The organism is Mycobacterium hippophais, from assembly GCF_027529605.1.
In the GTDB taxonomy this organism is placed as follows: Bacteria; Actinomycetota; Actinomycetes; order Mycobacteriales; family Mycobacteriaceae; genus Mycobacterium; species Mycobacterium arseniciresistens.
In genome coordinates this window covers 1-393863 of sequence record NZ_JAPZPY010000004.1, presented here as the reverse complement: position 1 = coordinate 393863, position 393863 = coordinate 1, and the positions used below count along the sequence as shown (strand labels likewise).

Genomic DNA, 393863 nt, shown 5'->3' with positions numbered 1-393863 from the left:
ACCCCAAAAACAACAAACAAAAACCACCAAACACACTATTGAGTTCTCAAACAACACACCCGCCCGAGCCGCGCAGCGAACCCGCGGCGAAAAGCCGCGTACTCGTAGTGCGGACGGTCAGGAACCCACCGAAATGGGTTTCCCTCTGGGAGTCTGCCGCGCTCCCCGGTCCGGAGACCGTGTCGCGGCGACCTGAGATAAGTTACGTGAGTGGAAACACGGAGTCAAATCCCCAGGTAGCGGCCGGTTTCGAGGTGCGCCGGCTGCGGGCACAGTCGTACGACCGTGCCAGTTCATCCAACGCGCTGCACCCCGGCGATATTCCGCTTACCTCGCCGCAGCACCAACCAACGGCCGTGCAGGTAATCGGTCGAGGAAGGCGCCCACTCGTCGCTGTCGATCCGCACGTTGTTGACGTAGACGCCGCCCTCACCGACGGTGCGGCGCGCCGCTCCCTTGCTCGGCGACAAGCCGGCGGCCACCAGGAGGTCGGTGATCGTGTCCGGGCCGCCCGGGGCGAGTTCGGCCACCGAGGCCTCCCGGAGGGCGGCCCCCAGCGTCGGCTCGTCGAGGTCGCCGAGTTCGGCGCGGCCGAACAGCGCGCGGCTGGCCAGTTCGACCGCTTCGGTGGCCGCCCGGCCATGGACCAGTGTCGTCAACTCGCTGGCCAGCCGTTTCTGCGCGCTGCGTTCGTGCGGACGTTCCTCGGTCGCGGCGGCCAGTTCGGCGATCGCCTCGGGCGACAGGAACGTGAACCACCGCAGGTAACGCACCACATCTGCGTCGGTGGTGTTGACGAAGTACTGGTACCACGCATACGGCGAGGTCAGCTCCGGGTCCAGCCAGAGGTTGCCGCCGCCGGTCGACTTCCCGAACTTCTTGCCCTCGGAGTCCGTCACCAGCGGGGTGGTCAGCGCATGCACCGTCGCATTCAGCTTCTGCCGGACCAGCCGCGCGCCGGCCACGATGTTGCCCCACTGGTCGGAGCCGCCGATCTGCAGTGAGCAGCCGTGCCGTTGGTGCAGCTCCACGTAGTCGTTGGCCTGCAGCAGCATGTAGCTGAACTCGGTGTAGGAGATGCCCTCACCTTCCAGCCTGCGCCGCACCGTGTCGCGGTCGAGCATCACATTGACCGAGAAGTACTTGCCCACGTCACGCAGGAACTCGATGGCGGACAGCGGCCCCGTCCAGTCCAGGTTGTTCTCGACGATCGCGCCGCTCGCCGAGTCGTCGAATTCGACGAACCGCTCGAGCTGACCACGGATGCGCACCGACCACTCGGCGACGGTGTCGGCGGTGTTCATGGTGCGCTCACCCGTGTCGCGCGGATCACCGATCATCCCGGTGGCGCCGCCGGCCAGCACAATGGGCCGGTGCCCGGCCTGCTGGAACCGGCGCAGCGTCAGTAGCGGGATCAGGTGCCCGGCGTGCAGGCTCGGCGCGGTCGGGTCGAAGCCGGAATACACGGTCACCGGTCCGGCCGCCAGCTCGGCGGCCAGTGCGTCGATGTCGGTGGACTGTGCGACCAGACCGCGCGATGCGAGCTCGTCGAGGATGCCGTTGGTGGTCACGGTGTCGATCTTCCCGTACTAGTCGCTGCCTCCCGGCGCGGGTGCACGCGGACTCCGCCGGTAGGCCGACACCTCGGGCCTGCCCGCCAGCCAGAACCGCCAGGGCCGGTCGGCGGCCTTGCTGACGCCGACCCGCGGCCCCGCAATGCCTGCACACTCGTCGCCGAGGATCAGCCGGATCGGACCGGCCGGGTCGAACAGGTCGATCCCGTTGTCCGACATCATGATTCCCAACGCGGAGCACAGATTCCCGGGACCACGCGCCAACGCCGCCGGCTTCACCGCGGGCCCCCGCCGGAGAGCGGCGACCTCGACGCCCGATTCGATGGCCGCCGCCCGCAGCAGCACCGCGGCGGCCACTTCGTCCTCGGCGCAGACCACGTTGGCGCACACGTGGATGCCGTGACTGCGATAGGCGTAGAGCCGGCCGGGTGGCCCGAACATGACCGCATTGCGGATACCGGGACCACGGTAGGAGTGCGCCGACGCGTCCGGCCACGGCCCGCCGGCCGGCCCGCCGTACGCCTCCACCTCGACGATCAGCGCGGTGACGTCACGCCCGATCAGCGTCGCGCCGAGCAGGCGCCGCGCCGCGGTGACCGGGTCGACCGCAAGCACGTGGGCGGTGGGCGAATCTCGGACCATCGCCTGCATCCTACGAAGTCCTTGACACGGCATCGCGCCGCGGCGCACTATTCACCACATGATGAGTTCATCGCATGATGAATTTTCCGGGACCGGCTCCGGCGCCGCGGTGGTGATCGAGGGCCTCCGGGTGATCCGCGGCGACCGTCCGGCGGTCGACGACCTCAGCGTGTCCATCGCCGGCGGCACGATCACCGGCCTCCTCGGCCCGTCGGGGTGCGGGAAGACGACGCTGATGCGCTGCATCGTCGGAACGCAGATCATTGCGGGCGGCACGGTGACCGTGCTGGGCCACCCCGCAGGTTCGGCGCCCCTGCGTCGCCGGGTCGGGTACGTCACCCAGTCCCCGACCATCTACGACGACCTGCGGGTACTCGACAACGTCCGCTACTTCGGTGCGCTGTACGGAGCCGACGCCGACGACGCCGACAGTGCGATCGCCGCGGTTGGATTGGAGGAGCACCGATTGGCGCTGTGCGGCAACCTGTCCGGCGGTCAGCGCACCCGGGTGTCGCTCGCGGCGGCACTGGTGTGTCACCCGGATCTGCTGGTTCTCGACGAACCGACAGTGGGCCTGGACCCCGTGCTTCGTGTCGAGCTGTGGCAGCAGTTCCGCGCGCTGGCGAAGGCAGGCATCACCCTGTTGGTGTCCAGCCACGTCATGGATGAGGCCGACCACTGCGACGACCTGTTGCTCATGCGCGACGGCCGCCTGCTCGCCCACACCACTCCGGCACGACTACGGGAGGACACCGGATGCACGTCACTGGAGGAAGCGTTCCTGTCCGTCATCCGGCGCAGCACCGAACGAAGGGCCGAAGCCGGATAGCCGGTCAGGCGTACCTCGCCACCACCACCCGGATCCTGCGGCAACTGGCCGCCGACCATCGCAGCGTGGCGATGATCCTCGTGGTTCCGAGCCTGGTCATCACGCTGATGTACTTCATGTTCCAGAATGCGCCGCACCCGCCGGGAAGCCCGTCGCCGTTCAACAACGCCTGCCTGATCATGCTCGGCGTCTTCCCGCTGGTGCTGATGTTCCTGATCACCTCCATCACGATGCAGCGCGAGCGGGTGTCGGGGACGCTTGAGCGCATCCTCACCACTCCCTTGCGCCGACTCGACTTGCTCGCGGCCTACGGCACCGCCTTCTCGGTCGCCGCTGCGGCCCAGGCGGTACTCGCCTGCGTGGTGTCGTTCTGGTTGCTCGGCTTCGACACCGTGGGTAGCCCGCTGCTGGTGTTCGCGATCGCGATCGTCAACGCCGTGCTCGGCGTCGGGCTCGGCCTGCTGTGCAGCGCGTTCGCGCGCACCGAGTTCCAGGCCGTCCAGTTCATGCCCGTGGTGATCGTGCCGCAATTGCTGCTGTGCGGGATCATCGTGCCCCGCGCCCTGCTGCCGGAATGGCTGCAGTGGGTCAGCAACGTGCTGCCGGCGAGCTACGCCCTCGAAGCGCTCCGTGAGGTCGCTGCCCACCCCGACCTCACGGCCACCGCCGTTCGCGACATCGCCGTGGTGATCGGCTTCGCCGTCGTCGCGATGTGCCTCGCCGCGGCGACCCTTCGGCGAAAGACACCGTGACGGCTGCCGACCGCGGTCCCGACCGCAAACGGCCCGGCCGGCCGGCCGGGCCGTCGGACACTCGCGACCGGATCCTGACCAGCGCGCGGGAATTGTTCGCGCGCAACGGCATCAACAACACCTCCATCCGCTCGATCGCGGCAGGAGCCGGTGTCGATCCGGCACTGGTGCACCACTACTTCGGCAACAAGAAGCAGTTGTTCGCGGCCGCCATCCGCGCGCCGATCGACCCGATGGACATCATCACCCCGCTGCGTGAGGTCCCGGTCGACCAGATCGGCCATCTGTTGCCCAGACTCCTGTTGCCGCTGTGGGATTCAGAAGCCGGAAAGGGGTTCATCGCGACGCTGCGGTCGCTGCTCGCCGGTTCCGAGGTGACCCTGTTGCGCTCGTTCCTTCAGGAGGTGATCGCCGTCGAGATCGGCCCCCGGGTCGACGACCCGCCGGGCAGCGGACGCATCCGTATCCAGTTCGTGGCCTCGCAGTTGGTCGGGGTGATGATGGCCCGCTACATCCTCGAGCTCGAACCGTTCAGCTCATTGCCCGTCGAACAGATCGCCGAGACCATCGGCCCGAACCTGCAGCGCTATCTGACCGGCGACCTGCCCGGACTGGGTCAGGCCTGAGCCCGTTCGAGCAGACGGTGGTGTTCGGCGTCGTCGGTGATGTCGGCGGCCTCGTCGACCAGCAACACCGGGATGCCGTCTTCGATGCGGTAGGCGCGCCTCAACCGTGGGTTGTAGAGAAGCTCCTGATCGATCAGCAGCAGCGGGCCGCGATCCTGCGGACACACCAGGATGCCGAGCAACTTTTCGTCGACCATGCTGTCCATCAGTTGTAGGGGTTGATGTCCCAGCCGTCGGTGAACTGGTTGCGGTCCTCATCGCCTCTCGGCGGTTGCCACGTCGGCGCCTTGTTCGTCGGCCCGCTGCCGGGCTGGGTCGCAGCCGCATTCTGCGCCGCCAGTTTGCGTTGGTAGGAAACCGTCTGCTTCAGCGCCGCCACCAGCGGACCCTGATTCGGGCGCTGGTTCAACGCATCCTGCAGCGCCAACGCGTTGGCGTTAGAGGGGATGAACCCGCGACTCCGGAGCGTCATCGCGTCATCGACCAGCTTGGACACCTGGCCGCCCCCGTCGCCCTGGGCGTACTCGCTGTGGATGGCCGACAGCAGTTGGTCCGCGGAAACCTTGGGCGCTGCGGCTGCCTTGTTGCAGTCCTCACCGGTGCACTTCTTCGGCCCCTCGGCCGCGACCGTCGGGTCGGCGGGCTGCGCCGACGCGGTCTGTGCCGCGACGCCGGTGAGCAGGCCGGCGGCCAGCGCGCCACTGGCGATCCCGCCAATCACGATGCGCCTGACGGCGCTGCTGGTCAGCGAATTCATCGATCCTCCAGTACGCCTGGCGTGGCGACGATCTGCCGCCACGGGGAGCCTAACAGTGTGGTGGCCGTGGGGCACGGTGCGATGCGTGAGGTCATTGCTGCGCCCGCGGCTCGTTCTCCGGAACACTCACCTCGCCCCGCGCCTCCTGTCCTCCGGTCAACTCGGCACGCACGGCCACCGTCAGCCGCTTGTAACTGTTGGTGTCGGGATCGAGGTACCAGGCGTTACGCCGCGACGGTTTGGGGATGCCTGCGGCGCGCAACTTGCTGACCATCGGCCGGTACGTGGCACTCAGCGTCACGTCCGCGACGACGTGGACGACATCGGGCGGATTGCCCACCGGCAGGCTGAGCAGTGCTTCGGACAGGTCGGCCGTCGGGACGCTGCCGCCGGGCCGCAGCGCCAGTGCGGTGACCGCAAGCAGTTGGCCGCCGGCCTCGACGCCGTAAGTCACCGCCAGATCCACCGCGCCGAGCCGGGCGGCCGCCTGATTGATTGTCGCGGCGAACACCGGCCCGCGGGCGGTGTGGATGATCGCGCTGCGGGTGTCGACGAGCCAGTAGTCGCCGTCGTCGTCCCGGCGGAACAGATACTCGGTGGACACCCAGGTGTCGGCCGGAGCGAACACGCCGCGCTTGATCGACGCGGTCGGATCCACCGGGCCGCGCGGGTGTGCCAGCAGCACTCCCACCTCGTTGGGCCGGGCCCGTCTCACGAAACCACGCTCGTCCTCGAGGATGAGGTCGTCCTCGGGGTCATAGGCGGCGAGTTCGACGTGGCCGCCGCCGGGCAACGGCCGTCCGCTGCTGCCCGGCTTGGCGCCCGAGACGTTGGCCAGCACGGCCTGCCCGTCGGTGGTTGCGAAGAACTCCACGACCCGGGCGGGGTCGAACACCTCCACCACCCGCCGCCACACACCCGCGGGCATGCCTGAGCCGATGAACAGCCGCACCGGGTGGCTGCCGTGTAGGGAGAACGACGGGTCGTCGATGACCTCGCGGAGCATCGCCCATGTGTAGGACACCACGGTCACGCCGTACTGGCGGATCTCCTGGACGAACCGGTCGGGACGCAGGCCCCGCGACAGCGCGATCCGCGAACCGCCGACCACGGCGCCGCCCAGGCTGACCAGCAGGCCCGACTGGTGATGCAGCGGCGTCAGGCAGTACACGGTGTCGCCGCGTCCCAGATTGGCCGCCGACGCCGTGCCGAACGCCGAGAGCGCCCAGCGGTAGTTGGTGATCTGGCGGGCGATGAGTTGTCCGCCGACCGTGCTGAAACCGACGAACGCGAGGTCACGTGCCAGCGCAGGGTTCGGCCGGTACCAGCCCGGCAGCTCGACGACGTCCGGGTCGATCTGCTCCATGTCGACGACGTCGACCTCGTCGGCCAGATCGAGGTCGCGTGACTCGCCGCCGCCCAGCACGAGCACGCGCAGCGAGAGCCGGCGCGCAGCTTCGAGGTGGGTGGGGTCGGTGATCACGTCGGAGACGGCCCCGAGTCGGGCCGCCATCCCGAGGTCGACGTCGGGCGGCATCAGCACCGCGACCGCGCCCAGCCGTGACAGGGCGGCGATGGCGACCAGCGCGCTCGGCCGGGTCTCCATCAGCACGCCGACATGCGTGCCCTGGCGGACACCGACCGCGATCAGGCCCCGCACGACGTTGTCGACACGTCGGTCGACCGCCTCGTAGGTGTGCACGCGACCGTCGAAGAGCAGGAACTCACCGTTGGGCGCACCGCGAGCCTGCTCGGACATGATGCGGCCGAGTGAGATCCGGGTGTGATCGTTGATCTGGCCGAGCCGCGCGAGCCTGGGCAGCGTGCGGACGGTCTCGACCGCCAGCGTCCGCGCAGACTTGTTCGCGGTGACCACGGCGCCGGCCGCCGAACGGGCCAGGTCGAAAGCCATCTCGGTGGCGGCCGCCGCAGTGTGTGTCACCCGCGAGGTCAGCGAGACACCGCTCTCGGCATGTTCGGCGGGTTGTAGCGCCATCGGCACGACCAGGTCCGGCATCTCGCCGTCGCCGTCGAGCCACTTCACCCAGGCCGCGACGGTCGGCCACGTCTGCGTCGCCGCCTTCGAGCCCACGACGAGACCGAAATGGCCTGTCCTGATGTCGTATTCGTACACGTCCGCCTGCGGGGCGGCCCGCTTGATGCCCCGCACCGACGCCGGTTGGCCGATGTCGTCGACCTCGCCCACCACGGCGAGTACGGGGCAGTCGATGTCCGACAGCGTCACCAGGTCGCCGCGGATGGAGAAGCCGCCGCTCATCATCCGGTTGTGCGCGATGAACTGCTTGAGCAGTTCCGCGATCGCAGGGCCGGACCAGGCGATCCATCCCTCGGATGCCAGGAAGCGGCGCTGCTGTTCACGCGAGAGCAGCGCCTCGCGGTCGTGTAGCTGGCGCAGGAAATCCAGTCGCGACTGCGCCGTCTTGACCGGATCGAGCATCTGGAAACCGGTGCGCGCCAACCATCCCGGGATGTCGATGCGGCTGAACACGTGGTCGGCCATGAAGTCGGCCGCCGCGGGCGCGAGGCTGGCGGGCAGGTTCATCGGCAGCGCGGCAAGGGTGTCCACGGGTGCGCCGAACGCGACGATGCTGGCCAGGTCCTTGGATCGGCGGTACGCCGCGGTCTGGTAGGCGAACATCCCGCCCTGGGAGTAGCCGGCGAGGTGGACGTCGCGCCCGCTGATCTCCTTGACGACGTCGATGGCCTCCGAAAGCGCGACGACGTGGTCGGCGAGGTTGCGCTGCATGCCGCCCTCGACCTTGTCCGGCGACCCGAAGTCGATGACCCACGGATCGATGCCGGCCTTGTGCAGGATGCCGACGGCGCCCTCGTCGCGCGTGACGTCCCACATGTCGGCCGACATCATCATCGGGTGCACCATCAGCACCGGCGCTCCTGGCGGTGTGGCGCCGGGCCGGACATCGGGCGGGAAGTAGCGCCGCAGCCGGTACATCGGCACGCTCTGCACGATCTGGAACGGCGATGGGACGGCGCCGGTCTCCAGGCCGCCGTAACGAAGGACCTCCAGGCCGTTCTGTGCGGTGGCCACCAGACGCCCTATCGGTCTGGTGAACGCCGAGAGGTCAACCACCGCACACTCCCCTTTTTCGCTGCCGATACGCGGCCCGCCCCCGAGTCGCCGACCGCAGTGCCCGTCATCATGGCACAGCGCACCCCTATCATCGGCGGCTGATGGCAAACCTGATCAACGTCGAACGAGCGACCGTCGCCCACGGCACGCGCACCCTGCTGGACGCCGTGAGTCTGGGCGTCGAGGAGGGCGACGCGATCGGTGTCGTGGGACGCAACGGCGACGGCAAGACGACCCTGCTTGGCATCCTGACCGGCGTCTCCGGCCCCGACTCCGGCCGCGTCACCCACACGTCGGGGCTGTCCGTCGGGTATCTGCGCCAGGGCGATGACTTCGCCGCCGGCGCGACCATCCGCGAGGTGATCGTCGACGGCAGGCCGGATCACATCTGGGCGGCCGAACCGGACACCCGCGCGGTGGTCGAACACCTGCTCGCCGACGTCGACCTCGACGCCCCGGTGGGCCGGCTGTCGGGCGGCGAGCGCCGGCGGGTGGCGCTGGCGGCGGTGCTCATCGCCGGGCACGACGTGCTCGTGCTCGACGAGCCCACCAACCACCTCGACGTCGAGGTGATCGGCTGGCTCGCCGGTCACCTCACCTCCCGGAACGCGAAGGCGCTGGTGGTGGTCAGCCACGACCGCTGGTTCCTCGACGCCGTCTGCACCAGGACCTGGGAGGTGCACGACGGAGCCGTCGACTCCTACGAAGGCGGATACGCCGCGTATGTGCTCGCCCGGGCCGAGCGCATGCGGATCGCGGCGGGCACGGAGTCGCGCAGGCGCAACCTGATGCGCAAGGAACTGGCCTGGCTGCGGCGCGGACCGCCCGCCAGGACCTCGAAGCCGAAATTCCGCATCCAGGCCGCCAACGACCTGATCGCCAACGAGCCCGAACCGCGGGATTCGCTGTCGCTGCAGCGTTTCGCCATCGCGCGACTGGGCAAGGACGTGTTCGATCTGCACCGCGTCGACCTCGTGCTCGGCGAGCGGGAGATACTGAACAAGCTCGACTGGTCGATCGGCCCCGGCGCCCGCATCGGCCTGGTCGGCGTCAACGGCACGGGCAAGTCCTCGGTGCTCAAGCTGCTGGTCGGCGAGCTGGACCCGACGGCGGGCACCGTCAAGCGCGGGAAGACACTGAAGATCGGCTATCTCAGCCAGGCGCTGGTCGAACTCGACGGCACCCTGCGTGTTCTCGACGCAGTGGAGAAGGCCCGTCGCATCACCGAGCTGGCCGGTGGACGCGAGGTGAGTACGTCGACGCTGCTGGAGGACTTCGGCTTCACCGGCGACAAGCTCACCACCCGGCTGGCCGACCTGTCCGGCGGGGAGCGGCGGCGCTTCCAGTTCCTGCGCCTGCTGCTCGACGAACCCAATGTGCTGCTCCTCGACGAGCCCACCAACGACCTCGACATCGACACGCTGACGGTGATCGAGGACTACCTCGACGGTTGGCCCGGCACCCTGATCGTCGTCACGCACGACCGCTACTTCCTCGAGCGGGTGGCTGACGTGACCTACGCGTTGCCCGGTGGCGGCCGGTGCGTGATGCTCCCCGGCGGTATCGAGCAGTACCTTGCCGAACGCGCCTCGGCGCCCGCGGCCGTGACCCGCGCCGAGCCTGCCAAGGGCGAGACGGCCGCGGCCCGGGAACGCCGCACCGGAAAAGAGTTGGCACGCATCGAGAATCAGCTCGGCAAGCTCGACGAACGGATCGCCGCGCTGCACGAGAAGATGGCCGACGCGGCGGCCGACCACGTGCGGGTCGGGGAACTCAACGGTGAACTGAACGACCTGCAGACGCGCAAGGACGAGCTCGAAGAGGCGTGGCTGGCGGCGGCCGAGGACTAGTCGCCGACGTCGGTAGAGTCGTCGCCATGGCCGAACTGCCCGACTTCACCGGACTGATCTCACGGGAACAGGGCCTGTGCGTGTTCAGCACGCTGCGGCGGGACGGCAGCATCCAGTCCTCGGTCGTGAACGCCGGAGTGCTGGCCCACCCCGTCACCGGCACGCAGGTGGTCGGGCTCGTCGCCGTCGGCGGCTCGCTCAAGCTCCGCAATCTGCGCGCCGACCCGAGGGCAACCGTCGTCGCCCGCACCGGGTGGCAGTGGGCGAGCGTCGAGGGGCGTGCCGAGCTCATCGGACCCGACGATCCGCACGAGCAGATCGACGGCCAGGGTCTCACGACGCTGTTGCGCGAGGTGTTCACCGCCGCGGGCGGGACCCACGACGACTGGGACACCTACGACCGCGTGATGGCCGAGGAACGACGGACCGCGGTGCTCATCGCCCCACAGCGCGTGTACACCAATCCCGGCGCGTGACGGCTACCGGCGCAGGGCGATCCGCAGCCGGTCGGCGGTGTCGCGCACGACGTTGAGCTGCTTGGCGACCTGGACGGGCGCCGTCCCGCCGCGGGAGTCCCTTGAGTTCACCGACCCCTCGATCGTCAGCACGTCGCGGACCTCGGCGGTCAGTTCGGGATGGATGCCGTTCAACTCGGCGTCCTCGAGCTCCTCGAGGCCGACACCGCGCGCCTCGGCGGCCCGCACGGCGGCACCGGCAGCCTCGTGCGCCACCCGGAACGGCACGCCGCGCCGGACCAGCCACTCGGCGACGTCGGTGGCCAGCGTGTACCCCAGCGGCGCCAGCTCGGCCATCCGGTCGACGTCGAAGCGCAGCGTCGAGACCAGCCCGGCCATCGCAGGCAGCAGCAGTTCGAGCTGGGCCACCGAGTCGATGACCGGCTCCTTGTCCTCCTGCAGATCGCGGTTGTACGCCAGCGGCTGCGCCTTCAGAGTCGCCAGCAGACCGGTCAGGTTGCCGATCAGCCGCCCGGACTTGCCGCGGGCCAGCTCGGCGATGTCCGGGTTCTTCTTCTGCGGCATGATCGAGCTGCCCGTCGACCAGGCGTCGTGCAGCGTGGCGTAGCCGAATTCGGTGGTGCTCCAGAGGATCAGGTCCTCGGCGAGCCGGGACAGGTCGACCCCGATCATCGCGAGCACGAAGGCCGCCTCGGCGGCGAAGTCGCGGGCGGCGGTGGCGTCCACGGAGTTGTCCGCCGCGGCGGCGAAGCCCAGTTCCGCGGCGATGGCGTCGGGGTCGAGGCCGAGCGACGAGCCGGCCAGCGCCCCGGATCCGTACGGCGACACCGCGGCTCGCCGGTCGGCGTCGATCAGCCGGTCCACGTCGCGCAGCAGCGGGTGGGCATGAGCGAGCAGGTGGTGGGCCAGCAGGATCGGCTGCGCCGACTGCAGATGGGTCTTGCCCGGCAGGATGGCGGTCGGGTGGGCGGCGGCCTGCGTGGCCAGCGCGCCGACCACTTCGAGTGCGCCGTCGGCGACGCGGCGGATCGCGTCGCGCAGCCACATCCGGAACAGGGTGGCCACCTGGTCGTTGCGTGACCGGCCGGCGCGCAGTCGCCCGCCGAGGTCGGCGCCGACCCGGTCGATCAGTCCGCGCTCCAGTGCGCCGTGCACGTCCTCGTCGGTGACCAGCGGGCCGAAGCTGCCGTCGGCCACGTCGTCGGCCAAGCTGTCAAGCCCCACGAGCAGCCCGTCGCGCTGCTCCTCGGTCAACAGACCCGCCGAGAAAAGCACCCGCACATGGGCTTTGGATGCGGCGACGTCATAGGGCGCCAGCACCCAGTCGAAGTGCGTCGACTTGCTCAGCGCGGCCAGCGCATCGGCGGGCCCGTCGGCGAACCGGCCGCCCCACAGCGATCCCTCGTTGGTGGCGCCCCGGTCTTCGGGCGTCATTTGATGCCCAGGTCCCGGCGGGCGGAGATGCTCGACGACAGTCCGTGCACGTGCACGAAGCCCTTGGCCGACGACTGGTCGAACGTGTCGCCCTCGTCGTAGGTGGCGAGGTTGAAGTCGTACAGCGACTCCGCGCTGCGCCGGCCGTTGACGGCGATGTGCCCGCCGTGCAGCACCATCCGGATCTCGCCGGTGACGTGCTGCTGGGTGTGGCCGACGAACGACTCGAGCGCGGTCTTCAGCGGCGAGAACCACAGCCCGTCGTACACCAGCTCGCTCCACTTGCGGTCGGTGGTGCGCTTGAACCGGCCGAGTTCGCGCTCCAGCGTGACGTGTTCGAGTTCGGTGTGCGCGGTGATCAGCACCATCGCGCCGGGCGCCTCGTAGATCTCGCGGCTCTTGATGCCGACCAGCCGGTCCTCCACGACGTCGAGACGTCCGACGCCCTGCGCGCCGGCCCGCCGGTTGAGCTCCTCGATCGCCTGCAGCACCGACACCGGCTGACCGTCGATGGAGACCGGCACCCCCTTGTCGAATCCGACGATGACCTCGTCGGGACTGCTCCAGTTGATCGTCGGGTCCTCGGTGTAGTCGTAGACGTCCTTGGTCGGGGCGTTCCACAGGTGCTCGAGGAAGCCGGTCTCCACCGCGCGACCCCACACGTTCTGGTCGATCGAGAACGGCGACCGCTTGCTCACGTTGATCGGGATCGCGTTCTCCTCGGCGAAGGCGATGGCCTTCTCCCGCGTCCACGCGTAGTCGCGAACCGGTGCGAGCACCTCGAGATCGGGTGCCAGCGAGGCGAATCCGACCTCGAAGCGGACCTGGTCGTTGCCCTTTCCGGTGCAGCCGTGGGCGACGATGCCGCCGCCGTGTTCCCGCGCCGCCTCGACGAGGTGTTTGACGATCAGCGGCCGGCTGAGCGCCGACACCAGCGGGTAGCGGTCCATGTAGAGGCCGTTGGACTGGATCGCCGGCAGGCAGTACTGCTCGGCGAACTCGTCTCGGGCGTCGACGACGACGGCCTCGACGGCGCCGCAGTCCAGTGCCCGCTGGCGCACCACGGACATGTCCTCCCCACCCTGACCGAGGTCGATGGCGACCGCCACCACCTCGCGGCCGGTCTCCTTGCCGATCCAGCTGATCGCCACGGACGTGTCAAGACCGCCGGAGTACGCCAGGATGACGCGTTCGGACATGGGTGTTGCTCCTCTTATCGCAGGTTCTCGATGGTGGTGGCCAGTTCCGCGCCCGTCATGGGTTCGCGGGCCACCAACAGGATGGTGTCGTCGCCGGCGACGGTGCCGACGATGTAGGGCAGTGCCGCGCGATCCAGGGCGGCGGCGAGGTAGTGCGCCGCGCCCGGCGGCGTGCGCAGCACGGCCAGGTTGCCGCTGGCGTCGGTGGACACGAGCAGGTCGGTCAGCAGGCGGGTGACTCGTTCGGTGCCGCCGGACACCCCGCGTACCGGGCTGCCGTCCTCGGGCACGACATAGACACCGACGCCGCCGTCGGCGCCGCGCAGCTTCACCGCGCCGAGCTCCTCCAGGTCCCGCGACAGCGTGGCCTGGGTGACGTCGATGCCCTCGTCGGCCAGCATCGCCGCCAGCTCGCCCTGGCTGCGCACCGAGTTCGACGACAGGATCGCCACGATGCGGGCCTGGCGGCCTGCCCTGGTCGCCGCCGAAGTCATCGCACCCTCATCGCGACTTCTCCAGCAGCCACACCAGCAGCGCCTTCTGGGCGTGTAGCCGGTTCTCGGCCTCGTCCCACACCGCGCTGTGCGGACCGTCGATCACCTCGTCGGTGATCTCGTGTCCACGGTGGGCGGGCAGGCAGTGCAGCACCACGGCGTCGGCGTCGGCCCGGTCCACCAGTGCCTCGTTGATCTGGAACGGCCGGAACGGCCGCACCCGGTCGAGGCCGTCGTTCTCCTGACCCATCGACGTCCACGTGTCAGTGACCAGCACATCGGCGCCGTCGGCGGCCGCGTGCGGGTCGGCCGTGACGGTGACCGTCGCGCCTGTCAGCTCGGCCCGCTCCCTGGCGGCCGCGGTGAACATCGGGTGCGGCTCGAATCCCACCGGCGCGGCGATGGTGACGTGCATGCCCGCCGTCACGCCGCCCAGCATCAACGAGTGGGCCATGTTGTTGGCGCCGTCACCGAAGTAGGACATCCGCAGCCCCGGAAGGGATCCGCGGCGCTCGGCGAGGGTCTGCAGGTCGGCGAGCACCTGGCACGGGTGGAATTCGTCGGACAGCGCATTGACCACCGGCACGTCGGCGCCCGCGGCCATCGCGGTCAGCCGCTCCTGGGCGAAGGTGCGCCAGACGATGGCATCGACGTAGCGCGACAACACCTTTCCGGTGTCTTCGAGGGTCTCCTCACGGCCCAGCTGGGTGCTTCGCCCGTCGACGACCACGGCGTGACCGCCGAGCTGGGCGACGCCGACCTCGAACGAGAACCGGGTCCTGGTCGAGTTCTTGTCGAAGATCACCGCCACGCCGCGCGGACCCTCCAGCGGGCGCCGCGACATCGGGTCCTTCTTGAGCTCGGCGGCCAGGGTCAGCACCTCGGCCTGCTCCTCGGGGGTCAGGTCGTCGTCGCGCAGGAAGTGCCGGGTCATCTCGTCGCCTCCGCACCCATGTCGAGGACCGCCGGAAGTGCGGTCAGGAACTGTTCGATCTGCGCGTCGGTGATGACCAGCGGCGGTGCCAGCCGGATCACGTCGGGCGCGGCGGCGTTGACCAGGAACCCGGCGTCGCGGGCGGCGGATTCGACCGCCTTGCCCGCGGGCGCGGTGAGCGCGATACCGCACAGCAGTCCGCGGCCCCGGACATGGTCGACGAGTGGGTGATTCAGCGACCCGATGCCGTCGTGCAGTGTCTTGCCGAGCTGGCCGGCACGCTCGACGAGGTGTTCGTCGGCGAGAGCCTTCAGCACGGCCAGCGCCGCGGCGGTGCACACCGGGTTGCCGCCGAAGGTGCTGCCGTGCAGGCCGGGGGTGAGCAGGTCGCCGGCCGCCCCGACCGCCAGGCAGGCGCCGATGGGCAGTCCGCCGCCCAGTCCCTTGGCCAGGGTGACGATGTCGGGGGTGACACCGTCGCGCTGGTGGGCGAAGAACGTCCCGGTGCGGCCCATCCCGGTCTGCACCTCGTCGAGCACCAGCAGGGCGCCGTGCCGATGGGTGAGATCGCGCGCCACGCTCAGGTACTGCGGGCCCGGGTCGACGACGCCGCCCTCCCCCATGATCGGTTCGAGGAACACCGCGGCGGTGTCGTCGTCGATCGCCGCGGCGAGCTCGTCGGTGTCGCCGTAGCGGACGTGGGTCACGTCGCCCGGCAGCGGCGCGAACGGCGCCTGCTTGCTCGGCTGGCCGGTCAGTGCGAGCGAGCCCATCGTCCGGCCGTGGAAGGCGCCTTGCGCAGCAACGATTTTCGTGCGTCCGGTGAGCCGCGTCATCTTGAACGCGACCTCGTTGGCCTCGGTGCCGGAGTTGCAGAAGAACACCCGCGCCGGCGCGCCCAGCAGCCGGACCAGTTCCTCGGCCAAGGCGATGCCGGGTTCGGTGGCGTACAGGTTCGACGTGTGTCCGAGCGTGTCGAGCTGGCGGGTGACGGCCTCGATGACCGCGGGATGGCGGTGCCCGAGCACGTTGACCGCGATACCGCCGAGCAGGTCGATGTAGGTCTTGCCGTCGGCGTCGGTGACCACCGCGCCGTCACCGCTGACGAGGGCCAGCGGCGGGGTGCCGTAGTTGTCCATCATGACCGCGGACCACCGCTCCTGCAGAGTCTGATGGGTGCTCATGCCGGTACCACCTTCGTGCCCGTCCCCTCGTCGGTGAACAACTCGCCGAGCACGCAGTGCTCCACGCGGCCGTCGATGACGTGCGCGCTGGGAACGCCGCCGGCGACGGCGCGCAGGCAGGCCTCGATCTTGGGCACCATCCCGGCCTCCAGTCTCGGCAGCAGTTGGGTGAGTGATGCGGCGTCGATCTCGGAGACCAGCGAGTCGCGGTTCGGCCAGTCGGTGTAGAGGCCCTCGACATCGGTGAGCATCAGCAGTTTCTCGGCGTGCAGCGCCTCGGCCAGGGCCGCGGCCGCGGTGTCGGCGTTGATGTTGTGCACCACGCCGTCGACGTCGGGGGCGATGGTCGACACCACGGGGATGCGTCCGGCGCCGATCAGGTCGAGCACCGCGTCGGTGCTGACCTTGTCGACGTCGCCCACCAGGCCGATGTCGGTGTCGACACCGTCGACGAGCACGCTGCGCCGCACCGCGGTGAACAGGTGGGCGTCCTCGCCGGTGATGCCGACCGCGTAGGGACCGTGCGCGTTGATCAGCCCGACGAGTTCGCGACCCACCTGGCCGAACAGCACCATCCGCGCAATGTCGAGCACCTCGGGCGTGGTGACCCGGAAGCCGCCCTTGAAGTCGCCCGGCACGCCGAGCCTCTCCAGCATGGCGCTGATCTGCGGGCCCCCGCCGTGCACCACCACCGGGTGGATGCCGCAGTTGCGCAGGAACACCATGTCCGCCGCGAAGGCCGCCTTGAGCAGGTCGTCGGTCATGGCGTTGCCGCCGTACTTGACCACGACGATCTTCCCGTGCAGTTGTGTGAGCCACGGCAGTGCCTCGGCCAGCACCTTGGCCTTGACCGGGGTGCCGAGCGGGGCCGGCCGGCCGGCGACATCAGGGGACGTCATGAGCTGTAGGCCGAGTTCTCTTCGACGTAGCCGTGCGACAGGTCGGTGGTGCGCACGGTGGCCGCACCCCCGCCGAGAGCGAGGTCGATGACCACGTCGATCTCCTCGCCGGACAGGTCGACGTCGCGGGCGCCGGGCGCCCCCGCACCGTTCACGCACGTCGGAAAGCCGTTGAAGGACACCGTGATCCGATCGGGGTCGATGGTGAACGGCACCATGCCCACCGCTGCCAGCACCCGGCCCCAGTTCGGGTCCGACCCGAACAGCGCGGTCTTGACCAGGCTGTCGCGGGCGACCAGCCGCGCCGCGGTCAGCGCGTCGGCCTCGGTGGGTGCGCCGGTGACGGTGACCGACACCCGCTTGGTCACCCCCTCGGCGTCGGCCTGCAGCTGGGCGCACAGGTCGTCGCACACCCGCAGCACGGCGTCCTCGAGTTCGTCCTGGCTGGGCGCGATCTCACTGGCTCCGGACGCGAGCAGCAGGACGGTGTCGTTGGTGGAACAGCTGCCGTCGACGTCGAGCCGGTCGAAGGTCAGGGCGGCGGCGCGGTGCAGTGCGTCGCGCAGGGCGTCCGAACTAGCCACCGCATCGGTGGTCAGCACGCACAGCATGGTGGCCAGCGACGGTGCCAGCATGCCCGCGCCCTTGGCCATCCCGCCGACGGTCCACTTGTCGGGGTGGTGCAGCGCCACCTGCTTGGGCACCGTGTCGGTGGTCATGATGGCGCGCGCCGCATCTTCGCCGCCGGCCAGTCCGCCCGCGAGTTCGTGCACCGCCTCGGTGACACCGCCGAGCACTCGGTCCATCGGCAGGCGGTCGCCGATCAGGCCGGTGGAGCAGACGGCGACCTCGATCGCGCCGGTCTCGGTGCCCCAGTCGGAGAGCGCCGCGGCGACGGCTTCGGCGGTGGCGTGGCTGTCCTGGAATCCCAGCGGGCCGGTGCACGCATTGGCGCCGCCGGAGTTGAGCACCACCGCCCGCAGCCGGCCGGTGGTGAGCACCTGGCGGGTCCACAGCACCGGCGCGGCCTTGACCTGGTTGCGGGTGAAAACTCCCGCCGCCGCGTGGTCGGGGCCTTCGTTGAACACCAGCGCCAGATCCCGTGCGCCGGAGGCCTTGATGCCCGCGGCGACGCCGGTGGCGCGGAAACCGGCGGGCGCGGTGACGCCCTGGGTGCGCAGCAGCCGGGTGGTCGTGTCGTTCGTGGTTGTGGAGTCGTTCGTGGTTGTGGTGTCGTTCGTGGTCACGGCGCCACCCCCACGATCGACAGGCCCTCGGTCTCGGGCCAGCCGAGCGTGAGGTTCATCGACTGCACCGCCGCGCCGGCGGTGCCCTTGACCAGGTTGTCGATGGCGGCGATGGCGATGAAGGTGTGCGCGTCCTCGTCGACCGCGACGGCAATCTGTGCGGCGTTGCTGCCGATCACCGAGCCGGTGGTGGGCAGCCGACCCTCGGGCAGCAGGTGCACGAAGGGCTCACCGTCATAAGCCTTCTCGTACGCCGCGCGCAGCTCGGACAGCGGCGCGTCGGTGCGGGCGGTGCAGGTGGCCAGGATTCCGCGCGAGGTGGGTATCAGGACCGGGGTGAACGACACCGTGACGTCCCGCTCGGTGACGGCCCGCAGGCCCTGGGCGATCTCCGGGGTATGCCGGTGCCTGCCGCCGACGTTGTAGGCGCGCGCGGAGCCGATCACCTCGGCGCCGAGCAGGTCGGTCTTGGCCGCCCGGCCCGCGCCCGACGTGCCGCTGACGGCGACGACGGTGACGGCGGGCTCGACCAGATCGGCGGCGACGGCGGGCAGCAGCGCCAGCAGCGCCGCTGTCGGATAGCAGCCGGGGACGGCGATGCGCTTGGCGTCGCGCAACCGGTCACGCCCGCCGGGCAGTTCGGGCAGCCCGTAGGGCCAGCTGCCCGCGTGGGCGGATCCGTAGAACCGGACCCAGTCGTCGGCGTCGGTGAGCCGGAAGTCGGCGCCGCAGTCGACGATCAGCGTGTCGTCGCCGAGTTCCTCGGCCAGGGCGGCGGAGTGACCGTGCGGGAGGCCGAGGAAGACCACGTCGTGGCCGGCGAGCACCTCGGCCGACGTCGCCTCGAGCACCCGGCCGGCGAGCGGCAGCAAATGCGGGTGGTGTTCGGCCAGGCTGGTGCCGGCGCTGGCCGCCGCAGTCAGCGCACCGATGGTGAGCCGGCCGTCGGCGTAGGCCGGGTGCCCGAGGAGCAGGCGCAGGATCTCTCCGCCGGCGTACCCGCTGGCCCCGGCGACCGCCACAGAAGTCATGCACGAAGCATGCATGGTTATGCAGTCGAATGCAAACCAATTCTGACGTGGCCCAAGCCGTCACCCGAGCCGGAGGCCGGGCACCGCGGCACGGACGCCGTCGACCGAGGCGCCCAGCGCCGTCGAGAGGTCCCAGGCCACCTCACGCACGCGGGTGCCGATGTGGTCGGCACGCTCGGCGCTCATCCGCACCTCGGGCACCGACGCGCCGAGCGCACCGATCACTCGCTGGCTGTGGTCGAACACCGGCGAGGCCACCGCGCAGATCCCGACTGTGCGCTGGCCCCGCGACTCGGCATAGCCCCGTGCGCGGGCCAGCTCCAGTTCACGGCGAAGCAGTTCGGGGTCGACGGTGGTAGTGGCGGTCATCGCGTCAATCCGCTCGCCGAGGTGACGCTCGCGCTCCTCGGCCGGCATCGCGCACAGGATGGCCTTGCCGGGGCCGCCGTAGACCAGCCGGATCGGCACGCCGATGTCGGTGTAGGTCCGGCGCAGTTCCTGGTGGCTCTCCACCTGGGCGGCGACGATGCGGTGGCCGGTCCGCAGCAACTCGTGCAGGCCGATCGTCTCGTCGAGTTCGTCGCGCAGATCGGTCATGAACGGCAGCGCCGCCTCGCGCAGCGTTCGCGGCATCGCACCCGAGTTGGCCAGCTGCAGTAGGAAGGGGCCGAGGCCGTACCGCTTGGCGCCGGTCTGACGCACGAGGTGGTTCTCCTGCATCGCCGCCAGCAGCCGGTGCACCGTGCTGGTCGACAGGCCGGTCGATCGGGCGAGTTCGCTGATTCCCAGCTCGGGTGTGCGCCCGCTGAAGCACCGCAGAATCGCGACCGCTCGATCAATCGACTGAACTCCGTTGCGCCGCTGCACATCTGCGCCGCCTTCAGTACTTTCCATCGCCCCGGTCACCCCTCCGTGTCGTCCCACTCTGACAGTCCGTCCGGCTGTTTGCACAGTGATCCACGTCTCTCGAACCACTTGACGTGATTGCGCTCACCGTCTTAGCCTTTCTGCAATGCGCACAACATATCCCACAATGCGGGAAGGATCAATGCGACCACTCAGCGGATTCCGAGTCCTCGACCTGACGCGATTCCTGTCGGGTCCCTACTGCACGATGGTGTTGGCCGAACTCGGCGCCGACGTCATCAAGATCGAACAGCCGGGCACGGGGGACGACTCGCGCCGGATGGCGCCGAAGGTCAACGGCGAGAGCTACCCGTTCGCGATGCCCAATCGCAGCAAGCGGTCGGTCGCGCTGGACCTCAAGTCCGACCGCGGCCGCGAGCTGTTCCACGAGCTGGCGGCGGGCGCCGACCTAGTGATCGAGAACTTCCGGCCCGGCGTGACCGGGCGTCTCGGCATCGACTACGACGCCATCCGCGCCGTCCGCGAGGACATCCTGTACTGCTCGATCAGCGGGTTCGGCCAGACCGGCCCGTACCGTGACCGGCCGGGATTCGACATCATGGCCCAGGGCATCGGCGGGTTCCTGCGGATGACCGGTCAGCCCGACGGCAAGCCCACCAAGGTCGGCATCGCGATCAACGACATCGCCGCAGGCGCCACCGCGATCTACTCGATCCTCGCGGCGGAGCTCAACCGGCGGCAGACCGGCGAGGGTCAGTACATCGACATCTCGCTCGTCGACGCCGGCCTGGCCTGGACGGTCTGGGAGTCCGGCGCCTACTTCGGCAACGGCGAGACCCCGGCGCAGACGGGCACTCGGCATCGGCGATCCGCTCCCTACCAGGCCTACCGCACCGCCGACGGCTACGTGACGATCGGCGCCAACACCGACCGGCTGTGGCAGCGGCTGATCAACGACGTGCTCAAGCGCCCGGACTGGGCCGACGACCCGCGCTTCATCGACCTGCCCGCGCGGATGAACCACCTCGACGAGCTCGAGAAGGAGATCGAGGCGATCACCACCACGCTGCCCACCAGCGCGTGGGTCGACCGGATGGACACCGCCGGTGTCCCCGGCGGGCCGGTGCTCACCTACGACGAGACGCTCGACGATCCGCACGTGCAGGCGCGCGGCATGATCGTCGACCTCGAGCATCCGATCATCGGGCCGATGAAGACCATCGCCCCGCCGACCCGGTTCTCCGACCTCGAATTCAGCGTGCGCGCGCCGGCTCCCTGGCTGGGCCAGCACACCGCCTCGGTGCTGTCCGAGTTGGGCATCGGCGGCGACGAGATCGATCGCCTCTTCACCGACGGCATCCTCTACGACGCCCACCCGGACCTGCAGAAGGGAAAAACCGCATGAGCGACAAGACGATCCGTGTCGAACGGGACGACGAGACCCCGGCGATCGCCACCGTCGTGCTCGACAACATCGACAGCCACAACGCGATCGCCCTGACCATGTACCGCCGCATCCCCGAGGTGTTCGCCGAACTGGACGCCGACCCGGCGGTCAAGGTCGTGGTGTTGCGCGGGGCAGGCACCCGCAGCTTCGCCTCCGGCGCCGACATCAGCGAGTTCGAGGAGGTCCGTGGCAACAGTGACTCCGCCAAGGCCTACAACGAGCACGTCGCGGCGGCCGAACACGCCGTCGAGGGCTGCACCAAGCCCACCATCGCGATGGTGCACGGCTACGCCATCGGCGGTGGCTGCGGTCTCGCGCTGGCGTGCGACATCCGGTTCGCCGACGAACGGTCCCGGTTCGGCATCACCCCGGCGAAGCTCGGCCTGGTCTACAGCCTGGAATCGACCAAACGACTCGTCGACGTCGTCGGGCCGTCCCGCGCGAAGTGGATCCTGTTCTCCGGGCAGCACGTCCACGCCGAGGAGGCGCTGCGCCTCGGCCTGATCGACGAGCTCGTGCCCGCCGACGACCTGGAGAAGCACACCTACGAATTCGCCCGCCTCGTCACCACCCGCGCTCAGTACAGCGTCCGGTCGTCGAAGCGCATCGTCGACCTAGTGCTCGGCGGGCAGACCTCCGACGACGAGGTGACCACCGGCATCCGCAACTCGTCCTTCGACACCGACGACTACGCCGAGGGCGTCCGGTCGTTCCTGGAGAAGCGTCCCCCGAGGTTCACCTGGTCATGACCACCACCGATCCCGCTGTCCGGCCCACCGATCCGGTGGGTGCCGCCCAGTACGCCGCCGGCGTAGCCGAGCCGGAATTCGGCCGGTACTTCCTCATCCACTTCCTCGGCCTGTCGATCGACTACGTCGACGACGACAAGGCCTGCGTGGTGCGCCTACCGTTCGCCCGCCACCTGTGTAATGCCGGCGGCGCCGTGCACGGCGGTGTGCTGTCCACCGCGCTGGACATCTCGATGGGTCACGCCTGCCAGCGCTACCTGTCGGCCGGTTCGACCATCGAGATGCAGATGCGATTCCTGCGGGCCGTGCGCACCGACGTGACGTGCACGGGCCGCGTCGTCCACGGCGGCCGGCGCATCGTGCAGTTGGAGTCCCACATGCACGACACCGCGGGCCGCCTCGTCGCCACCGCCAGCGGCTCGTGGTTCCGCCACGACGCCACCACCTGAGAACCCAAGCCTCCCGCCCACCACTCAACGAGGAGAACACCATGCGACTCAAAGCGATCATCACCGCGCTGATAGCCGTCGCCGCCCTGGTGCTGTCGGCGTGCAACGCCGGCAGCGGCAACTCCGGATCCGCCGAGGACTACCCGTCCCAGGAACTGGACTGGACCATCGCCTTCGGCCCCGGCGGCGGCAACGACATGATGGCCCGCAAGCTCGTGCAGATCATCCAGGAGAAGAACCTCTACCCCAACGACATCGCCGTGGAGAACCGCGAAGGCGGCAGTGGCGCCACCGGATGGGGCTACCTGCTGAGCAAGCGCGGCAGCGGATACGACGTGTCGACCACGTCGGGGTCCTTCCTCACCACCCCGCTGCAGGCCGACCCGGGCTGGACCTACAAGGACTTCACCCACGTCGGCCTGATGGCCACCGACGACGCGCTGCTGCTCGTCGACGGCAAGAAGGGCATCCGCACCTTCGAGGACTGGGTCGCCTACGCCAAGAACAAGGGCAAGGTCGTCGTCGGTGGCATCGGCACGGTGAACGTCGACTTCATCCTGCAGTCGCTGATCGCCGAGCACGCCGGCTACGAGATCGAGTACGTGCCCTACAACGAAGAGGGCCAGGTGCAGACCTCACTGCTCAGCGGTGCGCTCGACTCGATGATCTCCAACCCCGGGTCGATCCTGGGCCAGGTGGAGTCCGGTGACATGACGCCCGTGCTGTTCACGGGCAAGGAGCGCCTGCAGAAGCTGCCGGACGTCCCGACCGGCGCCGAGAAGGGGATGGCCGACCTGCCGTCCATGCCGCGCGGTTTCATCCTCCCGCCCGACGCCCCGGACTACGCCCGCGACTGGTGGATCAAGACGATGAAGGAGGTCGTCAAGACCGAGGAGTGGCAGGCCTATCTCGCCGACAACTACCTCACCAAGAACGAACTGTGGGGCGACGACTTCACCGCCTACCTCGAAACCACCACCGCAGAGTTCGAGAAGACGCTCAAGGAACAGGGCGCGCTGTGACCGCGACGACCCCGTTCAACATGGCGACCGCAGCCGTGTCCGAGTCCACCGAGCCCAAGCGGGTGGTCAACTGGCCGAGACTCACCTTCCTCGGTGTGCTGCTCATCGCGTTCGCCTTCTACACCGAGATCGCGATGGGCATGGAGTGGCGCACCCAGGCCGGCCGCATCGGCCCCGGCGTGTTCCCCCGCATCCTGGGCTTCACCGCGATCGCCGTCATCGTCATCGCCGCTGTGCGTGACGTGCTTTCGAGGCCCTCGGCCAAGCCCGTCAGCCAGGCCGAGGCCGCCGACGAGGCCGCCGAACCGGACCTCGGCCGGCATCCGGTCGCGCTGGTTGCATTCACCATCGCGGCCGCGGTGTTCGTCGCGCTGCTCGGCGTCCTCGGCGCCGCGCTGGCCGGGGTGCTGTTCCTGGCCGTCACCCTGTGGTTCCTCGATCCGAAGCACCACGTTCGGTCGCTGATCATCGCGGTGACCGTGCCCGTCCTCCTGTACCTGGCGTTCCAGACCGGCCTCAACGTCGGTCTGCCGCAGGGAATTCTGCCGATCGGCTGAGGAGCGTCCCACCATGTTCGACCTGATGACCGGCATCACCGCCCTGTTGACGGTGCAGAACCTGCTGTTGCTCTTCGGCGGTGTGATGATCGGCATGATCGTCGGCGTCATCCCCGGAGTCGGCCCGTCCGCCGGGCTGGCGATCCTGCTTCCGGTGACGTTCGGGCTCGACCCGACCGGCGCCATCGTGATGCTGGCCGCCGTCTACTACGGCGCCATGTATGGCGGAACCATCACCTCGGTACTGATCAACACACCGGGCGAATCTGCCACCGTGGCAAGCACGTTCGACGGCTATCCACTCGCCAAACAGGGGCGGGCCGGGCCCGCGCTGGTGATGGCGGCGGTCGGCTCGTTCGTGGCGGGCACCATCGGGGCGGTGCTGCTCAGTGTGGCCGCGCCGGTGACCGCCGAGTTCGCCAAGACCTTCGGTCCCCCTGAGTACTTCCTCGTCGTGATGGCGGGCCTGCTGACCGTCATCGTGATCCTGCGCGGCAACAAGATGCTCGGCGCGTTGTCGGCGCTCATCGGCTTCGCGATCGGCACCGTCGGCATCGACATCGGCGGCGGCGGCCAGCGGTACACCTTCGGCTCGGTGGACCTGATCAACGGCATCGACTTCATCCCCGTCGCGATCGGACTGTTCGCCGTCGGTGAGGTGATGCACACGCTGTGGCGGGGCGGCCACCTCGAAGAGCTCAAGTTCTTCGGGGTGTCGGCGCGCAGCCGCGGATTCTGGCCCACCCGCACGGATGTCCGTGAGTCCGTCGGGCCCACGCTGCGCGGCTCGTTCCTCGGATTCGGTGTCGGGTTGACGCCGGGCGCCGGCGCCACCGTCGCCTCGCTGATGGCATACAACGTCGAGAAATCGGTATCGCGGACGCCGGAGAAATTCGGCAAGGGCGCGATGGCCGGGCTGGTCGGCCCGGAGTCGGCCAACAACGCGGCATCCTCGGGCGCCATGGTGCCCCTGCTGACACTCGGCATCCCCGGCGGCGGCGCGACCGCCGTGCTGCTCGGCGGATTCCTGATGTGGGGCCTGCAACCGGGTCCGCTGCTGATGCAGCAGAACCCGGAGTTCGCCTGGGGTCTCATCGCGAGCATGTTCCTCGGAAACGTGATGCTGTTGGGTGTCAACGTCTTCTGCATCCCGGCGTTCGCCAGCATCGCGCGCGTGCCGTTCCGGGTGCTCGGCCCGATCATCATCCTGCTGTGCGCGCTCGGCACCTTCGCGGTGAACAAGAGCCTGCTCGACGTGCAGATCATGCTGGCCTGCGGCGTGCTCGGATTCTTCATGCGCCAGTACGGGCTGTCCCCGGCCGCGCTGATCATCGCCCTGGTGCTGGGTCCGCTGGCCGAGGAGTCGCTGCGGCAGACGATGGTGATCTCCGGCGGCAGCCTGGGCGTCTTCGTCGAACGGAGCACCTCGCTGGGGATTCTGGCGTTCATCGTGCTGCTGTTCGCGATCCCGTTCATCAAGAATCCGATGCGCCGCGCGACACAGTCCGCGCTGCAACTCGTCTCGATGCGCCGTCGACAGACGGCCGAGGGCAAGGCTGCCGGTCGCGACGGCAACGCACTCAATGACGACGACCGGGAACACGTCTGATGAACATCGGCTCACTGCTGCTGACAGCGACGGCAGCGGTGATCGGCGCAGGCATCGCCACCCTGCTCCACCTGCCCGCCGCGCCTCTGCTCGGGGCCATGGTGGGGGTCGCACTGGTCAACATCTTCAGCTCGTCGGCGTTCGAGATCCCCTCCGTCGGGAAGTGGATCGTCTACGCCGTGCTCGGCTGGCTGCTGGGCACCGGGGTCAACCAGGAGACGCTGACCCAACTGCGGTCGGCGGTGGTGCCGATCGTCGTGACCGTCGTCGCCTTCCTGGTGTTCGGGCTGCTCGCGGCGCTGCTGCTGTGGAAATTCACCCCGTTCGATTCGATGACCGCGCTACTGGCCACCGCACCGGGCGGCATCGCCCAGATGGGCGCGCTGTCCGCCGGCGCCGGCGCCAATGTTCCGATCGTGCTGACCGTGCACGTGCTGCGCATCACTTCGGTGATCGTGCTCATGTCGGTCGGCCTGAAACTGATGGGAGGACGCGGATGACGGATGCAACCGGGCCCGCACCCCGACCGCTCGCCGACATCCGGGTGGTCGATCTCAGCCGCGCACTGGCCGGTCCGTACGCCACGATGATGATGGCCGACGCCGGCGCCGACGTGGTGAAGGTGGAACCGCCGGGAGGCGACGACAGCCGGGGCTGGCTGCCCTACGTCGACCGCAACGGCCACCGGGAGTCGGCGTACTACATGAGCGCCAACCGCAACAAGCGCTCGGTGGTGCTCGACCTCAAATCGGCCGAGGGCGCCGACCGGCTGCGCTGGCTGGTCGCGCAGGCCGACGTGCTCGTCGAGAACTACCGGCCCGGGGTGCTCGACCGGCTCGGGCTCGGCCTCGACCGGCTGCGCGAGCTCAATCCCCGGCTGGTGACGCTGTCCATCACCGGATTCGGCAAGGGCGGACCGGACGGCGCGCGGCCCGGTTTCGACCAGATCGTCCAGGCCGAGGCCGGCCTGATGGCGCTGACCGGACAGCCCGGCGGCACCCCGCAACGCGTGGGGCTGCCCATGTGCGACATCCTGGCCGGACTCTTCGGGGCGTTCGGGGTGATGACCGCACTGCGGGCGCGGGAGCACACCGGCCGCGGGCAGCACGTCGAGACCTCGCTGCTGGCGGCGGTGGTCGGGGTGCACGTGTTCCACGGCGTCGGCTGGCTCTCCGCCGGCGTGGAACCGGTGCTCACGGGCAACCGCCATCCGTCCATCGCGCCGTACGGGGTGTTCGGGTGCGAGGACGCCGATATCGTGATCGCCGTCGGGTCGGAATCGCTGTGGCGCAAGTTCGCGCCGATCGTGGGCCTCGACGCCGACCGCCCCGACATCGCCACCAACATCGACCGGGTCGGCCGGGCCGACGCGCTACAGAAGGAGATCGACGCCCTGCTCGCCGACAGGACCGCTGAGGAGGTGCTCGCCGCGCTCGACGCGGCGGGTGTGCCCGCGGGCCGCATTCGCACCGTGCCCGAGGTCTACGACTGGGCGCAGGTCCGCGAGTCGATGGTGCTGACACTGCCGCACCCGACGCTGGGTGACCTGGAGATGCCCGCGTCGCCGCTGCAGCTGTCCGAACACGGCGATCCGCGCCGCGAGGCGCCACCCTCACTCGGCGGTGACCAGGACGCGGTCTTCGCCGGTTACGCACCCTCGGGAGGATGCCGATGACCCAGCGGATGGCCGTGATCGGCGGCGGCATCGTCGGTGCCGCCGTCGCCCGCGAGATCCTGGCCCGAAGGCCCGACGCCGAGGTGACGGTGTTCGACAAGGAGGACCGCCTCGCGTCGCACCAGACCGGACGCAACAGCGGCGTCGTGCACGCCGGGCTCTACTACCAGCCGGGCTCACAGAAGGCGCTGCTCTGCCGGCGCGGGGTGCGCCTGCTCGAGGATTACTGCGCCGAGCGCGGGATCCGCCGGATCGCCTGCGGCAAGGTGCTGGTCGCCCTCGACGAGGTGGAACGGGCCCGGCTGTCCGACATCGAGGACCGCGCCCGCGCCAACGGCGTGCCCGGGATCCGGATCATCGGCCCCGGCGAGCTGCGCGAACTCGAACCGCACGTCCGCGGCGTCGCCGCACTGCACTCGCCGTCGACGTCGATCGTCGACTTCGCCGAGGTGACCCAGGCTCTCGCCGCCGACGCCGTCGCCGCCGGCGCGAAGATCCTGCTCGGCCACGAGGTGACCGGGATGCAGGTCAAGGGATCCGAGGTGGTGCTGACCACGCGGACCGCAGGCGGGACGGATGAGAGCGCCTTCGATCAGGTGGTCGCCTGCGGCGGCCTGCAGAGCGACCGGTTGGCCGAGATGGCCGGCGACGGACCCGATCCGGTGATCATGCCGTTCCGCGGCGAGTACTACGCGCTCAAGCCGGAGCGCCGCGGGCTTGTCAACGGCCTGGTGTATCCGGTGCCCGACCCGCGTTACCCGTTCCTCGGCGTCCACGTCACGCCGCGGGTCGACGGTGAGGTGCTGATCGGCCCGAACGCGGTGCTCGCGCTGGCCCGCGAGGGTTACACGTGGCGCAACGTGTCCCCCGCCGATCTCGCCGGCGTCGCCCGCACCCCGGCGTTCTGGCGGTTCGCCCGGCAGCACTGGCGCACCGGGATCCGCGAGATGTACGGCTCGCTGAGCAAGCGGCGGTTCGTCGCGGCCGCCCGGGCCTACGTCCCCGAACTCGGCGACGACGACGTCGTGCCGGGCCGGGCGGGGATCCGCGCGCAGGCGCTCGACGCCGACGGCGGACTCGTCGACGACTTCCGGATCAGCATCCGCGACCGGATCGTGGTGCTGCGCAACGCGCCGTCGCCGGCGGCCACGTCCGCGCTCGCCATCGCCGAGCACGTCGTCTCCACCCTCGAGGGCCGCCCGTGACCGACGTCATCGCCGGCGGCCTCTGGGGAGTGCTGGCCACTCCGTTCGACGACCACCTCGACATCGACCTCGAATCACTGCGCAACGAGGTCGCGTCGTTCGCCGAGGACGGCTGCGGCGGTCTGGTCGCGCTCGGCGTGTTCGGCGAGGCGGCCTCCCTGCGACCCGACGAGGCCGACGCCGTCGCGCAGACCGTCGCGGCGGCCACCGACCTGCCGTACGTGCTCGGGCTCTCCGAACGGGACCCCGACGCCGTGGTGGCGCAGGCGCAGCGACTGCTCGGGGCGGTGTCCCGGCCGCCGGTGGCGCTGATGGCTCAGATCGGTGACGCCGACCCCGCCGTGGCCGCGGAGGCCATGCGGCGGTTGCACGACGGCACCGGAATCGGCGTGCTGGTGCAGGACTATCCCGTCGTGTCGGGGATCCGGGTGACCGACGAGCAGGTGGTGGAGCTGGTCCGGGCGTGCCCGTTCGCGGTCGGCGTGAAATCCGAGACGCCGCCCACGTCCGTCGCGATCGCCCACCTGGCACCCCGGCTCGACGTGCCGGTGTTCGGTGGGCTCGGCGGTGTCGGACTGCTCGACGAACTGGCCGCCGGATCGGCGGGCGCCATGACGGGCTTCAGCCATCCGGCCGCGCTGGCGGCGGTGTTGCGCGCCCACCGCGACGGCGGATTCCGCGCCGCCCGGGAGGCATGGGCGCCGTGGTTGCCGCTGGCCAACTTCGAAGGGCAGCTGCGCGTCGGCCTGGCGATCCGCAAGGAGCTGCTGCGCCGGCGCGGGGTGATCGCCTGCGCACGCGTTCGGCCACCCGCCACACCGCTGCCCGCATCACTGGTGCCGCTGCTCGAACAGCATCTGAGCAGCGTGCCCGCAACCCAATCCGCGCCTCGCTGAAGGGACTTCGACATGGATCTCGGCATCACCGGACGCACCGCCCTGGTGCTCGGCGGCAGCGGCGGCCTTGGCGGCGCCATCGCGGTGCGCCTCGCGCAGGAGGGCGCCGCCGTCGCGGTCACCGGCCGGTCGCAGGACGCCCTGGCCGCCACCGCCGCGAAGGTCGAGGAGGCCGGCGGCAAGGCGCTGCCCCTGGTGTGGGACCTCGGCGACGCCGGCCGGCGGGAGCCCACCGTGGCCGAGGTGGAACGCACCCTCGGGCCGATCGACATCCTGGTCAACAACACCGGCGGCCCGCCACCCACCCCGGTGGCCGGCCAGGACGACGCCACCTGGCGGGACAGCTTCGAGAAGATGGTGCTGTCGGTCATCGCGCTGACCGACCGGGTGGTGCCGGGCATGCGGGAACGCGGCTGGGGCCGCATCCTGACCTCGACGTCGTCGGGCGCGCTCAGCCCGATCCCGAACCTGGGGCTGTCGAACACTTTGCGGGCGAGCCTGCACGCCTGGTCGAAGACCCTCGCCGACGAGGTCGGGCGGGACGGCATCACGTCGAACGTGATCGTGCCGGGCCGCATCGCCACCGACCGCACGCAGTTCCTCGACGAACGCCGGGCGGCCCGCGAGGACCGCAGCGTCGAGGACGTCGCACGCGACAGCGCCGCCACCATGGCGCTGGGCCGGTACGGCAGGCCCGACGAGTACGCCGACGTGGCGGCCTTTTTGTGCAGCGACCGCGCGTCCTACATCACCGGCGCGGTGATCCGCGTCGACGGCGGCCTGATCCGCAGCGTCGTCTGAAATCAACCACCCACACCAGTAACCACTTCGTCTCAGGGAGTTCCGTTGCGCCTCCGTACCGTTCGACTCGATGACCGACCCACCGCCTGCGTCGCACTGGCCGATGGGCGCCTGGCCCGGGTGGACCGCGTGCTGCCCGGCGCGCCCGACAGCCTGATGGCGCTGCTCGAGACCGGCGCGCTGGACGCACTCGCCGCCGCCGTGGCCGCCGGCGTCTCCGACGACGCGTGTGCCGACCCCGCCGCGCCGGTGCTCGCGCCGTGGACACGCCCCCGCAAGATCCTCGGCATCGGGCTGAACTACGGCGCACACGCAGGCGATCTCGGCGAGCAGGCCCCGCGGACGTCGCCGGCGTCGTTCATCAAGGGCGATCACACGATCGTCGGCCCGGGAGAGCCCATCGTGGTGCCGCCCGGGATCGGCAAGGTGACCTCGGAGGCGGAACTCGGACTGGTGATCGGGCGGACGTGCTATCAGGTGGGTGTCGAGGAGGCGCTGTCCTATGTGGCGGGCGTGGTGCCGGTGCTCGACCAGACCGCCGAGGCCGTGCTGCTGGAGAACCCGCGCTACCTCACCCGGGTGAAGAACTACCCGAGCTTCTTCGCGTTCGGCCCCGACCTCATCACCATGGACGAGGTGCTCGCCCACGGGCCTCTGGCGGACCTGCGTGTCGCGACCATCCACAACGGCGCGGTGCACCGCAAGGACACCGTGTCGGGGATGACGTTCTCCCCCGCCGAGCTGCTCAGCTTCCACAGCCAGGTGATGCCGTTCTACCCGGGCGACATCCTGTCGACCGGTACTCCCGGCGCGGTCGGCATCGAGGCGGGCGACGTGGTGCGGTGCGAACTCGGCGACGGACTCGCCGACCTGACGAACCCGGTGCGGTAGCCGCACCGGCTCGCGCTCAGCAACTTCTTGAGTCGTCAAGCGGTCCCGTCCTCTTACGTCCATTGCGGGCCGCCGAGCGTCGTCGCGGCCGGACAATGGGGGCGACGGAGGAGGCGCCATGGCGACATCGGTCGACCTGACAGGATCGTTCACCACCGACATGCACCGGGTACTGCGCGAGGCGGCCCAGCACGGGCCACTGGCCACCGATGAGGTAACCGGAGCCACCGTCGTCCTGCGCCACGACGACGTCGAGTCGCTGGCACACGACCCACGGCTCAACGGAATCGGGCTGACGCTCTTCGATGTCATGGGTATCACCGACGGTCCACTGCGCGACTGGTACGGCCGGTTGATGTTCACCACCGAAGGCGACTACCACCGACGGATACGTTCCCTGGTCTCGAAATCCTTCACACCCCGTTCCGTCGCGGCGTTGCGGTCCACCGCGACCGTCATGGCCGAGGAGGCGGCCGACGCGGTGCGCGACGGCGGAGACCTCGTCGCGGCGTGCTCGCCGCTGGGCACCCGGCTGATCTGCCGGCTGCTCGGGGTACCCGACGCCGATGTGGCGGTGTTCGCCCGATGGGCCGACGCGCTGAGCCCCGTCTTCTTCGTCATGACCGCCGACCAGATCGCGGCCGCGACGACCGCCATCACCGAACTGCACACGTACGTCGACGAATTGACCGCCCGCCGGGCGCAGGACCCGGGACCCGACCTCATCACCGCCCTACTGGCCGCGGAGGCCGACGGTGAACGGCTCACCCACGACGAGACCGTCACGATGATCGCCAATCTCCTGGTCGCGGGCCACGACACCACCGGAAGCCAGATCCCGTGCAGCCTGCTGGTGGCGCTGCAGCACCGCGACGGGATAGCGCGTGACGACGACGTCCTGATGGCGAGCGCGGTCACGGAGACGATCCGCATGGAGCCCAGCATCCCGCTGATCCCACGCACCGCTGTGGCGCCGATCGAGGTGTACGGGGTGTCGCTTGCGGCCGGCTCGATGGTGTTCCTGTGCATCGCCGCCGCCTGCCGCGACGAGACGGCCTGGCACGACCCGGATCAGTTCGACGCCGCCCGCTTCACCCGGCCGGACGCGCCCAAGCTGATGAACTTCGGCGCCGGGGTGCACTACTGCCTCGGCACGGCGCTGGCGAAGGTGACCGTGCACGAGTGTGTGAAATCGGTTCTCGCGCTTGATCCGCCGCTGCGGCTGACCGAGGCACCGGCGGAGATTCCGTGGCGTCAGGTGCTGGGCCGCAGCCCGGCTCGCCTGCTTGTGGCCTGACACGGGCGGCGCGGCGCCACCGGGCACAGCTCAGCGGCGCTGCACCGCGCCGACCCGCTCGGCCGCCACCGCGACCGCGGCGTCACGCGCCGCGCTGGCCTCGTCCTCGGTGAGCGTGCGGTCGGTGGCCCGGAACCGCAGCGCCAGGGCCAGCGACTTGCGGCCCTCGCCGACCTGCGGGCCGGTGTACACGTCGAACAGCCGGACGTCCTCGAGCAGCGGGCCCCCGCCGGCACGCACCGCAGCGATCACGCTCTGCGCCGCGACGTCCTCTTCGACGATCAGGCTGACGTCCTGGAACACCGCCGGGAACGGCGACACCGACGGAGCAGGCAGCGATTCCACGATCGGCACCGCGTCGAGGTCGAGTTCGACCGCGCACGCCCCCTTGGGCAGGCCGGCCCGCTCGATCACCGCGGGATGCAGCTGACCGGCGTGGCCGACGACCACGCCGTCACTGACGTCGCCGACCAGGATCTCGGCACACCGGCCCGGATGCCAGGGCAGTCGCTCACCGGACCGCAACGCGAAGTCCACACCGGCGGCCCGCCCGATGGCGCGCACCGCCTCAAAGGCGTCGGCCGCCTCGACCGCCCGGCCGGGACCCCAGGGACCTGCCGGTTCGCGCAGACCGGCCAGCACGACGGCGACGTGCTCGGGCTGACGGGGCAGCGACGCGTCGAGAACCGCGATCTCCTCGGCGGTGGGTCGCCGGTCGGTGGGGATGCGGTCGACCGCACGGGTATTCTCCGTCGGCTCCACCACCTGGGCGACGGCGAACAGCCCGACGTCGACCGCGCCGCGGGACACGTTGCGGGTCAACGTCTCCAGCAGCGCGGGAAGCAGGGTGGTGGCCAGGTGCGGCCGGTCGGTCTCCAGGGGGTTGAGCACCTCGGTGGTGCGCCGCCGCGGGTCGTCGGCGGCCAGCCCCCACTGATCGAACACCCCGGCGGGCAGGAACGGCGACGGCAGGATCTCGACGAAACCGGCCAGCGCGAGCGACGTCCCGACCGCCCGGCGCCGCTTCTGGACCGGCGTCAGGCCGCGGCCGGGCGGCGCGGCGGGCAGCACCGAGGGGATCACCTCCAGCCCTTCCAGCCGCAGCACCTCCTCGACGAGGTCGGCCGGTTCCCGCAGGTCGGGCCGCCAGCTCGGCGGGATCGCGGTGAGCCGATCGCCGTCGACGGTCACCTCGGCGCCCACCTGGGTGAGCCGGCGCGGCGTGGTGCCGTCGGCGTAGTCGACACCGGCGATGCGATCGGGCAGGTCGACCGCCATGCTCACCGCGGGCTGGGACCAGTCCTCGCGCGGCGGATCACCCCGCCAGTCGGTCAACGTGGGTTCGGGTGTGCCGCCGGCGATCTCGGCCAGAAGCGCCGCGCAGCGGTCGAGCGCGGCAACGGAGATCGCCGGATCGACCGAACGTTCGTAGCGCCGGCCGGCCTCGCTGGCCAGCCGCAGCCGGCGCTGAGTCCGCGACACCGCGGCCGGGTCCCACACCGCGGCCTCGAGCAGCACGTCGGTGGTGGTATCGCGGACCTCGGTGGTGCCCGCACCCATCACGCCGCCGATCGCTGCGGTCGCCGCGTCGTCGACGATCAGCACGTCGCCGGCAGCGAGTGTGCGTTTCACATCGTCGAGGGTGACCACCGTCTCCCCCGCACGGGCCAGCCGGACGTCGAACCCGCCGTTGATCAGGCTGCGGTCATGAGCGTGCATGGGGTGGCCGAGTTCGAGCATCACGTAGTTGGTGACGTCGACCGCAGGCGAGATGGCCCGGATGCCACAGAGGATCAGGCGGCGCTGCAGCCACCACGGCGACACCGCGGCGGGATCGATGCCGGTGACCGGACGCAGGCCGAAGCGGATCACGCCGGTGTCGGGTTGGACGGTCAGCGGCCACGCCTCACCCTCGACGGGCAGGGCGGGCACCTCGGCGGGATCGGCGTAGTCCAGGTCGTGGGCACAGGCGATCTCACGGGCCATCCCCCGCACCGAGAGGCAGTAGCCCCGGTCGGGTGTGATCGCGAGGTCGAACACCACGTCGTCCAGACCGAGCACCTCGACGGCGTCGTCGCCGGGAGCCGCGGTGCCCGGCGGCAGCACCAGGATTCCCGCCTGGTCGGCGCCCAGCCGCAGTTCGGAGGTCGAACAGATCATGCCGTCGGACGTGCGGCTGTAGGTCTTGCGGGTGGCGATGCTGAAGTCGCCGGGCAGCACCGTGCCGGGCAGCGCCACGGCGACGAGGTCGCCGACGGCGAAATTGGTCGCGCCGCAGACGATGTCGCGCAGCTCCGGCTCCCCGACGTCGACCTTCACCGCCCGGATCGGCTTCTTGAACTCGGTGAGCTCCTCGATCTCGGCGACACGGCCGATGGTGAGCGGACCCGTCACCGGACCGACGGGGATGATCCCCTCGACCTCGTGACCGATCCGGATGAACGTCGCCTCGAGCTCCTCAGGCGTGGCGTCCCAGTCCGGTGCACCGGCGCGCACGACCTCACGCAGCCAGCTGTAGGGAACGCGCATCAGGCGCCGACCCCGAACGGCAGCGAGAACCGGACGTCACCCTCGACCATGTCGCGCATGTCGGGAATGCCGTTGCGGAACTGCAGGGTTCGCTCGAGTCCCATGCCGAAGGCGAACCCGGAGTAGACGTCGGGGTCGATCCCGCAGGCGCGCAGCACGTTCGGGTTCATCATGCCGCAGCCGCCCCACTCCACCCAGCCCGCACCGCCCTTCTTGCCCTCGAACCAGACGTCCACCTCACCGGAGGGTTCGGTGAACGGGAAGAAGTGCGGCCGGAACCGGGTGCGGCCCTGCGGCCCGAACAGCGCCCTGGCGAACGCGTCGAGGCTGCCGCGCAGGTGCGCCATCGTCAGCCCCTTGTCCACTGCCATCCCCTCGACCTGGTGGAACACCGGGGTGTGGGTGGCGTCCAGCTCGTCGGTGCGGAAGGTGCGGCCGATCGAGATGATGTAGACCGGCAGCTCGCGTTCCAGCAGCGCCCGGACCTGGACCGGCGAGGTGTGCGTGCGCAGCACCTGACGGGAGCCGTCCGGCGCGATGTGGAAGGTGTCCTGCTCGCTGCGCGCGGGATGGTCGGGCGGGAAGTTCAGCGCGTCGAAGTTGAACTGCTCGGTCTCGACCTCGGGGCCCTCGGCCAGTTCCCAGCCCATCGCGACGAAGGTGTCGGCGATGTGGTCGCCGAGGATCGTGATCGGGTGCCGGGCGCCGACGGGCTGCCGCGTCGAGGGCAGCGTCACATCGATGCGCTCGGCCACCAGCACCGCGGCGTCCCGTTCGGCGCGCAGCACGGCGAGGCGGTCGTCGTAGCTGCGCTGCGCCTCGGTCCGCGCGACGTTGACCCGCTTGCCCGCGTCGGCGCGCTCGGCCTTGGGCAGCCCGCCGAGCGCCTGGCGGGCCAGCGCGATCGGTGCGCGGTCGCCCAGGTGTTCGGTCTTGGCCCTGGCCAGCGCATCGAGGTCGGTGGCCAGCTCGAAGGCGTGCCGGGCAGCGCTGACCGCCTCGGTCAGCGCTTCTTCGGACAGGGTTTCGGCCACGTCATCGGGCTGCTCGGCCACCCGGCGATCATAGGGGATCACCGGAAAGGCCCCCGCGCCCGTCAGGTGCGCCCGCCCAGCCGCCGTCCGGTCAGTCGTCGGCCGATTCGTCGGCGGGTTCGTGGCCCCTGCGGCTGCGCAGGCGGTACATGGACAGATCGGACGGAACGCCGTCCGGCTTGGTGGTGAAGATCGGCCTGCGCTGCCGCTTGACCGTGACACCGAGCGCGTCGAACTCGTCGTCGGGAATCCGCTCCAGCGTGGTCTGCGAGACGACCAGCCCGCCGCGGGTCGCCCGGTCCATCGCCCTCGCGGCGATGTTGACGTCCACGCCCAGCCAGTCCGAGCCGATCCGCTGCGGTCGGCCGGTGTGCACGCCCGCCCGCATCCGCGGGGTGTAGCCGTCCACCTCGACGGCCCTGGCCGCGTCCATCGCCGTGATCGTCGCGCGCACCGCCACGACGGGGTCGGTGAACACGGCCATCATGCCGTCGCCCATCCGCTTGACGATGTGGCCGCCGGCCTCGAGCAGCGGCGGCTCGGCGACCTGCGCGACACGCCTCAGCAGGCGCAGTGTGGCGTCGTCGCCGGCGCGCAGCGACCACGGCGAGAATCCCACGAGGTCGGTGAAGACCAACGTCACCTCGCGGTTGGCCGGCTTGCCCGACACCCGTTCGGTCAGTGCCTGCCACACCTGCAGGGCGCCGAGGCTGACCTCGCGCGACGCGGCGTCGCGGTCGAGCAACCGGTCGGCGACGCGCGCGGCGGCGCGGGGGCCGCCGACGCCCGCGGCCGACAGCGGATCTCCGAACTCCGGATCGCCGGGCAGCGCGCGCCGGGCGCGCTTCACGAAGTTGATGAGGCCCGGGCTGTGGTTGGTCCTGCGCAGCCATCCGCGCGGTCCCTGGCTGCCGTCCGATGAGGGATCGGGCACCTGTTCGATCTCACCGTTTCGGCCGGATCGTTCCTCGAACGATTCGACATTCACGGCGCCAGCCTAGGTGCCGGTTTCGTTGCCCGGCAATCGACTGAAGGCGAAACGCCGGGCCACTGTGCGCACGATCGTTGCGGGGCGCGGCGGCCGGCGGGCCCCACCGCACGCCGGTCACGTGCGCGAAGCGGCTGGTCACGAGCGTGCGCCGAGTCGATAGCAGCTGTGTCACAGGGTTCTTCGACGCCTGCGTCAATCGTCGACAACGGGCGTTGTCAGCACTATCGTGGGGACACACCGTGGGTTTGGAGTCAGCGAGGACAGATGGCCACGACACCGGACGATCTCGGCGGCAGCTCCGGCACCGCCCGCTTGCACCGTCGCGCCACGGCACCCGAACCCCTGGGTCCCGAGTCGCTGACCTGGAAGTATTTCGGCGACCTGCGCACCGGGATGCTCGGCGTGTGGATCGGCGCCATCCAGAACATGTATCCCGAGCTCGGCGCCGGCGTGGAGGACCACTCCGTGCTGCTGCGCGAGCCACTGCAGCGCGTCGCGCGTTCGGTCTACCCGATCATGGGCGTCGTCTACGACGGCCCGCGCGCCACCCAGACCGGTGAGCAGATCAAGGGCTACCACACCACCATCAAGGGCATCGACGGCGACGGCCGCCGCTACCACGCCCTCAATCCCGAGACGTTCTACTGGGCGCACGCCACCTTCTTCATGCTGATCATCAAGACCGCCGAGTACTTCTGCGGCGGGCTCACCGAGGCCGAGAAGCGCCAGCTCTTCGCCGAGCACGTGCAGTGGTACTCGATGTACGGCATGAGCATGCGACCGGTCCCGGAGACCTGGGAGGACTTCTGCGAGTACTGGGACCGCAAGTGCCGCGAGGAGCTCGAGATCAACAAGGCCACCCTGGACATCTTCGACATCCGGATCCCCAAGCCGCGGTTCGTGCTGATGCCGACGCCGCTGTGGGATCAGCTGTTCAGGCCGATGGTGGCGGGGCAGCGCTGGATCGCCGCGGGACTGTTCGACCCCGCGGTCCGGGAGAAGGCAGGCATGCGGTGGACGCCCGGCGACGAGGTGGTGCTGCGGTTGTTCGGGAAGCTGGTCGAGCTGGCGTTCGTCGCGGTCCCCGACGAGATCCGGCTGCATCCGCGCGCGCTGGCGGCCTACCGGCGGGCCCAGGGCCGGCTGCCCGACGACGCGCCACTGGTCGAGGCCCCGGCGTTCATGGGACCGCCGCGTGACCGCCGCGGGCTGCCGATGCACTACGTGCCGCGCGGCAAGACGATCCTTGACCGGGCCGGCTCGCTGGTGCACACCACGTTCTCGCTCGCCGGTCTCCGCCCGGCCCGCGCCCGCCGCACGGCGGCCTGAGCCACCTCTGGGAGACTGACGACATGCTGGATTGGTCAGACGTGGACATCGCCGTGCGCGACGCGGTTCGGGAGTTCGTCGACAAGGAGATCCGTCCGCACGTCGACGCGCTGGAGAGCGGCGAGATGGAGCCGTATCCGATCATCCGGAAGTTGTTCGCGGCGTTCGGGATCGACGCGATGGCGCGTGAATCGCTGGACAAGCGGCTGGCCCGGCTGCGCGACGGCGGCGGTGACGGTGGCGGCGGAGGCGCCTCGGGCGGGATGTTCGGCGGCGGCCCCGACCAGGCGGGTATGGGCTTCGTCCTGGTCAGCGAACTGTGCCGGGTCTGCATGGGCATCGTCGCGGGAATGGGCGTGAGCCTTGGCCTGACGGTGCCGACCATCATGAGCCGGGGCACGCCCGCGCAGCAGGAGCGGTGGCTGCCCGGCCTGGTCACCTACGAGAAGGTCGGCGCGTGGGCGATCACCGAACCCGATTCGGGTTCGGATGCGTTCGGCGGCATGAAGTCCTATGTGGTGCGCGATGGCGACGACTACATCCTCAACGGGCAGAAGACCTTCATCACCAACGGCCCCGACGCCGACGTGGTGGTCGTCTACGCCAAGCTCGACGAGGGCGACCCGAGCGTGAGCAAGCGCGACCGCAAGGTGCTGACGTTCGTGCTCGACCGCGGCATGGAGGGCTTCGTCCAGTCGAAACCGTTCCGCAAGATGGGCATTCACAGCTCGCGCACCGGTGAGCTGTTCTTCAACAACGTCCGCCTCGGCCGCGACCGGCTGCTCGGCGAGAGCGAAGGCACCGGAGGCGACGTCTCCGATTCCAGAGCCAGCGCCCGGTCGAACTTCTCCGCCGAGCGCATCGGTGTGGCCGCGATGGCCCTCGGCGTCATCGAGGAGTGCCTGCGGCTGTGCGTGGACTACGCCAAGACCCGCACCCTGTGGGGTCAGGAGATCGGGCAGTTCCAGCTCATCCAGCTGAAACTGGCGAGCATGGAGGTCGCCCGGATCAACGTGCGCAACATGCTGTTCCGCGTCATCGAGGCCGCGCAGACCGGCACGTCGATCTCTCTGGCTGAGGCCTCGGCCATCAAGTGGTACTGCTCGCAGGCCGCCACCGATGTCGCGATGGAGGCCGTTCAGGTGTTCGGCGGCAACGGCTACATGACCGAGTACCGGGTGGAGCAGCTGGCGCGTGACGCGAAGTCGCTGATGATCTACGCGGGAAGCAACGAGGTGCAGATCACCCACGTGGCGCGCGGGCTGCTGGCGTAGTTCTGCCGCCGGACCCCCGCGGACGCGCGAAGGGCTAGCCTGGTCCCACCGACGACCGCAGGAGCGCCAGGTGGACCTCAGCAACGACACCGCACTGATCACCGGCGCGAGCGGAGGCATCGGCGAGGAGTTCGCCGTCCAGCTCGCGCGCCGCGGCACCGATCTCGTGCTCGTCGCGCGGCGGACGGACAAACTCGCCGCGCTGCGCGACACGTTGCTGGCGGCCCATCCGGGCCTGACGGTCGACGTGGTCGCGGCCGACCTGTCCGAGCCGGGCTCGGGCGCCGAACTCGAGGCCAAGGTCCGCGAGCTCGGCCGGACGGTCGACGTGCTGATCAACAATGCGGGCGTCGGCCTGCACGGGGCGTTCGTCGGCCAGCCGCCCGAGCCGAACGCCGCCCAGATCCAGTTGAACTGCGGCACGCTGGTCGATCTCACCGCGCGCTTCCTGCCCGCGATGACGCAGCGCGGCCACGGCGTGGTGGTCAACGTGGCGTCCACCGCGGCGTTCCAGCCGACGCCCGGGATGGCCGTCTACGGCGCGACGAAGGCCTTCGTGCTGTCGTACACCGAGGCGCTGTGGCAGGAGTGCAAGGGCACGGGTGTCCGGGTGCTGGCGCTGTGCCCCGGCGCGACGGAGACCGAGTTCTTCGCCCGCACCGGCGAGGAGTTCCTCACCAGCGGCAGGCAGACCTCCAAGCAGGTGGTGGACACCGCGATGTCCGCGCTGGACAAGTCCACTCCGACCGTGGTGTCCGGTTGGAAGAACTCACTTCTCGCGACCGGGTACCGGTTCACTCCCCGGACGCTGATGCTGCAGGTGTCCGAGCGGCTGCTGAAGTCGAACTAGCGGGCCCGCGCGCTCTGGTACAGGCAGATCGACGCCGCCGACGCCACGTTGAGGCTCTCGGCATTGCCCGGCATCGGGATGTGCACCCGGTGGTCGGCCAGCGCGGCCAGTTCGGCGGGCAGTCCGTGCGCTTCGGGGCCGAACAGCCACGCGGTCGGCGCAGTCAGGGCGGCGGCGAGTTCGGGCGCGTCGAGGGCGATCTCGCCGTCGACGGTGGTGGCCAGCACCTGCAGCCCGGCGGTCGTCAACTCCCCCACCACGGCGACGGCGTCGGGATCGGAGATCACCGGGATGGTGAAGATGCTGCCCGCCGAGGCGCGCAGGCACTTGCCGTTGTACGGATCGACGCTGTGCCCGGTGAACACCACCGCGTCGGCGCCCATCGCGTCGGCGAGGCGGATCAGCGTGCCGGCGTTGCCGGGCTCGGAGATCTCGACCGGTACCGCCACCAGCCGCGGCCCGTCGGCCAGCACGTCGGCGAGGGTCACGGTGGGCAACTCGCACACCGCGACCAGTCCGACCGGGGTGACGGTGTCCGACAACGCCTTCGCCGCACGCTCGGTGACCAGGTGCAACGGCGCGCCGTTCAGCAGGTCGCCGAAGCGCTCCGCCGCGGACTCCGTCGCGAACACCTCGGAAACCACTCCGCGCCGCAACGCTGACTCGACCAGGTTGGGTCCCTCGGCGAGAAAACGTGCGGCGCGGCGGCGTCCGACGTGTCGGTGCAGTTTGATCGCTGCCGCCACCCGGGCGGAGCGTTCAGACAGTGTCAGGCGGCCTCTCCGGCCGACGGCGCGTTGACGTCCTCCGGCAACGCGGCCCTGGCCACCTCGACCAGCGCGGTGAACGCGGCCGGGTCGCTGATGGCGATCTCGGAGAGGTTCTTACGGTCCACCTCGACGCCGGCGGCCTTGAGGCCCTGGATCAACCGGTTGTAGGTGATGTCGTTGGCGCGTGCGGCGGCGTTGATGCGCGAGATCCACAGCTTGCGGAACTCGCCCTTGCGGGCGCGGCGGTCGCGGTAGGCGTAGTTCAGCGAATGCAGCTGCTGTTCCTTTGCCTTCCGGTACAGGCGTGACCGCTGTCCGCGGTAGCCCTTGGATGCTGCCAGGATGGTGCGCCGCTTCTTCTGGGCGTTGACTGCGCGCTTAACGCGTGCCATGGGTGATTCCTATTCTCGTACGGGCTGGAAAGTGTCGGGACGACCTGGAGTGCGTTGGCGCACTCAGCCGTTCAGCATCTTGTTGATGCGCTTGGTGTCGTTCGCCGCCACGGTGGTGCGGCCCTCCAGCCGGCGGGTGCGCTTGCTCGACTTGTGCTCGAGAAGGTGCCTGCGGTTGGCCTTCTCACGCATGATCTTGCCGGTCCCGGTGCGGCGGAATCGCTTCGATGCACCGCTGTGGGTCTTGGCCTTGGGCATGTCGTCCTCGGTTTCTCGTGTCGGATCAGGTGGGGTTGGGCGGCTCGGCCGGCTCGGCGCTCGCGCGCTGCGCGGCAGGCGCATCGGCGTCGTGCGCCGCCTTGGCGCGGGTCTTCGCGCCGCGGTGCGGTGCCAGCACCATCGTCATGTTGCGGCCGTCCTGCTTGGCCGACGTCTCGACGAAGCCGTAGTCGGCGACGTCGGCGCCGAGGCGCTGCAGCAGTCGGTAGCCCAGTTCGGGCCGGGACTGCTCACGTCCGCGGAACATGATGGTCACCTTGACCTTGGACCCCGCCTCGAGGAAGCGGACGACGTGACCCTTCTTGGTCTCGTAGTCGTGCGGGTCGATCTTGGGACGCAGCTTCTGTTCCTTGACGACGGTCTGCTGCTGGTTCTTGCGAGACTCGCGCGCCTTCTGAGCCGTCTCGTACTTGAACTTGCCGTAGTCCATGATCTTGCACACCGGCGGTTTGGCGTCCGGGGCAACTTCGACAAGGTCGAGATCGGCGTCCGCGGCGACGCGGAGGGCGTCTTCGATGCGCACGATGCCCACCTGCTCACCGCCCGGTCCGATCAGGCGGACCTCAGGTACGCGGATGCGCTCGTTGACGCGGGTCTCAGTGCTGATGGGGCCTCCTATAGTTGTCTACCTATGAGGAGCCCACGCCATCAGCGCCTCTGCCCGTAAGACAGAGAAAGCCCTGCTGGTAGCAGGGCCCATGCCGACCAGAACAGACATCTACCGATGTCCGACCGGACCGCTGAGCCTTCGGATACCTCCGTGGCCAGCGGTGGGAGTGGGACTCCACTTGCTGTCCCTGGCCTGAGCCGGGACGGTCGCGCATGCGAGTCTAGCAGGCATGACCGAGTTTCCTGCATTCGATGACGGGGCGGCCACACCGCCGGTCCGCGAGCTCGCCGAGATTCCCGCCGTCGAGGTGATCACGCGGTCGGCCGTGATGCTGATGAGTGCGGCGGCCGAGAAGCTCGGGCTGTCCGCCGAGGACCCCGACGACAGCCCGCACCGCGACCTCGACGAGGCCCGACGGCTGATCACCGCGCTCGCCGGACTGGTGACGGCGTCGGCCGAATACCTCGGTCCGCACGCCGGACCGGTCCGCGATGGACTGAAGTCGCTGCAGTTGGCGTTCCGCGAAGCCAGCGCGGCGCCCGAGGAACCGGGCCACGGTCCGGGCGAGAAATACACCGGCCCCGTCTGGTAGTTTCTGCCACCCATTTGCCCGGGTGAGCGCATATCCTCGCGGCCTATGACCCTCACCAATCCGCCGAGGGCGCGGTCGACCACCCGATATCCCTGGGTTCCCGCCGCCGCCGGGTGGACCGTCGGAATCATCGCCACCCTGTCGCTGTTGGCCAGCGTCTCGCCATTGGTGCGGTGGATGATCAGGGTCCCGCGCGAGTTCGTCAACGACTACATCTTCAACTTCCCCGACACCAGCTTCGCCTGGGCGTTCGTGCTGGCGTTGCTGGCCGCCGCGCTGGCCGCCCGCAAACGCATCGCCTGGTGGGTGCTGCTGCTCTACATGGTGGCCGCAGTCGGCTGGAACGTCGTGGACCTGCTGACCGGCGACGAGTCGGTCATCGAGGAGATCGGCGAGGTGATCGGCCTGGCCTTCCACGTCGCTGCGATCGCCTTCCTGCTACTGGCCCGCCCGGAATTCTGGGCCCGGGTCCGGCGGGCGGCCCTGGTCAAGGCCGTCGGAACGCTGGTCGCCGGCATGGCGCTGGGCATCCTCGTGGGCTGGGCGCTGGTGGAACTGTTCCCCGGCACGCTCGAACGGGACTACCGGCTGGCCTACGCCGCGAACCGGGTGGTGGCCTTTGCCGGCGTCGACTCCGCGGCGTTCGAGGGCCAGCACCCCCACGTCCTCGTCAACGCGGTGCTCGGCCTGTTCGGCGCGCTGGCGCTGATGGCCGCCGCGGTGGTGCTGTTCCAGTCGCAACGCGCGGACAACGCGCTGACCGGCGAGGACGAGTCGGCGATCCGGGGGCTGCTCGAGCTGTACGGGAAGAACGACTCGCTCGGGTACTTCGCCACCCGCCGCGACAAGTCGGTGGTGTTCGCGCCCAACGGCCGCGCCGCGATCACCTACCGCGTCGAGGTCGGGGTGTGCCTGGCCAGTGGCGATCCCGTCGGCGATCCCAAGGCATGGCCGCAGGCCATCGCCGCCTGGCTGCAGTTGTGCCAGACCTACGGGTGGGCGCCGGGCGTGATGGGCGCCAGCTTCACCGGTGCCGCAGCCTACCGCGAGGCGGGCCTGAACGCGTTGCAGCTCGGCGACGAGGCGATCCTGCACCCGGACAGGTTCCGGCTGTCCGGACCGGACATGCGCGCGGTGCGGCAGGCCGTCACCCGGGCCCGCCGTGCCGGCGCGTCGGTGCGCATCCGCCGCCACCGCGACCTCAGCGCCGAGGAGATGGCCGAGGTGATCACCCGGGCGGACGCGTGGCGCGACACCGAGAGCGAACGCGGATTCTCGATGGCGCTCGGCCGGCTCGGCGACCCCGCGGACCGTGACTGCCTGCTGGTCGAGACGGTGCAGGGTGCCACCGGCGGGCAGGAGCGAAGCGACTCGGGGAATGGCAGCGAGGTGGTGGCGATGCTCTCGCTGGTGCCGTGGGGTACCACCGGGGTGTCGCTGGATCTGATGCGCCGCTCCCCTACGTCGCCCAACGGCACCATCGAGCTGATGGTCAGCGAGCTGTGCATGCAGGCCGAGGGCATCGGTGTCACCCGGATCTCGCTGAACTTCGCGATGTTCCGGTCGGCCTTCGAGCAGGGCGCACAGCTGGGCGCCGGACCGGTGGCCCGGTTGTGGCGCTGGCTGCTGGTGTTCTTCTCCCGGTGGTGGCAGCTCGAGACGCTGTACCGCTCCAACATGAAGTACCAACCCGAGTGGGTGCCGCGCTTCGCCTGCTACGAGGACGCCCGGCTCGTCCCACGGGTGGGCGTCGCGTCGGTGATCGCCGAGGGCTTCCTGGTACTGCCGTTCTCCCGGCGGAACAAGCAGCACACCGGCCACCACGTGTCGGCTCCCGACGCCCTGATGGCCAGCGGACTGCTGCACCACGACGGCAGCGCCCCCGACGTCTCCGGACTACAGGCCGACATGGCCGACGAGGCCGCGGGCCCCCGGCTGCCGGAGCAGGTCCGGGTGCGGATGGCGAAGCTGAAGGCGCTGCAGGACAGCGGTGTCGACGCCTACCCGGTGGGCCAGGCGCCGAGCCACACGGTGGCCCAGGCGAACGACGCCGCCGACGACACCGCCGTGTCGGTGGCGGGCCGGGTGCTCCGCATGCGCGACTACGGCGGCGTGCTGTTCGCCCAGTTGCGCGACTGGTCCGGTGAAATGCAACTGCTGCTCGACAATTCGAAGCTGGAACAGGGGACGTCGGCCGACTTCACCGCCGCCCTCGATCTGGGCGACCTGATCGAGGTGTCCGGAGTGATCGGCTACAGCCGCAAGGGCGTGCGGTCACTGCTGGTGCACCGGTGGCGGCTGATCGGCAAATGCCTTCGCCCGCTGCCGGACAAGTGGAAGGGCCTGACCGACCAGGAGGCCCGCGTCCGCGCCCGCTACGTCGACCTGGCCGTCAACACCGAGGCGCGCGACCTGATCAAGGCGCGCAGCGGTGTGCTGCACGCCATCCGGAACACGCTGTACCACAAGGGTTTCCTCGAGGTCGAGACGCCGATCCTGCAGCAGATCCACGGCGGCGCCAACGCGCGGCCCTTCATGACCCACATCAACGCCTACGACCTCGATCTGTATCTGCGGATCGCCCCGGAGCTGTACCTGAAACGGCTGTGCGTCGGCGGCGTCGAGCGGGTCTTCGAACTCGGCCGGGCGTTCCGCAACGAGGGCGTCGACTTCAGCCACAACCCCGAGTTCACTCTGCTCGAGGCGTACCAGGCGCACGCGGACTACAACGTGTGGATCGACGGCTGCCGCGAGCTCATCCAGAACGCCGCCCTGGCCGCCAACGGCGAGCAGGTGTTCCTGCGGCCCCGCGACGATGGCACGCTCGCCCCGGTCGACATCTCCGGTGAGTGGGCGGTCAAGACGGTGCACGGCGCGGTGTCGGAGGCACTGGGCGAACACGTCGACATCGACACCGACCTGCCGACCCTGCGCCGGTTGTGCGACGCGGCGCACATCCCCTATCTGACCCACTGGGACGCCGGTGCCGTGGTGCTCGAGATGTACGAGCACCTGGTCGAGGACCGCACCGAGCAGCCGACGTTCTACAAGGACTTCCCGACGTCGGTGTCGCCGCTGACCCGCCCGCACCGCAGCATCCCCGGCGTGGCGGAGCGGTGGGACCTCGTCGCGTGGGGTGTCGAGCTGGGCACCGCGTACAGCGAACTGACCGATCCGGTGGAACAGCGCAGGCGGCTGCAGGAGCAGTCGCTGCTGGCCTCGGGCGGCGACCCGGAGGCCATGGAACTCGACGAGGACTTCCTGCAGGCGATGGAGTACGCGATGCCGCCGACCGGCGGCCTCGGCATGGGCGTCGACCGGGTGGTGATGCTGATCACCGGGCGCAGCATCCGCGAGACGTTGCCCTTCCCGCTGGCCAAACCCCGGTAGGGCGGCCGCGCCATCGTTCGACTTCCGATCACGGGCACCCAAACCCGTGACAACGCGGAAGCGAGGCCGTCAGCTACCTGCATGCCCACCGACGCCGCCGCACGGCAGCAGCCCGCCCGCGTCGTGGTCGTCGGCGGAGGTTTCAGCGGGACGATGACCGCGGTGAACCTCGCGCGGCTCCGCGACGTCCCGCTGGACCTGACGGTGGTCAACGAGCGCGAACCCGTCGGACGCGGCATCGCCTACCGGCGGCGCCGCCCCGAGTACCTGCTCAACGTCGCGGCGCGCAACATGTCGGCGTTCCCCGACGAACCCGACCACTTCCTGCGCTGGGTCAGCGCGCAACCGCAGTTCGAAGCGGTGCCGCAGATCGACCTGCGGGAGCGGTTCATCCCCAGGCAGACCTACGGTGACTATCTGCGCGCCCTGACCCAGCGCCATCTGAGCACCGGTCCGGCGCCGGCGAGACTGGTCGTCGGGACCGTGGTCGACGTCGAACCCGGCGACCTGGGCTGCCTCGTCCGCCTCGCCGACGGATCCGCGATCGAGGCCGACCGCGTCGTGCTGGCCACCGGCAACGAGACACCGGCCGCCCTGCCCGGCGCCGAGAGCCTCACCGGCCACCCCGCCTGGGTCGGTGACCCGTGGCAGGCCTGGGAGGAGCGGCTGCCCGAGCGGAACTCGGCCGTCGTTGTGCTCGGAACGGGCCTGACCGCCGTCGACGCGATCATCACCCTGCGGACCATCGGCTGGCGCGGCGACATCCACGCCGTGTCGAGGCACGGCTGGCTGCCGCACGGCCACTTCCGCGGCATCGAGTACCCCGAGTTCCCGCCGCCGGACGTCGACCTGACCACGCTGGGCCTCGACCGGCTGGTCGCCCTCGTCCGCGCGCACTGTGCGGAACTGCATGAGCGCAACGCCCACCCGGCGATCATCGTCGACAAGCTGCGCGCACAGACCCAGCGCATCTGGAGCAGCTTCACCACGGCGGAGCGCCTTGCGTTCGCGCAGCACCACGCAGCGCGGTGGAATGTGTTCCGCCACCGCATCTCGCCCGACATCCACGCTCAGCTGACGCATCTGCAGCTGACCGGGCAGCTGCGGGTGCGTGCCGCCGGGATCGAGAAGCTCGAGGACGACGGCGCGCACATCCGCGTGCATCTGGCCGACGGCGAGACGCTCACCGGTGACGTGGTCATCAACGCCACCGGACCGTCGACGAAGCTGACGGGCACCAGCTCGGTGCTGCTGCAGAACCTTCTGCGCCGCGGCCTGATCGCGCCGGACGCGACGAACATGGGGGTGGCCGTGGACCACGACCACATCGCGTTGACCGCCGACGGCGATCGGTCGGCATGGCTGCTGGCGCTGGGCCCGCTGCTGCGCGGCACGTATTGGGAGACGGTCGCGGTGCCCGAGTTGCGCGGGCAGGCACGACGGGTCGCGGAGACCATCCTCGACCGTCCGCGGGCCGACGAGGTGGAGGGTCCGGCGCAGCTCGAGTACATGGTCTGAACCGTCTGACAGCGGACCCACAGCGGCCCATAAGGATGGTCGGCCACGATGGCGGCCGTGACCCTGGCCGAATCGCTGCGCCACAACCTGTCGTTGATGCACGGGTGGATCCCGGTGACGGTGCAGGTCCTCGCGGGCCTGGCGTTGCTCGCGGCGGTGATCCGGCGCTCGCGGCGGTGGCAGCTGACCTGGCTGCCCTGGGCGGCGTTCGTCGGGGTCGCCCTCGCGGTGTGCGCGTACTGGTACGTGGCGGCCGAGGGACTGGCCGGGGAACCCGCGCCGCAGACACTGTGGCTGTGGACCGGCCTGTCGGGCGTGGCGGTCGCGGTGCTCGTCACCGGCTGGCGCGCCACCCGGTTCTGGCAGCGCGGGGTGGCGGTGCTCGCGGTGCCGCTGTGCGCCCTTTCCGCGGCACTCGCCCTCAACCTGTGGGTGGGGTACTTCCCGACCGTCGGGGTGGCGTGGAACCAGTTGACCGCGGGCCCGCTGCCCGACCAGACCGATCAGGTGACCGTCGCGGCGATGCAGCGGCAGGGCAGGATCCCGGCGACGGGCACCGTCGTACCCGTCGACATCGCCGACACCGCTTCGGGTTTCCGGCACCGCGGCGAGCTGGTCTACCTGCCGCCGGCCTGGTACGCCAGCAATCCCCCGCCCCCGCTGCCGACGGTGATGATGATCGGCGGCGAGTTCAACACGCCTGCCGACTGGCTGCGCGCGGGTGACGCGGTGAAGACCGTGGACGACTACGCCGCCGGGCACCGGGGGTTCGCGCCGGTGCTCGTGTTCGTCGATTCCGGAGGCACGTTCAACAACGACACCGAATGCGTGAACGGCAGCCGCGGCAACGCCGCCGACCACCTGACCAAGGACGTCGTGCCCTACATGGAGCGCACTTTCGGGGTGAGCGCCGACCGCACCCGATGGGGCATCGTGGGCTGGTCGATGGGCGGCACGTGCGCCGTCGACCTCAGCGTCATGCATCCCGAGATGTTCAGCGCGTTCGAGGACATCGCGGGCGACCTCGGGCCGAATGCGGGAGACCGGCAGCAGACCATCGCGCGGCTGTTCGGCGGCAACGCGGCGGCGTGGGCCGACTGGGATCCCACCACGGTGATCACCCGGCACGGCGGCTACACCGACGTGGCGGGCTGGTTCGACATCAACGCCGCGGCCAATGATCAACTGGCGGCAGCGAATTCGTTGTGCGGGCTGGGCGCGGCGCACGGCATCGCGTGTGCGGTACACGTCCAGCCCGGCAAGCACGACTGGCCGTTCGCCGCACAGGCCTTCTCGATCGCCCTGCCGTGGCTGGCCGGTCAGCTCGAGACACCTGCGTCGGCGCCGTTGCCCCTGCCCGCGGTGGCGACCGGCGTGCAGCCCGTCGCCCGCTGACCTAGTAGTCGGCCTCGGCGGTGAGGATCTCGGCGAGGAAGGCGTCATCGCCGGGCTGCGCCAGCCGTCGCCGGGCCACCGCCCTGGCCCGGTCCCGGGTCTCCCGCGTCTCGTTCGCCGCGACGGTCGGGCCATCTGCCCCCACCGACACCACCGTCGGCTGCCAGTCGTGGTCCCACGCCGCACCGGCCGACAATGCGATGCCGGTGCCGTCGTACAGCGGCACCGCCGCGTGGCCGTCCGCGTCGAGTGCACCCGTGCCCGACACGTGCCCCGACGACACGCGCACCGGCAGGCCCGCCGGAGAGGCCGCTCCCAGCAGCGCGGTCTGCACCTCGGCACGAACCTGCTCGGCGGGTGGTCCGTCGCTGCTCACAGTCCAGTACACCGAGTCCTCGGCCGCGTCGAAGACCCAGGGCGGCACCGCACTCCAGACGATCGGGCCGACACCACGGGCGATCACACCGGCGCCCGCACCACGGGTGTCGGCGCCGGCCACCAGCGCGTAATCGTCGCGACCGCCCGCGGGCACCGCGATGTCCGCGGCGGGCAACGGCCATTCGAGTCCCGCCACCCCGAGGTCCTCGGCGAGTTCGGCGCAGCGGGCCACGATGTCGAGCACCCGCGGGTCGCCCTGGCGCGCCAGCGCGGCGAGCTCGCCGACGTGGGGCGCCAGCAGTTCGGCGGCGTCGCTGTCGACGGTGTCATCGGTGAAGTAGTCCTCGGCCGCCGCGGTGAGCAGGGCGATCTCGGCGTCGAGCAGCGCACGGTCGAGGCCGGCGATCCCGTCGAGCCTGCTGGCCGGCCACCACCGGCGCAGCCAGTGCCCCACCGCCAATCGCCGCAACGGCGCCACCGCCGCCGCGGGCATGTCCGCCTCGGCCACCTCGAGCAGTGCGCCGTCGTCGGCACGGCCGGCCGCGGCCGCCAGCAGCGCCGCATGCCCGCTGTCGCCGACCACCCGCCACAGCCAGTCGGCGCGCGTCACGTCGGTGAACGCGACGTGCGCCGCTGCGCCCGGCTCGTCGACCGGCCAGGACAACACCGCACCGCTCACCTCGAGCACCGCGGTCAGCGGCGTGGCGACCGCTGGTGATCCGGTGCTCCAGAGCCCCTCTCCGGCAACGAGTCTCATGCGGCTGCCTGCACTTCCAGCATGGCCTTGATGCGCTGCCGGTGGTCGAGGCTGACCGACCTGGCCACGCCTTCGAGCAGGGCCCGCACGTCGTCGACGTCCTCGCACGGTTCCTGCCAGACGTCACGCCCGTGCAGCCGAGCCCACAACCGGCTGAGATAGGGCCGGGCGAACGTAGCGAGGTCGTCGACCACCTGCTGCTGGCGCGGGTGCAGCGGCGCGGTGTCCAGCAGGCAGCGCCGGGCGTGCAGCACGTAGGCCTCCCTGCGCAGCCGGGCCTGGATCTGCGCGGCCAGGTCGTATCGCGTGGCAGCGGCGTCGTGCAGTGGCGACAGTTGCATCGCGATCTCGATCCCGGCCACCAGCGCGGCCTGTTTGTCCTCGGCCATCAGACCCCATGGCGCGCAGGCGCGGTCGACCTCCTCGGCGCACAGCAGCGGGATGTCGGGCAGTTCGTCGCGGTCCAGCGCCCGCCGCAGCGTGGCGCGCACGCGGTCGAGCACCGTGCGGTCCAGCGGCCGGTCGCTGCCGGGGTCCCCGCCGACCTGGGGCGGGCGCTGCGGAACCGACGACGACAGCCCGGCGTCGACGATCGACCAGGGCAGGCCCGCCCCGTCGCCACGGGCCAGTGCGCCGAGGTTGTGCGGTGTCGCGTCGGCGATCAGCGCGGTCCAGACCCGCTGCCGCGCGGCCGCCGCGCGGTGCCCGTCGGCCGGCCCGAGCACGGTGGTCAACCCGCTGAGGAAGGGCCCGGTGATCGCGCCGTCGGCCCGGACGTCGGCCCAGCTGCGCTCGAGTTGCTGTGTCAGCCGGGCCACCACCCGCGGATCGGCGGCGAAGCGGTTGAGCACCTCGATGCCGGTCCGGTCGCGCTCGCCGTGCAGATCTGCCAGCACCGCGCTCGCGGCCTGCGCGTCGTCGGCCTGCGGTGCGCCTCGCGTGACGGCCAGCTCGAAGCAGACCGGGAAGTAGAGCTCCTGGGCGTTGCCCGCGGTGATGCGCAGCCGCCGCCGCTCGGCCTTGAGCAGTGCGAACCATGCGGCGGCCGCCCGCAGCCGGTCGGCGTGCCCGACGATCGCGTCGTGCATCGCGGCCGCGACGTCGTCGCTCACCACCGGGGCGGAGTATTCGGGATTGGCCCGCAGCCGCAGCACCAGCGGGTCGAGGATGCGTTTCACGGTGCGCCGCAACGGCCCGCCGTCGTCGCCGCTGAGCACCTCGACGCCGGGGCCGATCGCGCGCCATGCGCGGTCGACGACGGAGCGGCGCGGGTGCATCAGCGCCACCTGCGGCGGTCTCCGGGCTCGTGGTCATTGGCACAGGATAGGAGTTGTCGGCGGTGAGGGACAGCGCAGAAGTTGGGTTCGGTAGCGCGTGCGATGGCCCAACCTTCTAGGCATGTCCACGACGTTGTTGATTCCGAGCGTCGGCGCCGTCTGTGTCGCCATCGCTGCCATGCTGCTGCCATCCGGATCGCGCCGCCCCGCCGGCTGCCGCTGCACCGAGCCACCCTCGGAGTCCGAGGAGCGCCTCGTCACCGTCGACGAGATCGACACGGTCTGTGCGGCATTCGACCAGATGCTGATCGACAAGGGGCTGCTGACCACCGACCAGTTCGACACCATCCGGCGTGGCACCAGGTCCCGCGGCGTGGTGACGGCCATGCGCACCACCGGGGCGGCCCGCGAGGACTACCGCGAGGTGGAGCTCGACCTGATGGTCAGAAGGCGCGACGGCGGGCAGTTCCCGGTGCAGGAGACGACGTTGGTGCCCGCCAGCTCGCTGGACCGGGTCAGCCCGGGCAGTGTCATCGTCACCTACTACCGCGACGAGTCGTCGGTGGCGGTGTGCGTGCCACCGGCCTGACCCTCAACGGGTTCCGTCGACCGCGAAGGTGACCAGTGCGGCCCAGTACAGCGGGTGTGCGCCGGCGTCGCCGTTCCGCCAGCGCCGCATCTGTTCGCGCTGCCAGCGGTTCACCGCGCATCCGGCGGCGTCGTCCTGATGCGCACGGTCCACCGCGATGATCACCTCGGACATCGGATCCGTTGCGGCAGTGGTCTGGTCGGCCGTGAACTGGCGGTAGCCGCGCGTGGTCGGCAACGACCACAGCGTCGCCGTCACGGTCTGCGCGCCGCCGAGGACCATCGCGGCCACCAGTCCGGTCGCCTCGTCGAACCGGTAGTCGGCACCGGATGCGCACGCCAGCAGCGCCACTCGCGGCGGCAGCGGCAGTGCCGCGGCGATCATGTCGGCCGCGGTGAGCGGATGTGTCTCAGCCAGATGAAGGGCCGCTCGGTCGGCGCGGCCGCTGTCGTCGTCGGCGGCGGTGGCGTGGCCGACGAACACCAGTCGCCCGGGTTCGCGCCGCAGTTGTTCGGCCAGCCAGCGCCGATCGGCGTCGGTCCGGCGGAACAACTCCACGGCGCCTGCCACCTCGGGCAGCACCGGGCGCCGCCTCATCACATCGGCGAAGTGGGCGACGACGGGCATCTCGCCGGACGGCCGGCCCAGCACCGATCCCAGCGCGGAGTCCGGACGCTGGCCGGGCACCCGCGGGTCGAGGACCAGCAGCGCCGGGGCCTCGCGGCGGTCCTCCCAGCGAGCCGGGAACCGGGGCGCCGCCACGATGTTGGGTGGCACCGTCATCAGCACGTCGACGAGCTCCATCAGCCGGTGGCCCTCGGTGTGTTCGGCGATGTCGGTAAGCTGCCAGGGGATGCGCGCGGCCGTCGGCCCGGTCCGCGTCATCGCCTCCGACCGCGCGTGCACCAGCTCGCGCGCGGTCGGGCCCGACGTCGGCATCGCCAGCAGCCCCCACGGCACCCGCGCGAGCCGTGCGCTCGGGGACACGAACAGCGTTGCCCGCGGGTCTGATACGCACTCCCTGAGCAGCTGCCAGGCCGGCGCGGCGATCAGCAGCACGCCCAGGATGTAGGCGAGGGTCAGTTCGCCGTGCGGCGATGCGAACGGACTGTGCCGCACCGCGCGTTCGAGGGCGTCGCCTGCCGTCTCGCCGGGCCGGGCGTCCGGCAGCGCGTCCGCCAGCTCCTGAAGTGCGGCGAGCAGGATGGGCACCTCGACGACCCAGGTGACCGTCCTCTCGGATTGCCCGACGATGCGCAGGCTGGCATATGTCGCGATGCCGAGGTCGGCGAACCTCAGTACCAGCCGGGGTGGCCCGGTCACGGCCATGTGCGCCAGACCGGCTCGTCGGCGGTGACCGCGCGGCCGTACCGCTGCTGGGCGAGCGCGCGGTAGTGTTCGAGCACCGGTGCCGCGCCCGGCTCCATGACGAGCGGCGGCAGCGGACCCAGGCGCAGCAGCGGATCACCGTCCTGCGCCGGCGGCTGACCGCCCCCCGCCACCAGAGCGGGCGTGTCGACGTCGTCGAGCGGCACCGCCACGGTCGCCGCGTCGGGCATCCCGGATCCACCGGCCGCATCCACGGCGACGGTGAACGCGCCCCGCGCGCTGTGGTATTCGATCAGCTCACTGAGCAGGGCGGTGTTCTCCCACTCCCAGACCACGGCGAAGGCACCGGCCAGCATCGGCGCCGACACGGTGGAGGCCCATCGGTTGCGGGCGTCGGGGTCGGTGAGTGCGTACCGCACCGAGTCGACCGCCAGCGCGGCAGGCAGTTTCAGCTCGGCGGCCTGCTCCAGCTTCATCACGGCGCTGCGCTGCCGGTCGGCCGGTGCGTCGGCGTCGATGACGCCGAGTGAGGCGACGTGGCGCTTCTCGACCTCCTCCAAAGTCTCGTCCGGGTCGCCCGCGGCGTCGAAGCCGAGGTCGGCGAGCGCGTCGGCCCGCCAGACCGTGCCCAGGTGGTCGTCCAGGCGGGCGTACTGCAGCCAGCTGCTCCGGTTCGACGCGTCGAGCCACTCGCGGGCCTGCGCCACCAGCTCAACGGCCTCGGCGTAGCGGCCCCAGAAGATCGGTATCCAGCTGCGCTGCAGTATGATCCGATGGATGCGCAGCGGCCTGCCCGATTCCCGCCAGTGCTGCTCTGCCCGCGTCCAGCAGTCGTCGGCGACCGCCAGCTCCCCGAGCGCCATGCGGGCGAATCCGTAGTAGAGCAGGCACCGCGCGACATCATCGGCATGGGCGTGTTCGGCGAGCACCGGCTGGGCCTCGCCGATCAGTTGTTCGGTGGCCTCGTGATCACCGGCCGCCCATGCGGCTGCGGCACGCTCGAGAACCGTTCTCGCCGAAGCCAATCGCCACCCCCGGGACTGCGCTCTGGCTCCGGCCCGCTGCAGCCATGGCTCGGCCTCCGGCAGCCGCCCGGTCTCGACACAGAACCGTCCGTAGCCGGTGCCACCGGTGACCAGCAGGTGATCGGCCGTCTCGCCGTCACCGGGCCGCGCGATCGCCTCGAGGACCCGTTCCCACAGCGGAATGGACCGCGCGTGCAGGTCGTCGTCGCACAGCGCTGCGGCACACAGCATCAGTGCGCGGGCGCGGAGGTATGCGAACTCGTCGGCGAGCTCCGGATCGCCGGTCGCGAAGCTCTCCTCGCCGGATCCGGCGAGGAACTCCTCGAGCTGCGCCGCGGCGCGCTCGTGCTCGCCTGCCGCCGCCGCCAGTCCGATGTCGAGGTACCGGGCGCGCCGGGTGTAGCGCAGCGTCATCCGGCGGATGTCGGCGTCGGCCAGCGCCACCGGGACGTCCGGTCCGGTGCCTGCGAGGATCGCCGAATAGACGGCCAGACAGTCCCGGATCCGGCGCACGCATTCGGTCACACCGTCGTCGGCGCCGCGGACCTGGTAGATCTCCCCCAGCTGGGCGAACACCTCGAGCATCAGGTCGTCGCGGTCGGCGCGCTCGATGTCGGGCATCAACGACAGCAACAGATCGCGGGCCGCCGCCTCGTCTCCCGCGAAGGTGAGCGAGCGGGCCCGCGCCAGACCGGCGCCGATGGTCACGGTCGAATCATAGGGAAGCGGCGGGCGCGCCAGGCCGAATGGCCCAGCACGCCCGCCGCCGCGGTGCGGACGGATCAGCTGCACGTCACCGTGACGCTGAACGGCTTGGAGATCATTCCGGCCATCGGGTTCTTCATGTCGGCGCCGCTGGCCTCGCCGCTGACGGTGTAGGTGTCGCCGTCGACCTTCACCTCCGCCGAGCCGACCTTGGCGCCCATCATGTTGTTGACGGCCAGCGCGTTCCCGTCGACCACCAGGCCGAGGGTCTCGACCTTCGGGGTGGCCTCGTCGGTCATCACGATGCCCAGGCCCTGCTGGCCGCCCACGGCGCCGCTGCCCACAGTGATCTTGCCGCCCTGCTTGACGCAGGTGACCGAGTTGGTGTCCAGACCGGCGAGGTCGTTGCCGTCGACCTTCACCTCGGTGCTGCCACCGTTGCTCACCTGCGTGCCCGGCGCGGCGGCCGGCTTGTCGTCCGAGCAGCCCACCAGGACGGCGGTGGCTGCGGCCAGACCGATCACAACAGCGACAACTCGCTTCATTGTTTTCTCCCTCATTCGCGCGCCGCCCCGATGGCGTCGTCGTGGCACAAGTGAAATCCGGCCGGACGGCTACCGATCCCAACTACCGCGGGCCGTCGGCGTCGCCGAGTACGGTGACCACCATGTCCGACGAATCCACCCCCGAGCCGGAAACCGCTGCCCCGCCGCCGCCTCCGCCGCCGGCAGAGGCCCTCGACACCGGCTACACGCCGGGCGGTGTGCCGACATTCGACGCGGTGCGCGAGAAGATCGAGAACCGCTTCGGCACATCGGTCGGCGCCTCCGAGTTGGCAGCCGAGACCCCCGAGGGCCGCGCGGCCGACGAACTCTACGAGGAGCGTCAGCGGGCCGCCGCCGAGCGACTGGCTCAGATCCGGGAGTCGATGCGCTCCGAAACCGACTGACGCGCGAACACCCCGCGACCGCCGATATCGCGTTTTCACGCAGGCGTCAATGGTGGCAAACATCTGTATCGGCGCCGTAGCGGCTCTATCATCTGTTCAGACCCGCGGGAGGAGCGTCATGGCCGAAGCGCAGCTAAACTCATCGCGGATTCTCGAAGTGAGCATGGGCTTCTTTACCGCCAAGACCCTGCTGTCAGCGGTGGAGTTGGGTCTGTTCACCGAACTGGCCCACGACGCGCTGACCGGCCGCGAGATCGGTACCCGACTCGACCTGCACGAGCGAGCCATCTACGACTTCCTCGACGGGCTCGTGGCAATGGGCTTCCTCGAGCGGGACGGCGAGGGCCCGAGTGCCCGGTATCGCAACGGCGATGAGGCCGCCGCCTTCCTCGACCGGAATCAGCCGACGTATGTCGGCGGCCTGCTCGAGATGTTCAACTCGCGGCTGTACGGATTCTGGGGCGACCTCACCACAGCCCTGAGAACCGGAAAGCCGCAGAACGAGTTGAAGCACACCGGATCGTCGATGTTCGCCGAGGTCTACAGCGACGAAGCCCGACTCGAGCAATTCCTGTATGCGATGGCCGGTATCTCTTTGGACTCTGCGAACGCACTCGCCGATCGATTCGACTTCGCGAAGTACACGAGCGTTTGCGACGTGGGCGGCGCGACGGGCCAGGTGTCCATGACGCTCGCCGAGCGCCATCCTCATCTGCGCTGCACGTCCTTCGACCTGCCGGTAGTGGCTCCCATTGCCGAAAAGGCCTTGGCTGCAGCAGGATTGACCGACCGGGTGACCATCGCCTCCGGTGACTTCTTCACCGATCAGCTGCCCCGCGCCGACGTCGTCGTGATGGGACGCATACTGCACGACTGGAACCTCGAGCAGAAGATGCACCTGATCCGCGCCGCCTACGACGCGCTGCCCGCCGGCGGCGCACTCGTGGTGATCGAATCGCTGATCGACGACGCCCGGCGTACGAACACCGTCGGGCTCATGATGTCGCTGAACATGCTCATCGAATTCGGCGACGCGTTCGACTACACGGGAGCCGATTTCACCGGTTGGTGCCGCGATGTCGGCTTCGACTCGGTCGAGATCCTGCCGCTGACGCCCGCGATGAGCGCGGCGATCGCCTACAAGTGAACGGTCCGCGGACGACATAAGACAGGATCGATCTGTGCGCTCGTTCACCCTCGCCGAGCGGCGGGCCAGATTGGCGCGGCGACACTTCCTCTGTCCCGGCGCCGCTGCGGCATCCGGCGCCGACGTCGCGGCCCGGCTGGTCGGACTGCACGGCACCGACCCGGCCACCCCGTACCTCTCCCTGTGGGCCCGGGTTCCCGGATTCGCCGCCACCGACCTGCAGCGCGACCTCTACGACGAGCGGACGCTGGTCAAGCACCTCGCGATGCGCCGGACGTTGTGGGTGATCCGCGCGACCGACCTGCCCGCGGTGCAGTCCGCGGCCAGCGACCGGGTGGCCGCCACGGAGCGCAGGCGGTTGATCGCCGACGCCGACAAGGCGGGGCTTGCACCCGACGGCGAAACCTGGCTCGACACCGCCTGCGCCGCGGCGCTGGCCCACCTCGAAGAACACGGCGCCACCAGTGCGCGCGACCTGCGAACCGCCCTGCCCGAGCTGGCGGGCAGGTACGAGTACGCGCCGGACCGACCGTGGGGCGGTGAGAGCCCGCTGGCGCCAAGGGTTCTCACGGTGCTCGGTGTCCGTGGCGACATCGTCCGCGGACCCAACGACGGCGGGTGGACGGTCAGCAGGCCGCGGTGGGCGCCGACAACGGACTGGCTGGGCACCGTCGGCGACCCCGTCGCGCCCGGCCCGGCGGCCGCGCAGCTGGTGCGGCGCTGGCTGTACGCATTCGGGCCCGCGACGCTGACCGACGTCAAGTGGTGGTTCGGCAACACCCTGACGTGGGCGCGCGCCGCGTTGCGCGACATCGGGGCGGTAGAAGTGCGGCTCGAAGACGGCGGCGACGACGACGCCACCGGCTGGGTGCTCCCCGACGACCTCGAACCCGAACCCGCGGCGCAGCCCTGGGCCGCGCTGCTGCCCAGCCTCGACGTCACCCCGATGGGGTGGTTCGACCGAACCTGGTACCTCGGCGAACACCGCCCCCACGTGTTCGACAGCAACGGCAACGCCGGCCCCACCGCATGGTGGAACGGCCGCATCGTCGGCGGATGGGGCCAGGACCCCGGCGGCCGGGTGGTGTTGCATCTCCTCGACGACCTCGGCCGTGACGGCCGCCGTGCCCTCGACCGCCGGGCCGCCGAACTGACGGAGTGGCTGGACGGCGTCCGGGTCAGCCCACGGTTCCCGTCGCCACTCGGCAGAGCCAGTCGCAGCGAAGCCGGGTTCAGTCCCACTACCAGCCGGTAACCTACGGTCTCGTAGACGAGGAGGTCTCGACGTGAACCATGTGTCGATCGCCATCATCGGCAGCGGCTTCTCAGGACTCGGCGCGGCGATCCGGCTCGACGAGGCCGGACATCGCGACTTCCTGGTGTTCGAGCGCGGCAACGACGTCGGCGGAACCTGGCGGGACAACACATATCCGGGCGCTGCATGCGATGTCCCGTCGCACCTGTACTCGTACTCGTTCGCCCTCAACCCCGACTGGACGCGGTCGTTCTCCACCCAGCCGGAGATCGAGGACTACCTGCGCGGCGTCGCGCAGCGCGCGAACGTTCTCGACCGGCACGTCTTCGGATGCGAGGTGCGCCGGACGGCGTGGAACCCCGAGAAATCGCACTGGGAACTGGCGACCGCCAAGGGCGGGTACACCGCGGACATCCTGATCGCGGGATTCGGTTCGCTCGCCGAGCCGTCGCTGCCTGCAATCCCGGGCATCGAGTCCTTCGCGGAGGCGGGTGGCGATCTGTTCCACTCCGCTCAGTGGGATCACGACACCGATCTCGCAGGCAAACGCGTCGCGGTCATCGGCACCGGCGCGTCGGCCATCCAGATCGTGCCTGCGATCGTCGACCGGGTCACCCACCTCGATGTCTATCAGCGCACGGCGCCGTGGCTGCTGCCGCGCTTCGACCGCGCCTTCACGGCGCCCGAACGATGGGCGTTCCGCAACGTGCCGGGCTTTCTGCGGCTGGCCCGCGCGGGCATCTACGCCGGCCGCGAGACGCAGGTGGTCGGCCTGGCCAAGAACCCGAACCTGATGAAGGGTTTCGAGCTGCTCTCAAGGGCGAAGATCCGCCGCGAGATCAAGGACCCGGAGCTGCGGCGCAAGGTCACGCCGAACTTCCGGATCGGCTGCAAGCGCATGCTCATCTCGAACGACTGGTACCCCGCGCTCGACCGCGACCACGTCGACCTGATCACCGACGGCATCGAGGAGATCGACGGCCGCAGGATCGTCACCGCCGACGGCACCGTGCGCGAGGTCGACGCCCTGGTGGTGGCCACCGGCTTCCACGTCACCGACTCACCGATGTTCGACACCGTCTGCGGCGCCGATGGTGCGAGCCTGACCCAGAAGTTCGCCGACAAGGGGATGCGCGCCTACAAGGGCACCACCATCGCCGGATACCCGAACATGTTCGTGCTCGTCGGCCCCAACACGGGCCTCGGCCACAGCTCGATGGTCTACATGATCGAGTCGCAGATCAACTACGTCGTCGACGCCGTCACCACCATGCGCCGACGCGGACTTCGGACCGTCGAGGTCAAACAGCATGCGCTTGACAGTTACAACGACCGGCTGCAGAAGGCGCTGGACGGGTCGGTGTGGATGAACGGCAAGTGCGCGAGCTGGTACCTCGACGCGCACGGCAACAACACCACGCTGTGGCCGGACTTCACCTTCCGGTTCCGGCGCCAGACCCGGCGCTTCGACATCGACGCCTACGAGACCGCGCCCGCCTGAGGGCGGTCAGGCACTCACCTTGCGCCGCTTGCGGGTCGGCGCAGGCAGGTCGAGCATCTCGGCGAGGAAGTGGCCGGTGTAGCTGTCGCGGTTCACCGCGACGTCCTCGGGCGTCCCCTGCGCCACGACGGTCCCGCCGCCGGCACCGCCTTCTGGGCCCATGTCGATGATCCAGTCCGAGGTCTTGATGACGTCGAGGTTGTGCTCGATGACGATCACCGAATTGCCCTTGTCCACGAGGCCGTTGATGACCTTCAGCAGCTTCCGGATGTCCTCGAAGTGCAGCCCCGTGGTCGGCTCGTCGAGGATGTACACGGTGCGTCCGGTGGACCGCTTCTGCAGTTCGGCGGCCAGCTTGACCCGCTGCGCCTCACCACCGGAGAGGGTCGGCGCGGGCTGCCCAAGGCGCACGTAACCCAGGCCCACGTCGACCAGGGTCTTGAGGTACCGGTGGATCGAGCTGATCGGTTCGAAGAACTCCGACGCGTCCTCGATGGACATGTCGAGCACCTCGGAGACGGTCTTGCCCTTGTAGTGCACCTCGAGGGTCTCGCGGTTGTATCGGGCGCCGTGGCAGACCTCGCACGGCACGTAGACGTCGGGCAGGAAGTTCATCTCGATCTTGATCGTGCCGTCGCCCGAACACGCCTCGCAGCGGCCGCCCTTGACGTTGAACGAGAACCGGCCCGGCTGGTAGCCGCGGACCTTGGCCTCGGTGGTGGCCGCGAACAGGGTGCGGATCTTGTCGAACACGCCGGTGTAGGTGGCCGGGTTGGACCGCGGAGTCCGTCCGATCGGCGACTGATCGACCCGCACCAGCTTGTCGAGCTGGTCGACACCGTTGATCCGGGTGTGGCGGCCCGGCACCTGCCGGGCCCCGTTGAGCTTGTTGGCCAGCACCGAGGCAAGGATGTCGTTGACGAGCGTGGACTTCCCTGACCCCGAGACACCGGTGACCGAGGTGAGCACGCCGAGTGGGAACGACACGTCGATGTCGTGCAGGTTGTGCTCGCGAGCGCCGACGACGGTGAGCTGCCGCTTCCGGTCGATGGGCCGCCGCAGGGCCGGGACCTCGATGCTCTCCTTGCCCGACAGGTAGGCGCCGGTGAGCGATTCGGGGTTGTTGAGCAACTCCTCGTAGGACCCGCTGTGCACGATCCGGCCGCCGTGCTCCCCCGCGGCCGGGCCGATGTCCACCACCCAGTCGGCGTGCGCAATGGTGTCGAGGTCGTGCTCGACGACGATGAGGGTGTTGCCGAGACTCTTGAGCCGCAGCAGCGTGTCGATCAGCCGTCGGTTGTCGCGCTGATGCAGTCCGATCGACGGCTCGTCCAGCACGTAGAGCACGCCGACGAGGCCGGACCCGATCTGGGTGGCCAGCCGGATCCGCTGCGCCTCACCGCCGGACAGGGTGGCGGCCGCCCGTGACAGCGACAGGTAGTCCAGGCCGACGTCGAGCAGGAAGCCCAGCCGCGACTGGATCTCTTTGAGCACCTGCCCCGCGATGGCCTGCTCGCGATGCCCGAGGGTGAGCGCGTTGAGGAAGTCGGCGCATTCGCCGATCGACAGTTCCGCCACCTCGGCGATCGACTTCGCGCCGTGGTCGCCGGCGGCCATGGTGACGGCCAGGATCTCCGGCTTGAGCCGGGTGCCCTCGCAGACCGGACACGGCACGTCGCGCATGAAGCCCTCGTAGCGCTCCTTCATCTGCTCCGAGTCGGTCTGCTCCATCCGGCGCTGCAGGAACGCCATCACGCCCTCGAAGTCGGCGTAGTAGGACCGGGTGCGGCCGTACCGATTTCGGTACCGGACGTGCACCTGCTCGTCGCAGCCCTCGAGGATGGCCCGGCGCGCCTTGGCGGGCAGCTTCTTCCACGGGGTGTCGACGTCGAATCCCATCGACTCGCCGAGACCGGCCAGCATCCGGGTGAAGTACTCGGCCGTCTGCCCCATCGACCACGGCGCGATCGCGCCCTCGGCGAGAGTCATGTCCGGGTCGGGGATGACCAGGTCGGGGTCGACCTCCTTGCGGATGCCCAGGCCGGTGCACTCCGGGCAGGCGCCGTAGGGCGAGTTGAACGAGAACGATCGCGGCTCGAGGTCGTCGACGGCGAGCGGGTGCCCGTTCGGGCAGGCCAGCTTCTCCGAGAAGCGCTGCTCGCGGTGCGGATGGTCGTCGTCGCGGTCGACGAACTCCAGCACCAGGATGCCGTCGGCGAGGCCGAGCGCCGTCTCCACCGAATCGGTGAGCCGCTGCTTGGCGGTGGCCTTGACGGTGAGCCGGTCGACCACCACCTCGATGTCGTGCTTCTCCTGCTTCTTCAGCTTCGGCGGATCGGTCAGCGGATACACCACGCCGTCGACCCGCACCCTGCTGTAGCCCTGCGTGTTCAGCTTGTCGAACAGGTCGACGAACTCGCCCTTGCGGGTGCGCACCACCGGGGCCAGCACCTGGAACCGCAGCCCCTCGTCCATCGCGAGCACCTGGTCGACGATCTGCTGGGGCGTCTGGCGGGCGATGCGCTCGCCGCAGACCGGGCAGTGCGGGGTGCCGGCGCGCGCGTAGAGCAGCCGCAGGTAGTCGTACACCTCGGTGATGGTGCCGACGGTCGACCGCGGGTTGCGGTTGGTGGACTTCTGGTCGATCGACACCGCGGGCGACAGACCCTCGATGAAGTCGACGTCCGGCTTGTCCATCTGGCCGAGGAACTGGCGTGCGTAGGCGGACAGCGACTCGACGTAGCGGCGCTGGCCCTCGGCGAAGATGGTGTCGAACGCCAGCGACGACTTGCCCGAGCCGGACAGCCCGGTGAAGACAATGAGGGCGTCGCGCGGCAGGTCAAGGTCGACGCTTCGCAGGTTGTGCTCGCGAGCACCCTTGACGATCAGGCGGTCAGCCAACTGATTTCTCTCCCGTTCCGTCTGTGTCGCGGACCCACATGACACAGCTCGTGTCCATGCTATGTGCCCGGTCCGACAACCCGCCGGGACGGCGGCCGGCGGTCGGATACCGTGGCGGACATGACTGCCATCGACGACAACTACACCGGTCACGTGGAACCACAGACCGCCGCCAAGCGCACGCTGCCCGGCGCCACGATCATCAAGATGTCGGTGGGCCCGATGGACAACAACTGCTACCTCATCACGTGTTCCCAGACCGGCGAGTCGCTACTCATCGACGCCGCCAACGACGCCGATCTGCTGACCGAACTCGTGGAGATGCAGGCACCCAACCTGTCGCTGATCGTCACCAGTCACCAGCACTTCGACCACTGGCAGGCGCTGTCCGACCTGGTCGACATCACCGGCGCGCCCACCGCGGCGCACCGGCTGGACGCCGAGCCGCTGCCGGTCCGGCCGGACCGCTTGATCGACGGCGGCGACACCATCGAGATCGGCGAGCTCACCTTCGACGTGATCCACCTGCGCGGACACACGCCGGGCTCGGTGGCGCTGGCGCTGAGCGGGCCCGCGGCGGGCGACAGCGTGCAGCTGTTCACCGGTGACTGCCTGTTCCCCGGCGGGGTGGGCAAGACGTGGCAACCCGGCGACTTCGAGCAGCTCCTCGGCGACGTCACCAGCCGGGTGTTCGACGTCTACCCCGACACCACCACCGTGTACCCCGGCCACGGCGACGACACCGTGCTCGGCGCCGAGCGGCCGCACCTCGGCGAATGGCGCGAACGTGGCTGGTAGGCCGGTCCCGGACCGGCCGCTCGCCGGTCAGGAATCGGTCTGGGACTATCCGCGGCCGCCGCGGCTCGAGCAGTTCCCGGGCCGGATCACCGTCGAGCTCGGCGGCGAGACCGTCGCGTCCACCAACCGCGGCTGGCGGGTGCTCGAGACCAGCCATCCGCCGACGTACTACCTGCCCGCCGATGACTTCCGGCCCGGTGCGCTGCGGGACGCCGACGGCGCCTCGAGGTGCGAGTGGAAGGGCCGCGCCCGGTACTACGACGTGATCGGCGGCGACCGGGTGGCGCCGCGTGCGGCGTGGACCTACCCCGAACCGACCGCGGGGTTCCGCGCCCTCGCAGGCGCGGTCGCGGTGATGGCGGCGCAGATGGACCGCTGCACCGTCGACGGCGAGGAGGTGCTGCCGCAGCCCGGCGGCTTCTACGGCGGCTGGATCACCAGCCGGGTGGCCGGCCCGTTCAAGGGTGTGCCCGGGTCGATGGGCTGGTAGGCGCGTCAGGCAGGCGGGGTCCAGGCGACCGGCAGGCGCTTGATGCCGTGCACGAACGCCGACCTCAGGATCGCCGGCTCCTCGGTGGCGACGATGTCGGGCACCTGGCGGTGCAGTTCGCCGAAGAGCATCCGAACCTCGCGGCGCGCCAGGTTCGCGCCGAGGCAGAAGTGGGCGCCGCCCGCGCCGTAGCCGATGTGATGGTTCGGCGAACGGGTGACGTCGAAGTACCACGGGTTGTCGAAGACCCGTTCGTCGCGGTTGGCCGAGCAGTACCACATGGACACCTTGTCGCCGGCCCGCATCTGCACGCCGCTCATCTCGACGTCGCGGGTCAGGTTGCGCCGCATGTACATGATCGGCGAGCCCCAGCGCACGATCTCCTCGACCGCGGTCGGCGCGACGGCGTCGAAATCAGACCACCACGTGCGGCGCTGGTCCGGATAGCGCGTGAGCGCCACCATGCCGTGGCTGATCGCGTTGCGCGTGGTCTCGTTGCCCGCCGCGCACAGCAGGATGAAGAACGAGGCGATCTCCGTCGACGACAACCGCTCGCCGTTGACCTCCGCCAGCACGAGATTGGTGGTCAGGTCGTCGGCGGGCCGCGCTCTCCGGTCCTCGGCGAGCTGCATCCCGTAGCCGGCCAATTCGGTGGCCACCGCCACGATCTCGTCGAAGTCCCCGGACGCCTCGTCGTCGCCGATCCCCATGATCACCGACGTCCAGTGGAAGACCTTCTCCTCGTCCTCGTCCGGGATCCCCATCATGTCGCAGATGATCTGCAGCGGCAGCGGTGCGGCCACCTCGGCGACGAAGTCGGCGCTGCCGTCGGGGTGCGCGGCGATCATGTCGTCGATCAGGCGGCGGGCCCGCTCCGCCACGCTGGCCTCGATCCTCGCCAGCATCTTCGGTGTGAAGGCCCGGTTGACGATCGACCGCAGGCGCTGATGGCGCGGGTCGTCCAGCGTGATCATCGAGCCGAAGAACTCCGAGACCTCCGGCGCCTGGTCGCCCAGCGACGTGCTCGTCGGACTGGAGCTGAACAGGTCGGGGTGGCGGCTGGCGTGGTGCACGTCGGCATGCGAGGTCAGCGCCCAGTGCCCGGCGCCGGTGGGAAACCCGGGGAACTGCGGAGCCTCGAAGAACGTGATCGGCGACTCGCGACGCAGGGTGGCGAAGGCGCCGTCGCGGCGGTCGTCATCCCACGCCCAGAAATCGAGGGATCCGAGGTCGATGTCGCGCAACGGCACGTCGGGTGGCGGAGCACCGTTCTCACGCGGAGAAAGGCCGATCGGGCGGACCGTAGACGTCATCATTGACCTCCTCGACAACCCGATTGTCACACGGGGAGGCGGCCCCTAGGGGGTGGTGTGCACAATCAGCACATCGGTCTTCGACCGGCGTGCGACGTTGGCGGGCACCGATCCGAGAAGCCGGCCGGCGATGGTGCTCAGGCCGACGTTGCCGACGACGAGCAGATCGGCGTTGACCTCTTCGGCGAGTTCGACCAGGGCGTCGACGGGGGCGCCGACGATGGCCTTCTCCTCGATGTTCTCCGCGCCTGCGGCCTTCGCACGGTCGCGCGCCTCACGCAGGATGGCGTAGATGGGGGCGTTGCCCGACATCTTGTAGCCCTCGTCCTTGAGCACGTCCGCGGCGCGCTGGTCTTCGCTCTGCGGGAAGTACGCCGTCGACACGATCAGCTTCGCACCCGACCCGGCGGCGATCTGGCCGGCGCGGTCCACCGCGCGCAACGAGGAATCCGAACCGTCGGTGCCGACCACCACGGTCTGATAGGCGCTCATCCATGTCCTCCAAGTGTCAGTTGCATCGCCGCCACCCGAGACAGTAACCCGCGCCGCCGTGGAATCGGTGCGATTCACGACACCCGGCAATGGCGTCCGGTCCCGGCAACAGCCGTTCTACCGGCACTGATGTTAGTCACCCGGCGTTGCGCGCCGCTTCCCACGGTGACCAACGAGACCCATGCCACTGCCGCTGCGGCGAACTCGCACCGGCGGCCCGGACGTGATCCAGGTCATCACAACGTGTTTCAGGTCTCCCGGTGGCGCGGATCGAAATTCGACGAGGGCGCCTCCCCGACGTGGACGGCAAAGTCGGTGTCGGAGAACGTGTAGCGGTACCACGGTTCGTCATCGCAGCGTCCCAGTTGGGGCCGCAGGTTGCTGAACGCCCCGTAGACCACCTTGTGAGGGCTGGCCGTTGTACTGCTGGAGGATCTCCTTCCAGGTTCGCGGCGCCGCGCGGATGAAGTCGGCCATGTCCGCGGTCAGGTCCTCCTCCGACATCACCACGACCCCGGGTGGCGGATCGCCGAGTTCGAACACGGTGCTCCGGTCGAAATGCGAAGGGGCCGTTGACCGACGCGCTCTTGCGCATCGCCTCGGCCACCTCGAGCTCGAGTGCGGCGGGCCGGTTGACGTCGATCAACTCGCCGCGGTTCCTCAGTGCGTCGAGGAACTCCCGGAAATCCTGGAACGGCATCGAGCGGTGCCCCATTCCTGTCGCCCCGAATCCCCAGCAAAGACAGACAGGGCCTTGCTGGGAGGCCGCGGCGGGTGGGCACTTTCGGTGGGTATGCGCAGTCGCCGCCGTGCCGGGCGAAGCACCGGAGCGGGACGGACGGGCGAACGGGAATCCGCCGGGTTACGGTTTTGCCGGTTGTCGAGAGGGTAGCGAGTCGAGCGCGTGGATCTGTCACTGAAACCGGAGCGTCGTGAGGACGCCCGTCGCGCACTGCGGGCCGGACGGTTCGACCCCCTGGTGGTGGCGCTGTTCACCGCCGTGGTGAGCGCTGCGGGCGCCGCCCGGCCGTCGCTGTGGTTCGACGAGGCGGCGACGATCTCTGCCGCGACGCGGCCGGTGACGGATCTGTGGCGACTGCTGCACAACATCGATGCGGTGCACGGCCTCTACTACCTGATCATGCACGGGTGGTTCGCGGTGTTCCCGGCGACCGAGTTCTGGATCCGGTTCTCCAGCTGCCTGGCCGTGGCGGGCGCGGCGGCGGGCGTCGTGGTGCTCGGCAGGCAGTTCTCCGGCCGGACCACAGCGGTCAGCGCGGGCATCTGTTTCGCGATCCTGCCGCGCGTCACATGGGCGGGGATCGAGGGCCGGTCCTACGCGTTGTCGGCACTCGCCGCGGTCTGGGTGAGCGTGCTGCTCGTCGCCGCCGTCCGCCGCAGGCGCCGCTCGTGGTGGGCGTTCTACACCGGCGTGCTGATCGTGTGCATGGTGCTCAACGTGTTCATGGTGTTGCTCGCGCTGGTGCACGCGGTGCTGTTGGCCGTGCTAGCACCCCGGCGGGCCGCGGTCCTCGGCTGGCTGGCCGCGACTGCGGTGTCGCTGCTCGCGGTGACACCGTTCCTGCTGTACTGCCGGACGCAGATCATCCAGGTGCGGTGGATCGCCCCGTTGAGCCTCGACACCGTGGTCGAGATCGCCGAGGAACAGTACTTCGACCACAGCGTGGCGTTCGCGGTGCTCGCCGGTCTCACCCTCGCGGCCGCGGTGGTGCTACGGCGGACCCGGGCGATGACCGGCGGCGACCGGCGGCTGGCCGTCCTCACCGCCGCGTGGATCGCGCTGCCGACCGCGGTGCTGGTGGCTTATTCGGCGCTGGCCGGACCGATCTACTACCCGCGCTACCTGACCTTCACGGCGCCCGCGATGGCGCTGCTGCTCGGTGTGTGTGTCACCACCGTCGCCCGCAGCCGCGAGCGGATCTCCGCCTGGCTCGCGGTGTTCGCTCTGGCCGCCACACCGAACTACCTATTCGTCCAGCGTGGGCCGTACGCCAAGGAGGGTATGGACTTCAGCCACGTCGCCGACGTCATCTCCGCGCACGCACAGCCGGGCGACTGCCTGGTGCTGGACAACACCACCGACTGGAAGCCGGGCCCGATCCGGCCGCTGACGGCGGCGCGTCCGGCGGCCTACGCGGAGCTGGTAGATCCCGGCCGCGGCCGGCGCGCGGCCGAGCGGGGTTGGCTGTGGGACTCCCATCTCGGTATCCGCGGCGTCGCCGACCGCATCCAGGAGTGCACCGTGCTGTGGACGGTGTCCGAGCGCGACGAGACGGTGCCCGACCGCGAATCCGGGACGACGCTGGACCCGGGGCCGCGGCTCGGCAATGCACCGGCCTACCGGGTGCCTGAACGAATGGGCTTCCACGTCGTGGAACGGTGGCAGTTCAGCTTCGCCCAGGTGACCAAGTCGACCAGGTAGCCCGATAGAACTCCGTGCAGGCGGGTAGTCCTGCCGACATGGCCGCTCGTCCGCCCGGCGCTCAGGAGTTCGTCCCCGCCACCGCCGATCTCGCGGTACTGGCCGATGCGGCCCAGGGCTGTAAGGGCTGCGATCTGTACCTCGACGCCACCCAGACCGTCTTCGGGGCGGGCAGCGCAGCGGCGACGATGATGCTGGTCGGCGAACAACCCGGGGACCAGGAGGACAGGGCGGGTGCGCCGTTCGTCGGCCCGGCGGGCAAGCTGCTCGACCGCGCGCTCGTCGCCGCCGGAATCGACCGCGAAGCCGTCTATGTGACCAACGCCGTCAAGCACTTCAAGTTCACGCTGCCCGAGCGGGGCACGCGCCGGATCCACAAGACGCCGAGCCGCACCGAGGTGGTGGCCTGCCGCCCGTGGCTGATCACCGAGCTGGACGCCATCGAGCCCGACGTGGTGGTGCTGCTCGGCGCGACAGCAGCAAAATCATTGATGGGCAACGACTTTCGCGTCACCGCCCACCGCGGCGAGGTGCTGCGCCTGCCGCCGTCGACCACCGGCCTGGACTTCGACCCGCAGGTCGTGGCCACCGTGCACCCGTCATCGGTGCTGCGGGGCCCGCCGGAGGACCGGGAGAAGGCGTTCGACGGCCTGTCCGCCGACCTGCGGGTGGCCGCCGGGCTCGGTCAGCCGCGGCCGAAGTAGACCTCCTGGGTCACTGTGCAGAGCAGCTCGCCGCCGCGATTGAACATCGTCGCCGTGGCCAGCCCACGGCCGTCGATGCCGCTGGGCGACACCTGGTCGGACAGGATCCAGTCGGACAGCCGCGGCGGCCGGTGGAACCACATCGCGTGGTCGATCAACGCGTTGAACACGCTGGTCTGCGTGGTGCGCCGCATCGTCATCGTGGTCTCGAGCACGGTGGTGCCCGAGACGTAGACGAGCAGTGCGGTGTGGATCAGCGGGTCTGCGCCTGCCAGCACGGCTGCGTCGCCGACGGGGCGCCACCACATCCGGATGCGCGGCGACGGCTCGGGGAGGTCGAGTGCGAGTCGCGGCGGGGGGTCGGCGTAGCGCAACTCGAACGGCTGCGGACGCACCCAGTAGCCGCCCACCTCCTCGGCGTAGGGCCGCAGCTGCTCCTGGATCGGCGTCAGGTCGTCGGGCGCGGGAACCTCGGGCAGCGGCTGGTGGTACTCCAGGCCGTCCACCGGTGTGGTGAAGGAGGCGAGCGCCTCGAGCAGCACCTGGCCGTCCTGGCGGCCCGTCAGCCGACGGGTGGCAAGCGTGCCGCCGTCGCGCAACCGGCTCACCTCGAACTCGACCGGATGGCGGGCGTCCCCCGCACGCAGCAGAAAGACGTGGAAGCTGTGCGGCAACCGGCCGGGAGTCGTCCGTCCGGCGGCGACCAGCGCCTGCCCCGCGATGTGGCCACCCACGATGTGGTGGTGGGCGTTGTCGAGCTGCGTGGCGACGAACGCGTCCTCACCCACCTGCGTGACGTCAAGGGTGTCGACGATGTCGGCCAATTGCGGGGACTGCACCGGGGCATCATGCCCGACGCCGCGCGGCGTGGCTCACCACCGTCTCCCGGTCAGGCAAGATGACCACGTGGACGGACAGGGTCGCTGATGCGTGTCGATGACCGCATCTACCGGCTGCTGCAGTCGCCGATGCCGGTGTTGTCGCTGCGCACGATCGTGATCGTCGCCGCGGTGTCGGTGACCGCGCTGGTGATCACGCTCGGGGTGTGGGTGTGGGTCGGCGTCACCAACGACCAGTACAGCCAGCTGGACCGGCAGCTCGACTCCGTGAGCAGCCTGGGCGACATCAGCACGCTGCTCAACCCGCAGCCGCTGCCCACCGGGGGAACGATCCCGAACGGCACCCTGATCCGAACCGCCCGCATCAGCGGCGTCACGCTGTCGGTGCCCCGCGACACCGTGCTGCCCCAGCTGCCGGACGGCTACGCCGACACGACGATCGACGGCGTCGAGTACCGGGTGCGCACCTTCACGGCGGGGCCGGCGTCGATCGCCCTCGGCGCGCCGCTGGCCGAGACGCAGAAGCGGATCGATCAGCTGCACCTTCGGGTACTGCTCATCTGCGGCGGCGTCCTCACCGCCACCGTGGTCGTCGTCTGGGTGATGTGGCTGATCATGATCAACCCGTTCCGGCTGCTCGCCGAGCAGGCTCGGGCCATCAATGCGCAGTCGAATCCCGACGAGGTGCAGGTGCGCGGCGTGTGGGAAGCCGTCGAGATCGCCGAGGCGGTCGAGGGCATGCTGGCGCGCATCGGCGACGAGCAGGCGCGCACCAAGGCGGCGCTGGAGTCGGCGCGCGACTTCGCCGCGGTCGCCTCACACGAACTGCGGACACCGCTCACCGCGATGCGCACCAACCTCGAAGTGCTCGCCACGCTGAACATGACCGACGATCAGCGGGCGGAGGTCATCGGCGACGTCATCCGGACCCAGAGCCGCATCGAGTCCACGCTGACCGCCTTGGAACGGCTGGCACAGGGTCAGTTGATGACCGCAGCGGACCATGTGCCCGTCGACCTCACCGAACTCCTCGACCGGGCCGCCCACGACGCGGTGCGCAGCTACCCCGGCCTCGACGTGTCGCTGGTGCCGTCGGCGCCCGTGCACATCCTCGGGCTGCCCGCCGGACTGCGCCTGGTGGTCGACAACGCCATCGCCAATGCCGTCAAACACGGCAAGGCGACCGAGATCCGGTTGAGCGCACTACATTCCGGCGACAACGTGGAGGTCGCCATCGACGACAACGGCGCCGGCGTGCCCGAGCAGGAACGCACGCTGGTGTTCGAACGGTTCTCCCGCGGTTCGACCGCCTCGCGCTCGGGCTCCGGGCTCGGTCTCGCACTGGTCGCGCAGCAGGCCGAACTGCACGGCGGCACAGCCTCGTTGGAGACCAGCCCGATGGGTGGCGCCCGGCTGCTGCTCAAGCTGCCCGCGGTGCGCTGAAGCGAATCCGCGGAATCGGCCACGGGGCCACCTGACGGCGCTAACGTTCGCCGTGGCGTGGCCGTCCCACGCCGGGGAGGTTCCGCATGCCCGAGGACACCATCACCATCGGCGGTGTCGATCTCACCGACCCGGAGACCTACGCACACGGAATGCCCCACGAGGCGTTCGCCGCGCTGCGCCGACGCGCCCCGGTGGCCTGGCACCCGCACGGCGACAGCGGCTTCTGGGCGCTGACCGGCTATGACGAGGTGCGCGCGGTGTCGCGGGACAGCGCTACGTGGTCGTCGCAGACGGCCGGGGTGTTCTTCGACGTGCCCCCTCCCGAGAATCTCTACCAGCTGGAACTGATGATGCTGACCATGGATCCGCCGCGGCACACGTCGCTGCGCACACTGGTCAGCAAGGGCTTCACCCCGCGCCACGTCGCCCGGCTGAGCAGCCACCTGACCGACATGGCACGGCAGATCGTCGACGACGTGATCGAGCGTGGCGAGTGTGACTTCGTCGCCGACGTCGCCGGGGCGCTGCCGTCCTACGTCATCGCCGAGCTCCTCGGCATCCCGCTGGAGGACGGCCGCCGGTTGTATGCGCTCTCCGAGCAGATGAACACCGGGGACATGGGTCCCGCCGTCGAGCAGGCCCAGATGCAGGTCTTCGAGTACGCCAACGACCTCGCCGCCCGCAAGCGCGCCGAACCCGCCGACGACATCGCGACCGCACTGTTGCGAGCCGAGGTGGACGGTGAGCGCCTGACCGACTTCGAGTTCAACATGTTCTTCCTGCTGCTGCTGAACGCGGGCGGCGACACCACCCGCAACTTGATCGCCGCAGGAACTGTCGCGCTGCTGGAGCACCCGGACCAGCGGGCCCGGCTGATGGACGACCCGTCGCTGCTGCCGACCGCCATCGAGGAGATGCTGCGCTACACCAGTCCCGTCCTGGCGTTCACCCGGACCGCCACCTGTGACACCGAGTTGGGTGGCATCCCGATGCCCGCCGGCGGGCGGGTCGCGATGTTCTACCCGTCGGCCAACCGCGACGAGGGACACTTCGACGATCCGGACCGCTTCGACGTCGGCCGCACGCCGAATACGCACCTGGCCTTCGGCGGTGGCGGCACGCACTTCTGCCTCGGCGCCAACCTCGCCCGCGTGGAGGCCGCCGCGATCTTCCCCGAGGTGCTCACCCGGATGGCCGGCCTCGAGTTGGCCGGACCGGTCGAGCGCGTGCGATCGGTGCTGATGAACGGGATCAAGTCGATGCCCGTCCGCTTCACCCCGGCCGCGGTCGCGGTGTGAAGAAGCTGCTCGAGATCTTCCTCCGGCATTTCGAATTCCTCTACGCGGATCCGCGGTACCGGTTCACCGACTCGCGGACCCATGCGCCGAACGCCTCGCTGACCGTTTCGGGGCCCGACGTGACGTGGTGGATCACCCTCGACCGGGGACAGCTGGAGCTGTCCGTGGCACCGACCCGTCTTCCCGGCGACAGCTTCTGGATCTCGTTGATCAGGCAGTACGTGCGGGGCGACGACGACATCCGCTACCTGTCCGCCGGCGACGAAATCGATTGGGCGCGAGAGAACGTCGGACAGATCGAACGGCTGTTCTCGGAGGCCTCCGACGTCGAGGCCGTCACGCACACGCTCGCGGATCTGCGCCGGGAGAATGGGGAGAAACGCTGGGGGCCCGCGGCGTCGACGTAGCGACGACGAGCTGCGCTTCACTCGGAGCGGATGACGGGATTCGAACCCGTGTAAACGGCTTTGCAGGCCGGTGCCTAGCCACTCAGCCACACCCGCGATGGTCTCCACCATGTCAGCCGCCGCACCGCTGCGCCAGGGTTTCGATCACCGTGATCGGCGGTCGGCGCGGCGCACCCGGCCCGACTGCGGGTGCAGCTAATTTGGTCGGCATGGAGGCGTGGCTGGCGGCCGGTGACCCGTTCTTCGGCGGTCCTGGTCAGGGCCCCCGCCAAATCGTGGAACTGTTCGTCGCGTTCGGCCTGACCGCACTCATCGGCGTGGAACGCGAGATCCAGGGTAAGAGCGCGGGGCTGCGCACCCAGACCATCGTCGGGACCGCCGCGGCGCTGATCCTGTTGGTGAGCAAGTACGGGTTCCTCGATGTCGTGGTGCCCGGCACGGTCGAGGTGGACCCGTCGCGGGTCGCGGCTCAGATCGTCTCGGGCATCGGATTTCTCGGGGCCGGCATCATCATCTTCCGCCGCGGCTCGGTGCACGGCCTGACCACCGCGGCTGCGGTGTGGGAGTCGGCTGCGATCGGCATGGCTGCCGGCGCAGGCCTCCTGCTTCTCGCCTGCACAGTCACGGCCATGCACTTCCTGATCGTGCTCGGGTTCATGCCCCTGACGCGCCGCCTCGCGGCCCGGCTCAGCGGTTCGATCCGCCTGCACCTGACGTATGCGGAGGGCCGCAGTGTCATGCGCGAGGTGCTGGCCGCGTGCGACCGGCGCGGGTGGCAGCTCTCCGAGCTCGCCTCCGACACCGGCGGTGAGCCGCTCGGAGCGCCCGCGCACAGTGCCGGTGTGCTGTTGACGTTGTCCGGCAACGGCATCCTCTACGCGCCGACCGTGCTCGCCTCGATCGACGGTGTCACCTCGATCCGCCAACTCGAGGACGACCCCGACTAGGAATCGCGGCTCGCGCGATAGGAGGCGAGCAGTCCGACCGCGGCAAGGGCGGCGAACACGGCGAACAGCCATCGGGCCGCGGCGACGTCGCCGCCGTCGGCCATGTTCACCACCACGCCGGCCAGCCCGGCGCCGATGGCACCCGAGACCAGCTGCACAGTGTTGATGGCCGCTGCGGCGGCACCGCTCTCGACGGGATCATCGTCCACCCCCATGATCCAGGCGGACAGATGCGGCCACGCCACCCCGACCCCCACACCGGCGACGAACAGGCCGACCGCCCACACCGCGATCACCGGCCAGCGCGGATCGTCGTCGACCGTGAGTGCCGTCACCGCGAGCCCGACGGTCATCAGCAACGGCGCAACGGCGACCAGCCGGGCGGCCCGCCGTCCGTCGGCCGATGCGCTCATGATCTCCGAGGTGGTCCAGCCGATCGCCAGCACCGCGCCGAGGAATCCCGCCACGACCGGCGCCATGCCGGCGAGCCGCTGACCGAACAGCGGCACGTACATGTCGGCCATCGTGGCGGCCATCAGGATGCCGATCGTCAGGTACATCCACTTGAGCGGTCCGGGTCGGAACGCCGCGCGGGGCAGCACCCGGGCCTTGGCGCGGCGGTCGACGAACAGGAATGCGGCGATCAGCAGGACGCCGGCGGCGAGCATGCCCGCAGTCGCCGCGGGGTGGTGCTGTACTCCGGCGACGCTGATGGCCAGCGCCGCCGCGCCGAGCAGCAGCAGCGACCCCAGCGGAACACCGGTGCGCACGGACGGCGACTTCTCGCCGGTGTCGGGTAGCGCGATCGGCACGAGCACCATCATCGCCACGGCCAGGATCGCCAATGAACCGAAGGCCCAACGCCAGAGCCCGAATTGGGCGAACAGGCCACCCATCGACGGACCGATGATCACGCTGACACCCCACATGGCGGACACCAGCGCCGACGCCCGTGTCCACAGCCAGCTCGGCAGCGCGGCGTTGATCACCGCGTAGCCCAGACCGGCCAGCACGCCACCCGCCGCGCCCTGCAAGGTGCGGGCGACGAGCAGCAACTCCATCGACGGGGCGAGCGCGCAGCCCACAGTGCCCAGCGCGAAGAGGGGCAGGGTGACCAGATACGACGCCCGCGGTCCGAATCGCAGCAGCAGCGGGTTGACCGCCGTGGCCGCGACCACCGAACCCACCAGGTACACCGCAACCACCCAGGCGTAGAAGCGCTGCCCGCCGATGTCGGCGACGGTGCTGGGCAACAGGCTGATGGTGAGGAACTCGTTCGTCGCGTACAGCCCTACGCCGCCCGCGAGAAGCGTTGCAGTGCCGAGCCGTTCGCGGCCCAGAAGCGCGCGCCAAGTGCCGGCCGGGACGGTGGTCACGTCATTCACGTCCGCCACGCTAGGAGCTCAACCACCGTTGAGGTCAAGCCCGGCGGCCGGTCACTTCAGGCCCGCTGCGTCCATGCCGCGCAGTTCCTTCTTCAGGTCGTGGATCTCGTCGCGGATCCGGGCGGCCAGCTCGAACTGCAGGTCCCGTGCCGCCGTCATCATCTGCTCGGTCAGGTCCTTGATCAGGTCGGCGAGTTCGGCCCGCGGCATGTTGGAGGTGTCGCGACCCTCCACGATGCCCGCGCTGACCGCCCGGCCCGGCTCGCCCTGCGCACGGCGGCCCCTCGACGCGTTGCGGCCGGACCCGCCGACTTCGACGGTCTCGCTGTCATCGGCCTCGCGGTACACCTGATCGAGGATGTCGGCGATCTTCTTGCGCAGAGGCTGCGGATCGATGCCGTGCTCGGTGTTGTAGGCGATCTGCTTGGCCCGGCGCCGTTCTGTCTCGTCGATGGCCTGCTTCATCGAGTCGGTCATGGTGTCGGCGTACATGTGCACCTCGCCGGACACGTTGCGCGCCGCGCGGCCGATCGTCTGGATCAGGCTGCGAGGCGAACGCAGGAAGCCCTCCTTGTCGGCGTCGAGGATCGCGACGAGCGACACCTCCGGCAGGTCGAGGCCCTCGCGCAGCAGGTTGATGCCCACCAGCACGTCGTACTCGCCGAGCCGCAACTGCCGCAGCAGCTCGACCCGCCGCAGCGTGTCGACCTCGGAGTGCAGGTAGCGGACCCGGATGCCCAGTTCGAGGAGGTAGTCGGTGAGGTCCTCGGACATCTTCTTGGTCAGCGTGGTGACCAGCACGCGCTCGTCACGCTCGGTGCGCTTGCGGATCTCGCCGATGAGGTCGTCGATCTGGCCCTTCGTCGGTTTGACGATCACCTGTGGGTCGACCAGCCCGGTCGGCCGGATGACCTGCTCGACGAACTCGCCGCCCGCCTGACTGAGCTCGTAGGGACCCGGCGTGGCCGACAGATACACCGTCTGGCCGATGCGGTCGGCGAACTCCTCCCACGTCAGGGGGCGGTTGTCGACGGCCGACGGCAGGCGGAAGCCGAAGTCGACGAGATTGCGCTTGCGCGACATGTCGCCCTCGTACATGCCGCCGATCTGCGGCACCGTCACGTGCGACTCGTCGATGACGAGCAGGAAGTCCTCGGGGAAGTAGTCGATCAGCGTGGCGGGTGCGGTGCCCGGCCCACGACCGTCGATGTGCCGCGAGTAGTTCTCGATGCCCGAGCAGAACCCGACCTGCTTCATCATCTCGAGGTCGTAATTCGTCCGCATCCGCAGCCGCTGCGCCTCGAGCAGCTTGCCCTGCCCCTCCAGTTCGGCCAACCGTTCCTCGAGCTCCTTCTCGATGCTGGAGATGGCCTGGGCCATCCGCTCAGGCCCCGCCACGTAGTGGGTGGCGGGGAAGATGCGCAGCGAGTCGACCTTGCGGACCACGTCGCCGGTCAGCGGATGCAGGTAGTACAGCGCCTCGATCTCGTCGCCGAAGAACTCGATGCGCACCGCCAGCTCCTCGTAGGAGGGGATGATCTCGACGGTGTCGCCGCGCACCCGGAACGAGCCGCGGGTGAAGGACATGTCGTTGCGGGTGTACTGCACGTCGACGAGCAGGCGCAGCAACGCGTCGCGCTGTACCTCGTGCCCGACCTGCAACTCCACCGACCGGTCCATGTAGGACTGCGGCGTGCCCAGGCCGTAGATGCAGGACACCGACGCGACCACGACGACGTCGCGCCGGGACAGCAGGCTCGACGTGGCCGAGTGCCGCAGCCGCTCGACGTCGTCGTTGATCGAGCTGTCCTTCTCGATGTAGGTGTCGGTCTGCGCGATGTACGCCTCGGGCTGGTAGTAGTCGTAGTACGACACGAAGTACTCGACCGAGTTGTGCGGCAACATCTCCCGCAACTCGTTGGCCAGCTGTGCGGCCAGTGTCTTGTTCGGCGCCATCACCAGCGTGGGACGTTGGAGCCGCTCGATGAGCCAGGCGGTGGTGGCCGACTTGCCGGTGCCGGTGGCGCCCAGCAGGACGATGTCACGCTCCCCCGCCCTGACGCGGCGCTCGAGTTCCTCGATCGCCGCCGGCTGGTCGCCCGCGGGGTCGTAGGGGCTGACCACCTCGAACCGGTCACCGGTGCGCACCATCGCCTCGACAGGGCGGTACTCGGAGTGCGCGAGTACGGGGTGTTCGGTAGCGAAAGCCATGTTCACCAGGGTAAGCGCGAGGTACGACAAGTTCATTCCCCGTGGCCGTCGGAACGCCTTATCCTGACGCCATCCATCCGCCGAAGACCGAGACATTCGACCTGCGCGCCCGCACGAACACCGACCCCAAGGGCATCGTGCGGGCGGTCGACGTCTACACGGTGAAGCCATGGGGGCTGTACGTCGCGCGCCCGACGCCCGGCCGCGCGCAGTTCCACTACCTCGAGTCCTGGCTGCTGCCTGCCCTGAATCTGCGTGCCACCGTGTTCCACTTCAATCCCGGCCACGAGCGCGACCAGGATCACTATCTCGACGTCGGCCGATACACCGCCGGGCCCGACGTCTGGCGGTCCGAGGACCACTATCTGGACCTGGCGGTGCGCACCGGCCGCGGGGTCGACGTGCACGACGTCGACGAACTGCTGGCCGCGGTCTGCGACGGCCTGATCACACCGGAAGTTGCTGAGCGCGCGGTGCGGACGATGATCGACACGGTCGAAGGGCTGACCCGGCACGGCTATGACCTGCACAGCTGGCTGGCGGACAACGGCGTGGCCGTGACGTGGCGCGAGTAGTAAGGTCGGCTCATGAGTTTCGTCAGGCGCGGATGGGTGGTGGCCGCCGCAACGGCCGCGCTGTTCGCGGGCGCGCAGCTGACTCCGGCTCTCGCGCCGGCCGATCCCGAGGGGCAACCGCAGGTGGAAGCGCCGCCCACGGGTACCCAGGTGCTGCACAACATCATCTACCGGGCCCGTGTCGACGGGGTGTCCCGCGGGGCGACGATCACCTACGCCGCCGAGGGTGACCAGACCCAGACGGCGAATCCGACGATGGTTCCCGGTCGGGTCGTCGACATCAACACCGTGCTGCCCGCTTCCGGCGTCGCCACGATGAAGGTGCAGGTCAAGTGGCCGTACTCGGCGAACCTGCACTGCGAGATCCTGGTCGACGACCAGTTGGTGGCCCAGGCGGACGACTTCGTCGCCCCGCGACTGATCCCCAACCGCGACGACCCGGACTTCGGTTCGCTGTCCTGCCAGGCCCCGGTGACCGCTGAGGCGCTGCCCGCGCCGGTCGACCCGGCTGCCGCGCCGCCCGCGGACGCGCCGGCACCGCCGGCCTGACCGGCGGGAACCCTTCGCCCGGATGTCCTCCGGCATCGCCATCGCCAAAGCCGCCTGACACGGCGCTATCTCATCGCGTGCTCGCGTGGCGGTAGCCGGTCACCATCGGCGCCGCGCACACCGCCGCTGTCCCGACCGACCACACCAGCACGCCCAACGCCGGCGCGGCGACCGGACCGCCGAGGGCGAGGCCCTTCATCGCATCGATCGCACAACTCATCGGCTGGTACTGCACCACGGGCTGTAACCACGCCGGGTACTGCGTGAGAGGGACGAACCCGGTCGAGAAGAACACCAGCAGTGCGATGCCGAGTCCGGTCGCCTCGGCGACCACGACATTGCTCAGCCGCACGGCAACGGTGACGACCAGCACCGAGAAGCCCAGTCCGAACACCACCGGTATGCACACGTACAGCGGCAGCACCCAGACACCCTGCGTGAAGCGGAAACCCAGCGCGACCCCGGCGACGAGCACCACCGCCACGCTCAACAGGATGCGTGCGGCCTCGGCGGCGAAGCGGGCCACCAGGGCCGACGACCGGCTGATCGGCAGCACCCACATCCGCGCGAGCAGACCCTCGTCGCGTTCCCGCATCAGCGCGATACCGGCGGCCGAGGATCCGAAGACCGCGCCGACGAGAGCCGTCATCGGCACGGTGCCGTAAAGCGCGTCGTGGCCGGAGACGGCGGTCACCGCCCGTCCGAACACGAGGTCGACTGCCAGCAGGAACATCACCGGCAACAGCAACGCCTCGATGACGGTGCGCGGGTCGTGTCGCCACGCGATCAGCAGCCGGTGCCACTGCACCCATGTCTCTACGGCGATCCGCCTCATCGAGGATTCCTCGCCGTCAGCCTCCGGTGCCACACCAGGGCGGCCACCGAGAGAACGACCACCCAGCCGCAGGCGGCCGCGACCGCCGTAGCCACCCCGCCCGGTGCGGTGCCGGCGTTCCCGGCCAGTGCCCGTAGCGCCTCGACGAACACGGAAACGGGCTGGTGGCGAACGAACGGCTGGATCCAGCGGGGGAACTGCTCGGCGGGCTGGATGCCCACCGACAGGTATCCGAGTATCAGCTGCGGCACCAGCAGCAGGTGCGGTGTCGCCTCCGGCCTGCGAATGGCCACGCCGATCACGTCACCGACCAGAGACACACTCACACCGATCGCGATCACCAGCATGCAGAACGCCGCGGTGTGGAAGCCGTTGCCGTAGAAGCGGAACCCGATCACGTAGCCGCAGAGGACGGCCACTGCGAGGGCGACCGCGCACCGATATCCGTTCGCGGTCATGCGGGCAGCCAGTGGGACGAACGGTGACACCGGCAGGCTGCGGAAGCGTCGCTCGACGCCCTGCACGGAATCGGTGGCTGAGCGGATGGCAGCCGACATCGCCGCGAAGAACACCGCCTGCACGGCGATGAGCGGCATCAGGTACTGCGCGTAACCGCCGTTCCCCGGCACGAACCCACTCATCACCTCCCGCAGCGGGATGTAGAAGCTGACGGTGAACACCGCGGACAGTGCGACCGCGATGGCCAATTCGCCGTTGCGAAAGGTGGGGACGACGACGCGCAAGGTGAGCACCCACCACTGCTGCAGGCCCGACGGATCAGGCCGCGCCACAGCAGCATTCACGACAGCGCGTCGACGACCGGAGTCGCCCCATCCCCGGTGAGGGACATGAAGACATCGTCGAGTGAGGGCCTGCGCAGGACCACGTCGGCGACCTCGACACCGTGTGCCGCCAGCTCGGTGAGCACACGCAGCAGTGTGGTCGCCCCCTCCGGCGACGGCATGATCACCCGGTCCTGCTCCGCCGCGACCACCACGTCGCCAGGATGCGAAGGCAGCAGGCGTTGCATCAACGCGGCCACCGTCGCCACGTCGGCCGGATCTCTCGGCACGACCTCGCAAAAACTCGCGCCGGTGCGCTCCTTGAGCGTCTGCGGGGTGCCTTCGGCGATCACCACTCCGCGGTCGATGAGGACGATGCGGTCACACAGCGCGTCGGCCTCCTCCAGGTACTGGGTGGTGAGCAACGTCGTGATGCCTTCGCTCGTGAAGCGTCGCACCATGTTCCATACTCCCTGCCTGCTGCGTGGGTCGAGCCCGGTCGTCGGTTCGTCGAGGAACACCACGTCGGGGCGGACCACCAGTCCGCACGCGATGTCGATGCGGCGCCGCATCCCGCCGGAGTAGGTCGACACCCGGCGGTCGGCGGCCCCGGTCAACTCGAACTCGGCGAGCAGTTCGTCGGCGCGAATCCGTGCCGCGGCCTTGCGGAGTCCCTGCAGGCGAGCGAACATCACCAGGTTCTGCCGGCCGGTGAGCATGGTGTCCACCGCCACCTGCTGGCCGGTCAGCATGATCTTCTTGCGCACCTCGGCAGGCTGGATGGCGACGTCGAATCCCGCGACGAGGGCGCGGCCGGTGTCGGGCCCGGTGAGGGTGGACAGGATGTCCACCAACGTGGACTTGCCCGCGCCGTTCGGTCCGAGCAGTCCCACCACCTCGCCCCGGTCGATGTGAAAGGTGATGTCCCGCAGTGCCGTGACATCACCGAACGACTTGCCCACTCCCTCGACCGCGACCGGTGGTTCGCCGGTCTCGGCGGAAGCGGTGGTCACAGACCGGCCGCGCGTTCGAGATCCTTCAGAGCCGTCTCGAAGAGGTCGAGGAACCGCTCGAGACCGGGCACCGTCGCGGTGTTGCCGACCACGGAGAACGTGACGTTCTCACCGTCGCTGATGAGGCCGAAGTTCAGCGCCTGGCCGCTCAGCGTCGGAGCCAGGGCGTACGTGGCGAGAAGTCGCGCTCCCCCGCGGTACAGCGCCTCCCGCGGCGCAGGCACCTGGGAGATGGACACGTTGAACACCGGCGGGATGCGGCCACTTCCGACCGGGGCGCAGATCAGGCCGGCCAGGTGGATCGCGACCTGCTGGGGCAGCGACCTGATGAACCGCTTGTTGTAGTCCATCGACCGGTTGATGACTCGCAGTCGCTGCGCGGGATCCTCGAGGTGCGTGCCGAGATTGCACACCGCGCTGCCGAAGATGTTGCGTTCGTTGGCCTCTGTCCCGGTCCGCATGCTGACGGGCAGCATGCCGAGCATCGGGGTGTCCGGCAGCGCGTCGCATTCGATGAGGTACTCGCGGAGGGCACCGGAGATCATCGCGACCGACACGTCGTTCGGGCTGACGCCCACCGCCTTCGCCACGTCGGTGATCCGGGCCATCGGCCACGACCGCACGGCCACACTGCGGTCGCCGCCGGCGGGCGCGTTGAACATCGTCCGTGGCGCGCGGAACACCGGGAACAGCTCGCGCTCCCGCAGCGCCGCCCGGATCGCCGACGCCGACCGCCGGGCCGCCCTGGCGGTGTCGGCGGCCCTGCTCGCCCCGCTCCGCGGCGCGGGCCGCGCGGCCGGTGCCGCCTGACTCGCCGGCTGCCTGGCCCAGGACGCCCGCACCTCCCGGTCATCGGGGTCCGTGCTCAGCGACTCGCGCAGCATGCGCATTCCGGACACACCGTCGAGCAGCGCGTGGTGCGTCTTGGTGTACACGGCGAACCGCCCGCCCTCCAGGCCGCCGATGACCGTCGCCCTCCACAGCGGGCGGGTGCGATCGAGCAGGCCACTGTGCAGCCCGGACAGCACGCGGAAGAACTCACTGTCCCCGCCCGGGGCGGCCAGCCAGACCATCTCGAGGTGGTCGTCGAGGTCGATCTCCGTGTCATGGGACCACCGCACCGCAGAGGTGCCGCGACGCGTCTGCCGCGGGTGACCGGTGAAGACCGTTGCCACATCGGTGCAAGCCCGCATCTTCGCGAAAATTTGCTCGGCGAAGTCGTCGCCGGCGTCGGCCGGCGGCTCGAAGATCTGCAGCGAGGCGATGTGCATCGGATGCCGAGACGTCTCCAACTTGAGCATGACTGCCGCTTCCGGCGTGGCGAACTGCGGCAAGATAGTTTCCCCTTCAAGCGAATTCACGCAGAGACACAGATGGGCGCCTCGAGTCGGAACCAAGGAACCCAGCTGTGGCGGCACGATGTGCCGGCATCCGGTGTCACCTGCTGACTCAAGCGCCCACCGCGATGCTACGCAGGACAGCTCTTAGCCGCGCAGTGAACAGGCAAATTAGCCCGGGCGTCAACGGCGCCCAGGGGACGCGCCGTCATGGCCGCTCGCGCTAGGGCCGCCAGGCCGTGTCGTCGGCCCACGCGCAGGCACGCCGGTAGGCGTCGGCGAACCACGGCTCCTTGGCGTCCGCGTAGTCCGCGGTGTTCGCCGGCGCCGCGGCCACCACCCGGCGTTTGAGTGCGAGGTACTCGTCGCGCGCCGACTCGTCGGCCCGCAGCCAGTCCCGGAACAGCAGCGCGAACCGCTGGTTGGGCCGGCCGTCGACACGCAGGTGCACATTGGTCGGCCGGCCGGGGTCGGCGGATGCGTGAACCCGCTTCTGCCACAGGGACGCATCGTCGGTGTGCGGGGTGTCCTCGGAGATGGCGGCGATCCGCGGATAGCCCGCCGCCGACAGTGCGTCGCGCAACTCGTCGGCGACGTCCAACGATGGGACGGTCACCTGCATGTCGATGACGTCCTTGGCGTCCAGGCCGGGTACCGCCGTCGAGCCGATGTGGTCGATGCGCACGGCGCGGTGCCCGCAGGCGGTGGCCAACCGGGCCAGGATGCGACCCGCCTGGTCCGGCCAGCCCGGGTCGGCGGGGACCAGTAGAGGCTGCGCCGCCGCGCAGCGTCCGGCGTCGACATTGGCCGCGAACGGGACGATCCGGTTGTGCCACAGGTCCCGCGCGCGGGCGACGAGGTCGTCGGCGGTGCCGGAGTTGTCCAGCCATACATCGGCGACGGCGCGGCGCTGTTCCTCCGTCGCCTGGGCGGCGATCCTCGCCCGCGCGTCGGCCTCGGTGAATCCGCGGTGTTCGATCAGCCGGGCCACCCGCAGGTCCTCGTCGGCGTGCACGATGATCACCAGCGGGAACATCGGCGCCATCTGCGACTCGACGAGCAGCGGGATGTCCTCGACGATCACCGCATCGGCGGGGGCGGCGGCGATGAGTTCCTCGCGTCGTCTGCCGACCAGCGGGTGCACGATCCCGTTGAGGGTCTTGCGCTTCTCGTCGTCGCTGAAGGCGACCGCCGCAAGTGCCGGGCGGTCGAGCGCACCGTCGGGCCGCAGGATGCCGTCGCCGAACGCCTCGACCAGCGCGGCCAGGCCCTCGGTTCCTGGCTCGACCACCTCACGCGCGATCACGTCGCCGTCGACGACGATCCCGCCCAGTTCGTCGAACGTCGACGACACCGTCGACTTTCCCGCACCGATTCCGCCGGTCAGTCCGATTCGCAGCACGGGGACAGTCTGTCAGGACCCCGCGAACTCAAGCGAAGCGACCGGAGCAATCCAGCCCCGGAGACGACCGACGCCCCGGCTCGAATGAGCCGGGGCGTCAGCCGTTCTGACAGGTCTGTCAGATCAGGCAGCTGGATCAGGCATTGCCTGCGAGCTTCTCCCGAAGCGCCGCGAGCTGGGCGTCGCTGGCGAGCGATCCGCCGGCCGACTCACCCTCGGAACGCGACGAACCGTTGGCCGATGCGGGCCGTGCGGCCTCCTCGGCCTCGGCAGCGGCGAACTTCTCCATCTGCGCGGTGTGCATCTTGTGCCTGCGCTCCGCCTCGGCGTAGCGGGACTCCCACTCCTCACGCTGCTTCTCGAAACCCTCGAGCCATTCGTTGGTCTCGGAGTCGAAGCCCTCGGGGAAGATGTAGTTGCCCTGGTCGTCGTAGCTGTCGGCCATGCCGTACTTCGACGGGTCGAACTCGTCGGTGTAGTCCTCGTTGGCCTGCTTGAGGCTCAACGAGATCCGGCGACGCTCCAGGTCGATGTCGATGACCTTGACCATCGCGTCGTCGCCGACCTGGACCACCTGATCCGGGACCTCGACGTGACGCTCGGACAGCTCGGAGATGTGCACCAGGCCCTCGATGCCCTCCTCGACGCGGACGAACGCACCGAACGGCACCAGCTTGGTGACCTTGCCCGGCACGATCTGACCGATCGCGTGGGTACGGGCGAAGTGGCGCCACGGATCTTCCTGAGTGGCCTTGAGCGACAGCGAAACCCGCTCGCGGTCCATGTCGACGTCGAGCACCTCGACGGTGACCTCGTCGCCCACCGTGACGACCTCGGACGGGTGGTCGATGTGCTTCCAGGACAGCTCGGAGACGTGCACCAGGCCGTCGACGCCGCCGAGATCGACGAACGCGCCGAAGTTGACGATCGACGACACGACACCCTTGCGGATGGCGCCCTTCTGCAGCTGGTTGAGGAACTCGCTGCGGACCTCGGACTGCGTCTGCTCGAGCCACGCGCGGCGGGACAGCACCACGTTGTTGCGGTTCTTGTCGAGCTCGATGATCTTGGCCTCGATCTCCTTGCCGATGTACGGCTGCAGATCGCGGACGCGACGCATCTCCACCAGCGATGCGGGCAGGAAGCCGCGCAGACCGATGTCGAGGATCAGGCCGCCCTTGACGACCTCGATGACGGTGCCCTTGACGGCCTCGTCCTTCTCCTTGAGCTCCTCTATCGTGCCCCAGGCGCGCTCGTACTGAGCGCGCTTCTTGGACAGGATCAGGCGGCCTTCTTTGTCCTCCTTGGTGAGGACCAGGGCCTCCACCTCATCGCCGACGGACACAACCTCATTGGGGTCGACGTCGTGCTTGATGGAGAGTTCGCGGGAAGGAATGACACCTTCGGTCTTGTACCCGATGTCGAGCAAGACTTCGTCGCGATCGACCTTGACGATCGTCCCTTCGACGATGTCGCCATCGTTGAAGTATTTGATGGTCTTGTCGATGGCGGCGAGAAAATCCTCGGCCGAGCCGATATCGTTGACGGCTACTTGCGGCGAGGTGGCGACGGGACTTGGCATATTGTTGGGTTGCTCCGGACAGCTTAGGTAGTAGGGACTGTGAGTTGAGGACGTGCTGCACCCGCGATAGTGCACACAGGTGCCTATCGAGGCTACTCGACTAGGCGCACGCAGGACAAACCCGGGTCTAGCCTGCGGCCGTTCACTGGAACATCTGGCTACGCTGCTGACGTGCATCCTGGGGCGCCCGCAAACCACCGGCCACCGTATTACCACGGTCTGCCGAAACGGATCCGCAAAGTCGGTGTACCGATCGGCGTGATCATCCTGCTCGGCACCGTGGTCGGGCTGCTCGTGATCGGCATGACCGCGCTCAACCCCGTCGGCGCCGCGATCGGCTTCGTCATGTCGACCGTCGCCATCGCGGTCGTGGTGCTGGCCTACCTGTGGCTCGACCGCTGGGAGCCCGAGCCGCTGCGCCTGCTGATTTTCGCGTTCCTCTGGGGCGCCTCGGTGGCGGTGCTGTTGTCGCTGGTGCTGGGAGCGATCTTCGAGGCGGTGCTCGACCCCGGCGGGGACGGGACCAGCGCGGTGTCGACGTGGTTGGGCGCACCGCTGGTCGAAGAGGCGGCCAAAGGCGCGTTCCTGCTGCTCATGATGACCGGCAGACGGCGCAACGAGCTGAACTCGCTGACCGACTGCCTGGTGTACGCGGGCATCGTCGCCGCCGGCTTCACCTGGCTGGAGGACATCCTCTACATCTCGGCCGGCGAATCGCTGGGCGACTCGCTGGCCACGGCCGCGATGCGGCTGGTGATGGCGCCGTTCGCGCACTCGCTGTTCACCACCATGTTCGGGATCGGCGTGTACTACGCGCTGCACCGGCGCGGCGCGGGCGCCAAGTTCGGCTGCATCCTGCTCGGCTACGGCGCCGCGGTGTTCATGCACGCCCTGTGGAACGGCTCCTCGCTGCTGAGCTGGCAGTTCTACTTCGCGGTCTACCTGCTCTGGATGGTGCCGATCTTCGCGCTGGCGATCGCGCTGGGGGTGACGAGCCGGCGCAGGGAACAGCAGATCGTCGCGGCGAAACTGCCCGGCATGCTGGCGGCCGGACTCGTCACCCCGAACGAGGCGACCTGGCTGGGGTCGCTCGGCGCCCGCAAGTCTGCGGTCACCGAGGCGTCCCGGCTCGGTGGCCGCGCCGCGGGCAAGGCGGTCAAGGACTTCGCCGCACAGGTCGTCGAACTCGCGTTCGTGCGCGACCGCATCGACCGGGGCTTCGGCGATCCGCGGGTGTTCGCGCTGCAGAACGAAGAGGCCTACTGGGTCGGCGCCGCGCGGGCGGGCGCACCGGTGCTGCACACGATGGCGGGCTACCGCGCGATGGGCGGCAGGCCCCGTCGCTGAGCAGCTGGCCGTCGCCTAGTGCGCGGCGGCGTCCCAACTGCGGCCGTATCCGACGGAGACCTCGAGCGGGACGTCGAGCGGATAGGCGCTGCCCATCTTCTCGCGCACCAGCTCCTCCACGGCGTCGCGCTCGCCCGGCGCCACCTCGAACAGCAGCTCGTCGTGCACCTGCAGCAACATCCGCGACGACAGCCCGGCTTCCTCCAGCGCCGCCGCGGTGTCGATCATCGCGACCTTGATGATGTCCGCGGCGCTGCCCTGAATCGGGGCGTTGAGCGCCGCCCGCTCCGCCGCCTCACGGACGTTGCGGTTGCTGCTGTCGAGTTCGGGCAGGTAGCGGCGACGGCCGAACACCGTCTCGGTGTAGCCGACCTTGCGGGCCTGGTCGACGACGGACTGCAGGTAGTCGCGCACCCCGCCGAACCGCGAGAAGTACTGGTCCATCTGGACCTTCGCCTCCTCGGTCGAAATCTTGAGCTGAGCGGCCAGACCGTAGGCGCTCAGCCCGTAGGCCAGGCCGTAGGACATCGCCTTGACCCGCCGCCGCAGTTCGGCGGTCACCTCGTCGATGGGCACCGAGAACGCCCGTGATGCGACGAACGAGTGCAGGTCTTCGCCGGTGCGGAACGCCTCGATCAGGCCGCCGTCCTTGGACAGGTGCGCCATGATGCGCATCTCGATCTGGCTGTAGTCGGCCGTCATCAGCTCCGCGTAGCCCTCGCCGACGACGAAGGCGTCGCGGATCCGCCGGCCGGCCTCGGTGCGGATCGGGATGTTCTGCAGGTTCGGCTCCGTCGACGACAGCCGGCCGGTCGCGGCGATGGTCTGGTTGAACGTGGTGTGGATCCGCCCGTCGGACGCCACCGAGTTCAGCAGCCCGTCGACTGTGACCTTCAGCCGCGTCGCGTCGCGGTGGGTCAGCAGGTGCTGCAGGAACGGATGCCCGGTCTTGTCGAACAGCGACTGCAGGGCATCGGCGTCGGTGGTGTATCCGGTCTTGGTGCGTTTCGTCTTCGGCATCTCCAGCTCGTCGAACAGCACCGTCTGCAGCTGTTTGGGTGAGCCGAGATTGATCTGCTTGCCGATCACCTCGTACGCCGCCTCCGCGGCATCACGGATCTGGTCGGCGAATTCGCTCTGCAGCTGCTGCAACTGGTCGAGGTCGACCGCGATGCCGGCGTGCTCGAGGTCGGCCAGCACCCGCTGCACCGGCAGCTCCATCCGGCCGAGGAGCGACGAGGAGTCGATGCGGGCCAGTTCCTCGTCGAGCGCGTCCGCGAGATCGAGCACCGCGACAGCGCGCAGGATCACCGTCTGGACGGCCTGGTCATCGACGCCGTCGGAATCGTCGAGCAGCGAGAGTTGTTGCTGCTCCGGGTTTTCCGCCCGCAGCTCACGGCGAAGGTACCGCAGCGACAGATCGTCGAGGGAGAAGCTGCGCTGCCCCGGGCGCACCAGGTAGGCCGCCAGCGCGGTGTCGGAGGTGACGCCCCGCAGAGTCCAGCCGCGCCCGGCCAGGTCGTGCATCGCCAGCTTGGCCTCGTGCAGCGCCTTCGGCGGCCCGGGGTCGGCGAGCCAGGACGCCAGGGCCGCCTCGTCCTCGGGATCGAGTGTCGCGGTGTCGATGTAGCGGCCCTCCCCGTCGGCCGCCACGATGGCCAGCGCGGTGGCGTCCGCGTCGTAGGCCAGATGGGTGCCGACGACGGCGAGGCCGAAGCGGTTGCCCAGGCTGTGCTCGGACAGCCAGGCCGCCAGCTCGCCGGGTTCCAGGGCGCGGCCGTTGTAGTCGAATCCGTGCTCGACCTCGGGGTCGACCGAGGCGAGGGTCTCGAACAGCCGGTCGCGCAGCACCCGGAACTCGAGGTCGTCGAAGAGCCGGTGGATCTGGTCGCGGTCCCACGGCTGCATCCGCAGGGTGTCCGGGGTGTGGGCCAGTGGCACGTCCTTGACCAGGTCGGTCAGCTCACGGTTGAGCACCACGCTGGACAGGTTGGCCCGCAGGGCGTCGCCGACCTTGCCCTTGACCGTGTCCACCTGGTCGACCAGCGCCTGCAGCGATCCGTACTCGGCGATCCACTTGGTGGCCGTCTTCTCCCCCACTCCAGGGATGCCCGGCAGGTTGTCGCTGGGGTCGCCCCGCAACGCGGCGAAGTCCGGATACTGCGCGGGAGTCAGGCCGTACTTCTCCTGCACGGCCTCCGGGGTGAACCGGGTGAGCTCGCTGACCCCCTTGCGCGGGTACAGCACTGTGACGTTGTCGCTGACCAGTTGCAGTGCGTCGCGGTCACCGGTGACCACCAGCACCCGGTGCCCCTCCGCCTCTGCCTGGGTGGCCAGGGTGGCGATGATGTCGTCCGCCTCGAACCCCGGCTCGGCCAGCACGGCGATGCCGAGCGCGACGAGCACCTCCTTGGCGATGTCGATCTGACCGCGGAACTCGTCGGGCGTCGACGAGCGGCCGGCCTTGTACTCCGGATACTTCTCGACGCGGAACGTCTGCCGCGACACGTCGAACGCGGCCGCGACATGGGACGGGCTCTCGTCGCGCAGCAGGTTGATCAGCATGGCGGTGAACCCGTAGACGGCGTTGGTGGTCAGGCCGCCCTGGGTCTTGAAGTTCTCGGCGGGCAGCGCGTAGAACGCCCGGTACGCCAGCGAATTGCCGTCCAGCAGCATCAACGTCGGCCTGTCGTCCGTCGCGGCGGCGGCCTTCTTCTTGTCGGTGGCGGTACGGGCGGGGCTCACCCGCCTAACTCTAGGCACCGCCCCCGACACGCACGCGCTCCCGGGCCATGCCGACCAGGACGCGGGCCGCCGGGCTCATCGGACCACCGGCCCGCCACGCCAGCACCAGGCGGCCGCGCAGCTGCGGCGTGATGGACACCGGGTGCACGTCGTCGCGGGACCGGGACACCGACTGCGGCACGATCGCGACGCCAAGCCCGCGGGCGGCGAGGTCGGCGAGTTCGACGGGCGTGCTCGCCTCGAACGCGATCCGGGCGGCGACGCCCGCTGCGGTGCACGCCTCGTCCAGCCTGCGGCGGATACCGGTGCCGGCCGGGAGCGCGATGAGCGGCCGGGCGGCCAGCGCGGGCACCGAGACCCGGCTGCGGCCCCACCACGGGTCGCCGCGCCCGACGACCGCCTCGATCGCCTCGTCGGTGGTCACCTCGACCGCCAGGCCGGCGGGCACCTCGTCTGGGCCGACCGAGGCGATCGCGAGGTCGAGCCGTCCCGACTGCACGCCGTCGATCAGCCCGTCGGAGTCCTCGGTGCCGAGCGTGATCTCCACGGCCGGGTGCGCCGCATGGAAGGCCGCGAGCAGAGCGGGCATGTCGACGCCGTGCGCCGTCACCGTGCCGATCGCCACGGAACCGCGGACCAGGTCGCCCAATTCCTCCACCGCGGTCCTGGCGTCGCCCACGGCGGCCAGCGCGGCACGTGCGTGCGGCAGCACCGCCTCACCCGCCGCGGTGAGCCGTACCGCCCGGCGGGTGCGGTCGAACAGCGGCTGGCCCAGTTCGCGCTCGAGACGGGCGATCCGGGCGCTCACCGCGGGCTGGGCGACGTGCACCCGTGCAGCCGCCCGTGTGAAGTTCGCCTCCTCGGCCACCGCGACGAAGTACTCGAGCTGACGGAGCTCCATAAGCGTTGATTATAGTTTTACGCGCAAATTCGTATTGGACTTATACCAGCTCCTCACGCACCGTCGACGTATGACCACCTACGTGCTGATCCCCGGCGCCTGCCACGGCGCCTGGTGCTTTGACGACCTGACCGACGCGCTGCGCGGACGCGGCCACCGGGTGCTGGGCTACACCCTCACCGGTGTCGCCGAGCGCGCCCACCTGGCGCACGCCGGTGTCAACCTGGACACCCACGTGACCGACGTCGTCACTGCGCTGGGCGCCGACACCGACGCCGACGACCTGGTGCTCGTCGGCCACAGCTACGGCGGCATGGTGATCACCGGTGTCGCCGACCGCATCCCGGACCGGGTCGACGCGCTGGTGTACCTCGACGCGCTGGTGCCTCGCGACGGCGAATCCTGTTGGCACCTGGTCAACGACGAAGAACGCGAGTGGTACCTCGACGTCGACGACACCGGCTACGGGGTGCCGCCGATGCCGTTCTTCGACCCGCGGGCCACCGCGCACCCGCTGGCGTCCTTCCTGCAGCGGATCCGGCTCACCGGCGACCTCGGCCGGTTCCGTCGTCGCGACTTCGTCTACGCCCTCGACTGGCCCGGCGACTCGCCGCTGCGGTCGTCCTACGAACGGGTCCGCGACGACGACTCCTGGAACGTCCACGAACTCGACGGCAAGCACAACCTGATGCGCGACAAGCCGGACGACGTGCTGCGCATCCTGCTCGACGCCGGGGCTCAGTAACCGAGCAGCGTGCGGAACCGCTGCCCCACCGCCATCGACTCGCCCATCCGCCGCACCCAGCCATCGAGTGCCGCCTTCGTGTCGGCCGGCTCGAAGCCGTTCTCCTGGGCGATGGCGATCATGCCGGCCTCGTCGGTGACGCCCCGGGCCTGCGCCTGACGGGCAAGGTCGGCATAGTCCTGCAGAGAGAAGCCGTTGATCGGCTGCCAGATCGCATCGTCCACGGCGACCGGGCGGGTCGACGGCCCACCGAACAGGGCCGGGTCGACCGGTCCCGCGCCCCGCACGTACACGGTGCCTGCCTGCTGTGCCGCTTGCTTGGCCTTCGTGAACAGTCCCATGATGTCTCTGCATCTGTCCCGGGTCTCCGACGCTGCTGTCGGAGACGAATGTCCGGTGCGGTACGAAGTCCACAGCGGAGCCGCCGCTACCGATCCCGACTTCGGAGCGATGATCAAACTGGAACACGTTTCAGTTCTGCCCGGTCGGTCGGTACGCTGACCGCGTGTCAGAAGCAGCAACGCAACCGGCCGTCGACGGCTGGTTCGCCACCGACGGGTCCGGAACTCCCTATCTGCTCGGCGGCAAATGCCACCAGTGCGGCACCTACGTGTTCCCGCCCCGGTCCGGTAACTGCCCCAACCCCGGCTGCGACGGCGACGACCTGGCCCAGGTGCCGCTGTCGCGGCGCGGCACGCTGTGGAGCTACACCGAGAACCGGTACGCCCCACCGCCGCCGTATCCGTCGCCGGACCCGTTCGAGCCGTTCGCCGTGGCCGCGGTCGAACTGGCCGACGAAGGCCTGATCGTGCTCGGCAAGGTGGTCGACGGCACGCTCGCCGCCGATCTGCGGGTGGGCATGCAGATGGAACTGACGACCATGCCGCTCTACACCGACGACGACGGCGTCGAACGCATCGTCCACGCCTGGAGGATCGCCTGATGAGCCCAGCAACAGCGCCCGAGCCGCTCTACATCCTCGGCGCCGGCATGCACCCCTGGGGCAAATGGGGCCGCGACTTCACCGAGTACGGCGTGGTCGCCGCCCGTGCCGCGCTCGCCGAGTCCGGACTTGACTGGACGCAGATCCAGCTGGTCGCCGGCGCCGACACCATCCGCAACGGCTACCCCGGCTTCGTGTCCGGTGCGACCTTCGCCCAGAAGCTCGGCTGGAACGGCGTGCCGGTGTCGTCGAGCTACGCGGCCTGCGCCAGCGGATCTCAGGCCCTGCAGAGCGCGCGCGCCCAGATCCTGGCGGGATTCTGCGACGTCGCCCTTGTGATCGGCGCGGACACCACCCCCAAGGGCTTCTTCGCGCCGGTGGGCGGCGAACGCCGCAACGACCCCGACTGGCAGCGCTTCCACCTGATCGGCGCCACCAACCCCGTGTACTTCGCGATGCTGGCGCGCCGGCGAATGGACCTGTACGGCGCCACGCTCGAGGATTTCGCGTCGGTGAAGGTGAAGAACGCCAGGCACGGGCTGGAGAACCCGAACGCCCGCTTCCGCAAGGAGACCTCGATCGAGGACGTGTTGGCCAGCCCGGTGGTCTCCGACCCGTTGCGGCTGCTCGACATCTGCGCCACCTCCGACGGCGCGGCGGCCCTGATCGTGGCGAACAAGGCGTTCACCGAGAAGCACCTCGGCTCCACCGAGGGAGTGCCCTCGGTGCGGGCGGTGTCGACGGTGACTCCGCGCTACCCGCAGCACCTGCCGGAACTCCCGGACATCGCCACCGACTCCACCGCGGTGGTGCCCGCGCCCGACCGCGTGTTCAAGGACCAGATCCTCGACGCGGCCTATGCCGAGGCCGGCATCGGGCCGGAGGACCTCAGCGTCGCCGAGGTGTACGACCTGTCCACCGCACTGGAACTCGACTGGTACGAACACCTGGGCCTGTGCCCGAAGGGTGAGGCCGAGCAGCTGTTGCGCAGCGGCGCGACGGCCATCGGCGGACGGATCCCGGTCAACCCGTCGGGCGGTCTGGCCTGCTTCGGCGAAGCCATTCCCGCGCAGGCGATCGCGCAGGTCTGCGAACTCACCTGGCAGCTCAAGGGCCAGGCCACCGGACGGCAGGTTGAAGGTGCGACGGTAGGTGTGACGGCCAATCAGGGTCTGTTCGGCCACGGCTCGTCGGTGATCGTGGCCCGCTGACGGCGGGGCGCTCAGCGCCTCTCGACGTCGTAGAGCCAGACCGTCGGCTCGGTCAGCTCGCCGTCGGCCGCCCAGCGGTAGCGGTGCGCCACACCCTGGCCGTCGTAGCCGCGGATCCATTCGGCCATCTGCGGGCGGGTCAGCATGCCGGAGTCGATGCCGCGCAACATGATGGTCGCCAGGTCGTAGCCGACGGCGGTGAGATCGCCTGGCGCACTGTCGAACTTGGCCGCAAAGTCGTCGGAGAACCAGCCCGGGTCCGGACCGTAGGGCAGTGCGACCGACACTCCGTCGGGGTCTTCGCCGACATAGCCGAACAACGCCTCACCGTCGGCCTCAGCGGCCGAGAGCAGCGCCGCGCCGACGCCGCGATCACGGAGCCGCTGCAACAGTTCGCCCGCCTGCGCCGCAGATCCACCGAAGTACACGGCGTCCGGCGCGGCCGTGCCGATCGACTCGGCGATGGCGTCGATGTCGTTGTCGCGCAACGTTTGTAGTCCGCCGCAGCTGACGAGTGACGGGTTCAGCGCGGTGGTCACCGCCTGCGCGAGACCCGAACCGTGCGGCGTCCCGTCGTCCGCGACGCAGACCCTGCGGTAGTTCGCAGGACCCGTCAGGTAGCGGGCCACGGCGCTGCCCTGCGCGGTCAGCCCGGCGATCCCCCGGAAGAAGGCGGCGCGGCCACCCGCAGGGGCGGTGTGGGTGCCCGCCGACGCGGCGACGGTGACCAAGCCGCTACGGGCCAGGGCGTCCCGCAACTCGTCACTGATCTCGGACGACGCGGGGCCGATCATCCCGATCGTGTAGACGTCGTCGACGATCTGCAACCCCGCTCCCGGCGGCATCGGGTCGGCGCCGTCGGTGTCGAGTTCCTTGAGTTGCACCTGGCAGCCGGGGTTGGCGTCGTTGTGGTCGTCGACGGCCAACCGCACCCCGTCGCGGACGCCCGTCCCCGTCGGCGCGCGAGCGGTGGTCAGCGGCCCCGCGACGGCGATGGACACCAGCGCGCACACGGCCTTGCCGTCACCGGCCGGGTCCACCGGCCCCGGCGCCGGATCCGGCCTGTCGAGAACCGCGCCGTCCATGCCGATCTCGGCCCTCGGGACCAACGCGAAGCGGGTCGGTTGCAGCCGCACCGCGGCCACCACGCCCGCGGCCAGCAGCCCCGCCAAGGCGACCGCGGCCAGCACGGTCACCCGGCGACGCGACCGCCGCACCCCCGGCTCAGTCACGCCGCACTCACTTCCCCCCGCTCACCACCGACGAGCCCCTACGCTTACCACACCTTAGGGTGTGCGGGCGTGGCTCCGCCGGTTTCAGGCGACGCCGAGGTAGGCGGCCCGCACCGCGTCGTCGTGGAGCAGATCGCGCGCCTTACCCTCCCGGGTGATCTCCCCGGTCTCCAGGATGTAGGCCCGGTTCGACCGGCTCAGCGCCTGCTGGGCGTTCTGCTCGACGAGCAGCACGGTGGTGCCCTCGGAGTTGATCTGGGCGATGATGCCGAAGATCTGCGAGATCACCATCGGCGCCAGACCCATCGACGGCTCGTCGAGCAGCAGCACCCGCGGCCGCGCCATCAGGGCCCGGCCGATCGCGAGCATCTGCTGCTCACCGCCGGAGAGCGTGCCGCCCACCTGGTCGCGCCGCTCCCCCAGCCGGGGAAAGGTCTCGAACACCCAGTCCAGCCGTTCGCGATGGGCGGCCCGGTTGGGGAACTTGCGTCCGTAGCAACCCATCTCGAGGTTCTCGGTGACCGTCATGCCGGGGAACACGCCGCGGCCCTCCGGCGCCTGGATGAGCCCGTGGCCGACCCGCTTGTGCGCCTTGACCCGCGAGATGTCGCGGCCCTCGAACCAGACCGACCCGGAGCTGAGCGGGCGCAGGCCCGAGATGGCACGCATCGTGGTGGTCTTGCCCGCTCCGTTGCTGCCGAGCAGCGTGACCAGTTCACCCTCCCGCACGGTCAGCGAGATGCCGTGCAGCGCCTGGATCCTGCCGTAGTGGACGGCGACGTCGCGCAGCTCGAGGATCGGGTCGCCGCTATTCGAGCTCGTCATCGGGCACCCCCAGGTAGGCGGCGATCACCGCAGGGTTCTCACGGATCTCGGCCGGCAGGCCGTCGGCGATCTTGCGGCCGAACTCGAGCACCACGATGCGGTCGGTGACACCCATGACCAGCCGCATGTCGTGTTCGATCAGCAGCACGGTGTAGCCGTCGTCCCTGATCTTCTGGATCAACTCGATCAGCGCCGACTTCTCACCCGGGTTGAACCCGGCGGCGGGTTCGTCGAGGCACAGCAACTTCGGCTCGGTGGCCAGTGCGCGGGCGATCTCCAGCCGGCGCTGATCACCGTAGGGCAGGTTCTTCGCCTTCTCCTCACCGCGCGCGGCGATGCCGACGAACTGCAGCAGTGCGGCCGCGCGCTCCACGGCGTCGCGCTCCTCCCTGCGGTGCCGCGGTGACCGGATCAGAGCCCCGGGCACCGACGTCTTGTGCCGGGCGTCGGTGCCGACGACGACGTTCTCCAGCGCGGTCATCTCACCGAAGAGCCGGATGTTCTGGAAGGTGCGGGCGATGCCGCGGCGGGTGATCTGGTGCCGCTTGATCCGGCCCAGCGGTGCGCCGTCGAACGTCACCGTTCCCGCACTGGGGCGGTACACGCCGGTGATGGCGTTGAAGCAGGTGGTCTTGCCCGCGCCGTTGGGCCCGATGAGGCCGAGGATCTCGCCGCGCCGGATGTCGAAGTTCACCGCGTCGAGCGCGACCAGCCCGCCGAACCGGACGGTGAGGTCCTGCACCTTCAGCAGCGCCTCGCCCTCGTCGACGCTGATCTCGCGGTGCAGCGCAGCGAGATCCTCGTCGATCAGCGTGCCGTCGCCGGCGACGGGTTCGGTCACGGCGTCGCCTCCGTCTTGTCGGTGGACCGCAACAGCCGTTTGGCCGCCCTGCTGTAGGCCAGCAACTGCTGGCGCACCGGGAACAGCCCCTCGGGGCGGAAGATCATCAGCACCACCAGGGCGAGTCCGAAGAACAGGAACTTCAACTGGTCCATGTTGACGCCGAGGAACTCGACGCCCATCAGCCGGTTCGGCAGGTACACGATGACGAACGCACCGAACACGACCCCGAGCTTGTTGCCTGACCCGCCGAGCACCACCGCGCACAGGAAGAGCATCGAGTTGATGATGTTGAAGCTCATCGGCGAGACGAACTGGACCTGGCCGGCATAGAGCGCCCCGGACAGGCCGCCGATGCCTGCGCCGATGACGAAGGCCCACAGTTTGAACTTGAAGGCGTTGACGCCCATCACCTCTGCGGCGTCCTCGTCCTCACGGATCGCCACCCACGCCCGGCCAACCCGGCTTCGTTCCAGGTTCCCCACCAGCAGCAGCACGGCCGCGAGCAGGATCAGGCCCAGCCAGAACCACCAGGTGCCCGAATTGGTGTTGGCGGCGGTGTTCCCGCTGGAGAAGTACCCGGGGAACCCGGGATGCTCACCGACGTGGGGGTACGCCAGGCCGCCGAGCCCGCGCGGGCCGTTGGTCACGCTCTGCAGGTTGTCGGCGACCAGGCGGATGATCTCGCCGAAGCCCAGTGTCACGATCGCGAGGTAGTCGCCACGCAGCCGCAGGGTCGGCGTGCCGAGGATCAGGCCCGACAGCGCGGTGAACGCCATCGCCAGCGGCACGCACGACAACCACGCCCAGTCGGAGTTGAAGAAGGCGTTCCAGCCCATCAGGTTCCACGGGCTCGACGGGCTGGTCAGCAGGGCGACGGTGTAGGCGCCGACGGCGTAAAAGCCGACATAGCCGAGGTCGAGCAACCCCGCCTGGCCGACGACCACGTTGAGGCCGACGGCGATCAGCGCGATCATCACGAACTGCGCCATCGTCACCCCCAGGCTGGTGCCGGGCGTGTCGAGGAACGGCGGCGGGAACAGCGGCAGCAGCGCCAGGAATCCGAAGAGGAAGACGCCTGCCACCCACTTCGCGGGCCGCGGCAGATCGTCCCACCTTCGGCGCAGCGCGTCGCCGGGGGCGAGCAACGTGCTCGACTTCGCGGTCGTCGGGGCGGTCATACGCGTGCCTTCCCCAGGCTCTCGCCGAGTATGCCCGTCGGCCGGATCAGCAGCACGAGCACCAGCAGACCGAACGCGATGACGTCGCGCCACTGCGTGCCGAACAGCGCCTGGCCGTAGTTCTCGATCACGCCGAGCAGCAGCCCGCCGAGCAGCGCGCCGCGCAGGTTGCCGATCCCGCCGAGCACCGCCGCCGCGAATGCCTTGATGCCGAGCACGAATCCGCCGTAGAACACGATCGCCTGCGGCACCTTGAGCGTGTACAGCAGCGCGGCCACGCCGGCCAGCAGGCCGCCGATCAGGAAGGTCAGCATGATCACCCGCTCGCGCGACACCCCCATCAGCGTCGCGGTGGTGGGATCCTGTGCGACGGCGCGGATCCCGCGGCCGAACTTGGTGCGGTTGATGGCGGTGTCGGCCAGCAGCGCGAACGCCAGGGCGGCGATCACGATGATGAGCGTGATGTTGGTGACCGGCGCGCCGAAGATCCTGAACTGGATCTCGGGTTCCACCAGCCGGATCGGCTGCTGTGCGTTCGGGCCGCCATAGCCCGGGATGATCCGCGGCAGGATGAACAGCACGAACTGCTGGAGGATGAACGACATGCCGATCGCGGTGATGAGGAACGTCAGCGGCCGCGCATTGCGTTTTCGCAGCGGCCGGTAGGCGACGGCTTCCAGGCCGACCGCGGCGCCGCCGGACACCAGCATCGCGAACACCGCGGCGACGATGAGATAGAAGATGGTGCTGACGATCCCGACCGCGTAGGCGTTGCCGCTCGGGCGGAAGCCGAGGACCATGTCGAGCGCGAAGTAGGCGCCGAACATGCCGAGCATGAAGATCTCGGAGTGGGCGAAGTTGATCAGCCTCAGCACGCCGAACACCAGCGTGTAGCCCACCGCGACGAGCGCGTAGATCGCCCCCCATGACAACCCGTCGATGGTGAGGCCGAGGAAGCCACTCCGGAGCGCGTCGACATCGAAGTTGATGTCGGCCGCGGTCATCACGCACTGGGCCAGGCAGTCGTGAATCATCCTGCGCGGGAGCTCCTTTTCAGGTCTGTTCGACGGGTTCGGAAAACGGAAACGCGCCCGAGCCTTTCGGTCCGGGCGCGTCCCGTCGTCACTTTGCGACTACGACTGGACCTTGTAGATCCAGATCAGATTCGTGGTGAGCTCACCGTTGGGCGTCCACTGGTAGTTGCGCGCCACGCCCGGGGCGTTGTACGTGCGGACGTGCTCCAGCAGATCCGGGCGGGCGACCTTGCCTGCGTCGATGCCCTTGAGCAGGATCGTGGCCAGGTCGTAGCCCTCCGTGCTGTACGTGCCCGGCTCGGCGTCGAACTTCTCGGTGTACTCCTTGGCGAACTCAGCCGGGGCGGGTCCGCACGGGCAGGACAGCAGCGCATCCTTGGAGGAATCGCCCGCCTGGTCGACGAACTGCTGGTCCTTGGTGCCGTCGGCCGAGACGAACGTCGCGGTCACGCCGCCGTCGCGCAGCTGCTGCACCAGCGGTGCGGCCTCGGAGTAGTAGCCGCTGAAGAAGATCGCATCGGGCGAGGCGCCGCTGACCTTATTCACCGTGGCCGAGAAGTCCTTCTCGCCCTTCTTGATCTGGCCGCTGCAGCCGGCGTCGGCGGCGGGCCCGAGGGTGGTGCGCAACGTCTCGGCCAGGCCGGTGCCGTAGGCCGTGCTGTCGTCGATGACGCAGACCTTCGAGTACTTGAGGTTGTTCTTCAGGTAGTTCGCGACCGCCGGTCCCTGCACCCCGTCGTTGGCGAGGCCGCGGAAGAAGGTGCGCCAGCCGTTCTCGGAGAGCGACACGCGGGTCGCCGAGGCCGTGGTGGCGACCAGCCCGGCATCGCTGAACTGCTTGCCGGTGGCCTCGGTCTCGCCGGAGAACGCCGGCCCGATCAGCGCCCGGATCGACGCGTCGTTGATGATGCGCGGCGCGATACCGCTGGCGGTCTGCTCGTTGCCCTGGGTGTCGAAGGTCTGCAGGTTCACCTGGCAATTGGGGTTGGCGGCGTTGTGCTTGTCGATGGCCAGCCGCGCGCCGCGCTCGATGTTGATGCCGAGTGCCGCGTCGGGACCGGTGAGCGCGCCGGCCATGGCGATCGAGACCGGCTCGCAGCGGGCCTGCCCGTCACCGGCCGGATCGGCCGGCGTGCCCGTGTTGCCCGCAGGCACCTCGGCGCCCGCCTGGTCGATCTGCACCTGTTCGACGATCTTCAGGTTCGATTGGCCGCCGCCCTCCTGTTCGGGCGCGGACTGCTCGGAGCAGCCGGCGATGCCGAGGACGAGCAGGCCTGCAGTGGTCAGAGCGAAAGCACTCCGTGTCGCGCTACGGCGCACGTGTCACCTCCCGGTAGAAGGGCAATTCGGGGCAGAGCATGGATCGGGCATACGTCGGATCGAAAAGTACGTCGTTTCGGGAAAGAACATAGCCGCCGCATGGCCGTGGTGCGTCGTGTTGGGAAATGCGTGCCGCGATCGACGCCTGGTGACCGCGCCGAACGACGGATACGGAAACGCAGTGTTTACGTGTGCCGCGGCGGCTGGCCTGCCGCGGGCCCGCCGTCGGGCTCGTCGAGCGTCTCCAGAACCACCTCGGCGACGCGTTTCATGGTGGTCCGGCGGTCCATGGCCGCACGCTGGATCCACTTGAACGCCTCGGGTTCGGTCATCCCCTGCTTGGACTGCAGCAGGCCCTTCGCCCGCTCGACGAGCTTTCGGGTCTCCAGCCGCTCCGACAGTGACGCCACCTCGGACTCCAGCGCGCTGATCTCACTGAACCGGCTGACCGCCACCTCGATCGCCGGGATCAGATCGGAGGCGTTGAACGGTTTCACCAGATAGGCCATCGCGCCGGCGTCACGGGCCCGCTCGACCAGGTCGCGCTGGCTGAACGCGGTGAGGATGACGATCGGGGCGATCCGCTTGGCCGCGATCTCCGACGCCGCGTCGATGCCGTCCCGGCGCGGCATCTTGACGTCCATGATCACCAGGTCGGGGTTGAGGCGCTCGGCCAGTTCGACGGCTTCCTGCCCGTCACCGGCCTCGCCGACGACCTCGTAGCCCTCCTCGCGCAGCATCTCCGCCAGATCCATCCGGATGAGCGCCTCGTCCTCGGCGATGAGAACCCGGCGTGCTGGCGCTGCGCCCGATGGGGGCCCGGTGTGGGATGCCGTCATGGCTCACATTGTGGCGGTTACCCACGCGATCAGCGACCTCGGGGCCATCCTCTATCGTGGTAGGCCGCCAGGCCCTCGTATCCCAACTGGCAGAGGAAACGGATTCAAAACCCGTCCAGTGTGAGTTCGAATCTCACCGAGGGCACCAACCCGCGTCTCCTGCGGCGATACGCTTCGACCCGTGGCGATCAGCGAGTTCCGGCGGGCGATCTGCATGCCCGACGTGGCCCGCGACCACCGCATGCCCGCCCGCACCCAGCACTATGCGCAGAGCGTCCTCAGCCGGTTGCGGGTGCTCACCATCGCGACGTACATCGCCGCCTTGGTGTCCGGTCTGTTCGGGCTGTTCCAGCTCACGTTCGCCGGCAAGTTCGCGGCTCTCGGCTGGCTCAACCTCGCGTCCACGGCGGTGTTTCTGCTGATCCCGGTGCTGTACCGGTTCGGCGCACTGGTCGCACCGCTGACCTTCTTCGTCTTCTCCTACCTGTCGATCGGGTTCATCTGCTTCTCCATCGGCACCGATTCCGGCCTGCAGTTGTACTTCCTGGTGTCGGCGTCGCTAGTGGTGCTGGTGCTCGGCACCGAGCGGATAGTGCTGTCGGCGATCCTGGTCACCCTCGGTGTGGCGGGCACGATCGCGCTCGAGCTGACCGTGCCCGCCGACCGTGGGATCGCGCCCGCGTGGACGCTGACCGTCGGCTTCATCTCCTCTGCCGTCTTCTCGACGGTGATGGTGTTCGCGACGGTGTGGTTCGCGCTGCGCGAGATCGACCGGGCCGAGGCCGCCATGGAGTCGGAGTACCAGAGGTCGGAGAAGCTGCTCGCCAACATCCTGCCCGCGAGCATCGCGGCGCGGCTCAAGGATCCGGCGCACACGATCATCGCCGACAAGTACGACGACGCCTCGATCCTTTTCGCCGACATCGCCGGCTACACCAAACGGGCCAGTGACACCTCGCCGACCGATCTGGTGCGCTTCCTCGACCGGCTCTACACCGACCTCGACGCACTCGTCGACCGGCACGGCCTGGAGAAGGTGAAGACCAGCGGCGACTCGTACATGGTGGTCAGTGGGGTGCCGCGGGAGCGGCCCGACCACGTCGAGGCACTGGCCTGCCTGGCGCTCGACATGGCCGACGCGGTGGCCGACCTCACCGACCCGGGCGGGCGGGCCGTGCCGCTGCGGATCGGGCTGGCGGCGGGGCCCGTGGTGGCCGGTGTGGTGGGCGCCCGGAAATTCTTCTACGACGTGTGGGGCGACGCCGTCAACGTCGCCTCACGGATGGAGAGCACCGACGTCGAGGGCCGGATACAGGTGCCCCACCAGGTCTACGAACGCATCCGCCACGCGTTCGAATTCGAGGAGCGCGGCGACGTCGACGTCAAGGGCAAGGGCGTGATGCGCACCTGGTACCTGACGGGCCGACGCGACGACGAGGCGGTCCGCGGCGCGGTCGAGGTGGCCGCGCCGACCATGACGTCACCCCTCGGCTGACGCCCGGCGCTCGGCGATGAAGGCCAACCGCCGCAACGATTCCCGGTTGCGCGGCCAGGCCGCCATGTCGGACAGCTTGTCGGGCATCAGCTTGCCGAGCCCGCTGATCGGATACTCCTCCATCTGCACCCGGCAGCCGTCAGGAGTGTCGGACAGCTTCAGGACCACCCGGGCGCCGCCGAAGGGCCTGCCCTTCGCGTGCAGGACGAGTTCTTGGGTCGGAACGGCCTTCTCCACGACGGTCTCGTCGTCGAGGACGGCCGGCCACACCCCGATGGAGTGGTGGATCCTGCTGCCGGGTCCGGGCCAGTTCGGGTCGACCGCCCGCATCCGGCTGTTGCCCACCACCCACTGGGAGTAGGTCCATCCGTCGGCCAGCACGTCCCACACCTGTCGGCGTGACGCGGCGATGTCTCTTGTCACAGTCACGCCGCAGGTGTACCCGCCTGTGCTCTCGGCTAGACCTTGCGGTTCTCCGACTTGATCAGCCAGGCCAGCTTCTCGAGTCCGTCGATCAGGCCGTGCAGGATGTCGGCGGTGCTGGGATCCTCGGCGTCGACCGCGTCGTGGACGGTGCGCAGGGTGTCGACCGTGGCGTAGATCCTGGCGGTGATGAAGTCCACCACGTCGGCGGTGCTGTGCTCGTAGGCCGGGAATTCCGGCAGCGTGGTGGTCGCCGCCACGGTGTTCGACCGGCCGTCCGGTACGGCGTCGAGTGCGCGCATGCGCTCGGCGATGGTGTCGCTGCCCTCGCGCGCGAAGTCGACCAGTTCGTCGAGTTGCAGGTGCAGGTCGCGGAAGTTGGTGCCCACGACGTTCCAGTGCGCCTGCTTGCCCTGGAGATGGAGTTCGATGAGGTCGACGAGGACTCGCTGCAGGCTGGCGCTCAGTTCGGTGGAGGCCACAAAGCCCTGGATTTCTGCTTCGGTGCGGCGTGCCGCCGTCTTCACTGTCGTTGTCGTCATGATCGATACAACGTTGCCTTTTCTGGAATGAGTCCAGTTAAGGTGGTGAGTCACGTCACACCCTGCTGATCCTGCTGGGCGAGCAGCCGCGCATATCCCGCGCCCATGCCGAGCAGCACCAGGCCGGTGACGATGAAGACCGCGACCCGGAAGATGCCGTCCAGCGTGCCGAGGTCGAACAGGAACAGTTTCGCCATGGCGGCCACCACCAGCGCCAGTCCCCCGCCGATCGGCAGTGATCGCTGCTCCTTGGGCCTGCGTGCCGCGAAGCGGAGCAACACGGCCGCGACGACGATCCAGCAGATCGTCGCGGCCATGTGTCCGGCGAAGAAGCCGCCCCCAGTGCCGCCGACCAGCACGCCTGCGGTGACCGCGAACGTCGTGACGGCATACCCGGACACCGCCGCCGCCGACAGGCAGAGCAGCCGCAGCACGTCCGCGTCGATCCCGTCGCGGCGGGCCCACGACCACCCGATCGCCGCCGCCGCACCGATCAGCAGGACGCTGGCGGCCAGGATGGACACCGCGTCCGGGATGCTCGACTCGGTCGCGGTGACCAGCAGGCTCGGCGGCGCATAGCTCAGGTAGAGCGCGGATCCGACGGCGGCGAAAGCCATCGCGACCCAGCGTGCCCCGTCGGCGCCGCGGGCTGCGGTGCAGGAGTGGACGGCGACCACGAGTGCCATCGCGAGCAGCAGGGGCGCCGCCACCTCACCGTCGAACGCGACGTTGACGGCGATCAGGGTGCAGACCGCCGACAGCGCCGACCAGATCCGCCGCACCACACCGGGCACGCCGGGCAGCCGGTCGCCGATCGCGACGATGGCCAGCAGGGCCGCGGCCAGCGCACCGATCATCAGCGCGGCGAGCGTCCGGTCCACCGCCAGCGGCACGCAGAGCACGGGCAACACGCCCGCGCTCGCGAGCAGCGCCAGCATCCCTCGGTTGGCGGTGCCCGGCAGCACCAGCAGGGCCCCGGCGAGTGCCAGCAGTGCGGCGATGCCGCAGGCGCCCGCGAGCCAGAGATCGTGGCGGGAGCCGATTCCGGCCGCGGCGAGCGCGATCAGCAGTGGCAACGTCACCGCCGCGGTGCGGGCGGCGTGCAGCCAGAGCCAGTCCCTGCCCAGCTGCACCAGCAGCGCAGCGGCCGACAGCGACAACATGAAGCCGACGAGAAGCAGCGTGATCCCGTCGGTGACCACCGGCGCCAACCCGATCAGCGGTACCAGCACCAGCACCGCGAGGTGCTCGGAATCCCACCGCCGGGCCAGTGTCAGGCCCGCGGCGCCGACGGCGGCGCCGAGCAGGAGGCCGGCGGGTGCGGGCACCCAGCCGTAGACGGTGGTGACCGCGATCAGGTCGATGTATGCGGCGGCCACCCCGGTGGCGGCCAGTGCGATTGCTCCGACGCGCCCGCCGGGCCGCGACATCAGCCGCGTCGACACCGCGACCAGCACACCCGCCAGCACCGCGCCCGCGGCCACCCGGAACTCGGGTCTCAGAACCCCGGCCTGGGCGGCCAGCACCAGCAGCAGCACCACACCGATCAACGTGACCGCCACACCGGCGACCGCGAGCACCTTGCCGATCCAACCTTCCGACGAGGAGGTCCGCGGCGCGCTGGGCACCGGCATCCGTCCCGGCGGTGGTGGCGGTGGCGGCAGTGGTGGCGCGGTCGGCGGCCCGTATCGCGGGGCGTAATACGGCGCGTAGTACGGCGTCGGCGGCGGCGCGGGCGCCTGCTGCGGAGCGGGATTCCCGGCGGCCAGCAGCCGGTCGAGCTCACCCAGTTCGCCCGACACCCGCACCAGCTGGTGGGACAACGCGGCGAACTCCGCCGACAGCCGGGCGATCACGGCGCGATGCGGTTCGGTCATGGCGCCATCGTCGCAACGCGACCACCGCCCGCGGATGAGTAGGACTACCCGATCCGCCTAGTCGTCGAGACCGTGTTCGATCGCGTAACGCGCCAGTTCGACCCGGTTGGCCACCTGGAGCTTGCGGAACGTCGCCTGCACGTGGTTCTCCACCGTGCGGTGACTCAGTGACAGCCGGCTCGCGATCTGCTTGGCGGACAATCCTTTCGCGACGTAACGCAGCACCTCGGTCTCCCGTTCGGTCAGGCTCGGCGTCGCCGGACCGTCCGCGGGCCGCTGGGCGATCTTGCGGTACTCCCCCAGCACCAGTCCGGCCAGGCCCGGCGTGAACACCGCCCGGCCTTCGGCGGTGGCCCGCACGGCCGCACCGAGTTCGGTCTTCGACGCGCTTTTGACCAGATATCCGGTGGCGCCGGCCTTGACCGCCTCCAGCACGTCATCGCGCTCGTCTGAGGCCGACAACACCAGGATCCGGGAGTCGGGCGACACGGTGAGCACCTCGGCGGTGGCCTGGGCGCCGTCGCCGTCGCCGAGTCGCATGTCCATCACCACCACCCGCGGTTGCACGACGGCGGCCCGCCGCTTGGCCGACGCCACGCCGTCGGCCGTGGCCACCACGTCGAACCCGTCCTCGGCCAGATCGCGGGCCACCGCGTCGCGCCAGATCGGGTGGTCGTCGACCACCATCACCGTCGTCGGTGGATCCTGCTCAGCCATCGTGCCCTCCCGTATCCCCTTCCCGGCGCGGCACCGTCAATTCCCATTCCGTTCCGCCGCCGGGTTCGGTGTGCAGCACCGCGCTGCCTCCGAGCCATTCGATCCGCCCGACGATCGAGGCGGCGACCCCGAGCCGACCCTCGGCCCTGGCCTCCGCCAGCCGCCCGGTCGCGATCCCGGGCCCGTCGTCGCGCACACTCACCGTCACGGTGTCGCCGAGGTCCTCGACCAGGACGTAGGCGTGGGCGGGGCCGGCGTGGGCGGCGACGTTGTCGAGCGCATTGGCCACCGCCGCCGACAGTTCGGCGGCGACGGCGGCGTCGAGCAGCACGGGATCGGCGGGCAGGCTCACCGACACCCGGTCGGAGGCCCTGCGGCGCAGTTCCGCGCCGACATCGGTCACCGCACCGGCCTCGGGCGCCGCAGGGCCTGCACTCATCAGCCGTCGCAGCGCGCGCTCCTGTTCCCCGGCCAGTTCAGCGAGTTCCGCTGTGGCTCCGCCGATCTCGCGTCCGCGCCGGGACACCAGCGCGAGCACCTGGATCGCGCCGTCGTGCACTTGCCGCGACAGCCGTTCACGCTCCTCGAGCGCGGCGGCCAGCCGGGTCGCCCGCTGAAGTTCGGCATGCGCGCGCCGGGCCGTCTGCGCCGCCATCCCGACCGCCAGCCCGACCGCCAACTCGATGACCACCGTCGCATTGCGTCCGAGATTGATGCTGACGTAACCCTTCAACCCCGCGTACGCGGCCATCACCAGCAGCCCCGTCGCCATCCCGGTGAGCGGGCCGCGCAGGATCGCCGCCGAGATCACCGCGTTGGTGACCCACAGTGTGGTGGGCCAGGACTGGTTGTCCTGAACCCATTGATCGGAGGCGACGAACTCCGTCGACAGCATCAGCGCGATGGCGATCACCACCTCGGCCACCACCCATGCCGCCCGGCGCCCGAAACCTGCGAGGTAGGCCACCGCGCACGCCGCGCTCCACGCGATGAGTACGCCGAACAACACCCAGCCGGTGACCGGCCGCCGCAGGTCGTCGTTGATCGCGATGTGAAAGCCCAACGCGTACAGGCAACTCAGTAGCCGGAACACCTGCGCCGCCCGCCACAGCGGGGTGGTGGGGTCCTGTCGTGGATCTGCCGTGAGGGCCGCAGCCACCTACATCACCTTGGACAGGAACGCCTTCGTGCGGTCGTGTTGCGGGTTGCTCATCATCTCGCGGGGATCGCCGCTCTCGACGATCACCCCGCCGTCCATGAACACCAGCTTGTCGGCGACCTCTCGGGCGAAGCCCATTTCGTGGGTGACGACCAGCATGGTCATCCCCTCACCGGCCAGCTTCTTCATCACCGCGAGCACCTCGCCGACCAGTTCGGGGTCGAGCGCGGACGTCGGCTCGTCGAACAGCATCAGCTTCGGGCTCATCGCCAGCGCGCGGGCGATCGCGACGCGCTGCTGCTGACCGCCGGACAGCTGCGCGGGATACGCGGTCGCCTTGTCCGCCAGACCGACCTGTTCGAGGAGGTCCCGCCCGCGGGCGACCGCTTCCTCCTTTTTCACCCCCTTGACCCGGATCGGCGCCTCGACGACGTTTCCGAGCGCGGTGCGGTGCGGGAACAGGTTGAAGTGCTGGAACACCATGCCGACGTCGCGCCGCTGCCGGGCGGCATCCCGGGGCGGAAGCTCGTGCAGTTTGCCGCCCCGTTCCCGGTAGCCCACCAGTTCCCCGTCGACATAGAGGCGGCCGGCGTTGACCTGCTCGAGGTGGTTGACGCACCGCAGGAAGGTCGACTTGCCCGACCCCGACGGTCCGACGATGCAGAGCACCTCGCCCCTGCCGACCTCGAGTGTGACGCCCTTGAGCACGTGCAGGGCGCCGAAGCTCTTGCAGACGTTCTCGGCCTTGACCATCGGCGTCATGCGATCACACCCCCGGATTCTGGATCTGCGCATCTGCCAACGCCTGGAGTTGTTTGGTGGTCAGCTTCCGCGACGCGCCGCGGGCGAAGTACCGCTCGAGGTAGTACTGGCCGATCATCAGCACACTGGTGATCGCCAGGTACCACGTCGAGGCGACCAGCAGCAGCGGGATGGGCTGGAACAACTCCACCCCGATGTCCCTGGCCCGGCCGTACAGCTCGAAGCTGTACGGCACAGCGGTGACCAGCGACGCCGTCTTGAGCATGCTGATGAACTCATTGCCGGTCGGCGGGATGATCACCCGCATCGCCTGCGGCAGCACGGTGCGCCGGATGGTCATCCCCCACGACATGCCGAGCGCTATCGAGGCTTCCGACTGCCCCTCGGGCACCGAACTGATGCCGGCCCGGATGATCTCGGCCATGTAGGCGGCCTCGTTGAGCCCGAGGCCGATGACGGCCAGCATGAAGCCGACCGACAGCGCCTGCAGGTTCAGGTGGAACAGCGACGGACCGAACGGGACGCCGAACTGGACGTTGGCGTAGATCGTCGGCACCAGACCCCAGAGCACCAGCTGGACGTACACCGGTGTGCCGCGGAAGATCCACAGGTAGCCCCAGGACACCGCTTTGAGCACCGGGTTGGGCGACAAGCGCATCACGGCCAGCAGCACACCGAGGGTGAGCGCCAGCACCATCGCCAGGATGGTCAGCTGAAGCGTGTTGAAGGCCGCTTCCGAGATGCGTTGGTCGAAAAGGTATTTGACGTACGTGTCCCAGCCGTACGCCTCGTTGGTCGCGGCGCCGTAGACGAACAACCCCAACAGCGCGAGGATGACGACCGCCGCCACCCACCGCCACGGATGTCTCAGTGGGACAGCGTCGATGGCGGGCGGCGGCGATGCGTCGGTCATCGGCGACTCAGCTGATCGCGCCGTTGATGACCGGCTTGTCGATCATCCCCTGTTCGGCGCCCCAGTTCTTGGCGATCTGCTCGTAGGTGCCCGACTCGATGAGGTGCTCCAGCGCCTTCTTCAGCGACTCGGCGAGCGGTGATCCCTTCTGCACCGCCCAGCCGTAAGGCGCGGAGTCGAACACCTCACCGGCGGCCTCGAGCTTGCCCTCGCTCTGCTTGATGGCATACGCCGTCACCGGCGAGTCGGCCGACATCGCGTCGGCCTGCCCCAGCCGGACCGCGGTGGTTGCCGCGGTTTGATCGTCGAACTTCACCACGTTGATCGCGGGCTTGCCCTCGGCGATGCACTTCTGGGTGCGCATGGGCATCTCTTCGGTGTCCTGCACCGTGGCCGTCTGCACGGCGACCCGCTTGCCGCACGCATCCTCGGGGTTGATCCCCGCGCCCGCCTGCTGCGCCCACGCCGAGCCGGCCTCGAAGTAGGTGACGAAGTCGACCTGCTGCTCACGCTCCTTGGAATCGGTGAACGACGACATACCGACGTTGTAGGTGCCGCCCTGCACGGACGGGATGATCTTGTCGAAGGCCGACTGCCGGTATTCGGGCTTCAGGCCGAGGGTGGCCGCGATCGCGTTCATCAGCTCGACGTCGAAGCCGATCACCTGGCCGCTGGCGTCCTTGAACTCGTTCGGCGGGTACGTCGGATCCGTGCCGACGACCAGCTCGCCCGTCGACTTGACGGCCTCGGGCACGGTGTTGGCGATCTCGTCGACCTTGGTGGCCGTGGCGGCGGTGGTCTCCGAACCCGACCCCGACGACTCGGAGTTGTCGACGCAGCCGGACAGGGCCAGCGCGCCGCTGGCGGCGAGCACCGTTGCGATGCGCCACAGCTTGCCTCGCCGGGTGCGACATTCAGCTAACACGATTGCCTCTTTCTCCTAGCTCGGGTCGTCTGGTCGTCCCGAACCGACGACGATAACGACCGTGGACCCGGCGCGCAGCGCCGGTAACGGAACATTAACGACCGCGCACCGCCGCCACAGCCGTACTACCAAATCCGCCCTGGCCAGGCGGCGTTGTGCCACACTTCGCGCATGGAATCCACCACTGCCCCAACCATGTTGCCGCATCTGTGGAAGGCGGCGCTGTTCACCGGCGTCGCGGCGCTGATCCTTGGCGTCCTGGTGTTCGTGCGGCCGGGCGCGGCCATCCTGGTGACCGCGATCTTCTTCGGCGCCTACCTGCTGGTGACCGGTGTGTCGCAGCTGGTTCTGGCCTTCAGCGTGCGGTCGTCGCTGGGTGGGCGGGCGCTGCTGTTCATCAGCGGCGCGGCCGCACTCGTGCTCGCCGTGCTGTGCTTCATCAACCTGCAGAACTCGATCGACCTGCTGGCCATCTGGATCGGCGTCGGGTTCATCTTCCGCGGCGTGGCCACGCTGATGTCGGCGATCGCGGACAACACCCTGCCGGGCCGGGTCTGGGAGATCATCGTCGGCGCGCTCGGGATCGTCGCGGGCATCATCATGTTCGCCGCCCCACTCGAGGGCCTGGTGGCCGTCACCCAGGTGACCGGCATCATCCTCGTCGTGCTGGGTGTCGTGGAGATCGTGACGGCGCTGCGGATCCGCAAGGAGTCCCGGCTCGCCGGCCCCGCGGGCGGCCCGGCGGCGGGCGCCGGCACCGCGGTGAGCTAACGCACAAAGGATCTACTACAACTTGTCGTAGCCCTGTCGTAGGCTGGTCTCACAGCCCACGGAAGAGGGTCGGATGGACGCGCTCGATGTGTCACGGTGGCAGTTCGGGATCACCACCGTCTACCACTTCGTCTTCGTTCCGCTGACCATCGGCCTTGCCCCGCTGGTCGCGCTCATGCAGACGTTGTGGCTGGTCACCGACAACCCCGCCTGGTACCGGCTGACCCGGTTCTTCGGCAAGCTGTTCCTGATCAACTTCGCGATCGGCGTCGCCACCGGCATCGTCCAGGAGTTCCAGTTCGGCATGAACTGGAGCGAGTACTCGCGCTTCGTCGGCGACGTGTTCGGTGCGCCGCTGGCGATGGAGGGCCTTGCGGCGTTCTTCTTCGAATCGACCTTCATCGGCCTGTGGATCTTCGGCTGGACCCGGCTGCCCCGCCTGGTGCACCTGGCATGCATCTGGATCGTCGCCCTCGCGGTCAACGCGTCGGCGTTCTTCATCATCGCCGCGAACTCCTGGATGCAGCATCCCGTCGGTGCACGCTTCAACCCCGACACCGGCCGCGCCGAGCTCACCAGCATCGTCGGGTTGCTCACCAACAACACGGCAGTGGCGGCGTTCTCGCACGCGGTCGCCGGGTCCTTCCTGACCGCAGGCGCCTTCGTCGCGTGCGTCTGCGCGTGGTGGATGGTGCGGGCACACCGCGCGGACAAGCCGGACACCCCGGCGCCCGGCATGTTCCGTCCGGCGATGCTGCTCGGCTGCGTCGTCACGCTGGTCTCGGCGGGTGCGCTCGCATGGACCGGCGACGTCCAGGGCAAGCTGATGTTCGACCAGCAGCCGATGAAGATGGCGTCGGCGGAGTCGTTGTGCCACAGCGAGACCGACCCCGACTTCTCGGTCCTCACCGTGGGCACGCACAACAACTGCGACAGCGTGGTGCACGTCATCGAGGTGCCCTACGTGCTGCCGTTCCTGGCCGAGGGCCGGTTCGACGGCGTGCACCTCGAGGGCGTCGAGGACCTGCAGCAGCGGTACGAGGCCACCTACGGGCCAGGCGACTACCGGCCCAACCTCTTCGTCACCTACTGGTCCTTCCGGGCGATGATCGGACTGCTCGCGGTGCCCGCGCTGTTCGCCCTCGTGGCGCTGTGGCTGACCCGCGGCGGCCGCACCACCGACCGGGCCTGGTTCTCCCGCTTCGCGCTGCTGACCATCCCCACGCCGTTCCTGGCCAACAGCGCGGGCTGGGTGTTCACCGAGATGGGCAGGCAGCCGTGGGTGGTAGTGCCCAACCCCACCGGCGACCCCGACATCCGGCTCACCGTGGCCGAGGGGGTGTCCGGTCACGCCACCGGCATGGTGCTCACCTCACTGGTGACCCTGACGCTGCTCTACGGCGTGCTCGCGGTGATCTGGTTCGGGCTGCTGCGCCGTTACGTCGTCGCGGGTCCGAAGGAACACGACGCCGAACCGGCCCCGCCCACACCGCCCGGGGACGACGACGTCGCCCCGCTGTCGTTCGCGTACTGAGGAGGAGGCACCGTGGCTGACATCTGGTTCGTGCTGCTGGCCCTGCTGTTCCTCGGCTTCCTGGTGCTGGAGGGCTTCGACTTCGGCGTCGGCATGCTGATGGGGCTGATCGGCCGGATGGGCGCCGAGTCGGGTGCCGACGCGGTCGAGAAGCGCAGGCGCGCGGTGCTCAACACGATCGGACCGGTGTGGGACGGCAACGAGGTCTGGCTGATCACCGCCGCCGGTGCGATGTTCGCCGCCTTCCCCGACATGTACGCCACCATGTTTTCCGGGCTCTACCTGCCGCTGCTGCTGATCCTGTGCTCGATGATCCTGCGCGTCGTCGCGATCGAATGGCGGGGCAAGATCGACGATCCCCGCTGGCGGTCGCGCGCCGACCTCGCCATCGCCGCCGGCTCCTGGGTGCCCGCCGTGCTGTGGGGTGTCGTGTTCGCCGCGCTGGTGCGGGGTTTGCCGGTCGACGCGGACAAACAGGTCGGCCTCACCGTGGGCGACCTGCTCGGCTACCCGCTTCTCGGCGGGCTGGCCACCGGCGGCCTGTTCCTCCTGCACGGCGCCGTCTTCATCACCCTGAAGACCGAGGGCACCGTGCGCACCGATGCGCTGCGGGTGGCGACGCGGCTCTCGGTGCCGGTGACCGTCGTGGTCGCCGCTTTCGGGCTGTGGACCCAGCTGGCGTACGGAAAGACCTGGACCTGGCTGGTGCTCGCCGCGGCCGCGGTCGCGCTGCTGGCCGCGATGACCCGCATCTGGAGCGGCTCGGGTGACGGCTGGGCGTTCGTGCACACCACCACCGCGGTCGCGGCGGTCGTGGTGCTGCTGTTCGCCTCGCTGTACCCCGACCTCATCCCGTCCACGCTCGACCCGGCCTGGAGCCTGACCGTCGACAACGCGTCGTCGTCGCCGTACACGCTGAAGATCCTGACGTGGGCCGCGGTGATCCTGGCGCCGCTCGTCATGGTTTACCAGGGCTGGACGTACTGGGTGTTCCGGCAACGCATCTCGGCCGAACGCATCCCCGAGCCGACAGGACTGTCATGGCGGAGCCGCTGAGCCTCCCCCGGGCTCTCACCGCCTCGCCCGCGGTGCGCCGCCACGTCCTCGCGTCGGTGGCGTGCGGTGTGGTGATCGCCGCCGCCACCATCGCGTCGGCGGTGCTGCTCGCCCACATGGTGGCAGGCATCGTCACCGACCCCGGCTCGGGCAACCTGGCGCGATGGACTCCCGCGCTCCTTGTGCTGGCCCTGCTCTACGCCGTTCGCGTCGCCGCCCAGTGGGCGCAGGGCCGGTTGTCGCATCGCGGAGCGGCCGCGCTGATCGCGGACCTGTCCGGCCGGGTGCTGCGCGCGGTCACGACGGCCGCGCCCCGCAGGCTCGCCGCCGACCGGGATGCCGCGGCGGTCGTGGTCAGCCGCGGACTCGACGGGCTGCGACCGTTCTTCACCGCCTACCTGCCCGCCGTGCTGCTCGCGGCGGTCCTCACCCCGGCCGCGGCGCTGGCCATCGCCGTCTACGACTGGCGCTCGGCGCTGATCGTGCTGATCGCCCTGCCGCTGATCCCGGTGTTCATGGTGCTGATCGGGCTGCTGACCCGCGACCGGTCGGCCGCCTCGCTGGCCGCGCTGACCACGCTGCAGTCCCGCCTGCTCGACCTCATCGCAGGCATCCCGACGCTGCGCGCGCTGGGACGGGCCGACGGCGCCGCCGGGCGCATCGCCGAACTGTCCGCCGCGCACCGCCGTTCGGCGATGGCCACGCTGCGGATCGCGTTCCTGTCCGCGCTGGTGCTGGAACTGATCGCCACCCTGGGCGTGGCCCTGGTGGCGGTGGGTGTGGGTCTGCGGCTGGTGTACGGCGAGCTGACCCTGTCCGCGGGGCTCACCGCGCTGCTGCTGGCACCGGAGGTGTTCTGGCCGCTGCGCCGCGTCGGCGTGGAGTTCCATGCAGCCCAGGACGGAAAGGCCGCCGCGGAGCGGGCTTTCGCGCTGCTCGACCAGCCCGCACCACCCGGCGGCAGCGCCCGAGTGCACGCGGCGGGCGCCACCATCACCGTCGAGGCGCTGGCGGCGGAGATCACCCCCGGTGCGGTCACCGTGCTGACCGGACCGAACGGATGCGGGAAGAGCACCACCCTGCACGCCATCCTGGGGCTGGCCGCTCCCGAATCGGGGCGGGTCCGCGTCGGCGGCATCGACGTCGCCGACCTCGACCTGCCCGCCTGGTGGGCGCAGGTGTCCTGGCTGGACCACCGCCCGGTGGTGGTACCCGGCACGGTGGCCGACAACCTCGAGCTGTTCGGCCCGCTGACGAATCTCGACGAGGTCTGCTGCGCAACAGGATTCGACGCTGTGCTCGCCGACCTGCCCGCGGCGGCGCAGACCGTGGTCGGCCGCGACGGCGTCGGCCTGTCACTCGGCCAGCGCCAGCGGCTCGGACTGGCGCGGGCGCTCGGCTCGGCCGCGCCGGTGCTGCTGCTCGACGAACCGACCGCGCACCTGGACGCCGCCCTGGAGACCCGGGTGCTCGAGGCGATCGCGGCGCGGGCACGCGCAGGGGCCACCGTGGTGGTGGTCGGACACCGCGATCCGGTGCTGGCGATCGGCGACCGGGTGCTGCGCATCGGGGGTGATGTCGGTGCCGGAATCGTTGCCGCGCGGTGACTTCCTCCGCCTGGCAGTCGCGCTGCTGCGGCCGCGGTTCTCGCGACTGCTGGCGGCCACGGCGCTCGGGGTGCTGTCGCTGGGCAGCGCGCTCGCACTGACCGCCGTGTCGGCGTGGCTGATCACCCGCGCCTGGCAGATGCCGCCGATCCTCGACCTGACCGTGGCGGTCGTCGCCGTCCGGGCCCTTGGCATCTCCCGCGGTGTGCTCGGGTACTGTCAGCGGCTCGCCGCACACGACACCGCGCTGCGTTCGGCCGGAAACGTCCGCGTCGACCTGTACCGGCGGCTGGCGTCGGCGCCCACGGAGGTCGTGATGCGCCTGCCCAGCGGCGAACTGGTGGCCCGCGCGGGCGCCTCGGTGGACGAACTGTCCGATGTGCTGGTGCGCGCCGTGCTGCCGATCGCGGTGGCCGCGGTGCTGTCTGTGGCCGCGGTCGGACTGCTGGCGGTCATCTCCCCCGCCGCCGCCGGGGTGCTCGCGGTGTGCCTGCTGATCGCGGGCGTCGCGGCGCCCGCCCTCACCGCCAGGGCCGTCGGCGCCGCCGAAGCCGTTGCTGCCGAACATCACTCGCGTCGTGACGTGGCCGCGATGCTGGCTCTGGAGCACGGGCCGGAACTGCGGGTCGGCGGTCGGCTCGACGGCGTGCTCGCCGAGGCGCACCGTAGGCAGTGCGACTGGGGCGAGGCCACCGACCGTGCCGCGGCGCCAGCGGCCACTGCGGCGGCCGCACCCACCGCGGCGACCGGCGTCAGCGTGCTGGCCGCCGTCGTCGCCGCGCTCTCGCTCGCCGGCGCCGTCGCGCCCACCACGCTGGCGGTGCTGATGCTGGTGCCCCTCGCGGCCTTCGAGGCGACCGGCGCCCTGCCCGCCGCTGCGGTGGCGCTCAACCGCGCGCGGATCGCCGCGCGCCGTCTGCACGATCTGGTCGACCCGCACGACGCCCCGCGGCGCCGCCCGCCGGTGCCGCCGCTCGACGTGCGGCCCGGCGACCGCGTCGCCGTCACCGGTCCCAGCGGGTCAGGAAAGACCACGCTGCTGCTCGCGACCGCCGACAGATGCCGCGAAACAGGCCTCGCCGCAGGGTTCTTCGGTGAGGACGGGCATCTGTTCGCGACCACGGTGCGGGACAACCTGCTGGTCTCCCGCGGCGACGCGACCGATGACGAGCTGCGATCCGCGCTGGCCCGCGCCGGCCTGACCGACTGGCTCGACAGGTTGCCCGCCGGCCTGTCCACCGTGCTGGTGGGGGGCGGCGCGGCGGTGTCGGCCGGCCAGCGCCGGCGCCTGCTGCTGGCGCGCGCACTGGTGTCGACCTTCCCGGTGGTGCTGCTCGACGAGCCGACCGAACACCTCGACGCCGCCGATGCGCAGCGACTGCTCGCCGAACTACTCACCCCCGGCGCCCTTTTCCCGGCCGACCGCGCGGTGCTGGTGGCCACCCACCACTTGACACCCGACATCGACTGTCTGCGACTCGACCTCGCCTCCGGGCGGGTAATCTCCGACGCATGACCGACCCGGACAAGCCAGAGCAGTCGCCAACGGATCCGTCGTCGTCCGCGCCGCCGCCGCCACCGGGTCCCCCGCCGGGCTATCAGTACGGCGCCCCGCCCGGCGGGTATCCGCCGCCCCCTCCGCAGCCCTACGGCGGTCACCCCTACGCGCAGGCGCCGGCGGCCCCGAAGAACGGCATCGGCATCGCCGCGCTCGTCGTCGCGATCATCGGGCTGTTCACCGTGTTCGGCGGCATCGTGCTCGGAGTCGCGGCCATCGTCCTCGGCTTCATCGGGCGGGGCCGGGCCAAGCGCGGTGAGGCCACCAACGGCGGGATCGCCACCGCGGGCATCGTGCTCGGCTTCCTCGGCGTGATCGTGTCGATCGTCGCCATCGCGTTGTCGATCTGGGGCTTCAGCGAACTCGGCGGCGCCGACCTCGTCGACTGCCTGCAGCGCGCCGGCAACGACGTCGAGGCCCAGCAACAGTGCGAGGAAGAGTTCACCAACAACATGGAGGACCAGTTCAGCGTCACGCTGACACCGACCGCCACGCCCTAACGGCCGGGGAAGTACTTCACCACGCCCTCCTGCACCACCGTGGCGAGCAGCGCGCCGGACCGGTCGAAGAAGTGCCCGGTACCGAGCCCGCGCGACTCGGCGGCGACCGGTGACGTCGTGGAGTAGAGCACCCACTCGTCGAACCGCACCGGCCGATGGAACCACACCGAGTGGTCCATGGTCACCGCGAAGATGCGGTCATGTCCCCAGGACAGGCCGTGGGTGGTGATGATCGAGTCGAGCACCGTGGTGTCCGAGCTGTAGACCAGCGCCGCGGTGTGCAGCACCGGGTCGTCGGGCATCGTGCCGTCGGCCTTGAGCCACACCTGGTTGTAGTCCAGCCGCTCGCCCTTGTCGCGCATCACCCAGGCCGGGTCGTTGGTATAGCGCCACTCGATCGGGCGCAGCGCCTCCACGAAGTGCGGCACCGTCTTCTCGTATCCGCGGAGCAGGTCGTCGATCGTGGGCAGGCTGTCCGGTCCGGGAACCGGCGGCGCCTCGACGGAGTGCTCGAGGCCACGGCCGCCGTTCATGAACGACACCAGCGCCGTGGTCAGCAGCAGGTCACCCTGGCGCACGTCGACCCTGCGGTTGGCGAAGCGGCGCTCGTCGCGCAACCGGTGCACGTGGAACTCCAGGTCGCGGGTGGGGTCCCCGCCGGCGATGAAGTGCGCCGACAACGCACTCGGCGCGATCGCGACGTCCAGCGAGCGGCCGGCCGCCACGAAGGCCTGTGCCATCATCTGGCCGCCGAACGTGCGGATCGGGTTCTTGCTCGGATGCCTGCCGACGAACGTCGCGTCGTCGACGCGGTGGAGGTCGAGGACCGCCAGCAGCTCATGGAAATCCGCTGCTGCCAAGAGTCCCCCTCATCCGGTCCGTCTAGACCCGCATCGGACTACACATCGTCCTCCCCGATCCGGTGCACATGGATCAGATTGGTGGAGCCTACTGTGCCGGGCGGAGCGCCCGCGATGATGACCACCAGGTCGCCGCGCTTGTAGCGGCCGAGTTCCAGCAGCGACTTGTCGACCTGCCGGATCATGCCGTCCGTGGTCTGGATGTGCGGGACGATGAACGTCTCGGTGCCCCAGCTCAGCGCCAGCTGGCTGCGGACCTCGGGCAGCGAGGTGAAGGCCAGCAACGGCAGCGGGGTGTGCAGCCGGGCCAGCCGGCGCACCGTGTCCCCCGACTGGGTGTAGGCGACCAGCGCCTTGGCGTCGAGGCGTTCACCGATGTCACGGGCCGCATACGAGATCACCCCGCGCTTGGTGCGCGGCACGTGGGTCAGCGGCGGCACCACCACCGAGTTCTCCTCGACCGCGCAGACGATGCGCGCCATCGTCCTCACGGCGTCGAGGGCGTACTTGCCGACCGACGTCTCACCGGAGAGCATCACCGCGTCGGCGCCGTCGAGCACCGCGTTGGCGACGTCGGAGGCCTCGGCGCGGGTGGGCCGGGAGTTCTCGATCATCGACTCGAGCATCTGGGTGGCGACGATCACCGGCTTGGCGTTCTCCCGGGCCATCTGGATGGCCCGCTTCTGCACCAGCGGCACCTCCTCGAGCGGGAGCTCGACACCGAGGTCACCGCGGGCGACCATGATCGCGTCGAAAGCCAGCACGATGGCCTCGAGGTTGTCGATGGCCTCGGGCTTCTCCAGCTTGGCGATCACGGGGACCCGCCTGCCGACCCGGTCCATCACCTCGTGCACCAACTCGATGTCGGCGGGTGAGCGCACGAACGACAGGGCGACCAGATCGACGCCGAGCCGCAGCGCGAACTCGAGGTCCTCGATGTCCTTCTCCGACAGCGCGGGCGCCGAGACGTTCATCCCGGGCAGCGACATGCCCTTGTTGTTGCTGACCTTGCCGCCCTCGGTGACGGTGCACACGACGTCGGCGCCGTCGATGCTCTCGACGGTCAGCCCGACATTGCCGTCGTCGACCAGCACCCGGTCACCCGGGTTGGCGTCCTCAACGAGCCGCTTGTAGGTGGTGGACACCCGGTCGTGGGTGCCCTCGATGTCGTCGACCGTGATGCGGACGGTCTCGCCCGCGGTCCACTCGGTGGGACCGTCGGCGAAGCGGCCGAGCCGGATCTTGGGCCCCTGCAGGTCGGCGAGGATGCCGACGGCGTGGCCGGTGGCGTCGGAGGCCGCGCGCACCCGCTTGTAGTTGGCCTCGTGGTCGGGGTAGTCACCGTGACTGAAGTTCAGCCGCGCGACGTCCATTCCCGCTGTCACCAGCGCTTTGACTTTCTCGTCGCTGGCCGTGGCCGGGCCAAGGGTACAGACGATTTTTCCGCGTCTACTCACGTTGCCTCAATATAGTCCCTAATCGATTCAGACGACGGCCAACGGCAGCGCCCCGGGGATGACGGGTGCGGGCAGATCCGATTCACCCATCAGGTGGGCGTCGACGGCGTGCGCCGCGCTGCGGCCCTCCGCGATGGCCCACACGATCAGCGACGCGCCGCGGTGGGCATCGCCGCACACGAAGACGCCGGGAGCGTCGGTCTGCCAGTCCGAACCGCACGGCAGCGCACCGCGGCGGTTTAGCGTCAGCTCCAGTCCGTCGAGCAGCGGCATGTGCTCCACACCCTCGAACCCGATAGCCAGCAGCGCCAGCTCGCACGGGATCTCCAGGGTCTCGCCGACCGGCACGATGTGCCGCCTGCCCTCGGCGTCCCGCTCCACCGTGACCTCGGCGATCTCCAGCGCGCGCAGGTTGCCCGCGCCGTCGCCGATGAACCGCTGCACGGCCACCTCGTAGCGCCGGTGCCCACCCTCGGCGTGCGCGGGTGAGAGCCGGGTGCGCAGCACCAGCGGCCACGTCGGCCACGGTGACCGGGTGTCGTCGCGCTGCTCGGGCGGTTCGGGGTTGTAGTCGAGCTGGGTGACCGACGCCGCGCCCTGGCGGTGCGCGGTGCCCAGGCAGTCGGCGCCGGTGTCGCCGCCGCCGATGATGACGACGTGCTTGCCCGCGGCCGAGATCGTCGACGGTCCGTCGCCCTCGCACTCCCTGTTGGCGGGCACCAGGTGCTCCATCGCCAGGTGCACACCGTTGAGCTCACGGCCCTCGACGTCGTTGTCGCGGGCGCGCAGCGCGCCGACGGCGAGCACCACCGCGTCGTAGCGGGCCCGCAGCTGCTCGACGGTGAGGTCGACACCGACCTCGCACTCGGTGACGAAGCGGGTGCCCTCGGCGCGCATCTGGGCCAGTCGCTGGTTGAGCGTCGACTTCTCCAGCTTGTACTCCGGGATGCCGTACCGCATCAGGCCGCCGAGCCGGTCGTCACGCTCGTAGACCGTCACATCGTGGCCGGCGCGGGTGAGCTGCTGGGCGGCCGCCAGGCCGGCAGGCCCGGAACCCACCACCGCGACCCGCTTACCGGTGGCGATGGCCGCCGGCTGGGGTTCCACGATGCCCATCGCCCAGGCGTGGTCGGCGATGGTGTTCTCGATCCGCTTGATCGTGACGCTGCCGCCGGTGCGGTCCTCCCCGATCGACAGCACGCAGGCCGCCTCGCACGGTGCCGGGCACAGCCGACCGGTGAACTCCGGGAAGTTGTTGGTGGCGTGCAGCCGGTCGCTGGCCGCGTCCCACCGCCCGCGGCGGACCAGGTCGTTCCACTCCGGGATCAGGTTGCCCAGCGGACAGCCCGCGGTTCCCGAGTGGCAGAACGGGATTCCGCAGTCCATGCAGCGGCGGGCCTGCTGGGACACCTCCGCGGCGCGGTCCTGCGGGCTCTGCCGTTCGTAGACCTCGTGCCAGTCGCCGACCCGTTCGTCGACCGGCCGCTTGGGCGCCTCGACCTTGTGCACCTTGAGAAATCCGCTGGGATCAGCCACGGCTCGCCTCCATGATCGCGGTGTCGACGTCGCGGCCCTCGGCCTTGGCCATCCGGGTCGCCTGCAGCACGCGCTGGTAGTCGCGCGGCATCACCTTGGTGAACTGGGCGCTGCGGCGCGGCCAGTCCGAAAGCACCGACGTCGCCAGGGTGCTGCCGGTGCGGCGGGCGTGCTCGGCGACCACGCCGTGCAGCCACAGCAGGTCCTCGGCTTCGAGGCGCTGCAACTCAACCATCGCGGTGTTCACCCGGGCCGGGTCAAGGCCGAGCACGTAGGCGATGCCGCCGGACATGCCTGCCGCCATGTTGCGGCCGGTGCGGCCGAGCACCACCACCCGGCCGCCGGTCATGTACTCGCAGGCATGGTCGCCGACCCCCTCGACGACGGCGAGCGCGCCGGAGTTGCGGGCGCAGAAGCGTTCCCCGACCCGGCCGCGCAGGAACACCTCGCCCGAGGTGGCGCCGTAGAGCAGGGTGTTGCCTGCGATCACGTTGTCCTCGGGCAGGAACAGCACGTCGTCGGGCGGCCGCACGATCACCCGGCCACCGGAAAGGCCTTTGCCCACATAGTCGTTGGCGTCGCCGATCAGCTCGAGGGTGATGCCGGGCGGGAGGAACGCCCCGATCGACTGGCCCGCCGACCCGGTGAGGGTGATGTTGATGGTGTCGTCGGGCAGGCCGGCGGCGCCGTAGCGCCGGGTCACCTCGGCGCCGAGCAGGGTGCCGACGGTGCGGTTGACGTTGCGGACCGGCAGTTCCAGCCGGACCGGATGGGCGTCCTCGAGTGCGCCCTCGGCCAGCTGGATCAGCGTCTGATCCAGCGCCTGGTCGAGTGCGTGGTACTGGTCCTTCACCTTGCGCCGCTGGGTGATCTCGGCGCCGTGCGCGTCGGTCGGCACCGCGAAGATCGGGGCCAGGTCGAGCCCCTTGGCCTTCCAGTGCGCGACGCCGGCGGCGGTGTCGAGCATCTCGGCGTGCCCGACGGCCTCGTCGATGCTGCGGAACCCGAGGTCGGCCAGATAGCGGCGGATGTCCTCGGCGATGAACCGGAAGTAGTTCTCCACGAACTCCGGCTTGCCGTTGAACCGGGCCCGCAGTTCGGGGTTCTGGGTGGCCACGCCGACCGGGCAGGTGTCGAGGTGACAGACGCGCATCATGATGCAGCCGGACACCACAAGCGGTGCGGTGGCGAAGCCGAACTCCTCGGCGCCGAGCAGAGCGGCGACGATGACGTCGCGCGCGGTGCGCATGCCGCCATCGCACTGGACGGTGATGCGGTCACGCAGACCGTTGAGCATCAGTGTCTGCTGTGCGTCGGCAAGGCCGATCTCCCACGGCGCGCCTGCGTGTTTGAGCGATGTCAGCGGTGCCGCGCCGGTGCCGCCGTCGTAGCCGGAGATCAGCACCACGTCGGCGTGCGCCTTGGAGACTCCCGCGGCCACGGTGCCCACGCCGACGCTGGCGACCAGCTTGACGTGGATGCGGGCCTGGTCGTTGGCGTTCTTGAGGTCGTGGATGAGCTGGGCGAGGTCCTCGATGGAGTAGATGTCGTGGTGCGGCGGCGGCGAGATGAGCCCGACGCCCGGTGTGGAGTGCCGGGTCTTGGCGATGTTCGGGTACACCTTGTAGCCCGGGAGCTGTCCGCCCTCACCGGGTTTGGCGCCCTGGGCCATCTTGATCTGGATGTCGCTGGCGTTGACCAGGTAGTCGCTGGTGACGCCGAAGCGGCCGGAGGCCACCTGCTTGACCGCGCTGCGGCGGCGGGGATCGTAGAGGCGGTCGACGTCCTCGCCGCCCTCGCCGCTGTTGGACCGGCCGCCGAGGTTGTTCATGGCGATGGCCATGGTCTCGTGCGCCTCGGCGCTGATGGAGCCGTAGCTCATGGCGCCGGTGTTGAATCGGGTGACGATCGAATCGACGGACTCCACCTCCTCGAGCGGGACCGGCGGGCGGACGTCGGTGCGGAACTCGAACAGCCCGCGCAGCGCGCCGCCGTCGCGGGCCAGCCGGTTCACCTCGTCGGAGTACTGGCGGAACACCTCGTGGCGGCCGGTGCGGGTCGAATGCTGCAGCAGGAACACCACTTCGGGGGTGAACAGGTGCAGCTCGCCCTCGCGGCGGAAGGCGTACTCACCGCCGACCTCGAGGCGCCGGTGCACGCGTTCGGTGGGGTTCTCGGGATAGGCGCGGCGGTGCCGGAGCTTGACCTCCTCGGCAATGACGTCGAGGCCGATGCCGCCGAGCTGGGTGGGGGTTCCGGTGAAGTACTCGTCGATGACGTCGCGGTCGATGCCCACGGCCTCGAAGGCCTGGGCGGCGGTGTATGACGCGACGGTGGAGATTCCCATCTTGCTCATCACCTTCGTGACGCCCTTGCCCAGCGCCTTGAGGTAATTGCGGACGGCGGTGGCCGGTTCGATGCCGGTCAGTTCGCCCTCGCGGATGAGGTCCTCGATCGACTCGAACGCCAGGTACGGGTTGACGGCAGCGGCGCCGAAGCCGATGAGCATGGCGATGTGGTGGACCTCGCGGGCGTCGCCGGATTCGACGACCAGCGCCACGGCGGTGCGCTCCTTGGTCCGCACCAGGTGGTGGTGCACGGCCGAGACCGCGAGCAGGGACGGGATCGGCGCGCGGGTGTGGTCGGAGTCGCGATCCGAGATCACCAGGGTGCGCGCGCCTTTGGCGATCGCGTCGCAGGCTCGGTTGCGGAGTTCGTCGAGGGCGTCGGCGAGGCCTTCGCCGCCGCGCTCGACGTCGTAGAGCGCCTTGAGGACGGTGGTGCGCAGACCGGGGTGCTCACCGTCGGCGTTGATGTGGACGATCTTGTTGAGCTCGTCGTTGTCGAGAACCGGCCACTTGACCAGGATCTGGCGGCAGGAGGCGGCGGTGGGTTCGAGCAGGTTCTGCTCAGGGCCCATCACCCGGGACATGCTGGTGACGACCTCTTCGCGGATCGCGTCCAGCGGCGGGTTCGTCACCTGGGCGAACAACTCGACGAAGTACTCGTAGAGCAGGCGGGAACGTTCCGACAGCACCGCCGTGGGGGTGTCGGTGCCCATGGAGCCCAGCGGTTCGGCGCCGGAGGCGGCCATCGGGGTGAGCAGGATGCGGAGCTCTTCCTCGGTGTAGCCGAAGGAGATCTGCCTGCGGACGACCGAGTCGTGGTTGGGCTGCACCCTGGCGCGGTCGGGCAGGGTCGCGAGGTCGAGGAGGCCGGCGTGCAGCCACTCGCCGTACGGTTCGGCCTTCGAGAGCTGTTCCTTGATCTCGTCGTCGGGAACGATGCGGCCCTGGGCGGTGTCGATGAGCAGCATCCTGCCCGGCTGCAGGCGGCCCTTGGCGACGATCCGGCTGGACGGCACGTCGAGCACCCCCGCCTCACTAGCGAGGATGAGCCGGTCGTCCACCGTGCGCCACCAGCGTCCGGGTCGTAATCCGTTGCGGTCCAACACCGCTCCGACGACGGTGCCGTCGGTGAAGGTGACGCAGGCCGGACCGTCCCACGGTTCCATCAGGGAGGCGTGGAATTGCCAGAACGCGCGCTCGGCGAGGTCCATGGCCGAGTCGTTCTCCCACGCTTCGGGAATCATCATCAGCACGGCGTGCGGCAGCTCGCGGCCGCCGAGGTGCAGGAGTTCGAGCACCTCGTCGAATGACGCGGAGTCGGACGCCTCGGGCGTGCAGATCGGCGAGAGGCGGCTGATGTCGCCGGGGATCTTGGCGCTGGCCAGCATCGCCTCGCGGGCGTGCATGCGGTTGCGGTTGCCACGCACGGTGTTGATCTCGCCGTTATGGGCGACGAACCGGAACGGGTGTGCCAGCGGCCAGGACGGAAAGGTGTTGGTGGAGAAGCGGCTGTGCACGATCGCCATGGCGCTCACGCAGCGCTCGTCGCGCAGGTCGGCGAAGAACTGCGGCAGCTGGACGGTGGTGAGCATGCCCTTGTAGGCGATGGTGCGGCTGGACAGCGTCGGGAAGTAGGCCTCGGCCTCGGCTTCCGCGCGCTTGCGCAGGGGGTAGACGCGGCGGTCGAGGTCGATGCCCCCGGGGCGGGCGCCGTTGTTCTCGGGCGCGGCGACGAAGAGCTGGGAGAAGTAGGGCATACAGCTCAGCGCGGTGGCGCCGACACCGGCGCCGTCGGGGGCGACGGGCAGCTTGCGCCAGCCGAGGATCTCCAGGCCCTCTTCCCCGGCGATGGCCTCGATGCGCTTCGTCGCGGTGGCGCGGGCGGCCGAATCCTGGGGCAGGAAGCAGAGTCCCGCGGCGAAGGTGTTGCAGCCGTCGTCGGTGGGTGCGGGCAGGTCGAAGTCGACGACGTCGCGGAACAGCTCGACCGGGAGCTGGATGAGGATGCCCGCGCCGTCGCCGCTGTTCGTCTCCGCGCCGGCGGCGCCGCGGTGGTCGAGGTGTTCGAGGGCGACGAGGCCGTCGGCGACGATGGAGTGGGTGCGGCGGCCCTGGATGTCGGTGATCATGGCGACGCCGCAGGAGTCGGCCTCGTTGGCGGGGTCGTACAGACCTTGCGGTCGAGGAAATGCCGAGAACAGCATTCGTTTGGTACCTCCGCAGTCCGGATTCTTTCGATTCCGGGACTGCACCGGCCCGAAGAGCAAGTGTATCAGCGGAGGTGGGTTGCTACCCGTCGAGAAGAGTCGGGACCAGCGGAAACCCGGGGAGGTTGCGCACCACGGTCCAGGCGGTCGCGGTGACCACGAGCACAGCGATGGCCGCGATCGGCATGGGGCGGCGCCCGAGCCGCCACCGCACCGCGAACCACAGTGCCAGCAGCGGGAGGCCGACGAGCAGGAAGACGTTGTCGGACACCGCGGCCGCGACGTCGCCGTGCAGCAGGTCGTGCGTCATGCGCAGGCCACCGCAGGCCGGGCAGTCCCAGCCGGTCAGCTGCTTGAAGGGGCAGCCGGGGAACAGGAAGCCGGGGCGGTGCGGATCGGCGATGCCGATGTAGGCGAGGCAACCGGCCACCACCGCGCCGGTGCCCAGCGCGCCGTACAGCCGGGTGCGGCTGCTCGATGCGACGCTAGGTTCCATCGCGCAGCGGACGTCCCTGCGGGTCGCGCACCTTGTCGGTGAGGATGAGGATGGCGTCGACGATGCCCCAGATGACGGCGCCGATGCCGCAGGTCACCAGGCCCACGACGAGCTGGATGACGCCGAGCTTGGTGTCACCCATGTAGATGCGGCCGATGCCGACGAGTCCGAAGAGACCGATGAGCTGGAGGAGTCCGGCGACGATCTTCGACTTGTCGGAGAACGGCTCACCGGTCATCGGGTGACGGCCGAAGGGCGCCATCTGGTCGTACTGGCCGGGGGGCGGGTATTGGCCGGGTGGCGTGCCGTACTGCCCTGGGGGCGGGTACTGGCCGGGCGGAGTGCCGTACTGCCCGGTCGTGCCGTACTCACCGGGCGGGGTGCCGTACTGGCCGGAAGTTCCGTACTGGCCGGGCTGGGTCTCGTGCTGGCCGGGAGGCGGTGGGTACTGCCCCGGCGGAGGTGGCGGGGTCGTGCCCTCTGAGCTGCTGCCGAACTGCGTGGGATCGGTCATGCCGCCAGCATGCCAGAACCCCCGGTTCCCCATAAGGGAGGGAAACCGGAAAAGGTGCGGCGGCTTTCAGAAGGGTGGTGGTTCGTCGCCGGGTTGTGGTGGTGGCTTGGGGGCGAACAGTGCGTCGAGTGCTTGTCTGCGGGCGCGGCGGCGGGCCTCGCGGTGTTCGCGATTCTGCTGGCGTTCCGCGGCGATGCGGGCGGCGCGGGATTGGGCTCTAGTGCGTTGCCGTTTGGGCATCATCGCGGTGCGCTCACCGCATGGATCGTCTTGAGTGTTGCGTCGTTCGGCGGCGGCCGTCGGAGCGCAGAGGCTGGGGAACAGTTCGGCGCTCCCCGGTCTGGTGGTGTAGGTCTGGCCTGCTGGGCTGGTCCAGATCACGGTGCCGTCGCGATGTTGTTGGTCGTGCCAGCCCCAGAACGTTTTGATCAAATGGTGAAGGCGGCATAGGCATTTCAGGTTCGACGCCTGGGTCGGCCCGCCTTGGCTGTAGGGGATGGTGTGGTCGATGTCGGTGCTGAAAGCCGCCACGTCGCAGCCCGGGAATCGGCAGCCCATGTCGCGGCACCGCACGAACTCCGCCAGATTGCGCGACGGGGTGTAGCGCGGCTCGGGCGGGGCGTCACCGGGATGGACCAGCGGCCGGATCGTGGCCTGCTCGACTAAGTCGGCCATCTGTTCGGGCGGCAGGATGCCATCGTTGTGCGCCTAGCTCGCCACCGACTCATCGGTGGTGTCGTCCGGGGTGTCGGCGACGGTGTGGGCCGGGGTTTCGGCGTCGGCGCCGGTATCCGTTTCGGTGGCAGCGGCGTCGCAGTCGGAGTCGGTGTCGGGGGTGCCCACGGTGTCGGTGTCGACGGCCGCCTCAGTGTCGGCGGCAGCCCCACCATCGGTGTTGGGGCCGGTGATGGTGTGGATGACGAAGGAGGCGGCGAAGGCGTCCTTCTTCGGGCAATCAGCGTTGGCGCATTGGCAGGGCAGGCGTTCGGCGCCGCTGCACACCGCGGCGATCGCATCGACACGACGCTGCCTTTTGGTGCGGGGGTCATCGGGGCACACGGTGTCGGCCATCGCGTCGACACTCCGCTCGAAGATCTGGGCATCGACGGTGCTCATGGTGCCGCCGAAGGTGCTCATCCCGTCGAGGCCGTCGTTGACCCAGAATTCCCGGAGTTCGGCGGCCCTCTTGCGTCGCCGCACCGCGTCCCGATCCTGGCGGGCGATGATCCGGTCGACATGACCGCACAGCTGACCATGACTCAATGTCATCAACCGCACGGCCGCACCGGCCAACGCCGCATCCACCCCAGCCAGGATGTCGGGGTCGGTGATCAAGCTGGTGCGGTGCAGCAACACGTCCACAACGGCCATGCTCAGATCACCGGCCCGGAACACCGCCGCCACCAGCGGTAGCCGTTCCCGCAAACCCCGAGCCAGGCCGACCTGGATCGACGCCGACCCATGACCGATGTTCAACGCGGCGGCGACTTCGGCAGCCACCGCACACTGGGTATCGACGGCCCATTGGTCACTGATCTCGTCACGCTCGGCGAACCGCAATGCATACAGGTCGCCGATCGCGGTCAGCCGCGCCGCGGCCTGCTGGTTCTCCCGGCGCACCGCCGCCAGCACGGCGGAGATCAACTCGCGCGCGTGGACCGACTCCGGACGGGCGACGGCCAGTACTTGGTCGAAGCTTGCCTGCGCCGGATCGAACATACATTCGATTATGGCAGAGGGGTACGACGCGCAACAGCCGAAAATTGCCGCTGTGGATAACCGATCAGCGGTTGCGTCGCCACCAGCGGCGCCGCGGCGTCGACGGCGGCGGAGCGACCTGGATCTCGTACTTCGCCGCCTCTGCCTCATCGACACCGGCGACTGCACTGTCGTGGACTTCCTCTGCCGCGGCTTCCGCCTCTACGGCGTCCTCGCCCTCGACTGACCCCAACCCGCCCACGTCGGCGCTCTCGGAGTCCGCCGCCGAAGTATCAGTGGCGGGCTCCTCGCCGGCATCGGTGGCCAGGTCGTCGGCTTCCACAGCGGGCTTGTCCCCGACCGGTTGGGCGTGGTCGTCGACGGGCTCTGCAACCTCGGTGGCCGCTTCGTCCTCGGTGTCGGCTTCGTCGCCGGTGCCGGCCTGCTCATCGACGGCAAGATCATCGACTTCTGCAGCCGCCGTGGCGTTCTCCCCCACCGGCTGCTCTTCGTCGGCCTCGACAGCGTCGGCCTCGGCCTCAACCGCCTCATCAACGACAGCATCGGCCTCGGCTACATCGGCCTCAACCGCCTCAGCCTCATCGACACCCTCGACCGCCGCCTCATGCACCTCTGCAGCAGCCGCCTCAGCCTCGACGGCATCCTCACCCTCAACCGAACCCACACCACCGACATCGTCGGCGGATTCGGCGGGCTGCTCGTCGACGACAGCATCGGCTTCCGCTACCTCAGCCTCAACCGCCTCAGCCTCCCCCACACCCTCAACCGCCGCCTCATGCACCTCTACAGCAGCCGCCTCAGCCTCGACGGCATCCTCACCCTCAACCGAACCCACACCACCGACATCGTCGGCGGATTCAGCGGGCTGCTCGTCGACGACAGCATCGGCCTCCGCTACCTCGGCCTCATCGACATCGCCGGCGGATTCGGCGGGTTCATCGGCCTGCTCGTCGGCGACAGCATCGGCTTCGGCTACCTCGGCCTCAACCGCCTCAGCCTCATCGACACCCTCCACCGCAGCCTCATGCACCTCTGCAGCAGCGGCCTCCGCCTCGACGGCATCCTCACCCTCGACTGACCCCACACCACCGACAGCGTCGGCGGATTCGGCGGGCTGCGATTCCGTAGCGGCCTCGGTCTCAATCTCGGATTCGGACTCGATGCTCGCAAGCGCCGCCTCGTGGGCTTCGTCGGCGGCCTTCTCGGCCTCGACGGGATCGTCACCCTCGACCGCACCGAGACCCGTCTCGTCAGCTTCTTCACCCGCAACGGCGAACTCGTCGGCTTCGGCGATCTCCTCGGCCGGCGCCTGCTCGACGTCGGCAGTCAAAGCCTCCGCCTCGAGCACCGCCTCCGCCTCGCCGGTCTCACCGTCGGCTCCATCACCGGCCGCCGCGAATTCTTCGGCTTCGGCGATCTCCTCAGCCGGCGCCTCCTCGACGTCCACCGCCAGCGCGTCCGCCTCCAACGCCGCCTCGGACGGCGACTCACGGCCTTCGGCACCGTCCGACTCGTCCTCGCGGCCCGCGACTTTCGCCGCGGCCACCACGGCGCCCGCGGCTGCGGACGTCCCGGCGACCACCTTGACGAGCTCTTCGACGTCGGATTCCTCGTCGTCCGTCTTGCCGCGCAGCGTCGCCGGATCCTCCCGACCGCGCGGCGCGGCCATGATGTAGATGACCGCGCCGATGAACACGAATCCCGACGTGAACGAGTTGACTCGGATACCGGCGAACTCCGTGGCGAAGTCGCTGCGCAGCAGCTCGATCCAGAACCGGCCGAGGCAGTATCCGGCGACGTACAACGCGAACAGCCGACCGTGGCCGATCTTGAACCGGCGGTCGATCACGATGAGCAACGTGAAGATCAGCAGGTTCCACAGCAGCTCGTACAGGAACGTCGGGTGGACGATCTGCACCAGCGTGCCGTTGGACACGCCGTTGAGATCATCGGGCACACGCTGGTAGATCTCCAGCCCCCACGGCAGCGTGGTCTGCCTGCCGAACAACTCCTGGTTGAAGTAGTTGCCGAGCCGGCCGATCGCCTGCGCCAGGATGATCCCCGGGGCGACCGCATCACCGAACGCGGGCAACGGGATGCCCCGCAATCGGCACGCGATCCACGCACCGACACCACCGAGCGCCACGGCGCCCCAAATGCCGAGACCGCCCTCCCAGATGCGCAGGGCTCCACCGAGTCCCACGCCGTACTCACCGAAGTACTTCTCCCAGTCGGTGATCACGTGGTACAGCCGCCCGCCGATCAGCCCGAACGGAACCGCCCACAGCGCGATGTCGTAGATGACGCCGGCCTCACCGCCCCGGTTCTGCCACCGCCGGTCGCCGATGATCAGCGCGGCGACGATGCCGACGATGATGCAGAACGCGTACGCGCGGATGGGAAGCGGCCCGAGATACCACACGCCCTGAGCGGGGCTGGGAATGTAGGCCAACGTCGATGTCACGCGGTGATCCTCTGCCTTACCCCGTCCGCAAGTTCTTCGGTCAGTGCTCGCATCGCGGGGATGCCGTCGGTCAGCGCCGACACCAGGGCCGACCCGACGATCACGCCGTCGGCGTACGCACCGATCTCGGCGGCCTGCTCCCGTGACCGCACGCCCAGACCCACGCCGACGGGAATGTCGGTGACCGCCTTGACCCGCGCGACCAGTTCCGGCGCGAGATTGGACACCGCGTCGCGCGCACCCGTCACGCCCATGGTCGACGCCGCGTAGACGAATCCGCGCGACGCCTCCACCGTCTTCGCCAACCGCTCCTGCGTCGACGACGGCGCGACCAGGAAGATGCGGTCGAGGTCGTGCGACTCCGAGGCCGACATCCACTCGTCGGCCTCGTCGGGGATCAGGTCGGGCGTGATCAGCCCGAGCCCACCGGCCGACGCGAGATCGCGGGCGAAGGCGTCGACGCCCAGTCGCAGCACCGGATTCCAATAAGTCATCACCACGGCGCGGCCACCGGCATTGCTGATCGCCTCGACCGCCGCCAGCGCGTCGCGGACCCGCACCCCGCCCTGCAGCGCGACCTCGGTCGCGGCGGCGATGGTCGGTCCGTCCATTCCGGGATCCGAGTACGGCACGCCGACCTCGATGAGGTCACACCCCGCCTCGACCAGCGCCGTCATTGCCTCGATGGACCCCTGCACGTCCGGGTAACCCGTGGGCAGGTAACCGATCAACGCCGCTCGGCTCTCCGCGCGGCACTGGCCGAAGAGCGCATCCAACCGGCTCACGGCGCCGCCTTGTCGAGCAGTCCGAACCACTTCGCCGCCGTCTCGACGTCCTTGTCGCCGCGGCCGGACAGATTGACCAGGATCACCGCTCCGGCACCGAGTTCGGCGCCCAGCTTCAGCGCACCGGCCACCGCGTGCGCGGACTCGATCGCCGGGATGATGCCCTCGGTCCGGCACAGCAGCGAGAACGCGTCCATCGCCTCGGTGTCGGTGATCGGCCGGTACTCGGCGCGGCCGAGGTCTTTCAAGTAGGCGTGCTCGGGCCCCACACCCGGATAGTCCAGGCCGGCGGAGATGGAATGCGACTCGATGGTCTGCCCGTCGTCGTCCTGCAGCAGGTACGAGAACGAACCCTGGAACGCCCCCGGCGATCCGCCGGTGAAAGTTGCGGCGTGCCTTCCGGTTTCGACACCATCGCCGGCGGCCTCGTATCCGACGAGCCGGACCCCGGGGTCGTCGATGAAGGCGTGGAAGATCCCGATCGCATTGGAACCGCCACCAACGCAGGCGGCCACGGCATCGGGCAACCGTCCCGCCTGATCCTGGATCTGCACCCGCGCCTCGAGTCCGATGACCCGTTGGAAGTCACGCACCATCGTCGGGAACGGATGCGGGCCCGCGGCCGTGCCGAAGCAGTAGTAGGTGTCGTCGGCGTTGGTGACCCAGTCGCGGAACGCCTCGTTGATGGCGTCCTTCAACGTCTTCGAGCCCGCCTCGACCGAGACCACCTCGGCGCCGAGCAGTCGCATCCTGGCCACGTTCAGCGCCTGCCGGGCGGTGTCGACCGCGCCCATGTAGATCACGCAGTCCAGGCCCAGCAGCGCACAGGCGGTCGCGGTCGCCACCCCGTGCTGGCCGGCGCCCGTCTCGGCGATGACCCGGTTCTTGCCCATCTGCCGGGCCAGCAGCGCCTGCCCCAGCACATTGTTGATCTTGTGAGATCCCGTGTGGTTGAGGTCTTCCCGCTTCAGGAAGATGCGCGCGCCGCCGGCGTGCGTACTGAGGGCCTCGGCCTCGTACAGCGGCGACGGCCGCCCGCTGTAGTGACGCTGCAGCCGGTCGAGCTCGTCGAGGAAAGTCTGGTCGCCGCGCGCCTTCTCGTAGGCGGCGGTGACCTCCTCGATCACCGCCATCAACGCCTCGGGGACGAAACGTCCTCCGTAGGCGCCGAAATGGCCTCGGGCGTCGGGTTCGTGGCCGCTGGGTTCTGCCACGGCCGCGCTGGAACGCGGCAGCTCCGGGCCGGCGAGGTCCGCCACGGGCTAGCGTGCGGGTTTCGGGCAGGACGGATGCGTGCCTGCGGTCACCAGATCGGCGACGGCACTACGCGGGTCACCGCTGGTGACCAGGCCCTCGCCGACGAGCACCGCGTCGGCGCCCGCGCCTGCGTAGGCCAGCAGGTCAGCGGTGCCGCGCACCCCGGACTCGGCGATCCGGATGACGTTCGAGGGCAACCCGGGCGCGATGCGCGCAAAGCAGTCCCGGTCGACCGTCAGCGTCTTGAGGTCGCGGGCGTTGACGCCGATCACCGTGGCGCCGGCCTGCAACGCGCGGCTGGCCTCCTCCTCGGTGTGCACCTCGACCAGTGCCGTCATGCCCAGCGACTCGGTGCGCTCCAGCAGCGATTCCAGCGCGGGCTGCTCCAGCGCGGCGACGATCAGCAGCAGCATGTCGGCGCCGTGCGCCCTGGCCTCGTGGATCTGGTACGGCCGGACGATGAAGTCCTTGCGCAGGACGGGGATCGACACCGCGGCCCGCACGGCGTCGAGGTCGTCGAGCGATCCGTGGAAGCGGCGCTCCTCGGTCAGCACGCTGATGACGCGTGCGCCGCCCGACTCGTAAGCGCGGGCCAGTTCGGCCGGATCGGCGATCGAGGCGAGCTCCCCACGCGACGGGCTGGCCCGCTTGACCTCGGCGATCACACCGATACCGGGTTCGCGCAACGCCGCCATCACGTCGAGCGGGGCCGGCGCACGAGCGGCCCGCTCCTTGATCTCCGTGAGGCTGACGAGGGCTTCCCGTGCGGCGACGTCGGCGCGGACTCCTTCGATGATGGAGTCGAGCACGGTGGCCGAACTCATAGCCCCTCGGTTCCCTTCCGGTACGCCGCCCCCAGCGACGGACGATCTCCTCCGAAGGGTAGTCGGCACCCCACGATCCGCTGTCACCGACCCTGGTTGTCGGGACCGGTCGGGTCGCGGCCCTCGTCGAGTGCGTCCCAGATCATCCGTTCCGACATCCCGTCGGGTCCCGAGGCGCCCTCGCCGCCCTCCTGACGGGCTGCCGCTTCGCGTCGCGCGGCCGGAGCCGCGTACTTGCCCGGCGTCGCGCGTGCCCTGGCGGCCGAGCGCATCAGCAACACCGCGCCGACCAGCGCGCACACCGCCGCCACCACGGCGATCGCGGCGCCGGTGTGATACCTCTGGGCACCGGTCAGGTCGGCCACCGGCACCTCCGCCAGGTCGGCGGCGCGCGGCCCCACATCGCGCACCACCCACAGGGTGATCGCCAGGTAGGCCATGCCGGCGCTGGCCAGTGCCACCAGCACCGCGAGCAGGCGCAACGGCCAGCCCCGCACCGCCAGTGCGGCGACGGCGGCGGCCAGCACCAGCAGTGCCAGCGGGATCAGCGCCGTCGACCAGGACGCCCCGGTCAGCGCGGTCGTCCGGGGATGGGTCAGCCCGTCGAACGAGCTGACCTGCACCCACGTCATCCGCGATGCCACCCACAGCGCCCCCGCGGCGAGCACCAGGAGCAACTGCGCGACCCGGATCACGGCGCCGACGATTCGGCTTCGGGTGCGGTCAAGGTCTCCGCGGCGGCGATCGCGTTGAGCACCGCGCGGGCCTTGTTCGCCGCCTCGGTGTACTCGTAGGGGCCGTTGGAATCGGCCACGACTCCCCCGCCGGCCTGCACGTAGGCGGTGCCGCTGCGGATCAGCGCCGTGCGGATCGCGATCGCGAAGTCGGCGTTGCCCGCGAAGTCGAGGTAGCCGAGCACGCCGCCGTACAGCCCGCGCCGGGTCTTCTCGACCTCCTCGATCAACTCCATCGCCCGGACCTTGGGAGCGCCGGAGAGCGTCCCCGCGGGGAAGCAGGCCGTCACCGCGTCCAGGGCGGTCCGGCCGTCGGCGAGGCGGCCCTTGACCGTCGAGACCAGGTGCATGACATGGCTGTACCGCTCGATGTGGCTGTAGTCCTCGACCCGGACGGTGCCCGGTTCGCATACCCGGCCCAGGTCGTTGCGGCCCAGGTCGACCAGCATCAGGTGCTCGGCACGTTCCTTCTCGTCGGCGAGCAGTTCCTTCTCCAGCAGCAGGTCGTCCTCTTCGGTGTCGCCGCGCCACCGGGTCCCGGCGATCGGGTGGGTGGTCACCTTGCGATCCTTCACCGTGACCAGCGCCTCGGGGCTGGACCCGACGATCGAGAAGTCGAGGCCGCCCGCGTCGTCGGGGACGTTGAGCAGGTACATGTACGGGCTGGGATTGCTCACCCGCAGCATCCGGTACACGTCGAGGGGATCGGCGTCGGTGTCCATCTCGAAGCGCTGCGACGGCACCACCTGGAACGCCTCACCGGCCTCGATGTCGCCGACCAGCCTCTCGACGATGGCCGTGTACTCCTCGACCGTCCGCTGCGCGCGGTGGTTCGGGGCGGGCCGGGTGAACGTCGCCACCGTCGAGTGCAGCGGCTGGCCCAGCGCCTCGGTCATCACGTCGAGTCGCGCCACCGCGTCGTCGTAGGCCCAGTCCACCCGCTCGTCGGTGCCGTTCCAGTTGACCGCGTTGGCGATCAGCGTGATCGTGCCCTCGTGGTGGTCCACCGCGGCGACGTCGGTGGCCAGCAACAACAGCATGTCGGGCAGGCCCAGGTCGTCGACCGCCAGTTCCGGCAGCCGCTCCAGCCGGCGCACCATGTCGTAGGCGAAGAAGCCGACCAGCCCGGACGACAGCGGCGGAAGTCCGGGCAGCGCGGCAGTCTCCAACAGCGTCAACGTGTCTCGCAGCGCCTGCAGCGGATCGCCACCGCGCGGCGCGTCCTTCGGCGTCACGCCGAGCCAGACCGCCTCGCCGTCGCGGACCGTCAACGCCGACGGCGCCCCCGCACCGATGAACGACCAGCGCGACCACGAGCGGCCGTTTTCGGCCGATTCCAGCAGGAAGGTCCCCGGCCGGTTCGCGGCGAGTTTGCGGTATGCCGACAGCGGTGTCTCACTGTCGGCCAGGACCTTGCGCGTCACCGGCACCACGCGGTGTTCGGCGGCCAGCGCGCGGAAGTCCGCCCGTGAGGTCGTGACTGTCGTCTGCACGGGTCGATTCTCCCAGACCGGTCGGATCGCACCGACAGTCAGTGCGCGTAGCGTGAGCGCCATGAAACGTGGTGACCAGGTCACAGAGTTCGAACTGCCCGACCAGACCGGCACGGTGCGCAGCCTCACGAGTCTGCTCGCCGACGGTCCGGTCGTGCTGTTCTTCTACCCCGCCGCGTTGACACCGGGCTGCACCAAGGAGGCCTGCCACTTCCGCGACCTCGGCGCCGAATTCGCCGCTTTGGGCGCGTCGCGGGTCGGGATCAGCACCGACGCCGTGACCAAGCAGGCCAAGTTCGCCGACACCCAGCGCTTCGACTACCCGCTGCTGTCGGACTCCGACGGCGCCGTGGCCAGCGCTTTCGGCGTCAAGCGCGGCCTGCTGGGCAAGTTCATGCCCGTCAAGCGCACCACCTTCGTGATCGACACCGACCGCACCGTGCTCGAGGTGATCTCCAGCGAGATCAACATGGACACCCACGCCGACAAGGCGCTGGAGGTGTTGCGCCAACGGCAGTCCGCGTGACGGGCGGCCCGCAGGCATGACACCCGTTCTCGAACTCGCCGACGTCACGTTCCGCCGCGACGGCAAGCAGATCATCGACGGCATCTCGCTGACCGTGCACCCGGGCGAGCACTGGGCGCTGCTGGGGCCCAACGGCGCGGGTAAGAGCACACTGCTCAACTTCTGCGCCGCGGAGACGTTCCCGAGCTCCGGCACGGTGCACGTGCTCGGCGAGCAGATGGGGCGCACCGAGCTGGCCCGGCTGCGCCGGTCCATCGGTCACGTCAATCCCCGCCACCGCCTTCAGTACCCGTTGACCGTTCGCAACGTCGTCCTGACCGGCATCACCGCCACCATCGACACGCCGAACCACTGGACGCCCTCGGCCGACGAGCAGCGCCGCGCCGACGCCCTGCTCGAGACCGTGGGCCTCACCCGGCTGGCGGACCACGTCTGGCCGACGCTGTCGCAGGGCGAGCGGGGCCGCACTCTCATTGCCCGAGCGCTGATCTCGGACCCCCGGCTGCTGCTGCTCGACGAACCGACCACCGGCCTGGACGTCGCAGCGCGCGAACAACTGCTCGAGACCATCGACTCGCTCGGCGACGCGCACCCCGAGGTGGCGTCGATCCTGGTGACCCACCATCTCGAGGAACTGCCCACCACGACCACCCACGCGCTGCTGATCGCCGACGGCCGCACCGTCGCCTCCGGCCCGGCGCGCGACGTCGTCACCACCGACAACGTCACCGCGGCGTTCGACCACCCGGTGCGGGTGACCTACGACGACGGGCGGTGGACCGCCCGCGCCAAGGCGAGCCGCATCGACGTCTGATCACGAGGCGACCGCAGAGATGCACCCGGAACAGCTGACGATCCCGGTCGAGACGGTCCGCGCCCTGGTGGCCGAGCAGTTCCCGCGGTGGCGGCATCTGCGCATCGAACCGGTCGAATCGGGCGGCACCGTCAACGCGCTGTTCCGCCTCGGTGACCGACTCGCCGCCAGGCTGCCCCTCGAGCACGGCGACGTCGCCGCGACACGCCAGCGTGTGGAGTCCGAGTCGCTCGCCGCCCGAGAGCTCTCGGGAGTCACCAGGTTCCGCACACCGGAGCCCGTCGCGATAGGCGGTCCCGGCGCGGGATACCCGCTCCCGTGGTCGGTGCAGACATGGGTGCCCGGGGCGGTGGCCGCCGGGGACGACACCGCCGCGATGACGGCCCTCGCGGCAGACCTCGCCGAGTTCGTCGACGGCGTGCGGACCATGGACACCAGGGGACGCGCATTCGACGGCCAGGGCCGGGGAGGCGACCTCACGACCCACGACGAATGGATGGCGCAGTGCTTCGAACGCAGCGAAGCGCTCCTGGACACGTCTCGACTTCGCCCGCTCTGGAACCACTTTCGAAAGTTGCCACGCCACGATGGCGACGTGATGACGCACGGCGACCTGATTCCCGGCAACATCCTCGTCGAGGGCGGACGGCTGGCCGGAGTCATCGACGTCGGTGGACTCGGGCCTGCGGACCCGGCGCTCGACCTGGTGTGCGCCTGGCACCTGTTCGACCGTGCCCCCCGCGAAGTGTTCCGCGCTGCCCTGAGATGTGACGACCTGCAGTGGGAACGCGGCAGGGCATGGGCGTTCGAGCAGGCGATGGGCCTGGTCTGGTACTACCGCGACAGCAACCCCGCGATGAGCGCGACCGGGCGCCTGACGCTCGAACGCATCCTGGCCGACGAAGCCACCGCCTGACCGGCCGACGCTACTTCTGGTCGGCGGGCCCCAGCAGCAGATCGGCGTCGAAGCAGGTGCGGGTGCCGGTGTGGCAGGCCGCGCCGACCTGGTCGACCTCCAGCAGCACGGTGTCGCCGTCGCAGTCCAACCGCACCGAGTGCACGTACTGGGTGTGGCCGGACGTCTCGCCCTTGACCCACTGCTGCTGCCGGGACCGCGAATAGTAGGTCCCCCGGCGGGTTTCCAGCGTGCGCGCCAGGGCGGCGTCGTCCATCCACGCCACCATCAGCACCTCGCCGGTGCCGCGCTGCTGCGCGACGGCGGTGAACAGGCCGTCGGCGTTGCGTTTCAGCCGCGCCGCGATGTCCGGATCGAGTTCGCTCATCGCTGTCCTCGGCTCTTCGCGCAAGCGCTCATCGCACCGTGATCCCTTCCGCCGCCATGGCCGCCTTCACCTGGCCGATGGTCAGCTCACCGAAGTGGAAGACACTGGCCGCAAGCACGGCGTCGGCGCCCGCCTCGACCGCGGGCGCGAAGTGCCCCAACGCACCCGCCCCGCCGCTGGCGATCACCGGCACCGTCACCGCACCGCGCACCGCGCGCAGCATCGGCAGGTCGAACCCCGCCTTGGTGCCGTCGAAGTCCATCGAGTTCAGCAGGATCTCACCGACCCCGAGTTCCGCACCGCGGGCGGCCCATTCGACCGCGTCGACCCCGGTCCCCCGCCGGCCGCCGTGGGTGGTGACCTCCCAGCCCGACGGCGTCGGTTCCTCGCCGTCCGGCACGGTGCGCGCGTCCACCGACAGCACGATGCACTGTGAGCCGAACTGACGGGCCAGTTCCGCCAACAGTTCCGGGCGGGCGATCGCGGCGGTGTTCACCGAGACCTTGTCCGCGCCTGCGCGCAGCAGCGAGTCCACATCGGCCACCGAGCGCACACCACCGCCCACGGTCAACGGGATGAACACCTGTTCGGCGGTGCGCCGCACCACCTCCAGCATCGTGGTCCGGCCCGACGACGACGCCGTCACGTCGAGGAAGGTCAGCTCGTCGGCGCCCTCGGCGTCGTAGACGGCCGCCAGCTCGACGGGATCGCCTGCGTCGCGCAGGTTTTCGAAGTTCACACCCTTGACCACGCGGCCCGCGTCGACATCGAGGCACGGGATGATCCGCACCGCGAGCCCCGCGCCGGCCGTCACCGGTACCCCTGCGGGTCGCCGGCGGACGCCACGATGTCGAGGATCTCACCGTGCACGCGGGGCAGCCCGGCGAGCGCCGAGCGCGAGCGCGGCGTCCACGGCGCCCCCTCGAGGTCGGTGACGACGCCACCGGCCGCCCGAACCAGCGCCACCCCCGCAGCATGATCCCAGACGTGGTGGCCGAAGCTGATGGAACCGCCGAGGATTCCCGCGGCGGTGTAGGCGAGGTCCACTCCGGTGGCGCCGTGCATGCGCATCCTGGAGCAGTGCCGGCTCAGGCCTTCCAGCACCGTGATGCGGTAGCGGCCCGGGAAGCGGCCTTTGGAGTCGACGTTGAACGTGCCGGTTCCCACCACGGAGTTACCGAGCGCAGCCGCCTCCAGGGGCTTCTGCGCCACTCCGTTGGCGTACAACGGTTCACCGATCACAGCGGTGTAGCGCTGCGAGGTGAACGGCAGCCAGGTCAATCCGGCGACGGGCTCGCCGTCGCGCAGCAGGCCGAGCAGGATCGCCGACGTCGGCAGGCCCGCGGCGTAATTGAAGGTGCCGTCGATCGGGTCGAGCACCCACACCAGCGGTGAGTCGATGTCCGCTCCGCCGTACTCCTCGCCGTGCACCCCGATCCCGGTGGCGGCCTCCAGCCTTTCGACCACCTGCCGTTCGATGGCCAGGTCGACCTCGGTGGCGAAGTCGTTGCCCTTCTTCTGCACCGCCGAATCCGCGCCGTGGCCCTGCACGAACGGCACGGCTGCCTCGTCGAGGATGGCCGCAGCCTCTCTGACCAGACCTTGCAGGTCGGCCTCGCCGAGTGCCATCGAGTGTTACTCGCCCACCGCTGCCAGCGCCTGCGGCAACGTGAAGCGGCCCGCGTACAGCGCCTTGCCGACGATCGCGCCCTCGACGCCGCGGCCGGTGAGGGTGGCGATCGCACGCAGGTCGTCGAGGCTTGACACGCCGCCGGAGGCGATCACGGGCGCATCGGTTCGGTCGGCCACGGCGCCGAGCAGGTCGAGGTTGGGACCGGTGAGCGTGCCGTCCTTGGTGACGTCGGTGACCACGTAGCGCGAGCAGCCCTCCCGGTCGAGCCGGTCGAGCACCTCCCACAGGTCCCCGCCGTCGGTCTCCCAGCCGCGCCCGCGCAGCCGCTGCCTGCCGTCCTCGATGAGCACGTCCAGTCCGACGGCCACCTTGTCGCCGTGCTCGGCGATCGCCTGCGCGCACCACTGCGGGTTCTCCAGGGCCGCGGTGCCGATGTTGACCCGGGCGCACCCGGTGGCCAGCGCCGCACGCAGCGACTCGTCGTCGCGGATGCCGCCGGACAGTTCCACCGCGACGTCGAGGCGGCCCACCACGTCGGCGAGCAGTTCCCGGTTGGAGCCACGGCCGAACGCGGCGTCGAGGTCGACGAGGTGGATCCAGTCGGCGCCGTCACGCTGCCAGCCCATGGCGGCGTCGAGCGCCGAGCCGTACTCGGTTTCGCTGCCCGCCTTGCCCTGTACCAGGCGCACGGCGCGGCCCTCGACCACGTCGACGGCGGGCAGCAGGATCAGCGGGGTGTCGGCAGGCACGGTCGGCAACCTTAGCTCAGCCCGCGGACCCAGTTGTCCAGCAGCGTCGCCCCGGCGTCACCGCTTTTCTCCGGGTGGAACTGGGTCGCCGCCAGGGCCCCGTCCTCGACGGCGGCCAGGAACGGGACGTGGTGGGTGGCCCACGTCAGCTTCGCGGCCGGGTCGCCTTCCCACTGCTGCGCGGCGTAGGAGTGCACGAAATAGAACCGGGTGTCGGGGTCGAGCCCGGCGAACAGCGTGGTGCCCGCAGGCGCGTCCACCGTGTTCCAGCCCATGTGGGGCGTGACCGGAGCGTCAAGGCGGACCACCGAACCCGGCCACTGCCCGCATCCGGCGCTCTCCACCCCGAACTCGACGCCGCGGGTGAACAGGATCTGCATGCCCACGCAGACTCCGAGCACCGGCCGCCCCGCCGTCACCCGCTCGGCGATGATCTTCTCGCCGCCGATCCCGCGCAGCCCGACCATGCACGCCTCGTACGCACCGACGCCCGGCACCACGAGGCCGTCGGCGTTCAGGGCGGCGTCGGCGTCGGCGGTGACCTCCACGTCTGCGCCGGTGCGTTCCAGCGCGCGCTGCGCGGAGCGCAGATTGCCCGAGCCGTAGTCGAGCACGACGACTCTGGCTGTCACAGCGTGCCTTTCGTGGACGGGACGCCGGTCACCCTGGCGTCGTACTCCACGGCCTGGCGCAGCGCCCTGGCCACCGCCTTGTACTGGGCCTCGGTGATGTGGTGCGGGTCGCGGCCGTAGAGCGTACGGACGTGCAGCGCGATGCGCGCGTTGAACGCCAGCGACTCGAACACGTGCCGGTTGATGACGGTGTGGTACGGCGCGCTCGAGCCGGCGATCGTGAACTCGACCATGAACTCCGGCTCCCCGGTGTGCACGAAGTACGGCCGCCCCGACACGTCCACCGCGGCGTGGGCGAGGGTCTCGTCCATCGGGATGAACGCGTCGCCGAACCGGCGGATGCCCTTCTTGTCCCCCAGCGCCTGGCCGAGGGCCTGGCCGAGCACGATCGCGGTGTCCTCCACCGTGTGGTGCGCCTCGATGTCGACGTCGCCGGTGGCGTGCACGGTGAGGTCGAAGCTGGCGTGGCTGCCCAACGCGGTCAGCATGTGGTCGAAGAACGGTACGCCGGTGGCGATGTCGACGATGCCGGTGCCGTCGAGGTCGAGTTCGACGACGATGTCGGACTCCTTGGTCTTGCGTTCGACCCGGGCGCGGCGGGTGCCGGCGAGGATGTCGGTCATGATGCTCCTAGGGGCTGGACCAGCTCGGCGGCGGCGAGTTCTGCGCTGGCCGCCAGCAGCGCGTCGTTCTCCTCGGCGAGACCAGTGGTGGCCCGCAGATAACCCGGAATGCCCACGTCGCGCACCAGGATGCCTTCGGCGAGGTAGCACTGCCAGCTGGCGGGTGCGTCGGCGAACTCACCGAACAGCACGAAGTTCGCGTCGCTCGGGATGACACGGAATCCCATGCCGGACAATGCGGCCGACACCCGTTCGCGCTCGCTGATCAGCGTGGCCACGCTGGCCAGCGTGTCGTCGGCGTGCCGCAGGGCGGCCCGCGCGGCGGCCTGGGTGACCGACGACAGGTGATAGGGCAGCCGCACCAGCAGCATCGCGTCGATCACGGCGGGCGCGGCGATCAGGTAGCCGAGCCGGCCGCCGGCGAACGCGAAGGCCTTGCTCATCGTCCTGGTGACGACCAGCCGGTCCGGGTACTCCTCGACCAGTCGCACCGCGCTGGGCTGTGCGGAGAACTCGCCGTATGCCTCGTCGAGGATCAGGATCCCAGCAGGCATCGCGTCGAGGAGCCTGCGCAGGTCGTCGAGCGGAACGCTCTGCCCCGACGGGTTGTTCGGGCTCGCCACGAACACGATGTCGGGCCTGCGTTCGGTGACCGCGGCCACCGCGACGTCCACGTCGAGGCCGAAGTCGTCCGCGCGGGCGGCCGCCAACCACTCGGTCTGGGTGCCGTCGGCGATGATGGGGTGCATCGAATAGGACGGCACGAATCCGATCGCGGAGCGGCCGGGGCCGCCGAACGCCTGCAGGAGCTGCTGCAGGATCTCATTGGAACCATTTGCCGCCCAGAGGTTCTCGACACTGACCGGACAACCGGTCCGCAGCCCGACGTAGTCGGCGAGGTCGGTGCGCAGCGCGACGGCGTCGCGGTCCGGATAGCGGTGCAGGTCCGCCGCGGCCGCGGCCACCGACCGGGTGACGTCGTCGACCAGCGCCCGGCTCGGCGGGTGCGGGTTCTCGTTGGTGTTCAGCCGCACCGGCACCGCGAGTTGCGGCGCACCGTAGGGCGACTTGCCCCGCAGGTCGTCGCGCAGCGGCAGGTCGGCCAGGCCGACGCGTTCTCCGACGGTCATCTCTCGAACCTCCGCCGCACCGCTTCGCCGTGGCCGGGCAGGTCCTCGGCATTGGCCAGGGTGATGACGTATCCCGAGACGTCCTTGAGCGCGGCCTCGGTGTAGTCGACGACGTGGATGCCGCGCAGGAACGTCTGCACCGACAGGCCGCTGGAGTGCCGCGCGCACCCCGCCGTGGGCAGCACGTGGTTGGAGCCCGCGCAGTAGTCGCCGAGGCTGACCGGCGAATAGGGTCCGACGAAGATCGCCCCCGCCGACCGGATCCGCAGCGCCACCTCGGGGGCGTCGACGGTCTGGATCTCGAGATGCTCGGCGGCGTAGGCGTTCACGGTGCGCACACCCGCGTCGAGGTCGTCGACCAGCACGATGGCCGACTGCCTGCCCGCCAGCGCCGTCGCGACCCGCTGCCGGTGCACGGTGGTCCGGAGTTGTTCGGCCAGTTCGCGTTCGGTCGCGTCGGCCAGGGCGACGCTGTCGGTGACCAGCACGCTGGCGGCCATCTCGTCGTGTTCTGCCTGACTGATCAGGTCGGCGGCGACGTGCACGGGGTCGGCGGTGTGGTCGGCCAGGATCGCGATCTCGGTGGGGCCGGCCTCGGCGTCGATGCCGACCTGCGAACGGCAGATGCGCTTGGCGGCGGTGACGTAGATGTTGCCGGGCCCGGTGATCATGTCCACCGCGGCGAGCTCGGCGCCGTCGGTGTCGGCGCCGCCGTAGGCCAGCAGCGCGACGGCCTGGGCACCGCCCACCGCCCACACCTCGTCGACGCCGAGCAGTGCGGCCGCGGCGAGGATCGTCGGGTGCGGCAGCCCGCCGAACGCGGCCTGCGGCGGAGAGGCGATGACGAGGGAATCCACCCCGGCGATCTGGGCGGGCACCACGTTCATCACCACGCTGGACGGGTAGACCGCGTTGCCGCCGGGCACGTACAGCCCGACCCGCTCGACGGGAACCCAGCGCTCGGTGACCGTGGCTCCGGGGCCGAGCGTGGTGGTCGTGTCGGTGCGGCGCTGGTCGGCGTGCACCGCACGGGTCCGTTCGATCGCGACCTCGAGGGCGATCCGCACGTCGGCGGGCAGTGCGTCCAGGGCGGCGCCCATTTCGGCGACCGGAACTCGCACGGCCGCGGGACGGACGCCGTCGAAGGTCTCCCCGTACTCCAGGGCGGCCTCGGCCCCGCGCTCGGCCACCGCGTCGACGATCGGCCGGACCCTGGGCACGACGGACTCCACGTCGACGCCGCCGCGTGGCAGCGCGGCCCGCAGCTGCGCTGCCGTCATGGTGCGGCCGCGCAGATCGGTTCGGGCGATCACCGTTGCCGCGCTGGTGGCGACCTCGGAGCCGGTCGGCGATACATTCACATGGACCATTGTCCCAGAGCTGCACAAATCGATATGGAGGCGTCGTGGCCGACCTGCCCAGGATGTTCCCCGAGTGGCTGGACCGCATTCAGATCAAGTACATGAACCCGGTGATCAGGCCGCTCGCCGGCCGGCTGCCGGGCATCGCGAAGCTGACGCACCGCGGCCGGAAAAGTGGTCGCACCTACCAGACCCCGGTCACGGCCTACCGCAGCGGCGGCGAGGTGGCGATCGTGCTCGGCCACGGCGAAACCGACTGGGTGCGCAATGTGCTCGCCGCCGGTGAGGCCGACCTCCAGCTGTTCCGGGACCGGGTGCACCTCGGCAATCCCCGTGTCGTGCCGCCCGGTTCGACCGTCGCGGCGCTGCCCGGTTTCGCCCGGCGTCAGGCCAAGAATCTCGCGGTGTTCGTGGCGGACGTCACCTGACAGACTGCTGACATGGCTTTCCAGGTGTGGCTGACGTTCCTGGGCGCGGCGGTCCTGATCAGCGTGTCCCCGGGTGCGGGTGCCGTGCAGTGCATGGCGACCGGCCTCACCCACGGCGTGCGGCGCGGGTACTGGTCGATCGCCGGCCTCGAGGTCGGGCTGATGCTGCAGCTGGCGCTGGTGGCCGTCGGACTGGGCGCGGCGGTGGCCAATTCGATCCTGGCGTTCCACATCATCAAGTGGATCGGGGTGGCCTACCTGCTCTACCTCGCGGTGCACCAGTGGCGAGCCGCGGCCGTCGACCTGCGCGCCCAGGTCGGCAGGACCGTCGACGGCGGCCGCATCGCCCTGCTGGTGCGCGGTTTCCTGGTCAACGCCACCAACCCCAAGGGCCTGGTGTTCTTCCTCGCGGTGCTGCCGCAGTTCGTGGTCCCGACCGCGCCGCTGCTGCCGCAGTACCTGGCGATCGGGGCGACGATGGTCGCAGTCGACCTCGTGGTCATGGGGCTCTACACCGGGCTGGCGGCCCGGCTGATCCGCTGGCTGCACACCCCGCGGCAGCAGACGATCCTCAACCGGTCACTGTCCGGGTTGTTCGCCGCCGCCGCGGTGGTGCTGTCACTGGTCCGCCGCGGCGGGCCCGCGACCGCCTGACCCATCCGGGTGCGCTGACCGGAACCGTGCCGCTTTCGCCTGATTTCCGCAGGTCTGCATGCTGCACCAGCGGCGGCGCCGGCCGCGGGAGCTGTCGACGAAGAACCAGCCGCAGCGGTCGCAGGTCCGCACCGGCCTGGCGTTGGGGCGCAGCACCAGCGCGATCGCGCGCAGCGCGAGAACGGTGAGCGCCCCGGCCGCGGCGCCTGCCGCCGCGGAACCGTCGGGATGCACCGCGACGTCGCCTGCCATCCCCCGGTGCGCGGCCGCCAGCAGGCCGGCGAGCGCATCCGACGGGAGCCGACGACCGTCGCGCTGCGCGTCGAACACCGCCCAGCACAGCGCGCGCAGCTCACGCGCCTCCCGCAGCTCAGTCAAGGAGACCTGCGCGCCCGACGGCAGCAGCGCCGCGTGCGCGAACCAGCCGGCGAGGTCGTCGGCACTGTCCAGCAGGTCGGCGCCCAGCTCCGGCGTCCGCCGGTAGACGGTGTTCGCGAAGTCGAGTACGACGTCACCGGCGACGAAGTGGCCGTCGGTCCATGTGGTGCTCAGGTCCTGGCCCCCGCCCGGTCCAGCACGTCCCCGACGAAGGTGACCAGCAGCTCGGCGACCTCGGCGGCGTGGGTCTCGAGCAGCTGGTGGCCGCCGTCGTAGAGATGGGCGTCGAGCGTGGCCATGTCCCGGTGGTACGCCAGCACCTCGGCGATGTCGAAGAACGGGTCGTGCCTGCCCCAGAGCACCAGGCACGGCGGCTGATGCTGACGGTGATAGGCCGCGATGTCGGGGAACCGGGCGACGTGGTTGCGGTAGTCGTAGAAGAGCTGGAACTGGACGTCGACGTTCCCGGGCCGGGAGATCCGTTCCCAGTCGAGATGCCACGACTCGCGCGGATGGAGGTCCTGGAGCTCCTCCGGCAGGCCGCCGATGTACTGGTCACGGGTGCCGTCGAAGTTCAGCCAGTCCGGCAGCGCCGCCCGGTTCGCCGGCGTCGGGTCCGCCCAGAACCGGCGGGGCGCGTCCCACGCCTCGTGCAGCCCGGCCTCGTGGGTGTTGCCGTTCTGCAGGACGAGGCCGAGCACCCGTTCCGGGCGCCGCATCGCCATCAGATATCCGACGGGCGTGCTGTAGTCCGTCACGTAGAGCACGTAGCGCTGCACGCCGAGGTCGTCGAGCAGCGACTCGATGACCCGGGACAGGTGCTCGAAGGTGTACTCGAACTCCTCGAGCGGCGGCGCATCGGAGAAGCCGAACCCCGGCAGGTCGGCGGCGATCGCATAGACGTGCTCCCCGAGAACCGGCAGCACGTCGCGGAACGAGTACGACGACGTCGGGAAGCCGTGCAGCAGGAGCACGGCCGTCGACGACGGCGTACCAGACTCGCGGTAGTGCACCCGCAATCCGTCGACGTGGCGGTAGAGGTGCCTGGTCTTGACGGTGCGTTTCACGGGAGGACTCCTTTCATCGAGGTCGCTCTCCCTAGAGTAACCGTTATCAACCTTTTAACAGTTACTCTTCCCGATGTGGATGCCGGCTCGTGCCGTCGATGCTCATTCGCGGTTCATCTCGTGGACACCCCCGCGCATCGCGGTGTGGCCACTCTCGTCGAGTGACGAATCGCCTTCCGCGCCGGTCGATGCTGCGCGCAGCACTCCTCGTGCCCGCCGGCGCAGCTCTCGCCGGCGGCGCCCTCACCTCGTGTGGGTCCGCCGCGACATCCGCACCCGGTCTGGTGCGGGCACGACCCCGGCTGACACACGGGGTGGCATCCGGAGATCCACGGCCCGACGGAGCGCTGCTCTGGGCCCGGTCGGACACCCCCGCGACCATGATCGTGGAGACCGCGTCCAGCGAGGAGTTCAGGGATCCCGTCCTGGTGCGCGGCCCGCTGCTGACACCCGACAGCGACGGGACCGGACGCCTCCGCCTCACCGGGTTGGAACCGGGTCAGCAGGTGCACTATCGCGTGACCCTGGAAGGCGACGACGGGGCGCGGGGCGAACCACTCACCGGAGTCTTCACCACCGCCCCGGCCGCGCCCGCCGACATCCGGTTCCTCTGGTCGGGCGACGTCGCCGGCCAGGGCTGGGGCATCAACGCCGACACCGGCGGCATGACGGTCTGGAGGGTGATGGCCGACCGCCGGCCCGACTTCTTCATCCACTCGGGTGATGCGATCTACGCCGACAACCCCATCACGGCCACCCAGAAGCAGAACAACGGGAAGATCTACCGCAACGTCACCGCACCCGCGAAGGACCAGGTGGCCCAGACCCTCGACCAGTTCCGCGGCAACTACCAGTACAACCTGACCGACGCGAACTACCTGTACTTCAACGCCGCTGTGCCGCAACTCGTCCAGTGGGACGACCACGAGGTCATCAATAACTGGTACCCGGGCGAGGAACTCGGGGGTCAGTCACGCAAGGGCTACACCCAACCCGATCTCGACGCGCTGGCCGGCTTCGGGTATCAGGCGTGGCGGGAGTGGCAACCCATCGACGTCAGCGAGTCCGTCGGCGGGCGGGTCCACCGCCGGATCGCGTACGGTCCTTTGCTCGACGTCTTCATGCTGGATATGCGCAGCTACAAGAACCCCAATCCGGACGCCTGGTCCACCGGCGGTGGTGCCGGAGTGCTCGGCGCCGCGCAGTCGCAGTGGTTGATCGACTCCCTTCGCGCGTCGAAAGCCACGTGGAAGGTGGTCGCCAACGACCTGCCGTTGGGGATCGTCGTCCCCGACGCGGCGTCCGATCCGCCGAGCGGGCCGAAGTCGATCGAGGGCGTGGCTCAGGGTGATCCGGGCCGGCCGCTCGGGCGGGAGGCCGAGATCGCCCGGATCCTCACCGTGACAAAGGACGTCCCGAACATCGTCTACCTGACCGCCGACGTGCACTGCACGGCGGCGATCTCCTACCACCCCAACCGGGCGGCGTTCACAGACTTCAGCCCGTTCTACGAGTTCGTCTCCGGGCCGCTCAACGCGGGCGCGTTCCCGGCCAGCCCGCTCGACGGAACCTTCGGCGCGGCATACGAGTTCGTACACGCACCGACCGAGGAGAACACCTCGCCCGCAGAGGGTTTCCAGCATTTCGGCGAGGTGACTATAGACAAGGATTCGCGAGCCCTCACCGTCAACCTCTGTGACAGCACCGGCGCTGTGCTGTGGTCGAAGGCGCTCCCGGCGGCCTAGACGTCCAGGCCGATGTCGAGCACCCGCACGGAGTGGGTGAGTGCGCCGACCGCCAGGTAGTCCACCCCGGTGCGGGCGTAGTCGGCCGCCGTGTCGAGGGTCAGCCCGCCCGACGACTCGAGCCTGGTGGCGGGCGCGGCGTTGTTGCGGCGTTGCACGGCGATCTGGGTCTGCCAGACCGGGAAGTTGTCGAGCAACACCAGTCCGTCGGCTCCCAAGCCTTCCGCCAGCACCTCGTCGAGTTGTTCCAGGGAGTCCACCTCGACCTCGCACGGCAGGTCGGGGGCCGCCGCACGGACCTTGCGCAGCGCCGCCACCACCGAGCCTGCCGCCGCGACGTGGTTGTCCTTGATGAGCGCGGCGTCGCCGAGGCCCATCCGGTGGTTCTCCCCGCCGCCGACCCGCACCGCGTACTTCTGCAGCGCCCGCAGTCCCGGCAGCGTCTTGCGGGTGTCGCGGATCCGGGCGTCGGTGCCGGCCACCGCGTCCACCCATGCGGCGGTGGCGGTCGCGATCCCCGACACGTGGCAGACCAGGTTCAGCATGGTGCGTTCGGCGGTCAGCAGGCCCCGGGTCGGCCCCTCGACGGTGAGCAGCGCGTCCCCGGCGTCGAGCCGGGCACCCTCGTCCACGCGGTGGGTGATCCGGTAGGCGTCGCGGCCGATCACCTCGTCGAGGACGAGCACCGCGAGGTCCAGTCCGGCGGCCACGCCCGGTTCGCGGGTGACCATCGCCGCGGTGGTGGTGGCGTGCTCGGCGACCGTGGCCCGGGTCGTGATGTCCGGGCCGTATCGCAGGTCCTCGTCGAGCGCCCGGGTGACCGTGTCGCGGGCCTCCCGCAGTTCCGCCTCGCTCAGCGTCGTCAGCAGCATGCCGCGATCTCCTCCTGTGCGTGCACGCGGCCGTCGGCGTCGCGGGTGATGCCGATGCTCACGGCCTGGTGCGGATCGGTGTCCGGATGGTCCCCGCGGTGGTGGCAGCCTCTCGACTCGGTGCGGTGCGCGGCGGCCGCCGCCACGGCCCGCGCCGTCAGGGTGAGTGCCGCGTCCTCGGCGTCGGCACGCCCACGCATCCGGCGCAGCGGCGCGTCGTCGAGCGTGTCGAGCAGGTGCCGCAGGCCCGCTCCGTCGCGCACCACCGAGGCGTTCGCGCTCATCGCGGCCTGCAGTCCGGCCCGCGGCGCCGCGGGGACCGGGGCCGGATCGACGACCTCGGCGCGCGGGGCACCGCAGGCCGCGGCGTGCCCGGCGGCCGCGCGGCCGGCTCGACCGCCCACCACCAGGCCTTCGAGCAGGCTGTTGGATGCCAACCGGTTCGCGCCGTGCATGCCGGTGCGGGCCACCTCGCCCGCCGCGAACAGGCCGGGCAGCGAGGTGCGGCCTGCGACGTCGGTGATCACGCCGCCACAGCTGTAGTGCGCACCCGGCACGACCGGGATCGGCTCGCGGACGGGGTCGACGCCTGCCGCATGGCATGCCGCGGTGACGGTGGGGAACCTGCGCTCGAAGTCGTCGATGCGCCGGGCGTCGAGGAACACGCAGGGGTCACCGGTCTGCCGCAGCCGGTCGTCGATCGCCGCGGCGACCACGTCGCGCGGCGCGAGGTCACCCATCGGGTGCACCCCCGCCGTCACCGGCGCGCCGCTCCCGTCGACGAGGTTCGCACCCTCACCGCGGATCGCCTCGGTGACCAGCGGGCGGCGGCCGCCACCGGGTCCGGTGTACAGCATGGTCGGGTGGAACTGGATGAACTCGACGTCGCTGACGGCGACGCCCGCCTCCAGTGCCAGCGCGACACCGTCACCGGTCGACCCCTCCGGATTGGTGGTGGCCGAGTAGAGCTGGCCCAGTCCGCCGGTCGCCAGGATCACCGTCGGGGCGTGCACCACGCCGAGGCCGTCGGCGTTGAGCACCAGCAGGCCCGTCACCGCGGCGCCGTCGTGCAGCACCTGCAGCGCGACGTGGTCACGCCGGATGTCGAGGCGGGCCGCCGCCCGGTCGAGCGCACGCTGCACCTCGGCGCCGGTGGCGTCGCCGCCCGCGTGGATGATGCGCCGCCGGGTGTGCCCGCCCTCGCGGGTCAATGCCCAACGCCCGCTTGCGCTCTCATCGAAGCGGGCGCCGTCGTCGACGAGGTCGGCCACGGCACGGTAGCCGTCGGCGACGATCGACCGGACCGCGTCGGGGTCACACAGGCCACCGCCGGCGGCCAGCGTGTCGGCGACGTGGGCGGTCACCGAGTCGTCGGTGTCGGCCAGGCCATCGGGCAGCACCACCGCGATGCCACCCTGGGCGTAGAAGGTGGCCGTCACCCCCTCCGACTCCGAGGCCTTGCTGAGCACCAGGACCCTGCTGCCGTGACGCTGCGCGGTGAGCGCGGCGACGAGTCCCGCCACCCCGGTGCCGACCACCACGACGTCGGCGCGGACCTGCCACATGCCGCCGCCGCACGCGGCGAGACGCGTCATTCCCCGCCGCCGGGCTGACCGATCTCGATCATCCGCTGCACGCTGCGCCGGGCCAGCCGGGCGGTCTCGGGATCGACGTCGACGACATCGGTGCCGTGGGTCAGGCTGCGCAGCAGCGCACCAGCGGTGATCATCTTCATGTACTTGCACGACGCCCGGTCGTTGACGGCCTGAAAGTCGATCTCCGGTGCGGCACGGCGCAACTGATGCAGCATGCCGACCTCGGTGGCCACCAGCACCTGGCGTGCCTTGGACTCGCGGGCGGCGTCGAGCATGCCACCGGTGGACAGGATCTTCACTCGCTCGGCCGGGAACGATCCTTCGCCGGCCAGATAGAGAGCCGATGTGGCGCAACCGCATTCGGGGTGGACGAACAGCTCCGCATCGGGGTGCGTGCGGGCCTGCTCGGCCAGCTCGTCACCGTTGATGCCGGCGTGCACGTGGCATTCACCGGCCCACACGTGCAGGTTCGTCCGGCCGGTGACCCGCCGGACGTGTGCGCCGAGGAACTGGTCCGGCAGGAACAGCACCTCGCGGTCCTCCGGGATGGAGGCCACCACCTCGACGGCGTTGGACGACGTGCAGCAGATGTCGGTCAGCGCCTTCACCGCGGCGGTGGTGTTGACGTAGGACACCACCACGGCGTCAGGGTGTTCGGCCTTCCACTCCCGCAGATCGTCGGCGGTGATGGAATCGGCCAGCGAGCAGCCCGCCCGCTGGTCCGGGATGAGCACCGTCTTCTGCGGCGAGAGGATCTTGGCGGTCTCGGCCATGAAGTGCACACCGCAGAACACGATCGTGTCCTCGGGCGCCTCCGCGGCGATCCGCGACAGCGCGAGCGAGTCACCCACGTGGTCGGCGACGTCCTGGATCTCGGGCAGCTGGTAGTTGTGCGCCAGCACGGTGGCGCCGCGCTGGCGGGCCAGCCGCCGGACCTCGGCCGCCCACTCCTCGGTGGGCGCGACGTCGTCTGCCAAGCTTCCGGAGTGATCTCCTGCGAACGTCCGGTCCAGAACCGTCACGGTCGCCTCCTTCGTTCGGTGAGGTTTTCGACTTATGATCGAAAACATGGCCAATCGTAGCACTGCCCACGAAGTGCTCGCCGTCGTGTTCCAGGTTCGCGGGCTGGACACCCGGCAACCCGCCCTCCACGTGCTGTTATGGCAGCGGGCGCTGGCCCCCGAACGCGGCAGGTGGTCACTGCCCGGCGGGCGGCTCGGCGACGACGAGGACCTGATCAGCTCGGTGCGGCGCCAGCTCGCCGAAAAGGTCGACCTGCGTGAACTCGCTCACCTCGAGCAACTGGCCGTGTTCTCCGACCCAGCCCGGGTGCCCGGCACCCGCACCATCGCCTCGACCTTCCTCGGCCTGGTGCCCTCCCCCGCCACGCCGGCCCTGCCCGCCGACACGCGCTGGCACCCGGTGAGCGCGCTGCCGGAGATGGCGTTCGACCACGAGCCGATGGTGCAACACGCCCACGCCCGGCTGGCGGCCAAACTCTCCTACACCAACATCGGATTCGCGTTGTCTCCCAAGGAATTCGCGCTATCGACGCTGCGCGACATCTATGGCGCCGCACTCGGCTACCAGGTCGACGCCACCAATCTGCAACGGGTGCTGGAACGACGCCAGGTGATCAGCCGCACCGGCACCACCGCGCGTTCGGGCAGGAGCGGCGGCCGGCCGCCCGCCCTGTTCCGGTTCGCCGAGTCGCGCTACCGCGTCACCGACGAGTTCGCCGCGTTGCGCCCGCCCGGGTGAGTCGACTGGCTTCTTAACGACCTCTTAAGGGATAGTGGCCGGATGGACTTGGGCAATGCGGCACGGGACACCGGCGCCGAGTGGATCGGCCAGCCGCTGCACGAGGACGTCGCGCCACGGACCCGACCGGTCCTCCCGAGCAGGGATCCCTTCTACCAGCCGCCGGCCGGATACGAACACGCCCGGCCCGGCACCGTGCTGCGGTCGCGGAACGTCGAGCTGGCGTTCCTCGGCCTCGTCCCGCAGAAGTTCACCGCGACCCAGCTGCTCTACCGCACCACGTCCATGAACGGCGAGCCGCAGGCCGGCGTCACCACCGTCGTGGTGCCCACGCAGCGTGACACCACGCGGCCCTGTCCGGTCATGTCCTACCAGTGCGCCATCGACGCGGTGGCCGGGCGCTGCTTCCCGTCCTATGCGCTGCGGCGCGGCGCCAAGGCCATCGGCGCGCTGGCGCAGCTCGAATTCCTTCTCATCGCCGCGGCGCTGGCCGAGGGCTGGGCGGTGTCCGTCCCGGACCACGAGGGCGCCGACGGCTTCTGGGGCACTCCCTACGAGCCGGGTTACCACATCCTCGACGGGGTGCGGGCCGCGCAGAACTGCGAGCGCCTCGGCCTCGCGGCGAACGCGCCGGTCGGCCTGTGGGGTTACTCCGGCGGCGGCCTGGCCACCGCCTGGGCGGCCGAGGTGTGCGGGGATTACGCGCCCGAACTCGACGTGGTGGGGGCCGTTCTCGGCTCGCCGGTGGCCGACCTCGGCCACGCGTTCCGCAGGCTCAACGGCAGCTTCTTCTCCGGACTGCCCGCGATGGTGGTTGCGGCGCTGACGCACACCTTCCCCGAGCTCGACGAGGTGATCCAGGAGCATGCCACCGAAGAGGGCAAGGCGATGCTGCTGCGCATCGAGAAGATGACGACCGCACACGCCGTGCTGCGCTGGATCGGCATGGACATGGGCAAGCTCGTCGACGCGCCGCTCGAGCAGATCCTGCAGACACCGCAGGTGCAGGCCGTTTTCGACCGCATCAAGCTCGGCACCGCCGTGCCCACCCCGCCGGTGCTGATCGTGCAGGCGGTGCACGACCGGATCGTCTCCGTCGACGACATCGACGTCCTGATCGAGTCCTACTGCAGCGGCGGCGCCAACGTCACCTACCACCGGGACATGTTCAGCGAGCACATGCTGCTGCACCCGATGTCGGCGCCGATGACGCTGCGCTGGCTGCGCGACCGGTTCGCCGGCCGCCCGCTGAGCGCCCACATGACGCGGACCAAGTGGCCGACGTTGCTGAACCCGTCGACCTACCGCGGCATGCTGCGGCTCGGGGTGATCAGCGCGAAGGTGATTGCGGGCCGACGGGTTGAGCGTCGTCCGCTGTCCCAGTTCGATCAGTAGGCAGTCGCCGCTCATCCTGCGGCGGCCATCCGCCCAGGTCGTCGCGCGCGGTGGACACAGCGGTCAGCGCGTACACCAGCGCCGCGACGGCGGCCGGGAACAGGATCGTCACCAGAACCTGCAGCGGCGAGTGACCGAAGAACACCGCGGGCGCCTCGGTGACGTAGTGCACCCGGTGCTCGGGTGACACCGGGGCGGCGGCCACGTCCACCGCGCCGTAGCGCAGCCGCGCGAGCCCCGCGCCGACCGCCGCGGCAGCGACGGCCGCCAGAGCACACCCGCCGCTGAGAGCCGCCACCAGCACCGGTCCCCGGTGTACCCGCCACTGCCAGAGCATCACCGCGGCCACCACGGCGACCACCAGCAGCATGCCGACCAACAGGGCCGACGAGGTGAAGAAGTGGTCCGCCTCGTCGCCGAGGAACGCCTTGACCCGCTCACCCTGGCGGTTGAGCACCACCACGCCGTGCACCGGCGGCGCCAGGACCGCCCACAGCGCCCCGACCAGCACGCCCGCGGCGACCAGCCCACCGATCACCACCAGGACCGCGCGCCTGCGGCCGGCCTCCGGCGCCGTCGGCGTGCTCACCGCTGCATCTCCAGGTCGTGCGAGTCGACCAGGCCGTGCCGCGAGCACTTCGCCCACCACCCGTCCGGCCGCACCTGCACGATCATCCGGCGCCCGCAGCCGGCACAGAACCGCGGCGGCTCGAGCCCCAGCTGCGCGGCCGTCGGCACGACGCTGCCCGCGGGCCCGCCGGTGTAGACGTTGTAGACACCGGCGCTCACCGGCGCCGGCAGTTCGTGGCTCATCACCTACGGTTCTACAGGGTCGCGTTGAGCGCCTTGATCGGCATCTGCAGATCCTCGAGCAGCGCGAGGTCCGATTCGGCGGGCCGGCCCAGCGTGGTCAGGTAGTTGCCGACGATGACGGCGTTGATGCCGCCGAGGATGCCCTGCTTGGCGCCCAGGTCGCCGAGCGTGATCTCGCGCCCGCCCGCGAAGCGCAGCATGGTCCGCGGCAGCGCCAGCCGGAACGCCGCGACCGCCTTGAGGGCCTCCGACGCGGGCAGCACGTCCAGATCGCCGAACGGCGTGCCGGGACGCGGGTTGAGGAAGTTCAGCGGCACCTCGTGCGGGTCCAGCTCGGCGAGGTTGGCGGCGAACTCCGCACGCTGCTCCAGCGACTCCCCCATGCCGAGGATGCCGCCGCAGCACACCTCCATGCCGGCCTCGCGGACCATCCGCAGCGTGTCCCAGCGCTCCTCCCACGAGTGGGTGGTGACGACGTTGGTGAAGAACGACCGCGCGGTCTCCAGGTTGTGGTTGTAGCGGTGCACGCCCATCGCCGCCAGCTGCTCGACCTGCTCCTCGGTCAGCATGCCCAGCGAGCAGGCGATCTGGATGTCGACCTCGTTGCGGATGGCCTCGATGCCCGCGGCGACCTGCGCCAGCAGCCGCTCGTCCGGGCCGCGCACCGCCGCCACGATGCAGAACTCCGTCGCGCCGGTCTTGGCGGTCTGCTTGGCGGCCTCGACCAGGCTGGGGATGTCCAGCCAGGCGCTGCGGACCGGGGAGGCGAACAGCCCGGACTGCGAACAGAAGTGGCAGTCCTCGGGGCACCCGCCCGTCTTGAGGCTGATGATGCCCTCGACCTCGACGTCGGGTCCGCACCACTTCATCCGCACGTCGTGGGCGAGCGCCAGGAGGTCGTCGAGGCGGTCGTCGCCCAGCTGCAGCACCTGCAGCGTCTGGTCCTGCGTGAGACCCTCGCCGCGTTCGAGCACCTGCTCGCGTGCCACTGCCAGAATGTCGCTCACCCGTTACTCCTCACGTATTGAACGGTGTTCAGGTTAGGATAGTCGCGTGCAGCTGCACAAACGCGACGTGGTCGACGCGGCGACCACCATCCTCGACGAGTACGGCATCAGCGACCTGACGATGCGCCGGCTCGCCCGTGAGCTCAACGTCACAGCGGGGGCGCTGTACTGGCACTTCGCCAACAAGCAGCAGCTCCTCGGCGCGGTGGCCGATCGCATCCTCGAACCGGTCGGCGACGTGCCCGGCGGCTGGCGTGATCGCATCGCCGGCCTCGCCGGCACGCTGCGCGACGCGCTGCTGTCGCACACCGACGGCGCCGAGCTGGTCTCGGCGAGTTTCGCCGCGGGCCAGTCCGAGGCGATGACCCGGATCGTCGGACACCTCGGCGCGGCGGCGACCGATGCCGGGGTCGACCCCGCGCACACGGATCTGGCGGCCCGCACGGTGGTCTACTACGTGCTCGGCTTCACCGCCGACGAGCAGTCCCGGTTGCAGTGGGACGCCGCAGGCGCGGAGCTTCCCGAGGGTCAGTCGGCGCTGGGCGACGACGCCACCGCCCGATTCGGCTTCGGCGTCGAACTGCTGGTCAACGGCATCGGAGTCGCCGAACACGAATGGGTGCGCGGGACGCGACCGTGATCGCCGTCGACGACGTGCGCGCTGTCACCGCGACATTGCCAAGGGCCTATGAGGTCGTGGTGCGCGATCAGATCAAGTTCCGCGTGGGGGCCATCGTCTTCGCGGCCCTCTCCCGCGACGAGACGGTGATGGGAGTCGCGTTCCCCAAGGAGGAACGGGCCGCGATGATCGCGTCCGAGCCGGACAGGTTCCTGCCGCCGCGGGAGTCCGACATGAGATTCAACTGGATCCACTTGCGCCTCGCCGCATTCGAGCTCGAGGAGGTGCGCGAGCTGGTGATCGACGGCTGGCGGATGTGCGTGCCGAAGAGCGTCTCCGCGACGCTCAGCTGATCGGATACTCGATCTTCTCGTCGCCGTCCCAGTGCCGCAGCCCGACGGCGCGGCCCCGCACGTCGCGCGTCACGGACGCCACGGCGAACGCGGCGGGCAGCTGGTCGGCCGGAACGCGTCGCGCCAGCGTCACGTGCGGCGTCCAGTGACCCGGATCGGCATGCGGCAGAACGCCGTTCGGCATGTGCGGCAGGCACAGCCGATGGACCTCCCCGTGTAGCGCCAACAGTTCCGCCGAGGGAACGAGCAGCCGCACCAGCGTGAAGGCGCGGCCGCCGAACAGCATGGGCGCGCCGATCGTGCACTCCAGCGGCAGCCGCGCCAGCACGGGACGCAACGCCGTGTCGACCGCGGCGTCCATCCCTTCGGCGACCGTCAGCGTCACGTGCGGACGGTTGCTCGGCGACCTGTGCCCCGCCTGGCTCCGCACGCGCGCCGCCATCAGCTCGTCCCACACCTGCCGGATCGCGGCATCGGTGTCGTCGTCGAAGATCAGCTCGACGCTGTGCACCACTAGAGACTCGCGATCCAGCCGGGGTCGAACGCCGCAGCGCTCATCGCCTCGAACTCCGCCGCGCTCATGGTTCCCGCGCCCGCAGGCAGGACCGCCCGCACCGGTGCCAGTCCGGACAGCGACTCCCTGTTGTCCGCCTCGGCCACACCCGGCTGCGGTGGCCACGCGCCGATCACCACGCCGGCGCACGGGACGTCATCGCGGGCGAGCGCTTCCAGCGTCAGCGCGGTGTGGTTCAGGGTGCCGAGGCCGGCCTTCACCACCACCAGCACCGGCGCGGACAGCGCCATCGCGAGGTCGCGCAGCGTCGCGCCGTCGGCGCCGACGTGCACGAGCAGCCCGCCCGCCCCCTCGACCAGCGTCAGCCGGCCGGGAGCGTCCACCGCGCGCACCGAGTCCACCAGATCGCCGAGCGTGGGCAGCGGCAGGCCGGCGCGGCGGGCCGCGGCCACCGGAGCCAGCGGTTCGGGATAACGCCACGACCCGTGCAGCGACGTCACCCCCGAGAGGCGTCGCACCTCGGCCAGGTCGTCGTCGCCGTCACCGTCGTCGGACCAGGCGCCGGTCTGTACGGGTTTGCAGACCGCGACGTCGACGCCGGCCAACCGCGCCGCGCACGCCAGCGCCGCCGTCGCGACCGTCTTGCCGACGCCGGTGTCGGTGCCGGAGACGAGGCAGACGGTCACCCGCGGGCCGCGGCCAGCGCGCGGGTCAGCACGTCACGGGCCAGCGCCATGTCGTCGTCGGTGAGCGACGCGCGCGCGGTCAGCCGCAGCCGCGACGTCCCCGCGGGCACCGTCGGCGGCCGGAAACACCCGACCCGCACCCCGTGCTCCAGGCAGTCGGCCGCCGCCGCGAGTGCGACCTCCGGCTCGCCGAGCACCACCGACACCACGGCGGACTCGGGGCGTTCGGCGACGCCGCACATGTCGGCCAGGCCTGCGGCCCGATCGAGCACCGCACCGGCCCGCCACGGTTCGGCGGCCAGCAGTCGCAACGCCGCCCACGCCGCGCCGACCGCGGCGGGCGCCAGCCCGGTGTCGAAGATGAACGGCCGCGCCGCGTCGATCAGATGCGCGCGCACCGCCGCCGGTCCCAGCACCACACCGCCCTGACTGCCGAGCGCCTTGGACAGGGTGGTGGTCATGACAATGTCGGGGGCGCCTGCCAGGCCGACCTCCTGCAGCAGCCCGCGCCCGCCGGTGCCGCGCACCCCGAGGCCGTGCGCCTCGTCGACGACGAGCAGTGCGCCGTGGCGCCGGCACACGTCGTGCAGCGCGCGCAGCGGCGCCATCACGCCGTCGGCGGAGAACACCGAGTCGGTCAGCACGACGGCGCGGGATTCGGTGCGCCCGGCCAGCGCCGCGGCGACGGCGTTGACGTCGCGGTGCGGCGTCACGGCGACCCTGGCCCGCGAGAGCCGGCAGGCGTCGACCAGGGAGGCGTGGGTGAGCGCGTCGGAGACCAGCAGTGTCCCCGGCCCGGAGAGTGCGACGACGGCGCCGAGATTGGCGGTGTAGCCCGAGGAGAACACCAGCGCCGACTCGGCTCCGACGAAGTCGGCGAGCGCGCGTTCGAAACCCTCGTGCAGCTCGGTGTTGCCGGTGACGAGCCGGGATCCGGTGGAGCCGGCGCCCCAGGTGCGCAGCGCGTCGACGCCGCCGGCGATGACGTCGGGATGCTGGGACAGGCCCAGGTAGTCGTTGGAGGCCAGGTCGAGTTCGGCGCCGACGAGCGGGCGGGGCCGCAGCGAGCGGCGCAGTCCTTCGGCGCGGCGCTGCTGCTCGACGTCGGCCAGCCATGCCAGCGGTGAGAGGCCCGCGCGTGTCATCCGGCCCCCTCCTCTCGACGACTTGAACACCGTTCAGGTTAGCGCACGGGCGACCGCGACCATCGCCGCGGTGATCCGGTCGACCTCGCCGGCATCGCAGATGTAGGGCGGCATCACGTAGACGAGGTCGCGGAACGGCCGAAGCCACACCCCGTGCTCCAGCGCGGTCACGGTGGCCACCGGCACGTCGACGGGCCGGTCCAGCTGGATCACCCCGATCGCGCCGAGCACCCGCACATCGGCGACGCCCGTCACCTCCCGCGCCGGCGCCAGCCCGGTGCGCAGACCCGCCTCGATGGCACGCACCCGGGCCCGCCAGTCCCCCGCGAGCAGCAGCTCCACCGAGGCCACCCCGACCGCGCACGCCAGCGGGTTGGCCATGAACGTCGGCCCGTGCATTAGCGCGCCGGGCTCCCCCGCGCTGATGGTGTGCGCGATCTCGGAGGTACACAGCGTGGCGGCCAGCGTGATGTACCCGCCCGTGAGTCCCTTGCCGACGCACATCACGTCCGGCCGCACGCCGGCGTGATCGGCCGCGAACAGCTCGCCGGTGCGCCCGAAACCGGTGGCGATCTCGTCGAAGATCAGCAGCACCCCGTGCCGGTCGCAGATGTCCCGCAGGTCGACCAGGTAGCGCGGGTCGTGGAACCTCATCCCGCCCGCACCCTGCACCACCGGCTCGACGATCACCGCCGCCACCTCGTCGGCGTGGGCGGCCAGCAGGCGTTCGAACTCCGCGGAGTAGGCGGGATCGTGGTCGGCGGGCACCGGCGGCGCGAACACCTGCCGCATCATCACGTCGGTCCACAGCGAGTGCATGCCACCCTCGGGGTCGCACACGCTCATCGGGGTGAACGTGTCGCCGTGGTAGCCGCCGCGCCACGTCATCAGCCGGTGCTTGCCGGGCCTGCCGAGGCTGCGCCAGTACTGCAGCGCCATCTTGGCGGCCACCTCGACCGACACCGAGCCGGAGTCGGAGAAGAAAACCGTGTCCAGGCCCTCGGGCGTCACTTCGACGAGCAGCTGCGCCAGCCGGGCCGCCGGCTCGTGGGTGAGGCCGCCGAACATCACGTGGTTCATCGTCGCCAGCTGGTCGACGATCGCCGCGTCGAGCACCGGGTGTCCGTGACCGTGGATGGCGGTCCACCACGACGCCATCGCGTCGAGCACCTCGAGCTCGCGCCCCTCGTGCACCACGGTCAGCTGGGCGCCCCGCGCACCGACCGCGACCACCGGCGGGAACGCCTCGGCGCCGATCGTGCTGTAGGGGTGCCACACGTGGGCGGCGTCGATCGCACTGATCTCCGCGGGCGTCAGGGGCACGGGCTACGAGCCTACTTCTTTGCTCGGGCGGCGGGCGGCGACCACCGCGACATGAGTCATCGGCAGAAGTTGGGTAAATTGCTTCTCGACCATGATCACCCTCGCCGCCCCCAGGCCGGCGCCCGCCACCGAGATCGGTTCCGCGCCGCGCGCCTCCATGGGTTCCCGAACGTCGGGCTTCTACCGACACGACCTCGACGGTCTTCGTGGTGTCGCGATCGTGATGGTGGCGGTGTTCCACATCTGGTTCGGCCGCGTCTCCGGCGGTGTCGACGTCTTCCTGGCGCTGTCGGGCTTCTTCTTCGGCGGCCGTCTGCTGCGCGCGGCGCTCACCCCCGGCGTGACCCTTCGGCCGGGGCGCGAGGTCATCCGGCTGGGGCGGCGGCTGCTCCCGGCGCTGGTGGTGGTGCTGGCCGCCGCCGCGGTGTTGACGATCCTCGTCCAGCCCGAGACCCGGTGGGAGACCTTCGCCGACCAGAGCCTGGCCAGCCTCGGCTACTACCAGAACTGGGAGCTGGCCAACACGGCGTCGGACTACCTGCGGGCAGGCGAGACGGTCAGCCCGCTGCAGCACATCTGGTCGATGTCGGTGCAGGGCCAGTTCTACATCGCCTTCCTGGCGCTGATCCTCGGCCTGGCCATGCTGCTGCGCCGCGTCCTGCGGCGCCACCTCAAGGCCGTGTTCGTGGTGGTGCTCACCACGCTGACCGTCGCGTCGTTCGTGTACGCGATCTTCGCGCACGACGCCGACCAGGCCACCGCCTACTACAACAGTTTCGCGCGGGCCTGGGAGTTGCTGCTCGGCGCGCTGGCGGGCGCGCTGGTGCAGTACGTGCGCTGGCCGATGTGGCTGCGGACGATCGTTGCGACAGTCGCGCTGGCGGCGATCCTCGCCTGCGGCGCGCTGATCGACGGCGTCAAGGAGTTCCCCGGCCCCTGGGCGCTGGTGCCGGTCGGCGCCACCATCCTGTTCGTGCTGTCGGCCGCCAACCGGCTCGCCGACCCGCACACCGGCGGCCGGCTGCCCGCCCCCAACCGGCTGCTGGCCACCGCGCCGTTCGTCGCCCTCGGTGCGATGGCCTACTCCCTGTACCTGTGGCACTGGCCGCTGCTGATCTTCTGGCTCTCCTACACCGGCCACCAGCGCGCGAGCTTCCTCGACGGCGCGGGCGTGCTGCTGGTGTCGGGTGTGCTGGCCTGGCTGACCACCCGCTACATCGAGGAGCCGCTCCGCTACCGCGCGCCTGCGGCGACCAGCCCCGCGGTGCCTCTGCGCAAGCGGTTGCGCAGGCCGACGATCGTGCTCGGCTCGGTGGTCGCGCTGCTCGGCGTGGCGCTGACGGCGACCTCGTTCACGTGGCGCGAACACGTCACCGTCGAACGTGCCAGCGGCAAGGAGCTGTCCGGCCTGTCGGCCCGCGACTACCCCGGTGCTCGCGCGCTGCTCAACCAGGCGAAGGTGCCCAAGCTACCGATGCGGCCCACCGTGCTGGAGGCCAAGAAGGACCTGCCCGCCACCACCAACGACGGCTGCATCAGCGACTTCGACAACATCGGTGTGATCAACTGCACCTACGGCGACAAGACCGCGACCCGCACCATCGCCCTGGCAGGCGGATCGCACGCCGAGCACTGGGTCACCGCGCTCGACCTGCTCGGCCGGCTGCACAACTTCAGGGTGGTCACCTACCTGAAGATGGGTTGCCCGCTCACCACCGAAGAGGTGCCGCTGGTGATGGGCGACAACCGGCCGTACCCGAAGTGCCATCAGTGGAACGAACGGGTGATGGACAAGCTGATCGCCGACCACCCCGACTACGTGTTCACCACCTCGACCCGGCCGTGGATCACCAAGCCGGGCGACGTCATGCCGCCGAGCTACCTCGGTATCTGGGAAAGGTTGTCGCAGAACCGGATTCCGATCCTCGCTATGCGCGACACGCCTTGGCTGGTGCGCGACGGCGAGCCGTACTTCCCGGCCGACTGCCTGGCCGACGGCGGCGATGCGATCTCCTGCGGCATCAAGCGGGCCGAGGTACTCTCCGACCACAACCCGACACTCGACTTCGTCGCTCAATTCCCGATGCTGAAGGCCCTCGACCTGAGCGACGCGGTGTGTCGCCAGGACTACTGTCGCGCAGTGGAGGGAAACATATTGCTGTATCACGACTCTCACCACATCTCGGCAACGTACATGCGCACCATGACCAACGAACTGGGACGACAGATCGCCGCTGCCACCGGCTGGTGGTGACCCCGTGACCGCAGCATCCCCCGCGCCGAAGCCGCGCAGCGCCACCACCGTCTGGCCGGGCGAGTCCTATCCGCTCGGCGCCACGTATGACGGTGCCGGCACCAACTTCTCGTTGTTCTCCGAGGTCGCCGACCGCGTCGAACTGTGCCTGATCGCCAAGGACGGCACCGAGGAGCGGATCGACCTCGAAGAGGTCGACGGATACGTGTGGCACGCCTACCTGCCCACCGTCACCCCGGGACAGCGCTACGGATTCCGCGTGTACGGGCCTTGGGACCCGCCCGCCGGGCACCGGTGCGACGCGAGCAAGCTGCTGCTCGACCCCTACGGCAAGTCCTTCCACGGCGACTTCGACTTCGGCCAGGAGCTGTTCTCCTACGACCTGACCGCAGACGACCTCGCCTCCGGTGGCACGCCGCCGCAGCTGGATTCACTCGGGCACACCATGACCAGCGTGGTGATCAACCCGTTCTTCCAGTGGGGATCCGACCGGGCGCCGCGCACGCCCTATCACGAGACGGTGATCTACGAGGCCCATGTCAAGGGCATGACGCAGACCCACCCAGGCATCCCGGAGGAGCTGCGCGGCACCTATGCGGGCCTGGCCCACCCGGTGATCATCGACCACCTCAAGTCGATGAACATCACCGCGATCGAACTGATGCCCGTGCACGCCTTCATGCACGATCACCGGCTGCTCGACCTGGAACTGCGAAACTACTGGGGCTACAACACCTTCGGGTTCTTCGCTCCGCATCACCAGTACGCGTCCAACCGGCACGCCGGCGGCGCCGTCGCCGAGTTCAAGACGATGGTGAAGGCCTTCCACGAGGCGGGCATCGAGGTCATCCTCGACGTCGTCTACAACCACACCGCCGAAGGCAATCACCTCGGGCCCACGATCAACTTCCGCGGTATCGACAACGCGGCCTACTACCGGCTGCTCGACGGCGACCTGCGGCTGTACAAGGACTTCACCGGCACCGGCAACAGCCTCAACGCCCGCCACCCGCACACCCTGCAGCTGATCATGGACTCGCTGCGCTACTGGGTGCTGGACATGCACGTCGATGGATTCCGCTTCGACCTGGCCTCCACCCTGGCCCGCGAGTTCTACGACGTGGACCGGCTGTCGGCGTTCTTCGACCTGGTGCAGCAGGACCCGGTGGTCAGTCAGGTCAAGCTGATCGCCGAACCGTGGGACATCGGCGAAGGCGGTTACCAGGTCGGCAATTTCCCAGGTTTGTGGACCGAGTGGAACGGGAAGTATCGCGACACTGTGCGTGATTACTGGCGGGGCGAGCCCGCGACCCTCGGCGAGTTCGCCTCGCGGCTGACCGGATCGTCCGACCTCTACGAGGCCACCGGACGCCGGCCCAGCGCCAGCATCAACTTCGTCACCTGCCACGACGGCTTCACCCTGAACGACCTGGTGTCGTACAACGAGAAGCACAACGAGGCCAACGGTGAGGACAACCGCGACGGCGAGAGCCACAACCGGTCCTGGAACTGCGGCGTGGAGGGGCCGACCGACGATCCCGAGATCACGGCGCTGCGCGGCAAGCAGATGCGCAACATCCTGGCGACGCTGATGTTGTCGCAGGGCACGCCGATGATCGCGCACGGCGACGAGATCGGCCGCACACAGCGCGGCAACAACAACGTGTACTGCCAGGACTCCGACATCGCCTGGATGGACTGGTCGCTGTGCGAGACCAACGCCGACCTGCTGGACTTCACCCGCAAGGTGATCGGGGTGCGCAAGAAGCACCCGGTGTTCCGGCGCAGGCGGTTCTTCGAAGGAAACCCGATCCGCAGCGGCGACGAGGTGCGCGACATCGCGTGGCTGACACCCGCCGGCACGGAGATGACGCCGCAGGACTGGGGCACCGGGCTGGGCAAGTGCGTCGCGGTGTTCCTCAACGGCGAGGCGATCTTCGCACCGAACGCGCGCGGCGAGCGGGTGGTCGGCGACTCCTTCCTGCTGTGCTTCAACGCCCATGACCGCGTGCAGGACTTCGCCGCGCCGGAGGGCTTCTACGCCAACGAGTGGACCGCCGAGCTCGACACGGCCGATCCCACCGGCGCCACGGACCTGGTGGTGGCCGCGGGCGAGAAGATCTCGCTGCCCGCGCGTTCGGTTCTCGTGCTGCGCAAGACGGCCTGACCGATGGATCGCGTGCTCTCGACGTACCGACTGCAGATGCGCGGCGACTGCTTCACGTTCGCCGACGCCGAGAACGTGCTCGACTACCTGGACGCGCTGGGTGTCTCGCACCTCTACCTGTCGCCGATCCTGACCGCGGCGCAGGGGTCCACCCACGGCTACGACGTCACCGACCCCACCACGGTGTCCCACGCGCTCGGCGGCCCCGACGGCCTCGCACGGCTGTCCGCGGCCGCGAAGGCACGCGGCATGGGTCTGGTGGTCGACATCGTGCCCAACCATGTCGGCGTCGACTCCCCCGCCCAGAACGCCTGGTGGTGGGACCTGCTCACGCACGGCCGCGACTCCGCGTATCACTCCTACTTCGATATCGACTGGGATCTCGATCCCGATCACCGGATCGTGCTGCCGGTGCTGGGCTCCGACGACGACGTCGCCGACCTGGTGGTCGACCACAGCGGTGACGAACCGGTGTTGCGCCTCGGCGATCTGGCCTACCCGATCGCGCCGGGCACCGCGGGCCAGGACGCCACCGGCGCGCAGGTGCACGACCGGCAGCACTACCGCCTGATCGGCTGGCGCAACGGCATCTGCGGATACCGGCGGTTCTTCTCCATCACCTCGCTGGCGGGGTTGCGCCAGGAGGACCGGGCGGTGTTCGAGGCCACCCACACCGAGGTGGGTCGCTGGGTGGCCGACGGTTTGGTCGACGGTGTGCGCATTGACCATCCCGACGGCCTGTCCGACCCGGCCGGCTACCTGGCATGGCTGCGTGACCTGCTCGGCGACGACGCCTGGATCGTGATCGAGAAGATCCTGGCCGTCGACGAACCGCTCGATCTGGGCCTGCCCGTCGCCGGGACGACGGGTTACGACGCGCTGCGCGAGGTAGGCGGGGTGTTCCTCGACCCGGCCGGCGAGGCGCCGCTGACCGAGCTCTACGAGTCCACGGGGGTGGACTACGCGTCGACCCCCGCGGAGGCCCGCAGGCTCAAGGCGCAGGCGGTCACCGACACGCTGGGCAGCGAACTGGCCCGGCTGCATCGCACCGTGACGGGCGCGACGGGCGTCGACCACCCGCAGCTGCCCACCGCGATCGCCGCCCTGCTGAGCCACATCGGCGTGTACCGGTCGGACTACCCGTCGCTGTCGCTGGTGTTGCCCGTCGCCGTCGAGGAGACCGTCGCCGAACGCCCGGATCTCGCCGAACCGCTGGCGATCCTGAGCACGGCGGTCACCGCGAACCGCGAGACGTCGGTGCGGCTGCAACAGCTGTGCGGCGCCTCCACCGCCAAGTCGATGGAGGACTGCCTGTTCTACCGGGACGCCCGGCTGGTGTCGCTCAACGAGGTCGGCAACGAACCCGAGAAGTTCGGGGTCAGCACCGCGGAGTTCCACCAGCGCGCCGACGCCCGCGCCCGGCTGTGGCCGTCTGCGATGACCGCGCTCACCACGCACGACACCAAGCGCGGTGAGGATGTGCGGGCCCGTATCGGGGTGCTCTCGCAGGTGCCCGCACTCTGGGCGCAGTACGTCGAGGCCTGGCTGGAGCGCACCTCGCCACCCGATTCCGGCACCGCGATGTTCCTGCTGCAGAACGTCTTCGGCGTCTGGCCCGCCGACGGCAAGGTGACGCCCGAGCTGCGGGAACGGCTGCACGGCTACGCCGAGAAGGCCATCCGCGAGGCCGCGCTGCACACCACGTGGAACGACCCGGACGAGACCTTCGAATCGGCGGTGCACCGTTGGTTGGACACCGTGCTCGACGGACCCGTCGGCGCCGAACTGACCCGGCTGCTCGAACAGCTCGAGCGGCATGCGCGCAGCGACAGCCTCGGGCAGAAACTGGTGGCCCTCACCGCACCCGGCGTGCCCGACGTGTATCAGGGCACCGAACTGTGGGAGGACAGCCTGGTGGATCCGGACAACCGGCGGCCGGTCGACTACGCCGAGCGGCGGGCGGCGCTGGAGGCGGCCACCCATCCCAAGATCCGGGTGGTGCGCGAGGCGTTGCACCTGCGCCGCGAGCGTCCGGATGCGTTCCTCTCCGGTGACTACCGGCCGGTGCTGGCCGACGGCGCGGCCGCCCAGCACGTGCTGGCCTTCACCCGTGGCGCCGACGTGCTCACCGCGGTGACCCGGCACAGTGTCGGGCTCACCGAATCCGGTTGGGGCGACACGGCGTTGCCGCTCCCCGCGGGCGAGTGGACCGACCGGATCGGCGGCGGACGGTTCAGCGGTTCGGTCCCGGTGAGCGAGCTGTTCGCCGACCTGCCCGTGGCGCTGCTGGAGCGAGCCAATGGTTGAGTTCGCGGTGTGGGCGCCGCGGCGCGAGCGGGTGCGCCTCGATGTGGACGGCACGCTGCATCCGATGGTCGCCTCCGGCGACGGCTGGTGGCGCGCCGACGTCGACGCCCGCATCGACGCGCGGTACGGCTTCGTGCTCGACGATGACCCGAAAGTGCTGCCCGACCCCCGGTCACCGCGCCAGCCCGAGGGCGTGCACGAGCGTTCGCAGCGCTGGCGGCCCGCAGCCGATGCCTGGACCGACTCCGACTGGGCGGGCAGGTCGATCGAGGGTGCGGTGATCTACGAGCTGCACGTCGGCACCTTCACCCCGGCGGGCACCTTCGACGCGGCGATCGACAAGCTGGACCACCTGGTCGATCTCGGTGTCGACGTCGTGGAGCTGATGCCGGTCAACGCATTCGGCGGCACCCACGGCTGGGGCTACGACGGCGTGCTCTGGTACGCGGTGCACGAACCCTACGGCGGCCCCGACGGCCTGATCCGGCTGATCGACGCCTGCCACCGGCGCGGACTGGGCGTGCTGATCGACGCGGTGTTCAACCACCTCGGACCGTCGGGCAACTACCTCCCCCGGTTCGGCCCGTACCTGTCCAGCGGCAGCAATCCGTGGGGCGAGTCGATCAACATCGCCGACGCCGACGCCGACGAGGTGCGCCGCTACATCATCGACTGCGCCCTGCGGTGGATGCGCGAGTTCCACGCCGACGGACTGCGGCTGGACGCCGTGCACGCCCTGGTCGACACCACGGCGATCCACATCCTCGAGGAACTGTCCGCCGAAACCGACGCGCTTTCAGCCGAACTCGGCCGGCCACTGTCATTGATCGCCGAGAGCGACAAGAACGATCCGCGGCTGATCACACCACGCGAGCGGGGCGGCCTCGGGATGACCGCACAGTGGGACGACGACATCCACCACGCCATCCACTCCGCGGTGTCGGGCGAGACACAGGGCTACTACGGTGATTTCGGCTCGCTCGAGACGCTGGCGCAGACGCTGCGGAACGGGTACTTCCACGCGGGCACGTACTCGTCGTTCCGGCACCGCAGGCACGGCAGGCCGCTGGACACCTCATCGATCCCGGCCACCCGGCTGCTCGCGTACACGCTGACCCACGACCAGGTCGGCAACCGCGCCGTCGGCGACCGCCCGTCGCAGAACCTGGAGCCCGGTCAGCTCGCGGTCAAGGCGGCTCTGGCACTCGGATCGCCCTATACCGCCATGCTTTTCATGGGTGAGGAGTGGGCGTCGTCCTCACCGTTCCAGTTCTTCAGCTCCCACCCCGAACCGGAACTCGCGCGGGCCACCGCGGAGGGCCGCAAGGCGGAGTTCGCCGAACACGGCTGGGACGCCGACGAGATCCCCGACCCGCAGGACCCCGAGACGTTCCTGCGCTCCAAGCTGGACTGGGACGAGGTGGCCGGCGGCGACCACGCCCGGATGCTGGCCGTCTACCGCGATCTCATCGCGCTGCGGCACCGCGAACCCGACCTCGCCGATCCGTGGCTGGATCACCTGCGGGTGGACTACGACGAGGAGCAGCGCTGGCTCGTGATGCACCGCGGCGCGTTCGCCGTCGCCTGCAACCTCGGCGCCGACCCGGTAACCGTTCCGGTCACGGGCGAGGTGGTGCTCTCCTGGGACGAGCCGGCGGTGGAGGGCGACTCGACCCGGCTGCCGGGGCACTCCTTCGCGGTGCTGCGCACCGCCTGAGGGACGTCGCCGAGTGAGCTCAGACGCGCTTCTCGAGATCGCCGGCGCACGCGGCGAGGATGCGCCCGAACACCAGTCTCAACACCGGCGCCACCAGGATTCGGGTCACCGCATCGGCGGCGACCGGTAGCGCCACCTGGACCCGGGTGGTCCAGGTGATCAGCGTCCCGCCCGCGACCGGCGTGAACTCCATGGTGCCGCCGTCGTGGCGCGAGGGCGGGACGCTCTTGTCGACGACGTAGTCGAACGACCTCGGCGCGTCGTAACGGGTGATGCGCTCGTGGAAGCGGCCGATCAACCAGGTGTGCACGCGTACCGCCCCGACGCCGTAGCGGGCGTCGCGACCGGGCTGGGTCAGGGTGTCCCTGAGCACCCACACCGTGCGCTCGTAGTTCGTGCTGTCCGCGCACCAGTCGAAGACCTCCTCGGGGGTTGCCGCGACGTGTCGTTCGACGGTGATGACGTGCATGTTTATCCTTTCAGCGCAACAGTTCTCGGAGGTGGTTGGCGTTGCCCAACTTGTCCGGGTTGCGCACCGCGTAGATGCCGTGAATACGCGCGTCGACGATCTCGAAGAGCAGCAGCTGATGCACCGCATCGCCGTCCCGGAACAGGGCCGCCGGCATCGCGTTGCAGCGGATGAACTCCACGCGGAGCGCCGGCGCGGTACGGGCGACGCCGATGCAGAACTGTCCGACGGCGCGTGCCCCGGTGATCGGCCGCCGCGCCGCGGCGGCCTTACCGCCGCCGTCGGAAATCTGCACGACGTCGGGCGCCAGCAGGTCCATCAACGACTGGAGGTCACCGGTGTGCGCCGCGACCAGGAAGTTGGTGACGACCTGTTCGGCGAGTTCGGGCTCCGGTTCGAATCGTCGCCTGCGGGCATGGACATGGGCGCGGGACCGGTGGGCGATCTGCCGCACCGCGGCGTCGGACTTGCCGGTGATTTCTGCGATCTCGGTCAGGGCGAAGCCGAAGACGTTGTGCAGCACGAAGACCGCCCGCTCGTCGGGCGTCAGCGACTCGAGGACGATCATCATCGCCATCGACACCGAAGCGGCGAGGCCGGCATCGTCGGTCAGGGCCGGACCGGTCGCCACCGGCTCGGGCAGCCAGCTGCCCACATAGTTCTCCCGCCGCCGGTGGATCGTCCGCAAGTGGTTGAGGGCCTGGCGCGCCACGATGCGGGCGAGATAGTTGCGCGGCTGGGCCACCGACGCCCGGTCGACGTCGCGCCACCGGAGGTAGCTCTCCTGTAGCACGTCCTCGGCGTCCACCACGGTGCCCACGATCTCGTAGGCGATCGCGAACAGCAGCGGTCGGTGATCGACGAACACAGAGTCCGACACCTGCCCCCTCCCGTCGACGTCCTGGCATATAGACACCGCGCGGACGTCGAATCGTGACACGGCAACATGTGACCGTCGTCACGAGCCGGTTCAGGTCAGGTAGCGGTAGACCGGCGAACCCGGCTCCAGCGTCTCGACATGCATGTCCGAGCTGCGCATGCGGACCAGCAGCCCGTCGAGGTCAGCGGCCGAGCCGAGCTGGATGCCGACCAGCGCCTCGCCGGTCTCCCGGTTGTTGCGCTTGACGTACTCGAACAGCGTGATGTCGTCGCCCGGACCGAGCACCTCGTCGAGGAAGCGGCGCAGCGCGCCCGGCTCCTGCGGGAAGTCGACCAGGAAATAGTGCTTCAGCCCGAGGTGGACCAGCGAGCGCTCGAGGATCTCGTTGTAGCGCGACACGTCGTTGTTGCCGCCCGAGATCAGGCACACCACCGTGGTCCCCGGCTCGACCGTCGCCTCCAGCAGCCCCGCCACCGCCAGCGCCCCGGCCGGCTCGGCGATGATGCCCTCGTTCTGGTAAAGGTCCAGCATCGCGGTGCACACCGCGCCCTCGTCGACGGTGGTGAGCGACACCATGTCCCCCGCGGCGGTCAGCGCGGCGAACGGCAGCCTGCCCGCGCGGTTCACGGCGGCGCCGTCGACGAACTGGTCGACATGGTCGAGGGTGACCGGTTCGCCGGCGGCCAGGGCGGCGATCATGGCCGCCGCACCCGCCGGTTCCACACCGAGCACCGCGGTGTTGGTGGTGCGCTCGGCCAGATAGGTGGTGATGCCGGAGATGCACCCGCCGCCGCCGACCGGGACGATCACCAGGTCCGGCTCGGCGTCGAGCTGGTCGAGGATCTCCGCGGCGATGGTGCCCTGGCCTGCCATCGTGCGCAGGTCGTCGTACGGCGGGATCAGCGTGGCACCGGTGCGCGCCACGTCGTCGAGGGCGGCCGCCGCGGCCAGGTCGTAGGTGGCGCCGACCGCGATCAGGTCGATGAACTCGCGGCCGTGGTAGCGGATGCGGTCACGCTTCTGCCTGGGCGTCTTGGTCGGCACGTACACCCGGCCCCTGATGCCCATCGACCGGCAGGCCAGCGCGAAGCCCTGGGCGTGGTTGCCGGCCGAGGAGCAGACCACGCCGGCGGCCAGTTCGGCGTCGGACAGCTGCATCAGCAGGTTGTAGGCGCCCCGCAGCTTGTAGGACCGGACCGCCTGCAGGTCTTCGCGCTTGAGGTACACCGTCGCACCGGTGGCCTCGGACAGCCGTTCGGACAGGTGCAGCGGGCTGCGCACCACGATGTCGGCGATCCGCGCGGCGGCCTCGTCGATGTCGGCCGCGGTCAACGGCGACGTGACGGGCTGGCTCAGGTCGGCGGACACCGCTCAATGGTGCCATCCGCCCGTCGCAGGGGTACAGCCGGTTTTGCCCGGCCCGGTCTACTCGGCCGGGCTCAGCACGAACACCGGGATCTCCCGGTCGGTCTTCTCCTGGTACTCGGCGTACTCCGGCCACGCCTCGACGGCCCGCTCCCACCACTCGGCCTTCTCGTCGCCGAACACCTCGCGGGCGTCGTAGTCGCGGGTGGACGGACCGTCCTGCAGTTCGACGCGCGGGTTCTTCTTGATGTTGTGGTACCAGACGGGGTGCTTCGGCGCGCCGCCGAGCGACGCCACCACCGCGTACTCCCCGTTGTTCTCCACCCGCATCAGCGGGGTCTTGCGGAGCTTGCCGGTCTTGGCGCCGACGGTGGTCAGCAGGATGACGGGGCGGCCCTTCAACTCGGTGCCCTCGGTGCCCCCTGAGGCCATGTACTGCTCGGCGTTCTCGCGTGCCCAGTCCGACGTGCTCGGTTCGTATTCTCCGGTCAGCGGCATGAAACAAGCTTAGGCGGGTACAGAAAGCCGGTGCCCGTATTGAGAGTCTCGGCTGGCCGAAACCATGGTTGAGAGGTACCCTCGAACTATGACCACCGCAGGCCATCTCCGTTCCACGGTCGCCCGTGCGACGTGCGATGTGAGCGTCGCCGGTGTGCCATGGCCCGCGTACAAGGTGATCGCGCTGATGCTCGGCGCCTTTGTGACCGTGATCGTCGGCGTCGCCACCATGAGCGCCGCGCCTGCGGTGCTGGCCGGTGCCGCGGCGGCCACCATCGCCTGGCTCGGCCTCGGCGTCTTCTGCACCGACCGCCAGTAGCTCAGCGCTCCAGCAGCCTGCGCAGTTCCTGCAGGTCCGCGGTCACCGCCGCGACGTCTGCCTGGAACTGCTCGTCGGTCATCCCGGCACGCTGCCGCACGGTGAACACGACCTCGCAGCGCGGCACACCGACTCCTGCGGGAACGACGCGCAGTGCGTTGTACACCGCTTCGCCGGACGGCAGCCGCACGACATGGTCGATCACGCCGAACTCGTTGACCGGCGCGAACTCGACGCTCACCCGCCCCATCGGCGAGTCGGCCACCCAGCCCTCGTCGCTTCGCCGCAGCTCACCCGCGGCCAGTCCCGCCGCCCAGCGCGGCATCTGCTCCGGGTCGGAGGCGAAGGCGTACACCACCTCCGGCGGCGCGTCGATCCACACCCCGATGTGACGAGAGGTCTGCGCGGTGTCGCCGGTCATGTCGTCGGTCACCGGTCCATCGTGACGCAGCCGCCGTGCGTCGCCGAGCCGATCGCGTGCACCCCGCATGTGCAGTCGTCGATCGAGGGACAGGTGCACGCCATCCCCCACTCGACGATCTCCCTCGCCCGGCGCAACTCGTCTATCCTGGCGTCGATCTCGGCGAGCTTCGACCGCGCCAGCGCCCGGCTGACGGGCCGCCCCGGCACATCGTCGGCGAACAGCACGGCGATGTCCTCCAGTGCGAATCCCGCCGTCTTGCACAGCCGGATCACTTCGAGCCGGGCCAGGATCGCGTCGCCGTAACGGCGCTGACCCCCCACCCGTGCCGCGGGCGCCAGCAGCCCGATCTGCTCGTAGTACCGCAGTGTGGTCGCCGCGATCCCCGCACGGCGGACCACCTCGCCGATCGTCAGGCTCGCCGTCATCGCCCCCGCCCCCCTCTTGACTTGGAGTCAACTCTAAGTGCTGGACTCGACACCATGCAGACCGTCGACGACCTCCGACACTCCCGCTACGCGCTGCTGCGCACCTACCGTCGCGACGGCACCCCCGTCGACACCCCGATCTGGTTCGCGTTCGACGGCTCCGCGCTGGTGTTCCGCACGAAGATCGGCCCGAAGACCCGCCGACTGACCCACGACCCACGCGTGCAACTGCGGGTGTGCGACCACCGGGGCCGCGTCAGCCCCGAAGCCGGGACCGTCGACGGGCGGGCGACGATCCTGGCCGGCGCCCCTGCCGCAGCGGCCGACGAGCTGCTGCGCCGCCGCTACGGCTGGCAGTACAACGTGGTCCCGCTGCTGAAGATCCCGGGCGTGCGCAACGTGCACAGCAACCTGCCGTGGCGCGAGAAGATGCGACGGGCGCGCGCCCGCCACCTCTGGCACGACAGCGCGATCGTCCGGATCGACCTCTAACCGCCGAGGCAGCCCGGGCCGAGCAGCGCCTTCAGGTCGCCCATCAGCGCCGGTGACGGGGTGACCCGCAGCGCCTGATCCAGTTCCAGGGTGGTGATGCGCTCACCGCTGATCAGCCGCAGGTGCACCTGCGACACCCCCGGGTGGTTGGCCAGCACCGCCTTGAGCGCGCTCACCTTGTCCACGGTGCACTGGCGCGTCGGCAGGCTCACCGCGAGCGGGCGGTTCACCTGCGCGCTGGAGAAGTCGGGCACCACCAGTTCGTGGGCGATCAGCGCGATCCGGTCGTCCCGGGCGGCCACCTTCGCCTTCACCAGCACCACCACGTCGTCGGCGATCTCAGCGCCGAACAACGAGTAGGTCTGCGGGAAGAACAACACCTCGATGCCGCCGGTGAGATCCTCGAGTTGCGCTGAGGCCCAGGGCAATCCGTTCTTGTTCACCCGCCGGTTCACCGAGGCGAGGATGCCGCCAACCAGCACCTGCGCGTCGTTGGCGACGTCACCGTCGAGAATCGCCGGGATCTGGGTGTCGACCTGGTTGGCCAGCAGATGGGCCACCCCGTTGAGCGGGTGCCCGGACACGTACAGCCCGAGCATCTCCCGTTCCAGGGCGAGCTTGTGCTTGTCCTCCCACTCCTCGTCGGGCACCTTGATGGTGAACACCGCGTCGGTCGCGGTGTCGGCGCCGCCGAACAGGTCGAACTGCCCCATCGCCTCGGCCTTCTTGGTGCCAAGCACCGAGTCCACCGCGTCGGTGTGCACCAGGAACAGGCCCTTGCGGGGATGGCCGAGCGAATCGAAGGCGCCGGCCTTGATCAGCGACTCCGTCACCTTCTTGTTGCACGCCGAGATGTCGATCTTGTTCAGGTAGTCCGAGAAGTCGGTGTACTTGCCCTTCGCGGCGCGCGTGTTCACCAGCGACGCCACCACATTCGCGCCGACGTTGCGCACCGCGCCGAGCCCGAACCGGATGTCGGTACCGACCGAGGCGAAGTTCTGCACCGACTCGTTGACATCCGGCGGCAGCACGGTGATGCCCAGCCGGCGGCAGTCGGCCAGATAGACCGCGGCCTTGTCCTTGTCGTCGCCGACGGAGGTGAGCAGACCCGCCATGTACTCGGCCGGGTAATTGGCCTTCAGGTACGCGGTCCAGTAGGACACCAGCCCGTACCCGGCGGCGTGGGACTTGTTGAACGCGTAGTCGGCGAAGGGCAGCACGGTGTCCCACAGCGCCTTGACCGCCGCCGCGGAGAACCCGTTGGCCTTCATGCCGTCGGAGAAGCCCTCGAACTCCTTCTCCAGCACCTCGCGCTTCTTCTTGCCCATGGCCTTGCGCAGGATGTCGGCTCGAGCGAGCGAGTAGCCGGCCACCTTCTGCGCGATGCGCATGATCTGCTCTTGGTAGACGATCAGGCCGTAGGTCTCGGCGAGGATCTCGCGCAGCGGCTCCTCGAGCTCGGGATGGATCGGCTTGATGGCCTGACGGTTGTTCTTGCGGTCGGCGTAGTCGTTGTGGGCGTTCATGCCCATCGGCCCCGGCCGGTACAGCGCGATCACCGCGACGACGTCCTCGAACCCCGTCGGCTGCATCCGCCGCAGCAGGTCGCGCATCGGCCCGCCGTCGAGCTGGAACACACCCAGCGTGTCGCCACGTCCGAGCAGTTCGTAGGCCGCCGGGTCGTCGAGCGGCACGGTGTCCAGGTCGAGGTCGATGCCCCGGTTGGCCCTGATGTTCTCCAGGCAGTCGCCGATGATCGTCAGGTTCCGCAGGCCCAGGAAGTCCATTTTCAGCAGGCCGATGGCCTCGCACGACGGATAGTCCCAGCCGGTGATCACCGCGCCGTCCTGCGGCCGCCGCCACAGCGGGATGGCGTCGACCAGCGGCTCGGAGCTCATGATCACCGCACAGGCGTGCACGCCGGCGTTGCGGACCAGGCCCTCGAGCCCGCGCGCGGTCTCGTAGATGGTCCGCACGTCGGGGTCGGTGTCGATCAGCCCGCGGACCTCGGTGGCCTCCTTGTACCGATCGTGGGCCGGATCGGTGATGCCCGAGAGCGGGATGTCCTTGGCCATGATCGGCGGCGGCAGCGCCTTGGTGATCCGGTCGGCGATCGCGAAGCCGGGCTGTCCGTAGTGCACCCGCGCCGAATCCTTCAGCGCCGCTTTGGTCTTGATGGTGCCGAAGGTGATGACCTGGGCCACCCGGTCGCTGCCCCACTTGTTGGCGGCGTAGCGCAGCATCTCACCGCGGCGGCGGTCGTCGAAGTCGATGTCGATGTCGGGCATCGAGACGCGCTCGGGGTTGAGGAACCGCTCGAACAGCAGCCCGTACGGGATCGGGTCGATGTTGGTGATGCCCATCGCGTAGGCCACCAGCGAGCCCGCCGCCGATCCGCGCCCCGGCCCCACCCGGATGTCCACCGAGCGGGCGTAGTTGATCAGGTCGGCGACGATGAGGAAGTACGACGGGTAACCCTTGTCGCAGATGACCTTGATCTCGAAGTCGGCGCGGTCGAGGTACTCCTGCGGCACCGTTCCGCCGGAGAAGCGGCGCTCCAGGCCGGCGCTCACCTCGTGCCGCAGCCAGCTCTCCTGCGAATGACCCTCGGGCACCGGGAAGACCGGCATCCGGTCGCGCGGCTGCCACACCTCGGCGTAGGACTGCACGCGCTCGGCGATGAGCAGCGTCGAGTCGCACGCGCCGGGGACCTGTTGGTCCCACAGCGCCCGCATCTCCGCCGCCGACTTCAGGTAGTAGCCGTCGCCGTCGAATTTGAAGCGGGTGGGGTCCGACAGCGTCTTGCCGGTCTGGATGCACAGCAGCGCCTCGTGGTTCTGGGAGGCGTCACGGGTGACGTAGTGGCAGTCGTTGGTGGCCAGCGGCGGGATGGACAGCTTGCGGCCCACCTCCACCAGTCCCTCGCGGACCCGGCGCTCGATGTCGAGGCCGTGGTCCATCAGCTCGAGGAAGAAGTTCTCCGGCCCGAAGATCTCCCGCCACTTGGCCGCCGCCTCCAGCGCCTCGCGCTCGTGCCCGAGCCGCAGCCGCGTCTGCACCTCGCCCGACGGACAGCCGGTGGTGGCGATGATGCCCTCGGCGTGCTCGGCGATGATCTCGGCGTCCATCCGCGACCACTTGCCGAGCTGCCCCTCGAACGAGGCCAGCGACGACAGCTTGAACAGGTTGCGCAGGCCGGTGGCGTTCTCGGCCACCATCGTCATGTGCGTGTACGAGCCGCTGCCCGACACGTCGTCACTCTTCTGACTCGGGTCGCCCCAGAGCACCCGCTTGGTGTCGAACCGCGACGCCGGGGCGATGTAGGCCTCCACCCCGATGATCGGCGTGATCCCGACGTCGGTGGCGGCGTTGTAGAACTCGCTGGCGCCGAACATGTTGCCGTGGTCGGTCATCCCGATCGCAGGCATCTCGAGCCGCTGCGCCTCGGCGAGCATCGGCTTTACCTTCGCGGCACCGTCGAGCATCGAGTATTCGGTGTGGTTGTGCAGGTGAACAAACGACCCCGAGGACTTAGACGATGAACCGCTCATAGGGTGGCCAGTCTATGACCGACCTCCGACACCGCTCGGCGTGTCGCGATGCGTGTCTTCGGCCTCAAGCCGGCCGGTCGCCGGCGTGGTTGGTGGGCAGCCCGCCGGCGAACAACCGGACCAGCTGCTGCGTCACCGGTTCCATGTCGTCGGGACGTGCGACGAAGCTCGCGTAGCACCCGAGGCCCCACATCACGACGTGCAGCATCGACACGATCCCTGCAGTGTCGGCGTCGGCCCGGATCTCGCCGTGCGCGACGCCGTCCTCGACCACCCTGGTGAGGAACTGCCGCACCGGCGACGGCGCGCTGAACGGCAGCAGCTCGGGGTTGCGCTGCGGTTCGAGCCGGGCCGAGATGGTGAAGGCGATGGTCGAGCGGTCGCGGTGTTCGGCCTCCTGCAGAGCGACGAAGAAGGTGGCCAGCCGGTCGAGTAGCGCGTCGTGCGCCAGCGCCCGCTCGACAGCCGAGGTGAGCATCGACTTCGCCTCTTCAATCACGGCGCGGTACACGTCCTCGCGGGTGGCGAAGTAGTAGTGCAGCGTCGGCCGGCTCAGTCCGGTGTGCTTGGAGATCGCCTGGAACGTCATCGCCGGGTAGCCGCGCTGGTTGATCACCTCGCGCGCGGCACGCACGATGCGGCGGCGGGTCTGCGCGGAGTCGGCGCCGACCGGGCGACCACGCCCCCGCGCAGCCGGCACGCTGCGACCCCCTCGCTGCACGAGCAAACCGTATGGCATCGGCGTTGATCATGGCAACGGTCCGCGGCGCCGTGGCCGGTCAGGGCATGCGTCGCCGCAGATGGGCGGCCACGCCGGCGTCCGTGGTCAGCTCGATGGCGCGTCGGTACGCGGCCGCCGCCTCCTCGGGCCGGCCGGCCGCGGTGAGCAGATGGCCGCGGGTCGCCCAGGCCGGCTGGAATCGGACGACCGCCGGTTCGGTGATCGCGTCGAGCACCCGCAGCCCCGCCGCGGGCCCGTCGATCCGCGCTTCGACGGCCGCGGTCGCCACCGCCGCGCCGAGCGACGGCGCCACGCGCATGAGCGCCCGGTGCAACCGCCGCAGCGCCTCCAGGTCGACCGGCCCGTGCCTGCCCGCGCAGTGCGCCGACTGGATCGCCGCCTCGTACTGGAACCGGCCCGGCCTGCCCCGGGTGTGCGCACGCCGCAGCAGGTCCTCGCCGCGCGCGATGAGCCGGGCGTCCCACAGTGCGGTGTCCTGCTCGTCGAGCGGGATGAACGACCCGTCGCGGCCACGCCTGGCCGTGCGGCGTGCCTCGCCGAGGCAGATCAGTGCCGCCAGGCCGAGCACCTCCGGCTCGTCGGGCATCAGTTCGGTCAGCACGTCGGCCAGGTGCAGCGCCTCGGCGGACAGCGTCTGCGGCACGTCGCCGGCCGGACAGTCGATGGCCGGCCAGTCGATGGCGTACGCCCCGTAGACCGCCTCGAGCACAGCGGGCAGGCGGACCGCCAGCTCTGCGGGATCCGGTACGGCGAACGGGATCCCGGCATCCCGGATGCGCTTCTTCGCCCGCACCAGCCGTTGCGCCATCGTCGCGGGCTCGACGGCGAACGCCGCGGCGATGTCGGCGGCCCGGACGCCGAGCACCGTCTGCAGCATCAGCGGCGTGCGGACGTCGGCCGCGATCGCGGGATGCGCGCACACCAGCATCAGCTCGAGGCGGCTGTCCGGGATCGTGACCGGCTCGCCGGCGTCCGCCACCGGCTCCTCGGTCGCGGTGAGCGGCCGGGTGTTCCGGTGGGCCGCGGACTTCCAGGTGTCGCGCAGCCGGTTGCGTGCGACGGTGAGCACCCAGCCCTCCGGATTGGCCGGGACCCCGTCGGCCGGCCAGCGCCGCAGGGCGCGTTCGAGGGCGTCGGCCAGCGCGTCCTCCGCGGCGGCGATGTCGCGGCCCGGCGCGGCCAGCACAGCGAGCAGCCGGCCGTACGACTCGCAGGTGAGCTGGGCGAGCCGTGCGGCGGGCAGGCTCTCACTCAGGGGTGTACCAGCCGCGGCCACGGGCATAGGTGACGGCCACCGGACGGATCTCGACCGAACCGAAGTGCGCCGCCGGGTTGCGCTGCGCCCACCCGATCGCCGCGTCGAGGTCCGGCACGTCGATCACGAAGATGCCGCCCAGCCGCTCCCTGGTGTCGGCGAACGGACCGTCCTGGATGTCGACGGTGCCGGTCCTCGCGGATACGGTGGTGGTGGCCGTGGCGGACTGCAGCACCTGAGTGCCGACGAGCACGCCCGCGGCGTCGAGGTCGTCGGCGTAGCGGGCGAAGGCGGCCCGACCCTCGGCCAGCGCCTCCTCGGGCACGCCGGCCTCCGACGCCTCCTGGTAGTGGGTGATCAGGCAGTACTGCATGGCTCCTCCTTGGTCGCGGTGCGCACCGTGTTCTGCGGTGTCACCGTGATGACGATCCGGACGCCGCCGGATCGACAGGCAGCGCATCCCCCGCGGCCGGTTTCCTGCGCAGTGCGTCCAACGTCATCACCGCGAGCGCCGTCCAGATCAGCGCGAAGCCGACCCACCGGGCGACCGGCATCGGTTCGTGGCCGACCAGCACGCCCCACACCATCTGCAGACCCGGGTTCAGGTAGAACAGCAGGCCGATCGTCACGAGCGGCAACCGTTGCGCGGCCGCGGCGAACAGCAGCAGCGGGACGGCGGTGATGGGACCCGACAGCACCATCAGCACGGAGTGCGCGGTCCCCTCGTGCGGGAAGTGTCCCTGCCCCAGCACCGCGAGCACGATGAGATAGCCGGCTGCCACGGGCAGCGAGATGAAGTTCTCGACGGCCACGCTGACGCGTGGGTCGGCCACCACCACCTTCTTCACCACGCCGTACAGCGCGAACGACACCGCGAGGACACCGGCGATGTAGGGCGGGGTGCCCACGCCCACCGTGAGCACCACCACCGCCACCACGGCGAGCGCCAGCGCGACGAGTTGCCACCTGCCGATGCGCTCCCGGAACACCAGCACGCCGAGGGCGACAGTCACCAACGGGTTGATGAAGTAACCGAGCGCGGCGTCCACGACGTGACCGTTGGTCGCGGCGTAGATGTAGACCCCCCAGTTCAAGGCGATCAGCACCGAGGCGGCCGCCAGCAGCAGCCAGGCGCGCCCACGGAGCCTGCGCAGGTCGCCGAAACGGCGGACCACCAGCAGCACCAGCGCCATGCACACCGCGCTCCACACGATCCGGTGGGCGAGCACCTCCACCGACCCGGCGGGCAGCAGCAGCGGGAAGTATCCGGGGCACAGGCCCCACCAGGTGAAGGCGCCGACGCCGAACAGCGTGCCGGCGCGCCCCCCGCGGGCCTCGCCGGTCACAGCGCGTGGTCGTGCAGCACCTCGAGGGCGTGCCGCAGGTCCGCGGGATAGGGGCTGGTGATCTCGACGCGCCTGCCGTCCGCGGGATGCGCGAACGCCAGCGACCGCGCATGCAGCCACTGTCGTTCCAGGCCGAGCCGGCGGGCGAGGGTGGGGTCGGCGCCGTAGGTCAGGTCACCGCAGCACGGGTGGTGCAGCGCGGCGAAGTGCACGCGGATCTGGTGGGTGCGCCCCGTCTCGAGCTCGATGTCCAGCAGGCTGGCGGCCTGGAATGCCTCGACGGTGTCGTAGTGCGTGACGCTGTGCCGGCCGCCCTCGGTGACCGCGAACTTCCAGTCGTGCCCGCGGTGCCTGCCGATGGGCGCATCGATGGTTCCGCTGCTCGGATCCGGGTGACCCTGCACCAGCGCGTGGTAGCGCTTGTGCACGGTGCGCTCCTTGAACGCCCGCTTGAGCAGGGTGTACGCGCGTTCGGACAGCGCGACGACCATCACACCGGAGGTGCCGACGTCGAGTCGGTGCACGATGCCCTGGCGTTCGTGGATGCCCGAGGTGCTGATCCGGAACCCCGCGGCGGCCAGCCCGCCCAGCACCGTGGGCCCGTGCCAGCCGACGGTGGCGTGCGCGGCCACGCCGGGCGGCTTGTCGACCGCCACGATGTCGTCGTCGGAGTACAGGATGTCCATGCCCTCGATGTCGACCGGGGTGTTCTCCACCGGCGCCGGCGCCTCGGGCAGCCGCACCTCCAGCCACGCCCCCGCCGTGAGCCGGTCGGACTTGCCGGCCGGGGCGCCGTCGAGGTCGACTCCGCCGTCCTCGGCGAGCGCCGCGGCGGCGGTGCGTGACAGCCCCAGCAGCCTCGACAGACCGGCGTCGACCCGCATACCGCTCAGCCCCTCGGGGACCGGCATCGACCTGGTGGCCACTACGCGTTGTCGGCGGGCGGGTCGGCGGGACGGTCGGCCGGCGTCGCGGCCGCCGTCTCGGGTGTGCGGCGCGTCGGGCTGTCGAAGTCGAAGCCGAACAGCGACAGCGCCACCAGCAGGATCGCGCCGCCGACCACCGACGGGTCGGCGACGTTGAAGACGGGGAACCAGCCCACCGAGAAGAAGTCCACCACGTGGCCGCGCAGCGGGCCGGGTGAGCGGAAGAAGCGGTCGACGAGGTTTCCGGTCGCGCCGCCCAGGATCATGCCGAGGCCCAGCGCCCACCATGGCGACACCAGCCGCCTGCCCATCCAGATGATGCCGATCACCACGCCGGTCGCGACCAGGGTGAGCGCCCAGGTGTAGCCGGTGGCCATGGAGAACGCCGCGCCGGAGTTGCGCACCAGCGTCCAGGTCACGGTGTCACCGATGATCGACACCGGCTGCCCGGGTGTCAGCAGCTTGACGGCGAGCACCTTGGTGACGATGTCGCAGATCAGCACCACCGCGGCCACGCTCACCAGCAGCCGCACCCGGCGCCTCGGCGGCGCCTCGTCGGGCGCCGCGTCGCCGCCGGCTGCGGCGCCGGTCGCCCGGTCGAGGGGGCCCGGTGTTTCGTCAGTCACCGGACCATCATCCCAAACCGGCCGATGGGGAAGAATTCCGCACGTGAGCCTCGTCGTCATCACCACCGGTGGAACCATTGCGACCAGCGTCGACGACGCCGGTGTCCGGCGGCCGACCCGCGGCGGCGCCGACCTGCTGACCGGTCTGGGGGCCGCGGCCGTCGACGACGTGCGTTGGGTCGACGCGCTCTCGCTGGACAGCTCCGAGCTGACCCCGCCCGACTGGGACACCATCCGGAGGGCCGTCGGCGACGCGGTCGACGCGGGCGCCTCCGGCGTCGTCGTCACCCACGGCACCGACACTATGGAGGAGACGGCGCTGTGGGTCGAGATCACCTATGACGGAACGGTTCCCGTCGTGCTGACCGGTGCGCAGCGCAGTGCCGACGCGGCCGACGCCGACGGCCCGGGCAACCTGCGCGACGCGCTGGCCGTGGCGGCGCACCCGGACGCCCGCGACGCCGGCGTGGTCCTGAGCTTCGCGGGCACGGTGTGGCAGCCGCTCGGCCTGCAGAAGGTGGCGACCGGCGATCTGCGGGGCTTCGCTGGGCGGGCGGTGGGCGCGGTGGAGGACGGTGCGTTCGTCCGCACCGCCGACAAGACCAGGCCGTACCTGGGCCCGGTGTCGGCAGGCGCGGCCCCGCGGGTCGACATCGTCGCGGTCTACCCGGGCAGTGACGGCGTGGCGATGGCGGCGTGCGCGGATGCCGGGGCGCACGCGATCGTGCTCGAGGCGCTCGGCGCCGGCAATGCCGGCCGGGCGGTGGTCGATGAGGTGCGGCGGCTGTGCAGCTCGGGGCTGACGGTCGCGGTGTCCACCCGGGTGCCGGGCGGCCGGGTCAGCCCCGGCTACGGCCCCGGGCGCGCGCTGGTCGACGCAGGCGCCGTTCCGGTCCCCCGGGTGCGCCCGTCGCAGGCACGGGTGCTGGTGATGGCCGCACTGGCGGCCGGAGCGCCGGTTCCCGATGTCCTCGGCCGCTGGGGATGACAGGCTGATGCGATGAGGTTGCGTGTGGCCGGGGCGGCGTCGGGTCTGTTCGTGCTGGCCGCCGCGCCGGCGCCGGTCGCGGGCGCCCAACCGCCGCCGGGCGTCGCCGAGACCGCCGCCTATCCCCTGGCCCAGGGCCGCTACACCTCACCCGCCGACTTCTACTGGGTCTACTTCAAGACCCCCGACGGCCGGTCCTGCGGCATCGGCCCCAACGGCGGCCCGGTGGGATGCGACGCGGTGCCCGTCGACGCCCCCGAGGGCATGAACCAGACCGTGGTCAACAGCTGGGGCCCCGCCGAGTACCGCCACTCCGATGTGGCGACCTTCACCCGTGACGTCGACGTGCTACCCGAGGGCCACCGGCTGGAGAACTGGGGCGCCGGCTGCGCGGTCGGCCTCCAGGGCACCGTGACGTGCACGACCTACGGGCAGCACGGGTTCATCCTGTCGGCCGGTTACAGCGAGTTCTGGTGAGCCAGCCCCTCGACGTAGTCCGGCCAGTCGAGGCTGTCGACCGGGTTGGCGCGCACCACGTCCGGTGACCCTTCGGGGAAGGTGCGTGCGATGCCGGGTCCGGTGCCGCGGGTCTCGAAGCGCACCGTCATGACGCCGTGCCCGGCGCCCTGGATCCAGCCGTGCCCGTGTTCGGGGTGTGCCACGTCGTCGCCGACCCGCCAGGCCGGTGCGGTGGAGGCGGCGTCGCTCACCGACGGCGGCACGGGAGTGGCCGGTACCGGTACGCCGCTGTCGTCGGCAGCGAGGTCGAGGTCCGGGAACAGCGACTCCTGGCGCACCTCGGTCAGACCCGAGAAGGCAACGCCGACAAGGCGGATGGGCCCGATCTCAACCGGATCGAGCAGCAACCGGCGGGCCATCGCGATCAGTGTCGCGGCATCGGCCGTGGCGTAGGGCAGGGTCGCCGAGCGGGTCAGCGTGCTCATGTCGGACTTCTTCAGCTTCACGGTGACCGTGCGCGCTCCCCTGCCGTCCTTCTCCAGCCGCCGGTGGGCGTGCTCGCCGATCGGTCCGGCGGCTTCCCGCAGCTGGTCCAGCGTGGTGAGGTCGGCCGGGAAGGTCGATTCGGCGCTGATCTGCTTGGCCTCGGCGCGCTCGGCGACCGGCCGGTCGTCGATGCCACGGGCCAGCCGGTGCAGCGCCGGACCCACCGTGCCGCCGAGCACGTTCGCCACCTCGGCGTCCGACAGTGCCGCGAACTGGCCGATGGTGCCGATGCCGAGGCGGTGCAGCCGCTCGTCGGCCACCGGCCCGATGCCCCACAGCCGCCGCACCGGCAGACCGTCGAGCACCGCCCGCTCCTCGTCCCGGCCGACCACCCGCACACCATCGGGCTTGGCCAGCTCGGAGGCGATCTTGGCGACCTGCTTCCCCGACCCGGCCCCCACCGAGGCGACCAGCCCGGTCTCCTCGCGCACCCGCGCCCGCAGCGCCTCGCAGTAGGCGTTCACCTCGGCGGTGGCGGCGCCGACGAGTTCGGCGGGTTCGGCGAAGGCCTCGTCGAACGAGAGCTGCTCCAGCACGGGCACCACCGCGCGGACGACGTCGAACACCCGGCGGCTGGCGACGCCGTAGACCACCCCGCGCGGCGGCAGCACGACCGCAGGTGCGCCGACGAGGCGGCGCGCCTGGTGCATCGGCATCGCCGAACGCGCGCCGTGCACCCGGGCCTCGTAGCTGGCGCCGGCCACCACGCCGCGCCCGCCGAGCCCGCCGACGAGCACGGGCCTGCCCTTCAGCGTCGGCCTGGTCAGCTGCTCGACCGACGCGAAGAACGCGTCCATGTCCAGGTGCAGCACCCACCGCGCGCCCACACCCGCCGATGCTAGGGCGCTAGCCTGACGTCCATGCACGAGGTGCCGATCGTCGACGAGTCGATCCGGCTCGGCCAGTTCCTGAAGCTGGCCTCGCTGCTCGACTCGGGTTCCGATGCCAAGGCCGCGATCGCCGACGGTCTGGTCAGCGTCAACGGCGACGTCGAGGTGCGCCGCGGCCGCCAGTTGCGCCCCGGCGACACCGTGTCGATCGGCACGGAGTCCGCCCGCGTCGTGCGCGGTTGAATCGCAGGCCGCCCGCCGATCACGCCTTGGCGATCGCGACCCGCACCCCGTCGCCGATCTCGGCGCCGTCCGCGGCGTCACCGAAGTCGAACCGGGTGGCCAGGATCTCCCGCGCGATCAGGTCGCGGTGCGCCTGCGCCCACTCGGCCTGCCCGGCCGGCACCGACATCACCACCGAGATCCGGTCGGACACCTCCAGCCCGGTCGACTTGCGCAGCTCCTGGAGTTCGCGGATGCGGTCCTTGGCCCACCCCTCGGCCTCCAGCTCCGGGGTGACGTCGCCGTCGAGCACCACCAGCCCGGCCCCGTCGGCGAGTGCGGCGGTCCAGTCCGGGTCGGCGGCCACCAGGCGCGAGCTGAACTCACCGGGCTGCAGCACCGCGGGTCCGGCGGTCAGCGTGCCGTCCGGGTTCACCACTCCGGCACCGGCCTTCACCGCTTTGATCGCGGCCTGGACGTCCTTGCCGAGCCGGGGCCCGGCGACGCGCGCGTTGACGGTCAACTCGAACCGGCCGTAGGCGGCGATGTCGTCGCTCAACTGCACGGCCTTGACGTTCAGTTCGTCGGCGATCAGATCGGTGAACGGCGCCAGCGCCGCCGGATTGTCAACGGCGACCGTCAGTTTCGACAGTGGCAGCCGCACCCGCAGCTTGTTGGCCTTGCGCAGGGACGACGCGGCCGAGCACACCTCACGGACCTGGTCCATCGCGGCCACCAGGTCGGGGTCGCGCGGCAGGTCGCCGGCCGCGGGCCAGTCGGTGAGGTGCACCGACCGCTCACCGGTCACTCCCCGCCAGATCACCTCGGTGATCAGCGGCAGCAGCGGCGCGGCCAGCCGGCCGGTCACCTCCAGCACGGTGTGCAGCGTGTCGATCGCGTCGGCGTCCTCTTCCCAGAACCGCGACCGCGACCGTCGCACGTACCAGTTCGTCAGCGCCTCGGTGAACTGCCGCAACTGGTCGCAGGCCACCGAGATGTCGCAGGTGTCGAGCGAATCGGTGAGATCGTCGCGCAACTGTGCCAGCTTGGCCAGGATGTAGCGGTCCAGCACGTGCGGCGAGTCGGTGCGCCAGCTGCCCCGCTTCGGGGCATAGAGCGCCAGGAACGAGTAGGCGTTCCACAGCGGCAGCAGCACCTGCCGGACCCCTTCGCGGATGCCCTGCTCGGTGACGACCAGGTTGCCGCCCCGCAGGATCGGTGACGCCATCAGGAACCACCGCATCGCGTCGGAGCCGTCGCGGTCGAACACCTCGGTGACGTCGGGGTAGTTGCGCAGCGACTTGCTCATCTTCTGCCCGTCGTTGCCGAGCACGATGCCGTGGGCCACACAGGTCTTGAACGCCGGCCGGTCGAACAGCGCGGTGGCCAGCACGTGCAGTGTGTAGAACCAGCCGCGGGTCTGGCCGATGTACTCGACGATGAAGTCGCCCGGGAAGTGCGCGTCGGCGTCCCCGAGGCCGTCGAACCATGCCCCGTTCTCGAACGGGTAGTGCACCTGCGCGTAGGGCATCGACCCGGAGTCGAACCACACGTCGAGCACGTCCTCGATGCGCCGCATCGTCGAGCGCCCGGTGGGGTCGTCGGGATTGGGCCGGGTCAGTTCGTCGATGTAGGGCCGGTGCAGGTTATCCGGCCGCACCCCGAAGTCGCGCTCGAGTTCGTCGAGGCTGCCGTACACGTCGACCCGCGGGTAGGCCGGATCGTCGGAGGTCCACACCGGGATCGGCGTGCCCCAGTAGCGGTTCCGCGAGATCGACCAGTCCCGCGCGCCCTGCAGCCACTTGCCGAACTGACCGTCGCGCACGTGCTCCGGGTACCAGGTGATCTCCTGGTTGAGTTCGACCATCCGGTCGCGGAACGCGCTGACCCTGATGAACCAGGACGACACGGCGCGGTAGATCAGCGGATTGCGGCAGCGCCAGCAGTGCGGATAGGAGTGGTCGTAGGTCTCGTGCCGCAGCAGCACGGCGCCGTTGACGCCCGCCGAACCGCTGCCGTTCTTCAGGTCACGGATGATCTGCGGGTTGGCGTCGAAGACGTGCTGACCGGCGTAGTCGGGCACCGTGGCGTCGAAACGGCCCTTCGCGTCGACCGGGGTGACGGCGTCGATTCCCGCCGCCTGGCAGGTCGCCATGTCGTCCTCGCCGTAGGCCGGGGCCATGTGGACGATGCCGGTGCCGTCGTCGGTGCTGACGAAGTCGCCCGGCAGCACCACGAAGGAACCCGGCGCGTCGGCGAAGTACGGGAACGGCGGCAGGTAGCCGGTGCCGAGGAGCTCGCGCCCGGCGCAGGTGCCGAGGACTTCCGGCTCGTCGCCGAACTCGCGGGCGTAGGCGGGCAGCCGGGCCTTGGCGAGCACGTATCGCCGGCCGTCAGCGGCCCGGATGTGGGCGTAGGTGACGTCGGGGTTCACCGCGACGGCCTGGTTGGACGGCAGCGTCCACGGGGTCGTCGTCCAGACGAGCAGGTGGGCGTCGGCGAAATCGCCCCCGTTGAGCCGGAACCCGACCGTCAGCGCCGGGTCCTGCCTGCTCTGGTAGACGTCGTCGTCCATCCGCAGTTCGTGGCTGGACAGCGGGGTCTCGTCGTTCCAGCAGTACGGCAGGACGCGGTTGCCCTCGTAGGCCAGGCCCTTGTCCCACAGGTGCTTGAACGCCCAGATGACCGACTCCATGAAGCTGATGTCGAGGGTCTTGTAGTCGTTGTCGAAGTCCACCCAGCGGGCCTGGCGGGTGACGTATTCGCGCCACTCGTCGGTGTACTTGAGCACCGACGCGCGGCAGGCGTCGTTGAACTTCTCGATGCCCATCGCCTCGATCTGCGCCTTGTCGGTGATGCCGAGTTGGCGCTGCACCTCGAGTTCGGCGGGCAGACCGTGGGTGTCCCAGCCGAACCGGCGCTCGACCTGCCAGCCCTGCATCGTCCGGTAGCGCGGCACGATGTCCTTGACGTATCCGGTCAGCAGGTGGCCGTAGTGCGGGAGCCCGTTGGCGAACGGCGGGCCGTCGTAGAAGACGTACTCCGGGGCGCCGTCGCGCCGGGCGAGGCTCGCCCGGAAGGTGTCGTCACGGTCCCAGTAGTCCAAAACGTCGGCTTCCAGCGCCGGGAAGTTCGGCGCGCCACCGGCCGGCTTGGGATAGGCGGTCACTGCGTAGTCTCCTGTGCCACATGGTGGCTCCGTCGAGGAAGCCACGTTCAGGCACGGGGACGACGTCGCGCCGGTGCGCGAACGCCGCGGTACCACCCCGCTTGCGCACCTCGCGATGCGCCGCTCGTTGTGGGCTGTGACGGGCCCACCCGTCCGGTTCTACTGGGACCCGGCGCGTGCCGAGGACCGTTCTTCCGGAGGCTCCCCGGTGATGTCCGGATCCGCGCCGATGGAGGCGATTCTAGCGTCAGGCCGCGGCCGTGGCTTCCGAGGTCAGCTCGATGAGCGCGAACGGGAACTGCTCGGTGAGTTCGAGCACCGTCACCCGGTCGAACCGGCTGCTGTCGTACCACCACTCCAGCTGGATGCCGGCGGCCGTGCGGTACAGCCGCAGTTCCAGGGCATGCCCGGCGACCGGCTGCCCCGCCGGAGCCTCGGCGCGCTCACCGAGATCGTTGAAGAACAGCTCCGACGCGGGGTGGGCCGACCCGAAGTAGTGCAGGATGCCGTGCCGGATGGCGCGGTGCGGCATCGCCGCGAGTGCGCGGTGCACGGCGCCGACCGCGTCGTCGGCGCTCACCTGACGTTCGGTGGCGCACGTCAGGTCGACCGGTTGCAGCCCGGCCCGGCCGTTGCGGGCGACGTCGACGGCGACCACGCCGTGGCCGATGGTGCGGGCGATGGTCCGGCCGAGCGCGGCGAGCAGCAGTTCGTCGGCCGCAAGGCCCAGGCTGCCGGCGGCGCCGTCCAGTTCCATGGTCAGCATGTCGGTGAGCGGCATCGCCAGGCGGGTGGCGGCCAGCGGGCTGCCGGGCGCATCGCGGTCCGCGATCCGTAGGCGAATGTTCGCGGGATCGACCGAATCCGTCGAGTTCAGGGCCGAATGGGCGAGATATGGGGCGACCATGGGGACCACGCTACGCCGCGTGTCCCAGATATGGGAGACCCGTGCCAAAACTGTGACGGCACTGTCAATAAAGGCATTGCCTTCTTATTGCTGGTTGCCACTGCCCAATGTCGGGAACTGCCGCTAAGGTGGACGGGTGCCCCGGACTGACGAGAACGGCAGACAGCTGAAGGCGTTGCTCGACTACCTGCTGGATGGCGATGTCGAGGCCAAGGACATCTACGACGCGCTCGGCATCTCGAGCAGCACGTACTACCGGCGCATCAAGGAGCAGGACTACCCCGACGCCGAGGAGCTGCGCAGAGTCTCCGACCGGTTCGCCCTGAGCTATCCCGACCTGCAGATCCGGTTCGGGCTGATGAGCCGCCAGGAGGTGTGGAGCTACATCGAGTCCGCCCCGTTCTCGGTGACGACGGCGGTAACCGAGGCGACCAAGACCGAGGCCCGGCCGACCAAATTGTCCGAAATGGCGCCGCGCCCGGACGCACCGCCGCTCTAAGCCGTACAATTTGCTGGACGATCCCCAGCCCGGAAAGCGGTCCCATGGCCCTCGCAACGCTGATCGCGATCACACTCCTGTGTATCGCGTGGAGCCTGTGGATCCGCCGTGTCACCTGGGGCTGCCGGTGGGAGGTCGCGGCCACCCTCAACATCGCTTTGCAGGGCATGGCGGTGTTCCTGATGTCGCCGTTCGCCTCCGAGACCGTCGGCCACTGGCTGTACGCGCTGACCGGTAAGTGGAACCTCGAGGACTACATCGGACACGACTGCTACATCGTGGCCGCCTCGGCGATCGTCTACAACGCGCTCGGCCGCCTCGCCGACGATCATGCGATGCAGGTGTCGTTCAAGCAGTACGTGGAGCGGCCCGCGACGCTGTGCATCCCGCTGCTGCTGGCCACGTTCTCCATCGGCAACGGCGCGGCCATCTACCGGCCCGACTTCTTCGACGTGCCGACCGACTTCTGGCTCAGCCTGTACTGGCTACTGCTCTGCGGAACACTGATCTACCTGCTGGCGTACGGGTCGCGGGCGCTGCTGATCCTGCGCAAGGACCCGCGGTCGCGCCGGATCGCCAACGTCTACCTGGCGGCGTCGGCCAGCGGGATCCTCGCCTGCATCGTTCGCATCACCACCGCCTTCGTGCCCAGCCTGCAGGCCATCGAGGGTGGCACGCTGGTGTGGATCTTCGCCTGCGGATGCGGCGCCGGATTCGCGTTGGCCTCGGCGCACTCCTGGCGCATCAGAACCAAGTGGTTCACCCCCGCCGACCGCTGAGGGCGGGCGCTCGGTACTAGCCGGTGGCCGTCTCGGCCACGGCGAACGACGAACCGAAGTCCTGGACAGGCTGGTAGCCGCGCCGGCCCGCGCGCGCCGCGTCACGCCGGATCAGCACGTTGAGGCCGGCGAACGACCCCATGTCCAGCAGCATCGGTGTCAGCAGGCGGTTGTGCACAAAGCCGATCGCCAGACCGCTCTCCGGGTCCGCCCACCCCAGTGATCCGCCGAGGCCGACGTGGCCGAAGCCGCGCATCACCCCGAACGGCAGCGAGTGGTAACCCAGGTGGAACGCCAGCGGCACCATGATGTTGCGGTCCGGACGCAGATCCGGCTCGCCGGTCAGGGCCGCCGTGGTCTCGGTGGACAGGAACCGGGTGCCGTCGATCGACCCGCCGTTGGCGATGGCGCCGTACATCCTGGCCAGCCCGCGGGCGGTGGCGACGCCGTTGGCCGCGGGGATCTCCGCGTCGAGGAACGGGATGTCCCCCTGCACGACGGCTTTCATGCCAGGGAAGTACAGCGACCCGAACCCGCCGGAGAACTGCAGCCTGGCCACCCTGGGCGCGACGAAGTTGAACACCGGGTTGGCGATGCTTTTCTGCGGCACCAGAATCTGCGCGACGCGGGTGGCCGAACCCGCGGGAGGGCGGCCCAGGTGCAGGCCGTCGGTGCCGAGCGGCTCGGCCAGCTCCGTGCGGATGAGGTCGCCCATGCCCTGGCCGGTGACCGCGCGGGCCAGGCCCGACACCAGCCACCCGTAGGTGAGCGCGTGGTAGGCCGAGTGTCCGTAGAGCAGCCGGTTGACCGGGGCGTCGGCCAGCCGTTGCTCCATCGCGAGATGGTCGAGCAGGTCGACCTTGCCGACGCCGTTGAGTTGTGACAAACCGGCCCGGTGCCGCATCACGTCCCGCACGGTGATGTGCGACTTGCCGTTGGCGCCGAAGTCGGGCCAGTACTCGGCGACGGGCGTGTCGTAGTCGATCAGGCCGCGGTCGACGAGGCGGTGGATCACCGTCGAGGCCATGCCCTTGGTCGCGGAGAACACCATGGCGCCGGTGTCGGCCGTCCAGTACTGGGTGCCGCGGCGGTCGGAGTACCCGGTCCACACGTCGACCACCGGCTCGCCGTGCAGGTAGATCGACAGCGCCCCGCCGCCGAACCGCCTGCCGGGGAACAGCTGGGAGAAACCGCGCAGGGTGCAGGCGAAATTCCGGTCCGCCGCGCCCTGAACGCCGTGCGGGAGCGCTGCGTTGCGATCCCGTTTGGGTACGTCCGTCACAGAATTGAATTTACTCGCACCCCCGGCAAATAAACCAGGCGTTACCGAGTCGTTAACCAGCGAATTCTTCGCCGTCACCACCCGGCGGCGTCGAGGATCTCCTGTGCCGCCAGCGCGGGGGTGAGCTCGCCGTCGCGCACCCGGCGCTCGATCTCCCTGCGGCCCGCCTTCACGTCCGGGTGCGACAGCACGCGGTCGAGCACGGTGTCGCGCACCATGGCCCAGGTCCACTCGACCTGCTGGGTGCGGCGTTTCGCGTCGAACTCGCCGGCCTCGGTGAGCACCCGGCGGTGTTCGAGGACGGTGTCCCACAACTCGGTCAGCCCGGCGCCGGTCAATGCGCTCGTCGTCAGAACCGGTGGCCGCCATAGCGTTTCGCGCGGATAGATCAGCCGGATCGCACCGGCGAGCTCACGTGCGGCGGCCTTGGCCTCGACGGCGTGGTCACCGTCGGCCTTGTTCACCACCACGACGTCGGCGAGTTCGAGCACGCCCTTCTTGATGCCCTGGAGCTGGTCGCCGGTGCGGGCCAGGGTCAGGAACACGAAGGTGTCGACCATGTTGGCCACCGTCACCTCCGACTGCCCCACCCCGACGGTCTCCACCAGGATGACGTCGAAGCCGGCCGCCTCGAGCAGCACGATCGTCTCGCGCGTCGCCTTGGCGACCCCGCCGAGGGTGCCCGAGGTCGGCGACGGCCTGATGTACGCCTCGGGATGCACGGCCAGCTTCGCCATCCGGGTCTTGTCGCCGAGGATCGAGCCGCCGGTACGGGTGGACGACGGGTCGACGGCCAGCACCGCGACGCGGTGTCCCTGTTCGATCAGGTGCATGCCGAGCGCCTCGATGGTGGTCGACTTCCCCACCCCCGGCACGCCGGTGATCCCGACGTGCAGTGCATTGCCCGCTTCGGCCATCAGCTCCAGCAGCAGTTCCTGCGCCCGTCGGCGATGGTCGGCGCGCGTCGACTCGACGAGTGTGATGGCCCGCGCGAGCGCTGACCGGTCGCCGCTGCGGACGGCGTGGGCGAGGTCCTCGGGACTGGTGCTCATCGAGCCGATGGTGGTCTGGCCCTAGCCGAGTTCGTAGCCCAGCCGCTCGGCCAGCTTCTGCAGCAGGCCGATGGCCGCGTCGGCGATGACGGTGCCGGGCGGGAAGATCGCGGTCGCGCCTGCCGCGTAGAGCTCGTCGAAGTCGCCGGGTGGGATGACGCCGCCCACGACGACCATGATGTCCGGACGGCCCACCTCGGCCAGCGCGTCCCGCAGCGCGGGCACCAGGGTGAGGTGCCCGGCGGCCAGCGAGGACACCCCGACGACGTGCACGTCGTTGTCGGCGGCCTGGCGGGCCACCTCGTCCGGAGTGGAGAACAGCGAGCCGACGTCGACGTCGAAACCGATGTCGGCGAACGCCGTGGCGATGACCTTCTGGCCCCGGTCGTGACCGTCCTGGCCCATCTTGGCCACCAGGATGCGCGGCCGGCGACCGTCGGCGTCGGCGAATTTCTCCACCAGCTCGGTGGCAGAGGAATAAGGGCTGATGTTTCCGCCTCCTCCCGAGACCTCGTCACGGTAGACCCCGGAGATCGTCCGGATCTCGGCCTGGTGGCGGCCGTACACCTTCTCCAGCGCGTCGGAGATCTCGCCGACGGTGGCCTTGGCGCGCGCGGCGTTGATCGCCAGCGCCAGCAGGTTGTTGCCCAGGCCATCCTCCCCGCCGCCAGGCCCGTGTTCACCCGCGGCGCGGGTCAGCTCGGCGAGCGCGGCCTCGACCGCCGCCGGGTCCCGGTCGGCCCGCAGCTGTTCGAGCTTGGCCAGCTGCTCGGCGCGCACCCGGCTGTTCTCGACCTTGAGCACCTCGATCTCGTGGTCCTCTTCGACCTGGTACTTGTTCACCCCGATCACCGGCTGCGCCCCGGAGTCGATGCGGGCCTGCGTGCGGGCGGCCGCCTCCTCGATCCGCAGCTTCGGGATGCCGTCGTCGATGGCCTGGGCCATGCCGCCGTGCTCGGCCACCTCACGGATGTGGGCGCGGGCCTTCTCGGCGAGCTGGTGGGTCAGCCACTCGACGTAGTACGAGCCGCCCCACGGGTCGATCGGGCGGGTGGTGCCGGACTCCTGCTGCAGCACCAGCTGGGTGTTGCGGGCGATGCGCGCGGAGAAGTCGGTGGGCAGCGCCAGCGCCTCGTCGAGGGCGTTGGTGTGCAGCGACTGGGTGTGTCCCTGCGTCGCGGCCATCGCCTCGATGCAGGTGCGGGCGACGTTGTTGAACGCGTCCTGCGCGGTCAGCGACCAGCCGGAGGTCTGCGAATGCGTGCGCAGCGAGAGCGACTTCTCGTTGCGCGGATCGAACTGTGAGACCAGCTCGCTCCACAGCAGCCGGCCGGCCCGCAGCTTGGCGACCTCCATGAAGAAGTTCATGCCGATGCCCCAGAAGAAGGACAGCCGGGGCGCGAACTTGTCGATCGACAGCCCGGCGTCGAGCCCGGCCTTGATGTACTCCACCCCGTCGGCGAGCGTGTAGGCGAGCTCGAGATCGGCTGTGGCCCCGGCCTCCTGGATGTGGTAGCCGGAGATCGAGATCGAGTTGTACTTCGGCATCCTGGTGCTGGTGTAGCCGAAGATGTCGGAGATGATCCGCATCGACGCCTTGGGCGGATAGATGTAGGTGTTGCGGACCATGAACTCTTTGAGGATGTCGTTCTGGATGGTCCCCGCCAGCTTCTCCGGCGGCACCCCCTGCTCCTCCGCGGCGGCGACGTACAGCGCCAGGATCGGCAGCACCGCGCCGTTCATCGTCATCGACACCGAGACCTGTGACAGGTCGATGCCGTCGAAGAGCTGGCGCATGTCGAGGATGGAATCGATGGCGACACCGGCCATTCCGACGTCACCCTGCACGCGCGGGTGGTCGGAGTCGTACCCGCGGTGGGTGGCCAGGTCGAAGGCCACCGACAGGCCCTTTTGGCCGGCGGCGAGGTTGCGCCGGTAGAACGCGTTGGACTCCGCGGCGGTGGAGAAGCCGGCGTACTGACGGATGGTCCACGGCTGGTTGACGTACATGGTCGGGTACGGGCCGCGGACGAACGGGGCGGCGCCGGGGAACGAGTCGAGCGGATATCCCGCGCCGACGGCCTCGTCGCGGTCGGCGGCGATGTAGACCGGCTTGACCTCGATGCCCTCCGGTGTCAGCCAGTCGAGTTGCTCCGGGGTGTAGCCGTGCGCGGCGGCGGCCTCGCCGACGTGCTCCTCGACCGCCGCGGCGGTGGGTTCCTCGCCGCTGCGCCCACCGCGCAACGGCACGTCCGCGAAGCTGCCGATACCCTTGCCGACGTTCGTGGTCGCAGTCATGTTCAGGCCCCCAATCTGCCGAGCAGGTCCGACAGTGCGCCGACCGCATCGATTTTCGCGGTGAGGAAGTCGTCGGGTTTTAGGTCCGCCTCCGCGACGGCCTTCTCCGGCCCGGCCAGGTACACCCGTGAGATCCCGGCCTCGCGGGCAGCGCTCACCACGCCCGCTGCCTCCGCGGCGTAGCGGCTGTCGGTGCCACAGATCACCGCGATGTCCGGCGCACCCGCGTCGGCGACGGCGTGGGCCACCCCGGCGGCGTCCAGCGGGCCGGGATTGACGGCCTCGATGCCGCCGGATGCCAGCAGGTTCACCGCGAACGTCGCGCGAATGTTGTGTTCGGCCAGCGGACCGATCGGCAGCAGCAGCACCTTCGGCCGCGCACCGGTGCGGTCGAGGAACGCGTCGGAACGGTCGCGCAGCTTCTCGAACCCGGCGGCGTACGGAGCCACGGCGGCGAACGAATCACCCTGCGGCAGTGGCGGTTCGGCGAGGTTCGGATACTCGTTGACGCCGGTGACCGCGGTGCGCCGGTGCGCGATGTCGTCCTGGCGGCGGGCCGCCACCTCAGCGATACCGGCGGTGACGACGTCGCGGGCCGCGGCGAACCCGCCGCCCGCCTCGATCTCCTGGAAGTGCCGCCACGCCTGTTCGGCCAGCTGCTCGGTGAGGTCCTCGACGAACCACGATCCCCCCGCGGGGTCGAGCACACGGCCCAGATGCGACTCCTCGAGCAGCAGCAGCTGGGTGTTGCGGGCGATCCGGCGGGCGAAGCTGCGCGACGTCCCGGGGAAGCCTTCGGGGATCGCGACGTCGAAGGGCTGCACGAGCACCGTGTCGGCGCCGCCCACCCCGGCCGAGAACGCCGCCAGTGTCGTGCGCAACATGTTCACCCAGGGGTCGCGGCGGGTCATCATCGGCAGCGAGGTGACCACGTGCACGGTCGCGTCGCCGGCGTCGGGCGCACCCACCACCTCCGCGACCCGGGCCCACAGCCGGCGGGCGGCGCGCAGCTTGGCGATCGTCATGAACTGGTCGTCGTCGGCGGCGTAGCGGAAGCTGATCTGCGCCACAGCGTCCGGCACCGCGACACCCGCGTCGCCGAGGAGCCGCAGATAGTCGACGCCGGCGGCCACCGCGCCTGCGAGTTCCCACGACACGTTGGCGCCGAGGTTGTGCAGGGCGGGCCCGTCGACGGTGATCGCGCGCACGCCGCCGTCGAACTCCGCCAGGCCCCGCGCAGTGGTGAGCACGTCGGCCACCTCGGGCGAGGGCCGCCCGCTCAGCGCCGCCGTCAGTGGGTCGGCGCCCAGATCGATCGAGAGCCGGCTCCGCTGGTCGGCGTCGAGGCCGCCGAGCAGCGGCACGATGGCCGCGGCGGCCGCGGTGAACTCCGCACCGGCGTCGAGAATCACCGGCACTAGGTCAAGGAAGACGCCGTCGAGCAGTCGGTCCAGTTCCGCGGCGGCGATCCCGTCGGGGCCGCCGATCCGCAGCCCCAGCGCGCTGACCCCTTCGGTGAGGGCCACCAGCACCGACCCGTTCACCTCGCCGACCGCCGCGGGCGCGGCGGGGAACGCCTCGGCGACCCGCCAGCCCGCCTTGACGTCGCGCCGCGCGTCGGCGCCACGGACGAACGGCCACCGGCCGGGAAGCGGATGCTCGGGCAGTGCGTCGTCGCCGGTGTAGAGCGCGCGGATGACGAAGTCCTCGTAGGTGGGCGAATCGAGCAGCCGTTCCGGTTCGGCGGGCAGGTCCGCGGGATCGCGCCGGGTGCTCTTGGCAAGCACCCCGGCGACCGCGGTGCGCCACTGCTCGCGGTCGGCTTCGACCGCACTCGACCCCTGCACGGACACCGGCATCTCCTGTTGTCGCAGCGTGTGAGCTTCCACCCGTCCATCAGGCTAAATGATCGCCGTCACGGTGATGCGCCCCGGTCGGCCGGTTCGGCAGGCGCGCCGGGCGCCGGGCGTCGGTGCCGGCCCGTAGTCTGGAAAACCGTGAACCCCGTCGTCAGCACTGTGCGCCGTCTGCGCGCCGCGCTGATCGCGACGGCCGCGCAGGTGCCTCCGCGCCGCTTCCTGGCCGTCGTGCTGGGAAGTGTGATTCTCGTCGCAGCCGCGCTCGTCGTCCCGTTGCCGACCGCGGTGCAACTGCGGGACTGGGCCACCTCGGTCGGGCCGTGGTTCCCGCTGGCGTTCCTGACCGCCCACATCGTGCTCACGATCCTGCCGTTTCCCCGCACGGCGTTCACGCTCGCCGCAGGACTGCTCTTCGGTCCGGCGCTCGGCGTCACGCTGGCCGTGGTGGCCAGCACCGTCAGCGCGGTGATCGCGCTGGTGCTGGTGCGCGCGGCGGGGCTGCAGCTCAACCGGTTGTTCCCGCATCCGCGGGTGGACGCCCTGGACACCCGGCTGCGGCTGCGCGGCTGGCCGGTGGTGATGTCGATGCGGATGATCCCGGCGGTGCCGTTCTCGGTGCTCAACTACGCCGCGGGCGCGTCGACGGTCCGGGTGTGGCCCTACACGTGGGCGACGCTGGCCGGGCTGCTGCCCGGTACGGCCGCGGTGGTGATCCTCGGCGATGCGCTCACCGGGCGCGTCGATCCGCTGCTTGTGGTGGTGTCGGTGGTGACGGCGGCCGTCGGGATGGTGGGGCTGCTCTACGAGGTGCGCCAGCACCGCTCGCCCGTCGCCGGCGACGTGGCCGAGGACGAGCCGAGTGTCGAAGTGACCCCCACCGCGCGCTGACGCTCAGCGGCGGTCGTCGATCCGTCGCGGACCGCGGACGGCCATCACGGTGTGCAGCAGCAGGAACGTGGCCGCGGGCAGTGTGTTGACCGCCTTGTCCCGGATCCGCAGGTGCGCCCCGACCGCGAGGACGAAGTACACCGCCAGCATCGCGCTGGTCAGCCGGGCCAGCCGCGGGTAGCGGGGCGCCGAGAGCAGCCCGACCGCCGAGGCCGCCTTGGCGGTCGGCAACACCCACCGGATCCGGTCCGGTACGCCGTAGCTGTCGAGCGCCTTCGCGATCTGCGGCAACGGGATGCCACACGCCACCGCGTCGCCGGCCTGGAACGCGGCGAGAGCCACGTACGCGCGTGGCGCGGTGAGCGTGTCGGCGATCACTCCGTGCTGCCTGCGTGCCGTCCGAACGTCGGCGGCAGCGAGTCCTGCTGCTGCTGTGACAGCGGCGGGTACTGCATCGGCTCGGGCTCCGGCGGCGCCGAAGGAATAGCGGACTGCACCGGCGTGCGGGCCTCGGCCTCGGCCTTCTCCACGGCCCGCACGATCTCAGGGTCGGTCTGGGTGGTGAACCACTCCGCGACCTCGTCGGTGTCGTCCTCGGGTTTGGGCAGGTTCTCCTCCACCGGCGACGGCTGGTAGCGGAAGACGCCGTCCTCCCCCGGCGCGCCGAGCATCTTGGTGAAGCCCTGCAGCGCCGAGCCGAAATCACTGGGCACCAGCCACACCTTGTTCGCCTCGCCCTTGGCCATCTGCGGCAGCGTCTGCAGGTACTGGTAGGCCAGCATCTCCGGGGTGGGCCTGCCGGCCTTGATGGCGGCGAACGTCTTCTCGATCGCCTTCGCCTGGCCCTGGGCCACCAGGTACTGGGCGGCCCGCTCGCCCTGGGCGCGCAGCATCCGCGACTGCCGGTCGGCCTCGGCCCCGAGCACGGCGGCCTGCTTGGCGCCCTCGGCGGCGAGGATCTGCGCCTGCTTCTGGCCCTCGGCCTGCATGATCGCCGCCGCGCGGCTGCCCTCGGCGGTCAGAATCATCGCGCGCTTCTCCCGGTCGGCGCGCATCTGCTTCTCCATCGAGTCCTGGATGGACGGCGGCGGGTCGATGGACCGCAGCTCGACCCGGGCGACGCGCAGGCCCCAGCGGCCGGTCGCCTCGTCCAGCACTCCGCGCAGCTGTCCGTTGATCTTGTCGCGTGAGGTGAGCGTCTGCTCAAGCGTCATGCCGCCGACCACGTTGCGCAGCGTGGTGGTGGTGAGCTGCTCGACGCCGACGATGTAGTTGCTGATCTGGTAGACCGCGGCTTGGGGATTGGTGACCTGGAAGTACACGACGGTGTCGATGTTGACCGTCAGGTTGTCCTCGGTGATCACCGGCTGCGGCGGGAAGGACACCACGCGCTCGCGCAGGTCCACCCGCGCGCGGATCTTGTCGATGAACGGGATGAGCAGCGTGAGCTGGCCGGACACGGTCTTGCTGTAGCGGCCGAGGCGTTCGATCACCGCCGCCTCGGCCTGCGGGATCAGCGCCACCGACTTGGCGACGACGATCGCCGCGAACACGACCAGCACGATCAGAAAGACGAGGCCGGCTACGGCACCATCCATGACGAGTCCCTCCTGCTTAGGGGTTCTTCCAGACGACGGCGGTGGCGCCGTCGATGTGCATGACGGTGACGTTGTCGCCCGGCTCGTACACATCGTCGTCGTTCAGCGGGCGGGCCGTCCAGACCTCGCCCTCGAGTTTCACCTGACCTTCGTGGCGTGCCACCCGGTCGAGCACCAGCGCCTGCTTGCCCTCGAGCGCTTTCGCGGGTTCGGGCAGTCCCTTGCCTGCGGACAAGCGGCGGCGCAGCGCCGGCCGGACCGACGCCAGGAGCAGCACCGACACCACCAGGAACACCGCGCCGTCGGCCCAGATCGGCCAGTCCAGCAGCCAGCTCGAGCCGGCGGCGGCGAGCGCCCCGCCCGCGAGCATCAGCAGGAACAGGTCGCCGGTCAGCGCCTCGGCCCCGGCCAGCACCAGGGCCAGAATCACCCAGATCAACGGAAGGGGCACGCGGTCACCCTATCGCGTAACCGACCCGCACTGCGCCGAACAATTACACTGCGAGCATCATGTGGTGTCCCAGTGCAACGCTCGCGGCGTGGGCCAACGCCTGGCTCTCAGGTGCCGCCGCGCCCGACGATGTCCTCGACTCGCTATCCCTATGGGCGCCAAGGCATTCGGTGACGGCCTACGATTCGGTCGCGGCGGGTGCCACCGGCCTGCCGTGGCCGGACCTCAACGATTCGGGTGCGGTCTCGCTGCTGCAGACGCTGCGCACCGCCGCGGGCCCGGCGCGCACCGGCCCGGCGCTCGGCATCGCGCTGCCGGTACCCGGCGACGTCCGCGGCCTGCCCGCGGGCACCCAGTTCCAACGTGACGCCGTCACCTCCGGCGAGGCGGTGCTGGTCACCGATTCCCGCGACCCCTCCGCGGTGGTGGGGCTGGTGCCGGAATTCGAATACGACGAGGGCTTCGACGATTCGGACTTCGACCCCGAACCGACCGCGCTGGCCTGGACGGTGTACTCGGTGCCCGGCGCGCCCGGCTCCGAGTACGTCGAGCTCGGCGAGGCCGAGTACGCGTTGCGTTCGGCCGTGCGTTCGGCGGCCGACGCCCTGGGTGCGCTGCGCGCGGGCGCGGCCGGGGCCGACGTCGACGACCCCCGTGGACTGGTCGAGGACGTGCTGGAGTCCTCGCGGGTGCACCGGGCGCCCGACCACGCACCGCCGCGGGCACTTCGGGTGCTGGAGAACGCCGCGCACGTCGACGCGATCATCACCGTCAGCTCCGGCCTGATGCCGATCGGGCTGCAGACGTCGTCGGAGGTGCAGATCGCCAGCGACGCGCTGCGGCCGTTGGGTCAGGTGGTCCGGCGGGCGCGCGTCGCCGCGCTCAGCGCGATCCTCTACTCGGCGTGGTGACGATGGTCGCCAGACACCGCGGCGACACCGGGCAGACCTCACCGTTGACGCTGTGACCACAGCCCGGCGCGGGATCCGGTCCCGACTGCCGGGCGGGATCGGCGCCGGTGCGCAGTTCGTCGATGAGATCGGCCGCCAGCCGGGCGAATCGGCGGTCGGCGTTGGGTGTCGTCGTGCGCGCCAGCACGACGCCCGCCTCGTCGGCCTGTTCGCGCAGCTCGTTGTCGAGATCCCACACCACCTCGATGTGGTCGGCGACGAAGCCGATCGGGCAGACGATCACGGCCCTGGTGCCCGCCTCGACCAGCGTCGCCAGGTGGTCGCCGACATCGGGCTCGAGCCAAGGGATCTGCGGCGGGCCGGATCGCGACTGCCAGACCAGGTCGTAGCCCGCACCGTCACCGTAGCCCGCGGCGGCGGCCACCAGCCGCGCCGCGTAGGCGACCTGCCTGCTGTACAGATTCGGACCGTGCCGGTCGTCGGCGGCGACCGGGATGGAGTGCGCGGTGAACACCAGCCGGGCGTCGTCACGCAGCTCCGGTTCCAGCGTGGCGGCGGCGGCCGCGATCGCGTCGGCGAACATCTCGACGAACAGCGGGTGGTCGAAGTAGTGCCGTAGCTTGACCAGCTCGGGAGCCTGTTCGCCCGCGGCCGCGCGGCCGCGGGCGACGTCCTCGATGTACTGGGTGCAGCTCGAGTACCCGCCCCACGCGGAGGTGGTGAACACCGCGGCGCGGCGAACTCCGTTGTCCCGCATGGTCGTCACGGTGTCCTCGACGTAGGGTTCCCAGTTGCGGTTACCGAAGTAGACCGGCAGCGGGTTGCCGCGCTCGGCCAGCTCGGTGCGCAACACCTCGATCAGCCGGCGGTTGATGCCGTTGATCGGCGACACGCCGCCGAAGTGCTGGTAGTGCTCGGCGACGGCGTCGAGGCGCTCGGGCGGGATGCCGCGGCCGCGGGTGACGTTCTCCAGGAAGGGCCGGACCTGCTCGGGACCCTCCGGCCCGCCGAAGGACAGCAGCAGGACGGCGTCGAAATCCACGAGCTCTGTCACCCCGGCTACAGCAGCTGGGTGCTGGCGCCACCGTCGGCGTAGACGATGGTGCCGGTGGTGGCGGGCAGCCAGTCCGACAGCAGTGCGCAGACCGTCTTCGCCACGGGCGTCGGGTCTTTCATGTTCCAGCCCAGCGGCGCACGCTGATCCCAGCCCTCCTCGAGCAGCTGCATCTGGGCGCCGGCTTCGTCACCGAGGGCGCCGCCGACGATGGCGCTCATGGCCAGCGTCCGGATCGGACCGGCGGCAACGAGATTCGACCGAACCCCGAAGGTGCCCGCCTCACGCGCGACGAACCGGTTCACCGATTCCAGCGCGCTCTTGGCGACGGTCATCCAATTGTAGGCGGGCATCGCGCGGGTCGGGTCGAAGTCCATGCCCACGATCCCGCCGCCGGAATTCATCACCGGCAGCACCGCTTTGGCGAGCGAGGCGTAGGAGTAGGCCGAGATGTGGATGCCCTTGGCGACGTCCTCGTAGGGCGCGTCGAAGAACGGGTTGACGCCCATTCCGGTCTGCGGCATGAAGCCGATCGAGTGCACAACGCCGTCGAGCTTGTTTCCGGCGCCGATGACCTCGGTGATCCGGTCGGCGAGCGTGTCGAGGTGCTTCTCGTCCTGCACGTCGAGCTCGAGCAGCGGCGGCTTGGCCGGCAGCCGGTCGAGGATGCGCTCGATCAGCCGCAGGCGGTTGAAGCCGGTGCAGACGACCTCCGCGCCGGCCTCCTGCGCCACCTTGGCGATGTGGAACGCGATGGACGAGTCGGTGATGATCCCCGTGACGAGGATGCGCTTGCCTTCGAGCAGACCTGTCATTGTGCTGACTCCTTCTTCAAAGTTCGTAGTGGGCGGGAGCGGGTGGCTCAGTGGCCCATGCCCATTCCGCCGTCGACCGGGATCACCGCACCGGCGATGTAGCCCGCGTCCTCGGACGCCAGGAAGCTGACCGCGCCGGCGACGTCCTCGGCGGTGCCGACCCGCTTCGCCGGGATGAACTGCAGCGCCCCCTCCTGGATCCGCTCGTCCAGCGCGCGGGTCATCTCGGTGTCGATGTAGCCGGGTGCAACCACGTTCGCGGTGACGCCTGCCTTGGACAGTTCCCGGGAGATCGAGCGCGCCATCCCGATCAGTCCCGCCTTGGCCGCCGCATAGTTGGCCTGGTTGCCGATCCCCCACATGCCCGACACCGAACCGATGAAGATGATCCGGCCGAAGCGTTTGCGCTGCATGCTGCGCGAAGCGCGCTGAGCCACACGGAACGCCCCGGTGAGGTTCGCGTTGATGACGTTCTCGAAGCGCTCCTCGGTCATCCGCATCAGGAACGCGTCCTGGGAGATGCCGGCGTTGGAGACCAGCACCTCGACCGGGCCCTGGTGTTCCTCGACCTCTTTGAACGCGCGGTCGACGGCCTCGTTGTCGGTGACGTCACAGACGACGCCGAACAGGCCCTCGGGGGCGCCGGAGCCGCGGTGGGTCACGGCCACCTTGTGGCCGTCGGCGGCCAGCCGTTGCGCGATGGCCAGTCCGATGCCGCGGTTACCGCCGGTGACCAGCACCGAACGCGAGACGAAGGACGGGCGGCCCCCGGCGGCCTCGGCGCCGGCCTGCGCGGGATTGTCGGTCACAGTCATGACGGCCAACTTAACGCCTCGCCGCCACCAGCCAGAAATCGCCCGAAGGCGTCACACGGACGCACCGCGGCGCCTAGTTCGGCAGTCGGCGGTTGATCAGCAGCGCCGCCAGTGCCGCCACGGCCAGCAGCAGCGCGCCCAGCCGTAGCCAGCCGACGCTCGCGTCGCCCTTGATCGTCTCGTAGCCGATCTGCTGCTGCAGGTTGCTGTAGACCTCGCGCAGCTGTTCGAGCGTCGAGGCGGTGTAGGCCTCCCCGCCGGACAGGTCGGCGATCCGCTCGAGCATCTCGTCGTCGACCGGGACAGGCTGGCGCTGCTCGTTGATCTCGACGTAGCCGTAGGGGGTGCCGAAGGAGATCGTCGAGATCGGGACGCCCTGGTCTTTGGCGGTGCGCGCCGCGGTGAACGCGCCCTTGGGGTTGTCGGGGTTCGACGGCACGGTCTCCTTGCCGTCGGAGAACAGCACGATGCGGGCCGGGGGCGCTTCGTCACCACCGCCGATCACCGCGCCGACGGTGGCGATCGCCTGCAGCGCGGTGAAGATGCCCTCACCGGTCGCCGTGCGGTCGGCGAGCTGCAGCTTGTCGATGGCGTTCTTGGTGGCGTCGCGGTTGGTGGTCGGCGAGACCAGCACCGTCGCGGTGCCCGCGTAGGCGATCAGGCCGAGGTTGATCCCGGGGGTGAGCTCGTCGGCGAACTGCTTGGACGCCTCCTGCGCGGCCGCGAGCCGGCTGGGCGCCACGTCGGTGGCACGCATCGACTGCGAGACGTCGATCACCAGCATCACCACCGCGCGGTTGCGCGGTATCCGGACGTCCTGGGTGGGACCGGCCATCGCGACGGTGAGCAGCGTCAGCGACAGGATCAGCAGGATCGCGGGCAGGTGCCGCATCCGGCTGGGTCGCGTGGGCGCCACGCTCTCCAGCAGCTCCATGTTGGCGAAGCGCAGGATCCGCTTCTGCCGCGCCGCCTGCACGATGATGTAGAGCGCGACGAGCCCGACCACCACCAGCAGGAACGCGAAGAACCACGGATGTTTGAAGTCCGAGAGCGTCATCGGACCCAGAAGCGGCAAAGTCATGTACGGCTTGTCATTTCGTCGTCTTTACCGGCCCGCCAGCGCGCCGCGTCGCCGGTTCGCGACGAAGCGGACCACGTCGGCGATCCAGTCCCGGTCGGTGCGCAGGGTGAGCAGCGGGGCGTTGCAGCGGCGCAGCGTGCGGGCGACCTCGGCGCGGTGCGCCGCCGCGGCCTGCTCGAAGTCACTGCGCAGCTGATGGTCGATGGTGAATTCGCGGGTGACGCCGGTCTCGGTGTCCTGCAGGATCACGTCACCCACCTCGGGCAGTTCGACGTCGCGCGGGTCGAGCACCTCGATGCCGAGCACCTCGTGGCGGCCGGCGATGGCCCGCAGCGGGCGCATCCAGTCGATCGGGCCGAGGAAGTCACTGATGATCACGGCCATCCCCCGCCGCCGTTCCGGACGGCGCAGCGCGTCGATCGAGGCGGCCAGGTCGCCGCGCACACCGACCGGCGCCCGCGGCGTGGTCGCGATCGCCCGCAGCAGCTCCTGCTCGTGGATGCGGCCCGACAGGGCCGGCACCCGGCGCACGGTGTCGCCGTTGGAGATGACGGCGCCCAGCCGGTTGCCGCCGCCACTGTTGAGGAAGGCGATGGCGGCCGCGGCGGCGACGGCGAGATCGCGCTTCTCGCAACGGGCCGTGCCGAAGTCGAGGCTGGCGGACATGTCCACCACCAGCCACGTCTCCAGCTCGCGGTCGGCGATCATCTGCCGGACGTGCGGCGCGTTGGTGCGGGCGGTCACCGACCAGTCCATCCGGCGCACGTCGTCGCCGGGCTGGTAGACCCGCGATTCGCCCGGCTCGGAGCCGGGTCCCGGGATCAGCCCGAGATGGTCGCCGTGCAGCACCCCGTCGAGCTTGCGCCGGACGGTCAGCTCGAGCTTGCGCAGCGCCGCCGACAGCGCGGGATCGCGGATCTGGCCCCGCTGCAGGGACGGCGGGTCGACCGAACGGCCTTCGTCGCCGGTCACCGACCGCTGGCCGCTGCGGCGGGTACGGCAGTCGGCACCGAATGGCCTTGCTGCGGAATGGCATTCACCTGGGGCAGCGCCACGGTCTGCATGATGCGGTTGATCACCGTCTCGGCGGAGACCTCGTCGGCGAGCGCGTCGTAGGTCAGCACGAGGCGGTGCCGCAGCACGTCGGGGATGACCTCGACGACGTCCTGCGGGACGACGTAGTCGCGACCGCGGATCAGCGCGAGCGCCCGGGACGCGGCGATGATGCCCAGCGATGCGCGCGGCGAGGCGCCGTAGGCGATCCAGGCCTTGGCGTCGGGCATGCCGAACTTCTCCGGCTCACGGGTGGCCGTGACGATCCGCACGACGTAGTCGACCAGCGCGTGGTGCACGAAGGTGTTGGCGGCCACGTCCTGCAGCCGGATCAGGTCATTGGGGTTGAGGATCTGCTTGGGCTCCGGGGGCTTCACGCCCATCCGGTAGATGATCTCGCGCTCTTCCTCGGGCGTGGGGTAGTCGATGTTCAGCTTGAACAGGAACCGGTCGCGCTGCGCCTCGGGCAGTGCGTAGACGCCCTCCTGCTCGATGGGGTTCTGCGTGGCCATCACCAGGAACGGGTTGGGCAGCGGGAAGGTCTTGCCGCCGATGGAGATCTTGCGCTCGGCCATCACCTCGAGCAGCGCGGACTGCACCTTGGCGGGCGCGCGGTTGATCTCGTCGGCCAGCAGGAAGTTGACCACCACCGGGCCGAGTTCGATGTCGAACTCCTCTTTGCCCACGCGGTAGATCCTGGTGCCGACGATGTCGGTGGGCACCAGGTCGGGGGTGAACTGGATGCGCGCGAAGGTGCCGCCGACGACCTTGGCGAAGGTCTCCACCGCGAGGGTCTTGGCGACGCCGGGAACGCCCTCGAGCAGCACGTGACCCTTGGCGAGCAGACCGACGAGCATCCGCTCGACGAGCCGGTCCTGACCGACGATGATCCGCTTGACCTCGAAGATGGCCCGTTCCAGCGTGTGCACCTCGCCCTGGAGGCCGCCGTTGTGTCCGGGCGGCGCGGGGGGCTGGGTTCCGGTCGGGGCGGGAGCGTAACCCTGCGCCGGGGCCGAGCCGGGGTGCGCTCCGGCGCCCTGCGGCGGACCACTCGGTGACGTCATCAAGATCCTCCCAATGTGCTGTCTGGTCACGACGCCGTTCTCACTGCGTCAACACGCATTCTGCCGGGCCGCTGCGGTGCCCGCCGTCAACTATTCCAGGCAGTCAGGAATCCGTCGACGTCGCCCACGATGCCTCAGGCTGCCCTCAGGTTGCGCTCAGTACTCGATGATCCGCGCGACGTAGGGCTGCAGACCGGATTTGCGCAGCGGGCTCACGGTCACTTTGCCCGCGCTGCCCGACGCCTCGAGCATCTGCCCGCCGCCGAGGTAGATGGCCACGTGCTGGCTGCCTCCGGGTCCCCAGAACAGCAGGTCGCCCCGCTTGCCCTGGGCCAGCGGCACCTTGCGGCCGGCGTCGTACTGGTCGCCGGAGTACTTCGGGATCAGCACGCCGACCCCGGCGAACGAGAACTGGGTGAATCCCGAGCAGTCGTAGCCGACGGTGTTCGCGCCGGAGTCGATGCCGCGGCTGGGGCCGTTGGGCTTGCCACCGCCCCACGAGTAGGGCACGCCCATCTGGGAGGCGCCGCGGCGGATGACGTACTCGACGGCCTGCGGGCCGCGCACCACGCCGGGCGCGACACCGGCGGGCACGGCGTCCTTCGGTGCCAGTCCGATGTTCTGCAGGAATTTCTTGCCAAGGCCCATGGTGACCTCGGTGGCCTGCGCGGTGGCCGCCAGCGAGGCGTTGGCGATGGCGAGCGGGTCACCGGGCGCGCCGGCGCTGATCAGCTTGGGCAGTGTGGGATCCCACTGGCCGTCGTCGGGCGCGGCGGCGGCGGGCACCGCGAGCCCGAATGCCAGCGCGATCGCCGCGATGAACACGGCGAGACCTTTTGCGCAGCCGAAAGTATTGCGGAAGAACAATTTCACCCGGTTCACCACTCGATGAGACGCGTCACGTACGGCGTCATACCGCTCGTTCGGACCGCCGAGACCTTGACATGGGAACCCGTGTAGGGCGCCTCCAGCATCTGGCCGTTGCCGAGGTACATCGCCACGTGCTGGCTGGCGTTGGGTCCGTAGAAGATCATGTCGCCTCGGCGCATCTGCGATGAAGGAACCTTTCGGCCCGCGTTGTACTGCGAACCCGAGTAGTGGTCGAGCTTGATGCCGACACCGGCGAAGCCGTACAGCATCAGTCCGGAGCAGTCGAATCCCACGGTGCCCGCACCGGAGTCGATGCCACGGCTCGGGCCGTTGGCGTTGCCGCCGCCCCACGAGTAGGGCACGCCCATCTGCGACCCCATCCGTTTGATGACGTACTCGGTGGCCTGCCTGCCGTACACGCGCGGGATCGCCCCGTTGGTGTAGCCGGAGGGCGTGGGCAGCAGGCCCATCTTCTGCAGGAAGCCGCGGCCCATCTGCTGGGTGAGCTGAGCCGAGGTCGACCCGATACCGAGCACCGTGTTGATGATCGCGATCGGGTCGCCGCTGACGAACGCGCTGGGGATCGCGGGCAGGGTGGGATCCCATTGGGTGTCCCAGTTCGCGCCTCCGGGTGCCGCCGCTGGGGCGCGGTCCCAGTTGCCCGCGGGATCGGCGTTGCGGGCGAGGGGCGCGGGCGTGCCCGCGGGATCGGCGTTGCGGGCGAGGGGCGCGGGCGTGCCCGCGGGCGCCGGTCCCGGATTCGCCGCACGGGCCTGCTCGAGCCGCGCCTGGGCCGCACCGCGCTCGGCGGTGAGCCGGGTCAGCTCCGCCTGCTGCGATCCGAAGGTGCTCTGCGCCTGCGTCAGCGCCGCCACTGCAGCGTCCTGGCTGGTCTGCGCGGCGGTAGCGGCCTCGTCGGCCTTCTGCTTGGCCAGCCGTGCCGCCGACTCCTTGTTCACCTGCTCGGTGCGCGCCCGCTGCAGATTCGCGAGCACCTGCTGCGAACTGGTCGACAGCGCCTGGCCGGTGGCGGCGGTGGAGATGACGTCGGCCGGGTCGGATGCGGTCAGATAGGAGCTCGACGGGCCGTTGACGTAGGTGGCCGCCGCGAAGGTGTCGAAGCGCTTCTGGGCAGCGGCGATCGCGATGTTGGCGTCCTCGATGCCGGTGCGGCTGGCCTCGACGTCGCGCTGGGCGGCGGCGGCCGCGTCGCGGGCGGCCGAGACCTCGACGATCGCCTTGTTGACGCTCTCCTGCTGGGTCTGCACGGCGGCGCCGAGTTCCTGCAATTCCTGGTCGGCGTTGGCGACCGCGGCCACCAGGCCGGCGACTCCGGCGGCGCCGTTGGGGTCCGCCGCGGCCACCGGGCCGCTCCACAGTGCGGTGGCGAGCAGCATGCCCGCGGCGAGGGGCAGTGCGCAGATCCGGTACGCCGAGGCGCGAGAGAAGGGTCTCATGTCGACTCAGGTCTCCTCGAGATCAAGGATGCGCGGCGATACGCAGTCACAGCGGCACCTCTGATCGCACCAGTCACATCCTGCACAACTGCATCAATAGGCACCGAACGCACCGTACGTCACAATGGACGCCAAAGAAACTTAAGTCACAAATTACACGCTTGTAATTGAAATAGACGTGACCGAATTGTGATGTTTGTAATTTGCCGCCGTCAGCGCGGCGACGCCATCAAGCTTGCGGGACAGCGCTTTCGGCGGTCTTGTCGGCATGAGCGCGTTTGCCGCGTATCTGCAGCAAGCGGGTCGCAACGGTCGCCGCGAGGACCCCGACGACGAGCACAATGGTCAATGCCGTCCAGGGGAAATCCCCGGTTTCCAACTGGCTGACGAAATTGGCCGACGACTGCACCGGGTCGCCGGTCTTGGCGAGGTCCTGGCCGGCCTCGAGGGTTGCCCGGTCGAAGGTCGTGCTGTACGTGCCGGCGTGGGATGGGCTGAGGACCAGCACGGTCGAATCCGGGTACGCCTCGCCGACCTCGGTGGCGACGTCGCGCAGCGGGGTGTCGATCGCGGGGTCGCGGTTCATGACGACGACCTTGAGGTCGATGCCGTCGTCGCGGGCGTCGGCGACCACCTGTTGCAGCGCGGCGACCTGCTCCGGCGAGGCACCGCGGGCACTCACGCCGTCGCCGTCCACGTCGGTGCGGACGATGTCCACGCACGTGGCGGGAGCGCCGGGCTGGGCGGGGTCGACGCCGACGGTGTCACACAGCTCCCGCGGGACGAATGCGGGCAGGAACGGCGGCACGTGCGGTCCGGTCACAGGAGGAAGGTACCTAATCGCAGCGGCGGGCAGGAGCGAAGCGACGCGGGATTGGGTCCAGCGGGCAGGAGCGAAGCGACGCGGGATTGGGTCCGGCGGGCAGGAGCGGGAATCTCCTCCCCCGAGCGTGGGTATCCGTCCGGTGGCACGCGCCACCGGGGGCGACGAGACTGGGTGACACCCCCCTTGGGTTCTTTGCAGGACAAGCGTACTGTTAGAATCGAAACGCCGCCGACACAGCCCGTCGCGGCACGTTGACAGCCGGGAGTTGAAGTGAGCAGCAAGGATTCGGAGAATTCGTTCGGAGCCCGCGACACGCTGAAAGTCGGGGACAAAAACTACGAGATCTACCGCCTCGACGCGGTGGAGGGCACCGACAAGCTGCCCTACAGCCTCAAGGTGCTCGCGGAGAACCTGCTGCGCACCGAGGACGGCACGAACATCACCAAGGACCACATCGAGGCGATCGCCCAGTGGGACCCGGAGGCCGATCCCAGCATCGAGATCCAGTTCACCCCGGCGCGCGTCATCATGCAGGACTTCACCGGCGTGCCCTGCATCGTCGACCTGGCCACCATGCGCGAGGCCGTCGGCGACCTGGGCGGCGACCCGCAGCAGGTCAACCCGCTGGCGCCGGCCGATCTGGTGATCGACCACTCGGTGATCGCCGACCTGTTCGGCACCGCGAACGCCTTCGAGCGCAACGTGGAGATCGAGTACGAGCGCAACGGAGAGCGCTACCAGTTCCTGCGCTGGGGACAGGGCGCCTTCGACGACTTCAAGGTCGTCCCGCCGGGCACCGGCATCGTCCACCAGGTCAACATCGAGTACCTGGCGAGCGTCGTCATGGAGCGCGACGGGGTGGCCTACCCCGACACCTGCGTGGGCACCGACAGCCACACCACGATGGAGAACGGCGTCGGCGTGCTTGGCTGGGGCGTGGGCGGCATCGAGGCCGAGGCCGCGATGTTGGGCCAGCCGGTGTCGATGCTCATCCCCCGCGTCGTCGGATTCAAGCTGTCCGGCGAGCGTCGCCCCGGCGTGACGGCCACCGACGTGGTGCTCACGGTCACCGAGATGCTGCGCAAGCACGGCGTGGTAGGCAAGTTCGTCGAGTTCTACGGCGAGGGCGTCGCCGAGGTGCCGCTGGCCAACCGGGCCACGCTGGGCAACATGAGCCCTGAGTTCGGTTCCACCGCAGCGATTTTCCCGATCGACGAGGTGACCATCGACTACCTGCGGATGACCGGTCGCAGCGAGGAGAAGCTGGCGCTGGTCGAGGCGTACGCCAAAGAGCAGGGCATGTGGCACGACCCGAGCAAGGAACCCAAGTTCTCCGAGTACCTGGAACTCGACCTTGCCGACGTGGTGCCCTCGATCGCCGGGCCGAAGCGCCCGCAGGACCGCATCGCCCTCGACGACGCGAAGTCGGCGTTCCGCAAGGACATCCACAACTACGTGGAGAACGGCAACTCCGCCGCGCACTCCAACGTCGACGAGGCGGTCGAGGAGACGTTCCCGGGCAGCGACCCCGTGTCGCTGTCGTTCGCCGAGGAGGACGCCGTCGACGTGGTCTCCGCGGCCAACGGCGCCGAGGGCAGGCCGACCAACCCGATCACCGTGAAATCCGACGAGCTCGGCGAGTTCGTGCTCGACCACGGTGCGGTGGTGATCGCGGCGATCACCTCGTGCACCAACACCTCGAACCCCGAGGTGATGATCGGGGCGGCACTGCTGGCCAAGAACGCCGTCGACAAGGGCCTGACGTCCAAGCCGTGGGTGAAGACCACCATGGCTCCCGGCTCGCAGGTGGTCACCGACTACTACGACAAGGCCGGCCTGTGGCCCTACCTGGAGAAGCTGGGCTTCTTCCTGGTGGGCTACGGCTGCACCACGTGCATCGGCAACTCGGGCCCGCTGCCCGAGGAGACCAGCAAGGCCATCAACGACAACGACCTGTCGGTCACCGCGGTGCTGTCCGGCAACCGCAACTTCGAGGGCCGCATCAATCCCGACGTGAAGATGAACTACCTCGCGTCACCGCCGCTGGTCATCGCCTACGCGCTGGCGGGCACCATGGACTTCGACTTCGAATCCGAGGCCCTCGGCAAGGACGACGACGGCAACGAGGTGTTCCTCAAGGACATCTGGCCGTCGCAGCAGGACATCACCGACACCATCGCCTCGGCGATCAACACCGAGATGTTCGTCAAGAACTACGCCGACGTGTTCAAGGGCGACGAGCGGTGGCGCAACCTGCCCACCCCCAGCGGTGACACGTTCGACTGGGATCAGGACTCGACGTACGTGCGCAAGCCTCCGTACTTCGACGGGATGCCCGCCGAGCCCGAGCCGGTCACCGACATCAGCGGCGCCCGTGTCCTCGCGCTGCTGGGTGACTCGGTGACCACCGACCACATCTCGCCGGCGGGCAGCATCAAGCCCGGAACCCCTGCGGCGCAGTACCTCGACGAACACGGCGTGGACAAGAAGGACTACAACTCCTACGGGTCACGCCGCGGCAACCACGAGGTGATGATCCGCGGCACCTTCGCTAACATCCGGCTGAAGAACCAGCTGCTCGACGATGTGTCGGGCGGCTACACCCGCGACTTCACCCAGGATGACGCGCCGCAGGCGTTCATCTACGACGCCGCGCAGAACTACGCGGAGCAGGGCACTCCCCTGGTCGTGCTGGGCGGTAAGGAGTACGGGTCGGGGTCGTCGCGGGACTGGGCGGCCAAGGGCACCTCGCTGCTCGGGGTGCGCGCGGTGATCGTCGAGTCCTTCGAGCGCATCCACCGGTCGAACCTAATCGGCATGGGCGTGATCCCGCTGCAGTTCCCGGAGGGCGAATCGGCGGCGTCGCTGAAGCTGGACGGCACCGAGACCTTCGACATCACCGGGATCGAGGACCTGAACGAGGGCAAGACGCCCAAGACCGTGCACGTCAAGGCTACCAAGGACGGCGGCGATCCGATCGAATTCGACGCCGTGGTGCGCATCGACACCCCCGGGGAGGCGGACTACTACCGCAACGGCGGCATCCTGCAGTACGTGCTGCGCAACATGCTCCGGTCCAAGTAGCACGTGCCGGCGAGCGCTGCACGAGGAGTTGACCCTTGCCGCGGGTAACCGACGACCATCTGGCGGCGCGCCGCCGCCAGATTCTCGACGGCGCTCGACGGTGCTTCGCCGAGAACGGATACGAGAACGCGACCGTGCGGCGGCTCGAACAGACCATCGGGCTGTCGCGCGGCGCGATCTTCCATCACTTCCGGGACAAGGACACGCTGTTCTTCGAACTGGCCCGTGAGGACGCCGAGCGGATGGCTGAGGTCGCGTCGCGCGAAGGCCTCATCCAGGTGATGCGCGACTTGCTGGCGGCACCCGAACAGTTCGACTGGCTGGCCACCCGGTTGGAGATCGCCCGCAAACTCCGCAACGATCCAGCGTTCCACCGCGGCTGGTCGGAGCGGTCAGCCGAATTGACGACCGCGATCACCGCCCGGCTGCGCCGTCAGAAGCAGGCCGGGCGGTTGCGCGACGACGTTCCCAGCGAGGTGCTGCACATGTACCTGGATCTGGTGCTCGACGGCATCGTCGCGCGTCTCGCCTCCGGTGACGATCCGGAGAAACTCAGTGCGGTACTCGACCTCGTCGAGGCGTCGGTCCGTCAGCAGTGACGGTCAACTAGCGCGGCGGGTCCGGTGATTCGGCCCGCCCCTGCTGCGCATGGTGACCCCCGCCTCGCGCAGCATGCTGTGCACCGAGCCGTAGGACCGGCCCGTGGTGGCCACCAGAGAGCGAATGCTCGCCCCGCTCTCGTAAGCCCTCCGAAGTTCCGTCAGCAACTGCTCCCGGGACTTGTTGGCATCTTTCATCGACATCTCCCCGCCGTATCTGCCCCGACTGTCCCGACGAGTACCCAGGTTAGGAACTGTCAACCAAGCGGCGGGGCAAATTGCACAAAGGGTTCGCTTTCTGGCTACGCCAGTTCGATGAGATCGCGGTACTCGTCGGACCAGAAGTCCTCGGTGCCGTCGGGCAGCAGCACCACCCGCTGCGGGTCGAGTGCTTCGGCCGCTCCCGGATCGTGGGTGACGAGCACGACGGCACCCTGGTAGCTCCGCAGCGCGTCGAGAACCTGCTCTCGAGACGCCGGATCGAGGTTGTTGGTCGGCTCGTCGAGCAGCAGCACGTTGGCCGTGGATGCCACCAACCCGGCCAGCGCCAGGCGGGTCTTCTCACCGCCGGAGAGGGTGCCCGCGAATTGATCGAGCTGCGGACCGGTGAACATGAACGCCCCGAGCAGGCTGCGCAAGTCCTGCTCGCCGGTGTCGGGTGCGGCGTGGCGGATGTTCTCCCACACCGTGGCGTTGCCGTCGATGGTGTCGTGCTCCTGCGCGAAGTACCCCATCCGCAGACCGTGACCGGGTTCGATGGCACCGGCGTCGGCTTTCTCCACCCCGGCCAGGATCCGCAGCAGTGTCGTCTTGCCCGCACCGTTGAGTCCGAGTACGACGACGCGCGAGCCCTTGTCGATCGCCAGGTCGACACCGGTGAAGATCTCCAGCGAGCCGTAGGTCTTGGTGAGTCCCTTGGCCACCAACGGCGTCCGGCCGCAGACCGCAGGTGTCGGGAACCGGATCTTGGCGACCTTGTCGGCCACCCGCTCGTCGTCGAGCTCGGCGATCATCCGCTCGGCGCGCCGCAGCATGTTCTGTGCGGCAACGGCTTTGGTGGCCTTGGCGCCCATCTTGGCGGCCTGGGTGCGCAGCGCGGACGCCTTCTTCTCGGCGTTCGCCCGTTCCCGGCGCCGGCGTTGCTCGTCGGTCGCGCGGGCGTCGAGGTACTTCTGCCAGCCCATGTTGTAGACGTCCGCCTCGCCGCGTACGGCGTCGAGGAACCACACCCGGTTGACGACGTCGGCCAGCAGGTCCACGTCGTGGCTGATCACCACGAGCCCGCCGGCGTGGTTCTGCAGGAAGCTGCGCAACCAGCCGATCGAGTCGGCGTCGAGGTGGTTGGTCGGCTCGTCGAGCAGCAGGGTGGTGTCCGAACCCGACCCCGTGTCCGACGCGGCGAACAGGATGCGGGCCAGTTCCACGCGACGGCGCTGGCCGCCGGACAGCGTCCGCAGCGGCTGGGTCAGGATGCGCTCGGGCAGACCGAGGCTGGCGCAGATCCGGCCCGCCTCGCTCTCGGCGGCGTAGCCGCCCAGCGCGGCGAACCGCTCCTCGAGCACGCCGTAGCGGCGTACCGCCTTGTCCCGGGTGGCGTCGTCGGCGACCTCGGCCATCAGGACCTGTTGCTTCTCCAGTTCGGACAGCAAGGTGTCCAGTCCGCGCGCCGAGAGCACCCGGTCGCGGGCCAGCATGTCGAGGTCGCCCTCGCGCGGATCCTGGGGCAGGTAGCCGACCTCGCCGCTGCGGACGACGGAACCGGCGTAGGGCTCGCCCTCCCCGGCCAGGATGCGCATGGTGGTGGTCTTGCCTGCGCCGTTGCGGCCGACCAGGCCGATCCGGTCGCCGGGCTGGATCCGCAGCGCGGATCCTTCGATGGAGAGCAGGGTGCGCGCCCCGGCGCGGACCTCGAGGTCCGTTGCGGTGATCACGGCTGCTCCTAAGCGGGGTTCACTGACATGGCGAGGTGCACACGAATCATCGTGAGCCCGTCAAGGGTAGTCGCAGGCGCGCCGGGGACGCCAACCGTTTGCCCGGCGTCACACCGCCCGAGGGACGCGATCGGCGGGCGCCGAAGCTAGCCTAAACTTTGCAAACGCGAATATTTCGAGCGCGTTCACGGAGGGGGAACATGTGATCGAGTCGTCCATCCCTGCTGTCCTGAGGGAGCGCGCGAGCCTGCAACCCCACGACGTCGCCTTCACCTATCTGGACTTCGACAAGGACCCCGAAGGCGTTCCGGACTGCGTGACCTGGGCGGGACTTCACCGCCGGACGGTCAACCTCGCCGACCAGCTCCGGGCCTGCGCGGAGGTCGGCGACCGTGTGGTGATCACCGCCCCGCAGGGCATGGAGTACGTGACCGGCTTCCTCGCCGCGCTCGAGGCGAACCTGATCGCGGTCCCGCTGTCGCCCCCGATGCCGTCGGCCGCAGGCGACGAACGCGTGAAGGCCGTCCTCGCCGACGCGCGACCCCGGATCATCCTGACGACCTCGACCGCCGTCGACGGGGTCCGGCAGTGCGTGAAGGACATCGACGGGCCGGAGCCGACGATCATCGAGCTGGACACCATCGACCTGGACGCCAGGCGGCGCCCGGATCGTCGCCGAGAGGCTCGTCCGGAGGTGGCATACCTGCAGTACACCTCGGGCTCGACCCGCACCCCCGCAGGTGTGATCGTGTCGCACGGCAACCTGTCCACCAACTTCGAGCAGATGACCACGTACTTCTTCGCCCACCACGGCGGCGTCGCACCGGCCGGCACCACCGTCGTGTCGTGGCTGCCCTTCTATCACGACATGGGCCTGTTGCTCGGCATCTGCACACCCATCCTCGGCGGCTGGGAGACCGTGTTCACCAGCCCCGTCGCGTTCCTCACCCGGCCCGCCCGCTGGATGCAGCAGCTCGGCAGCCACCGGCGCGCGCTCAGCGCCGCCCCGAACTTCGCCTTCGACCTGGCCGCCGCTCGCACCACCGACGCCGACCTGGCCGGCGCCGACCTGGCCGACGTGCTGGCCATCATGAGTGGGGCCGAACGGGTCCACCCCGCCACGGTCGACCGGTTCACCCGGCGGTTCGCCCAGCACGGGTTGCCGGACGACGTGATCCGGCCGTCCTACGGCCTGGCCGAGGCGACGCTGTACGTGGCGACCGACGCCCCGGGCGATCCGCCGACCGTCGTCGCGTTCGACGCCGACAAGCTGTCCGACGGCATCGCCGAACGCAGCTCGGACGGCACCCGCCTGATCAGTTACGGCACCCCCGACTCGCCGGCGGTGCGCATCGTCGACCCGGAGTCCGCACGCGAGTGCGAAGAGGGCGCCGTCGGCGAGATCTGGACGCGCGGCGAGAACGTCTGCCTGGGCTACTGGAACAAGCCCGAGGCGACCGCACACACCTTCGGCGGCCGGATCGAGCAGCCGAGCGCGGGCACACCGGCCGAGGGGTGGCTGCGCACCGGCGACCTGGGCTTCATCTCCGAAGGCGAACTGTTCATCGTCGGCCGCCTCAAGGACCTGCTGATCGTGCGCGGGCGCAACCACTACCCCGACGACATCGAAGCCACCGTGAGCGCCGTCTCGGGTGGCCGGGTCGCGGCGATCGCGGTGGAGCAGAACGGGACCGAGCAGCTGGTGATCGTGGCGGAGGTGAAGGATCCGGGCGGCGCCGCCGAGGCGCAGCAGCGGCTCGATTCGGTGGTGAACGAGGTCACCGCCGCCGTCGCGAACACCCACGGCCTCACCGTCGCGGACCTGGTGCCGGTGTCACGGGGCTCCCTGCCGACCACGACCAGCGGCAAGATCCGCAGGCAGAAGTGTGCCGAGCAGTACCTCGGCGCCGGCCTGGCCCGCATCGGCGGCTGAGCACCCGATGATCGAGTGCAGCGGCCTGAGCAAGACCTATCCCGGGTTGACCGCGCTGGATGACGTCAGCTTCTCGGTGCCGACCGGTTCGGTGCTGGCGCTGCTCGGCCACAACGGTGCCGGCAAGACGACGACCGTCCAGATCCTGTCGACGTTGGTCTCGCCGACGTCGGGGCGTGCGCGGGTGGCCGGCTACGACGTCGTCGAGCAGGCCGCGCAGGTGCGCGAGAGCATCGGTGTGACCGGCCAGGACGCCTGCCTCGATCTGCTGCTGACCGGGCGGGAGAATCTCACCCTGTTCGGCCGGCTGCAGGGGCTGCGGCGCAGGGCCGCGCTGCTGCGGGCCGACGAACTCATCGACCAGTTCGACCTCGAGTCGGCAGCCGACCGTCCCGTGCAGACCTATTCGGGCGGGATGCGCCGCCGCATCGACATCGCCGCGGCGCTGGTCGTGCCGCCGAAGGTGCTCTTCCTCGACGAACCCACCACCGGGCTCGACCCGCGCAGCCGCAGGCAGGTGTGGACGCTGGTGTCGTCGCTGGCCGCGCAGGACGTCACGGTGCTGCTGACCACGCAGTACCTCGAAGAGGCCGACGTGCTCAGTGACGCCATCGTGATCCTCGACTCGGGGCGGGTGGTCGCCCGCGGCACCGCAGAGGAGTTGAAGCAGCGGGCCGGGGGCAGTTACTGCCAGGTCACCCTCGTGCACGCCGCCGACATGGCACGCGTGTGCGCCGTGCTGGGCGACATCGACGACATCGACACCGACGAGGACGCCAACACCGTCTCGGTCCGCGCGCTTGGCGGCGTCGCGACGTTGAGCGAGGTGTGCCGCCGCACCGACGAGCTGGGTGTGGAGCTGATCGACATCTCGCTGCGCAAGCCGACGCTCGACGAGGTGTTCCTGCACATGACCCGGGCCGCGCTGAGCCGATGACGGCGATCGCCGCGCTGACCGAGCGGACCGTCCAGGTCGCGGTTCGCGACTTCGACCTGGCGCTGGGTGTTCTCGCGCCGGTGGTGACGCTGTTGGGACTCAACGTGGCGCTGCAGCACGTGATCGACACCGGCGACATGAGTTACGCCACCTACGTGCTGCCCGCCGTCATCCTGCAGGCGATGCTCCTCGGCGCCGTCACGACCGCCGACCGGGCCGCCTGGGAGCAGGCGTCGGGGTTCTCGACCCGGCTCCGCACCCAGCCGATCACCGTGCTGGCCCCGATGATCGCCAGGATGAACTACTGCATGATCCGCGGTGTGCTGGCGCTCGCCGCGGCGATGGCGACCGCGTTCGCGCTGGGCTTCCGGTTCACCGGCGGTCCCGGCCCGACGGTCGCGTTCCTGCTGTGCCCTCTGGTGCTGACGCTGGCGCTGTCGCTGGGCGCCGATGCGGCCGGGACGTGGATGCGCCGCCCGGGAGCCGGTCAGCTGCTGCTGGTGCCGCAGCTCGTGCTGGTGCTGGTGTCCACGGGTCTGGCGCCCGCCGAGTCGTTCCCCGGCTGGGTGCGGCCGTTCGTGGCGCACCAGCCCGTATCCCAGATCACCGACACCATGCGCGGCCTGGCCGGCGGCGGCGTCGGCACAGGCGGTCTGGCGCTCACCACGGCGTGGTGCCTCGGCCTGCTGGTGACACTCGGCGCTGTCGCGGTGCGCATGCAGCGGCGGCCGCGGTGAGCAGTCCGACGGCCACCGGCCGCCGCACCTCGTTCCCGATGGCGACGGTGATCGTCGCCGGGCGCATGCTGACGCACTGGCGGCGTCATCCGATGGTCCCGCTGCAGTCGCTGCTGCTGCCCACCGTGTTGTTGCTCATCTACTACCTGGTGGTCAGCACGTCGATGGTGCGCCTGACCGGTGCCGACAACCTGACCGCCCTGGTCCCGATGTGCACCGTGGCCGGCGCCATGATGGGCGCGGTCGGGGCGGGTCTGCAGCTGCCGTACGAACGGGACAGCGGCCTGCTGAGCCGCTTCTGGGTGCTGCCGGTCGACCGGCGCAGCTTCGTGGCGGGCAGCGTGCTCGCCGAGGCCGTCCGGACCCTCGGCGCGGGCAGCATCATCCTGCTGGTCGGGCTCCTGCTCGGGCTGCGATTCGAGGGCAGCTGGCTGGCGGTGGTCCCGTTCCTGCTCATCCCGGTGCTCGTGGTCGCCGTCTTCGCCACCCTGGTGATCGCCGTCGCGGTGCGGTCCCGCAGCACCGCTCTGCTCACCCTGCTGGGTGCGGCGTCCATCGGCATGGCGTTCTGCACCGGCGGCGTGGCGCCCATCGAGTTGTTCCCCGAGTGGTTGCAGCCCGCGCTGCGGGTGCAGCCGCTGACGCCGGTCGTGGAATCTATGCGCGCGCTGGCCGAGGGTGAGCCTGCCGGCGCCTCGTTCCTCGCGGCCGTCGCCTGGCTCGTCGTGCTGCTGGCGGTGTTCGGTCCGCTGGCGGTCCGGCGGTACCGTGCGGCCGCGGAGTCCGGCGGCCCGGGCTAGGGCCGGCCGGTCCAGGCCTCGGCCACCCGGTCGGCCGCCTGGGCGGCGACCGCGAATTCGCAGTCGCCACAGTCGTCGTCGTGCTCGCCGGCCGGATCCGGTCGAGCCGGGGTCACTGTCGGGCGCTTCTTCGGTGGCGGTCTGTGTGATATCTCGTGCGGCTTCTCGGTGGGTCGCTTGGAGGGCCACCAGTTCGCGTTGCCCACCAGCACACACAGCGCGGGAACGGTGACGGTGCGCACCACGAACGTGTCGAGCAGCAGTCCGACGCCGATCACGAAGCCCATCTGGACGATCGTGGTGATGCTGCTGACGGTCAGAGCCAGCATCGACGCGGCGAAGATCAGGCCGGCAGAGGTGATGACGCCGCCGGTCGCGCCGACGGTGCGGATCACCCCTGAGCGCACCCCGCGCCACGACTCGTCACGGATCCGGGAGATCAGCAACAGGTTGTAGTCGGCGCCCACCGCCACGAGCACCAGGAACGCCAGACCCGGGATGCTCCAGTGCAATTCCTGGCCGAGGATGAACTGGAACAGCACGACGCCGATGCCGAGCGCGGAGGCGTAGGACAGGATCACCGTGGCCACCAGGTAGATCGGCGCCACGATCGCCCGCAGCAGCAGCGCGAGGATGAGGAAGACCACCACCAGGGTGACGACCACGATGAAGCGGAAATCGCCGTTGTAGTAGTGCTGCACGTCGCGGTTGACCGGCGAGAACCCCACCATCTCGATGTCGGCCCCGGCCAGCGTCGTGTTCGGGCGTGCGCTCTCGGCCGCGGCGAGGATTTCCGCCACCTGGTCCATCGCCTCGGTTCCGAACGGGTTCAGCGCGGTCTGCACCAGATAGCGCGCCGTCCGGCCGTCCTCGGAGACGAAGAGCTTGGCGGCCTTCTCGAACTCGGCCTGGGTGAGCACTTCCGGCGGGATGTAGAAACCCGACATCGGCGGTTCCGCCGCGTCGCTGCGCATCGCCAGCAGGAACGACGACGCCTGGTCCAGTCCCCCGCCCATCTGGCGGGTCTGGTCGACCAGCAGCCGCACGCCGTCGGCGAGTCTGCGGCTCGAGTCGGCGAGCGTGTTGGCGCCGTTCAGCAGGTCGTTCAGCCGCGTCTCCGCCTCCCCCGGTTCGCCGAGGCCCAGTTCCCGGGCGGCCTGGGTGGCACGGGTCAGGTTCTCGCTGAGGCCCTTCAGCGTCTCGTCGACGGTGTCGGTCCCGCTGGTGGACTCCAGTTGCGTACTGAGCGCGCCGAGGCTGTCGAGCGCGGCGTCGTTGCGCGCGTCGACGATGCGCCGCAGGTCGTTGCGGGCGGCGACGCACGCGGGATCCACGTTGCACGCGATGCTCCGGTTCAGGCCGTTCACCACGGGCGTCGCCCACGCGTACAGGTCGTTCATCCGGGTGACGCTGTCGCGCAGCGAGTCCCCGAGGCCCTGCATGCTGCCCACGAGTGTGGCCGCCTTGTCGATCTCGTCGAGCGTGCTGCCGCCGCCCTCGGTGCTGCCCATCTCGTCCAGCGCGCCGGCCAGTCCGCGGATGCTGCCCAGCGCCCCGACGACGCCGTTGCGCATCTGGTCGAGGACGTCGGCCAGCTGATCGGCGCCGTCGGTGAGGGTGGTGAGGTTGCCGTCGTTGTCGGTGATCGTGGTGGAGGCCTCGCGGAGCTTCCCGCCGACCTCCCCGGCCTGGTAGGTGGCCCGTGCCTGTTCGAGCATCTCGCCCGACGGTCGGGTGATGCCCCGCACCATGTCGATGCCCGGGAGCTGGGCGATCCGAGCGGCCATCTGTTCCATGTCGGCCAGCGCCTGCGGGGTTCGCAGGTCCTGGTCGGGCGACCGGATGAGGATGAACTGCTGCAGCGTCGTGCTGATCGGGAAGTGCTTGGTCATCGCCTCGTATCCGAGGTTGCTCTCGGCGTCGGCGGGCAGGCTCTGCCGGTCGTCGAAGTTGAACTTGGCGAAGGCCGTGCACCCGGCGAACACCGCCAGCACCGCCAGGCTGGCCATCAGGTGGATGACCGGCTTGCGGACGATGTGCACCCCGGTCCGCCGCCAGAACTGTCGGGTGCGCTCGTCGCGCCGCGGCTTCACCCAGCCCCGCCGGCCGGCGAGCACGATCTGCGCGGGCAGCAGCGTGATCGACGCCAGGAACCCGATCGCGATGGTGACGGCCAGCGCCGGCCCCACGGTCCAGAAGACGCCGAGCGTGGCGAAGGACAGCGCGAGGAAGGTCAGCGCGACCGTCCCGGCCGAACCGGCGATCACCTCGCCGATCGACCGGAGCGCCTCGACCAGCGCGTCGTCGGACTCCATGCCCGACCTGACCAGCTCCTGGTACCTGCTGAACAGGAACACCGCGTAGTCGATGCCCGCGCCCATGATCATTCCGGTCATCAGCACCAGGGTCTGCGGGCCGAGCCCCAGCCCCACCTCGCCGAGCGCGGCGACCACCTGCTGGGCCACCACCAGCGAGACGCCGATGGTGAGCACCGGCATCAGCATCGCCACCAGGTTGCGGTACACCAGCGTCAGGATGATCAGGATGGTGACCACCGTCGAGATCTCGATGACCACCTGGTCACGCGCGCCGATCGCGTTGATGTCGTCGAGCGTCGCGGCGGCCCCGACGACGTTCGCGGTCAGTGTGGTCCCGGCGGTCGTCTCCTTGACGAGCGCGATGACCTCGCGGTAGGCCTCCTGACCAGACGGGGTGCCCATCGTGCCGGACAGGCTGATCGGCAGATTCCAGGCCTTGCCGTCCTCGCTGGTCATCACCTGGCGCAGTTCGGGTGTCTCCAGGAAGTCCTGCGTGGACTCGACCCAGGGGGTGTCCGCCTTGAGCTTCGCGACGAGGTCGGCGTACACGGCCTCGTCGGCCTGCGTCAGGCCGTTCTCGTTGCTCAGCACCACCACGGCGACGTTGCCCGAGCCGGCCTCGCCAAAGGCCTCCTGCATCTTCTCGCCGGCGATCAGGACCGGGGACTGTTCCGGCAGGAAGGGCGGCGGGTTCTTCTGCGCGACGACGGCCAGCGGTGTCACGGTGAGCAGGAGCACCACCGCGGTCGCGACCCACGCGACGATCACCAGCACCGGATGACGCACGATCAAGCGGCCGAGGGCGGGCAGGCCGCCGTGTTCGAACACGCCTCGAGAAGGGGCGCGCAAGAACATTTCACAACGCTACATGGGGCGGGCTGTCACCGGTGCGCCCCGGTGGCTTTCGGGTCCGGCCTGACCGCCCACCGCGGTGGATCGCGTGGTGTAATCGGCTGTGCTCGTTGAAGAGGAGTCGCGCGCAGCCCAATGAGATTCGCAATCGCGGTCCACGGGACCCGTGGCGACGTGGAGCCCTGCGCGGCCGTCGCACTCGAACTGCAACGCCGGGGACATCAGGTGCGAATCGCGGTGCCGCCCAACCTCGTCGGATTCGTCGCAGCAACCGGACTCGACGTTGCGGTGCCCTACGGTGTGGACTCACAGCAACAACTCGAGGCCGAGATTTTCCGTGAGTCATGGGGGCTGCGCAACCCGCTGACGGCGCTGCGCCAGCTCAGGGAGTACATGTCCGAGGGCTGGTCCGAAATGAGCGATGCGCTGGTCGATTTGGCGCATGACGCCGATCTCCTGCTGACCGGAACCACCTACGAGGACGTGGCCGCGAACGTCGCGGAACACCTCGGCATCCCGCTAGCGGCGTTGCACTACTTCCCTTTCCGGGCGAACACCCAGATCATTCCGGTCCGGTTGCCCGGCCGGCTGGTGCGTGCCGTGTGGCCGGCCGCGGAGTCGCTGCACTGGCGGCTGGTGAAGCCCGCCGAGGACGCCCAGCGCCGGGCGCTCGGCCTGCCCGCGGCCCGGGTACGCCCGATCCGCAGGATCATCGAGCGCGGCGCGGTCGAGATCCAGGCCTACGACCCGCTGTTCTTCCCCGGCCTGGCGGAGGACTGGGCCGGGATCCGCCCGGTGATCGGCGGACTGACCCTGGAACTCGGCACCGATGTGGACGCCGCGACATCGTCGTGGATCGACGCCGGGACGCCGCCGATCTACTTCGGTTTCGGAAGTATGCCGGTCGAATCGCCGGCGGATGCGCTGGCCATGATCACCCGGGTGTGCGCCGACCTGGGTGAGCGTGCGCTGGTGTGCTCGGGGGTCTGGGATCTGCGCGCCGCGACGGCCGATCACGTCAAGGTGGTGCCGACGGTCAAGCACGCAGTCGTGTTCCCGAAGTGCCGCGCCGTCGTCCATCACGGTGGGGCGGGCACGACGGCGGCCGGCCTGCGCGCCGGTGCCCCGACGATGATCCTGTGGATCGGGGCCGAGCAGCCGATCTGGGCGGCACAGGTGAAACGCCTGGGAGTCGGTACGGCTCAGCGCTTCTCGAAGGTCACCGCGGACTCGTTGCGCGACGGTCTGCGCGCCACGCTGGCGCCTCGCCACGCGTCCAACGCCCGTGACTTCGCGGCCCGGATGACCACGCCGGCCCAGAGCGTCGCCACGGCAGCCGATCTCCTCGAGGCGGCCGCGGATCGCCGTGACACACCGGTCAGACGATCACCCCGGCGAGCCTGAACTCGCCGAGCACCTCGGTGGCCAGTGCCGAGAGCCGGGCCTTGGTGTTGACCGCCCCGGGCTGGTAGGCGACCACGCCGATGCTCATCCGGCCGCCTATCCGGCCCGCGACGACCACGAGATGACCACCGGCGCGCTCGATCTCGGCCCTGCGGAGATTCTGGTCCACCGGCCGCAACAGGAAGTACTCGGCGTCGGTGCCGTCGACGCGCGACACCGCCGGGTCCAGGTCGCCGACGTTCGAGCATGACACCGGCAGACCACCGAACACCGCGGTGCTCATCCCCCGCACCGCCCGTTTCGGGATGAACGGGGTCAGCGGCAGCAGCGCGAACGTCTCGTCGGGCACCTCCCGCAACGTCGCGAGCGCACCGCGGATCGCCGTCCTCGCCGCCGAGAGGTCGGTGCTGACCCCCTTCGGATCGACGTCGACGCGGGCGAATCGCAGTGCGTTGGCCCGGGTGTCGTGCTCGGCGCGGTCGCTGAGCGCGATCAGCAGCGCCACGGTCCCGTGTTCGGCGTGGCAGCGCTCGATCCGCGCGGCCAGCGCCGCGGCGTATCCGGCCAGCATCGAATAACTGTTGCCACCAAGCCGTTCGGCGGCGCGATCCCAGTCGGCGAGGTCGACGAAGACCGAGATCGCGGGGATGACGACGGTGCCGTCGCCCACCGCATGCTCTGCCGCCGGGGTCTGCGGGCTGTCGCGGCGGCGCCGCAGGGCCAGCTTCGCGCCGGCGAGCAGAGCGCGGCCCGCAGACCCCAGCTCCCGCACCGTCAGCGCGACCTCGTTCGCGCGCAGGCGCCGCCGCGCACCGGGATCTGGTGGCGGATAGTCGAGTTCGCGCACCACGCCGTCGGCCGCCTGCGCCACCGTCTGCAGCACTCCGACACCGTCGAACAGGCAGTGTGAGCCGACCAGGCTGACCGCGGTCGAGCCGTCGGACATCGGCAGCACGCCGAGGTGCCAGCCGGGGCCCGACTCGGGATCGACCGGCACCTGGGCGCGTTCGTCGATCCAGTCGCCGAGTTCGGAGCGAGGCCGGCCGCCGTCGGCGATGGCGAGGTCGGCGGCAGGCCCCGTCGAGCTCACCCACCGGTGTCTGCCGAAGGGCAGCGCCGACCGCTCGATGCGCCGGCCCGCGAGACCATAGCCGAAGTTCTGGTGGAAGGCCTTCAGACCGGCGTGGTCCACCGGATGCTCGTAGAGCCAGACCAACTGGGTGAGCTGCGCGCGGCCGGTCGCCTGCTGCGAGAGGAAGGTCGCCTGGTCGAGGTAGGCCAGCCGGTGGTCGGTCATCTAGAAGACCACGCCGTCGAGTCCGAATTCGGACAGCGTGTGCTCGACGAGGCGGCGCAGGCCGGCCTTCGAGTTCGGCGCACCTGCCTGGTATCCGATGACGGCGATCGAGATGCGCCCGTTGATCCTGGCGCCGACGACGGTCAGCAGGCCGTGCCGCTGTTCGAGCACCCGCAGCGTGATGTGCTGGTCGACTCCTCGCATGAACACGTACTCGGCGTCCGTGCCGTCGGCGCGGCCGATCTCGGCGGGCAGGTCGCCGAGGTTGGAACACGACACCGGATGGTCGGAAAAACCGAACGCCGATTCTGCGGCGGCCTTCACCGCCCGCCTCGGCAGGAACGGCACCAGGGGCAGCAGTTGCAGGGCACCGTCCGGCTCGTCGCCGAGCGCGGCGAGCGAACGCTTGAGCTCTGCTCGCGCCCGGGACAGGTCGCGCGTGACATCCGACGGGTCGATGCGGACGTTGGCCAGCTTCACCGCGTTGGCGCGCGTGTCGTCCAGGTCGGCACGGTCGTTGATCGGGACGATCAGCGGCACCTTTCCCTCGGCGCCGGTGCGGCCCATGGCTTCGGCGAGTCGCGCCGCGAAGCCTGCGAGCAGCGAGTAGGTGTTGCCCCCGAGGGCGCTCGCCCGCGCGTCCCAGTCGGCGATGTCGAGGAAGGCCGTGACCGCCGGTACCGCGACGTGCCGGGTGTTGTCGAGGTGAACAGCACGCTTGGTACGCCGGTCCTTCGGCGCCTTGCCCGCGGTTCTGTTGCGACGGGCCAATTTTGCGGCGGCGGCGAGGGTCCGGCCCACCTCGGGCAGATCCCGGATCAGCTGGCGGGCATCCTGCGCGATCCCCGCGGCGGATACCCGAAGTCGTACACGTTGCCGGTGGCGGCGCTGAGCACCGTGAGCAGGGCGCCACCGCCGTCGCCGAGGCAGTGGGACCCGACGAGGCTGACCGCCGTGGACCCGTCGGTCATCGGGAGCACGCCGAGGTGCCAGCCCGGTCCCCACTCGGGATCGACCGGCAGCACCGCTCTCTCGTCGATCCAGTCACCGAGTTCGGCACGCGGCCGGGGACGCTCGGCGACGTCGATGCCCGGCGCCACACCCGGCGACGCCACCCAGCGGTGCCTGCCGAACGGCAGTGCCGAACGCTCGATACGCCGACCGGCCAGGCCATGACCGAAATTGCGGCCGAACCGCTCGAGGCCGTCGAGATCGACGGGGTGCTCGTAGATCCACACGCACTGCATCACCGCTGCCTGACCCGTGGCCCGCAGCCCGAGATACATCGCCTGATCGAGGTAGGCGAGCCGGTCGTCGCGCTGTGCCGCGCGGCGGCGGGCGGGCGCGGCCACCGTCGCAGGCGCTGCGTCGATCGCCATCGTCAGCCCCCGGCGACCGGCGTCAGTCCGGGACGGGATGTGCTGTGGTGCCGGGTCATCCCATGGCGGTGCGCCGCGGGCGCCGTCGCGCCGTCACCGTCGGCGACCCGCGCGAACACGCTCTTCATCGCCTGCAGGTACCGCTGCAGCGAGTCCCGCGCGACCGGATTGTCGGGGAACGCGACGGTCACCACGGTCTCCCGGTCGGTGCGGTTCACCCACATCCCGATCTGATCAGCGGATCGGCTGTCGCAGAACAACTTTCCGTTCATCGCCTCCCACTCCGCGATGATGGCCGGAGACAACGGCGGAAGGGCGGCGTCGAGGTAGGACACCATCGCGGCGCCAGGACCCGGCGCGCGCATGCCCAGCGGCCCCGCGGCGAGTTCGAGGATCCGTTCGACCGGGACGTGCGCGAGGTGCGACCCGCTGTCGAAGGACGACTGCGCGCTGCGCGCGGTGTCGGCGAAGGACTGCGCGTCGACCGGCACGGTGATCGGCACCAGGCCGGCGAACCACCCGGTGGTCATGAACTCCGCCGTGGTCCGTCGGGTGGTCACCGGGGTGACGACGTGATAGGTCGGCGCGCCGGTGAACTGGTGGTCGGTCAGGGCGGCGCAGGCGAAGACTCCCCCGCTGAACCGGACGCCGAGGTTGGTGCACACGGCGTCGAAGCGCCGGGTCTGCGCGGCATCGAGCAACTGGACGACCACCATGTCGCCGCCGCACGGTACCGAGAGGTCGCCCAGCGGCAGCGGGAAGCGCGGGAGGATGCCGTCGCCGTCCTCGGCGAACCGGACCCACTCCCGCACCTCGGGTGAGTCCAGGGTCAGTGCCGAGGTGTACTCACGCTGGCGCAGGCAGTAGTCGTCGTAGCTGCCCGCGTCTTCCAGGGCGAACGGCGCCCCACCGGTGACCAGCGTCTGGTACATCATGTGGATCTCGACGAGCACCAGGCACATGAACAGCGCGTCGGTGTGGACGTGGTCGACACTGATGTAGAACGTGAAGTGGTTCTTGCGCTGGATGATCCCGAAGTTGACGCAGTCGAACTGCAGCGGATCGGGCGTGCCGAGGATGTGCTCGCGCCACTGCGCGGCCGCCATCTCACCGTGCGCGGTCGGCACGAACTTGAGGTCGCGGGGATTCTGCAGCGTGCGCCGGACGATGCCGCCGTCGGCGGCCATCTCGAACCGGCTGTGATAGGTGTCGTGCCGCCGGACGTAGGCGTTGAGGACGTGCGTCATCGCACGCAGGTCACACTGGCCCGGCATGTCCCACGCGGGGATGTTCAGGCGCGCCATGTCCGCACCGGCGGCTTTCCGCCGCAGGAACGTCCGGATGTGCTGCTCTTGCTGGTAACTCGGCGGGACCGCACTGATCGGCGCGTTGCCGATCTTGGCCATCGTGGCCGGCGACGGGTGCCAGGACACCACCTCGCCCGGCTCCCCCGCCCAGTCGTGGACGGATCTCAACGCGACCATCGGCTCCTCCTCCTCACGAGACAACCGCCGGCACATGCTCGTCCGCCAGCACCGTCGCCAGATGCTCCGCGAGGGCGCGCGCGGTCGTGATGTCGCTCGTGGCGACCCTGATCCCGGTCTCCGCCTCGATCCTGGTGCGGACCTCGAGCACGCCGAGGGAGTCGAGGCCGTACTGCGCGAGCGGACGATCGAGGTCGACGGTGCGGCGCAGGATGAGACCGATCTGGTCGGCGATCAGCCGGCGCAGCCGCCCGCTCCACTCCTCGGCGGGCAGGTTGCGTAGCTCGCTGAGGAACGAACTGCCCGCCCGTCGGCCGTCGCCGGCATGCCGGAACGCCTCGGCGAACTTGCTGCGCTGCGCGAACCCGGTCAGCCACGCCGCACCCGCGACCGGGGCGTAGCCGGTGTGGGCGCGGTTGTGCCGCAACAGCGTCTCCAGCGCATGGGCGCCGTCGTCCGGCGCGATTGCCATCGCGGCGTCTTCCGCCAGCACCTGGCCGCGGCCGATCTCGGCCCACGCACCCCACGCGATCGAGTGCGCGGGCAGACCGCGTGCCCGGCGCCAGCGCGTGAAGCCGTCGAGCCAGCTGTTGGCCGCGGCGTAGGCGCCCTGTCCGGGTGAGCCGACCAGCGCGGCCGCCGACGAGAAGGAACAGAACCAGTCCAGTGGCTGGTCGAGCGTCGCCTCGTGCAGATTCCAGGCGCCCAGCACCTTCGGCGCCCACACCCGCTCGATCAGGTCGTCGGTGATGTTGCCGAGCGTGGCGTCCTGCAGCACCGCCGCGGCGTGTAGCACGCCGCGCACCGGAAGCCCCGTCGCGGTGGCGGCCGCGACGGCCCGTTCCGCGGTGTCGGGGCTGCCGATGTCTCCGAGGCAGACCTCGATCTCGGTGCCGCTGCGCCGGATTCGTTCGATGACGGCCGACGCCGCGGCGCCGGGGGCGGACCGTCCGTTGAGCACGATCCGGCCGCACCCGTTCGCCGCCATCCGTTCGGCGAGGAACAGCCCGAGGCCACCCATGCCGCCGCTGATGACGTAGGAGCCGTCGGCGCGGAAGGTGACGACCTCTTCGGGCGGCGTCACCGCCCGGCTGTGGCCGTCCTGCGGGATGTCGAGCACGAGCTTGCCGGTGTGCTCGGCCGAGCCCATCGCCCGGATCGCCGACGCCGCGTCAGCCAGCGGGTAGTGGGTGGTCTCCGGTGGCGGCAGCACGCCGTCGGCGATCTGGCCGAACACCGTCTCGAGTACCCGCCGCACGGTGTCCGGACTGGTCAACGTCAGCAGCGCCAGGTCCACGGCGAAGAAGGCCAGGTTGCGCCGGAACGCGTAGAGCCCCCACTTGGTGTCACCGTAGATGTCCCGCTTGCCGATCTCGACGAACCGGCCGCCGAACGACAGCAGTTCCAGGCCCGCACGGGCGGCGGCGCCGGGCAGCGAGTTGAGCACGATGTCGACGCCGTAGCCGTCGGTGTCGCGCCTGATCAGTTCGGCGAACTCGACGGACCTCGAGTCGTAGACGTGCCGTATCCCCATGCTGCGCAGCAGTTCACGTTTGGCGGGGCTGCCCGCGGTGGCGTAGATGTTGGCGCCGGCGGCACGGGCGATGGCGATGGCCGCCTGGCCCACCCCGCCCGTCGCCGAGTGGATCAGCACCTTGTCGCCGGACGAGATCCTCGCCAGGTCGTGCAGGCTGTACCACGCCGTGGCGTGGGCGCTGGGCACGGCGGCCGCGCGGTGTTCCGGCACACCGGCGGGCAGGGTGACCGCCAGGTTCGCGTCGCACGTGACGAACGTGCTCCAGGCCCCGCTGGCCGCGACGCCGGCGACGCGGTCGCCCGGACGGTGGTCGGTGACACCGAGTCCCACCCGGGTGACCACTCCGGCGAAGTCGGCGCCGAGTTGCGGCAGCCGGCCCTCGAACGAGGGGTACCGCCCGTATGCGACCAGGACGTCGGCGAAGTTGAGGTTCGACTCGGTCACCGCCACCTCGATCTGGCCGGGGCCGGGTGGGCGCCGGTCGAAGGCGACGAGCTCGAGTGACTGCAGATCGCCGGGCTTGCGGATCTGTAGCCGGACGCCGTCGCTGTCGTACTTGACCGTTCGGGTGTACCGGTCCTCGGGATGCAGGGGGCCCGGGCTCAGGCGCGCCACGTGCCAGGCGCCGGCCCGCCACGCGGTCTCGTCCTCGTCGGAATCCGACAGCAGCTGGGCGGCCACCAGGGACAGCTCGGTGGCGGCGTCCACGTCGACCTGGGTGGCGCGCAACGCGGGTTGTTCGATCGCGAGCACCCGCATCAGGCCGCGCAACCCGGCGTGGGTGAGGGTGGCGGCGTCTGCGGCGTCGACCGTCTGGGCGTTCTCCGTCAGCACGTACAGCCGGGGCACGTCGCCCGGCACGTCGGCGATCTCGCGCGCGATGCGCACCACCTGCGACACCGATTCTGCGGACCGGTCCGCCAGCGGATCGGCAGCGGAGCCGGACGTCACCAGGACCAGCGCCGAATGTGGTTGCGCCATCAGCCCTTCACGCAGCCAACCGCCGGCGTCCTGGGGTGCGACGGCCGGGAACGCGGTGGTGCGAATGTCGGCGCCGCGGGCCAGCAACGCCTCGGCGAGCGCCGCGGTGCGCGCGTCGGCGGACGCGCTGACGAGCAACCAGCGGCCGGCTTCGGCGGCGCCGCCGGCCGGCGCCTCCATCGGGCGCCAGTCGACGGTGAGGAGCCGGTCGTCGAGCACCCGCCGGCGACGGGCATCCGCCGAGAGGCCCGTGCCGAGCCGCAGGCCGGTGACCTCCGCCAGCACCGCGCCGGTCTCGTCGAGGACGTCGAGATCCGCCTCGACCGCGGTCGCGGTGGCGGCTGTCACGGTGACCAGGCAGTAGCGTGCGGCGCGCACCGGGCCGTTGACCCGCAGGCGGCTCACGCCGAGCGGGAGCATGATGGCCCCCGACCGGTCCGCGTGCAGGTGCGGGTGGGCGCCGACGGCCTGGAAGCACGCGTCAAGCAGTGCGGGGTGAATGCCGTACGCGCTCTGCTGCGAGCGCACGGCTCCCGGCAGCGCCACCTCGGCGAGCACCGAGGCGCCCGCGTCGGACGTGTGCGCCGCGGTCACGCCGGCGAATGCCGGTCCGTACTGGATGTGATGTACGTCGAACCACGCGCGCAGTGCCGGTCCGTCGACCGCCACGGGGTGCGCGGCGAGCAGCTGCGCGATGTCGTGGGTGGGCGTGTGGCGTGGCTCCGCAGCCGGAGCCAGCCGGGCGGTGGCGCGGCGGACCCGGTCACCGTCGGCGTAGGTGTCGACGGTGAAGTCGAGTGTCCCGGACGGGGTCATCGTGGCGGCGGCCGACACCTGGGTGGCGTCGTCGAGCAACAGCATCTCGTCGAAGGTCAGGTCGCACACTTCGGCGGTGTCGCCGAGCGCGGCGCGCGCTGCGGCCAGTGCCATCTCGCAGTAGGCCGCCGCAGGCAGTGCGGCGATATCGTGCACGCGGTGGTCGGCCAGCCACGCCTGGGCCGCGGTGCCGACGTCGGACTGCCAGACATGGCGCTCCGGTTCCTCGGGCAGTCGCACGTGCGCGCCGAGCAGCGGATGAGCCGCCACCGTCTGCGCGCCCGCCACGGCGCCCCGCGGCGTGGCACTGAGCATCAGACGCGGATGTGTCCACACCGGCAGCGGCGCGTCCACCAGCACGCCGTCGGGGTAGAGCGCGGTGAAGTCGATCTCGGCTCCGGCGCTGAACAGGTCGACCAGGACGTCGCGCAGTCCGTGCGGCGTCTCCTGCCCGCGGCGCATCGTCGCCAGCGCCGCGATCGAGACGTCGAGGGCCTTGGCGTTCTGGTCGACCGCGTGGGTCAGCAGCGGGTGCGGCGAGAGCTCGGCGAAGACGCGGAACCCGTCCTCGAGCGCCGCCTGCACCGCGGCGGCGAACCGCACCGCGTGCCGCAGGTTGTCCGCCCAGTACCAGCCGTCGTAGTCGGCCGGTTCCCGCGGGTCGTAGAGCGTGGCCGAGTAGTACGGGATCGACGGTTCCGACGGCTCGAGGCCCTCGAGGGCGTCGGTGAGCTCGTCGAGGATCGGATCGACCTGCGGCGAGTGCGAGGCGACGTCGACCGCCACCTCCCTGGCCATCACCCCGCGCTCCTCCCAGGCCGCGACCAGCGCGCGGATCGTCGACCGCGCACCGCCGACCACCGCCGACTGCGGCGAGGCGATCACCGACAGCACCACGTCGGCGGCTCCGGCGGCAGCCAGTTCGGAGAGCACCTGTTGGGCGGGCAGTTCCACCGAGGCCATCGCACCCGGTGCCGCGCCCGAGTCGGCGACGGCCTGCATCAGCCGGGACCGCCTGCAGATCACGGCCACGCCGTCGGCGAGTGTGAGGGCGCCGGCGACGACGGCTGCGGCCGCCTCGCCCATCGAGTGCCCGATCACCGCCGCAGGCCGAACCCCGTATCCGGCAAGCGTTCTCGCGAGGGCGACCTGGACGGCGAACACGGTGGGCTGTACCCGGTCGATGCCGGTGACCGTCTCGGGCGCCGACATCGCCTCGGTCACCGAGAAACCCGATTCCAGGGCGATCAGCGGCTCGACCTCGGCGACGGCCTCGGCGAAGCGCGGCTCGGCGGCCAGCAGCGCCGCACCCATCGCGGCCCACTGCGACCCCTGGCCGGAGAACACCCACACGGGGCCCTGACCGGTGTCGGCTGCCGGCGTCTGCGGCGGCGTGTCACCCGCCGCCACCCGACGCAGGGCGTCGACGAGTTCGGTTGCGCTGCCTGCCAACACCGCGGTGCGCACGGTGCGGTGCGCGCGGCGGCGGGCGAGCGTGTAGGCCAGGTCCCGGAGATCCGCGGGGTCGCCGCCGATCCGGGCGTCGACCCAGTCGGCGAGCCGTGCCGCCGTCTGCCGCAACGACTCCGGCGAGGTGGCCGACAGCGGGAACAACCACGGTGCGCTCAGGTCGCGTGCGGTCGAGTCGTTCTCCTCGACGATCCGCGGCGCGGCCATGCCCGGGGACTGTTCGACGACCAGGTGCACATTCGTTCCGGACAGTCCGTAGGACGACACGGCGGCGCGGCGCGGGTGGTCGCCCTCGACGGGCCACGGCGTCGCCGTCTGCGGCACGAACAGCCCGGTCTGCACCTCCGCCATCTGTTCGGGGAGCCGGTTGAAATGCAGGTTCGGCGGCACCTGCGCGTGTTGCAGCGCCAGTACCGCCTTCATCAGGCCGAGCGCACCCGACGCCGACTGGGCGTGTCCGAGGTTCGTCTTGGCCGACCCGAGGACGCACCGTCCGGCCGTGCCGTAGACCTTCGCGAGGCTGGTGTATTCGATGGGGTCGCCGACCGGGGTTCCGGTGCCGTGCGCCTCGACGTAACCGACGGTGACCGGGTCGACGCCGCCCGCGGCGAGCGCGGCCCGGTAGACGGACTCCTGGGCGGCCGGCGACGGGGTGGCGATGTTGACCGTGCGGCCGTCCTGGTTCGTCGCGGTGCCGCGGATCACCGCGAGCACGCGGTCCCCGTCGTCCAGCGCATCCGGCAGCCTCTTGAACAGCAGCATCACCGCTGCTTCACCGGAGACGAAGCCGTCGGCGTCGACGTCGAACGCCCGGCACCGACCCGTCGCGGAGAGCATGCCCTGCGCCGAGCCCGAGGCCATCTTGCGGGGCTCGAGCAGCACGTTGACCCCGCCCGCCAGCGCCATGCTGCTCTCGCCGTCGTGCAGGCTCCGGCACGCCATGTGCACCGCGAGCAGCGCCGACGAGCATGCGGAGTCGACGGTGAAGGCCGGGCCGTGCACGCCGAGGTGGTAGGCGATCCGTCCGGAGGCCAGACCGTAATTGCTGCCGGTGAACCCGTAGGGTCCGGCGATGGCGTCGGCCTCGGCGGTGACCAACTGGTAGTCGTTGTGCGTCATGCCGACGAAGACGCCGGTCTGGCTGCCGGCCAGCGATGCGGGTGCGATACCGGCGTGTTCGACTGCTTCCCAAGCTGTTTCGAGGAGCAGGCGATGCTGCGGGTCGATGGCGGTCGCTTCGCGCTCGCTGATGCCGAAGAAGTCGGCGTCGAATCCACCGACGTCGTCGAGGAAGCCGCCCCACTTGGACACCGACCGGCCGGGCACACCGGGCTCCGGATCGTAGAAGTCGTCGGCATCCCACCGGTCGGCCGGCACCTCGGTGACCAGGTCACTGCCGCGCAGCAGGGCCTCCCACAGTTCGGCGGGCGACTCGATACCGCCGGGCAGCCGGCACGCCATCCCGACGACGGCGATGGGCGTCATGGGCCTGTCGATCACGAAGCTCCTACCTCTTCCGGCATCCAGGACATCTGCAGGTCTCGCCAACGGCAAAGTCAATTGCGGCAAGTTAGCACAACCTAAAGGGGCGTGCGAACCGTACGTGTCCCGACTCGGGTCGACGCCGTGCAGTCAAAAGACCCTGCTCAGCGGGCATTTCAGCGGGCAGCACAGCAGTTACCGCCCAATCGGAACGCAAGTATGGCAACGAACCCAAACGGTTGCGCACCGGCGGCCAGCAAAGGAACTGATCTTGGACTTCGCGGGTGTAACCGCCCGTCGCGGCGCTCGGCGTTACTTGCAAAGGGGAAGATTAGCGCCTTCGCTACCGGGTATGGGGGCTACCTTTCGGCGCCGCCGGGCCGGCCGCGGACGAGCGCGCCGTGAACCGGCGCGAGGAGGCTAGGACTTGTCGTCGGTGAAGACCGCGGGGCGTCGTTCCGCGCGGGCCGCCACCGCCTCCTCGAAGTTGGCGGTCAGCAATCGCACGAACAGCTGGCCCAGCCCCTCGGCCTGCATGTGCCCCTCGAGACTGCCGGCGTCCAGCCCGGACCACAGCGTGCGCTTGGTCAGCTCGACACCGGGACGGGAGAACGCGGCGATGCGCTCGGCCATGTCGAAGCACACCTCGAGCAGATCGTCCTCCGGCACCGTCCGGGACACCAGGCCGATCCGCTCGGCCTCCGCGCTGTCGACGTCGCGACCGGTGAGCATGATCTCGAACGCCCGCGACGAGCCGATCGCGCGGGGCAGCAGATAGGACAGCCCCAACTCGCTGGCCGTCAGACCGTTGTTGATGCCCGCGGCACGAAAGTAGGCACCGGTCGCCGCGACGCGGATGTCGGCGGCCAGCGCCAGGCACAGACCGCCGCCGATCGCGGCGCCGTTCACCGCCGCGATCACCGGCTGGTGGAGCTTGCGCAGCGCCAGGATCACCTCGTCGAGGACCTCCATGGACCGCAGGGCGAACGTCGGCCGGGTGAGCCCGTCGATGTGCGGCACCGACCCCGCCGACTTGTGGTCAGCGCCGGAGGAGAACCCGCGGCCCGCGCCGGTCAGCACCACCGCGCGCACCGAATTGTCGTGACTCAGCTCGGCGAGTACGTCGCGCAGCGGCACCATGACGTCGAACGCCATCGAGTTCATGCGTTCGGGCCGGTTGAGGGTCACCAGCGCCACCTGCGGGCGCGGTCGGTCGACGAGGACGAACTGCTGTGCTTCGGTCACCCGAGCACGCTATCGCGGGGCCGTGCACCGGCCCCCGGGCAGCTAGGCCTGCGCGCCGTCGTCCTGGGCGGCGACCGCCGCGTCGACGTCGAACTCCCTGACCTTCTGCACCAGGTCCTCCAGGGCCGCCGGCGGCAACGCGCCGGCCTGGTTGAACACCAGTTTGCCCTTCTTGAAGACCATCAGGGTCGGGATTGAGCGGATGTCGGCGGCCTGCGCCAGCGCCTGCTCGGCCTCGGTGTCCACCTTGGCGTGCACGACGTCGGGGTGCTTCTCGGACGAGGCGGCGAAGGTGGGCGCGAACGCGCGACACGGCCCGCACCACGACGCCCAGAAGTCCACCAGCACGATGTCGTTGTCGTTGATGGTGTCGTTGAACTGCTCTGCGGTGATGTCTTGCGTTGCCACGACTGTCCTAACGTTGGGTTCACCATGCTTGTTCCCCGCGGCCGGCCGGTTCACGCCTGCCCGCCCGCGGGTCAGCGGTCTGACGCGCGGGCCCGGCCCTCGGCGAAGAAATCCGCCACTCGGCGGGCCAGTTCGTCCACGTCGTCGGCCGGGTCGAGCGCCAGCAGCGCTCCGAACGGTGCGTTCCAGAACGTCCCCCGGCGTGCGGTCCACGGGCCGACGTAGGCGTACGGCGCCGGGTGGTGGTCGTCGCCGGCGGAGACGCCGTAGTTCACCTCGTCCTCGGTGACCGCGACGTCGAAGTGCTCCGGCCAGAGCACCGGATGCTGTTCGGGCAGAATATGTTTGATGGCGAAACCGCCGGCGTAGAGGCTGCGGTACAGCAGATCGGCCGCCGCCGGGTCGATGTCGAGCACCGCGTCGGCGGCCAGCGGGTCGACGACGTCGTAGACGCCTTCGGGTGGGCCCGCCGTGACGCCCGCGACGGTGGCCAGCGCTTTCACCGGCCCGGCGAGCGCGGCGCTGCCGTGCTGCCACACCAGCTCCGTGCCGTGCACGGCGATCGGCAGCGCGACACCGGTGAAGCCGTCGGGCCGCACCGCCAGGCGGATGGTGCCCGCCGCGCGATGCTGCGGTCCGGCGATCAGGCTCTCGGCGACACCGCGCAGCTGCCTGCGCGTGGCGACGTAATCGGGGCTCATACCGAATGAGTTACCAGGGATCCCGACCGGCCGTGCGATTACGTGGCGGCCGCGCGATCGGCGTTGGCCAGCAGTCGCCGTTGCCGCCGCGGCCACCAGAACACCTCGAGCAGCAGCAGCACCAGGTAGACGGCCGAGACCTCGGCGTTACCCCAGGTGCCGTAGAACGCGTCCCACACGGCCGTGCCCACACCGACGACGAGGACCAGCGGGATCACCCAGCGGTACGGCCGTGCGATCTCCGCAGCCGCGCGCATCCCCGATCCGTACTCGGCGAGCGCCTCGGCCAGGCCCGGTGACCCGACCGGTTCGCCGCGGCGCGCGGCGCGGGCCACGGCCACCCGCTCGTCGGCGGTGAGCGCCGCGGCGCCCGGCCAGAACCGCGCCATGCGGCGCTGCATCCAGATGCCGTAGCCCCCGCCGACCACGACGGTGACGATCACGCCGGCCATCAGCAGACCCGAGTCGAGCCAGGCGAGCATGCCGAGGAAGACGCCCACCGCGGCGCCGACGGTCAGTGCACGGACGACCGGCCCGCCGCGCCACACCGCCGCAGGAACGGTGACCATTCGGTCATTGTCCCCCGGCGCGGTCCGCTGACCGGTGAATTGGACGCGTCAGACGGTGAAGCCGAGCGCCCGCAGTTGTTCGCGGCCGTCCTCGGTGATCTTGTCAGGGCCCCACGGCGGATTCCACACCCAGTTGATCTTGATTTCGTCGACCAGCCCCGCACCCACGAGCGCGTTGCGCGACTGGTCCTCGATCACATCGGTCAACGGGCACGCCGCCGAGGTCAGCGTCATGTCGATCAGCGCGACGTTGCCGCCGTCGCCCTCTTCGATGTTCAGCCCGTACACCAGGCCGAGATCGACGACGTTGATGCCGAGTTCGGGATCGACGACGTCACGCATCGCCTCCTCCAGATCGGCCAACAGCTCATCGGGTGCGGTCATCCTGCCTCCTCGAATTCTTCCGACGCCTGAGCCAGCGCGGCCTTGAAAGCCGTCCAGCCCAACAGCGCACATTTCACCCTCGCCGGGTACTTGGCCACGCCCGCGAATGCCACGCCGTCGCCGATCACGTCCTCGTCGCCCTCGACGGCGCCGCGGGACGACACCATCTCGGTGAACGCCGCGACGGTCGACAGTGCCTGCGCGACACTTTGACCGATCACCTGGTCGGTGAGCACCGACGTCGCGGCCTGGCTGATGGAGCAGCCCTGCCCGTCGTAGGAGATGTCCTCTACGGTCCTGCCATCGCCGGACAGCGCCACCCGCAGCGTGACCTCGTCACCGCACGTCGGGTTCACGTGGTGCACCTCGGCGCCGAACGGTTCGCGCAGCCCGCGGTGGTGCGGGTGTTTGTAGTGGTCCAGGATCACCTCCTGGTACATCTGCTCCATCCGCACGGTGCGCTCAATCCCGCCCGAAGAACTCGACGGCCCGCTTGATCCCCGCGACCAGCCGGTCCACCTCGTCGGGTGTGTTGTACACCGCGAACGACGCCCTGGCGGTGGCGTGGATGCCGAACCGGCGGTGCAGCGGCCACGCGCAGTGGTGCCCGACCCGCACGGCGACGCCCTCGTCGTCGAGCACCTGCCCTACGTCGTGGGCGTGCACGCCGTCGACGACGAAGCTCACCGGCGAGCCGCGGTCGGCCATGTCGGTGGGCCCGACGACCCGGACACCCGGGATGCCGGCCAGCCCGTCGAGCGCGGATTCGACCAGTCTGGCCTCGTGCGCCTCGACGGCGTCCATGCCCAGTGCGTCGAGATAGCGTGCGGCGGCGGCCAATCCGACGACCTGCGACGTCATCGGGGTGCCCGCCTCGAAGCGCTGCGGCGCCGGGGCGTAGGTGGTGGCCTCCATCGTGACCGTCTCGATCATCGACCCGCCGGTGATGAAGGGCGGCATCGCGTCCAGCAGCTCACGGCGGCCGTAGAGCACGCCGATCCCGGTGGGGCCCAGCATCTTGTGCCCCGAGAACGCGGCGTAGTCGACGTCGAGCGCGTGGAAATCGACGGACTGATGCGGCACCGACTGGCAGGCGTCGAGCAGCGTGAGCGCCCCCACCTGCTTGGCCCGAGCCACCAGTTCGGCGACCGGGGCGATCGCGCCGGTGACGTTCGAGTGGTGGCTGAACGCGACGATCTTCACGCGCTCGTCGAGCCGCAGCGAGTCGAGGTCGATGCGCCCGTCGTCGGTGACGCCGTACCAGCGCAGCGTGGCACCGGTGCGGCGCGCCAGCTCCTGCCACGGGATCAGGTTCGCGTGGTGTTCGAGCTCGGTGGTGACGATGACGTCGCCGGGCCCGACGGCGCGGCCCTCGAACCTGTTGTCCCCCAGCGCGTACGACACCAGGTTGATCGACTCGGTGGCGTTCTTGGTGAACACCAGCTCGTCGGTGTCGGCGCCGACGAACGCCGCGATGTCGGCGCGGCCCTGTTCGTAGGCGTCGGTGGACTCCTCCATCAGCTGGTGCGCGCCGCGGTGCACCGCGCCGTTGGACGTGGTGAGGAAGTCACGCTCGGCGTCGAGCACCTGCCGCGGCTTCTGCGACGTCGCACCGGAATCGAGGTACGCCAGCTGGTTCCCGCCGCGCATCACCCGCGACAGGATAGGGAAGTCCGCCCGCACCGTCTCGAGGTCCACCGCCAGCGCCGGGCGTTCCGTGGAGGCCGTCATCGCGCCGCCTAGGATCCCGCCGCCGGAGCGTGGGTGAAGCGTTCGTAGCCGTTCTCTTCGAGCTCGTCGGCGAGCTCGGGGCCGCCGGACTCGATGATCCGGCCGCCGACGAAGACGTGGACGAACTGCGGCTGGATGTAGCGCAGGATCCGGGTGTAGTGCGTGATCAGCAGCACGCCGCCGTTCTCTGCCTCGGCGTAGCGGTTGACACCCTCGCTGACGATGCGCAGCGCATCGACGTCGAGACCCGAGTCGGTCTCGTCGAGAATTGCGATCTTCGGCTTCAGCAGGCCGAGCTGCAGGATCTCGTGACGCTTCTTCTCGCCGCCGGAGAAGCCCTCGTTGACGCTGCGCTCGGAGAACGTCGGGTCGATGTCGAGATCGCTCATCGCCGTCTTGACCTCTTTGACCCAGTGCCGCAGCTTCGGCGCCTCGCCCCGCACGGCGGTGGCCGCGGTGCGCAGGAAGTTCGACATCGACACCCCGGGCACCTCGATCGGGTACTGCATGGCCAGGAACAGTCCGGCCCTGGCGCGCTCGTCGATGCTCATCGCCAGGACGTCCTCGCCGTCCAGCGTGATCGAACCGGACGTCACGGTGTACTTGGGGTGTCCGGCGATCGCGTAGGACAGCGTCGACTTGCCCGACCCGTTGGGCCCCATCACCGCGTGCGTCTCCCCCGACTTCACGGTCAGGTTGACGCCCTTGAGAATCGGGATGTCGGTGCCGTCCTCAGCGGAGACGACGGAGACGTGCAGGTCCTTGACTTCAAGCGTGGTCATGTCAGCTACTTCTCGATTCCGTGATCGCTAGTTCTCGTTCGATGGCGTCGGTGAGGCGCTCGCGCACGGCGGGCACGGCGATCTTGGCGATGATCTCGCCGAAGAATCCGCGCACCACCAGTCGGCGGGCCTGCTCCTCGGGAATGCCGCGGGCCCTCAGGTAGAACAACTGCTCGTCGTCGAAACGGCCGGTGGCACTGGCGTGTCCGGCGCCGACGATCTCGCCGGTCTCGATCTCCAGGTTCGGCACCGAATCGGCGCGGGCCCCGTCGGTCAGCACGAGGTTGCGGTTGACCTCGAAGGTGTCGGTGCCGGTGGCCTCGGCGCGGATCAGCACGTCGCCGATCCACACCGTGTGGGCGTCGGGGCGGTCGGAGTCCGGGTCGCCCTGCAGCGCCCCCTTGTAGAGCACGTCGGACTTGCAGTTGGGCTGCGAGTGGTCGACGAGCAGCCGCGACTCGAAGTGCTGGCCGTCGTCGGCGAAGTAGGTGCCGAGCATCTGGGCCTGGCCGCCGGGACCGGCGTACCGCACCGTCGCCGTGGTGCGCACGACGTCCCCGCCGAGGGTGACGTTGACGTGCCCCAGCACGGCGTCCTTCCCCAGCCGGGCGTGGTGGGCGCTGACGTGGACCATGTCGTCGGCCCAGTCGGCGATCCAGATCACCCCGACACCGGCCGAGTCGCCGACGACGATCTCGACGTTGTCGGCATAGGTTCCGCTGCCGCGCAGGTCGACGACGACGATCGCCCTCGCCAGTTCCTCGACGCGGATCTGTAGGTGTCCGTACGCCACCGCGCCCTCGCCGGGACCGTTGACGACGATCTCGATCGGTTCGGCCACCTCGGTGTCGCGTGCGACCGTCACGATCGTCGCGGACTCGAACGACGAGAAGGCTTGCGCCGCAACACGATCAGCGGGCACGCCGGCCTGGCCGAGCCGGTCGTCGCCGCGCTGCACCGTCTCGACCGTCACGCCGGGCCGCTCGGTGACCTCGATCGTGGCGCGTCCGGTCGCGGGAGCCGAGCCGTCGTGCAGCCCGCGAAGCCGCCGCAGCGGGGTGAACCGCCACAGCTCGTCGCGGCCGCCGGGCACCTCGAAGGCGGCGACGTCGAACGAGGCGAACTGCTCGCCCTTGTTGGCGCCTGCGAGGGCCGAACCCGGCTTCGCGCCTCCCTCGACCGCGGTGGTCAGGTTGGTCTCAGTCACTGCCTGTTCCCCGTCGCTTCGCTCGCCCCCATCAGCCGACCGCGCCTTCCATCTGCAGCTCGATCAGCCGGTTGAGCTCGAGCGCGTACTCCATCGGCAGTTCCTTGGCGATCGGCTCGACGAACCCGCGCACCACCATCGCCATCGCCTCGTCCTCGGTGAGGCCGCGGCTCATCAGGTAGAACAACTGGTCCTCGCTGACCTTGGACACCGTGGCCTCGTGGCCCATCGTGACGTCGTCCTCGCGGATGTCGACGTAGGGATAGGTGTCCGACCGGCTGATCGTGTCGACGAGCAGCGCATCGCACTTGACGCTCGCGCGGGAACCGTAGGCGCCCTTGTTGACCTGGACCAGGCCGCGGTAGGACGCCCGGCCGCCGCCGCGGGCGACCGACTTGGACACGATGTTGGACGACGTGTGCGGCGCCAGGTGCAGCATCTTGGCGCCGGTGTCCTGGTGCTGACCCTCGCCGGCGAACGCCACCGAGAGCACCTCACCCTTGGCGTGCTCACCGGTCATCCACACGGCCGGGTACTTCATCGTGACCTTGGAGCCGATGTTGCCGTCGACCCACTCCATGGTGGCGCCCGCCTCGGCCCTGGCCCGCTTGGTGACCAGGTTGTAGACGTTGTTCGACCAGTTCTGGATGGTGGTGTAACGGCACCGGCCGCCGGGCTTGACGATGATCTCCACGACCGCCGAGTGCAGCGAGTCGCTCTTGTAGATCGGCGCGGTACAGCCCTCGACGTAGTGCACGTAGGCGTCCTCGTCGACGATGATCAGCGTCCGCTCGAACTGCCCCATGTTCTCGGTGTTGATCCGGAAGTACGCCTGCAGCGGGATGTCGACGTGCACGCCCTTCGGCACGTAGATGAACGACCCGCCCGACCACACCGCGGTGTTGAGCGCCGAGAACTTGTTGTCGCCGGCCGGGATCACCGTGCCGAAATACTGCTTGAACAGCTCGGGATGCTCCTTGAGGGCGGTGTCGGTGTCCAGGAAGATGACGCCCTGGGCCTCGAGGTCCTCACGGATGGAGTGGTAGACCACCTCGGACTCGTACTGGGCGGCGACACCGGACACCAGCCGCTGCTTCTCGGCCTCCGGGATGCCCAACTTGTCGTAGGTGTTCTTGATGTCGGCGGGCAGATCGTCCCAGGTCGCCGCCTGCTTCTCACTGGACCGCACGAAGTACTTGATGTTGTCGAAGTGAATGCCGTCGAGGTCGGAACCCCAGTTGGGCATCGGCTTCTTGTCGAAGGTGCGCAGGGCGCGCAGCCGGGTCTCGAGCATCCACTCCGGCTCGCTCTTCTTCGCCGAGATGTCGCGCACCACGGCCTCGGACAGCCCGCGCTGCGCGCTGGCACCGGCGACGTCGGAGTCCGACCAGCCGTACCCGTACTTGCCGAGCGAGGCGATGGTCTCGTCCTGGGTCAGCGGCTCGGGCTTGGCGACCGAGGTCTCGGGGGTAGCGGTCATGCCGACGCTCCTTGGGTTGTGGTGGCGGCTTCGGCGCGGGCTGTGTGCCGAAGTTCCTTGGCGAGTGGTACGTGGGTGGTGCAGGCGCAGTCGCCGTTGACGATCGTGGCCAGCCGCTGTACGTGGGTGCCCAGGATCTCGGCGAACGCCTCACGCTCGGTCTGGCACAGCTCCGGGAACTCCTCGGCGACGTGCGACACCGGACAGTGGTGCTGGCAGATCTGCACGCCGTGGACGGGTCCGCCCGCCGGCGTGGTGGTCGTGGTGGTGGCGTAGCCGGCCCGGGTCAGCGCCGCGGCCACCCGGTCCGCAGTGGCTTCAACGCCATCGGGGCCCTCGGTTACTCCCGACAGGATGGTGTCGATCCGGCGGCGGGCGAAGGTGCGCACGGCGTCGTCGCCGCCGATCTCGCGCAGCTGACGGATCGCCGCGACCGCGAGGTCGTCGTAGGCGTGGCCGAGCTTGGCCCGGCCTGCGGCGGTCAGCCGGTAGCGCTTGGCGGGCCGGCCGCGACCCGAGTGCTGCCACGCCTCGGCGGCGCTGGCCTGCGCGTCTCCGGCGTCGACGAGGGCGTCGAGGTGCCGGCGCACGCCTGCCGCGGAGATGCCGAGCCGATCGCCGATCTGACCGGCGGTGATCGGCCCCTCCATCAGCAACTGGATGATGGCGGTGCGGGTGTGGCCGTCCGAAGCCGGCACGACGGCAGGCGTCATGTCCGCAGCTCGCTCCCGGTCGAATTCCACAACACCATTGTGTCGGAATTCCCTGACGGCTTCCAGCAAGGGGACCCTTACCGCGAGCGTGAAAGCCACCACACCCCCGACCGTTAGTCTGCTCTGATGGCTCCACTGGCCGGGCGCCTCCAGATGTTCAGCTCCTCGATCGCCCGATGGCACGGCGACGAGCCGGTCGCCGGTTCCCCCCTCAACGGCGCCGAGATGGTGGCGCTGCGCCGGACCCGGCTGTTCGGGGCCACCGGCACGGTACTGATGGCGATCGGCGCGCTCGGCGCCGGTGCGCGGCCCGTGGTCCAGGATCCCACCTTCGGTGTCCGGCTGCTCAACCTGCCCTCGCGGATCCAGACCGTCTCGCTGACCATGACCACCACCGGCGCGGTGATGATGGCGCTGGCCTGGCTGATGCTCGGCCGGTTCGCGCTCGGCAGCCGCCGGATGTCGCGCGGCCAGGTGGACCGCACGCTGCTGCTGTGGGCCCTCCCGCTGCTGCTCGCCCCGCCGATGTACAGCCGCGACGTGTACTCCTACCTGGCCCAGAGCGAGATATCGCGGCTCGGCCTCGACCCGTACAAGGTCGGCCCGGCCACCGGGCTCGGGCTCGATCACGTGTTCACGCTGTCGGTGCCCAACCTCTGGCGGGAGACCCCGGCGCCCTACGGACCGCTGTTCCTGTGGATCGGCGAGGGCATCTCGACCGTGACCGGCCAGAACATCGTCTGGGCGGTGCTGTTCCACCGGCTCGTCGTCCTGCTCGGGGTCGGCCTCATCGTCTGGGCCACCCCGAGGCTCGCCCGCCGCTGCGGCGTCGCCGAGGTCAGCGCGCTGTGGCTGGGGCCGTGCAACCCGCTGCTGTTCATGCACCTGGTGGCAGGCATCCACAACGAGGCGCTGATGCTCGGCCTGATGCTGGCGGGCACCGAGTTCGCGCTGCGCGGCATCGACGCCGCGCAGCCACTGCTGCCACGGCCGCTGCGCAGGCCGGTCACCCGCGCCGACTGGCGACGCTGGCATCCGCTGGCCATGCTGATCGTCGGAGCGGTGCTGATCGCGATGTCGTCGCAGGTCAAGCTGCCGTCGCTGCTGGCGCTCGGGTTCGTGGCGATGGCGCTGGCGTGCCGGTGGGGTGGCACCGTCAAGGCGTTCGTGATCGCCGGCGGTTCTCTGACAGCGCTGTCGGTGGTGGTGATGGCGGTGATCGGGTGGGCCAGCGGGCTGGGTTTCGGCTGGCTGTTCACCCTGGGCACCGCCAACGTGGTGCGCAGCTGGATGTCCCCGCCCACGCTGATCGCGCTCGGCACCGGCCAGGTCGGCATCCTGCTCGGTCTCGGCGACCACACCACCGCGGTGCTGGCACTCACCCGCGCCATCGGTGTGATCATCATCGCGATCCTGGTCACCTGGCTGCTGCTGGCGGTGCTGCGGGGCCGGCTGCATCCCGTGGGTGGGCTGGGTGTCGCCCTCGGTGCGACGGTGCTGCTGTTCCCTGTGGTGCAGCCGTGGTACCTGCTGTGGGCGATCATCCCGCTGGCGGCCTGGGCCACCCGCCCCGGTTTCCGGGGATCCACCATCGCGATCACGCTGGTCATCGGCATTTTCGGGCCCACCGCCAACGGCGACCGGTTCACCCTGTTCCAGATCGTGATGGCCACCTTGGCCAGCACGCTCGTCGTCGCACTGCTGATGGCGCTCACCTGGCGCCGGTTGCCGTGGCGGCCGGTCCCCGACCCCGACGCGGACGAGGGCCCGGACACCGAACCGAGGGCGGACGAACCGTCCGTCGCGAAGCCGTCACCGCCACCACGGCCGCAACCATCGAGCAGCGACGCATACGCTGAATCCCCGTGACGTCCGGATCCGCTGTTCCCGTCCTGCTGCGCGGGGTGACCAAGCGGTACGGATCGACGACGGCGGTGTCGGAACTCGACCTCGACGTACAGCGCGCCGAGGTGCTGGCGCTGCTGGGGCCCAACGGCGCGGGCAAGACTACGACCATCGAGATGTGCGAGGGCTTCCTGCGGCCGGACGCGGGCTCCATCGAGGTCCTCGGCCTCGATCCCGTCTCGGACAACGCCCGGCTGCGCGAGCGGATCGGCGTCATGCTGCAGGGCGGCGGCGGCTATCCGGCGGCCCGGGCCGGCGAGATGCTCGCGCTGGTGGCCGCGTACGCCGCAGATCCGCTCGACCCGCAGTGGCTGATGGACACGCTCGGGCTCACCGAGGTCGCGCGCACCACCTATCGCAGGCTGTCCGGCGGCCAGCAGCAGCGTCTGGCGCTGGCGTGTGCCGTGGTGGGACGACCCGAGCTGGTGTTCCTCGACGAGCCGACCGCCGGGATGGACGCGCATGCGCGAATCGTGGTGTGGGAGTTGATCGACGGGCTGCGCCGCGACGGGGTGACCGTCGTGCTGACCACCCATCAGCTGACCGAGGCGGAGGAACTGGCCGACCGGCTGGTGATCATCGACCACGGGGTGGCGGTGGCCACCGGCACGCCGGCGGAGCTGATGCGCACCGGCGCCGAGAACCAGTTGAGGTTCCGCGCCCCGCGGATGCTCGACCTGGCGCTGCTCGTCGCGGCCCTTCCGGAGGGCTACCAGGCGATCGAGGCGGCACCGGGTGAGTACCTCGTCGAGGGCCACATCGACCCGCAGGTGCTGGCGACCGTGACGGCGTGGTGCGCGCGGCTCGATGTGCTCGCGACCGACATGCGGGTGGAGCAGCGCAGCCTCGAGGACGTGTTCCTCGACCTGACCGGACGGGAGCTGCGGCCGTGACGCGCGAACCCAGGGGCGTGACCAACCGTTTCGCGCCGGGCACCTTCTCCCCCGACCCGCGGCCGGCCACCGTGCCGACCATGCTGGCCGCGCAGTTCAACCTGGAATTGAAGTTGCTGCTGCGCAACGGCGAGCAGTTGCTGCTCACCATGTTCATCCCGATCACGCTGCTGGTCGGATTGATCCTGCTGCCGCTCGGGTCGTTCGGCGATGACCGCGCCGCCGCCTTCGTGCCCGCTGTGATGTCGCTGGCGGTGATCTCGACGGCGTTCACCGGACAGGCCATCGCGGTGGCGTTCGACCGCCGCTACGGAGCGCTGAAACGCCTGGGCGCCACCGCACTTCCGGTCTGGGGCATCATCGTCGGCAAGTCACTGGCGGTGGTGGCGGTGGTGTTCCTGCAATCGATGGTGCTCGGCGCCATCGGCATCGCGCTCGGCTGGCGCCCCGCGCTGGCCGGGCTGGCGCTCGGCGCGGTGGTCATCGCCCTCGGCACCGCCGTTTTCGCGGCGCTCGGCCTGCTGCTCGGCGGGACCCTGCGCGCCGAGATCGTGCTGGCGGTGGCCAACCTGCTGTGGTTCGTCTTCGCCGGTTTCGGCGCGCTGACGCTGGAGGGTCAGACGGTGCCGGGCGCCTTGGCGTGGGCAGCGCGGCTGACGCCCTCCGGCGCGTTGACCGAGTCGCTGACGCAGGCGATGACGTTGTCGGTGGACTGGTTCGGCCTCGCCGTGCTCGCCGTCTGGGGCGCGGTGGCCGGGCTATGCGCGTTGCGCTGGTTCCGCTTCACCTGAGCGCGCGAGCTCGGGCAGCAGGAACTCCAGCCGCGCTGTTCACCGGGCCGGACGCGGCCGCGCTGCGCGCCGCCGTCGCCGCTGCCGCGCACGACCCGGTGCTCGCCGACGCGCTGCAGCGCGATGTCATCGGCTGGCGCAAAGCCGAGATGGCCGCACTGCTGCGGCGCGGCGTCGAGCGCGGCGACGTGCGGCCCGACGTACCGGTCGAGCTCGCCCGCGAACTCGGACAGAGCGTGTTGTGGCACCGCCTGCTGATCACCGGCGACCCGATCACCGACGATCTCGTGGTGCAGCTCGTCGACGAGGTCCTGGTGCCGTTCGTCGCACCCCGAGCGGCCGCATCGTGACGCCCTACTACGGAATGTAGTTGGCCATCGCCTACGATCGGGGCGTGCGACGCGTGTTCACCGGCCTGGTCGACCGGCTCCCAATGCCGAGCCTCGGCGTGCAGCGGGCGATCGCCGTCGCGGTGATCCTGACCCAGGGCGGCATCGCGGTCACCGGCGCCATCGTGCGGGTCACCGCGTCGGGTCTGGGTTGCCCCACCTGGCCGCAGTGCTTCCCCGGCAGCTTCACTCCCGTCCCGCATGCCGAGGTCCCGGGCATCCACCAGGCCGTCGAGTTCGGCAACCGGCTGATCACCTTCCTGGTCGTGCTCACCGCCGCGCTGGCGGTGCTCGCGGTGGTGCGGGCCCGGCGGCGCCGCGAGGTCCTCGTCTACGCCTGGCTGATGCCGGCGTCGACCGTCGTGCAGGCGGTGATCGGCGGCATCACCGTGCTGACCGGCCTGCTGTGGTGGACCGTCGCCATCCACCTGCTGGCCTCGATGACGATGGTGTGGGTGGCGGTGCTGCTCTACGTGAAGATCGGCGAGCCCGACGACGGGGTGGTCGAGCGCACAGTGCCGAAGCCGCTGCGGCAGTTGACGTTGCTGAGCGGTGTGGCGCTGGCTGCGGTCCTCGTGACCGGCACCCTGGTGACCGGTGCGGGTCCGCACGCCGGGGACAAGAGCATCGACGCGCCGGTGCCGCGCCTCGAGGTCGAGATCGTGACCCTGGTGCTGGCGCACGCGACGCTGCTGGTGGCCTACCTGTCACTGCTGGTGGCGCTGGTCTTCGGCCTGCGCGCGGTCGCCGCGCCCCGCCGCGTGATGCGGCGCCTCGCCGTACTGCTGGCCCTCGTCGCCGCGCAGGCACTGGTCGGCCGGGTGCAGTACGCCCTCGACATCCCCGCCGCACTGGTGGCGGTGCACGTCGCCGGCGCCGCGGCGTGCACGGCGGCCACCGCTGCGCTATGGGCGTCGATGCGACAGCGGACCCAGCCCGAACCGGTCGAGGGCGGCCTCGACGCCGACGACGAAGTCGCGCTGACGGCGGTCCCTGGTGTCGGGGTCAAGCTGCCGCCAACCCAGTGACGGCTCCACCAGTTCGAGTTCCAGCAACCGGGGGTCGTCGATCCCGCCGATGACGTCGGCGCGGGCGTAGAGGAAATCCCCCGGCGCGACGTCCAGTTCGGCCGCGGCGGCTGCCAGCGCGGCGTATCCGACGTCCCAGAGCTCGTGGTCAGGGTCGGCCGGCGCCAGGGACTCCTCGGCGAAGGTGCCCGTCTCGTCGAACACCGGTGGCCGGGCGGCGGGCAGCAGCGGCGCCTTGGTGAAGGCGTGCGACGCGCGTCCGCCGAGGAACACCAGCGCCGTCTCGCCGCGTTCGATCCGGGCGTCGTACGGCTGGACCAGCACTGTGGAGCCGGCGCCGTGCAGCGCCTCGGCGTGTGCGCGGGCCTCGGCCGGGTCGTCGCACCGTCGCGCGCCGCGCGCCCCGGCGCCGACGGCGGGCTTCACCACCACCTCCCCTGCGGGCAGCCGCACCGGTTCACCCGGTGAGAAGAACTGGCTCGGGACCGTGGGCACGCCGCGGCGCTCAAGGCCGTCGAGGTAGCGCTTGTCGGTGTTCCAGGCGACCACGTCGGCACCGTTGAGGAGATTCGGCACCCGTCGGGTCCAGGCCAGGAACTCCTCGAGCCGCTCCACGTAGTCCCAGGTGGCCCGCAGGATCACCAGGTCGGCGTCCAGCGTCGCCGGATCGTCCCACGACCGCCACCGGGCGTGCAGTCCGTGCCGGCTCAGCGCGTCGACCAGGCCGGCGTCGTCCCCGTCGCCCTCCGGCAACGCCGGGCAGCCCGCGAGGACGATGCGCGGGTGACGGATGTCGGGACGGGCCAGCTTCATGGTCGAATGATGCCAGCACAGGGCGGCCCGAGTGGCCGCCGATTCTTCGGCAATGATGGAACACATGTACGCGATCGAAGTCGCCGAGACCGGCGGACCCGAAGTCCTGCGCCACGTCGAGCTGCCGCCACCCACCCCGGGTCCGGGTCAGGTGCTGATCAAGGCAGAGGCGATCGGGGTCAACTTCATCGACACGTACTTCCGGTCCGGGCTGTACCCGCGGGAGCTGCCCTTCGTGGTGGGCACCGAGGTGTGCGGCACCATCGAGGCGGTCGGCGAGGACGTCGCCGCGCTCGGCGTCGGCGACCGGGTGGTCACCGACAAGGCATTCGGCGCCTACGCCGAGTATTCGCTTGCACCAGCTGATTTCGTGGTCTATGTGCCGGAGTCGGTGCCGTCGGAGGTGGCCGCCTCGGCGCTGCTGAAGGGCACCACCGCGCACTATCTGATCAAGTCGACCTACCCGGTCCAGCAGGGCGACACCGTGCTGCTGCATGCGGGCGCAGGCGGCGTGGGGCTGATCCTGACCCAGTGGGCGACCAGCCTCGCCACCCGGGTCATCACCACGGTGTCCACCCCCGACAAGGCCGAACTCTCGAGGCAGGCCGGCGCCGTCGCGGTGCTGGACTACCCCGACGATCCGCAGGAATTCGGCGCCCGGATCCGCGAGCTCACCGACGGCAAGGGCGTGGCCGCGGTGTACGACGGGGTCGGTGCGGCGACGTTCGAGGCCAGCCTGGCCAGCCTGGCGAAGCGCGGCACGCTGGCACTGTTCGGAGCGGCCAGCGGCCCCGTCCCGCCGTTCGACCCGCAGCGGCTCAACGCCGCCGGGTCGGTGTTCCTGACCAGGCCGAGCCTGGCGCACTACACCGGCACCGCCGACGAATTCGGTTGGCGGGCAGGCGAAGTCCTCGACGCGATCGCCTCTGGGACGATCACCGTGACGGTCAGCGAGCGGTACCGGCTGGCCGACGCCGAGCGGGCCCACCGCGACCTGCAGGGCCGCAAGACGGTCGGCTCGGTGGTGCTGGTCCCGTGACGTGACGCAGGACCTCGCCGTCACGCCGGCCTTCGTGATACCGGCGTCCGAGCTGAGCGAACGCTTCTCCAGATCCTCGGGTCCCGGCGGCCAGGGGGTCAACACCGCGGACAGCAGGGTCGAGCTCTCGTTCGACGTGGCCCGCTCGCCGTCGGTGCCGCCGCACTTGCGCCACCGGATCCTGTACCGGCTGGGCGGTCGACTCTCCGCGGGGATCCTCACCGTGACGGCAAGCGAGCATCGCGCGCAACTGCAGAACCGCGCCGCGGCACGCGAACGGATGGCCCGCCTCCTGCGCGACGCCGCCGCCGCTCCCCCGCCGGCCCGCCGGCCGACCAGACCCACCCGGGGCTCCAAGGAACGCCGGATCGCCGAGAAGAAGCGACGGGGATCGATCAAGGAGGGCCGTCGCGGCGGCTGGGACCGGAACTAGCCACCCGATTTCGGTGCGTCGCAGGCCACCCGGGCGGCAATAGGCTCACGATGTGCGCATCCGCCGGCTCACCACCACGCTGGTCGCCGGTGTGTTGACGGTCGGCCTGGCGGGGTGCACCGGTGCCCCGGACCGCGAGGACGCGGCACGAGACATCCGCGATCGGGTGGCCGCGATGCCCGGCGTCACCGATGCCGACCTCGTCTACGACAACGACATCTGGGCCGGCACCCGGTTCGAACTTCGGGTCGACATGGACACGGCGACCGACCACCAGATCGGCGCCGTCGCGGACGAGATCGACCACCTGCGCGGCGACGAGTTCGACGACTTCGACCAGCGCGCCGAGATCAACGTCGCCCGGTGGACCACGCTGGCCGGCGGCGACCGCCTGCCCGACGACGCCGCCCGGATCGCCGCCCAGCTGCGCCGGCTACGGGCGGACGTCCAGGCCGACGGCATTCGCTTCGGCGGTGGCACCGATGGGTCGTCGGTGCGGGTCGACGGCGCATCCGCCACGAGCGGGGTGGTCGACACCGTGCTGCGGTTGTTCACCGACCCGCCGCCCGACACCATCGAGGTGGCGCCCGACGAGGGGATCGACGCCCCCTTCTGGGCCGTCCGCAGCAGGATGTCGATCGCCGACAAGCAACGCATCGACGGCCAGCTCGCGGCGCTCGCCCCGGCGCAACCGGGATACGTCACCGTGCGCGACGGGCGCATCGTGACGCTGACGATGAGCGTGACGAGTCCGGCGGCCGCCCACCAGGACATCTCCGGCGCCGTCCGCACGCTCGATGCGCGACCGGGACGATCGGTGCACCTCAACTGGGCGGCGCAGGGAGCCGTCGGTGCGCGCGGGCCCAGATGGGCCGGCTCCGCGGAGATCGGCGGGTGTGACCACGGCAGTCACATGGGTGAACTCCTCCCCGACGCCCAGGCGCTGCAGCAGCGCATCCGGGACGAATTCGGCAGCTGCTGAGACCACCCGTGACCACGCCGCCGCCGCACCACCGGACCTCCATCGCCCTGCGCCTGACCGGCGCCGCGCTCGCCGCGCTGACCGGCGCGGCGTGGCTGTGGTGCGTGGTGACGGCGCTGACGTCGCGATTCGCGTCGATCGAGGCGTCGATGGATCCGGACAGCGTCGCCTTCGACCCGCATGGCTTCGGCCTGATCGCCGGCACCCTGTTCGCCGTGCCGCTGGGCCTGCTGTGCGCGCTCACGCTGCCGCTGGCGTTCCCGCGTGTCCGCCGGGCCGGGGTGCTGCGCCGGACCGTGGCGGCGTTCGCCGTACTGACGGCAGCGCTGTTGGTGGCGGTGTTCTCGGGCTGAGATCAGGCGGTGAAGAGCGTGGGCAGCGCGAGCGCGGAGTCGACCGCCAGCGCGCAGAACACCACCGCGAGGTAGTTGTTCGACTGCAGGAACAGCCGCAGCGGCTTGACCGGTTCGCCCCGCTTGACCCCGCTGTAGAGCTGGTGGGCCATCGTCAGGAACCACGCGCCTGCCAGCAGCGCGACCGCCGCGTACAGCCAGCCCGTCGCCAGCGCCAAGGCCAGCGTCGCCACCACGGTCAGCCAGGTGTACACCAGGATCTGCTTGGTGACGTGCAGCTCGGTGGCCACCGCGGGCAGCATCGGCACCCCGGCCGCCCGGTAGTCGTCCTTGTAGCGCATCGCCAGCGCCCAGGTGTGCGGCGGCGTCCAGAAGAAGATGATCGCGAACATCACCAGCGCGGGCCACTGGATGGTGCCGGTGACGGCCGACCAGCCGATCATCACCGGCATGCAGCCTGCGGCACCGCCCCACACCACGTTCTGCGATGTGCGGCGCTTGAGCAGCAGCGTGTAGACGAACACGTAGAACGCGATCGTGGCGACCGCGAGCAGGCCGGAGAGCAGGTTCGACGTCCACCACAGCCAGCCGAACGAAGCGACCGACAGCACCAGCCCGAACACCAGTGCGTGCCGCGTCGGCACCGTGTCACGGGCCAGTGGCCGGCGCGCGGTCCGCTTCATCACCTTGTCGATGTCGGCGTCGGCGACACAGTTCAGCGTGTTGGCGCCCGCGGCGGCCAGCATCCCGCCGATCAGGGTGTTGAGGATCAGCAGCGGATCGACCGTGCCACGCTCCGCCAGGAGCATCGCCGGGATCGCGGTCACGAGCAACAGCTCGATGACTCGCGGCTTGGTCAGCGCGACGTAGGCCAGGATCCTGGCCATGACCGAAGAGCGAATTCGGCTTGACGTCCCGCGACCGAGGTGGCGCTCGCGAATGCTCACGCAGTTGACTCCTCAAAAAATCGCGGCAGCGCGCAGCTTCTACTACAGACGATGGTAGACGGCGTCCGCCCCGCGCCTGCACCGCAGGGTCGGTTCGGATGAACGTCCGCCCCATCATGCGTTGTGGTCCTGCAGAGGCCGACCACCGCGCACTAGGGTGGACAGAGATCAGCTTGCCAGCCGCATGACAGCCAGGAGCGCGTTCGTGACCACTACAGAGGAAATCTCTGCCCTCACCCGCCCGAGCCACCCCGACGACTGGAACGACCTCGACACCACCGCAGTCGACACCGTCCGGGTGCTGGCGGCGGATGCGGTGCAGAAGGTCGGCAACGGCCACCCCGGGACGGCGATGAGCCTGGCGCCGCTGGCCTACACGCTGTTCCAGCGTCAGATGCGGCACGACCCCAGTGACGTGCACTGGCTGGGCCGCGACCGGTTCGTGCTGTCCTGCGGGCATTCCAGCCTCACCCTCTACATCCAGCTCTATCTCGGCGGGTTCGGCCTGGAGCTCGAAGACATCGAGTCGCTGCGCACCTGGAAGTCGAAGACCCCCGGGCATCCGGAGTTCCGCCACACCAAGGGCGTGGAGATCACCACCGGACCGCTGGGTCAGGGTCTGGCCTCGGCCGTCGGCATGGCGATGGCGTCGCGGTACGAGCGCGGGTTGTTCGACCCCGACGCGGCCCCCGGCACCAGCCCCTTCGACCACCACATCTTCGTGATCGCCTCCGACGGCGACATCGAGGAGGGCGTCACCAGTGAGGCGTCCTCGCTGGCGGGCACCCAGCAGCTGGGCAACCTGATCGTCTTCTACGACCAGAACCAGATCTCCATCGAGCACGACACCAACATCGCGCTGTCCGAGGACGTCGCGGCGCGTTACCGGGCCTACGGCTGGCACGTCCAGGAGGTCGAGGGCGGCGAGAACGTCGTCGGCATCGAGCAGGCCATCGAGGCCGCCAAGGCCGTCACCGACAAGCCGTCGTTCATCGCGGTGCGCACCATCATCGGCTATCCCGCCCCCAACAAGATGAACACCGGCGGGGTGCACGGCTCGGCGCTGGGCGACGACGAGGTGGCCGCCACCAAGAAGGTGCTCGGCTTCGACCCGGACAAGACGTTCGAGGTGCGCCCCGAGATCATCGAGCACACCCGGAAGCTGGTCGACCGCGGCCGCGAGGCGCACGAGAAGTGGCAGCCGGAGTTCGACGCCTGGGCCGAGCGCGAACCCGAGCGCAAGAAGCTGCTCGACCGGCTGCTCGCACAGGAACTGCCCGACGGCTGGGACGCCGACATCACCCACTGGGAGCCGGGCTCCAAGGCGGTGGCCACCCGCGCGGCGTTCGGCCAGGTGCTCAACGACGTCGCGCCCAAGCTGCCCGAACTGTGGGGCGGCTCGGCCGACCTGGCCGGCAGCAACAACACCACGATCAAGGGCGTGAAATCGTTCGGCCCGCCGTCGATCTCCACCAGCGACTTCTCCGCCGACTGGTACGGCCGCGTGCTGCACTTCGGCATCCGTGAGCACGCGATGGGATCGATCCTGTCGGGCATCGTGCTGCACGGTCCGACCCGCGCGTTCGGCGGCACCTTCCTGCAGTTCTCCGACTACATGCGCCCGGCCGTGCGGTTGGCGTCGCTGATGGACATCGACACCATCTACATCTGGACGCACGACTCCGTCGGTCTCGGCGAGGACGGCCCGACGCACCAGCCGATCGAGCACCTCGCGGCGCTGCGCGCCATCCCCAACCTGTCGGTGGTCCGGCCGGGCGACCCGAACGAGACCGCGTACGCCTGGCGCAGCATCCTGGCGCGCGGGAACGGCAGCGGGCCGGTCGGTTTCATCCTGACCCGGCAGGGCATCCCGGTCCTGGAGGGCACCGACGCCGAGGGCGTGAGCAAGGGCGGTTACGTGCTCGGTGGCGGCGACGCCTCCGCCGCCGATGTCATCCTGATCGGCACCGGCTCGGAGCTGCAGCTGGCCGTGGAGGCCAAGAAGCTGTTGGCGGACAAGGACATCACCGCGGCGGTGGTGTCGATGCCGTGCGTCGAGTGGTTCGAGTCGCAGCCCAAGGAGTACCGCGACTCGGTGCTGCCCCCGACGGTGTCCGCCCGGGTCGCCGTCGAGGCCGCCGTCGCGCAGAGCTGGTACAAGCTCGTGGGCGACACCGGTGAGATCGTCTCGATCGAGCACTACGGCGAGTCCGCCGACGACAAGACGTTGTTCCGCGAGTTCGGCTTCACGCCGGAGGCCGTGGCGGCCGCCGCGGAACGATCGATAGACAACTAGAACTTCAAGAGAGGCAACACCCATGGCGCAGAATCCCAACCTCGCGGCACTGGCGGCCGCGGGTGTATCCGTTTGGCTCGACGACCTGTCCCGCGAGCGCCTGCAGACCGGCAACCTGCAGGAGCTGATCGACACCAAGAGTGTCGTCGGGGTGACCACGAACCCGTCGATCTTCCAGGCCGCCCTGTCCAAGGGCGAGGCCTACGACTCGCAGATCGCCGAACTGGCCGAACGGGGCGCCGATGTCGACGCCACGATCCGCACCGTCACCACCGACGACGTCCGCAACGCCTGCGACGTGCTGGCCAAGCAGTACGAGCTGTCCGACGGTGTCGACGGGCGGGTGTCGATCGAGGTCGACCCGCGACTGGCCCGCGATGCGGACAAGACCATCGCCCAGGCGGTCGAGTTGTGGAAGATCGTCGACCGGCCCAACCTGCTGATCAAGATCCCGGCGATGGAAGAGGGCATCCCGGCGATCACCGCGGTGCTGGCCGAGGGCATCTCGGTGAACGTCACGCTGATCTTCTCGGTCGAGCGCCACCGCGCGGTGATGGACGCCTACCTCGCCGGCCTGGAGAAGGCGAAGGAGGCCGGCCACGACCTGGCCAAGATCCATTCCGTCGCTTCGTTCTTCGTGTCCCGGGTGGACTCCGAGATCGACAAGCGGCTGGAGAAGATCGGCTCCGAGGAGGCACTGGCTCTTCGCGGCCAGGCCGGTGTCGCCAACGCCCGGCTCGCATACGCCGCCTATGAGGAGGTCTTCGTCGGCGGTGAGCGCTTCGAGGTGCTCAAGGCCGACGGCGCGCGGGTACAGCGGCCGCTGTGGGCCTCGACGGGCGTGAAGAACCCCGACTACGCCGACACGCTCTACATCACCGAACTGGTGGCGCCGAACACGGTGAACACCATGCCGGAGAAGACGATGGACGCCGTCGCCGACCACGGCGTCATCACCGGCGACACGGTGACCGGCAGGGCCGGCGAAGCCCAGGAGGTGTTCGACAAGCTCGAGGCCGTCGGCGTCGACCTGACCGACGTGTTCCTGGTTCTCGAGAACGAGGGTGTGGAGAAGTTCGAGAAGTCCTGGCAGGAACTGCTCGAGGCGACGCAGGGTCAGCTGGACGAGAAGAAGTCCTAGCCTCCAGATGAGCGCAGTCGACACCGCCGCCACCGGGTGGCGTAATCCGCTCAGGGACAAGCGCGACAAGCGGATGCCCCGGATCGCCGGGCCCTGCAGTGTGGTGATCTTCGGCGTGACCGGCGATCTGGCGCGCAAGAAGCTGATGCCCGCCATCTACGACCTGGCCAACCGCGGGCTGCTGCCGCCGACGTTCTCGCTGGTCGGTTTCGCCCGAAGGGATTGGGCCGACGAGGATTTCAGCGATGTCGTGTACGAGGCGGTCAAGCAGCACGCCCGCACCCCCTTCCGGCAGGAGGTCTGGGACAGGCTCGCGGAGGGCATCCGGTTCGTGCAGGGCACGTTCGACGACGAGAAGGCGTTCGAACAGCTCGCGGAGACCCTGAACAAGCTCGACGCCGAGCGCGGGACGGGCGGGAATCACGCGTTCTACCTGTCCATCCCGCCCAAGGCGTTCCCACAGGTGCTCGAGCAGTTGTCGCGGACGGGCCTGGCGAAGAAGACGGACGGCTCCTGGAGCCGGGTGGTCATCGAGAAGCCGTTCGGCCACGACCTCGAGAGCGCCGAGGACCTCAACGCAATCGTCAACAACGTCTTCCCGGAGTCGTCGGTGTTCCGGATCGACCACTACCTGGGCAAGGAGACCGTCCAGAACATCCTCGCGCTGCGCTTCGCCAACGAGCTCTTCGAGCCTGTCTGGAATGCGCACTATGTGGACAGCGTGCAGATCACCATGGCCGAGGACATCGGGTTGGGCGGCCGCGGCGGCTATTACGACGGGGTCGGCGCCGCGCGTGACGTCATCCAGAACCACCTGCTGCAGCTGCTGGCGCTCACGGCGATGGAGGAGCCGGTGAGCTTCAACCCGGCCGAGCTGCAGGCCGAGAAGATCAAGGTGCTGTCCGCGACCCAGCTGGCCGAGCCGCTGGACGAGACGACGTCGCGGGGGCAGTACACCGCGGGCTGGCAGGGCGGGCAGAAGGTGGTCGGGCTGCTCGACGAGGAAGGATTCTCGGAGACGTCGACCACCGAGACGTTCGCCGCGATCACGGTGGACGTCGACACCCGGCGCTGGGCCGGCGTGCCGTTCTACCTGCGCACCGGAAAGCGGCTTGGCCGCAGGGTCACCGAGATCGCGCTGGTCTTCAAGCGCGCCCCGCACCTGCCGTTCGACGCCACCATGACCGAGGAACTCGGCCAGAACGCCCTGGTGATCCGCGTCCAGCCCGACGAAGGAATCACGCTGCGATTCGGCTCGAAGGTGCCGGGCAATCAGATGGAAGTCCGCGACGTGAGCATGGACTTCTCCTACGGGTCGGCGTTCGCCGAGGAGTCACCCGAGGCCTACGAACGGCTGATCCTCGACGTGCTGCTCGGCGAGCCGTCGCTGTTCCCGGTCAACCACGAGGTCGAACTGGCCTGGAAGATCCTCGACCCGGCGTTGGAGTACTGGGCCTCGCACGGCAAGCCCGATCCGTACGAATCCGGCGGCTGGGGGCCGGAATCGGCGTTCGAGATGCTGCGCCGCACCGGCCGGGAATGGAGAAGGCCCTAACCATGATCGTCGACCTGCCGGACAGCACCACCGATGTCATCAACAAGAAGATCGTCGCGCTGCGCGAAGAGGGCGGTGCGATCACGCTGGGCCGGGTGCTCACCCTGGTCATCGCCCCGGCCTCGGAGACCCTGCTCGAGGACTCGATCGAGGCCGCCAACGCGGCCAGCCGCGAACACCCCTGCCGGGTCATCGTGGTCGCGCCGGGCGACCGGTTGGCCGAGAACGCCAGGCTGGACGCACAGATCCGTGTCGGTCGCGACGCCGGCGCCAACGAGGTCGTGGTGCTCCGGCTGTCGGGCCCGCTCGCCGATCACGCGAGCAGCGTGGTGATGCCGTTCCTGCTGCCCGACACCCCGGTGGTCACCTGGTGGCCTGACGTCGCACCGGAGGTTCCCGCCAAGGATCCGCTGGGCAAGCTGGCGCTGCGCCGGATCACCGACGCCACCAACGGCACCGACCCGCTGGCCTCGATCAAGGGCCGGTTGAAGGGGTACACCCCGGGCGACACCGACCTGGCCTGGAGCCGGATCACCTACTGGCGTGCGCTGCTCACCTCGGCGGTGGATCAGGCGCCGCACGAGAAGATCAACTCGGCGCTGGTGTCCGGCCTGGAGACCGAGCCCGCGCTCGACGTCCTGGCCGGCTGGCTGGCCAGCCGCATCGACGGTCCGGTCCAGCGTGCCGTCGGCGAGCTCAAGGTGGAACTCGTCCGCGACAGCGAGACCATCACGCTGAGCCGTCCACAGGAGGGTGTCACCGCGAAGATCACCCGCACCGCCAAGCCGGAGGCACTGGTTCCGTTGGCGCGCAGAGAGACCCGTGAATGTCTGGCTGAGGACATGCGTCGCCTCGATGCCGATGAGATCTACTTCGAGGCGCTGCAGGGTATCGAGAAGGTGACGTATGTCTGAGACCGTGATCGAGAAGTACGCCGACGCAGACGCACTGGTCGCCGCGGCGGGTGACCGCCTGGTCATCGCCATCACCGCCGCGATCACCGCGCGCGGCGTCGCCCACGTGTCGCTCACCGGCGGCGGGACCGGCGTCAAGCTGCTGAAGCACGTCGGCGTCTACGGTGAGGCCGTCGACTGGCCGAACGTGCACATCTACTGGGGCGACGAACGCTACGTCGCCTCCGACGACGACGAGCGCAACGACAAGCAGGCGCGCGAGGCACTGCTCGACCACGTCGACATCCCGGCCGCCAACGTGCATGCGATGGCCGCTCTGGACGGTGAGTACGGCGACGACCTCGACGCCGCGGCGCTGGCCTACGAACAGGTGCTGGCCGCCAACGCCGAATCCGGCGAGCCCACACCTGCTTTCGACGTACATCTGCTCGGGATGGGGCCGGAGGGCCACATCAATTCGCTGTTCCCGGACACCGCGGCGGTGCGGGAGACCAGCCGCCTGGTGGTCGGGGTGACCGACTCCCCCAAACCGCCGCCACAGCGCATCACGCTGACGCTGCCCGCGGTCACCCGGTCGCGCGAGGTGTGGCTGGTGGTGTCGGGCGCGGAGAAGGCGGACGCCGTCGCGGCCGCGGTCAACGGCGCCGACCCGGTCGACGTGCCCGCTGCGGGCGCTGTGGGGCGTGACGCCACCGTGTGGCTGCTCGACGAGGACGCGGCGAGCAAGCTCTAGTCGTCGCGGCCGGTTTCGGCCTGCGCGTCGGCATAACCGGACAGGTAATCCGCACTCTGCCCGGCGCCGTAGGGGCCTCTCGGCGATCTCGGTAGGTTCTCGCACGGACTGCGTTGCATGCATGTCAGACGCCGGGTTCGCCGCCCCGGTTCCCCGCGGGGGTCATAATGACCGTCATGGTGGACAAGAGCGATAGAGTTCCGGCACGCAAAGGCACCGAGCGGATCCGCAAGCTCGCCCAGGCCGCCCTCAACGCCGACGTCACCGTCGACCAGGTGGACACCATCCTGGACGGTCTCAGCGACACGCTGATCGACCTGAACAGGTCCACGGCCAACCTCGACGAGACCCTGGAACGCTTCAACGAGACGATCAACCGCATCAACGAGCTGGCGCCGCGCCTGATCGCGGTCGTCGACCGGTTGGAGGGCATCGTCGACCGGGTCGAACGCATCGTGGGACTCGGCGAGGCGGTCCTCGGCCCGCTCGCCGCGACGGAGAACGCGGTCCGCGGCGGAGTGAACGCGATGCGCCGGACGATCGGGCTCTGAGCCTGCGTCAACCGCTGTTGCGCAGCGCGGTGGCCAGCCCGCTCATCGTCAGCAGGATGCCGCGCTGCACGAGTTCGTCGTCGTCTCCGGACCGGTACCGCCGCAACAGTTCCACCTGCAGGTGGTTCAGCGGTTCCAGGTAGGGGAACCGGTTGAACACCGAACGGGCCAGCGCCGGGTTGTCCGCGAGCAGGTCGTCGTGTCCGGTGATCAGCGCGAGCATCCGGATGGTGCGGTCGTGCTCGGCGACGATCTTGTCGAACACCCGCGCCCGGAGCTCGGAGTCCTCGACGAGCTCCGAATAACGTGCTGCCAGACCGAGATCGGCCTTGGCCAGCACCTGCGCCATGTTCGACAGCACCGTGGCGAAGAACGGCCACCGCCGGTAGAGGTCCTGCAGCACACCGAGGCGGTCCTCCTCGTGCTCGGGGTCCTCGGTGATGAACTGCTCGAAGGCCGAGCCGGTGCCGTACCAGCCGGGCAGCATCACGCGGGACTGGCTCCACGCCAGCACCCAGGGGATCGCGCGCAGGTCGGAGATCGACGTGGTGGGCTTGCGGGACGCGGGCCTGCTGCCGATGTTGAGCGCCCCGATCTCGCTGACCGGGGTGGACGCCTTGAAGTAGTCGACGAAACCCGGCGTCTCGTGCACGAGTTCGGAGTAGGCCCGTTGCGCGCGGGCGGCCAGGTCGTCGAGCACCTCGTAGGCGGGTTCGGCGGCGTCGCCGAGGCCCTCGACGTCGAGCAGCGTCGACTCGAGCGTCGCGGCGACCAGGGTCTCCAGATTGCGGTGCGCGATGCGGGGTTCGGCGTACTTCGCGGCGATCACCTCGCCCTGTTCGGTGATGCGCAGGGACCCGTTCACCGCCCCCGGCGGCTGCGCCAGGATCGCGTCGTAGCTCGGGCCGCCGCCACGGCCGACGGTGCCGCCGCGACCGTGGAAGAGCCGCAACCGGATTCCGGTCTTGCGGGCCGACTCGACCAGGTCGAGCTCGGCGCGGTACAGCGCCCAGTTCGCCGCCAGGTACCCGCCGTCCTTGTTGGAGTCGGAGTAGCCGAGCATGACCTCCTGGTGGTCGTCGCGCGCCGTCACCACCGCTCGGTACAGCGGCAGGTCCAGCGCCGCCTCCAGGATCGAGGCGCCCCGCTGCAGGTCGTCGATGGTCTCGAACAGCGGCACGATGCCGACGGGCGCGTACACCTGCGCCCCCTCGTCTCCGCCGACCACGCTGAGCAGGCCCACCTCTTTGAGCAGCAGCGCGGCCTCCAGCATGTCCGACACCGACTGGCACATCGAGATGATGTAGTTCGGCACCGCTTGCGGGCCGTACACGTGCACCGCGCGAGCGGCGGCCGCGACGATGCCGAGCTCCTTGCGCGCCAGCTCCGAGAGGTCGGCCCCGTCGCGGGTCAGCGGCCTGCGGGTGGCCAGCTCGGCCGCCAGCAGCTCGACGCGCTCCGTTTCGGACAGCCCTGCGTAGTCCTGGTGTACCCCGGCCCATGCGAGCAGCTCGGCGACCACTTCCTCGTGCACGTCGGAGTTCTGCCGCATGTCGAGGCCGGACAGGTGGAAACCGAAGACCCGCACCGCTTCCCGTAGCCGGGCCAGCCGGTCGTCGGCGAGCACCGCCGAGCCGTTGGACCGCAGCGAGGCGTCCACGACGTCCAGGTCGGCCGACAGCTCGGCGGGCGTGCCGTACCGCTGCAGGCCGAGGTCGAGTTCGTGTTCTGGCCGGCGGTCCAGGATGTCGGCCGCGGTGGCGGTCAGCCGGCCGTGCACGACGCGCAGCGCACGACGGTACGGTTCGTCGGCGCGGGCCGCCTCGTGACACGAGTCGGCCAGCGCGGCGAGCTCGTCGCTGATGCCGACCAGCCGGGCGGACATGGACAGCTCCTGCTCGAGTGCGGTGAGTTCGGTGAAGTAGTGCGCCAGTGCGGTGTAGGCGGCGCTCGACGTCGCCAGGCGGACCACCTCGGCGGTGACGTTCGGATTGCCGTCGCGGTCACCGCCGATCCACGAACCCGGCCGCAGGATCGGTTCGGTGAGCAGCTGCGCGTCTGGCCAACGCGCCTGCAGCGCGCTCCGCACCTCGGCGTTGACCTGCGGGATGACGTCGAAGAACGCCGACGCGTAATACCGCAGCCCGGTCTCGATCTCGTCCTGGATCTTCAGCCGCGACAGCCGGATGAGCGCGGTCTGCCACAGCGTGAGGATGTGGCGGCGCAGTTCGGGTTCGATGTCCCGGCCGGTGTCGGTGACGCTGTGGCCGTGCAGGCGCAGCCGCATCAGCTCCGTGATCCGGTGCTGGGTGTCGAACACCGTCCGGCGCCGGGTCTCCGTCGGATGCGCGGTGATCACCGGGGCGACGAGGGCTCCGCTCAGCGCGTCGGCAACGGTGGCGGAGTCCAGTTCGGCCGCATCGAGTTTGAGGTAGGTGGCGGCCAGGCTGCTGCTCTGTGGCGGTTTACCGGCCGCCATGTGGACAGCCCGCCTGCGCTCGCGGTGGATGTCCTCGGCGACGTTGGCGAGCAGCGCGAAGTGGGTGAAGGCGCGGATGACGGGGATCGCCCGGCGCACGTCGATGCCGTCGAACAGATCGGCCAGCTCCGCGCGGTCGATCTCGGAGCGGCGGACCCGGAACGATCCGACCCGGGCGCGCTCGACGAGGTCGAAGACGTCCTCGCCGTTCTGCTCGCGCACCGTGTCGCCCAGCAGCGTGCCGAGCAGCCGGATGTCCTCGCGCATCGGTTCGGTGGCCTCGCGGCCGCCCTGGGTGCGCCGCACGGACCCGATCGGGGCGAGCGCGGTGTCGGACTCACTCATCGGTCCAGTATCGGTCGCCGGCACCGGCGCCGCATCGTGAGAGCCGGTCACGCGACCGGCGCCACCCTCGACTGGCTAGGCGTACTTGATCTGCAGGCCGACGCCGATGATCGACACCAGCCAGATGCCGACGACGAACAGCGTCAGGCGGTCGAGGTTCTTCTCGACGACGGTGGAGCCGGACAGGCTGGACTGCACGCCGCCACCGAACAGGGTGGACAGACCGCCGCCCTTGGCGCGATGCAGCAGCACCAGGAGCACGACCAGCAGGCTGGTCACGATCAGGATGATCTGCAGGGCCATTTCCATGGCGGCCAGACTACAGGTCGCCGCCGGTCAGTCGCGAATTGCCCGTCAGGGCAGCGGGCCGCCCGCGGCGATCGCCGACAGCGTGGCGAACTGCTCGCCGTCCAGCGACGCCCCGCCGACCAGCGCGCCGTCCACGTCGGCCTGCCCGACGATCTCACCGACGTTCTTGGCGTTCACCGAGCCGCCGTACAGCACGCGGACGCCCGCGGCCACCTGGGGAGACGCCAGACTGCCCAGCTCATCGCGGATGGCCTTGCAGACCTCCTGCGCGTCGGCCGCGCTGGCGACCCTGCCGGTGCCGATCGCCCACACCGGTTCGTAGGCGATGACCGCCTGGCCGATCTGCTCCGACGTCAGCCCGGCCAGCGAACCGCGCAGCTGTTCGACGTTGTGCGCGACGTGGTTGCCCGCCTCGCGGACGTCCAGGTGCTCGCCGATGCAGATGATCGGGGTGATGCCGTGCCGGAACGCGGCCGACGCCTTCGCCGCGACCAGCGCGTCGTCCTCGTGGTGGTAGGTGCGCCGCTCGGAGTGCCCGACCACCGCGAAGCTGCAGCCCAGCTTGGCCAGGAAGGCGCCGCTGATCTCCCCGGTGTAGGCCCCGGAGTCGTGCTGGGAGACGTCCTGCGCACCGTAGGTGAGCCGCAGCTTGTCGCCGTCGACCAGGGTCTGCACACTGCGCAGGTCGGTGAACGGCGGGATGACGGTGACGTCGACCTTGTCGAAGTACTTGTCGGGCAACGAGAATGCGATCTTCTGCACCAGCGCGATGGCCTCGAAATGATTGAGGTTCATCTTCCAGTTGCCCGCGATGAGCGGCTTACGGCTCACTGGCCACCCTCCAGAACCTCGATACCGGGCAATGTCTTGCCCTCCAGATACTCCAGCGACGCGCCGCCGCCGGTGGAGATATGGGAGAACCCGTCCTCGGCGAGACCGAGTTGTCGCACGGCCGCCGCGCTGTCGCCGCCGCCGACGACGCTGAACGCGCCCTTGCCGGTGGCCCCGATGATCGCCTCGGCGACGCCCTTGGTGCCCGCCGAGAACGCCGGGAACTCGAAGACGCCCATCGGCCCGTTCCAGAAGATGGTCCTGGCGTTCGACAGCAGCGCGGTGAACCGCTTCACCGACTCCGGGCCGATGTCCAGGCCCATCTTGCCGTCCGGGATCTTGTCGGCGGCAACGATTTCCGCCGGGGAATCGGCGGCGAACTTCTCCGCGACGACGATGTCGACCGGCAGGTGGATGACGTCGGCGTAGGTGTCCAGCAGCTTGCGGCAGGTGTCGATCATGCTCTCCTCGAGCAGCGAATCGCCCACCGGGACGCCTTGGGAGGCGAGGAATGTGAAGCACATGCCGCCGCCGATCACCAGGCTGTCGGCCTTGGTCGCCAACGACTCGATGACCGCGAGCTTGTCCGACACCTTCGAGCCGCCCAGCACCACGGCGTAGGGCCTGTCGGTGGAGCTGGTGAGCTGCTCGAGCACCTTCACCTCGGTGGCCACCAGGTTGCCCGCGTAGTGCGGCAGCAGCGTGGCCACGTCATACACCGACGCCTGCTTGCGGTGCACCACGCCGAAGCCGTCGGACACGAAGGCGCCGTCGTCACCGACCAGTTCGACCAGTGCCTTGGCGAGCTTCGCCCGCTCCGCGTCGTCCTTGCTGGTCTCCCGCGCGTCGAAGCGGATGTTCTCCAGCAGCAGCACATCGCCGTCGGTGAGTCCCTCGGACCGTGCGAGCGCGTCCGAGCCGACCACGTCGCCGGCCAGCTGGACGTGCCTGCCCAGCTGATCGCTGAGCGCCTTGGCCACCGGCGCCAGCGAGTACTTCGGATCCGGGCCGTCCTTGGGACGGCCGAGGTGCGCGGTGACGACGACCTTGGCTCCCGCGTCCGACAGCGCCTTGAGCGTGGACACCGACGCGGTGATGCGCCCCGGGTCGGTGATGTTGCCGTCGTCGTCCAGCGGGACGTTGAGGTCGGAGCGCACCAGGACGCCCCGACCCTCGACGCCGTCGTTCAGCAGATCGTCGAGCGTTCTGACGGCCATCGCGACTAGAGGGACTTGCCGACGAGCGCGACCAGATCGACCAGGCGGTTGGAGTAGCCCCACTCGTTGTCGTACCAGGAGACGACCTTCGCCTGGTTGTCGATGACCTTGGTCAGGCCAGAGTCGAACAGCGAGCTGTGCGGGTCGGTGACGATGTCACTGGACACGATCGGGGCGTCGTAGTACTTGAGGATGCCCTTGAGCGGCCCGTCGGCGGCGGCCTTGAACGCGGCGTTGATCTCGTCGACCGTGCCCGGCTTGTTCAGCTCCGCCGTCAGGTCGGTGACCGAGCCGGTGGGGATCGGCACCCGCAGCGCGTAGCCGTCGAGCTTGCCCTTGAGTTCGGGCAGCACCAGGCCGATGGCCTTGGCGGCGCCGGTCGAGGTGGGCACGATGTTGATGGCGGCGGCGCGGGCCCGGCGCAGGTCCTTGTGCGGGCCGTCCTGCAGGTTCTGGTCCTGGGTGTAGGCGTGGATCGTCGTCATCAGGCCCTTGACGATGCCGAACTCGTCGTTGAGCACCTTGGCCAGCGGGCCGAGGCAGTTCGTGGTGCACGACGCGTTGGAGATGATGTTCTGGCTGCCGTCGTACTTGTCGTCGTTGACGCCGAGCACGATGGTGATGTCCTCGTCGCTGGCCGGCGCCGAGATGATGACCTTCTTGGCGCCCGCGTCGAGGTGGCCCTGCGCCTTGTCGCGCTTGGTGAAGATGCCGGTGGACTCGACGACGACGTCGACGCCCAGGTCGCCCCACGGCAGGGCCGACGGGCCCTCCTTGATGGACAGACCCTTGAGCTTGTGTCCGCCGACGATGATCTCTTCGCCGTCGACCTCGACGTCGTAGGGCAGCCGACCGAGGATCGAGTCGAACTTCAGCAGGTGCGCGAGCGTCTCGTTGTCGGTGAGGTCGTTGACGGCCACGATCTCGATGTCGGTGTTCTTGCCCTCCTGCTTCTGGGCGTCCAGCGCGCGGAAGAAGTTTCGCCCGATGCGGCCGAAGCCGTTGACGCCTACCCGGATGGTCACGTGGTTCTCCTCTTGATCGCCTCTGGTGTGGTACTCGAAGGCCAGCCTAATGGGGCGGCCGATGGGCCGCGCGGGCTGGTCAGTGCAGCGCCAGGCGCTGGTCGGCGTACGGATTGCCGAGCCATTTGCGGCGGATTCCCTGCAGGGTGCCGTCGGCCTCGAGTTCGGCCTGCGCGACGGTGATCCGGCCGAGCAGCCGCTGGTCGCCGGCGGCCACGGCGATCGCGATCTCGTCCGTGGTCAGTCCCTTCTGGACGACCTCGACCCCGCGGGCGTGCTTGACCAGTTCGGTCAGCACGGGAGCGAGCTTCATGAAGGAGTCGCAGCCGCCGGTGGTCAGGTCTTCGAGTGCGGTCTCGACGTCGCCGTATTCGTAGCGCTTCACCGCCGCGGCCCTGCCCTCCTCGACGAGGCGCTGGGCGATCGGCTCGCTGGTGTTGCCCTGTTGCACGCCGATGGTCAGCCCGTCGAGGTCGTCGACGGAACGCACCCGCGGCAGCCGTGCGGTGTCGACCGCGAGGGCCTGCCCGCTGATCAGGTAGGGCGGCGCGAATGCCGCCCTGGCTTCACGCTCGGGTGTGATCGTCGTGCCCGCGGCGACGCAGTCGAACTCGCCGGCGGCGAGCGCGTCGAAGATGCCGTCGAATTCGGCGCCCTCGTAGCCGACGAACTCGACCGTGTCGCCGAGGTGCTCGGCGACCGCGGTCATCAGGTCGATGTCGAGGCCTGCGGGACGGCCGTCGTCACCGGCCATGCCGTTGAAGGGTGGATCGGGAAAGGCCACGCCGACCCGTAGATTGCCCATGCCGCCACGGTAACGAAGTCGCACCGTCCGCGAGCGCACGGTTGTTCGCATCGCCACTCGGCGTTTCCGTGCATCATCCGTGCGCTCGGCGGTCACGGTGACGTCGGCCAGCAAATACCCACGCGCCGAATCCGTGCGCTCGGCGGCATGGGCGTGGGTCAGGCGTCCTCGAGCAGGTCGGGCGTCACCGCGGACTCGGTGTCGGGGATGCCGTCCTGCTTGGCCTTCCGGTCGGCCATCGACAGCAAGCGTCGGATCCGGCCTGCCACAGCGTCTTTCGTCATGGGCGGGTCGGCCAACCGGCCGAGTTCCTCGAGCGACGCCTGCCGGTGCTCCACCCGCAACCGGCCGGCCGCCGACAGGTGGTCCGGCACGGTGTCACCCAATATGTGCAGCGCCCGCTCCACCCTGGCGGCCGCCGCGACCGCCGCCCGTGCCGAGCGCCGCAGGTTCGCGTCGTCGAAGTTGGCCAGCCGGTTCGCGGTGGCGCGGACCTCGCGCCGCATCCGGCGCTCCTCCCACGTCAACCGGGTGTCCTGAGCGCCCATCCGGGTCAGCAGCGCACCGATGGCCTCGCCGTCGCGCACCACCACCCGGTCGCTGCCCCTAACCTCGCGCGCCTTCGCGCTCACCCCCAGCCGGCGGGCCGCACCGACCAGCGCCAGCGCCGCCTCGGGCCCCGGGCAGCTCACCTCGAGCGCCGAGGAGCGACCCGGTTCGGTCAGCGATCCGTGCGCGAGAAACGCACCGCGCCAAGCGGCTTCGGCGTCGCCGACGCTGCCGCCGACCACCTGGGCCGGCAGCCCGCGCACCGGGCGGCCACGGAGGTCCAGCAGGCCTGTCTGTCTAGCCAGAGCCTCGCCGTCCTTGGCCACCCGTACCACATACCGGGTGCCCTTGCGGATCCCGCTGGCCGACAGCACGTGCACCACCGCGTTGTAGCCGTAGAGGTCGTGGATGTCCTTGCGGAGCCTGCGGGCGATGATGCCCAGGTCGACCTCGGCCTCGACGACCACCCGCCCCGACACGATGTGCAGCCCACCGGCGAAGCGCAGCAGGGCGGCCACCTCGGCGCGGCGAGCGCTCACCGAGTTGACCACCAACCGGCTCAGCTCGTCCTTGACCTCGGCTGTCATCGCCACGGGTCGTCACCTCTCGGTCTGTTCACGGTCGGTGTGGGCACCGTCGGCATCTGCACATCGGGGGCCGGAGCCACCCCTCGCAAGCGGACACCCTCCAGTGCCGCGGCCAGTTTCGCCGGGTCATGTAAAGGTGTACCAGGTCTACACACGTCAGCAAACTCCACGCGAGCCTCGAGGATGGTGGCGGTGCGGCTCAGTTGCTCACGCTCGCGGTCGCTCGGCACCCGGGTGGCGTCGACGATGATGTCGTGCGCGGTGAAGTCCGGCGCATGTTGGGCGAGCACGTGGATGTGCCGCTCCACCGAGAAGCCGGCGGTCTCCCCCGGCTCGGCCGCGAGGTTGAGTACCAGCGCCCGCCTTGCCGAGGTGGCGCGCAGCGCAGCCGCCAGGTCCGGCACCAGCACATGCGGGATGACGCTGGTGAACCACGAGCCCGGGCCCAGCACCACCAGATCGGCGCTCATGATCGCGTCCACCGCCTGCCGGGTCGCCGGCGGGTCACCCGGCAGCAACCGGACCCGGCGCACCTTGCCGACCGTCGTCGCGATCGCCACCTGACCGCGGATCACCCGGCTCATCCGCGGATCGGACTCCAGGCCCGCGACGTCGGCCTCGATCTGCAATGCGATCGGGCACATCGGCAGCACCCGGCCCTTCAGTCCGAGCACCCGGCCCAGCTCGTCGAGCGCGGCGACCGGATCGGCGAGCACCTCGCTGAGACCGGCCAGCATCAGGTTGCCGATCGGATGGCCGGCCAGCGCGCCACTGCCGCCGAACCGGTGCTGGATGATCGTCGCCCACAGCCGTCCCTGCGGGGTGTCGGATGCCAACGCCGCCAACGCCATCCGCAGATCGCCTGGCGGAACCACGTCCAGTTCGCTGCGCAGCCGCCCCGACGATCCGCCGTCGTCGGCGACCGTGACCACCGCGGTGACGTGATGGCTGAGGCGGCGTGCCGCGGACAGCGTCGCATACAGGCCGTGCCCACCACCGAGCGCGACGATCCGCGGGCTCATTCGCGCCCCAGATCCCGGTGCAGCACCCGCACCGTCAGCCCGTCACCGCCTTGCAGCCGCCCGGCCAGCGCCTCGGCCATCGCGACGCTGCGATGCTTGCCGCCCGTACATCCGATGGCGACCGTCATGTAGCGCTTTCCCTCCCGGCGGTAGCCCTCGATCACGACGTCCAGCAACCGATGGTAGGTGTCGAGGAACTCGGCGGCGCCCGGCTGCCCGAGCACGTAGTCGCGCACCGCCTCGTGCTGGCCGGTGTGCGGACGCAGGTCGTCGACCCAGTGCGGATTCGGCAGGAACCGCACGTCCATCACCGTGTCGGCATCCATCGGCAGGCCGTACTTGTACCCGAACGACTCGACCGTGACGCTCGTGTGGGCGACGGTCTCGCCACCGAACGCTCGCTCGATGCTCTCGCGCAGCGCGGGCACCGACAGCTTCGAGGTGTCGATCACCAGGTCGGCCGTCGCGCGCACCGCGGCCAGCAGCGCCCGTTCGGCGGCGATGCCCTCGGCCAGCGTCTGGTTGCCCTGCAGCGGATGGCTGCGGCGGTTCTGTTCGTAGCGCCGCACCAGGATGTCGTCGGACGCCTCGAGGAACAGCACCCGCGGTCTGATGTTGCGGGTCGCCAGATCGCTGCGCACCCAGTCCAGGTCGCCGGTGAAACCACGCGACCGGACGTCCATCACCACCGCCAGCTGCGTGATGCGGGAGCCGGCGGCCAGGCCCAGCTCGACCATCCGCGCGATCAGCTCCGGCGGCAGGTTGTCGGCGACGTACCAGCCGAGGTCCTCGAGCACCTTGGCCGCCGTTCCGCGACCCGCCCCGGACAGCCCGGTCACCAGCACGACGTCGATGCCCGATTCCCCGCCCGACTCGTGAACCACCCCGTCGTCCTGCAGTTGTCCGCTCATCCCTGACTCTGTCATCCCGATGCCCTGGCCTGATCATCCTCGACAACGGCTGTGGGCACAGCGGAATCGGCCGCCGCGCCGCCGAGCGCCTCCAGCACCGCCTTCGCCGTCGCCGCGCCGATCCCCGGCACCGCGGTGATCTCCTCGACGGTGGCCTCCTTCAGCTTGGCCACCGAACCGAAGTGGGTCACCAGCGCCTTGCGCCGGTGTTCGCCCAGCCCACGCACCGAGTCGAGCGCCGACGCCGTCATCCGCTTGGACCGCTTGCTGCGGTGATAGGCGATGGCGAACCGGTGCGCCTCGTCGCGGACGCGCTGCAGCAGATACAGCCCCTCGCTGTTGCGCGGGAAGATCACGGGGTCGGGTTCCGCGGGCACCCACACCTCCTCGAGCCGCTTGGCCAGCCCGACGACGGCGACGTCGGTGACACCGAGGTCGTCGAGCACCGCCTGTGCGGCGTTGACCTGGGGTGCGCCGCCGTCGACGACGAACAGGTTCGGCGGGTAGGCGAAGCGCCGCGGCCTTGCCGTGCCCGCGGCGTCGGTCGCCTCCGGCGCGTCCGGCGCGTCCGGGGTCTCCGTCGGGGGCCGGGTGTCGTGCAGATGGCGGTAGAAGCGCCGCCGGGTGACCTCGGCTATCGACGCCACGTCGTCGGAGCGCCCCTCCCCGGCGGCCTCCCGGATCGCGTAGTGGCGGTAGTCGGACTTGCGCGGCAGCCCGTCCTCGAAGACCACCAGCGAGGCCACCACGTCGGTGCCCTGGACGTGGCTGATGTCGACGCACTCGATGCGCAGCGGTGCGTCGGCGAGCCCGAGGGTGTCCTGGATGCTCTGCAGCGCAGCGCTTCTCGCGGTGAAGTCACCGGCTCGCTTCAGCTTGTGCTGTGCCAGCGCGTCCATCGCGTTGCGTTTGACGGTCTCGGCCAGCGCCCGCTTGTCACCACGCTGGGGCACGCGCAGCGACACCCGCGACCCGCGCAGCCCCGACAGCCATTCCGCCAGTTCGTCGGCGTTGTCCGGCAGGCACGGCACCAGCACCTGACGTGGCACCGGGTTGGTCGCCTCGTCCTTGCCGCCGTCGCCGGCCACGCCCAGCTCCGCCTGGTCGCCGTAGAACTGGGTGAGGAACTGTTCGACCAACCGCTCCTCGCCGGATTCGCCGGGGTCACCGGACTTCTCGACGATCCAGCCGCGCTGGCCGCGCACCCGCCCGCCGCGGACGTGGAAGACCTGTACCGCCGCCTCGAGCTCGTCGTCGGCGAATGCCACCAGGTCGGCGTCGGTGCCGTCTCCGAACACGACGGTCTGCTTCTCGAGCGCCCGCTTCAGCGCGCCGATGTTGTCCCGTAACCGCGCCGCGCGTTCGAAGTCCAGCTGCCCGGCGGCCTCGGCCATCTGCTGTTCCATGTCGCGGGCCAGCCGGTCGGTCTTGCCCGCCAGGAAGTCGCAGAAATCCAGCACGATCCGGCGGTGTTCGTCGGCGCTGACCCGGCCGACGCACGGCGCCGAGCACTTGTCGATGTAGCCGAGCAGGCAGGGCCGGTCGATCTGCTTGTGCCGCTTGAACACTCCGGCCGAGCAGGTGCGCGACGGGAACACCCGGGTGAGCAGGTCGAGGGTCTCCCGGATCGCCCAGGCGTGCGAGTACGGACCGAAGTACCGCACCCCCTTGCGCCGCGGGCCCCGGTAGACCATCAGCCGCGGGTACTCCTCGTTCAGCGTGACCGCCAGCACCGGGTAGGACTTGTCGTCGCGGTAGCGGATGTTGAACCGCGGATCGAACTCCTTGATCCAGAGGTACTCCAGCTGCAGCGCCTCGACCTCGGTGGTGACCACGGTCCACTCGACCTTGGCCGCGGTCGTCACCATCTGCCTGGTGCGCGGCGCCAGGCCGGCGATGTCGGCGAAGTAGGAGTTCAGCCTGCTGCGCAGGCTCTTGGCCTTGCCGACATAGATCACCCGGCCGTGCGGGTCGCGGAAGCGGTAGACACCCGGCTCGACGGGTATCGACCCGGGCGCGGGTCGGTACGTCGCTGGATCGGGCACGGTTTCCAGGTTACTGCCGCAGATCCGGCGGGCAGGAGCGGAGCGACTCGGGGACAAGCACCTGTGACTCCGCTAACGTCGAGGCGTGCGCATCCCGGTATGCCCGCAGAAGCTCGCGGCCCTGTTGGCGGCTGTCGGACTGGTGGTCGCCGGTTGCGGCGGCGACGAGGAGTCCCCGCCCACCCCCGCGGCGAGCCCGTGCGAGATCGTGTCCAACGGCACACCGGCGCCCAAGACGCCGACCGCCGCACCCGACGCTCCCACCTCGCGGAATCTCGGCACCAATCCCGAGGTGGCGACGGGCTATCGCAAGGACATGACGGCCGTGCACACGGCGCGCTATGCGGTCGCGACGGCGAATCCGCTGGCCACCCAAGAGGCCTGCCGGGTGCTGCGCGACGGTGGCACCGCGGCCGACGCGCTGGTCACCGCGCAGGCGGTGCTGGGCCTGGTCGAACCCCAAGCATCCGGCATCGGCGGCGGTGGCTTCCTGCTGTACTTCGACGCCGCCTCGGGCAAGGTGCAGGCCTACGACGGACGCGAGGTGGCCCCGGCCGCCGCGACCGAGAACTACCTGCGCTGGATCTCCGACACCGACCGGACCGAGCCGAAGCCGGACGCCAGGGCGTCGGGCCGTTCCATCGGTGTGCCCGGCATCGTGCGGATGCTCGAGGACGCCCACCGGGAGCACGGCAAGTCCACCTGGCGCGACCTGTTCCAGCCCGCGGTGGGGCTGGCCGACCGCGGGTTCGACATCAGTCCCCGGCTGGCCGCGGCCATCGCCGACGTCGCCAAGGAGTTGCGGGTCGACCCCGAGGCCGCCGCCTACTTCCTCAACGCCGACGGCAGCCCCAAGACCGCGGGCACCCGGCTGACGAACCCGGCATACGCCAAGACCCTCGGCGCGCTGGCGACCGACGGGGCGCAGGCGTTCTACACCGGGCCGATCGCCCAGGCGATCGTGGAATACGCTGCGGACACCGCGGGCGGCCGCACCCCCAGCCTGATGACGGTGCAGGACCTGGCCGGCTACACGGTGAAGATGCGTGAGCCGCTGTGCAAGTCGTACCGCGGCCGGGAGGTGTGCGGGATGCCGCCGCCGTCCTCGGGTGGCATCGCGGTGCTGGCCACCCTCGGCATGCTGGAGCGCTTCTCGATGGGCGACCACAAGCCCACCGATCTTGACCTCAACGGCGGCCGGCCGTCGGTGATGGGTGTCCACCTCATTTCCGAGGCCGAACGGCTGGCCTACGCCGATCGTGACAAGTATGTCGCCGACACCGAATTCGTCCCGCTGCCGGGTGGCACCCCGGACACCCTGCTCAACAGCGACTACCTCGCCGGGCGTGCGGCGCTGATCTCCGAGCAGCGGACGATGGGCACCGCCAAGCCGGGCACGTTCGGCCCGCCGACCTCGCCGGTGCCGCCGACACCGGAACACGGCACCAGCCAGATCAGCGTGGTCGACTCGTTCGGCAACGCCGCATCGCTGACCACCACCGTGGAGTCGGCGTTCGGCTCGTTCCACATGGTCGACGGCTTCATCCTCAACAACCAGCTCACCGACTTCTCGGCGGAGCCCGCCGGACCGGACGGCGCGCCGGTCGCCAACCGGATCCAGCCCGGCAAGCGGCCGCGCAGCACGATGGCGCCGACGCTGGTGTTCGGCGAGGGCGGTGGCGCGCCGGGGGCACGGGGGCCGTTGTACGCCGTGCTCGGCTCCCCCGGCGGCTCGGTGATCATCCAGTTCGTCGTGAAGACCGTCGTCGGCATGACCGACTGGGGGCTCGATCCGCAGCAGGCGGTCGGAATGGTCGACTTCGGGGCCGCGAACACACCGAAAACCAATGTGGGCGGCGAACATCCGAACATCAACACCGCCAACGACGGCGACGACGACCCGCTCGTGCAGGGCCTCCGCAAACTCGGCCACGACGTCGACCTGGCCGACCAGTCGAGTGGGTTGTCCGCGATCGTGCGGGACCAGTCCGGCCTGACCGGCGGCGCCGATCCGCGTCGCGAAGGGCTGGTGATGGGCGACGCCAGGTGACTGGATCACGGGTGGCCAGGCTCGCCGAATCCGATTGGCGCACGTTCGCTGTGATCCGGTTGCGGGCGCTCACCGACTCGCTCGGTTCCGACGACCCGCAATTCGTCAACGAGTCCGCGTTCACGGCGGCGCAGTGGCGGCGCCGGCTGCGTGACCACGCGCAGTTCGCCGCATTCGTCGACGACCGTCCGGTCGGGCTGATCGGCGCGCAGAAGGAGAGCGTCGACACCGTATATCTGTACTCGCTGTGGCTCGATCCGGAGGCACGCGGACACGGTCTGGCCCGGCCGCTGGTCGAGGCCGCCGTGGACTGGGCGACCAGGCAGGGTGCCCGGACGGTGACGCTGCGGGTGGCCGCCGACAACTCGGTGGCCCGCAGCGTCTACGAGAGTCTGGGATTCACGGTCAAGTCGGTGACCGCCGAGGGGACGCGCCCCGAGTTCGCGATGGCGCTCAGCGTGACGTGATGTCGGGCCGGTGGCGCGCCAGCGCGGCACGCACCTGGTCCATCGCGTCGACGGCGCGCCCCTTGTCGATCGCCTGGATGGCCATGACCGGGATGTACTCGTCGTCCGGCAGGTCGATCCTGGCCCACCGGGCGCCCACCGGGAACGACACACCCACCACGTCGGACCACGGAATGAGCTTGTACGTCAGCAGGTTCCGCACCGCCACGCCGGACGCACCGATACGGAGCCGGGGCCTGGCGAAGAGCAGCACCACGCCGCCGATCACGACGCCGAGCAGGGCGATCGCCACCTGGTCGGCGGTCTGGAAGATCACCCCGGTCGAGCGGACCTTGAGCAGCAGGCCCACCGTGACGTGCGCGGCGACGATGATGGCGGCCGCCGCATAGGCGAAGTACGGCGTCAGATGGGGCCGCACCTCGACCTCGACGTCGTTGCTGGAGGCGTCGCTCATGACCCACGCAGCTCACGCAGGGTCAGCGCGGTCGACAGCGCCGCCGCGGCGGCCTGGGCGCCCTTGTCCTCGGTCGAGGACGGCAGGCCCGCGCGGTCGAGGGCCTGGTCCTCGGTGTTGACGGTCAGCACCCCGTTGGCGACCGGGGTGGACGCGTCGAGCGACACCCGGGTCAGGCCCTGGGTCACCGCATCGCAGACGTAGTCGAAATGCGGTGTCTGGCCGCGGATCACCACGCCGAGCGCCACGACCGCGTCGTGACCTGCGGCCAAAGCCTGTGCCACCACCGGTATCTCGATGGCCCCGAGCACACGCACCACCGTGGGGTCGTCGATGCCGGCTTCGGCCGCGACCTTGCGGGCGCCGTCGAGCAGGGCGTCACAGATCTGCTGGTGCCAGGTGCTGGCGACGATCGCCAGCTTGATGTCCGACGCGTCGAGCTCCGGCAGGTCCGGGACCCCGGCCGCCGGGCTCACCGGGCGCCGCCGGAGTCACGCGGATCGCCGGCCGGGCGACGGTCGCCGAGTAGGTAGACCGCCTCGTCGTAGCCGTCCATCGTGTGCGCCTCTTCGAAGTCGTCCAGGCCGATCAGGTCGTGGCCCATGCGGTCGCGTTTGGTCATCAGATAACGGATGTTCTCGGAGTTGGCCCGCACCGGCAACGGCACCCGCTCGATGATGTGCAGCCCGTACCCGTCGAGGCCGACGCGCTTGGCGGGATTGTTGGTCAGCAGCCGCATCGACCGCACACCCAGATCGACGAGGATCTGCGCCCCGATGCCGTAGTCCCTCGCGTCGGCGGGCAGGCCCAGCTTGAGGTTCGCGTCGACAGTGTCGTCGCCGGCGTCCTGCAGCTGATAGGCCTGCAGCTTGTGCATCAGGCCGATGCCGCGGCCCTCGTGGCCGCGCATGTACAGCACGATGCCGCGGCCCTCACGGGCCACCATCGCCATGGCGGCGTCCAGCTGCGGCCCGCAGTCGCAGCGCCGGGAGCCGAACACGTCACCGGTCAGGCACTCCGAGTGCACACGGACCAGCACGTCGTGGCCGTCACCGTGTGGGCCGGCCACATCGCCGCGCACCAGCGCCACGTGTTCGACGTCCTCGTAGATGCTGGTGTAGCCGACGGCACGGAACTCGCCGTGCCGGGTGGGGATGCGGGCCTCGGCGATACGGACGATGTGCTTCTCGTGCTTGCGCCGCCACTCGATGAGGTCGGCGATCGAGATCAGCGCGAGTTCGTGCTCGTCGGCGAAGACCCTCAGCTCGTCGGTCTGCGCCATCGCGCCCTCGTCCTTCTGGCTGACGATCTCGCAGATCGCCCCCGCGGGCTGCAGCCCCGACAGCCGCGCCAGATCGACCGCGGCCTCGGTGTGCCCGGGCCGGCGCAGCACGCCACCGTCCTTGGCGCGCAGCGGCACCACGTGGCCCGGCTTGGTGAAGTCCTCGGCCACGGCGCCGGGGTCGGCGAGCGCACGCATCGTCGTCGCCCGGTCGGAGGCCGAGATACCGGTTCCGACACCGACTTTCGCGTCCACGGTCACCGTGTAGGCGGTGCCGTGCTTGTCCTGGTTCACCGCGTACATCGGCAGCAGGCCGAGCCGGTCGCACACCTCGCCGCTCAGCGGCACGCACAGGTAGCCCGAGGTGTAGCGGACCATGAACGCGACGAGTTCGGGGGTGGCCTTCTCGGCGGCGAAGATCAGGTCGCCTTCGTTCTCGCGGTCCTCGTCGTCGATGACGACCACGGCCTTACCCGCCGCTATGTCGGCGATCGCCCGTTCGACAGAGTCGAGCCTGGTCATCTGCTGCCACCTTCACCGGATCCGAGACCTCGGTCGGTCGATTCGGAGACCGGGTCCACACCATCAGTATGAACCACTCGCAGGCGGCGATTATTGCCAGCTAGCCCGCCGTGGGACCCATCAGTCGCTCGACGTACTTGGCGATGATGTCGACCTCCAGGTTGACCGGGTCGCCGATGGCCGCGGAGCCCAGCGTCGTCAATTCCCGGGTGGTGGGGATCAACGAGACCTCGAACCAGTCGTCTCCCAGGCCCGACACGGTCAGCGACACACCGTTGACGGTGATGGACCCCTTCTCGACGACGTAGCGGGACAGCGACGCGGGCAGGTCGATCCGCATCACCTCCCAGTGCTCGAACGGTGTGCGCGCAATCACATGGCCGGTGCCGTCGACGTGGCCCTGCACGATGTGCCCGCCGAGCCGGCTGTTGACCGCCGCGGCGCGCTCCAGGTTGACCCGGCTGCCCTCGGCGATGTCGCGCAGGCTCGACCGGTTGAGGGTCTCGCCCATCACGTCGGTCGAGAACGATCCGTCGGCCAGCACGTCGACCACCGTCAGGCAGACGCCGTTGACCGCGATCGAGTCGCCGTGACCGGCGTCCGACGTGACGACCGGACCGCGGATGACCAGCCGGGCGGCGTCACCGAGGTCCTGTTTGTCGACGACCTCGCCCACCTCTTCGACGATTCCTGTGAACACGACGACCAGCCTATTCCGGCGCACCGGCGGATCGCCGGTGCGGGCGGCGAACTCGTCGGCGCGACGCGAACCTCTACGATGCAAGTCATGCGTCTGCGCCCACGCCACTCCCTGCATGCCTTCATCGCAATCCTTTTCGCCACCGCTTTGGTGGTGACCGGCTGTTCGTCGTCGCCGGAGCAGTCAAGCGAGCCGCTGCCCGACGCGGCCACCTTGCTGCAGGATTCCGCGAAGACCACCCGGGAGCTGCAGAGTGCGCACCTGATGCTCTCGACGACGGGCGAGATCCCGGAGCTGCCGATCGAGACCCTGGAAGGCGACCTGACCAACACGCCCGCGGTCGCCGCGCAGGGCACCACGAACCTCGCTCTGATGGGTCAGCGGCTCGAAGGTGTCCAGTTCGCCGTCGTCGACGGCACTCTGTACGCCGCGCTCACGCCGGGCAGCGGTCTGCAGGACTTCGGTCCGGCCGCCGACATCTTCGACGTCTCGGCGATCCTCGACCCGAACCGCGGTCTGGCCAACCTGCTGACCAATTTCACCGACGCCAAGGCCGACGGCCGCGAGAACATCGCGGGCGCCGACACCGTGCGGGTGACCGGCACGGTCAGCGCGGAGGCCGTCAACTCGATCGCCCCGCAGCTCGCCGCCACCGGCCCGGTGCCCGCCACGGCGTGGATCGCCGAGAACGACAAGAAAGAACTGGTGCAGGCACAGCTGCAGCCCAGGGACGGCGTGACCATCACCATGACGTTCACCGACTGGGGTAAGCCGGTCACCGTCACCAAGCCCGCGGTGTGATGACCTCTCCCACAGTGGAAGCCACGCCGAAGACAACGGTGCGCAGCCGCGGCATCGCGCTGAGCGCAGGCAGCCTTGCGGTGCTGCTTGGCGCGCTCGACACCTACGTCGTGATCACCATCATTCGCGACATCATGATGGACGTCGGGATCGCGATCAATCAGATCCAGCGGGTCACGCCGATCATCACCTGGTACCTGCTGGGTTACATCGCCGCGATGCCGCTGCTCGGCCGCGCGTCGGACCGATTCGGCCGCAAGCTGATGCTGCAGGTCAGCCTCGCCGGGTTCGCGATCGGCTCGGTGATCACCGCGATGTCGACCGACCTCGTGCTGATGGTCGTCGGCCGAACCATCCAGGGCGCCGCCAGCGGCGCACTGCTGCCGGTCACCCTCGCCCTGGCCGCCGATCTGTGGGCAAGCCGCCAACGCGCTGCCGTGCTCGGCGGGGTGGGCGCCGCCCAGGAACTCGGCGCCGTGCTGGGCCCGGTGTACGGCATCGCCATGGTCTGGGCGTTCCATCACTGGCAAGCGGTGTTCTGGGTCAACGTGCCGCTGGCGGTCATCGCGATGGTGATGATCCACTTCAGCCTGCCCGGTCGCAGACAGACCGACGAGCCGCAGAGGGTCGACGTGTTGGGCGGCGTGCTGCTCGCCGTCGCGCTCGGACTGGTGGTCATCGGGCTCTACAACCCCGCGCCGGACGGCAAGAAGATCCTCCCCGACTACGGCGCGCCGCTGCTGATCGCCGCCGCGGTGGTCACCGTCGGCTTCTTCGTCTGGGAGCGGTTCGCCCGCACCCGGCTGATCGAACCCGCGGGGGTGCGGTTCCGGCCGTTCCTCGCCGCACTCGGGGCGTCCCTCACCGCGGGCGCAGCGCTGATGGTGACGCTGGTCAACGTCGAACTGTTCGGGCAGGGTGTCCTCGGCCAGTCCCAGAACGAGGCCGCGTTCCTGCTGCTTCGATTCCTCATCGCGCTCCCGGTCGGCGCTCTGCTGGGCGGGTGGATCGCCAGCCGGGTCGGTGACCGAATGGTCGCGTTCGCCGGCCTGGTGATCGCCGCCGGCGGGTTCTTCCTGATCTCGAAGTGGCCGGTGGACCTGTTCGCGGCGCGCCACGACCTCGGATTCGTGTCGCTGCCGGTGCTCGACACCGATCTCGCGATCGCCGGCATCGGACTGGGCCTGGTGATCGGCCCGCTGACCTCGGCGACGCTGCGGGTGGTGCCGGCGGCCCAGCACGGTATCGCGTCGGCCGCGGTGGTGGTGGCGCGCATGATCGGCATGCTCGTCGGGATCGCCGCGCTGTCGGCGTGGGGGCTGTACCGGTTCAACCAGGCACTGGCTCAGCGCTTGGAGGAGCTGCCGCAGCCCGTCGTGAGCTCGCCCAGAGAGCAGGCGCTCGCTCAGGCCACCCGTTACACCCAGGCGACGCTCGAGGCGTACGTGATGCAGTTCCAGGACATCTTCCTGGCGACGGCCGTGGTCTGCATCGTCGGCGCGCTGCTGGGTCTGCTGATCGCGGGCCGCCACGAACACGCCGAGGAACTGGCCGAACCGGAGTCAGTGCCCTCCGCCGACCAGCCGGTGTCAGCGCCACCCGCCGACGAGCCCGTGCTCAGCGACCCGGCCGCCGCCGGGGCGGAGCCGCAGCTGGGCCGGCACCGGGCCGACTGACGTCAGCAGCGCTCGAGGCCGGGGCGCAACAGCGTCGGCTCGCTGCGGTCCTCCCTTTTGCCGGGCAGGACGCTGCGGAGGGGCGCGAAGACGAAGGTCTTCACCGATTGCGGGGTCACGGTGGGAATACTGAGCCAGTCCTGCAGTGCAGTCACGCTCAAGTCCTTTGCTCGGGGTCACCAGCGCGTGGGTCATCGGTGACAGCGCTCTGGTACGAGTGTACCGAGAGTGGCACCTCATTTGTTTGCCGTGGCTGCGCGTCGAGGGCGAGATAGCCCACAGTCGGTGTGGAAGCGGGCTGCCTGCCGGGTGAACCTTTTCGAGCGCCCACCCGTCGACAAGACATGACGAACTCGACCGCGGCCCTGGCCGCTGATGTGATGGACGCCCTCAACGCCCGGCAGCTGGACCGCCTCCACGACCTGGTCACCGACGACTTCGTCGACCACGGCTCTCCGGTGCCGCTGCCGCCGGGCCCCGACGGGTACATCGCGATCCTCACATTCGTCACGGAGGTGCTCGGCGTCCGCTACGAGGTCCACGACGTCGTGGAATCCGGCGACACCGTCGCGATCCGGGCCACCGCGCACGGTGTCAACGCGGTGTCGCCGGAGGGCGTGATGGCCACCGGCAGGCCGTTCGCCATGAAGACGGCGCACTTCTTCCGATCGCGGGGCGGTCGGTTGTGCGAGCACTGGGGCATCCGCGACGAACTCGACGTGCTGTATCAGGTCGGTGTGCTGACACCGCCCGCCCGCTTGGCGGTCGACTAGGCCGGGATCAGGCTCACCAGCAGGTCCGATCCGATGGCGTCCATGCCGTCGAACCGCCAGCGCCGGGCTGCGGCGATGGTCGGCACACCGACGTCGTCGACCGCGGTGATCGGCCCGCCGAGCAGGATCGGCGCCATGTACGCCAGGATCCGGTCGACCACGCCCGCCCGCACGAATGCGCCGGCCAGCGTCGGTCCGCCTTCGACGAGCACGTCGGTGCGGTCGGTCAGCGCCCGGATCACCTCGTGCGGGTCGTGGGTGCGGATCACCATGGTCCTCGAGTCGTCGTTGAGCACCCTCGCCTCCGAGGAGATCTCGCGCTGCCCCACGACGACGCGCAGGGGTTGCCGGTCGGCGAGGCTGCCGTCGGGCCTGCGGGCGGTCAGCGTGGGATCGTCGGCGAACACGGTGCCGGTGCCCACCACGATGGCGTCCGCCCGTGCCCGCCTGCGGTGCACATCGGCGCGGGCGGCCTCACCGGTGATCCACTGGCTGGTGCCGTCGGCCGCGGCGCTGCGGCCGTCGACGCTGGCGGCGAACTTCCACGTCACGTGCGGGCGGCCGGTGCGCTGCTTGTGCAGCCACTCCCGCAGCGGCCCACCCGAGACGACGTCGGCGAGCACCCCGGTCGCGACGTCGACGCCCGCCGCGGCGAGCCGGCCCGCTCCCCCGGCCGCCACCGGGTTCGGATCGCCGACCGCGTAGGCGACCGAGGACACCCCGGCCGTCAGCAGCGCGTCCACGCACGGCGGCGTGCGGCCGTGGTGGTTGCAGGGTTCCAGCGTGACGACCGCCGTTCCGCCGGCCGCCCTGGCGCCGGCCCGCCGCAGCGCGACCACCTCGGCATGCGGCCCGCCCGGCGGCTCGGTGGCGCCCACGCCGGCGACCTCACCCTCCGCGTCGAGGATCACCGCACCCACCGGCGGGTTGGGGTAGGTCGTGCCCTTCACGCGGTCGGCGTGTTCGACGGCCAGCCGCATCGCGGCCTCGGGGGTCACAGCACCAGGTGTCGGGATGCCCCTGCGGCCTGCTGGCGCAGCGATGCCACGGCGGCGGCGGGATCCTCGGCGCTGTAGACCGCGGACCCGGCGACGAAGCAGTCCACCCCGGCCTCGGCGGCCGCCTCGATGGTGTCGGCGTTGATGCCGCCGTCGATCTCGACCAGGATCGTCAGTTCGCCGGCGTCGACGAGCCGGCGGGCGATGGCCACCTTGGTCAGCACCTCGGGGATGAACTTCTGGCCGCCGAAGCCGGGCTCGACGGACATCACCAGCAGGGTGTCGAAGTCGCGGAGGATCTCCAGGTAGGGCTCCAGCGATGTCCCGGGCTTGACCGAGAGGCCGGCCTTGGCGCCTGCGGCGCGGATGTCGCGGGCCACGCCCACCGGGTTGTCCGTCGCCTCGGCGTGGAACGTGACGTTATAGGCGCCTGCCTCCGCGTACGGCGGGGCCCACCGGTCCGGATCCTCGATCATCAGATGGCAGTCCATCGGGATGTCGGTGACCTTGAGCAGCGACTCCACCACCGGCAGGCCGAGCGTGAGGTTCGGCACGAAGTGGTTGTCCATCACGTCGACGTGCAGCCAGTCGGCGCCCGTCACGACGGCGGTCTCGTCGGCCAGTCGGGCGAAGTCGGCGGCCAGGATCGACGGCGCGATCATCGGTTGCTCCGGCATGGATTTCACCCTACTTCCAGCGCCGCGGCGAACATCGCGTCGGTGCCGTGCCGGTGCGGCCACAGCTGGACGTACGGGCCGTCGCCGAGGTCGGGCAGCGGGTCGCGGCCCGCGGCGAACATCGGCCGGGTGTCCAGCGCGGTGACCGGGTGGCGGCGCAGCGCGTCGGCCACCACGCCCACCGTCTCGGCCAGGTGAGGCGAGCAGGTGGCGTAGAGCACCACGCCGCCCGGGCGGGTGAGCGCGATCGCCGCCGCGAGGAGTTCACGTTGCAGTTTCGCCAGGGCGGGCACGTCACCGGGCTGCCTGCGCCAGCGGGCCTCGGGTCTGCGGCGCAGCGCGCCGAGGCCGGTGCACGGCGCGTCGACCAGCACCCGGTCGAACCCGGGCGCCAGCCCGCTGTCGCGGCCGTCGGCGCGCACCACGTCGACCCCGAGGCCGAGGGTGTTCTGCTGCACCATGTCGGCGCGGGCGGGTGCCGGTTCGACGGCCGTCACCCGGGCGCCCGTCCCGGCGCCGATGGCGGCCAGCATCGCGGTCTTGCCACCCGGTCCGGAGCACAGGTCGAGCCAGCGGCCGGTGTCGCCGTCGACCGGAGCCCGCGTCAGGGCCAGGGCCACCAGCTGGCTGCCCTCGTCCTGCACCAGCGCGGTGCCGTTGCGCACCGGCTCGAGGGCGCCGGGGTCGCCGCTGGGCAGATGCACGGCGTACGGCGAGTAGCGGCCGACGGTGCCGCCGACGGCCTCGGCCAGCGCGTCGGCGCCGAGCACGCCGGGGCGGGCCGCCAGGTGCACCACCGGGCGTTCGTTGTCCGCCCCGAGCACGGCGTTCAGCTGTCCGGCGTCGGCGCCGAGCGCATCGGTGAACGCCTGCGCGATCCACCGCGGGTGGGCATGGGTGAACGCGGTGTGGCCGACCGGGTCGGTGTCCGCGGGCGGCGCGAGTTCGGAGATCCAGGACTGTTCGTCGCGCCTGCCGATCGTCCGCAACACGCCGTTCACGAAACCCGCCCGCGCCGTGTCGAATTCGATGCCGGCCTGTTCGACGGTGGTGGACACCGCGGCGTGAGGTTCCACCCGGGTGCGCAGCAGCTGATAGGCGCCCAGCCGCAGCAGGTCGAGCAGCATCGGGTCGATGCGGTCGACCGGCCGGCCTGCCGCGCGTTCGATCACGGCGTCGAGCAGGCCGCGGGTGCGGCAGGCGCCGTAGGTCAGTTCGGTCGCGAAAGCGGCGTCGCGGCCGGTGATCCCGCGTTCCCGCAGCATCGCGGGCAACGCCAGGTTGGCGTACGCGTCACGCTCGGACACCGCCCGCAGGACGTCGAGGGCGGCGCGGCGGGCCGGATCGAGCGGTGTCCGGCGGGGCCGCTTGGTGTTCCTGGGCCGGGTCACTGGGCGCGGACCGATCCGTCGAGGCGGGCGCCCCTGGCCCAGTCACCTGCACTCATCATCTTCTTGCCGGGCGGCTGAATGAGGTCCAGCCGGACGGCCGCCGAACCGGTGCCCACCAGCACGCCGCCGCGCGAAACACGAATCTCCCCGGGCGCCAAGGCATCTGCGGCGGTGTCGTCGATCGTGACCGGCCCCACCTTGACGCGGAGGTCACCGATCATGGTCCAGGCGCCGGGATTCGGCGTGACCGCCCGGATCCGGCGATCGACGGCGTGGGCGGGCAGGTCCCAGCGCACCCGCGCCTCGTCCACGGTGATCTTCGGCGCCACCGTCACCCCGTCGGACGGTTGCGGCACCGCGGTCAGGGTGCCGTCGGCGATGCCGTCGAGGGTGGTCTCGAGCAGGGCGGCGCCCGACACTGCGAGGCGTTCGAGGAGCCCACCGGCGGTGTCGGTGGGGCGGATGGTCTCGGTGACCACCCCGTAGACCGGTCCGGAGTCAAGCGCTGGTTCGATCAGGAACGTGGTGGCTCCGGTCACCGTGTCGCCGGCGGCGATCGCGGCCTGCACGGGCGCGGCGCCGCGCCAGGCGGGCAGCAGCGAGAAGTGCAGGTTGATCCAGCCGTTCCTGGGCACGGCCAGCAGCGGCTCGCGCAGCAGCGCGCCGTAGGCGACCACCGCGCAGCAGTCCGGTTGCAGGGCGCTCAGTTCGGCGACGAACTCCTCGGAGTTGGGCCGTTGCGGGCGCAGCACCGGTACACCGTGTTCGACGGCCACCTCGGCGACCGGCGACGGCGAGGGCTTCGCGCGCCTGCCCGACGCGGCGTCCGGGCGGGTGAGCACGGCGATCACCTCGTGGTGAGGCGAGGCGAGCAGCCGTCGCAGCGACGGCACGGCGGGATCCGGCGTGCCGGCGAAGACGATGCGCACCGCGACAGTCTAGGGAAGCGCCGGCTCACCGGGGCGTCTGGTAGTACTCGCGCGTGGTGGTGCCCGCGAGCGGCGCGACGAATATCCACGGGATGGTGGTGGCCAGCCGGTTCAACGTGGCGACCGCGTCGTTGTAGTACTGGCGGGCGAATGCGAGCTTGTTCTCGGTGTCGGCGAGATTGTCCTGCAGCTGCAGGAAGTTGCTCGACGACGAGAGTTGCGGGTAGTTCTGCCCCAGCGCGACCACCTCGCGCACCGCGGTGTCGAGATCGCGTTCGGCGGTGCTGCGCTGGGGCACCGACGTGCTGCCGGTGGCCGCCGTCAGCGCCGCGCGTGCCGCGGTGACGTGGTCGAGGATCGCCTTCTCGTGCGCGGCGAACGTCGTGACGGTGTGCACCAGGCCGGGGATCAACGAGGCCCGCCGGGTCAACTCGACGTCGATGCCGGCGAGGGCCTCGGCGACGCGGACGTCGGCGGCCCGAAGCCGGTTGTAGCCCATCACGAACCCCACCAGCACCGCGACGGCCAGCACCAGGATCAGTACGAGCAGGAATCTCACCACGAGCCGCCTCCTCCTCCGCCGCCACCACCGCCGCCGCCGCCACTGCTGGAGCTGCTGCTGCTACTACTACTCGACGACGAGGACGCCTGCGAGGCGGTGTAGGCCCCGATCGACGACGACAGCGCCGACTCGAAGCTGTCGAAGTCACCGCCGGCGGACCCCGTGAATCCGGAGCCCGTCGACGACGACGAGTTGTACCACTGCGGTTGCGGCGCAGGCATTCCCATCGTGGTCTGATATTTCGCAGCCCACAGCGCCGCGGCGCCCGCAGCGACCGCGAAGGGCATGTAGGCGGTGTAGAGGTCCTTGCGCGCGGCGAAGTCGAACCGGGTCTCGGCCGAGTCGGTGGCCAGCATCCGGTGGAATCCGCCCACCTGCGACCACAGTTCGCGGCCGGCGGCGGTACGCCGGGTGCCCACCCCTTTCGACCATGACGACAGGGAGAACAGGAAGAAGGCGGCGAACGGCAGCCCCCACATGGTGGCCGGGAAGCCCCACCGGAAGAACCCGCACACCGCAAGGACGAACGCGATGCCACTGGCGATCGTGGCCCACAGCTCCTTCTTCTGCTTGACCAGCAGCCCGCCGTCGAAGGCCCACTTCTCGACGGCCGCAGCCATCTCCTTCTTGGCCTTCTCGAGCTTCTTGCCCGCAGAAACCGCCTTCTTGGCCTCGAACTCCGAGCCGGGCGACATCACCTTGAGCGCCGATCCGACCGCGACGCTGACCGGGTCGACGTCGGCCCAGGCGCCGCGTTCGGCGACCCCGCGCACGTTCCACTGACCGGAATTGACCTGCCGCAGGTCGACCAGGCCGCGGTCGGCCAGGTGGAACAGCGTGGCCGTCAACCCGTGCTTGGGGACGGTCTCGGTGCGGATGTACTCGACCTGAACCGGTCCGAGACCCGGCGGCGGCGCGTACTGCAGCGGGAATCCCGGCGGCGTTTCGCGCGTCGCGCGTGACGACAGCCACCCGCCGGCGGCGCCCAGTGCGGTGAGCGCGGCGACCCAGGCGGCGGTGGTGGTCGACCGTCCGAAGATGCGGTCCCAGTTATAGGTCCACGGCAGTTCGGCGCGGGCGGGCGTCGCGATGTCCAGCCCCGCGCGCAGCGTCACCGGCGTACCCGGCTTCAGGTTCAGCGCCTGGAGGGTGACGGTGTCACCGTCGACGGCGAGGTCGCGGCAGGCCCGACCGACGCCCACCCCGACGCTGCACTGCGCCCCGGTGACCGGCCCCGGCAGTCGCACCGTGATGTCGGCCCGCTCGATGGTGTTGTTCCACGCCGGTGCGATGACGTTCCAGTAGAACGCCGAGCGGGAGTTCGGCTCACCGGTGGTCGCGGCGAAGGTCCGGTCGGCGCCCGTACTTCCCGGGTCCAGCACACCCGGGATCGCGTAACGGATCTCGAAGATGTGCGCACCTGCGTCGAGCGTGATGTCGGCGTCGCCGATCTTGGCCACCCGGAACCGGTCGCCGCTCTCCCAGAGCATCCGGTAGTTCGCGGGCGCACCGTCGAGGATGATCGACGTGATCTCCGGGATCTGCCGCACGTGCGGGCTGCTCCGGTTGCCGACGTCCCAGTACCGGAACAGGCCGTGCCGTCCGCCCGGGAACTCGGCGGTGATGGTCTCGGTCGCGTACAAAGTGCCGTCGGCGGCGACGGTGTACTCGGCGCGATAGTTGCTGAACACCACCGGATCGTCGACCTGGCCACCGCCGCCGCCGGCTTCCAGGAGAAGCGGCCAGAGCAACCCGATCGCGATGACTCCCGCGGTGATCAGCCAGGCGATCGGCCGCCGCATGAGAACCTCCCGTCCGGCGTGAGACGCCGCGTGCGACTCACCCTATGTGCAACGGGTCCATCTGCACCCGAACCGGTTCGTGTTCGCGCCGCGCGCTCTGCACACGGATCGCCCGGCGCAGCGCGGCGGCCAGTTCGTGGCCGCGTCCGCGGTCGACGCGCACCAACATCCGGATCACCTCAGCGCCTGCGGGAAGGCCGGCCGGCCTGCGCACACCGGGCGGCAGTTCGACCGGGCCGAGTACGTCTGTCCCGGCGGGGAGTTCGGCCCCGTCGAGCAGCGCGGTCACCGCGGGCGGCAGGCCGTCGACCGCGGCCATGTGCGAGCTCGGTGGCAGACCCACCTCGGCGCGCGAATCGAGTTCCAGTTCGGCGTGACCGACCGGATCCCAGCGGATCAGCGCCTGCACGGTCGGCAGCGACGTCTCGGCGACCACGACGACCACGCCGCCGTCCCCGCGCGGGCGGACCAGTGTGGCCACCGAAAGCCACCTCCGCAGTGTGTCCTCCGCGGCGCGCAGGTCCTGGCGGCCCAGCAGGGCCCAGCTGTCCAGCAGCAGCGCCGCTCCGTACCCCTGGGGGGCGGCGGGTTCGGCTCCCGGGGTGGCGACGACGAGTGCCGGTCCCTCGCCCACCGTCGCGACCACCGACTCCCCCGACGACGTGATCACCGACTGCCCGGGAAACGCCCGGCCGAGTTCCTCCGCGGTGCGGCGGGCGCCGACGACCACCGCCCGCACCGCACCCGACCCGCACCGCGTGCAGCGCAACACCGGGTCGTGCCTGCCGCACCACCGGCACACCGCGCCCTCGCCGCCCCGCTCCGACAGCGACAGCGGTCCCGCGCAGTGCCTGCACCGGGCCACGGTCCGGCACTTCGCACACGCCAGCGAGGGGACGTAGCCGCGGCGCGGCACCTGCACCAGCACCGGCCGCGACGCATCGAGCGCGGTGCGTGCGGCGCGCAACGCCACCGAGGGCAGGCGGGCGGAGCGGGCGGCGGGATCGCGTTCCTCGGCGTAGCCGCCGTCCTCGAGCCCCACCACCCGCGGCGAACACGACCGCACGACGGGCCGCGCCGCCACCAGGTCGTGGGCCCAGCCGGATCGCACCAGCGCCTGCGCTTCGGCGGTGCGCGTCCAGCCGCCGATGACCGCCGCGCAACGCAATTGGTGCGCGCGCAGCATCGCGACCTCCCTGGCGTGCGGATACGGAGCCCGTGGCTCGGACAGCGAGTCGTCACCGTCGTCCCACACCAGCACCAGGCCGAGGTCGTGCACCGGCGCGAACACCGCACTGCGCGTGCCGATCACCACCCGGGCACGGCCACGCAACACCGCCAGCCACCGCCGGTACCGCGCGGCCGGGCCGAGACCCGCTGCCAGCGCCACGGTGTCATCGGCGCCGCAGCGGGCCGCCACGGCCTCGTGTAGCAGGTCGACGTCCTTCTGGTCGGGCACCACCGCCAGCACGCTGCGCCCGCCGCAGAGCGCCGCGGCGGCGGCCTCGGCGAACCGGTCGGCCCAAAGTTCACCGGGCAGCGCCTGCCACACCGCGCGGGCGGCACGGTTCTCCCCCAGCGCGGCCAGGAATCGTTCGCCGCGCTGGTAACGCGCCCACCCCGCCGGATCGGGCGGCTGCTGCACGGAAACCACTGCGGGCGATGACGTTTCGCGTTCCACCCGGGCGTGGCGGGGTGGGATCGCCAACCGCAGCACGTCCGGCCGGGTGCCGGCGTAGCGCGCTGCGACCGCGTCGACGAGGCGCCGGATCTCCGGTGTCAGCACCGGTTCGGCCGACACCACCCGGTCCAGGCGGCCGAGCTTGCCTGCGTGGTCGGTGTCCGAGCGGCGCTCCAGCACGAAGGCGTCGACCAGGCGCCCGTGGAACCGCACCCGCACCCGCACCCCCGGCTGGGCGTCGTCGGACTGCTCGGCGGTCACCAGGTAGTCGAAGTCACGGTCCAGGTGCGGCACCGTCAGCATCGGCACCACCCTGGCGATGGGCTCGTGCTCGGCGGGCAGCCTCGGGTCGCTCACCCCGCCGGTTTAGCAGACGGCGCCGACGTCCGGCCGGCGAAGAATCCGGCGGTGATCAACAGCAGCGACGCCGCGTACGCCCACCAGATCGGCACGGCCAGGGCCTCCGAACGCAGCACGAAGCGGCCGATGCCGATCATGGCGTCGGACACCGCGAAGCACACGGCGCCCAGCGCTGTCCACGGCGTGGGCAGCCGGGCCAGCAGCGCCGCGCACACCATCGCGCCCAGCACCGCGATGTAGAGCGTCACCGGCACCGCCATCCCGTCCGCCGTCAGCGACGGCCAGAACCACACCAGCAGCGCCGCGCACGCCACCACCGTGACCGCCGCGGCGACCAGCCTCGGGGTCGACCGCGAAACCAGCGGCAGGAGCGCCAGCAGGAAGCACAGATGCGCGACGAGGAACGCTGCGAGGCCGAGCACGAAGGACGGTTCCCACCACGGCATCGCGAGCAGGAAGTCACCGGCCGCGGAGAACACCAGCGCAGGCACCAGCCAGCGGCGCTCCCGGCCGATCCGGTGGGCCGCGGCGGCCACCGCGAGCAGGACCGCCGGCAGCGCCTTCACCGCCGGTTGCAGCGCGAACTGTCCGGTCAGCTCCGACCCGGCGGGCAACCGCAGCGCGGTGACGAGCAGGAACACCCCGTACAGGGCGCCGACGACGGCCGCGGCCAGCCACAGTGTGCGGATCCGGCGGGCGTACGGTGTCGTCGTGTCCATGGGTAGTGAAGAGCGAGAGAAGCCGGCCGTCGACGCCATTCTGATGAAGGTACTGGAGGCGGTGCCGTTCCAGTTGACAACCGACGGCGGACCGGAGGACGCCCGCCGCCGGTTCCGCGACCTGCCCCGCAAGCCCATGCTGCCCGAGCTGCGTGTCGAGGACCGCACCATCGACGGCCCCGGCGGGCCGATCCCGATCCGGGTGTACTGGCCGGCCGAGGAGGGTTCGGCACCGCCACCGGTGCTGGTCTGGCTGCACGGCGGTGGCTGGGTGGTCGGCGATCTTGACACCTACGACAACACCGCCCGGCAGCACGCCGCAGGCGCGGGCGCCGTGGTGGTGTCGGTGGACTACCGGCTGGCCCCGGAGCACCCCTACCCCGCCGCCGTCGAAGACGTCTGGGTCGCAACGCAATGGGTCGCCGAACACGCCGGCGAGCTCGGCGCCGACGGCGACCGGCTGGCCGTAGCCGGCGACTCGGCGGGCGGCAACCTCGCCGCGGTGGTCGCACAGCTGGCCCGCGACGCGGGTGGACCGGCGCTGTGCCATCAGCTGCTGTGGTATCCCGCCACCACATGGGATTCGTCGCTGCCGTCGTTCCGGGAGAACGCCGACGCCCCGGTGCTGAACACCGCCGCGACCAAGGCCTTCTCCCGCTGGTACGCCGGCGACGTGGATCTCGCGGAACCGCCGGCCACGCTGGTGCCTGCGCGCGCGGCCGACCTGAGCGGGCTGCCGCCGGCCTACATCGCCGTCGCCGGCCACGACCCGCTGCGCGACGACGGCATCCGCTACGCCGAACTGCTCGCCGCCGCCGATGTGCCGGTCGAGATCCACAACGCCGAGACACTGGTGCACGGGTACCTCGGCTACGCCGGGATCGTGCCCGCCGCGACCGAGGCGATGGACCGCGGACTCGCGGCGCTGCGCACGGCTTTCGCCGGCGGGCGGCCATGACCGACCGCAGCGGCATCGACCCGACCCTGCGTGCCCTGCTCGACCTGGTGCCGTTGAAGTTCGACGCCGCCGACGGCGTCGAGGTCGCCAGGGAGAGGATGCGGCAGGTGAGGCCGCAGCCGGAAACCCTGCCGCCCATGCGGATCGAGGAACGGACCGTCGGGTACGGGGACGTCACCGACGTCCCGGTTCGTATCTACTGGCCGCCTGTCGAGGCATCCGGTCCGTTGCCGGTGGTGGTCTACTTCCACGGCGGCGGCTGGTGCCTGGGCGACCTGGACACCCACGACGGGGTGGCGCGCGCCCATGCCCTCGGCGCGGAGGCGATCGTGGTGTCCGTCGACTACCGGCTGGCGCCGGAGCATCCGTGGCCCGCGGGCATCGACGACTCCTGGGCGGCACTGCGCTGGGTCGGCGGACACGCTGCCGAACTCGGCGGCGATCCGGCGCGGATCGCGGTGGCCGGCGATTCGGCGGGCGCCAACATCTCGGCCGTGCTGGCGCAGCTGGCGCGCGACCAGGGCGGCCCGCCGCTGGTGTTCCAGCTGCTGTGGTACCCGCCCACCACCGGGGACATGACGCTGCCGTCGTTCGTGCAGAACGCCGACGCCCCCGTGCTCGACCGCGTCATGGCCGAGGCGTTCCTGCAGTGGTATCTGCCCGAGACGGTGATGAGCGACCCGGCCAACCTGCCGCCGACCTTGGCGCCGGCGAACTTCGGCGACCTGTCCGAGCTGCCGCCGGCGTTCATCGGCACCGCCGAACACGATCCGCTGCGCGACGACGGCGCCCGATACGCCGAATACCTCCGCACCGCAGGGGTTTCGGTGGAGCTCCGCAACGAGCCGGCGCTCGTGCACGGTTACGTGAGCTTCGCCTCGGTGGTGCCCGCGGCCGCCGAGGCCACCGACCGGGGACTCTCGGCGCTGCGCGCCGCCCTGCACGGCGCATGAACGAGCCCGAGGTCCTCGAGGCCCGCACCGTCGGCGAGTGGGAGGACTGGCTGACCCACCACCACGATTCGGAGACGGAGATCTGGCTGCGGCTGTACAACAAGAGCGCCCCCGAGCCGGGCATGAGCTACGGCGAGGCCGTGGAGGTGGCGCTGTGCTTCGGCTGGATCGACAGCCTCGCCCGCAGGTACGACGACGTGTCGCGCATCCAGCGGTTCAGTCCGCGCAAGTCACGCAGCCCATGGTCGGCGTCGAATGTGCAACGAGTGCAACGCCTCATCGACTCGGGGCGGATGCGCGAGGCCGGACTGCGCCAGGTCGAGGCGGCGAAAGCGGACGGACGGTGGCCGGCGAGCCACGGGTAGCGTGGGCGCATGCGCGTCAACGGTGACGACAGGAGGGCCATGACCGCACCCGACTACCGGACCGTCATCGTCGGCGCCGGCTTCTCCGGCATCGGCACGGCGATAGAACTGGACCGTGCCGGCATGGGTGACTACCTCATCATCGAAGCCGGAGCCGAGGCCGGAGGCACCTGGTACTGGAACACCTATCCCGGTATCGGCGTCGACATCCCGTCCTACTCCTACCAGTTCTCGTTCGAACAGAGCCCGCACTGGTCGCGCACATACGCCCCGGGCCGCGAACTGAAGGCGTACGCCGACCACTGCGTCGAGAAGTACGGCATCCGCGACAAGATCCGGTTCGACACCGAGGTCACCGGCGCTGCGTTCGACGAGCAGGACAACCTCTGGCGGCTGTCCACCGACGCGGGCGACACCGTCACCGCACGGTTCCTGGTGAATGCAGCCGGCGTCCTCAACGTCCCGAAGCCGCCGGACATCGACGGGGTGGACAGCTTCGCCGGCGTCACGCTGCACACTGCGCGCTGGGACCACAGCCAGGACCTCACCGGTAAGCGGGTGGCGATCATCGGCACGGGCGCGTCGGCGGTACAGGTGATCCCCGAGATCGCCCCGGCGGTCGAGCGGCTGACCGTCTTCCAGCGCACGCCGATCTGGTGTTTCCCCAAGTTCGACGTTCCGCTGCCGCCCGCGGTGCGCGGACTGATGCGGCTGCCCGGCGGCAGTGCGGTGCAGCGACTGCTCAGCCAGGCCTTCGTCGAGGTGACGTTCCCGATTTCGGCGCAGTACCACGGCGTCTTCCCGCTCGCGCACCGGGCGGAGAAGGTCGGCCGGGCCTACCTGCGCAAGGAGGTCAAAGATCCGGTCCTGCGCGAGAAGCTGACGCCGCAGTACGCCGTCGGGTGCAAGCGGCCCGGATTCCACAACAGCTACCTGTCCACCTACAACCGGGACAACGTGCGGCTGGTGACCGATCCGATCGCGAAGGTGACGCCCTCCGGTGTGGACACCACCGACGGTGAGCACCACGACGCCGACGTGCTGATCCTCGCCACCGGGTTCCGGGTGATGGACGTGGATTCGGGCACGTTCGCCATCACCGGGACCGGTGGCCGGTCGCTCGCCGACTTCTGGAGCGAGCACCGGATGCAGGCCTATGAGGGCGTCAGCGTGCCCGGCTTCCCCAACTTCTTCAACATCTGCGGGCCGTACGGCTATGTCGGCTCGTCGTTCTTCGCGCTGATCGAGACGCAGACCCGCCACATCGTGCGGTGCCTGCGGCGCGCCCGCGACGAGCAGGCCAGCCGCGTCGAGGTGACGCAGGAGGCCAACGACCGCTACTTCGCGGAGATGATGCGCAAGCGGCACCGCCAGATCTTCTGGCAGGACAGCTGCCAGAAGGCCAACAGCTACTACTTCGACAAGAACGGCGACGTGCCGCTGCGGCCGGCGACCACGCTGGAGGCGTCCTGGCGCAGCCGCCGGTTCCCGCTGGACGATTACGCGTTCAGCGGGTAGCGCGGTCTAGACGGCGTTCTTCAGGGCGTCGACCTTGTCGAGCCGCTCCCATGGCAGGTCGACGTCGGTGCGGCCGAAGTGGCCGTACGCGGCGGTGTTCGCGTAGATCGGGCGCAGCAGGTCCAGGTCGCGCACGATGGCGCCCGGACGCAGGTCGAACACCTCGGTGATCGCTTTCTCGATGATGTCCGGATCGACCGTCGCGGTGCCGAAGGTCTCGACGAACAGCCCGACCGGGGCGGCCTTGCCGATCGCGTAGGCCACCTGCACCTCGACCCGCTCCGCCAGACCGGCGGCGACGACGTTCTTGGCCACCCAGCGCATCGCGTAGGCCGCCGAGCGGTCCACCTTGGACGGATCCTTGCCCGAGAAGGCGCCGCCACCGTGGCGGGCCCAGCCGCCGTAGGTGTCGACGATGATCTTGCGGCCGGTCAGACCGGCGTCACCCATCGGACCGCCGAGCACGAACTTGCCGGTCGGGTTGACAAGCAGCCGGAAGTCGGAGGTGTCCATGGTGTCGTGGCCGAGGTCGGCCAGCACGGTGTTGACCACCTTCTCCCGGATGTCGGGAGTCAGGGTGCCGTCCAGGTCGATGCCCGCCGCGTGCTGGGTGGACAGCACGACGGTGTCCAGCCGGACCGGTGTGGTGCCGTCGTACTGCACGGTCACCTGGGTCTTGCCGTCGGGCCGCAGGTAGTCCAGCACGCCGCTCTTGCGGACCTCGGTCAGCCGCCGGGCCAACCGGTGGGCCAGCGCGATCGGCAGCGGCATCAGCTCGGGCGTGTCCTTGATGGCGTAGCCGAACATCAAGCCCTGGTCGCCGGCGCCCTGCAGGTCCAGCGGATCGCCGGCACCCTCAACACGCGTCTCGTGGGCGGTGTCGACGCCCTGGGCGATGTCGGGCGACTGCGCGCCGATGCCGATGTTGACACCGCAGGTGGTGCCGTCGAACCCCTTCTCGGACGAGTCGTAACCGATGTCGAGGATGCGGGCCCGCACAGTGTTGGTGATGTCGGCGAACGCTTCCTTGGCCGACGTGGTCACCTCACCCACGACATGCACCTGACCGGTGGTCACGAGCGTCTCCACCGCGACGCGCGAACGCGGATCGGCGGCGATGAGCGCATCGAGCACCGAGTCGCTGATCGCGTCGCAGATCTTGTCGGGATGGCCCTCGGTCACCGATTCACTGGTGAACAGCCGTCCTTTGCTCACGGTGGTGCATCCTTCCGTTCGAGCTCTCTCGAGATACTTAGTCAATCAAATTTTGTACGTGCCCTGTTGCACCCAAGCGTTTCAATCGCCTGTGCGCAACCCTTTCGCGCAACATGGCGCGTGCGCTGAAGATCACTCGTCTTTGCTGTGCAGGAACCCCACGATCGCGTCCACGATACGGCTGGCCATCAACGTCTTCGAACCGTGTTCCAGCGCCGACTCGGTGCCGTCGGACGCGAGCAGCCAGCCGGCGTTGTCCTCCACCTCGAACGCCCGGTTGTCACCGACGGCGTTCACTACCAGCAGGTCGCAGCCCTTGCGCGCGAGCTTGGCCCTGGCGTGGAACAGCACGTCGCCGTTGGCATCGCCGGTCTCGGCGGCGAATCCGACGATCGCCCGCATGTTGGGCAGCTGACCGTCGGCGCGACCGCGCACCGCACCGGCCAGCACGTCGTCGGTGCGGGTGAGTTCGATCACCGGCGCGGACTCGGAGTCGCCGGACTTCTTGATCTTGCTGGTCTGCACCTGCGTCGGCCGGAAGTCGGCGACGGCGGCGGCCATCACGAGGACGTGGGCGTCGGGCACGTGCTTGGACACCGCGTCCTTGAGCTGAGCGGCCGAACCGATGCGCTCCACATCGACGCCGGCCGGATCGACCAGGCCCACGGTGTTGCCGGCGATCAGCGTCACGTCGGCGCCGCGCTGGGCCAGCACGCGGGCCATCGCGTAGCCCTGCTTGCCCGAGCTGCGGTTGCCGATGAACCGCACCGGGTCGATGGGTTCGCGGGTGCCGCCCGCGGTCACCAGGACTTTGACGCCGGCCAGGTCGTAGGGCAGCGCATCGCCACGGGCCAGCAGCAGCTGGGCCAGGGTGGCGATCTCCTCGGCCTCGGGCAGCCGTCCTGCGCCGCTGTCCGCGCCCGTGAGCCGTCCCGACGCGGGCTCGAGGACGACCGCCCCGCGGCGGCGCAGGGTGGCCACGTTGTCCACGGTGGCCGGGTGCAGCCACATCTCGGTGTGCATGGCCGGCGCGAACAGCACCGGACATCGCGCGGTCAGCAGGGTGGCGGTGAGCAGGTCGTCGGCGCGGCCTGCGACGGCACGGGCCAGCAGGTCCGCGGTCGAGGGAGCGACGACCACCAGGTCGGCCTCCTGACCGAAGCGGACATGCGGTACCTCGTGGACGTCGTCCCACACCCCGGTGTGCACCGGATTGCCCGACAGCGCCTCGAACGTCGCGGCGCCGACGAACCGCAGGGCGGACTCGGTGGGCACCACGCGAACGGAATGGCCGGCCTCGGCCAGCTGGCGGATCAGCGTGCACGCCTTGTAGGCGGCGATGCCTCCTGCGACGCCGACGATGATCCGCTTGCGATCCGTCGTCACGTCGTCTGCTTCTCGCCCACGAGGCTGATCACTGGCCTACCCGGCGCTTACTCGCCCTCGGTGTGCTCGAGCAGGTCTTCGTGGATCTCGCGCATCGCGATCGAGAGCGGCTTCTCCTGCAGTCCCGGCTCGACGAGCGGGCCGACGTATTCGAGGATGCCGTCGCCGAGCTGGTTGTAGTAGTCGTTGATCTGGCGAGCGCGCTTGGCTGCGTAGATCACCAGGGCGTACTTGCTGGACGCGCGACTCAGCAGTTCATCGATGGGCGGGTTCGTGATGCCCAACGGCGTGTCGTAGGAGCCGGCGGCGATCGAATCGACGGACCGGTCGTCCACAGCGGTCAGCTGTGCGTCGGCGTGCGGGGTGCTCACGTAAAGATTCTCCTGGCGGTGTGCATCAAACTTGATGGCTGTTCGGCGGCCTGGGGGCGGCTCGCACCGGCCCAGCAGGACCGGTCGGCGCGTGGTGTCAATCGGTGCCCACCAGCAAGGATACCAATTCGGCGCAGGCCGACTCCAATCGGCTGTTGACCACGACCTCGTCGAACTCCTGCTGAGCGGCCAATTCGGTGCGCGCGGTGGCCAGTCGGCGGGCCATCACCTCGGCGGTTTCGGTGCCGCGCCCGACGAGTCGCTGCTCGAGCGCCTCCCAGCTGGGCGGGGCGAGGAACACGCTGATCGCCTCGGGCATCGCACGTTTGACGGCGCGTGCCCCGGCGAGATCCACCTCGATGAGCACGGGGAGACCGGCCGCGGTTGCATCGACGACGGGCTGCCGAGGCGTGCCCGAACGGTGCAGGCCACCGTGGATGTCGGCCCATTCGAGCAGTGCTCCGGTGTCGATGAGCTGCTGGAACCGCTCCGCCGACACGAATGTGTAGTCGACGCCGTCGACCTCACCCGGACGCGGAGCCCTGGTGGTCACCGAGACGCTGAAGTGCAGTTCGGGGATCCGTTCGCGCAGACAGCGGACCACGGTGGATTTCCCGACGGCTGAGGGGCCGGACAGCACGATGACGCGTCCGGCCCCTCGGCCGGGACTCACTGAGGCGCCTAGTTCTGGTCGAACTTTTCGAGCAGAGCCTTGCGCTGACGATCGCCGAGTCCCCGCAGGCGGCGGGTCGGAGCGATCTCGAGTTCGGTCATGATCTCCTGCGCCTTGACCTTGCCGACCTTCGGCAGAGCTTCCAGCAGCGCGGAAACCTTCATCTTGCCCAAGACCTCGTCGGTCTCGGCGTCCTTGAGCACCTGCTTGAGGTTGGTGCCGCCACGCTTGAGCCGGTCTTTGAGCTCGGCACGCGCTCGACGAGCGGCAGCAGCCTTCTCCAACGCTGCCGCGCGCTGTTCGTCGGTCAACTGGGGAAGGGCCACGGGTGTTCCTCCGTCTCTGGCATTTACTTGGGCCATCATTTACTTGTCTCGGCTGGTCAAACCAGCCAGCGACGACGACCGTACCCACGCAGTCTGACGAACGCTAACCCCACCCCCGCGTTCTGGCGTCAAAACCGCAGGTTGTAGTACGCCTGCCGGCGCACGACCACCTGCGCGGGAACCGCATCCCAGCAATCGCGTCACAGCGGTAACGACCGTGTTTTGCCTGCACAACCGGGCTTTTTGCGGCGCCACCGCGACCGAGGCCGGTGGTCGGGACATGTGCGGGTGGCCGGCCGCCGACCCGTCACCTCGGGGTTTAGGGAAATTTTCCCAGGTCGTGGCGTGTCGGGCGTGTTGCTGCACTGACGGGTGCGTCAGTTTCGACGCCGCTCGGCGCGCCCAGCTCGCTCTCACGTTCGGGACAGCCGACACCTAGCTTCGCTAACTAGCTTGGTCAGGTCGGGGTCCTACACCAGAGGTGCCGTTCGCCTCGGAGAGAAGCTCACATGGACATCAGACGTCTGGCCTACGCGACCGCGACGGCCGTGGTCATCGGTGCCTCGACCCTTGCCGCCACGCCCGCCGTGGCCGTCGCACAGCCCGGACAGCCCTGCCGTTCCGGCGACTGCCGGGGCCCGGGTGGCGGTCCCCAGGGTGGTCACGACGGGCCGGGACGGCCCGGCGGCCCGGGTGGTCCGAGACGGCCGGACGGGCCCGGCGGGTCGCGGTGGGACGCTCCGCCACCACCGCCGCGTGATCAGGGCTGGCGCGGCATCGACCAGGGGCGCTACGACCACCAGCCGTTCAACTACCGCGGCAGCTGGGTGACGCCGATCTTCAACCCGGAGTTCCGCAACTGGGGCTTCTGGTTCTTCGGACTGTGGATCCCGCTGTGACCCGATGACGACGAGCTCGACTGTCCCCCAGTCGATCTCATCTCGTCAGATGCACAGCGGGCGCCTCGACCGGACACAGGGCGCACCCATCCACTGTTCGTAGCGTCGCCCCGTGCGGCGAATCAGCGCCGCACCGAGCAGAAGTGAGAGGCAGAGATGACCTTCAAGCGAGCCATGTACGCGTCGACCCTGGCCGCCGGAGTCGGAGTCGCCGGCGTGTTCGGCGTCGGCCTCGGTACGGCGTCCGCCCAGCCCGGGCAGCCGTGTGCCACGCAGCACCCGCAGGCGTGCGGCCCCGGTCAGCAGCGCGACAACCGTGCACCCGCGCCCGCTGCCAACGATTGGCAGGGACGAGGAGTCGACCAGGGCCGCAACGACCACCGGCCGTTCAACTGGCGCGGCCAGCAGGTCACCCCGATGCCCGCAGGCAACGGTCACGGGTGGGGTTTCTGGTTCCTCGGCACCTGGATTCCGCTGTAGCGGCGGGGGTCAGGCGCTCACCCACGCGTTCACGGTGGCGGCGGCGAAGCCCGTCGTCACCGTGGCGTCGTGGCCGCTATGCCAGGTATGCCACCGCGTCGCGCATCCGTTCGGCGGCCGCCCGCAGCGCCGCCACGGTGGGCCCGGCGCGCAGGACCTCGCGCGACACCGCGGGCAGCAGTTGGCCCGGCAGTGCGCCCCCGAGGCCGCCGAGCGCCTCGGGCCTGCCGCCCTGGGCGCCGACGCCCGGCACCAGGACGGGGCCGGCCAGGGCGCTCACGTCCGGCGGTTCGGCCAGGGTGGCGCCGACCACGACGCCGATCGATCCGGGCTCGGGAGCGATGGCGCGGTTGACCGCTGCGGCGGCGTCGACGACGGACTGCGCGACCGTGCGCCCGTCGGCCGGCCCGTCGACCAGGGCACGCTGCACCGACGCACCTTCCGGATTCGACGTCGCGGCCAGTACGAAGACTCCCCTGCCGTGGGCGGCCGCCGTGTCCAGCAGCGGCTGCAGCGCGCCGAAACCGAGATACGGCGACGCGGTGACAGCGTCGGCGGCCAGCGGCGAGTCGCCGGCCCAGGCCTCGGCGTAGGCCGCCATGGTGGACCCGATGTCGCCCCGTTTGGCGTCGGCCAGCACCAGCACGCCGGCCGCCCGCAACTCGGCGATGGTCTCCTCGAGCACGGCGAAGCCCGCGGCGCCGTACGGCTCGAAGAACGCGACCTGCGGCTTGACGATGGCGAAGTCGCCGAACGCCGCCACGCATGTCTGGCAGAACGTCCGCAGCCCGTCCACCCCGGTGGACAGCCCCCAGTCCCGCAGCAGCGCGGGGTGCGGATCGATGCCCGGGCACAGCGGCCCGCTACGCGCCACCGCCTCGGCGAGCCGACGACCGAATCCCGGCACGGTCAGCGTGATTCCAGCTCGCTGTGCAATTCCTGAAGACTCATCACCCCGATGTCGCCGCGGATGCCGGCCTCGATGCCCTGCACCGCCGCCGACGCGCCCTGCACCGTCGTCACGCACGGGATGTTCATGGACACCGCCGCCGACCGGATCTCGTATCCGTCGATGCGCGGCCCGGAGTTGCCGTACGGGGTGTTGATCACCATGTCCACCTCGCCGGCGCGGATGGCGTCCACCGCCGAGAGCCGCTTGTCGTCGGCTCCACTCGGACTCTCGTAGTGCTTGCGCACCTCGTCGCATGGAATTCCGTTGCGGCGCAGCATCTCCGCGGTGCCCTCGGTGGCCAGCACCCGGAAGCCCAGGTCGGCGAGCCGCTTGACCGGGAACACCAGCGAACGCTTGTCGCGGTTGGCCACCGAGACGAAGATCGTGCCCTCCTTGGGCAGTGACCCGTACGCCGCGGTCTGACTCTTGGCGAAGGCGCTGCCGAAGTCGTGGTCGATTCCCATCACCTCGCCGGTCGACTTCATCTCCGGGCCGAGCAGCGAATCCACCTGGGCGCCGTCGGCGCGCCGGAACCGGTGGAACGGCAGCACCGCCTCCTTGACCGCCACCGGGGCGTTGCGCGGCGTGGTGGCGCCGTCGCCGGTCGCAGCCAGCAGTCCTTCCTCGCGCAGCTGGGCGATGTTGGTGCCGAGCATGATCCGCGCACACGCCTTGGCCAGCGGCACTGACGTCGCCTTGGACACGAACGGGACGGTGCGGCTGGCGCGCGGATTCGCCTCGAGCACGTAGAGCACGTCGTCCTTGAGCGCGTACTGCACGTTGAGCAGGCCGACCACGCCGATGCCGTGCGCGATCGCCTCGGTGGCCCGGCGTACCGACTCGATGTCGCTGCGGCCAAGCGTCACCGGCGGCAGCGCGCACGCCGAGTCGCCGGAGTGGATGCCGGCCTCCTCGATGTGCTCCATGATCCCGCCGATGTACACCTCGGTGCCGTCGCAGAGTGCGTCGACGTCGATCTCGATGGCGTCCTCGAGGAACCGGTCCACCAGCACCGGGTGCTCGGGCGACAGTTCGGTCGCCCGGGTGATGTAGCCGTGCAGGGTCTCGTCGTCGTAGACGATCTCCATGCCGCGCCCGCCGAGCACGTAGGACGGCCGCACCAGCACCGGGTAGCCGATGTCGGCGGCGATGCGGCGGGCCTGATCGAAACTGGTCGCCATGCCGAACCTCGGCGCGGGCAGCCCCGCGGAGTTCAGCAGTTCCCCGAACGCCCCGCGGTCCTCGGCGAGGTCGATGGCCTTGGGGCTGGTGCCGACGATCGGCACCCCGGCCTTCTCCAGCCGTTCGGCCAGCCCGAGCGGGGTCTGCCCGCCGAGCTGCACGATCACACCGGTGACACCGGGTCCACCTGCCCCCGAGGCAGATTCGGCGTAGTAGACCTCGAGCACGTCCTCGAAGGTCAGCGGCTCGAAGTACAGCCGGTCGGCGGTGTCGTAGTCGGTGGACACCGTCTCGGGGTTGCAGTTGACCATCACGGTCTCGAACCCGGCCGCGCTCAGCGTGGTGGCGGCGTGCACGCAGGAGTAGTCGAACTCGATGCCCTGGCCGATGCGGTTGGGCCCGGAGCCCAGGATGAGCACCTTGGGCTTCTCCGCCTGCGGCGCGACCTCGGTCTCGGCGGCCGGATCGAGCTCGTAGCTGCTGTAGTGGTACGGCGTCTTGGCCTCGAACTCGGCGGCGCAGGTGTCGACCGTCTTGAACACCGGGTGGATGCCGAGCCGCTGGCGTAGCGCCCGCACACCCATCTCGCCGGCCAGTTCCGGTCGCAGCGCCGCGATCTGGCCGTCGGACAGGCCGCTGTGCTTGGCCCGGCGCAGCAGCGACCCGTCGAGCACCGGCGCCTCGAGGATCTCGGCGCGCAGCGCCACCAGCCCGTTGATCTGGTCGACGAACCACGGGTCGACGCCGGAGGCCTCGGCCACCTGCTCGACCGTCGCACCGAGGCGCAGCGCCAGCTCGATGTCATAGACCCGGCCGTCGGTCGGGGTGCGCAGCCCGGTGAGCACCTCGTCGACCGTGAGGTCGGGATCCGGTGTGGTCCAGAACCCGGCCCGCTTGGTCTCCAGTGAGCGCATCACCTTGCCGAGCGCCTCGATGAAGTTGCGGCCCAGCGACATCGCCTCGCCGACCGACTTCATGGTGGTGGTCAGGGTGGCGTCTGCGCCGGGGAACTTCTCGAACGCGAAGCGCGGTGCCTTGACCACCACGTAGTCGAGCGTCGGCTCGAAGCAGGCCGGCGTCTCCTTGGTGATGTCGTTGATGATCTCGTCGAGGGTGTAGCCGATGGCCAGCTTCGCGGCGATCTTCGCGATCGGGAAGCCGGTCGCCTTGGAGGCCAGCGCACTCGAGCGCGACACCCGCGGGTTCATCTCGATGACGATCAGCCTGCCGTCGGCCGGGTTCACCGCGAACTGGATGTTGCAGCCGCCGGTGTCGACGCCGACCTCGCGCAGGATGTCGATTCCCAGGTCGCGCATGGTCTGGTACTCGCGGTCGGTGAGCGTCATCGCCGGCGCCACCGTCACCGAATCGCCGGTGTGCACGCCCATCGGGTCGAAATTCTCGATCGAGCACACCACCACCACGTTGTCGCGATGGTCGCGCATCAGCTCGAGCTCGTATTCCTTCCACCCGTAGATGGATTCCTCGATCAGCACATTGGCCGACGGTGATGAGGCCAGGCCGTGGCCGGCCATCCGTTCGACGTCCTCGGCGGAGTACGCCATGCCCGACCCCAGCCCACCCATGGTGAACGACGGGCGGACGACAACCGGCAGCCCGAGGTCCTCGACGGTCTCACGGACCTCGTCCATGGTGAAACAGACCCGGCTGCGCGCCGATTCGCCGCCCACCTTGGCGACGATGTCCTTGAACTTCTGCCGGTCCTCACCGCGCTGGATCGCCTCGAAGTCGGCGCCGATCATCTCGATGCCATATCGCTCGAGTGCGCCGTTCTCGTAGAGCGACACAGCGGTGTTGAGCGCGGTCTGCCCGCCGAGCGTCGCCAGCAGCGCGTCGATCTTGTTGCCGCGCTCGGCCTGTGCGGCGATCACCCTTTCCACGAACGCCGGCGTGATCGGCTCGACGTAGGTGTGGTCGGCGTACTCCGGGTCGGTCATGATCGTCGCCGGGTTGGAGTTGATCAGGCTGACCTGCAGTCCTTCGTCGCGCAGCACGCGGCAGGCCTGGGTGCCGGAGTAGTCGAACTCGGCGGCCTGGCCGATCAGGATCGGACCGGAGCCGATCACCAGGATGTGGTTGAGATCTTCGCGGCGCGGCATCTACTTCTCCTCCGCCATCAGGTCGACGAATTGGTCGAACAGGTAGTTGGCGTCGTGCGGACCGGCCGCCGCCTCGGGGTGGTACTGCACCGAGAATGCGCGGCCGTCAACCAATTTCAGACCCTCGACGGTGCCGTCGTTGGCGCAGGTGTGGCTGACGACGGCCCGCCCGAACGGGGTGTCGAACTCCTCCCCCGCCTCACCTTCGAGCGCGAAGCCGTGGTTCTGCGCGGTGATCGCGACACTGCCGGTCTGGTGGTCGATCACGGGGATGTTGATGCCGCGGTGGCCGAACACCATCTTGTACGTCGACCGGCCCAGCGCGCGGCCGAAGATCTGGTTGCCGAAACAGATGCCGAAGAGCGGGATCCCGGCGCCAAGCACCTCGCGGGTGACACCGACGATGTGGTCGGCGGTGGCCGGGTCGCCGGGGCCGTTGGACAGGAACACCCCGTCCGGTTTCAGGTCGGCGATCTGGGCGAACGTGGCATCCGACGGCAGCACGTGGCTGCGGATGCCGCGGCGGGCGAAGTTGCGCGGCGTATTGGTCTTGATGCCGAGGTCGATGGCGGCGACGGTGAGCCGGTGGCCGCCCTCGGACTCCACCACGTAGGTGACATCGGTGCTGACCTGACCGGCGAGATCGGCACCGAGCATCGCGGGCTGGTTGCGCACCCGCTCCAGCAGTTCGTCGGCGCCGGCCAGCGCGTCACCGGAGAAAATGCCCGCCTTCATCGACCCGCGGCTGCGCAGGTGCCGCACCAGCGCCCGAGTGTCGATGCCGGCGATCCCGACGATGCCCTGCTGCACCAGTTCGGCGTCCAGAGTGCCGGTGGCGCGCCAGTTCGACGGGCGCGGCGACGGATCGCGCACCGCGTAGCCGGACACCCAGATCTTGTCGCCGCGACTCTCGGCGTCCTCGTGGTTCCAGCCGGTGTTGCCGATCTGCGGGGCGGTGGCCACCACGATCTGACCGTGGTAGCTCGGGTCGGTGAGCGTCTCCTGGTAGCCCGACATGCCGGTGGAGAACACCGCCTCGCCCAGCGTCTGGCCGACGGCGCCGAACTCCGTCCCGGTGAACGTCCGCCCGTCCTCGAGCACCAGTAGAGCAACAGATGTCACGCTGTCTTGCCTTCCACGTTGTCGCCGACGCTGTCGGTCGGGGGCGTCTGAACCCATTCGGCGTAGCGGTGCCGGTCGTCGGCCCGGAACCCGGTGTCGATCTCCACACCGGACGGCAGCCGCCACCGGATCGCCAGCACGCCGTCGCCACGGTCGGCCCCGCGGTGTGGGATCACCTTGCCGGCGATACCCATCTCGGTGCGGATGGCCACGATCGTGTCCTCGGGGATCCAGATCGGCCCGGCGCCGGTGCGCTGCACCATGATCCCCTCCGGGTAGCGGGTGAGGACGGCCTTGGCCCGGAACCCGAGATCGGCCGCGGCGACGCGGTCCTGCCAGCTCGGCGACAGTGTGGTGCCGACGTAGAGGCCAGGGGTGGCGGTGACGGTCGCGGAGCCCACGGTGTCGGGCAGTGCGGGCAGCTTGCCGATCAACTCCGCCTGCCGCTGCGCGCGATGCACCCAGCCGCGCAGCATCTGCCGGATGAAGAACGCAATCAGCAGCACCACCAGTGCGGCCATGATCAGCGATGCGATCAACGTCGGGGTGTTCACAGTGCCGATCCCCCGGTCACTTCGTTCCTGCCCGCCGACAAGGGACTCTTCCCGTCGCGGGCGGTGATCCTGCCGCGCAGCATCGTGAGCGTGACCACCGCGGGCAGCGTCATCTGCTCGAAAGGCGTGTTGTCCGAACGGCTGGCGAGATCCGAGCCCGCCACGGTCCAGGTGGTGTCGGGGTCGACGACCGTCAGGTTGGCCGGCTCACCGACCTCCAGCGGACGGCCGTGATCGGGCAGCCCGACGATGCGCGCGGGGTTCTCGCTCATCACCCTGGCCACGTCGCGCCAGGTCAGCAGGCCCGACCGCACCATCGTCTCGACCACCACCGACAACGCGGTCTGCAGGCCGAGCATGCCCGGGCGCGCGTGGGCGAACTCGCACATCTTCTCGTGCTCGGCGTGCGGGGCGTGGTCGGTCGCGACGCAGTCGATGACGCCGTCGGCCAGCGCCTGCCGCAGCGCCTCGGCGTCGCCGGCCTCCCGCAGCGGCGGATTCACCCGGTTGCGTCCGTCGTAGTCGGCCAACCGGCTGTCGTCGAGCAGCAGGTGGTGCGGGGTCACCTCGGCGGTGATCGCGATGCCCTGTTCCTTCGCCCACCGGACGAGTTCGACGGTGCCCGCGGTGGACGCGTGACAGATGTGCACGCGCGCGCCGGCGTCGCGGGCCAGCAGCGCGTCGCGCGCGACGATCGACTCCTCGGCGGCACGCGGCCAGCCGGCCAGTCCCAGCCGCGCGGCAGTGGGACCCTCGTGGGCGACGGCGCCGACGGTCAGCCGGGGCTCCTCGGCGTGCTGGGCGATCAGCGCGCCCAGGCCGGTCGCGTACTCCAGCGCACGCCGCATCATCAGCGGGTCGTGCACGCAGATGCCGTCGTCGGAGAACATCCGGACCTGCCCGGCCCCGGCGGCCATCATGCCCATCTCGGTGAGTTGGGTTCCGGCCAGGCCGACGGTGACCGCGCCGACGGGGTGCACGTCGACCAGCCCGACCTGCTGCCCGCGGTGCCAGACGTGGTCGGTGACCACCACGCTGTCGGCGACGGGATCGGTGTTGGCCATCGCGAACACCGCGGTGAATCCACCCAGTGCCGCTGCGGCCGAACCGGTTTCGATGTCCTCGGCGTACTCGCGGCCGGGTTCGCGCAGATGGGTGTGCAGGTCGACGAAACCCGGCAGCAGGATCTGCCCGCTCGCATCGATCACGTCGGCGTCGTCCGGAACGGCGAGGCCGGCGCCGATCTCGGCGATCTGGCCGTCGTCGACCAGCACGTCGACCGGTTCACCTTCGCCGTAGGGGCGCACGCCCCGGATCAGGACAGTGGCACTCATGCGCTGATCGCCTCCTGTTCGGCGCCGACGAGCAGATGGAACAGCACGGCCATCCGGACGTGCACGCCGTTGGACACCTGTTGCAGCACCGCGGATTGCGACGAGTCGGCGACCGAGGAGGCGATCTCCATCCCGCGCAGCATCGGCCCGGGATGCAGGACGACGGCATTGCCCGGCAGCAGCGCCTGACGCTTCTGCGACAGGCCGTAGCGCACCGAGTACTCCCGGCTGGACGGGAAGAAGCCGCCGTTCATCCGTTCGGCCTGCACCCGCAGCATCAGCACCGCGTCGGCGCCGGGCAGTTCGGCGTCGAGGTGGTGCGACACCGTGACCGGCCACTCGCTCGCACCGACGGGCAGCAGCGTCGGCGGCGCCACGAGCACCACCTCGGCGCCGAGGGTGTGCAGCAGCGACACGTTGGACCGCGCGACCCGGCTGTGCAGGACGTCGCCGACGATCACCACCCGCCTGCCCTCGATCCCGCCGAGCCGCTGGCGGATGGTCAGCGCGTCGAGCAGCGCCTGGGTCGGATGCTCGTGGGTGCCGTCACCGGCGTTGATCACGCACGGGCCGCCGTTATTGGGCTCGGCCGTCCACTCCGACAGCTGTTGCGCCGCCCCGGATGCGGGATGGCGGATGATCAGCGCGTCGGCGCCCGCGGCCCGCAGTGTCAGCGCGGTGTCGCGCAGCGACTCCCCCTTGGCGACCGAGGATCCCGATGAGCTGACGTTGATCACATCGGCGCTCATCCATTTGCCCGCCACCTCGAACGACACCCGGGTGCGGGTCGAGTTCTCGTAGAACATCGTGATCACCGTGCGGCCGCGCAGTGTCGGCAGCTTCTTGACCTCACGGCCGAGCAGCGCCTGGCTGAACCGGTCGGCGTCGTCGAGGATCGCCGTGGCCTCGTCGCGACTCAGGTCGGCGGCAGAGAGCAGATGCTTCACCTTTTCGGCCCTCCCTGGGGTGCGATGGACACGCCGTCGCGTCCGCCGTCGTTCTCGACCAGCCGCACCTTGACGTTCTCGCTCCGCGAGGTGGGCACGTTCTTGCCGACGTAGTCGGCGCGCAGCGGCAGTTCGCGGTGCCCACGATCCACCAGCACGGCGAGCTGCACGATCCGGGGCCGGCCGATGTCTCGCAGCGCGTCCAGCGCCGAGCGCACCGAACGCCCCGTGTAGAGCACGTCGTCGACCAGGATCACCAGCGCACCGTCGATGCCGCCCGCGGGGATCGACGTCTCCTCGAGCGGGCGCGGCGGCTTGCCGGCCAGGTCGTCGCGGTACAGCGTGATGTCCAGCGCACCGTGCCCCACGGTCACGCCGGAGAACTCGCCGATGTTGGCTGCCAGCCGCGCCGCCAGCGTGACGCCGCGGGTGGGAATGCCGAGCAGCACCACGCGGGGCGCATCGGCGCCGCCGTCGAGTGCGGTCTTCTCGATGATCTGATGCGCGATACGGGAAATGGTGCGGCCCACGTCCGCCGCCGTCATCAATTCCCGGTCGGGGGTGTCAGGACTGCCCACGCGCGATCCAGACCTCCTTCTCCGCCTCGCCGGACGGATCGTTAAAGGATGTCAAACTGCCGCGGAGCCTACCACCGCGGCGGCGCCCGCCCGCGCTGGCTAGCCTGGCTAGGTGAATCTCAGTGGTAATCAGGCCTCCATCCGGGACGCGGTCGACGCCGGGGTGCTCGCCGGCGCGGTGACCCTGGTGTGGCGCGGCGGACGCATCGAGCAGGTCAACGAGATCGGCCACCGCGACATCGAGGCCGGGTTGCCGATGCGGCGCGACACGGTGTTCCGCATCGCGTCGATGACCAAACCGGTGACGGTCGCGGCGGCCATGGCCCTGGTCGAGGAGGGCAAGCTCGCCCTGACCGACCCGGTGACGAAGTGGCTGCCCGAACTGGCCGACCTGCGGGTGCTCGACACCCCGGGCGGGCCGCTGGACCGCACGCACCCGGCCCGCCGCCCGATCACGGTCGACGACCTGATGACCCACCGCAGCGGACTCGCGTACTTCTTCTCGGTCACCGGGCCGCTCGCGCGCGCGTACGGCCGCATCTCGGCGAAGCAGTCGCCGGACGCCTGGCTCGCCGAGATCGCCGCCCTGCCGCTGCAGCACCAGCCCGGCGACCGGATGACCTACAGCAACGCCACCGACGTGCTCGGCGTGCTGCTCGAACGCATCGAGGGCGTGACGCTGCAGGAGGTCATGACCGAACGGATCCTCGGGCCGCTCGGCATGGCCGACACCGGGTTCTTCGTGGATCCGAGCAACCGCGGCCGGGTCGCGACGATGTACAAGCTCACCGATGACGACACGCTCAGCCACGACGCGATGGGGCCGCCGACCACCACGCCGCCGCCGTTCTGCATGGGTGGGGCGAACCTGTTCTCCACCGCCGACGACTACCTGCGCTTCGCCCGGATGCTGTTGGAGGGTGGCACCGTCGACGGTGTCCGGGTGCTCTCGGAGGAGTCGGTGCGGTCGATGCGCACCGACCGGCTCACTCCCGAGCAGAAGCGCCAGCCGTTCCTCGGCATGCCGTTCTGGATCGGGCGCGGCTTCGGGCTGAACCTGTCGGTGGTCACCGACCCGGCCAAGTCACGTCAGCTGTTCGGGCCCGGCGGGGCGGGCACCTTCGGCTGGCCCGGCGCATATGGGACGTGGTGGCAGGCTGACCCCGCCGCCGACATGATCCTGATTTACCTGATCCAGAATCTGCCCAACTTCGGCGCCGACGCGGCGGCCGCCGTGGCGGGCAACACATCGCTGCTGACCCTGCAGTCCGTGCAACCGAAGTTCGTCCGCCGGACGTACCAGGCGCTCGACCTTTGAGCCCTCAGCCGGCCAGCGCCCGGCGCGCGTAGGCACGGACGTCGGCGTCACCGTCGTCGAGCGCCAGTCCCAGCGCGTCGCGGGCGGCCTGCTCGGAGGACGCCCACCGGGTGAGGCTGAGCACTGCGGCCTTGCGGACGTCGAGGTGCGGATCGGCCAACGCCCGCGACAGCGGGGGCACGGCCGTCGAGGGCGACGGAGCCCCCGCCAGCGCCCGCGCCGCGCCCTGACGGATCTGCCAGGCCGACGCTGCGAGAGCGCCCTCGACCGTCAGTCCGTCGTCGGCGCCCCATCCGATCGCCCCCATGGCGGCCAGCGCGGCGGCGCGCACCAGCGGGTCGGCGTCGTCGATCAGGGCGCGGACCGTGTCGGCGCCCGCCCCGAGGGTGCCAAGGCCGTTGGCGACGGCGATGCGCACCTCTCGGTTCTCGTCGGTGGCGCCGGCTGCGACCCCGTCGACGTCGTCGACCGACACCAGCGCCCGCACCGCCTCGATGCGCACCCGGTGGTCGGCGTCGGACAGCGCCTCGCGATAGGCGTCCGCCGCACCCACCCGCCGCGAACTGAGCAGATAGAGGGCGACGGCCCGCACCACCGCGTCCGGCGAGCGCAGATGGCCCGCAACGGCTTCGGGTGCCGGTAGCACCTCGACCAGCTCACGCACGCTCTCGGCCGCGACGGCCCGCACCTCGGGCGCCTCGTCGCCCAGTGCGCGGAACAGCCCGTCGGCGTAGCCGTCCGGCAGTACCTCGACCAGCGTGGCCACCGCCGTGCGCCGCACCCCCGGATCGGGATCGGTGAGGAACCCGGCGAGGTCGGCCACCGAGGGCTCCTCCAGCGCGAGCACCGCCGCGATACGCGGGGACGGCGGTTCGGCGGCCACTTCGCGCGGCCGGATCTTCTCGTCCAGCGGGACGCGGCCTCCGACCAGCTCCGGCTGCGCCACCGTGGTCACTGGGGCATCCGACGGCAGATGGTCCAGTCCCGGCACCGGCACGAAATACGCTGCGACGGGCCGCTTGAGGAACTCCATCGACCCGTCGGCTGTCTTGCGCAGGTTCAGGTGGTAGCGCCAGTTCTCGTCATCGCGGCCGGGCAGGTCGGCACGATCGTGGTAGAGCCCCCAGCGGGATTCGGTGCGGGTCAGCGACGACCTGGCGGCCATCTCCGCGCAGTCGCGGATGAACGACACCTCCACCGCGCGCATCAGCTCGTGCGGTGTGGTGGCGCCCATCCCGGCGATCTCGCTGCGCATCCGTTCGAACGTCTGCACGGCGATCGACAGCTTGGTGGCCGATTTCGGCGGCGCCACATAGTCGTTGACGAACCGGCGCAGCTTGTACTCGACCTGCGGCTGTGGCGGCCCGGACGGATGCCGCAGCGGCCGGTAGATGAGGTCGTGCGCCTCCTGCAGCTGGTCGCGCGGCAGGGCGGCGAGAACCGGTACGTCCGCGAGCGTCCCTGCCGCGTGCGATCCGGCCAGGTCGCCGTAGACGAAGGCGCCGATCATGTAGTTGTGCGGCACACAAGCCAGGTCGCCCGCCGCGTAGAGGCCGGGCACCGTGGTGCGGGCATGCTCGTCCACCCAGACACCGGACGCGGAATGGCCACTGCACAACCCGATCTCGGAGATGTGCATCTCGATGTCGTGGGTGCGGTAGTCGTGACCGCGGTTGGCGTGGAAGGTGCCCCGGGTCGGCCGCTCCGTGGTGTGCAGGATGTTCTCCAGCGCCGACAGCGTCTCGTCGGGCAGGTGCGACACCTTGAGGTAGATCGGTCCGCGGGCGGACTCGATCTCCTGCTTGACCTCCGCCATCATCTGGCCCGACCAGTAGTCGGAGTCGACGAAGCGTTCACCGAGGGCGTTGACCTGGTAGCCGCCGAACGGGTTGGCGACGTAGGCGCATGCCGGGCCGTTGTAGTCCTTGATGAGCGGATTGACCTGGAAGCACTCGATTCCGGACAGCTCGGCGCCGGCGTGGAAGGCCATCGAGTAGCCGTCCCCTGCGTTCGTCGGGTTCTCGTAGGTGCCGTAGAGGTAGCCCGATGCCGGCAGTCCCAGCCGTCCGCACGCCCCGGTCGCGAGCACCACGGCCTTGGCCGCGACGGTGACGAACTCGCCGGTGCGGGTGTTGAACGCGGCGGCGCCCACGGCCCGACCACCATTGGTGAGCACGCGGACCGGCATCAGGCGGTTCTCGATCTGGATCTTCTCGCGCATCGACCGTTGCCGCAGCACCCGGTAGAGCGCCTTCTTGACGTCCTTGCCCTCCGGCATCGGCAGCACGTAGGAACCGGACCGGTGCACGCGGCGCACGGCGTACTCGCCGTGCTCGTCCTTCTCGAACTTCACGCCGTAGCGCTCGAGCCGCTGCACCATCGCGAATCCGCGGGTCGCGGTCTGGTAGATGTTGCGCTGGTTGACGATTCCGTCGTTGGCGCGGGTGATCTCGGCGACGTAGTCCTCCGGCGTCGCCTTGCCGGGGATGACGGCGTTGTTGACGCCGTCCATGCCCATGGCCAGTGCGCCCGAGTGCCGGACGTGGGCCTTCTCCATCAGCAGCACCGTCGCGCCGTGTTCGGCGGCCGACAGCGCGGCCATCGTGCCCGCGGTGCCGCCGCCGATGACCAGCACGTCGCAGTCCAGTCGGGTGGGCTCGGGGGCGAGAGTCGGGATGTCCATCAGCTGACGAGCTCCGAGCGGTCGGGGGCGGTGCCCAGGTTCGAGATCGCCTCGGCGCGTAGCGCGGTGCGGTCGACGGTGTGGTCGCGTGGGTTCGGCACGTCCAGCAGCGCGCGCAGCGGCTGCCCGGCGCGTCCGAGCACCCCGATGCGGTCGCCGATCAGCAGGGCCTCGTCGACGTCGTGGGTCACGAACACCACGGTCGTGGGATGCGCGCGCCAGGTGTCGATCAGCAGCCGCTGCATGGTGGTCCGGGTCTGGGCGTCCAGCGCGCCGAACGGCTCGTCCATCATCACCGCGCGCGGCTCGCCGGCGAGGCCGCGGGCCAGTTGCACCCGCTGGCGCATTCCGCCGGACAGACTCTTGGGCAGGTAGCGCTCGAAGCCGGTGAGGCCGACGTCGGCGATCCACTTCAGCGCCTCGTCGCGCCGGCCCTGCCGCGGCCGGCCCGCCAACTTCAGTGCCAGTTCGACATTCGACTGCACGGTGCGCCACGGCAGCAGCGCGTTGTCCTGGAACACCATCGCCCGGTCCCGCGACGTCGTGGTGACGGGCGCCCCGTCGGCGAGCACCTCGCCGGCGTCGGGTGTCAGCAGGCCGGCCAGCGCCCGCAGCACCGTCGACTTGCCGCATCCCGACGGGCCGGTGAGCACCAGGATCTCGCCCGGCCGCACGTCGAGGTCGAGGCCGTCGATCACCGGCGCGCCGCCGTAGCTGAGCACGAGATCCCGCAGGGTGAGGTTCATGCCGGTCATCGGTTACTCCCCTCACCGCGCGGCAGCCAGCGGGTGACGCGGCGGCCGATCAGTTCGACGGCGGCCGAGGTGGCGAATCCGAGCACCCCGATGGTGATGATGCCGACGAACACCTGCGGGTAGGCGAGCACGGTGTAGGCCTGCCAGGTGCGGTATCCCACACCGAGCCGGCCCGAGATCATCTCTGCGGAAATGACGCAGATCCATGCGACGCCGATGCCGACCGACAGTCCGCCGAACACGCCGGGCAGGATGCCGGGCAGCACGACCCTGGCGATGACGTCCCAGCGGTTGCCACCGAGGGTGCGTACCGAGTCCTCCCATAGCGTGGGCAGCGCGCGCACAGCGTGCCGGGTGCTGACCATGATCGGGAAGTACGCGGCCAGGAAGGTGATGAACACGATCCCGGCCTCGTCGGTCGGGAACAGCAGGATCGCCACGGGCACGATGGCGATGGCGGGGATGGGCCGGGCGAGTTCGGTCAGCGGGCCGAAGACGTTGGCGAACCTCGGTGAGCGGCCCAGCACGATGCCGGTGACCACGCCGGCGACGGCGGCCAGCGCGAAGCCGGTGAGGATCCGGATCAGTGACTGGCCGAGGTCGAGCCAGTAGTCCTGGGTGCCGAGGCGGCTTCCGAACGCGGCGATCACCTCGGTGACCGTCGGCAGGGTGTCGAAGCGGAGCCACAGCCGGACGTCGTTGGCGGTCAGCAGCTGCCATAGCGCGATGGCGGCAGCCACCGACGCGATGCGCACCGCCCACGAGGCAAGGGGGCGGCGCCGCAGCGCAGGTCGGGACGGTGCCGCCGATACGGCGACGGCGGGTTCATCGGCGGTCAGCACCGCAGGCGGGGCGGTCACACCGCACCCGCCAGTGCCTGCTGGTAGTCGACGACGGTCGCCCCGGGATGGGTTCCGGTGTAGCGCTGAGCGCCGGCGAGCGTGCCGAACGGCAGGTACTGCGGCCGCTGTTGATCACCGGAGCGCACCCAGACGGACTTGTCGGCGAACCACCGCGTGCCGTACTCGGTGTCGGACACGTAGGCCGCCCGGACGTTCTCACCGCGTGCGGTGGCCTCGCGCACGGCGCGCAGTAGGCATCCCGGGTTCGCCGCCGGCTGGGTGGCGTCGCGGCTGTCGAGCCAGAGTTCGCCCGCCAGGCGGGGATCGGTGACGTCGGCATTGCACACCGGGTCCCGGCCGCGGATCACCGAAGGGTTGGCGGTGCTGTCGCGTGCGGCGTCGTAGTCGACTCCGCGTTCGGCGAAGGCCTTGCGGATCGCCTCGTCGGAGACGAACCCGTCGACGTCCAGATCGGCGAAGTCGCCGATGGACTTCAGGTAGGGCACATCGCCTTTGAAGGCCTCGATGAGCGACGGCTTGAGGGTGGTGTCGAAGCTGGTGCCGCCCGGGCCGTTGTAGAGGTAGACGACCTCCTCGGGCAGCCCGCTGCCCTCGGCGACGAGTTTCGCCGACTCCAGCGGCTTGTCGTTGAGGAAGTCGGTGGCGTCGAGCTGGGCCTGCAGGAAGGCGTCGAGCACCTCGGGGTGACGGCCGGCGTAGTCACGCCGGACGACGACACCGTGGAAGGTGGGGTAGTCGCCTTCTGCGCCGTCGTAGAGCAGCTTCGCCTTGTCCTGGAAGACCAGCAGCCCCGGCCACGCGACGAACTGCGAAAGCGCTTGCGCTTGACCGGATTCCAGAGCCGACGCACCGACCTGCGGCTGCTGGTTGAGCACCTCGACGCCGGTCCTGGGGTCGATACCTGCGTTGTCGAGCGCCCGGACCAGGGTGCCGTGCCCGGCCGAACCCACACTGGCCGAGACCTTCTTGCCCTTCAGGTCGGTGACCGACCTGATCGGCGAATCCGGCGGCACCACGATCATGTTCAGCGACCCGGTGGGGCTGTAGCCGGTGACGGAGACGAACTCGGTGCGGGCCCGCTCGTTGGCCTGGGTCTTGGAGCCGTTGATCAGCAGCGGGTAGTCGCCCATGGAGCCGATGTCGATCTTCTCGGCGACCATCTGCGCGGTGATCGGCGCGCCGGTGTCGTAGTCCTGCCATTGCACGTTGTAGTCGACGCCGGTGGACTCGCTGACGTCGGCGAGCCGCTGTTCCAGGAAACCCTTGGCCTTCAACAGGGTTCCGGCGGTGACGGTGTTGATGGTCTTCGACTGGTAGCCGATGACCACGTTAACGGTGCCGTCGGATTGCGACTGGGAGTCCAGCGAGCAGGCGGCCAGCGAGCCGACGGTGGCGGCGGCGAGCGCCACGGCGATGGTGCGTTTCATGTGCGGGTGTCCTGGGAGGTCGGGGCTGACGAGCCGGACTAGCGGATCAGGTAGGGCATGTTGACCGTGACGGCGCCGGTGGGACAGCGGGCCGCGCACGGGCCGCAGTACCAGCATTCGTCGACGTGCATGAACGCCTTGCCGTTCTCCGGGTTGATCGCCAGCGAGTCGAGCGGGCACACGTCGACGCACAGGGTGCAGCCCTCGATGCACAGCGATTCGTCGATCGTCACCGGGACGTCGGCGCGTTGGTTGTTCACCAGCGTCATCAGTCACTCCTGATCAGGTTGCCGCGCATGGTGATCCGATCACCACGCATGCGGATGTACTCCAGGTCGACGGGCCTGCCGTCGTCGAGACTGGCGAGGCGTTCGAGCATCAGCAGCGCGGCGCCGTCGGGCACCTGCAGCGTCGCCGCCGAATGCGGGTCCGCCGAGACCGCTTCCAGCGCCAGCGTCGCCGCGCCGAGGCGCTGCCCGCTCACCTGCTCGATGAGGGCGAACACGTCGTTGTTCTCCAACCGGTGTTCGAGCACCTGCTCCCCGATGTCGGGGGCGAGGTAGGTCAGGTCGAGGGAGAGCGGGAGGTCACCGAGATAGCGCAGCCGCTCGACGAACACCACCTGCGCGCCGGGCGGGAGTTGCAGCCGGCGCGCCACGGCGGGCGGGGCGGCCAGCCGCATCGCCGCCCGGACCTCGTTGCGCACCTCGCCGTAGCCCTTGAACGTCTCCTTGAGACCGGCCAGCGCGTCGAGTCCGTGGTCGTACTTGCGGACCGCGACGTGGGTGCCGACCCGTGGACCGCGGTCGATGAGGCCCTCGTTCTTCAGCACCGCGAGCGCCTCGCGAACGGTGTTGCGGGAGACGAAGAACTCGGCGGCCAGATCCTGCTCGGCGGGAAGCCCATCGGCGTAGGCGCCGGCGTGGATCTGATGGCGAAGCACGTCGGCCACCTGGCGGGCCCGGTCCGCGCGGGCACGCCGGCCGGGCAGCGGGATGGCTCCCGCTTCGTGGCCCGGTTCGTGACCGGCTGGGGCGTGTGACACGCGAATCACGTTAAGGCGCTTTCCGCAAGGCCTTCCCGCTGCGCGCGGGCAGCGCGGGCAGCGCGGGCCGCGGCCGCCCATTGCGCCGTCCCGCACCGCTGCCGACCTGCTGAATCAGCCGTACCTCCGGCGAATGCGCCACCTCCGGGCGGGGCCGGGGCATTGCAATCGCGCTGAGCGAAAAGCCGCGCCCGCGCGAGGCCTCCGGGAGCGGCTCAGCGCATGCAGCGCGACAGCACCCGGCCGAACTGCAGCAGCCGCTGCATCTGCGCCAGACCGCCGTTGTCGACGGTCTTGTGGTAGCGAAACGACTCGCAGTACACGTCGGTCTCGGTGGCCGACTTCTGCCGCGCCCGCGTGATCAGTTGGGTGTACATCCGCAGCCGCACCTCGGACAGTCGGCGGGTGCCGTCGTCGAGCACCTCGTACTCGGTGGTGAGCACGTGGTCGGTGATCGACGACAGCTGAATGGTGCGCACCGAGGCGTCGAGCACGCGGCGCTCACGGTCGCCGGTGGACGACACCGAGTCGTCGGCCCGCCACATGATCAACCGCGACCCGTCGGTCAGCACGACCTCCTGCCACAGCACCTCGTCCTCGTCGCTCCACGAGTCGTCCGCGGTGGCGCGGGACATGATGAACGACGTGATCTGCGGGAGGTCGACCACGGCGCGCAGCTGGTCGAGCGCGAGCTCGGGATCGCGCAGGTACACCCGCGCCGCGTCCTCCACGCTCGAGTACGGCGCCCAGTCCTGAGGTGAACCCATGACGTCCCTAGCCTTCCGGGGTTCCCCGCACCGCCTCCCGTACGGCTTGGGATGCGGCTCGGATCTGCGGAGTCACCAGCATCACCTGGCCGAGCACACCGTTGACGAAGCTCGGCGAGTCATCGGTGGACAGCTGCTTGGCGAGTTCGACAGCCTCGTCGACGGCCACCGGCGGGGGCACATCGTCGGCGTGCAGCAGCTCCCACACCGCGACCCGCAGGATGGCCCGGTCCACCGCGGGCAGCCGCTCCAGCGTCCAGCCCTGCAGGTGCGCCGAGATCAGGTCGTCGATGTGGGCGCGATGTTCGGTCACACCGTGCGCCACGGTGACGGTGTAGGGGTTGAGCGCGAAGACGTCGGCCTGGGTGTGCGACAACGCCGTTCTCGCCTCGGCCACCTCGGCCGGGCTGATGCCCCTGGCCTCGGCCTCGAACAGCAGGTCGACCGCCCGCTTACGGGCCTGGTGCCGGCCCTTGTCAGGCCGGTCAGGCATCGATCCGGCCTCCGGTGCGGTCAGGCATTGACCCGGCCGAGATAGTTGCCGTCGCGCGAATCCACCTTGAGCTTGTCGCCGGTGTTGATGAACAGCGGGACCTGGATCTCGGCGCCGGTCTCCAGGGTCGCCGGCTTGGTGCCCGCGCTGGAGCGGTCGCCCTGCAGGCCCGGCTCGGTGGACGCGACCACGAGCTCCACGGTCACCGGCAACTCAAGGTACAGCGGCACCCCGTCGTGGAACGCGATCTGCACCGCCATGCCCTCGAGCAGGAAGCCCGCGGCACGGCCCACCAGCGCCTCCGGCAGCGGATGCTGTTCGTAGTCCTCGGAGTCCATGAAGACGAAGTCCGACCCGTCGCGGTACAGGTAGGTGGCGTCGCGGCGGTCGACCGTCGCCGTCTCCACCTTCACGCCGGCGTTGTAGGTCTTGTCGACGACCTTGCCCGACAGCACGTTCTTGAGCTTGGTGCGCACGAAGGCGGGTCCCTTGCCGGGCTTGACGTGCTGGAATTCGGTGATCTGCCACAGCTGGCCGTCGATGTTGAGGACGAGCCCGTTCTTGAAGTCGGCGGTCGATGCCACGGTCGGTACTGCTCCTAGCTCTCTGTGTCAGAGGATGGCCAGTTCCTTGGGGAACCGGGTGAGTAAGTCGGGGGTGTCTGATTCCTCACTGACGACCAGCGTGTCCTCGATGCGGACGCCGCCGCGGCCGGGTAGGTAGACACCGGGTTCCACGGTGACCGCGGAGCCAGCAAGCAGTGTACCGGCGGCCGAGGAGTTGATCCCCGGCGCTTCGTGGATCTGCAATCCCACCCCGTGGCCGAGGCCGTGACCGAAGTTCTCGGCGTGGCCTGCGGCGGCGATGACCTGCCGGGACGCGGCGTCTACGTCCTTGAGGGCCGCCCCTGCCGCGAGCGCCTCACGGCCGGCGCGCTGCGCGTCGGACACCAGGGCGTAGACGTCGTGCTGCCACTGCTCGGCACGTTCGAGCACGAAGGTGCGGGTCATGTCGGAGTGGTAGCCGGCGACCAGCGCCCCGAAGTCGATCTTCACGAAGTCGCCGGTGGCGAGCACGGCGTCGGTCGGCCGGTGATGCGGGATCGCCGAGTTGGCGCCTGCCGCCACGATGGTCTCGAAGGACACGCCGTCGGCGCCGTGGTCGAGCATCAGTGACTCGAGTTCTCGGCCGACCTCCTTCTCGGTGCGGCCCGGCCGCAACCCGCCGCGCTCCACCAGATCGGTCAGCGCGGCGTCGGCGGCCTCGCAGGCGAGCCGCAGCAGCGCGATCTCCCCGGCGTCCTTGACCTCGCGCAGCGCCTCCACGGTGCGCGGCGCGCGCACCAGTTCGATGTCCGTCGCCGCCTCGAGCAGTCCGCGATGACCGTCGACGGTGACCACGTGACTCTCGAAGCCCAGGCGGCCGACCCGCGCCGCCCCGGCACGTGCCACCAGGCACGGCCCGACCGCCCGGTCGATCACGGCCGCCACGTCGGGCGCCTGCTGCGCGGCCTGCGTGCGGTACCGCCCGTCGGTGGCCAGCACGGCGCCCGGCGTGTCGGTGAAGATCAGCAGCGCGGCGTTCGAGCCGGAGAACCCGGACAGATAACGCACGTTGACCAGGTCCGTGACCAGCATGGCAGCCAGGTCGGTGGCCTCGAGGCGGGCACGCAACCGATCTCTACGCTGGGAATGAGTCACAGCCGCTGACGGTACTCGCTACGCTGTGCCCTCATGAGCAAGTGGTTACTGCGCGGACTGGTCTTCGCTGCCCTGATGGTGATCGTCCGGTTGGTGCAGGGAGCGGCGATCAATGTGTGGGAGACGAAAGCCTCCCTCATCAGCGTCGTCCTCGTTCTTCTCTTCATCATCGCCGTGTTCGCCTGGGGAATGATCGACGGGCGGGCCGACGCGCGCAGCAACCCCGATCCCGAGCGGCGTTCCGACCTCGCGATGACCTGGCTGCTGGCCGGGCTGTTCGCGGGCATCGTCAGCGGCTTCGTCGCGTGGTTCATCGGGATCTTCTACAAGAACCTCTACGTCGAGGGACTGCTGAACGAACTCACCACGTTCGCGGCGTTCACCGCGCTGCTGACGTTCCTGTTCGCGATCCTCGGCGCCACGATCGGCCGGTGGCTGGTGGACCGCAAGGCGGTCCAGCAGCCCCGCCGCCGTGAGGGCATGGACGACGACCGGGCCGACACCGACGTGTTCGCCGCGGTGCGCAGCGGCGGCCCTCGGGACGACGGGACCGAGACTCAGCAGACCACGCCGGTGTCCACACAGGGCGGCGGCACCGAGCGGGCGGACGAGCCGACCACCCCGCGCCAGCAGCAGCCCTAGTCGAGCGTCGCCAGGTAGCGCAGCGCCGCGACGTAGCCCTGTACGCCGAGACCGACGATCACGCCGGTCGCGACCTCGCTCAGATACGAGTGGTGCCGGAACTGTTCGCGCCGGTGCACGTTCGAGATGTGCACCTCGATCAGTGGGGCGCTCAGTTCGGCGCAGGCGTCGCGCAGCGCGATCGAGGTGTGGGTGAACGCGCCGGCGTTGAGCACCACGGCCTCCCCCGCATCCGCCGCGTCGTGCACCCAGCCCAGCAGGTCGGCCTCGCTGTCGCTCTGGCGCACCGACACCTCGAGCCCCAGGTCGGCGGCTTCGCGTTCGATCAGCGCGACCAGGTCGTCATGGGTGGTGCTGCCGTAGACCTCGGGTTCCCGGCGGCCCAGCCGGCCGAGGTTGGGGCCGTTGAGCACCCGCACGGTCGTCACGATCCGGCTCCGATCTCGGCGTAGGCGGCGGCCAGCAGCGCCGGGTCCGGGCCCTCCAGCCGGCCCGGCTTGGCGAGCCCGTCGAGCACCACGAAGCGCAGCACTCCCGAGCGGGTCTTCTTGTCGCCGGCCATGAACTCCACCAGCTGCGGCAGCGCGTCGGCGTCGTAGTGCACCGGCAGCCCGAGCGCGGTGAGCACCCTGCGGTGCCGTTCGGCGGTGTCGTCGTCGAGGCGGCCCGCCAGCCGGCCCAGTTCAGCGGCGAACACCAGCCCCACCGAGACCGCCGCGCCGTGGCGCCACTGATAGCGCTCGCGCCGCTCGATGGCGTGCGCCAGCGTGTGGCCGTAGTTGAGGATCTCGCGCAGCGCCGACTCCTTCTCGTCGGCGGCCACCACCTCGGCCTTGACCGTGACCGATCGCCGGATCAGTTCGGGCAGAACGTCTTTCGTGGGATCCAGGGCCGCCTGCGGGTCGGCCTCGATGAGGTCGAGGATCACCGGGTCGGCGATGAAGCCGGCCTTCACGATCTCGGCCATGCCGGCGACGATCTCGTTGCGGGGCAGGGTCGCCAGGGTGGCGAGGTCGACCAGCACCGCGGCCGGCTGGTGGAACGCGCCGACGAGGTTCTTGCCCGCGTCGGTGTTGATGCCCGTCTTCCCGCCCACGGCGGCGTCGACCATCGCGAGCAGCGTGGTCGGCACGTGGACGATGTCGACCCCGCGCAGCCAGGTGGCCGCGGCGAAGCCGGCCACGTCGGTGGCCGCTCCCCCGCCCAGGCTGACGACGGCGTCCTTGCGGCCGATACCGATGCGGCCGAACACTTCCCAGAGGAAGCCGACGACCGGCAGCTCCTTGCCCGCCTCGGCGTCGGGGATCTCGACGCGGTGGGCGTCGACACCCTGCTCGGCCAGGTGGTGCCGGATGGCCTCGGCGGTCTGGGCGAGGGTCGGCTGGTACAGCACCGCGACCTTGTGCCTGCCCGCCAGTGTGCGGCCCAGCTCGCCGAGCAGGCCGGTGCCGATGATCACGGGGTAGGGCCTGTCGACGAGCACGTCGACGACGACCGGGTCAGTCATTCCTTCGCTCCGGGTGCCGTGCGGCCATGACCGCGGGGGTGGGCGGGGTGTCGCTCTGCTGCTGGCCGGCGGGGCCGCGCCGCCACGGCGGCCTGCGGCGCCTGCGGGGCCGGGCGGCCGGCTTCCCGGTCGGCACCGGTGCCGGTGCGGCGTCGAGCCGGGCCACGATGTGGCGCACGACCGCCCCGGGATTGCGCCGGTTGGTGTTGATCCGCATGGTGGCCACCCGGCGGTACAGCGGCGCCCGGGCGGCCATCAGCTCGCGGAACTTCTCCGCCCGGTCGGGCCCGGCCAGCAGCGGTCGCACGGTGCTGCCGCCGGTGCGGCGCACCCCCTCGGCGGCGCTGATCTCCAGGTAGATGACGGTGTGACCGGCCAGCGCCTCGCGCACACCCGGTGTGGTGACGGCGCCGCCACCGAGAGACAGCACGCCGTCGTGGGTCTGCAGCGCCGAGCGCACGACCTGCTCCTCGATGCGGCGGAACTCCTGCTCGCCGTCGGTGCTGAAGATGTCGGCGATGGTGCGGCCGGTGGTCTGCTCGATCGCGGCGTCGGTGTCGAGCAGGGCCAGGCCGGTCGCCTTGGCCAGCCGGCGCCCGATGGTGGACTTACCCGACCCGGGCAGACCGACGAGCACCGCCTTGGGTGCCATCAGCCCGACGCCTGCGCCGCGTGACCCGAGGGCTCACGCTCGGCGACCGCCCGCAGGTAGGAGTCGATGTTGGTCCGGGTCTCGGCCAGCGAGTCGCCGCCGAACTTCTGCAGCGCGGCGCGGGCGACGACGAGCGCGACCATCGTCTCGACGACGACACCGGCGGCAGGCACCGCGCACACGTCGGAGCGCTGGTGGATCGCGACGGCCTCGTCGCCGGTGGTCATGTCGACCGTGGCGAGCGCGCGGGGCACGGTGGAGATCGGCTTCATCGCCGCCCGCACCCGCAGCGCCTGGCCGTTGGTCATGCCGCCCTCGAGACCGCCTGCGCGGTTGGTCGAGCGCAGCACACCGTCGGGACCCGGGTACATCTCGTCGTGGGCGACGCTGCCGCGGCGGCGCGCGGTCTCGAAACCGTCGCCGATCTCGACGCCCTTGATCGCCTGGATGCCCATCACGGCGGCGGCCAGCTGGCTGTCCAGGCGGTTGTCGCCGCTGGTGAACGAGCCGAGGCCGACCGGGAGCCCGGACACCACGACCTCGACGACGCCACCGAGGGTGTCACCGTCGCGCTTGGCGGCCTCGATCTCGGTGATCATCGCGTCCTCGGCGTCCTTGTCGAACGCCCGGACCGGGCTGTCGTCGATCGCGGTCAGATCGGCGGGCTGCGGCGGCGGGCCGTCGTAGGGCTTGCTCGCGCCGATGGAGATGACGTGGGAGAGCACCTCGACGCCGAGGGCCTCACGCAGGAAGCCGCGCGCGACGGTGCCCGCGGCGACCCGGGCGGCCGTCTCGCGGGCGCTGGCGCGTTCCAGCACCGGGCGGGCGTCGTCGAAGCCGTACTTGAGCATGCCGGCGTAGTCGGCGTGGCCGGGCCGGGGCCGCGTCAGCGGCGCATTGCGGGCGATGTCGGCCAGTTCGGCGGGGTCGACCGGGTCGGCGGCCATCACCGTCTCCCACTTCGGCCACTCGGTGTTGCCGATCTCGATGGCGATCGGCCCGCCGAGGGTCAGGCCGTGCCGGACCCCGGCCAGCACCGTCACCTGGTCCTGCTCGAACTTCATCCGGGCGCCGCGGCCGTAGCCGAGCCGACGGCGTTTCAGCTGGGCGCCGATGTCCTCGGAGGTGACGTGCACACCGGCGACCATGCCCTCGAGCATGGCCACCAGGGCGCGGCCGTGCGATTCCCCGGCAGTGGTCCAACGCAACACGCGTCCCATCTTCCCACGTCGCGTTTCCCGGACGTAATTCGCCGATCCACGGCGCGTAGCCGACCGCCTCGGTCGCCGAAATCCTGGTGCCGGCGGCCGCACCGCCATGGCACAGTCGAGCGGTGCGCACGCTCGTCACCGGAAGCTCAGGTCACCTCGGCGAGGCGCTGGTGCGCACGCTGCGGCAACGCGACGGCGACGTGATCGGGCTCGACCAGCGGCCGTCCGCATGGACCGATGTGGTGGGGTCCATCACCGACGCCGGACTCGTCGGCGAGTTGATGCGCGACGTGACCGCGGTGCTGCACACCGCGACCCTCCACAAGCCGCAGATCGCGTTCCTGCCCCGGCAGACGTTCGTCGACACCAACGTCACCGGCACCCTCACCCTGCTCGACGCGGCCGCCGCCGCCGGAGTGCGGGCGTTCGTCATGTCGTCGTCGACGACGGTGTTCGGCGACGCGCTGATCCCGGCTCCGGGAGCGCCCGCCGCCTGGATCGACGAGTCGGTGACACCGGTGCCGAAGAACATCTACGGCGCCACCAAGGCCGCCGCCGAGGACCTGTGCCACCTGGCCGCCCGCAACCAGGGGCTGCCGTGTGTCGTACTGCGCGTGGCGCGGTTCTTCCCCGAATCCGACGACAGCCCCGGCGCGCACGAGGGCCGGTGCGATGCCAACGTCAAGGCCGACGAGTACGCGTCGCGGCGGGTGGCGCTCGACGACGCGATCGACGCGCATCTGCTCGCCTCCGAGCGCGCACCGGAACTCGGCTTCGCCCGGTACGTCGTCTCGGCCACCACGCCGTTCACTCCCGACGATCTGCCGCAGCTGCGGACCGAGGCGGCCGCGGTGTTCTCCCGTCGAGCGCCGCGGACCGCCCAGGTGTGGGCCGATCGCGGCTGGCGGTTCCCCTCGCGGCTCGACCGGGTGTACGTCAACACCGCGGCGCGCCGCGACCTCGGCTGGCGGCCGCGCTATGACCTCGATGCGATCGCCGAGACGGTGGCGGCCACCGGTGACGTCGCCACTCCGTGGAGTCGCATCGTCGGCTCCAAGCCATATGCCGAAAGCGGCTACCACGCAGGGGTCTTCACCCCCTGAGCCGCGCCCCCGCGCGGTCGACCACCAGCGATTTCGGCGTGATGTCGCGCGCTCAACGCTCGCGATCACGCCGAAATCACAGGACGGCGAGGGTCACGGCGGCGGCCGTCGCCGCGCACATCGCCGGACCGTGCGGCACCGTCGATCCCCGCCGGCGCAGCAGCGCCACCACGGCCCACCCGGCAGTCAGCAGTGGGGCCGTCAGGGCGGCCAGCACCCACACGTCGGGCCCGAAGGCACCGGTGAGACCGCCGACGCCGAGCGCCAGCTTGACGTCACCGGCACCCATCGCGGCCGGTGACACCAGGTGGACCGCGGCGTAGCAGGCGAACAGCGCGGCGGCGCCCAGCGTGGCGGGCCCCGCACGGCCGGCGAGCACGGCGGCCGCGAGCACCAGCACGGCGCCGGGCAGCGTCAACGCGTTGGGCAGCCGCCGCTTCCGGATGTCGCAGATCGACAACGCCACCAGCCAGCATGCGGCAGCCACCAGAACCCCCGCCCCCATCCGTCGAGGCTAAGGTCAGCGCAGCGCGGCCCTCATCACCTCTTTGGGCGCCGGCATCCCGGTGAACAACTCGACCTGCGCGAAGGCCTGGTTCAGCAGCATCTCCAGCCCGCTGACCACCCGGCCGCCGGCGGCCGCGACCGCCGACGCCAAAGGCGTCGGCCAGGGATCGTAGATGGCGTCCAGCAGCACCGGCGTGCCCGCGAGATCCACCGCGTACGGGCGGGCGGCATCGGCCGGGATCGTGCTCACCAGCACGTCGGCGGGCGCGGCGGCCACCCGCTCGCCGATCAGCTGGCACCACTGCGCCGCCACCCCGCATCTGGCGGCCAGCCGCACCAGCGGCGCAGCCCGGTCCTCGCTGCGCGCGGCCACGGTGATGCGCCGGACACCGAGGCTCGCCAGCGCCACCACGGCGGCAGGGGCGGTGCCCCCGGACCCCAGCACCATCGCGTGACCTGAGGCGCTGCCGAGCGCACCGATGATCCCCTCGACGTCGGTGTTGTCGGCCCGCCAGCCCCGGCCGCTGCGCACCAGGGTGTTGGCTGAGCCGACGAGGTCTGCGCGCTCGGTGCGCTCGTCGGCGAACCGAAGCGCCGCGAACTTGTTCGGCATGGTCACCGACAGGCCCACCCACTCGGCACCGAGGCCACCCACCAGTTCGGGCAGCTGATCGGCGGTGCACTCGATCCGGTCGTAGGTCCAGCTGTCCAGCCCGAGCGCCCGGTAGGCGGCCAGGTGCACCTGCGGCGACCGCGAGTGCGCGATCGGCGAGCCCAGTACCGCGGCCCGGCGCACCTCGTCGGAGCTACCGTGCCGAGTCGAGCACACCGTTGCGCTGCGCCAGTTCGATGTTGGCCAGGTGCTGGTTGTAGTCGCGGGTGAACAGGGTGGTGCCCTGCATGTCGATGGTCACGAAGTACAGCCAGTCACCAGGGGCGGGCTGCTCGGCGGCCACCAGCGCCGGTCGGCTCGGTGAACAGATCGGCGTGGCGGGCAGTCCCGGCCGCACGTAGGTGTTCCACGGGTTGCCCTGGGCCCGGTCGCCGTCGGTGGTGGCCACCTCGATCCGGTCCAGCGGGTAGTTCACGGTGGAGTCGAATTCCAGGGTGCGGTTCTCGGCCAGCCGGTTGTAGATGACCCGGGCCACCTTCGCGAAGTCCTCCGGTTTGGACTCGCGCTGCACCAGCGAGGCCACGGTCAGCACCTGGTAGGGCGACAGGTTCATCGCCGTCGCGGTCTCCTGGATGCCCGCCTGCGCGTACTGCGTGGCGCTCGCGCCGATCAGGGTCGACAGGATCTCGGTCGGTGTGGCCGACGGGTCGATGTTCCACGCCCCGGCCATGATCAGGCCCTCGATGCGACGGTGGTCGGCACCCATCGCCGTCACCGGCTGGACGGCCCACTCGGGCACGGCCAGGGCGGACAGCGGCGCCGAACCGGCGATCTGGCGCAGTTCGTCGGCGGCCACGCAGCGCTCGGCGCCGTCGAGGTCGACACAGGTGGCCTTGGAGACGAGGGTGAGGATGCCCTCGGTGACGGCGTTGGTCTTGACGTCGCGCACGTCGTCGAGCTGGCGGCCCTCCGGGATGACCAGCTTTCCGACCCGGCTGCCCGGGTCGACGAGGCGTTCGACGGCGCTGGCGCCCGAGATCTCGGTGCGCAGCTTGTAGAAGCCGGGCTGGATCGCCGAGATGGCCGAGTTGCCCGCCGCGGCGTTGACGAACGACTGCACGGTCGCGACGACCTTGTTCTCGGCGAGCGTCTCGCCGATCGCCGTCGTCGAGTCGCCGTCCTGGACCTGGATCACGACGTCGGAGACACCGTCACCGGCGAAGTCCTCCCCGCCGCCGCCGAAGATGCCGTGCCACAGCTTCGAGCCGAGGAACACCGCGCCGACGATCACGACGACCAGCAGCGCCAGGGTGAATGCCCTCGCGACGCGTCGCTTGCGCCGGATGCGGTCCGCGCGCATCCGGTCGGACCGGCTCATCCGGCTCCGTGGCGGCCCAACCGCCACCGGCTCCGCCCTGCTCCGGCCGTTCCAGTTCTCAGTCATCCACGCCCTCTCCGGGCGCCGCCAGGGCCGCGCGCCGCTGATCCAGCCAGCTCTGCAGAATTCCCACGGCGGCGGCCTGGTCGATGATGGCCCGCTGCCCTTTCGCCCGTACCCCTGCCTCGCGCAGCGAACGCTGCGCCGACACGGTGGTGAGCCGTTCGTCGGCCAGCCGCACCGGTACCGGCGACACGCGCCGCGCCAGTTCGTCGGCGAGCGCGATCGCGTCCTGGGCGGCCGGACCCGTCCGGTCCGCGAGCGTACGCGGCAGGCCCACCACCACCTCGACCGCCGCCAACTCGCCGACCAGCTCGGTCAGCCGTCGCAGGTGACGGTCCTTGCGGCGGCGGTCACGCGTCACCGTCTCGACCGGCGTGGCCAGGATCGCGTCGGGGTCACTCACGGCGACGCCGATCCGCACGCTCCCGACGTCGATGCCGATGCGCCGGCCGCGACCCGGATCGGGGTCACCGCCCGCTGCCCCGGGCCGATCCGGGAGCCGGTGATCGGTGTCGGCCACCAAGTCAGCTCCGGCCTATCTCGGCGCGCAACGCGGCCATCGCCGCGTCGATCCCCGCCGCCCCCTTACCGGAACCCTGCGCCAGATCGGCCTTGCCGCCCCCACGGCCGTTGACCGCCGCACCGAATGTCTTGACCAGGTCGTCGGCACGCAGGCCGAGATCCTGTGCGGCCGGGTTGACGGCCACCACGAACGGCACGGTGTCGTTGTCGCCCTCGGCGACCAGTGCGACGACGGCCGGTTCGGCGCCCAGCTTGCCGCGGATGTCGCCGACGAGGCTGCGCAGATCCGCCGCCGACATCCCGCCGGCCATCCGCTGCGCCACGACACGCACCTTACCGACAAGATCAGCACCGGCGGCGGCGTTCGCCGCGGCGGCGCGCGCGTTCGCGAGCCGCATGCGGTCCAGTTCCTTCTCCGCTGCCCGCAGCCGTTCCACCAGCGTGGCGACCCTGGCGGGCACCTCCTCGGAGGGCACCTTCAGCGACGATGCGAGGCCGGCCATCAGCGCCCGCTCCTTGGCGAGGTGGCGGAACGAGTCGAGGCCGACGTAGGCCTCGACGCGGCGCACCCCGGAGCCGACGGACGACTCGCCGAGGATGGTGACCGGACCGATCTGTGCCGAATTGCGCACATGGGTGCCGCCGCACAGCTCGATGGAGAACGGTCCGCCGATCTCGACGACGCGCACCTCCTCGGGGTAGTTCTCGCCGAACAGCGCCATCGCGCCCATCGCCTTGGCCCGCTCGAGTCCGGTGGTGAAGCTGTGCACCTCGAAGTCGGCTTCGACCGCCTCATTGGTGACCTCTTCGATCTCGCTGCGTTGGTCGTCGGTCAGCGCGCCCTGCCAGTTGAAGTCGAAGCGCAGATAACCCGGCCGGTTCAGCGATCCCGCTTGCACGGCGTTGGGGCCGAGCACCTGGCGCAGTGCGGCGTGCACCATGTGCGTGCCCGAATGTCCCTGGGTGGCGCCGTGCCGCCAGCGCGGGTCGACGGCGGCGACGACGGTGTCACCCTCGACGAACTCGCCGGATTCGACGTTCACCCGGTGCGTCCACAGCGTCTTGGCGATCTTCTGCACGTCGGTGACCGCCGCCTTCGACGTCGCAGACGCGCCCGTCCCCGTCACGGTTCCCTCGTCGGCGATCTGCCCACCCGACTCCGCGTAGAACGGGCTGCGGTCGAGCACCAACTCGACGCGCCCCGGCGAAATGTCGCCGTCGCCGGCGTGGGTGACCACCGGAACCCGGCGGCCGTCGACGAAGATGCCGAGAATCGTTGCTTCGGTGGACAATTCGTCGAATCCGGTGAACTCGGTCGGCCCTGCGTCGACCAGCTCCCGGTACGCCGACAGGTCGCTGTGCGCCTGCTTGCGCGCGGCGGCGTCGGCCTTGGCGCGCCGGCGCTGCTCGGCCATCAGGCCGCGGAAGCCCTCCTCGTCGACGCTCAGGCCGGCCTCGGCGGCCATCTCCAGGGTCAGCTCGAGGGGGAAGCCGTAGGTGTCGTGCAGGGTGAACGCGTCGTTGCCGGACAGCACCGTGGCGCCGGACGCCCTGGTGCTGCGGGCGGCCTCGTCGAACAGCCGCGAGCCCGAGGCCAGCGTCCGGTTGAACGCGGTCTCCTCGGCGACGGCGATGCGCTGGATGCGGTCGAAGTCGGCGGCCAGGTCGGGGTACGACGGACCCATCGCGTCGCGCACCGTGGTCATCAGGTCGGCCATCACCGGCTGTTCGACGCCCAGCAGTTTCGCCGAGCGGATGATCCGCCGCAGCAACCGCCGCAGCACGTAGCCGCGGCCTTCGTTGCCCGGGCTGACGCCGTCGCCGATGATGATCGCCGCGGTGCGGCTGTGGTCGGCGATGATCCGGTATCGCACGTCGTCTGCGTGGCTGCCCGCCCCGTAGCCGCGCGGCGCGATGCCCGCGACGAGGTCGATCACCGGGCGCAGCAGGTCGGTCTCGTAGACGTTGTCGACGTCCTGCAGCAGACACGCCACCCGCTCGACGCCCATGCCGGTGTCGATGTTCTTGCGCGGCAGCGGGCCGAGGATCTCGAAGTCCTCCTTCGACGTGCCCTCGCCGCGCTCGTTCTGCATGAACACGAGATTCCAGATCTCGATGTAGCGGTCCTCGTTGGCCTCGGGGCCGCCCTCGACGCCGTACTGGGGTCCGCGGTCGTAGTAGATCTCCGACGACGGCCCGCAGGGTCCGGGGATGCCCATCGACCAGTAGTTGTCGGCCATCCCGCGGCGCTGGATCCGCTCGAGCGGCAGGCCCGCGACCTCCTGCCACAGCGCGATGGCCTCGTCGTCGTCGAGATAGACCGTCGCCCACAGTCTTTCCGGGTCGAGGCCGTAACCACCCTGGTCCTGCGGGTTGGTCAGCAGCGTCCAGGCGAACTCGATGGCGCCCTTCTTGAAGTAGTCGCCGAACGAGAAGTTGCCGGCCATCTGGAAGAAGGTGTTGTGCCGGGTGGTGATGCCGACCTCGTCGATGTCGGGTGTGCGGATGCACTTCTGGATGCTCACCGCACGGTCCCACGGCGCGGTCCGCGCGCCGAGGAAGTACGGCACGAACTGCACCATGCCGGCGTTGACGAACAGCAGGTTGGGGTCATCGAGGATCACCGAAGCGCTGGGCACTTCGGTGTGACCTGCCTTCACGAAATGATCGAGGAAGCGTTTCCTGATCTCGTGTGTCTGCACGTTCCTGCTGTCCTTGCTGGTAGTCGTGGTCGCGAACAAATCGACCGCACCACAGTACCGGTCGACGGTGCCGGCCCACCGGCCCGCCGAACCCCGTGACGACGCAGCCGCCCTGCCGGGCCCCGGCTCAGGCGCCGAGGAAGCTGAGCCGCACCGAGCGCTTCGGATTGTCCCTGTTCAGGTCGACGAGCACCACGCTCTGCCAGGTGCCGAGCAGCGGGCGGCCGCCCTGCACCGGGACCGTGACCGACGGGGCCACCAGCGCCGGCAGCACATGGTCGGCGCCGTGCCCGGGTGAGCCGTGCGCGTGCCGGTACCGGTCGTCGCGCGGCAGCAGCGCCTCCAGCGTGTCGATCAGGTCGTCGTCGGAGCCCGCGCCGGTCTCGATGATCGCCACGCCTGCGGTCGCGTGCGGGACGAAGATGTTGCACAGGCCGTCACCGTGGTCGCCGCAGAACGCGCGCACCTCGTCGGTCAGGTCGACTATGCGGCGGCGTGTGGTGTCGACGTCGAGTACATCGGTGTCCATGCCATCGAGCCTACGAGCCGTCGGGCGCGGCCTCCACCAGCGCCGCGCGGGGTCGTTTGACGCTCGCGTTTATTTTCTGCGGGCCAAGGGTAATTCAGCTCCAGCCACACTTCCCCTTGGAGGAGAAATGACACCCACCGGCATCATCACCGCAATCCTGATCGGCGTCGTGGTCGGCGTTCTCGGCCGCCTGGCGCTACCCGGCCGCCAGCCGATCGGATTCCTGATCACCGTGCTCGTCGGCATCGTGTCGGCGTTCATCGGCACCGCCGTCGCCCGCGCGATCGGCATCCCCACCGCGACGAATGGGATCGACTGGCTGGAACTCCTGGTCCAGGTCATCGTCGCCGCGCTCGGCGTGGCCCTGGTCGCCGCACTGATGGGACGTCGCCGTACCGGCGTCATGGGTGGCAGCCGTGGCGGCGCGCTGGGTGGCCGTCGCCGGTCCATGTTCCGCTGACCTCTTCGCACTCGGTCCCGGCTGGCTACGGTCAGCCGGGACTTTTTTTGCCCGCTGCCAGTGCGGCCGGTGGTCCTTCGCGCAGTCCGAGCCGGTCGTGCAACCGCACGAGAGGTCCGGGCGACCACCAGTTCCAGTGGCCGAGGACGCGCATGAAGGCGGGCACCAGGATCATCCGGACCAGCGTCGCATCGGCCAGCACCGCCAGCGTGAGTCCCAGACCGAACATCCGCATGAACGACACGTTCGCCGCGATCAGCGCGGCGAACGAGATCGACATCACCGCAGCGGCCGCGGTGATGACGCGGCCGGTGTGCGCCAGCCCGAGCGCGACACTCTCGGTGACGTCGGCCGCCGTGCGCCCGGAGGCCAGCCAGAACTCGCGGATCCGCGACATCAGGAAGACCTCGTAGTCCATCGACAGCCCGAATGCGATGCAGAACAGCAGCACCGGGATGTTGGCGACCACGGTCCCCGTCGGAGTGGTGCCGAAGGCGCCGAGGTGGCCGTCCTGGAAGATCCACACCATCGCGCCGAACGCCGCGGTCAGCGAGAGGATGTTCAGGGCAACGGCTTTCAGTGGCAGCACCACGCTGCCGGTCAACAGGAACAGCAGGCAGTAGGTGGACAGCGCGATCAGGCCGAGCACGATCGGCAACCGGGACGTGATGGCCCTGACGCTGTCGCGGTTCGACGGTGCGACCCCGGCCAGCTGGACCTGCCCGCCGCCGGGCGCGGCGACCTCCTGCAGGCGGTCGAGCTGCTGTTCCGAGCGGTCGGAGAACAGCGGCGCATCGGTGGCGACGGTGAGGAACGCGCTGCCGTCACGCTCACCGGCGGCCGCCGTCGGCGGGCCTGCCGCCCGGCCGTCGACGAAGGTGCCCACCGTCGCCGACACCGCCGTGACGTCGGCCACGCGGGACAGTTCGGCGGCGTAGCGGCCGAGTTCGTCGGGGGTGATCCCGCCGGAATCCGGCAGCACGACGGTCACGTCGGTCGCCGGGTCGTCGGCGAACCCGTCGCGCAGCTGGTCACCCACCTGGTGCGCGGAGGACGAGGCGGGCAGCACCCGGTCGTCAGGCAGACCCCAGCGGACACCCAGGAACGGCGCGCCGAGCACCAGTAGCAACGTGATCCCTGCCAGTCCGATCGGGATCACCCGCCGCATCACGAAGTGCGTTGACCGATACCAGAACTGACGCTGCACAGGCCGCGGCGCCGGGTCGCCGCGGCGGAGGATGCCGCGCGCCAGGCGACGCACGTCCATCGCGTCGATGCGATCACCGAGAAGGACGATGGCCGCGGGGGTCACCACCAGCGCCGCCACCGCCGCGAACACCACGGTCGCGACACCGGCGTATGCGAACGACTTGAGGAAGTACATCGGGAACAGCACCATGGTGACCATCGGCAGCGCCACCGTCGTCGCCGAGAAGACGACCGTGCGGCCGGCGGTCATCATCATGCGCAGCACGGCCTCGTCGGGATGTGCGCCGTCCGCCAGTTCGTCGCGGTACCTGCTGATCATCAGCAGCGTGTAGTCGATCGCCAAGGCCAGACCCATCGCCATGCAGAGGTTGAGGGCGAAGATCGACACATCGGTGGCGAATGTGATGGCGTGCAGCACCGCCAGTGCGCCGACGATCGCGATCACCCCGACGGCCAGGGGCAGCGCGGCGGCCAGCAGTCCGCCGAACACCCACACCAGCACAAGGAAACTGAACGGGATGGCGATCGACTCCATCAGCAGCAGATCGCGCTGGGACTGTGCGGTGACCTGCTCGTTGACCATCGCGACACCACCGGCGCGCACGCTCACCCCGTTGCGCTCGAAGCTCTCGCCGCCGATCGCGTCGACGAGGGCCGCGGTGTTGCCGTCGGCCTGTTTCTCGCCACCGGTCACCCCCGCGATCACCAGCCCGGACCGGCCGTCCTCGCTGAACATCCGGGCCGCGGCTGGTCCCGGCGCCGTCCAGGCCGAGGTCACCGACGCGACGTCGGGTGAGCTGCGGAGCTTCGCTTCGACGTCATTGGCGACGGAGGTGGCGGCGGCGCTGCGCGCACCGTCCGGTGAGGACACCGTGATGAGCAGTTGTGCGTCGCCCCTGTCGAACCGTTCGGTCAACAGCTCGGCGGCCCTTGCCGATTCGGAGCCGGGGTCCTGGAACCCGCCGGCGGCGAGCTTGCCCGCGACGGGGACGCCGAAGATGCCGGCTGCGACCAGCGTCAGCACGGCGATGACGAGGATTCGCCGCGGTGCGGCGATGGCAGCACAGGCCAGGCCCGCCAGGACGCCCGGATGGCGTACGTCCAAGGTCACACCGGTCCGGCGCCGGTACGCGATGCGCTGTGCACCGGCACATCCTGCCCGAAGGCGCGCCTGATCGGTGGGCTCCCCTCGGCCGCCTGCCTTTTCGTCCCCGTCGCGCGGGTCATGCGTATCCCAGGGCGAGGTTCTCGGCCCGGATCCGGACGGTCAGCACCAGCGCGTTGACGACGGTGAACACGATCGCGGTCAGCCATGCCGAGTGCACCAGCGGCAGAGCCGCCACCTCTGCGGCGACCGCGGTGTAGTTCGGATGGTGCAGCCAGCGGTACGGGCCGCGACGGACCAGCGGAGCGCCTGGAATGACGATCAACCGCGGATTCCAGTGCCTGCCGAGCGTGGCCACACACCACCACCGGACGCCGGTGCTCGCCACCACGACGGCGACCATCGGCCAGCCCAGCCAGGGGATGAACGGGCGGTTCCCGCCGTACACCTCGACGAGGCAGGCCACCAGCAGAAGTGCGTGGCTCGCGACGATCACCGGATAGTGCCGGCGGCCGAATTCCCTGCCGCCGTTGGCGATCGACCAGCGGGCGTGGCGGCGGGCCACCAGGAGCTCGACCAGCCGCTCGGCCGCGATCACGAGGATGAACACCAGATACGCCATGGCTCACCAGCTCAGCAGCAGCAGTTCGAAGCTGAAACCCGGGCCCATGGCGAGCATCAGACCGAGCGATCCTTCGGGCGGCCGTTCGGCGACCGTGCGGCCCAGGACGTCGAGCACCGAGGCCGACGAGATGTTGCCGTTGTCGCGCAGCGAGTCCCAGCTGTGCCGCAGCGCCTCGGCAGGGACGCCGACGGCATCCTGGATCGCCTCCAGCACCTTGGGCCCGCCCGGATGACAGATCCACGTGGAGATGTCGGAGACGTTAAGGCCGTGGTCGGCGAGGAAGCGGGTCACCTCGTCGCCGAGATGGTCGGCCGCCATTCTCGGCACGTCGCGTGACATCACCAGCTGGAAGCCGCTGGCGCTGACATTCCAGCCCATCACGTCGGCCGTGTCGGGGAACAGCCTGCTTCGGGTGCGCAGCACGCGGGGCCCGGATTGTGCGGCCGCGCCTGCCCGGCGTGCGCCGGTGGCCACCACGGCGGCCGCTCCGTCGCCGAACAGGCACACCCCGATCAGCGCCGGAATCGAGACGTCGTCGCGTTGCAGCGTCAGCGAGCACAGCTCCACCGACAGCAGGACCGCGACGTGCGTGGGGTATCCGCGCAGGTAGTCGTGCACGCGCGCCATACCTGCCGCACCGGCGACGCAACCGAGTCCGAACAGCGGTACGCGCTTGACGTCGGGCCGGAATCCGATGCGGGAACTGATCGCGGCGTCGATGGTGGGCACGGCGACGCCGGTGCTCGATACGCACACGATCAGGTCCACCTCGTCGGGCCGGATGGCCGCGGCGTGCAGCGCCGTGCGGACAGCGCGCTCACCGAGTTCCGTCGCCACCTCGACATAGGCGGTGTTGGCCTCGGTGAATCCGCTCAGCTCCGGGTATCGCTGGATCGGCAGCGCCAGGTTGCGGTGTTCGACACCGCTGGTGCGTGCGAAGCGGGCGAATCCGGTGTCGGTGAAGTCGGTGAGCTCGCGGGCCACCTCGTCCTGTGTGTAGCGGTAGGGCGTGAACGCCATCGCCGTGCCGGCAATATGCGGTGCACCGGGAAAAGCGGTGGCGTCCATTGTTTCGGAAATTGCAGTATCGGTCATGGGATGTGTAACGGCAATTTCCCGCTATTAGTCCATTTTTCGGCCGGCCGTGAATTTTCCTACACTCGATCGAAGATGTGCCGAATCGGGTGTATAAGTCCAGTTGGAAGGAGGTTTCCTGGCAATTATCCCACCGCCACACAGGCCCTCAACGCCAATTCACAGGCACGCTTCGAATTCTGTGCGATGAATGGACGCCGAAGGGCGGATCACTGTGAGCCGACCAAATATCAATCCAGCGATCTCACAGCGTCGGCAGTACCGCGTCCAGCCGCTCGTAGCCCTCGGTCATGCCGCGCTCCATGCCCGAGGACAGCAGCCCGTCGCGGGCGTCGGTGGTCGGGCAGATCGACCGGCCACGCAGCCGGCTGCGGTTTCCGCCGAGGTCCTCGAACCACAGGTACTCGATGTTGACGCTGTCGGGAAAGCCCTCGTACTCGAAGGTCTGGATGATCAGCTCGCCGTCGCGAACGGTGTGGAACACCCCGTTGAACCGGTACTCCCCGTCGCCGTCGCTGTGCAGGTACCGGTAGCCGCCGCCGGTACGGAACTCCCAGCGGTCGATGGTCATCTCGACATCGTGCGGCCCGAGCCATTGCCGGACCAGCTCGGGCTCGGCGTGCGCCCGGAACAGCGCCTGCACCGGGGCGTCGAAGTCCCGGGTGAATTCCATGGCCAGCGTGTCGACCGGGGCGTTGAGTTCGAGTGCCTTCGTCATGATGTGTTTCCTCTTTCGGTGTCGGTGTTCTCTTCGGACAATCCCGCCAGCACGTCGTCCAGCCGGCGGTAGCTGCGTTCGGCGTTGAGCCGGTAGGTGTCGATCCAGGCAGTCAGCCGCTCGAGGGCGGCGGCGTCCAGATGGACGGGACGACGCTGAGCGTCGCGGGTCCGGGTGACCAGCCCCGCCGATTCGAGCACCTGAATGTGTTTCGAGACAGCTTGTTTGGTGATGTCGAACGGTTGGGCCAATTCGTTGACCGTGGCAGGTCCCCTGGAGAGGCGGGCCACGATCGCCCGCCGCACCGGGTCGGCCAGCGCCAGGAACGCCCGGTTCAACCGGTCGTCCTCGCCGCCCGCCATTATCAACCTCACGCTTGATCAATGAATTGGTTGATTACGAGGTTAAGCGCGACGGTGGGGGGTGTCAAGAGTGGATTCGATTGCGCCGGAAGCGGCGTTCAGCGCTTCTTGCGGATGATGGCGCGCAGCCGCTCCAACCGCCCGGAGATCTCGCGTTCGGCCCCACGCGCGGTCGGCCGGTAATAGTCGGTGCCGACCAGCTCATCCGGCGGATACTGCTGTGGCACAACGCCGTCCGGATGATCGTGGGCGTAACGGTAGCCCACGGCGTTGCCCAGCTTCTGCGCACCCGAGTAGTGGCCGTCGCGCAGGTGCGGAGGCACCATTCCCGCCTTGCCGGCGCGGATGTCGCCCATCGCCGCGCCCAGCGCCGTCGTCACCGCATTCGACTTCGGCGCGGTCGCCAGGTGCACCGTCGCGTGCGCGAGCGTCAGCTGGGCCTCCGGCATACCGATCAGCTGCACCGTCTGCGCGGCGGCGACGGCCGTCAGCAGCGCCGTCGGATCGGCCATCCCGATGTCCTCGCTGGCCAGGATCATCAGCCTGCGCGCCAGGAACCGCGGGTCCTCCCCCGCCACCAGCATCCTCGACAGGTAGTGCAGCGCAGCGTCGACGTCGGAGCCGCGCACCGACTTGATGAAGGCGCTGACGACGTCGTAGTGCTGGTCGCCGTCGCGGTCGTAGCGCACCGCCGCCTTGTCCAGCGACTGCTCGATGGTCTCGACGGTGACCCGCTCACCCGCCTCGGCTGCCACCTCGAGCGCGGTGAGCGCCCGGCGGGCATCGCCTGCCGACAGTTGCACCAGCAGGTCGACGGCGTCCTCGGTGACCTCGACCGCGCCGGCGAGGCCACGCGGATCATCGACGGCGCGGCGCACCACCGTGCGGACATCGTCGGGCGTGAGCGGTTGCAACTGCAGGATCAGCGACCGGGACAGCAGCGGCGCCACCACCGAGAACGACGGATTCTCGGTGGTGGCCGCGACGAGCAGCACCACCCGGTTCTCGACCGCCGACAGCAGCGCGTCCTGCTGGGTCTTGGAGAACCGGTGCACCTCGTCGATGAAGAGCACCGTCTGCTCGCCGTGCGCGGCGGCCCGGCGCGCCACGTCGATGACCGCGCGCACCTCCTTGACCCCCGCCGACAGGGCCGACAGCGCCTCGAAGCGCCGGCCGGTGGCCTGCGAGATCAGCGATGCCAGCGTGGTCTTGCCGGTGCCCGGCGGGCCGTAGAGGATGACCGACGCCGCGCCGGAGCCCTCGACGAGGCGGCGCATCGGCGAGCCCGGCTGAAGCAGGTGCTGCTGGCCGACGACCTCGTCGAGGCTCGCCGGCCGCATGCGCACGGCCAGTGGCGACGCCGGCGCGGGGCGGCCGGGTGGCCGGTCGACGGGCGCGCCGCCGTCGGACACGTCGAACAGGCCGTCGGACACGCTTCAGGCATACCACGCCCGTCGGACGCCATGGCGTCAGCGCATGAACCCGTGCCGCTAGCCCGCCGGCTGGGTCACGAAATCGATCAGCTCCTCGACGCGGCCGATCAGCGCGGGCTCGAGGTCGGTCCAGTCCCGTACCCGGCCGCGGATCCGACGCCACGCACCGGCGATGTCGGCCTGCGAGTCGTGCGGCCACCCGAGCGCGTCGCACACGCCGTGTTTCCAGTCCACGCCGCGGGGCACGTCGGGCCACGCCGTCACCCCGAGCCGAGCCGGCTTCACGGCCTGCCAGATGTCGATGTAGGGATGGCCGACCACGAGGGTGTGCGCCCCTCCCGGCCCGCGCCGCACCGCGTCGGCGATGCGGGACTCCTTGGACCCGGCGACCAGGTGGTCGACCAGCACGCCGAGGCGCCGGCCGGGGCCGGGCGCGAAGTCGGCCACGATCGCGGCCAGATCGTCGACGCCGCCGAGGTGCTCGACGACCACGCCCTCGACACGAAGGTCGTGACCCCACACCTGCTCGACGAGTTCGGCGTCGTGGCGGCCCTCCACGTAGATGCGGCTGGCCAGCGCGGTGCGCGCCCGAACCTTCGGGACGGCCACCGACCCCGACGCGGTGCGGGCGGGCACGGCCGCCGGGCCGCGCGGGGCGGTGAGGATGACCGGCTTGCCCTCCAGCAGGAAACCGGGCCCGAGGGGAAAGGACCGGACGCGACCGTTACGGTCCTCGAGGTCCACCCGCCCCCTCTCGATCCGCACGACGGCGCCCACGAAGCCGCTCTGCGCGTCCTCCACCACCATGTCGCGCTCGACGGGCTGTTCGGTGGACAGGACACGCTTGGACCTGTGCGGGTCACGGGCGAGGATGTCGGGGCCGTAGCGATCGTTCACCCGGCTGATCCTAGGAACGCGGGGCCCCGATCTCCGGTTGCGACATACGATCACCGGCGTGCTGATCAACCAGGCCACCGCGCGGGGCATCGCCGACGGCACGATCACGCTGGTGCTGCGGCGGTGGGATGCGCCGCGGGCGAAGGTGGGCGGCACCCAGCGCACACCGGCGGGAACCATCCGCATCGACGGTGTGGTCGAGCGCCCGGCGCGGTACCGGGTCACCGCGGCGCAGGCCCGCGCCGCCGGGTTCGCGGACGCGCGGACCGCGCAGGCCGAGCTGGACCGCAGGCCGGCCGCGCACACCTACCTGATCTCGGTGTCCTACCTGGCGCCCGACGAACGGCCCGACCTGGCCGCCGACGACCGGCTGACCCCCGACGACGTGGCGGCGATCAGAGCGCGGCTGACGCGCTGGGACGCGTCGGGAACACCCTGGACCCGGCAGTACCTGGAGATGATCGGCGCCAACGAGGCGGTGCGCGCACCGGATCTCGCCGACCGGGTCGGCCTGGACGTGCCGCGCTTCAAGCGGCGGGTGCGTCAGCTCAAAGGCCTCGGGCTGACGATCAGCCTCGATGTCGGCTACCGCCTGTCGCCCCGCGGCCGCGCCTATCTGCGCCACACCGCCTGAGGCGCAGTCAGCCCTGGGTCTGCTGCTGTGAGGCGCTGACCGACTCGAGTTTGACGGGATCACTGGTGATCTCGTCGATGACGGCGTGCACGAACCGCATCTTCTCCAGCACCGGCGGCGCCAGCACGAACGGATACAGGTCCTCGCGGCCCATCGAGCGGTTCACCATGTTCAGCGACCAGGCCAACGGCAGCCACAGGTCGATGATAGTGTCGAACCCGCTGGGCCCCAGCACCTTGCGCTCGAAGGTCGCGCCCGCGGGAGCGAACCCGAACGCCGCCGCGGTGTCGAGGGTGTCGCGGATGTGCAGATAGTGCGCGAAGGTCTCGGCCCAGTCCTCTGCGGGATGCATGGTGGCGTAGGAGGAGACGTAGTCCTTCTCCCAGCCTGCGGGCGCGCCCTCGTTGTAGTGGCGGTCGAGCGCGGCCTGATAGTCCAGGTCCGGGTCGCCGAACAGGTCGTTGAACCGCGCCAGGTAGTCGGGCGACGGGCTGACCAGCCGGTAGAAGTAGTAGTGCCCGATCTCGTGGCGGAAGTGGCCGAGCAGTGTCCGGTACGGCTCGTCCATCGCGACCCGCAACTGTTCGCGGTGCACGTCGTCGCCCTCGGCGAGGTCGAGAGTGATGACCCCGTTGGCATGGCCGGTGAAGACCTTCTCGAATTCACTCGACAGGAGGTCGAACGCCAGGCCGTAGTCGGGGTCCGCGTCACGGCCGACGATCGGCAATTTCAGCTCGTGCAGTTCGACGATCATCCGGCGCTTGGCCTTCTCGGCGGCCGCGAACGCCGGGAGCGCCTTGGCGTCGGCGTCGTTGGGCCGGGTGCGGGTCAACGCACACGACGTGCAGAGCCGCCGCACCGGCGCCTTCTCCACCAGCCAGTTGCATTTGGCCAGATACAGATTGGCGCACAACTGGTAGCGGCTCTCGTCCACCGCGCCCGCGTGCTCGCTCTCCTCCTCCGGCGCGATCACCAGCAGTGCCATGTCCTCCAGCGAGAAGCCAAGCCTGCTGCCGCAATTCAGGCACAGCGAGTTCTCGAACGCCAGGCGCTGACCGCAGTTGGGGCAGGTGAAGTCACGCATTCCCGACACCAACCGGCGCGACGTCGACCGCCACCTCGATGACGCTGCTCTCGCTCTCGGTGTAGATGATGCCGCGCAGGGGCGGGACGTCGGCGTAGTCGCGGCCGAAACCCACCACCACATAACGTTCGTCGACCATCTTGTCGTTGGTCGGGTCCAGGCTCAGCCACTGGTCCTGCGGAGTCCACACCGATGCCCAGGCATGGGTCGCGTCAACGCCTATCATGCGTTCCTTTCCCGGAGGGGGGTCGGTCGCCAGGTATCCCGAGACGTAGCTGGCTGCCAGACCGTGAGTGCGCAGACAGGCGATCGCCAGGCGCGCGAAGTCCTGGCATACCCCTTCGCGGGCAACCAAAACCTCGTCGACCCTGGTCGAGACGGTCGTCGAGCCCGAACGGTAGGTGAAGTCGGCATGGATGCGCGACGTCAGCTCGCGGAGCACCTCGACCAGCGGCCTGCCGGGCGTGAAGCTGGGTGCGGCATAGTCCCGTACCGCCGCCGTGATCTCCGGCGGACGCAGGTCGAGGGCGAACTCGGTGGCGAGCGCGGCGTCGGGGCCGACGGGACGGGAGAGCTCCCACGGTGCCCTGGCAGAGCCGCCGGTGTACAGCTCCGCCGGCGGCGGGTCGACCTCCACCAGCGACGTGCTGGTCACGCTCAGCGTGTCGTGGTGCTCGGTGACGTGGAAGTACGAACTCAGGTTTCCGTACCCGTCGCGGCTGGTCGAGCTGTCGGCGGGCGCGGGGTCGACGACGAGTTCGTGGGTCAGGCACCGTTGCCCGGCCAGGTCGCGCGGGGTGAGGAAGCCCCGGCCGTAGGAACTGGTCACCACGTCCGAATACCGGTACACCGTGCGGTGATCGATGCGGTAGGTGCGGGTCGACGGGCCGGCGCTCACGGCAGCACCCGGCGCTCGCTGGGCCCCCACAGCGGCTGCATGTCGCCGGGCAGCGACAGGTGCGTGGTGGTGATCACCGTGGACAGTTCGCGCAACCCGGTGTGCAGATCGGTCAGCAGCGCGACGAGTTCGGGACGCATGCCCTCGTCGTCGACGTCTTCGAGGTCGGCCGGATCCAGCCGGCGCAGCCGGATCGCGAGTTCCTCGGCGAGGCGCTCCGGCCGCGACGACCCCGACGACCCCGGCAGCACCCGCAGCCCGGACCGGAGCCGGTCGAACTGATACACCAGCGAGCGCGGGTTCTCCGAGTCGAAGAGCAACAGGTCCGCCACGGCGGACACGCTCACCGCGCCGAGGGTGCGGCGCCGGTAGCTGATCGACGACTCGCACGCCACCAACGCGGATTCGGTGATCGTCTGCTCGGCCGCCGCGTGCCGCGCGGTGGTCAGCGTGGCGCGCAGTAGCGCCGTCAGGCCGAGACCGCGCTCGATGCGCTTGCCGATGTCCATCATCGTCCACCCGACGTCCTGCACCATCGACTCGGCGGCCACCCCCGCAAGGGCCAGCATGCCCGACAGCGTCTGCCGATGTGCGGCAACGAGATACGCCTCACCCTCGGTTTGCGACTCCGGCGGCGGTCCCGGTGGTCGCAGCACCGCGCGCTCGACGGTGGCCAGCACCATCCAGGTGTCGTTGGACAGCTGGTCGCGCACCGAGCGCGCGGCGAGGCCGAGCCGTTCCACCGCCTGGGCGAGCGAGCCCGGGCGGTGCCGGTCGGCCGTGATCGACCACAGCGTGGTCGGCGCGATCGCGATCATCTCGTGGTCGTCGCCGTCGGCGCCGGTGTCGGTTCCGGTGATCCGTCCGATCGCGGTGAGCAGCACCGGCACACACTCGCCGCCTGCAAGGTCGGGCCGGTACCGGAACTCGTGATAGCGCTCGCGGGTCACCGTGAGCAGCCGCGCCGTGTGCTCCGCGCGTTCGGCGTAGCGTCCCAGCCAGAACAGGTCCGACAGCATGCGCGGCGAGCTCACCGCACGGGTCGGGCTCGGTGTCATCGCAGGCAACCCGGCAGGCAGTCGCTCGGCCCGCACCCGGGTCGACGTGCGCACCCACACGTCCTTTGCCGCAACGGTGTTCATCTCGTAGGCGGCCGCGCCCGGTGCGAGCAGGTAGCCCAGCCCGCCGATCATCGGGGCGTAACCGCTGCGCTGGGCGACGGTGAACAGCCGCATCCCGACGGCGGCCGCCGACAACCCGCCGCGGAGGTGATTGGTGGGCGCCGAGGAGAACTGGGGCAGCTCCTGGCCCACCCACTGCCACGGCGCAGCCTCGATCCGCGCGGCCAGCTCCTCGCGCCGGCGCACGGACAGCTGGGGGCCGACGACGACCTCGTCGCCGGTCACGGACTTGATCAACAGGGACGACAGCTTCGTGAGCAGGTGGGAACGCTCGAGGTCGATGCCGCCCCAATACAGCGGTGCGGTCTCCAGCAGCGGCGTCTCGTCGAGCAGCGACCGGGCCAGTTCGGGCAGGAAGCGCAGCAGCCCAGGGCTTTCCAGGATTCCGCTGCCCAGGGTGTTGACGACGGTGACGGCGCCGCGGCGCAGCACCTCGACCAGTCCGACCACGCCGAGGCGGGAGTCGGCGCGCAGGTCGAGCGGGTCGGCGTATTCGGCGTCGACGCGGCGCAGCACGACGTCTACCCGCTTGAGCGTGCCCAGCGAGCGCATCCACAGCTTGCCGTCGCGGACCACCAGGTCGGCGCTCTCGACCAGCGGAAAACCCAGCACGCTGGCGAGGTAGGCCTGGTCGAACGCCGTCTCGGAGTGGCTGCCCGGGCTGAGCACCACCACCACGGGTTCCTCGGCGGATTCGGGCGCGGCGTCGATCAGCGCCAGTCGCAGTGCCTGCGCCCACGGCGACGCGGGCCGCGGCGCGATGCGCTCGTAGAGGTCGGGGATGGCGTGGGCGACGACGCGCCGGTCCGCGAGTGCGTAACCGGCACCGGACGGCGCCTGCGACCAGTCGGCGTTCACCACGAACCGCCCGGCCGCGTCGCGGCTGACATCGCAGCCGTGCAGGAACAGCTGGTGCCGGCCGGGGACCACGATGCCGTGCGCCGCGCGGACGTATCCCGGGTGGGCGAACACCAGGGCGGCGGGTAGCACGCCGCTGGTGATCGCGCGCCGGTCGCCGTAGAGGTCGGTCAGCACCGCGTCGAGCAACCGGGAGCGTTGCACCAGTCCGGCTTCGAGTCCGTCCCAGTCGGCGGCCGACACGATCAGCGGCAGGGCGTCGAGGTGCCACTGGCCCGGCGCGGAGGCGCCGTCGGCCTGGTCCTGCGGGTCGTGCTGGACGTAGCTGATGCCGTCGTAGTCGACGAGGCCGCGCACGGTCGACCGCAGCCCGTCCAGCCCGTCGCGGCCCCGCTCGCCGATGCCCTCGGCGAGTTCGCGCCAGGCCGGCCGGATGTCGCCGGTGTCGTCGACGAACTCGTCGTAGCGGGCTCCGGCGCCGCCTGCCACGTCGAACAGTGCCTGCTGCGCCCGCGCAGCGCGGTACCCCGCCAGCACGTCGTCGACGTCATCGGCGGCGGGCACCGGCTCCGACGAACCGTTCGCGTGCAGCACCATCAACGCAGAACGGTACGCACCCGGCGCAGGTCGAGAATGCCCGGTGCGCCCACGTCGGTGGACTGGCGGGCCTGCTTCTCCCTGATGTCGGACATGTCGATGCGGCCCGCGGTGAAGCCGGTCGCCTCGAACCGGCGGCCGCGGCGGGATTCCGCCTCGACGGCGTTCACCGGCGGGGTGTCGTAGGAACGTCCACCGGGGTGGGAGACGTGGTAGGTGCAGCCGCCCCGTGAGGTGCCGCTGGCGGTGTCGAGGAGTTCGAACCGCAGCGGACCGTCGACGGTGATGGTGGGGTGCAGCGCGCTGGGCGGCTGCCACGCCCGGTACCGCACTCCCCCCACCTGGATGTCGGGGTTGTCGGTGGCCAGCAGTGGGACCGGCTGCCCGTTGACGGTGACGATGTAGCGGTGCCGGTCGGCCCCGATCAGCCGCACCTGGATGCGCTCCACCGACGAGTCCACGTAGCGCGCGGTGCCGGTGGCGGTGGCCTCCTCGCCGAGCACGTTCCACGGTTCGATGGCTCCGCGCAGTTCCAGCTCGACGCCGCCGAACACGGCGGTGCCGATGCGCGGGAAGCGGAATTCGGTGAACGGATCGAGCCAGCTGGTGTCGAAGTCGACGCCGTGCGCGCGCAGATCGGCCGCGACGTCGGCGATGTCGTGGATCAGGAAGTGCGGCAACAGATATCGGCCGTGCAGATTCGCGCCGTGACGGATCAGCGGGGCGCGCAGCGGCTCGTCCCAGAACCAGGACACCAGCGAGCGCACCAGCAGCGCCTGCACCATCGCCATCTGGTGGTGGGGCGGCATCTCGAACCCGCGCAGCTCGAGCAGGCCGAGCCGGCCGCGGGTGCCGTCGGGGCTGTAGAGCTTGTCGATGCAGAACTCGGCGCGGTGGGTGTTGCCGGTGATGTCGGTGAGCAGATGGCGCAGCGCGCGGTCGGTGATCCACGGTTTTGCCGCCCCGGGCGCGCCGCCCGACGACGGCGCCAGCCGCGCGATCTCGGCGAAGGCGATCTCGAGTTCGTAGAGCGCCTCGGAGCGGCCCTCGTCGACCCGCGGCGCCTGCGAGGTGGTGCCGATGAACCGGCCGGAGAACAGGTACGACAGCGCCGGGTGGCGCTGCCAGTAGGTCAGCATCGACACCAGCAGGTCGGGGCGGCGCAGCAGTGGTGAGTCGGCAGGCGTGCGGCCGCCGAGCGTGATGTGGTTGCCGCCGCCGGTGCCCCCGTGGGTGCCGTCGACGGCGAAGGACTCGGTGGACAGCCGGGCGAGCCGGGCCTGTTCGTAGAGCGTGTGCAGCTGCTCGCGCTGTTCGGCGAACGATGCCGTGGGGGCGACGTTGACCTCGATCACGCCGGGGTCGGGGGTGACCGACATCGAGGTGATGCGGGGGTCCTGCGGCGGGCCGTAGCCCTCGATCACCACCGGGGTCTCGATGGCGGCGGCGGCCGCCTCGATCCGGGCGATCAGGTCGACGAAGTGGTCGAGCTCGTTGGTGGGCGGCAGATAGACGTACAGCAGCCCGGACCGGATCTCGGCGACCAGCGCGGTGGTCGGGGCGGCGTCGGCGTCCTCGACGACGGCCGCCTCCTCGCCGTCGGAGCCGGCTTTCAGCCTGCCGCGCGGCTTCAGCGGATCGGCGTCGTGCGTCGCGGGTGGCGGCTGCCAGCTGATCGCGTCGAGCGGCAACCGCAGCCCGGCGGGCGAGTTGCCGTCGAGCAGCACGATCCGGCCGCGGCGCAGCCGCCAGTCGGCGCTCGCCCAGCCGGACTCGTCGTCGAGGCGGTGCAGCGGCAGCACGTGAGCCGCCGGCGCGGCCACCGATTCGTCGAGCCGGGCCAGCAGGGCCGCGCGTGCGCCGGGCGAGTCCGCGGCGAGGTCGTCGGCGGCCGCGACGGGTGCGCCGTCGGGCATCCGCACCGCGCGGGCGAGGCGGCTCAGCGGGTCCTCGAAGGCCGCGCGGACCTGGGTGGCGGGCAGGCCCAGGCCGGCCGCGATCTCGCCGAGCAGCCGTTCACCGGCGTCGGGGGCGACCTCGACGTGGTCGGGCTCTTCGGGCCACGGGTCGGCCAGCAGCGTGTCGTCATGCCACAGCGGCTCGCCGTCGGTGCGCCAGAACAAGCCGATCTGCCAGCGCGGCAACGGCTCTGAGGGATACCACTTGCCCTGGCTGCGCTGCACCAGGCCGTGGGGCGCCCACACCTTCTTCAGCCGCGCCGCGAGCACCGAGGCGCGGCGGCGTTTGTCCGACCCGTCCGCGGCGATGGTCCACTCCGGGTCGACCTGGTTGTCGATCGACACGAAGGTGGGCTCGCCGCCGATGGTGAGGCGGACGTCCCGCTCGGCGAGTCGCTCGTCGACCCGGGCGCCCAGCGCGCTGATCGCGGCCCATGCCCCGTCGTCGTAGGGCTTCGTGACCCGCGGGTCCTCGTGCACGCGCGTGACGATGTTGGAGAAGTCGAGCGTGGTGTCACACGGTTCGGTGGCGCCGGTGATGGGCGCCGCGGACGCCGGGTGCGGCGTCGCCGACAGTGGGATGTGTCCTTCGCCGGCGAACAGACCCGAGGTGGGGTCGAGGCCGATCCAGCCGGCCCCGGGAATGTAGACCTCGGTCCAGGCGTGCAGATCGGTGAAATCGGCGGCGGGACCGGACGGTCCGTCGAGCGCCTTGACGTCGGACGTCAGCTGCACCAGGTACCCGGACACGAAGCGGGCGGCGAGGCCGAGCTGCCGCAGCACCGACACCAGCAGCCATGCCGAGTCGCGGCACGATCCGATTCCGTTGCGCAGCGTGTGATCCGGGGTGTGCACGCCGGGCTCCAGGCGCACGCTGTAGCCGACGTCGGCGTTGACCGCCCGGTTGATCGCGACGAGGAAGTTGATGATGGCGGTACCCGGGGCGACCGAGAAGTTCTGTGCCCAGTCGCGGGCCACCTCGCCGGGCCCCGACCCCACACCGCCCTCGTCGACCGGCCGCAGATACGGTTCGAGGTCGTCGGCCAGCGCCTGGGGGTAGGTGAACCCCCCTGCACCGGGCCAACACTCGGCGTAGCTCTCGACGAAGAAGTCGAACGGGTTGATCACCTTGAGGTCGGCGATCAGTCCCACGGTGATGGTCAGCTCCCGGCTACGGGTCGGGAAAACAAGTCGTGCAACATAATTGCCGAACGCGTCCTGCTGCCAGTTGACGAAGTGGTCGTCGGGCTGCACGCTCAACGAGTAGGCCTCGATCGGCGTACGGGAGTGCGGCGCCGGGCGCAACCGCACCACGTGGGGGAACACCTCCACCAGTCGGTCGAACGTGTAGCTGGTCTGATGCTCCAGCGCCACCTTGATGCCCATCGGATGATCCCATCACACGGGATCGGACTGCGCATGACGCGCGGCCGCGCGACGGCGGTGCAGATGTTGGTGCAGCCAGAGCACCAGCATGCCCGCGACCACGATCCCGACCAGGTTCAGCAGTAGCTGCAGGGCCGATTTCGCGGCGACGTCCCACTCCCCGACCGTGGCGGCGACCACCGCGAAGCCCGCGGCGGGCACGGTGGTGACCGAGATGAACACCCCGACCAGCGCTGCCGACTTCGAGGACACCAGCGACAGCATCCCGGCCGCCCCGGCGAGCAGCGCCACCACCAGCGAGAGCGGTCCCACCCGGAAGATGTAGTCGACCTCCTGCAGCTGGCGGGTGGTCTCCAGCGGGATCCAGCCGGCCCACTCTCCCGCCAGCACGGCGGCGGCGGTGATGAGCATCGCCAGTGGGAATCCGACCGTCAGCGCGATCGACGCCCGGATCGCCATGTTGCGCCTGCGCCGGACGGCGGCCACGGCCAGCGCCGCGAGCGGCCCGAACTCGGGGCCGACCACCATGCCGCCGAGCAGGGTCACCGTGGAGTCGGTCACAACACCCACCGCGACGAGCAGACACGCTAGGCACAGGAAGGCGAGGAACGTGACGTTGAGCCGCGACTCGTCGCGGGTGCGCTCGGCGAGCTCGTCCCAGACGATGGCGTCGGCCGGGTCGCCCTCGGCGTCCTTCTCGGCCTGATAGGCGGCGGTCGAGACGACGGTGTCGACGACGTCGAGCGTGATCGCGCCGTCGCGCTGCAAGCACAGGTCCTTGAGCTGGTCCACCACGTCGTTGGCGCACTCGCGGGCGATGTCGGCGGTGATCTCGTCCCCCGCCGGTTCGACGGCCGCGTCGACGTGGATCACCACGTGGGTCGCGCCGGGTTCGCTGCGCAGCACCTCCAGGACAGCGTCCCGCCGCTCGGCCGGCGAGATCACCCGCAAATGCAGCACGGCGCTGAGACTAGCCATTTCTCGGGGCGCACAATCACGAGATGGCTGATTGGGCGGAGGTGGCGCGGATCGCCGGCGGACTTCCGGAGACGTCCCCGCGCACGTGGCGGGTGCGCAAAAAACTCGTCGTGTGGGAGCGCCCGTTGCGCAAGGCCGACGTCGAGGCGTTGGGCGACGCTGCCCCTGACGGGGAGATCCTCGGGGCGCACGTCGCCGACGAAGGCGTCAAGTTCGCACTGATCGCCGACCGGCCGGCGGTGTTCTTCACCACGCCGCACTTCGACGGCTATCCGTCGGTGCTGGTGCGCCTGGCGGCGATCGACACGCCGGAGCTGACCGAACTCATCACCGAGGCGTGGCTGGCGCAGGCGCCGCGAACACTGGTGAAGGCGTTCCTGGCAGGCGGCTAGACCCGGCGGGTCAACGCGACCGCGAGTTCGTCGGCCGGCACGTCGTGGCCGTCGGCGCAGCGCACCGTCACGGTCGCCTCGGCGCCGCAGCCGTCGTGCACCAACCGCACCCGCGAGCGATGCGGCAGATGCCGCCTGCCCCACTCGAACATCGACCAGACCACCGGCATGAAGTCGGTGCCGGCGTCGGTCAGCACGTACTCGTCGCGGCTGCGCTGGCCGGGCACCTGGTAGGGGCGCCGGGTTAGCAGGCCCGCGTCGACGAGTTCGGACAGCCGTGCCGAGGTGGCGGCCTTGGTGATGCCGACCCGGCGGGCGAAATCGTCGAATCGTGTTGTGCCGTAGTAGGCCTCGCGCATGATCAGCATCGCCGACTTGGTGCCGAGCAACGCCATCGTCTTCTCGATGGGGCACTCGCCCACCGCAGACCAGGCGTCGCGATCGGCGAGCGGCCCCTGCAGCACTGCCATGGAATCAAACCCCATCCCTGAGTTGTTCTAACTATACCCAGGTGGTATATCTGGGTGCACATCAGAATACTCAGCGCTGAGCATCAGGAGGCAATTCATGGCTGGATTCGCAGGACGGGACGCCGTCATCGTCGGAGCCGTCCGCACGCCGGTAGGCAAGGGCAAGGCCAGTGGCGCCCTGCACGACGTACTGCCCGTTGACCTGCTCGCGCACAGTCTCAAGGAACTGATCGCCCGCACCGGCGTTGATCCCGCCGAGATCGACGACGTGATCGCAGGCGCCGTGACGCAGGTGGGCGACCAGGCGGTCAACATCGCCCGCAACGCGGTGCTCGGCGCCGGCCTCCCCGAGACCGTGCCCGGCACCACCATCGACCGGCAGTGCGGCAGCAGCCAGCAGGCCATCCACTTCGCCGCCCAGGGCGTCATCTCCGGCGCCTACGACATCGTCGTCGCGGCCGGTGTCGAGTCGATGTCACGCGCCCCGATGGGTTCCAGCGTGCTGCCCGGCAGCGATCCGTTCGGCGCCGGCTTCGCCGCGCGCTACCCGGAGGGCCTGGTGCCTCAGGGCATCAGCGCGGAACTGATCGCCGCGAAGTGGGGGCTCTCGCGCACCGAACTCGACGAGTTCTCCGCGAGCAGCCACGAGAAGGCCGCGACCGCCACCAAGGAGGGCCGCTTCGACGGCGAGCTGGCGCCGATCGCCGGGCTGAGCACCGACGAGATCATCCGTCCGGGCACCACGGTGGAGACACTGGCCGGCCTCAAGCCCGCGTTCTACAACCCGGCATACGAGGCACGGTTCCCGCAGATCGGGTGGTCGATCACGCCGGGCAACTCCTCACCGCTGTCCGACGGCAGCGCCGCGGTGCTGATCACCACCACCGAGGCGGCCAACCGGCTGGGTCTGCGGCCGCTCGCGCGCATCCACTCGATGACGGTGGTGGGATCCGACCCGCTGTACATGCTCACCGGCGTCATCCCCGCCACGGAGAAGGTGCTGGCGCGTGCCGGTCTGACGCTCGCTGACATCGACCTGTTCGAGGTCAACGAGGCGTTCGCCCCGGTGGTGCTGGCGTGGGCTCGCGACACCGGCGCCGACCTGGCGAAGACCAACGTCAACGGTGGCGCCATCGCGATCGGGCATCCGCTCGGGGCCAGCGGCGCCCGGATCATGACCACGATGGTCAACGCGCTGGAACAACGCGGCGGCCGGTACGCCCTGCAGACCATGTGTGAGGGCGGCGGCATGGCCAACGCGACGATCATCGAGCGGCTCTAGGTCCCCGCGGAACTCATTCCCGGCGACGAAGCGGCTCGCTTGACGACCGGGAATGCAGTTCCGGCGCGGAGGGGGGTGCCCTGGTTGCGACGGAAGTCAGTCCGCGGAGCTGGTAACCAGGCCCGGTCTCTCGGGTATCTCGCCGGGCCGGTACCCGGGGAGTCGTGATGCCGGCAGGATGGCGACCGCGCTGATCCCGGCCAGGATCAGCAGACCGAGTTTGAGTGCCCGTAGCCGCGCGTCGGTGTTGATCTGCACCGCGGCATCCACTTCGGCGTCCGAGGCATCGGTTCTTGAGAGGACCTCGCGCAGCTGGTCGTTGCTGATGAAGTTGACCTGATCGAGGTCGACCTGGGCGATGAGCCGGTCCGGGATGGCCACGTCGTTGATCACGGCCTGCCCGACGTTGAGGGACAGGATGCCGACGAGCATGGCCCCGGCGAGCGCTGTGCCGACCGCCGAGGCGAGGTTCTGTGTGGTGCCGCGCACCGAGCCGACATCACCGGCCAACTCTTTGGGCGCCGCGGTCACCAGGACGTTGAAGACAAGTGTCACCAGGGCACCCTGGCCGATGCCGAAGACGATCAGCCCGAAGATCGTCGGCAGCGTCTCCCAGTTGTTGGTGACGACGAACGACAGCCACAGCAGCGCGGCGGTTGTCAGCGTGAAGGAGGAGACCCCGATGACGCGTGGGCTGAATCGTTTGTAGAACCGCACCACCAGCGTTGCGGTGATGAACACCGTCAGGTTGAACGGCAACATCGCCAGCGAGGTGTCGAACGGTGTTCGACCCTGGACGATCTGGATGTACAAGGGCACCGTGAAGTTCAGTGCGGCCTCCAGCGACACCACGACGAACATCGCATACACCGCGGCCCGCTCCCGGGACGAGCCGAACACCGACAGACTCACCAACGGAACCTTGTCGGTCCGAGTCCGGTGCCGCGTCCACACGAAGAACGCCTGCCCCAGCACGATTCCGATGAGCACCAGCACCGGCGCCGGCGACAACCCGCCGATGTCGAACGGCGCCGCACCGGTCGCCTGCAGCACGCCCCACCCGTTGAGGTTGTTGAAACCGAGGGTCAGCGCCACGATGCCGCTGCCGATCAGCAACGCAGCCAGGACGTCGATCTGGACCGACTTGTCTCCGGCTGCGGAGTGCAGACGGAAGCTGAAGAGGAAGACCGCGATCGCCAGCGCAAGGACGACCATGAAGACCGGGCGCCAGCCCACGAAGGTGCCGAGCGTGCCGCCGATCAGAAACGCACTGACTCCGGACAGTGCCCGCGCCGAACCGAGTGAACCGACAGCGGTAGCCTGTTGCGCGCCACGGTAATTGGCAGCAATCAACGCCACCAACGAGGGCACGATGATCGCCGCCGACGCGCCTGCCACCGCCTGTGCGGCGATCACCCACGTGACCGAGGGCGCGAGGATCATCATCAGCGCTGAACCGGCGAACGCAGCGACCACGAACCGGAAGACCACGATCCAGCCGATGCGGTGTCCGAGCTTGGCGCCCACCATGACCAGCGCTGCCACCACCAGTCCGTAGGTGACGATGGCGGTGCTGACCGCGGTCGGCGGTACCCCGAAATCCTCGACCATCCCGCCGATCGAGACGGGGAGCGCCGCGACGTTGAAGGACATCAGCATCTGGGCCAGGAACAGCGCCACCATCGGGATCCACGAGACCCGTTCGTCGGTGTGCGGTGACGGTTGAGTGGTCACGCGCGGTCCTTCCTCTGAGCGGCGAGAGTATGGGCGTGGGAAGCGAAGATGTTGAGGCCCAACACCCGTGACAGGTACGCCGTTGCCCGTTGTCCGCGCACGCTGTTACCGGCCGCGTCCAGGGGTGGGGAGAAGGTACCGATGCCGGCCTTGCCCGGGGCCACCGTCACCAGGCCGCCCGCCACGCCCGATTTACCCGGCAATCCGATTTCGAACAGCCATTCCCCGGACCGCTCGTAAGCACCGTTGGCCGCAAGGATCGCCAAGGTGTCCCGGCAGACCCCGGCCGAGACCACTCGCTGTCCGGTCACGGGGTTCACTCCCCCGTCAGCAAGCGTCGCACCCATCACCGCCAGGTCCCTCGCGGTCACCCGCAGCGCACACTGGCGGGTGTAGACATCGACCACGGCCAGCGGATCCAACTCGATACGGCCGTAGCTCTCCAGCAGGCGTGCGATCGCCCGGTTGCGTTGATTGGTGTCGGCTTCCGAGCGGTACACGGTGTCGTCGACGGTCAGGGGGCGGCCGGCGAACGCCGACAATCCCGAAACGATGTTGTCCCACTGTTCGTCCGGGGTGGCGCCGGGCATCAACGCGGTCGTGGCGATCGCGCCGGCGTTGACCATCGGATTCATCGGATGGCCGTCGTTGAGTTCGATCGCGATCACCGAATTGAAGGCCAGGCCGGTGTTGTTCACCCCGATCCGGTCGCGCACCACCTCGTGGCCGTACTCCTGGCACACCAACGCGCAGACGAAGGCCTTGGAGATGGACTGGATGGAGAATTCGACCTGGATGTCACCCGCCGTGTGCACGCCGCCGTCGACCTCGGCGACACAGACGGCGAACAATTCCGGATCGGCTTGCGCCAACACCGGAATGTAGTCGGCGACCGTACCGTCGGCGTCGGACTTGAAGCGCCGGTGCGCCGCTTCGACCAGTGACTCGACCTCGGACCACTCGGGCAGGTGGCCGGTATACGCCGCCTGGGCGACGTCCCCCACGTCGACATCCATTTTCCGAACCCTCCCCGAGCGCAGCCCGCGGCGACCACGGCACGTGCGCCTGCGGACATTCGGAGCCTAGGCGACCACACAGCAGGGCGGAGTGTGTTCGAGGGGCTGCGCTCCGCCCGGCCATATGCGCGCTTGTGCCCGACGGCGAATTCGCCGGAACGGCATTCCCGGCGACGAAGCGGCTCGCTTGATGACCGGGAATGCAGTTCCGGCGCGAAGGGCCGGCGCGACGACTACGCCCGGACGAGCTCGAAGAGCGGAATGACGCGGTCGGTCTTCGACTGGTACTCGCCGAACTGTGGAGCCAGCTCGACGACGCGGGGGTACAGCGCGTTGCGCTCGTCCAGCGGCAGCTCGTGGGCGTCGGCGTCGAAGGCCTCGGTGCCGATCTCCACATGCACTCTCGGATTGGCCCGCAGGTTGTGCACCCAGGCCGGCGCCTTCGGTGCGCCGCCGAAGGAACCGGCGATCAGGATCCGGCCGTCGACGGGGAAATACACCAACGGCGACACCCGCGGCTTCCCGGACTTGGCGCCGACGTTGGTCATCAGCACGATGTCGGAGCCGGCGAACGGACCGCCGACCTTGCCGCCGTTGGCCCGGAACTCCTCGACCACCTTGCGATTGACGTCGTCGAGCACGTCGCGGTCGGACGCCATCTTGTCTGCGTCGAAATCGTTGTCGAATTCAGTCACGACACAAGTCGACCGCGGCGAGGGCGAATCTATTCCCGGCGCGTCAGCTCGAACAGCGGGATGGCCCGATCGGTCTTGGCCTGGTAGTCGGCGAAGACCGGCGCCAACTCGACGATCTTCGGGTACGTCGCGTCGCGCTCGTCGGCGGGCAGCTCGCGCACGTCGACGTCGTAGGCCTCGGTGCCCACCTCGATGTGTGCGCGGGGGTGTGCCCGCAGGTTGTGCACCCACGCCGGGTCCTTGGGCGCGCCGGCGTAGGAGCCGACGATCAGCATCCTGCCGTCGACGGTCAGGTAGGCCAGCGGCGACAGCCGGGGCTTGCCGCTCTTGGCGCCGGTGGTGTGCAGCAACAGCAGGGTGCCGCCCTCGAAGGGACCGCCGACCTTGCCGCCGTTGGCGCGGAACTCCTCGACGATGGCCTTGTTGAAGTCGTCCAGCGCCGCGGTGTCCGCGACGAGCTTGTCCTTGTCGATGTCGCTCATGGTTGATCAGACTTCTTCGGCTTGGCGTCTATTCCCGACTCCCTGCGCTGCTGCGCGGTGATCGGCGCCGGCGCCCCGGTCAGCGGGTCGGCGCCGCCGCCGGACTTCGGGAACGCGATCACCTCGCGGATCGAGTCCGTGCCGGCAAGCAGCGCCGTGATGCGATCCCAGCCGAAGGCGATCCCGCCGTGCGGCGGCGCGCCGAAGGTGAACGCCTCCAACAGGAAGCCGAACTTCTCCTGCGCCTCGTCGCGGTCGATGCCCATCATCGCGAACACCCGCTCCTGGACGTCGCGACGGTGGATACGGATCGACCCGCCGCCGATCTCGTTGCCGTTGCAGACGATGTCATAGGCGTTGGCCAGGGCGGCGCCCGGATCGGTGTCGAAGATCGCCTCCGACTCGGGCTTGGGTGCCGTGAACGCATGGTGCACGGCCGTCCACGCCCCGGATCCGACCGCGACATCGCCCGCGGCCGTTGCCTCTTCGGCCATCTCGAACAGCGGCCAGTCCACCACCCAGGTGAAGGCCCAGGCGGTCGGGTCGATCATGTCGAGCCGCTTGGCGATCTCGATGCGCGCGGCGCCGAGCAGTGCGCGCGCCGAGCGGGCGGTACCGGCGGCGAAGAACACACAGTCCCCCGGTGCGGCGCCGACGTGGGCGGCCAGGCCGTCGCGTTCGGCGTCGGTGAGGTTCTTGGCGACCGGGCCGCCGAGTGTGCCGTCCTCGCCGACCAGCACGTAGGCCAGCCCCTTGGCGCCACGCTGCTTGGCCCACTCCTGCCAGCCGTCGAGCGTCCGCCGTGGCTGCGAGGCGCCGCCCGGCATCACCACCGCACCGACGTAGGGCGACTGGAAGACGCGGAACGGCGTCTCGGCGAAGTACTCGGTGCACTCGACGAGTTCCAGGTCGAAGCGCAGGTCGGGCTTGTCGGAGCCGAAGCGGCGCATCGCGTCGTCGTAGGTGATCCGCGGCAGCGGCAGCGGCAGGTCGTAGCCGATCAACGCCCACAGTGCGCGCAGCACCTGCTCGGAGATCGCGATGACGTCCTCGGCGTCGACGAAGCTCATCTCCATGTCGAGCTGGGTGAACTCCGGCTGCCGGTCGGCCCGGAAGTCCTCGTCGCGGTAGCAGCGGGCGATCTGGTAGTAGCGCTCCATGCCCGCCACCATCAGCAGCTGCTTGAACAGCTGCGGGCTCTGCGGCAGCGCGTAGAACGATCCGGGCTGCAGCCGGGCAGGCACCAGGAAGTCGCGCGCCCCCTCCGGCGTCGACCGCGTCATCGTCGGCGTCTCGATCTCGACGAAGTCGTGATCGGCGAGCACCGCCCTGGCGGCAGCATTGACCCGCGACCGCAACCGGATCGCCTGGCCGGGCCCCTCGCGGCGCAGGTCGAGGTAGCGGTACCGCAGCCGCGCCTCCTCGCCGGCGACCTCGTCGAGCTGGAACGGCAGCGGTGCGCTCTCGCTCAGCACGGTGAGCGACGTGGCGTTCACCTCGATCTCACCGGTCGCGATCTCGGCGTTCGCGTTGCCCTCGGGCCGGGTCTCCACCACGCCCTCGACGGCGACGCAGAACTCGGCCCGCAGCCGGTGGGCTGCCTCGAGCACCCCCGCCTCGCGGAAGACCACCTGGGTCACCCCCGACGCATCCCGCAGATCGATGAAGATGACGCCGCCGTGGTCGCGCCGGCGCGCCACCCAGCCGGCCAGCGTCACCGTCTGACCGGTGTCGGCGGGCCGCAACGAACCGGCGGCATGACTGCGCAGCACGAAATCTCCTGGGGGTTGCCTGACAAGACGACCGCCACAGTGTAGTGGTGGCACCCGCGTCGGTAGCTTGGCGCGTATGGGCACACGCGTCGCGGTCATCGGTCCCGGGGCCATCGGCGCCACCGTCGCCGCCTACCTGCACGCCGCAGGCCAGCCGGTGCTGCTGTGCGGCCGCAGCGCCCGTGACGGCGTCGAGGTACGCCGCGACGACCGGGACCCGATCGTCGTGCCCGGGCCGGTGCACACCGATCCCACCGCCGTCGAGGCGGCGGTCGACGTCGTGCTGCTGGCCGTCAAGGACACCCAGAACGAACAGGCCGGCCAGTGGCTGGCCCGACTGGCCGACGAGAACACCGTGGTCTGCGCGCTGCAGAACGGGGTCGAGCAGACCGAGCGGGTGGGCAGGTACTGCCCGGCGGCGACGGTGGTGCCCGCCGCGGTGTGGATCTCGGCGGAGGTGCAGGCGCAGGGCTGGGTCCGGCTGCGCACCGACGCGCGGCTCGTGCTGCCCGACACCCCGGCGGCCGGGACACTCGCCGACCTGCTGCGGCCCACCGGGATGACCGTGGAGCTCGAACCGGATTTCATCTCCGCCGCCTGGCACAAGCTGCTGATGAACGCCGTCATCGGGTTGATGGTCCTCACCGGCCGGCGGACCGGGATGTTCCGCCGCGACGACGTCGACGCGCTGGCGCGGCGCTACCTCGCCGAGTGCCTCGCGGTGGCACGCGCGGACGGCGCCACCCTCGGCGACGGCGTGGCCGAAGAGATCCTCGGGATGCTGCGGCAGTCGCCGCCGGACATCACCACCTCGATGCTGACCGACCGCGAGGCACACCGGCCGCTGGAGTGGGACATCCGCAACGGCGTGATCGCCCGCAAGGCGGCGGGCTACGGGGTGGCGACGCCAGTCAGCGATGTGCTGGTGCCCCTGCTCGCGGCGGCCAGTGACGGCCCCGGCTAGACACCGTGCCCTAGGGTGTATGCCCATGTTCCCCTGCGAGCGCGTCCCCCTCACGTTCGTCGACACGGCGCCGTACCGCTTCGTCAGCACCGTGGATCTCGCGATCACCCCGGAGCAGGTGTTCGAGGTGCTCGCCGACGAGACGTCGTGGCCGCAGTGGGCGACGGTGATCACCAAGGTGACGTGGACCAGCCCCGAACCGCGCGCCGTGGGCACCACCCGTCGGGTGGAGATGCAGGGCGGCATCGTCGGCGACGAGGAATTCCTGGCCTGGACGCCGTTCAGTCATATGGCGTTCCGCTTCAACGAGGCCTCGACCCGCAGCATCGCCGCGTTCGCCGAGGACTACCGCGTTGTCCCGACGCCCACCGGCAGCCACCTCACCTGGGTGATGGCCATGAAGCCGAACGGTGTCGCGGCGCGGGTGGGCATGACGCTCGGCAAGCCCGTCATGGGTTGGCTGTTCCAGCGCTTCCTGCACAACCTGCGCCGCTACACCGACGAGCGGTATCCGACCGCCGCCTAGTACATCCCGTCCCAGGCGTTGCGGCGGACCTCGTCGGGGTCGTCGACCGACACGTCGCGGGTGGACCGGATCACCCGCGTGCGGCGCTGCTCGGCGTCGTAGCGCGGCCAGTCCTCGCGCCACACCTGCCCCGGCGCCCAGCCGCGGGTGGCGAAGTCCAGCCAGGTGCTCTGCATCCGCCGCCCCACCGCCGGCTGCACCCGCCTGCCCAGCGGATGGATCTTGCGGCCCAGGTAGGAGGCGTAGCTGTGCTGGATGTGCACGATCTCGCTGCCGTGCGTGGCGCCGAGGCCCAGTGCCCGCAGCGTCCAGGTGGTGTGGTCGAAGCGGTAGACGTAGGTGGGCGCATGCGCGCTGTAGGCGTCGGCGAACGCCCACGTCGGCGCGCCGAACATGACGTCGGAGCCGAAGGCGATCAGTGCGCGGCGGCGGGGGAACTCCGGGTATGCGGCCAGCAGCCGGTCGCGCACCTCCGGCGGCCGCCGGCGCAGGTAGGCCTCGACGCCGGCCACCGTCGTGGGCAGCATCGGCGGCTTGCCCCAGGCGAACATCGACGCCTCGTGGCTGTTCGTGCCGATGATCAAGGGCACCGGGGCGACGGCGCCGGCCCGGGCCGCGTCGATCGGGTGCTGCGGCAGCAGGTCGACACCGTGGGTGAGCCCGTAGGCGAGAGTCGGGCTCTCGGCCGCGCTCTCCAGCTGCAGCTGACCGGCCGCGCGGCGTAACTGCCGCTGCGGCAGGGTCTTCAGCGAAGCCGGGCCGGTGCCGACCAGCTGCAGGAACCGCTCGGACCGGCGCGCCCTGATCTCCCGGTCGGCGATGAGCGGCAGTGCCGGGCTCTGCGCGATCGCACGGCTGAACAACCCGCGGGCGGCCGGGCTGGCCAGCAGGGCGAGCACCGACGTCGCACCCGCGGATTCGCCGAACACCGTCACGTGGTCCGGGTCGCCCCCGAACGCGGCGATGTTGTCACGGACCCAGCGCAGCGCGGCAATCTGGTCGCGCAGGCACAGATTGTCGTCGAAGCCGTGGCCCAGGTCGCCCAGCTCGAAGCCCCCGAATACGCCCAGCCGGTAGGTCACGTTCACCACGACGACGTTGCCGTTGGCGGCCAGCCGCGACCCGTTGTAGAGCTGAAGCTGGCCGGCGCCGTAGACGAACGCGCCGCCCGGGATCCAAACCATCACCGGCAGCGCGGCCCCGGGGAGCGAGGCCGGGGACCACACCGTCAGGGTCAGGCACGCCTCGTCGCGGATCTTCGGGTCGTCGCGGCCGCCGCCGACGAATGACCGGCCCTGCGGCGGCAGCGGTCCGTGCTCCACCGCGTCGCGCACCCCGGTCCACGGCCGCGGCGGCAGCGGCGCGGTGAACCTGCGCTCGCCGACCGGCTGGCGGGCATACTCGATCCCGCGCCACACGGCGACGCCACCCTCGGTGGAGCCGCGCAGCCGGCCGAGCGTCGTGTGCGCGACGGTGGGCACTTCGGCGACGACGGACACGCCTGAATCGTAGTGTGGCAAGCTGAACGCGGCGTATCGCCGAGCGTCACGGCCAGTACAGATGGGGTGTGCGATGACCTTCAACGAAGGTATGCAGATCGACACGAGCACCACATCCACCGGCGGAGGGGGTCGCGGCCCGGGCCGCGGCATCGCGGTCGGTGGCGGTGGGCTCGGCCTGATCGTGCTCGTCGTCGCGCTGTTCCTCGGCGTTGACCCGAGCACGGTGATGCCGGAGCAGGGCGCACCCGGTGCCGAGGCGGAGGGCTTCGACACGAGCCAGTGCCGCACCGGCGCCGACGCCAACCGCATCGCCGAGTGCCGGGTGATCGCGACCGCCAACTCCCTCGACGGCATCTGGCCGCAGCTGCTGCCGGACTACACCCGGCCGCGCGTGAAGCTGTTCACCGGCCAGGTCAACACCGCCTGCGGAGCCGCGTCCAGCGAGGTCGGCCCGTTCTACTGCCCCGGCGATCAGACGGCGTACTTCGACGTCGGGTTCTTCGACGTGCTGAAAGACCAGTTCGGTTCCAGCGGTGGACCGTTGGCGCAGGAATACGTCGTCGCCCACGAGTTCGGCCACCATGTACAGCAGCTGCAGGGTTCGCTGGTGCGCGCCCAGCAGGATCCCGAGGGCCCGACGGGCGGCGGAGTGCGCACCGAACTGCAGGCCGACTGCTACGCCGGCGTGTGGGCGCACTACGCCGCGATCACCAAGCAGCCGGGCACCGATGTGACGTACCTGCAGCCGCTGACCGACAAGGACATCGCCGACGCGCTGTCCGCCGCGTCGGCCGTCGGCGACGACCGCATCCAGGAGGCCGCCACCGGCCGGGTCAACCCCGAGGCGTGGACGCACGGTTCGTCCGAGCAGCGGCAGAAGTGGTTCACCGAGGGCTACCGGACCGGCGATCCGGCGTCCTGCGACACCTTCGCCGCCACCGACCTTGGGTAGGGCGGCCACGGCCGTCGACACCGTCGCGGAACGCTACCTGGACACCGTCGCGGCGCTCGATCCCTGCGCCGCAACGGAAATGGGCATAGTCGGGCACGACGACGACATCACCGACTACTCCCCCGACGGCGTGACCGCCCGCGCCGAGGCGGCCCGCGCCGCGCTGCGCGAGCTCGACGGGGCGACACCGGTCGACGAGACCGACCGGGTGACCGTTGCCGCCATGCGGGAGCGCCTCGGCGTGCTGATCGACCTGAACGACGCCGGGCTCGACCTCGGCGAGCTCAACGTGATCGCCTCGCCGCTGCAGTCCATGCGCGACGTGTTCGACCTGATGGCCACCGACACCGAGGACGACTGGGTACTGATCGCCCGGCGCCTCGCCCGGCTGCCCGACCGGGTGGCCGGTTACGCGCAGGCCCTGCGCACCGCCGCCGAGAGCGGCCGCGCGCCGGCGGTGCGCCAGGTGGCGCGGGGCATCGAACAGGCCGCGGGGATCCAGCACCTGCTGGTCGACATGGTCGCGGGCGCGGCGCCGCAGAGCGCCGCGCTGCACGAGGACCTGCAGCAGGCGGCCGCGAACGCCGCGAACGCCTACCACGAGCTGGCCAGGGTGCTCGGCGACGACATCGCCCCGCAGGCCCACCAGGAGGACGCGGTCGGCCGCGACCGGTACCGGCTCTGGTCGCGGTCCTTCCTTGGCGCGGCCGTCGACTTCGACGAGACCTACGAGTGGGGCCTTGCGCTGCTCGACGACATTGTGGCCGAACAGAAGTCGATCGCCGACCGGCTCTACCCCGGGTCGTCGGTCGCCGGCGCGCTCCGGCAGCTCGAACACGAGCCGCGGTACGTGGTGCACGGCACCGACGCGCTGCAGGCGTGGATGCAGGACCTCTCCGACCGGGCGGTCGAGTCGCTGGCGGGCACCCATTTCGAGATCGACCCGGCGCTGCGCAACCTGGAGTGCCGGATCGCACCGACGCACACCGGTGGCATCTACTACACCGGGCCCTCGGAGGACCTGAGCCGGCCGGGCCGGATGTGGTGGTCCGTCCCGCATGGGGTGGACGTGTTCCACACCTGGCAGGAGACGACGACCGTCTTCCACGAGGGCGTGCCGGGGCATCACCTGCAGATCGGTCGCGCGGTGGTGCTGGCCGACAGGCTCAACCGCTGGCGCAGGCTGGGCTGCTGGGTCTCGGGTCATGGCGAGGGGTGGGCCCTCTACGCCGAGCGGCTGATGGCCGAACTCGGCTGGCTCGACGACGACGGCAACCGGATGGGCATGCTCGACGCGCAACGGTTCCGCGCCGCCCGCGTCGTCATCGACATCGGTGTGCACTGCGGGATGACCGCACCCGACGGCGGTACCTGGGACGCCGAGCGGGCGTGGAACTTCCTGCAGTCCCACAGCGCGATGGCCGAGGAGAACCTGCGCTTCGAACTCGACCGCTATCTGGGCTGGCCCGGACAGGCGCCGTCGTATGCGATAGGTCAACGGATCTGGCAGCAGCTGCGCGACACCACGCTGGGCAGCGGTGTTGCCCTCAAGGAATTCCACCGGCGCGCACTCGATCTCGGCGGTCTGCCGCTGGACGTGCTCAGCGCGGCGGTGTCAGGCGACTTCGCCGATGACTGACGGCGGACTCGAACCCGACACCAAGGACTGGACCTGGGTGCTGTCGCAGCCCTGCCCGGAATGCGGGTTCGACGCCGGCGCCGTCTCGCATCTCGACGTCGCCGACCGCATCCGCTCGGACGCCGACGACTGGCTGCGCCGGCTGGGTGCGGCCGACGCGGCGATCCGGCGCAGACCCGCGGTGTGGTCCACCCTCGAGTACGGCTGTCACGTGCGCGACGTCCACCGGATCTTCCACACCCGCGTGCAGGCGATGCTCACCCAGACCGAGCCGCTGTTCCCGAACTGGGATCAGGACCAGACCGCGCGCGACGACGACTACGCCGCGCAGAGCCCAGCCGTGGTGGCCGGTGAACTGTTCGACGCCGCTGTCACCGTCGCCGACACGTACGCCGCGGTCCCGCCGGACGCCTGGTCGCGCCGCGGACTGCGCAGCAACGGAAGCGAATTCACCGTCGCCTCCATCGCCGTCTACCATCTGCACGACGTCGTGCACCACGCGTACGACGTCGACGTCGCGGGACGCTGAGGCCGGCCACCGCTCACCGATAGCGAAGGCCGTGGCCGAACCGGAACACCGGGTCGGCGGTGTCGAACGCGATGTCCGACCGGCTCGCCGCCACCGCGGCGTCGGAACGCGGCAGGTCGAACGGCAGTGATCCGCGGGGCGCCGACTCACCGAACAGCACCTCGACCAGCGCGTCGGCGGCGACACCGAAGTTCGCGATGATCGCACCCGCCGAATCCACGAGCGGCGTCAGCACGGCGGGCCGCTCCAAATAGACGTCGATGATGGTGGGCACGGCGGCACACACGTCGCCGACCTCCTGCAGCACCTCGGCGGCGAACTCCAGTGAGCCGTGGTGGAACATCGCCGCGATGCCTGGGGCGGCCGGCTCGTACGGCGTGGCGAGCCGCAGCAGCGCGACGTCGGCCTGCTTCGGATCGTCGACCAGAGTGGCGCGGCCCGCGACGTCGTCGGGCGACAACTCTGGGGCATAGAGCCGGATGCCGGGTGGCAACGGCAGCAACGGGTTCGCCGCTGTGCCGTTGGTGAGCAGGGTCAGCGCGTCCTGCTGCGCACGGCGCCCGGCGGCGACGAAGTCGGCACGCCCGACTGTGACGGCGGCGTGTTCGGGATCGACGAACGGCTCGTCGAAGAGGCCGAGCGCGAACTTGACCCGCAGTAGCCGGCGCGCCGATTCGTCGATGCGGGCCTCGCTGACACGGCCGTCGGCGACGAGGTCGAGCAGGACGTCGGTGCAGTGCTCGCCGCCGAACTGGTCGACGCCGGCATCGAGCACCTTCAACATCCGCTCGTGCCGGTCGAGGTGCTCGACGCCCCACGCCCGTGCCGTGCCGAGGTCCCCGAGTCCGGGGTTGTCGGTGATCAGTCCCCAGTCAGTGCACACCACACCGTCGAACCCGAGTTCCTCCCGCAGCACACCGGTGATCACCGACCGGTTGAATCCGAATCCGACTTCCTCCCAGTCGGTTCCGACCGGCATGCCGTAGTAGGGCATCACCTCGGCCGCGCCGGCCGCCAGCGCGGACCGGAACGGCCGCAGGTGGTACTCCCTCGCCCCGCCCGGGTAGACCTGTTCCCGGCCCCACGCGAAGTGCGGGTCGTTGCCGTCGCGCTGCGGCCCGCCGCCGGGGAAGTGCTTGATCATCGCGGCCACCGACGCGACGCTCAACGAATCACCCTGCAGTCCTTCGACATACGCGGCGCCGAGCCGTGACGTCAGGTCGGCGTCCTCGCCGAACGTCGCGTTGATCCGCGGCCAGCGGGCCTCGGTGGCCAGGTCGATCTGCGGGTGCAGCGCGACGCGCAGCCCGACCGCGAGGTACTCCTGCCGGGCGATGTCGGCGAACTCGCGCACCCGCTCCGCCGACCCGATCGCCGCCAGCCCGAGAGGTTCCGGCCAACGGGAGTACGCCCCGGCCATCATCTGGGCGAGCGGGTTGTCGGTGAAGTGGTGCCGGGGGTCGGTCGAGAACGTCACCGGTATCGGATGCGGCCGCTGCAACGCCCGGCGTTGCACACCGTTGGCCCAGTCGGCGAACTCGCGACCGTCCGGGCTGGGGCCCAGCAGGTTGAGATGCGTCAGCCCCAGGTCGAGCAGCGTCTGCAGGGACGGCAGGGGCAGGCCCTCGAAGCCGTCGCCCTGATCGCCGATGACGGCCATGGTGTGGAACATCAGCGCGACCTTCTCGCCGATCGGCAGCCGGGCGAGCAGATCGTCGACGCGGCGTTCGAGGTCTGGTCCGTCGGTCACCGAATCCAGCGTGCCGGAAGTCCGGCAGTGCTGCCAGCGGCTACAGCCGGGAGTGCTCCGCGATACCGGTGTCGGTGGTCCGCAGCGGGCGGATCAACGCGTCCTGGCTGAAGGAGGCCAGCAGTTCGCCCGCCTCGGTGTGCACGGCCCCGCGGACGTAGGACATGCCCGCGCCCACCTGGGTGCTCTCATGGGAGTAGAGCAGCCACCCGTCCCAGCGCACCGGCTCGTGGAAGCTGACGGTGGCGGTCATCGGCGCGGTCGACACCGTCAGGTGCGCCTGCGCGGTGCCGATGCCCTCGTGGGCCCGCATGGTCGTCGAAATACCCAGGTGGCCGGTGAAATACGCGATGAGCGCCTTGGCCAGATCGTCGCGGTCGGGCACCGGGTCGTAGTGCAGCCAGGCGTAGAGCTCGGGCGGGCCGACCTCGTCGGGGCTGTTGACGTCCACCACGTCGACCAGCCGCACCTGCCTGCCGGTCATCGGCATCGAGGATTCGTTCGCGTCGTCGGGGCCCGCCACCTCCGGACGCGGCAGGTGGTGGCGGATGACGTCGCCCGACGGCACGTCGGTGAACACCGTCACCGTGATGGCGCTCTTGCCGTTCTGCGACGCCGACACCACGGCGGTCGCCGTCGACCGGCCTTCGGCCACCACGTCGATCTCGAGCTCCACCGGCGGACCGACGAGCACGGCACGGGCGAAGACCGCGTGCACCGAACGCACCGACTTCTCCGGGAAGCGTTTCGCCGCAGCCACGATCGCGGCGCCGAGGATCTGCGTGCCCTCCACCACCTGGCGTTCGTCGACTCCGGCGATGCCGGTCTGCACGGTGAAGCGGTTGTCCCCGGCCGGTTCGGCGTCGAACAGATCGAGCAGCATCCCGATCGTCCACTGCGCCTGCGCGGAGTCCGTCGATTCCGTCGTCATAGGTCCTGACCCCTCGTTCAAATCGTGTCTCGTCGGTGCACGGCGGTCTTCTGCGAGGAACACAGTAGCCGGAAGGCGCACGAGCCTCTACAAAAGCGGTAACGTCATTCTCGCAGCTGCAGCCGGACGGGAAGGTGCTCCCATGGCGAACGCGAACGGCCGGGCGGTGACCCCGGGCCGGGTCGATTCCGAAGCGCGCGCCGCGCGGTTCATGAAGTCGGCGCTGACCATCCTGGGCGAGACGGGCCGCACCGACTTCACGGTGCTGGAGGTGGTGGAGCGGTCCAAGACCTCACTGCGGTCGTTCTACCAGCACTTCTCCACCAAGGATGAACTCCTGCTGGCGCTCATCGAGCGGATCATGGCCGAGTCGACACAGCAGTGGCGCGCACAGACCGACGGCCTTGGCGGTGTCGAAGCCCTTCGCGTGCTGATCGACGGGATCTGCACCCCGGCCGAGAGCAGCACCCAGGATCGGGTGAACCGCGGCCTGACGTTCTACAACGACCATCTCTCCGAGAGCCTGCCGCAGGACTACGCCCGCGTGCTGTCGCCCCTACACCGGCTGATCGGCGACATCATCGGCCGCGGGATCGCCGATGGCACGTTCCGCGACGACGTCGACGTCGACAGCACCGCGGCGCTGATCATGCAGAACGTGCTGGGCGCCATGCGGTTACGGGTGCTGGGCGCCGAGCTGAACGGCGTACCGATCGAGGGCGGACACATCTTCGACTTCTGCTCTCGCAGCCTGCTCGCGCATCCCGGATGAGCCACCCGACGGCGTTACACCTGAGGCCGGTTTCGTCACCCGCACGAAAGTGGTAATTTCATTACCACTTGCAGCCAACAAGACTTCCAGGAGGCGGAAATGCCCTCACGCGATCTGTCGTATCCGGTGTTCGACGCCGACAACCACTTCTACGAGCCGAAGGAAGCGCTGACGCAGTTCCTGCCGGACAAGCGCAAGGGCGTCATCGACTACATCGACGTCAAGGGCCGCACCAAGATCGTCGTGCGCAACCACATCAGCGACTACATCCCGAACCCCACGTTCGAGGTGGTCGCCAAGCCCGGCGCGCAGGAGGAGTACTTCCGGCACGGCAGCGGCGGCAAGAGCTTCCGCGAGATCATGGGCAAGCCGATGAAGGCCATCCCCGCGTTCCGCAACCCCGAGGCCCGCCTCGAGGTGCTCGACGGCCTCGGCCTGGACTACACGATCATGTTCCCGACCCTGGCCAGCCTGGTCGAGGAGCGGCTCAAGGACGACCCGGACGCGATCCTCGACATCATCCACGCGCTCAACCAGTGGATGTACGAGACGTGGCAGTTCAACTACCAGGACCGGATCTTCTCCACGCCGGTCATCAACCTGAGCGTCGTCGACCGGGCACTCGAGGAACTCGAGTGGTGTCTGGAGCGCGGCGCCAAGACCGTCCTGGTGCGCCCCGCGCCGGTGCCCGGCTACCGCGGCACCCGGTCGATGGGCCTGCCCGAGTTCGACCCGTTCTGGGACGCCTGCGTCAAGGCCGGCATTCCGGTCTGCATGCACGCCTCCGACAGCGGCTACGCGGAGTACCTGAACGACTGGGAACCCGCCGACGAATACCTGCCGTTCAAGCCGACCGCATTCCGCATGGTCTCGATGGGCAAGCGGCCCATCGAGGACACCATGGCGGCGCTGGTCTGCCACGGCGCACTGACCCGCAACCCCGATCTGCGCATCCTTTCGGTCGAGAACGGCGCGTCGTGGGTGCCGTACCTGTTCAAGCAGTTCAAGGACGTCTACTCGAAGATGCCGCAGGAGTTCCCCGAGGACCCGATCCAGGCGTTCCGGCGCGGGGTGTACGTGGCCCCGTTCTGGGAAGACGACTTCAAGGAGATGGCCGACCTGATCGGCATCGACCGGGTGATCTTCGGCTCGGACTGGCCGCACCCCGAGGGCCTTGCCGACCCGATCAACCTGGTCGGCGACCTCGAGCAGATGGGCCTCGACGAAGAGGGCATCCGGAAGGTCATGGGCGGCAACCTCGTCGACCTGTTCAAGGTGCCGAACAAGAAGGTGTTCAAGCCCGACGTGCCCGCGCTCGTCATCGCTTGACCTGTGCGCTGAGCACCACCACCCTCCCACCCCCGCGCGAAGGCTGAACGGATCTCATGACCGAAGTGGCAAGTCCAGAACAGATGCTGTTCGCCTCGACCGCGCAGGCCTTCCTGGAGAAGGAGGCGTCGCTGACCCGGGTCCGGGAACTGCACGCCGACGGCGCCTCCTTCGACCCGGGGTGGTGGCGGCGCGCGGCCGAACTCGGCTGGACCAGCCTGCTGGTCCCCGAGGAGCTCGGCGGCGGAAGCGTGTCGGGCAACGGCGTCGAGGATCTCGCACTGGTCGCCGAACAGATCGGCCGTACCGTCGCCCCGGGACCGCTGCATCCGGTCAGCACGGTGCTCGCCGGGCTGGTCGACGCGTCCGACTCCGAACGGCACGCCGAGCTGATCGAGGCGCTGGTCTCCGGTGAGACGGTCGCGTCGTGGGCGGTCTGCGAGCCCGGTAGGTCCTGGAATCCGTTGTACGCCGGCGTCACCGCGACGCCGGCCGACGGCGGTTACCGCATCGACGGGGTCAAAGACCGGGTGGAGGCGGGCGCCCAGAGCGCGGTGTTGCTCGTCACGGCGCGCGTCGGCGACGACCTGCGGCAGTTCCTCGTACCGACCGATGCCGCCGGTGTCTCGATCACCGAGCAGCGTTCGGTCGACCTGGTGAAGCGCTACGCGCGGGTCGAGTTCAACGGCGTCGTCGACGAGTCGGCGGTCGTGGGGACGACCGCCGACACCGCAGCGCTGATCGACCGGCAGGCTCAGGTCGCCCAGATCCTGCAGTGCGCCGAGGTGGTCGGAATCCTGGACACCGTGGTGGGTTTCACCATCCAGTGGGCCTTCGACCGGCATTCCTTCGGCCGCCCGCTGGCGTCCTACCAGGCGCTCAAGCACCGCTTCGCGGACCTGAAGATCTGGCTCGAGGCCTGCCGCGCCGCCACCCGCGCCGCCGTCACGGCGGTGGCGGACCGCTCCCCAGGCGCGGCGTTCGCCGTCAGCGTCGCGAAATCCTATGTCGGAGAACACGCCGCACCGATGATCCAGCACGCCGTCCAGCTGCACGGCGGCATCGGCGTCACCTGGGAGCACGACCTGCACCTGTACCTGCGCCGCGCCACGCTGTACCGGTCGATGCTCGGCACGCCCGAAGACCACAACCTGCGCGTGTACGCGCTGTCCGAGGAACTGGAGTCCGCGTCATGACCGAGACCGCATCGCAGGATCAGGCGGCGCCGGCGGCAGGCGAGTCCGTCGAGGACTTCAAGGCCAGGGCGAAGGCGTGGCTCGCCGAGAACATGCCCCGCATCGACCCGGCGAACCCGCCGGACTCCGACCGCGGCGAGGAGGCCCCGTGGCTACGGGCCCGGGAACTCCAGAAGAAGCTGCACGCAGGCGGATTCGCCGGCATCTGCTTTCCCCGCGAGTACGGCGGCCTGGGCTACCCGATCGCCTACCAGCGAGCGTTCGACGCGGTGTCCAAGGACTACGAGCTGCCGATCATCCTCAACACACCGACGTTCACCATCTGCGCGGCGACGATCCTGGACACCGGTACCGAAGAGCAGAAGAGCGAGCACATCGCCGCGGCCATCCGCGGTGACGAGATCCTGGTGCAGCTGCTGTCCGAACCGAGCGGCGGATCAGACCTCGCCGGGGTGATCACCCGGGCCGACCGCAAGGGCGACACCTGGGTGATCAACGGCGCCAAGACGTGGAGCACCAGCGCCTTCGCCGCCGACTACGGCCTGCTGCTGGCCCGCACCGACTGGAACGTGCCCAAACACGAAGGGCTGACGATGTTCATGGTGCCGCTCGACGCACCGGGCATCACGATGCGGCGCATCAAGCAGGTCGACGGTGGCGACGAGTTCTGCGAGGAGTTCTTCGACAACCTCGAACTCGGCGACGACGCAGTGGTCGGCGAGGTGAACAAGGGCTGGGAGGTGGCCTCCCGGCAGCTCTACCACGAGCGGCGGGCGGTGGGCGGTGGCTCTGAGTTCGCCAGCGGCATCGGCCCGGAGGGTGTGACCGATCAACCGGTCGACTACCGGGCACTGCTGGCGGAGACCGGCCAGGCCGACAGCGAACGCGCCCGCGAGATGGCCGGCCGGGCTCTGGTGCGGCGTGCGGTGCAGGAGCAGCTGATCGACCACGTCTACCACGGTGTGCTGGACGGGTCGCTGCCACCGGCCGCCGGGTCGATCATCCGGATCACCCACGCCGAGTCGATCCAATTCGAGATCGACACGGCGGTGGCGCTTTCCGGGGCGGCCGGCGTGGTCGACGCGGGAGACCGGCTGATCCGCTACGGCGACCGCTACCTGTCGCGGCAGACCGCGTCGCTGGGCGGCGGGACCACCGAGATCGCCCGCAACATCATCGGCGAACGGGTGCTCGGCTTCCCCCGGGAACAGGCCGCCGACCGCGGTGTGCCGTTCAAGGACGTCAAGCGCAACAAGGTCTGACCTAGAACAGCGTTGCCTGTACCGGCTGCGCCGCCGCGACCGCGGGAACGGTGTCCGGCGTCGTGACCCGCCGGTCCCTGGCCAGACCGTGCCGGGCGATCAGCGGCGCCGCGCGGTCGTGCAGCGACCGGCGGTAGTCCTCGGGCAGATACGCACCGCGGCGGTACAACTCGCGGTAGCGCGCGACCAGATGCGGGTGCGAGCGCGCCAGCCACGACATGAACCAGCCGCGGGTGGAACCGCGCAGGTGCAGTCCGAACACCGTGACGCTGTCGGCGCCCGCGGCGGCTATCTGCCCGAGCAGTCCGTCGAGGTGCTCGGTGGAGTCGGTCAGATGTGGCAGCACCGGCGCCACCATCACATGGCACGGCAGCCCGGCGTCGCGGATCGCGGCGATGAGACCGAGCCGGGCCTGCGGCGAGGGCGTCCCCGGTTCGACGTCGCGGTGCAGTTCCGGGTCGCCGACCGCGAGCGACACCGCGACGCTCACCGGCACCCGCCGCGCCGCGTCGGCCAGCTGGGGCAGGTCGCGCCGGAGCAGTGTCCCCTTGGTGAGGATGGACATCGGTGTTCCCGAATCAGTCAGCGCGGCAATGATTCCCGGCATGAGTTCATAACGGCCCTCGGCCCGCTGATAGGGGTCGGTGTTGGTGCCCAGCGCCACCGTGTCCCGCGTCCACGACGGCCTGCGCAGTTCGCGGCGAAGCACGTCGACGACGTTGGTCTTGACCACCACCTGGGAGTCGAAGTCGGCGCCGTTGTCGAAGTCGAGGTACTCGTGGGTGGGGCGGGCGAAACAGTACCGGCAGGCGTGCGAACAGCCGCGGTAGCCGTTGACCGTGTACTGGAACGGCAGCATCGAGGAGTTCGGCACCTTGTTCAGCGCCGACTTGCACAGCACCTCGTGGAACGTGATGCCGTCGAACTGCGGCGTGCGGACGCTTCGGACGAAGCCGATGCGCTGCAGGCCCGGCAGCGCTCCGTCATCGACGCCGACACCCTGTCCGTCCCACCGCACCTCTTCATTCGAACTTGTGTTCGATCAGATGTCAAGTAGCGCGTCGCCGGGCGGGCCGGACCTTGGTGTACGTCTTTACGGACTGAGCGGCTACCGCGCTACCACTGCGACCCGAAGCACTGCGGGCTGTAAGGGTGGTCCTGCGCGACGATGACCTGGCCGTCGGCGGTGACCTCACAGTGCGCGTTGGGCGCCGCGACGCCGCCGCGGGTGGCGCTGCTCACCTGGAGGAACGCCCACTGTGGATCCTCGAGCGACGTCTCGAACACCCACGGCGCGCCCGGTGCGATGGTCAGCTTGTCGCGCTTGATGTAGGCGTACGCGTCGGCGTTGTAGGCGTCCATGCTGGGCGGTTGCGCGGTCAGGTAGGTCAGCGTGAAGTCCGCGGGCCCGGCCACCGCGAGGGTGTATGTGACCTTCTGCCCGGCCGGCTGCGCGACCGACGTCGCCTGGCTCACCGCACATCCCGCGGCCGCCACCACGAGTGCCGCCCCGATCCGCATCGTCGCTGTTCGCATGTCCGTCACATCGACGCAGGCTACCCGACCGTTACAGCCGCGCGCGGCACCCGGTGTCGGACAGGACAACACACGCTGACCAACAGGTTAACCGGTTCGTCACACGGCGACATTTCGAAGAAACACCAGCGCTCTAACGTGCCGATTCGACACCGCTACGGTGCCCCACCTGCGTGTTCCCCGGCAGAGATATTTCGGTGAGACCGCAGTTGACATGACGAAAGGCTGTTCATGCGACTACCTCGACGTGCTGCGTTCACCAGGTCCGCCCTGGCGACGGGAAGCATCGCGCTGGCCACCGCGATGGTGCTGGCGGGCTGCGGCACCCGTGCCGGCGACACCGAGGCGGCCAGCGCCGAATCCTGCGTGGACACCTCGGGTCCCACCATCAAGGTGGGGTCGCTGAACTCGCTGTCGGGCACGATGGCCATCTCCGAGGTCACCGTCCGCGATGCCATTAAGCTCGCGGTCGACGAGATCAACGCCGCAGGCGGTGTGTCCGGCAAGCAGATCCAGCTCATCGGGGAGGACGGCGCGTCCGAACCGACCGTCTTCGCCGAGAAGGCCGAGAAGCTGATCAGCAGTGACTGCGTGGCCGCGGTGTTCGGCGGCTGGACGTCGTCGAGCCGCAAGGCGATGCTCCCGGTCTTCGAGAGCGCCAATTCACTGCTGTACTACCCGGTGCAGTACGAGGGCCTCGAGTCGAGCAAGAACATCTTCTACACCGGCGCCACCACCAACCAGCAGATCGTCCCCGCGCTGGACTACCTCAAGCAGCGCGGCGTCAAGTCGCTCTACCTCGTCGGTAGCGACTACGTGTTCCCGCAGACCGCCAACCGGATCATCAAGGCCTACGCCGGCGCCAACGGAATCGAGATCAAGGGCGAGGACTACACCCCGCTCGGCTCGACGGACTTCTCGACGATCGTCAACAAGGTGCGCACCGCCGACGCGGACGCAGTGTTCAACACGCTCAACGGCGATTCCAACGTGGCGTTCTTCCGCGAGTACAAGAACGTCGGGCTGACCCCGCAGGCGATGCCGGTGGTGTCGGTGTCGATCGCCGAGGAGGAGGTCGGCGGCATCGGTGTGCAGAACGTCACCGGGCAGCTCACCGCGTGGAACTACTACCAGACCATCGACACGCCGGTGAATAAGGCGTTCGTCTCGGCCTACAAGAAGGCCTACGGCGCGAACAAGCCCACCTCGGATCCGATGGAGGCCGCCTACGTGTCGGTCTACCTGTGGAAGAACACCGTCGAGAAGGCGAAGTCGTTCGACGTCAAGGCTATTCAGGACAACGCGGGCGGTGTCTCCTTCGACGCACCGGAGGGCAAGGTCACCATCGACGGGGAGAACCACCACATCACCAAGACCGCCCGCATCGGCGAGATCCGGCCCGACGGGCTGATCTACACGATCTGGGAGTCGCCGGGCCCGATCGAGCCGGACCCGTACCTGAAGTCCTATCCGTGGGCCGCCGGCCTGTCCAGCTGATCCTATGGACGTCCTGATCGGACAGCTGGCAACGGGATTGAGCCTCGGCTCGATCCTGTTGCTGGCCGCACTCGGGCTCTCGCTGACCTTCGGTCAGATGGGGGTCATCAACATGGCCCACGGCGAGTTCATCATGGCCGGCTGCTACACCGCCTACGTGGTGCAGCAGCTCGTCACCAGCGCCGGTGCCTCGCTGCTGATCTCGCTGGCGGTCGGATTCGTGGTGGGCGGCGCGATGGGCGCCCTGCTCGAGGTGACACTGATCCAGCGGATGTACCACCGGCCACTGGACACCCTGCTGGTCACGTTCGGCGTCGGACTGGTCCTGCAGCAGGTGGCCCGCGACATCTTCGGCGCCCCCGCGGTCAATGTGGTGGCCCCGGCGTGGCTGTCGGGCGGGGTGGAGATCTTCGGCGCCGTGGTGCCGAGAACGCGGATCTTCATCCTGGTGCTCGCGGTCGCCTGTGTGGCCGTGCTCGCCACCATGCTCAAGGCCAGCCCGATGGGCAGGCGCATCCGCGCGGTGGTGGCCAACCGCGACCTCGCGGAGACGAGCGGGATCTCCTCGCGCAAGACCGACATCACCACCTTCTTCATCGGTTCGGGGCTGGCCTCGGTGGCCGGTGTCGCGCTGACGTTGATCGGCTCCACCAGCCCAACCATCGGGCAGAGCTTCCTGATCGACGCGTTCCTGGTGGTGGTCGTGGGCGGGCTGGGTCAGATCAAGGGCACCGTGATCGCGGCGCTGGCGCTGGGCTTCTTGAACTCGTTCATCGAGTACAACACCACCGCGTCGCTGGCCAAGGTGATCGTGTTCGTGATCATCGTCATCTTCCTGCAGGTCCGCCCCCAGGGCCTGTTCACCGTCCGCACGAGGAGTCTCGTATGAGGACATTGATCGGACGGTGGCAGACGTGGGCGGCCTTCGGGGTCGCGGCGCTCGTGTTGTTCGTCGCCGCGCCCGCCGTGCTCTCGGACTTCCGGCTCGGCCTGCTCGGCAAGTTCCTGTGCTTCGCGATCGTGGCCGTCGGCATCGGATTGGCCTGGGGCCGCGGCGGAATGCTCGTGCTGGGCCAGGGCGTGTTCTTCGGCCTCGGCGGCTACATGATGGGTATGCACCTCAAGATCGCCGATGCGCAGATCCGCGGCGACGACGTGCCGGACTTCATGCAGATCGCCGGCGTGCGCGAGTTGCCCTCCTACTGGGCGCCGTTCGCCTCGCCGGCGTTCACCCTGCTGGCGATCGTGGTGGTGCCCGCGGGCATCGCCGCCGCGCTCGGCCTCGGGGTGTTCAAGCGCCGCGTCAAGGGCGCGTACTTCGCGATCCTGTCGCAGGCGCTGGCGGCGGCGCTGGCCATCCTGCTCGTCGGCCAGATGAGTCTCGGTGGCAGCAACGGGCTCAGCGGCTTCCGCACATTCTTCGGGTTCACGCTCAACGACCCGGTGAACCGGCGGATGCTGTTCTTCATCGCGGCGGCCACCCTGCTGGTCGTGGTGGCCGTGGTCCGCCAGTTGATGCAGAGCCGCTACGGCGAACTGCTGGTGGCGGTGCGTGACGGTGAGGAGCGGGTGCGCTTCCTGGGCTACGACCCGGCCAACATCAAGGTGGTGGCGTACACCGTGGCGGCGCTGTTCGCGAGCGTCGCGGGTGCTCTGTTCACCCCGATCGTCGGCTTCATCGCGCCGTCCCAGGTCGGGATCCTGCCGTCGATCGCGTTCCTGATCGGCGTGGCGATCGGCGGCCGCACCACGCTGCTGGGCCCCGTGCTCGGTGCGATCGGTGTGGCGTGGGCGCAGACGGTGTTCTCCGAACGTTTTCCGTCGGAGTGGATCTACGCCCAGGGCCTGCTGTTCATCATCGTGGTCGGCTTCTTCCCGGCCGGCTTCGCCGGCCTGAGCGTGCTGGCCCGGCGCTCCCGGCGGCGCAGACCCGATGCACCACCCGGTGATCCGGCGCCCGCAGAACAGGTCGACGAGCCCGAATCCGACACCAGAGTGGGAGCCCCGACATGACCACCGCGCAGGCACAGTCGCAGCCGGTGGCGGGCGGCAACGTCGGCATGGGCACCGAGTACCTCGAAGTACGGGGACTGACAGTCGATTTCGACGGGTTCAAGGCGGTCAGCGACGTCGACCTGACATTGTTCCAAGGCGACCTGCGATTCCTGATCGGACCCAACGGCGCCGGGAAGACCACGGTGATCGACGCCATCACCGGCCTGGTGGCCGCCTCGGGTTCGGTGAACAAGTCGGGGGTGGAACTGCTCGGCAAGAAGGTGCACCAGATCGCCAGGCGGGGCGTCGGGCGAACCTTCCAGACGGCCAGCGTGTTCGAACAGCTCACGGTGCTGCAGAACCTGGACATCGCGGCGGGCGCGGGCCGCTCACCGTGGACGCTGCTGCGCCGGCGGTCCGGCGTGCTGCCGGCCATCGAGGAGGCCCTGGAGACCATCGGCCTGACCGACCTGGCGGGCAAGCCGGCCGGGGTGCTGGCCCACGGGCAGAAGCAGTGGCTGGAGATCGGCATGCTGCTGGTGCAGAACGCCGACGTGCTGCTGCTCGACGAGCCGGTGGCCGGCATGAGCACCGAGGAGCGCGAGGAGACCGGAAACCTGCTGCGCCGCATCGGCGGTGAACGCACCGTGGTGGTCGTCGAGCACGACATGGACTTCATGCGCGCCTTCGCCACCTCGGTGACGGTGCTGGCGCGGGGCCAGGTGATCGCCGAGGGTTCGGTGGCCGAGGTCCAGGCCAACCCCAAGGTGCAGGAGGTGTACCTCGGCACCGCCGCGGCGGGCGCCGAGGGCATACCGAACGAACTGATCGAGGAAGTTGGCGACTGATGCTCGAACTCATCGACGTCCGCACCGGGTACGGCCGGTCGGAGGTCATCCACGGTGTCAGCCTGAAGGTGCCGTCCGACGGGGTCGCCGCGGTCATGGGCCACAACGGCGCGGGCAAGACGACGCTGCTGCGCGCCGCGGTCGGGCTGCTGAAATGCACTGCGGGCAAGGTGGTGTTCAAGGGTGAGGACATCACCAAGCTGCGGCCGAGCGCGCGGGTGGCGCGTGGGCTGGCCTACGTGCCGCAGGGTCAGCAGTCGTTCGGGCAGCTGACGACGGCGGAGAACCTCCAGGTCGTCGCGGACGGGCGGAAGAACGGCAGGCAACTGATCGACGAGCAACTCGACCTGTTCCCCGCGCTGAAAGAACTGCTGACCCGGCGGGCGGGTCTGCTGTCCGGTGGGCAGCGTCAGCAGTTGGCGATCGCACGTGCTCTGATCACGTCACCCACCTGCCTCATCCTCGACGAGCCGACCGAGGGTATCCAGCCGTCGGTGGTGGCCGAGATCGAGGCGGCGATCACCGCGCTGACCGGGCGGGGCGATCTCGGCGTGCTGCTGGTCGAGCAGCACATCGGTTTCGCCCTGGAGTCGTCGCAGCACTACTACATCGTGGAGGCCGGCCGGGTCACGTCGAGCGGCACCGGCGGATCGGCATCGGAGGCCGACGTGCGCGCCGCGATGGCCATCTAGCTCGGGTTTCTGCCGCGAGCGTGCCGGGGACACCTCCGCCATGTGGGCGAGTTTGTCGGACGACACGCGCGAAAACCGGGCATCCGCGCACGATCATGCCCGTCGAGCGGGCACACTCTCCGCGTGACCGAACCATCAGTGCTCGCGGATGCCGGCAGATTCGTGGTCGCGGAGGACGGCCCGAAGGTCCTGGTGATCGACCGCGGCCGCACCCCACCCGAGGTGATGGTGCTGCTCCTGACGATCTTCAGCCTCGTCTTCGGCGGTTTCGGCGTCGTCTCGCTGTTCTCGGCCGTCACCGGCACGATCTCGCTCCGGTCGTTGGTGATCGGCGGCGTCTTCTTCGCCATCGGCGTGGCGTCGCTGCTGGTGATGAACTGGATCAACGCATCCATCCAGCGGGCCCGGTCGATGCCGCTGAGCACGATGCGGCCGGTGGCAGTGTTCGACCGCAGACACCGGGTGTACCTCGACGCGGACGGCGAAGTCGTCGCGCCGCTCGACCAGGTCCGCTTCGAACGCAGGATGCAGATGACGTCGAGCGCGTCGAAGCTCGTGGCGGTCACGCCCGCCGGTGCACGGGATCTGCTGCGCGGCACGCCGTTCAACAGTGTCGGCAAGCTCGACGGGGTGCTGACGGCCCTCGTGCACGCCGAGCGGTGAACGCTTGTCGACGGTCGAGACTGTCGACGTTCGGGTCACGGCCGCCCGGCTGTGACCTAGCATCACGCTCATGGCCGACGGTTGCGGGTGCTCGGAGCCACTGTCCGCGCTGTCACGCCGCGCCATGATCACGGCGTCGATGTCGGCGGTCATCGGCGGCGCCGCCGTCGGCTCGGCCGGCGTCGGTTCGGCAGCGCCGCCCCAGGCGCAGACGCTGCCGGAGAACGCCCTCGTCACACTGGGTGTGCAGGCCGGGCCACCGCCCGTTCCGCACAAGACCGGCGTCTCGTCGGCACTGAAGATCGGCTCCGACGTCTACCAGATCGACTGCGGACTGGGCTCACTGAACGCCTTCACCAACGCGGGCTTCCGATTCGACGACCTGCAGAGCATGTTCATCACCCACCTGCACACCGACCACATCGTCGACTACTACAGCTTCTTCCTCTCCGGCGGATACACCGCCGCCAAAGGCAAGACGGCGGTGCGCGTCTACGGACCCGGGCCGGCGGGCGGCCTGCCGCCCAGCGAGGTCGGTGACCCGCAGCCGGCCACCGTCAACCCCGCCGACCCCACGCCGGGTCTGGCGGCGACGAGCCGGGCGCTCCTGCAGGCCTACGCCTACACCAGCAACATCTTCATACGCGACATGGGCACCGTCGACATCGAGGACCTGATCGAGGTGCACGAGATCGCGGTGCCACCGGGCTCCAGTCACACCGACAGGTCACCCAGAACGGCGCCCTTCCCCGTCATGTCCGACCACAATGTGACCGTCACCGCGACGCTGGTCTCGCACTACGACGTGTACCCGGCGTTCGGATTCCGCTTCGACATGACGAAGATGCCGCTCTCCGTGACCTTCTCCGGTGACACCACCAAGTCCGACAATCTCGTGGAACTGGCCCGTGATACCGACATCCTGGTGCACGAGGCACAATTCAGCCTCGACGACGCGTACTACCACGACAGGTTCCCGCCCGACTACCTCGTGCGATCCCACACCTCCGCCGAGCAGGTCGGTGAGGTCGCGGCCGCGGCGAACGCCCGCCACCTCGTCCTGAGCCACTACTCCCCGACCGATCTGCCCGATTCGCAATGGCTGGCGGCGATCGGGAAGCACTACGCGGGTCCGGTCACCGTCGCCAGGGACGGCCAGGTGTTCGCGCTGTGATCAGCCCAGCCGTCCCGGCAGGCGGCCGGCGAACAGCCGCAGCGCGTTTCCGCAACTGACCTTGCGGCGAGTCGCCTCGTCCATCGGGAACGCGGCGAGGAACTCGGCCCCGGCCCGGTTGTCGTCCATCGGATAGTCGACCGAGAACATCACCCGGTCGGCGCCCATCACCTCCAGCGTGCATGCGAACGCCGACGGACAGAAGTTGCCGCTCGTCGTCACGAAGACGTTGCGGCGCAGATACTCCGACGGCAGGCGCTGCAGCCGGCGAGCCGAGTCCGAGCCGCCGAGCCCGTAGTAGCGGTCGATGCGGTACGCGGCGAACGGCAGCATCTCCCCGAGGTGGCCGATGATCATCTGCAGCCTTGGGAACCTGTCGAACAGGCCCGAATAGATCAACCGCAGCAGGTGTGTTCCGGTCTCGACGGCGAAGCCCCACGATGCGAGGTGCAGCCCGGCGTCGACGTAGGGAGCGAACCAGGCGTCCATCACCGCCGGGTGCGGCGTGGTGGGGTGCAGGTAAATCGGCACCCCCAGAGCCTCGGCCTCGCCGAAAAGGTCCGAGTAGGCGGGATCGTCGAGATACCGCCCGCGACTGTGCCCGTTGATCAGGGCACCGACGAGGCCCAGATCGACCACCGATCGCCGAAGCTCATCGGCCGCGGCGCGGGGATCCTGTGTCGCGAGGGTGGCGAAACCACCGAAGCGATCAGGGTTTTCGCGCACCGTCTCGGCCAGGTCGTCGTTCGCCAGGCGCGCCAACTCGACGGCGCGCGCGACGTCGTCCTCCTGCTGGACGCCCGGATCGAACAGGGACAGGATCTGGAAGTCGATGCCCGCGGCGTCCATCTGCTCCAGCCGCAGCGGGCCACGGTCGTACAGCCTGTCGTGGGCGACGCTGTCGTGAGTCTGCAGCCAGGTGCCCACCACGTTGCCGGCGCTGGCCGGGTCCCACGCGTAGTGCTCCTCGAGCGCGATCAGCGACATGGCACCTCCGGCGGGTCGGTGAACGGACCCTACCGCGACGGCCGACGCGGGTGGAAGATTCTCGCGAACGGGGCGTCAGCTCAGGTTGTTCGGGCGTACCTTGGCAACGCGATGACCCGGCCAGGACGGAGCCCGAGAATTTCAGCCGCACGGCCCGAGAGTGACAACGCCCGACGACGCGCCGAAAGCCGCGCCGCCGACCGGCGGGCGTCCAACGAGCGGTGGGTAGCCATCCTCGAAGGCGCGTCGGCGGTCCTCCGCCGCAGGGGCTTCGCCCGCGCACGACTCGAGGACGTCGCCGTCGAAGTGGGGATCAACCGGGCGTCGCTGTACTACTACGTGGGCACCAAGGAAGAGCTACTCGTGGCGCTGATCGAGCAACCCGCACACGCGATGACCGCCCACTGCCGCGCCGCACTGGGATCCGACGCACCCGACGACGAGAAGCTGCGCCGGGCGCTCGGCGCATACATCGCCGATCTGCAGAACTTTCCCGAACTGTTCCTGTTGTTCAGAGAGAGTCAGCACATCGCGGTGATCCCCGAGGCCGAGCGCATCATCGCCAACGCCGACGCGTACGCCAAGACGCTGCTGGCGATCATCGACCAGGGCATCGCCTCGGGGACCTTCCGCAGCGATCTCGACTCCCGGCTGGTGATGCTCGGCATCCTCCGGATGCACAACTGGATCCACCGCTGGTACGCCCCCGGCGGACGCAACACCCTCGACCAAATCGGCGAAACCTTCGCCGAGCTGGTGCTGTCCGGCGTCCGCACCTGACGTCGATTTCGCCGGCAGCTCGACCGCTGAAAGGACGCCAGAATGCCCCGCCTGAACCAGGTTCCACGCGCGGAGGTCCGCGACCAGTTCACGCTGAACATGTACGACTTCATGTTCGGCGACCGCGACCCGGTGGCCGAACCCGGCACCGTCGGCGGCACCACCGGCGACTGGTGGACGGTGTTCGCCCAGTCCCCCGCCGCCCTGCGGCACGCCGTGCGCGGGTTCCGGCTGTACCGCGAAGAGGTCAGCATCCGCGCCGACCACCGCGAGCTCGGTCAGATCCGGGCCGGCTGGGTGGTGGGCAGCCAATTCGTCTTCTCCCAGCACTGCAAGGCCTGCCGGTCGGCGGGGCTGTCCGAGGAGAAGATAGCCGCCATCCCGTCCTGGCAGACCGCCGACTGCTACGACCACACCGAGCGGCTGCTGCTGGCCTACACCGATTGCCTTGCCGGACAGCAGGGCCGGGTCCCCGAGACGCTGTTCGCCCAACTGCGCGAGGTGTTCACCGACCAGGAGATCCTCGAGTTCAGCTACACGACGACGATGTACGTCATGCACGCGATCATGTCGCGGGCGCTGCGCCTGGAGTTCGACGACCGCGACGATCCCGTCGTGGAGGTGGGCGGCGAGGACGGTGAGCCACTCGACATCGGTGCCGCCACCTCCGGCCGGGGATGACGTCCGCCGAGTGTGCGGCGTGTCGTCGTCTACCTACCCGCCGAGCGGCGACACGCCGCACGGTCGACGAGTAGGTCAGCCCAGGCGCTGCAGGACGTCGGCGACCGCGGCGTCGAGCTGCACGTCGACCTGCGTACCGGTGGCGAGGTCCTTCACGCCGACGGTGCCCGCATCGATGTCCCGGTCACCGGCGACCAGTGCGAGCACCGCACCCGACCGGTCGGCGGCGCGCAGCGCGCCCTTGAGCCCGCGGTCGCCGTAGGCCAGGTCGACGCTCACCCCGGCGCCGCGCAGTTCGGCGGCCAGCACCGCGAGGCGGAGCTTGGCCCGCTCGCCCAGCGGCACCCCGAACACGTCGACAGCCCTGGCCCGTCCGACCTGCCTGCCCTCGGCCTGCAGCGCCAGCAGCGTGCGGTCCACCCCGAGCCCGAAGCCGATCCCGGACACGTCCTGCCCGCCGAGCCGGCGCATCAGGCCGTCGTAGCGCCCGCCGCCGCCGATCCCCGACTGGGCACCGAGCCCGTCGTGCACGAACTCGAACGTGGTCTTGGTGTAGTAGTCCAGACCGCGCACCATCCGCGGGTTGACCACATACGGCACGCCCAGTGCCTGCAGGTGGGTCTGCACGGTCTCGAAGTGCTGCTTGGCACTCTCGGAGAGGTGGTCGAGCATCACCGGCGCGTCGGCGGTCATCTCCCGGACGTGCGGCCGCTTGTCGTCGAGCACCCGCAACGGATTGATCTCCGCGCGGCGCCTGGTGTCGTCGTCGAGATCGAGCTCGAACAGGAACTCCTGCAGCAGCTGCCGGTACTGCGGACGGCAGGTGTCGTCGCCCAGGGAGGTCAGCTCGAGCCGGAAGCCGTCGAGGCCCAGCGACCGGAAGCCGGTGTCGGCGATCGCGATCACCTCGGCGTCCAGCGCGGGGTCGTCGACGCCGATGGCCTCCACGCCGACTTGCTGCAGCTGCCGGTACCGGCCGGCCTGCGGGCGCTCGTACCGGAAGAACGGCCCCGAGTAACAGAGCTTCACCGGCAGCGCGCCGCGGTCGAGCCGGTGCTGGATGACCGCGCGGATGACGCCGGCAGTGCCTTCGGGCCGCAGCGTCACCGACCGGTCGCCGCGGTCGGCGAAGGTGTACATCTCCTTGGACACCACGTCGGTCGACTCCCCCACGCCGCGGGCGAACAGCGCGGTGTCCTCGAAGATCGGCAGCTCCACGTCGCCGTATCCGGCGCGCCGCGCCGTCGCGAGCAGGCCGTCGCGCACGGCGACGAAGCCCGCCGACTCGGGCGGCAGGTAGTCCGGGACGCCCTTGGGCGCCTGGAAAGCAGACGAATCCGTCACGTTGTCAGCCTCTGAGGAACGGGTTGGTGCGGCGCTCGTCGCCGATCGTGGACTTCTCGCCGTGGCCCGGCAGTACCACGGTGGCGTCGTCGAGCACCAACAGTTTGGTCAGGATCGAGCCCAGCAGGTCGCGGCCACTGCCGCCGGGCAGATCGGTGCGGCCCACCGACCGGCGGAACAGGGTGTCGCCGGTGAGCGCCACCTCGGTGCCGTCGCCCTCGAGCCGGAACACCACCGAACCCCGGGTGTGGCCCGGGGTGTGGTCGACGGTCACCACCATGTCGCCGAGGTCGAGCTTCTCGCCGTCGGCGTCGAGTTCGATCACCTGCCGCGGTTCGCGGAACACGGCGCCGAACGCCATCCGGCCCAGGCCGCCGATGAAGCCGGAGGTGAAGTCCTTGACCGGGTCGGTCAGCATGTACCGGTCCTCGGGATGGATGAACGCCGGGCAGCCGTACATGTCGGCGACCTTCTGTGCCGACCAGATGTGGTCGATGTGGCCGTGGGTGAGCAGCACCGCCGCCGGGGTGAGGCGGTGTTCGTCGAGGATGCGGCGCAACGGGCCGAACGCCCGCTGGCCCGGGTCGACGATCACCGCGTCCGATCCCGGCCGCGGGGCCAGCACGTAGCAGTTGCACTGCAACATGCCCGCGGGGAAACCGGTGATCAACACGACCACGAGTTTCCCATGCCCGATCGCGGGCGCCGATCCCGTGGGTCGTTCACCGCGCACTCAGCTCGCTTTGGCACACTCGGTGCCGACCGGACGCGACAGCGGCGGATGCGAGAAGGGACTACCGGCGGTGCCCACCAACGAACAACGACGTGCAGCGGCCAAGCGCAAGCTCGAGCGACAGCTGGAGCGGCGGGCACAACAGGAGCGCAGGCGCCGTCAGCTCATGATCATCGGAGCGGTGGTCGGCGTCCTGGTCGTCGTCGGCGCCGCGGTCTTCGGCTTCCTCTTCTTCAAGGACGACTCGAACGCCGACACCGCCTCGCCCGCCCCGAGCAGCTCCACCACCTCGGCCGCACCGGCGCCGTCGGCAGAGGGCCTGCCCCAGCTGCCGCCGTTCGCCGCACCCGCCGGGCTTGGCTCGAGCTGCGAGTACCCGGTCACCCAGGAGCCGGCGAGCAAGAAGGTCAACCCGCCGCGCGCCGGTGAGGTGCCCACCGACCCGGCGGAGGTCAGCGTCAGCATGACCACCAATCAGGGCAACCTCGGCCTCGTGCTCGACAACGCCAAGGCGCCGTGCACCGTCAACAGCTTCGCCAGTCTTGCCCAGCAGGGCTACTTCAACGACACGGTGTGCCACCGGCTGACCGCCAGCGAAGGCCTCAAGGTGCTGCAGTGCGGCGATCCGACCGGCAAGGGCACCGGCGGACCGGGCTACGGCTTCGACAACGAGTACCCGACCAACCAGTTCCAGCCCGACGACCCGGCGCTGCAGAGTCCGGTGGTCTACCCGCGCGGCACCCTGGCGATGGCCAACACGGGCGCGCCGGGTTCCAACGGCAGCCAGTTCTTCCTGGTCTACGGCGACTCCCAATTGCCGCCGAACTACACGGTGTTCGGCAAGATCGACGAGACCGGTCTGGCCACCCTCGACAAGATCGCCGGCGCGGGCGTCGTTCCCGGAGAACGCGGAGCCGACGATGGCGCGCCGACCAACGAGGTGAAGGTCACCTCGGTACTGCTCGACTGAGTCCGGCACATCCGACGTGACAGCGCCGCCGCCCTACGGCGGGTATCCGCCCTACCCCGCACCGCCGCCCCGCTCCACCAACGGGATGGCGATCGCCGCGCTGGTGTGTGCGTTCCTGTTCGCGCCGCTCGGCATCATCTTCGGCCACATATCGCTGGCGCAGATCAAGCGCACCGGGGAGGACGGCCGCGGCCTGGCACTCACCGGCCTGATCGTCGGCTACGTCGCGACCGCGCTGAGCATCGTCTTCCTCGTGCTCATGGTGCTGTTCCTCGTCGCGCTGTCCCAGGGGATCGAGAACCGGCCGAGCGGCCCGGTCTACACCGCCGCTCCGCCGCCACCCGCGCAGGAGCTGCCCGCGTTCGACCCGCCGCAACCGCTGGGCACCAACTGCCAGTACCCGGCGACCCCGGCTCCGGCGAGCAAGAAGGCCGCCGCGCCGCGGAGCGGCAGGGTGCCCACCGATCCGGCGACGGTCGGCGCAGGCATCGAGACCAGCCGCGGCAACATCGGTCTGACGCTGCACAACGCCGAGGCGCCGTGCACCGTGAACAACTTCGCCAGCCTGGCCCAGCAGGGCTTCTTCGACGGCACCACGTGTCACCGGCTGACGACCTCGCCGGTGCTCAAAGTGCTGCAGTGCGGCGACCCGTCGGGCACCGGCGAGGGTGGACCGGGCTACCGCTTCCCCAACGAGTACCCCACCAACCAGTACCGGCTGTCCGATCCGGCGCTGAAACAGGCGGTGATCTATCCGCGCGGGACGGTGGCGATGGCCAACTCCGGTGTCGGCACGAACGGCAGCCAGTTCTTCCTGATGTACGACGACTCCCGGCTGCCGCCGACCTACACGGTGTTCGGCACCGTCGACGAGACCGGTCTGGCGACGCTCGACGAGATCGCGGCCGACGGTGTGGCCGACGGCGCCGACGACGGCCCACCGGCACAGGACGTCACGATCACCCAGGCGCGACTGGACTGACACCCCGGGGTGGCCGCATCAGCGCCGCCCAACCCCCGCCGGCCGGGGTGTAATGGTGTGACCCGGTTCGCGGGCGATGAGGGAGACGATCCGATGAGCATGGCGCCACCACCCGGCAGCCCATGGCCGCCGCCCGGCGCTGGTCACGGTCCGTGGCAGCCGATGTCGCCGGCCGCCCCGAACCGTGGATTGCGTTGGCTCGTGATCGCCGTGCTCGCCGTCGTCGTCTGCGGATACGCGTTCGCGCTGGTGCTCACCCGGGACAGGTGGGCGCCGGGCGCCGCCTCCGGGGAGCGCACCGAGCTGACGCTGCGGCCCGCCCCGGGATCGCCGGCGTCCGCGGACTCGCTCGAACGCGCCCGCGGCGTCGTCGAGGCCCGCGCCGCCGCCCGGGGTGGCATCGGCGCGGCGGCGACCGTCGACGACGACGCGATCATCCTGTCGGTACCCGGCGCCGACGACGAGTCGTGGAGCGACATCGGTGCGGCCGGCCGACTCGATCTGCGCCCGGTCATCCACGCGATCGAAGCGCAGCCGGCGGGCGGACCGACCGCCAGACCGAAGACGCCGAGCCCGCAGGCGGTGGCCGACGAGAAAGAACTCCGGCAGAGCGCCGACCCGTCGATCCAGCTGCTCGCGTTGCAGTTCCAGGCCACCCGCTGCGGCGACAACGACGCACTGGCGGGCCGTGACGACCCGAACCAGCCGCTGGTCACCTGCTCGCGTGAGGGCGAGACGGTCTACCTGCTCGACGAGACGACCATCGACGGCGAGAGGATCGAGAGCGCGGGCCACGAGTTCGACGAAGGAAGCGGCCAATGGGTGGTGGACCTCGAATTCGACGGTGACGGCACGACGCGCTGGGCGGACTTCACCGCCGCCAACATCGGCACGCAGGTCGCCTTCACACTCGACACCGCCGTCCTCAGCGCACCCGAGATCAGGGAGGCGATGCCCGGCGGACGCACGCAGATCACCGGGGGTTTCACCGAGGACGACGCCCGCGACCTCGCCGCGGCGCTGCAGGGCGGGGCGTTGCCCTTCCCGCTGATCCTCGAGTCGTCGACCACCGAAACCGTGCCCCTGCAAGGGAGTCCGACCGTGTGGCGGATCGGTCTGCTCGCCGCAGGGGTGGTCGTCGTGACGCTGGTGATCGGCGGCGTGCTGCTGCTGGTCAATGCCGGCCGCGGCCGGGGCGTTCCGCCCGGCTACGCCGCCGACGTGACGCGGTACACGTCGTAGACGCCCTCCACATTGCGCACCACACTGAGCAGGTGACCCAGGTGTTTCGGGTCGCCCATCTCGAAGGTGAACCGGCTGATCGCCACCCGGTCGTTGGACGTGGTCACCGACGCCGACAGGATGTTGACCTTCTCGTCGGCCAGCACCCGGGTGACGTCGGACAGCAACCGGTGCCGATCGAGCGCCTCCACCTGGATCGCGACCAGGAACACCGATGACGGCGAGGGCGCCCACTCGACGTCGATGAGTCGTTCTGCTTGCAGCCGAAGGGAATCGGCGTTGGTGCAGTCGGTGCGGTGCACGCTCACCCCGCCACCGCGGGTGACGAAGCCCATGATCTTGTCGCCGGGAACCGGGGTGCAGCACTTGGCCAGCTTCGTCAGCACCCCCGGCGCGCCGGGCACCGCGACGCCGGTGTCGTCAGTGCTGCGCTGCCGCATCGGCATGGTGGCCGGTGTGGACCGCTCGGCGAGTTCGTCCTCGGCCGCCTCGTCGCCGCCGAACTGGGCGAGCAGGCGCTGCACCACGTGGCGGGCCGAGACGTGGCCCTCCCCCACCGCGGTGTAGAGCGCCGAGACGTCGACGTAGCGCAGTTCGCGGGCCAGCGCCGCCGTCGACTCCGCATTCATCAAGCGCTGCAACGGAAGTCCGCCGCGGCGCACCTCGCGGGCGATGGCGTCCTTGCCCGCCTCCAGTGCCTCCTCCCGCCGCTCCTTGGCGAACCACTGCCGGATCTTGGCCTTCGCCCGCGGTGACACCACGAAGCTCTGCCAGTCGCGGGACGGTCCGGCGTTGGGCGCCTTGGACGTGAAGATCTCGACCACTTCGCCGTTCTCGAGCGTGCGCTCCAACGCCACCAGCCGGCCGTTGACGCGCGCACCGATGCAGCGGTGGCCGACCTCGGTGTGCACCGCGTAGGCGAAGTCCACCGGCGTCGATCCCGTGGGCAGTGTGACCACGTCACCCTTGGGGGTGAACACGAAGATCTCCTGCACCGCGAGGTCGTAGCGCAGCGACTCCAGGAACTCACCGGGGTCGGCGGCCTCCCGCTGCCAGTCGAGGAGCTGGCGCATCCACGCCATGTCGTCGATCTCGGCGGCGGCGTGCCCGGCGGGTACCGCGTTGCGGCCCTTGGACTCCTTGTACCGCCAGTGCGCGGCGATGCCGTACTCGGCGGTGTGGTGCATGTCGCGGGTGCGGATCTGCACCTCGAGCGGCTTGCCCTCGGGTCCGACGACGGTGGTGTGCAGCGACTGGTACACGCCGTAGCGCGGCTGGGCGATGTAGTCCTTGAACCGGCCGGCCATCGGCTGCCACAGCGAGTGCACCACGCCGACCGCGGCGTAGCAGTCCCGGATCTCGTCGCACAGGATCCGCACGGCGACCAGGTCGTGGATGTCGTCGAAGTCGCGGCCCTTGACGATCATCTTCTGGTAGATCGACCAGTAGTGCTTGGGCCTGCCCTCGACCACGGCGTTGATCTTGGACTTGCTCAGCGTCGCGTTGATCTCGGCGCGGACCTTCGCCAGATAGGTGTCGCGCGACGGCGCCCGGTCGGCGACCAGGCGCACGATCTCCTCGTACTTCTTCGGGTGCAGGATCGCGAACGACAGGTCCTCGAGCTCCCACTTGACCGTCGCCATGCCGAGGCGGTGCGCCAGCGGCGCGATGACCTCGAGCGTCTCGCGGGCCTTGCGCGCCTGCTTCTCCGGCGGCAGGAACCGCATGGTGCGCATGTTGTGCAGCCGGTCGGCGACCTTGATCACCAGCACCCGCGGGTCGCGCGCCATCGCGATGATCATCTTGCGGATGGTCTCGCCCTCGGCGGCCGTGCCGAGCGCCACCTTGTCCAGCTTGGTCACCCCGTCGACGAGATGGCCGACCTCGCTGCCGAATTCGGCGGTCAGCGCGTCCAGCGTGTAACCGGTGTCCTCGACGGTGTCGTGCAGCAGTGCGGCCACCAGCGTGGTGGTGTCCATGCCCAGCTCGGCCAGGATGTTGGCCACCGCCAGCGGATGGGTGATGTAGGGGTCGCCCGAGCGCCGCAACTGGGTGGCGTGCCGCTCCTCGGCCACCTCGTAGGCCCGCTGCAGCAGCTGCAGGTTCGCCTTCGGGTGGATCTCGCGGTGCACCGCGACGAGCGGCTCGAGCACCGGGTTGAGCGTGCCGCGCTGGGCGGTCATCCGGCGCGCCAGCCGGGCGCGCACCCGCCGCGACGCGCTCGATGTCGTCTTGGGGGCCTCCGGCGGCGCGGCCTGCTCGGCCTCCGGTGACACCACGGGCATCGGCTGGGTCTGCGTCAGGGACCCGTCATCAGCCACTGTCACACCTCCTGCCCACGTCGCCGTCCGTGTCGAGGATATCCCTCACACCGTGTGCAAGCTGGTGACCGGGAGCGGCGCCACCACCTCGCGACCACCGAGCGCGGTCAGCTCCAGCACCACCGCGGCGCCCAGCACGGTCGCACCGCTGCTGATCAGCAGCTTGTTCGCGGCCGCGACGGTGCCCCCGGTGGCCAGCACGTCGTCGATGATCAAGATGGTGCGCCCGGTCAGGTCGAGGCCGTCGGCCGGGATCTCCAGCGTGGCGGTGCCGTACTCGAGCTGGTAGGTCTCGGTGTGCACCGGCGGCGGCAGCTTGCCGCCCTTGCGGACCGCCAGCACGCCGGTGCCCAGCCTGATGGCGACCGCGGCGCCGAGCAGGAATCCGCGGGCGTCGATACCCGCGATCAGGTCGGCGCCGTCGGCGGTGGCGGCCAGCGCGTCGGTGACCGCGGACAGCCCGCCGGCGTCGGCGAGCAGCGGAGTGAGGTCCTTGAACTGGATGCCGGGCTCCGGGAAGTCGGGCACCTCGCGCATCATCGTCGCGACGAGCCGGGAGATCTCAGTCCGCTCCTGCCCGCCGGTGCCAATCCCCGAGTCGCTTCGCTCCTGCCCGCCGGTCACTGCGACAGCCGCCAGCGGTCCATGTTCCAGCCCGCGCCCCAGCGCGTCGGATTACTGCTCACCGCATACATCTTGTCCGATGTGAGCAGCGTGCGCTGCTGGCGGTAGAGCGGCAGCGTCGGCACGTCGGCCCACAGCACCGGCGCGCCCTCGCCGATCAGCCGGGCGAGCTCCTTGGGATCCGAAGTCACCGCCAGCGCGCCGGTCACCCCGTCGATGCGCGGATTGGAGTAGCGCGGCAGGTTGTTGCCGTTGCCGGTGTGCAGCGCGTAGGCGTCCATCGCCGACGAGCCCGTCGATCCGCTGCCCGCCGCGCCGCCGGTGCTCGCCAGCAGGACGTCGATGTCATTGTTGCGCAAGGACAGCGGGCCGACCGCCGCGCCGGCGGCATCCTGCACGGTGATGCCCGCCGGTGCGCACGCCTTGGCGATGGCGCCGACGGTCGCCGCCAGCCGCGCGTTGGGTGTCTGATAGCCGACACGCACCGTGAGCGGCCGGTTGTTCAGCGCGGCCCGCGCGGCGACCGGATTGGCCGCCGTGAACTGCGCCGCCTCCGGAACGTTCTCGGTCGCGCCGAATGCGTCCTCGTTCGCCGGGTTGAGCCGCGAATTGGCGATCGGGAGCTGGGCGTTGCGGGCGATGATGTCGCGGGGTGTGCACAGCGCGACCGCACGGCGTGCCGGTGGCGCGGCCAGCGGCCCCACGGGCGCGAAGATGAGCTGCTCGATGCCCGCCGACGGGCTGTCGCTGCGGACGTAGTCCTCGGGCAGATTGAGCGTGCCCGACGACCCGGCCGCGATGTCGACCACGTCGAAGGCGCCCTCGTTCACCCGGTCCTGGATGTCGGCGCCGCGCGGCCACACCGTAATCCGGCCGGTGACCGCCTTGGCGCCCCACCACTTGTCGTTGGCCACCAGCACCACCGCGCCGTCGCCGGTCACCGACTCCAGCTTGTAGGGACCCGACGAGGGGAACTTCTTCAGGTCCACGTCCGGGCGGAGGTCCCAGGTGGTGTTCCACGCCTGCGCGATGCGGTCGATGGTGGGCAGGTCGCCGGACTGCAGCGCGGTGGTGACGTCGACGCCGAGTTCGTCGGCGAGGACATGCGAGGGCATCAGCGCGGTGGCGGCGAACAACTGGCCGAAGTCGACGAATCCCCGGTCGGGCGCGAAGGACACCCGGGCCCGCTTCTGGCCGGGTGCGCAGTCGACCGAGGCGATGTCGCTGTAGCCCGACCGGTTGGCGGCGTCGAAGCCCGGGAACCTGCCGGACTGGGCGATCCAGGCCAGCACCAGGTCGTCACAGGTGATCGGCTTGCCGTCGGAGTACACCGCCTTGTCGCTGATCTGATAGTCCAGCACCAGCGGCGTGCGGCCGAACACCGAGATGGTGCCGAAGTCGTGGTCGCCGACGATCTGGCCGTCGGGCCCGTGGTAGTTGAATCCGGTGAGGACCCGGGCGAACGCCTGCGGTCCGCCGGACGCGGCGCCGGTCACCGTGTTGGTGTTGTACGTGCTCAGCGACCCGTCGACGGCGTAGTCGATGGAATCGGCCGAGTTGCCCGAACACGCGGGCGCCAGCAGTGCGGTGATCGACAGCGCCGCCGCCAGCGCGACGGCGCGCCGCTTAAGGGCTGCCATCGGCGTCTACCGCCGGGGGCTCCGCTTGCCCGCGGGCCGCCCGGTCTTGCTGGCGGTCGGGCGCACCGGTCGCGCGCCCACAGCGGGTTTGGTGCCGGCCGAGGCGGTGACCGTCTCGGTCTGGTCGGCCTCTTTTGCGTCGCGGGCCTCGGTGGCGTCGTCGACCTCGGGGTCGATGTCGTCATCGGCTGCGCCGGCGTCGGCGGCCGCCGCCGAGCTCTTGGCGGCGGCACCCGTTCGGCGCCGCAGCACCCGGCGGTTGTGCGTGCGGACCTTGTCGGTGCGCTCCCGCAGCGTCACCAGCAGCGGGGTGGCGAAGAAGATCGACGAGTAGGTGCCGACGATGACGCCGACCAGCTGCACCAGCGCGAGATCCATCAGGGTGCCGACACCGAGCAGCCAGACCGCGATGACCATCAGCGCGAGGATCGGCAGCACGGAGATCAGGCTGGTGTTGATCGACCGCATGAAGGTCTGGTTGATCGCCAGGTTGGCGTGCTCGGCGAAGGTGCGCCGGGTCGTGTGCTCGAAGCCCTCGGTGTTCTCCTCGACCTTGTCGAACACGATGACCGTGTCGTAGAGCGAGAAACCGAGGATCGTCAGCAGGCCGATCACCGTTGCGGGCGTTACCTCGAATCCGACCAGTGAGTACACGCCGGCCGTGACGATGAGGTCGAAGAACAACGTGACGATGGCGGCGACGGCCATCCACAGTTCGTAGCGCAGCCCGATGTAGAGGGCCGCCAGCACCAGGAACACCAAGAGCGCGATCAGCGCCTTCTGGGTGATCTGGCCGCCCCACGTCTCGGACACCGCGGAATCGCTGATCACCTGTTCGCTGGGCTGGCCGTCGGCGCCCTTCGGCTGGAACTCATCGAACAGCGCGCTGCGCAGGTCCGCGGCCTCGTCGTTGCTCAGCGTCTCGGAACGGATCTGCACCGTCGCCGAGTCACCGCTGCCCACCACGACCACCGTTTCGGGCGGCCTGCCGACAGAGTCGGTGAACACGGTCTCGACCTGGGTGGTGGTCGCCGTGCCGTTGACGCCGTTGACCGGCATCGACACCTTGGTGCCGCCCTCGAAGTCGATGCCGAAGGTGAAGCCCCGCACGATGAAACTGAGGATGCAGACCGCCACGATCGCGCCGCTGATCAGGTACCACAACTTGCGGCGCCCGATCACCTCGAAGGCGCCGGTGCCGGTGTAGAGCCGGACGAAGAAGCCGTGTTTCGGTGCGGTGGAACCCGCTTCGACGGGAGCCGCCTCGACCGCGGTCGACGACTTCTTGGTGTTCCGGTTGATGGCCGCCATCTACTGTCCCCGTCCGGTGGTCGCGTGCGACGCGGCGCGTCGTTCCCGGGCGATCTGCTGCACCGCGCCGAGCCCGTTGTACTTGGGCTTGGCCAGTGTCGGAGACTTGGAGGCCAGATACACCAGCGGCCACGTCACCAGGAACACCACGACGACGTCGAGGATGGTGGTCAGGCCGAGCGTGAACGCGAAGCCCTTGACCTGCCCGACGGCCAGGAAGTACAGCACTGCGGCGGCCAGGAAGCTCACCGCGTTGCCGGACAGGATCGTCTTGCGCGCCCGCGCCCAGCCGCGTGGCACCGCCGAGCGGAACGACCTGCCCTCGCGGATCTCGTCCTTGATGCGTTCGAAGAACACCACGAACGAGTCGGCCGTGGTGCCGATACCGATGATCAGACCGGCGATGCCGGCCAGGTCGAGCGTGTAGTTGATGTACCTGCCCAGCAGCACCAGGATCGCGAAGACCACCGCGCCCGCGGCCACCAGCGACAAGGCGATGAGCAGACCGAGCACGCGGTAGTAGAGCAGCGAGTAGAGCAGCACGGCGGCCAGGCCGACGGCGCCGGCGATCAGGCCGGCCCGCAGCGACTGGAGCCCCAGCGAGGCCGAGACCGTCTCGGCCTCCGACGACTCGAACGACAGCGGCAGCGACCCGTACTTGAGCACGTTCGCGAGTTCGCGCGCCGTGTCGTTGGTGAACGACCCGGTGATCTGGGTGCGCCCGCCCGGGATGGCCTCGCGGATCTCGGGGGCGCTGACCACCTGTGAGTCGAGGGTGAACGCGGTCTGGGTGCCGACGTTGGCCGCGGTGAAGTCGGCCCAGATCTTGGCGCCCTCGTCCTTGAACTGGACGTCGACGACGTACTGACCCTGCTGCTGGTCCAGGCCGGACGTGGCGTCCTGGATCTGCTCACCGCTCATGATCGACTTGTTGAGCAGGTAGACCGTCTGGCCGTCGGTGGAGCAGGTGATCAATGGCAGGTTGGGATCGTCGTTGCCGGCGAGGACGTCCTCGTCGCCGCAGCGGGTGGCCTGGAACTGCAGGGCCAGCAGCTGGATGGACGGATCGGCGCTCTGCCTGAGCTGCTTCTCGTCGGAGATGCGCTGCGCCAGATCCTTACGCTCGTCGCTCTGACCGGGCGGGCTCTGCCCCGGTGGCGCGTTCTGCGCGGGCGGCGCCTGGCCGGGGGTGGCGGGCGCGGGTTCGGTGGTGGGGTCGGCCGGCGCAGGCTGCTGCGGGTAGGGCCGCGGCTGTGGCGCCGGCTGCTCGCCGGCCGGCGGCGCCCCTTGCGGCGGCAAGTCGGAG

At 70.1% G+C, this 393863-nt stretch carries 361 protein-coding genes, 2 tRNA genes and 3 pseudogenes; 136 read left to right on the top strand and 230 right to left on the bottom strand.

Going from position 1 to position 393863, the window contains the following annotated elements; genetic code table 11:
- Window positions 1–293: 293 nt before the first annotated feature.
- Window positions 294–1571, bottom strand: coding sequence for a tyrosine--tRNA ligase (gene tyrS, locus O6P37_RS13200; RefSeq protein WP_269894471.1), 1278 nt, complete (start codon window positions 1569–1571; stop codon window positions 294–296).
- A gap of 18 nt (window positions 1572–1589) precedes the next feature.
- Window positions 1590–2216 carry a DNA-3-methyladenine glycosylase gene (locus O6P37_RS13195; protein WP_269894470.1) on the bottom strand — a complete coding sequence of 209 codons (627 nt, stop codon included), beginning with the start codon at window positions 2214–2216 and terminating at the stop codon, window positions 1590–1592.
- A gap of 58 nt (window positions 2217–2274) precedes the next feature.
- Between O6P37_RS13195 and O6P37_RS13190 the strand changes: the two genes are divergently transcribed.
- Genes O6P37_RS13190 through O6P37_RS13180 form a run of 3 tightly spaced genes read left to right on the top strand, consistent with a single transcriptional unit; the run spans window position 2275 to window position 4423 of the window.
- Window positions 2275–3045 (top strand): ABC transporter ATP-binding protein, encoded by a 771-nt coding sequence (locus O6P37_RS13190; protein ID WP_269894469.1) that lies wholly within the window; start codon window positions 2275–2277, stop codon window positions 3043–3045.
- Window positions 2973–3797 (top strand): ABC transporter permease, encoded by an 825-nt coding sequence (locus tag O6P37_RS13185; RefSeq protein WP_269894468.1) that lies wholly within the window; start codon window positions 2973–2975, stop codon window positions 3795–3797. The genes O6P37_RS13190 and O6P37_RS13185 overlap by 73 nt, the downstream gene beginning before the upstream one ends.
- A complete protein-coding gene (locus O6P37_RS13180) occupies window positions 3794–4423 on the top strand; it encodes a TetR/AcrR family transcriptional regulator (protein ID WP_269894467.1) in 630 nt (209 codons plus the stop codon). Before O6P37_RS13185 ends, O6P37_RS13180 begins: the two co-directional genes overlap by 4 nt.
- On the opposite strand, the gene O6P37_RS13175 is transcribed toward O6P37_RS13180, so the two are convergent.
- The 3 genes from O6P37_RS13175 to O6P37_RS13165 all read right to left on the bottom strand — a co-directional run bounded on the left by O6P37_RS13175 (window position 4414) and on the right by O6P37_RS13165 (window position 8292).
- On the bottom strand, window positions 4414–4620 hold the full coding sequence (locus O6P37_RS13175) for a Trm112 family protein (protein ID WP_269894466.1): 207 nt from the start codon (window positions 4618–4620) through the stop codon (window positions 4414–4416). The two genes, O6P37_RS13180 and O6P37_RS13175, sit on opposite strands and share 10 nt — an antisense overlap.
- 8 nt (window positions 4621–4628) lie before the next feature.
- The gene (locus O6P37_RS13170; protein ID WP_269894465.1) at window positions 4629–5180 is read right to left on the bottom strand and encodes a hypothetical protein; all 552 of its coding nucleotides are present in this window, start codon (window positions 5178–5180) and stop codon (window positions 4629–4631) included.
- Between the two features lie 91 nt (window positions 5181–5271).
- Window positions 5272–8292 carry an acyl-CoA synthetase gene (locus O6P37_RS13165; protein WP_269894464.1) on the bottom strand — a complete coding sequence of 1007 codons (3021 nt, stop codon included), beginning with the start codon at window positions 8290–8292 and terminating at the stop codon, window positions 5272–5274.
- A gap of 101 nt (window positions 8293–8393) precedes the next feature.
- On the opposite strand from O6P37_RS13165, the gene O6P37_RS13160 reads away from it, so the two are divergent.
- Together O6P37_RS13160 and O6P37_RS13155 are read left to right on the top strand one after the other, a co-directional pair.
- Entirely contained in the window at window positions 8394–10142 is a 1749-nt protein-coding gene (locus O6P37_RS13160) for an ABC-F family ATP-binding cassette domain-containing protein (protein ID WP_269894463.1), read from the top strand.
- A gap of 26 nt (window positions 10143–10168) precedes the next feature.
- Window positions 10169–10618, top strand: a complete 450-nt coding sequence (locus tag O6P37_RS13155; RefSeq protein ID WP_269894462.1) for a TIGR03618 family F420-dependent PPOX class oxidoreductase — start codon at window positions 10169–10171, stop codon at window positions 10616–10618.
- 3 nt (window positions 10619–10621) lie between these two features.
- Here O6P37_RS13155 and argH read toward each other — a convergent pair whose 3' ends face one another.
- Genes argH through O6P37_RS13110 form a run of 9 tightly spaced genes read right to left on the bottom strand, consistent with a single transcriptional unit; the run spans window position 10622 to window position 19934 of the window.
- Window positions 10622–12052 carry an argininosuccinate lyase gene (argH, locus tag O6P37_RS13150; RefSeq protein WP_269894461.1) on the bottom strand — a complete coding sequence of 477 codons (1431 nt, stop codon included), beginning with the start codon at window positions 12050–12052 and terminating at the stop codon, window positions 10622–10624.
- Entirely contained in the window at window positions 12049–13251 is a 1203-nt protein-coding gene (locus O6P37_RS13145) for an argininosuccinate synthase (RefSeq protein WP_269894460.1), read from the bottom strand. The genes argH and O6P37_RS13145 overlap by 4 nt, the downstream gene beginning before the upstream one ends.
- 14 nt (window positions 13252–13265) lie before the next feature.
- Complete coding sequence (locus O6P37_RS13140) at window positions 13266–13745, bottom strand: arginine repressor (protein WP_269894459.1); 480 nt, start codon at window positions 13743–13745, stop codon at window positions 13266–13268.
- A gap of 7 nt (window positions 13746–13752) precedes the next feature.
- On the bottom strand, window positions 13753–14679 hold the full coding sequence (argF, locus tag O6P37_RS13135) for an ornithine carbamoyltransferase (RefSeq protein WP_269894458.1): 927 nt from the start codon (window positions 14677–14679) through the stop codon (window positions 13753–13755).
- Window positions 14676–15863 (bottom strand): acetylornithine transaminase, encoded by a 1188-nt coding sequence (locus O6P37_RS13130; RefSeq protein WP_269894457.1) that lies wholly within the window; start codon window positions 15861–15863, stop codon window positions 14676–14678. The genes argF and O6P37_RS13130 overlap by 4 nt, the downstream gene beginning before the upstream one ends.
- A complete protein-coding gene (gene argB / locus O6P37_RS13125) occupies window positions 15860–16762 on the bottom strand; it encodes an acetylglutamate kinase (RefSeq protein ID WP_269894456.1) in 903 nt (300 codons plus the stop codon). The genes O6P37_RS13130 and argB overlap by 4 nt, the downstream gene beginning before the upstream one ends.
- Window positions 16759–18009: a bifunctional glutamate N-acetyltransferase/amino-acid acetyltransferase ArgJ gene (gene argJ, locus O6P37_RS13120; RefSeq protein WP_269894455.1), complete on the bottom strand. Its 1251-nt coding sequence runs from the start codon at window positions 18007–18009 to the stop codon at window positions 16759–16761. The genes argB and argJ overlap by 4 nt, the downstream gene beginning before the upstream one ends.
- The gene (gene argC / locus O6P37_RS13115) at window positions 18006–19055 is read right to left on the bottom strand and encodes an N-acetyl-gamma-glutamyl-phosphate reductase (protein ID WP_269894454.1); all 1050 of its coding nucleotides are present in this window, start codon (window positions 19053–19055) and stop codon (window positions 18006–18008) included. Before argC ends, argJ begins: the two co-directional genes overlap by 4 nt.
- Before the next feature lie 45 nt (window positions 19056–19100).
- The gene (locus tag O6P37_RS13110; RefSeq protein WP_269894453.1) at window positions 19101–19934 is read right to left on the bottom strand and encodes an IclR family transcriptional regulator; all 834 of its coding nucleotides are present in this window, start codon (window positions 19932–19934) and stop codon (window positions 19101–19103) included.
- 154 nt (window positions 19935–20088) lie between these two features.
- On the opposite strand from O6P37_RS13110, the gene O6P37_RS13105 reads away from it, so the two are divergent.
- The 13 genes from O6P37_RS13105 to O6P37_RS13045 all read left to right on the top strand — a co-directional run bounded on the left by O6P37_RS13105 (window position 20089) and on the right by O6P37_RS13045 (window position 32505).
- Entirely contained in the window at window positions 20089–21312 is a 1224-nt protein-coding gene (locus tag O6P37_RS13105) for a CaiB/BaiF CoA transferase family protein (protein WP_269894452.1), read from the top strand.
- Window positions 21309–22103: an enoyl-CoA hydratase-related protein gene (locus O6P37_RS13100; protein ID WP_269894451.1), complete on the top strand. Its 795-nt coding sequence runs from the start codon at window positions 21309–21311 to the stop codon at window positions 22101–22103. Before O6P37_RS13105 ends, O6P37_RS13100 begins: the two co-directional genes overlap by 4 nt.
- Complete coding sequence (locus O6P37_RS13095) at window positions 22100–22552, top strand: PaaI family thioesterase (RefSeq protein ID WP_269894450.1); 453 nt, start codon at window positions 22100–22102, stop codon at window positions 22550–22552. The genes O6P37_RS13100 and O6P37_RS13095 overlap by 4 nt, the downstream gene beginning before the upstream one ends.
- Window positions 22553–22593: 41 nt before the next feature.
- Window positions 22594–23574 carry a Bug family tripartite tricarboxylate transporter substrate binding protein gene (locus O6P37_RS13090; RefSeq protein ID WP_269894449.1) on the top strand — a complete coding sequence of 327 codons (981 nt, stop codon included), beginning with the start codon at window positions 22594–22596 and terminating at the stop codon, window positions 23572–23574.
- The gene (locus O6P37_RS13085; RefSeq protein ID WP_269894448.1) at window positions 23571–24131 is read left to right on the top strand and encodes a tripartite tricarboxylate transporter TctB family protein; all 561 of its coding nucleotides are present in this window, start codon (window positions 23571–23573) and stop codon (window positions 24129–24131) included. The genes O6P37_RS13090 and O6P37_RS13085 overlap by 4 nt, the downstream gene beginning before the upstream one ends.
- Window positions 24132–24144: 13 nt before the next feature.
- Window positions 24145–25740, top strand: coding sequence for a tripartite tricarboxylate transporter permease (locus tag O6P37_RS13080; RefSeq protein ID WP_269894447.1), 1596 nt, complete (start codon window positions 24145–24147; stop codon window positions 25738–25740).
- Complete coding sequence (locus O6P37_RS13075) at window positions 25740–26240, top strand: AbrB family transcriptional regulator (RefSeq protein ID WP_269894446.1); 501 nt, start codon at window positions 25740–25742, stop codon at window positions 26238–26240. The genes O6P37_RS13080 and O6P37_RS13075 overlap by 1 nt, the downstream gene beginning before the upstream one ends.
- Window positions 26237–27415, top strand: a complete 1179-nt coding sequence (locus O6P37_RS13070) for a CaiB/BaiF CoA transferase family protein (RefSeq protein ID WP_269894445.1) — start codon at window positions 26237–26239, stop codon at window positions 27413–27415. Before O6P37_RS13075 ends, O6P37_RS13070 begins: the two co-directional genes overlap by 4 nt.
- Window positions 27412–28620 carry an L-2-hydroxyglutarate oxidase gene (gene lhgO, locus O6P37_RS13065; protein ID WP_269894500.1) on the top strand — a complete coding sequence of 403 codons (1209 nt, stop codon included), beginning with the start codon at window positions 27412–27414 and terminating at the stop codon, window positions 28618–28620. The genes O6P37_RS13070 and lhgO overlap by 4 nt, the downstream gene beginning before the upstream one ends.
- A complete protein-coding gene (locus tag O6P37_RS13060; protein ID WP_269894444.1) occupies window positions 28617–29516 on the top strand; it encodes a dihydrodipicolinate synthase family protein in 900 nt (299 codons plus the stop codon). Before lhgO ends, O6P37_RS13060 begins: the two co-directional genes overlap by 4 nt.
- Before the next feature lie 12 nt (window positions 29517–29528).
- Window positions 29529–30317 (top strand): SDR family oxidoreductase, encoded by a 789-nt coding sequence (locus O6P37_RS13055; protein WP_269894443.1) that lies wholly within the window; start codon window positions 29529–29531, stop codon window positions 30315–30317.
- 45 nt (window positions 30318–30362) lie between these two features.
- A complete protein-coding gene (locus tag O6P37_RS13050) occupies window positions 30363–31208 on the top strand; it encodes a fumarylacetoacetate hydrolase family protein (protein WP_269894442.1) in 846 nt (281 codons plus the stop codon).
- A 118-nt stretch (window positions 31209–31326) separates the two neighbouring features.
- Entirely contained in the window at window positions 31327–32505 is a 1179-nt protein-coding gene (locus tag O6P37_RS13045; protein WP_269894441.1) for a cytochrome P450, read from the top strand.
- A 30-nt stretch (window positions 32506–32535) separates the two neighbouring features.
- Here the strand turns inward: O6P37_RS13045 and pheT are convergent, their stop codons facing one another.
- The 3 genes from pheT to O6P37_RS13030 all read right to left on the bottom strand — a co-directional run bounded on the left by pheT (window position 32536) and on the right by O6P37_RS13030 (window position 37056).
- The gene (pheT, locus tag O6P37_RS13040) at window positions 32536–35034 is read right to left on the bottom strand and encodes a phenylalanine--tRNA ligase subunit beta (RefSeq protein ID WP_269894440.1); all 2499 of its coding nucleotides are present in this window, start codon (window positions 35032–35034) and stop codon (window positions 32536–32538) included.
- Complete coding sequence (gene pheS, locus O6P37_RS13035) at window positions 35034–36089, bottom strand: phenylalanine--tRNA ligase subunit alpha (protein WP_269894439.1); 1056 nt, start codon at window positions 36087–36089, stop codon at window positions 35034–35036. Before pheS ends, pheT begins: the two co-directional genes overlap by 1 nt.
- A gap of 70 nt (window positions 36090–36159) precedes the next feature.
- Window positions 36160–37056 carry an adenylate/guanylate cyclase domain-containing protein gene (locus O6P37_RS13030; protein WP_269894438.1) on the bottom strand — a complete coding sequence of 299 codons (897 nt, stop codon included), beginning with the start codon at window positions 37054–37056 and terminating at the stop codon, window positions 36160–36162.
- Between the two features lie 267 nt (window positions 37057–37323).
- Here O6P37_RS13030 and O6P37_RS13025 point away from each other — a divergent pair, with 267 nt between their 5' ends.
- The 3 genes from O6P37_RS13025 (at window position 37324) to O6P37_RS13015 (ending at window position 40512) form a co-directional block, all read left to right on the top strand.
- Entirely contained in the window at window positions 37324–38388 is a 1065-nt protein-coding gene (locus O6P37_RS13025; RefSeq protein WP_264013397.1) for an oxygenase MpaB family protein, read from the top strand.
- Window positions 38389–38411: 23 nt separating this feature from the next.
- Complete coding sequence (locus O6P37_RS13020; protein WP_269894437.1) at window positions 38412–39662, top strand: acyl-CoA dehydrogenase family protein; 1251 nt, start codon at window positions 38412–38414, stop codon at window positions 39660–39662.
- Between the two features lie 70 nt (window positions 39663–39732).
- Entirely contained in the window at window positions 39733–40512 is a 780-nt protein-coding gene (locus tag O6P37_RS13015) for an SDR family NAD(P)-dependent oxidoreductase (protein ID WP_269894436.1), read from the top strand.
- On the opposite strand, the gene O6P37_RS13010 is transcribed toward O6P37_RS13015, so the two are convergent.
- The 4 genes from O6P37_RS13010 to infC form a co-directional block, all read right to left on the bottom strand.
- A complete protein-coding gene (locus tag O6P37_RS13010; protein WP_269894435.1) occupies window positions 40509–41258 on the bottom strand; it encodes a TrmH family RNA methyltransferase in 750 nt (249 codons plus the stop codon). The genes O6P37_RS13015 and O6P37_RS13010 overlap by 4 nt on opposite strands.
- A gap of 23 nt (window positions 41259–41281) precedes the next feature.
- Entirely contained in the window at window positions 41282–41674 is a 393-nt protein-coding gene (rplT, locus tag O6P37_RS13005) for a 50S ribosomal protein L20 (RefSeq protein ID WP_264013400.1), read from the bottom strand.
- Between the two features lie 63 nt (window positions 41675–41737).
- Entirely contained in the window at window positions 41738–41932 is a 195-nt protein-coding gene (gene rpmI / locus O6P37_RS13000) for a 50S ribosomal protein L35 (RefSeq protein WP_264013401.1), read from the bottom strand.
- Between the two features lie 25 nt (window positions 41933–41957).
- Entirely contained in the window at window positions 41958–42560 is a 603-nt protein-coding gene (gene infC / locus O6P37_RS12995; RefSeq protein ID WP_264013448.1) for a translation initiation factor IF-3, read from the bottom strand.
- A 232-nt stretch (window positions 42561–42792) separates the two neighbouring features.
- On the opposite strand from infC, the gene O6P37_RS12990 reads away from it, so the two are divergent.
- The 4 genes from O6P37_RS12990 to O6P37_RS12975 all read left to right on the top strand — a co-directional run bounded on the left by O6P37_RS12990 (window position 42793) and on the right by O6P37_RS12975 (window position 49458).
- On the top strand, window positions 42793–43155 hold the full coding sequence (locus tag O6P37_RS12990; protein ID WP_264013402.1) for a DUF1844 domain-containing protein: 363 nt from the start codon (window positions 42793–42795) through the stop codon (window positions 43153–43155).
- A 45-nt stretch (window positions 43156–43200) separates the two neighbouring features.
- Window positions 43201–46545: a bifunctional lysylphosphatidylglycerol synthetase/lysine--tRNA ligase LysX gene (gene lysX, locus O6P37_RS12985; RefSeq protein ID WP_269894434.1), complete on the top strand. Its 3345-nt coding sequence runs from the start codon at window positions 43201–43203 to the stop codon at window positions 46543–46545.
- An 81-nt stretch (window positions 46546–46626) separates the two neighbouring features.
- Window positions 46627–48063 (top strand): FAD/NAD(P)-binding protein, encoded by a 1437-nt coding sequence (locus tag O6P37_RS12980; RefSeq protein WP_269894433.1) that lies wholly within the window; start codon window positions 46627–46629, stop codon window positions 48061–48063.
- Between the two features lie 48 nt (window positions 48064–48111).
- Window positions 48112–49458 carry an alpha/beta hydrolase gene (locus O6P37_RS12975; RefSeq protein WP_269894432.1) on the top strand — a complete coding sequence of 449 codons (1347 nt, stop codon included), beginning with the start codon at window positions 48112–48114 and terminating at the stop codon, window positions 49456–49458.
- 1 nt (window position 49459) lies between these two features.
- Here O6P37_RS12975 and O6P37_RS12970 read toward each other — a convergent pair whose 3' ends face one another.
- Entirely contained in the window at window positions 49460–50593 is a 1134-nt protein-coding gene (locus O6P37_RS12970; RefSeq protein ID WP_269894431.1) for a hypothetical protein, read from the bottom strand.
- Entirely contained in the window at window positions 50590–51870 is a 1281-nt protein-coding gene (locus tag O6P37_RS12965; RefSeq protein WP_269894430.1) for a hypothetical protein, read from the bottom strand. The genes O6P37_RS12970 and O6P37_RS12965 overlap by 4 nt, the downstream gene beginning before the upstream one ends.
- A gap of 121 nt (window positions 51871–51991) precedes the next feature.
- Here O6P37_RS12965 and O6P37_RS12960 point away from each other — a divergent pair, with 121 nt between their 5' ends.
- Window positions 51992–52459, top strand: coding sequence for a hypothetical protein (locus O6P37_RS12960; RefSeq protein ID WP_332909787.1), 468 nt, complete (start codon window positions 51992–51994; stop codon window positions 52457–52459).
- A 3-nt stretch (window positions 52460–52462) separates the two neighbouring features.
- Here the strand turns inward: O6P37_RS12960 and O6P37_RS12955 are convergent, their stop codons facing one another.
- From O6P37_RS12955 to O6P37_RS12945, 3 genes are all read right to left on the bottom strand, one after another.
- Window positions 52463–53788, bottom strand: a complete 1326-nt coding sequence (locus tag O6P37_RS12955; RefSeq protein ID WP_269894429.1) for a CHAT domain-containing protein — start codon at window positions 53786–53788, stop codon at window positions 52463–52465.
- Window positions 53779–55521, bottom strand: coding sequence for a hypothetical protein (locus tag O6P37_RS12950; RefSeq protein WP_269894428.1), 1743 nt, complete (start codon window positions 55519–55521; stop codon window positions 53779–53781). Before O6P37_RS12950 ends, O6P37_RS12955 begins: the two co-directional genes overlap by 10 nt.
- A gap of 74 nt (window positions 55522–55595) precedes the next feature.
- Window positions 55596–56063, bottom strand: coding sequence for a lipoprotein LpqH (locus O6P37_RS12945; protein WP_269894427.1), 468 nt, complete (start codon window positions 56061–56063; stop codon window positions 55596–55598).
- Window positions 56064–56185: 122 nt separating this feature from the next.
- Here O6P37_RS12945 and O6P37_RS12940 point away from each other — a divergent pair, with 122 nt between their 5' ends.
- From O6P37_RS12940 to O6P37_RS12925, 4 genes are all read left to right on the top strand, one after another.
- Window positions 56186–56467: a hypothetical protein gene (locus tag O6P37_RS12940; RefSeq protein WP_269894426.1), complete on the top strand. Its 282-nt coding sequence runs from the start codon at window positions 56186–56188 to the stop codon at window positions 56465–56467.
- A 118-nt stretch (window positions 56468–56585) separates the two neighbouring features.
- Entirely contained in the window at window positions 56586–57614 is a 1029-nt protein-coding gene (locus O6P37_RS12935; RefSeq protein ID WP_269894498.1) for a methyltransferase, read from the top strand.
- A gap of 34 nt (window positions 57615–57648) precedes the next feature.
- Entirely contained in the window at window positions 57649–58869 is a 1221-nt protein-coding gene (locus O6P37_RS12930) for a winged helix DNA-binding domain-containing protein (RefSeq protein ID WP_269894425.1), read from the top strand.
- Window positions 58870–58909: 40 nt separating this feature from the next.
- Window positions 58910–60370 (top strand): flavin-containing monooxygenase, encoded by a 1461-nt coding sequence (locus O6P37_RS12925; RefSeq protein ID WP_269894497.1) that lies wholly within the window; start codon window positions 58910–58912, stop codon window positions 60368–60370.
- Between the two features lie 6 nt (window positions 60371–60376).
- Here the strand turns inward: O6P37_RS12925 and uvrA are convergent, their stop codons facing one another.
- On the bottom strand, window positions 60377–63271 hold the full coding sequence (gene uvrA / locus O6P37_RS12920; RefSeq protein ID WP_269894424.1) for an excinuclease ABC subunit UvrA: 2895 nt from the start codon (window positions 63269–63271) through the stop codon (window positions 60377–60379).
- 120 nt (window positions 63272–63391) lie between these two features.
- Between uvrA and O6P37_RS12915 the strand changes: the two genes are divergently transcribed.
- Window positions 63392–64069 carry an MBL fold metallo-hydrolase gene (locus O6P37_RS12915; protein ID WP_269894423.1) on the top strand — a complete coding sequence of 226 codons (678 nt, stop codon included), beginning with the start codon at window positions 63392–63394 and terminating at the stop codon, window positions 64067–64069.
- Window positions 64059–64559: a DUF427 domain-containing protein gene (locus O6P37_RS12910; protein ID WP_269894422.1), complete on the top strand. Its 501-nt coding sequence runs from the start codon at window positions 64059–64061 to the stop codon at window positions 64557–64559. Before O6P37_RS12915 ends, O6P37_RS12910 begins: the two co-directional genes overlap by 11 nt.
- 5 nt (window positions 64560–64564) lie before the next feature.
- On the opposite strand, the gene O6P37_RS12905 is transcribed toward O6P37_RS12910, so the two are convergent.
- From O6P37_RS12905 to O6P37_RS12895, 3 genes are all read right to left on the bottom strand, one after another.
- Window positions 64565–65872 carry a cytochrome P450 gene (locus O6P37_RS12905; RefSeq protein WP_269894421.1) on the bottom strand — a complete coding sequence of 436 codons (1308 nt, stop codon included), beginning with the start codon at window positions 65870–65872 and terminating at the stop codon, window positions 64565–64567.
- Between the two features lie 45 nt (window positions 65873–65917).
- Entirely contained in the window at window positions 65918–66364 is a 447-nt protein-coding gene (locus O6P37_RS12900) for a universal stress protein (protein WP_264013418.1), read from the bottom strand.
- A gap of 348 nt (window positions 66365–66712) precedes the next feature.
- A complete protein-coding gene (locus O6P37_RS12895; protein ID WP_269894420.1) occupies window positions 66713–66907 on the bottom strand; it encodes a hypothetical protein in 195 nt (64 codons plus the stop codon).
- Between the two features lie 361 nt (window positions 66908–67268).
- On the opposite strand from O6P37_RS12895, the gene O6P37_RS12890 reads away from it, so the two are divergent.
- A complete protein-coding gene (locus tag O6P37_RS12890) occupies window positions 67269–68807 on the top strand; it encodes a glycosyltransferase family 39 protein (RefSeq protein WP_269894419.1) in 1539 nt (512 codons plus the stop codon).
- Window positions 68808–68845: 38 nt separating this feature from the next.
- A complete protein-coding gene (locus O6P37_RS12885) occupies window positions 68846–69511 on the top strand; it encodes a UdgX family uracil-DNA binding protein (protein WP_269894418.1) in 666 nt (221 codons plus the stop codon).
- Here the strand turns inward: O6P37_RS12885 and O6P37_RS12880 are convergent.
- Window positions 69493–70350, bottom strand: coding sequence for an acyl-CoA thioesterase (locus tag O6P37_RS12880; RefSeq protein WP_269894417.1), 858 nt, complete (start codon window positions 70348–70350; stop codon window positions 69493–69495). The two genes, O6P37_RS12885 and O6P37_RS12880, sit on opposite strands and share 19 nt — an antisense overlap.
- 87 nt (window positions 70351–70437) lie before the next feature.
- Here O6P37_RS12880 and O6P37_RS12875 point away from each other — a divergent pair, with 87 nt between their 5' ends.
- From O6P37_RS12875 to O6P37_RS12865, 3 genes are all read left to right on the top strand, one after another.
- Window positions 70438–71793 (top strand): sensor histidine kinase, encoded by a 1356-nt coding sequence (locus O6P37_RS12875; protein ID WP_269894416.1) that lies wholly within the window; start codon window positions 70438–70440, stop codon window positions 71791–71793.
- Between the two features lie 86 nt (window positions 71794–71879).
- On the top strand, window positions 71880–73094 hold the full coding sequence (locus O6P37_RS12870; protein ID WP_269894415.1) for a cytochrome P450: 1215 nt from the start codon (window positions 71880–71882) through the stop codon (window positions 73092–73094).
- The gene (locus O6P37_RS12865) at window positions 73091–73501 is read left to right on the top strand and encodes a hypothetical protein (protein WP_269894414.1); all 411 of its coding nucleotides are present in this window, start codon (window positions 73091–73093) and stop codon (window positions 73499–73501) included. The genes O6P37_RS12870 and O6P37_RS12865 overlap by 4 nt, the downstream gene beginning before the upstream one ends.
- Before the next feature lie 25 nt (window positions 73502–73526).
- Here the strand turns inward: O6P37_RS12865 and O6P37_RS12860 are convergent.
- A tRNA-Cys gene (locus O6P37_RS12860) sits at window positions 73527–73597 on the bottom strand.
- Between the two features lie 113 nt (window positions 73598–73710).
- Between O6P37_RS12860 and O6P37_RS12855 the strand changes: the two genes are divergently transcribed.
- A complete protein-coding gene (locus tag O6P37_RS12855; RefSeq protein WP_269894413.1) occupies window positions 73711–74448 on the top strand; it encodes an MgtC/SapB family protein in 738 nt (245 codons plus the stop codon).
- On the opposite strand, the gene O6P37_RS12850 is transcribed toward O6P37_RS12855, so the two are convergent.
- Complete coding sequence (locus O6P37_RS12850) at window positions 74445–75833, bottom strand: MFS transporter (protein ID WP_269894412.1); 1389 nt, start codon at window positions 75831–75833, stop codon at window positions 74445–74447. The two genes, O6P37_RS12855 and O6P37_RS12850, sit on opposite strands and share 4 nt — an antisense overlap.
- A 51-nt stretch (window positions 75834–75884) precedes the next feature.
- Window positions 75885–78044: an excinuclease ABC subunit UvrB gene (gene uvrB / locus O6P37_RS12845; RefSeq protein WP_264013429.1), complete on the bottom strand. Its 2160-nt coding sequence runs from the start codon at window positions 78042–78044 to the stop codon at window positions 75885–75887.
- A gap of 71 nt (window positions 78045–78115) precedes the next feature.
- On the opposite strand from uvrB, the gene O6P37_RS12840 reads away from it, so the two are divergent.
- Together O6P37_RS12840 and O6P37_RS12835 are read left to right on the top strand one after the other, a co-directional pair.
- Complete coding sequence (locus tag O6P37_RS12840) at window positions 78116–78619, top strand: DUF402 domain-containing protein (RefSeq protein WP_269894496.1); 504 nt, start codon at window positions 78116–78118, stop codon at window positions 78617–78619.
- A gap of 12 nt (window positions 78620–78631) precedes the next feature.
- A complete protein-coding gene (locus tag O6P37_RS12835; protein ID WP_269894411.1) occupies window positions 78632–79168 on the top strand; it encodes a hypothetical protein in 537 nt (178 codons plus the stop codon).
- A gap of 70 nt (window positions 79169–79238) precedes the next feature.
- On the opposite strand, the gene O6P37_RS12830 is transcribed toward O6P37_RS12835, so the two are convergent.
- From O6P37_RS12830 to rpsA, 6 genes are all read right to left on the bottom strand, one after another.
- The gene (locus tag O6P37_RS12830; protein WP_269894410.1) at window positions 79239–80003 is read right to left on the bottom strand and encodes an ABC transporter permease; all 765 of its coding nucleotides are present in this window, start codon (window positions 80001–80003) and stop codon (window positions 79239–79241) included.
- Complete coding sequence (locus tag O6P37_RS12825; protein ID WP_269894409.1) at window positions 80000–80794, bottom strand: ABC transporter permease; 795 nt, start codon at window positions 80792–80794, stop codon at window positions 80000–80002. Before O6P37_RS12825 ends, O6P37_RS12830 begins: the two co-directional genes overlap by 4 nt.
- An 8-nt stretch (window positions 80795–80802) precedes the next feature.
- Window positions 80803–81798, bottom strand: coding sequence for an ATP-binding cassette domain-containing protein (locus O6P37_RS12820; protein WP_269894408.1), 996 nt, complete (start codon window positions 81796–81798; stop codon window positions 80803–80805).
- A complete protein-coding gene (locus O6P37_RS12815; protein ID WP_269894407.1) occupies window positions 81795–83099 on the bottom strand; it encodes a wax ester/triacylglycerol synthase family O-acyltransferase in 1305 nt (434 codons plus the stop codon). Before O6P37_RS12815 ends, O6P37_RS12820 begins: the two co-directional genes overlap by 4 nt.
- Window positions 83100–83358: 259 nt before the next feature.
- Window positions 83359–84537, bottom strand: coding sequence for a dephospho-CoA kinase (gene coaE / locus O6P37_RS12810; RefSeq protein WP_269894406.1), 1179 nt, complete (start codon window positions 84535–84537; stop codon window positions 83359–83361).
- Between the two features lie 136 nt (window positions 84538–84673).
- Window positions 84674–86119, bottom strand: coding sequence for a 30S ribosomal protein S1 (rpsA, locus tag O6P37_RS12805; RefSeq protein WP_264015247.1), 1446 nt, complete (start codon window positions 86117–86119; stop codon window positions 84674–84676).
- A gap of 171 nt (window positions 86120–86290) precedes the next feature.
- On the opposite strand from rpsA, the gene O6P37_RS12800 reads away from it, so the two are divergent.
- Window positions 86291–87466, top strand: a complete 1176-nt coding sequence (locus O6P37_RS12800) for a PrsW family intramembrane metalloprotease (RefSeq protein ID WP_269894405.1) — start codon at window positions 86291–86293, stop codon at window positions 87464–87466.
- A gap of 15 nt (window positions 87467–87481) precedes the next feature.
- Here the strand turns inward: O6P37_RS12800 and polA are convergent, their stop codons facing one another.
- Window positions 87482–90142: a DNA polymerase I gene (polA, locus tag O6P37_RS12795; protein WP_269894495.1), complete on the bottom strand. Its 2661-nt coding sequence runs from the start codon at window positions 90140–90142 to the stop codon at window positions 87482–87484.
- A gap of 79 nt (window positions 90143–90221) precedes the next feature.
- Window positions 90222–91112 carry a LysR substrate-binding domain-containing protein gene (locus tag O6P37_RS12790; RefSeq protein WP_269894404.1) on the bottom strand — a complete coding sequence of 297 codons (891 nt, stop codon included), beginning with the start codon at window positions 91110–91112 and terminating at the stop codon, window positions 90222–90224.
- Between the two features lie 70 nt (window positions 91113–91182).
- On the opposite strand from O6P37_RS12790, the gene O6P37_RS12785 reads away from it, so the two are divergent.
- Window positions 91183–91857, top strand: coding sequence for an alpha/beta fold hydrolase (locus tag O6P37_RS12785; RefSeq protein WP_269894403.1), 675 nt, complete (start codon window positions 91183–91185; stop codon window positions 91855–91857).
- Here O6P37_RS12785 and O6P37_RS12780 read toward each other — a convergent pair.
- Window positions 91851–92198: a hypothetical protein gene (locus O6P37_RS12780; protein ID WP_269894402.1), complete on the bottom strand. Its 348-nt coding sequence runs from the start codon at window positions 92196–92198 to the stop codon at window positions 91851–91853. The two genes, O6P37_RS12785 and O6P37_RS12780, sit on opposite strands and share 7 nt — an antisense overlap.
- Before the next feature lie 164 nt (window positions 92199–92362).
- On the opposite strand from O6P37_RS12780, the gene O6P37_RS12775 reads away from it, so the two are divergent.
- Together O6P37_RS12775 and O6P37_RS12770 are read left to right on the top strand one after the other, a co-directional pair.
- Window positions 92363–92800: a Zn-ribbon domain-containing OB-fold protein gene (locus O6P37_RS12775; protein ID WP_264015242.1), complete on the top strand. Its 438-nt coding sequence runs from the start codon at window positions 92363–92365 to the stop codon at window positions 92798–92800.
- Window positions 92800–94011: a lipid-transfer protein gene (locus O6P37_RS12770; protein ID WP_269894401.1), complete on the top strand. Its 1212-nt coding sequence runs from the start codon at window positions 92800–92802 to the stop codon at window positions 94009–94011. Before O6P37_RS12775 ends, O6P37_RS12770 begins: the two co-directional genes overlap by 1 nt.
- 11 nt (window positions 94012–94022) lie before the next feature.
- Here the strand turns inward: O6P37_RS12770 and O6P37_RS12765 are convergent, their stop codons facing one another.
- From O6P37_RS12765 to O6P37_RS12735, 7 genes are all read right to left on the bottom strand, one after another.
- Window positions 94023–95243, bottom strand: coding sequence for a branched-chain amino acid ABC transporter substrate-binding protein (locus O6P37_RS12765; protein ID WP_269894400.1), 1221 nt, complete (start codon window positions 95241–95243; stop codon window positions 94023–94025).
- Between the two features lie 84 nt (window positions 95244–95327).
- Entirely contained in the window at window positions 95328–96068 is a 741-nt protein-coding gene (locus O6P37_RS12760; RefSeq protein ID WP_264015239.1) for an ABC transporter ATP-binding protein, read from the bottom strand.
- Window positions 96052–96879, bottom strand: a complete 828-nt coding sequence (locus O6P37_RS12755) for an ABC transporter ATP-binding protein (protein ID WP_264015255.1) — start codon at window positions 96877–96879, stop codon at window positions 96052–96054. Before O6P37_RS12755 ends, O6P37_RS12760 begins: the two co-directional genes overlap by 17 nt.
- Before the next feature lie 26 nt (window positions 96880–96905).
- Window positions 96906–98090, bottom strand: a complete 1185-nt coding sequence (locus tag O6P37_RS12750) for a branched-chain amino acid ABC transporter permease (protein WP_269894399.1) — start codon at window positions 98088–98090, stop codon at window positions 96906–96908.
- Complete coding sequence (locus O6P37_RS12745; protein ID WP_269894398.1) at window positions 98087–99124, bottom strand: branched-chain amino acid ABC transporter permease; 1038 nt, start codon at window positions 99122–99124, stop codon at window positions 98087–98089. Before O6P37_RS12745 ends, O6P37_RS12750 begins: the two co-directional genes overlap by 4 nt.
- A gap of 99 nt (window positions 99125–99223) precedes the next feature.
- Entirely contained in the window at window positions 99224–100444 is a 1221-nt protein-coding gene (locus O6P37_RS12740; protein ID WP_264015236.1) for a branched-chain amino acid ABC transporter substrate-binding protein, read from the bottom strand.
- Window positions 100445–100629: 185 nt separating this feature from the next.
- Window positions 100630–101283 (bottom strand): ANTAR domain-containing response regulator, encoded by a 654-nt coding sequence (locus tag O6P37_RS12735; RefSeq protein ID WP_269894397.1) that lies wholly within the window; start codon window positions 101281–101283, stop codon window positions 100630–100632.
- Between the two features lie 71 nt (window positions 101284–101354).
- On the opposite strand from O6P37_RS12735, the gene O6P37_RS12730 reads away from it, so the two are divergent.
- Window positions 101355–101431: transfer RNA gene (locus tag O6P37_RS12730), tRNA-Leu, on the top strand.
- 93 nt (window positions 101432–101524) lie between these two features.
- Entirely contained in the window at window positions 101525–102778 is a 1254-nt protein-coding gene (locus O6P37_RS12725; RefSeq protein WP_408633164.1) for an adenylate/guanylate cyclase domain-containing protein, read from the top strand.
- Here O6P37_RS12725 and O6P37_RS12720 read toward each other — a convergent pair.
- Genes O6P37_RS12720 through O6P37_RS12685 form a run of 8 tightly spaced genes read right to left on the bottom strand, consistent with a single transcriptional unit; the run spans window position 102764 to window position 110096 of the window.
- Entirely contained in the window at window positions 102764–103207 is a 444-nt protein-coding gene (locus tag O6P37_RS12720; RefSeq protein ID WP_269894396.1) for an SRPBCC family protein, read from the bottom strand. The genes O6P37_RS12725 and O6P37_RS12720 overlap by 15 nt on opposite strands.
- 29 nt (window positions 103208–103236) lie before the next feature.
- Window positions 103237–103743 (bottom strand): Dps family protein, encoded by a 507-nt coding sequence (locus O6P37_RS12715; protein WP_269894395.1) that lies wholly within the window; start codon window positions 103741–103743, stop codon window positions 103237–103239.
- Between the two features lie 50 nt (window positions 103744–103793).
- A complete protein-coding gene (locus tag O6P37_RS12710) occupies window positions 103794–105620 on the bottom strand; it encodes a DUF2339 domain-containing protein (protein ID WP_269894394.1) in 1827 nt (608 codons plus the stop codon).
- Between the two features lie 57 nt (window positions 105621–105677).
- Entirely contained in the window at window positions 105678–106337 is a 660-nt protein-coding gene (locus tag O6P37_RS12705; protein WP_269894393.1) for a LuxR C-terminal-related transcriptional regulator, read from the bottom strand.
- Entirely contained in the window at window positions 106330–107496 is a 1167-nt protein-coding gene (gene macS, locus O6P37_RS12700; RefSeq protein ID WP_269894392.1) for a MacS family sensor histidine kinase, read from the bottom strand. Before macS ends, O6P37_RS12705 begins: the two co-directional genes overlap by 8 nt.
- Window positions 107497–108249, bottom strand: a complete 753-nt coding sequence (locus tag O6P37_RS12695; RefSeq protein ID WP_408633163.1) for an amino acid ABC transporter ATP-binding protein — start codon at window positions 108247–108249, stop codon at window positions 107497–107499.
- Between the two features lie 13 nt (window positions 108250–108262).
- On the bottom strand, window positions 108263–109171 hold the full coding sequence (locus tag O6P37_RS12690; RefSeq protein ID WP_269894390.1) for an amino acid ABC transporter permease: 909 nt from the start codon (window positions 109169–109171) through the stop codon (window positions 108263–108265).
- 7 nt (window positions 109172–109178) lie between these two features.
- Complete coding sequence (locus tag O6P37_RS12685) at window positions 109179–110096, bottom strand: ABC transporter substrate-binding protein (RefSeq protein WP_269894389.1); 918 nt, start codon at window positions 110094–110096, stop codon at window positions 109179–109181.
- A gap of 171 nt (window positions 110097–110267) precedes the next feature.
- Between O6P37_RS12685 and O6P37_RS12680 the strand changes: the two genes are divergently transcribed.
- The 6 genes from O6P37_RS12680 (at window position 110268) to O6P37_RS12655 (ending at window position 117122) form a co-directional block, all read left to right on the top strand.
- Window positions 110268–110867 carry an HdeD family acid-resistance protein gene (locus tag O6P37_RS12680; protein WP_269894388.1) on the top strand — a complete coding sequence of 200 codons (600 nt, stop codon included), beginning with the start codon at window positions 110268–110270 and terminating at the stop codon, window positions 110865–110867.
- 73 nt (window positions 110868–110940) lie between these two features.
- Window positions 110941–112401 (top strand): cytochrome ubiquinol oxidase subunit I, encoded by a 1461-nt coding sequence (locus O6P37_RS12675; RefSeq protein ID WP_269894387.1) that lies wholly within the window; start codon window positions 110941–110943, stop codon window positions 112399–112401.
- A gap of 12 nt (window positions 112402–112413) precedes the next feature.
- Window positions 112414–113457, top strand: a complete 1044-nt coding sequence (gene cydB / locus O6P37_RS12670; protein WP_269894386.1) for a cytochrome d ubiquinol oxidase subunit II — start codon at window positions 112414–112416, stop codon at window positions 113455–113457.
- Window positions 113458–113489: 32 nt separating this feature from the next.
- The gene (gene cydD, locus O6P37_RS12665) at window positions 113490–115064 is read left to right on the top strand and encodes a thiol reductant ABC exporter subunit CydD (RefSeq protein ID WP_269894493.1); all 1575 of its coding nucleotides are present in this window, start codon (window positions 113490–113492) and stop codon (window positions 115062–115064) included.
- Entirely contained in the window at window positions 115039–116580 is a 1542-nt protein-coding gene (locus tag O6P37_RS12660; RefSeq protein ID WP_269894385.1) for an ATP-binding cassette domain-containing protein, read from the top strand. Before cydD ends, O6P37_RS12660 begins: the two co-directional genes overlap by 26 nt.
- Window positions 116577–117122 carry a DUF4190 domain-containing protein gene (locus O6P37_RS12655; protein ID WP_269894384.1) on the top strand — a complete coding sequence of 182 codons (546 nt, stop codon included), beginning with the start codon at window positions 116577–116579 and terminating at the stop codon, window positions 117120–117122. The genes O6P37_RS12660 and O6P37_RS12655 overlap by 4 nt, the downstream gene beginning before the upstream one ends.
- On the opposite strand, the gene O6P37_RS12650 is transcribed toward O6P37_RS12655, so the two are convergent.
- The 14 genes and pseudogenes from O6P37_RS12650 to O6P37_RS12590 all read right to left on the bottom strand — a co-directional run bounded on the left by O6P37_RS12650 (window position 117119) and on the right by O6P37_RS12590 (window position 135816).
- The gene (locus tag O6P37_RS12650) at window positions 117119–117982 is read right to left on the bottom strand and encodes an acyl-CoA thioesterase II (RefSeq protein ID WP_269894383.1); all 864 of its coding nucleotides are present in this window, start codon (window positions 117980–117982) and stop codon (window positions 117119–117121) included. The two genes, O6P37_RS12655 and O6P37_RS12650, sit on opposite strands and share 4 nt — an antisense overlap.
- Window positions 117983–118020: 38 nt before the next feature.
- A complete protein-coding gene (pyk, locus tag O6P37_RS12645; RefSeq protein ID WP_269894382.1) occupies window positions 118021–119439 on the bottom strand; it encodes a pyruvate kinase in 1419 nt (472 codons plus the stop codon).
- 27 nt (window positions 119440–119466) lie between these two features.
- Window positions 119467–120975 (bottom strand): glutamate synthase subunit beta, encoded by a 1509-nt coding sequence (locus tag O6P37_RS12640; RefSeq protein ID WP_269894381.1) that lies wholly within the window; start codon window positions 120973–120975, stop codon window positions 119467–119469.
- Window positions 120968–125527, bottom strand: a complete 4560-nt coding sequence (gene gltB / locus O6P37_RS12635; protein ID WP_269894380.1) for a glutamate synthase large subunit — start codon at window positions 125525–125527, stop codon at window positions 120968–120970. The genes O6P37_RS12640 and gltB overlap by 8 nt, the downstream gene beginning before the upstream one ends.
- 85 nt (window positions 125528–125612) lie before the next feature.
- Window positions 125613–126026, bottom strand: coding sequence for a DUF2752 domain-containing protein (locus tag O6P37_RS12630; RefSeq protein WP_269894379.1), 414 nt, complete (start codon window positions 126024–126026; stop codon window positions 125613–125615).
- Window positions 126016–126540 (bottom strand): TM2 domain-containing protein, encoded by a 525-nt coding sequence (locus tag O6P37_RS12625; RefSeq protein ID WP_269894378.1) that lies wholly within the window; start codon window positions 126538–126540, stop codon window positions 126016–126018. The genes O6P37_RS12630 and O6P37_RS12625 overlap by 11 nt, the downstream gene beginning before the upstream one ends.
- A gap of 66 nt (window positions 126541–126606) precedes the next feature.
- Window positions 126607–127239 (bottom strand): annotated as a pseudogene (locus O6P37_RS28520) (DUF222 domain-containing protein); the annotation flags it as partial.
- Between the two features lie 9 nt (window positions 127240–127248).
- On the bottom strand, window positions 127249–128259 hold the full coding sequence (locus O6P37_RS28515; protein ID WP_408633159.1) for a DUF222 domain-containing protein: 1011 nt from the start codon (window positions 128257–128259) through the stop codon (window positions 127249–127251).
- 64 nt (window positions 128260–128323) lie between these two features.
- The gene (gene lgt / locus O6P37_RS12615) at window positions 128324–130723 is read right to left on the bottom strand and encodes a prolipoprotein diacylglyceryl transferase (protein ID WP_269894377.1); all 2400 of its coding nucleotides are present in this window, start codon (window positions 130721–130723) and stop codon (window positions 128324–128326) included.
- Window positions 130720–131508 (bottom strand): tryptophan synthase subunit alpha, encoded by a 789-nt coding sequence (gene trpA, locus O6P37_RS12610; RefSeq protein ID WP_269894376.1) that lies wholly within the window; start codon window positions 131506–131508, stop codon window positions 130720–130722. Before trpA ends, lgt begins: the two co-directional genes overlap by 4 nt.
- The gene (gene trpB / locus O6P37_RS12605) at window positions 131505–132767 is read right to left on the bottom strand and encodes a tryptophan synthase subunit beta (protein WP_269894375.1); all 1263 of its coding nucleotides are present in this window, start codon (window positions 132765–132767) and stop codon (window positions 131505–131507) included. Before trpB ends, trpA begins: the two co-directional genes overlap by 4 nt.
- A 3-nt stretch (window positions 132768–132770) precedes the next feature.
- Complete coding sequence (trpC, locus tag O6P37_RS12600) at window positions 132771–133589, bottom strand: indole-3-glycerol phosphate synthase TrpC (RefSeq protein WP_269894374.1); 819 nt, start codon at window positions 133587–133589, stop codon at window positions 132771–132773.
- 83 nt (window positions 133590–133672) lie between these two features.
- Window positions 133673–134284: a TIGR02234 family membrane protein gene (locus O6P37_RS12595; protein ID WP_269894373.1), complete on the bottom strand. Its 612-nt coding sequence runs from the start codon at window positions 134282–134284 to the stop codon at window positions 133673–133675.
- Window positions 134281–135816, bottom strand: a complete 1536-nt coding sequence (locus O6P37_RS12590; RefSeq protein WP_269894372.1) for an anthranilate synthase component I — start codon at window positions 135814–135816, stop codon at window positions 134281–134283. The genes O6P37_RS12595 and O6P37_RS12590 overlap by 4 nt, the downstream gene beginning before the upstream one ends.
- A 61-nt stretch (window positions 135817–135877) precedes the next feature.
- Between O6P37_RS12590 and O6P37_RS12585 the strand changes: the two genes are divergently transcribed.
- From O6P37_RS12585 to O6P37_RS12575, 3 genes are read left to right on the top strand one after another with little or no spacing between them, the layout of a single operon-like run.
- Window positions 135878–136342: a peroxiredoxin gene (locus O6P37_RS12585; protein ID WP_269894371.1), complete on the top strand. Its 465-nt coding sequence runs from the start codon at window positions 135878–135880 to the stop codon at window positions 136340–136342.
- 16 nt (window positions 136343–136358) lie between these two features.
- On the top strand, window positions 136359–137156 hold the full coding sequence (locus tag O6P37_RS12580) for an ABC transporter ATP-binding protein (protein WP_269894370.1): 798 nt from the start codon (window positions 136359–136361) through the stop codon (window positions 137154–137156).
- Window positions 137157–137175: 19 nt separating this feature from the next.
- Window positions 137176–138072: an aminoglycoside phosphotransferase family protein gene (locus tag O6P37_RS12575; protein ID WP_269894369.1), complete on the top strand. Its 897-nt coding sequence runs from the start codon at window positions 137176–137178 to the stop codon at window positions 138070–138072.
- Between the two features lie 10 nt (window positions 138073–138082).
- Here O6P37_RS12575 and hisI read toward each other — a convergent pair whose 3' ends face one another.
- Genes hisI through hisD form a run of 8 tightly spaced genes read right to left on the bottom strand, consistent with a single transcriptional unit; the run spans window position 138083 to window position 144519 of the window.
- On the bottom strand, window positions 138083–138439 hold the full coding sequence (hisI, locus tag O6P37_RS12570) for a phosphoribosyl-AMP cyclohydrolase (protein WP_269894368.1): 357 nt from the start codon (window positions 138437–138439) through the stop codon (window positions 138083–138085).
- Window positions 138440–138467: 28 nt separating this feature from the next.
- A complete protein-coding gene (gene hisF, locus O6P37_RS12565) occupies window positions 138468–139253 on the bottom strand; it encodes an imidazole glycerol phosphate synthase subunit HisF (protein ID WP_269894367.1) in 786 nt (261 codons plus the stop codon).
- On the bottom strand, window positions 139250–140068 hold the full coding sequence (locus O6P37_RS12560; RefSeq protein ID WP_269894366.1) for an inositol monophosphatase family protein: 819 nt from the start codon (window positions 140066–140068) through the stop codon (window positions 139250–139252). Before O6P37_RS12560 ends, hisF begins: the two co-directional genes overlap by 4 nt.
- 6 nt (window positions 140069–140074) lie before the next feature.
- Window positions 140075–140821 carry a bifunctional 1-(5-phosphoribosyl)-5-((5-phosphoribosylamino)methylideneamino)imidazole-4-carboxamide isomerase/phosphoribosylanthranilate isomerase PriA gene (priA, locus tag O6P37_RS12555; RefSeq protein ID WP_269894365.1) on the bottom strand — a complete coding sequence of 249 codons (747 nt, stop codon included), beginning with the start codon at window positions 140819–140821 and terminating at the stop codon, window positions 140075–140077.
- An 11-nt stretch (window positions 140822–140832) separates the two neighbouring features.
- A complete protein-coding gene (gene hisH, locus O6P37_RS12550) occupies window positions 140833–141453 on the bottom strand; it encodes an imidazole glycerol phosphate synthase subunit HisH (RefSeq protein WP_269894364.1) in 621 nt (206 codons plus the stop codon).
- Entirely contained in the window at window positions 141450–142076 is a 627-nt protein-coding gene (gene hisB / locus O6P37_RS12545; RefSeq protein ID WP_264013524.1) for an imidazoleglycerol-phosphate dehydratase HisB, read from the bottom strand. The genes hisH and hisB overlap by 4 nt, the downstream gene beginning before the upstream one ends.
- Complete coding sequence (locus tag O6P37_RS12540) at window positions 142073–143206, bottom strand: histidinol-phosphate transaminase (RefSeq protein ID WP_269894363.1); 1134 nt, start codon at window positions 143204–143206, stop codon at window positions 142073–142075. The genes hisB and O6P37_RS12540 overlap by 4 nt, the downstream gene beginning before the upstream one ends.
- Window positions 143203–144519, bottom strand: a complete 1317-nt coding sequence (gene hisD, locus O6P37_RS12535; RefSeq protein ID WP_269894492.1) for a histidinol dehydrogenase — start codon at window positions 144517–144519, stop codon at window positions 143203–143205. Before hisD ends, O6P37_RS12540 begins: the two co-directional genes overlap by 4 nt.
- A gap of 92 nt (window positions 144520–144611) precedes the next feature.
- Here hisD and O6P37_RS12530 point away from each other — a divergent pair, with 92 nt between their 5' ends.
- Window positions 144612–144995, top strand: coding sequence for a nitroreductase family deazaflavin-dependent oxidoreductase (locus O6P37_RS12530; protein ID WP_269894362.1), 384 nt, complete (start codon window positions 144612–144614; stop codon window positions 144993–144995).
- Between the two features lie 12 nt (window positions 144996–145007).
- Window positions 145008–145649, top strand: a complete 642-nt coding sequence (locus O6P37_RS12525) for a LysE family transporter (protein ID WP_269894361.1) — start codon at window positions 145008–145010, stop codon at window positions 145647–145649.
- Here the strand turns inward: O6P37_RS12525 and O6P37_RS12520 are convergent.
- Together O6P37_RS12520 and O6P37_RS12515 are read right to left on the bottom strand one after the other, a co-directional pair.
- Window positions 145614–146201, bottom strand: a complete 588-nt coding sequence (locus O6P37_RS12520) for a CGNR zinc finger domain-containing protein (protein WP_269894491.1) — start codon at window positions 146199–146201, stop codon at window positions 145614–145616. The genes O6P37_RS12525 and O6P37_RS12520 overlap by 36 nt on opposite strands.
- Window positions 146198–147094, bottom strand: a complete 897-nt coding sequence (locus O6P37_RS12515; RefSeq protein ID WP_269894360.1) for an alpha/beta fold hydrolase — start codon at window positions 147092–147094, stop codon at window positions 146198–146200. Before O6P37_RS12515 ends, O6P37_RS12520 begins: the two co-directional genes overlap by 4 nt.
- Before the next feature lie 188 nt (window positions 147095–147282).
- On the opposite strand from O6P37_RS12515, the gene O6P37_RS12510 reads away from it, so the two are divergent.
- Window positions 147283–148839 carry an alkaline phosphatase D family protein gene (locus tag O6P37_RS12510; protein ID WP_269894490.1) on the top strand — a complete coding sequence of 519 codons (1557 nt, stop codon included), beginning with the start codon at window positions 147283–147285 and terminating at the stop codon, window positions 148837–148839.
- Here O6P37_RS12510 and nadC read toward each other — a convergent pair.
- From nadC to nadA, 3 genes are read right to left on the bottom strand one after another with little or no spacing between them, the layout of a single operon-like run.
- On the bottom strand, window positions 148836–149711 hold the full coding sequence (nadC, locus tag O6P37_RS12505; RefSeq protein ID WP_269894359.1) for a carboxylating nicotinate-nucleotide diphosphorylase: 876 nt from the start codon (window positions 149709–149711) through the stop codon (window positions 148836–148838). The two genes, O6P37_RS12510 and nadC, sit on opposite strands and share 4 nt — an antisense overlap.
- The gene (locus O6P37_RS12500) at window positions 149702–151306 is read right to left on the bottom strand and encodes an L-aspartate oxidase (protein WP_269894358.1); all 1605 of its coding nucleotides are present in this window, start codon (window positions 151304–151306) and stop codon (window positions 149702–149704) included. Before O6P37_RS12500 ends, nadC begins: the two co-directional genes overlap by 10 nt.
- Complete coding sequence (gene nadA / locus O6P37_RS12495) at window positions 151303–152328, bottom strand: quinolinate synthase NadA (protein ID WP_269894357.1); 1026 nt, start codon at window positions 152326–152328, stop codon at window positions 151303–151305. The genes O6P37_RS12500 and nadA overlap by 4 nt, the downstream gene beginning before the upstream one ends.
- A 46-nt stretch (window positions 152329–152374) precedes the next feature.
- Between nadA and O6P37_RS12490 the strand changes: the two genes are divergently transcribed.
- Together O6P37_RS12490 and O6P37_RS12485 are read left to right on the top strand one after the other, a co-directional pair.
- Window positions 152375–153067: an NUDIX hydrolase gene (locus O6P37_RS12490; protein WP_269894356.1), complete on the top strand. Its 693-nt coding sequence runs from the start codon at window positions 152375–152377 to the stop codon at window positions 153065–153067.
- A 42-nt stretch (window positions 153068–153109) separates the two neighbouring features.
- Window positions 153110–154462, top strand: coding sequence for a lipase family protein (locus O6P37_RS12485; protein WP_269894355.1), 1353 nt, complete (start codon window positions 153110–153112; stop codon window positions 154460–154462).
- Here the strand turns inward: O6P37_RS12485 and O6P37_RS12480 are convergent.
- The 3 genes from O6P37_RS12480 to bioB are packed head-to-tail and all read right to left on the bottom strand — an operon-like array spanning window position 154398 to window position 156282.
- Window positions 154398–155051, bottom strand: coding sequence for a DUF2567 domain-containing protein (locus O6P37_RS12480; RefSeq protein ID WP_269894354.1), 654 nt, complete (start codon window positions 155049–155051; stop codon window positions 154398–154400). The two genes, O6P37_RS12485 and O6P37_RS12480, sit on opposite strands and share 65 nt — an antisense overlap.
- Window positions 155048–155275, bottom strand: a complete 228-nt coding sequence (bsaP, locus tag O6P37_RS12475) for a biotin synthase auxiliary protein BsaP (RefSeq protein WP_264015657.1) — start codon at window positions 155273–155275, stop codon at window positions 155048–155050. Before bsaP ends, O6P37_RS12480 begins: the two co-directional genes overlap by 4 nt.
- Window positions 155276–155286: 11 nt before the next feature.
- The gene (gene bioB, locus O6P37_RS12470; protein WP_269894353.1) at window positions 155287–156282 is read right to left on the bottom strand and encodes a biotin synthase BioB; all 996 of its coding nucleotides are present in this window, start codon (window positions 156280–156282) and stop codon (window positions 155287–155289) included.
- A 46-nt stretch (window positions 156283–156328) separates the two neighbouring features.
- Between bioB and O6P37_RS12465 the strand changes: the two genes are divergently transcribed.
- Window positions 156329–156922, top strand: coding sequence for a TetR family transcriptional regulator (locus tag O6P37_RS12465; RefSeq protein ID WP_269894352.1), 594 nt, complete (start codon window positions 156329–156331; stop codon window positions 156920–156922).
- A complete protein-coding gene (locus O6P37_RS12460) occupies window positions 156898–157254 on the top strand; it encodes an MmcQ/YjbR family DNA-binding protein (RefSeq protein WP_269894351.1) in 357 nt (118 codons plus the stop codon). Before O6P37_RS12465 ends, O6P37_RS12460 begins: the two co-directional genes overlap by 25 nt.
- Here O6P37_RS12460 and O6P37_RS12455 read toward each other — a convergent pair.
- The 4 genes from O6P37_RS12455 to O6P37_RS12440 are packed head-to-tail and all read right to left on the bottom strand — an operon-like array spanning window position 157247 to window position 160922.
- The gene (locus tag O6P37_RS12455) at window positions 157247–157768 is read right to left on the bottom strand and encodes a 2'-5' RNA ligase family protein (RefSeq protein ID WP_269894350.1); all 522 of its coding nucleotides are present in this window, start codon (window positions 157766–157768) and stop codon (window positions 157247–157249) included. The genes O6P37_RS12460 and O6P37_RS12455 overlap by 8 nt on opposite strands.
- A complete protein-coding gene (bioD, locus tag O6P37_RS12450; RefSeq protein ID WP_269894349.1) occupies window positions 157768–158454 on the bottom strand; it encodes a dethiobiotin synthase in 687 nt (228 codons plus the stop codon). Before bioD ends, O6P37_RS12455 begins: the two co-directional genes overlap by 1 nt.
- Window positions 158451–159599 (bottom strand): 8-amino-7-oxononanoate synthase, encoded by a 1149-nt coding sequence (locus O6P37_RS12445; RefSeq protein WP_269894348.1) that lies wholly within the window; start codon window positions 159597–159599, stop codon window positions 158451–158453. The genes bioD and O6P37_RS12445 overlap by 4 nt, the downstream gene beginning before the upstream one ends.
- A gap of 33 nt (window positions 159600–159632) precedes the next feature.
- On the bottom strand, window positions 159633–160922 hold the full coding sequence (locus O6P37_RS12440) for an adenosylmethionine--8-amino-7-oxononanoate transaminase (RefSeq protein ID WP_269894347.1): 1290 nt from the start codon (window positions 160920–160922) through the stop codon (window positions 159633–159635).
- Between the two features lie 91 nt (window positions 160923–161013).
- Between O6P37_RS12440 and O6P37_RS12435 the strand changes: the two genes are divergently transcribed.
- Genes O6P37_RS12435 through treZ form a run of 4 tightly spaced genes read left to right on the top strand, consistent with a single transcriptional unit; the run spans window position 161014 to window position 169367 of the window.
- The gene (locus tag O6P37_RS12435) at window positions 161014–163176 is read left to right on the top strand and encodes an acyltransferase family protein (RefSeq protein WP_269894346.1); all 2163 of its coding nucleotides are present in this window, start codon (window positions 161014–161016) and stop codon (window positions 163174–163176) included.
- A gap of 4 nt (window positions 163177–163180) precedes the next feature.
- Window positions 163181–165343, top strand: coding sequence for a glycogen debranching protein GlgX (gene glgX, locus O6P37_RS12430; RefSeq protein WP_269894345.1), 2163 nt, complete (start codon window positions 163181–163183; stop codon window positions 165341–165343).
- Between the two features lie 3 nt (window positions 165344–165346).
- Window positions 165347–167650, top strand: coding sequence for a malto-oligosyltrehalose synthase (gene treY, locus O6P37_RS12425; RefSeq protein WP_269894344.1), 2304 nt, complete (start codon window positions 165347–165349; stop codon window positions 167648–167650).
- The gene (treZ, locus tag O6P37_RS12420) at window positions 167643–169367 is read left to right on the top strand and encodes a malto-oligosyltrehalose trehalohydrolase (RefSeq protein ID WP_269894343.1); all 1725 of its coding nucleotides are present in this window, start codon (window positions 167643–167645) and stop codon (window positions 169365–169367) included. The genes treY and treZ overlap by 8 nt, the downstream gene beginning before the upstream one ends.
- Before the next feature lie 19 nt (window positions 169368–169386).
- On the opposite strand, the gene O6P37_RS12415 is transcribed toward treZ, so the two are convergent.
- The 4 genes from O6P37_RS12415 to O6P37_RS12400 form a co-directional block, all read right to left on the bottom strand.
- The gene (locus tag O6P37_RS12415) at window positions 169387–169836 is read right to left on the bottom strand and encodes an SRPBCC family protein (RefSeq protein ID WP_269894342.1); all 450 of its coding nucleotides are present in this window, start codon (window positions 169834–169836) and stop codon (window positions 169387–169389) included.
- A gap of 10 nt (window positions 169837–169846) precedes the next feature.
- Window positions 169847–170716 carry an RNA polymerase sigma factor SigJ gene (gene sigJ, locus O6P37_RS12410; RefSeq protein WP_269894341.1) on the bottom strand — a complete coding sequence of 290 codons (870 nt, stop codon included), beginning with the start codon at window positions 170714–170716 and terminating at the stop codon, window positions 169847–169849.
- A 90-nt stretch (window positions 170717–170806) separates the two neighbouring features.
- Window positions 170807–172084 (bottom strand): threonine ammonia-lyase IlvA, encoded by a 1278-nt coding sequence (gene ilvA / locus O6P37_RS12405; protein WP_264015646.1) that lies wholly within the window; start codon window positions 172082–172084, stop codon window positions 170807–170809.
- Window positions 172085–172141: 57 nt separating this feature from the next.
- Entirely contained in the window at window positions 172142–172579 is a 438-nt protein-coding gene (locus tag O6P37_RS12400) for a nitroreductase family deazaflavin-dependent oxidoreductase (protein ID WP_269894340.1), read from the bottom strand.
- 88 nt (window positions 172580–172667) lie between these two features.
- Between O6P37_RS12400 and O6P37_RS12395 the strand changes: the two genes are divergently transcribed.
- Entirely contained in the window at window positions 172668–172898 is a 231-nt protein-coding gene (locus O6P37_RS12395) for a hypothetical protein (RefSeq protein WP_269894339.1), read from the top strand.
- A gap of 1 nt (window position 172899) precedes the next feature.
- Here the strand turns inward: O6P37_RS12395 and O6P37_RS12390 are convergent, their stop codons facing one another.
- Together O6P37_RS12390 and O6P37_RS12385 are read right to left on the bottom strand one after the other, a co-directional pair.
- On the bottom strand, window positions 172900–173319 hold the full coding sequence (locus tag O6P37_RS12390; protein ID WP_269894489.1) for an SRPBCC family protein: 420 nt from the start codon (window positions 173317–173319) through the stop codon (window positions 172900–172902).
- 8 nt (window positions 173320–173327) lie between these two features.
- Window positions 173328–173747, bottom strand: coding sequence for a MerR family transcriptional regulator (locus tag O6P37_RS12385; protein ID WP_269894338.1), 420 nt, complete (start codon window positions 173745–173747; stop codon window positions 173328–173330).
- Between the two features lie 54 nt (window positions 173748–173801).
- Between O6P37_RS12385 and O6P37_RS12380 the strand changes: the two genes are divergently transcribed.
- The gene (locus tag O6P37_RS12380; protein WP_269894337.1) at window positions 173802–174239 is read left to right on the top strand and encodes a PPOX class F420-dependent oxidoreductase; all 438 of its coding nucleotides are present in this window, start codon (window positions 173802–173804) and stop codon (window positions 174237–174239) included.
- Here O6P37_RS12380 and dnaE read toward each other — a convergent pair.
- From dnaE to lspA, 7 genes are all read right to left on the bottom strand, one after another.
- The gene (gene dnaE, locus O6P37_RS12375; protein ID WP_269894336.1) at window positions 174236–177790 is read right to left on the bottom strand and encodes a DNA polymerase III subunit alpha; all 3555 of its coding nucleotides are present in this window, start codon (window positions 177788–177790) and stop codon (window positions 174236–174238) included. The genes O6P37_RS12380 and dnaE overlap by 4 nt on opposite strands.
- A 64-nt stretch (window positions 177791–177854) precedes the next feature.
- Window positions 177855–178511, bottom strand: a complete 657-nt coding sequence (locus O6P37_RS12370; RefSeq protein ID WP_269894335.1) for a TetR/AcrR family transcriptional regulator — start codon at window positions 178509–178511, stop codon at window positions 177855–177857.
- Between the two features lie 58 nt (window positions 178512–178569).
- Window positions 178570–179727 (bottom strand): RNA polymerase sigma factor, encoded by a 1158-nt coding sequence (locus O6P37_RS12365; protein WP_408633162.1) that lies wholly within the window; start codon window positions 179725–179727, stop codon window positions 178570–178572.
- Window positions 179728–179779: 52 nt separating this feature from the next.
- Window positions 179780–180160 carry a YciI family protein gene (locus O6P37_RS12360; RefSeq protein WP_269894333.1) on the bottom strand — a complete coding sequence of 127 codons (381 nt, stop codon included), beginning with the start codon at window positions 180158–180160 and terminating at the stop codon, window positions 179780–179782.
- Between the two features lie 40 nt (window positions 180161–180200).
- A complete protein-coding gene (gene rarD / locus O6P37_RS12355; protein ID WP_269894332.1) occupies window positions 180201–181133 on the bottom strand; it encodes an EamA family transporter RarD in 933 nt (310 codons plus the stop codon).
- Window positions 181130–182059 (bottom strand): RluA family pseudouridine synthase, encoded by a 930-nt coding sequence (locus O6P37_RS12350; protein WP_269894331.1) that lies wholly within the window; start codon window positions 182057–182059, stop codon window positions 181130–181132. The genes rarD and O6P37_RS12350 overlap by 4 nt, the downstream gene beginning before the upstream one ends.
- Window positions 182059–182685 carry a signal peptidase II gene (gene lspA / locus O6P37_RS12345; protein ID WP_408633158.1) on the bottom strand — a complete coding sequence of 209 codons (627 nt, stop codon included), beginning with the start codon at window positions 182683–182685 and terminating at the stop codon, window positions 182059–182061. The genes O6P37_RS12350 and lspA overlap by 1 nt, the downstream gene beginning before the upstream one ends.
- A gap of 43 nt (window positions 182686–182728) precedes the next feature.
- Here lspA and O6P37_RS12340 point away from each other — a divergent pair, with 43 nt between their 5' ends.
- Together O6P37_RS12340 and O6P37_RS12335 are read left to right on the top strand one after the other, a co-directional pair.
- Entirely contained in the window at window positions 182729–183673 is a 945-nt protein-coding gene (locus tag O6P37_RS12340) for an asparaginase (RefSeq protein ID WP_269894330.1), read from the top strand.
- A gap of 12 nt (window positions 183674–183685) precedes the next feature.
- The gene (locus O6P37_RS12335) at window positions 183686–184150 is read left to right on the top strand and encodes a hypothetical protein (protein ID WP_269894329.1); all 465 of its coding nucleotides are present in this window, start codon (window positions 183686–183688) and stop codon (window positions 184148–184150) included.
- Here O6P37_RS12335 and O6P37_RS12330 read toward each other — a convergent pair.
- Complete coding sequence (locus O6P37_RS12330; RefSeq protein ID WP_269894328.1) at window positions 184132–185505, bottom strand: DNA polymerase IV; 1374 nt, start codon at window positions 185503–185505, stop codon at window positions 184132–184134. The two genes, O6P37_RS12335 and O6P37_RS12330, sit on opposite strands and share 19 nt — an antisense overlap.
- Before the next feature lie 33 nt (window positions 185506–185538).
- Between O6P37_RS12330 and O6P37_RS12325 the strand changes: the two genes are divergently transcribed.
- Window positions 185539–185751 (top strand): RNA-binding S4 domain-containing protein, encoded by a 213-nt coding sequence (locus tag O6P37_RS12325; RefSeq protein ID WP_264013871.1) that lies wholly within the window; start codon window positions 185539–185541, stop codon window positions 185749–185751.
- 19 nt (window positions 185752–185770) lie between these two features.
- On the opposite strand, the gene ileS is transcribed toward O6P37_RS12325, so the two are convergent.
- On the bottom strand, window positions 185771–188899 hold the full coding sequence (gene ileS, locus O6P37_RS12320; RefSeq protein WP_269894327.1) for an isoleucine--tRNA ligase: 3129 nt from the start codon (window positions 188897–188899) through the stop codon (window positions 185771–185773).
- A gap of 247 nt (window positions 188900–189146) precedes the next feature.
- Window positions 189147–189806 carry a hypothetical protein gene (locus O6P37_RS12315; RefSeq protein ID WP_269894326.1) on the bottom strand — a complete coding sequence of 220 codons (660 nt, stop codon included), beginning with the start codon at window positions 189804–189806 and terminating at the stop codon, window positions 189147–189149.
- Between the two features lie 136 nt (window positions 189807–189942).
- On the opposite strand from O6P37_RS12315, the gene O6P37_RS12310 reads away from it, so the two are divergent.
- Together O6P37_RS12310 and O6P37_RS12305 are read left to right on the top strand one after the other, a co-directional pair.
- Window positions 189943–190305, top strand: a complete 363-nt coding sequence (locus O6P37_RS12310) for an XRE family transcriptional regulator (protein WP_269894325.1) — start codon at window positions 189943–189945, stop codon at window positions 190303–190305.
- A 44-nt stretch (window positions 190306–190349) separates the two neighbouring features.
- A complete protein-coding gene (locus O6P37_RS12305; RefSeq protein ID WP_269894324.1) occupies window positions 190350–191084 on the top strand; it encodes a hypothetical protein in 735 nt (244 codons plus the stop codon).
- A gap of 16 nt (window positions 191085–191100) precedes the next feature.
- Here the strand turns inward: O6P37_RS12305 and lipL are convergent, their stop codons facing one another.
- From lipL to mutA, 4 genes are all read right to left on the bottom strand, one after another.
- Window positions 191101–192366 carry an esterase/beta-lactamase LipL gene (lipL, locus tag O6P37_RS12300; protein WP_269894323.1) on the bottom strand — a complete coding sequence of 422 codons (1266 nt, stop codon included), beginning with the start codon at window positions 192364–192366 and terminating at the stop codon, window positions 191101–191103.
- A gap of 74 nt (window positions 192367–192440) precedes the next feature.
- Entirely contained in the window at window positions 192441–193418 is a 978-nt protein-coding gene (gene meaB, locus O6P37_RS12295; protein WP_269894322.1) for a methylmalonyl Co-A mutase-associated GTPase MeaB, read from the bottom strand.
- A 21-nt stretch (window positions 193419–193439) separates the two neighbouring features.
- Window positions 193440–195716 (bottom strand): methylmalonyl-CoA mutase, encoded by a 2277-nt coding sequence (gene scpA, locus O6P37_RS12290; RefSeq protein ID WP_269894321.1) that lies wholly within the window; start codon window positions 195714–195716, stop codon window positions 193440–193442.
- Window positions 195717–195718: 2 nt separating this feature from the next.
- The gene (gene mutA, locus O6P37_RS12285) at window positions 195719–197575 is read right to left on the bottom strand and encodes a methylmalonyl-CoA mutase small subunit (protein ID WP_269894487.1); all 1857 of its coding nucleotides are present in this window, start codon (window positions 197573–197575) and stop codon (window positions 195719–195721) included.
- Between the two features lie 138 nt (window positions 197576–197713).
- On the opposite strand from mutA, the gene O6P37_RS12280 reads away from it, so the two are divergent.
- The gene (locus O6P37_RS12280) at window positions 197714–198463 is read left to right on the top strand and encodes a TVP38/TMEM64 family protein (protein WP_269894320.1); all 750 of its coding nucleotides are present in this window, start codon (window positions 197714–197716) and stop codon (window positions 198461–198463) included.
- Window positions 198464–198466: 3 nt separating this feature from the next.
- Here the strand turns inward: O6P37_RS12280 and O6P37_RS12275 are convergent, their stop codons facing one another.
- Genes O6P37_RS12275 through O6P37_RS12265 form a run of 3 tightly spaced genes read right to left on the bottom strand, consistent with a single transcriptional unit; the run spans window position 198467 to window position 200512 of the window.
- On the bottom strand, window positions 198467–198838 hold the full coding sequence (locus O6P37_RS12275) for a DoxX family protein (protein ID WP_269894486.1): 372 nt from the start codon (window positions 198836–198838) through the stop codon (window positions 198467–198469).
- Window positions 198838–200061: an SPFH domain-containing protein gene (locus tag O6P37_RS12270; protein WP_269894319.1), complete on the bottom strand. Its 1224-nt coding sequence runs from the start codon at window positions 200059–200061 to the stop codon at window positions 198838–198840. Before O6P37_RS12270 ends, O6P37_RS12275 begins: the two co-directional genes overlap by 1 nt.
- 16 nt (window positions 200062–200077) lie before the next feature.
- Entirely contained in the window at window positions 200078–200512 is a 435-nt protein-coding gene (locus O6P37_RS12265; protein ID WP_269894318.1) for an NfeD family protein, read from the bottom strand.
- Window positions 200513–200571: 59 nt separating this feature from the next.
- Between O6P37_RS12265 and O6P37_RS12260 the strand changes: the two genes are divergently transcribed.
- Window positions 200572–201423: a hypothetical protein gene (locus tag O6P37_RS12260; RefSeq protein ID WP_269894317.1), complete on the top strand. Its 852-nt coding sequence runs from the start codon at window positions 200572–200574 to the stop codon at window positions 201421–201423.
- Here O6P37_RS12260 and O6P37_RS12255 read toward each other — a convergent pair.
- The 9 genes from O6P37_RS12255 to O6P37_RS12215 all read right to left on the bottom strand — a co-directional run bounded on the left by O6P37_RS12255 (window position 201395) and on the right by O6P37_RS12215 (window position 210455).
- Entirely contained in the window at window positions 201395–202465 is a 1071-nt protein-coding gene (locus O6P37_RS12255) for a ferrochelatase (protein ID WP_269894485.1), read from the bottom strand. The genes O6P37_RS12260 and O6P37_RS12255 overlap by 29 nt on opposite strands.
- Before the next feature lie 17 nt (window positions 202466–202482).
- Window positions 202483–203292 carry an NADH-dependent enoyl-ACP reductase InhA gene (gene inhA / locus O6P37_RS12250; protein ID WP_269894316.1) on the bottom strand — a complete coding sequence of 270 codons (810 nt, stop codon included), beginning with the start codon at window positions 203290–203292 and terminating at the stop codon, window positions 202483–202485.
- A gap of 47 nt (window positions 203293–203339) precedes the next feature.
- Window positions 203340–204107: a 3-oxoacyl-ACP reductase FabG1 gene (gene fabG1 / locus O6P37_RS12245; RefSeq protein ID WP_264013858.1), complete on the bottom strand. Its 768-nt coding sequence runs from the start codon at window positions 204105–204107 to the stop codon at window positions 203340–203342.
- A 73-nt stretch (window positions 204108–204180) separates the two neighbouring features.
- Window positions 204181–205188, bottom strand: a complete 1008-nt coding sequence (locus tag O6P37_RS12240; protein WP_269894315.1) for a VWA domain-containing protein — start codon at window positions 205186–205188, stop codon at window positions 204181–204183.
- A 24-nt stretch (window positions 205189–205212) separates the two neighbouring features.
- Window positions 205213–206160 carry a DUF58 domain-containing protein gene (locus tag O6P37_RS12235; protein ID WP_269894314.1) on the bottom strand — a complete coding sequence of 316 codons (948 nt, stop codon included), beginning with the start codon at window positions 206158–206160 and terminating at the stop codon, window positions 205213–205215.
- Window positions 206157–207305, bottom strand: coding sequence for a chaperone MoxR1 (gene moxR1, locus O6P37_RS12230; RefSeq protein WP_269894313.1), 1149 nt, complete (start codon window positions 207303–207305; stop codon window positions 206157–206159). Before moxR1 ends, O6P37_RS12235 begins: the two co-directional genes overlap by 4 nt.
- Window positions 207306–207461: 156 nt before the next feature.
- Window positions 207462–208130, bottom strand: a complete 669-nt coding sequence (gene ripB, locus O6P37_RS12225; RefSeq protein ID WP_269894312.1) for an NlpC/P60 family peptidoglycan endopeptidase RipB — start codon at window positions 208128–208130, stop codon at window positions 207462–207464.
- A 53-nt stretch (window positions 208131–208183) separates the two neighbouring features.
- Window positions 208184–209632, bottom strand: a complete 1449-nt coding sequence (ripA, locus tag O6P37_RS12220; RefSeq protein WP_269894311.1) for an NlpC/P60 family peptidoglycan endopeptidase RipA — start codon at window positions 209630–209632, stop codon at window positions 208184–208186.
- 229 nt (window positions 209633–209861) lie between these two features.
- The gene (locus O6P37_RS12215) at window positions 209862–210455 is read right to left on the bottom strand and encodes an Rv1476 family membrane protein (RefSeq protein WP_269894310.1); all 594 of its coding nucleotides are present in this window, start codon (window positions 210453–210455) and stop codon (window positions 209862–209864) included.
- Between the two features lie 273 nt (window positions 210456–210728).
- On the opposite strand from O6P37_RS12215, the gene O6P37_RS12210 reads away from it, so the two are divergent.
- A complete protein-coding gene (locus tag O6P37_RS12210; RefSeq protein ID WP_269894309.1) occupies window positions 210729–213542 on the top strand; it encodes an aconitate hydratase in 2814 nt (937 codons plus the stop codon).
- A gap of 35 nt (window positions 213543–213577) precedes the next feature.
- Window positions 213578–214141: a TetR/AcrR family transcriptional regulator gene (locus O6P37_RS12205; protein WP_269894308.1), complete on the top strand. Its 564-nt coding sequence runs from the start codon at window positions 213578–213580 to the stop codon at window positions 214139–214141.
- A gap of 3 nt (window positions 214142–214144) precedes the next feature.
- On the opposite strand, the gene O6P37_RS12200 is transcribed toward O6P37_RS12205, so the two are convergent.
- Entirely contained in the window at window positions 214145–214339 is a 195-nt protein-coding gene (locus tag O6P37_RS12200) for a helix-turn-helix domain-containing protein (RefSeq protein WP_264013849.1), read from the bottom strand.
- A gap of 104 nt (window positions 214340–214443) precedes the next feature.
- Window positions 214444–216072 carry an ABC-F family ATP-binding cassette domain-containing protein gene (locus tag O6P37_RS12195; RefSeq protein WP_264013848.1) on the bottom strand — a complete coding sequence of 543 codons (1629 nt, stop codon included), beginning with the start codon at window positions 216070–216072 and terminating at the stop codon, window positions 214444–214446.
- 202 nt (window positions 216073–216274) lie between these two features.
- Here O6P37_RS12195 and O6P37_RS12190 point away from each other — a divergent pair, with 202 nt between their 5' ends.
- Genes O6P37_RS12190 through O6P37_RS12175 form a run of 4 tightly spaced genes read left to right on the top strand, consistent with a single transcriptional unit; the run spans window position 216275 to window position 220479 of the window.
- Complete coding sequence (locus O6P37_RS12190) at window positions 216275–218005, top strand: AMP-binding protein (RefSeq protein WP_269894307.1); 1731 nt, start codon at window positions 216275–216277, stop codon at window positions 218003–218005.
- A 7-nt stretch (window positions 218006–218012) separates the two neighbouring features.
- Entirely contained in the window at window positions 218013–218942 is a 930-nt protein-coding gene (locus O6P37_RS12185; protein WP_269894306.1) for an ATP-binding cassette domain-containing protein, read from the top strand.
- Window positions 218939–219679 carry an ABC transporter permease gene (locus O6P37_RS12180; RefSeq protein WP_269894305.1) on the top strand — a complete coding sequence of 247 codons (741 nt, stop codon included), beginning with the start codon at window positions 218939–218941 and terminating at the stop codon, window positions 219677–219679. Before O6P37_RS12185 ends, O6P37_RS12180 begins: the two co-directional genes overlap by 4 nt.
- The gene (locus O6P37_RS12175; protein WP_269894304.1) at window positions 219676–220479 is read left to right on the top strand and encodes an ABC transporter permease; all 804 of its coding nucleotides are present in this window, start codon (window positions 219676–219678) and stop codon (window positions 220477–220479) included. Before O6P37_RS12180 ends, O6P37_RS12175 begins: the two co-directional genes overlap by 4 nt.
- On the opposite strand, the gene O6P37_RS12170 is transcribed toward O6P37_RS12175, so the two are convergent.
- Window positions 220476–223652: an MMPL/RND family transporter gene (locus tag O6P37_RS12170; RefSeq protein ID WP_269894303.1), complete on the bottom strand. Its 3177-nt coding sequence runs from the start codon at window positions 223650–223652 to the stop codon at window positions 220476–220478. The genes O6P37_RS12175 and O6P37_RS12170 overlap by 4 nt on opposite strands.
- 132 nt (window positions 223653–223784) lie before the next feature.
- Here O6P37_RS12170 and O6P37_RS12165 point away from each other — a divergent pair, with 132 nt between their 5' ends.
- Window positions 223785–225053: a glycosyltransferase gene (locus tag O6P37_RS12165; RefSeq protein WP_269894302.1), complete on the top strand. Its 1269-nt coding sequence runs from the start codon at window positions 223785–223787 to the stop codon at window positions 225051–225053.
- On the opposite strand, the gene O6P37_RS12160 is transcribed toward O6P37_RS12165, so the two are convergent.
- The 16 genes from O6P37_RS12160 to O6P37_RS12090 form a co-directional block, all read right to left on the bottom strand.
- On the bottom strand, window positions 225028–226350 hold the full coding sequence (locus O6P37_RS12160) for a hypothetical protein (protein WP_269894301.1): 1323 nt from the start codon (window positions 226348–226350) through the stop codon (window positions 225028–225030). The genes O6P37_RS12165 and O6P37_RS12160 overlap by 26 nt on opposite strands.
- A complete protein-coding gene (locus O6P37_RS28465) occupies window positions 226351–227151 on the bottom strand; it encodes a hypothetical protein (protein WP_332909786.1) in 801 nt (266 codons plus the stop codon).
- Between the two features lie 17 nt (window positions 227152–227168).
- Complete coding sequence (locus tag O6P37_RS28460; RefSeq protein ID WP_332909785.1) at window positions 227169–227729, bottom strand: hypothetical protein; 561 nt, start codon at window positions 227727–227729, stop codon at window positions 227169–227171.
- 2 nt (window positions 227730–227731) lie between these two features.
- Window positions 227732–229213 (bottom strand): condensation domain-containing protein, encoded by a 1482-nt coding sequence (locus tag O6P37_RS12150; protein WP_264013839.1) that lies wholly within the window; start codon window positions 229211–229213, stop codon window positions 227732–227734.
- 13 nt (window positions 229214–229226) lie between these two features.
- Window positions 229227–235502 (bottom strand): sulfolipid-1 biosynthesis phthioceranic/hydroxyphthioceranic acid synthase, encoded by a 6276-nt coding sequence (pks2, locus tag O6P37_RS12145; protein ID WP_269894484.1) that lies wholly within the window; start codon window positions 235500–235502, stop codon window positions 229227–229229.
- A gap of 417 nt (window positions 235503–235919) precedes the next feature.
- A complete protein-coding gene (locus O6P37_RS12140; protein WP_269894300.1) occupies window positions 235920–236744 on the bottom strand; it encodes an enoyl-CoA hydratase in 825 nt (274 codons plus the stop codon).
- 42 nt (window positions 236745–236786) lie between these two features.
- The gene (gene trxA / locus O6P37_RS12135) at window positions 236787–237152 is read right to left on the bottom strand and encodes a thioredoxin (RefSeq protein WP_269894299.1); all 366 of its coding nucleotides are present in this window, start codon (window positions 237150–237152) and stop codon (window positions 236787–236789) included.
- 71 nt (window positions 237153–237223) lie between these two features.
- On the bottom strand, window positions 237224–237853 hold the full coding sequence (locus O6P37_RS12130; protein ID WP_269894298.1) for a hypothetical protein: 630 nt from the start codon (window positions 237851–237853) through the stop codon (window positions 237224–237226).
- A gap of 38 nt (window positions 237854–237891) precedes the next feature.
- Entirely contained in the window at window positions 237892–238422 is a 531-nt protein-coding gene (locus O6P37_RS12125; protein ID WP_269894297.1) for a hypothetical protein, read from the bottom strand.
- A gap of 48 nt (window positions 238423–238470) precedes the next feature.
- The gene (locus O6P37_RS12120; protein ID WP_264013834.1) at window positions 238471–238806 is read right to left on the bottom strand and encodes a metal-sulfur cluster assembly factor; all 336 of its coding nucleotides are present in this window, start codon (window positions 238804–238806) and stop codon (window positions 238471–238473) included.
- Window positions 238803–239255 carry a Fe-S cluster assembly sulfur transfer protein SufU gene (sufU, locus tag O6P37_RS12115; RefSeq protein WP_264013884.1) on the bottom strand — a complete coding sequence of 151 codons (453 nt, stop codon included), beginning with the start codon at window positions 239253–239255 and terminating at the stop codon, window positions 238803–238805. Before sufU ends, O6P37_RS12120 begins: the two co-directional genes overlap by 4 nt.
- 13 nt (window positions 239256–239268) lie before the next feature.
- Window positions 239269–240537 (bottom strand): cysteine desulfurase, encoded by a 1269-nt coding sequence (locus O6P37_RS12110; RefSeq protein WP_269894296.1) that lies wholly within the window; start codon window positions 240535–240537, stop codon window positions 239269–239271.
- A gap of 8 nt (window positions 240538–240545) precedes the next feature.
- Window positions 240546–241319, bottom strand: a complete 774-nt coding sequence (gene sufC / locus O6P37_RS12105) for a Fe-S cluster assembly ATPase SufC (RefSeq protein ID WP_264013832.1) — start codon at window positions 241317–241319, stop codon at window positions 240546–240548.
- 1 nt (window position 241320) lies between these two features.
- Window positions 241321–242526, bottom strand: a complete 1206-nt coding sequence (gene sufD / locus O6P37_RS12100) for a Fe-S cluster assembly protein SufD (protein ID WP_408633157.1) — start codon at window positions 242524–242526, stop codon at window positions 241321–241323.
- A 31-nt stretch (window positions 242527–242557) separates the two neighbouring features.
- Window positions 242558–244006 carry a Fe-S cluster assembly protein SufB gene (gene sufB, locus O6P37_RS12095; protein WP_269894295.1) on the bottom strand — a complete coding sequence of 483 codons (1449 nt, stop codon included), beginning with the start codon at window positions 244004–244006 and terminating at the stop codon, window positions 242558–242560.
- A complete protein-coding gene (locus O6P37_RS12090) occupies window positions 244003–244821 on the bottom strand; it encodes a helix-turn-helix transcriptional regulator (protein WP_408633156.1) in 819 nt (272 codons plus the stop codon). Before O6P37_RS12090 ends, sufB begins: the two co-directional genes overlap by 4 nt.
- 51 nt (window positions 244822–244872) lie before the next feature.
- Here O6P37_RS12090 and mptB point away from each other — a divergent pair, with 51 nt between their 5' ends.
- From mptB to O6P37_RS12045, 9 genes and pseudogenes are all read left to right on the top strand, one after another.
- Window positions 244873–246588, top strand: a complete 1716-nt coding sequence (mptB, locus tag O6P37_RS12085; RefSeq protein WP_408633161.1) for a polyprenol phosphomannose-dependent alpha 1,6 mannosyltransferase MptB — start codon at window positions 244873–244875, stop codon at window positions 246586–246588.
- On the top strand, window positions 246585–247517 hold the full coding sequence (locus O6P37_RS12080; RefSeq protein ID WP_264013828.1) for an ABC transporter ATP-binding protein: 933 nt from the start codon (window positions 246585–246587) through the stop codon (window positions 247515–247517). The genes mptB and O6P37_RS12080 overlap by 4 nt, the downstream gene beginning before the upstream one ends.
- 17 nt (window positions 247518–247534) lie before the next feature.
- Window positions 247535–248308, top strand: coding sequence for an ABC transporter permease (locus tag O6P37_RS12075; protein ID WP_269894482.1), 774 nt, complete (start codon window positions 247535–247537; stop codon window positions 248306–248308).
- A 29-nt stretch (window positions 248309–248337) separates the two neighbouring features.
- Window positions 248338–248658: pseudogene (locus O6P37_RS12070) on the top strand (TetR-like C-terminal domain-containing protein); the annotation flags it as partial.
- Window positions 248659–248741: 83 nt separating this feature from the next.
- A complete protein-coding gene (locus tag O6P37_RS12065) occupies window positions 248742–249725 on the top strand; it encodes a COX15/CtaA family protein (RefSeq protein ID WP_269894481.1) in 984 nt (327 codons plus the stop codon).
- Window positions 249726–250602: 877 nt separating this feature from the next.
- Window positions 250603–251577 (top strand): quinone oxidoreductase family protein, encoded by a 975-nt coding sequence (locus O6P37_RS12060; RefSeq protein WP_269894292.1) that lies wholly within the window; start codon window positions 250603–250605, stop codon window positions 251575–251577.
- Between the two features lies 1 nt (window position 251578).
- A complete protein-coding gene (gene arfB, locus O6P37_RS12055) occupies window positions 251579–252010 on the top strand; it encodes an alternative ribosome rescue aminoacyl-tRNA hydrolase ArfB (RefSeq protein WP_264013823.1) in 432 nt (143 codons plus the stop codon).
- Between the two features lie 52 nt (window positions 252011–252062).
- Window positions 252063–252992, top strand: a complete 930-nt coding sequence (locus O6P37_RS12050; protein ID WP_269894291.1) for a hypothetical protein — start codon at window positions 252063–252065, stop codon at window positions 252990–252992.
- A gap of 8 nt (window positions 252993–253000) precedes the next feature.
- Window positions 253001–253345: a hypothetical protein gene (locus O6P37_RS12045; RefSeq protein WP_269894501.1), complete on the top strand. Its 345-nt coding sequence runs from the start codon at window positions 253001–253003 to the stop codon at window positions 253343–253345.
- 2 nt (window positions 253346–253347) lie between these two features.
- Here O6P37_RS12045 and O6P37_RS12040 read toward each other — a convergent pair whose 3' ends face one another.
- On the bottom strand, window positions 253348–254247 hold the full coding sequence (locus O6P37_RS12040; RefSeq protein ID WP_408633160.1) for a heme o synthase: 900 nt from the start codon (window positions 254245–254247) through the stop codon (window positions 253348–253350).
- Window positions 254248–254497: 250 nt separating this feature from the next.
- Between O6P37_RS12040 and tkt the strand changes: the two genes are divergently transcribed.
- From tkt to O6P37_RS12010, 6 genes are all read left to right on the top strand, one after another.
- On the top strand, window positions 254498–256588 hold the full coding sequence (tkt, locus tag O6P37_RS12035) for a transketolase (protein ID WP_269894289.1): 2091 nt from the start codon (window positions 254498–254500) through the stop codon (window positions 256586–256588).
- A gap of 22 nt (window positions 256589–256610) precedes the next feature.
- The gene (tal, locus tag O6P37_RS12030; protein WP_269894288.1) at window positions 256611–257729 is read left to right on the top strand and encodes a transaldolase; all 1119 of its coding nucleotides are present in this window, start codon (window positions 256611–256613) and stop codon (window positions 257727–257729) included.
- Window positions 257730–257736: 7 nt separating this feature from the next.
- On the top strand, window positions 257737–259284 hold the full coding sequence (gene zwf / locus O6P37_RS12025; protein WP_269894287.1) for a glucose-6-phosphate dehydrogenase: 1548 nt from the start codon (window positions 257737–257739) through the stop codon (window positions 259282–259284).
- A gap of 2 nt (window positions 259285–259286) precedes the next feature.
- On the top strand, window positions 259287–260198 hold the full coding sequence (gene opcA / locus O6P37_RS12020; RefSeq protein WP_269894286.1) for a glucose-6-phosphate dehydrogenase assembly protein OpcA: 912 nt from the start codon (window positions 259287–259289) through the stop codon (window positions 260196–260198).
- Window positions 260191–260931: a 6-phosphogluconolactonase gene (gene pgl, locus O6P37_RS12015; RefSeq protein WP_269894285.1), complete on the top strand. Its 741-nt coding sequence runs from the start codon at window positions 260191–260193 to the stop codon at window positions 260929–260931. The genes opcA and pgl overlap by 8 nt, the downstream gene beginning before the upstream one ends.
- A 176-nt stretch (window positions 260932–261107) precedes the next feature.
- The gene (locus O6P37_RS12010; RefSeq protein WP_269894284.1) at window positions 261108–261482 is read left to right on the top strand and encodes an ATPase; all 375 of its coding nucleotides are present in this window, start codon (window positions 261108–261110) and stop codon (window positions 261480–261482) included.
- Window positions 261483–261489: 7 nt separating this feature from the next.
- Here O6P37_RS12010 and ppc read toward each other — a convergent pair whose 3' ends face one another.
- From ppc to uvrC, 10 genes are all read right to left on the bottom strand, one after another.
- Window positions 261490–264306 carry a phosphoenolpyruvate carboxylase gene (gene ppc / locus O6P37_RS12005; RefSeq protein WP_269894283.1) on the bottom strand — a complete coding sequence of 939 codons (2817 nt, stop codon included), beginning with the start codon at window positions 264304–264306 and terminating at the stop codon, window positions 261490–261492.
- Between the two features lie 75 nt (window positions 264307–264381).
- Window positions 264382–264615, bottom strand: a complete 234-nt coding sequence (gene secG, locus O6P37_RS12000; protein WP_264013812.1) for a preprotein translocase subunit SecG — start codon at window positions 264613–264615, stop codon at window positions 264382–264384.
- Window positions 264616–264660: 45 nt separating this feature from the next.
- Complete coding sequence (tpiA, locus tag O6P37_RS11995) at window positions 264661–265446, bottom strand: triose-phosphate isomerase (protein WP_269894282.1); 786 nt, start codon at window positions 265444–265446, stop codon at window positions 264661–264663.
- Complete coding sequence (locus O6P37_RS11990; protein WP_269894281.1) at window positions 265443–266663, bottom strand: phosphoglycerate kinase; 1221 nt, start codon at window positions 266661–266663, stop codon at window positions 265443–265445. Before O6P37_RS11990 ends, tpiA begins: the two co-directional genes overlap by 4 nt.
- A gap of 5 nt (window positions 266664–266668) precedes the next feature.
- The gene (gap, locus tag O6P37_RS11985) at window positions 266669–267688 is read right to left on the bottom strand and encodes a type I glyceraldehyde-3-phosphate dehydrogenase (protein ID WP_269894280.1); all 1020 of its coding nucleotides are present in this window, start codon (window positions 267686–267688) and stop codon (window positions 266669–266671) included.
- Between the two features lie 79 nt (window positions 267689–267767).
- Window positions 267768–268493 (bottom strand): ABC transporter substrate-binding protein, encoded by a 726-nt coding sequence (locus O6P37_RS11980; protein ID WP_269894279.1) that lies wholly within the window; start codon window positions 268491–268493, stop codon window positions 267768–267770.
- A gap of 158 nt (window positions 268494–268651) precedes the next feature.
- Window positions 268652–269629, bottom strand: a complete 978-nt coding sequence (gene whiA / locus O6P37_RS11975) for a DNA-binding protein WhiA (RefSeq protein WP_264013881.1) — start codon at window positions 269627–269629, stop codon at window positions 268652–268654.
- Window positions 269626–270651, bottom strand: a complete 1026-nt coding sequence (gene yvcK, locus O6P37_RS11970; RefSeq protein WP_269894278.1) for a uridine diphosphate-N-acetylglucosamine-binding protein YvcK — start codon at window positions 270649–270651, stop codon at window positions 269626–269628. The genes whiA and yvcK overlap by 4 nt, the downstream gene beginning before the upstream one ends.
- Window positions 270648–271562, bottom strand: a complete 915-nt coding sequence (rapZ, locus tag O6P37_RS11965) for an RNase adapter RapZ (RefSeq protein ID WP_264013806.1) — start codon at window positions 271560–271562, stop codon at window positions 270648–270650. Before rapZ ends, yvcK begins: the two co-directional genes overlap by 4 nt.
- 11 nt (window positions 271563–271573) lie before the next feature.
- On the bottom strand, window positions 271574–273607 hold the full coding sequence (gene uvrC / locus O6P37_RS11960; protein WP_269894277.1) for an excinuclease ABC subunit UvrC: 2034 nt from the start codon (window positions 273605–273607) through the stop codon (window positions 271574–271576).
- 85 nt (window positions 273608–273692) lie between these two features.
- Between uvrC and O6P37_RS11955 the strand changes: the two genes are divergently transcribed.
- Both O6P37_RS11955 and O6P37_RS11950 read left to right on the top strand, forming a co-directional pair.
- Window positions 273693–275657, top strand: a complete 1965-nt coding sequence (locus tag O6P37_RS11955; RefSeq protein ID WP_408633155.1) for a gamma-glutamyltransferase family protein — start codon at window positions 273693–273695, stop codon at window positions 275655–275657.
- Complete coding sequence (locus O6P37_RS11950; protein WP_269894276.1) at window positions 275654–276124, top strand: GNAT family N-acetyltransferase; 471 nt, start codon at window positions 275654–275656, stop codon at window positions 276122–276124. The genes O6P37_RS11955 and O6P37_RS11950 overlap by 4 nt, the downstream gene beginning before the upstream one ends.
- Here the strand turns inward: O6P37_RS11950 and O6P37_RS11945 are convergent.
- From O6P37_RS11945 to O6P37_RS11930, 4 genes are all read right to left on the bottom strand, one after another.
- Window positions 276111–276578: a PH domain-containing protein gene (locus O6P37_RS11945; protein ID WP_269894275.1), complete on the bottom strand. Its 468-nt coding sequence runs from the start codon at window positions 276576–276578 to the stop codon at window positions 276111–276113. The two genes, O6P37_RS11950 and O6P37_RS11945, sit on opposite strands and share 14 nt — an antisense overlap.
- Complete coding sequence (ribH, locus tag O6P37_RS11940; RefSeq protein WP_269894274.1) at window positions 276575–277054, bottom strand: 6,7-dimethyl-8-ribityllumazine synthase; 480 nt, start codon at window positions 277052–277054, stop codon at window positions 276575–276577. Before ribH ends, O6P37_RS11945 begins: the two co-directional genes overlap by 4 nt.
- On the bottom strand, window positions 277051–278382 hold the full coding sequence (locus O6P37_RS11935; protein WP_269894273.1) for a bifunctional 3,4-dihydroxy-2-butanone-4-phosphate synthase/GTP cyclohydrolase II: 1332 nt from the start codon (window positions 278380–278382) through the stop codon (window positions 277051–277053). Before O6P37_RS11935 ends, ribH begins: the two co-directional genes overlap by 4 nt.
- Before the next feature lie 100 nt (window positions 278383–278482).
- Window positions 278483–279082 carry a riboflavin synthase gene (locus tag O6P37_RS11930; protein ID WP_264013800.1) on the bottom strand — a complete coding sequence of 200 codons (600 nt, stop codon included), beginning with the start codon at window positions 279080–279082 and terminating at the stop codon, window positions 278483–278485.
- Window positions 279083–279169: 87 nt separating this feature from the next.
- Here O6P37_RS11930 and O6P37_RS11925 point away from each other — a divergent pair, with 87 nt between their 5' ends.
- Together O6P37_RS11925 and O6P37_RS11920 are read left to right on the top strand one after the other, a co-directional pair.
- Complete coding sequence (locus O6P37_RS11925; RefSeq protein WP_269894272.1) at window positions 279170–279883, top strand: LppX_LprAFG lipoprotein; 714 nt, start codon at window positions 279170–279172, stop codon at window positions 279881–279883.
- Window positions 279883–281559 carry an MFS transporter gene (locus O6P37_RS11920; protein ID WP_269894271.1) on the top strand — a complete coding sequence of 559 codons (1677 nt, stop codon included), beginning with the start codon at window positions 279883–279885 and terminating at the stop codon, window positions 281557–281559. Before O6P37_RS11925 ends, O6P37_RS11920 begins: the two co-directional genes overlap by 1 nt.
- A gap of 2 nt (window positions 281560–281561) precedes the next feature.
- Here the strand turns inward: O6P37_RS11920 and O6P37_RS11915 are convergent, their stop codons facing one another.
- On the bottom strand, window positions 281562–281714 hold the full coding sequence (locus tag O6P37_RS11915; RefSeq protein WP_269894270.1) for a hypothetical protein: 153 nt from the start codon (window positions 281712–281714) through the stop codon (window positions 281562–281564).
- Window positions 281715–281903: 189 nt separating this feature from the next.
- On the opposite strand from O6P37_RS11915, the gene O6P37_RS11910 reads away from it, so the two are divergent.
- Entirely contained in the window at window positions 281904–282332 is a 429-nt protein-coding gene (locus tag O6P37_RS11910; RefSeq protein WP_269894269.1) for an ester cyclase, read from the top strand.
- Here the strand turns inward: O6P37_RS11910 and ribD are convergent.
- The 8 genes from ribD to O6P37_RS11870 are packed head-to-tail and all read right to left on the bottom strand — an operon-like array spanning window position 282329 to window position 291451.
- Window positions 282329–283330, bottom strand: a complete 1002-nt coding sequence (ribD, locus tag O6P37_RS11905) for a bifunctional diaminohydroxyphosphoribosylaminopyrimidine deaminase/5-amino-6-(5-phosphoribosylamino)uracil reductase RibD (RefSeq protein WP_269894268.1) — start codon at window positions 283328–283330, stop codon at window positions 282329–282331. The two genes, O6P37_RS11910 and ribD, sit on opposite strands and share 4 nt — an antisense overlap.
- Window positions 283327–284007, bottom strand: a complete 681-nt coding sequence (gene rpe / locus O6P37_RS11900; protein WP_269894267.1) for a ribulose-phosphate 3-epimerase — start codon at window positions 284005–284007, stop codon at window positions 283327–283329. Before rpe ends, ribD begins: the two co-directional genes overlap by 4 nt.
- 5 nt (window positions 284008–284012) lie before the next feature.
- On the bottom strand, window positions 284013–285398 hold the full coding sequence (locus O6P37_RS11895) for an RsmB/NOP family class I SAM-dependent RNA methyltransferase (RefSeq protein WP_269894266.1): 1386 nt from the start codon (window positions 285396–285398) through the stop codon (window positions 284013–284015).
- On the bottom strand, window positions 285395–286327 hold the full coding sequence (gene fmt, locus O6P37_RS11890; protein ID WP_269894265.1) for a methionyl-tRNA formyltransferase: 933 nt from the start codon (window positions 286325–286327) through the stop codon (window positions 285395–285397). The genes O6P37_RS11895 and fmt overlap by 4 nt, the downstream gene beginning before the upstream one ends.
- Before the next feature lie 25 nt (window positions 286328–286352).
- Complete coding sequence (locus O6P37_RS11885) at window positions 286353–286889, bottom strand: LemA family protein (RefSeq protein WP_269894264.1); 537 nt, start codon at window positions 286887–286889, stop codon at window positions 286353–286355.
- Window positions 286883–288691, bottom strand: a complete 1809-nt coding sequence (locus O6P37_RS11880; RefSeq protein ID WP_269894263.1) for a DUF2207 domain-containing protein — start codon at window positions 288689–288691, stop codon at window positions 286883–286885. The genes O6P37_RS11885 and O6P37_RS11880 overlap by 7 nt, the downstream gene beginning before the upstream one ends.
- 37 nt (window positions 288692–288728) lie before the next feature.
- A complete protein-coding gene (locus O6P37_RS11875) occupies window positions 288729–290675 on the bottom strand; it encodes a primosomal protein N' (RefSeq protein WP_269894479.1) in 1947 nt (648 codons plus the stop codon).
- Window positions 290676–290725: 50 nt separating this feature from the next.
- Window positions 290726–291451, bottom strand: a complete 726-nt coding sequence (locus O6P37_RS11870; protein ID WP_269894262.1) for a lysoplasmalogenase — start codon at window positions 291449–291451, stop codon at window positions 290726–290728.
- On the opposite strand from O6P37_RS11870, the gene O6P37_RS11865 reads away from it, so the two are divergent.
- The 4 genes from O6P37_RS11865 to O6P37_RS11850 are packed head-to-tail and all read left to right on the top strand — an operon-like array spanning window position 291450 to window position 295245.
- On the top strand, window positions 291450–292409 hold the full coding sequence (locus O6P37_RS11865; RefSeq protein ID WP_269894478.1) for an alpha/beta hydrolase: 960 nt from the start codon (window positions 291450–291452) through the stop codon (window positions 292407–292409). The genes O6P37_RS11870 and O6P37_RS11865 overlap by 2 nt on opposite strands.
- The gene (locus tag O6P37_RS11860) at window positions 292406–293362 is read left to right on the top strand and encodes an alpha/beta hydrolase (protein ID WP_269894261.1); all 957 of its coding nucleotides are present in this window, start codon (window positions 292406–292408) and stop codon (window positions 293360–293362) included. The genes O6P37_RS11865 and O6P37_RS11860 overlap by 4 nt, the downstream gene beginning before the upstream one ends.
- Entirely contained in the window at window positions 293359–293727 is a 369-nt protein-coding gene (locus O6P37_RS11855; protein WP_269894260.1) for a YdeI/OmpD-associated family protein, read from the top strand. The genes O6P37_RS11860 and O6P37_RS11855 overlap by 4 nt, the downstream gene beginning before the upstream one ends.
- Before the next feature lie 39 nt (window positions 293728–293766).
- Window positions 293767–295245, top strand: coding sequence for a flavin-containing monooxygenase (locus O6P37_RS11850; RefSeq protein WP_269894259.1), 1479 nt, complete (start codon window positions 293767–293769; stop codon window positions 295243–295245).
- 6 nt (window positions 295246–295251) lie between these two features.
- On the opposite strand, the gene metK is transcribed toward O6P37_RS11850, so the two are convergent.
- The 5 genes from metK to mihF all read right to left on the bottom strand — a co-directional run bounded on the left by metK (window position 295252) and on the right by mihF (window position 299216).
- Window positions 295252–296460 (bottom strand): methionine adenosyltransferase, encoded by a 1209-nt coding sequence (metK, locus tag O6P37_RS11845; protein ID WP_269894258.1) that lies wholly within the window; start codon window positions 296458–296460, stop codon window positions 295252–295254.
- A 132-nt stretch (window positions 296461–296592) separates the two neighbouring features.
- Window positions 296593–297846 (bottom strand): bifunctional phosphopantothenoylcysteine decarboxylase/phosphopantothenate--cysteine ligase CoaBC, encoded by a 1254-nt coding sequence (gene coaBC / locus O6P37_RS11840; RefSeq protein WP_269894257.1) that lies wholly within the window; start codon window positions 297844–297846, stop codon window positions 296593–296595.
- 47 nt (window positions 297847–297893) lie between these two features.
- Complete coding sequence (gene rpoZ, locus O6P37_RS11835; RefSeq protein WP_302916438.1) at window positions 297894–298217, bottom strand: DNA-directed RNA polymerase subunit omega; 324 nt, start codon at window positions 298215–298217, stop codon at window positions 297894–297896.
- Between the two features lie 97 nt (window positions 298218–298314).
- Entirely contained in the window at window positions 298315–298890 is a 576-nt protein-coding gene (gene gmk, locus O6P37_RS11830; protein WP_269894256.1) for a guanylate kinase, read from the bottom strand.
- An 8-nt stretch (window positions 298891–298898) separates the two neighbouring features.
- Window positions 298899–299216 (bottom strand): integration host factor, actinobacterial type, encoded by a 318-nt coding sequence (gene mihF, locus O6P37_RS11825; protein ID WP_264016205.1) that lies wholly within the window; start codon window positions 299214–299216, stop codon window positions 298899–298901.
- Between the two features lie 509 nt (window positions 299217–299725).
- Here mihF and O6P37_RS11820 point away from each other — a divergent pair.
- Both O6P37_RS11820 and O6P37_RS11815 read left to right on the top strand, forming a co-directional pair.
- Window positions 299726–300115: a hypothetical protein gene (locus O6P37_RS11820; RefSeq protein WP_269894255.1), complete on the top strand. Its 390-nt coding sequence runs from the start codon at window positions 299726–299728 to the stop codon at window positions 300113–300115.
- A gap of 156 nt (window positions 300116–300271) precedes the next feature.
- Window positions 300272–300595 (top strand): hypothetical protein, encoded by a 324-nt coding sequence (locus tag O6P37_RS11815; RefSeq protein ID WP_269894254.1) that lies wholly within the window; start codon window positions 300272–300274, stop codon window positions 300593–300595.
- A 76-nt stretch (window positions 300596–300671) separates the two neighbouring features.
- On the opposite strand, the gene pyrF is transcribed toward O6P37_RS11815, so the two are convergent.
- Genes pyrF through pyrR form a run of 7 tightly spaced genes read right to left on the bottom strand, consistent with a single transcriptional unit; the run spans window position 300672 to window position 309384 of the window.
- The gene (gene pyrF, locus O6P37_RS11810; RefSeq protein WP_269894253.1) at window positions 300672–301502 is read right to left on the bottom strand and encodes an orotidine-5'-phosphate decarboxylase; all 831 of its coding nucleotides are present in this window, start codon (window positions 301500–301502) and stop codon (window positions 300672–300674) included.
- A gap of 2 nt (window positions 301503–301504) precedes the next feature.
- Window positions 301505–304849 (bottom strand): carbamoyl-phosphate synthase large subunit, encoded by a 3345-nt coding sequence (carB, locus tag O6P37_RS11805; protein ID WP_269894252.1) that lies wholly within the window; start codon window positions 304847–304849, stop codon window positions 301505–301507.
- Entirely contained in the window at window positions 304850–306028 is a 1179-nt protein-coding gene (gene carA / locus O6P37_RS11800) for a glutamine-hydrolyzing carbamoyl-phosphate synthase small subunit (RefSeq protein WP_408633154.1), read from the bottom strand.
- Entirely contained in the window at window positions 305968–306525 is a 558-nt protein-coding gene (locus tag O6P37_RS11795; protein ID WP_264015688.1) for a PH-like domain-containing protein, read from the bottom strand. Before O6P37_RS11795 ends, carA begins: the two co-directional genes overlap by 61 nt.
- Window positions 306522–307859 (bottom strand): dihydroorotase, encoded by a 1338-nt coding sequence (locus O6P37_RS11790; RefSeq protein ID WP_269894250.1) that lies wholly within the window; start codon window positions 307857–307859, stop codon window positions 306522–306524. Before O6P37_RS11790 ends, O6P37_RS11795 begins: the two co-directional genes overlap by 4 nt.
- The gene (locus O6P37_RS11785; RefSeq protein ID WP_269894249.1) at window positions 307856–308806 is read right to left on the bottom strand and encodes an aspartate carbamoyltransferase catalytic subunit; all 951 of its coding nucleotides are present in this window, start codon (window positions 308804–308806) and stop codon (window positions 307856–307858) included. Before O6P37_RS11785 ends, O6P37_RS11790 begins: the two co-directional genes overlap by 4 nt.
- Window positions 308803–309384, bottom strand: coding sequence for a bifunctional pyr operon transcriptional regulator/uracil phosphoribosyltransferase PyrR (gene pyrR, locus O6P37_RS11780; RefSeq protein ID WP_269894248.1), 582 nt, complete (start codon window positions 309382–309384; stop codon window positions 308803–308805). Before pyrR ends, O6P37_RS11785 begins: the two co-directional genes overlap by 4 nt.
- A 112-nt stretch (window positions 309385–309496) precedes the next feature.
- Here pyrR and O6P37_RS11775 point away from each other — a divergent pair, with 112 nt between their 5' ends.
- Window positions 309497–310702 (top strand): serine hydrolase domain-containing protein, encoded by a 1206-nt coding sequence (locus tag O6P37_RS11775; RefSeq protein WP_269894247.1) that lies wholly within the window; start codon window positions 309497–309499, stop codon window positions 310700–310702.
- A gap of 4 nt (window positions 310703–310706) precedes the next feature.
- Here the strand turns inward: O6P37_RS11775 and O6P37_RS11770 are convergent, their stop codons facing one another.
- The 10 genes from O6P37_RS11770 to O6P37_RS11725 form a co-directional block, all read right to left on the bottom strand.
- On the bottom strand, window positions 310707–313385 hold the full coding sequence (locus tag O6P37_RS11770) for a fumarate reductase/succinate dehydrogenase flavoprotein subunit (RefSeq protein WP_269894246.1): 2679 nt from the start codon (window positions 313383–313385) through the stop codon (window positions 310707–310709).
- Window positions 313385–314140, bottom strand: a complete 756-nt coding sequence (locus tag O6P37_RS11765; protein ID WP_269894245.1) for an ABC transporter ATP-binding protein — start codon at window positions 314138–314140, stop codon at window positions 313385–313387. Before O6P37_RS11765 ends, O6P37_RS11770 begins: the two co-directional genes overlap by 1 nt.
- Window positions 314137–314925, bottom strand: a complete 789-nt coding sequence (locus O6P37_RS11760; protein ID WP_269894477.1) for an ABC transporter permease — start codon at window positions 314923–314925, stop codon at window positions 314137–314139. The genes O6P37_RS11765 and O6P37_RS11760 overlap by 4 nt, the downstream gene beginning before the upstream one ends.
- Window positions 314926–314996: 71 nt before the next feature.
- On the bottom strand, window positions 314997–316430 hold the full coding sequence (locus O6P37_RS11755) for an ABC transporter substrate-binding protein (RefSeq protein WP_269894244.1): 1434 nt from the start codon (window positions 316428–316430) through the stop codon (window positions 314997–314999).
- Between the two features lie 38 nt (window positions 316431–316468).
- Entirely contained in the window at window positions 316469–316699 is a 231-nt protein-coding gene (locus tag O6P37_RS11750; RefSeq protein ID WP_264015696.1) for a 4Fe-4S dicluster domain-containing protein, read from the bottom strand.
- A complete protein-coding gene (locus O6P37_RS11745) occupies window positions 316699–317421 on the bottom strand; it encodes a GntR family transcriptional regulator (protein ID WP_269894476.1) in 723 nt (240 codons plus the stop codon). Before O6P37_RS11745 ends, O6P37_RS11750 begins: the two co-directional genes overlap by 1 nt.
- 269 nt (window positions 317422–317690) lie before the next feature.
- Entirely contained in the window at window positions 317691–318242 is a 552-nt protein-coding gene (locus O6P37_RS11740) for a hypothetical protein (protein ID WP_269894243.1), read from the bottom strand.
- Between the two features lie 7 nt (window positions 318243–318249).
- Window positions 318250–318735, bottom strand: a complete 486-nt coding sequence (nusB, locus tag O6P37_RS11735) for a transcription antitermination factor NusB (RefSeq protein ID WP_264015698.1) — start codon at window positions 318733–318735, stop codon at window positions 318250–318252.
- A 20-nt stretch (window positions 318736–318755) separates the two neighbouring features.
- Window positions 318756–319319, bottom strand: coding sequence for an elongation factor P (gene efp / locus O6P37_RS11730; protein WP_269894242.1), 564 nt, complete (start codon window positions 319317–319319; stop codon window positions 318756–318758).
- A 27-nt stretch (window positions 319320–319346) separates the two neighbouring features.
- Window positions 319347–320435 carry a M24 family metallopeptidase gene (locus O6P37_RS11725; RefSeq protein ID WP_269894241.1) on the bottom strand — a complete coding sequence of 363 codons (1089 nt, stop codon included), beginning with the start codon at window positions 320433–320435 and terminating at the stop codon, window positions 319347–319349.
- Between the two features lie 33 nt (window positions 320436–320468).
- On the opposite strand from O6P37_RS11725, the gene O6P37_RS11720 reads away from it, so the two are divergent.
- The gene (locus O6P37_RS11720) at window positions 320469–321077 is read left to right on the top strand and encodes a B-4DMT family transporter (RefSeq protein ID WP_269894240.1); all 609 of its coding nucleotides are present in this window, start codon (window positions 320469–320471) and stop codon (window positions 321075–321077) included.
- On the opposite strand, the gene aroQ is transcribed toward O6P37_RS11720, so the two are convergent.
- The 4 genes and pseudogenes from aroQ to aroC all read right to left on the bottom strand — a co-directional run bounded on the left by aroQ (window position 321074) and on the right by aroC (window position 324447).
- Window positions 321074–321508 (bottom strand): type II 3-dehydroquinate dehydratase, encoded by a 435-nt coding sequence (aroQ, locus tag O6P37_RS11715; RefSeq protein WP_269894475.1) that lies wholly within the window; start codon window positions 321506–321508, stop codon window positions 321074–321076. The genes O6P37_RS11720 and aroQ overlap by 4 nt on opposite strands.
- Window positions 321502–322584 (bottom strand): 3-dehydroquinate synthase, encoded by a 1083-nt coding sequence (gene aroB, locus O6P37_RS11710; RefSeq protein WP_269894239.1) that lies wholly within the window; start codon window positions 322582–322584, stop codon window positions 321502–321504. The genes aroQ and aroB overlap by 7 nt, the downstream gene beginning before the upstream one ends.
- A gap of 136 nt (window positions 322585–322720) precedes the next feature.
- Window positions 322721–323236: pseudogene (locus O6P37_RS11705) on the bottom strand (shikimate kinase); the annotation flags it as partial.
- Complete coding sequence (gene aroC, locus O6P37_RS11700) at window positions 323236–324447, bottom strand: chorismate synthase (RefSeq protein WP_269894238.1); 1212 nt, start codon at window positions 324445–324447, stop codon at window positions 323236–323238. The gene aroC and the pseudogene O6P37_RS11705, both read right to left, overlap by 1 nt.
- 122 nt (window positions 324448–324569) lie before the next feature.
- Between aroC and O6P37_RS11695 the strand changes: the two genes are divergently transcribed.
- Window positions 324570–325550, top strand: a complete 981-nt coding sequence (locus tag O6P37_RS11695; protein ID WP_269894237.1) for an NAD-dependent epimerase/dehydratase family protein — start codon at window positions 324570–324572, stop codon at window positions 325548–325550.
- 76 nt (window positions 325551–325626) lie between these two features.
- Here O6P37_RS11695 and O6P37_RS11690 read toward each other — a convergent pair whose 3' ends face one another.
- The 6 genes from O6P37_RS11690 to O6P37_RS11665 form a co-directional block, all read right to left on the bottom strand.
- Window positions 325627–326055 carry a prepilin peptidase gene (locus tag O6P37_RS11690; protein WP_269894236.1) on the bottom strand — a complete coding sequence of 143 codons (429 nt, stop codon included), beginning with the start codon at window positions 326053–326055 and terminating at the stop codon, window positions 325627–325629.
- Window positions 326056–326070: 15 nt separating this feature from the next.
- Window positions 326071–326853, bottom strand: coding sequence for a shikimate dehydrogenase (locus tag O6P37_RS11685; protein ID WP_269894235.1), 783 nt, complete (start codon window positions 326851–326853; stop codon window positions 326071–326073).
- A 10-nt stretch (window positions 326854–326863) separates the two neighbouring features.
- A complete protein-coding gene (locus O6P37_RS11680) occupies window positions 326864–328114 on the bottom strand; it encodes an endolytic transglycosylase MltG (RefSeq protein WP_269894234.1) in 1251 nt (416 codons plus the stop codon).
- Complete coding sequence (ruvX, locus tag O6P37_RS11675; RefSeq protein ID WP_269894233.1) at window positions 328107–328631, bottom strand: Holliday junction resolvase RuvX; 525 nt, start codon at window positions 328629–328631, stop codon at window positions 328107–328109. Before ruvX ends, O6P37_RS11680 begins: the two co-directional genes overlap by 8 nt.
- A gap of 4 nt (window positions 328632–328635) precedes the next feature.
- Window positions 328636–331335, bottom strand: coding sequence for an alanine--tRNA ligase (gene alaS, locus O6P37_RS11670; RefSeq protein WP_269894232.1), 2700 nt, complete (start codon window positions 331333–331335; stop codon window positions 328636–328638).
- A 127-nt stretch (window positions 331336–331462) separates the two neighbouring features.
- Window positions 331463–331864 (bottom strand): secondary thiamine-phosphate synthase enzyme YjbQ, encoded by a 402-nt coding sequence (locus O6P37_RS11665; RefSeq protein ID WP_269894231.1) that lies wholly within the window; start codon window positions 331862–331864, stop codon window positions 331463–331465.
- A gap of 127 nt (window positions 331865–331991) precedes the next feature.
- Between O6P37_RS11665 and O6P37_RS11660 the strand changes: the two genes are divergently transcribed.
- Window positions 331992–332324, top strand: coding sequence for a GlsB/YeaQ/YmgE family stress response membrane protein (locus O6P37_RS11660; RefSeq protein WP_269894230.1), 333 nt, complete (start codon window positions 331992–331994; stop codon window positions 332322–332324).
- A 31-nt stretch (window positions 332325–332355) separates the two neighbouring features.
- Here O6P37_RS11660 and O6P37_RS11655 read toward each other — a convergent pair whose 3' ends face one another.
- The 7 genes from O6P37_RS11655 to O6P37_RS11625 all read right to left on the bottom strand — a co-directional run bounded on the left by O6P37_RS11655 (window position 332356) and on the right by O6P37_RS11625 (window position 339768).
- Window positions 332356–334644: an MMPL family transporter gene (locus O6P37_RS11655; protein WP_269894229.1), complete on the bottom strand. Its 2289-nt coding sequence runs from the start codon at window positions 334642–334644 to the stop codon at window positions 332356–332358.
- 112 nt (window positions 334645–334756) lie between these two features.
- Window positions 334757–335260, bottom strand: coding sequence for an isoprenylcysteine carboxyl methyltransferase family protein (locus O6P37_RS11650; RefSeq protein ID WP_269894228.1), 504 nt, complete (start codon window positions 335258–335260; stop codon window positions 334757–334759).
- A gap of 3 nt (window positions 335261–335263) precedes the next feature.
- The gene (locus tag O6P37_RS11645; protein WP_269894227.1) at window positions 335264–336331 is read right to left on the bottom strand and encodes a type III polyketide synthase; all 1068 of its coding nucleotides are present in this window, start codon (window positions 336329–336331) and stop codon (window positions 335264–335266) included.
- A gap of 271 nt (window positions 336332–336602) precedes the next feature.
- Complete coding sequence (locus tag O6P37_RS11640; protein WP_269894226.1) at window positions 336603–337076, bottom strand: SRPBCC family protein; 474 nt, start codon at window positions 337074–337076, stop codon at window positions 336603–336605.
- Window positions 337073–337438, bottom strand: coding sequence for an ArsR/SmtB family transcription factor (locus O6P37_RS11635; RefSeq protein ID WP_269894225.1), 366 nt, complete (start codon window positions 337436–337438; stop codon window positions 337073–337075). The genes O6P37_RS11640 and O6P37_RS11635 overlap by 4 nt, the downstream gene beginning before the upstream one ends.
- A 98-nt stretch (window positions 337439–337536) precedes the next feature.
- Complete coding sequence (locus O6P37_RS11630; RefSeq protein WP_269894224.1) at window positions 337537–338871, bottom strand: replication-associated recombination protein A; 1335 nt, start codon at window positions 338869–338871, stop codon at window positions 337537–337539.
- Between the two features lie 57 nt (window positions 338872–338928).
- A complete protein-coding gene (locus O6P37_RS11625) occupies window positions 338929–339768 on the bottom strand; it encodes a DUF3097 domain-containing protein (protein ID WP_269894223.1) in 840 nt (279 codons plus the stop codon).
- A 58-nt stretch (window positions 339769–339826) separates the two neighbouring features.
- On the opposite strand from O6P37_RS11625, the gene O6P37_RS11620 reads away from it, so the two are divergent.
- The gene (locus O6P37_RS11620) at window positions 339827–340402 is read left to right on the top strand and encodes a hypothetical protein (protein ID WP_269894222.1); all 576 of its coding nucleotides are present in this window, start codon (window positions 339827–339829) and stop codon (window positions 340400–340402) included.
- 7 nt (window positions 340403–340409) lie between these two features.
- Here O6P37_RS11620 and O6P37_RS11615 read toward each other — a convergent pair whose 3' ends face one another.
- Genes O6P37_RS11615 through O6P37_RS11595 form a run of 5 tightly spaced genes read right to left on the bottom strand, consistent with a single transcriptional unit; the run spans window position 340410 to window position 349324 of the window.
- Window positions 340410–341486, bottom strand: coding sequence for a zinc-binding metallopeptidase family protein (locus O6P37_RS11615; RefSeq protein ID WP_269894221.1), 1077 nt, complete (start codon window positions 341484–341486; stop codon window positions 340410–340412).
- Window positions 341479–342384, bottom strand: coding sequence for a transglutaminase family protein (locus O6P37_RS11610; protein WP_269894220.1), 906 nt, complete (start codon window positions 342382–342384; stop codon window positions 341479–341481). Before O6P37_RS11610 ends, O6P37_RS11615 begins: the two co-directional genes overlap by 8 nt.
- Window positions 342381–345020 (bottom strand): circularly permuted type 2 ATP-grasp protein, encoded by a 2640-nt coding sequence (locus O6P37_RS11605; RefSeq protein ID WP_269894219.1) that lies wholly within the window; start codon window positions 345018–345020, stop codon window positions 342381–342383. The genes O6P37_RS11610 and O6P37_RS11605 overlap by 4 nt, the downstream gene beginning before the upstream one ends.
- Complete coding sequence (locus O6P37_RS11600; protein WP_269894218.1) at window positions 345020–348364, bottom strand: transglutaminase family protein; 3345 nt, start codon at window positions 348362–348364, stop codon at window positions 345020–345022. Before O6P37_RS11600 ends, O6P37_RS11605 begins: the two co-directional genes overlap by 1 nt.
- A gap of 12 nt (window positions 348365–348376) precedes the next feature.
- Window positions 348377–349324 (bottom strand): DUF389 domain-containing protein, encoded by a 948-nt coding sequence (locus O6P37_RS11595; protein ID WP_269894217.1) that lies wholly within the window; start codon window positions 349322–349324, stop codon window positions 348377–348379.
- A 41-nt stretch (window positions 349325–349365) separates the two neighbouring features.
- On the opposite strand from O6P37_RS11595, the gene O6P37_RS11590 reads away from it, so the two are divergent.
- The gene (locus O6P37_RS11590; RefSeq protein WP_269894216.1) at window positions 349366–349734 is read left to right on the top strand and encodes an MmcQ/YjbR family DNA-binding protein; all 369 of its coding nucleotides are present in this window, start codon (window positions 349366–349368) and stop codon (window positions 349732–349734) included.
- On the opposite strand, the gene O6P37_RS11585 is transcribed toward O6P37_RS11590, so the two are convergent.
- The gene (locus tag O6P37_RS11585; protein WP_269894215.1) at window positions 349731–350204 is read right to left on the bottom strand and encodes a winged helix-turn-helix transcriptional regulator; all 474 of its coding nucleotides are present in this window, start codon (window positions 350202–350204) and stop codon (window positions 349731–349733) included. The two genes, O6P37_RS11590 and O6P37_RS11585, sit on opposite strands and share 4 nt — an antisense overlap.
- Before the next feature lie 97 nt (window positions 350205–350301).
- On the opposite strand from O6P37_RS11585, the gene O6P37_RS11580 reads away from it, so the two are divergent.
- Window positions 350302–351486 carry a thiolase family protein gene (locus tag O6P37_RS11580; protein WP_269894214.1) on the top strand — a complete coding sequence of 395 codons (1185 nt, stop codon included), beginning with the start codon at window positions 350302–350304 and terminating at the stop codon, window positions 351484–351486.
- A gap of 96 nt (window positions 351487–351582) precedes the next feature.
- Here O6P37_RS11580 and O6P37_RS11575 read toward each other — a convergent pair whose 3' ends face one another.
- The 5 genes from O6P37_RS11575 to aspS form a co-directional block, all read right to left on the bottom strand.
- Window positions 351583–353220: an MFS transporter gene (locus O6P37_RS11575; protein ID WP_269894213.1), complete on the bottom strand. Its 1638-nt coding sequence runs from the start codon at window positions 353218–353220 to the stop codon at window positions 351583–351585.
- The gene (glsA, locus tag O6P37_RS11570) at window positions 353217–354236 is read right to left on the bottom strand and encodes a glutaminase A (protein ID WP_269894212.1); all 1020 of its coding nucleotides are present in this window, start codon (window positions 354234–354236) and stop codon (window positions 353217–353219) included. The genes O6P37_RS11575 and glsA overlap by 4 nt, the downstream gene beginning before the upstream one ends.
- A gap of 233 nt (window positions 354237–354469) precedes the next feature.
- Complete coding sequence (locus tag O6P37_RS11565; RefSeq protein ID WP_269894474.1) at window positions 354470–354895, bottom strand: nitroreductase family deazaflavin-dependent oxidoreductase; 426 nt, start codon at window positions 354893–354895, stop codon at window positions 354470–354472.
- 65 nt (window positions 354896–354960) lie between these two features.
- Window positions 354961–355413, bottom strand: coding sequence for a nitroreductase family deazaflavin-dependent oxidoreductase (locus O6P37_RS11560; protein ID WP_269894211.1), 453 nt, complete (start codon window positions 355411–355413; stop codon window positions 354961–354963).
- Window positions 355410–357185 carry an aspartate--tRNA ligase gene (gene aspS, locus O6P37_RS11555; protein WP_269894210.1) on the bottom strand — a complete coding sequence of 592 codons (1776 nt, stop codon included), beginning with the start codon at window positions 357183–357185 and terminating at the stop codon, window positions 355410–355412. Before aspS ends, O6P37_RS11560 begins: the two co-directional genes overlap by 4 nt.
- Window positions 357186–357261: 76 nt before the next feature.
- Between aspS and O6P37_RS11550 the strand changes: the two genes are divergently transcribed.
- Complete coding sequence (locus O6P37_RS11550; protein WP_269894209.1) at window positions 357262–358149, top strand: oxidoreductase; 888 nt, start codon at window positions 357262–357264, stop codon at window positions 358147–358149.
- A 19-nt stretch (window positions 358150–358168) separates the two neighbouring features.
- Window positions 358169–358675, top strand: a complete 507-nt coding sequence (locus O6P37_RS11545) for an SRPBCC family protein (RefSeq protein ID WP_269894208.1) — start codon at window positions 358169–358171, stop codon at window positions 358673–358675.
- Here the strand turns inward: O6P37_RS11545 and O6P37_RS11540 are convergent.
- The gene (locus O6P37_RS11540) at window positions 358672–360327 is read right to left on the bottom strand and encodes a carboxylesterase/lipase family protein (RefSeq protein WP_408633153.1); all 1656 of its coding nucleotides are present in this window, start codon (window positions 360325–360327) and stop codon (window positions 358672–358674) included. The genes O6P37_RS11545 and O6P37_RS11540 overlap by 4 nt on opposite strands.
- Between O6P37_RS11540 and ypfJ the strand changes: the two genes are divergently transcribed.
- The 3 genes from ypfJ to O6P37_RS11525 are packed head-to-tail and all read left to right on the top strand — an operon-like array spanning window position 360248 to window position 363297.
- Entirely contained in the window at window positions 360248–361129 is an 882-nt protein-coding gene (gene ypfJ / locus O6P37_RS11535; protein WP_264010949.1) for a KPN_02809 family neutral zinc metallopeptidase, read from the top strand. The two genes, O6P37_RS11540 and ypfJ, sit on opposite strands and share 80 nt — an antisense overlap.
- Window positions 361122–362768 carry a DUF885 domain-containing protein gene (locus O6P37_RS11530; protein WP_269894206.1) on the top strand — a complete coding sequence of 549 codons (1647 nt, stop codon included), beginning with the start codon at window positions 361122–361124 and terminating at the stop codon, window positions 362766–362768. The genes ypfJ and O6P37_RS11530 overlap by 8 nt, the downstream gene beginning before the upstream one ends.
- Window positions 362761–363297, top strand: coding sequence for a DinB family protein (locus tag O6P37_RS11525; RefSeq protein WP_269894205.1), 537 nt, complete (start codon window positions 362761–362763; stop codon window positions 363295–363297). The genes O6P37_RS11530 and O6P37_RS11525 overlap by 8 nt, the downstream gene beginning before the upstream one ends.
- A gap of 13 nt (window positions 363298–363310) precedes the next feature.
- On the opposite strand, the gene O6P37_RS11520 is transcribed toward O6P37_RS11525, so the two are convergent.
- Window positions 363311–365047: a glycoside hydrolase family 3 protein gene (locus O6P37_RS11520; protein WP_269894204.1), complete on the bottom strand. Its 1737-nt coding sequence runs from the start codon at window positions 365045–365047 to the stop codon at window positions 363311–363313.
- A 40-nt stretch (window positions 365048–365087) separates the two neighbouring features.
- Window positions 365088–365978, bottom strand: coding sequence for an acyl-CoA thioesterase (locus O6P37_RS11515; protein ID WP_269894203.1), 891 nt, complete (start codon window positions 365976–365978; stop codon window positions 365088–365090).
- Window positions 365979–366120: 142 nt separating this feature from the next.
- Between O6P37_RS11515 and O6P37_RS11510 the strand changes: the two genes are divergently transcribed.
- The 4 genes from O6P37_RS11510 (at window position 366121) to O6P37_RS11495 (ending at window position 370537) form a co-directional block, all read left to right on the top strand.
- Window positions 366121–366750, top strand: coding sequence for a TetR/AcrR family transcriptional regulator (locus tag O6P37_RS11510; protein ID WP_269894202.1), 630 nt, complete (start codon window positions 366121–366123; stop codon window positions 366748–366750).
- A 99-nt stretch (window positions 366751–366849) separates the two neighbouring features.
- Window positions 366850–368079: an amidohydrolase family protein gene (locus tag O6P37_RS11505; protein ID WP_269894201.1), complete on the top strand. Its 1230-nt coding sequence runs from the start codon at window positions 366850–366852 to the stop codon at window positions 368077–368079.
- A 56-nt stretch (window positions 368080–368135) separates the two neighbouring features.
- Window positions 368136–369275, top strand: coding sequence for an acyl-CoA dehydrogenase family protein (locus O6P37_RS11500; protein WP_269894200.1), 1140 nt, complete (start codon window positions 368136–368138; stop codon window positions 369273–369275).
- Window positions 369272–370537 carry an acyl-CoA dehydrogenase family protein gene (locus O6P37_RS11495; RefSeq protein ID WP_269894199.1) on the top strand — a complete coding sequence of 422 codons (1266 nt, stop codon included), beginning with the start codon at window positions 369272–369274 and terminating at the stop codon, window positions 370535–370537. Before O6P37_RS11500 ends, O6P37_RS11495 begins: the two co-directional genes overlap by 4 nt.
- Window position 370538: 1 nt before the next feature.
- Here the strand turns inward: O6P37_RS11495 and O6P37_RS11490 are convergent, their stop codons facing one another.
- Window positions 370539–371555 carry an Rv2578c family radical SAM protein gene (locus tag O6P37_RS11490; RefSeq protein ID WP_269894198.1) on the bottom strand — a complete coding sequence of 339 codons (1017 nt, stop codon included), beginning with the start codon at window positions 371553–371555 and terminating at the stop codon, window positions 370539–370541.
- A gap of 98 nt (window positions 371556–371653) precedes the next feature.
- On the bottom strand, window positions 371654–372073 hold the full coding sequence (locus O6P37_RS11485; protein WP_269894197.1) for a hypothetical protein: 420 nt from the start codon (window positions 372071–372073) through the stop codon (window positions 371654–371656).
- 231 nt (window positions 372074–372304) lie between these two features.
- On the opposite strand from O6P37_RS11485, the gene urtA reads away from it, so the two are divergent.
- The 7 genes from urtA (at window position 372305) to O6P37_RS11450 (ending at window position 378942) form a co-directional block, all read left to right on the top strand.
- Window positions 372305–373570 (top strand): urea ABC transporter substrate-binding protein, encoded by a 1266-nt coding sequence (gene urtA, locus O6P37_RS11480; protein ID WP_269894196.1) that lies wholly within the window; start codon window positions 372305–372307, stop codon window positions 373568–373570.
- Between the two features lie 4 nt (window positions 373571–373574).
- Entirely contained in the window at window positions 373575–374459 is an 885-nt protein-coding gene (gene urtB / locus O6P37_RS11475; RefSeq protein ID WP_269894195.1) for an urea ABC transporter permease subunit UrtB, read from the top strand.
- Entirely contained in the window at window positions 374456–375583 is a 1128-nt protein-coding gene (gene urtC, locus O6P37_RS11470) for an urea ABC transporter permease subunit UrtC (RefSeq protein WP_269894194.1), read from the top strand. The genes urtB and urtC overlap by 4 nt, the downstream gene beginning before the upstream one ends.
- The gene (urtD, locus tag O6P37_RS11465; RefSeq protein ID WP_269894193.1) at window positions 375580–376413 is read left to right on the top strand and encodes an urea ABC transporter ATP-binding protein UrtD; all 834 of its coding nucleotides are present in this window, start codon (window positions 375580–375582) and stop codon (window positions 376411–376413) included. Before urtC ends, urtD begins: the two co-directional genes overlap by 4 nt.
- Window positions 376413–377105 carry an urea ABC transporter ATP-binding subunit UrtE gene (urtE, locus tag O6P37_RS11460; protein ID WP_269894192.1) on the top strand — a complete coding sequence of 231 codons (693 nt, stop codon included), beginning with the start codon at window positions 376413–376415 and terminating at the stop codon, window positions 377103–377105. The genes urtD and urtE overlap by 1 nt, the downstream gene beginning before the upstream one ends.
- Before the next feature lie 123 nt (window positions 377106–377228).
- Entirely contained in the window at window positions 377229–377768 is a 540-nt protein-coding gene (locus O6P37_RS11455; protein ID WP_269894191.1) for a hypothetical protein, read from the top strand.
- 70 nt (window positions 377769–377838) lie between these two features.
- Complete coding sequence (locus O6P37_RS11450; protein WP_269894190.1) at window positions 377839–378942, top strand: MBL fold metallo-hydrolase; 1104 nt, start codon at window positions 377839–377841, stop codon at window positions 378940–378942.
- Here the strand turns inward: O6P37_RS11450 and O6P37_RS11445 are convergent, their stop codons facing one another.
- Window positions 378943–379929 (bottom strand): amidohydrolase family protein, encoded by a 987-nt coding sequence (locus O6P37_RS11445; protein WP_269894189.1) that lies wholly within the window; start codon window positions 379927–379929, stop codon window positions 378943–378945.
- A gap of 111 nt (window positions 379930–380040) precedes the next feature.
- On the opposite strand from O6P37_RS11445, the gene O6P37_RS11440 reads away from it, so the two are divergent.
- Both O6P37_RS11440 and O6P37_RS11435 read left to right on the top strand, forming a co-directional pair.
- A complete protein-coding gene (locus tag O6P37_RS11440) occupies window positions 380041–380709 on the top strand; it encodes a TetR/AcrR family transcriptional regulator (RefSeq protein WP_269894188.1) in 669 nt (222 codons plus the stop codon).
- A gap of 42 nt (window positions 380710–380751) precedes the next feature.
- Complete coding sequence (locus tag O6P37_RS11435) at window positions 380752–381390, top strand: carboxymuconolactone decarboxylase family protein (RefSeq protein WP_269894187.1); 639 nt, start codon at window positions 380752–380754, stop codon at window positions 381388–381390.
- A gap of 75 nt (window positions 381391–381465) precedes the next feature.
- Here O6P37_RS11435 and hisS read toward each other — a convergent pair whose 3' ends face one another.
- Both hisS and O6P37_RS11425 read right to left on the bottom strand, forming a co-directional pair.
- Window positions 381466–382734 carry a histidine--tRNA ligase gene (gene hisS, locus O6P37_RS11430; RefSeq protein WP_269894186.1) on the bottom strand — a complete coding sequence of 423 codons (1269 nt, stop codon included), beginning with the start codon at window positions 382732–382734 and terminating at the stop codon, window positions 381466–381468.
- A gap of 4 nt (window positions 382735–382738) precedes the next feature.
- Window positions 382739–383407, bottom strand: coding sequence for an MBL fold metallo-hydrolase (locus O6P37_RS11425; protein WP_269894185.1), 669 nt, complete (start codon window positions 383405–383407; stop codon window positions 382739–382741).
- 130 nt (window positions 383408–383537) lie between these two features.
- Here O6P37_RS11425 and O6P37_RS11420 point away from each other — a divergent pair, with 130 nt between their 5' ends.
- From O6P37_RS11420 to O6P37_RS11410, 3 genes are all read left to right on the top strand, one after another.
- Window positions 383538–384437, top strand: coding sequence for a peptidylprolyl isomerase (locus O6P37_RS11420; RefSeq protein ID WP_269894184.1), 900 nt, complete (start codon window positions 383538–383540; stop codon window positions 384435–384437).
- Between the two features lie 16 nt (window positions 384438–384453).
- Complete coding sequence (locus O6P37_RS11415; RefSeq protein ID WP_408633152.1) at window positions 384454–385419, top strand: peptidylprolyl isomerase; 966 nt, start codon at window positions 384454–384456, stop codon at window positions 385417–385419.
- A 93-nt stretch (window positions 385420–385512) separates the two neighbouring features.
- Entirely contained in the window at window positions 385513–386661 is a 1149-nt protein-coding gene (locus O6P37_RS11410; protein ID WP_269894183.1) for a SecDF P1 head subdomain-containing protein, read from the top strand.
- Here the strand turns inward: O6P37_RS11410 and O6P37_RS11405 are convergent.
- From O6P37_RS11405 to secD, 5 genes are all read right to left on the bottom strand, one after another.
- The gene (locus O6P37_RS11405) at window positions 386628–388946 is read right to left on the bottom strand and encodes a RelA/SpoT family protein (RefSeq protein ID WP_264010962.1); all 2319 of its coding nucleotides are present in this window, start codon (window positions 388944–388946) and stop codon (window positions 386628–386630) included. The genes O6P37_RS11410 and O6P37_RS11405 overlap by 34 nt on opposite strands.
- A gap of 81 nt (window positions 388947–389027) precedes the next feature.
- Window positions 389028–389573, bottom strand: coding sequence for an adenine phosphoribosyltransferase (locus O6P37_RS11400; RefSeq protein WP_269894472.1), 546 nt, complete (start codon window positions 389571–389573; stop codon window positions 389028–389030).
- A gap of 29 nt (window positions 389574–389602) precedes the next feature.
- Window positions 389603–391246 (bottom strand): ABC transporter substrate-binding protein, encoded by a 1644-nt coding sequence (locus O6P37_RS11395; protein WP_269894182.1) that lies wholly within the window; start codon window positions 391244–391246, stop codon window positions 389603–389605.
- 6 nt (window positions 391247–391252) lie between these two features.
- Window positions 391253–392557, bottom strand: coding sequence for a protein translocase subunit SecF (secF, locus tag O6P37_RS11390; RefSeq protein WP_269894181.1), 1305 nt, complete (start codon window positions 392555–392557; stop codon window positions 391253–391255).
- On the bottom strand, window positions 392558–393863 hold a 1306-nt coding region (gene secD / locus O6P37_RS11385), incomplete at its 5' end, for a protein translocase subunit SecD (RefSeq protein WP_269894180.1).

What these genes read in the sequence shown, in the direction of transcription:
- O6P37_RS11925 (WP_269894272.1), top strand. Translation starts at nt 279,170, where the DNA reads ATGCGTCTGCGCCCACGCCACTCCCTGCATGCCTTCATCGCAATCCTT.
- urtE (WP_269894192.1), top strand. Translation starts at nt 376,413, where the DNA reads ATGCTCGAACTCATCGACGTCCGCACCGGGTACGGCCGGTCGGAGGTC.
- O6P37_RS11445 (WP_269894189.1), bottom strand. Translation starts at nt 379,929, where the DNA reads ATGTCGCTGATCGCGCTCGAGGAGCACTACGCGTGGGACCCGGCCAGC.
- ppc (WP_269894283.1), bottom strand. Translation starts at nt 264,306, where the DNA reads ATGAGTGAGTCCGACACCGCGCTCGCCCCGATCGGGTCCGTGCGGCGC.
- treZ (WP_269894343.1), top strand. Translation starts at nt 167,643, where the DNA reads ATGGTTGAGTTCGCGGTGTGGGCGCCGCGGCGCGAGCGGGTGCGCCTC.
- O6P37_RS12770 (WP_269894401.1), top strand. Translation starts at nt 92,800, where the DNA reads ATGAGCCCAGCAACAGCGCCCGAGCCGCTCTACATCCTCGGCGCCGGC.
- O6P37_RS12875 (WP_269894416.1), top strand. Translation starts at nt 70,438, where the DNA reads ATGCGTGTCGATGACCGCATCTACCGGCTGCTGCAGTCGCCGATGCCG.
- O6P37_RS12185 (WP_269894306.1), top strand. Translation starts at nt 218,013, where the DNA reads ATGATCGAGTGCAGCGGCCTGAGCAAGACCTATCCCGGGTTGACCGCG.
- O6P37_RS28515 (WP_408633159.1), bottom strand. Translation starts at nt 128,259, where the DNA reads ATGTTCGATCCGGCGCAGGCAAGCTTCGACCAAGTACTGGCCGTCGCC.
- O6P37_RS12445 (WP_269894348.1), bottom strand. Translation starts at nt 159,599, where the DNA reads ATGACACGCGCGGGCCTCTCACCGCTGGCATGGCTGGCCGACGTCGAG.
- O6P37_RS12870 (WP_269894415.1), top strand. Translation starts at nt 71,880, where the DNA reads ATGCCCGAGGACACCATCACCATCGGCGGTGTCGATCTCACCGACCCG.
- O6P37_RS12010 (WP_269894284.1), top strand. Translation starts at nt 261,108, where the DNA reads ATGGTGGACAAGAGCGATAGAGTTCCGGCACGCAAAGGCACCGAGCGG.
- O6P37_RS11740 (WP_269894243.1), bottom strand. Translation starts at nt 318,242, where the DNA reads ATGGGTTCACCTCAGGACTGGGCGCCGTACTCGAGCGTGGAGGACGCG.
- argC (WP_269894454.1), bottom strand. Translation starts at nt 19,055, where the DNA reads ATGCATGCTTCGTGCATGACTTCTGTGGCGGTCGCCGGGGCCAGCGGG.
- O6P37_RS11680 (WP_269894234.1), bottom strand. Translation starts at nt 328,114, where the DNA reads ATGACTGAGAACTGGAACGGCCGGAGCAGGGCGGAGCCGGTGGCGGTT.
- yvcK (WP_269894278.1), bottom strand. Translation starts at nt 270,651, where the DNA reads ATGAGCCCGCGGATCGTCGCGCTCGGTGGTGGGCACGGCCTGTATGCG.
- O6P37_RS12900 (WP_264013418.1), bottom strand. Translation starts at nt 66,364, where the DNA reads ATGAGCGCCTATCAGACCGTGGTGGTCGGCACCGACGGTTCGGATTCC.
- ripA (WP_269894311.1), bottom strand. Translation starts at nt 209,632, where the DNA reads ATGAGACCCTTCTCTCGCGCCTCGGCGTACCGGATCTGCGCACTGCCC.
- sufU (WP_264013884.1), bottom strand. Translation starts at nt 239,255, where the DNA reads ATGGAGCAGATGTACCAGGAGGTGATCCTGGACCACTACAAACACCCG.
- O6P37_RS13185 (WP_269894468.1), top strand. Translation starts at nt 2,973, where the DNA reads ATGCACGTCACTGGAGGAAGCGTTCCTGTCCGTCATCCGGCGCAGCAC.
- urtC (WP_269894194.1), top strand. Translation starts at nt 374,456, where the DNA reads ATGAGGACATTGATCGGACGGTGGCAGACGTGGGCGGCCTTCGGGGTC.
- O6P37_RS12750 (WP_269894399.1), bottom strand. Translation starts at nt 98,090, where the DNA reads ATGACCGCCCCGACGACCGCGAAGTCGAGCACGTTGCTCGCCCCCGGC.
- O6P37_RS11945 (WP_269894275.1), bottom strand. Translation starts at nt 276,578, where the DNA reads ATGAGCGACGCCTCCAGCAACGACGTCGAGGTCGAGGTGCGGCCCCAT.
- argH (WP_269894461.1), bottom strand. Translation starts at nt 12,052, where the DNA reads ATGACGCCCGAAGACCGGGGCGCCACCAACGAGGGATCGCTGTGGGGC.
- O6P37_RS12335 (WP_269894329.1), top strand. Translation starts at nt 183,686, where the DNA reads ATGAGGTTGCGTGTGGCCGGGGCGGCGTCGGGTCTGTTCGTGCTGGCC.
- O6P37_RS12125 (WP_269894297.1), bottom strand. Translation starts at nt 238,422, where the DNA reads ATGGTCACCGTTCCTGCGGCGGTGTGGCGCGGCGGGCCGGTCGTCCGT.
- O6P37_RS11750 (WP_264015696.1), bottom strand. Translation starts at nt 316,699, where the DNA reads ATGACGCTGGTGAACAACCAACGCGCCGACGTCCCGGTGACGATCGAC.
- O6P37_RS11990 (WP_269894281.1), bottom strand. Translation starts at nt 266,663, where the DNA reads ATGGCCGTCAGAACGCTCGACGATCTGCTGAACGACGGCGTCGAGGGT.
- O6P37_RS11585 (WP_269894215.1), bottom strand. Translation starts at nt 350,204, where the DNA reads ATGGCAGTGCTGCAGGGGCCGCTCGCCGATCGCGACGCCTGGTCTGCG.
- nusB (WP_264015698.1), bottom strand. Translation starts at nt 318,735, where the DNA reads ATGCCTGACCGGCCTGACAAGGGCCGGCACCAGGCCCGTAAGCGGGCG.
- O6P37_RS13080 (WP_269894447.1), top strand. Translation starts at nt 24,145, where the DNA reads ATGTTCGACCTGATGACCGGCATCACCGCCCTGTTGACGGTGCAGAAC.
- O6P37_RS11405 (WP_264010962.1), bottom strand. Translation starts at nt 388,946, where the DNA reads ATGCCCGTGGTGTCACCGGAGGCCGAGCAGGCCGCGCCGCCGGAGGCC.
- O6P37_RS13020 (WP_269894437.1), top strand. Translation starts at nt 38,412, where the DNA reads ATGCTGGATTGGTCAGACGTGGACATCGCCGTGCGCGACGCGGTTCGG.
- O6P37_RS12955 (WP_269894429.1), bottom strand. Translation starts at nt 53,788, where the DNA reads ATGGCCGTGACCGGGCCACCCCGGCTGGTACTGAGGTTCGCCGACCTC.
- O6P37_RS11605 (WP_269894219.1), bottom strand. Translation starts at nt 345,020, where the DNA reads ATGGTGCTGCACGCGAACGGTTCGTCGGAGCCGGTGCCCGCCGCCGAT.
- O6P37_RS11515 (WP_269894203.1), bottom strand. Translation starts at nt 365,978, where the DNA reads ATGACGACGGAATCGACGGACTCCGCGCAGGCGCAGTGGACGATCGGG.
- glsA (WP_269894212.1), bottom strand. Translation starts at nt 354,236, where the DNA reads ATGGATGTCGACGTGGGGGACGTCGCCCAGGCGGCGTATACCGGCCAC.
- O6P37_RS12110 (WP_269894296.1), bottom strand. Translation starts at nt 240,537, where the DNA reads ATGACGGCCTCCACGGAACGCCCGGCGCTGGCGGTGGACCTCGAGACG.
- O6P37_RS11820 (WP_269894255.1), top strand. Translation starts at nt 299,726, where the DNA reads ATGGACATCAGACGTCTGGCCTACGCGACCGCGACGGCCGTGGTCATC.
- O6P37_RS11600 (WP_269894218.1), bottom strand. Translation starts at nt 348,364, where the DNA reads ATGGGCATCAAGGTGGCGCTGGAGCATCAGACCAGCTACACGTTCGAC.
- O6P37_RS11920 (WP_269894271.1), top strand. Translation starts at nt 279,883, where the DNA reads ATGACCTCTCCCACAGTGGAAGCCACGCCGAAGACAACGGTGCGCAGC.
- O6P37_RS13090 (WP_269894449.1), top strand. Translation starts at nt 22,594, where the DNA reads ATGCGACTCAAAGCGATCATCACCGCGCTGATAGCCGTCGCCGCCCTG.
- argB (WP_269894456.1), bottom strand. Translation starts at nt 16,762, where the DNA reads ATGACGTCCCCTGATGTCGCCGGCCGGCCGGCCCCGCTCGGCACCCCG.
- O6P37_RS13100 (WP_269894451.1), top strand. Translation starts at nt 21,309, where the DNA reads ATGAGCGACAAGACGATCCGTGTCGAACGGGACGACGAGACCCCGGCG.
- whiA (WP_264013881.1), bottom strand. Translation starts at nt 269,629, where the DNA reads ATGACAGCCGAGGTCAAGGACGAGCTGAGCCGGTTGGTGGTCAACTCG.
- O6P37_RS11505 (WP_269894201.1), top strand. Translation starts at nt 366,850, where the DNA reads ATGCCCTCACGCGATCTGTCGTATCCGGTGTTCGACGCCGACAACCAC.
- O6P37_RS11545 (WP_269894208.1), top strand. Translation starts at nt 358,169, where the DNA reads ATGCCCATGTTCCCCTGCGAGCGCGTCCCCCTCACGTTCGTCGACACG.
- O6P37_RS12945 (WP_269894427.1), bottom strand. Translation starts at nt 56,063, where the DNA reads ATGAAGCGAGTTGTCGCTGTTGTGATCGGTCTGGCCGCAGCCACCGCC.
- O6P37_RS12705 (WP_269894393.1), bottom strand. Translation starts at nt 106,337, where the DNA reads ATGGCTGAGCAGGATCCACCGACGACGGTGATGGTGGTCGACGACCAC.
- O6P37_RS11540 (WP_408633153.1), bottom strand. Translation starts at nt 360,327, where the DNA reads ATGCCGCGGCCCGGGCCGCGACCCCCTCCGCCGGTGGATGTGGTGCTC.
- O6P37_RS12400 (WP_269894340.1), bottom strand. Translation starts at nt 172,579, where the DNA reads ATGCCGCTGACCGGAGAATACGAACCGAGCACGTCGGACTGGGCACGC.
- O6P37_RS12655 (WP_269894384.1), top strand. Translation starts at nt 116,577, where the DNA reads ATGACCGACCCGGACAAGCCAGAGCAGTCGCCAACGGATCCGTCGTCG.
- O6P37_RS11650 (WP_269894228.1), bottom strand. Translation starts at nt 335,260, where the DNA reads ATGGCGTATCTGGTGTTCATCCTCGTGATCGCGGCCGAGCGGCTGGTC.
- uvrB (WP_264013429.1), bottom strand. Translation starts at nt 78,044, where the DNA reads ATGGCTTTCGCTACCGAACACCCCGTACTCGCGCACTCCGAGTACCGC.
- O6P37_RS13155 (WP_269894462.1), top strand. Translation starts at nt 10,169, where the DNA reads ATGGCCGAACTGCCCGACTTCACCGGACTGATCTCACGGGAACAGGGC.
- O6P37_RS11435 (WP_269894187.1), top strand. Translation starts at nt 380,752, where the DNA reads ATGCCCCGCCTGAACCAGGTTCCACGCGCGGAGGTCCGCGACCAGTTC.
- O6P37_RS12325 (WP_264013871.1), top strand. Translation starts at nt 185,539, where the DNA reads ATGCACGAGGTGCCGATCGTCGACGAGTCGATCCGGCTCGGCCAGTTC.
- O6P37_RS12065 (WP_269894481.1), top strand. Translation starts at nt 248,742, where the DNA reads ATGCCGAGCCTCGGCGTGCAGCGGGCGATCGCCGTCGCGGTGATCCTG.
- O6P37_RS12760 (WP_264015239.1), bottom strand. Translation starts at nt 96,068, where the DNA reads ATGACGAGCTCGAATAGCGGCGACCCGATCCTCGAGCTGCGCGACGTC.
- urtA (WP_269894196.1), top strand. Translation starts at nt 372,305, where the DNA reads ATGCGACTACCTCGACGTGCTGCGTTCACCAGGTCCGCCCTGGCGACG.
- O6P37_RS11510 (WP_269894202.1), top strand. Translation starts at nt 366,121, where the DNA reads ATGGCGAACGCGAACGGCCGGGCGGTGACCCCGGGCCGGGTCGATTCC.
- O6P37_RS12305 (WP_269894324.1), top strand. Translation starts at nt 190,350, where the DNA reads ATGGCCCTCGCAACGCTGATCGCGATCACACTCCTGTGTATCGCGTGG.
- O6P37_RS12560 (WP_269894366.1), bottom strand. Translation starts at nt 140,068, where the DNA reads ATGGCACTCGGCGAGGCCGACCTGCAAGGTCTGGTCAGAGAGGCTGCG.
- O6P37_RS13110 (WP_269894453.1), bottom strand. Translation starts at nt 19,934, where the DNA reads ATGGAAAGTACTGAAGGCGGCGCAGATGTGCAGCGGCGCAACGGAGTT.
- argF (WP_269894458.1), bottom strand. Translation starts at nt 14,679, where the DNA reads ATGACCCGGCACTTCCTGCGCGACGACGACCTGACCCCCGAGGAGCAG.
- O6P37_RS11860 (WP_269894261.1), top strand. Translation starts at nt 292,406, where the DNA reads ATGACCGACCGCAGCGGCATCGACCCGACCCTGCGTGCCCTGCTCGAC.
- fabG1 (WP_264013858.1), bottom strand. Translation starts at nt 204,107, where the DNA reads ATGACTGTGACCGACAATCCCGCGCAGGCCGGCGCCGAGGCCGCCGGG.
- O6P37_RS12790 (WP_269894404.1), bottom strand. Translation starts at nt 91,112, where the DNA reads ATGGAGCTCCGTCAGCTCGAGTACTTCGTCGCGGTGGCCGAGGAGGCG.
- O6P37_RS13055 (WP_269894443.1), top strand. Translation starts at nt 29,529, where the DNA reads ATGGATCTCGGCATCACCGGACGCACCGCCCTGGTGCTCGGCGGCAGC.
- O6P37_RS12200 (WP_264013849.1), bottom strand. Translation starts at nt 214,339, where the DNA reads ATGAAAGATGCCAACAAGTCCCGGGAGCAGTTGCTGACGGAACTTCGG.
- tal (WP_269894288.1), top strand. Translation starts at nt 256,611, where the DNA reads ATGGCGCAGAATCCCAACCTCGCGGCACTGGCGGCCGCGGGTGTATCC.
- O6P37_RS11580 (WP_269894214.1), top strand. Translation starts at nt 350,302, where the DNA reads ATGGCTGGATTCGCAGGACGGGACGCCGTCATCGTCGGAGCCGTCCGC.
- O6P37_RS12940 (WP_269894426.1), top strand. Translation starts at nt 56,186, where the DNA reads ATGTCCGACGAATCCACCCCCGAGCCGGAAACCGCTGCCCCGCCGCCG.
- O6P37_RS12540 (WP_269894363.1), bottom strand. Translation starts at nt 143,206, where the DNA reads ATGACCGTCGGAGAACGCGTCGGCCTGGCCGACCTGCCGCTGCGCGAC.
- lhgO (WP_269894500.1), top strand. Translation starts at nt 27,412, where the DNA reads ATGACCCAGCGGATGGCCGTGATCGGCGGCGGCATCGTCGGTGCCGCC.
- O6P37_RS12585 (WP_269894371.1), top strand. Translation starts at nt 135,878, where the DNA reads ATGAAACGTGGTGACCAGGTCACAGAGTTCGAACTGCCCGACCAGACC.
- mutA (WP_269894487.1), bottom strand. Translation starts at nt 197,575, where the DNA reads ATGCCGGTGTCCGTGCAGGGGTCGAGTGCGGTCGAAGCCGACCGCGAG.
- O6P37_RS11690 (WP_269894236.1), bottom strand. Translation starts at nt 326,055, where the DNA reads ATGGGGGCGGGGGTTCTGGTGGCTGCCGCATGCTGGCTGGTGGCGTTG.
- trpC (WP_269894374.1), bottom strand. Translation starts at nt 133,589, where the DNA reads ATGAGTTCGGCCACCGTGCTCGACTCCATCATCGAAGGAGTCCGCGCC.
- O6P37_RS12970 (WP_269894431.1), bottom strand. Translation starts at nt 50,593, where the DNA reads ATGAGACTCGTTGCCGGAGAGGGGCTCTGGAGCACCGGATCACCAGCG.
- secG (WP_264013812.1), bottom strand. Translation starts at nt 264,615, where the DNA reads ATGGAAATGGCCCTGCAGATCATCCTGATCGTGACCAGCCTGCTGGTC.
- O6P37_RS13145 (WP_269894460.1), bottom strand. Translation starts at nt 13,251, where the DNA reads ATGTCCGAACGCGTCATCCTGGCGTACTCCGGCGGTCTTGACACGTCC.
- O6P37_RS11590 (WP_269894216.1), top strand. Translation starts at nt 349,366, where the DNA reads ATGGCTGATTGGGCGGAGGTGGCGCGGATCGCCGGCGGACTTCCGGAG.
- O6P37_RS12415 (WP_269894342.1), bottom strand. Translation starts at nt 169,836, where the DNA reads ATGCACGTCATCACCGTCGAACGACACGTCGCGGCAACCCCCGAGGAG.
- O6P37_RS13025 (WP_264013397.1), top strand. Translation starts at nt 37,324, where the DNA reads ATGGCCACGACACCGGACGATCTCGGCGGCAGCTCCGGCACCGCCCGC.
- O6P37_RS12575 (WP_269894369.1), top strand. Translation starts at nt 137,176, where the DNA reads ATGCACCCGGAACAGCTGACGATCCCGGTCGAGACGGTCCGCGCCCTG.
- O6P37_RS12490 (WP_269894356.1), top strand. Translation starts at nt 152,375, where the DNA reads ATGGCCAATCGTAGCACTGCCCACGAAGTGCTCGCCGTCGTGTTCCAG.
- O6P37_RS13195 (WP_269894470.1), bottom strand. Translation starts at nt 2,216, where the DNA reads ATGGTCCGAGATTCGCCCACCGCCCACGTGCTTGCGGTCGACCCGGTC.
- O6P37_RS12160 (WP_269894301.1), bottom strand. Translation starts at nt 226,350, where the DNA reads ATGACCGACCACCGGCTGGCCTACCTCGACCAGGCGACCTTCCTCTCG.
- O6P37_RS12240 (WP_269894315.1), bottom strand. Translation starts at nt 205,188, where the DNA reads ATGACTTTGCCGCTTCTGGGTCCGATGACGCTCTCGGACTTCAAACAT.
- O6P37_RS12165 (WP_269894302.1), top strand. Translation starts at nt 223,785, where the DNA reads ATGAGATTCGCAATCGCGGTCCACGGGACCCGTGGCGACGTGGAGCCC.
- O6P37_RS12785 (WP_269894403.1), top strand. Translation starts at nt 91,183, where the DNA reads ATGACCACCTACGTGCTGATCCCCGGCGCCTGCCACGGCGCCTGGTGC.
- O6P37_RS11525 (WP_269894205.1), top strand. Translation starts at nt 362,761, where the DNA reads ATGACTGACGGCGGACTCGAACCCGACACCAAGGACTGGACCTGGGTG.
- O6P37_RS11865 (WP_269894478.1), top strand. Translation starts at nt 291,450, where the DNA reads ATGGGTAGTGAAGAGCGAGAGAAGCCGGCCGTCGACGCCATTCTGATG.
- hisB (WP_264013524.1), bottom strand. Translation starts at nt 142,076, where the DNA reads ATGACCGACATCCTCGCCGGCACCCGCCGCGCCCGGGTCGAACGCAAG.
- O6P37_RS12975 (WP_269894432.1), top strand. Translation starts at nt 48,112, where the DNA reads ATGGCGGCCGTGACCCTGGCCGAATCGCTGCGCCACAACCTGTCGTTG.
- O6P37_RS11880 (WP_269894263.1), bottom strand. Translation starts at nt 288,691, where the DNA reads ATGCGGCGGCCGATCGCCTGGCTGATCACCGCGGGAGTCATCGCGATC.
- O6P37_RS12315 (WP_269894326.1), bottom strand. Translation starts at nt 189,806, where the DNA reads ATGGTCGCCCCATATCTCGCCCATTCGGCCCTGAACTCGACGGATTCG.
- O6P37_RS11980 (WP_269894279.1), bottom strand. Translation starts at nt 268,493, where the DNA reads ATGGGCAATCTACGGGTCGGCGTGGCCTTTCCCGATCCACCCTTCAAC.
- urtD (WP_269894193.1), top strand. Translation starts at nt 375,580, where the DNA reads ATGACCACCGCGCAGGCACAGTCGCAGCCGGTGGCGGGCGGCAACGTC.
- O6P37_RS11815 (WP_269894254.1), top strand. Translation starts at nt 300,272, where the DNA reads ATGACCTTCAAGCGAGCCATGTACGCGTCGACCCTGGCCGCCGGAGTC.
- O6P37_RS12815 (WP_269894407.1), bottom strand. Translation starts at nt 83,099, where the DNA reads ATGCTCAAGTTGGAGACGTCTCGGCATCCGATGCACATCGCCTCGCTG.
- O6P37_RS11495 (WP_269894199.1), top strand. Translation starts at nt 369,272, where the DNA reads ATGACCGAGACCGCATCGCAGGATCAGGCGGCGCCGGCGGCAGGCGAG.
- O6P37_RS11635 (WP_269894225.1), bottom strand. Translation starts at nt 337,438, where the DNA reads ATGGCGGGCGGCGAGGACGACCGGTTGAACCGGGCGTTCCTGGCGCTG.
- O6P37_RS11500 (WP_269894200.1), top strand. Translation starts at nt 368,136, where the DNA reads ATGACCGAAGTGGCAAGTCCAGAACAGATGCTGTTCGCCTCGACCGCG.
- O6P37_RS12990 (WP_264013402.1), top strand. Translation starts at nt 42,793, where the DNA reads ATGACCGAGTTTCCTGCATTCGATGACGGGGCGGCCACACCGCCGGTC.
- O6P37_RS11875 (WP_269894479.1), bottom strand. Translation starts at nt 290,675, where the DNA reads ATGCTGACGGTGCCGCACCTGGACCGTGACTTCGACTACCTGGTGACC.
- O6P37_RS12120 (WP_264013834.1), bottom strand. Translation starts at nt 238,806, where the DNA reads ATGACCGCACCCGATGAGCTGTTGGCCGATCTGGAGGAGGCGATGCGT.
- moxR1 (WP_269894313.1), bottom strand. Translation starts at nt 207,305, where the DNA reads ATGACGTCACCGAGTGGTCCGCCGCAGGGCGCCGGAGCGCACCCCGGC.
- O6P37_RS13075 (WP_269894446.1), top strand. Translation starts at nt 25,740, where the DNA reads ATGAACATCGGCTCACTGCTGCTGACAGCGACGGCAGCGGTGATCGGC.
- sufB (WP_269894295.1), bottom strand. Translation starts at nt 244,006, where the DNA reads ATGACCGCTACCCCCGAGACCTCGGTCGCCAAGCCCGAGCCGCTGACC.
- hisI (WP_269894368.1), bottom strand. Translation starts at nt 138,439, where the DNA reads ATGAGCGAACTCGATCCGGACATCGCGGCGCGGCTGAAACGCAACGCC.
- aroB (WP_269894239.1), bottom strand. Translation starts at nt 322,584, where the DNA reads ATGACTGACCCGGTCGTCGTCGACGTGCTCGTCGACAGGCCCTACCCC.
- O6P37_RS12625 (WP_269894378.1), bottom strand. Translation starts at nt 126,540, where the DNA reads ATGACCGATCCCACGCAGTTCGGCAGCAGCTCAGAGGGCACGACCCCG.
- ypfJ (WP_264010949.1), top strand. Translation starts at nt 360,248, where the DNA reads ATGACCTTCAACGAAGGTATGCAGATCGACACGAGCACCACATCCACC.
- O6P37_RS13140 (WP_269894459.1), bottom strand. Translation starts at nt 13,745, where the DNA reads ATGACTTCGGCGGCGACCAGGGCAGGCCGCCAGGCCCGCATCGTGGCG.
- O6P37_RS12485 (WP_269894355.1), top strand. Translation starts at nt 153,110, where the DNA reads ATGGACTTGGGCAATGCGGCACGGGACACCGGCGCCGAGTGGATCGGC.
- O6P37_RS13070 (WP_269894445.1), top strand. Translation starts at nt 26,237, where the DNA reads ATGACGGATGCAACCGGGCCCGCACCCCGACCGCTCGCCGACATCCGG.
- O6P37_RS11565 (WP_269894474.1), bottom strand. Translation starts at nt 354,895, where the DNA reads ATGGCGTCCGACCGCGACGTGCTCGACGACGTCAATCGCAAGGTGGTC.
- opcA (WP_269894286.1), top strand. Translation starts at nt 259,287, where the DNA reads ATGATCGTCGACCTGCCGGACAGCACCACCGATGTCATCAACAAGAAG.
- lysX (WP_269894434.1), top strand. Translation starts at nt 43,201, where the DNA reads ATGACCCTCACCAATCCGCCGAGGGCGCGGTCGACCACCCGATATCCC.
- O6P37_RS13105 (WP_269894452.1), top strand. Translation starts at nt 20,089, where the DNA reads ATGCGACCACTCAGCGGATTCCGAGTCCTCGACCTGACGCGATTCCTG.
- O6P37_RS11560 (WP_269894211.1), bottom strand. Translation starts at nt 355,413, where the DNA reads ATGAGCGACATCGACAAGGACAAGCTCGTCGCGGACACCGCGGCGCTG.
- O6P37_RS12360 (WP_269894333.1), bottom strand. Translation starts at nt 180,160, where the DNA reads ATGCAGTACTGCCTGATCACCCACTACCAGGAGGCGTCGGAGGCCGGC.
- pks2 (WP_269894484.1), bottom strand. Translation starts at nt 235,502, where the DNA reads ATGACGCCCATCGCCGTCGTCGGGATGGCGTGCCGGCTGCCCGGCGGT.
- O6P37_RS11640 (WP_269894226.1), bottom strand. Translation starts at nt 337,076, where the DNA reads ATGACGAAGGCACTCGAACTCAACGCCCCGGTCGACACGCTGGCCATG.
- secF (WP_269894181.1), bottom strand. Translation starts at nt 392,557, where the DNA reads ATGGCGGCCATCAACCGGAACACCAAGAAGTCGTCGACCGCGGTCGAG.
- rpe (WP_269894267.1), bottom strand. Translation starts at nt 284,007, where the DNA reads ATGCCGGAGCAACCGATGATCGCGCCGTCGATCCTGGCCGCCGACTTC.
- O6P37_RS11665 (WP_269894231.1), bottom strand. Translation starts at nt 331,864, where the DNA reads ATGGACACCGATGTACTCGACGTCGACACCACACGCCGCCGCATAGTC.
- O6P37_RS11910 (WP_269894269.1), top strand. Translation starts at nt 281,904, where the DNA reads ATGACGAACTCGACCGCGGCCCTGGCCGCTGATGTGATGGACGCCCTC.
- O6P37_RS11935 (WP_269894273.1), bottom strand. Translation starts at nt 278,382, where the DNA reads ATGACCAGGCTCGACTCTGTCGAACGGGCGATCGCCGACATAGCGGCG.
- O6P37_RS12980 (WP_269894433.1), top strand. Translation starts at nt 46,627, where the DNA reads ATGCCCACCGACGCCGCCGCACGGCAGCAGCCCGCCCGCGTCGTGGTC.
- O6P37_RS13045 (WP_269894441.1), top strand. Translation starts at nt 31,327, where the DNA reads ATGGCGACATCGGTCGACCTGACAGGATCGTTCACCACCGACATGCAC.
- O6P37_RS12965 (WP_269894430.1), bottom strand. Translation starts at nt 51,870, where the DNA reads ATGCACCCGCGCCGCTCCGTCGTCGACCGCGCATGGCGCGCGATCGGC.
- O6P37_RS11550 (WP_269894209.1), top strand. Translation starts at nt 357,262, where the DNA reads ATGGGCACACGCGTCGCGGTCATCGGTCCCGGGGCCATCGGCGCCACC.
- meaB (WP_269894322.1), bottom strand. Translation starts at nt 193,418, where the DNA reads ATGAGCACCAGTCCCGAGGACCTCGCCCACGCCGTCCGCAGCGGCGAC.
- bsaP (WP_264015657.1), bottom strand. Translation starts at nt 155,275, where the DNA reads ATGAGCCACGAACTGCCGGCGCCGGTGAGCGCCGGTGTCTACAACGTC.
- O6P37_RS12510 (WP_269894490.1), top strand. Translation starts at nt 147,283, where the DNA reads ATGCTGCGCGCAGCACTCCTCGTGCCCGCCGGCGCAGCTCTCGCCGGC.
- O6P37_RS12960 (WP_332909787.1), top strand. Translation starts at nt 51,992, where the DNA reads ATGTCCACGACGTTGTTGATTCCGAGCGTCGGCGCCGTCTGTGTCGCC.
- sufC (WP_264013832.1), bottom strand. Translation starts at nt 241,319, where the DNA reads ATGACCACGCTTGAAGTCAAGGACCTGCACGTCTCCGTCGTCTCCGCT.
- O6P37_RS12715 (WP_269894395.1), bottom strand. Translation starts at nt 103,743, where the DNA reads ATGACGACAACGACAGTGAAGACGGCGGCACGCCGCACCGAAGCAGAA.
- O6P37_RS12885 (WP_269894418.1), top strand. Translation starts at nt 68,846, where the DNA reads ATGGCCGCTCGTCCGCCCGGCGCTCAGGAGTTCGTCCCCGCCACCGCC.
- urtB (WP_269894195.1), top strand. Translation starts at nt 373,575, where the DNA reads ATGGACGTCCTGATCGGACAGCTGGCAACGGGATTGAGCCTCGGCTCG.
- inhA (WP_269894316.1), bottom strand. Translation starts at nt 203,292, where the DNA reads ATGACAGGTCTGCTCGAAGGCAAGCGCATCCTCGTCACGGGGATCATC.
- carB (WP_269894252.1), bottom strand. Translation starts at nt 304,849, where the DNA reads ATGCCGCGCCGCGAAGATCTCAACCACATCCTGGTGATCGGCTCCGGT.
- nadC (WP_269894359.1), bottom strand. Translation starts at nt 149,711, where the DNA reads ATGCTGCTGACGACGCTGAGCGAGGCGGAACTGCGGGAGGCCCGCGAC.
- O6P37_RS12695 (WP_408633163.1), bottom strand. Translation starts at nt 108,249, where the DNA reads ATGGTCAAGGCCGAGAACGTCTGCAAGAGCTTCGGCGCCCTGCACGTG.
- O6P37_RS13170 (WP_269894465.1), bottom strand. Translation starts at nt 5,180, where the DNA reads ATGAATTCGCTGACCAGCAGCGCCGTCAGGCGCATCGTGATTGGCGGG.
- O6P37_RS12780 (WP_269894402.1), bottom strand. Translation starts at nt 92,198, where the DNA reads ATGGGACTGTTCACGAAGGCCAAGCAAGCGGCACAGCAGGCAGGCACC.
- polA (WP_269894495.1), bottom strand. Translation starts at nt 90,142, where the DNA reads ATGCTGCTGGACGGCAATTCGCTGGCGTACCGGGCGTTCTACGCGCTG.
- O6P37_RS12435 (WP_269894346.1), top strand. Translation starts at nt 161,014, where the DNA reads ATGATCACCCTCGCCGCCCCCAGGCCGGCGCCCGCCACCGAGATCGGT.
- O6P37_RS12060 (WP_269894292.1), top strand. Translation starts at nt 250,603, where the DNA reads ATGTACGCGATCGAAGTCGCCGAGACCGGCGGACCCGAAGTCCTGCGC.
- pheT (WP_269894440.1), bottom strand. Translation starts at nt 35,034, where the DNA reads ATGCGCGTTCCCTACAGCTGGCTGCGTGAGGTCGTGCGCGCCGGTGCA.
- O6P37_RS12150 (WP_264013839.1), bottom strand. Translation starts at nt 229,213, where the DNA reads ATGGTCGCGTTGAGATCCGTCCACGACTGGGCGGGGGAGCCGGGCGAG.
- O6P37_RS13160 (WP_269894463.1), top strand. Translation starts at nt 8,394, where the DNA reads ATGGCAAACCTGATCAACGTCGAACGAGCGACCGTCGCCCACGGCACG.
- gltB (WP_269894380.1), bottom strand. Translation starts at nt 125,527, where the DNA reads ATGCTGTTCTCGGCATTTCCTCGACCGCAAGGTCTGTACGACCCCGCC.
- O6P37_RS12710 (WP_269894394.1), bottom strand. Translation starts at nt 105,620, where the DNA reads ATGACCGAACCGCATCGCGCCGTGATCGCCCGGCTGTCGGCGGAGTTC.
- O6P37_RS11440 (WP_269894188.1), top strand. Translation starts at nt 380,041, where the DNA reads ATGACCCGGCCAGGACGGAGCCCGAGAATTTCAGCCGCACGGCCCGAG.
- O6P37_RS28460 (WP_332909785.1), bottom strand. Translation starts at nt 227,729, where the DNA reads ATGGCGATCGACGCAGCGCCTGCGACGGTGGCCGCGCCCGCCCGCCGC.
- O6P37_RS12935 (WP_269894498.1), top strand. Translation starts at nt 56,586, where the DNA reads ATGGCCGAAGCGCAGCTAAACTCATCGCGGATTCTCGAAGTGAGCATG.
- O6P37_RS11790 (WP_269894250.1), bottom strand. Translation starts at nt 307,859, where the DNA reads ATGAGTGCCACTGTCCTGATCCGGGGCGTGCGCCCCTACGGCGAAGGT.
- O6P37_RS11755 (WP_269894244.1), bottom strand. Translation starts at nt 316,430, where the DNA reads ATGAAACGCACCATCGCCGTGGCGCTCGCCGCCGCCACCGTCGGCTCG.
- O6P37_RS12745 (WP_269894398.1), bottom strand. Translation starts at nt 99,124, where the DNA reads ATGATTCACGACTGCCTGGCCCAGTGCGTGATGACCGCGGCCGACATC.
- O6P37_RS11720 (WP_269894240.1), top strand. Translation starts at nt 320,469, where the DNA reads ATGAGCAAGTGGTTACTGCGCGGACTGGTCTTCGCTGCCCTGATGGTG.
- O6P37_RS12835 (WP_269894411.1), top strand. Translation starts at nt 78,632, where the DNA reads ATGAGTTTCGTCAGGCGCGGATGGGTGGTGGCCGCCGCAACGGCCGCG.
- O6P37_RS12500 (WP_269894358.1), bottom strand. Translation starts at nt 151,306, where the DNA reads ATGACGCGTCTCGCCGCGTGCGGCGGCGGCATGTGGCAGGTCCGCGCC.
- rpmI (WP_264013401.1), bottom strand. Translation starts at nt 41,932, where the DNA reads ATGCCCAAGGCCAAGACCCACAGCGGTGCATCGAAGCGATTCCGCCGC.
- O6P37_RS12855 (WP_269894413.1), top strand. Translation starts at nt 73,711, where the DNA reads ATGGAGGCGTGGCTGGCGGCCGGTGACCCGTTCTTCGGCGGTCCTGGT.
- O6P37_RS11395 (WP_269894182.1), bottom strand. Translation starts at nt 391,246, where the DNA reads ATGGCAGCCCTTAAGCGGCGCGCCGTCGCGCTGGCGGCGGCGCTGTCG.
- O6P37_RS12735 (WP_269894397.1), bottom strand. Translation starts at nt 101,283, where the DNA reads ATGACGGCATCCCACACCGGGCCCCCATCGGGCGCAGCGCCAGCACGC.
- O6P37_RS12170 (WP_269894303.1), bottom strand. Translation starts at nt 223,652, where the DNA reads ATGTTCTTGCGCGCCCCTTCTCGAGGCGTGTTCGAACACGGCGGCCTG.
- rplT (WP_264013400.1), bottom strand. Translation starts at nt 41,674, where the DNA reads ATGGCACGCGTTAAGCGCGCAGTCAACGCCCAGAAGAAGCGGCGCACC.
- treY (WP_269894344.1), top strand. Translation starts at nt 165,347, where the DNA reads ATGGATCGCGTGCTCTCGACGTACCGACTGCAGATGCGCGGCGACTGC.
- O6P37_RS12690 (WP_269894390.1), bottom strand. Translation starts at nt 109,171, where the DNA reads ATGACCGACGCATCGCCGCCGCCCGCCATCGACGCTGTCCCACTGAGA.
- pgl (WP_269894285.1), top strand. Translation starts at nt 260,191, where the DNA reads ATGTCTGAGACCGTGATCGAGAAGTACGCCGACGCAGACGCACTGGTC.
- O6P37_RS11615 (WP_269894221.1), bottom strand. Translation starts at nt 341,486, where the DNA reads ATGCGTGACTTCACCTGCCCCAACTGCGGTCAGCGCCTGGCGTTCGAG.
- O6P37_RS12180 (WP_269894305.1), top strand. Translation starts at nt 218,939, where the DNA reads ATGACGGCGATCGCCGCGCTGACCGAGCGGACCGTCCAGGTCGCGGTT.
- O6P37_RS12905 (WP_269894421.1), bottom strand. Translation starts at nt 65,872, where the DNA reads ATGACGTCTACGGTCCGCCCGATCGGCCTTTCTCCGCGTGAGAACGGT.
- dnaE (WP_269894336.1), bottom strand. Translation starts at nt 177,790, where the DNA reads ATGAGCGGTTCATCGTCTAAGTCCTCGGGGTCGTTTGTTCACCTGCAC.
- O6P37_RS12270 (WP_269894319.1), bottom strand. Translation starts at nt 200,061, where the DNA reads ATGGATGGTGCCGTAGCCGGCCTCGTCTTTCTGATCGTGCTGGTCGTG.
- O6P37_RS11870 (WP_269894262.1), bottom strand. Translation starts at nt 291,451, where the DNA reads ATGGACACGACGACACCGTACGCCCGCCGGATCCGCACACTGTGGCTG.
- mptB (WP_408633161.1), top strand. Translation starts at nt 244,873, where the DNA reads ATGTTCAGCTCCTCGATCGCCCGATGGCACGGCGACGAGCCGGTCGCC.
- O6P37_RS11765 (WP_269894245.1), bottom strand. Translation starts at nt 314,140, where the DNA reads ATGACCGGCATGAACCTCACCCTGCGGGATCTCGTGCTCAGCTACGGC.
- O6P37_RS11485 (WP_269894197.1), bottom strand. Translation starts at nt 372,073, where the DNA reads ATGCGAACAGCGACGATGCGGATCGGGGCGGCACTCGTGGTGGCGGCC.
- O6P37_RS11410 (WP_269894183.1), top strand. Translation starts at nt 385,513, where the DNA reads ATGAGCATGGCGCCACCACCCGGCAGCCCATGGCCGCCGCCCGGCGCT.
- O6P37_RS13190 (WP_269894469.1), top strand. Translation starts at nt 2,275, where the DNA reads ATGATGAGTTCATCGCATGATGAATTTTCCGGGACCGGCTCCGGCGCC.
- O6P37_RS13130 (WP_269894457.1), bottom strand. Translation starts at nt 15,863, where the DNA reads ATGAGCACCCATCAGACTCTGCAGGAGCGGTGGTCCGCGGTCATGATG.
- O6P37_RS11770 (WP_269894246.1), bottom strand. Translation starts at nt 313,385, where the DNA reads ATGGACATCCCGACTCTCGCCCCCGAGCCCACCCGACTGGACTGCGAC.
- O6P37_RS12675 (WP_269894387.1), top strand. Translation starts at nt 110,941, where the DNA reads ATGGACGCGCTCGATGTGTCACGGTGGCAGTTCGGGATCACCACCGTC.
- O6P37_RS12385 (WP_269894338.1), bottom strand. Translation starts at nt 173,747, where the DNA reads ATGACGGCGAGCCTGACGATCGGCGAGGTGGTCCGCCGTGCGGGGATC.
- O6P37_RS11660 (WP_269894230.1), top strand. Translation starts at nt 331,992, where the DNA reads ATGACACCCACCGGCATCATCACCGCAATCCTGATCGGCGTCGTGGTC.
- O6P37_RS12390 (WP_269894489.1), bottom strand. Translation starts at nt 173,319, where the DNA reads ATGACCGGCGACACCGCGCAGACCTCTCGTCACATCGGGGTGTGGATC.
- O6P37_RS11645 (WP_269894227.1), bottom strand. Translation starts at nt 336,331, where the DNA reads ATGGACGCCACCGCTTTTCCCGGTGCACCGCATATTGCCGGCACGGCG.
- rpsA (WP_264015247.1), bottom strand. Translation starts at nt 86,119, where the DNA reads ATGCCAAGTCCCGTCGCCACCTCGCCGCAAGTAGCCGTCAACGATATC.
- O6P37_RS12680 (WP_269894388.1), top strand. Translation starts at nt 110,268, where the DNA reads ATGGAATCCACCACTGCCCCAACCATGTTGCCGCATCTGTGGAAGGCG.
- O6P37_RS12260 (WP_269894317.1), top strand. Translation starts at nt 200,572, where the DNA reads ATGTGGTGTCCCAGTGCAACGCTCGCGGCGTGGGCCAACGCCTGGCTC.
- O6P37_RS12725 (WP_408633164.1), top strand. Translation starts at nt 101,525, where the DNA reads ATGCCCGCCCGCACCCAGCACTATGCGCAGAGCGTCCTCAGCCGGTTG.
- carA (WP_408633154.1), bottom strand. Translation starts at nt 306,028, where the DNA reads ATGGGTTCAGACGCCCCCGACCGACAGCGTCGGCGACAACGTGGAAGG.
- O6P37_RS12630 (WP_269894379.1), bottom strand. Translation starts at nt 126,026, where the DNA reads ATGGAACCTAGCGTCGCATCGAGCAGCCGCACCCGGCTGTACGGCGCG.
- O6P37_RS12130 (WP_269894298.1), bottom strand. Translation starts at nt 237,853, where the DNA reads ATGAGCCCCGATTACGTCGCCACGCGCAGGCAGCTGCGCGGTGTCGCC.
- O6P37_RS12460 (WP_269894351.1), top strand. Translation starts at nt 156,898, where the DNA reads ATGGGTGCGCGGGACGCGACCGTGATCGCCGTCGACGACGTGCGCGCT.
- O6P37_RS13175 (WP_269894466.1), bottom strand. Translation starts at nt 4,620, where the DNA reads ATGGTCGACGAAAAGTTGCTCGGCATCCTGGTGTGTCCGCAGGATCGC.
- O6P37_RS13095 (WP_269894450.1), top strand. Translation starts at nt 22,100, where the DNA reads ATGACCACCACCGATCCCGCTGTCCGGCCCACCGATCCGGTGGGTGCC.
- O6P37_RS12380 (WP_269894337.1), top strand. Translation starts at nt 173,802, where the DNA reads ATGCAGACCGTCGACGACCTCCGACACTCCCGCTACGCGCTGCTGCGC.
- O6P37_RS12915 (WP_269894423.1), top strand. Translation starts at nt 63,392, where the DNA reads ATGACTGCCATCGACGACAACTACACCGGTCACGTGGAACCACAGACC.
- zwf (WP_269894287.1), top strand. Translation starts at nt 257,737, where the DNA reads ATGAGCGCAGTCGACACCGCCGCCACCGGGTGGCGTAATCCGCTCAGG.
- O6P37_RS12395 (WP_269894339.1), top strand. Translation starts at nt 172,668, where the DNA reads ATGACCACCGCAGGCCATCTCCGTTCCACGGTCGCCCGTGCGACGTGC.
- O6P37_RS11450 (WP_269894190.1), top strand. Translation starts at nt 377,839, where the DNA reads ATGGCCGACGGTTGCGGGTGCTCGGAGCCACTGTCCGCGCTGTCACGC.
- scpA (WP_269894321.1), bottom strand. Translation starts at nt 195,716, where the DNA reads ATGACTGCGACCACGAACGTCGGCAAGGGTATCGGCAGCTTCGCGGAC.
- O6P37_RS12580 (WP_269894370.1), top strand. Translation starts at nt 136,359, where the DNA reads ATGACACCCGTTCTCGAACTCGCCGACGTCACGTTCCGCCGCGACGGC.
- O6P37_RS11850 (WP_269894259.1), top strand. Translation starts at nt 293,767, where the DNA reads ATGACCGCACCCGACTACCGGACCGTCATCGTCGGCGCCGGCTTCTCC.
- rapZ (WP_264013806.1), bottom strand. Translation starts at nt 271,562, where the DNA reads ATGAGCGGACAACTGCAGGACGACGGGGTGGTTCACGAGTCGGGCGGG.
- O6P37_RS12525 (WP_269894361.1), top strand. Translation starts at nt 145,008, where the DNA reads ATGGCTTTCCAGGTGTGGCTGACGTTCCTGGGCGCGGCGGTCCTGATC.
- O6P37_RS12830 (WP_269894410.1), bottom strand. Translation starts at nt 80,003, where the DNA reads ATGAGGCGGATCGCCGTAGAGACATGGGTGCAGTGGCACCGGCTGCTG.
- O6P37_RS11855 (WP_269894260.1), top strand. Translation starts at nt 293,359, where the DNA reads ATGAACGAGCCCGAGGTCCTCGAGGCCCGCACCGTCGGCGAGTGGGAG.